The sequence below is a fragment of the Pseudomonas sp. PS1(2021) genome, assembly GCF_020405165.1.
GTDB lineage: Bacteria > Pseudomonadota > Gammaproteobacteria > Pseudomonadales > Pseudomonadaceae > Pseudomonas > Pseudomonas aeruginosa.
The window spans coordinates 1,979,179-2,431,781 of the sequence record NZ_CP084484.1 but is presented as its reverse complement, the minus strand read 5'-3'; the positions used below and the strand labels follow the sequence as shown (position 1 = coordinate 2,431,781).

Sequence of the window (452,603 nt, the reverse complement as noted above, 5' to 3'; positions counted from 1 at the left end):
AGGAGGGCGGACAGGCGCTTCATTGTCCACCCCCGAGCATCTGCAGCGGCGCCAGGCCCTGCTTGAGGCTGCCGTTGATCTGCCCGGCGAGGCCGGCGCCGGCGCCGCCTCCCGCGCCGTGGGTGGTGCCGACGTTACCGACGGCCTGGACTGTCGCCGGGTTCGCCGGCTGGTTGGCGAAACCCGGCAGGGCGCCACCGGGGAGAATCATGCTGCGAATCCCGGAACCGCTGGTCACGATGGCGAAGTCGGCATCGCCCAGTTCGCGGCTCACGGTATTGCCGCTGGCCGCCCCGTTGGCGAGGGCGTTGACCTCGGCGGAGACGTTGGTGTCGACGACGGTGGGATGTGGGTCGGGCACCATGCTCGGACGGTAGGCGACCCGTGGCTGGACCTGGCGCTGGACGACGATCGTACCGTCCGCCGCATGCGCGGGGAGGCTCACCGGCACGGAGCCGACGATGACCAGCAGCGCTGGAACGACGATGCGTAGCGAACTCCCCGACATGATGGCGCTTCCTTCGTTGGCGCTGAGCCCTAATCAGCGTTGGCAGGGAGCGAGCATGGGGCGTGCCGGTTTTGCGTTTTCCTTGTCCATCAAGGGCTTGGAGGTGAGCGCCGGGGGAACCTGGCGGACAGTGTTGCATCCGTGCAACAGCAGGCCCGCCAACCAGGGGGCGAAGCCTGCCGGGGACGCGCCTGGAGCTGTTTCAGCGCCGAGACAGCTTTCCGCGGCGCCGTCGCGAAACGCTCTGCGCCAAGGCCCGGACCGCGCTGGCGGTGTATCGGCGGCGTGACAGGGCCGGCCCGTCAGCCGTCCCGGAGCAGCCCTTGCACTGCGGCGAAAGCCTGGCGCCGGCGCTCGGCCCAGTCGCCGGCGATGGCGCGGTAGGGCTGCCGATGGCGCTCCAGCCAGGCTTGGCATTCGCGGTGGAAGGCCTGGCGCTGCGCCAGTTCCGGCTGGCAGCGCTGGCCGTCGGCGCTCCAGGCTACGCCTTCCGGCGAGAGCAGCAGGTGCAGGTCGTAGCGCCGCCGCAGCAGGGCGGGTTCGAGCCAGTCCGGACAGTCGCCGAAGAGAATCCGGCTCCAGAGGATGTTGCTCAGCAGGTGGGTATCGAGGATCAGCAGCGCCGGCCGTTCTGCGCGAGCGGCGTCCTCCCAGGCCAGTTGCCCGCGGGCGATGGCGGGGATGTCGGCGTAGCAGGTGTCGCGGCGCTGTTCGTCGATGAAGTGGCGGACGTACTCGCCGACCACCCGGCCGCCGAAGCGGGCCTGGAGCTGCTCCGCAAGCCAGCTCTTGCCGCTGGATTCGGGCCCGGTGAGTACCAGCACCTTCATGCGGCGACGCCCTCGCGCAATGCCGGGTCGCGGCGCCAGGTCCGCCAGCCGTGGATCGCCAGCAGGGTGAAGAGGGCGTAGAGGGCGGCGGTCAGGTACAGCGCCTTGCTGGCGAAGAGCGCCACGAACAGCACGTCCACGGCGATCCACAGGGCCCAGCATTCCAGGCGCTTCTGCGCCATCCAGCATTGCGCCACCAGGCTGAAGGCGGTCAATCCGGCGTCCCACCAGGGACTGGCGGCATCGGTGTGGTTGGCCATCAGGTAACCGAGCGCGACGCTGCCGACCAGGCCCGCACCGAGCCCGTAGAGGCGCTGCGCGGCGTTCAGGCGGCTCACCGAGCGGCCGTCGTGGTCCTGCCCGCCGCGGGTCCACTGCCACCAGCCATAGAGCTGTAGCGCCGCGTAGACCATTTGCAGGAGCATGTCCGAATAAAGCTTCACCTCGAAGAATATCCAGGCGTAGAGCGCCACCATCACCAGTCCGATGGGCCAGCACCAGGGATTCTGGCGGACGGTCAGGTAGACGGCGATGGCGCCGAGCGAAGCGGCGAAGAGTTCAAGGGGTGACACGGAAGGCCCTCATGCGACGAGGACGCATTGTAGCGAATGTATCCGGCGCTTCGCGAAGACCAGGGCGGAGGGGACGGGCGCGGACAGATTTGTTCAGACGCCGGCTGGCAAGAATTCCAAGATTCCTGGCCGGCCGCTCTGGTAGCATGCCCGCCGGTTTCGACTTCGGCAGTGGGGGAACTGGTCGGGTTCTTCGGAGTCGTAAGGCCTTCATAAAAGACGGCGAGTGTATCGCCGAGAACAACGAAAGCTCGTTCGGGACAGTAGTAGAAGGGGGAGAAACATGGAGTGGTGGACTGCTTTCCAGGCGTTCATCCTGGGCGTCGTGGAGGGGCTGACCGAGTTCCTGCCGATTTCCAGCACCGGGCACCAGATCATCGTCGCCGACCTCATCGGCTTCGGCGGCGAACGCGCCAAGGCGTTCAACATCATCATCCAGCTGGCGGCGATCCTCGCTGTCGTCTGGGAATTTCGGGGAAAGATCTTTCAAGTCGTCCGTGACCTGCCGAGCCAGCGCCAGGCCCAGCGTTTCACCGCCAACCTGCTGATCGCGTTCTTCCCGGCGGTAGTCCTCGGCGTCCTGTTCGCCGACCTGATCCACGAGTGGCTGTTCAATCCGATCACCGTCGCCCTGGCGCTGGTGGTGGGCGGGGTGGTCATGCTCTGGGCCGAGCGCCGGAAGCATGTGATCCGCGCCGAACACGTCGACGACATGACCTGGAAGGACGCCCTGAAGATCGGCTGTGCCCAGTGCCTGGCGATGATCCCCGGCACCTCGCGGTCCGGCGCGACCATCATCGGCGGCCTGCTGTTCGGCCTTTCGCGCAAGGCGGCCACCGAGTTCTCGTTCTTCCTGGCGATGCCGACCATGGTCGGCGCGGCGGTCTATTCCGGATACGTGTACCGCGACCTGTTCCGCCCCGAGGACCTGCCGGTGTTCGCCGTCGGCTTCGTCACCTCGTTCGTCTTCGCCATGCTGGCGGTGCGTGCCTTGCTGAAGTTCATCGGCAACCACAGCTACGCGGCTTTCGCCTGGTATCGGATCGCCTTCGGCCTGCTGATCCTGGCGACCTGGCAATTCCACCTGATCGACTGGAGCACCGCCGGCGAGGTGTGAGGCCCGGGAACAGGCAAGAGGCGCGGCGCGAGCCGCGCCTTTTTTCGTCTGGCCGCCGCGGGTGGCTAGAATGCAGCGCGAAACGGGTAGCGAGCGAGTGGATGTGGATATGGAAAAGCCGGGCATGATCAGCCGCTGGTATGACGACAAGGGCTTCGGCTTCATCCTGCCGAAGACCGGCGGGGAAGAAGTCTTCCTGCATATCTCCGCGTTCCGCGGCGACCGCCGTCCCCGCCAGGGCGACCAGGTGTGGTTTCTCGCCAGCCAGGATGCCCAGGGCCGCCTGCGCGCCGAGAGGGCGCGGCTGGACGCGCTGACCATCGATCCGCCGACTGTCCGCCGTGGCGCCCAGGCGCCGGTGACGCGGGCCCAGGCACGGCCGGCGCCGACTCCGCCGAGCGCGTTGCAGCGCCCGTTGGCGAAGCTGCTGGTCCTGCTGATCCTCTGCGTGCTGCCGGCCGCTGGCGCCTGGCGGATGTACCTGGACGGACAGGCCCTCTGGCCGCTGCTGGCCTATCCGCTGGCCAGCCTGCTCGCATTCGCCCTCTACTGGCGGGACAAGCGCAGCGCCGCACGCGGCGACTGGCGTACCCCGGAGGTCCGCCTGCACCTGTTCGAGCTGCTCGGCGGCTGGCCTGGCGCGCTGGTCGCGCAGCAGGTATTCCGCCACAAGACCCGCAAGCTCTCGTTCCAACTGGTGTTCTGGGGCATCGTCCTGCTGCACCAGCTGTTCTGGCTCGACAGCCTGCTCGGCGGGCGCCTGTCCGCCGCGCTGTTGCAGCGGATCGGCTGAACGGCGCGGCTCACTCGCGGGCGCGGCGGTAGGCCGGGCCGGTCTCGCCCGAGGGGCGTTGCAGGGCTTCCACGAGAAAGTCGATCAAAGCACGGATCGCCGGAATCTGGCTGCTGCGCGGCAGGTAGGCGGCCTGCATGGTGCTTTTCGGCAAGGTCCACTGCGGCAGGATGCGCACCAGGCTGCCATCGGCCAGTTCCCTGTCGCAGTAGCCTTCGGGCAGCAGGGTGACGCCGAGGCCGGCCACGGCGGCTTTCTTGCGCAGGACGAAGTCGTCGACGCCCAGGCGCGGTTCGCGTTCCAACTGGTAGCGGCTGCCATCCGGCCCGATCAGGGTCGCGTGGACCTTGCGGTCGTTATGAATAGCGCCGAGGAAGGGCAGGTCTTCGAGGTCTTCCGGATGTTCCAGGCGACGCCCGGCGATCAGCGACGGGGCGGCGAGGATCTGCGTGGTCGCCGGAGCCAGGCGCCGGCAGACCAGCGCAGGGTCCTCGTCGCCGAGTTCGCGCACGCGCAGTGCCACGTCCACCCCCTCGTTGAGCAGGTCGACCCGGCGGTTGGTCAGGAGGATTTCCAGCTGGACCTGCGGGTGTCGTTCGAGAAACCGCGGCAACAGGTCGGCCAGGTTGCTCGAAGCCATGGCCACCGGTGCGGAAAGGCGCAGCCGGCCACGCGGCTCGACGCTCAGCTCGGCGATCACCTGTTCGGCCATCTCCGCTTCCAGCAGCAGGTTGCGGCAGTGCTGCAGGTAGCGTTCGCCGACCTCCGTGAGCGCCAGCTTGCGTGTCGTGCGGTGCAGCAGGCGCACCTGAAGGCGCTCCTCCAGCTCGGCGATGCGCCGCGACAGGCGCGACTTGGGAATCCCCGTCTCGCGTCCGGCCGCGGCGAAGCCGCCGCATTCCACCACCTTGGCGAAGTAGTAGAGGTCGTTGAGGTCGTGGGGCATGCAGGCGCTCCGCTGGGGGGAAAAACAGATTGTCCTATGTGTGGGACGAATAGTCATGTTTCTACCGACTAATCGTCGATTGGCCTTGCCGGTAGGATGCAAACCACTCGATCGCCACACTGCGATCCCCCACTTTCAGGAGCGAGACATGAAACTTTTGCATATCGATTCCAGCATCCTCGGCGACGCCTCCGCTTCCCGCCAACTGAGCGCCGAGCTGGTCCAGGCCTGGCGGCAGAACGAAGACGGGCTTGACGTCACCTACCGCGACCTGGCCGCCGACGCGGTGGCGCATTTCTCCGCCCTGACCCTGGCCGCCGGCAGCACCCCGGCGGAGCTGCGCGATGCCGCGCTGAAGCATGAAGTCGCGGTGGGTGAAGAAGTGCTGGAAGAGTTCCTCGCCGCCGACGTCGTGGTAATCGGCGCGCCGATGTACAACTTCACCATCTCCAGCCAGCTCAAGGCCTGGATCGATCGCATCGCGGTCGCCGGCAAGACCTTCCGCTACACCGAGAACGGCCCGGTTGGCCTGGCCGGCGACAAGAAAGTGGTGATCGTCTCCACCGCCGGTGGCGTGCATGCCGGCCAGCCGACCGGCGCGGCCCACGAAGGCTACCTGCGCACCGTGCTGGGTTTCTTCGGCATCACCGATATCGAAGTGGTTCGCGCCGAAGGCCTGGCCTATGGCGAGGAGCCCCGCGCCCAGGCCATCGCCGCCGCCCGCCGGCAGATCGCCGGGCAGTTCGCCGCGGCCTGATCCCCGCGTCATCGGAAAACCCCGCTTCGGCGGGGTTTTCGCGTTGTGCGCAGCGGCGCGCTGCGTGTAGATTGGCCGGACAATTACAAGCACAAGGAACCGGCCTGTGAGCGCGTGTTACTGCCGCAACTGCGGCGCCCGAGCGACCCGTCTCGTCGAGAACGGCATCTGCGAAGCCTGCAAGCGGCGCTCGGACATCAATCCGAAGAACGTCCTGATCGCCGCCGCCCTGATCGTCTACATCGGGGTGAACGTGGCTGCCTACATCAAGGACCACCCGCCCCGCGAGCTGACCGCCGAACAGCGCGAGAAGATCGCCGAGGGCCAGCGCCTGGCGACCCGCGCGGCGATGATGGCCGGCTACGTCGACTGAGTCGCGCTCCCCATAGGCCCTGCGCGTCCATGCCGGAATGAAAAAGCCCCGCGGATGCGGGGCTTTTGCGTTGCGCGACGGGGACTCAGACGATCACGCCCTGGCTGCGCAGGTAGTCGTCATAGCTGCCGCTGAAGTCGGTCACGCCGTTCTCGCCCAGCTCGATGATGCGGGTAGCCAGTGAGGAAACGAATTCGCGGTCGTGGCTGACGAAGATCAGCGTGCCCGGATAGTTGTCCAGCGCCAGGTTCAGCGCCTCGATGGACTCCATGTCCAGGTGGTTGGTCGGCTCGTCCATCACCAGCACGTTGGGGCGCTTGAGGATCAGCCGGCCGAACAGCATGCGGCCCTGCTCGCCGCCGGAGATCACTTTCACCGACTTCTTGATCTCGTCGTTGGAGAACAGCATGCGGCCGAGGGTGCCGCGCACCAGTTGTTCGCCGCCCTGGGTCCACTGGGCCATCCAGTCGAACAGGCTCATGTCGTCGGCGAAGTCGTCGGCATGGTCCTGGGCGAAATAGCCGACGTCGGCGCTGTCGGTCCATTTCACCTCGCCGCCGTCCACCGGCAGGTCGCCGACCAGGCAGCGCAACAGGGTGGTCTTGCCGATGCCGTTGGGGCCGATGATGGCGACGCGCTCGCCGGCCTCGACCTGCAGGCTCAGGCCCTTGAACAGCGGCTTGCCGTCATAGCCCTTGCTGATGTTTTCCACGGTCACCGCCTGGCGGTGCAGCTTCTTGTATTGCTCGAAGCGGATGAACGGGCTGACCCGGCTGGACGGCTTGACCTCTTCCAACTGGATCTTGTCGATCTGCCGGGCGCGGCTGGTGGCCTGCTTGGCCTTGGAGGCGTTGGCCGAGAAGCGGCTGACGAAGGATTGCAGCTCGGCGATCTGCGCCTTCTTCTTGGCGTTGTCCGACAGCAGGCGCTCGCGGGCCTGTTCGGCGGCGGTCATGTACTCGTCGTAGTTGCCCGGGAACAGGCGCAGCTCGCCGTAGTCCAGGTCGGCCATGTGGGTGCAGACGCTGTTCAGGAAGTGGCGATCGTGGGAAATGATGATCATGGTGCTGTTGCGCGCGGTGAGCACGCCTTCCAGCCAGCGGATGGTGTTGATGTCCAGGTGGTTGGTCGGTTCGTCGAGCAGCAGCACGTCCGGGTCCGAGAACAGCGCCTGGGCCAGCAGTACGCGCAGCTTCCAGCCGGGAGCGACGGCGCTCATCGGGCCGAAGTGCTGCTCCAGCGGGATGCCCAGGCCGAGCAGCAGCTCGCCGGCGCGGGACTCGGCGGTGTAGCCGTCGAACTCGGCGAACTGGACTTCCAGCTCGGCCACCGCCATGCCATCTGCCTCGCTCATTTCCGGCAGGGAGTAGATGCGGTCGCGTTCGGCCTTCACCGCCCAGAGTTCCTCGTGGCCCATGATCACCGTATCGATGACGCTGAAGTCCTCGTAGGCGAACTGGTCCTGGCGCAGCTTGCCCAGGCGCACGTTGGGTTCCAGCATGACCTGGCCGGCGCTCGGCTCCAGGTCGTTGCCGAGGATCTTCATGAAGGTCGACTTGCCGCAACCGTTGGCGCCGATCAGGCCGTAGCGGTTGCCGTTGCCGAACTTGACGGAAACGTTCTCGAACAGCGGCTTGGCGCCGAACTGCATGGTGATATTCGCGGTGGAGATCAACTTCTTTACCTATAGAGGACTTACGCACGCCTGGACCATGGCGATACCGGTCTGCTACCGGTCTCGGCTTTCCGCTGCGCTCCATCTGGAGCATGGGGCGATCCTGCGGGCATTCGTGGAGTGCCGCAGCCAGCGTCATGACGTGGCTGTAGCGCGATGAAGGCGGGGTGTGATGCCTGGCATTCGGCGAATTGTCTCACAGGTGCGCCTGCCGTTGCATGACAGCGTACGCCGAAGCGGTTTTTCCCGCCGCCCGGCAGGTGGTAGAGTCCCGTCTTCCGCTCATCCGCAAAGGACTCCCCGATGAAGCCCGCTGTTCTCCCCGCGTTGTTGGTTCTGTCGCTGCTGGGCGGTTGCGGGGATTCATCGTCGGACGGAAAGGCCGCTTCCGGGCCGCTGGCGTTGCACTGTGGAGACTTCGGCAAACTCGAGGTGATCGACGGTTTCGCCAGTCTAAAGCTGCCCGACGGCAGCAGCGTCCAGTCGCTGGGCGGCGATGTCCGCAGCCTCGCCGATGGCCAGGCGCTGAGCGCGATTTCCTATAGCGACGGTTCGGTCCTGTACCGCCAGGCGGGCGACACGCCCGGCTACCTGTACACGCCGGCCAAAGGCCAGCGGCAGGCCTGCGAGACGCGCTGAACGATCCCGCCGGAGGGAATGCCCATGCCCGGTGCCGCCGATATTGTCCGTCATCACGACAGCGACCCGCTGGAAAATCCCTGGGTCGACGGCCAGCCGCCAAGCGCGGCGAGCAACGGGTGGCGGACTACAACCGGTGCAAGGAGCCGCTGATCCGCGCCATCTACGCGCGGGTTTTCGCGGCCGCCGGGTTGATCTGAGCCACGCAGGCGCAGGCCGGCTGTCGCATCGCTCGTCGAGCCGCTAGAATCCCGCTCCCCATTCCCCGCAAGGCCCGCCAGCATGCCGCATCTCGTCATCGAAGCCACTGCCAACCTCCGCCTCGAAACGTCCCCCGGCGAACTGCTGGAGCAGGCCAATGCCGCGCTGTTCGCTTCCGGGCAATTCGGCGAGGCGGACATCAAGTCGCGCTTCGTTACCCTGGAGGCCTACCGGCAGGGAACCGCGGCGGCCGAGCGCGCCTACCTGCATGCCTGCCTGTCGATCCTCGACGGGCGCGACGCGGCGACCCGCCAGGCGCTGGGCGAGTCGCTCTGCGAGGTGCTCGCCGGAGCGGTGGCGGGCGGCGGCGAGGAGGGCGTGCAGGTCAGCGTCGAAGTGCGCGAGATGGAGCGCGCCAGCTACGCCAAGCGCGTCGTCGCCCGGCAGCGCTGAGAGACTGGCGCGCGCCTGGCTCAGATCCAGGCGTTCAGCGTCGCGCGGGCCTGCGTCGGGTCCTCTTGCCGTCCCGGCGCCTGGCCGTTCTGCATGGCGATCATCTCGCGCATGCGTTCGCCGATGCCTTTCTCCACCTGTTCGCGTTTCTCCGGCGGCATCGCGTCCAGTTCCTCCTCGGTCAGGCCGAGGCTCTTCAGGACCTGCTCGCGCATCCGCTCGGCAGGCGATTTCTGCATGTACTCCTTGAACTCGTCATAGGCCGACTTGCCTTCGCTGGCGCCGGCAGGGGCATTCGCCTGGTTCTGCTTCAGTGTCAGGTTCAGCTTCGCAAAACCCTCGTCCATGGCCTGGCGGGCGGACTCCGTGGCGGGATCGACGGCCTCGTTGCGCAATGGCGTGCCGAGGGCGGGGCGCGCTTTCAGCAGATCGCCGTTGCCGATCTCGGTGTTGGCTTGCCGCTGGTTGTTCAGGTAACGCGCAGACCAGCCGGAAAGGCTGGCGGGACCTATGCTGTTCATGACCTGCTTCCATGGAAATGAATGACCGCCGCTCCGTCGCAAGGGCCGTGCCAGGTCGCCGAACCCCGCGCCAGAGGGCTCGGCGCATGGCGCAGGGCGGGGCGGAGGCAAGCGCTTGCCGCGAACGGCAACGGCGTTCCGCGGTTAGAATGTCCGACTTGTGCAGCAGGTTGCGAAGAGAGCCATGACCGACACTCCCGACGATCGAACCGGAGATGCCTCCGGTCTGTCGAAGCGCCAGGCATTCCATCGGCAGCACCGGCAACGGGCGGAGGAAGAGGCGCGGCGCCTGCTCGACGCCCGCGCCGAACAGGGCGGCCGCTGGCTGGACTGGGTCGCGGGCCAGCTCTACCTCCTGCGTCCGCCGGAATACGCGGCCATGGTGCGTCGCGAACTGCAGCGCCTGAGCGGCGACTGAAGCTGGCGAATTTGTCAGCGCGGATTGCAGTTTCGCCAGGAAACCCATGCCACTGGTAAGGTGGCGATCCCAGAAGATCAGAGGAGGCGGTATGCCTTTGAAGCAGTTTTCCAGTGCACTCGTTCTCGCGGTCCTGCTCGCCGGTTGCAGCAGCAACGGCGACGGCCCGTCCACCGAAGGCGCCAGCGTAGCCACCGGCAGCGCCAGCGCGCCCGCGGCCACCCCGGCAGCGGATGGCCGTTGCGACGCCAACGCGGTGCAGGCCTATGTCGGCAAGCAGGCTTCCGCGGCCATCGTCGAGGAGGCCCGCCGCGCCGCCGGAGCGGAAGTCGCCCGGGCGCTGCGCCCGCACGATGCGGTGACCATGGACTACAACCCGCGCCGGCTGAACATCGATGTCGACGACACGCTGGTGATCAAGCGCCTGTCCTGCGGCTGACCGCCCAGCCCCGAATACGAAGAAGCCCCGCATCGCGGGGCTTTCTCTTGGCCGTTCGACGAGGCCTCAGATGGCGGTACTGCGTAGGGCGGCGTTGGACTGGCTGACGGCGGTTTGCGGTTTTTCCTCGAGAATTGCCTGACGCTTGGCCTGGTATTCCTCGAACGACAGGCTGCGCCGGGCCAGGTCCTCCAGCGCCAGTTGCCTGACCTCGTCGCTGCTGTACGGGCGAGAGGGGTTGTAGTCGCTGGCGCAGCCGGCGAGGGCGAGGGAGAACAACAGTACGCTGATGAGTGCCTTGGCCATGACCGGCTCCTGGATTCGCTTTCCTGGGGGAATGGTCGAAAGGCTAACAACCGCGCCGCTGCGCTAGAAATCATCCTGCTCGATAGTGCTTATTCGTTCGGCTGAACGCGGGAAGAAGCGCTGCCGGCGGCGCCAGCCGGGCCGTGGGGTGGACGACGCGATTGGCGCCGCCCGCCGGCATGTCCCGCGCTCGGCCGGGAGAACAAGCGGCAGGCCGCTGGGGCCTGCTCAGGCGGCGACTTGCGCAGGCTTGCCCAGCAGGCGGTCGACCAGGCTGCAGGCGGCGAGAGTGGCGACCGAGGGGATCAACCAGGCCAGGCCCTGTTCGGCCAGCGGCAGGTGCAGCAGCCATTGCGGGAAGTCCTGGCCCAGGCCCGCCGCCTTCAGGGCATCGAGCACGCCGAACGCCAGGGAAACCAGCATCACCGGGGCGAGGATGCGCGTCGCCGAATGCCAGAGGCCGATGCAGAAGCTCAGCGCCACCAGCACGATGCACGGCGGATAGATCGCGGTGAGCACCGGGATCGAGACCTGGATCAGCTTGGTCAGGCCGAGGTTGGAAACGATGAAGGAGAACCCTGCCAGGATGATCACCAGGCTGCGGTAGGACAGCGGCAGGCGCTGGCAGAAGTACTCGGCGCAGGCGCAGGTCAGGCCGACCGCGGTGACCAGGCAGGCCAGCGCGATAAGTCCCGCCAGGAACGAGCTGCCGAGGCTGCCGAAGGTATGTTGCACGTAGGCATGCAGGACCGCCGCGCCGTTGCTGGCGTCGGCGGCGATGGCATGGCTGCCGGCGCCGAGCCGGAACAGGCTGACGTAGACCAGCACTAGGCCGACACCGGCGATCAGCCCGGCGACGATGGCATAGCGGGTGATCAGCCGCGGCGACTGCACGCCGCGGGAACGGATGGCGTTGACGATGACGATGCCGAAGACCAGCGCGGCGAGGGTGTCCATGGTCAGGTAGCCGTTGACGAAACCCTGGGAGAACGCGGCCTGGGTGTACTCCGGCTGGGCCGTGCCGATCGGGCCGGCAGGCCAGAGGAAGGCGGCGACGCCGAGAATCGCCAGGGCGAGGATCTTCAGCGGGGCGAGGAAGCGTCCGACGGTGTCCAGCAGGCGACCGGGGTAGAGGGAGATGGCCAGGGCCAGAAGGAAGTACGCCAGGCTGTAGACGAACAGCGCCGTGCCGCTTTCGCCGAGCAGCGGCACCACGCCGACCTCGAAGGACACCGTGGCGGTGCGCGGAATGGCGAACAGCGGGCCGACCGCCAGGTAGCAGACCGCCGCCAGCAGGCCGCCGGCATACCTGCCGATCGGATGGCTGAGGGCGTCGACCGAACCGCCGACCTTGGCCAGGGCGATCACGGTGATCACCGGCAGCCCCACCGCGGTGATCAGGAAGCCCAGCGCCGCCAGCCACACATGGGGGCCGGACTGCAAGCCGACGATGGGCGGGAAGATGATGTTGCCGGCCCCGACGAACAGGGCAAAGGTCATAAAACCAAGCGCCAGGATGTCCCGGCCTTTCAAAGCGTTCATGCTGGAGAGGTACCGCGCTGCTCGAGGAAATTCACAGAAGGGTTTCCCGGGGGGGTAGGGGAAACGGCACTCATCTGGATGGGACGAGCAGGGGAGGCGGCCGCCGTCCTTGTGGGAACCGGGCCGTAAGCTTGGCATGCTAACGAAAATGCCGGGGTCGCGGGATAGACATTGGTCTGGCTGTCCTTTTGTTGAAAAACGACGTCGCAATCAGAACAGTCCGTAGGCACTGGCGCCGGAGCGCTCCGCGTTCCTTGCCGCTTGCTGTCTTCCGCCCGCATCGGCGGCGCCATGCGGGGGGATGCCGGCGAACCCGGAGAGCTCCCGGAAAGCTTCCCGCGAACTTTTTGCAATCCGGCTGAAAGCCCCGGAATACAAGGGTTGCGGCGCTTTCGGAGGGTTACGTTTTCTGTAGGTATTCTTCACGAAAGATTGACGGATCGCCGAGCAGACTGCCGCCGTCGTCGAGTGCTGCCAGGGGCAACGCTGCGCACGGCAACCCGGAAGTCAGTGAAGATCCGTGCCCATGTCGAAAGCCCGCGCCGTCCGTCCCGAACTGCTGACCCTGCTGGTCAGCCTCGCCTTCCTGCTGTTCTACAACCTGCCGCTGTGGCAACGCCTGCTGGCGATCACCCCGGGGGGCTGGCAGGGCCTCGGCATGATGCTGGCGGTCGGCCTGATGATCGCCGCGATCTTCAACCTGGCGCTGACCCTGCTGGCGTTCCGCTGGCTGCTCAAGCCGGCGCTGACCCTGCTGATCCTGGCGGCCGCCGGTACCACCTACTTCATGACCCAGTACGGCGTGCTGATGGACGTCGGCATGCTGCGCAACGTCATGCAGACCAACCCGGCCGAGGTCGCCGACCTGCTTTCGCCGAAGCTCGCCGTCTACCTGGTGTTGCTTGGTGCGCTGCCGGTCTGGCTGCTGTGGCGCACCCCGGTGCGCTACCGGCCGTGGCCACGCGAGCTGCTGAGCAAGCTGCTGGTGGCGCTCGCCTGCCTGGCCCTGCTCGCCGGGGTGGCGCTGGCCAATTACCAGGGGCTGTCCTCGCTGTTCCGCAACAACAAGGAACTGCGCCTGCAGGTCACCCCGAGCAACCTGGTCGGCGCCGCCATCGGCTACGCCAAGGGCCAGGCCCAGGCCGCCAGCCAGCCGCTGCGGCCGATCGCCGTCGATGCCCGGCGCGCCGCCCTGTGGCAGGGCCATGCGCGCAAGTCGCTGACCGTGCTGGTGGTGGGCGAGAGCGCGCGGGCACAGAACTTCGGCCTCAACGGCTACGCTCGCGAGACCAACCCGCGGCTGAAGGCCGAGGAGGGCCTGATCAACTTCTCCAACGTGCACTCCTGCGGTACCGAGACCGCGGTGTCGGTGCCCTGCATGTTCTCCAACCTGGGCCGCGCGGACTACAGCGACGCTCGCGCGCGCACCCAGGAAGGCCTTCTCGATGTGTTGCAGCGCGCAGGCCTGCGGGTCCTGTGGCGGGACAACCAGTCCGGCTGCAAGGGCACCTGCGACCGCGTCGCCTTCCAGGACCTGAGCGAGAGCAAGGATCCGGCCCTGTGCGACGGCGGCGAGTGCCATGACGAGATCCTCCTGCGTGACTTGCAGGCCTTCATCGACGGGCTGCAACAGGACACCGTGCTGGTCCTGCACCAGATGGGCAGCCACGGCCCGGCCTACTTCAAGCGCTATCCCAGAGAGTACGAGAAGTTCACCCCGGTCTGCGCCAGCAACGACTTCAGCGCCTGCTCGCGGGACAGCATCATCAACGGCTACGACAACACCCTGCTGTACACCGACCACGTGCTGGCCAGCCTGATCGACCTGCTGCGCAAGAACGAAGAGCGCATCGATACCGGCATGCTCTACCTCTCCGACCATGGCGAGTCGCTCGGCGAGTACAACCTCTACCTGCATGGCACGCCTTACCTGCTGGCGCCGGACCAGCAGAAGCACGTCGGCATGCTGGCCTGGTTCTCGCCCGGCTACCAGAGCGCCTTCGGCCTCGACAGTGGCTGCCTGCGCCAGCGCAGCAACGAGGAGCTGTCCCAGGACAACCTGTTCCACTCGATGCTCGGCCTGCTGGAAGTGCGCACCGGCGCCTACGATCCCGGCCTCGACCTGTTCGCCCCGTGCCGTGCGCCCGAGGTCCTGCAGGCGCTCAAGGCCGACGGCGGACGGGCGCTGTACTCCGAGGAAGCGTCTGGCCAGGAGCCGCCGGCTTCCTGATACGACCCGGCGAAAGGACTATTTCCTTCGCCTCGCGGAAGGGTAAGGTTCAGCCTCGGAACCCGCGAGGACGCCCATGGATCGCCACGCCCAACACCACCCCAGGAGCCGCGCCTGCGTGCTGCCCAACGGCCTGCGCCTGCACCTGGCGCATGATCCGGCGGCATCGCGCGCCGCTGCCTGGCTGCGGGTGGCGGCGGGCAGCCACGACGAGCCGAGCGCGCATCCCGGCCTGGCCCACTTCCTCGAGCACCTGTCGTTTCTCGGCGGCGCGGCGTTTCCCGGCGACGAGCGCCTGATGGCGTGGTTGCAGGTGCGCGGCGGCCAGGTCAACGCCAGCACCCGGGGCAGGACCACCGACTATTTCTTCGAGGTGACGGCGGAGCACCTTGGCGCCGGTCTGGCACGGCTGATCGACATGCTCGCCCGCCCCTTGCTGGACATCGATGCGCAACGGCGCGAGCGCGAAGTACTCGAGGCCGAATACCTGGCGCGCTCGGCCGACGAGCAGACCCTGATCGACGCAGCGCTGGCCCTCGGCCTGCCCGCCGGACACCCCCTGCGGCGTTTCGCTGCCGGGCGCCGCGACAGCCTGGCCCTGGAGAACGATGCGTTCCAGCGGGCCCTGCGCGAATTCCATGCCGCCCACTATCACGCCGGCAATTGCCAGCTATGGCTGCAAGGGCCGCAGGCACTGGACGAGCTGGAGAGGCTGGCGCAGCGTGCCTGCGCCGACCTGCCGGGGCGCGCGCCAGGCGCGAGTCCGCCGCCGCCGCCGTTGCTGCCCTTCGCCGGCGAAGCGCTGGCGCTGCGCCTGCCGGGACCGCCGCGGCTGGTGCTGGGCTTTGCCCTCGACGCTTTGCGGGAGGCCGACGAACAGACCCTGCAGGCGTTCGCCGAATTGCTCGGCGATCGCTCGCCGGGCGGGTTGCTGGCAGCACTCGGCGAACAGGGCCTGGGCGAATCGGCGGCGCTGCGGGTGGTTCACCGGGATGCGCGGCAGGCGCTCCTGGCGTTGACCTTCGAACTGTTCGACGGCAGCGCGGCGGCGGCGCTGGAGGCGGCCTTTTTCGACTGGCTGGGCGCCCTGCGCGACGATGCCGCCAGCCTGCTGGCGGCGCGCCGGCCGTTGCTGGCGGAGCCCACTGCACCGCTGGAGCGACTACGCCAGCGCGTTCTTGGCCTGCCAGCGGAGATTCGCCCGGCCTGCCTGGACGCGCTGCGCGCCGACCGTTGCCTGCGGCTGCACCTGGACAGCGAACTCGACGGCGCCGAAGCGCGCTGGTCGGCGGGCTTCCGCCTGAGTGTGGCGCCGGTTGCCGCAGCGCCGCCGCTGACCGCGCAGCGGCATGCCTGGCGCTTCGAACTGCCGTTGCCGCCCAGTGCCGCCGCCGAGGGCGCGCTGTTCCTGCGCTGGCGCTTTCCCGGCGTGCCCGTACGGTCACGCTTTCTGGCGCTGCGCCAGGCGTTGCGTCCGCTGTGCGGCCAGGCACGCCTGGGGGGGGTGGAGATGGGCCTGGAGGCGCTCGGCGAGGACTGGTCGCTGAGCCTGCTCGGTCCGCGCGATCGCCTCGAGGCCGCCGTGCGCCCGGCCCTGGCCCGGCTCCTCGCGGCGCCGCCCGACTGGCGCGCGAGCGGCGAGCGTCTGTCCTCCGCCGAGCGGCGCCGCAGCGCCACTGGCCTGCCGATCCGGCAATTGCTGGACGCCTTGCCCGGCGTATTCGGCGAGCCGCTGGCGGAGGTCGACGACTGGCGGCGGACGCGCTGGGACGCCTTGGTCATGCAGGCCGCGATGCCAGATCCCCGATGGATGCCCGGCCAGGCTGCCGGCGAGCGCCTGGAGCCTCTGCCGCCGAGGCCCGGACGGCATCGCCGCGAACTGGCCGTGGACGGCGAGTCGGCGTTGCTGCTGTTCTGTCCGCTGCCCACGCAGGAGGTGCCGATGGAGGCGGCCTGGCGCTTGCTGGCGCGCCTGCACGAACCGGCCTTCCAGCGGCGCCTGCGCGACGAGCTGCAACTGGGCTACGCGTTGTTCTGCGGCTTCCGCGAGGTCGGCGCCCGGCGCGGCCTGCTGTTCGCCGCGCAATCTCCGCGTGCCTGCCCGGAACGCCTGCTGGAGCATATGGAGACCTTCCTCCAGCGCTCCGCCGAGGCGCTCGCGCAACTGCCGGCGCGACGCCTGGCCGGCCTGCGCGAAGCCCTCGCCGACGACCTGCGCCGAGCACCGGGTAGCTTCGCCGAGCGAGCACGGCGCGCCTGGGCGGAGCACCTTGGCGGTGGCGCCGGTCGCTCCCGGCTGCTCGCCGAGGCCGCCCTCGGCCTGAGCGGCGACGACCTGCTCGCGGCCCAGGCCCGGTTGCTGGAGGCGCGCGGCGGCTGGTGGGTGCTTTCCAGCCGGCGCTGAAGCGAGCCACGCGGTAACTCGACGACAGCCTTGCCGGCGTTACTGCGGCGTTAGGTCGAAAGCCGCGCTGCTTCGGTGGCGCTCCCGCCGCGACCAAGGTTGCGCTACCGCCGGAGGAGCGCTGCCCGCGCCTTGCGCAGCGGCACCCACGCCCACCATGAAGAAGCGTCGAAGCAGGCCCAAGGAAGCGTATGGCAGGGCTTTCCCGGTTTCGATAATCGGCTCCGCCACGACCGGCCCGGTCGTTTCACCTCGCGGAGTGCGCCATGAACAAGAACAACACCGCCGTTCGCCGAATCCTGCCGCTGACCCTGGCCTCGCTGGGTGCCCTGGGCGGCCTGCAACCGGCCGCCGCCGATATCCTGCTGTACGACAAGGACGAGACCACCTTTTCCACCGACGGCTACTTCAACGCCTTCTACGTCAACAGCGACGTCGACCGCCAGGGCGAGACCTACGATCGCCGCCAGTCGCGGGTGAAGATGGGATTCTTGCCGAACTACATCGGCTTCAACTTCGGCAGGAAGGTCGACGAGCTGAGCCTCGGTGGTCGCGCTTCCTTCTGGGTGACCATCAACGACAGCGAGACCGACGGCACCGATACCGCCATCGACGTCCGTCAGTTCTACGGCACGGTCGCCGGCGACTGGGGCGAGGTGCTGATCGGCAAGGACTTCGGCCTGTTCTCGCGCTCGAACATCTTCCTCGACGAACTGCTGGCCGGTTTCGGCAACCCCAGCGACACCCTCGGCCTGGTGGACGGCAAGGGCGTCTCCTTCGGCAACATCGGCACCGGCTATCCGTATCCGTTCCCCACCTCGCAGATCACCTACCGCAACAACAACCTGCTGCCCGGCCTGCGCATCGCCGTGGGCATCCTCGACCCGATCGACTCCAACCAGATCGACAAAGATGCCAGCGACGGCCTCGACGACAAGGCCTACCAGGACAACCCGCGCTACGAGAGCGAGGTCAGCTACCAGTTCGACCTGGCCGGGGCGCAGGTCTACAGCTGGATCAACGGCGGCTACCAGACTTCGAAGAACACCAGCGACAGCGTCGACAGCGTGACTTCCAAGGGGGTCGGCTATGGCTTGCAGGTGAAGATGGGCGGCTTCTCCGTGACCGGTTCGGGGTTCACCGCCAAGGGCATCAATCCCTTCTTCACCAACAACGCCGGCGAAGCCGCGCTGCGCGAGGTGGACAGCCGCGGCGCATTGCTGCAGGGCTCGTATTCATGGGGCAAGAACCGCCTGGCGCTGTCCTACGGCAAGACCGTCGACGACGGCAACGGCCTGGGTTCCGCGGCCGACTACGAGAGTCGCGGCATCGCCTATTTCCGCACGATCAACGACAACCTCAAGCTGGTCGCCGAGCTGAACCGCTACCGGATCGAGGGGCGCGACGGTGCCGCGCTCGACGAGGACACCGACACCGTGGCCCTCGGCGCCGTACTGAACTGGTGATACCGCTACTTTCGAAGGACCCCGCCGCGACCCAAGTAGGATAGGGGCCGCGGCGGCGCCCTTCGTAGAATGCTGGCGAGGCGGAACGACGGGGGAGCGGGCATGTACGAAGGGCAGGGGGAAGGGGTCAGCAGGGGCATGTCCAGCGCGCGCGACGTCGAAGTGGTGGCCCAGGACCTGGCGCGCCAGCTTATCCATCCGCACCTGGGCTTCGTACTGTTCTTCTGTTCCGCGGAATACGACCTGCCGGCCCTTGCCGAGATGCTCGAACGCTACTTCGGCGGCATCGACCTGGTCGGCTGCACCACAGCCGGCGAGATCACTCCGGCGGGCTACGGGCGCGGCTGCGTCAGCGCGGTGGGCTTCGACGTGCGCAGCTTCGCCATCAGCAGCGCGCTGATCGACGAAATGGAGCGCTTCAGCCTGCTGGACGCGCAGCAGATGGTCGAGACCCTGGTGGCCGGCTGTCGCCGCGGCGGCCTGGCGCCGATCAAGGACCACAGCTTCGCCCTGACCTTGCTCGACGGCCTGTCCAGCCGCGAAGAGGTGGTGCTCGCCGCGCTTCGCGCGGCGCTCGGCGCGATCCCGCATTTCGGTGGCTCGGCCGGCGACGACCGGCACCTGACCCACACCCATGTCTACCACCAGGGCCAGTTCCATACCGGGGCGGCAGTGGTGGTGCTGGTCAACACCTGGCTGGACTTCGAGGTCTTCACCACCCATCACGTGGTGCCGCGCGCCGAAAAGTTGGTGGTGACCCGCGCCGACAGCGGCAGCCGGCGGGTCCACGAACTCAACGCCGAGCCGGCGGCGCTGGAATACGCCCGGCTGGTCGGGGTGGTACCGCAGGCGCTGGATTTCGCCCTGTTCTCCGCGCATCCGCTGGCGGTGCGGGTCGACGAACGCTATTACGTGCGCTCGATCCAGCAGGCCAACGAGGACCTGAGCCTGACGTTCTACTGTGCGGTGGAGAACGGCATCGTTCTCACGGCGATGAGCACCGGTCCGCTGTTGCCCAACCTGGAGGCGCAGTTCCGCCGCCTCCACGAGCGCCTCGGACCGCCGTTGCTGACCATCGGTTGCGACTGCTTCCTGCGGCGCCTGGAGCTGGAGGTCGGCGGTGACACGCAAGCGACCGCCGCGTTTCTCCGCAGCCAGCAGGTGATCGGCTTCAACACCTACGGAGAGCAATTCAATGGCATGCATATCAACCAGACCTTCACCGGGGTCGCCATTGGCCGACCCCGCGGAGGTGTCCGTCGCTGAGCTGCAGGCGCGGGTCGTCGCCCTCGAAGAAGAGCGGCACAAGTTGCAGCGGATCAACCAGGCGCTGATCGGACGCATCGAGTCGAGCGCCGCGCAGAGCGACGAGGCCTACGGCGCCTTCCAGTATTCCGTGGTGCTGGCCGAGCAGGTCCGCGAGCGCACCGACGCGCTGAGCCAGACGATGCTCGAACTGAAGGCCAGCAACCAGTTGCTCAGCGACGCTCGCCTGCGTGCCGAGACCGCCCACCAGCATCTGCTCGACGCCATCGAAAGCATCTCCGACGCCTTCGTCCTGTTCGATCCGCAGCAACGCATCGTGTTGTTCAACGAGCGCTTCCGCGCGCTGTGGATCGACAGCCGGGCGCGGATCGGTCCTGGCATGCGTCGCGCCGAACTGCACCGGCTGGCGCGTAGCGGCGGGCTGATCGTCGAGGAGCAGCGTGGCGGCGACCAGCAGACCCTGTACCGCCTGCGCGACGAGCGCTGGCTGCGGATGAGCGAGCGACCGACCCGCGACGGCGGGCTGGCGGTGCTCTACAGCGACGTCACCGAGATCAAGCTCAGCGAGACCGCGCGCCGCGAGCAGGCGCTGGCGCAGAAGTCGCACCTGTTGCAGCGGGCGGTGGACAATCTCTCCCAGGGCGTGGCGATGGTCGGTGCCGACGGCGTGCTGGAGTTGTGGAACCGGCGCTTCCTGGAGCTCTGCGGGCTGGCCCCGATCGCCGGGCACCGGGCCTTCGCCGAAGTCATGGCGGAGAGCGAATTGCCGTTGCTCACGCCGCGCAGCCAGGACTCCCAGGGGAGTCCGCTGAGCGCCCGCGAGCAGCGCCTGTTCGATGGCCGGGTGCTGGAGATCCGTACCCATGCGCTGCCCACCGGCGGCTTCGTCAACACCTTCACCGACATCACCGAACGCTATCGCCACGCCGAGGCGTTGCGTGCCAGCGAGCGCTGGATCCGCCTGATCACCGACCAGGTGCCGGCGCTGATCGCCTATCTCAGCGACGAACTGGTCTACGAATTCACCAACAAGGTCTACGAGGAGTGGTACCGCTGGCCCAGCGGCTCGATGCTCGGCCGCTGCCTGCGCGACGTGCATGGCGCCGAGCACTGCCGGCGCCTGGAGCCGTACTTCGAGCGGGCCCTGGCCGGCGAAAGCGTGACCTTCGAGATCGCCGAGACCGCGTTGTCCGGCGAGGAGCGCTACATGCAGCGCTCCTACGTGCCGAACCGCCAGGCCGACGGCCGGGTCGCCGGGCTGTTCGTGCTGATTCGGGATATCACCGAGCGCCGGCGGACCGCCGAGGCGCTGCACCAGGCCTACCAGAACCTCGAACAGCGGGTGCGCGAGCGGACCGCCGAGCTGACCACCCTCAACGACCAGTTCAAGCGCGAGATCCACGAGCGCAGCCAGGTCGAGGCGCGCCTGCGCGAGGCCAAGCGCGAGGCGGAACAGGCCAACCTGTCGAAGACCAAGTTCCTCGCGGCGGTCAGCCACGACCTGCTGCAACCGCTGAACGCCGCGCGGCTGTTCACCAGCGCCTTGCAGGAGCGCGGCAGCGCGGCGCGGGATAACGAGGCGCTGGTGAACAACATCAGCCATTCGCTGGAGGACGTGGAGAACCTGCTCGGCACCCTGGTGGACATTTCCAAGCTGGACGCCGGCGTGATCACCCCGGACATCGCCCCGTTCGAGCTTGGCGAACTGCTCGGCAACCTGGCCGCGGAGTACCGCCAGGTAGCCGCCAGCGAAGGGCTACGCCTGGACTTCGTGGCCTGCGGGGCGCTGGTCCGCAGCGACCAGCAACTGCTCGCGCGAATCCTTCGCAACCTGCTTTCCAACGCCATCCGCTATACCCCGCGAGGGCGCGTGCTGCTGGGTTGCCGCCGGCATCGGCAGCGCCTGTCGATCGAGGTCTGGGACACCGGGGTGGGCATCGCCGCCGACAAGCTCGGCGAGATTTTCCAGGAATTCAAGCGCGGCGAGTCACAGCGTTGTCACCAGGACCGCGGGCTCGGCCTGGGATTGGCGATCGTCGACAAGATCGCCCGCATGCTCGGCCACCGGGTCCGGGTCGGCTCGCTGCCGGGCAAGGGCTCATGCTTCGCCATCGAGGTACCGCTGGCCCGCCATGCCCCGCGCAGTCGCGCCGAGCCGCTGGCCAGCGCGGACGACCTGCGCGAGCGCCTGCGTGGTTCGCGGGTGTGGGTGCTGGACAACGATGCGGCGATCTGCGCAGGCATGCGCACGTTGCTCGAAGCCTGGGGCTGCCGGGTAGTGACGGCGCTGTCGGAGGAAGACCTGGCGCGACAGGTCGACAACTACCATGCCGAGGCCGACCTGCTGATCGTCGACTATCACCTCGACGACCAGCGCAACGGCGTCGACGCGGTCGCCGCGATCAACGCCCGGCGCGGCTCGCCGCTGCCGGCGCTGATGATCACCGCCAACTACAGCAACGAGCTCAAGCAGCAGGTCCGCGAGCTTGGCCACACCCTGATGCACAAGCCGGTGCGGCCGATGAAGCTGAAGACCGCGCTCTGCCACTTGCTGGAGCGCGAAGCCTCGGTCTGATTCAGGCGCCTTCGCGCGCCGCGCGGCCCAGGCGCGGGGCGAGGATCAGGGCGATCCCGCCGAGCACCGCCAGGGTCGCCGGCGGCAATCGCGGGGCGAGCGGCTCGCCGAGCAGCAGGGCGCCGCAGAGGGCGGCGAGCACCGGCACGCTGAGCTGCACCGAGGCGCCCTGGATCGCCGTCAGCCCCGGCAGTGCGCTGTACCAGACGGCGTAGCCGAGGCCGGAGGCGAGGGCGCCGGAAAGCAGGGCATAGGCCAGCCCGGCGCCGTCCAGCCGCAACTGCCCGTGGAATGCCAGGAGCAGCAGGGCGGCGAAGGCAAGGGCACGCAGGAAGTTGCCCGCGCTGACCGCCAGCGGATCGCCGCCGCCGCGGCCGAGCAGGGTATAGAGGCCCCAGGCGAGGCCGGACAGGAGCATCAGCAGGGCACCGCCCAGCGGCGGCGCGCTGGCTCCGGGGAGCAACAGGAACAGCAGGCCGCCCAGGGCCAGCAGGAAACCGAGCAGCGCCTGTCCGCCCAGCCGTTCGCCGCGCAGCAGGCCGGCCAGCAGCAGGGTGACCTGTACCGCGCCGAATAGCAGCAGCGCGCCGGTGCCGGCGTCCAGCTGCACGTAGGCGTAGGAGAACGCGGCCGCGTAGACGAACAGCGCCGCCGCCCCGCGCCAGCCGCCGCGCGCGGGCGTGGCCGGGCGCCGGCGCAGATGCAGCAGGACGGCGAGCATGAGGGCGCCGGAGAAGAGACGCAGGGCGGTGAAACTGACCGCGTCGATGGCGGTGTCCTTCAGCGCCGCGCGGCAGAGCAGCGAATTGCCGGCGAAGGCCAGCATCGCCAGGACAGTGAGCAGCAGGGTACGGCGGTCGGGCATCGGCGGGTCTCAGCGGCGCAGGTAGGCGGCGAAGTCGATGTCGCCGGCGCTGAGGATCGCCTGGACCCGGTTGTGTACCTTGAGCTTGCGCAGGATCGCCGAGACGTGCGCCTTCACCGTGGTCTCGGCGATGTCCAGGTTGTAGGCGATCTGCTTGTTCGACTCGCCCTTGGTCATCCGCTCCAGCACCAGCAGCTGCTTGCGGGTCAGGGCCTGGAGCAGTTCCGGGGAGATGCCGTGTTCTTCGTGGCCGCTGCGTCGCGGCGAACTCTTCTGGGTGCGGATCACGTCCGAGGGCAGGTAGACGTTGCCGTTGAGGATCTGCTCGATGGCTTCGGTCATCTGCGCGCGTGGCGAGGACTTGGTGATGAAGCCCACCGCGCCGTAGGTGATGGCCTGTAGCACCACCTGCTTGTCCTGCTCGGCGGAGACGATAACCACGGGAATGGTCGGGGCCTCGTTGCGCAGGTTCATCAGGCCGTTGAGGCCGTGCATGCCGGGCATGTTCAGGTCGAGCAGGATCAGGTCGAGGTCGTCGTGTTCCTGGGTCAGGCCCAGGGCGCTGTCGAGGTCGGCGGTTTCCATCACTTCGCTGCCGGGGAATCCGTCGGCGATGACATTGTGGATGGCCTCGCGGAACAGCGGGTGGTCGTCGGCGATCAGGATCTTGTACATGGCCTGCACCTCGTTATTGTCGTTATGGGCGGCTGGTGGCGGCTCGGGGCACGCGGGCGGATGCGAATGCGCTCACGGTAGCAGTCGTGGGCGCGATAGCCCAGCGGGTGGGCGTTCCGCCGCGCGCTGCCGGGGACGCGTCGCGGACGGTCGGCAGCCGGGTAGGCGGAGAAGGCGAACTCGGTACTGCGGCGGGACCGCCGCAGGGTAGTCGGGCGCTACGCGGGGCAAGGCAAGGCGGGGCATGGCGGCTTCTCGTCGTTTCTTCTTGTATGCGTCATTACAGGGCAGGCGCGCTGCTTTGGAAATTCGACGTCCGGAGGGGTGAACCAGTACCAAAGTAGCAGGACCAGGCGCTTGCGCAGCGCTCCTGCTGCATCGGCGGCGCCCGCAAGGGCGGCTGGAGGCGGGTGGCCGCGCAAAAGTAGCGGCCCGGCAGTACCAAGGTAGTAGCACGCCGTGGCTCCGCGCGTCCTAGCATGTCTCGACAACGACAATGGACAGGAGTCGCCGCCATGCGCATCGCCGTCACCCTGGTGTTGCCCATCCTGCTGATCCTCAGCCTGCTCGGGTTCGATTTCCTCTATTCCCGCCACCTCGGCCAGGAAAGACCTGCCGCCTGCGCCGTCGGACAGGCCTGTCGGATCGCCCCCTGAGCCACGCCATGGATGACCTGCGACCCGCCGGCCCGGCGGAGTACCGCTGGCTGCTCGCCGTGCAGGAGCGCGAGCGGCGCTTGCTGGCCCAGGCGGTGCATGACGATATCGGCCAGTACCTGACGGGCATCCGCACCCAACTGTTGTTGCTGCGCTGCACGGCAGGCGACGGGCAGCCGGCGCTGGCACGCCTGGAGCGCTACTGCCAGGGGCTGGACGACAGCTTCCGCGCGCTGCTGCGCGGTCTACCGCCGCCGGCCCTGCAACGCCAGTCGCTGGACGAGGCGCTGCGCGCCTGCGTGGCGGACTGGCAGGAAGGCCAGGGCATCGCCTGCGAGCTGCGCCTGGGCGGTCCGCTGCCGCCCCTGGATGCGGCGGCCGGGACCCATCTCTACCGCCTGTTGCAGGAGGCGCTGAACAACGTCGCCCGGCATGCCGGCGCCAGCCGCGTGCGGATCCGCCTGCAATGCCGTGGCGGCTTTCTCTACCTGAGCGTACGCGACGACGGTCGCGGCTGCGCGGCGGACCCGGCACCCGGCTTCGGCCTGGACTCGATGCGCCAGCGCGCGCGCTGCCTGGGCGCTGAACTGAGCCTGCGCAGCCGTCCCGGACAGGGCCTGGCGTTGCGCCTGCGGATGCCGCTGGAACGCGATGACTGAGAGGAGAGGACGATGAAGGTCCTGCTGGTGGACGATCATTTCGTGGTCCGCGAAGGGCTGGCCGCGCTGTTGCGCGGGCTGCTCCCCGACGTGGAGGTGAACGAGGCCGGCGACGGCGAAGAAGCCTTGCAGGCGGTGCAGCGGGAAATTCCTTCGCTGGTCATCGTCGATCTCGGCCTGCCGGGCATCAGCGGCCTGGAACTGACTCGCCGGCTGCGCCAGCGCCTGCCGCAGTTGCGTGTGCTGTTCTTCAGCCTCCACGACGAACTGGCCCTGGTGCGCCAGGCGCTGGATGCCGGTGCCCGCGGCTACGTGACCAAGCGAGCGGCGCCGACGGTGCTGCTGGAGGCGATACGGCGAGTGCTCGCCGGCCAGCTCTATCTGGAGCAGCCCCTGGCCACGCGCCTGGCCTGCCAGTCGTGGGAAGAGCAGGGCGGGGCAGCGTTGCGCGGGCTGACCCGTCGCGAGTTCGAGATCTTCCGCCTGCTCGCGCGTGGCCTGGCCCTGCGCGAGGTGGCCGAGCACCTGGGGGTAAGCGCCAAGACCGTGTCCAACCATGTCAGCCTGCTCAAGCAGAAGTTGCAGGTGAGTACCCAGGCGGAACTGGTGCACCGGGCCATCGACAGCGGCGTGCTGCGGCTGGGCCTGCCGCTGCCGCTCGCCGAGGAGGCTCGCGGCAGCCTCGGCTAGGGGGCCGTCGCTGCTGTCCGGCGCTTCACTGCCAGCCCGCGGGGCAATCCTTGCAACCCTGCATGTTGCTGCCCTGGAAGTTGCCGAAGCGCACCTTGCTGCCGCGCAGGTCGGCATCTTCCAGGTTGGCCTCGGCCAGCTTGACTTCCTGCAGGTTGGCGTCGCGCAGGTCGGCGCCCTTGAGATCGGCGCGGGACAGCCAGGTCATCTCCAGGTCGGCGGCGCGCAGCGTGGCCTGGTGCAGGCGGCCGCCGCTGAGACGGGCGAACTCCAGGTAGGCGGCGGTGAGGTCGGCGCCTTGCCACTGGGCGCCCTGGGCGAACAGGCCCCAGGCCTGGATCGCCACCGCCCTGGCGCCGGAGAGGTCGGCGCCGCGCAGGTTGGCTTGCTGCAGGCTGGCGCGGGTGAGGTCGGCACCACGCAGGTTGGCTTTTTCCAGGTTGGCCAGGTCGAGCCTGGCGTGACGCAGGTCGGCGCCGGAGAGATCGGCGCCGGCCAGGTCGATGCGGCCGAGGTCGAGGTTGCGCAGGTCGGCGCCGCGCAAGTCGGCCTTGGCGCAGCGCGCGCCGGGCTCCAGGCGGCAGCCGGCGATGACGCGGACGTCGTCGATGTCGTCGGCGGCCTGGGCCAGGCCGGCGCCGAGCAGGGCGGCGCAGAGGAGGAAGGTCTTCATCGGGATACTCCGCAGGCGGGGAAAGCCGCGCCTCGCAGGGCGCGGCGCGGGGATCAGCGGCTGGCGGTGCGGTTGTCCCAGCTGGGCAGCTTGAATACCCAGAAGGAACCGCCCTGGGCCACCGGCCGGGTCAGGTCGGCCATGTCGCCGCCCCACAGCGGCACGGCGCCGCCGTAGCCGACGGTCACGCCGAGGTACTGCTCGCCGTCCTGTTCCCAGGTGATCGGTGGCGAGACGATGCCGCTGCCGGTCTGGAATTTCCACAGCTCCTTGCCGCTCTTCGCGTCGAAGGCCTTGAAGTAGCCGTCGCCGGTGCCGGTGAACACCAGGTTGCCGGCGGTGGCCAGCACCCCGGCCCAGAGCGGCAGGTGTTCCTTGTGTTCCCAGACCACCTTGCCGCTGACCGGGTCCATGGCGCGCAGGCTGCCGACGTGGTCGTCGTACATGCGCTTGATCCGGAAGCCCATGCCAAGGTAGGCGCTGCCCTTCGTATAGCTGACCTCCTCGGTCCAGTAGTCTTCCTTCCAGTGGTTGGCCGGCACGTAGAACAGGCCGGTGTCCTGGCTGTAGGCCATCGGGTTCCAGTTCTTGCCGCCGAGGAACGGCGGCGATACTTCCACCGCCTTGCCATGCTTCTGCCCCGGTTCCGGCAGCGGCGGGCGCTGGCCCTCGCGCTCCACCGGGCGGCCGGTCTTCAGGTCGATGTGGCTGGCCCAGGTGATGTTGTCGACGAAGGGGAAGGCGTTCTGCAACTTGCCGTTGCTGCGGTCGACCACATAGAAGAAGCCGTTGCGGTCGGCGTGGGCGGTGGCCTTGACGATCTTGCCGTCCTTGGCCTTGTAGTCGAACAGCACCAGTTCGTTGTTGCCGGAGAAGTCCCAGGCGTCGTTGGGGGTGTGCTGGTAGAACCACTTCACCTCGCCGCTGCTCGGGTCCACCCCGACCTGGCCGGAGGTGTAGAGGCTGTCGTAGTCGTGCGGGTTGCCGCCCTTGGCGGTGCGCGCCCAGGTGTTCCACGGGCCGGGGTTGCCGGCGCCGACGATGATGGTGTTGGTCTCGGCGTCGAAGCTGGCGCTCTGCCAGGGAGCGCCGCCGCCGTGGCTCCACGACTCGACCTTGCCGGTCGGCGAGTTGCGATCGTCCGGCCAGGAGGGCGCCTTGACGTCGCCGGTCACCGTGCTGTCCTTGCCGTTCAGGCGGCCCATGTGGCCTTCGACGAAGGGACGCATCCAGATTTCCTCGCCGGTATCCGGATCGCGGGCGAACAGGCGGCCGACCACGCCGAACTCGTCGCCCGAACTGCCGTGGATCAGCAGGACCTTGCCGGTCTTGCCGTCCTTCACGATGGTCGGCGCGCCAGTCATGGTGTAGCCGGCGCCGTGATCGGCGAACTTCTTCTTCCACACCACCTTGCCGGTGTTCTTGTTCAGCGCCACCACCGAGGCGTCGAGGGTGCCGAAGAACACCTTGTCGCCATAGATCGCGGCGCCGCGGTTGACCACGTCGCAGCACGGGCGGATGTCGTCGGGCAGGCGGTGGTTGTAGGTCCACAGGCGCTTGCCGGTCTTCGCATCGAGGGCGAACAGCCGCGAGTAGGAGGCGGTCACGTAGATCACGCCGTCGCTGACGATGGCCTGGGACTCCTGGCCGCGCTGTTTCTCGTCGCCGAAGGAGTACGACCAGGCCGGGGTCAGCTTGAACACGTTGTCGGCGTTGACCTGCTTGAGCGGGCTCCAGCGCTGGGCGTGGGTGCCCATGCCGTACTGCAGCACGTCGCCGGTGGTCTTGTCGTCGTTGGCGATGTCCTCCCAGGTCACATCCTTGGCCAGCGCGGCGCCAGCGCTGCCCAGGGCGACGGCGAAGGCGAGGCAGTGCAGGCTCGGGCGCAGGAGGCCGGCAGGGGCGGGTGAGGTTCTTGTTGTCATGATCGGGTTCCCGTTTGGAGTGAGGGTCGAGAAACGGCAGGCCGCTGCTCGGGCCGCGGCGGCTTCATGGTGGAAGCGGGGCGCGCCGACGGGAACGGAAGATCGCCCGATTCGTCCGGGAAGACTTCCCGGACGGGGCATGACTTGGACTTGCTGCCAAAGCCCCGCGTAAGGCCTTCCGAGGCTCTACTCCGAAGGGAGTAGGCGAGGACGCCCAAAGCAGGATTCGGGCGCGCGGCGGAGCTTCCTAGGATGGCGATGAGCGCCGTTTGGCGCCCGTGCCTTGTCCTGTCTCCCCGGAGGAATGAAGTGATGAACAAGAACAACGCCTTGCGCGGCCTGCTGGTGCTGGCCGGTCTCAGCCTCTCGAGCCTGGCGCTGGCCCACGGCGATGTGACCCCCCAGGCAGTGGACACCAAGGGACTCGAGCCGCTGGGCAAGGAATGGCGCGACACCAACCCCTACCGCAAGCCCTACGCCAAGCACGACCTCGCCGTCGAGATCGGCGCCTCCGCCTACAACCAGAACTGCGCGCGCTGCCACGGCCTGGAAGCCAAGTCCGGCGGCATCGCCCCGGACCTGCGCCTGCTGGAGACCGGCGCCGAGGGCGACGAATGGTTCAAGGAGCGGGTCATCAACGGCGCGGTGCGCGATGGCGCGGTGTACATGCCGAAGATGGCCGACTTCATCAGCCAGGAAGGCCTCTGGGCGATCCGCAGCTATCTGGAAAGCGTGCACGTCGACGAGTGACGCGCCCGACCCTTCGCCGCCGACCGCGGCGCCCTTGCACGAGTCCGCCGCGCCACGGCGGAACGACCACACAGGAGAGCTTCGCCATGATCTACGCAGCGCCCGGAACCCCCGGTGCCGTCGTCACCTTCAAGCCTCGCTACGGCAACTACATCGGCGGCGAGTTCGTGCCTCCGGTCAAGGGCCAGTACTTCACCAACACCTCGCCGGTGAACGGCCAGCCGATCGCCGAGTTCCCCCGTTCCACCGCCGAGGACATCGACAAGGCCCTCGACGCCGCCCACGCCGCCGCCGACGCCTGGGGCCGCACCTCGGTGCAGGAGCGCTCGAACATCCTGCTGAAGATCGCCGACCGCATCGAGCAGAACCTGGAACTGCTCGCCGTCACCGAGACCTGGGACAACGGCAAGGCCGTGCGCGAGACCCTCAACGCCGACATCCCCCTGGCCGCCGACCACTTCCGCTACTTCGCCGGCTGCATCCGCGCCCAGGAAGGCTCCGCTGCCGAGATCAACGACAGCACCGTGGCCTACCACATCCATGAGCCGCTGGGCGTGGTCGGGCAGATCATCCCGTGGAACTTCCCGCTGCTGATGGCCGCCTGGAAGCTGGCCCCGGCGCTGGCCGCCGGCAACTGCGTGGTGCTCAAGCCGGCCGAGCAGACCCCGCTGGGCATCTGCGTGCTGCTGGAACTCATCGGCGACCTGCTGCCGCCGGGCGTGCTCAACGTCGTCCAGGGCTTCGGCAGGGAGGCCGGCGAGGCCCTGGCCACCAGCAAGCGCATCGCCAAGATCGCCTTCACCGGTTCCACCCCGGTCGGCTCGCACATCCTCAAGTGCGCGGCGGAGAACATCATTCCCTCCACCGTCGAGCTGGGCGGCAAGAGCCCGAACATCTATTTCGAAGACATCATGCAGGCCGAGCCGGCGTTCATCGAGAAGGCCGCCGAGGGCCTGGTGCTGGCCTTCTTCAACCAGGGCGAGGTGTGCACCTGCCCGTCCCGCGCGCTGGTCCAGGAGTCGATCTACCCGGCGTTCATGGAGGAGGTGCTGAAAAAGGTCAGGGCGATCAAGCGCGGCGACCCGCTGGACACCGAGACCATGGTCGGCGCCCAGGCTTCCCAGCAGCAGTACGAGAAGATCCTCTCCTACCTCGACATCGCCCAGCAGGAAGGCGCCGAGCTGCTCGCCGGCGGCAGCGTCGAGAAGCTCGAAGGCAACCTGGCCAGCGGCTACTACATCCAGCCGACCCTGCTCAAGGGGCACAACGGCATGCGCGTGTTCCAGGAGGAAATATTCGGCCCGGTGGTCGGCGTCACCACCTTCAAGGACGAAGCCGAGGCCCTGGCCATCGCCAACGACACCGAGTACGGCCTCGGCGCCGGCCTCTGGACCCGCGACATCAACCGCGCCTACCGCATGGGCCGCGGGATCAAGGCCGGTCGCGTGTGGACCAACTGCTACCACCTGTATCCGGCCCACGCCGCGTTCGGCGGCTACAAGAAGTCCGGCGTCGGTCGCGAGACGCACAAGATGATGCTCGACCACTACCAGCAGACCAAGAACCTGCTGGTGAGCTACGACATCAACCCGCTGGGCTTCTTCTGAGCGGTCCTCAGCCGCCGCGGATCGCTCCGACCCGCGGCCTTTCCGCCAAGGCACCTGCGGGTGCGCTCGTCCCGCGTCCCGACGCGGCTTTCCCCATGGCGGGTTCTGGCGCGACGCGGCCCTGGCCGCGTCTTTTTCGCCTCGCCGCCGCCCCTGCATGGACTAGGCTTCTGCCCTGCACCAGGGCGAACCAGGGGGGCGCAACGGCGTTCTCCCGGCGAACCTTGGGCGGGACAGGCAGTCCCTACCAAATCAGGGGGAAAACTCCTTCGAAAGTCTCATTCGGAGCGAGCCCCGCTGATGTTTAACTCGACCTGCCGGAATCGCCCGGCCCCACCAGAGAGGATCGACCCCATGTGGACCAAGCCCAGCTTCACCGACCTGCGTCTCGGTTTCGAAGTGACCCTCTACTTCGCCAACCGCTGATCCGTTCGGCCCCGGTCTTCCGGGGCCTCCCTCCAGCCCGCGGGGCAGACCCATGCACATCCGTATTCTCGGTTCGGCCGCCGGCGGCGGCTTCCCCCAGTGGAACTGCAACTGCCGCAACTGTCGCGGAGTCCGCGACGGCAGCGTAGCGGCCCAGCCACGCATGCAATCCTCCATCGCCCTGTCCGACGACGGCGAGCGCTGGATCCTCTGCAACGCCTCGCCCGACATCCGTGCCCAGATCGCCGCCTTCCCGGCCCTCCAGCCGGCGCGTCGGCCGCGCGATACGGCGATCGGCGCGATCGTCCTGCTCGACAGCCAGATCGACCACACCACCGGCCTGCTCAGCCTGCGCGAAGGCTGCCCGCACGAAGTCTGGTGCACGCAGATGGTCCACCAGGACCTCAGCGAAGGCTTCCCGCTGTTCCCTATGCTTTCCCACTGGAACGGCGGCCTGCGCCATCGGCCGATCGCCCTCGATGGCGAGCCTTTCGCCATTCCGGCCTGTCCGCGCCTGCGCTTCACCGCGATCCCCCTGCGCAGCAGCGCGCCGCCGTATTCCCCGCATCGCGGCGACCCCCATCCGGGCGACAACATCGGCCTGTTCGTCGAGGACCTCGATAGCGCCGGTACCCTGTTCTATGCGCCGGGCCTCGGCGAGGTGGACGAGGCGCTGCTCGAATGGATGCGCCGCGCCGACTGCCTGCTGGTGGACGGTACGCTCTGGCGCGATGACGAGATGCTGGTCTGCGAGGTCGGCGACAAGCTCGGCCGGCAGATGGGGCACCTGGCGCAGAGCGGGCCGGGCGGCATGCTCGAGGTGCTGGCGAAGGTGCCGGCCGCGCGCAAGGTGCTCATCCACATCAACAACACCAATCCCATCCTCGACACCGCTTCGGCAGAACGCGCCGAACTGGATGCCAGTGGCATCGAAGTGGCCTGGGATGGCATGCACATCCAGCTGTAGGGGGCCAACATGAGCCGTGCCGCCATGGATCGCGCCGAATTCGAACGGGCGCTGCGCGACAAGGGACGCTACTACCATATCCACCATCCGTTCCATGTCGCGATGTACGAGGGCCGTGCCAGTCGCGAACAGATCCAGGGCTGGGTGGCGAACCGTTTCTACTACCAGGTCAACATCCCGCTGAAGGACGCGGCGATCCTGGCCAACTGTCCCGACCGCGAGGTCCGCCGCGAGTGGATCCAGCGTATCCTCGACCACGACGGCGCCCCCGGCGAGGCGGGCGGCATCGAGGCCTGGCTGCGTCTGGCGGAAGCGGTGGGCCTGGAGCGCGAGCAGGTGCTGTCCGAGGAGCGGGTGCTGCCCGGCGTGCGCTTCGCCGTCGACGCCTACGTCAACTTCGCCCGTCGCGCCAGTTGGCAGGAGGCGGCGAGCAGTTCGCTGACCGAACTCTTCGCCCCGCAGATCCACCAGTCGCGGCTGGACAGCTGGCCGCGCCACTATCCGTGGATCGAGGCGGCCGGCTACGAGTATTTCCGCAGTCGCCTGGCCCAGGCCCGGCGCGACGTCGAGCACGGCCTGCGGATCACCCTGGAGCACTATCGGACCCGCGAGGCACAGGAACGCATGCTGGATATCCTGCAATTCAAGCTGGACGTGTTGTGGAGCATGCTCGACGCGATGAGCATGGCCTACGAACTCGAACGCCCGCCGTACCACACGGTGACCCGCGAGCGGGTCTGGCATCGGGGGCTGGCATCATGAGCCTGCCGTCGCTCGACAGCGTGCCGATGCTGCGCCGGGGCTTCCGCTTCCAGTTCGAACCGGCCCAGGACTGCCATGTGCTGCTCTACCCCGAAGGCATGGTCAAGCTCAACGACAGCGCCGGGGAAATCCTCAAGCTGGTCGATGGCCGCCGCGACGTGGCGGCCATCGTCGCGGCGCTGCGCGAGCGTTTCCCCGAAGTCCCCGGCATAGACGAAGACATCCTGGCGTTCCTCGAGGTGGCCCATGCGCAATTCTGGATCGAGCTGCAGTGAAAGCGTGGGGCCGCCGCTCTGGCTGCTGGCCGAGCTGACCTATCGCTGTCCGTTGCAGTGCCCGTACTGCTCGAACCCGCTGGAATTCGCCCGCGAGGGCGCCGAGCTGAGTACCGCGGAATGGATCGAGGTGTTCCGCCAGGCCCGCGAGCTGGGCGCCGCACAGCTCGGTTTCTCCGGCGGCGAGCCGCTGCTGCGCCAGGACCTCGCCGAACTGATCGAGGCAGGGCGCGGCCTGGGCTTCTACACCAACCTGATCACCTCCGGCATCGGCCTCGACGAGGCACGCCTGGCGCGCTTCGCCGAGGCCGGGCTGGACCACGTGCAGATCAGCTTCCAGGCCGCCGACGAAGAAGTGAACAACCTGCTCGCCGGCTCACGCAAGGCCTTCGCCCAGAAACTGGCGATGGCCCGCGCGGTGAAGGCGCACGGCTATCCGATGGTGCTCAACTTCGTCACCCACCGGCACAACATCGACAACATCGAGCGGATCATCCAGCTGTGCATCGAGCTGGAAGCCGATTACGTCGAACTCGCCACTTGCCAGTTCTACGGCTGGGCCGCGCTGAACCGTGCCGGGCTGCTGCCGACCCGCGCCCAACTGGAGCGCGCCGAGCGGATCACCGCCGAATACCGCCAGCGGCTGGCCGCCGAAGGCAACCCGTGCAAGCTGATCTTCGTCACCCCCGACTACTACGAGGAACGGCCGAAGGCCTGCATGGGCGGCTGGGCCAGCGTATTCCTCGACATCACCCCCGACGGCACCGCGCTGCCGTGTCACAGCGCGCGGCAATTGCCGGTGCAGTTTCCCAACGTGCGCGAGCACAGCCTGCGCCACATCTGGTACGAATCGTTCGGCTTCAACCGTTACCGCGGCGACGCCTGGATGCCCGAACCCTGCCGTTCCTGCGAGGAGAAGGAGAGGGACCACGGCGGCTGCCGCTGCCAGGCGTTCCTCCTCACCGGCGATGCCGACGCCACCGACCCGGTCTGCGCCAAGTCGGCACGGCACGACCTGATCCTCGCGGCCCGTCGCCAGGCCGAGGAGGCGCCGCTTGGCCTGGACGCGCTGACCTGGCGCAACCAGCGCGTGTCACGCCTGATCTGCAAGGCCTGAGGCAATGGTCGACTACGGCGACTGGCCGAGCGACTGGAGCGCCGAGCGCGCGGTGGCCGCCGGGCGCGATTTCAGCGAGCTGAAGGCGGCCCATGGCGGGCTGGCCTGGGTGGAATTCGATCCGGCCAGCGCGCGCTCGCGCCTGTACCTGTGGCGCGACGGCGTGCTGGAGGAGCCCACCGCGCCGGACGGCTCGGTGCGCAGCCGGGTCTACGAGTACGGCGGCGGCGCCTGCTGCGTGACGCTCGACGGGCTGGCCTGGGTCGACGAAACCGACCAGCAGGTACGCCGCTGGCGAGCGGGCCGCGCAGCCCAAGTGCTGGGCGGCGGGGCGCAGTGTCGCTACGGCGACCTGGCCTACGTCGATGCCTGGGATGCCCTGCTGGCGGTGGAAGAGAGCCATGGGCCGACCGGGGTCGTGCATCGCATCGTGCGCCTGGACGCCGATGGCGCGCGCCGGGTGCTGGTCGAGGGCGCCGATTTCTACGCCGCGCCGCGTGCCGCCGGCCAGGGGCGGCGGCTGGCCTGGATCGAATGGGACCGTCCGCACCAGCCCTGGACCGAGACCCGCCTGGGCCTGGCGGAGAATGGGCGTACGCGCTGCCTGGCCGGAGCCGGAGGCGGCGAGTCGATCCAGCAACCACGCTTCGATCCCGCCGGCCGCCTTCACTGGCTGAGCGACCGCGACGGCTGGTGGCGTCCCTGCGCCGAGGTAGCGTTGGCCGGCCGCTTCGCCGATGCCGACCACGCTGGCGCGCCCTGGCAATTGGGCGCTTGCAGCTACCTGCCGCTGGGAGAGGGAAGGCTGCTGCTCAGTCGCGTCGAGGCCGGCGGCGGGCAACTGTTCCTGCGTGAAGCGGACGGCAGCGAGCGGCGCCTGGCCGCGGACTGGAACCGGTTCGCCGGACTGGCCGCGGATGCCCGGGCGTTCTACTGCATCGCGGCGGCGGCCGGGCGCCTGCCGGCGCTGCTGGCGATCCATCGCGACGAGCTGCGTGTCGAGGTGCTGCGTGGCGGCGAGCGACCGCTGGCGGAGGACGACCTGTCGCATCCGCAGGCCTTCGTCTATGGGCTGGGCAACGGCGAAAACGGCCACGGTTTCTTCTATCCGCCGCGCAATGCCCGCCGCCGCGTCGATCCCCGACGACCACCGCCGCTGCTGGTGTGGCTGCATGGCGGACCGACCTCGATGCATTCGCCGGCGTTCGATGCCGGCCTGCAGTTCTGGACCCAGCGCGGTTTCGCCGTGGCGGCGCTGAACTACCGGGGCAGCAGCGGCTACGGCCGCGCCTATCGGCAGCGCTTGCGCGGCCAGTGGGGGCGCCTGGAGTTGCGCGATATCGAGGCCGCGCTGGCGCAGCTGGACGCGGAGGGATGGATCGACCGCGCCCGGGTCTTCGTCCGTGGCGCCAGCGCCGGAGGCTACAGCGCGTTGCGCGCCCTGGCTTGCCTCGATGGCCTGCGCGGCGGCGCCAGTCTCTATGGGGTCAGCGATCCGTTGGCACTGGCGCGTTGCACCCACAAGTTCGAGGGTGACTACCTCGACTGGCTGATTGGCGACCCGCTGCGCCAGCGCCGTCGCTACCTGGTGCGCAGCCCGGTGCTTCAGGTCGGGCGTATCCGCGCGCCGGTAGTGTTCTTCCAGGGCGGGCTCGACGCGGTGGTGGTGCCGGAGCAGACCGAGGCGATGGTCGCCGGCCTGCGGCGCAGCGGCGTGCGCGTGGAGTGCCACCGCTATCCGCAGGAGCGCCACGGTTTCCGCCAGCCGGCCAATCGCGCCCATGCGCTGCTGGCGGAATGGCGCTTCTACCTGGGCCTGCTGGAGGATTGAAAGGGCCGCCAAGGTCGCATTGCAATAACCGACGAATGCAGTAGGCTGCCGGCAATGTCCGATAACAATAAGAATGGTCTGTCAGATGAGCCACGACCTCAGCCAACTGCGTAAATTCGTCTCGCCCGAGATCATCTTCGGCGCCGGCTGCCGGCACAGCGTCGCCAACTACGTGAAGACCTTCGGTGCGCGCAAGGTCCTGCTGGTCTCCGACCCCGGCGTGCTCGCCGCCGGCTGGGTCGCCGACATCCAGGCAAGCCTGGAGGGACAGGGCATCGACTACTGCCTGTATACCGACGTTTCGCCCAACCCCCGGGTCGACGAGGTGATGCTCGGCGCCGAGTTCTATCGCAGCGAGGGCTGCAACGTGATCGTCGCGGTGGGCGGCGGCAGCCCGATGGATTGCGCCAAGGGCATCGGCATCGTCGCCGCCCATGGCCGCAGCATCCTCGAGTTCGAAGGCGTCGACCGGCTGCGGGTGCCGAGTCCGCCGCTGATCCTGATCCCGACCACCGCCGGGACTTCGGCGGACGTCTCGCAGTTCGTGATCATTTCCAACCAGGACGAGCGCATGAAGTTCTCCGTGGTGAGCAAGGCGGTTGTGCCTGACGTCTCGCTGATCGACCCGGAAACCACGTTGACCATGGATCCCTTCCTTTCGGTCTGTACCGGCATCGATGCACTGGTACACGCCATCGAGGCGTTCGTCTCCACCGGCCACGGGCCGCTGACCGATCCCCACGCGCTGGAAGCGATGCGCCTGATCGATGGCAATCTGGTACAGATGATCGCCAACCCCGGCGACATCGCCCTGCGCGAGAAGATCATGCTCGGGAGCATGCAGGCCGGGCTGGCCTTCTCCAACGCCATCCTCGGCGCGGTGCATGCCATGTCGCACAGCCTCGGCGGCTATCTCGACCTGCCCCACGGCCTGTGCAACGCGGCGCTGGTCGAACACGTGGTGGCGTTCAACTACAGCGCCGCGCCGGAACGCTTCAAGGTGATCGCCGAGACCTTCGGCATCGATTGCCGCGGTCTGACCCAGGGGCAGGTCCGCCAGCGCCTGGTGGACCACCTGATCGCCTTCAAGCACGCCGTGGGTTTCCACGAGAGCCTCGCCCTGCACGGGGTCGGCAGCTCCGACATTCCTTTCCTCTCGCGCCACGCGATGCAGGACCCGTGCATCCTTACCAACCCGCGCGAGTCGAGCCAGCGCGATGTCGAGGTGGTCTATGGCGAGGCCCTCTGAGCAGCAGCAGGAGGCCCTGGCCGGGTTACTCGGCCTGGGCAGCCACTCCGCGCGCAAGAGCCACTACCCGGAGCTGCTGGCGCGCCTGGAGGAGCTGGAGGCCGAGCGCAACCGCTACAAATGGCTGTTCGAGCACGCGGTGCACGGCATCTTCCAGGCCAGCCTCGGCCAGGGGCTGCGCGCCGCCAATCCGGCGCTGGCGCAGATGCTCGGCTACGACGATCCGCAACAGGTGCTCTGGTCGCTGGAGGACATGGCCGGGCAACTGTTCGTCGGCGGCGAGGCCGAGATGCGACGGATCCGCGCGCTGCTGCGCGAGCGCGGCGGCCTGTTCGGCTACGAGACGCGCCTCTGGCGCAGGGACGGCAGTCACATCGAGGTATTGATGAACCTGCTGCTCAGGCACGACGAGGAAGAATTGGTCGAAGGTTTCGTCGCCGACATCACCGAGCGGGTCCAGGCCCAGCAGCGCCTGCAGACCATGAACGAGGAGCTGGAGCGGCGGGTAGCCGAGCGCACCCACGAGCTGGAAGAGCTCAACCGCCAGTTGCGCCAGGCGCGCGACGCCGCCGAAGCCGCCAACCACAGCAAGGACAAGTACCTCGCCGCCGCCAGCCACGACCTGCTGCAACCGCTCAACGCGGCGCGGCTGCTGGTCGACACCCTGCGCGAACGGGGCCTGCCGGCCGCCGAACTGCAACTGGTGGAGCGCACCCACCTGGCCCTGGAAGGTGCCGAGACCTTGCTCACCGACCTGCTGGAAATCGCCCGGCTCGACCAGAGCGCGATCCGTCCGGACCTGGACGACTATTCCCTCGACGAACTGCTCGCTCCGCTGGCCTCGGAGTTCGAGGAAGTCGCGCGTGCCGCCGGCCTGGCCCTGCGTGCGCGGATCCCGCGACTGGCAGTGCGCACCGATGCGCGCCTGCTGTCGCGGATCCTGCGCAACTTGCTCAGCAACGCCTGCCGCTACACCGAGCGCGGCAGCGTGCTGCTGGGGGCGCGCCGGCGTGGCGGCAAGGTACGCCTGGAGGTGTGGGACACTGGCCGGGGCATCCCCGCCGACCAGTTGCAGGCGATCTTCCTCGAGTTCAACCAACTGGACGCCGGGCGCGCTTCCGAGCGCCGTGGCGTCGGACTCGGGCTGGCCATCGTCGACCGTATCGCCGGCATCCTCGGCTACCGCATCGAGGTGCATTCGACTCCCGGCCGAGGCTCGCTGTTCGCCATCGAGGTGCCGCTGGTCCGCAAGCCGGCGCGGCCAGCACCCGGCGAGGCGATTGCGCGGGTTTCGGCTGGTGATCCGCTGCCGGGACGGCGGCTGCTGGTGGTGGACAACGAGACCGAGATTCTCTTCAGCATGTCCGCGCTGCTCGGCCAGTGGGGCTGCGAGGTGCTTACCGCCACCGACCTGGAAGGCGCGCGCAAGGCGCTCGATGGCCGCGCGCCGGATGCGATCCTGGTCGACTACCACCTGGACCACGGCGCTACCGGTTGCCAGTTGCTGGGCGCCTTGCGCGAGGACTACGGCGCGGAGATCGCCGCGGTGATGATCACCGCCGACCGCAGCGACGATTGCCGTCGCGCGCTGGCCCGCCTGGGCGTGCCGCTGCTCAACAAGCCGCTGAAGCCCGGCAAGCTGCGCGCGGCCCTGAGCGCCTTGCTCGGCGAGCTCTAGAACGCGTACCGCCGCCTGGGACGGTGCACGCCCTAGCCAGGCCGGCGGCTGCGCCGGTGCAGTGCGACGGCCAGGGCCAGCCCGCCGAGCGAGGCCAGGCAGGCGAAGAGGAACATCGAGCGGAAGCCGAACAGGTTGGCGACGAAGCCCACCAGCGGCCCGGTGATGCCCAGCGACAGGTCGACGAACAGCGAGTAGGCGCCCAGCGCCGCGCCACGGTTGGAAGCCGGTACCAGGTTCACCGCTTCCACGCCGAACGCCGGGAACACCAGGGAGAAGCCGAAGCCGGTGAGGGCCGCGCCGGCCAGGCCGACCCAGGGATTCGGCGCGCTCCACAGCAGCAGCAGGCCGAGGCTTTCGACGCCGAGGCAGATGATCGCCACGCGGAAGCCGCCGAGCCGGTTGATGCTATTGGCGAACAACAGCCGGGCGCCGATGAAGCAACCGCCGAAGGCACTCAGGCAGAGCACTGCGTTGGCCCAGCCACGGCTGGCGTAGTAAAGGGTGATGAAGGTGGCGATGGTGCCGAAGCCGATCGCCCCCAGCGCCAGGCCCATACCGTGCGGGGTGACCCGGCCGAGCACATGGTGGAACGGCAGTCGCTCGCCGTGCACCAGCGGCGCCGGCAACTTCGGCCAGGCCAGGGCGAAGCCGAGCGCCCCGAGCAGGACGATGGACGCGCCCATGCTCCACAGCCCCAGCCACTGCACCAGCAGCACCCCTAGCGGCGCCCCGAGGGCGATGGCGCCGTAGCTGGCGATGCCGTTCCAGGAAATCACCTTGGCGGTGTGCGGCGCGCCGACCCGGCCGATGCCCCAGCCGATCGCCGCCGAGCCGACCAGGCTTTCCGCCGCGCCGAGTACCAGGCGGCCGACCAGCAGGCTGGCCAGGCTCAGCGCCGGCCAGCCCTGGATCGCCACCGAGAGCAGCATGAACAGCCCGCTCGCGGCGCTGCCGGCCATGCCGTAGAGCACCGCGCGCTTCGGCCCGAGGCCGTCGATGACGCGCCCGGCGTAGGGCCGGGCGAGCAGGGTGGCGAGGTACTGCAGGCTGATCACCAGGCCGGCCAGCACCGAGCCGTAGCCGAGGTCGTCGTGCACGTAGCCGGGCAGCACCGCCAGCGGGATGCCGATGGTCAGGTAGCCGATGAAGGTGAACATCACCACCGAGACGATCTGCAGGGTGACGTTCTGCCGGGCGCTGTCCTGCGCCGGCGGGGTGGGGCGGATATCGACGGACATGTGGGAAACGCGGTCGCAGTGGGTTGTCGCGGTCCGCCATGATGACCGTTGCAGATGACGAATGAAAGCAGGCTAACGGATTCGCCGGGCTATCGGCGACGCGCGGTGCCCGGCGCTAGCGCGTTCAGAGACGCTGGAAGAGACCCGGGTAATCGATCACCAGGCCCTGTTCGTCCACCAGCAGTACCGCTTTGAACGCGCTGCCTTCGAGGTTCTCGTAGAGGTAGTGGCTGGCGTCCAGACGGGTGTATGCCTGGCGCATGCTACGCGGCTCCAGGGCCGGGGCCTCGATGTAGAGCGCGCGGATTTCCGCGCGCTGGCCATCGGCCAGGCCCAGGCGGCGGATCGGGAAGGTGTTGGTGAAGGGGCTTGGCCAAATATCGATGTCCAGGCAACCGTCGAATGCCGGTAGCGCTTCGCCGTCGCCGTCCTGCCAGTGGCCGCGGCCATCGGCGAGCAGGTGCAGCTTGCGCACCCCGGTTTCGCTTTCGACGTGGAACACCGCCTCACGCAGATGCCAGTCGGCGTCCCAGCGCAGCCGGTAGTCCAATTGGTAGGGCAGGCCGCTGCGTTCGTCCGGCGCGCGCAACTGGCTTTCCGCCTGGTCGTCCTCCAGGCGCAGGGCCTCCCAGCTGGACGACGGCGAGCGCCACAGGCCGGCCCAGGTGTACAGACGGTCGCGACTCATGCGTCGAGTACCAGGCCGAGGCGCTGGCGCTTGGGCAGGCGCGCCACCACCAGTTGATGGGAACGGACCAGGGCCTCGCGCAACTCCGCCGCCTTCATCGGGTAGGGGCGGGCCATGACGATCCAGTGCGCGCGCGCCAGGTAGGGCGCCGGACGGATGCCGGGGCGGTCGACATAGCCGAGGAACAGCTCGCTGCCGACCTTGAAGGCCAGGCCGCCGTCCTTGTCGACGAAGTCGAGGATGGCGAACATCTTGTTGCCGGCCACCGAGAACACCCGGTTCGAACCCCACTTGAGGTCTTCCCGGGCGCCGGGCAGTTGCAGGCAGAAGGCGGCGATCTGGTCGGCGGTCATGGACGCTCCGGTGGCGGTTCAGTCGCGGAAATACACTTCCAGGAGATGGTAGCCGAACTGGCTCTTCAGCGGACCCTGGAGCACGCCCACGGGTTTCCTGAAGATGGCATTGTCGATGGACCTGACCATCTGCCCCGGACGCACCTCGCCGAGGTCGCCGCCGCGCTTGCCGGACGGGCAGGTCGAATGCTTCTTCGCCAGTGTGGCGAAGTCCTCGCCCTTGGCCAGGCGCTGCTTCAGTTGCGCGGCCTCGGCTTCGGTCTTGACCAGGATGTGGCGGGCCATGGCGACGGGCATGGGATTACCTTTTGCGGTAGCACGGAACGCGCATTCTAGCCCAGGCTCGCCGCGGCTTCAGTCGCGCAGTTCGGCGAGGTCGCGATAAAGCTCCAGCGCCTGCGGGTTGGCCAGGGCGTCGGTGTTCTTCACCGGGCGGCCGTGGATCACGTTGCGCACCGCAAGCTCGACGATCTTGCCGCTCAGGGTGCGCGGGATATCGGCGACCTGGATGATCTTCGCCGGTATGTGGCGCGGCGTGGCGTTGGCGCGGATGGTCTGGCGGATGCGTTCACGCAGCGGCTCGTCGAGTCGCACGCCGTCGCGCAGGCGGACGAACAGCAGCACACGCACATCGCCCTGCCAGTCCTGGCCGATGGCGATGGACTCGAGGACTTCCTCGACCTTTTCCACCTGGCGGTAGATTTCCGCGGTGCCGATGCGCACGCCGCCGGGATTGAGCACCGCGTCGGAGCGGCCGTGGATGACCAGCCCGCCGTGGGCGGTTTCCTCGGCGTAGTCGCCATGGGCCCAGACGCCGGGAAAGCTGGCGAAGTAGGCGTCGTGGAACCTGGAGCCATCCGGGTCGTTCCAGAAGCCCAGCGGGATCGACGGGAAATGCCGGGTGCAGACCAGCTCGCCCTTGCCGCTGGCGAGGCGGCGGCCGTCGTCGTCCCAGATTTCCACGGCCATGCCCAGCGCCTTGCATTGCAGTTCGCCGCGCCACACCGGCAGCACCGGGTTGCCGATGGCGAAGCAGGAAACGATGTCGGTGCCGCCGGAGATCGACGACAGGCAGAGGTCGCTCTTCAGCTCGCGATAGACGTAGTCGAAGCTTTCGTGGGCCAGCGGCGAACCGGTGGAGAGCAGTGTCCTCAGGCTGTCCAGGCGGTGGCTGTGGCGCGGGCGCACGCCGGCCTTCTCGAGCGCCGCCAGGTACTTGGCGCTGGCGCCGAACACGGCGATGTCCTCGGCGTCGATGAGGTCCAGCAGGCGCTCGGGGCCGGGGTGGAACGGCGAGCCGTCGTAGAGCACCAGGCTGGCGCCCACCGCCAGACCGGAGGCCAGCCAGTTCCACATCATCCAGCCGCAGGTGGTGTAGTAGAACAGCCGGTCGCCGTCGCCCAGATCGGTGTGCAGGCCGTGCTCCTTGAGATGTTGCAGGAGCACGCCGCCGGTGGCATGGACGATGCACTTGGGGACTCCGGTGGTGCCCGACGAATAGAGGATGTACAGCGGCTGCTCGAAGGGCACCGGGGTGAAGACCGGCTCGCCCTCGGCCTGGTAGAACCCGTCCCACAGCGCGACCTGCGCCTGGCAGCGGTAGTCCTGCGGCTGCGCCTGCGGACGGTCGTAGGGCACCACCAGCAGTTGCTCCAGGCCGGGCAGGTCGGCGAGCACCTCGTTGAGCTTGGCGGTGAGGTCCAGCGACTTGCCGGCGTAGCGGTAGCCGGCACAGGCGATCAGCACGCGCGGTTCGATCTGGCCGAAGCGGTCGATCACGCCCTGGGTACCGAAGTCCGGCGAGCAGCTCGACCAGGTCGCGCCGAGGCTGGCGGTGGCGAGCATGCCGACCACGGTCTGCCAGGTGTTCGGCATCAGCGCGGCGACCCGGTCGCCGGGGCCTATGCCCAGGGCGGCGAGGCGCTTCTGCAGGCCCGCCACGTGACGGGCCAGTTCGGCGTGGCTGAGCACCTCGCGGCGACCGTCTTCGCTCACCGCGATCAGCGCCGGGGCATCATCGCGGCGGCGCAGCAGGTGTTCGGCGAAATTCAGCGTGGCGCCGGGGAACCAGCGCGCCGAGGGCATCTGCGCGCCTTCCTCGAGGACCGCACGCGGCGGTTGCTGGAAGCGCACCTCGAAGAAGTCGACGATGGCCTGCCAGAACGCCTCGCGCCGCTCCACGCTCCAGGCATGCAGCGCCGGGTAGTCGGCCAGACCGAGGGCATGGCGCTGGTTGACGAAGCGCCGGAAGGCCTCCATGCGACTGGCGGCGATGCGTTCGGCGGAAGGGCTCCAGAGCGGTGCGGGCATGGCGTGTCCGTCCTTGTTGTTGTTCCGGGACATGCAGGAAGCATAACCGGACCCGCCGCTGCCTGCCTCACTCCGTGGACTGGTCCTGCGGCAGCGCCAGCGAGCGCCAGTCGGTGCCATGCAGCAGCACGTCGCTGAGAGCCTGGGCGGCGGTGGACAGCTTGTGCTCGCTCAGCCGCAGCAGGCCGACCCGTCGCTGCACCTGCGGCGCGTAGAGCGGCAGGCAGCGCGCGCCGAGTTCCTGCATCTGCTGGATGCACAGGGTCGGCACGGCGCTGACACCCAGTCCCTGGGCGACCATCCGCCCGACCGTGACCAGTTGGTGGCTCTCGAACGCCACCGGCAAGCGGCCGTGCTCGGCGGCCACGCTTTCTTCCAGGAGCAGGCGCACCGCCGAGGGGCGTTGCAGGGTAATGAAGGGCTCGCCGAGCAGTTCGCGCCAACTGATCCGCTCCTGCCCGGACAGCGGCGAGCCGGTCGGCACCACGGCGACGAAGCGGTCGCTGTAGAACGGGGTGAACTCGAGGTTTTCCAGGGACTCCGGCTCGAAGGCGATGCCCAGCTCGACGCGTCGGTTGCGGACCATCTCCAGCACCTGCTCGTTGATCACGTCGTGCACCGCCACGTTGACCCGCGGGTGGCGTTCGCGAAAGGTCTTCAAGACCAGCGGCAGCAGGTTGCCGGCGAAGGAGGGCATGGCGGCGATGGAGACCTTGCCCAGTTGCAGGGTGAAGTGCTGGCGCAGCAATTCCTCGGTATTGTCCCAGTCGGCCAGCAGGCGCAGCGCCAGCGGCAGCAGGGTCTCGCCCTCGGGGGTGAGGCTGACGCTGCGGGTGGTACGTTCCAGCAGCGGACCGCCGAGGCTTTCCTCCAGGCTCTTGATCGCCAGGCTCAGGGCCGGCTGGGAGAGGTGCAGGCGTTCGCCGGCCTGGGCGAAGCTGAGGCTCTGCGCCACGGCGAGGAAGGCGCGCAACTGCTTGACGGTCATTTATTTGTTTTTCTCATCAATGGATTGGAAAAACAAACTTAACAAATCAGTCCGCAGCGGAGAAGCTCTGTGCGACCCGGCAGTCAGACTGCCGCACGCACAATCACAAGAGCCGGAAGAGGCACAGCAGCATGAGCGGACTCGACAAGCGAGTAGGCAGTTACGAAGAGGCCCTCGAAGGCCTGACCGACGGCATGACCGTCCTCGCCGGGGGCTTCGGCCTCTGCGGGATTCCCGAGAACCTGATCGCGGAAATCCGCCGGCGCGGGGTCAGGGACCTCACGGTGGTCTCGAACAACTGCGGCGTCGACGGTTTCGGCCTCGGCGTGCTGCTGGAAGACCGGCAGATCCGCAAGATGATCGCCTCCTACGTCGGCGAGAACGCCCTGTTCGAGCAACAACTGCTCAGTGGCGAGCTGGAAGTCGAACTGACCCCGCAAGGCTCGCTGGCCGAGAAGATCCGCGCCGGCGGCGCCGGCATCCCGGCCTTCTTCACCGCCACCGGCTACGGCACCCCGGTCGCCGAGGGCAAGGAGGCGCGCGAGTTCAATGGCCGCCACTACATCCTCGAACCGGCCATCACCGGCGACTTCGCCATCGTCAAGGGCTGGAAGGCCGACCATTTCGGCAACGTCGTCTATCGCCACACCGCGCAGAACTTCAACCCGCTGGTCGCCACCGCCGGGCGCATCACGGTGGTCGAGGTGGAGGAGATCGTCGAGCCCGGCGAACTGGACCCGACGCAGATCCACACCCCCGGCATCTACGTCGACCGGATCATCCAGGGTCGCTTCGAGAAACGCATCGAGAAACGCACGCTGCGCGCCTGACGGCGGCCGCTACAACGACAAGAGGTTTCCCCAGATGGCACTTACCCGCGAACAGATGGCGCAGCGCGTGGCGCGCGAATTGAAGGACGGCTACTACGTCAACCTCGGCATTGGCATCCCGACCCTGGTGGCCAACTACGTACCGGAGGGCATCGACGTCATGCTCCAGTCGGAGAACGGCCTGCTCGGCATGGGCGCGTTCCCCAGCGAGGCGGAAGTCGACGCCGACATGATCAACGCCGGCAAGCAGACCGTGACCGCCCGCGTCGGCGCGTCGATCTTCGACTCGGCGCAGTCCTTCGCCATGATCCGTGGCGGCCACGTCGACCTCACCGTGCTCGGTGCCTTCGAGGTGGACGTGCGCGGCAACATCGCCTCCTGGATGATCCCCGGCAAGCTGGTCAAGGGCATGGGCGGCGCCATGGACCTGGTGGCCGGCGCCGAGAACATCATCGTCACCATGACCCACGCCTCCAAGGACGGCGAGTCCAAGCTGCTGCCGTACTGCACCCTGCCGCTGACCGGTTGCGGCTGCATTCGCAAGGTGCTCACCGACCTGGCCTACCTGGAGATCGAGGACGGCGCCTTCATCCTCCGCGAGCGCGCCCCCGGGGTCAGCGTCGAGGAGATCGTGGCGAAGACCGCCGGCAAGCTGATCGTCCCCGAGCACGTGCCGGAAATGAGTTTCTGAATCGCGGCCCGCGCGGCCGGCGCCTCCACGCAAGGCGCCGGCCGCGCGGACCGTCCTTTCCAGAGGGCGTAGGATAGGAGGCTGTCGCACCGTCTACGTCCACCCGCAGCGATTCGGCCCGGCCACGGGCGAATCCAGGAGAACCATCCATGCAAGACGTCGTCATCGTCGCCGCTACCCGTACCGCCGTCGGCAGCTTCCAGGGCTCGCTGGCCGGCATTCCCGCCCCGAGCTGGGCGCCGCGGTGATCCGCCGCCTGCTCGAACAGACCAGTCTCGATGCCGGCCAGGTCGACGAAGTGATCCTCGGCCAGGTGCTCACCGCCGGTTCCGGGCAGAACCCGGCGCGCCAGGCGGCGATCAAGGCCGGCCTGTCGGTCGGCGTGCCGGCCATGACCCTGAACAAGGTCTGCGGCTCCGGCCTCAAGGCCCTGCACCTAGGCGCCCAGGCGATCCGCTGCGGCGACGCCGAGGTGATCGTCGCCGGCGGCCAGGAGAACATGAGCCTGGCGCCCTACGTCATGCCCGGCGCCCGCACCGGCCTGCGCATGGGCCATGCGAAGCTGGTCGACAGCATGATCGAGGACGGCCTGTGGGACGCCTTCAACGACTACCACATGGGCATCACCGCCGAGAACCTGGCGGAGAAGTACGGCCTGACCCGCGAGGAGCAGGACGCCTTCGCCGCCGCTTCGCAGCAGAAGGCCATCGCCGCCATCGAGGGCGGGCGCTTCCGCGACGAGATCACGCCGATCCAGGTCCCGCAGCGCAAGGGCGAGCCGCTGAGCTTCGATACCGACGAGCAGCCGCGCGCCGGCACCACCGTCGAGGCCCTGGCCAAGCTCAAGCCGGCCTTCAGGAAGGACGGCAGCGTCACCGCCGGCAACGCCTCCAGCCTCAACGACGGCGCCGCCGCGGTATTGCTGATGAGCGCAGCCAAGGCCAAGGCCCTGGGCCTGCCGGTGCTGGCGCGGATCGCCAGCTACGCCAGCGCCGGGGTCGACCCGGCGATCATGGGCATCGGCCCGGTCTCCGCCACCCGTCGCGCGCTCGACAAGGCCGGCTGGAGCCTGGAGCAACTGGACCTGATCGAGGCCAACGAGGCCTTCGCCGCGCAGTCCCTGGCGGTGGGTCGGGAACTGGGCTGGGATGCCGCCAGGGTCAACGTCAACGGCGGCGCCATCGCCCTTGGCCACCCGATCGGCGCGTCCGGCTGCCGGGTGCTGGTGACCCTGCTGCACGAGATGATCCGTCGCGACGCGAAGAAGGGCCTCGCCACCCTGTGCATCGGCGGCGGGCAGGGCGTCGCCCTGACCCTGGCCCGCGACTGATCCATCGACCTGCCGCTCGCGGCGTGATCGCGCCATGTCCTTTCGCGGGGGCATGGCGCGCTCGTGTCCAGGGAACGAGCGGCGGACGGCCTTGACCGTCCGACCGGCCCCGTACCGTTCCGCCCCTCGGGACGGCCGGGTGCCCAGGGAGCCGTAGCACACACAGGCGGCCCCGTAGTCGCCGAATAACAATAAAACCGAGAGAATCCGCGATGACCGCTATCCTTCCCATCCAAGAAAGCCGCTCCGCGCGCTTCGCCATGCGTTGCTCGAACTGGGCCGAGCGCTGGTTTCCCGACTCCTGGGTGTTCGCCGCCCTGGCCATCCTCATCGTCAGCCTGGCCGCGCTGGCCATGGGCGCCGGACCGACCGCCACGGCGAAAGCCTTCGGCGACGGTTTCTGGAGCCTGATCCCGTTCACCATGCAGATGGCCTTCGTGGTCATCGGCGGCTATGTGGTGGCCAGTTCAGGCCCCGCCTCGCGTCTCATCGACCTGCTCGCGCGGGTGCCGAAGAATGGCCGCTCGGCGGTCTGCTGGGTGGCGCTGGTGTCGATGCTCGCCTCGCTGCTCAACTGGGGCCTCAGCCTGGTCTTCGGCGGCCTGCTGGTACGCGCCCTGGCGCGCCGCAGCGACCTGCGCATGGACTACCGCGCCGCCGGCGCCGCGGCCTACCTCGGGCTGGGCGCGGTGTGGGCGCTGGGCCTGTCGTCGTTGGCCGCGCAGTTGCAGGCCAACCCGGCCAGCCTGCCACCGTCGATCCTGGCGATCACCGGGGTGATCCCGTTCACCGAGACCATCTTCCTCTGGCAGTCCGGGGTCATGCTGCTGGCGCTGATCCTGGTCTCGCTGGTGATCGCCTACATGACCGCGCCGAGCGCCGCCAGCGCCCGCGACGCCAAGGATTGCGGGGTCGACGTGAGCTTCACCGCTCCGGCCAGGCTGGCGCCGACCCGGCCCGGCGAGTGGCTGGAGCACAGCCCGTTGCTGATCATCCTGCTGGTACTGCTGGCCGGCGGCTGGCTGGTACACGAGTTCTCGACCAAGCCGGCGATCCTGGCGATCTCCGGGTTGAACACCTATAACCTGCTGTTCCTGATGCTCGGCGCGTTGCTGCACTGGCGCCCGCGCAGCTTCCTCGACGCGGTGGCGCGCGCGGTGCCGACCACCACCGGGGTGCTGATCCAGTTCCCGCTGTACGGCTCGATCGCGGCGATCATGACCACGGTCAACGGCAGCGACGGCGAGACCCTGGCCCACCATATCTCGACCTTCTTCGTACAGATCGCCTCCCACGACACCTACGCGCTGCTGATGGGCGTGTACTCGGCGGTGCTGGGCTTCTTCATTCCCTCCGGCGGCGGCAAGTGGATCATCGAGGCGCCGTACGTGATGCAGGTGGCCAACGAGCTGCAATACCACCTCGGCTGGGCGGTGCAGATCTACAACGCCGCCGAGGCGCTGCCGAACCTGATCAACCCGTTCTACATGCTGCCGTTGCTCGGCGTGCTGGGGCTGAAGGCGCGCGACCTGATCGGCTTCTCGTTCGTCCAGTTGCTGGTGCACATCCCGCTGGTGCTGGTGCTGCTCTGGGCCCTGGGCAGCACCCTGGCGTACATCCCGCCGGTGATGCCGTAGCGCATCGGCGGACCGACCTGGCCCCGATAACTTCCTCTCCCTGAAGGGAGAAGGTTGGGGAGAGGGTAGCCGCGCCGGGAAACGAGGTATCGGCGGATAACGCCTGTGGCGTTATCCGCCCTACGCAATGGGGCGGGCGAACTCCGGATGGTTCCCTCTCCCTTCAGGGAGAGGGTCTGGGGAGAGGCTGGCCGCCCCGGCTACTGCGCCACCCAGCCGCCATCCATGTTCCAGGCCGCGCCGCGCACCTGGTCGGCGGCTTCGCTGCAAAGGAACAGCGTCAGTCCGCCGAGTTGCTCGGGGGTGACGAAGGCCAGCGAGGGTTGCTTTTCCGCCAGCAGGTCATGTTCCGCCTGTTCGGGCGAGACGCCCTCGGCGGTGCGCGCGTCGATCTGCTTCTGCACCAACGGGGTCAGCACCCAGCCGGGGCAGATGGCGTTGCAGGTCACCGGCGTGCGCGCCGTTTCCAGCGCCACACTCTTGGTCAGGCCGAGCACGCCATGCTTGGCGGCGACGTAGGCGCTCTTCCCGGCCGAGGCGACCAGGCCGTGGGTCGAGGCGATGTTGACGATCCGCCCCCAGCCGCGCGCGAGCATGCCCGGCAGGGCCAGGCGGGTGGTATGGAACACCGAGGACAGGTTGATCGCGATGATCGCGTCCCAGCGTTCCGTGGGGAATTCCTGCACCGGCGCCACGTACTGGATGCCGGCGTTGTTGACGAGGATGTCGACGCCGCCGAAGGTCCGCTCGGCGAAGGCCATCAGTTCGCCGATCTGCTCCGGGCTGGAGAGGTCGGCCGGGTGGTGCTCTGCGCGCACGCCGCGGGCGCGGACCTGCGCCAGTGCCGCGTCGACCTCGCCGAAGCCGTTGAGGAGCAGGTCGGCGCCGGCCTCGGCCAGGCTCAGGGCGATGCCCAGGCCGATGCCGCTGGTGGAACCGGTGACCAGGGCGGTCTTGCCTTTCAGGGTCATGCTGTTTCTCCCGCTGGATGAAAAAAGGGCGGATCAGACCAGGCCGGTGGCGTAGAACAGCCCGATGACGAAGAACACCGCCAGGGTCTTGATCAGGGTAATACCGAAAATGTCCTTGTACGCCTCCCGATGGGTCAGGCCGGTGACCGCCAGGAGGGTGATCACCGCGCCGTTGTGCGGCAGGGTATCCATCCCGCCGCTGGCCATGGCGGCGACCCGGTGGAGGACTTCCAGGGGGATCTGCGCGGCGTTGGCGGCGGCGATGAAGGTATCGGACATCGCCGCCAGGGCGATGCTCATGCCGCCCGACGCGGAACCGGTGATGCCGGCCAGCAGGGTGACGGTGATCGCTTCGTTGACCAGCGGATTGGGAATGCTCTTGAGCGCGTCGGCCAGCACCAGGAAGCCCGGCAGCGAGGCGATCACCGCACCGAAGCCGTATTCCGAGGCGGTGTTCATCGCCGCCAGCAGCGAGCCGGCCACCGCGCTGCGGGTGCCTTCGGCGAGGCGGCTGCGGATCGCCGCGAAGCCGCTCGCCAGCACCAGCAGGATGCCCAGCAGCAGGGCCGCCTGCACTGCCCAGATCGCGGTGAGCTTGCCGACCTCGGTTTGCAACGGCGTGGCCATGCCGGCCAGTTGCAGGGTATGGACCTGGCCGTACCATTGCGGGATCCAGTGGGTGAACAGCAGGTTGGCGACCCCGACCAGCACCAGCGGCGAGAGCGCCAGCCAGGGATTCGGCAGGCGCAGGTCATCGGCGGTCTCCGGCTCGTTGCGCAGGTCGCTGCCGTAGCCTTCGCCGTTGCGCCGCGCCTTGTTCGCCTGGCGTCGCAGGTAGAGCATGCCCACGGCGAAGACGAACAGCGCGCCGAGGGTGCCGAGCCAGGGCGCGGCCCAGGCGTGGGTGCCGAAGAAGGTCGAGGGGATGATGTTCTGGATCTGCGGGGTGCCGGGCAGCGCGTCCATGGTGAAGGAAAACGCGCCGAGGGCGATGGTCGCCGGAATCAACCGCTTGGGGATGTCGCTCTGGCGGAACATCTCCGCGGCGAACGGGTAGACCGCGAACACCACCACGAACAGCGAGACGCCGCCGTAGGTGAGCAGCGCGCAGACCAGTACGATCACCAGCATCGCCTGGCGGGTGCCGAGCAGGCGGATCGCCGCCGCGACGATGGAACGGGAGAAGCCGGCCAGCTCGATCAGCTTGCCGAACACCGCGCCAAGCAGGAATACCGGGAAGTAAAGCTTGATGAAACCGACCATCTTCTCCATGAACACCCCGGTGAAGGTCGGCGCGACCGCGCTGGGATCGGTGAGCAGGACGGCGCCGAGGGCGGCGAGGGGGGCGAACAGGATGACGCTGTAGCCCCGGTAGGCGGCCAGCATCAGCAGGCCCAGGGCGGCAAGGGCGATGATCACGCTCATCGGGCATATCTCCACGGCGCTGCGGGGCGCGCTTCGCATGGGGAAGGCGCTCCGGGCCTGTTTCTTGTTGTCGAACGGTGCGGGCACCGGCGTGACGGCCTGGAACGGGGCAGGGCCGTCGGAAAGGCACGTTGCGATAACCGTGCCAGGCCCCAGAATCGCGGTTTTCGCGGGCTGCGGCGAGACGAAGGGGAGCGTGGGGAATAGCGTTGTCTCAAAATGGAGACGTAATCGAGCGAAAGTTCAGTGGCTATGCAGGTCTCAGTTCGTCTCTATTTCGAGACGAGTCCCGCTGTCGAGACGAATGCCCAGCGCCACGATCTTCTTGTACAGGGTCGAGCGACCCAGGCCCAGGCGTTTCGCCGCTTCCACCACATTGCCGGCACTCTGCGCCAGGGCCCGTCCGATCAGGTCGCGCTCGAAGGCTTCGCGGGCCTGTTGGAAATCCCCGACCGGCCTGTCGTCCGCCGCTCGAGGCAGCTCCGGCAGCGGTTGCAGGGGCCCCAGCGCCGCGCCGAGGGCGGCGGCGTCCAGCAACCGTTGGTCGGCCAGCAGCAGCGCGCGTTCCAGCACGTTGCGCAGTTCGCGGACGTTGCCCGGCCAGGCATGCCGGGCGAGCAGCGCCAGGGCGTCGCCGCCGAGTTCGTGGAGACGGCCGTGGTCGAGGCTGTCGAGGATCGACTCGCAGAGCGCCGGGAGGTCGTCCAGGCGCTGGCGCAACGGCGGGATCTCGATCGGCAGGACGTTCAGCCGGTAGTAGAGGTCAGCGCGGAAACGGCCTTCGCGCATCGCCTGCTGCAGGTCGATGGAAGTGGCGGCGACCAGGCGGATGTCGCTGCGGATCACTTCGTTGGAACCCACCGCTTCGAACTCTTTCTCCTGTAGCACGCGCAACAGCTTACCTTGCAAGGCCAGCGGCATGTCGCCGATCTCGTCGAGGAACAACGTGCCGCCCTGGGCCACCTGCAACTTGCCTGGCCGGCCCTTGCGCTCGGCACCGGTGAAGGCCCCCGGGGCGGTACCGAAGAATTCGGCCTCCAGCAGGCTTTCCGGGATCGCCGCGGCGTTCACGCTGACGAAGGCCTTGTGCGCCCGCGGCGAAGCGCTGTGGATGGCGTGGGCGAGCAGTTCCTTGCCGGTGCCGGTCTCGCCGAGCAACAGCACCGGCGCTTCGCTGGCCGCGCCACGACGGGCGCGGCGCTTGACTTCCAGGCTGGCCGGACTGGTGCCGACGAAGTGGCTGAAGCTGTACTTGGCCTGGCGCGCCTGCAATTGCGAGCGGGTCGAGGCCAGTTCGCGCTGCATGCTCAGGTAGCGGGTCACCAGCGGCGACAGCGAACGCAGTTCGTCGAGCAGGGCGAAGCCGATGGCGCCGATCACTTCGCCGGCGTCGTCGTGGATCGGCAGGCGCATCACCACCAGCGGGTCCTTCGCGCTGTCCATCATGTCCAGCAGGATCGGCTTGCCGCTGCCTACCACTTCGCGCAGCAGGCTACCGGGGATCACGCTTTCGCAGGGCCGGCCGATGGCCTGCGCCGGGTCGGCGAGGCCGAAACGCTGGGCGTAGCGCTGGTTGATCCAGACGATGCGGGCCTCGCGGTCGACGATCACCGTGCCTTCGCTGGAGCCTTCGACGATCTCGAACAGCGAACGGATCGCCTGCTGGCGCACGCGTTGGTAATCCTGGAGGCTGTCGGCGTCGTTCATCGGCGGCTCCTGCGGCGGACGGCGAAACGGCCCGCCACTGTAGCCGGGAAGCCGCTCGCGGTGAAGGCTCAGGATTCCTCGACGGCCAGCGCGGCGGCGCTTTCCCGCTGCGCCTGGGCGGCGGGCGAGCGGACCTGGAGGATCAGTAGCGCGGCGAGCCCGGCGGGAATCGCCGCAAGCATGAAGATGTTCTCCACGGATATGTGCATGCCCAGCAGCAGGCTGCCGAACAGTGGGCCGAGGATCGAACCGAAGCGGCCCACGCCCAGCGCCCAGCCGGTGCCGGTGGCGCGTACCTGGGCCGGGTAGAAGTTGCTGGCGAAGGCGTTCAGGGTCAACTGCCCGCCGATGATGCAGAAGCCGGCGGCGAAGACGAACGCCAGCAGCCAGCGCGGCTGGTCGTGGTTGAGGCCGAGGAGCAGGGTGAACAGCGCGGCGCCGGCGAGAATCGCCGCCAGCAGGCGGACCTTGCTGCGCAGGCGGTCGGCGAGCCAGGCCAGGAGCATCGCGCCGAGGGTGCCGGCGAAGAGGAACATCGAGGTCGCCAGGTTCGCCGCATTGCGTGTCAGGCCGCTTTCCTGGAGCAGCGAGGGCAGCCAGCTGACCATGAAGTAGAGCAGGATCAGGCTGACGAAGAAGGTCGCCCAGAGCAGCAGGGTCGGCCGCGCGTAACCGTGGCGGAACAGCTCCAGCACGGTCAGGCTTGCCGCCGGCTCGGCGTCGGCCTGTGCCGGCGGCGGCTGCCAGCCCGGCGCCATACGCTTGCTGAGCTGGCGCAGGCGGGCATAGGGCGGTGCGTCGCGGAGCAGGCGCGGCAGCGACTCCGGGAGGAACAGGAGGAGGAAGGGGAACAGCAGCAACGGGGTGACGCCGCCGGCGAGGAACACCGCCTGCCAGCCGAAGCCGTCCATGAAGGCGGCGGCGACGAAACCGCCGGCGGCGCCGCCGAAGGAGAAACCGCAGGCCGCCAGGGTGACCATCAGGGTACGCAGGCGCGGTGGCGAATACTCGGCCATCAGCGCCATGGCACTGGGCATCGCCCCGCCCATTCCGATGCCGCAGACGAAGCGCGCCAGCATCAGGCTTTCCAGGGAACCGGCGAAGACCATCAGGACGGTCAGGCTGGCGTAGATCAGCACGCAGCAAAGCAGCACCCGGCGGATGCCGAAGCGGTCCGCCAGCGGCGTCACCAGCAGCGAACCGACGGTCAGGCCGAACAGGTTGGCGCTGAACACCGGGCCGAACGCGGCCTTGTCCAGGCCCCATTCCTGGGCCAGGGTCGGCACCACGTAGCCGAGCACCTGGGCATCGTAGCCATCGGTGACCAGCAACAGGGCGAGGAGCAGCAGCAACAGCCACTGGTAGCGGGACACGGGGCGCGCGTCGAGCGCCGCGCGAAAGCTGGCGATCTGGTTGTGCATCGCAAGGTACCTGAGGTTCTTATTGGTGATGGGGCGTCCGGCGGACGCCCCCCTTTATCTTCAGGAGCGGGACTCTGCGGTCCCTCAGGCGGCCGGGGTGTCCGGCTGGTTGGCCGGATGGGCCTGGCGGAACGCCGGATGGGCGGCGGCCAGGTCGGCGACCCGGCGGATCCGTGGCCAGGCGTCCAGCGCCACGCCGAAGCGCTCGGCGGCGTAGAGCTGCGGGACCAGGTAGACGTCGGCCAGGCCCGGCCGGTCGCCGAAGCACCAGCCCTGGTCGCCGATCAGTTGCTCGACGGCGGCGAGACCCTGGCCGACCCAGTGGCCGATCCACTGCCGGACCTGCTCTTCGTCGTGGCCCCACTGACGCAGCAGGTTGAGCACGCTGGCGTTGTGCAACGGGTGGATGTCGCAGCCGACCAGCGCCGCGACTCCGCGCTCGCGGGCGCGGCGCAGCGGATCGCTGGAGAGCAGGGCGGGTTGCGGGTAGCGCTCCTCGAGGTACTCGATGATCGCCGGCGACTGGATCAGCAGCTCGCCCTCGTCGACCTGCAGGGCCGGTACGCGGCCCTGCGGGTTGAGCGCCAGGTAGGCGGGTTGGCGGTGTTCGCCGCCGTCGCGGACCAGGTTGACCGGCAGCGACTGGTAGTCCAGCCCCTTCAGCGCCAGGGCGATGCGCACCCGGTAGGAGGAGGTGGAACGGTAGTAGGTATAGAGCTTCATCCGCGCGCCCCCGGAAGGGCCGCGAGCACCTTGCCGCGACATTCGCCGAAACCGATCGAGACATGTCCCTCGCGCTTGCAGCGGGCGCGGAGGATGACCTCGTCGCCGTCCTCGAGGAAGCGCCGGGTCTCGCCGGAGGCCAGTTGCACCGGCTGCTTGCCGCCAGCGGTGATCTCCAGCAGCGAGCCGAACTGGCCGGGCTCGGCGCCGGACAGGGTGCCGGAGCCGAACAGGTCGCCGGGCTGCAACTGGCAGCCATTGACGCTGTGGTGGGCGACCATCTGCGCCACCGTCCAGTACATGCTCAGGCTGTTGCTCAGGGTCAGGCGCTGCGGCGGCAGGCCTTTCTCGCGCAGGCCCTCGGTGAGCAGCAGGACCTCCAGCTCGATGTCGAAGGCGCCGTGGGCCTGGTCGTTGTCGTCGTAGAGATACGGCAGCGGCCGCGGGTCGCCTTCGGGGCGCGCTGGCTGGGCGCGGCGGAACGGCTCCAGGGCTTCGGCGGTGACCACCCAGGGCGAGACGCTGGTAATGAAGCTCTTCGACAGGAACGGGCCGAGCGGTTGGTATTCCCAGGCCTGGATGTCGCGCGCCGACCAGTCGTTGAGCAGGCAGAAGCCGGCGATGTGCTCGGCGGCGCGGGAAACCGGGATGGCTTCGCCGAGGGCGTTGCCCTGGCCGATCCAGATGCCCAGCTCCAGTTCGTAGTCCAGGCGCGCGCAGGGGCCGAACACCGGCTCGCTGGCGCCGGCCGGCAGGGTCTGGCCGTTGGGCCGGCGCACTTCGCTGCCGGAGACGCGCACGGTCGAGGCGCGGCCGTGGTAGCCGATGGGCACGTGCTTGTAGTTGGGCAGCAGTGGGTTGTCCGGGCGGAACAGCTTGCCGACGTTCTCGGCATGGCGGATGCCGACGTAGAAGTCGGTGTAGTCGCCGATCCTGGCCGGTAGGTGCATTTGGCACTCGGCGGCCGGATGGAGCAGTTCCGGGCGCTCCGCGGCGCCTTCGCCGAGCAGCTCCAGCAGGCGCTGGCGCAGCGCCACGCGGGCCGGCTTGCCGAGGGCGAAGAAGGCGTTCAGCGCGCCGCCGCGGGTGGCTTCGGCGGCTTCGCCGGCGGCACCCTCGAACAGCCCGGCGGCCAGCGCCGCGTCCAGGTCGAGGATCGAGTCGCCGATGGCCACGCCGCAACGCGGGCTCAGGCCGGCACGGCTGAAGATGCCCAGCGGCAGGTTTTGCAGGGGAAAGTCGGCATGCCCATTGGCGGAGGCGACCCAGCTACGAGTGGGGGTTGGCTGGTTCATGGGGTTATCTCCGTTGCGGGTTGAAGGTGGATACGAGCGACGCCCAGCAGGCATCGTAGTCATTCTGCAGGGCCGGCGTCTCGAGGGCGGCACGGCTCGGCCGGAGTACCTGGCTGGTCTCGAACATGAAGGCCATGGTCTGGTCGATCCTGTGCGGCTTGAGGTCGGCGGCGATGGCCTTGTCGCAGCTTTCCGCGTCCGGGCCGTGGGCGCTCATGCAACTGTGCAGCGAGGCGCCGCCGGGCACGAAGCCGCCGGCCTTGGCGTCATAGGCGCCCTGGATCAGGCCCATGAATTCGTTCATCAGGTTGCGGTGGAACCATGGCGGACGGAAGGTGTTCTCGGCCACCATCCAGCGCGGCGGGAAGATCACGAAGTCGATGTTGGCCAGGCCGGGGACGCTGGTGGGGGAGGTCAGCACGGTGAAGATCGACGGGTCCGGGTGGTCGAAGCTGACCGTGCCGATGGTGTTGAAGCGGCGCAGGTCGTACTTGTAGGGCACGTTGTTGCCGTGCCAGGCGACCACGTCCAGCGGCGAGTGGTCAAGCTCGCAGGCCCACAGTTCGCCGAGGTATTTCTGCACCAGTTGCAGCGGCTGGCGGCTGTCCTCGTAGCGCGCCACCGGGGTCAGGAAGTCGCGCGGATTGGCCAGGCCATTGCTGCCGATCGGGCCGAGGTCGGGCAGGCGCAGCGGCGCGCCGTGGTTCTCGGCGATATAGCCGCGTGCCTCCCCGTCGAGCAGCTCGACGCGGAACTTCATCCCGCGCGGGATCACCGCGATCTCCAGCGGTTCGACTTGCAGCGCGCCGAGTTCGGTGCACAGGCGCAGACGGCCCAATTGCGGGACCAGCAGCAGTTCGCCGTCGGCGTCGTAGAAGCAACGCTCCATCGAGCGGTTGGCCAGGTACTGGTAGATGCTCACGCCGGCGGGCTTGTCGCCGGGCGCGTTGGCGGCCATGCGCAGCAGGCCGTCGAGGAAGTCGGTGGGCTGCTCGGGCAGTGCCAGCGGGTCCCAGCGCAGGCGGTTGGGAGTCGGCGCATCCAGTTCGGCACCGGCGATCTGTCGTTCCAGGCGGCGGAACGGCGGATGCTTGGCCGACGGCGTGATGCGGTACAGCCAGGTGCGCCGGGCCTCGCTGCGAGCCATGGTGAAGGCGGTGCCGGAGAGCAGTTCGGCGTACAGGCCGTAGGGCGCTTTCTGCGGGGAGTTCTGGCCGACCGGCAGGGCGCCGGGGAGCGCTTCGCTGCTGAATTCGTTGCCGAAGCCCGATTGATAGGCGAGGGCAGTGGAGTCGAGGTTCATCTGAGGCCTCCGGGGAGTGGGGGCAGCTTGCCGCCGATCCGCCGGGGACCTGGCACGCTGGCTGCGTTATTTTTATCGTAATTCAATTACGCATAACGTAATTTGAGTGGAAGGCAGCGTCAAGCTATAACGTCGGCCCCGCCCGCAGGAACCCGCGTCCATGGAAAAGAACAGCAGTCCCGCCGAAACCTCCGGCAAGCAGAAGGTCCGCTCCGCCGAAGTCGGTACCGATATCCTCAAGGCCCTCGCCGAACTCTCCCCGGCGACCTCGCTGTCGCGCCTGGCGGAGCATGTGGGGATGCCGGCGAGCAAGGTCCATCGCTACCTGCAGGCATTGATCGCCAGCGGCTTCGCGGTCCAGGACGCCTCCACCAATCATTACTCGCTGGGGCGCGAGGCCCTGCGCGTGGGCCTGGCGGCGCTGGACAGCATGGACGTGCTGAAGAGCGCCGCCGCGCCGCTGGCCGAGCTGCGCGACGTGCTCAACGAGACCTGCTTCCTCGCCGTCTGGGGCAACCGTGGCGCCACCGTGGTACAGGTGGAACAGGCGGTGCGCGCGGTGACGGTGGTCACCCAGGTCGGCTCGGTGCTGCCGCTGCTCGGTTCGTCCACCGGCCTGGTGTTCGCCGCGTTCCTGCCGGAACGCGAGGTGGCCGAGCTGCGCGAGGAAGAGTTGGCCGGGCGCGCCGACCATCCGCTGGCCGACCCGGCGGCCTACGCGGTGCTGCTGGAGGGCATCCGCGCGCGCGGCCTGCATGCGATCCATGGGCTGCTGATGCCTGGGGTGGAGGCGCTCTCGGCACCGGTGTTCGACGCCCGCGGGCGGGTGGCGGCGGTGCTCACGGTGGTCGGCCCGGCGAGCATCTTCCAGGCCGAGGAGCAGGGGCCGGCGGCGGAACGGCTGCTTGCGACGACTCGGGCTATCAGTTGGCGGATGGGGTATGACGGCACCCAGGGTGGATGACGCAGTCTCCGAGCCTGGGCGTGATGCCGGGTAGGGCGGATAACCGCTCGCGGTTATCCGCCGCTTCTCAGGCCTTGGCCAGCAACGCTTTCGCCGCTCGCGACCCGTTGCTCTTGCCGAGCACCGCGCAGATACGCTGGCCGGCGTCGACCAGGGCGTGCATGTCGACCCCGGTATGGATCTCCAGGCCGTTCAGCAGGTAGAGGACGTCTTCGCTGGCGACGTTGCCGGTGGCGCCCTTGGCGTAGGGACAACCGCCGAGGCCGGCCACCGAGCTGTCGAATACCGCGATGCCTTCCAGCAGGCTGGCGTAGATGTTCGCCAGGGCTTGCCCGTAGGTGTCGTGGAAGTGCCCGGCGAGGCGCTCGCGGGGAACCTCGCTGGCCACCGCCTCGATCAGCCGGCGGGTGGCGCCGGCGGTGCCGACGCCGATGGTGTCGCCCAGGGACACCTCGTAGCAGCCCATCTGCTGCAGTTCGCGGGCGACCCAGGCGACCTGGCGCGGATCGACATCGCCGTCGTAGGGACAGCCGAGCACGCAGGAAATGTAGCCGCGCACCCGCACCTGGTGCTGGCGCGCCGCCTCCAGCACCGGTACGAAGCGCTCCAGGCTGTCCCTGATCGAGCAGTTGATGTTGCGCTGGGAGAAGGCTTCCGATGCGGCGGCGAACACCGCCACTTCCTTCACCCCCGACTCCAGCGCCGCCTCGAAGCCTTTCAGGTTCGGCGCCAGCGCCGCGTAGGTCACGCCGGGACGCTGGCGGATGCCGGCGAACACCTCGGCCGAGCCGGCCATCTGCGGCACCCACTTGGGCGAGACGAAGCTGCCCACTTCGATGTAGTCCAGGCCGGCGGCGCTCAGGTCATCGACCAGGCGGATCTTGTCGGCCACCTCGATCGGCTGTTTCTCGTTCTGCAGTCCGTCGCGCGGACCGACTTCCACCAGGCGGACCTTCTTCGGCAGGTTCATGCTGTTCCTCGTCTTGGCTGTCAGGCCTGGTTCTCGTCCAGCTCCACCAGCGGCGTGCCTTCCTCGACCAGTTCGCCCTCGCTGCAATACAGCGCCTTCACTACCCCGGCGTGGGGCGCGCGGATGCTGTGCTCCATCTTCATCGCCTCCAGCACCACCAGGGTGGCGCCGGCTTCGACCGTCTGGCCGGGCTCGACCAGGACCCGCACGATACTGCCGTTCATCGGCGCGCTCAAACCACCCTGGAGGGCATGGGCGGCCTCGGCCTCGGCGATCGGGTCGACGGCTTCGATGGCCAGCAGTTCGCCCTCCCATTCGAGGAACAACTGGCGTCCGCGGCGCAACGCCGCCGAGCGACGGGTGACACCGTCCACCCGGCTGACCAGGTCGTCGCCGTCCAGGCGATACTGGCTGGGGCTGGCGTGGCGCAGGCGGACGCAGCGGCGTTCGTCGCGGCAGCGCAGCATCAGGTCGGACTCCCGCGCCAGGGCGCTGCGCCAGCCGTCGTTGCGGCTCCACGGCGAATGCGGGTCGTCGTCGCGACGGTGGCCCGGTTCGCTCTGCAGCCAGGCTTCGGCGGCGGCTTGCCAGAAATGCTCCGGCAGCGCTTGCGGCGCCGGCAGCAGGTCGTCTTGGTGGCGCGCGATGAAACCGGTGTCCAGTTCGGCGGCGGCGAACGCCGGATGGCCGAGGATGCGGCGGAGGAACGCCAGGTTGGTGCGCAGGCCGCCGACCGAGGTTTCCGCCAGCATCGCCAGCAGGCGTTGGCGGGCTTCCTCGCGGGTTTCGCCCCAGGCGATCAGCTTGGCCAGCATCGGGTCGTAGAACGGCGAGACCTCGTCGCCTTCGCGTACCCCGCTGTCGACCCGCCGGCCGGGGCCGGCGGGCGCTTCGCGGTACAGCGCCAGGCGGCCGCTGGCGGGGAGGAAGCCGCCCTCGGGGTCTTCCGCGTAGAGCCGCACTTCGATGGCGTGGCCGTTCAGCGGCACCTGTTCCTGTGTCAGCGGTAACGCCTCGCCGCGAGCGACGCGGATCTGCCAGGCGACCAGGTCGAGGCCGGTGATGGCCTCGGTGACCGGGTGTTCCACCTGCAGGCGGGTGTTCATTTCCATGAAGAAGAACTGGCCGCGTTCGTCGAGGAGGAATTCGACGGTACCGGCGCCGACGTAGCCGATCGCCTGCGCCGCGCGTACCGCGGCCTCGCCCATGGCCCGGCGCAGTTCCGCGCCGAGACCGGGGGCGGGGGCTTCCTCGACGACCTTCTGGTGGCGGCGCTGGATCGAACAGTCGCGTTCGTTGAGGTACAGGCAGTGGCCATGGCGATCGGCGAATACCTGGATCTCCACGTGGCGCGGCTTCAGCAGGTATTTCTCCACCAGCATCCGCGCGTCGCCGAAGGCGGCCTTGGCCTCGCGCTGGGCGGAGGAAAGGGCCTCGGCCAGCTCGGCCTCGCGCTCCACCACCTTCATGCCCTTGCCGCCGCCGCCAGCGGCGGCCTTGAGCAGCACCGGGTAGCCGATGCGCCCGGCTTCCCGGCGGAAAGTCTCGAGGTCCTGGGCTTCGCCGTGATAGCCGGGCACCAGCGGCACGCCGGCTTCTTCCATCAGCGCCTTGGCGGCCGACTTGCTGCCCATGGCGTCGATGGCCGCCGCCGGCGGTCCGAGGAAGAGCAGGCCGGCTTCCTCGCAGGCGCGGGCGAAGTCGGCGTTCTCCGAGAGGAAGCCGTAGCCGGGGTGGATCGCCTGGGCGCCGCTGGCGAGGGCGGCGGCGATGATCCTGTCGCCGCGCAGGTAGCTGTCGACGGGCTTGGCGCCGCCCAGGTCGACGGCGATGTCGGCTTCGGCGACGTGGCGGGCGTGGCGGTCGATGTCGCTGTGCACGGCGACGCTGCCGATGCCGAGGGCGCGCGCGCTGCGCATCACCCGGCAGGCGATCTCGCCGCGGTTGGCGACCAGGAGGCGCTGGATGCTGCGGTAGTCCGGGTTCATGCGTCGTTTCTCCAGGCGGGCGTGCGTTTCTCCAGGAAGGCGCGCAGGCCTTCCTGGCCTTCCGGGCTGATGCGGATGCGGGCGATGGCCGCCTCGGTGTAGCGGCGCAGCGCCGGGCTCAGCTCGGCGGCCTCGACCTCATGGTAGAGCGCCTTGCAGGCGACCAGGGCGCGCGGGCTGTTTTGCAGCAGGTTGGCGATCCAGGCCTCGGCCTGGCTTTCCAGTTCGGCGGCGGGACAGCTTTCGCTGAGCAGGCCCAGTTCGCTGGCGCGGCGTCCGTCGAAGCGCTCGGCGGTCAGCGAATAGCGCCGCGCGGCGCGCTGGCCGATGGCCTTGACCACGAACGGGGCGATGGTCGCCGGGATCAGGCCGATGCGTACCTCGGACAGGCAGAAGGTCGCGTCGTCGCTGCCGATGGCCATATCGCAGCAACTGACCAGGCCGACCCCGCCGCCGAACACCGCGCCCTGGACCACCGCCAGGGTCGGCTTGGGCAGGTTGTAGAGATGGGTCATGAGTTCGGCGATGCGCTGGGCGTCGGCCAGGTTGCCCTGGTAGTCGAGGTCCACCGACTGCTGCATCCAGGCCAGGTCGGCACCGCCGCAGAAGTGCCGGCCACGGCCGCGCAGCACCAGCAGGCGGACCTGCGGGTCGCTGCCGACGCGATCGATGGCCTGCAACAGTTCGTCGATCACGACGGCATTGAAGGCGTTGTTCTTTTCCGCCCGGTCCAGCCACAGGGTGGCTACGCCGCGCGGGTCGATCTCAAGCTGGATGGTCTGGAATTCGCTCATGCTGGTCTACTCGTCACATGCGGAACACGCCGAAGGCGGTCGGCTCGATGGGGGCGTTGAGGGCGGCGGAAAGCGCCAGGGCGAGGACCTCGCGGGTCTGCGCCGGATCGATCACGCCGTCGTCCCACAGTCGCGCGCTGGAGTAGTAGGGATGGCCCTGGTGCTCGTACTGCTCGAGGATCGGCGCCTTGATCTTCGCCTCCTCTTCGACGCCGAGCTGCTGGCCGGCGCGCTCGGCCTGCTCGCGCTTGACCTGGGCGAGCACCCCGGCGGCCTGTTCGCCGCCCATCACGCCGATCCTCGCGTTCGGCCACATCCACAGGAAGCGCGGGTCGTAGGCGCGTCCGCACATGCCGTAGTTGCCGGCGCCGAAGCTGCCGCCGATCAGCACGGTGAACTTCGGCACCCGCGCGCAGGCCACCGCGGTCACCAGCTTGGCGCCGTGCTTGGCGATGCCGCCAGCCTCGTACTTCTGGCCGACCATGAAACCGGTGATGTTCTGCAGGAACAGCAGCGGGATGCCACGCTGGCAGGCCAACTCGATGAAGTGCGCGCCTTTCTGCGCGGCCTCGGCGAAGAGGATCCCGTTGTTGGCCAGGATGGCGATCGGATAGCCGTGCAGGTGGGCGAAGCCGCAGACCAGGGTGGTGCCGAACAGCGCCTTGAATTCGTCGAACTCGGAGCCGTCCACCAGCCGTGCGATCACTTCGCGCACGTCGTAGGGCTGCTTGCTGTCGGCGGGAATCACCCCGTACAGCTCCTCGGCGGGGTACAGCGGCGCGCGCGGTGCACGGCATTGCAGCTGGCCCTGCTTGCGCCAGTTGAGGTTGGCGACGCAGCGGCGGGCGATGGCCAGGGCATGGTCATCGTCCTCGGCATAGTGGTCGGCGACCCCTGAGACCTTGCAGTGCACGTCGGCGCCGCCAAGTTCCTCGGCGCTGACCACCTCGCCGGTAGCGGCCTTCACCAGCGGCGGCCCGGCGAGGAAGATGGTGGCCTGTTCGCGCACCATCACGGTTTCGTCGGACATCGCCGGCACGTAGGCCCCGCCGGCGGTGCAGGAGCCCATGACCACGGCGATCTGCGGGATGCCGCGGGCACTCATGTTGGCCTGGTTGAAGAAGATCCGGCCGAAGTGCTCGCGGTCGGGGAACACCTCGTCCTGGCGCGGCAGGTTGGCGCCGCCAGAGTCCACCAGGTAGATGCATGGCAGGCGGTTCTCCAGGGCGATGGCCTGGGCCCGCAGGTGCTTCTTCACGGTCAGCGGATAGTAGGTGCCGCCCTTCACCGTGGCATCGTTGCCGACGATCATGCATTCCACCCCTTCGACCCGGCCGATCCCGGCGACGATGCCGGCGGCGGCGACCTCTTCGCCGTAGACTTCGTGGGCGGCGAGGGCGGAAAGCTCGAGGAACGGCGAGCCGGGGTCGAGCAGGCGGTTGATGCGTTCGCGCACCAGCAGCTTGCCGCGCGCGCTGTGCCGGGCCTGGGCGGCGCTACCGCCGCCTTCGTGGATGCGGCCGAGGAGGGTGCGCAGGGCGTTGACCTGTTCCAGCATGGTCGCGGCGTTGGCCGCGAACTCGGCGGAGCGTGGATTGATCTGGGTGTGCAGGATGGCCATGGCGGTGGCTCCGTGTCGAGGTGGGCGGAAGCGGTTGGCGCCCGCTCCCGACCTGGCGATGCGCCTGTCGATGCAATGGAATGCCCTCTCCCTGGCGGCAAAGGGCCGGGAAGAGCGAGGCTTCAGCGGGTTTCGTTGAACAGCTCGCGGCCGATCAGCATGCGGCGGATCTCGCTGGTGCCGGCGCCGATCTCGTAGAGCTTGGCGTCGCGCAACAGGCGGCCGGTGGGAAACTCGTTGATGTAGCCGTTGCCGCCGAGGATCTGGATCGCGTCCAGGGCCATCTGGGTGGCGCGCTCGGCGCTGTAGAGGATCACCCCGGCGGCGTCCTTGCGGGTCGTCTCGCCGCGGTCGCAGGCGGCGGCCACGGCGTACAGGTAGGCGCGGCTGGCGTTGAGGGCGGTGTACATGTCGGCCACCTTGCCCTGGACCAGCTGGAATTCGCCGATGCTCTGGCCGAACTGGCGGCGGTCATGGATGTACGGCACCACCACGTCCATGCACGCCTGCATGATTCCCACCGGGCCGCCGGAAAGCACCACGCGCTCGTAGTCGAGGCCGCTCATCAGTACCTTGACCCCGCCGTTGACCGCGCCGAGGACGTTCTCCTCGGGTACCTCGACGTCCTGGAAGATCAGTTCGCAGGTGTTCGAGCCGCGCATGCCCAGCTTGTCCAGCTTCGGCCCGCGACTGAAGCCTTTCCAGTCGCGCTCGACGATGAACGCGGTGATCCCGTGCGCGCCCTTGTCCGCGTCGGTCTTGGCGTAGATCACATAGGTATGGGCATCGGGACCGTTGGTGATCCACATCTTGCTGCCGTTGAGAACGAAGCGGTCGCCGACCCGGTCCGCGCGCAGCTTCATCGAGACCACGTCGGAGCCGGCGTTGGGTTCGCTCATCGCCAGCGCACCGATGTGTTCGCCGGATACCAGGGCCGGCAGGTAGCGGGCCTTCTGTTCGGCGTTGCCGTTGCGCTTGATCTGGTTGACGCAGAGGTTGGAATGCGCGCCATAGGAGAGCGCCACCGAGGCCGAGGCCCGGCTGATCTCTTCCATGACCACGGCGTGGGCCAGGTAGCCCAGCGCCGAACCGCCGTACTCCTCGTCGACGGTGATGCCGAGCAGGCCCATCTCGCCGAACTTGCGCCACATGTCCATGGGGAACTGGTTGTCCTGGTCGATCTGCGCGGCGCGCGGCTGCAGTTCGGCGGCGACGAAGCCGCGCACCTGGTCGCGGAGCATGTCGATGGTTTCGCCGAGGGCGAAGTTGAGGCTGGGATAGGTCATGCTTTCACCTGTAATTGTGCTTGTCCGGTTTAAAGCTTTGAATGAGGTTTATGTTTCAACTGTCTGTTTGTTATAGCTTTTGATAAGCGCCGCTCGACAGCGCTCCTCGGCAGTATCCAGTTCCAGCTGCATCTGTTCGATGTCCAGCAACTGTTGTTCCAGCTGGGCGCGGCGCTCGGCGATCTTCTCCAGCATGGTGTTCAACTGCTTCTGGTTGCCGCTGCTCGGGTCCGGGTCGTAGAGCTCGATCAGTTCGCGGCATTCGGCGAGGGAAAAACCGATGCGCTTGCCGCGCAGGATCAGCTTCAGGCTGACCTTGTCGCGCGGCGAATAGATGCGTTCCTGGCCGCGTCGCTCGGGGGAGAGCAGGCCTTGCTCCTCGTAGAAGCGGATGGCGCGGGTGGTGATGTCCAGTTCGCGGGCGAGATCGGAGATGGTGTAGGTGGTGGACATACGCTGGCACCTGCTTGTTTACCTTTACGTTAACGTAAAGCTGCGCCGAAATCCTGTCAACGCCTGGAACGGAGGAAAAATGACAGCCGTGAAAGATGCTTGTCAGAAAGATTTAATCGGCGCCTCATGAAAGGGCGCGGATGGCTCTGTTCTGCTTCGCCGAACACTGTGTTTCTCGGAGGAGTCGTAACGATGAGTCGGCTGATGACCTACAGGACGCTGCTGGCTTGCCTGCTCGCCGCGTTGCTTGCGCTGCTGGTGGCGGGCCAGCAGCAGCGCGCGTTCGAGCGAATCTGGTTCAAGCTGGAGCAGCGCTACGGCGGCGATGTTGCGCGCGAGAACGCCCTGCGCCTGGCCGACTATCGGGTCGATATCGAAGCCCGCGTGCTGGGCGCGGAGTCCAACGTGTCGGCGCTGTCCTTCGACCCCAGCCGGCGCAGCCTGGTCAGCGTGACCAACCAGGACCCGCATTTCCTCGAGCTGTCGCTGGACGGCGAATTGCTGCGACGCATCCCCCTGCGCGGTTTCCAGGATCCGGAGGCTATCGAGTACATCCGGCCCGGCGTCTACGTGGTCGCCGAGGAGCGTCGCCAACGCCTGGTGGAGATCCATGTCGACGCCGACACCCGGGTGATCGACATCGACGATCCGCGCAACGCCCGGAAGTTCTCCCTGGGCAGTGCAAACAAGCGCAACAAGGGCTTCGAGGGGTTGGCCTACGACCCGCTGCGCGAGCGCCTGTTCGTGGCCCGGGAAAAGGCGCCGGTGGGCATCATCGAGGTAAACGGCTTCTTCAACGACCGCGGCGAGGCGCTCGACCTGAGCGTCGGCGGCGACCCGCAGCGCGATCGCGGGTTGTTCCTCACCGATCTGTCGAGCCTCTACTACGACAAGGCCAGCGATCACCTGCTGGTGCTTTCCGACGAGTCGCGGGTGGTCATCGAACTGGATCGCGCCGGGGATCCGCTCGGCAGCCTGACCCTGCGTGGCGGCAACCATGGCCTGACGGACGACGTGCCGCAGGCCGAAGGGTTGGCGATGGACGACCGGGGCAGCCTGTACGTGGTCAGCGAGCCGAACCTGTTCTACCGCTTCAGCCGAGCGCTGCCAGCGGCCGACTAGGGTGGGAAAAGGACGGCGGAATTCAGGCTTGCGCGCCGGATAGCGCCGGCGCGTAGCCGATCATCTGTCGCAGCAGCGGGTCGGTGAACTGCTGTTGCCAGTCGTCCAGCTTGCCCCGAAGGTCGGGGCCGTTGGCCGGAACGATGGGGGCCGCGCGCGGCTGGCGAGGCGTCGGCGAGCAGGCGCCGAGCAGCCCGACGCACAGTGCCAGGGTGGGGAGCGAGAGTTTCGCTAGGGGCATCAGGCTTGCTCCGTGGGGATCTGGGGCGAGTTGCCGGTGCGCGGCGCCTTGCGCAACCGGAACAGGCGCCCGACCACCAGGAAGAACAGCGGTACCAGGAACACCGCGAGTACCGTGGCGGTGACGATCCCGCCGAGCACCCCGGTGCCGATGGCGACCTGGGCGCCGGAACCGGCGCCGCTGGAGAGCGCCAGCGGGACCACGCCGAAACCGAACGCCAGCGAGGTCATGACGATCGGTCGCAGGCGCAGGCGCGCGGCCTCCAGGGTCGCCTGCAGCAGGCTCATGCCTTCCTGGTAATGGTCCTTGGCCACCTCGATGATGAGGATGGCGTTCTTCGCCGAGAGGCCGATGATGGTGATCAGGCCGACCTTGAAGTAGATGTCGTTGGGCAGACCGCGCAGGCTCACCCCGAGCAGTGCGCCGAGTACGCCCAGCGGCACCACCAGGATCACCGCCAGCGGGATCGACCAGCTTTCGTAGAGGGCGGCCAGGGCGAGGAACACGATCAACACCGAGAGGGCGAACAGCGCCGGCGCCTGGGCGCCGGACAGGCGTTCTTCGAAGGACTGGCCGGACCACTCGTGGGCGATGCCCTCGGGCAGGCCCTGCATCAATTCCTCCATCGCCTGCATGGCTTCGCCGCTGCTGTAGCCCGGCGCGGCCTGGCCCTCGAGGTTGAACGAGGGATAGCCGTTGTAGCGGGTCAGTTGCGGCGGGCCGAGGGTCCAGGCGGCCTTGGCGAACGTCGCCAGCGGCACCATCTCGCCCTGCTCGTTGCGCACGTGAAGCCGGCCGATGTCGTCGATGCCCAGGCGCTTGGCGCCGTCGGCCTGGACCACCACCTTGCGCACCTGGCTGCCGTGCATGAAGTCGCCGATGTAGTCCGAGCCGAACATCACCGCCAGGGTGGTGTTGATCTCGTCCATGCTCACGCCGAGGGTCTCCGCCTTGCGCCGGTCGATGTCCAGGCGGATCTGCGGCGCCTCGCCCTGGCCGGCGAACATCACGTTGGCCAGACGCGGGTCCTCGGCGGCGCGCGCCAGCAACTGGTCGCGGGCCTTGACCAGGGCCTCGTAGCCAACCCCGCCACGGTCCTGCAGGCGGAAGTCGAAGCCGCTGGTGGAACCCAGGTCCGGCAGCGGCGGCGAGTTCATCGCATACACCGTACGGTTGGGCAGGCCGGCGAAGCGCTGGTTGATGCGCTCGACGATGGCGCCGACGTGCTGGCTGGCCTCCCGGCGTTCCGACCAGTCCTTCAGGGTGGCGAAGATCATCGCCGAGCTGGTGCCGTCGCCGTACAGGCTGAAGCCGCCGACCGCATAGGCGTAGGCCACCGGTTCGTGCTCCGCCAGGTAGCGCTCGACGTCGCCGACGTTGGCCATGGTCTCCGCCATCGGCGTGCCTTCGGGCTGCATCACCATGATCATGAAGTCGCCCTGGTCCTCTTCCGGCAGGAACGCCTGCGGCAGGCGCACGAAGAGCAGGGCGACCACGCCGATGACCAGGGCGTAGACCAACATCCAGCGGATCGGCCGGGCGAGGATGCCGGCCACCGCGTTGCGGTAGCGTCCGGTCAGGCGCAGGAAGGCGCGGTTGAACCAGCCGAAGAAGCCGCGCTTCTCATGGTGGTCGGCGTCGATCGGGCGCAGCAGGGTGGCGCACAGGGCCGGGGTCAGCGACAGCGCGAGGAACGCCGAGAAGCCGATGGAGACCGCCAGGGTCACCGCGAACTGGCGGTAGATGTTGCCCACCGCGCCGCTGAAGAACGCCATCGGCACGAACACCGAGACCAGCACCACGGTGATGCCGACGATGGCCCCGCTGATCTGGCGCATCGCCTTGACCGTGGCGTCGTGCGGCGACAGGCCTTCCTCGGCCATCAGCCGCTCGACGTTCTCCACCACGATGATCGCGTCGTCCACCAGGATGCCGATCGCCAGGACCATGCCGAACATGGTCAGCACGTTGATCGAGAAGCCCAGGCCGAGCATCACCGTGAAGGTGCCGAGCAGGGCCACCGGCACCACCAGCGTCGGGATCAGGGTGGCGCGGAAGTTCTGCATGAACAGGTACATCACGGCGAACACCAGCAGCATCGCCTCGAGCAGGGTGCTGACCACCTTCCTGATCGAGATCTCGACGAACGCCGAGGTGTCATAGGGGATGTTGTAGCTCACGCCCTCCGGGAAGTAGCGCGACAGCTCGTCGAGGGTGGCGCGGATGCGCTTGGCGGTGGCCACCGCGTTGGAGCCGGGCGCCATCTTCACCGCCAGGCCGGTGGCGGTCATCTGGTTGACCCGCGAGACGAAGCCGTACTCGCTCTGGCCGAACTCGACGCGGGCCACGTCGCGCAGGCGGATCGCGCCGCCGTCGGCGCGGATGCGCAGCGGAATCTCGCCGAACTGCTCGGGCGTCACCAGGGTGTCGTCGACCTTCACCGTGGCGCTGATCGGCGCCGAGTCGGGGACCCCGAGGTTGCCGATGTCGCCCACGGTGAGGCGGGCGTTGTGCCGGCGCACGGCGTTGACCAGGTCGCTGGCGCTGAGGTTCATCGAGGTCAGCTTGGCCGGGTCGGGCCAGATGCGCATGGCGTACTCGGCGCCCCAGGTCTCGACCTTGCCCACGCCCTCCACCCGGCGCAGCGCCTGCAACACGTTGGACGAGGCGATCTCGCCCAGCTCCATGGCGTCGTAGCGGCCGCTGGAGGAGGTAAGGGTAACGATCAGCTGGATGCTGTCCGCCGCCTTCTCCACGTAGATGCCGTCGCGCCGCACCGATTCGGGCAGGCGCGACTCGACGATCTTCAGGCGGTTCTGCACTTCCACCGCGGCGAGGTCGGCGTTCACGCCCTGGCGGAAAGTCAGGGTCAGGGAGGCCTGGCCGGTGCTGCTGGTGGCCTTGGTGTAGAGCAGGCCGGGCGCGCCGTTCATCTCGCGCTCGATGATCGCGGTCACCGCTTCCTCGACCACCTTGGCCGAGGCGCCGGGATAGCTGGCGCTGACGTTGACCACCGGCGGCGCGATGTCCGGGTACTGGGCGACCGGCAGGAAGCGGATCGCCAGGACCCCGGCGAGCACGATCAGCAGGGAGATCACCCAGGCGAAGACCGGCCGGTCAATGAAGAAACGAGCCATTCGTAGCGTTCTCCGTCACTGGCCCGCCGGCGAGGCGGCCAGCGGTGAGGGGGCGTCGGCGCTGGCCGGCTGGCGGACCACCGCCTGGACGCTGGAGCCGGCGGCATGCTGGGCGGCGTTCTCGACGATCACCCGCTCGCCGCCCTTGAGCCCGCGGCTGATGATCCAGTGGCGGCCCTGCAGGGTGTCGGCGCGGACCTCCACGTCTTCCACCACGCCCTGTGGGTTGACCACCTTGACCACGGCGGACTGGGCGGTACGGATCAGCGCGTCGCGCGGGACGGTGATCGCCTGCGGGTTCACCGCGCGTTGCAAGCGCACCTGCACGTAGCCGCCGGGCAGCAATTCGCGATGCGGATTGCGGAACAGGGCACGCATGGCGATGGTGTCGGTGCCGGGGTCGACCGCCAGGTCGGAGAACAGCAGCTCGCCGGCCAGCGGGTACTCGCTGCCGTCGGCCAGGACCAGGCGCACGGCGATGTCCTTGTCGGCGACGCCCTTCACCTGGCCTTCGCGGATTGCCCGCTGCATGGCGGCGACTTCGCCGGCCGGCTGGGAGAAGTTCACGTAGATCGGATCGATCTGCTCGACGCGGGTCAGCGGTGTCGGCGAGTCCTCGCCGACCAGCGCGCCTTCGGTGACCAGCGCGCGCCGCGCGCGGCCGTCGATCGGCGCGGTGACCGTGGCGTAGCCCAGGCGCAGGCGGGCCTGCTCCAGTTCGGCCTTGGCCGAGGCGATCTGCGCCAGGGCCTGGCGCGCGTCGGTCTGCGCTTCGGTGTACTCGCGTTCGCTGATGGCGCGGTCCTTGATCAGGTCGGCGTAGCGCTTGAGCTTGTCGGCCGCCGCCGCGTGGCTGGCCTCGGCCCGGGCCAGGGCGCCGCGGCTGATGTCCAGGGCCGCCTTCAAGGGCGCAGGGTCGATCTGGAACAGCACGGTGCCGGCGCGGACGTCCTGGCCTTCCTCGTACAGGCGACGGGTGACGATGCCGGCGACGCGCGCCCGCACTTCAGCCTGGCGGTACGCTTCCAGGCGTCCGGGCAGCTCGCTGGTGATGCCGATAGGCGCCGGCCTGGCGACGATCACGCCGACCTCGGCGGGGGCCTCCGCAGTCTTCCCGGCGTCCGCTGCTTCTTCGCAGCCCAGCAGGAATAGGGCGACCAGGGCCGCCAGCAGCCCGCGCAGCGAGCCGGTCCATTGGATGTGCATGGGTGTCCCTCGATTCGTGAACTCGCGAGCTTGCCCGGGAAAGGGCACCGCAACTCACGAGCGGCGCGACAGTAGCATATAATCAATCATGAGTGATTAATTAATTGGCGTTTCTGTAACATATCCTTATGATCTGCGGCGCCTTTCCCTTGTGAGGACGTTCAGTGGCCAGGAAAACCAAAGAGGAATCCCAGAAAACCCGCGACGGCATACTCGATGCCGCCGAGCGGGTTTTCCTGGAAAAGGGCGTGGGCACTACTGCCATGGCCGACCTGGCGGACGCCGCCGGGGTTTCTCGCGGTGCGGTCTACGGCCACTACAAGAACAAGATCGAGGTCTGCCTGGCGATGTGCGACCGCGCCTTCGGCCAGATCGAGGTACCCGACGAAAACGCCAGGGTGCCGGCGCTGGATATCCTCCTGCGCGCCGGCATGGGCTTTCTCCGCCAGTGCTGCGAGCCCGGTTCGGTGCAGCGGGTGCTGGAGATCCTCTACCTCAAGTGCGAACGCAGCGACGAGAACGAGCCGCTGTTGCGCCGCCGCGAGCTGCTCGAGAAGCAGGGGCAACGCTTCGGCCTCCGGCAGATCCGCCGGGCGGTGGAGCGCGGCGAACTGCCGGCGCGGCTGGACGTCGAGCTGGCCAGCATCTATCTGCAATCGCTCTGGGACGGCATCTGCGGCACCCTGGCCTGGACCGAGCGCCTGCGCGACGATCCCTGGAACCGCGCCGAACGCATGTTCCGCGCCGGCCTCGACAGCCTGCGCAGTTCTCCCTACCTGTTGCTGGCGGACGCCTGAGGGCGTCAATCGTCCGCCATCAGGTGCCTGCGCTGGTCCTCGGCGCCGGCGACCACCAGCCGCTGGGCGTCTTCCTCGCTGATGTGCAGGCGCTTGCCGTCGATGTAGAGCACCGACAGGCGCGCCTCGGCGTCGGTACCGATGCGCAGGCTGTCGACCGGCGCGCGATGCCGGCTGCCTTCGATCTCCACGCTGCAGATGCCTTGTTCCGAATCGATTTCGATGGACATGGGAACCTCCCGTTTTCTCCGCCTACCTTGGGTGGACCCCGGGCATCCGCGCGGGTTCTGTCACGGTAGCTTCACGCCAGCGTCACGCGCCTGCCACCGCGCTTGGCTGCAATCGTCCGCAGAGAGAGGGCGAGGCCAGCGGAGGACGACGCCATGCGGCTATGCGTGATTGGTGCGGGCTATGTGGGACTGGTGACGGCGGCCTGTTTCGCCGAGATGGGCAACCAGGTGCGTTGCGTGGAGCGTGACCGCGAGCGGGTCGCGCGGCTGAGACGCGGCGAGATGCCGATCTACGAACCGGGCCTGGAAAGCATCCTGCGCGATCAGCTGGACGCCGCCCGCCTGACCTTCACCGCCAGCCTGGCGGAAGGCCTGGCCGACGCCGAAGTGGTGTTCATCGCCGTCGGCACGCCGTGCGGCGAGGACGGCTCGGCCGACCTCAGCCACGTGATGGCGGTCGCCGATCAACTTGGCGCGCAACTGCGCCAGGCCTGCATCGTGGTCAACAAGTCGACCGTGCCGGTGGGCACCGCCGAACGGGTCGAAGAGATCATCCGCCTGGGCCTGGCGCGCCGGCGCAAGCGCTTCCGGGTAGCGGTGGCGAGCAATCCGGAGTTCCTCAAGGAAGGCTCGGCGGTGGACGATTTCAGGCGCCCGGACCGGGTCATCATCGGCAGCGCCGAGGCGCAGGCCGGGGAAACCCTGCGCCAGCTCTACGCGCCGTTCCTGCGCAATCACGAGCGGGTCCTGCTGATGGGGCGTCGCGAGGCCGAGTTCAGCAAGTACGCGGCCAATGCCTTCCTCGCCACCAAGATTTCCTTCATGAACGAGATGGCCGGGCTGTGCGCCCTCACCGGCGTCGACATCGAGGACGTGCGCCGCGGCATGGGTAGCGACAAGCGCATCGGCACCCATTTCATCTACGCCGGCTGCGGCTACGGCGGCTCGTGCTTTCCCAAGGACGTCCGCGCGCTGATCCGCAGCGCCGAGCAGCAGGGCTACGACAGCCAGATACTGCGCGCGGTGGAAGCGCGCAACGCGCGGCAGAAGGAGCTGCTCTTCGAGACCCTCGGCGAGCTGTTCCAGGGACGCTGGCAAGGGCGCACGGTGGCGCTCTGGGGGCTGGCCTTCAAGCCGGGTACCGACGACCTGCGCGAGGCGCCGAGCCTGGTCCTGCTGGAGGCGCTGCTGCGCCACGGGGTGCGGGTCAGGGCCCATGATCCGGTGGCCAACGCCGGGGTCGCGGCACGCTATCCGGAAGCTATGGCCTGCGCCCGATTGACGCTCCACGACTCGCCCTACGCCGCCGTCGAGGGCGCCGATGCCCTGGTGCTGGTGACCGAGTGGAAACAGTTCCGCCAGCCGGACTTCCAGAAAATCCGTGGATCCATGCGAACTCCCCTGTTGGTCGACGGTCGGAATCTCTACGCACCGGCGCGGATGGCGGAACTGGGCTTCATCTACCAGGGCATAGGACGTCCAAGGGCCGGGCATTGTAAGGCGAGCGCAGCCTGATTAGACTGCGCGCCATCCGCATACTTCGTCCATGTCGAAGGATTCTCATGATCAAGAAATGTCTTTTCCCGGCCGCCGGTTACGGCACTCGTTTCCTCCCGGCCACCAAGGCCATGCCCAAGGAAATGCTGCCGGTGGTGAACAAGCCGCTGATCCAGTACGCGGTGGAGGAGGCGCTGGAAGCCGGCCTTTCCGAGATCGGCATCGTCACCGGCCGCGGCAAGCGTTCGCTGGAAGACCACTTCGACATCAGCTACGAGCTGGAACACCAGATCCGCAACACCGACAAGGAAAAGTACCTGGTCGGCATCCGTCGGCTGATCGACGAGTGCACCTTCGCCTACACCCGCCAGGTGGAGATGAAGGGCCTCGGCCACGCCATCCTCACCGGTCGTCCGCTGATCGGCGACGAGCCGTTCGCCGTGGTCCTGGCCGACGACCTGTGCCTGAACCTCGAAGGCGACAGCGTGCTGAAGCAGATGGTCAAGCTGTACAACCAGTTCCGCTGCTCCATCGTGGCGATCCAGGAAGTGCCGCCGGAAGAGACCAACAAGTACGGCGTGATCGCCGGCGAGATGATCCGCGACGATATCTTCCGGGTGAACACCATGGTCGAGAAGCCGAAGCCGGAAGAGGCGCCGTCGAACCTGGCGATCATCGGCCGCTACATCCTGACCCCGGACATCTTCGACCTGATCGAGCAGACTGAACCGGGCAAGGGCGGCGAGATCCAGATCACCGATGCCCTGATGAAGCAGGCTCAGGACGGCTGCGTGCTGGCCTACAAGTTCAAGGGCAAGCGTTTCGACTGCGGCAGCGCCGAGGGCTACATCGAGGCGACCAACTTCTGCTACGAAAACCTCTACAAGACCGGCAAGGCTCACTGAGCCTCGCCGTTCCCGATGAAGAACGCCGCGTCCCCGATGGGGGCGCGGCGTTTTTCGTATGGGGCGAACGGCCATGGGGGTATCCGCCCTACCTGAGCTGTCGGCGGGCGTGGCGTTGTTGGCGTCGGGCGAATAACCCCGCCAGCCTGGCCTGGGCCACGCGGCGCCTCCGTGCCCGGTCAGGGAATCGGCAGCGCCTCGGAACCCGGGCCCAGCGGCTGGCCGTAGCTGAACTCCACATAGTTGCCCGCGGGATCGCGCAGGCCGCAGTAGTAGCCGACCGGATAGGGCTCGTCGCGCGGCGCCCAGACCAGGCAGCCGGCGGCCTCGGCGCGGCGCGCCAGATCGTCTACCGCGGCGCGGCTGGAGAGGGCGAAGCCGAAATGACTGTAATCGTCGCTGGCCAGGTTGCGCGGCTGGCCGCCGGGCATGATGACGAAGATGAAGCGTTGTTCCTGGCCGGGTTCGGCCATCCAGACGATCTGCGAGCCTTTGCCGGGGCGCCGGTGGATCACCCGCATGCCGCAGAAGGTTTCGTAGAAGGCGATGCAGGCGTCGAGGTCGGGGACGTGCAGCGCCAGGTGGGTGAGGGTGGGGGACATCGCGCTTACCTCCACGGACAAGCATAGCCCATCGCCTGCCAGGCCCTGCGCTGAGCCGTTTCGACAGGTTTCTGCGTCGATCCGGCGGGAGCCGACGCTGGTGAATGGGTTATGCTGGAACGCATCTGATCCAGGAGTAGGAACATGTCTTTCGATTTCGATCTGTTCGTCATCGGCGCCGGCTCAGGGGGCGTACGCGCCGCCCGCTTCGCCGCCGGCTTCGGTGCCCGTGTCGCGGTGGCGGAGAGTCGCTACCTGGGTGGCACCTGCGTCAACGTCGGCTGCGTGCCGAAGAAGCTGCTGGTCTATGGCGCGCATTTCAGCGAGGACTTCGAGCAGGCCCGGGCCTATGGCTGGAGCGCCGGCGAGGCGCAGTTCGACTGGGCGACCCTGATCGGCAACAAGAACCGCGAGATCCAGCGGCTCAACGGGATCTACCGCAACCTGCTGGTGAACAGCGGGGTGACCTTGCTCGAAGGTCACGCCCGTCTGCTCGATGCGCACAGCGTCGAGGTGGACGGCCAGCGCTTCAGCGCCAAGCACATTCTCGTTGCCACCGGTGGCTGGCCGCAGGTGCCGGACATTCCCGGCAAGGAACACGCGATCACCTCCAACGAAGCGTTCTTCCTCGAGCGCCTGCCGCGCCGCGTGCTGGTGGTCGGCGGCGGCTACATCGCCGTCGAGTTCGCCTCGATCTTCAACGGGCTCGGCGCCGAGACCACCTTGCTCTACCGTCGCGACCTGTTCCTGCGCGGCTTCGACCGCAGCGTCCGCGAGCATCTGCGCGACGAATTGGGCAAGAAGGGCCTGGACCTGCAGTTCAACAGCGACATCGCCCGTATCGACAAACAGGCCGATGGCAGCCTGGCCGCGACCCTCAAGGACGGCCGGGTGCTGGAGGCGGACTGCGTGTTCTATGCCACCGGGCGGCGGCCGATGCTGGATGACCTTGGCCTGGAAAACACCGGAGTGAAGCTGACCGACAAGGGCTTCATCGCGGTCGACGAGCATTACCAGACCAGCGAGCCGTCGATCCTCGCCCTCGGTGACGTGATCGGTCGCGTCCAGTTGACCCCCGTGGCGCTGGCCGAGGGCATGGCGGTGGCACGGCGATTGTTCAAGCCGGAGGAGTATCGCCCGGTGGACTACAAGTTGATTCCCACCGCGGTGTTCAGCCTGCCCAACATCGGCACCGTCGGCCTGACCGAGGAGGAGGCGCTGAGCGCCGGGCACAAGGTGAAGATCTTCGAGAGCCGCTTCCGGCCGATGAAGCTGACCCTTACCGACGACCAGGAAAAGACCCTGATGAAGCTGGTCGTGGATGCCCACGACGACAGGGTGCTGGGTTGCCACATGGTCGGCGCCGAGGCCGGCGAGATCCTCCAGGGTATTGCGGTGGCGATGAAGGCCGGGGCGACCAAGCAGGCGTTCGACGAGACCATCGGCATCCACCCGACCGCGGCGGAAGAGTTCGTCACCCTGCGCACGCCGACGCGCTGAGCCGCGTCTGAACGAAGAAGCCGGCCCCTGGGCCGGCTTCTTTCATTTTCGCGCTCAGCGCGAGGGGGCCTCGGCCAGCGCCGCCGCTGCGTCGTCGCGGCGCCTGGCGTAGCGTTGCGCGAGTACCGCGCAGACCATCAGCTGGATCTGGTGGAACAGCATCAGCGGCAACACCATCGGTCCCACCGCACTGGTGGCGAACAGCACCTTGGCCATGGGCACGCCGGTGGCCAGGCTCTTCTTCGAACCGCAGAAGACGATGGTGATCTCGTCTTCCTTGCTGAAGCCCAGGCGTCGCGCCAGCACCGTGGTCAGCACCAGGGCCAGGGCGAGGATCACGCAGCAGGCGACGGTCAGGCCGAGCAGCGCCAGCCAGGGTACTTCGTGCCACAGGCCCTGGATCACCGCGGCGCTGAAGGCGGTGTAGACCACCAGCAGGATCGAGCCCTGGTCGACATAGCGCAGCACCGGCTTGTTGCGCTCCACCCAGGTGCCGATCCAGCGCCGCAGGACCTGGCCAGCGATGAAGGGTACCAGCAGTTGCAGGGTGATCTTGCCGATGGCGTCCAGCGCGTTGCCGGTCTCGCCTTCGGCGCCGAGCAGCAGCTTGACCAGCAGCGGGGTAAGGAATACGCCGAGCAGGCTCGACACGGAAGCGCTGCATACCGCTGCCGGCACGTTGCCGCGCGCCAGCGAGGTGAAGGCGATGGAGGATTGCACCGTGGCCGGCAGGGCGCAGAGGAACAGGATGCCGAGGTACAGCTCCGGGGTGACCATCGGCGACAGTGCCGGTTTCAGCGCCAGGCCGAGCAGCGGGAACATCACGAAGGTGCAGGCGAACACCAGCAGGTGCAGGCGCCAGTGGGTCATGCCGGCGATGATCGCCTGGCGCGACAGCTTGGCGCCGTGGAGGAAGAACAGCAGGCCGATGCCGATGTTGGTCACCCATTCGAAGACCACGGCGGTCTGGCCGCTGCAGGGCAGGAAAGTGGCGAGAAGGACGGTGGCGATCAGCGCCAGGGTGAAGTTATCCGGAAGGAAACGCGGTCGGGACATGGGCACGCTCTGCAGGATCGGGGGAACACATGGCAGTCTTCTGGCTGCCTGGCGAACCTGCACTGTAGCCATGGGCTGGGCGACCGGCTAACGCCAGAAGGCCAGCCGATGACGCCGAATGGACAGGGCGGCCGCCGCGCCGCCCCGAGGGGCTCAGACGACGCTGGCCAGCAGCGGCTCGCTGACGCTGGGACGGACCTTGCCGGCATGGGGAGAGAACTCCAGGCGGACGGCGAGCACGGTGACCAGCGAGCGCAGCTTCTCCGCGATCACGCTGGCGCGGTGCTGGCTGAGGCCGGGGAAGGTCAGCAGCAGGCGGATCTTGTGGTCCTCGCGGTCGGCGCGAACCCGCTCCGGGGTGAAGGATTGCACGGCGAACAGGTTGAGCACCCGGCACAGCAGGTCCGGATCGGCCATGCCCTCGATATGGAAGATCGACAGGGTCTCGGTATCTGCGCAGGAGGTTTCCCAGACGTTCGGGCGGATCACCTGGCGTTCTTCGCCGTCAGGGTGTTTGGCCAGGAAAAGGGGGGCGAGGGTTGACATGTGACGCTCCAGGCAGTGTTTCGACGAGAGAAATTCTCCCAGAGGCGTGCCGGATTTTTTCTCCTGTTTTTGCGTGATTTTGCGCTATATGTGCATACTTGATTCCTATATTTTTCTTTGTAGGGAATATTTATGTCCATTCCATTGGATATCTACGATCAGCGTATTCTTGCGTTGCTGCAGGAGGAATCCTCGCTTTCCACCGCCGAGATCGCCGAGCGCATCGGACTTTCCCAGTCGCCCTGCTGGCGGCGCATCCAGCGCCTGAAGGAGGAGGGGGTGATCCGCAAGCAGGTGACCCTGCTCGACCGCAAGAAGATCGGCCTGAATACCCAGGTATTCGCCCAGATCAAGCTCAACGCCCATGGGCGCAAGAACCTCACCGATTTCGCCGAGGCGATGCACCAGTTTCCCGAGGTGCTGGAGTGCCACGTACTGATGGGCGCGGTGGACTTCATGCTGCGTATCGTCACCCGCGATATCGAATCCTACGAACGCTTTTTCTTCGAGAAACTGTCGGCGGTGCCGGGCATCCAGGAAGTGAACTCCATCGTCGCCTTGTCGGAAATCAAATCCACCACTACCTTGCCCCTGCTCGCTCCCTGAGCCTTCCCGGAGAACGCCTGCCCATGACCATCAGCAAGACCAAGTCCAGCTTCTACCGCCGCCTCTACGTCGCCTACCTGATCGACAGCGGCACCGCCAGCGTGCCGGAGATCATGGCCGCCACCGGCATGCCCCGGCGTACCGCACAGGACACCATCGCCGCGCTGGAGGAACTGGACATCGTCTGCGAGTTCGAGCAGCGGGAGGGTGCGCGCAACCACCAGGGCGGCTATGTCATCCGCGACTGGGGGGCGGTACGGCGGGAGTGGGTGGTCGAGCAGCATCGGCGAATCGCGGCGGCGCTGGAGTATCCGGCGGAATGAGCCACGCGCTGGCGGCCACAGGCATATAAAAGAAGGAGGGGCTCAAACTGCCTCCCCTCCCGAGCATGCGTTCTTCAGATGCCGCGCTGTTCCAGGGTGGCCTGGCGGGCGCGCTGGGCCAGCTCCTCGGCGGGCTGGACGCTGCTGCCGGCGGTAGGCGGCGGTGCCGGCATATGCGGCTTGAGGTAGGCCGCCAGGCTGACGCCGCAGTAGACCAGCAGGGCCATGGCGATCAGCGCCTTGTATGGGTCGATGTCGGATCGGCGCTTGCAGACCATACAGATATGCCCTTCGCTGGCTGGGCGTTCGCCACAGTTGCGACAGCGGATCATGCCTTCCTCCCGCCGGATTTTCCCGCCTGCCAGAACGCCAGCGAGGCTTCCTCGCGGGCCTGCTCGGCGCTCAGGCCGATATCCTTCAGTTCCGCCGCTTCCAGGTCCAGCAGCGCGCGCCGGGTCAGCTGGCGTTGCCGGGCCAGGCGATAGCCGCGACGCAGGGCCTGCGCCAGGTTGTCCATCGCGGCGAGTGGGAAGGGGCCATCGAGGCGTTGGCGGCGCTCGGATTTCGCACTGAGTCGCGTCATGCTGCGTACTCCATATTGATCGGCTGGACGACGGAGATAGAATGGCCATCGCGCGCTGTTCCGTACAGGTCCAGAAAAGGTGGGTTGACTGCATACAGATCAAGCGCTCCCCGGCCTGAATGGTGGATTTCGCCACCATCTGTACCGGTCCCGCTTTCGCTCACCCTGGAGTCCCGCTCATGACCCTTTATCTGCAACTCGCCGAGACCCTCGGTTCGCGCATCGAACAGGGCCTCTACCGTCCGGGCGACCGGCTGCCCTCGGTGCGGGCCATGAGCATCGAGCACGGCGTCAGCCTGAGCACCGTGCAACAGGCATACAGGCTGCTGGAAGATCGCGGGCTGGCCGAGCCGCGGCCGAAGTCCGGCTATTTCGTACCGGTCGCGCGACAGATGCCGCCGCTGCCGGCGATCGCCCGCCTGGCCCAGCGGCCGGTGGAAATCTCGCAATGGGAGCAGGTGCTGGCCCTGGTCAGCACGGTACCGCGGCCGGACGTGGTCCAGCTCGGCCGCGGCATGCCGGACATCTCCAGCCCTTCGCTGAAACCGCTGACCCGCAGCCTGGCCCGGCTCAACCGCCACGCCGACGCCCGTGCGCTGGCCTACGACGGGATCCACGGCTCGCCGTTGCTGCGCGAGGAAGTCGCCCGCCTGTTGGTGGACTCCGGCTGTCGGGCCACCGCCAGCGACGTGGTGATCACCACCGGCTGCCACGAGGCCCTGTCGGTGAGCATCCGCGCGGTGTGCGAACCGGGCGACATCGTCGCGGTGGAGTCGCCGAGCTTCCATGGCGCCATGCAATCGCTGAAAGGCCTCGGCATGAAGGCCCTGGAGATCCCCACCGATCCGGTCAACGGCATCAGCCTGGAAGCCCTCGAACTGGCGCTGGAACAGTGGCCGATCAAGGCCATCCAGGTGACCCCGAACTGCAACAACCCGCTCGGCTACATCATGCCCGAGTCGCGCAAGCGGGCGCTGCTGGCCCTGGCCCAGCGCTACGACGTGGCGATCATCGAGGACGATGTCTATGGCGACCTGGCCTACACCTATCCGCGCCCGCGCACCATCAAGTCGTACGACGACGATGGCCGGGTGCTGCTCTGCGGGTCGTTCTCCAAGGTCCTGGCGCCGGGCCTGCGGATCGGCTGGATGGTACCCGGGCGCTACGCCGACCGCGTGCTGCACATGAAGTACATCAGTACCGGCGCCAGCGCCCTGCAACCGCAACTGGCGATCGCCGAATTCATCGGCAACGGCCACTACGAGCCGCACTTGCGGCGCATGCGCGCCCAGTACCAGCGCGGACGCGACCTGATGATCGACTGGGTGGCGCGCTATTTCCCGGAGGGCACCCGCGCCAGCCGGCCCCAGGGCGGTTTCCTGCTCTGGGTCGAACTGGACGAGGCGTTCGACACCCTGCGCCTGGACAAGGCCTTGCGCAACCGCGGCGTACAAGTCGCGGTGGGCTGCATCTTTTCCGCTTCCGGCAAGTATCGGAACTGCCTGCGGATGAACTACGCGGCGTTGCCGACCCCGGCCATCGAGCAGGCGGTCAGGCGAGTAGGGGAGAGCGCTTGCGAGCTGCTGGAGCCTTGCGAGGCCTGAGCGACAGTCGTGCTTTCGACGCAGTCGACGATTGCGCAAATAGCAAATGCTAATCATTCGCATTGTTTGCTAGAGTTGTCTGACGCATGCATCCGCCGGCTCCACTGGGCGCCGGTCACCAGGAGACCATCGTCATGTCGCAACCCGCCTATCGTCTGTTCAATGTCGAACTCAAGCGCCGTGAGCAACTCAGCCCGGCGCTGACCCGCTTCGTCTTCGGCGGTCCGGAGGTCGCCGAGATGAAGACCCTTGCCGCCGACCAGCGGATCAAGATCTTCTTCCCCGATGCCAGCGGCCAGCCGCCCAGCCTGCCCGGCGGCAGCGAGTGGTACCAGGCCTATCGCAGCGTCGAGCCGGCCCGCCGGCCGCCGATGCGTACCTACACCATCCGTGCGCTGCGCGCCGAGCAGGAAGAGGTCGACGTGGAGTTCGTCCTCCACGGCGAGAACGGCCCGGCCTCGGCCTGGGCGACCCACGCGCGGATCGGCGACCGCCTGCAACTGGCCGCGCCCAACCGGCAATACGGCGATGACCCCGGCGGCTACGAATGGAAACCGCCGGCTGGCGTCCGCCATATCCTGCTGATCGCCGACGAAACCGCCTTGCCCGCGGTGGCGGGAATTCTCGAGGAGCTGGCCGGCGAAACCGAGCCGCCGGTGGTCGAGGCCTTTCTCGAAGTGCCGGGAGAAGCCGACATCCTCGACCTGCCGGCGATTCCCGCTGCGCGCCTGCACTGGCTGCCGCGCCACCAGGCCGGTATCCATTCGCGCAACGGCGAGCGGATGATCGAGGCGGCGCGCCAGGCGCGGCTGCCGGAACGCGAGGTGGCGGGTGGTGCGGCCCAGGAACTGGAGGACATCGATATCGACGAGGAGATCCTCTGGGAACTGGCGAGCCCCGAGAGCGGCAGTTTCTACGCCTGGGTCGCCGGCGAGTCGGCGGCGGTGATGGCGATCCGGCGCTACCTGGTGCAGGAGCGCGGTATCGACAAGCGTCATCTGACCCTGATGGGCTATTGGCGCCTGGGCAAGGTGTTCGACTGATGGGCCGCTTCGTCGGGAAACAGGCGGACGGCTACGAGACGCGGATCGGCCGCCTGTTGCCGGGCTACGAGTTGCTGCACCTGCTCAGTCGCGCGCAGTTGCTGGCCCGTCTGCCGGAACGGGCGCGCCTGCTCAGCGTCGGCTGCGGCGCCGGCGGCGAACTGGCGGAGCTGGCCGGGTTGCGTCCAGGCTGGCGTTTCGTCGCGGCGGACCTGTCGGCCGACATGCTCGCCCTGGCCCGCCAGCGCTGCGCCAGGCTCGGCCTGCTGGAGCGGATCGAGCTGCACTGCGGCGACGTCGCCGGGCTACCGCCTGCGCCGCCTTGCGATGCGGCGCTGGTTCTGCTGGTGCTGCATTTCCTGCGCGGCGACCAGGCCAAGCGGCGCTTTCTCGAGGCGGTCGCCGAGCGTCTGGCGCCAGCGGCGCCGTTGCTGCTGGCCAACCTGATGGAAGCCCGGGACGCCTTCGAACGTCCGGTGCAGGCCGAGGCCTGCCGCTTGGCCGGGCTTTCCCCGGAGGACAGCGACGGCATGCTGCAACGCTTGCGCGAGGATTTCGATCCGTTGTCCGAGCAGCGCCTCGGCGAACTGCTGGAAGACACCGGCTTCGTCCTGCCCAGCCGCTATTTCCAGGCCGTGGGCTACCAGGCCTGGATCGCCTTCCGCGCCGGCTGAGGATGCCTCAGGCGAGGCGCGCCTGCGGCGTGATCTGGCGTGGGTCGGTCAGCAGCTCCAGCAGCGCCGGGCGTCCGCTTTCGCGGGCGCGGCGGAACGCGGCGGGGAAGTCGGCGCTGCATTCCACTCGTTCGGCGTGGGCGCCGAAGGCTCGCGCCAGGGCGACGAAGTCGGGGTTGTCCAGGCGGGTGGCGGATACCCGCCCGGGATATTCGCGTTCCTGATGCATGCGGATGGTGCCGAGCATGCCGTTGTTGACCACGATCACCACCGGCGTCGCGCCGAACTGCGCGGCGGTCGCCAGCTCCTGCGGATACATCATGAAACAGCCGTCGCCGGCGAAGCACACCACGCTGCGCTGCGGATCGCGCAGGCTGGCGGCGATCGCGGCGGGCAGGCCGTAGCCCATGGCGCCGTTGGTCGGCGCCAACTGCGTGCGGGCCTGGCGATAGCGGTAGAAGCGATGCACCCAGACGGCATAGTTGCCGGCACCGTTGGCGATCACCGCGTCGTCCGGCAGGTTTTCGCTGAGGTACGCGACCACGGACGCCAGGTCGACGCCCTGGACGGCGGGGTCGCTCGCGGCCGGGGTCGAGTAGGCCAGGTAATCGGCATGGGCGGCTTCGCGCCAGTCCTGCCAAGTGCTCGAGGGCAACGGCGCGAGGTCGGCCAGGGCCTCGGCGAAGGCACACGGGGTGGCCTGGATCGGCAGTCGCGCCAGGTAGACGCGGTTCAGTTCCGCGCTGTCCGGATGCACGTGGATCAGCGTCTGCGCGGGGGCCGGACTACGCACCAGGCTGTAGCCAGCGCTCGGCGTTTCGCCCAGGCGCGCCCCGACCACCAGCAGCAGGTCGGCCTGGCGCAGCCGCTCCAATAGCGCCGGCGCCGCGCCGAAGCCCAGTTGTCCGGCGTAGTGCGGGTCACGGTTGTCGAACAGGTCCTGGCGACGGAACGAGGTGGCCACCGGCAGGCCATTGGCCTCGACGAAGGCGCCTAGCCGTTTCCTGGCGGCACTGTCCCAGCCGCTGCCGCCAAGTACCAGCAGGGGGCGCCTGGCGTTCGCCAGCAGTTCGCGCAGTTCCGCCATCGCCGTGGCGCCCGGCCGCCCCGGAAGCACCCTTGGCTCCGGCGCATCGGCGACCTGCGCGAAACCGAAGAGGATTTCCTCGGGCAGGGCGACCACGACCGGGCCCGGTCGGCCCGAGGTGGCGACGCTGAAGGCGCGGCCGACGATCTCCGGGATGCGTTCGATACGGTCGATTTCCACGGCCCACTTGGCCAGGCCCGAGAACATCTGCACGTAGTCGACTTCCTGGAACGCCTCGCGGCCCTTGAAGGCGCTTTCCACCTGGCCGACGAACAGGATCATCGGCGTCGAGTCCTGCTGCGCCGTGTGCACGCCATTCGCCGCATGGGTGGCACCGGGGCCGCGGGTGACGAAGCAGATGCCTGGTCGGCCGGTCAGCTTGCCGTAGGCATCGGCCATGTTCGAGGCGGCACCCTCGTGGCGGGTGACGATGGTGCGGATGCCGTCGGCGTCGTGCAGCGCATCGAGCACCGGCAGGTAGCTTTCCCCGGGGATGCAGTAGACGGTATCGACGGCATTGCGCCGCAATGCCTCTACCAGGATCTGCCCGCCGTTGCGCTGGGGAAGGGAGTCGGACATGAGGGCCTCGCTGCGCACGTTGTGGTTGCCCCGATCTTCGGCCCAAAGCGCGCCAGCGCCAAGCGACCTTTCTTCGCGAGTTCATTCCCGTGGCGCATGAACCTGGCATTCCTCTGTTGCGAAGGCATACAGGAAGTTCGGCAGCCAGGCGAGGCGTCGGGAGCTTTCGTCTACCGCACTCGTCGCTGCGGACTTCTATATGGATTCCTCCCGACTATCCACGTGGCTGCTATGGAGTCCACTCAGACCAACCACTTGAACAGGAAGAAGAACGCCATGCCCAGCAGCATGCTCGCCAGGGTATTGCGGGTATAGAGCACCAGCGCCACGGTGACTGCGCCGCTGACCAGGTAGGGATTGTCGTAGCCGAGGTCGATGCGGCCCTCGGGCATGAACACGATGGGGCCGCAGATCGCCGTGAGCATTCCCGGCACGGCGAAACCGAGGAACTGCCGCAGGTTGCTGCCGAGACGGATCGGCAGGCGCGGTTCGAGGAACAGGTAGCGGTTGAGGAAGACGATCGCGCCCATCCCGAAGATCACTGCCCAGACCATGGCGCCTCCCGATACAGCTTGTTGCAGATGAAACCGGCGGCCATCCCGGCGAGACCGGCGAGGACCAGCGCCGAACTCCATTGCCAGTGGCTGAACAGCACCGAGCAGAACAGCGAGGTGGCCACGCAGACCAGTGTCGGTACGTTGCGCACCAGCGGCGCGACCAGCGCGATGAAGGTGGCGGCGATGGAGAAATCCAGGCCCAGGTGTTCGAGACCGGGAATGCTGCGGCCAAGCAGGATGCCGGCGAGGGTGAACAGGTTCCAGGCGATATAGAAGGTCAGGCCGACGCCGAGGGCGTACCAGCGGTTGAAGTTGCGCCGGTCGTGCTGGCTGGCGAGGGCGAAGAACTCGTCGGTGAGCAGGAAGCCCAGGCCGATCCGCCAGCGTCCCGGCAGAGGTGACAGGACCGGCCGCAAGCTCATGCCGTAGAGCAGGTGCTGCGAGGTCAGGAGGAGGGTGGTGAAGATGACCGAAAAGAACCCGGCACCGCCCTTGAGCATGCCGATCGCCACCAACTGGGCGGCGCCGGCGAAGACGATGGCGGACAGGCCCTGGCCCTCGGCCGGGGTGAGGTTGGCTTCGATGGCCATCGATCCCGCCAGCAGCCCCCAGGGCGCGACGGCCAGGGACAATGGGAGGATGGCGACGGCGCCGCGGAGAAAGGCTTGGCGGGGCAGGTCGTGGGCAGTCATGGGGGCATGGCGGTGGTGAACGTCGGTCCAGCATGCCAGCAGGCGCATCGGGCTGGCTTGAACGATCTTGCTCTTCGTATCCGTTATCCACGCAGGCGAAAGCGGCCGGTGTCCTTCCTTATATAAGGAGGACGGGCAGGGCAGGCGGCGGACGAGCGAGGGCCGCTCGAGGGCGCTGCGAAGAATCGAGGGAGAGAAGAACCGGAGCGGAGCTAACGCGGATGCTGACCGATCTTGTGGCCGCGGAACTTGGCGCCGAGGGACGGCTGGTAGGACATGGAACACCCGGTTTATTGCTGTTGTAGGGTTGGCACAGCTTAGCCTTGTTCAATTTTTCGTACAACGGAGCCTGTAAAATATCTGCTGCACCAGGTTGAACACCTTGCCTGGCCTGGCTTTGGCCGCTTTCGCGATGCGCTGGAAGGCCCTGTCTACGGCCATTTCGCCGTCCGCGAGGGCGACGAGAGGGCTATTGACAACAAATTGGCTTTCCGATTGACTCTGGCTCCAGCCCCCGCATGATTGAAATTTTTAACAAAAAAGGTGTTGCATCATGTCGGTACCCCTGCGTGCCGTTCAGCTCACTGAGCCGAGCCTGTTCCTTCAGGAACATCCCGAGGTCCAGTTCGTCGACCTTCTGATTTCAGACATGAATGGCGTGGTTCGCGGCAAGCGAATCGAACGCAACAGTCTGCCCAAAGTCTTCGAAAAAGGTATCAACCTTCCCGCTTCCCTGTTCGCCCTCGATATCACCGGCTCCACCGTAGAGAGTACCGGCCTGGGTCTCGACATCGGCGACGCCGACCGGATCTGCTACCCGATCCCCGGCACCCTCTCCATGGAACCCTGGCAGAAGCGCCCGACCGCGCAACTGCTGATGACCATGCATGAGCTGGAAGGTGATCCCTTCTTCGCCGACCCCCGCGAAGTCCTGCGCCAGGTGGTGGCCAGGTTCACCGAGATGGAACTGACCATCGTCGCCGCCTTCGAGCTGGAGTTCTACCTGATCGACCAGGAGAACGTGAACGGCCGGCCGCAGCCGCCGCGCTCGCCGATCTCCGGCAAGCGTCCGCAGTCGGTGCAGGTGTACTCCATCGACGACCTCGACGAATACGTCGAGTGCCTCCAGGACATCATCGACGGCGCCCGCGCCCAGGGCATCCCGGCCGACGCCATCGTCGCCGAATCCGCACCGGCGCAGTTCGAGGTCAACCTGCATCACGTCGCCGACCCGATGAAGGCCTGCGACTATGCGGTGCTGCTCAAGCGCCTGATCAAGAACATCGCCTACGACCACGAGATGGACACCACCTTCATGGCCAAGCCCTATCCGGGCCAGGCCGGGAACGGACTGCACGTACACATCTCGCTGCTCGACAAGCACGGCAACAACATCTTCACCAGCGAGGATCCCGAGCAGAACGCCGCATTGCGCCATGCGATCGGCGGCGTGCTCGAGACCCTGCCGGCCTCCATGGCCTTCCTCTGCCCGAACGTCAACTCCTACCGCCGCTTCGGTTCGCAGTTCTACGTGCCGAACGCGCCGAGCTGGGGCCTGGACAACCGCACCGTGGCCCTGCGCGTGCCCACCGGCAGCCCGGACGCGGTACGCCTGGAACATCGCGTCGCCGGCGCCGACGCCAACCCCTACCTGCTGCTGGCCTCGGTGCTTGCCGGGGTGCACCACGGGCTGACCAACAAGGTCGAGCCGGGTGCCCCGATCGAAGGCAACTCCTACGAGCAGTTGGAGCCGAGCCTGCCGAACAACCTGCGCGACGCCCTGCGCGAACTGGACGACAGCGAGATCCTGGCGAAGTACATCGATCCGAAGTACATCGACATCTTCGTCGCCTGCAAGGAAAGCGAGCTGGAGGAGTTCGAGTACTCGATCTCCGACCTCGAGTACAACTGGTACCTGCACACCGTGTGAGCATGGGCGGGCGGCTCCGATCCGGCGCCGCCCGCCCGTTCTTCCGTCGAGGTTCCCACCCTTGCTGAAGGTAGACGGCGGCAAGCCTGCGGTTTCCGCCCGTCCGCCTTCCTTTGCTGTGCATTAGAAAAAGAAGAAATCGAGGCAAGCATACCCATGTCGAATCCTCCCCCCACCGCAGAACGAACCCAGCTTCGCAAGTCCCTCAAGCTGTGGCAGATCGTCATGATCGGGTTGGCCTACCTGACCCCGATGACCGTCTTCGACACCTTCGGCATCGTATCCGGGATTTCCCAGGGACACGTGCCCACCGCCTACCTGCTGGCCCTCGCCGGCGTGCTGTTCACCGCGATCAGCTACGGCAAGCTGGTCCGCCAGTTCCCCACCGCAGGCTCGGCCTATACCTACGCGCAACGAGCGATCAATCCCCATGTCGGCTTCATGGTCGGCTGGTCGTCGCTGCTGGACTACCTGTTCCTGCCGATGATCAACGCACTGCTGGCGAAGATATACCTGACCGCATTGTTCCCCGAGGTCGCCCCGTGGATCTGGGTGGTGATGTTCGTGCTGATCATGACCCTCATCAACATCAAGAGCGTGAACCTGGTCGCCAATTTCAACACCGTCTTCGTGCTGGTCCAACTGGCGATCATCGTGGTCTTCATCGGCCTGGTGATTCACGGCCTGAACAACGGGGAGGGGACCGCCACGGTGCTCAGTACCCAGCCGTTCTTCTCCGAGCACGCGCATCTCTCGGCGATGGTGGCGGGGGCGACGATCCTCTGCTTTTCCTTCCTCGGTTTCGACGCGGTGACTACTCTGTCCGAGGAAACCCGCGACGCCGGCAGGGTGATCCCGCGGGCGATCTTCCTCACCGCGCTGTACGGCGGGGTGATCTTCATCACCGTGTCGTATTTCCTGCAGTCCTATTTCCCGACCAACGTACGCTTCAAGGAACCCGACGCGGCGCTGCCGGAAATCGCCCTGTACGTCGGCGGCAAGCTGTTCCAGTCGATCTTCCTCTGCGCCACCTTCATCAATACCCTGGCGTCGGGCCTGGCCTCCCAGGCCAGCGTGTCGCGCCTGCTGTACGTGATGGGGCGGGACAACGTGCTGCCGGAGCGGATCTTCGGCTTCGTCCATCCGAAATGGCGTACGCCGTCGATCAACGTGCTCATCGTGGGCATGGTGGCGCTCTCGGCGATCTCCTTCGACCTGGTGACCGCGACCGCGCTGATCAATTTCGGCGCCCTGGTGGCCTTCACCTTCGTCAATCTCTCGGTGATCGTGCATTTCTATGTGCGCGGCGGGCGCAACCGCAGCCTCAAGGAGCATTTCCACTACCTGGTCCTGCCATTGCTCGGCGCGGCCATCGTCGCGGTGCTCTGGCTCAACCTGGAAAGCACCTCGCTGGTGATGGGGCTGATCTGGGCCGGACTGGGCTTCGGCTACCTGTTCTACCTGACTCGCAGCTTCAGCCGTCCGCCGCCGCGCTTCCAGGAGAGCGAGCTGAGCCCGACCCAGTGAGGCGAGCGGTGAATGGATTCAGCGGAAATGTGAAGGAAAAAGATTGGTAATCTTCACGAAATTTTCACGGTGACGGGTCAATCATAGACCCATGGCTAACGGACTAGCCCCCCATCTGAAGCCCGCCTCATGGCGGGCTTTGGCTATCTGCAGACAGCGAATTTCGCGTTTTCCCTCCTTTTCACAGGGATTTCCGGCCTCCCGGCTGGCAATGCGCCTGCGACGACATGTCCGAATCCAGACAGAATTGGACGCCCCCAAAAAGCGCAGACACGGCTAGAATCCACGCCGTCCCGATCCGGTTCGATGGCCGTGGCGGGGGAGCCCGGTATCCGCTGGTCGGTGTTTCCTGTGGTGCTGCGCGTCCTTCCCTAGACTACCCGGCTCGCTCGAACCATCCCTTCGCGGGGGCGGAACGGCACAGGGTCGTTCGGCATGGAAGCTGCCTGGGCCGGCCTTCGACACACCTATAAGAGTAGAAATCTGCATGACATACCCTGAACGTCCCCTGCTTCATCTGCTGACGCGTACCAGCCTGGTGGGCCAGATCATCGTCGGCCTGATCGCCGGCCTGCTGCTCGCCAGCTTCTTCCCGGCCGCCGCGCTCAAGGTCGGCTTCATCGGCAAGGTCTTCGTTTCCGCGCTGAAGGCCGTCGCGCCGGTACTGGTGTTCGTCCTGGTGATGGCATCCATCGCCAACCACAAGCAAGGCCAGCAGACCCATATCCGGCCGATCCTGCTGCTGTACCTGGTCGGCACCTTCAGCGCCGCGGTGGTGGCGGTGATCGCCAGCTTCGCCTTCCCCTCGAGCCTGGTGCTGGCCAGCCATCCGGGCGAGATGTCGCCTCCGGGCGGCATCGCCGAGGTGCTCCAGTCCCTGCTGCTGAGCGTGGTGGACAACCCGGTCAACGCCCTGATCTCGGCCAACTTCATCGGCATCCTGGCCTGGGCCATCGGCCTCGGCATCGCCTTCCGCCACGCCAGCGATACCACCCGCAACCTGCTCTCCGAGCTGTCCAACGGCGTCTCGCTGATCGTCAAGGTGGTGATTCGCTTCGCCCCGCTGGGCATCTTCGGCCTGGTCGCCTCGACCTTCGCCGAGTCCGGCGTCGAGGCCCTGAAAGGCTATGCCCACCTGCTGGTGGTGTTGCTCGGCTGCATGCTGTTCGTGGCCTTCGTGGTCAACCCGCTGATCGTGTTCCTGAAGATCCGCCGCAATCCCTATCCGCTGGTGCTGACCTGCCTGCGCGAAAGCGGCATGACCGCGTTCTTCACCCGCAGCTCGGCAGCCAATATCCCGGTCAACCTGCAGCTCTGCGAGCGCCTTGGCCTGCACGAAGACACCTATTCGGTATCGATCCCGCTGGGCGCGACCATCAACATGGCTGGCGCGGCGATCACCATCACCGTGCTGACCCTGGCAGCGGTGCATACCCTGGGCATCGCCGTGGACGTACCGACCGCGATCCTGCTCAGCGTGGTGGCGTCGATCTGCGCCTGCGGCGCGTCCGGCGTGGCCGGCGGTTCGCTGCTGCTGATCCCGCTGGCCTGCAGCCTGTTCGGGATTCCCAGCGAGGTGGCGATGCAGGTGGTGGCGGTAGGCTTCATCATCGCGATCCTCCAGGACTCCGCGGAGACCGCGCTGAACTCCTCGACCGACGTGCTGTTCACCGCAGCCGCCTGCGAGGCGGAAGAGCGCAAGGCGAGCGCCGCCTGATTCGATCCCTGGGTCACGGAAGAAACCGCCTTCGGGCGGTTTCTTCGTTTCGCCCCGGCGTGCTTTGACCTGTGCGCCGCGCTGCGGCCTAATGGTCGCCCGTCCTTCCCGAGTTGCCGCATGTCGTCTCCTTCCTTGCCCGATGCCAGTCTCCGCGCCAGCACCCTGCATCTGCCGGCCGGTCCCTGGAGCACCGTGCTCGACTGTCTCTGCGCGCGTTTCCCGGCCATCGACCGCGACACCTGGCTGGCGCGCATGCAGCGGGGCCGGGTGCTGGACGCCGAGGGGCGTGCGCTGGGCCCGCAGGCGGCATATCGCGAAGGCCTGCGTGTGCACTACTTCCGCGAGTTGCCGGTGGAGGCACCGATTCCTTTCGAGGCGCGCATCCTGTACCGCGACGAGCATCTGCTGGTGGCGGACAAGCCGCACTTCCTGCCGGTGATGCCGGCCGGCGGCTACGTCGAGCAGACGCTCCTGGCGCGGCTGGCCCGCAGCACCGGCAATCGCGACCTGGTGCCGCTGCACCGGATCGACCGGCATACCGCCGGGCTGGTGCTGTTCTCGACCAATCCCGGCAGCCGCGGGCGCTACCAGGCGCTGTTCCGCGAGCGGCGCATCGACAAGTGCTACGAAGCGATCGCTCCGGCCTTGCCGCAACTGGACTTCCCGTTGCTGCGCAGGACCCGCCTGGTGCCCGGCGAGCCGTTCTTCCGCATGCGCGAAGGCGAGGGCGAGCCGAACAGCGAGACGCGCATCGAGGTCGTCGAGCGCAACGGCCGCTGGTGGCGCTACCGGCTGTATCCGGTGACCGGCAAGAAGCACCAGCTGCGCGTGCACCTTGCGGCACTCGGCGCGGGTATCCAGAACGATGGGTTCTATCCCGAGCTGCTGGACGCCGAGGGCAGCCCCGACGACTACCTGCGGCCGCTCAAGCTGCTGGCCAGGGGGCTGCGCTTCGACGACCCGCTGAGCGGGGAGAGGCGTACGTTCGAATCCGGGCTGCGGCTCGATTGGCAGGTGTAGGCGACAGGCTCGCCAGCGGAATGCTGGCGTACGTCGCCGACCCGGAGCGCATGGCGCGTTTCTATGAACAGGCGCTCGGCCTGGAGGGGCTGCGCGGGCGAGTAGAAGAATCGCCCGCTGGTGCGGCTGGACGCGCCCGCCGGAGCGGGCGCGGGTCGCTCAGGGACGCTTGTCCAGCTTGACCACCAGGCGCAGTTGCTCGACGCAACCGCGGCTCTGCTCGATCAGCTTGCCGAACTCGGCGCTGTTGATCTCGTCGTGGTTGAGCCAACTGGTCTTCTGCACTTCCCGATAACGATAGTGGTAGCCGCCATCCTTGGCCGGTTCGGCCTGCAGGTCGATGTCGAACCAGGGACTGCGGATCTCGCAACTGTGCGCCGGCTCGTCAGTCTTGCCGCCGGACAGGCTGATGTCGTAGGACGTGATCTGCGGTTCGCCCAGGTACAGCTCGGCCAACTGGCCTTCGCTACGGTACTTGGCGAAGGCATCCCACTGGCTGGCCAGGTCCTGGCGGTTGTAGAAATACTCTCCGCCGAGCCGGTCGAGGGCGCGGCGGTCGGTAAGCCTGGCACTGATCGTATAGCTGGGCGGCAGCACGAACTGGCTGTCGTCGCGCTCCAGCACGCAGTCGCTGCCTTCCTTGGCGAAGTTGCGGCACAGGTCCTGGTCGGTGCTGGTGCGGCCGCGCTGGCGATCGGCGACGCTGAGCTGCATCAGCGGCGCATTGGAAAGCTCCACGCGCGACTCGACCCGGGCTTCGCCGTCATGGGTGTAATGCTCGCTGCGGGTCACGCGCAGGGTGTCGCCGGGCGCTTCCAGGGGAATCTCGTTGCGCCGCACCTTGCCGTCGGCGCCCAGCACCAGCGCCCAGCGCTGCTGGATGTCGGGCATGATGCGGCCGGGAGCGAACACCGGGTTGGTCGGGTCCAGCCACCAGGTCTTGCCGTCCACCTCGGCGCGGACGATGGCATGGTTCGGCGCGTACATGCCGGGCACCAGCAGGTCCCAGACCACGTCGCCGCGGCTGACCAGGGTCGGTTCGGCCTTGATCCCGGCGGCCTTGAGCATGGCGGCGAGGAGGATCGCCAGGTCCTTGCAGTCGCCGTAGCCATTGCGCTCGATCTCCGCCAGGGAGAAGGGCACGTAGCCGCGCTCGCTGGCGCGCCAGTCGCCCAGGTAGCGGTAGGTGTCGTTGATGTACTGCATCAGGCCGGCGACCTGCTCGCGGGCCGGCTTGCCCTTCACCGCGGCGACGGCCGCCGCGGCGCCCTTGGGCAGCTCCGCGGCGAGGATCTCGTTGTAGCGCGCGGCGAACGGGCCGAAGTTGTCCTGCAGGTCCAGCGAACTGCCCAGCTCCAGGCGCGGGGTATGGCGCAGGTAGGCGTTGCCGGCTTCGTTGATGTAGTTGGTGTATTGCGGCTTTTTCAGGCTGACCTTGAGGGTCTTCTTGTCGGCGCTCTGTTCGATGCGATAGGCGTCCATCAGCTCGCTGCGCACGAAGATCGGCCGCTCGGCCTTGAACTCGGCGACGAAGCGGTCGTCGCGCACCGGCATCGGTGGGCGGCTGAGAATGTAGTGGAACTGGGTGCTCAGCGGCTTGGCGGTGAAGTGCTCGCGCAGGGTGTAGCTGATACGGGTGCCGACGCGCAGGTTGGGGAACGCCAGGGAGGTCTGACGTTCGCGCAGGAAGCCCTGGTCCGGGTTCGGCGCGGTGCGCGTATCGATCTGCGACTGGTCCAGCGGCACCGGCTTGCCGCCGGGCTGGGTCAGCTCGGCCTTCTCCACGATCAGGCTGTCGGTCTCCGCGTAGCTGCGATCGATGCGCGAGAGCATCTCGCGGCCGCTCGGCTTGAGGATGGTGAAGCTGTAGGTGCTCACGCAATCGGTGCTGTTGTCGGCGTTGAACTGGCAGCGGAACTCGGTTTCGCCGGCCAGCGGCGCCTCGGCGATCGGTTGCAGCGCGGCGAGGGCCGGGGTGGCGGCGCAGAAGACGCTGGCGGCGAGGAAGGAAGGGGAGAAGGGATGACGGGGCATCGGTGCCTCAGGATGAAACGTTTGAGCGGAGCTCCCAGGCGTCGCCTGGCGCATGGGGACGCCGGGCGATAGCCGGGGAGATGGACCCTGAATGATATGTTTTATCAATTCCGCATGTCGACCGGCGGGTCCGGTTATGTGCGGAATGTCGCCGTTGCGATCTTTTCGCCGGCTTCATTTGCCGGGCTTTGCCGTTCTGTGGCAGGCGCACGCCTGTTCCTGGCGCTCCGGAACCGGGTCGTAGCCGCCGGGGTGCCAGGGGTGGCAGCGCAGCAGCCGGCGCGCGCCGAGGTAGCCGCCTCGCAGCGCGCCATGCACGCGGATGGCTTCCAGGGTGTAGTGCGAGCAACTGGGGTAGAAGCGGCAGCGGGGACCGATCAGCGGGCTGATTGCGTACTGGTAGAAGCGGATCAGCCCGATCAGCAGGAACTTCATGGCGAGCCCTCGGCGGGGTTGCGGCGGCGAGCGGGCATTGTAGCGCCGTTGTCGGTCCTCAAGGAGCATTCTCCGCCGCGCAATAAAGGGTCCGCCCGTCGACGAGGCTGCGAGCAGTCGCCAGGCGGCCGCGCAGGCCGGGTTCTTCCGGCGCCAGCGTGCCTTCGCGCCAATCGCCTCCGCGCAACGGAATCAGCGCCGAACGGCCGTAGCCCGGGCAGTACGCCTCGGCGTCGCCCTCCAGATAGTCGACGCCGTCCAGGGTCAGCTCGCCGACATTCCAGCGCGCGCCGAGGTAGGCCTGGCGGAACGGCCCGTCGGCAAGGACGTAGAAGCCCCCGCGCACCTCGCTGGCCGCCGTGGCGAAGCCGATGGTGCGTCGCGGTTGCGGGATCACCAGTAGCGGTCGCCGTGGGTCGGCGAAGGCCTCCTGCAACTCGACCAGGCGCTGGCGGGTGGCGCCCATCTCGCGCCGGTAGCGCTCGCCGCGCGCCCGCGCGTCGTCGGGGAGTTCGCTCCAGGCCGGAGGCTGGTCGCGCAGCAGGTAGTCCAGCGGCCAGGTGCCGGCCGTCGCGGCTTCCTTCCAGTCCGCGTCGTCGTCGCGCAGGTCCAGCAGCACTCCGGCCAGCGCGCCGATCTCGTAGGCTTCGCTGTCGACGCCGACGCCGATCTCGTTGGCATCGTAGAAGGCCAGGGCGTACTCCCGCAGCGCCTGCCGATAGCGTTGCGGATCCTCGGCGAAATCGGTGCGGTAGCGCGCGGCGGCGGCCATCTCGATGTAGCGCGCGGTGCCTTCGCTGAGATCGACCTGCGCCGCCAGCCGGCTTTCCTCGGGAGCCGCTTCGCGCCAGCGGCGCAGCCAGCCCTGGGCGTCGCTCAGGTAGCTGTCGCGCTGCCCGGGCGTGCGCAGGGCCTGGAGCAGCGACTGGAACAGGGCATAGCGGTATTCCCGCGGGCGCGGGTCGAGCGTGGCCAGGTCGCCGCGATAGCCACCGGGCTTGCGCAGGCCCGGCCAGTCTTCCTGGGCGTAGCGATGGAAGGCTTCGTGCGGGCCGATGGCGGCCAGCGTCTCGCTATTGCCGGTATTGCTCCGCAGGTGCGCGGCGCTGATCTGCAGCAGCACCGCCGGACGGCCCCGGTAACGCGGAAAGGCATAGCTCAGGTCGAGATCCGGGTCGCTGTCGCCCGCCGCCGTGGTGCGCTGCGCGCGGCCTTCGGCATCGGCGACCCAGGTACTGCGGCCATCGCTGTAGAGGAAGGCCTTGTCGGCCATCCGCCAGCCGGGCCAGAGTCGTTCGCTGTGCTGGCCGACGGCATGGACATAGGCCAGGTAGCGGCGGGCGAACGACTCGCTGTCCGTCGCCGCGGCGGGAAGGGACAGGGCAAGCAGGAGCAGGGGCAGGGCTCGGGTCATGGCGGGTACGGTTGCGCAAGGTCGGTCGGGGCGACGAAGGTATGCCGCCGCTTCCCGATTGACCGTCGCGGCCGCTGCCGCGTTCCCCTAGGCGGTGTTGCGCGCCCGCGCCAGGTCGCGCAGCGGCGGGGCGCCGAACAGCCGGCTGTACTCGCGACTGAACTGCGATGGGCTTTCGTAGCCGACCCGGTAGCCGGCGGCGGCCACTTCCAGGCCCTCGCTGAAGATCAGCCGGCGCGCTTCCTGCAAGCGCAGCTGCTTCTGGTACTGCAACGGGCTCATCGCGGTCACGGCCTTGAAGCGGTGGTGCAGGGTCGAGGGGCTGAGGTTGACCACCTGGGCCAGTTGCTCGATGCGCAGCGGCTTGCCGTAGTTCTGGTTGATCCAGTCGATGGCGCGGGTGATGCGGTGGGCCTGGCTGTCGGCGATGGCGATCTCGTGCAGGCGCTGGCCCTGGCCGCTGCGCAGCAGCCGGTAGAAAATCTCGCGGAGGATCAGCGGCGCCAGCATCGGGATGTCGCGCGGGCTGTCCAGCAGATGGATCAGGCGCAGCACCGCATCCAGCAGGCTGGCGTCGATACGGTCGACGTAGAGGCCACGGTCGCCGCGCCGGCTGGCCACTTCCATGGGCCCGGCGTCAGAGATCAGTTGGGTGATTTCCGCAGGGTCGATATCCAGCCGGACGCAGAGGTAGGGGGCGTCCGGCGAGGCGTCGATCACCTGGCCGGCCAGCGGCAGGGTGACCGAGACCACCAGGTAGTGCAGCGGATCGTAGATATAGCGTTCCTCGGCCAACTGCACCTCCTTGCGGCCCTGGGCGATGATGCACAGGGCAGGTTTGTGCATGCCGCGCGCCGGCAGGGTGGGGCCGTCGGCGCGAATCAGGGCGAGGGGGTCGACGGCGGTGCCGTAGACACCGTCGCTGGGACAGTGCTTGAGCAGCAACTGCGCCAGTTCGCTCTGGCGCTGGCGCAGTTCGGCGGGGAGATCGACGGAAAGAAGCGGGGTGTTTTCGCTCATGCGGGGACTCGCGGGGGAAACCTTCCCAAGACTAGCGCGCGCCGCGGCGGCAGGCACTCATCGCGATGCGCGTTGGCAGGATCAGGCAAGCATTCGCCAGGAACAGGCAAGCCAGCTAGTCGCACGGGGCGCAAGCGGATGAGAAAAAACCGGAACGCGGCAGTTTCAGGCAAGAACCCGACAGTATCCGTCTACCGATTCCCCGCGCCATCCCCCTAATCTGGCTGGCATGGCGGAATCTCCGTCATGCCGATGGGAAACACATGCAGGGGGACACACCTATGTCAAATCAACAGGCCAGACTGTCATCGGGCGGCATGTCGCCGGAGCGCGCGCCGGGTGCCTTCCGTTCGCGGCCGGTGCGCGACGGCGCGCTGGTCCCCGAGGCGCCTTCCCGTTCGCCTTCCGGCCCTGCCGCGGGCGGCACGCTGGCGCGGCGGACCCATCCCGGCAACTGGTAATCGGAGGCAGGGCACATGCGTCACCCTTACACCCCACAGCGGCCGGCCGGCGTCTTGGCGCCGCCGGCCCTTCCACTTCTGGTGCCGCTTGCGCAGCGGCGAATCCATGTCGAGGAGGCAGAGAGCATGCCAGCGTTCAATCGGGCCAGTCACCTGGTCAGCATTCGCGCCCGCAGCGGCCAGTCGCACCGCCTCGGCCTGCGCCTGCAAGAGCTGGCGCAGGCGGGCCAGGCCGCGCCCGGTTGCCTGCGCTACGAACTGCGCCAGGCGGACGGGGACTCCGACCTGTGGTTGTTGCACAGCGAGTGGAGCGATGACGCGGCCATGCAGGCGTACCTGGCCGGCGACGCCCAGCGGGTCTTCGCCGAGGTGCTCTGGCAAGCGCTGGCGGCGACCCTGGACGTGCAGGAGCGGCCTTTCTGAAATCGGGCGGGCGGATGATGCGGCGCGGCGTCCGCCCGTCCCCCTTGTTCTGGCCTCTCAGCGACCCGGCGTGACCGGCGACTGGTCCGCTCGTTCGTCTTCGACGTCGCGATGTCGCTCGAAGGCGGTCGCCGGCGAGCCATCGGCATTGACCTGCAACACCGCGCGCGGACGGCCGTCCTCGCCAATGAATACCTGGCCGATCCCGGCGCTGTTCCACAGGCGCTCGCCGGCCTGGCTGTGCTGCGGAACGCGCGGGCGGATTTCCAGACTGCGCCGCTGGGTCAGCCAGTTCAGCGGCGACCAGGGCGCATAGAGCCAGCGATTGAGGCGGTCGAACCAGTCCAGCAGGCGTCGCGGGAATTCGTTCTTGATCCCGCTGCTGGTGATCTGCCAGAGCCGGGGCCCGCGCTCGCGATGGCGAATCCGGATGTCGTAGACGAAGGAGTAATGCACGTCGCCGGAAAGGATCAGGTAGTTACCCGGCGTACGCGAGTGGCGGAAGATGTTCATCATCACCGAGGCCGCGCCGCGATGGGCCATCCAGTTTTCCGCATCGACCAGCAGCGGCTGGCCGATCCAACTGAAAAGCTTCTGTACGCCCTCGATCAGCTTGACCCCGAACATCGGCGCCGGCGACACGATGATCGCCGCCTTTTCGCCGAGCAGGTCCTGCTGGAATTCACTCAGTGCCTCCCAGTCCATCAGCCCGGAGGGCCGGCCCAGGTTGCGCTCGCTACGCCAGCGGCGGGTGCGCGTGTCGAGGACGATCAGGGTCGGGCTGCCAGGCAACCGGTAGTGCCAGTGCTGGAAGTCGAGCAGGGCATCGAGCAGGCGGTCCTGCTCGGCGCAGGGCAGCCGGCCGTCTGCCGCGGCACCCTCCATCAGGGCCGCGACCGGCGCCAGCCATTCGCCGCAATGCTGCGGGTCGTTGCCCCAGCCCTGGCAGAGCAGGTAGGCGAGCAGGGCGTTGCCGATGATCCGCCGGGAGAACGGATGGCCGTAGGCGGTCAGCTCCCAGCGTGCTGAAAGGTTCCAGTCGTCGGTGATGTCGTGGTCGTCGAAGATCATCAGCGACGAGATATGCGCCAGCGCCCGCGCCACGCGGGGCAGGCCATCGCGGAAGGCTTCGATGTGCCGGCGCTCGCCGGCGAAGCGCTGCGCGTGCCGCGCATCCAGCCCCGGCGGCGGTTCCAGCCTGACCAGGCGCCAGGGCGCCGGCGACCAGACCAGCAGGTACATCGCCAGCACCTCGGCCAGGCCGACCAGATGGTTGTGGGCGTTGGCCGAGGTGAAGATCGGCTTCTTCACCCCGCCGAAGAAGCGCTCGCGCAGGGCTTCGTTGGACTCGAAGGCGGGCAGCAGGTCCTCGCGCCGGTAGTAGGTGGCCGGGTGCGCGTAGAGTGCCTCGCTGTCGTTCACCAGTGCGCCTTCCAGGTGTTCGCCGTACAGGCCGAGGCGGTGGATCAACCCATGGATGGCCACCAGCATCGGCCCGGCGACGTCGTCGGCGTAGACCTGGTCGCCGCTCATCATCAGCAACGCCGGGCGGCTTTCGGCCTGCAGCAGGTTTTCCTCCAGCAGCCGGTCGACCTGCAGCAGGCCATCGGCCGCTGGGTGATGCGGCTTGCGGCAGGAGCCGTGGAGCAACTGGTCGAGACGTGGCTTGAGCACCAGGCTGGCGCGCTGGCGACCGGGGTAGAGCAGATGCGGCGCCCATTCGGCGATTCCCGCAGGCTCCCGGCCGTCGGCGGCGAGGCGCAGGTCGTAGTCGACCAGGCGGGCGCAGGGCAACGGCGGGTCGAGCGCGACATCCAGCAGGTGCAGCCAGGCATGGGTGCCGATGCGGATGGCCGAGTGGGTTCCTTCCGCGAGGCGGACCCGACGCTCCGCCTCGCCTTCGCTGGCGAGGATCAGTTCGATGGTCGTCGGGCATGACGTGGCCAGCCAGAACACCAGGCGTCCGGGCTCTGCGCGGCGCAGCAGGGGACCGGCCAGGACCAGGGGCAGGGCTTCGTCAGGCGGGGTGTCGTTGGGGAGCGAGGCGGACATTGGTACGGGCGTTGTCGACGCGGCGAAACAAGCTGACGAGTATGCCGCTTTCGGCGGATCGCGGCGTTGCCATTTCGTAAGGAATGACGACAGTCGTCGCGGGATGGCGATCTTCTAATGCCAAAAAGTTAAGTACACCTTAATTAATATTCTTTTTTGCGTTCGGGCTTCTGCGGCATATTGCCTTCCGCGCAGGCCCGGCGGCCTGCCATCGCTGTTTGCGGGAGGGACACGTGCAATCCGACGTCGGCGCCGCCTCCCGCCGATCAAGGTTTCGCCTGCCACCCCGACGCCCGGTGGCGCAGGCCCGTAGCACGAGAGTGCGGAATGGGCATGGATCAGACACGCAATCGCCTCGTCGGCCTGATGTTCCAGAACGACTATTCCTGGCTGAGCGGGCGCCTGCGGCGCTACCTCGGCTGCCCCCACAGCGCCGAGGACATCGCCTCGGAAACCTTCCTCAAGGTCCTTGCCCTGCCGGACCCGGCAAGCATCCGCGAGCCGCGCGCGCTGCTCACCACCATCGCCCGCCGGCTGATGTACGACGGCTGGCGGCGCCAGGACCTGGAACGCGCCTACCTGGAAAGCCTGGCCGGGCTTCCGGAGGCCCTCGCGCCGTCCGCCGAGGAGCAGGCCCAGGTGGTGGAAACCCTGCTGCGCCTGGAGCGCATGCTCGCCGGGCTGTCGCCGAAGGCCCGCGCCGCCTTCATCCATAGCCAGATCGGCGGACTGACCTACGTGGAGATCGCCGGCTTGCTGGAGGTTTCCGTCAGCCGCATCCACCAGTACATGGTCGAGGGCTTCAAGCAGTGCTACCAGGTGCTTGCCGAATGAGCCAGGGAAGGCGAGAACGCATCCTCGACGAAGCGGCGCAGTGGATGGCGCTGCTGCAATCCGGCCATGCCGGCGCCGAGGAGCGCCTGGCGTTCCAGCAGTGGCGCCAGGCCGATGCCGAGCACGGTGCGGTGTTCGACCGGCTCAGCCTGGGCTTGCAGTCGTTTCGCGACGAGCCCCTGCACGGCTTGCGCGCCGAGCAATTGATCGGAGCCCTCGAGGCGCCGTCCGCCCGTCGCCGGTTTCTCCAGCGCAGCCTCGCCCTGGCGGCGTTCGGCGTGGCGACGCTGGCGCTTGGGCGGATCGGCATCGTCGGCTTCCCCTGGCCCGGCGACCTGTACACCGGCACCGGACAACGCCAGAGCTTCCGCCTGGAGGATGGCAGCCAACTGGTGCTGGACGCGCGCAGCCGGGTACGCCCCGAATTCGATGGCTACCGGCGTCGCCTGCGCTTACGCGAGGGCCGCCTGCTGGTTGACGTGGCACGGGATCCGGCGCGGCCTTTCGTCGTCGACACCGGGCGTGGCCAGGTCGAGGCGCAGGGAACCCGCTTCCAGGTCAGCGATGACGGCGCCAGCTCGCGAGTGGTGGTGCTCGAGTCGCGGGTGCGGATCACCACTGCCGACGGACGGCAATGCCTGTTGGAGCGCGGCCAGAGCGCCCGTTTCGACGCCTCGGCGATTCTCGCCCGAGGTCCTGCCGAAGGCGGCGAGAGCGCCTGGCTGGATGGCCGGCTGGAGGTCCGCGACCGCCCGCTGGGGGAGGTGCTGGAAGCGTTGCGCGCCTATCGCCGCGGCATCATCAGCGTCGCCGACGACGCGGCGGCGCTGCGCGTCAGTGGCATCTACCCGCTGGACGACAGCGGCGCGGCGCTGGCATTGCTGGAGCAGAGCCTACCGATCCGGCTCGACTACCACGGGCCCTACTGGGTCAGCATCGCCAGCCGCTGAGGCGCGCGCCCGGCGGCGAGCCGGGCGGCGCGACGCTTCAGAACGGCTTGGTCGGCAGGTACTTGCCGTCGAGGGTGATCACCGCCCGCGAGCCGCCTTCCGGGTCCTCGACCTTCTTGATGTCCAGCTTGAAGTTGATCGCGCTGATGATGCCGTCGCCGAACTGTTCGTGGACCAGCGCCTTCAGGGTGCTGCCGTAGACTTGCAGCATCTCGTAGAAGCGATAGATGGTCGGGTCGCTGGGAATGCCGCCGGGAATGCTGCCGCGCAGCGGGATGCTTTGCAGCAGGAGCACCGCGTCGTCGTCCAGGCCGAGTTGGGCGGCGACCTTGCGCGCCGCCGCCTCTGGCAGGGCATGCTGGCCGAGCAGGGCGGCGGTGACGAAGGTCAGGGCGAGACCGGTGCCGTCGGCCAGGTCCTGCCAGGACAGGCCCAGGCGGGCCTTGTTCAGGACCACGGTCTCGGCCAGTTGCTGGCGCGCGTTGGGGGACACTTGGCTGTGTTGCATGAGATGACTCTCCTTGCGGGTGGTTGTGAGGAAAGGGATTCAGGCGACCGCCTGCCCGGGTTCGCCGCCTACCGCGCGCACTTCGGGATGCTCGGCGAGGGAGACGAAACGCCGGCTGGCGCCGTCGAGGGCGTCGATGCGGCCGCTTTCGATGTCGTAGACCCAGCCGTGCAGGTTCAGCCGACCCTGCTCCAGGGCGCGGGCGACGCAGGGGTGGGTGCGCAGGTTGGCCAGTTGGGCGATCACGTTGTGCCGCACCAGGGCGTCCAGCCGCGCCGCCTCGGAGGCGTGTTCGTGGGCGCTGTTCATCGCCCGTGCGGCCTCGGCGTGGTGCAACCAGCCGGCCACCGCCGGCAGCTGGTCGAGACAGGCGCAGGACGCGATGGCGCCCATCGCGCCGCAGTCCGAGTGGCCGCAGACCACGATGTCGCCGACCCCGAGCACCGCCACCGCGTATTCCACCGAGGCGCTGACCCCGCCGGGCTGCGGCCCGTAGCCGGGGACGATGTTGCCGGCATTACGGATCACGAAGAGTTCGCCGGGCTCGCGCTGGGTCAGCAGTTCGGGGACCACCCGGCTGTCCGAGCAGGCGATGAACAGTGCCTTGGGGGCTTGCCGGGTGGCCAGGGACTTGAACAGTTGCGAGCGCGCCGGGTAGGCGTCGCGCTGGAAGCGGAGAAAGCCGTCGATGATGTCACGCATGGCGCTGGGCTCCTGGCCGTCGAATGGTGGGGCCAGGATGCGCGGATTGAGCCATAGGGTCCAAGACCGGTTTATTATTCCAGTCATTGGTCTGGTCTATAGTTGGATGTTTCCATGCTGCTTCGCCACCTGCGCTACCTGCTCGCTGTCGCCGAGCATCGCAACTTCACCCGCGCCGCCGAGGCGCTGCACGTTTCGCAGCCGACCCTGTCGCAGCAGGTGCGGCAACTGGAAGAGCAACTGCGCGTGCAATTGCTCGACCGCTCCGGCAGGAGCGTGCGTCCCACCGATGCCGGCGAGCTGTACCTGCTTCATGCGCGGCGTGCCTTGCGCGAGCTGGAAGCGGCGCAACGGGCGATCCACGAGGTGCGCGACCTCAGTCGCGGCCGCCTGCGCCTGGGCATGACGCCGACCTTCACCTGCTATCTGGTGGGCGCCCTGGTGGATCCGTTCAATCAGCGCTATCCGGGCATCGAGTTGAGCCTCGAGGAGTTGCCCCAGGACGCCCTGGAGGCGGCGCTGATCGACGATCGCCTGGACCTTGGCGTGGCCTTCAGCGAGCCGGGTTCGGTGGAGATCGACAGCCAGCCGCTCTACCTGGAGCGCCTGGGCCTGGTGCTGGGGGCGGAACACCCGGCGGCGGACGCGCCGCTGGCCGCCGCAGCGCTGGCGGAGTTGCCGTTGGCGTTGTTGCGCGACGACTTCGCCACGCGCCGGCACATCGACGCTTACCTGCGCCAGCAAGGGGTGACGGCGCGGGTGGCGCTGGAGGCGAACTCGATCAGCGCCATCGTCGACGTGGTTCGCCGCGGAAGACTGGCCAGCATCCTGCCGGAGGCGGTGGCGCGCCAGCAGGCCGGGTTGCGCTGCGTGGCGCTGCGGCCGGCGTTGCCGACCCGCCAGGTAGCGCTGTTCTGGCGCCAGGGCAGCCACCCCGGTGCCGCGCGCCTGGCCTTCCAGGCCCTGGCGCTGGAACTCGGCGCCGAGCTGGGCGACGCCTGAGCGGGATCAGCCGCGACTCGGCTGCAACGCCGCGGGTTCCTCACGGCGCAGCCGCAAGGCCAGGGCGGCGCCGAACAGGGCGAGCAGGGCGCTGAGCGCGGTCACCCATTCGATGCCGCGCGCCTGGCTGGCCAGCAGGCTGGCGGCATCGGCGCCGCGCACCTGGGCGTTGGCCAGCGCCACCAGCAGGGCCAGGCCGAGCGCGCCGCCGATCTGCTGGGTCATCGAGGCCATCCCCGAGGCGACGCCCTGTTCGGCGGGATCGACGCCGCTGGCGGCGCTCACCCACATGGCGGTCCAGGTCATGCCCTGGCCGATGCTGAGGATCACGATGGCTGGCAGCAGCGCCAGGAAGCCGCGCCCCAGCGGCAGGCACGCTGCCAGCAGGCCGAGCCCGAGTGCGCCCAGCAGCAGGCCGGCGACCAGCGTCGCGCGTGCCCCGTGGCGGGCCAGCAGGCGCTCGGCGACGCGGATACCGAGGGTGCAGAGCAGAGTCGCCGGGAGGAACGCCAGGCCGGTCTGCAACACGCTGTAGCCGTACACCGACTGGAAGTAGATGGCCAGGAAGTAGTACTGCACGCCGTAGCTGCTCATGAAGATCGCGGTCAGCAGCATCGCCACCTGCAGGTTGCGGTTGCCCAGCAGGCGCAGCGGCATCAGCGGGTCGCGGCTGTAGTGTTCGATGGCGAGGAACGCCAGTAGCAGCGGGACGGAAAGGTAAAGTCCGAAACGTACCGAGGGCGCATCCCAGCCCGACTCGGGGCCCTGGACCAGGGCGAAGACCAGCAGGGTGGCGCCGGCGGTGACCGTCAGCGCGCCGGCCAGGTCGAAGCGCCGACCGCGCTGGCGCCGGGTGTCGGCCGGGATCAGGCGCAGGGCGAGCAGCGCCGCGGCGCCGGCCAGCGGCACGTTGACCAGGAAGATCGAGGCCCAGCCGAACAGCTCGGTGAGCGCGCCGCCGAGCGCCGAGCCGAGCGCCAGGCCGAACGCCGAGGCGATGCTCCAGATCGCCAGGGCACGATTGCGCGCCGGGCCCTCGGCGAAGTGATTGCCGATCAGCGCCAGGGTCGCCGGGAACAGCAGCGCGCCACCCAGGCCCTGCACGGCGCGGGCGAGGATCAACGGCAACTCGCTCTGGGCCAGGCCGCCCGCGAGGGAGGCGAGGGCGTACAGGCTTTGCCCGAGGACGTACATGCGGCGCCGGCCGAGCAGGTCGGTGGCGCGCCCGCCGAGCAGGAGGAAGCCGCCGAAGGCCACCGTATAGGCGCTCACCACCCATTGCAGGCGTTGCGCCGAAAAATCCAGCGCCCGGCTGATTTCCGGCAGAGCGACGAACACGATGGTGGCGTCGAGGGCGATGATCAGTTGCGCGCAGGCGAGCAGGGCGAGCATCCAGTTGGAAGGGGCGGCACGGTCCGTCACGGCGGGACTCCTGGTCTGGGTTGGGCGCGGCCAGTGTTTCTCATGCTGGAATCGTGATAAATAGCCTCTCCGTCCTTTCACTGATGAAAATAATCATCGATGAGATCGCCATGGACCTGAATGCCGTCAAGTTGCTCGCCCGCGTGGCCGAGACCCGTAGCTTCACCCAGGCCGCCGTTTCTCTCGGTCTGACCCAGTCCGGCCTGTCGCGCGCCATCGGCCGGCTGGAAGCCGAACTCGGCGTGCGTCTGCTGCACCGCACCACCCGCAGCGTCAGCCTGACCCCGGACGGCCAGCTGTTCTACGAGCGCTGCGCACCCTTGCTGGCGGAACTGGAGGAAGTCGAGAAGTTGCTGGTGGACCGCCAGTGCGCGCCGAGCGGTCCGCTGAAGATCACCACCCCGCAGGCGCTCGGGCGGATCGTGATCATGCCGGTGCTGCGCGAACTGACGCGGCGCTACCCGCAATTGCAGATCGAGGCGGCGATGACCGATCGCCTGGTCGACCTCACCGAGGAAGGCTTCGACGCCGCCGTGCGTCTCGGTCGGGTCGGCGACGTGCGCCTGATCGCCCGGCCATTGGCGGCGTTGCGCTGGGTCACGGTGGCGTCGCCGGAATACCTGCGCAGTCACGGCACGCCGGAGCGCCTGGAGCAACTCGCCGGGCACAACTGCCCGACGGTGCGCGACCTGCACACCGGCAAGCTGCTGGAATGGCAGTTCCAGCGCGACGGCCAGCCGCTGAGCCTGGCGGTGCGCGGCGACCTGGTGCTGGACGTGGCCGACGCGCTGGTCGACGCGGCGCTGGTCGGCCAGGGCATCGTCCAGGTGATGGGCTTCATGGCCGAGGAGGCGATCCGCCGGCGTCGACTGGTACGCATCCTCCAGCCCTTCGAACCGCCGCTGTGCCCGGTGTCGCTGATCTACCCGCCGTCGCGGCAGTGCTCGCTGAAGATCGGCGCGCTCTACGAGGAACTGAAGAGCGCGCACTGGTGCGGGGCGCTGACGTACTGACCCGAGGGCGGCAGGGCGGATAACGCCGTGTTCGGACCGGCGGATAGCCGCAAGCGGCTATTCGCCCTACACGGGGCAAGGCCGGTAGCCGAGCTTGGGGAAGATTGTCGGGTAGGGCGAATAACGCCGGAGGCGTTATCCGCCGCTATGCCTATTCGCCCGCGCTTATAAGCTCAGAACAAAGCGTTCCAAGCCTGCCCTGCAAATCTCCCGCGCTCATCGCTCATCCCCTGGAAACCATGTTTTCGGGGGGAACCGAACGATGCCGCACCATGCTCCATCCACACGCCTGCCTTCCAGCCTGGCCCTGGCCGCGCTGCTCGCGGCGGCCTACGCCGCGCCGCCGGAGGCACGTGCGGAGACGCCCGCGCCCGCCGCCAAGGCGCTCACCTTCGACGTCGCCGCCGGCCCGCTGGACCAGGTGCTGCTAGGCATCTCGCGGCAGAGCGGCTTGCTGATCTCCTTCGAGCAGTCGCTGGTGCGCGGCCGGCAGGCGCCGGCGGTGCGCGGTCCGCTGAGTGTCGACCAGGCCCTGGAACAGGCCCTGCGCGGTAGCGGCCTGCAGTTCCGCCGTTCCGAGCGCGGCGCGGTGATTTCCGCCGCGCCGCTGCGCGCGGCCGTACCGGCGGCGAAGGTGCAGCCGCTGGCGGCGAAAGCGGAGCAGACCCTGGAGCGGGTGGTGGTGACCGGCTCGCGGATTCCCCGCGCCCAGCAGGAAGGGCCGTCGCCGGTCACGGTGATCAGCAGCGAGGAAATCCAGAACCGTGGCTACCGCAACGTCTTCGAGGCCTTGCAGACGCAGACCCAGAACACCGGCATGACCCAGGGCGAGGACTACGGCAACACCTGGCAACCGGCGGCCAACGCCCTCAACCTGCGCGATCTCGGCCCCAACCACACGCTGGTGCTGATCAACGGCCGGCGCGTCGCCGACTACCCGACCGCCTATGGCGGCTCGGTGAACTTCACCAACCTGGCGAACATCCCGGCGGTCATGATCGACCGCATCGAGATCCTCAGCGGCGGCGCCTCGGCCATCTACGGCTCGGATGCCATCGCCGGGGTGGTCAATATCGTCCTGAAGAAGAAATTCGATGGCGTCGACGTCAACCTGCGCGCCGGCACCACCGAGCGCGGCGGCGGCGACAACCAGCGCCTGCAACTGGTCGGCGGCGGCGCGACGGGCGACTTCGAAGGCCTGTTCGGCCTGCAGGTCGAGCAGCGCCAGCCGGTCTGGGCCAACCAGCGCGGTTTCATGGACAGCTACCCGGACGGCAACAACGTCGGCTACCGGCTGAACCCGCAGAGCGGACGCTACCTCGGCGACGCCTCCTGCGCCGGCCTCGGCGGCCTGTTCGGCGGCAACGTGGCGCCGGTGCCGGGCGCCAGGGGTGGCTATCGCTGCATGACCGACCAGTACTACAACAACTACTGGACCCTACAGACCAAGAAGGAAAACTACGACGGCTACGCCGGCGGCACCTGGCACCTGAGCGACAGCGGCAAGCTGTTCGCCGACCTGCTGTTCGGCTTCGACCACCTGCAGAACAATACCCGCGGGCCGTCCTTCACCTCGCCGGACTTCATCAATGCCTCCAGCGGCGACCTGGAGCGCTGGTACCGGCTGTTCTCGCCCGAGGAGATCGGCGGCAAGAGCAGCAACAACAGCAAGTGGCGCGAGGTGTCCTGGACCGGCACCCTCGGCTACAGCGACCGCGTCGCCAATACTTCCTGGGAATACGAACTGGCCGCGACCCGCTCCGAGTACCGCAGCGACCGCACTACCCGCTACACCCCGGCGGCCGGGATCCTCGACCTGTACCTGGGCCGCAAGCTCGGCGAACGCGACGGCTACCCGGTCTACGATCCCGATCCGGCGCGCCTCGGACGTCCGCTGAGCGAGGAAGAGTGGCGCAGCCTGCGGCGCAACGTGACCCAGCACAGCGAGTCCTACTCGCAGACCTACAGCTTCACCGGCAACGGCGAGCTGTTCGACCTGCCGGCCGGCCCGGTGGCCTTCGCCGGCGTGCTGGAGGTGGGCAAGCAGGGCTACAGGATCCGTCCCGACTCGCAATACAACGACGGCTCTCTCTACAACGTCTCCAAGGCCAGCAGCTCCGGCGGCTCGCGCGACCGTTACGCCGCCGGCGGCGAATTCAGCATCCCGCTGCACGACACGCTGCTGGCGTCCGCCGCCGGCCGCTGGGACCAGTACAGGTTCAGCGGTCGCACCGAGGAGCAGACCACCTACAACCTGGGGCTGGAGTGGCGCCCGCTGACCAGCCTGCTGCTACGCGGCAGCTACGGCACCAGCTTCCGCGCGCCGGACCTGAACTACATCTACCAGGCCGACGCCAACGGCTACTACCCGGCGCAGAAGGACTACTACGGTTGCGAGAAAGGCGTCGACGGCGCCTGCAAGAACGGCCGGGTCGACTACGTGCAGAGCGGCACGCCCGACCTGAAGTCCGAGCGCGGGCGCTACTGGAGCTACGGCTTCGTCTGGTCGCCGTCGAGCAGGTTCGACTTTTCCGCCGACTACTACCACATCCAGATCGATGACCTGCTGACCACCCTCGATCCGGACAAACTGCTGCGCGACGAGGCGGCCTGCCGTAGCGGCGGGCTCGATCCGGACTCGGCGCAGTGCCGCGACACCCTGGCGCGGGTCGAGCGCAACGCCGGCGACGCCAGCGTCGACCCGAATCGCCTGAACAAGGTCTACGTCAATGCCATCAACGCGGCCAAGGAGCGCACCAGCGGCATCGACCTGCGCAGCAACATCCGCTGGGGCGCCGGCGACTACGGCGCCTTCTCCTCGACCCTCGGCTACACCCTGGTGTTGTCCCACGACTACAAGCAGTCCGACGACTACCCCAGCGAGAACCAGCGCGACAGCCTCGACTCCCACGACTGGCGCAGCAAACTCAACGCCAGCCTGACCTGGGACTACGCACAGTTCACCTCGACGCTCTTCGCGGTGCGCTACGGCAGCGTTACCAACGCCGCTGGCAGCGGGCGCCTGAGCCCGTGGACGGTGTTCAACGCCAGCGCCCGCTACCGGCTCAACGAACGCGCCAGCGTCGGCCTGACGGTGAACAACCTGCTCGACCAGATCAAGGAGGACGACTCCGATGGCTGGCCGTACTATCCCACCGGCAACTACGACGCCATGGGCCGCCAATGGTGGCTGGACTTCAGCTATCACTTCGGTGGTTGAGCCATGCCCGGACGCATCCTGGTCTTCGCTTGCTGCCTGCTCGCCAGCCTGGCCCGCAGCGAGCCGCGCCATGCCATCACGCTCTACGACGAGCCGGCGAAATATCCGCCGGGTTTCCAGCACTTCGACTTCGTCGACCCGCAGGCGCCCAAGGGCGGCAGCCTGCGGCGGATGGAAAGCGGCAGCTTCGACACGCTGAACCCCTTCGCCAACCGCGGCACGCCGATCAGCATGACCCAGGCCGCGCTGATCTACGAAACCCTCGGCTTCCAGTCACTGGACGAGCCGTTCACCGAATACGGCTACCTGGCGCGCTACATCGAGAAAGCCCCGGACAACAGCTGGGTGCGTTTCCATATCGATCCGCGGGCGCGCTTCAGCGACGGCGTGGCGGTCACCGCCGAGGACGTGAAGTTTTCCTTCGATAGCCTGGTCGAGCAGGGCAGCCCGTTCTGGCGCGCCTACTACAAGGAGGTCCGCGAGCCGGTGGTGGAGGATCGCCTGCGCATCCGCTTCGATTTCCGTCATGCCGGCAACCGCGAACTGCCGCTGGTGCTGGCCCAGCTCTACGTGCTGCCCAGGCATTGGTGGCAGGGACGCGACTTCAACCGCAGCAGCATGCAGCCGCCGCTGGGCAGCGGACCTTACCGGCTGGAGAAGGCCGAGGCGGGGCGTTCGGTGAGCTACCGGCGCAACCCCGACTGGTGGGCTCGCGACTTGCCGGTCGGGCGTGGCCTGTACAACTTCGAGCGGATCCGTTTCGACTACTACCGCGACAGCGGCGTGGCCTTGCAGGCGTTCAAGGCCGGGCAGGCCGACATCAATGTCGAGACCAGCGTCAAGGCCTGGAGCAGCGGCTACGACTCGCCGGCCCTGCGCGATGGCCGGTTGCGCCAGGAGAGCTTTCCCTACCCGTACCCGGCCAGCCTCCAGGGCCTGGTGTTCAACCTGCGCCGGCCGCTGTTCGAGGACCGCCGGGTACGCCAGGCGCTGAGCCTGTTGTTCGACTTCGAATGGACCAACCGGCAGCTCTTCGGCGGTCGCTACAAGCGCCTGCGCAGCTATTTCGACAACTCGGAGATGGCCGCCCGCGGCCTGCCCGGCGCCGACGAGCAGGCCTTGCTGGAGCCGCTGCGCGGGCAAATCCCCGAGGAGGTCTTCGGCCAGGCCTACGCTCCGCCGGTGAACGACGGCAGCGGCGATATCCACGAGCGCCTGGTGCAGGCCTACCGCCTGCTCGGCGAGGCCGGCTGGCATGCCGTCGACGGGCGCCTGCTGGATACCGCCGGACGGCCGCTGCGCTTCGACCTCCTGCTCCAGGGCAAGGGCCTGGAGCGCGCGCTGCTGCCGTTCCAGCGCAACCTGGCGCGGATCGGCATCGATATGCGCCTGCGCCAGGTGGACGCTTCGCAATACATCGAGCGCATACGTGCGCGGGACTACGACATGATCGTTTCGAGTTTCTCCCAGTCCAATTCGCCGGGCAACGAGCAGTACAGCTTCTGGCATTCCTCCAGCTACGCCGATCCCGGCGGCTACAACCGCATCGGCCTGAAGGACCCGGCCATCGACCGGCTGGTCCAGGCGGTGGTCGAGGCCGACTCGCGGGCCGCCCTGGAAACCGCCGTGCGCGCCCTCGACCGGGTGCTGCAATGGGGCTACTACCTGATCCCGACCTGGTATTCCGACGAGATCTGGATCGCCAGCTGGAATCGCTTCGGCCGACCGCCGCAGGCGCCGCGCTACAGCCTGGGGCTGAACACCTGGTGGGAAGTCCGCGAGCGGGCCGCGCCGAGCCGGGAGGCGCAGTGACATGGGCGGCTACCTGTTGCGCCGCCTGGCGCTGATCCTGCCGACCCTGCTGGGCATCCTGCTGATCAACTTCGCCATCGTCCAGGCCGCACCCGGCGGGCCGGTGGATCAGGCCATCGCGCGCCTGCAGGGCGTCGACGGCGGCGGCCCGCTGGGGCGTGGCGGGGAGGGTGGGCATGGCGCTCTGGAACCGCAGCGCCACGGCGAGACCGGCATCGATCCGCAGCTGGTGGCCGCCCTGGAGCGCCAGTACGGCTTCGACAAGCCGCCGCTGCAACGGCTCTGGCTGATGCTGTCGAGCTACGCCCGGCTGGATTTCGGCGAGAGCTTCTACCGCGACGCGCGGGTCATCGACCTGATCGCCGAGAAGCTGCCGGTCTCGCTGTCCCTGGGCTTGTGGGCGACACTGATCACCTACCTGGTGTCGATTCCCCTGGGGGTGGCCAAGGCGGTGCGCCACGGCAGCGCCTTCGACCTGTGGAGCAGCGCGCTGGTGGTGGTCGGCTATGCGGTGCCCGGCTTCCTCTTCGCCATCGTCCTGATCGTGCTGTTCGCCGGCGGCAGCTACCTGGACTGGTTCCCCCTGCGCGGCCTGGCTTCCGAGGGCGCCGAGCGCCTCGGCCCGCTGGCGCGCTTCGCCGATTACCTCTGGCACCTGGCGCTGCCGGTGGGTTCGCTGGTGGTCGGCGGTTTCGCCACCCTGACCCTGCTGACCAAGAACAGCTTCCTCGACGAGATATCCAGGCAGTACGTCGCTACCGCTCGCGCCAAAGGGCTCAGCGAGCGCCGGGTGCTCTACGGCCATGTGTTCCGCAACGCCATGTTGCTGGTGGTGGCCGGGCTGCCGGCGGCGCTGGTCTCGGTGTTCTTCACCGGGTCGCTGCTGATCGAGGTGCTGTTCTCCCTCGACGGCCTCGGCCTGATGGGCTACGAAGCGGCGCTCGGCCGCGACTACCCGGTGGTGTTCGGCAGCCTGTTCATCTTCACCCTGCTCGGGTTGCTGGTGAAGCTGGCCGGCGACCTGGCCTACAGCCTGGTCGACCCGCGCATCGACTTCGCCGCGAGGAAACAGTGAGATGGCCATCGTCCTTTCCCCGCTGCACCGCCGCCGCCTCGCCGCGTTCCGCGCCAACCGCCGCGGGCGCCTGGCGCTACGGCTGTTCCTCGCGCTGTTCGTCACCTGCCTGTTCGCCGAGCTGATCGCCAACGACCGCCCGCTGCTGCTGGAATACCGTGGCCAGTGGTTCCTGCCGGTGCTGCGGGACTATCCGGAAACCGCCTTCGGCGGCGAGCTGCCGTTCCCGCCGGACTACCGCGGTCGCTTCATGAGCGAACGCATCGCCCGCGACGGCTGGGCGCTGTGGCCGCCGATCCGCTTCGACGCGCGCAGCATCAACTACGCGCGCCCGGCGCCGGCGCCGCCCTCGGCGGAGAACTGGCTGGGTACCGACGACCAGGGCCGCGACGTGCTCGCGCGGGTGATCTACGGCCTGCGCCTGTCGATTCTCTTCGCCCTCGGCCTGACCCTGGCCTCGTCGTTGCTGGGAATCTGCGCAGGCGCGGTGCAGGGCTACTACGGCGGCTGGATCGACCTGTTCGGCCAGCGCTTCATCGAGGTCTGGTCGGGTCTGCCGATGCTTTACCTGCTGATCATCCTCGCCAGCCTGGTGCAGCCCGGGGTCGGCTGGCTGCTGGCGATCATGCTGCTGTTCTCCTGGACCAGCCTGGTCGACGTGGTTCGCGCCGAGTTCCTTCGCGGTCGTCACCTGGAGTACGTCAAGGCGGCGCGGACCCTCGGCCTCGGCGACGCCGGGGTGATGTTCCGGCACATCCTGCCCAACGCCATGGTCGCGACCCTGACCTTCCTGCCGTTCCTGCTCTGCGGCGCGGTGACTACCCTGACCGCCCTGGACTTCCTCGGTTTCGGCCTGCCGCCCGGCTCGCCGAGCCTTGGCGAACTGGTCGGGCAAGGCCGCGACAACCTCCAGGCGCCCTGGCTCGGGCTGACCGTGTTCGTGGTCCTGGCGACCTTGCTCAGCCTGCTGGTGTTCATCGGCGATGCGGTGCGCGACGCCTTCGATCCGAGGACATGAGATGAACCGGGAACTGTTGCGAGTGGAAAACCTGAGCGTCGCCTATGGCGACACGCAGGTCGTGAAGGGGATCGACTTCAGCCTGCGCGCCGGCGAGACCCTGGCCCTGGTCGGCGAGTCCGGCTCCGGCAAGTCGCAGACCGCCCACGCCCTGCTGCGCCTGCTGCCGGGCGCGGCGCGCCTGGGCGGCAGCGTGCGCCTGGACGGCGAGGAACTGCTCGCCCTGTCGCCGCAGGCATTGCTGGCGATTCGTGGGCAGCGCATCGGCATGGTGTTCCAGGAGCCGATGACCTCGCTCAATCCGTTGCAGCGCATCGGCCGCCAGGTCGGCGAGGGCCTGCGCCTGCATCGCCGCCTGCGTGGCGCCGCGCTGCGCGAGCGGGTACTGGAACTGCTCGAACTGGCCGGCCTGGAACAGCCGCGACGCCTGCTCGAGGCCTATCCGCACCAGCTCTCCGGCGGCCAGCGACAGCGGGTGATGCTGGCCATGGCGCTGGCCTGCGAGCCGCAACTGCTGATCGCCGACGAACCGACCACGGCCCTCGACGTCACCGTGCAGAAACGCCTCCTGGAGCTGCTGCAAAGCTTGCAGCGACGGCTGGGCATGGCGATCCTGCTGATCAGCCACGACCTCAACCTGGTGCGCCGGGTCGCCGATCGGGTCTGCGTGATGCGCGATGGCCAGATCGTCGAGGAGAACGCCTGCGAGACGCTGTTCCGCTCGCCCCGGCATCCCTACACGCGCCTGCTGATCGAGGCCGAGCCGGGTGGGCTGGCGGAGCCGGTGGCGTACCGCGAGACCTGCCTGGAGGTGCGCGCGCTGAGCCTCGACTACCCCGCGCCCGGCGGCTGGCTGCGCCGGCGCGCGGGACTGCGCGCGGTGCACGAGGTCAGCCTGCGGCTGCGCCGTGGCAGCACCCTGGGGATCGTCGGCGAAAGCGGTTCGGGCAAGTCCTCCCTCGGCCAGGCGCTGCTGCGCCTGTTGCCGGCCGAAGGGCAGATCCTGTTCCAGGGCGAGCGCCTCGACCGGCTGCACGGCAAGCGCCTGTTGCCATTGCGCCGGCAGTTCCAGGCGGTGTTCCAGGACCCCTACGGCAGCCTCAACCCGCGCCTTAGCGTGGAACAGATCGTCGGCGAAGGCCTGCGTATCCATGGCATCGGCGATGCCGGCGAACGCCGCGCGCGGGTGCTGGAGGCACTGCGCGAGGTCGGTCTCGACGAGCCTTGCCTGGAACGCTATCCCCACGAGTTTTCCGGCGGCCAGCGCCAGCGCATCGCCATCGCCCGCGCGCTGGTGCTGAAGCCGGCGCTGATCCTGCTCGACGAACCGACCTCGGCGCTCGACCGCAGCGTGCAGTGCCAGGTGGTCGAGCTGCTGCGTCGGTTGCAGCGTCGCCACGGGCTGAGCTACCTGTTCATCAGCCACGACCTGGCCGTGGTACGCGCCCTGGCCCACGACATCCTGGTGCTCAAGGACGGCCGGGTGGTGGAGCAGGGCAGCGCCGCTGCGCTGTTCAGCCAGCCGCGCCACCCCTATACCCGCGAGTTGCTCGGAGCGATACCCGCGCTGCGCCTGGAAGAGCACCTGCGGGTGGCCGGGCTGGGAATCTGAGGCGGGAAACCATGCTGACTCTAAGGATGTTCCGAAAGGTTCTTTCCAGACGCCCCGGCGCTTTTCTTAAGATCGGCCTGCGGGCCCGTCAGGGACAAGGAGCCATGTCGGCTTCCGGGTCCGTCCGATCGATTGGGGGAATGCGATGAGTTCGTTACCGTTGTACTTCGATTACGCCGCCACCACGCCCGTGGACGAGCGCGTGATCCGGGCCATGGTGGAGTGTCTCGGCTACCAGGCGTGTTTTGGCAATCCCGCGTCGAATTCCCATGCCTACGGCCGCCAGGCGCGGCGGGCAGTGGAGCGGGCCAGGGAGCAGGTGGCCGCGCTGGTCGGCGCCAGCGCCGGGCAGATCGTCTGGACTTCCGGCGCCACCGAATCCAACAACCTGGCCCTCAAGGGCGTGGCCCAGGCGCTGGACGCACCCGGCCACCTGATCACCAGTCGCCTGGAGCACAAGGCGGTGCTGGACACCGTGCAGCAACTCGCCGATGACGGCTGGAGCGTGACCTGGCTGGCGCCCGGCACCGATGGCCTGATCCGGCCGGAACAGGTGGAGGCGGCCTGGCGCGCCGATACCCGTCTGGTGTCGCTGATGCGGGTCAACAACGAACTCGGCACCCTGACCGACATCGCCGCCATCGGCGAACGGGTGCGCGAGCGCGGCGCGCTGTTCCACGTCGACGCGGCGCAGGCCAGCGGCAAGGTGGCGATCGACCTGGGCCGCCTGGCGGTGGACCTGATGTCGTTCTCCGCACACAAGACCTACGGGCCCAAGGGCATCGGCGCGTTGTACGTCGGGCCGCGCGCCGAGCGGCGGCTGAAGGCGCAGATCCACGGCGGCGGACACGAGCAGGGCCTGCGTTCCGGGACCCTGGCGACCCACCAGATCGTCGGTATGGGCGAGGCCTTCGCCCTCGCCGGCGAGCTTTTCGAGGAGGAGGGCAGGCGCATCGCCGGACTCCAGCGGCGTCTGCTGGAGGGGCTGGCGCAGATCGACGGCTGGCGCCTGAACGGCAGCGCCGACGCACGCATCGCGCATACCCTGAACCTGACCTTCGACAACCCGGCCTTTGTCCCCCAGGCACTGGAGTCCAGCCTGGCGGTGTCCAGCACCTCGGCCTGCAACTCGGCGCGGCCGGCGCCGTCCCACGTGCTTCTCGCCCTCGGCCACGATGCCGCCAGCGCTGGCCGCAGCGTGCGCCTGAGCCTCGGTCGCTACACCCGCGAGGCCGACGTCGACGCGGCGGTGGCCGCCCTCAAGGCCGCGGCGGATAGTGGCGCGCCGGCGTGGCAGCCGTTCCTCGGGGTATCCAGGGCAGGCTGAGCGGCCGGCTCGACCCGCCCTCGCCGAAGCCAGGGGCTGCGGATAACCGCGAAGCGGTTATTCGCCCTGCGGCTCCAGGGGCTTTTCGTCTTTGCCGCCATTTCCCGGCAATGTGCGCTTGGCGGATCATCCAGGTTGGGTATCATGCGTCGCCATTCCCATCCACCGCCGACGGAAGTCAGGCTTTGCCTGCGTGAGCCCAATGGACGATCTCTCCCCCGATTCCGCCTTGCCGCCTGCCGGCAGCGCCCAGGACAACGACGCGCCGCGCCAGTTGGTGGTCTGCATCGACGGAACCTCGAACCGCTTCGGCGACCAGCCGACCAACGTGGTGCGCCTGTACCGCTCGCTGTCGCGCGATCCGCGCAGGGTGCTGGCCTACTACGACCAGGGCGTCGGCACCTTCGGCCTGAAGGAAACCCTGTTCGAGTGGCAGAAGTTTCCCTCGCGGATCGCCGGCCTGGCCTTCGGCTGGGGGCTCAAGCGCAACGTCGAGGGCGCCTATCGCTTCCTCGCCGAGCACTACCGGCCCGGCGACCAGATATTCCTCTTCGGCTTTTCCCGCGGGGCCTACGCGGTGCGGGTGCTGGCCGCGATGCTGCGCGCGGTGGGCCTGATCGATGCGCACCAGCCGCACCTCTTCGACTACGCCTGGACCCTGCTCACCACCCGCATGCCGCCCCGCGACGAAGACAAGCGGGCCGGCACGCGTCGCCGCGGACCGGACTTCGGCCTGCTGGGACGCTTCCGCAAGGTCTTCGGCCGGCAGGTGAAGGTGCACTTCCTCGGCCTGTTCGACACCGTGACCTCGGTGGGCTGGGTCTACGACCCGCTGACCGTGCCGTATTCCTCGAACAACGAAATGGTCGACGTGGTCCGCCAGGCCCTGGCCATCGACGAATGCCGCTGCTTCTTCCGGCAGAACCTCTGGTTCGGCGAGAAGGACCGCAAGTCCGACGTGTTGCAGGTGTGGTTCCCCGGTATGCACTCCGATGTCGGCGGTGGCTATGCGCCGAAGGACTCGCGGCTGGCTCTGGTGGCCTTTACCTGGATGCTCGGCGAGGCGCTGGAGGCCGGTCTGCATGTCGACCCGGCGCGCAGCCGCGACCAGTTGCGCGCACGTTCGAAGCAGGGCCCGGACCCGACCGCGCCGATCCTGCCGGTGATGACCCGGCCCTGGCGCCTGGCCGAGTGGCTGCCGCTGCTGGTCTGGGACCGCCGCAGCGGCAACCGCGCCTGGCGCTGGTCGCGTGGCCGGCCGCGCTCGCGGCCGCTGGAACCGGTCGGGCAGGAAACCCGGGTCAAGCTGCACCGTTCGGTGCAGCGGCGGCTGGACGAATGCCCCGACTACCGGCCGTGCAACCTGCCAGCGCTGGAACGCTGCGACCTCATCGACGATTCGCCGTTGCTCGACGGCTACCGCTAGCGGCTGGCCGCGATCGCGTTCAGAACCACATGCGGATACCGGCGACGAAGCGCGCCTCGTCGTCGTCCTCGCCCTCGGCGCGGGCCAGGTCGGCGCTGTTGCCGTAGGAGCGGTTCCAGGTCACCCCGATGTAGGGCGCGAACTCGCGACGGATCTCATAGCGCAGGCGCAGGCCCAGCTCGCTATCGGCAAGGCCCGAACCGATGCCGCGGGCGGGATCGTTCCTGCCGTACAGGTTGACCTCGGCGCTGGGCTGGAGGATCAGCCGGTTGGTCAACAGGATGTCGTACTCGCCCTCCAGGCGCAGCGCGCTCTGGCCGTTCTCGCCGAGGAAGGCGGTGACTTCCGCCTCGAAGTCGTAGAGCGCCAGGCCCTGCACGCCGAACGCCGCCCAGGTCTGCGGCGAGCCGGGCTTGAAATCCTGGCGCACGCCGGCGACCAGGTCCCACCAGGGACCGATGGCGTGCCCGAACAGCGCCTGGACCTCGGCGTCCTCGGTCTTGCCGTCGAGCCGTTCGCCTTCGCTGCGCAGCCACAGGCGGTTGATGTCGCCGCCGATCCAGCCGCTGGCGTCCCAGGCCAGCGCGCTGCCGTCGTCGGCGTCCTGGTATTCCAACTGGTCGAGCAGGAAGAAGCTGTTCAGCGCGCTGTCGTGCACCTTGTGCCCCTCCAGCGGCGGAAAGGCGGCACGGCGGTCGGCCTCGGTCGGCACCGGGATCGGCGTACGGCTCTGGCTGGGCGCGGCCTGCGCCGGAGGTTGCCGCGCAGCGCGGCTCATCCCCGGCATCCGGCCATGGTCCATTCCCTGGTGGTCCATGGGCTGTGCCGGGGCGGGCGATGCGGTGCCGTGGTCCATCCCCGGCATCCGGCCATGCCCCATCCCCTGGTGGTCCATGGGTTTCGCCGGGGCGGAGGTCCTCTGGCCGTGGTCCATGCCAGGCATCGCGCCGTGGTCCATGGCCGAGTGGTCCATGCCATTGTCCTGCGCGGCCTCGACGGGATTCGGCAGGCCCAGCAGCAGACCCAGGGCGAGGGCACCGCCGGCCAGGCGGGCGGGTTTCGGCTGGCGGCTCATGTGTTGTCTCCTTCGTCTACCCGCACTTCGCGGAACATGCCCATCTCCATGTGGAACAGCAGGTGGCAGTGATAGGCCCAGCGTCCCAGGGCGTCGGCGGTGACCCGGTAGCTGCGGCGGGTGCCCGGCGGCATGTCGATGGTGTGCTTGCGCACCAGGAAGTTGCCTTGCTCGTCCTCCAGGTCGCTCCACATGCCGTGCAGGTGGATCGGGTGGGTCATCATGGTGTCGTTGACCAGGACGATCCGCAGGCGCTCGCCGTAGGTCAGGCGCAGCGGCTCGGCGTCGGAGAACTTGATGCCGTCGAAGGACCAGGCGAACTTCTCCATGTGCCCGGTCAGGTGCAGCTCGATGGTGCGCCCCGGCTCGCGGCCGTCCGGGTCGGCGAAGCGGCTGCGCAGGTCGGCGTAGGTCAGCACCCGCCGCCCGTTGTCGCGCAGGCCGAGGCCGGGGTCGGCGAGCTTCGGTGTCGGCGTCATGGTCTGCATGTCGACCAGCGGGTTGCCGTCCTCCGAAGCCGGATGGGACTGCATCGGCATGGTGTCCATGCCCATCCTGGAGTGGTCCATGCCGGCCATCTTGGAGTGGTCCATGCCGTTCATGTCCATGCCGGCCATCTTCGAATGGTCCATGCCATTCATGTCCATGCCCGACATCTTCGAATGGTCCATCTCGCTGGCGGGCCTCGTCGCCGCGCCATGCCCCATGGCGCCGTGGTCCATGCCGCCCATGCCCATGTCGTCCATGCCGATCAGCGGGCGCGGATCGGGCGTCGGCACCGGCGCGCTAAGCCCTTCGGCCAGCGCCAGGGTGCCGCGGGCGTAGCCGCTGCGGTCCATGGACTGGGCGAAGAGGGTATAGGCGCGCTCGCCGCCCGGTTCGACGATCACGTCGTAGGTCTCGGCCACGGCGATGCGCAACTCGTCGACGCTGACCGGCTCGACGTGCTGTCCGTCGGCGGCCACCACGGTCATCTTCAGGCCGGGAATGCGGACGTCGAAATAGCTCATCGCCGAGGCGTTGACGAAGCGTAGGCGGAGCTTTTCGCCGGGGCGGAACAGGCCGGTCCAGTTGCCGTCCGGCGGCTGTCCGTTGAGCAGGTAGGTATAGGTGTAGCCGCTGACGTCGGCGAGATCGGTGGGACTCATCTTCATCTCGGCCCACATCTTGCGGTCGGCCAGGGTCGCGGCCCAGCCGTTGGCGCTGACGTCGTCGATGAAGTCGCCGACGGTGCGCTTGTGGAAGTTGTAGTAGTCGGACTGCTTCTTCAGCTTGGCGAGGATGCGCTGCGGCTTCTCGTCCGACCAGTCGCTGAGCAGCACCACGTAGTCGCGGTCGTAGCTGAACGGTTCCGGCTCGCGGGCGTCGATCACCAGGGCGCCGTAGACCCCGGCCTGCTCCTGTAGCCCCGAGTGGCTGTGGTACCAGTAGGTGCCGTTCTGCCGGACCTTGAAGCGGTATTCGTAGAGACCGCCGGGAGCGATGCCCTCGAAGCTGAGGCCCGGCACGCCATCCATGTTGGCCGGCAGGATGATGCCGTGCCAGTGGATCGAGGTGTCCTCGGCGAGGCGGTTGCGCACCCGCAGGGTCACGTTGTCGCCTTCGCGCCAGCGCAGGGTCGGGCCGGGCAGCGAACCGTTGATGGTCATGGCGGTGGCCGGCGAGCCGCTGAGGTTCACCGGGGTCTCGCCGATGAACAGGTCGAAACTGTCGCCGGCGAGCAGGTTCTGCTGGCCCGGCCCGGCCAGGGCCCAGGCCGGGGCGCGCCAGAGACCCAGTCCGCCGAGCAGACCGGTGGCGGCGAGGCCTTTGACGAAGGTGCGTCGCGAAGTTCTGTGCATCCGCTGGTTTCCACGCAGGTGGCAGGACGGACTGCGCGAGCCTGCGCAGCCGGGAGGTCGCGGCCCCGCCAGGGCGGTGCGGCGATGCGGACACCCTAGCGGCGCGCGCCTGTCGGCAAGCTGTGGGGAAGATTACAGTGCTGTCAGCTCAGCGCGGCGGGTTCACCAGGTGGCGGTCGAAACCGCGCGCCACCAGGCGTTCCCAGGCGTCCATGACCTGCGCCGGGATCGGGCAGGCGACCTGGAAGCCCAGCGCCGGGTAACGCATGATGCGGTCAAGGTCGCCGACCATCTCGTCGATCACCCCGAGTACGCCGACCAGGTTCGAGATGCCGTCGGGAAATGCGTAGTCGGGCGCATCCACGTGTCCCTCCAGACCCGGCCAGCGGACCGGCAGGGTCAGCGCCACGCGGCGGATCGAGTTGGGCTTGGTGACGAAGGTCGCGCGGCGCAGGTCGGGGAACAGCTCGCGGGCGAAGGCGATGTTCTCGGCGAAGTTGGTCGCCCGCGGCTCGATCACGATGAGGCTGTCGCTTACCCCGCGTGCCCTGGCATGGCGGGCGAACAGCTCGGCTTCCGGCTCGACCCAGAGATGGCGCGTCCAGTGCCCGGTGTTGCCGGTGAACAGCAGGCGTTCGGCGAGGCCGCGTTCGAGCAGTTCGCAGGCGTGGTCGCAGACCCGCAGGTCGTAGGAGCCGCATACCACCAGCAGTTCGCAGGGCACATGGCAGCGGCCCTGGCCGAGGAATTCCCAGAGCAGCCGGGCATCTTGCAGGGTCGGGCTCATGGGACGCCAACGCTCCTCTCGCTGCCGGTCGTGGCGGGGTGCCGATGCTGGCAGTACAGCCGGTCGTCTTCGCGGACGATCCGTAGCTCGCGGAAATCCCGGACCGACCAGCGCGCGCCGGCGGCGAGCAGGCCGCTCTCCTCGCCGATCGCCACGCAGGTCGCGTCGGCGGCACAGGCGGCCTGCACGCCGCTGAGGGAGTCTTCGAACACCAGGCAGCGCGACGGTGCCACGCCGAGCCTGGCCGCGGCCAGGCGATAGCCATCCGGAGCCGGCTTGCCGTGGACCACGTCGTCGCGGCTGACCAGGGTGCGGAACGCCGCCTGCAGGTCGTGCTGGCGCAGCACGTGGTCGATGCGTGCCGGCCAACTGCTGGTGACCAGCGCCAAGGGCACGTCCAGCCAACGCAGCTGGCGGATCACCGCGGCGACGCCGGGCAGCAGGGGACAGTCGGCGCCTTCCTCCAGCGCATCGACCCGTTGCTTGAGGATCCGCCGGCGCTCCATCGGCAGGTGGCCGAACAGATAGTCCAGGGTGTAGCCGCCCGGGCGACCGTGCACGTGGTCGCGCAGGCAGTCCGGGCCGAGCGCCACGCCCTGTTCGCCGGCGACCCGGCTCCAGGCCGCGGCGATGGCTTCGCGGGAGCTGATCAGGACGCCGTCCATGTCAAACAGAACGGCTGAAAACGCTAGTCGATGCATCTCGGGCACTCTGTAGGGCAAGCCAGACCAGGACCGCGCCGCCGAGGGCGAACAGCGCCATGATCAGATAGGACCACTGCGGCAGGCCTTCGTACAGCCAGCCGGCGGCCGGACTGGCGAGGCCCATGGGCAGCGCTACCGCCAGAGAGTAGTAGATCCCCTGGGTCAGTACCCGCGCGCTTTCCGGCGCGTGGTCGCGGATGTAACGCATCACCGCGGCGTGGTAGGCGGCGAAGCTGAGGGCGTGCAGGCACTGGCCGAGGAGGATCGCGGCGAGGTGTTCGCTGCCGGCCAGCAGGCCCCAGCGCAGCGCCGCGCAAAGGCTGGAGAAGAGCATCACCTGGAGCGCCGGGTGGCGGTCCAGGATGCGGTTGGAGACGGCGAAGAAGCTGATCTCGGCGATCACCGCCAGGCCCCAGAAGGCGCCGACCGAGAACGACGAGTAGCCCAGCGTCTGCCAGCCCAGCGAGGCGGTGGTGAAGTACAGCGAGTGGCTCAGTTGGATCATTCCCGCCGCGGCGATGGCCAGCAGCAGGGGGCGTTGCCGGAGGATCCCGCGCAGGTCGGGACGGCGCCTGGCGCCCGGCAGCGGCGAGTCCGGACGGCGCAGGCTGCGGCGACGGAGGAACAGGCAGGCCAGCGCGGTGAGCAGCATCGTCAGGCCGACCAGGGCGGGCACCAGTTGCTGGCCGAACCGACCGAGCAGCAGGCCGCCCAGGGTCGCGGTGAGGATGAAGGCCAGCGAACCGACTGCGCGTACCCGCCCGTAGTTCTGCAGGGCGGCCTTGTCGCGCTTGAGCAGGTAGGATTCGGTGAGCGGCAGCACGCTGGTCCAGAATGCGCCGTAGAGCACGCTCAGGGCGATGAACAGGGGCAGGCCCTCGGCCAGCTGGAACAGCAGGGCGCAGGCGCCGGCCAGGGCCGCCAGCAGGGTCGCCAGGCGCAACTGGTCGATGCGCCAGTCGGCCACGTAGGTCAGCGCCACCCCGGCGATCACCTGCGGCCAGTAGGCCGCGGCGATCAACAGGCCGATCTGGCTGGCGCCGAAGCCCAGGCTGGCCAGCCAGGTCGGCCAGAACGGATAGATCAGCCCCTCGGCGGCGAAGTAGCCGGAAAAGATCAGGTACATGCCGGTTCCCGCGTCGCCGTGCCGGTTCGCTGCGGTTTGCGCCTCACTCGAAGCGCGCCCTGGCGAAGGCGTTCTCGCCCTTGCGCCAGACCAGCAGGGACTCGCCCAGCACCACCAGGTCGACCATGCCGTCCTCCAGCGCGCCGAGGGCGTCCTGCGGGGCGCAGACGATCGGTTCCTCGTGGCGGTTGAAGGAGGTGTTGATCAGCGCCGGCTGGCCGCTGCGGGCATGCCAGGCATGCAGCAGGGCGTGCATGAACGGATCGGCCTGCGGCCGGATGATCTGCGGCCGGGCGGTGCCGTCGACATGCACCACTGCCGGGCAGCGCTCGCGGAAATCCGCATGGCAGTCGTAGGTCATGGTCATGTAGTCGGCCGCCACCTGGTCTTCACGCCAGCCAACGTAGCAAGCCTCGGCGTGTTCTACCGCGGTGACCGGGGCGAATGGCATGAACTCGGTGCGTTCCATGCGCTGATTGAGCCAGTCGTTGGCGCTGGCATCGCCGGGATGGTAGACGATGCTGCGGTTGCACAAGGCGCGCGGACCGAACTCCATGCGGCCCTTGAACATGCCCAGCACCTGGTTTTCCCGCAGCGCTTCGACCAGCGTCTCGATCAGGTTGGCCGGCCGGCTGTAGGCCAGCTGCGGGTACTGGCTGGCGATCAGCTCGGCATTCTGCGCGGCGCTGCGCGCGTCCGGCCCGAGGGCCATGCTCGGCGCCGGGAAGCGCGTACCGTTCTCGCGATAGGCCACCGCCACCGCCGCGGCCAGGGCCAGGCCGCCGTCGCCCATGCAGGGCAGCACGTAGACATCGCGGACCCCGGGGATCTCGCGCAGGCGCTGGTTCAGCTTGACGTTGCCGAACACCCCGCCGGCCAGGCACAGGTTGGCGCAGCCGGTGCGCGCCACGTGCTCCCGGGCGATGGCCACCAGCAGGTCTTCGGAGTGCCTTTGCGCGGCGGCGGCGACATCCGCCGGGCGTTCCGCCGCGCAGCGTTGCAGCAGCGGATCGCTGTAGCCGTCGTAGGAGGGCAGGTACAGTTCGCCGCAGCGGGCGCGCAGGCGGCCGTTCTCCAGGCGGATCATGTCGTTCATCAGCGGCAGCAGCTTTTCCGCGTCGCCGAACGCCGCCAGGCCGGTGATCTTGCCTTCGTGGCGGTTCGGCTTGAAGCCGAGCAGGCGGGTGATGCGCCCGTAGAAGTAGCCCAGGCTGTCGACGCTGGTCTCGCGTTGCAGGACCGTCTCGCCGCCGTCGGCGCGGTAGTGGGTGACGGTGAGCGACTGGAAGTCGCCGCGGCCGTCGCAGGTGAGGGTCAGCGCCTCGTCGAACGGCGAGCAGACGAACGCGCCGAGGGCGTGGCATTCGTGATGGTCGATGTACTCGACCTTGCCGCGCAGGCCGTTGGCGCGGACGAAGGCAACGAATTCGCCGCGCTTGGCCTTGTCGTTGGCCATTTCGTCGGCGATCCGCTTGCGCAGGTGCGGCAGGCCCTCGGGACGCTCGCGGGCTTCCTCGAGGACCCGGTCCAGATAGAGGTCGAGGTGCCGCCCGGCGTCGAACCCGGCGTTCCAGCCGTAGGCGATGCGGTCGATGTCGGCCAGGTCGATGCCGGCCTCGCCGAGCACATAGTCGATGGAGCGGCTCGGCCAGGCCTTGTGGTCCTTCTGGCGGGTGAAGCGCTCCTCGCTGGCGGCGGCGACGATCCCGCCGTCGCGCACCAGGCAGGCGCCGGCCAGGTCGTTGTTGGTGATCCCGAGAATGATCATGCGGTGTCCTCTTGCGCGAACGGGTGGGGGGCGAGAGGCGTAATAGGTTGCATGGCACCGGGAGCCCAACAACCTGCCAGATCTGGTCGCCTGCGAAATCTGGCAGGGCTACCGGATCTGGTAGCTGGACAGCCGTCGACGGGCTTGCCGGCCATACCGGCCGGGCGCCCGCGCCGGCATCAGAAGCTGTAGCTGAGGCGGCCGAACAGGATGCGCCCGTAGGGATCGGTGTAGCGCGGGTCGTAGCCGCTCTGGAAGGTGTAGGTCTGGTTGCTGAACGGCGGTTCGCGGTCGAACAGGTTCTTCACCCCGAGGGTCAGCCCCAGCGCGTGGCTGAGGCGGTAGCTGCCGGCCAGGTCCCAGAGGTTCCACGAGCCGACCTTGCCGTGGCTGGCGCGGTTGTAGTCGTTGTAGCCGCTGGTGTAGCGGTTGCTCAGGGTGGCCTGCCAGGCGTCGCGGCTCCAGGTGGCGTTGGCGACGTGCTTCCAGCGGGCGATCACGCCGACGCCCTGGAAGTCGCCGACGTTGTCCAGGTACTGGCCGCCGATCTGCTGCTGGAAGTCGTAGCGGGACACGTAGGTGCCTTGCAGGTCGAGCCCGAACTGCCCGTAGCGGCTGGCCGGGAAACGATAATCGAGGCTCAGGTCGACGCCGCTGGTCTTTACCTTGCCGAGGTTGGCCAGTCCGGTGACGACGTGATCGATCGAGCCGTCGGCCTTGCGCACGATGCGTCCGGCGTAGGCCTGCGGGTCGGCGAAGATCGCCGCTTCGGGAAACTCGGCGATCTGGTTGGCGATCCTGATCCACCAGAAGTCCAGGCCGACGGAAAGGTCGCGCAGCGGCTGGTAGACCAGGCCCAGGGTAACGTTGCGCGCGGTTTCCGGTCGCAGGTCGGTATTGCCGCCGGTGGCGTTGTAGAACTGCTGGGCGCAGTCGCGGTTGGCGATGCCGCCCTGGCTCGGCTGGCCGCCGGCGCACAGGCGCGGGTCGTCGTAGTTGGCGCTGGTATAGGTGGTGAAGGTCGGGTTGTACAGTTCGTACAGCGACGGCGCACGGAAACCTTCGCTGTAGGCGCCGCGCAGGACCAACTGGCGGAACGGCTGGAAGCGGAACGAATATTTCGGGTTGCTGGTGCTGCCGAAGTCGCTGTACTTGTCGTGGCGGATCGCCGCGCTGAGTTCCAGGCTGTCCAGCACCGGCACGTTGAGTTCGGCGTACTGCGCCTTCAGGTTGCGCTCGCCGCTGACCGTGGCGGCGGGATCGACGCCGAGGCTCTGCACGTTGCCGGCGAAGTCCTGGATGTCCTGGTGGAACGCTTCCTTGCGGAACTCGCCGCCCAGCGCCAGGGCCGCCGGCCCGGCGCCGAACCAGTCGCCGATCTCCCGGCTGGCGCGGGCGTCCAGGCCCTTGACGCGGCCGACCGAGGTACGGAAGTCGCCGCTCAGGGCATGGCTGCCGAGGTAGGCGAGGCCGGCGTCGGTCTGCGGCCCGAACGGGTTCAGCGTCCCGTTGGCGATGCCGAGGGCGGCGGCGCGATCATCGACGTAGCCGCTGTGGATATGGTCGACCACCTTGTTCTGGTTGTACGAGGCGCCGATATCGTAGTCCCAGTCGGCGAACCGGCCGTCGAAGCCGAGCAGCAGGCGCTGGCCGGTGTTCTGCGAGGATTGCAGGCGCGGCCCGAGCACGCTCTGTCGCCAGTTGACCTCCACCGGCCGGCTCGGGTCGAGGGCGAAGCCGCCGGGTCCGGGAGTGATGCCGTTGCCGGGATAGAAGGCGGTGCCGGGATCGATCTGCAGGCCGGTTAGGGTCCCTGGGCCGACCTGGGTAGCGTTGTCGTTGCGCGACCAGAAGTACTCCAGGCTGACGTTGTGCTCGTCGGCCAGCTTGCCGGTGGCGCGGCTGAACACCGAGGTCTTCTCGGTTTCCGGCACCAGGTCGAGGTAGCGCCACAGGCTCTGCCGGCAGATGCCGTTGCGCGGAATCAGGTCGGCGCCCTTGCAACCGCCGGCGGCCAGCGGATTGCTGGCGTTGGCGCCCTGGCTCCAGTTGCCGGGGAAGGCGGTGCCGGAGCTGTAGTCGAGGCCGCGTCCCGGCTGGTAGTTGTAGGTGTAGCCGCGGTCCTTGGCGCCGAGGCGCTCCTGCTTGTCGTAGTTGGCCACCGCGAAGACATTGAAGCGATCCTCCTCCAGCTCGCCGAAGCCCCAGCTAGCGCTGACGTTGCGCTGGTTGCCGCCGCCGTCGTGGGTGGGGGAGGCGTAGCCGCTGTCGAAGCGGCCTTCGTTCAGGCTCTTGCGGGTGATGAAGTTGATCACCCCGCCGATGGCATCGGTGCCGTACAGCGCGGAGGCGCCGTCGCGCAGCACCTCGACCCGGTCGATGGCGGCGAAGGGAATGGTGTTGAGATCCACCGCGGAGCCGTCGATGGCATTGTTCGCCAGGCGCCGGCCGTTGAGCAGCACCAGGGTCTTGTTCGCGCCGATTCCGCGCAGGTCGGCGAACGAGGCGCCGCCGGTGGCGCTGCCGACCGAGCGACTGGAGTTGTATACGCCCTGGTTGCCGGAAAGCCGGCCGATCAGTTCCTCGGTGCTGGTCACGCCCTGTTGGCGCAGCTCCTCGGCGCGCAGGACGCTGATCGGCACCGCGGTTTCCGCATCGACCCGGCGGATCGCGCTGCCGGTCACCTCGATTCGTTGCAACTGGACCGTGGGCGGGTCGACAGGCGCCTGATCCTCCGCCGCGGCGGCGCTGCCGGGAGCGAGCTGCAGGGCCAGCAGCAGGGCGGCGCCCAGCGGCGCGTCGGTGTGGAGCGATCGGTGCATGGTCGGGGCATCCCTTGTTCCGGTGTGTCCAGGGATGTCCGTCGAGCCGGGGGATTTTCCAGGGACGGCTTAGACCTTTGCGCCATGAGTTTATGTCCGCTGGGAACAAGCCCTGCCGTCGCGCCTTTCGTCGGCGGGCCGGAGCGGCAGAACCAGTCCCCTCTGCCGAGGTCGAAAAGCAGGCGTCGCGGCGGTGCTGCGGCGTCCTTTCTTCAGCTACATTTTTCTTTCAGCAGTCGTTCCCATCATCCAGGGCAGCACCCAAGGGGCAGATCATGGCTCGCACCACTCCCATCGAGCTTTATCGCAACATCGGCATCGTCGCCCACGTCGACGCCGGCAAGACCACGACGACCGAGCGGATCCTCTTCTACACCGGCGTCAACCACAAGATGGGCGAGGTCCATGACGGCGCGGCGACCATGGACTGGATGGTCCAGGAGCAGGAGCGCGGCATCACCATCACCTCGGCGGCGACCACGGCCTTCTGGCAGGGCTCGACCAAGCAGTTCCCGCACCGCTATCGCTTCAACATCATCGACACCCCCGGCCACGTCGACTTCACCATCGAGGTGGAGCGCTCGCTGCGCGTGCTCGATGGCGCGGTGGTGGTGTTCAGCGGCGCCGACGGAGTCGAGCCGCAGTCCGAGACGGTCTGGCGCCAGGCCAACAAGTACCATGTGCCGCGCCTGGCCTACGTCAACAAAATGGATCGCCAGGGCGCCGATTTCCTCCGTGTGGTCGCGCAGATCAAGCAACGCCTGGGCCATGTCCCGGTGCCGATCCAACTGGCGATCGGCGCGGAGGAAAACTTCAGCGGGCAGATCGACCTGGTGAAGATGAAGGCCATCTACTGGAACGATGCCGACCAGGGCACCAGCTACCGCGAGGAGGAGATCCCGGCGGAGCTGCGGGCGCTGGCCGAGGAGTGGCGGGCGCACATGGTCGAGGCCGCTGCCGAGGCCAACGACGAACTGATGAACAAGTATCTGGAAGGCGAGGAACTGAGCATCGAGGAGATCAAGGCCGGGCTGCGCCAGCGGACCCTGGCCAACCAGATCGTACCGGCGGTGCTCGGCTCCTCGTTCAAGAACAAGGGCGTGCCGCTGGTGCTCGACGCGGTGATCGACTATCTCCCGGCTCCGTCGGAAATCCCGGCGATCAGGGGCACCGACCCGGACGACGAAGAGAAGCACGACGAGCGCCATGCGGACGACGACGAGCCTTTCTCGGCGCTGGCGTTCAAGATCGCCACCGACCCCTTCGTCGGCACCCTGACCTTCGCCCGCGTGTATTCCGGGGTGCTGACTTCCGGCGACGCGGTGCTTAACTCGGTGAAAGGCAAGAAGGAGCGGGTCGGGCGGATGGTGCAGATGCACGCCAACCAGCGCGACGAGATCAAGGAAGTGCGCGCCGGCGACATCGCCGCGCTGATCGGCATGAAGGACGTGACCACCGGCGACACCCTGTGCGCCATCGACAAGCCGATCATCCTCGAACGCATGGACTTCCCCGATCCGGTGATCTCGGTGGCGGTGGAACCGAAGACCAAGGCCGACCAGGAGAAGATGGGCATCGCCCTGAGCAAGCTGGCCCAGGAAGACCCGTCGTTCCGGGTGAAGACCGACGAGGAGACCGCGCAAACCATCATTTCCGGGATGGGCGAGTTGCACCTGGACATCATCGTCGACCGCATGCGCCGCGAGTTCGGCGTCGAAGCCAATATCGGCAAGCCGCAGGTGGCCTATCGCGAGACCATCCGCAACACCTGCGAGATCGAGGGCAAGTTCGTCCGCCAGTCCGGCGGCCGCGGCCAGTTCGGCCATTGCTGGATCCGCTTCGCTCCGGCCGACGAGGGGCAGGAAGGCCTGGAGTTCCACAACGAGGTGGTCGGCGGGGTGATTCCCCGCGAATTCATCCCGGCGATCCAGAAGGGCATCGAGGACCAGATGCAGAACGGCGTGCTCGCCGGCTACCCGCTGATCGGCCTGAAGGCGACGGTGTACGACGGCTCCTACCATGACGTCGACTCCAGCGAGATGGCGTTCAAGATCGCCGCCTCGATGGCCACCAAGCAACTCTCGCAGAAGGGCGGAGCGGTGCTCCTGGAGCCGGTGATGAAGGTCGAGGTGGTGACCCCGGAGGACTACATGGGCGACGTGATGGGCGACCTCAACCGCCGGCGTGGCCTGATCCAGGGCATGGAGGATACCCCGGCGGGGAAGGTGATCCGTGCCGAGGTCCCGCTGGGCGAAATGTTCGGCTATGCCACCGACGTGCGCTCGATGTCCCAGGGGCGCGCGAGCTACTCGATGGAGTTCGTCCGCTATGCCGAGGTACCGGCCAGCGTGGCCGAGGCGATCGTCGCCAGGCAGGGCCGCTGAGAGCCGCCGCGCGCCGCCGAGGCCAGCGGCGGCGCGCGCCTTTGCGGGAGCGGCAGCCGCATCTTCGGCGCCGATGCGCTTGCCAAGCGGGGTTTTTGACGCCCCTGGATGCTTAACTATAAGACAGTGACCAAGGCCCGCACCTATACGGTCACAAGGATGGCGAATCGATGCTTGCTTCAGCGATTGCCAGCGGTACCGCAGTCTCCCAGGTCTCCAAGCATCTCCTAATGTTCCTGGCCGCCCTTTTCCTCGCCCTCGGTGCATGCGGCTGGGCGATCCTGCACATCGCCAGGCACCAGGACGACATCGCCATCGAGCAGAGCCATTTCTACGTGGAAAAGGCGCTGCAGAATCGCCGGGAAAATTCCGAGCAGTTCTCCACCACCTATTCCTTCTGGACCGATGCTTACGTCTATCTGGGAAACCGGGTCGATGTGGACTGGGCCTTCACCAAGAACAACCTCGGCTCGGTGCTCTACACCACCAACGGCTACGACGGCGTCTTCGTCATCGACGACCGTGGCACTCGCTACGCCATGCTCGAGGGCGAGCTTTCCGAACGCTCGCTGGCCGACTCGCTGAACGCCGACACCGGGGACATCCTCCGCTCCGCACGCCGTGCCGCGGTGGACGAAGCGGCGATCAGCCGCTACGTCGACTTCGACGGCGCACCGGCGATCCTGGTCGCCTCGGCGATCAAGCCCACCAGCGATCATGCGCCCATCGACCTGGCCAAGGCCTCGGTGATGGTCTTCGTCGACCGGCTGACCCCGGCGAAGCTGGCCAAGCTCGGCGGCGACTACGGCATCGCCAACCTGCACCTGCTGGCCGGCGGCGCGGCGGGCGACAAGGAAAGCCTTGCCCTGGAGGGCACTCCCCATCGCCTGGCCTGGGTGTCGTCGCGTCCGGGTAGCGCCATGCTGCGGGAGACCGCGTTGCCGCTGCTGGGAATCTTCGTGCTCGCCGCCGGGCTGCTGTTCTGGCTGAGCCGCAGCGCCGTGCTCAACGCCCGCGCGGTGGATCGCCAGCAGAAGGTCCTGAAACGCAGCAACCAGGCCCTGCTGGCCAGCGAGGAACGTTTCAAGTCGATAGCCGAGGCGGCCTCGGACTGGATCTGGGAAGTCGACGGGCATTTCGTCTTCACCTATCTCTCCGTGCGCTTCCGCGACGTCACCGGCTACCAGCCGGAGGCCTGGATCGGGCGGCGGCTGGACGAGTTGCTGGATAGCGATACGGTGAACATCGTCAAGTGGCTGGAAGGGCTGCCCGATGCCGGTGCGCCGTCCAGCCTGGTCTGCGCTTTCCGCGACAGCCAGGGCCAGGCGCGGGTCGGCAAGCTGAGCGCCAGCGCGATCCGCAACGGCGTCGCCAGCGGCTATCGCGGCACGGCGGCCGACATCACCGACGAGGTCGAAGCCCATGCGAAGATCCAGCATCTGTCCCTGCACGATGCCCTGACCGGCCTGCCGAACCGCAACAAGCTGTTCCAGTTCCTCGAACGCCTGCTGGCGGAAAAGGCTGGCAAGTCGCCGGTAGCGGTACTGATGCTCGACCTCGACCGCTTCAAGCCGATCAACGACCAGCACGGCCATCCCGCCGGCGATGCGGTGCTCTACGCCATCGCCGAACGGCTGCGCGCCTCGACCCGCGACCAGGACATGGTTGCCCGGCTCGGCGGCGACGAGTTCGTGGTGGTCAGTACCCACGTGTCGTCGAAGCTGGAAATCGAGAAGTTCTGTAGCCGGCTGATCGACGTGATCAACCGCGAGGTCGCCTACGAAGGGCACAGCTTCCATGTCGGCGCCAGCATCGGCGTGGCCCTGGCGCCGGAGCACGGCGGCGATCCGCGGGGCCTGCTGCGTTGCGCCGACGTGGCGATGTACGAGGCCAAGGCCGCGGGGCGCAATACCTGGCGTTTCTACTTGGAAGCGATGGACTCCCATCTCGCCGAGAAGAAGCTGCGCGAGACCGAGTTGCGCGCCGCCTTGCAGAACGGCGAGTTCGAGTTGTACTACCAGCCGCGTTTCCTGGCGCAGGAACAGACGATCGCCTCGGCGGAGGCGTTGATCCGCTGGAACCATCCGCGCCGCGGGCTGATCGGCCCGGACGAGTTCATCGGCCTGGCGGAAGAAAGCGACCTGATCGTGCAGATCGGCAACTGGGTGCTGCGCGAGGCCTGCGCCACCGCCGCCAGCTGGCCAGGCGAGGTGATGGTCTCGGTGAACGTGTCGCCGGCGCAGTTCATGACCGGCGATATCGTCTGGCAGGTGCGCGAGGCCCTGCGCCTGGCCCGCCTGGATGCTCGCCGGCTGGAGCTGGAGGTGACCGAGAACGTCATGCTCAACGATGTCGATGGCGCGCTGCGGACCATGACGGCCCTCAAGGAGCTGGGCGTCCGCCTCAACATGGACGACTTCGGTACCGGCTATTCCTCGCTCGGCTACCTGCGCACCTATCCCTTCGACAGCATCAAGATCGACAAGCGCTTCGTCGCCAGCATGGAGAAGACCGGGCGCGACCGTTCGATCGTGCAGGCCATCATCAATCTCGGCAACGCCCTGAACCTGCGGGTCACCGCCGAGGGCGTGGAGACCGAAGGGCAGATGCATATCCTGCGCGACGAGCAATGCCACGAACTGCAAGGGTTCCTGCTCAGCCGGCCGCTGGATGCGCAGCGCCTGCGCGATCTGCTGGAGCGCGAGGCGGGGCAGACCCAGGCGCCCCAGGTTTCCGCCGAAGGCCATGCTGCGCGCCGGCCTTGAGCGGGCGTCAGAAGGGCGCACGCGGTGCCTCGGCGGCCCTCGGTTCAGCGATCGCCCTGCGTATGGTTCAGAAAATGCTGAACTGATTATTTGACCTGACTGATTCCCTTCCCGTCTTCGCTTGCCGACACTCCGTCCTTCCCATGGCCTTGTGCCAGGGACAGCGCCGGTGGTCGCTACCCGCTTCGGGCGAATCGCGGTGATGGTCTGCTACGATTTGGAGTTTCCCGAATGGGTGCGCCTGCCGGCGCTGTCCGGCGCACAACTGCTCTGCGCACCGGTGAACTGGCCGGCGGCACCGCGTCCCGAGGGCGAGCGGCCAGGCGCGGCTGGGCGAATGAAAAAGGGCGCGGGCCAGTATCGGCGCCGCGCCCTTTTGCCGGAGGAGAACCTTATTCCAGTTCGGCTGCGCTCTCTTCCTGGCGCTTCAACCCGGTATGACTGATGGCGTGCAGAGCGGTATTGAACTGTACGGTCTCGTTGAAACCCTTGACGATCTGCGCCAGCTTCTCGCGGGCGCTTTCCAGCTTCTTGAAGCGCTCGCCGAGTTCCAGGCTGCGCTGCTGGACGCTGGCTTCGCGCTTTTCCAGTTCGGCCTGGCGCAGGTTCTGCTGGCTGCGCAACTCTTCGAGGCGTTCCTGCTCGATCTGCAGTACTTCGGCTCGCCGCGCGCTGCTGCGCTCGCGGGCTTCGACGCTTTCCGCGAGTTGTTGCAGGGCCGCGCTGCGCTCGGCGAGGAGACGGTTGCTCTGCTCGGTTTCCCGCTCCAGCGCCTGGCGGTCGTCCTGCAGGCGCTTGTGCCACTGCCGGAGCTGCTTTTCCTTTTCCTGCAATTGCCGCTCCTTCTCGTGCAGTTGCGTCTGGAGCGACTCCAGCGACTCCTGCTGCTTGAGCGCTTCCTGCTTCTGCTGGCTCAGTTGCTGGGCCATGCCGGCGAGGTCGGCCAGGGTGCCCTGCACGTCCTGTAGCAGATGCTCGGTATCGTTGCCGATATCGAGCGCGGTATCCGTATCCACGTGGGCTTCATCCTCGGGTTGGCGAATGACGGCGGCGGCCTGGGTGGGCGCCTCTCTGGCGTTGGCCCCGCCCTCGGCGCCGGCCAGGCGTGCGGGCGGCACCCGGAGGCGCAGCGACAGGCTGGGGACCCTGGCCGATACCGGTTCCGGCGCGGGTGCGGCGAGGGGGGAGGGGCTCGGGGGCATGGAGGATTCCTCGGCGGCGTCTGGAGACGGAAGGTTGGCGCTGCCCGTGGCGTCGGCGGCGTGCAGCGCGGGGTGGAGCATCTGCGCCAGGTCGGCAAGCTCCTCGCGAAGATGACTGGCGTTGTCGACGAAGGCGCCGATGGCCTCGGCATCCGCTACCTTGGCGGACTGCTCCGCTTTCGCCGCGAACTCGGCTGGCGCCCCACCCTCGGGCGCTGCCGTTTCCGCATCCGGCCGCGGCTCGGGCTCGACGCATCCGGCCTCGGTGACGGTTTCGTCTTCCGCCGCCTCGGGCTCGTCGATGGGCTCCGCCGGCCCGTCCGTGGTCTCGTCCGCATCGTCTTCGGCGAGGACATCGGGAGCGGCGTCTTCGAAAAGGGCCTCCTGGACGAGCGGCGGGACTTCCGCGCAGGGTTCCTCGCCATCCAGGGCGGGGCCGTAGCCATGGGGGGACTCGAAGGTGACGAGCTTCATCACCCATTCGCGTTCGAGCACCAGGGAGCGGTGTTCTTCCCGCCGCGAGGGGGCGATGGCCGCGTCCTGCAGGTCGATGAGGTGGTAGGCCAGATCGCTGGTCCGGCGGTTGCCGGTGGTGGCTTCGCGGACCAGTTGGCGGAACACCTGGATGGCCGCCTCGCAGGCCTCGTCGGTGTCGAGACGGCCCAGGCGGAAGCCGTCGTCGGTCTTGAACAGGGAGGCGATGTAGACGCGCGAGTCGTTTTCGTCGACCTGTTCGTTGAGGCTGTAGGCGATGAAGTTGCGGTCGCTGGCGGGAATGGCGAAACCACACAACAAGGCCGCATTCAGTTCCGTCTGCTCGGCAGTTTCCACACTGATGGTTCGAAGAAGCATAAGCCCTGGAGATCCCGTTGGTGCTTGAAAGGTGTAACGGGCGAGGGTACCGGGAGCTATGGGCGAGGTAACTTGGACGAGTCCTATTGCCTTGTAAGAAAAATCTTGAAGATTTTACTGCGTGCCGTGCCCAGCGCACCGCGCAGGCTCGTCCGCTCGTACGGGGCCGGCGCGCTTCAGCGATCCGCCATCAGGACGACGATGGCCTCGGCGACGAAGTCGGCGTTGCGCTCCAGGGTCTGCAGGTGGTTCATGACGACATCGTAGGTTTCGCCGCCTTCATGGCGCTTCGCCCAGATCGCCAGCTCCTCCAGGGCCATGCCGAGGGCACTCTGGTTCTGGTTGAGACGGCAGAGCAGGGCGACAGTCAGGTCGTGATCCAGCATGGCGGTACTCCTGATCCTGAAAAACTCAGCGTAGCCCCCCTGGCGCTCCGCCGACACGGAAGCGGTTCACGAAAAGACGAAACGGTTCAGCCGCTGCCGACGGGGTGGCCTGCGTTCGTGGCCGGTGCCCACGGCGCAGCGCTTTCGATAGCCCCCCGGCAGCTTCGGACCGACCTGGCAAGGGGACCTATCCGAACGGCGAGGGTGGCCCGCGGTGGTGGCGCGCCGCATGGCCAGTTCCCCATGCCGCCTGGCTATACTGGCGGCGCGGGAACAAGACGCCGTCCATGAAGAGCGTCCCGGACCCGAACGTCGCGCTTCCTGTCATCTCCGCTACCTATCTTTCGTTCTTCTGCCGCGAAACGGCTTTCGGAAGCAGGCTGCCGGCGGTCGTTCGTCGCGCCGTCCCGGGGTTTCCCTGCCCGTGCCGATCCGACCCGTGTTGCCAGCGAGGGGTATGTACGCAATGTCCGTGACCGATGCCAGTTTCCCGATCATCAACTGGTCGAAGGCGATGCCTTCGTTGCGCCAGCTGATGTATTTCGCCTGTGTCGCCGAGTACGGCAGCATCGGCCAGGCCGCCGAGGTGCTGCACGTTTCGCAGCCGTCGCTGTCGCGGCAGATCCAGGCGCTCGAAGCGCACATCGGCGAGGCGCTGTTCGTCCGCGGTCCGGCCGGGGTGAGCCTGACCGAGGTGGGCAGGGTGGTGCATTGCCGCGCGGTGAAGATCATCGCCGAGGCCAAGGCGCTGACCCGCGACATCGGCGACGGCGACGACCGCCAGTTGCACATCGGTTTCAGCCGCTACCTCGATCCCGGCTGGTCCGGCGAGCTGGCCCGGCAACTGAAGGAAGCGCGGGTGTGCAGCGCCGTTTCGCCATCCTGGGCGCCATCGCTGGACCTGCTCAGCCTGGTCCGCGAGTCGTCCCTGGACGCGGCGATCATCGGCGCGCCGCCGAAGGTGGTGCGCGAATACGAGCTGATGGAGATCGGCAGCTACGAGCACGTCATCGCCCTGTCGGAAACCCTGCACCGGCGACTGGCGCCCGACTGGTCGCTGAACGACCTGATTGGCGAGCCGCTACTGGTACCGAAGGACTCGCTGTTTCCCGCCTACAGCCAGTTCATGAACGATGCGATGGATGCCGCTGCCTTCGCGCCCCGGCGCAGCGTGCGGCCGAACGACCTGAGCATTCTCCTGGCCCAGGTCGCCAGCGGCGACGGCTTCGCCTTCCTGCCGTTGTCGCTGACCAAGTTCGCCTATCCGGGGGTGGCCTTCACCGCTCTGCCGGCGGCGGTCAACGAAGGCTTCCGCCTGCCGGTGGGGCTGGCGGTGTCGCCGACTTCGCGGCTTCGCGCCAGCGACACCCAGTTCGAATGCTTCGTCGAGACCGCGCGGCGGGTCGCCGCCGGTTGAGGGACGCGGCCGGGAGCGCCGGCCGCGCGAGGGGCTTCAGAGGGTCTTCATGTACTCGACCAGGGCGCGGCGCTGCTGCTCGTTGAACTGCGCGTTGCCGTAGTCGTGGCCGCCATTGGCGTTGCCCGGCTTGCCGCTGTCGAAGAGGAAGCGGTTGGCGCCGCCGGCATCGGTGATGTAGCCGACGTTGACCGGGTCGAACTCGACGCTGCCGGTATAGAAGGTCCGCGGCCGCAGGTCCGGCGGCAGCAGCAGATCGTAGAGGGTCGCCACCGAGCCGTTGTGCAGGTAGGGCGGGCTGGCCCAGATACCGTTCAGCGGGCGCGCCTTGTAGGCCATCAGGTCGCTGGTCATCGCCAGGCACTGCTCCAGGCGCCGGGCCTTGTCGCTGCCGGCCGCGACGTTTTCGGCCAGGAGCAGGGCGCCTGGCGCGTCCGCGGCGGTCGCTTCGGCGCTGTCGGCGTCGGGGCTGTCCGGCACCGGACTGATCAGCGGCGGCAACTGCCCGTCGAAGATGCCCAGGGCGGCGGTCTGGAAGGCACCCAGGGCGACGCTCAGGCCGCGCGCGGCCAGGGCCTGGACCACCACTTCCTGGAGCACGTCCACCGCATAGGCCTGCTTGCCGTAGAAACCGCGCTGGCCGGTGCCGACGAAGGACAGGTAGGGCTTGCCGCGCACGTAGCCGGTCTTCAGCTGGGCGATGCTGTTGCAGGCGGTCCACGGGTCGGTACCGATCGGCGCGACCTCGCCGCGCGCCTGCAGGTGGGTGAGCACGGTCTTCACCGGGGTCCGCAGGTCGTTGCGGTCCAGCGGCGTGTGGCAACTGGAGCAATGTTGCCGGTACAGCTCGCGGCCCTCGGCGACCCTGGTCGGCTCCGGGGCGCCGAACAGCTGGTTCGGCCAGGCCGGCGGCTTCAGTTGGCCGAGCTGGTCTTCGATGCGGATCAGGTTGTCGACGTTGATGCTCGACGGGTAGCCGATGTGCAGCGCCGACTGGATCGGGCTGAGCACCTTGACGTCGGCGAATACCCCGACCGCCTCGCCGGCGTTGCGCGCCAGGGCGCCGACGTCGAACTTGCGGTTGTCGATGTCGACCACGTTGATGTGGTTCGGGTTGAAGCCGGTCCACTGCACGCGGTCCAGCTGCGGTACGTTCCACAGGAACGGATAGCTCACGGGGGCGTCCTCGGCGCCGTAGATCTGCTCGTCGGCGTGCAGTTCGTAGCCCACCGAGTTGAAGATCGAACCGATGGCGTCCAGGCGGCCCGGGCCGAACTCGGGATCGTGCGGCAGGTTGAAGTGCGAGCCGTCGCGCAGGCGCACGATGGTGGCGTCCAGGGCTGCCTGCAGGCGCGCCTTGTTGGCGTCGTTGTAGCCGCTGACCAGGCCGTCGGCGCCGAGCACCTTGCGGGCGAAGCGCTCGAACTTGGCGGTGTCGGCGCGGGTGCTCTGCAGGGCGCCGAGGATCTCCAGCTGGAAGCCGGCGAGGTCGCCCATGGTCTGCCCGCCGTAGACGGTCAACTGGGTGCCCTGGTAGCTGATGTGCGAGGTGTGGCACATGCTGCAGGTCGGTCCGACCCAGGGTTCCCTGGAGCCCTGCAGGGCTTTCCAGCGCAGCTTGGTGAAGGTCAGGTCGCTGTCGTCGCTGCGGTCGACCGCGTAGCCCTGCACCACCTTCACGCTGGAACCGCCGAGGGTGTGCGGGACATAGCCGTACTGGCGGATCAGCGCATCGGACATCAGCGGTTCTTCGCTGGCGCGCTGCTCCAGCGCCACCAGCCAGGCCAGCGGCAGCATCCGCGAGCCCTGGCCGGCTTCCAGCCAGGCGGTCTTCTGGGTCTGGTTCCAGCCCTGGTCGAGGTCGACGCCGCTGTCGTCGGCGAATGCCGGGGCACCGGCGAGGACGGAAAGGATGGCAAGGCTGAGTCGCGATAGGGTCATCGGGCGGTTCTCTCTATTGGGCATGTGGGCGGGGCCGGCTCACAGGGTCTTGAGGTATTCGAGCAGCGCCAGGCGCTGGCTTTCGTCGTACTCGCGGGCGAAGTCGTGGCCGGCGTTGGAGTTGCCTTCCAGATGGGTGTCGAAAAGGAAGGCGTTGTCCGGGCCGGGCGCGGTGAGGTAGCCGACCCGGCTCGGATCGAACTCGTGGCTGCCGGTGTAGAAGGTGGCCGGCCGTTGCTCCTGGGGCAGCAGCAGGTCGTACAGCGACGGCACCGAACCGTTGTGCAGGTAGGGTGCGGTGGCCCAGATGCCGTTCAGCGGGCGAGCGATGTAGCCGAGGAATGGATGCTCGGTATTCAGGCAGTAGTCCTTGCGCGCACTCTTGTCGGTGGGGACTTCGCCGGCGGTGACGCTCTGCGCCTGGCTGTCGGCAGGGGCGGCGCCGGCCAGCAGCAATTGTCCGGCGGGCACCGCTTGCAGGCTGTCGGAGCCGGGCAGGGTCTGCTGCCCGGTGACGATGGCGTGGATGATCTCGGCGATGCCGTCGGCCAGCTGGCCTTTCTTGCCGAGCATGATCTGGAACACCTCGGGGACCTGCATGTCGGCGATCTTCGAAGTCCGCCCGACGATGCCGACGCCGCTGGGGGTGCCGAGGGACGGTCGGAACAGGCCGAAGTAGTTGCCGCTGGGGCTGCTGAAGGTGAAGGTGTTGCAGGCCATCCACGGGTCGGTGCCGATCGGCGCGTCGTCGCCATGGGCCTTCAGGCGCACCTGGCGGACCTTGATCGGGGTTTGCAGGTCGTCGCGGCCGATGCTCGCATGGCAGGCCGCGCAGTTCTCCTCGTAGAGGCGCTTGCCCTGGACCAGCCTGGCGCTGTCCGGGGCGCCGAACAGCTGGCTCGGCCAGGCCGGCGCCTTGAGCTTGTGGATCAGGCCCTCGACACGGGTCAGGTTGTCCACGCGGATGCTCGATATATAGCCCTCCAGGCCGGACAGCGGATGGCTGACCACGTCGCCGTAGTCGCCCTGGACCACACCGATGTCGCCGGCCAGGTAGCCGAGGTCGAAGACCTGGCCGTTGAGATCGAGGACCTTGACGTTGGGCACGAATCCGCTGGATTGCAGCTTGTCCATCTGCAACGTGTGCCACAGTGCCGGGAAGCTGGTCGGCGCGTCGGTCGGGTTCGCTTGCAGATGGCGGGCGCCGGAGTTGATTGCCGCGCGGTTGAGTGACTGGCCGGTGGCGTCGAGGCGCCCCGGGCCGGGTTGCAGGTCGGTCGCGGACATGCTCAGCAGGGTGTCGATCAGCGCCGCGCGTTTGACCAGGGCGGCCTTCAGCAGCTCGCGGTTGGCCGGGCTGTCCTCGCTGCCGAGGACGTTGCCGGCGAAGCGCGCGAACTTGTCGCCGTCGTCGCTGGTGCGGCGCAGCGCGGCGAGCACTTCGTCGAAGATCGCCTGGACGTTGGCCAGGGTGGCGCCGGCGTCGACGGTCAGTTCGCTGCCGCGGTAACTGATGTCGGTGGAGTGGCAGCCGGCGCAATTCAGCCCGACCCAGGGTTCGCTGGACGACTGGCGGGCTTTCCAGCGCAGGCGGGTGTCGGAGAACTGGCTGTCGTCCTGCTGGTCGAGGGCGAAGCCGCGCGGCAGGCGCAGTTCGCCGCCTTGCCAGTTGCGCAGGGGAAAGCCGAGGCGCCGGGCGTTGTCTTCGGAGAACAGGCGTTCCTCGCTGTTCGGACGTTCCAGCGCCTGGGCCCAGGCCAGCGGCAGCAGCCGCGAACCGAGCGAGGCGTCGTACCAGGAGGCGCGCTGCTCGGCGTTCCAGCCTTGCTCGAGCTGGATTTCGGTGGCGACGGCAGGGTTGCCGGCGGCGGCCAGTGCGGCGGCCAGCAGGACCCGCGAAAAGGTCGGATGCATCGTGTTCCCCTCATGGCTGACGACGTCTGCGTCCCCACAGGGCAGAGCGATGCAGTGCGCTCGATGGCTGGGCGTGCCGCCACTTCGTCCCTGACGGGAGCGCGCCGGCCGCGGCGCGCCGCGGGCCGGAACGTCCGGTTGGGCACTACGCTACGGAGTCGCGGCGGCCGGCGGGTAATGCTTTTTGTGCGACGGAAAAGGTATGGGAAACGGAACCGCCCGGTCCGGAAAGGGCGCGCCGGTCGGGCTTCGCCGGGCGCGCCAGGTTCGCAGGGCGGAGAGCGCCTAGGGCGTTGCCCGTTCTATCGGACAATCCCTGCCGGGCTTGCGGACGAAGACCAGGTAGAGTGCGCTGAGCAGCGCGAGGAACGGCACGCCGAAGACCAGGGTCATGCGGAACGCCTCGGTGAAGAAGGTGGTGACCAGGATCGCCGCCATCAGCGCCAGGCCGAGCAATGTCGACCAGGGCGCCAGGCGCATGCGGAAGACCAGCGGCGCGCCGCCGTGGCGGGCGCGGTGGCGGCGGAAGCAGAGGTGGGTGAAGAAGATCATCAGCCAGGTGAAGAGGGCGCCGAACATCGACACCGCCATCATCAGGGTGAAGGACTGCTCGGGGTAGACCAGGTTGAGCAGGGTCGCCAGGGCGATACCGACGCTCGACAGCAGCAGCGCGTTCAGCGGCACGCCCTGGCGGCTCAGTTCGCCGAGGCCCTTCGGCGCGTGCCCCGCGCGCGACAGGCTGAACATCATCCGGGTGGTGATGTAGAGCTGGCTGTTCATCGCCGACAGCGCGGCCACCAGCACCACGAAGTTCATCACCCCGGTGGCGCCGGGCAGGCCAATCGCCTGCATCACCGTGACGAACGGGCTCTGGCTCTGCCCGGCCTGGTCCCAGGGGACGATGGCGAGCATCAGCGCCAGGGTCAGCAGGTAGAACACCACCAGGCGCACGATGGTCGAGCGGAACGCCGACTTCACCGCCTGTTCCGGATGCTCGGCCTCGGCGGCGGCGACCGCGATCATCTCCACGCTGAGATAGCTGAAGATCGACACCACCACGGCGATCCACATGCCTTTCAGGCCGTGCGGGAAGAAGCCGCCGTGGGCGCTGTAGTTGTGCACGCCGTAGGCCGGGTTGGCGGAGCCGAACACCAGGTAGGCGCCGAGCAGGATGAAGGCGACGATGGCGGCGATCTTCAGTGTCGAGAAGCAGTATTCGAAGTTGCCGAAGGCTTTCACGCTGCTGGCGTTCAGGCCGATCAGCAGGGTCGAGAAGGAGATGATCCAGACCCATTCCGGGATACCGGCGAACCAGTACTTCATGTACATGGCCACCGCCGTGACCTCGGTGCCCACCGCCAGGACGATGGCCGCCCAATAGGCGTAGCGCACCAGGAACCCGGCCAGCGGGCCGACGTAGTGCTCGGCGAAGGCGCCGAACGAGCCGGGGGTGGCATGGGCCACGGTCATTTCCGCCAGGCAGCCCATCAGCAGCAAGGTGATCAGCGCGCCGATGGCATAGCTGAGCAGGACGCTGGGGCCTGCGAAACCGATGGCGAAGGCGCTGCCCATGAACAGGCCGGTGCCGATGGCGCCGCCGATGGCGATCATGCTCATCTGCGCGGCCGAGAGCCGCCGTTGCAGGCCCTGTTCGCGGCGCGAGATGGCCTCGAAGCCCTGGGGGTCGTTCATCTGGATGTCCTCTGGAATCTTATTGGGGTTCTTATGAATTGCCGAGGGAACGTCGGTGGCGATGTGCGGGTGCCGGTCGCGGGCTCCTGTGCGCGAGAGCGGTGGGTGTTCGCGGGCCGCCCCGGGAATACCGGCGCGGCCCGCGCGAGCGGGGCTCAGGTCACCTTGTGCCGGACCTGGTAGCGCGGCTCTTTCCAGGCTTCGCTCTGGAGGATTTCCAGCAACGCCTGCACCGCATCCCAGACCTCGACGAAGCGGGTGTAAAGCGGGGTGAAGCCGAAGCGCAGGATGCCCGGCTCGCGGTAGTCGCCGATTACCCCCCGGTCGATCAGAGCCTGGACGATGGCGTAGCCCTGGGCATGCTCGAAGCTGACATGGCTGCCGCGCCGGGCATGCTCGCGCGGGGTCACCAGGGTCAGGCCGAAGCGTTCGCAACGGCTTTCCACCAATTCGATGAACAGATCGGCGAGGGCCAGCGACTTGTCGCGCAGGCGCTGCATGTCGGTCCGGGCGAAGATATCCAGGCCGCATTCGACCAGGGCCAGCGAGGTGATCGGCTGGGTGCCGCAGAGGAACCGGGTGATGCCTTCGCCGGGCTGGTAGCGCGGCTCCATGGCGAACTGGCGGGAATGACCGAACCAGCCGGACAGCGGTTGCCAGACACGCTCGCGCAGGCGCGGCGCGACCCACACGTAGGCCGGCGAGCCGGGGCCGCCGTTGAGGTACTTGTAGGTGCAGCCGATGGCGTAGTCGGCGTCGGCCGCGTGCAGGTCCAGCGGCAGCGCGCCGGCCGAGTGGGCCAGGTCCCAGATCGCCAGGGCGCCGTTTTCGTGGACCAGGCGGGTGACCTCGCGCATGTCGTGCAGGTAGCCGGTCTTGTAGTTGACATGGCTGAGCATCACCACCGCGGTATCCGCGTCGATCGCCGCCGGCAATTGCTCCGGGTCATCTACCAGGCGTAGCCGGTAGCCGCGCTGGAGCATGTCGGTAAGGCCCTCGGCGATGTACAGATCAGTGGGGAAGTTGCTCGATTCGGAAACGATCACCTTGCGCCCTGGCGCGTCTTCCTCCTGGATCCGCAGGGCGGCGCTGAGCACCTTGAACAGGTTGATCGATGTGGTGTCGGTGATCACCACTTCGCCGGCGCGCGCGCCGATCAGGGGCGCCAGCTTGTCGCCGAGGCGCTCCGGCAGGCCGCGCCAGTCGGCGCTGTTCCAGCTGCGGATGAGCCCCTCGCCCCATTCCGCGGCGACCACTTCGGCGGCGCGCTCCACGGCGGCCCGGGGGCGGGCGCCGAGGGAGTTGCCGTCGAGGTAGATCACGCCGTCGGGCAGGGCGAACAGTTGGCGCAGGTCGGCCAGGGGATCGCCGGCGTCGAGCGCCAGGCAGTCGTCACGAGTGGTCATCGGTTACTCCGCGGTAGGCAGGGCGCGCAGCACGGCACGCACCGGGCTGGCATCGAGGTGGGTGAATTTCAGCGGCAGGGCGAGTAGTTCGTAGTCGCCGGCGGGCACGTCGTCGAGGACCACGCCTTCGAGGATCGCCATGCCGTGGCGGCCCACCGCGTGGTGGGCGCCGAGGGTCTTGGAGTGCTGGGGGTCGAGCGACGGGGTGTCGATGCCGACCAGCCTGACGCCGCGCTCGGCGAGGCACTCGATGGTGGCCGGAGCGATAGCGCAGAAGCCTTCCGGCCAGTTCGCCGGGACCCGTTCGAAGGTCCGTAGCAGCACGCGCGAGGGCAGGTCGTCGAGCTGGCCGGCGAGGTGTTCGGGGGTCACCAGCGGGTTAGCGCCGATACAGTGGATCACCCGGCACGGTCCCATGTAGATGTCCAGCGGCACCTGGCCGATGGGCAGGCCGTCGGTGCGGTAGTGCAGGGGGCCGTCGACGTGGGCGCCGGTATGCGGCGAAAGGGTGATCCGGCCGACGTTGACCGGGCACTGCTCGTCCAGCCGCGCCGCCCATTCCTGCTGGAACGGCGTGTCGCCGGGCCAGGTCGGCGTGTTCGGGTCGAGGGCGGGACTGATGTCCCAGTAGCGGAGCGAAGTCATTGTTTTTCTCCGGAAGTCCAGCGAATGATAATGAACGAGATTTCGGAGAATTTTCGTGCGAAATGCAAGGTCGCATGGCAGTCTGTTCGCACAAAATTCGAAGATAGCTATTCATTCTGATAGGAATTGCACATGTCGCTGGACGCCATCGATCTGCGCATTCTCCGTCACCTGCAGCAGGACGGGCGGATGAGCAACCAGGACCTGGCGGAGAAGGTCTCCCTCTCGCCATCCGCCTGCCTGCGCCGGCTGCGCCTGCTGGAAAGCGAGGGGATCATCCGCGGCTACTCGGTGGAACTGGATGCCGAGCGACTGGGCGTGGAGCTGGAAGCCATCGTCCATGTGTCGCTGCGCCAGGACGTCGAGGGTTGGCACGAGGCGTTCATCGCCAGGGTCCGGGACTGGCCGGAGGTGGTCACCGCCTATGTGGTGACCGGCGCCACCAACTATGTGCTACGGGTCCGGGCGCGCAACCTCAAGCACTATTCGGACTTCATCGTGAACAAACTGAACCGCGCCGCCGGCGTCACCGATATCCGCTCGGAAATCGTCCTGCAGGAGATCAAGGCCGGTGCCGACCTGCTCGACCTGGTGAACCTGAAGAGTTGAACGGGGCGACCCCTCATAAAAGCATGAGTGCAATGAGCGGGAGGAATTTTCAGTCGTCGAGGGAAATAATTATTTTGTCTTTTTTCATGGGGTTACGAGTTATTAGCTAATGAATAAATAGTCTGCCGGAATTGATTTTCCCCGTGCTAGGTTTCCTCCGTCCCCGTTGCCGGGTTGTCAACGTTACACGGAGGTTAGGCGGTGAGTGAATATATCGAGACCGACGACGCAAGTTACTTCCGGGTCAGGCGCCAGGCCTATGTTTCCGCGGAACTGCACCGGCGCGAACTGCACGAGATATTCGACGACAGCTGGCTGTATGCCGCCCACCTCAGCGAACTGCGCGAGCCCGGCGACTTCATCACCCGCGACGTCGGCGGGCGCAACCTGATCATCCAGCGTCGCGCCGATGGCGAGCCGGCGGTCTACCTGAACGCCTGCGCGCACCGTGGGGCCAAGGTCTGCGCCGAGCGCCAGGGCAACAGCCAGCGTTTCACCTGTCCCTACCATGGCTGGACCTACGACAGCCACGGCAGCCTGATCGGCCTGCCGGACAAGGCCGCCTACCAGCATGCCGGGCAATGCCATCCGGAGCTGTCCCTGACACGGGTGAAACACGCGGTCTACCGCAACTTCCTGTTCATCCACTACGCCGCCCGGCAACCGTCCCTGGAAACCTACCTGGGCCAGGCGAAGGACTATATCGACCTGATCTGCGACCAGTCCGAGGCGGAACTGGAGATCATCCCCGGCGGCTTCGAGCATTCGATCAAGGCCAACTGGAAGCTGCTCGCGGAAAACGGCGTGGACGCCTACCACCTGCCGTTCGCCCACAAGCGCTACCTGGAATACCTGAATACCCTCGGCACCGATCCGGAGTCGCACAAGCGCCACGGTCGCGGCGAGGCGCTGGGCAACGGCCACGCGCTGATCATCAGCGGCCCGCCGTCCACCGGACGGCCGATCGCCTACTGGAGCCCGTTGTTCCCGGAAGCGCTCAAGCCGTCCATCGCCGCCAAGTTCGAACGCCTGGTGGAACGCTTCGGGCAGGCGCGGGCAGAGGACATCGCCCACACCAACAAAAGCCTGTTCATCTTTCCCAACCTGGTGATCAACGACATCCTCGGCCTGAACATCCGCTCGTTCTTCCCGACTGCCGCCGATGAGGTCAGCGTCACCGTATGGGGCGCCGGCTTCGCCGATGAGACCCGCGAGGAGCGGGCGGCGCGGATCAATGGGTTGATCTCGTTCATCGGCCCGGGCGGTTTCGGCACCCCCGACGACGTCGAGATCCTCGAATCCTGTCAGCGCGCCTACGCCCACGCCGCCCTCGGCTACAGCGATTTTTCCCGCGGCATGGGACCGGCAACCCGCCGCCACGTCGACGAGGAGCAGAACCGCGGCTTCTGGCGCGAGTGGAGCCGCCGGCTCGGGCAGCAGCCCGCCGCCCTGCGGCGTCTCGCCGTGGCCGTCTGAGCCGTCTTCAACCATCGCTCCCTGCAGATCCCTGCGCGCCGCCCTGGCTACGCGGGGAATAAAGGGTCACTGCAAGGAACGTCATCCATGTGTGGAATCACCGGCTGGACCGACTGGAGCCGCGACCTCGGCGAGCAGCGCAGCATCCTCGAACGCATGACCCGTACCCTGGCCCCGCGCGGGCCGGACGCCGAAGGCCTGTGGCTGTCGCGGCACGCGCTGCTCGGCCATCGGCGCCTGGCGATCATCGACCTGGAGAACGGCGCTCAACCGATGCTTGCCGAGGCTGGCGGGCGGGTGGCGCTGACCTACAGCGGCGAGGTCTACAACTTCCGCGAGCTGCGCGCCGAGCTGGAGACGCTGGGCCAGGTCTTCCGCACCCGCTCGGACACCGAAGTGGTGCTGCGCGCCTATCTGCAATGGGGCGAGGCTTCCTTCGCCCGGCTCCGCGGCATCTACGGCTTCGCCCTGTGGGACGAGCGCGAGCAGAGCCTGTGGCTGGTGCGCGATCGCTTCGGGGTCAAGCCGCTGTACTACTACCCGACCGCCGGAGGCGTGCTGTTCGCCTCGGAACCCAAGGCGATCTTCGCCAACCCCGAGGCCAACCCGGTGCTCGACGCCAGCGGCATCGCCGAGCTGTTCGCCCTGACCACCGCGCCGACTCCCGGCCACGGCCTGTACAAGGGCCTGCGCCAGGTCCGGCCGGGCCAGGCGCTGCGCTTCGACCGCAATGGTGTGCGCGAGTTGGTCTACTGGGCGCTGCGCGCGGAACGTCACGAAGAGGGCGCCGAGGACAGCGCCGAACGCGCCGGCCAGTTGCTCCGCGAGGCGGTGGCCGAGCAACTGGTGGCCGACGTCCCGCTGGGCAGCCTGCTTTCCGGCGGGCTCGACTCCAGCGCCATCAGTGCCTTCGCGGTGGCCGCGCTGGATGGCGACGCGCGGCGCCTGCCGACCTTCTCCGTGGACTTCCCCGGCGAAGGCCGCGGCTTCGTCCCGACGCCCTGGCAAAGCAGCTGGGACGAACCCTATGCGCAGCTGGCGGCGAACTTCCTCGGTACGCCGCACCGTACCGTGCTGGTCGCCCCGGAAGAGGTGCTGGAACAGGACGAGGCGGTGCTCCAGGCCCGCGACCTGCCCGGCTGGGGCGAGCTGGACGCCTCGCTCTACCTGCTGTTCCGCCAGGTCCGCGAGCACACCACGGTGGCACTGTCGGGCGAGTCGGCCGACGAGGTGTTCGGCGGCTACCCGTTCTTCCACGACCCGAGCGCCCTCGCACACGACGGCTTCCCCTGGCTGGCCGGCAAGAGCGGGCCCTGGCAACTGCTGCGGCGGGAGGTCGCCGAACGGGTGGCGGCGCCGGAATACATCCGGGCGCGCTACCGCGAGGCCCTCGCCGAAGTGCCGCGGCTGGATGGCGAGGATGCCGCCCAGCGACGCCAGCGCGAGGTCGCCTACCTGGCGCTGAGCCGCTGGCTGCCGGCGATGCTCGAACGCAAGGACCGGATGAGCATGGCGGTCGGCCTGGAAGTGCGCGTGCCGTTCTGCGACCACCGCCTGGTGGAGTACGTATGGAACCTGCCCTGGGCGCTGAAGAGCGTCGCCGGGGAAAGCAAGAGCCTGCTGCGCCGGGCCCTGCGCGGGCACCTGCCGCAGGCGATCCTGGAGCGGCGCAAGAGCGGTTTCCCGGCCAACCCCGACCCACGTTACCTGGCGCTGCTGCGCGAGCGGGTCGGCCGCCTGCTCGACGACGGCCGCTCGCCGCTGTTCGAACTGGTGGACGCCGGGCGGGTCCGCCAGGCTCTCGAACAGGGCACGCCGCTGCCCAGCCCGCGTGCCTCGGCGAGCCCGACCGCCGGCCTGGCCTACCTGCTGAACCTGGACCGCTGGCTGACCCGCCATGGGGTCGACATCAGCCTCTGAGCGGCACTTTCTTAGCGGAGGATACTCATGAGCCTTGCCTTGTCCCGTCCCGACAGCGACCTGCTGGCGCGGGTCAGCGATTTCCTCGTCGCCGAAGCCGAGCTGCTCGACGACCGCCTGCTGGATACCTGGTTCGCGCTGTTCGAGCGCGCCGCACGCTACCGGGTGCTGCCCTTGCAGGAGCAACTGGCCGGCCAGGCGCCGGAGGACAGCCTGTACATCATCGACGACGACCACGTGCGCCTGCGCGAGCGGGTCGACAGCATCCTCGGCGGGCATACCTGGATGGAGCAGCCGCGCTCGCGCACCCGCCGCCTGGTGGGCAACGTGCGGCTGAAGCGGGTCGAGGGCGAACTGGTCAGCAGCCGCAGCAACTTCGTCGTCCATCAGTTCCGCAACCGCGAGGCCTGGAGCTTCGTCGGCGAAGCCAGTCATGTCCTGCGCGACGGCCCCGAGGGCTTGCGCATCGTCTCGCGGGAGATCCGCCTGGACCACGAGACCATCAGCGCCCAGCGGCGCATCAGCATCATCCTGTGAGGCGCCGCCCATGAATACCGATCCGTTGCTGCCCGGCTTCGACTACCTGACCCTGCACACCTTCGCCGCGCGCCTCCGCGTCGCCGTGAAGGGCAGCGGCCCGCCGCTGCTGCTGTTGCATGGCTATCCGCAGACCCACCTGGCCTGGCATCGCATCGCTCCGCGCCTGGCCGAGGACTACAGCGTGGTCCTCGCCGACCTGCGCGGCTATGGCGAATCGCGGGCGCTGGACGAGGAGGGCGCCGACTATTCCAAGGCCGCGCTGGCCCGCGACCAACTGGAAACGATGGGCCAGCTAGGCTTCGAACGCTTCGCGGTGATCGGCCACGACCGCGGCGCGCGGGTCGGCTATCGCCTGGCGCTGGACCATCCGCAAGCGGTCGCGGCCTTCGTCTCGCTGACCGTGGTGCCGATCCTCGACAACTGGGCCGCGGTGAACAAGGCCTTCGCCCTCAACGCCTACCACTGGTTCCTCCTCGCCCAGCCGTACGACCTGCCGGAGCGCCTGATCGGCGCCGATCCGGAGCACTTCCTCGACTACACCCTGCGACGCATGGCCCAGGGCCGCGACATCTACCACCCGCAGGCGCTGGAAAGTTACCGCCGGGCGTTCCGCGACCCCGCCGTGCGCCATGCGATGTGCGAGGACTACCGGGCCGCGGTGGGCGTCGATGCCGACGCCGACCAGGCCGATCGCGACGCCGGCCGGCGCCTGCAATGCCCGGTCCAGGTGCTCTGGCAGGAGCGCCCCTACGCCGCCGGGCAGCATCCGCTGGAAATCTGGAAGACCTGGGCCGGGCAGGTCGAGGGCGCCGCCATCGGCGCCAGCCACATGCTTCCCGAGGACGCGCCGGACGCCGTGCTGGAGCACCTGCTGGGGTTTCTCGCCAGCCACCGGGAGGCGCTCCGATGAGCGCCGTCGAACGCGATCCGGCGGCGCAGGCGACGCTCTGGCGACAGCGGGTGTTCGAGGTGCACGCGGCGATGTCCGCCTACGTCGCCGAGCGCCATCGGCGTGAAGACCTGGGGGACTGGGTGGCGACCAGCGCGCGGATATTCGCCGATCTGCCGGCGACCGACGACCTGCGCGCCGAAGCCTGGCAGGCGGTGTTCTTCCGCGCCCAGGCGCTGATCGAACAGTTCATCGTCGCGCGCCCGGCGGATTACCGGCTCGACGACTGGGCGCGCGCCACCGCGCGGATCTATCGCGCGCTGGAACCGGCGGGGCGGGGCGATCCGGCCAGCGCCGCCGGCCGTCTGGCACGCCAGGCCGCGCTCTACGGTTCGCGTTTCGAGGTGCAGGCCGAGGCTGACGGGCGCGCGGTATTCCACAACCGTCACTGCGCGATCTGGGACTACCGCGAGCGCGCCCGCGCCCGAGGCGTGCCGATCACCCTGGAGTCGGTCTGCACCTATTGCACCAAGCTGCTGTCGGCGTTCGTCGCCGCCAGCGATTGCCGCGCCGACTGGCGGCTCTACGAAGAGCCGCAAGGCCACGGCTGCGTATGGACCATCACGGCGGACAGCCTCAACCAAGGAGCAGGCGTACATGAACGCGATCATTGAACAGGCGCGCAGCCTGGACGGCTACCAGGATTCCAGCGAACTGCTGCAACGTCGCGACCAGGACTGGGTGCTCGACCGCGCCGGCATCGAGCCGCGCAGCCTGCTCGATCTCGGCTGCGGCATCGGCTCGCTGCTGCTCGGCGGCGCCCGGCGCTGGCCCGGCCTGCAACGGTTGTGGGGCATCGAACGTTCGCCGCTGCGCCTGGAGCAGGCGCGCGCGCAGTTGCGCGGGGCTGGCGTCGAGGCGCGTCTGCTGGAGGGCGACCTGCTCGACCTGCCGCCGCTGGCGGAACGCTTCGAGCTGATCAGCATGACCGCCGTGCTGCACTGGCTGTATCCCGATGAAGAGCGGCTGTTCCGGTGGGTCGCGCGGCACCTCGAGGCGCAGGGGGTATTCCTGTTCACCTCGCACCATCCGTTCGCCGAGGATGGCCTCGGCGGCGAGGACGACCTGGTCGCCCAGGCCCTGGTCGAGATGGGCCTGGCTGCGCCGGAACGGGTGGCGGCGCTCTACGCGGAAGCCGGGCTGCTGCCGATGGGAACCCGCACCCGTGGCCGGGAGGCGTTGCGCGAACGCGTCGAACGACACTTCCGGGTCGACTCCATCGTCTCCCGCCCGGCGGTCCTGCGTGTCGCCGACTCCGCCGAATACCAGCGTTTCCACGCCGCCACCTTCGGCACCTATTTCGCACCGCTGGTGCCGGCGACGCGCCTGGAGGAATTCTTCGTCCGCCTCGGGCGGATCGCCGAGCGGCGCATGCAGGCCGACGGACAGGTCAGCGAAATCCCGGTCAGTGTCTGGCGCTGCCGGGCTCGGGAGGGCGAGGCATAACCTTATGCGCAATCGGTCTGCCGCGCGGCTGAAAATCGGTACGGGCAATTGCACTCGGTGGCATCCGCAACCGATCAAGGATGAACCGACCATGTCCAACCCGCGTTCGCCACGTCTTCGACTTGTCCCCGTGCTCTGCGCGGTCGGCCTGGCCTGCCTTGGCCAGCCCGGCGAGTCGGCGGCAGAGGAGGTCCGCGCCACCAGCAGCGCCGAGATCCAGCGCTTCGACATCCCGGCCGGCGAACTGGCCCAGGTACTGCTGAGCATAGTCCGCCAGAGTCGCACCCCGATCGCCTTCGACCAGCACCTGGTGGAGGGCCTGCCGGCACCGGCGATCCAGGGCTCCTACAGCGTCGAGCAGGCGCTGCAGCGGGCCTTGCAGGGCAGCGGCCTGGAATACAGCCGCAGCGCCGCCGGCGTGCTCAGCCTGCAACGCGCCACGGCGCCGGATGCCGCGCTGCCGGCGGCGAAGCCCGCCGGGACCCTGGCCACGGTGGTGGTCACCGGCACCCGCAAGGCCGATGTCAAGGCCGGCGAGAGCCTGGCACCGATCGATGTGGTCAGCGCCGAGCAATTGCGCGACAGTGGCAGCGGCGACCTGCGCGACGCCCTGGTGCGCCTGCTGCCCTCGCTGTCGCGCCAGGCCCAGGCCTACAACGCTTCGGCGCTGACCAACGCGCAGTCGCTGCGCGGCCTGAGTCCCAACCACGTGCTGGTGCTGGTGAACGGCAAGCGCCGTCACGAGACCGCCAACATCAATGTCAGCGGCGGGCTGCAGAGCGGCTCCACCGGGGTCGACCTGGATACCATCCCGCTCGCCGCCATCGAGCGCATCGAGGTGCTGCGCGACGGCGCCTCGGCGCAGTACGGCTCGGACGCCATCGCCGGGGTGATCAACGTCATCCTCAAGTCGGCCGACCACGGCGGCCGGCTCGCCTACGACAACGGTCGCTACGGCGATGGCGACGGCCTGACCCAGAACGGCGGGGTGAATGGCGGCCTGCGTTTCGGCGAGAGCGGTTTCCTCAACCTCAGCGCGCAGTTCCGCGAACAGGCGCGGACCATCCGCGCCGGCATCGACCAGCGTACCGGGCACTACGGCAACCCGTCCATCGGCGACCCTTCGCTGCACCGCCAGGCGCTGGCCTACAACGCCGGCGTGGCGCTGGACGACAACGTCGAGCTGTACAGCTTCGCCACCTATACCCATCGCTCGGTGTCCTCGGCGCAGATCTACCAGTTGCCGTCCCTGGCGCCGCGACTCTATCCGAACGGCTTCACCCCGCGCATCACCAGCGACGAGGACGACTATTCGCTGACCCTCGGCGCCCGTGGCGGCGAGCTGTTCGGCGCCTGGGACTGGGACCTCAGTTCGACCTACGGTGCCGACCGCCCGGAGATCGGCATGGACCATTCGATCAACCTCGCCCTCTACGGCGAGACCGGCGATTCGCCGCGCTCCTTCGACCTGGCGCGCTACAAGGCCACCCAGTGGACCAACAATCTCGACCTGCGCCGCGACTTCGACCTCGCCTGGCTGCCGGCGCCGCTGAATTTCTCCTGGGGCCTGGAGCAGCGCCGCGAGCTCTACGAGGTCGAGGCCGGCGATCCCTGGTCCTACTACAACGGCGGTTCCAAGGCACTCCCCGGGCAGGCGCCGGCCACCGCCGGACAGTGGAGCCGCGACGTGCTCGGCGCCTATCTCGACCTGTCCATCGCCCTCGACGAGCGCTGGCAACTGGAGACGGCGGCGCGCTACGAGCACTACAGCGACTTCGGCAGCACCACCAACGGCAAGCTCGCCAGCCGCTACCGCTTCAGCCCCGAGGTATCGGCGCGGGCCAGTCTCAGCAGCGGCTTCCGCGCGCCGTCGCTGGCCCAGGAGAACTACACCAGCCTGGGCGTCTCGCTGACCATCGCCAGCGGCCTGCTGGCGGTCAACTCGCCGGCGGCCAGGCTGCTCGGCGCCGAAGACCTGGAGCCGGAAAAATCGATCAGCTACAACCTCGGCCTGGTGCTCGATCCCTTGCCGGACCTGAACCTGGCCATCGACGCCTATCGCATCGAGATCCGCGACCGCATCGTCGACGGTGCCACCTATTCCGGACAGCCGGCGATCGATGCGCTGCGCGCCGGCGGGATCAGCATCCCGGCCGGACTGACCCAGGTCAGCACCCACTACATGACCAACGGCGCCGACACCCGTACCCACGGCCTCGACCTCACCGCCAGCTACCTGACCCGGCTCGGCGAGTGGGGCCGGATCGACTGGCGCCTGGGCGCCAACGTCAATCGCACGAAGCTGGTCAGGAATCATCGCGGGCGCAACGGCCAGCCGCTGCTCAACGACCAGCAGCAGGCCTGGATCACCAGCTCCACGCCGCGCAGCCAGGTCAGCCTGCAGGCCGACTGGAGCTACCGGCGCTGGGGCCTGACCCTGCGCGAAACGCGCTACAGCAAGACGGTTTCCGAACTGGACTACTACACCGGCGAGCATGCCTATTCGACCACGGTCTTCAACCGCTTCGAGAACTCGCCCAAGTACATCACCGACGTTGCCCTGCGCTATGCGGCGAGCCGCAACCTGACCCTGAGCGCCGGGGCCAACAATCTGTTCGACGTGAAGCCCGACAAGCTGCCGGCCGAGAGCGCCTACCTCGGCTTCAACCAGTACGACACCTATGCCTCGCAGATCAGCTTCAACGGCGCCTTCTACTACCTCGGCGCGGCCTACACCTTCTAAGGAGGACGAACCATGAGCATCGAACTGCGCGGCGGCGTGCGCGCCTCCGCAGTCATCGGCGACAGTGCCTTCGCCCGCCAGGCCGCGCGTTTCCTGCCGGACACCCGCAGTCGCGCGGTGAGCGCCTTCGACATCCAGCAGAAGGCCCGCCTGGAAGAGGCGGACGGCCTCGACGGCGCGCTGTTCACCGTTTCCGCTGCCTGGCCCGACCCCTGGCTGGTCGCCGGCTGGGCTTTGGCCGCGGCGCCGCGCCTGCGCGCCACCGTCGCGCACCGACCGGGGAGCGCCCAGCCGACCGTTGCCGCGCGCGCCCTGGCCACTCTCGACGGCCTGTCCAACGGGCGCGCCGGCGTACACCTGGTGATCGGCTCCAGCGACGCCGACGTGCGCCGCGACGGCGACTTCGCCGACAAGGACGAACGCTACCGGCGCGCCGTGGAGTACCTGGAGGTCTTCACCCGCGCCCTGGAAAGCCGCGAACCCTTCGACTACCACGGCGAGTTCTACCGGCTGGAGGACGCCGGCAGCGGCTTCCTGCCGATCCAGCGGCCGCGCCCGCCGCTATCCGTTGGCGGCTCCTCGGCGCAGGCACAACGCCTGGCGGTGCGCTTCGCCGACGTCTACGCCGGCCACTTCGCCAGCCCCACGCAGACCGCGGAGCTCAAGCGCAGGCTGAACGAGGAGGCGGCGGAGCAGGGACGGCGGCTGAAGTTCTGGAAGCACTTCCAGGTGATCCTCGGCGACAGTCCGGCGGCGGCCCTGGACATCGCCGAGCACTACCGCCAGGCCGCTTTCGAACTGCTTCTGGCACGGCCCCTCGACGAACTGGCGGCATCGCCGCAGGTCGCCCGCGACGGCGAGCGCGACCGGCTCGCCCGGCTGGAGCCGGAGGCCTTGCGCGAATGGGTGGCGAATACCGTGCAGCGCAGCTTCGCCGGGGTGCTGGTGGGCAGCGTCGGCGAGGTGGCGGAACAGATCCTGGCCTTTCATCGCGCCGGCATCGAGATCGTCCAGCTCGAGGCCACCACCGAGAACGCCGAGGACATCCGCTTGCGCCGCCAACTGATCGAGCGCCTGAGGCGCGACGCATGAGCGGCGTCGCCCGCGAGGCCATGGAGGACGTCGCGCCGGCGCCTGGCGTCGGCGAGTTCGGCGTGGCCAGTTGTGGGGTGCTGCTGGCCTCGGTAGTGGGGGTGATCTTCGGCCCCACCGGGCTGGTGATCAGCAGCTTCTCGCTGTTCATCGAGCCGATCGCCGCCGACCTGGACTGGGACCGCGGCCAGTCGGCGCTGCCGGTGACCCTGCTGGGCCTGGCGGTAGCCCTGAGCAGCCCGCTGAAGGGCTGGCTGGTGGATCGCTGGGGCGCGCGCGCCCTGGTCCTGCCGCTGACCGCCGCGCTGGCCCTGTGCCTGGCCAGCCTGGCGCTGGCGCGCAGCGGCTGGCAGCTATACCTGCTGTTCGCGCTGCTCGGCCTGCTGACGCCGGGCAACATTCCCTATGCGCGGATTCTCGGCGGCTGGTTCGAGCGTCGTCGCGGCGCGGCCTACGGCATCCTCGGACTCGGCTTCGGCGTCGGCGGGCCGCTGGCGCTGTACCTGGGCAGCGCCTGCATCGACGCCTTCGGCTGGCGCGCCACCTTCCTCGTCTATGGCCTGCTCGAAGGCCTCCTGGCGCTGCCGCTGCTCTATGCGTTGTTCCGCGAGCGACCCGGCGACCTGCCGCAGGCGCGGCGCCCGCCAGCCGACGCGCTGCCCGGAGCGACGCCAGGCCAGGCCTGGCGCTCGGCGGACTTCTGGCTGATCGTCGGCAACCTGATCCTCGGCGTGTTCGCCGTCACTGGCGTGATGGTGCATGGCGTGCCGCTGTTGCAGGAGCGCGGCCTGTCGCGGGAAGTCGCCACCGACGTGCTGGCGGCGCTGTGGGTCGGCATGATCGTTTCGCAACCGGCGCTGGGCTACCTGCTGGACCGCTACGACACCCCGCGCATCGCCTTGCCGTTCGCCCTGCTGGCGGCGCTCGGGCTGCTGCTCCTGCTCCTTGGCGGACCGCCGGCGCTGCTCTGGGGCGCGGTGTTCCTGATCGGCCTGGGCGCCGGCGGCGAGACCGGCACCACCCAGTACTTCGTCAGCCGCTACTTCGGCCTGCGCCATTTCAGCGTGATCTATGGCTCGATCCAGCCCTTCACCTTCGCCATCGCCATCAGCCTGGGGTCCTGGCTGCTGGGTTACTTCTACGACCGCGCGGGCTCCTACGCGGGCTCGACGCTGGTCCTGCTCGGCGCGTTCGGCGTGGCGGCAGGGCTGCTGGTCATGCTCGGGCGCTATCGCTACGCCATCGACGGGGAGGCACGCAGCCATGGGCGAGACTGAACGGAGCAGGGCGGAGGTCGGCGTCTGGCTGCTGGCCGGACTGGCCTTCGTGGTCGGCACGGTGGAACTGGTGGTGGCCGGGGTGCTCGACGAACTGGCCGCCAGTTTCGCCGTCAGCCAGGGCCGGGCCGGGTTGCTGATGAGCCTGTACGCGCTGGTCTATGCGCTGCTCGGCCCGCTGCTGGTCTACCTCAGCGCCGGTATCGAGCGCCGCCGCCTGCTGGCCGGCGCGCTGCTGGCGTTCATCGGCGCCAACCTGGCCAGCGCCGCCGCGCCGAGCTTCGCCCTGTTGCTGGCGAGCCGGCTGCTGGTGGCGGCCAGCGCCTCGGTCATCGTGGTGGTGGCGATCACCCTGGCGGTGGCCATTGTCGCGCCGGAACGGCGCGGCCGGGCGATCGGTCTGGTGTTCGCCGGCATCGTCGCCTCGCTGGTGCTGGGCGTACCGCTGGGCACCCTGATCGGCGAGTTCTGGGGCTGGCGTAGCCTGTTCCTGCTGCTCGCCGGGGTCGCGTTGCTCGGCCTGCCGCTGCTCCTGCGCCTGCTGCCGGCCATCCCCGGCGCGCCCGGCATCGCCCCGGCGGAGCAACTGCGGGCGCTGGCCCGGGGCCGGGTGCCGTTCGCCCACCTGGCATCGCTGTTGCAGATGACCGGCCAGTTCACCGTCTACACCTACATCGTGCCGTTCCTGGTCGGCAGCATGGCCCTCGACAAACCGACCATCAGCCTGGTCCTGCTGGTCTACGGGGGCGGCGGCATCCTCGGCGCGCTGCTCGGCGGACGCGCCGCCGACCGCTGGCCGGGGCCGGCCACCTTCGTCGCCTTCCTGCTCCTGCACGCACTGGCCCTGGTCCTGCTGCCGTTCGCCACCGGCGGCCTGCCGCTGCTGCTGGGCGCGGTGGTGTTCTGGTGCGTGTTCAACATGGCGCCGGGGCCGGCGATCCAGAAATACCTGGTGGAACTCAGCCCGGACACCGCGGCGATCCAGATCAGCCTCAACACCAGCGCGATCCAGCTCGGCGTGGCCCTGGGCGCCTTCATCGGCGCGATCCTGGTGGACCAGGTGGCGGTGCGCGCGCTCCCCTGGTGGGGCGCCGCGCTGATCCTCGGCGCCGCCGCCTGCGGCTGGCTGTCCGCGCAGCGGCCGGCGGCGGGCACGGCGGACTGCCGGGAGCGCCTCGATTGATTCCCTACCGCGCGCCACGGGAACAGCCCCGGGCGCCGTTCCTCAACCTCCAGGCTCACTACCGCTATCCGTGGCGTGGCCTGCCAGCAGCGAACGCTTACCATGGATAGCCAAGGCTCCATCAAGAACACCCTGATCGCCCAGTTGTTCCAGCAGAACTACGACTGGCTGTGCAAGAAGCTGTCCTACCAGACCGGCTGTAGCCACAGCGCCGAAGACCTCGCCGCCGAGGCCTTCCTGCAGGTCTGGATGCTCCCCGACCCGGCGTCGATCCGCTCGCCGCGGGCGTTCCTCGCGACCATCGCGCAACGCCTGATGTACGAGAGCTGGCGGCGCAAGGACCTGGAGCGCGCCTACCTGCAGATCCTCGCCGAGGCGCCGGAGGCGGTGCAGCCATCGCCTCACGAGCAGTGGATGCTGATCGAGAGCCTGCAAGCCATCGACCGCCTGCTCGACGGCCTGTCCGGGCAGGCCAGGGCAGTGTTCCTGATGAGCCAGCTGGAAGGCCTGACCTACGTGCAGATCGGCGAACGCCTCGGATTGTCCCTGGGGCGCATCCACCAGTTGATGAAGGATGCCTTGCACTGCTGCTACCGGGGATTCCAGGAATGAGCGAGAAGCCGGAACGGCAACGCATCGTCGAGGAGGCCATCGAATGGATGGTGCGCCTGCAATCCGGCGACTTCAGCGCCGCCGAGGGCGATGCCCTGGAACGCTGGAAGGCGCTGTCGAGCGAGCATGCCGAGGTGTTCCGGCAACTGCTTGGCAGCCTCGCGCCGCTACAGGACTCGCCCTGGCGCGGCCAGCCGAGCGCTACCGTGCTGCGCGCCCTGGAGCAGCCGTCGAGCCGCCGGCGCTTCGTCGGCGGCGCCCTCGGGCTGTTCGTCCTGCTCGCCGGCGGCGCCGGCCTGGAGCGCTGGGTCCAGGCCGGCATGGGTCTGCCCGGCGAACTGGCGACCGGCACCGGCGAGCGCCGCGACTGGTTGCTGGCCGACGGCAGCCGCCTGCGCCTGAACGCGCGGAGCAAGGCGCGACCGCTGCTCGACGGCGCCCAGCGGCGCCTGGAGCTGCGGCGCGGCGCGATGCGCCTGGAAGTGAAGGAGGACCCGCGCGGCGCCTTCGCCCTCGACTGCGCCGCCGGACGGGTGGACTGCGCCAGCGGCAGCCTGCTGCTGGCCGAGGAGCGCGGGGCGATCCGCCTGGTGACCCTGCGCGGCAGCGCGCGGCTGACCACCGGTGAGGGACGCCAGCTGGCGGTGGCGGCACGACGTAGTCTGCTGTTCGATGCCGGCGGCCTGCTCGAACAGGGCCCGATGCAGGCCGGAGAGGATGCCTGGGCCAGCGGCTGGCTGGAGGTCCACGACCGCTCCCTGGCCTGGGTCGCGGAGGCCTTCCGGCCCTATCTGCCAGGCATCCTCCAGCTCGACGCGGAGATCGCCGGCAACCGCGTCAGCGGTCTGTTCCCGCTGGACGACATGCACACGTCCCTGGACATGCTCGGACGCAGCCTGCCGATCCGCGTGCTGCGATACAGCGACTACTGGATCAGCCTGCGCCCCGCCTGACTCATTCGTCGAAGAACAGCAGGCAACGCAGTTCGATACTCTGCCGCGGCGGCGCATCGGCCGGGGTGCAGGGATCGTCGAAGGCGGTGTGCGCGCCGAGGCGGGCCTGCGCGTCCTCCCGCGAATCGTAGATCTTCAGCAGCAGCGCTTCCTCCGGCAGCAGGCGCGGGTAGTAGTACCAGCGGTGCTCCGGGTTGGGCTTGACCGAGTAGGTTTCGCCCACCTTGTCGCGGTACACCAGGTCACTGGCCACCAGGTCGTCGAACGCCAGGCTGCGGGCGTCCAGCAACGCCAGCGGCGCGCGCTGCGCCGGGTGGCCGAACGGACGCCACAGGTTGACGATCTGGAAGCGTCCGGCCAGGCGCCGTTCGGCGCGTTCCGCCGGCAGGTGGTCGCGGACCCGGCGCGGCGCCGAGCGCAGGGTCTGGTCGTTGTGCACGTAGCGCACCGGTTCGCGCAGGCCGCGTTCTTCGCGCCCGGCCTGGTCGACGCGCAGCGTGTGGTCGAAGATCACCGCCTCGGCGGCGCCGGTCAGGCGGCGGAGCAGGGCGATGCTTTCCGGGTAGTAGCGTTCACGAACCTGGGCTTCATCCTCGAAATCGCCCACCGCGCTCGCCTCGCGCACCAGTTGGAAACCCTCGCGCTCCAGGCTGGCCGGTTGCGCCAGCAGACGCGCATTGCGGATCGCCACCCGGGTCGGCTGCAACAGCGCGCTGCGCTGCGGCGTCCCGGCGGGGGCCGGATAGGTGTAGGCGACCGGCCGTTGGCCGTTGTCGCGGATATAGTTGACCTCGGCCTCGACCTGCTCCGGCGCGTGCGCCGGCCATGCGTGTTGCTGGCAACCCATGTGTCGTTCTCCCGTTGCCAGCGGAGATGCCTCCGCTGCCGCGCCGCCGGATGCCGCGCGTGAACGGCCAATCTAGCCGCTGGCAGGCGGCGGCGAAACGAACATCGAGCGCTGGCGTCCTGCCTTCGTGGAATAAGCCCGGAGCGGCTCAGGACATCGCGTCGAGTCGTCGCCGCTGGCGATACTGGCGCGGCGTCATGCCTTTCCAGCGCCTGAAGGCATGGATGAAGTTGGACACCTCGCCGTAGCCGAGGCGCTCGGCGATCTCCTCCAGGCGAATCGCGCCGGTGGCCAGCAGCTCTTCGGCGAGGGCCTGGCGCACCTCGTCGAGCAACAGGCGGTAGCTGCTGCCCTCGTCGTCCAGGCGGCGACGCAGGGTACGCACGGTGAGGTGCAGTTCCATGGCCAGGGTCTGCATGTCCGGCAAGTGGCCGGGCGTCCTCAGCAGGCGGTCGCGGATGCGTCCGGCGAGACCGCCGCGCACCTGGCGGCGGGCGAGCAGGGCGCGGCACTGCTCCTCGCAGGCGCGCGCCACCTCTGGATTGGCGCCGGGCAGCGGGAGGTCGAGGAAGCGCCGTTCGAAGACCACCCGGTTGTCCGCCTGGCCGAACGCCGGGCACAGGCCCAGCTCGCGCACGTAGGGCGCGGGATCGGCGGGCGGTGGGCGGCGGAAGCCGGCGCGGAGGATCGGCAGGCGCTGCCCGGTGAGGTCGCGCTGGATGCGCAGCACGCCACCGGCGTCGCGTTCGAGGAGGAAAATCCGCAGGTCCTCGGGAATGCCGGCGTCGTCGAGCACCAGGTGCGCTTCGTCGTCGTGTACCTCCAGGCGGATGCCATGGAAGGCGAAGGTCAGGTCGAGGTAGCGCAGGCCCAGTTGCGCGGCGCTGAGGAAGGTCGGGCTGCTGAGCAGGGCGAAGCCCCAGATGCCGTAGGCGTTGAGGTGATAGCGCAGGCCTGCCGCCAGGCCCGGTGCGCAGGCGTCGCCCAGGTGCCGGACCAGGTTGCGCACTACGCTCAGTTCCTGGGCCGCGTCGATTTCCCCGGAGGGATCGCCGAGCAGGCGGATATCCAGGCCGCTACCTGCCAGGCACTGCTCCAGGCCGAGGCCGCGGTCGATGCCGAACTGGATCAGCAGGTGCGCGCTGATGGCGCTGCGGCGGGGAGACCAGGGCGGAGTGGGCATGGTGGCGTCCGAGGTTGACCGAAAATCACAACTTTATGTCCGGCCCGGCCATAACGCCAGTCGCCCCGGCGAACTAGGATGCTGCCATCCGCCGCTGGGCGGAATCGCGCCGGACGGCGTGGCAAGCAACAAACGGGAGCACAACAATGCACAACGAGTCCCGCCCTGAAGCCCCCTTGCGGGTGCTGGTGGTCGGCGCCGGCTTCGCCGGTCTCGGCCTGGCGATCCGCCTGCGACAGGCAGGCATCGACGATTACCTGATCCTGGAAAAGGCCGCCGACGTCGGCGGTTGCTGGCGGGAAAACCGCTACCCGGGCGCCGCCTGCGACGTCCCCTCGCATCTTTATTCGTTTTCCTTCGAGCCGAAGGCCGACTGGTCGCGCAAGTTCGCCCCACAGGCGGAAATCCTCGACTACCTGCGGCATTGCGCGGACAAGTACCGTCTGCGCGGGAAGATCCGTTTCCACTGCGAGGTGGAGGAGGCCCGCTTCGACGCCGGCAGCGGCGAATGGCAGGTGCGCTGCGCCGACGGCCAGACGCTGCGCGCACGGGCCCTGGTCTGCGCCACCGGCCAGTTGAGCCGGCCGCTGCTGCCGCGCCTGCCCGGCCTGGAGCGCTTCCAGGGTCCGGCGTTCCACTCGGCGAACTGGGACGCCGAGGTCGAGCTGGCCGGCAAGCGGGTCGCGGTGATCGGCACCGGAGCCAGCGCCATCCAGTTCGTCCCGCGGATCGCCCCGCAGGTGCAACGCCTGTCGCTGTTCCAGCGCAGCGCGCCCTACGTGATCGCCAAGCCGGACCGCGCCTACGCCGACTGGGAACGCCGCCTGAAGGGGCGCTGGCCGTGGCTGCAACGTCTGGATCGGGGGCTCAAGTACCTGCACCACGAATCGCGGATGCTCGCCTTCGCGACCTTCCCGGCGCTGATGAAGGTGATGCGGCTGAGCTTCCATCGTCACCTGCACCGGCAGATCGCCGATCCGCAACTGCGCGCGCGGCTGGTTCCCGACTACCCTCTGGGTTGCAAGCGCATCCTGATCAGCAACGACTATTACCCGGCGCTGGCCAGGAGCAATGTCGAACTGGTCGACACGGGCATTCGCGAAGTCACCGAAGACGCCGTGGTTGGCCGTGACGGCCGCCGGCACGAGGTCGACGCGATCATCTTCGGTACCGGCTTCGCCGCCACCGAGTTCCTCGCCCCGATGCGCATCCTCGGCCTCGACGGACGCGACCTGCGGCAGGCCTGGGCGGATGGCGCGGAAGCCTACAAGGGCATCAGCGTCAGCGGCTTCCCCAACCTGTTCATCCTTTACGGGCCGAACACCAACCTCGGTCACAACTCCATCGTCTACATGCTGGAAAGCCAGTTCCCCTACGTGCTCGGCTGCCTGCGCCAGCTCCAGGCGCAGGGCTTGCGCTACCTCGACGTGAAGCCCGAGGTCCAGCGGCGCTTCAACCTGGAGGTGCAACAGGGGTTGCGCCATACCGTCTGGGAGCGTGGCTGCGACAGCTGGTACAAGACTGCCGCCGGCAAGAACACCAACAACTGGCCGGGCTACACCTTCGTCTATCGCTGGCGTACGCGCCGGCCGGAGCTTGCCGACTATGACCTGGCCCGCTGAAGCGCCCCTGATGTCGCCGCCGCAACGCCTGCGCGCCGGTCTCCTGCGCGGCTGCCTGCGCCTGTTGTTCCGCGGGCTGGTCCGTCCGCCCATGCCAGTGGCGCTGCAACGCGGCGTGCTGCGCGGGCTGAGCCTGGCGACGCTGGGCGCCGGCGGCGTCGTTCGCGAGCGCCGCAGCCTCGCCGGCGTGCCCTGCGAGTGGTTGCGGCCGCGCGGGGTGGAGGCGCGGCGCCGGGTGCTCTACCTGCACGGCGGCGCCTACCTGATCGGCTCGCCGGCGACCCACCGGGCGATCACCACGCACCTGGCCCGGCGCTGCGCCGCCGAGGTTTGCGCGGTGGACTACCGGCGTGCCCCGGAACATCCGTTCCCCGCCGCCCGCGACGACGCCCTGGCGGTCTACCTGGCATTGCTGGAGGCCGGCCATTCGCCGCGCCGGCTGCTGCTCGCCGGTGACTCGGCGGGCGGCCACCTGGCGCTGTCCCTGGCCCTGGAGCTGAAGGCGCGCGGCTTGCCGTTGCCGGCCGGGTTGCTGCTGTTCTCGCCCTGGACCGACCTCAGCTGCCAGCGCCTGCACACGCCGGCGGCCGGCGACCCGCTGCTGTCGAGGGCCTGGCTGGAAAGCGCGGTGCGCCTGCTGCTGCCGGCCGACGCGGAGCCAGGCTCGGCCGCCCTGTCGCCGCTGCATGCCGACCTGGCGGGGCTGCCGCCGCTGCTGGTACAGGTCGGCGAGGACGAACTGCTGCGCGACGACAGCCTGCGCCTGGCGCAACGGGCCGGTGAGCAGGGCGTCGCGGTGCGATTGCAGCGCTACGCCGGTTGCTGGCACGTGTTCCAGGCCCATGCCGGCGTGCTGGCCAGCGCCGACCGGGCGTTGGACGAGGCGGCGGCGTTCGTCGTCGAATGCAGCGCGGAGGGCGGCCAGTGCAGAACATCCTGATCAGCGGTGCCGCCTCCGGGATCGGCGCCGCCAGCGCGCGGCTGTTCCACCGCCGGGGCTGGCGGGTCGGTTTGCTGGACATCGATGCCGAGGCGTTGCGCGGCTTGGCCGCGGAACTGCCGGGCGCCTGGCAGCGTGCCGTGGACGTCAGCGAGCCCGACGCGGTCGGCGAGGCGCTTGCGCAGTTCTGTGCCGATGGCCGCCTGCGCCTGCTATTCAACTGCGCCGGCGTCCTGCGTTTCGGCCGCTTCGAAGAGGTCGCCCTGGAGGACCACGCGCGGTTGCTGGCGATCAACCTGCAAGGCGTCCTCAACTGCTGTCACGCGGCCTTTCCGTTCCTGCGCGCGACGCCGCAGGCGCAGGTGCTCAACATGGGCTCGGCATCGGGGCTGTATGGCGTACCGGAGATGGCCGTCTACTCGGCCTCGAAGTTCGCCGTGCGCGGGCTCACCGAGGCGCTGGAGCTGGAATGGCGCCGCCACGGGATTCGCGTCGCCGACCTGATGCCGCCGTTCGTCCGCACGCCGATGGTCGCCGGGCAGACCTACCGACCGCCGGTGTTGCGTCGCCTGGGGCTGAGACTGGACGCCGAGGATATCGCCGAGGCGGCCTGGCGGCAGGCGCACAGCCGGCGGGTACACCGGCCGGTGGGCGGGTTGTTCACGGCGCTGTACTGGGCTGGGCAGTTGTCTCCGCCGTGGGTGAACCGAGCGGTGATGGCGTGGTTGTCGCGGGACGAATAGGCACTTGCGTTTATCCGCCGCTTATCCGGGTGTGGGGAGGTGACTGTTTTGACACATGCCAAAAGAGGGATGGATAGGCTAGAGCCCCTATAACACTAGGGCTCCAGCCGGAGAGGGACCGTGCGGGTGTTTGGAAAATATCGATCAGGATTGAGCAAGGAATGCAAAATATTGATCGTTAATTGGCACGGAATGAGCGCTAAACCATCCATCGCCCAAGCCAGACAACGCGCCCAATGATATCCAAGTCAGAAAGCTGGTCCTTGGGGACGACCATGTCCTTATACGCCTTGTTTTCGCTGATGATCGCGATAGAGCCATCGAACTGCCGTTGTAAGCGCTTGGCGTAGAGCTGATCCCCGACCCGAATCACATAGATCGCTTCATCCCGCACGGTTCTAAGGTCATGGTCGATAACAACGGCGTCGCCATCCGACAGGAGGGGTTCCATGGAGTCGCCCCCGACCCTTACTGCCGACATCCTGGTTGGCTCTAACCCCTTCTTGCTCAAGCTGTAGCGCGTAAAGGCAAGCTGCGTAAGAACGTGTGCGCCTTCGCTCCAGCTTCCATGTCCCGCGCTGACCCTCGCGTCATACAGGGGGACGTAGACGTATTGGTCCGATCCCGTAGCCTCCTGCTCTTCCGGCTTCTTACTGCCCTCACCGGTCATAAGCCAGCCCAGGCTCACGCCTGCCGCCTTGGCCAAGGAAATGAGCACTCTCCGGGTGGGTTCCCCGCCTTTCAAGTACCTCTGCAACCCGCCTTGGGATATTCCAGCATTCCTCGCTAAAGCGCTTGCACTCCCTGCTATAGCGACAATTGAGCGCAGCCTTTCGATGAAGGCAGCGTCATTTTCAGGTTCGGTTGCGGAACTTGAAAGGCTGGCGGTGCGCTCACTACGCGTTTTCATGTAAACCTAACTATTTGATTTAATTGATATTAATTCTATAGAGGTCGAAATCTGCCTCCTATAGAACTTGAAAACCGCTATAGAGCTTGTTTTTCAACTTCTATAGCGCTATGTTTATGCCCTAAGTCACGTTAGACACCCCTAAAAAACCACCCTGCCAGGTGGTTGAGATGGAACGTAGGCATGAACAGAACCGAAATCCCCCGCGACAACAACGTCCGCTGGGAGTGGATCAAATACCAGCTCCGCGCCAGGGGGTCGTCCCTGGCCGAGGTGGCCCGCTCCCTCGACGTATCCAGCCCGGCAGTCAAAAACGCCAAGCTGAACCCCTACCCTCGGGTAGAGCGCGCCATCGCTGCTGTGCTCGACCTCAGCCCCCTAGTGCTGTGGCCTGAGCGCTGGCTCGACGACGAGAATCCGAAGCGGCAACGGCCCAATCGCTCGGAGACCTTGCAGGCATATGTCAGACATATGCCAGGTGCTGAGGAAAATACCAGATACGCTGACCAAGCGCAGCGTAAAGCCGACGCGGGGGCTTGAACATGGCCCGCCGCAAAGACGACCGCACCCTGGACATCTTCGATGTTCCGCAGCCAGCCCGCGCTATACCCGGCGAGTGCAACTATGCCGCCCAGGTCAGCGAGCTGGTCAGCGAAATTCTGAAGGCCGCCAACCTCGACCGTTACGAGATTGCCGCCCGCATGTCGCGCCTCTCCGGCGATGACGTGAGCAAGAACATGCTCGACGCCTGGTCGAGTCCCGCCCGAGTTGATCACAACTTGCCTTTCTACCGCGCCGCCCTCCTGGAGGACGTCTGTGCGAGCCACCTGCTGACCAACTGGCTGGTCGATGTGCGTGGCGGCCGCGTGGCCTATGGCCGAGACGCACTGCTCGCCGAACTGGGCCGCCTGGAGCGGACCCGCGAGGAAGCGGGTCGACAGGCGCGTGAGCTGAAACGAATCCTGGGGGAGCCGTGATGACAAACACCGACCTCAAACCGCTGCTCGACAACCTGCGGAACGCTACCGAGTTCTGGAACCTGGTCAAAGAGGCCAGCGCTACGGACGAAAGCACCGTTCACAACCGCTCCTACCGGGACGCACTCGACTGGCTCGAATCGGCGGCCTTGGCCCTCGGTGACGCCCTGATCGCCCAGCGCAAAGCTGTCGGGGGCGACCATGAGTGAATGGTTCTCCGCACAGAAACTGGCCGGCCTGCCCGGACTGCCTGGCACGGTTCAAGGCATCAATAGTCGCGCCATCCGCGACTCATGGCAGCAAAGAAAGCACATGGGTAGAGGCGGTGGGCGTGAGTACCACATTTCCAGCCTCCCCGAGGAAACCCGCGCCGCACTGCTGAACGCCGCCCTGGGCGAGGTGGCCACCAAGGTGGTCCGCCAGGAGACGCAACTGGCCCTGGTCGAAACCAACCGCCAGCAGCTGGTCGCCGACGCCCGCCAGGGGGTGCTGCACGCCCTAGACCTGCTGATGGCCCGCACCGGCTACAGCCGGAAGCGCTCCATTACCCTGATGCTGGACATGGCGCGCCTCGGCCAGGTCGAGCCGCAACTGCTCGCCATGCTCAAGATGGCCCGCGATCCTCGCGGCCGCCCGAGCGCGGATGGCCTGCCGAGCGTGCGCAGCCTGGAGCGCTTCCTGGACCAGGCCGAGCGTGGCGCCCTGGTGCCGAAGGTCCGCCGCCCGGACATGAGCGTTCCCGACTGGGCGCCTGCCTTCATGACGATCTACCAAGGGCCGGAGAAGCGCAGCGCCCGCGCTGCCCATGCACTGCTGGAGAAGCACTGGCAGGGGCAAATGCCCAGCCTGGACCAGGTCTATGCGTTCCTGCGCAAGGTCGGCAACGTCAGCCGCGAGGTCGGGCGCATGGGTGAGCATGAAATCAAGGCGCTGCGCCCGTTCATTCGCCGCGACTTCACCAAGCTGCTCCCGACCGACGTCTATTCATGCGACGGCCACACGTTCGACGCCGAGGTCCAGCACCCGATGCACGGCCGGCCCTTCCGGCCGGAAATCACCACCATCATCGACATCCGTACCCGTCGAATTCCGGGATGGTCCACCGGCTTGGCTGAGTCGGCCCTGGTGGTGGTCGATGCCCTGCGCGACGCCTGCACCAAGGGCGGCATTCCGGCCATCTTCTACGTGGACAACGGCTCGGGCTACATCAACCACATGATGCGCGACGAGGCGGTCGGCCTTATGGGCCGCCTGGGCATCGACATGAAAAACAGCCTGCCCTACAACAGCCAGGCGCGGGGCGTGATTGAGCGCGTCCACCAGAGCCTGTGGATTCGGGCCGCCAAGGAACTGCCCGGATACATCGGCGCCGACATGGACCGCCAGGCCAAGCTGGCCACCTTCAAGCTGACTCGCCGGGCCATTGCCAAGGGCGGCACCATGCCGCTGATGTCCTGGGAATCTTTTGTCGCGTTCTGCGAGCAGCAGATTGCCGAGTACAACGACCGGCCGCACAGCAGCTTGCCGCGCATCGTTGACCCGAACACCGGTCGCCGCCGGCACATGACCCCCAACGAAGCGTGGGCGCTGCACGAAGCCGATGGCTTCAGCCCGATGCGGGTCACCGACGACGAGGCCCGGCCGCTGTTCCGACCCCAGGTGCTGCGCACCGTCCGCCGCTGCGAACTGGAGTTCATCGGCAACCGCTACTTCGCCCGCGAGCTGGAGGAATTCCACGGCGACCAGGTGGCCGTGGGCTACGACATCCACGACGCCAGCAAGGTGTGGGTCTACGACGGCGAGGGCCGCTTCCTTTGCACCGCAGAGCTGAACGGCAACAGCCGCGACTACATGCCGGCTTCGTATGTCGAGCGTGCCCGCGAGAAACGCGCAGAGGCCCGCGAGAAGCGCGCCCTGGCTCACCTCGACGAGATTCGCGCCGAGCGTGACGGCGGGTATGCCCTGGAAATGGATGCGCCGCTGTCCATCCCCGGCCTCGGCACGATCACCCCTGAGCAACTCCGGTCGCGCAGCGCCGCGACCCTCGAAATGCAGGCCGAGCGGATCGACGAACCGCGCCCGGCCGCAGCCACCGCCCAAGCCACCACCGCCCAGGTCTTCACCCTGCCGACCGCTCCCGCCCAGCGCTACCGGCAGTGGTGCGAGCTGGCCGAGCGGCAGCGCTCCGGCCAACCCATCGAGCCGGACGCCGCCCAGTGGTTCGAGGTTTACCCCAAATCCAAAGAATTCGCCGCCCAGCAGCGGCAAGCATGAAAGGAGCTGTATTCATGACCACCCCGAAAACCACCCAACTGGCCAGCGGCATGGCCGACATCGCCAACATCGCCCTTTGCGATATCGCCCTGGAGAAAGCGCTGTCGCGTACCTCCACCTTGCCCGGCCTGGTCTGCTTCTACGGCCCGTCCGGCTTCGGCAAATCCGTTTCGGCCGCCTGGGTCGCCAATCGCCGCCGCGCCTACTACGTCCAGGCCAAAAGCGTCTGGACCCGCAAGCACACGCTGAAGTCGATCCTGGGTGAAATGGGCATCAAGCCGGCCGGCACCATCCCGGAAATGGCCGACCAGATCGCCGAGGAACTGGCCGCCAGCGGCCGCCCGCTGATCATCGACGAAATGGACCACCTGGTCGCCGCTGGCCAGGTCGAGCTGATTCGTGATCTGTACGAGTCCAGCCAAGCCTCCATCTTGCTGATCGGCGAGGAAATGCTGCCGACCAAGCTCAAGAAGTACGAACGCTTCCATGGCCGCGTTCTGAGCTGGGTTCCGGCCCAGCCAGTGTCCCTGGAAGACGCCCGCAACCTGGCGCCGGTCTACAGCCCCGGAGTGGCTATCGCTGACGATCTGCTCGCGCACCTGGTGAAGAAATCCCTGGGCTCTGTCCGTCGCGTCGCGGTGAACCTGGAGCAGTTGGCCGAGGCCGCCACCGTTCAGGGCCGGCGCGAGCTGGAACTGGCCGACCTCCAGCGCCTGAACCTGGAGCTGTACACCGGTGCGGCCCCGAGCCCGAGGACTTCGAAATGAGCCTCGGCAAGAACCCGGCTCATCTCTGCATGGTCGGGGGCAAGAGCCCCCGCCAGCAGATGTGGGAAGTCATCCGGGCCAACCGCGAAGAGTTCACCGTCTACCGCGTGGCGCGCCGCTCCAACCAACACGACAAGACCGTCGAGAAGTATGTCGCCTGCCTGCGCCTGGGCGGCTACGTCGAGGCGATCCGCGGATTCAAGCGCGGCGAAGAGGTCGTTTTCCAACTGGTCCGCGACAACGGCGTCGAGGCACCGAACCTGAACGCCGATGGCAAGCCATCCCAGCAGGGATACACCACCGAGGCGGTCTGGCGGACGTTGCGAATCCTCGGTCCAGCGACCCCGGAGCAGATCGCCGCATCGGTGGCGGCCTCGGGCACGACCGTGTCGCCCAGCACCGTTCAGCGCTACTTCATCGACCTCCAAAACGCCGGATACCTGACCCGCAACGGCCGCCATTACGCCCTCAAGCCAGGCCGCTACACCGGCCCTCGGCCGCCCATCGTCCAGCGCGAGACGCGCCGCCAGGTCTACGACCCGAACCTTGATCAGGTCATGTGGAGTTCGCACGGCGAGTACCAGCACAACCGGAGTCGCTCCAAGAAATCAGAACAGGAGGTGCCGCCATGCGCCGAACACTGATCCCCATCGGCATCTTCCTGGCCCTCGGCCTGCTGCTGATCCTGGCCGGTGATGCTCTGATGCTCGGCCGCCGCCTCATTGCCTGGCAGTGGGGTGCTGATGGAACGCGCAATCGATCTGTCGGCCTGGGGTGAGCGTCCGCCTGTCTTCGTCCAGTTGCTGGCCGCCGAGGTGGCCCGCAGCAGCCAGACGAAGGCCGGCGAGGCAATCGGCATGAGCCGTTCGACCGTCAGCACCATCCTCGCCAACCGCTACCCGTCGCCCTCGACGATCCGCGTCGAGCGCCGCGTCCTGGCCGCGCTGAGCCGTATTGAGTGCCCGGCCTTGGGCGAGGCGGTGACCTCGGTCGAGTGCAGCGAGTACCTCCAGCGGCCGGCGCCGCTGAACAACCCCGTCGCGATGCGCTGCTGGAAAGCGTGCCGCGCCTGTCCACGCAACCCGCATACCGCCCCCATGAAACGAGAGGAACAAGGCCATGAGAACCGCATTGCCCTTGAAAGTCTTGACGCCTGACCTGGCCCTGAGCCTGCGCACCTTCAACGATGCCGCCCGGTTGCTCCAGCGCATGGGGGTTCGCCTTCATCGCCTGGAGCCGACAGAGGGGCGCGTGACCATCGCCGCAGATGACGCCCGCCAGCTCCTGGAGAAGGGGCTCCTGCTGGGTTTCCAGCGCGAGGCCTCGGCCGGCAGCACCCGTTACATCACCCGCTTCCAGGGCATCACCCTGGCCTGGAGCGAACCGATCAGCTACCGCGACTTCGCCGGCAGCAAACCCGTAATTCACTGAACAGGAGAACGCCAACATGGCACCGAAGAAACGTCTGAAATCCGCTGCCGCCGTCTACGTCCCGCAGACCCGCGAGCAGGTCATCAGCGATATCAAGAACATCGGCGACCTCCAGCGCGAGCTGGCCCGTCTGGAAACCGCAATGAACGATGAAATCGGCCAGATCACCGAGCGCTATTCGGAGCCGGCCGAAGACCTGAAGAAGCGCCTGGCGGTCCTCCAGGGCGGAGTCCAGTCCTGGTGCGAGGCCAACCGTGCCGAGCTGACCGACAACAACAAGGTCAAGTACGCGAACCTCACGACCGGCGAGGTCCAGTGGCGCATCCGTCCCCCGTCCGTGACTGTGCGCGGCGCCGATGCGGTCCTGGAGCTACTGCGCAGCAAGGGGCTAATCCGCTTCATCCGCACCAAGGAAGAGGTGAACAAGGAAGCGATCCTCAACGAACCCGAGGCCGTCCAGGGGCTGCCGGGGCTGACCCTGAACACGGGCATCGAAGACTTCGCCATCGTGCCTTTCGAAGCGGAGGTGCAGTGACATGGCCGAGGAAATCAGCATCGACACCATCATGTCGCAGGCCCAGGTATTCGCCAGTGCTTGGGCGCTGGTCGGGGGCACATTCGACGACGGCCACGCCATCGAGAACGCTGAGGAAGCCAAGGCTGAACTGCGCGAAATGCTGGAGGACTTCTGTTCGAACACTGACCTCCTGCGCGTGGCTGAGCTGCTCACCTCTTGGCACCAGAACGGGATGGGCAAGATTGATCAGGCGCTGAATGCGCCGGATACGGCCGAGGTTCGGATTGGCTCGGCCAGGCTCACTGGTTCCCAAGCCATCGGCTTCCGAATCGGCCTACGAGTGGCCCGCCAGTGGCTTGGCACACTCCCGCTATCGCTCACCAAACAGGAGGTGTGACATGGCCCGCAACCGCGCGCAACAGCTGTGCATCGTCACCTTGGATTATCAGCGCTTCCTGTTACCCCAGGCTGATGCACTCAAGCTGATAGACATCATGAGTCGAGCCGCAGAGGTTCAGGCCGACTACGCCTCTGGAGCTGGGTTCAAGTACACCGTCGGCGAAGTGCCGGAAGTCGAGTTGACGATAGTACGCCCCAGTCAATTGGTCATGCCGCAGGCCGAGCCGGCCCCAGCTACACCACGCGCTCGCCGGAAGTCTCCGGCCCAGGTCACGCACGATGCCATTCGGCTGCTGGAGGGCTCTGATCATGACCAAGACGTTCGCCATGTGCCGCATCGACGGCCTGATCGAGCTGCGGGAGGAACACCCAGGCGAGGGCTACTTCGCCCTTGCCGTGGGCGACTTGGCCAGCGTGCGGGCGGCGGTCTTTGCAACCGCTGAGCCGCACCAGGTCGGCAAGAAAGTCGCCCGGCGCGTGCCGGGTGTGAGCCCCGACGCCACCGACCGCGAAAACCTGGGCTCCATCGCCCGGTACATCCAGACCCTGGGCCAGCAGGATCGGCCCGGCTTCCGTGCGCTGGGGTGTGTGAAATGCAGCAGTCCAACCCCTTCAATCACCCCGGACAGAGCTACGGCGCCGTAGACGTCGATAGCCGACTCCGCGCCGTTGCCGGCTTCGACCTGGAGCAATGCCGCGCCGCGCTCGCGGTCACCGGCCTCCAGAAGATCGTCGAGCAGAAAATTCGCACCCGCATCCGCCAGCTGGAAAAGCAGGCATCCGCACAGAAGGAGGCATAGCCATGGCCGTATACACCATCACCCTAAGCGACACCGAAGGCGGAATAGATTTCTCCATGCAAGGCCCGCCGCTGCACGACTCCGAAGCATCGAAGATCGCCTACGCCCTTATGCAATCGACCATGTCCCTCGGCCGAGAACTCGCAAAGCAGAACGGAGTTGGTAACGCCGTTTCCTGCGCCTGCGACGAGTGCCTGGCACGGCGCGCTCGCGGTGAGGAACCGCAGCAGGAAATCCACTACACCACGGCCAAGAACCGCACCGTCCACTGAGCGAAACCGCCCCGGCCTGGCCGGGACGGTCTGCCGGACGTGGTGGTCCGGTACTGATGAGCAGCCACCCATGACGAACGAAACTAAGACGGACCGCCAGCGCCGCCTGGCGCGAGAACGCCAACGGGCGAAGCGCGAGCGCGATGCCCTGCGCCGCGCTGCGCTGGGCGGTCGCCGCTTCAACATGGACATGTACCAGGGAACGGCTGATGCACTCGATCTGATCTGCGCGGCCGGTGGCTTCGCCGAGCCGGCCGAGGCGGTCACCTTGCTCCTACACAACGTTGCCGAAATTGCTGAGCGTGACGCGTCACGTTTTGCCGAATTGATCCAAAAGAGAAGCCATCCAGGGAGGACCAAGCGATGAGCCTACGCGCCGTCAACCTCGCAAAAATCCACATCGCCAAGACCCAGCTCGGCATGGACGATGACACCTATCGCGCATTGCTCGCTCGCGTCGCGGGCGTGCGCTCGGCCAAGGACTTAGGGCCGCGCCAGGTCGATCAGGTGCTGGTCGAACTCCAGCGCTTGGGCTGGAAACCGAAGAGCAATCGGCAAGGCCGGGCGACGCCAAAAGTGCCGCAAAACCGGCAAACCGTGCTGCGCAAAATCACCGCGCTCCTGGCCAGCGCCCATCGCCCCTGGAGCTACGCCGACCACATGGCCCGGCGCATGTTCCAGGTCGAGCGGGTCGAGTGGCTGGACGACAGCCAGCTCTACCGGCTGATGCAGGCGCTTATCATTGACAGGAGCCGCCATGAGTAGGTCTGAAGTCGATCTTCGGGAGGTCCAGGACATGCTGCCGGATACCGTCCGCGACATGGCCGGACGCATCGGCCTGCCGGCCACGCTGGTAGTAGTCGAGCAGCTCGGCGGCACGTCCTGGCGGATAGCCGAGGGCCGGGCGCGGAGGGGCGAAGCGCGCCGGGCTGCGCTGGCCGAGCTGTTGGGCAGCGACATCGAGGAGCAGCTCCACACGCACTATCGGGGCGAAGAAATTTACGTGGCCCGCTGCCACAAGGCGCTGGTACGGTGGCGCGACCTGGAGATCGTCGAACGCTTCGAGCAGGGCTTGCGTGATGGGCAAACCGCCCGTAGCCTGCTCAGCGATCTTGCCCGCAAGTACAACCTGTCCGACCGACTGCTGGATATGGGAGATTGTCAACCGGCCGAGCGAGCCGGCACCGCAGCAATCCACCCTGTTCCACTAAGCCGGGGCGCAACGCCCCGGCCGGCGTCTCCGCGCCGATCCTATCTCAGCCGTTGAAGTCAATCATCTAATTCCCCTAGCATGTCGCCGCCACGATGGCGGCATGAAAGAGTTCAACGCCCCGCATCCACCGCGCAGCCCACGCGACTACGCCGCCGCCATCCTGGCCGAGCCCAGCCGCGAGCGTCGTAACGCTCTGCTGGAAGCCTGCCCGGTCAACTGGCAGCCGCTCGTTCGGGCGCACGTCGAGGACGCCTTCGCGAAGGTCAAGGCGTATCGCCAGATGATGGACAACCGCGCCGAGTCGATCCCGGCGCGGCCCGCCTCCTGCTCCCCGCGTCACCGACACCGATTTCCGCATATCCAACTACACCAAGTCCGCCCCGGAGGTAGGCAATGCGCACCTATCCGCAATTCGGGCAGCGCTCGCAACGGAAGCACCAAATGCCTGATCCCGCATCCACCTCGGCCGGCAGCGCCGCGCTGCTGAAAATGTTCGGCATCCACATCAGCGCGGGCGCCCTGGCTGCCGCCCTGGGCTTCCTGGTCCTGTGGCCCCGAACCATGAAAGAGGGGTTCGCCCGGCTGTTCTGCACCATCGTCGCGTCCAGCGTCTTTGGGCCGATTCTGGTGGTCTACCTGCACTCCAACCGCCCCGAGCTGTTCGAGTCGGCCCAGGTGGTGGCCGGGCTCTACCAACTGGAGCCAGCGGTCGGCCTGCTGTTCGTTTCCGCTCCGCTCCTGGTGATTGCCGGTCTGCCCGCCTGGTGGCTGATCGGGGCGGCCCTGCGCCTGTTTGAGCGGGACGGCGATTCATGGCTGGGCGCGTTCGCCCAGTGGGTAAAACGCAAACTGGAGAACAACTGATGGCCCTTCAACCTCGCGGCATCCGCAACAACAACCCCGGCAACATCGTTTGGTCGGCACGCAACAACTGGCAGGGTCAACTCCCCACGACCCGCAGATCGAACCGCGCTTCTGTCGTTTCGACACGGCGCATAACGGCACCCGCGCATTGGCCAAGCTGCTGCTGAACTACCGCAAGGTCTATGGCCTGCGCACCGTCGAATCGCTGATCGCACGCTGGGCGCCGTCGAACGAGAACAACACCCGCGCGTATGCCTCGGCCGTGGCCCGAGCGATGGGAGTTCCGCCGCAGGCCAGCCTGCACCTGGACCAGGCCACCCTGGTCGCTCTGGTGACCGCCATCATTCACCAGGAAAACGGGCAGCAGCCCTACAGCGCCGAGCAGATCGCCCAGGCCGTGCGGGAGGTGCTGTGATGCAGCGCCCCAGCGGAATCAGCCTCAGCGATCTGTTCGCGATCTGCCGTGAAGACCCGGCCAACCGATGGCTCTGGATACGCCTCTATCTCCGCGACCTGCTGGCCCGCGTCGTGATTCTGGCCTTCATGGCACTGGTGCCGCAGGCCTCGCCTATGGCCTGGGCGGGGCGTTCGCCTACGGCTTCATGCAGACCGTTGCGTCCTACCAGGTCCAGCTCAGCGTCGAGAAATCGCCATGACCTGGCGCGTCGGCCTGGTTGTCTTTGTGCTCCTGGTGATGGTCTGGACGGCCGGCTGGTGGGGCGGTCGCGAGGCTGGCCTGGCCGATGGGCGCGCTGCCTGCGCCGACGCACAGACCCGCGCATATCGCGACGTCCTGGAGCAATCGGCGGCACAACTGAAGACGGTCCAGGACACCAGCGCGGCTCTTTTCCAGCGCCTGGCCCAGCGGGCCGACAGCGACCAACAAACTACTCGGGAGCTTCGCCATGCCCTGGCCGAAACCGCTGCTGATCGCGCTGCCTGCCGCTTTCCTGCTGGCGTCATGCAGCAGCTCGAAACCGCCCGTCAACGTGCCTCCCAGGCCACTACCGGCGGCCTTGGCTCAACCGTGCCCGACCCCGGTGGCGATGACTGATGACAGCCCCGATGCCGCCGCAATTGCCCTCAAACAACTCTACGACCAATACGGCGCCTGCGCCGGCCTGCACTGGGACACCGTGCGGCACTTTCAAAAGGACTGATCCGATGACCGAAAAGAAAGCCTCTCCTGAGTTCGAACTGCTGCAACGCATCGACGGCCGCCTGGAGCGCTTCGAAGACCGATTCCCGCAGATCGAACGCAAGGCCGTGCTGTACGGCTCGGCGGCCGGCGCGCTGGCGGGTGGCCTGGTTGCCTGCGGCCTGCTCGCGGCGCGTATCAAGCTCGGTATCTGAGGTAGTCCATGGCGCACCCGAAGGAAACCCGCGACGCCCTGCGCCGCGCCTACGTCCTCGACCGCCAGTCCCTGGAGGTCGCGGCCGCCATGTTCGGCGTCTCCTACGGCACCGCCCGCCGCTGGAAACAGCAGGCGGAAGCCGAGGGGACGACTGGGACAAGGCGCAATCGGCGCAGTTGCTGGCCGGTGGTGGACTGGAGGACGTGGCGCGCCAGGTGCTGGCCGGTCTGGTGACCCAGTTCCAGGCCACCATGGAAGCCGTCCAGGTAGACGCGGACATCAAGCCCGCCGTGAAGGTGCAGCTGCTCGCCAGCCTGGCCGACGCCTACAACAAGTCGATCAGCGCATCGAAGCGGGTACTACCGGAAACCTCCAGCCTGGCCACCGCAATGGAAGTCATCCAGCGCCTGGCGGCCTTCATCCGTGAACAGTTCCCGCAGCACGTCCAGGCCTTCGCCGAGATTCTGGAGCCGTTCGGGGAAGTAATCGCTAAGGGGCTGAAATGAACGCCGAGGAAAAAGAGTTCCTACGGGAACTATCCGCCATGGCGCAGCAGCTGCGCCGCGACATCGAGGCGCAACAGATCGGCGGCTCGATAGCTCCCCGGAAGCTCGGGCCGAGCGGCGTCGTCGCGTACTGGTAGATCGCGATTTCGAGTTCTTCGCGTATACCTACTTTCCGCACCACATCCGGCCGCCTGCCTCGTTGTTCCATGCGCATTTCTTCAAGCGCTTTCCCCAGCTCATCAGCAGCTCCAGCGGCCTCAAGGAATGGTGGGTAGCTCCGCGTGGCGAGGCGAAGTCCTCACTGCTGACCAAGGTCGGGCCGTGCTATGTCGTTGTCCAGGGGCTGCTCCAGCGACCGGAGATTCGGGCCGAACTGGGCATGACCGGCCCGGCGCCGTACTTCGTCGACTACATCACGCTCCTAGGCGCCGAAACGCGCTTGCCAACCAAGCTCCTGGAAGTAGTCAAGACCGAGCTACTGGTAAACGCCTCCCTGTCCCTGGACTTCCCCGAAGTCTGCGGCAAGGGAAGCGTCTGGAAGATCGGCGAGTTTGTTTCCCTCTCCGGGGTCAAGCTGGAGGCCTTCGGCGCTGAACAAGCGATCCGGGGCACATTCCACGGCGCGAGCCGCCCCAAGCTGCTCCTGGGCGATGACCTGATCACCGACAAAGAGGCCAAGTCCCCGACCGAGCGCAACAACCGATGGGACTGGCTGGAAAAGGCTATCGACTATCTCGGCCCACCGGATGGCTCCGTAAAATATCTAGGCGTGGGCACAGTGCTGAATAAGGATGATCCGATCAGCCGAGCCAAACGCACGGTCGGGCACCTGGTCCACCACTTCCGCGCTATCGAGACGTTCCCCACCCACATGGACCTATGGGCACATTGCGAAGAGGTGATGCTCAACGACGATAAGCCCGTGATGGAGCAATACGCCGAGCGCGGTAGCGTCGCGCCCGATAGCGCTCTGCCGTCGTTTCAGTTCTACCAGGACAACCGCGAGCAGATGGAGCTGGGGGCCGTCACCAGTTGGCCAGGTGTCCGGTCGCTCTACTGGCTGATGCGTCAGCGGGCGAAGAACAAAGCCGCGTTCGCGACCGAGCTGCAAGGCGACCCGCGATCCGATGAAGACAAGACGTTTACCAACCCGCGCTTTTGGGTCATGCGCTCCGGGCGTTGGCAGATGTTTGGCGCATGCGACCCCTCTGTCGGGGCGAGCGCACAGTCTGACCCGTCGGCGATCATCGTGGGGGGCTGGGACACCGAGAAACAGGTACTTAACGTCATAGAGGCGGCCATCAAGCGGCGCGTCCCCTCGAAACTGGAATCGGACCTGATCAAGGCGCAAAGGGAGTACCAGATGCGCGCTATCGGTTTCGAGAACAACGGGGCATTCGAAATCCAGCGGCAGAACATCGCCAAGGCTGCGCTGATGCAGCGCGTAGCGCTCCTCTGATCGGCGTCACCAGCATGGCGGACCAGTCCGTTCGAATCGATGCCATGGAGCCGTTCATCAACGACGCATTTGCGCCACGGATTCTGTTTTCGCCTGGATTGGTCGCCCTGCTCGACGAGCTGGACAGCTGGCCAGAACCGCAGACCGGGCACCACTACGACGGGCTTTGTGCCTTGTCAATCCTCTGGATGATCGCCAGCACTCGCGCAGGCTCTTTTGAATTCACAGCGGTGCCGAACCGCCGGAACGCCCTAGAAGCTGGCGGCCTTGACGATTCTTTTGACACTGGCGGCCGCTTCGGCGGCGCATGGTAGGTACGACACATGGCACAAATCGTTGACGTCTACGGCAACCCGATCCGACCCCAGCAGTTGCGCGAGCCGCAGACTTCGCGCCTGGCCGGCCTGGCGAAGGAGTTCGCCCAGCACCCGGCCAAGGGGCTGACGCCGGCCAAGCTGGCTCGCATCCTGGTCGAGGCCGAACAGGGCAACCTCCAGCCCAGGCCGAATTGTTCATGGACATGGAGGAACGCGACGCCCACCTGTTCGCCGAAATGAGCAAGCGAAAGCGCGCAATCCTTGGCCTGGATTGGGCGGTCGAACCCCCGCGTAACGCCTCGGCGGCCGAGAAAGCCGATGCCGACTACTTGCACGAGCTATTGCTCGACCTGGAAGGGCTGGAGGACTTGCTGCTCGATGCGTTGGACGGCATCGGCCACGGCTACAGCTGCATTGAACTGGAGTGGGCGCTACAGGGGCGCGAGTGGATGCCGTTGGCGTTCCACCACCGACCGCAGAGCTGGTTCCAGCTCAACCCCGAAGACCAGAACGAGCTGCGGCTGCGCGACAACAGCCCGGCCGGCGAAGCCTTGCAGCCCTTCGGCTGGATCATTCACCGGCCGCGTGCGCGCTCCGGCTATGTGGCCCGCAGCGGCCTGTTTCGCGTGCTGGCCTGGCCGTACCTGTTTCGCCACTACGCCACCTCCGACCTGGCGGAAATGCTGGAAATCTATGGCCTACCGATCCGGCTGGGGAAATATCCGCCAGGTACTGCCGACGAGGAAAAGGCAACCTTGCTGCGGGCCGTTACCGGCCTGGGCCATGCTGCCGCAGGGATCATCCCCGAAACCATGGCCATCGACTTCCAGCAGGCCGCGCAGGGTAGCAGCGAGCCGTTCCTGGCGATGATGCGGCAAAGCGAAGACGCCATATCCAAGGCGGTCCTGGGCGGCACCTGACCAGCACCACCAGCCAGTCAGGCGGCGGCGCTTTGCCCTGGGCCAGGTGCATAACGAGGTTCGGCACGACATACTGGCATCCGATGCCCGCCAACTGGCGGCCACGTTGTCCCGCGATCTGCTCTGGCCGCTCCTGGTACTGAACCGTCCTGGCAGTCCCGACGTGCGCCGGGCGCCGCGCCTAGTCTTCGACCTGCGCGAGCAAGCCGACATCACCAGCATGGCCCAGTCGATTCCGGCACTGGTCAACGTGGGGCTGGAGATTCCCAGCGCCTGGGTCTATGACAAGCTCGGCATCCCGCAGCCTGCCAAGAATGAGCCAGTTCTGCGTCCGGCTGCGCAGCCTGCAATCCTGAGCCGCCAGCATGGACAACGGGTGGCGGCCTTGGCCACATCGTTGGCCCGCGCTATGGCGATCAGCAGGCCCTGGACAAGGCGCTGGCCGACCTGCCGGCCAAGGACATGCAAAAACCAGGCCAACGACCTGCTCGCCCCGCTCCTGGACGCGGTCAACCGCGGAGACAGCGAAACCGAACTACTCGGCGCCCTCGCCGAAGCGTTCCCGGACATGGATGACAGCGCCCTAACGGACGCGCTCCACCGGCTGCTGTTCGCCGCCGATACCTGGGGCCGTCTCCACGGCAACCTGGACCGGATCGACTGATGGCCGCTCCGACCGAGGCCGATCTGCGGGCCATCTTCGCCCTGCGGCCGGCCGCCGCCATCGAGTACCTGGAGCGCAAGGGCTTCGCGATCACCTGGAACTGGCATGACGTTGACGCGGCCACCCACGCCCGCGCTCTGACCGTTGCCAGAGCAGCACGCCTGGACGTGCTCCAGGACATTCGCGACGCCCTGGTCGAGAACCTGGAGCGCGGCGAGACGCTACGAGACTTCAAGCGAAACCTGCGGCCGACCCTGGAGGCGAAAGGCTGGTGGGGTCGCCAGGTGGTAGTCGCGCCAGATGGCGGCGCCGAGGTTGCACAACTGGGCAGCCCGCGCCGCCTGGATACCATCTACCAGACCAACATGCAGTCGGCCTACATGGCAGGGCGCTACGCGGCCGCCTACGAAGCCAGGGAAACCCACCCTTACTGGATGTATGTGGCGGTGATGGATGGCGTTACCCGGGCCAGCCATGCCGCCCTGCATGGGAAAGTGTTCAGGTGGGACGATCCGATCTGGCAGCACATCACCCCGCCCAATGGCTACAACTGCCGGTGCCGGATCGTTGCCTTGACGGTGGCCGCTGTCCGCCGTCGAGGCCTGACCGTCGAATCCAGCCTCGGCCGGACGGGGCAGGTCACCGTCGAAACTGGGGTTGACAAGCGGACGGGGGAGATTCGGGAACAGACCCTGACAACCCTGGAGACGACCGACCGGGCCGGGCGGAAGATCCAATTCCGTCCCGATGCCGGCTTTGACGGCAGTCCCGTACAGAGTCACCTGATGGACCAGGTGCTGTACGACAAAGCCGAGCGTACCCTGGGGGCACCGGCTGCTATCGACGAGGTACGGGGTGTGCTGCTGGACCCGGTCCGCCAGCGCGCCTGGGAGGCCTTCGTAGATCGCGCCGCGTCCCCCCAGGGACAGACCATGTCCATCGGCGTGCTCGATCCGACCGATGTCACCTACGCCGTCGCCCAGGGCGCCCAACTGCGCGCTGGCGTGGTCGCCACCAGCGATACCGCGATTCGTAGCAGCGCCGTCGCTCGCGAGCAGCTCGCCAACCTGCCGCAGCGCTTCGCCCGGCCTGACCTGGTGCTGTGGGAGCGCGGCACCGAGTCGTTGGTCTACGTCGTCCAGGCCGATGGTGCCGCCCTGGCTATCCGTCTGCGCGGCGAGATATACGGACCCGGCCAACTGGAAAATGTCGGCCAGGTTATGGAGATCACCATGGATAGCATCCAGGATGGCCTGGCGACGGGCCGCTACAGGAGAGTGCGCTAATGACAACTAGGATCGACGTCGAGCTGGACGACCAGGAGGTTCGCCAGCGCCTGGCGGTGCTGATGCGCTCGGTGACCGATACGCTGCCGGTGATGCGTGGCATCGCTGCCGAGCTGCTCGCGGAAACTGAGTTCGCCTTTATGGACGAGGGGCCGGGCTGGCCGCAGCTCAGCCCCGCGACCGTCGCCGCTCGCGAGGCGAAGGGGCGTGGTCCCCACCCGATCCTCCAGGTCACAAACGCCCTGGCTCGCTCGGTCACGACCTGGGCGGATCGCAACGAGGCGGGAATCGGGTCCAACTTGGTCTATGCGGCCATCCACCAATTTGGTGGTGACGCCGGCCGGGGTCACCAGGTCGAAATTCCTGCACGGCGGTATCTGCCGTTCGACGAAAACGGCCAACTGGCGGCCGGCGCTCGGCAGTCCATTCTGGAGGTCGTCCTAACAGCCCTGAGCCGAAATCGGTAGTGGGCCACTTTCGGACAAGCGGCACATTGTGCCTATTGCGCATTAGGCACAATGTGCCTAATCTAGCCTCATGCCAGCCACAACGGCGAGGCGAGCACAGGGAAATGACCAAATGAATACCTATCTCATCGACCCCCGCAAAAACAACGACAACTCCGGCGAGCGCTTCACGGTTGACGCTGTCGACATTACAGCCGCCGCGAAGAGCGCAGCCCAACAGATTCTTGGCGAGGAATTCGAGGGCCTCGTATACCGTGAAACCGGGGAGAGTAACGGAAGTGGCATGTTCCAGGCCTACCACCACCTGCACGGCACTAACCGCACGGAGACGACCGTTGGCTATCCGTTTCATGTAATGGAACTCTGAGCCGAATCTAAACCCACGCCAGCCGCAACGGCGAGGCGCAAACAAGGATAGACACCATGAGCAGCACGATTTCAGACCGCATCATCTCCCGCTCGGTTATTGAAGGCTCTCGATTCATTCAGTCCTGGGAAGATGCGGACCCCGACAACCTGACTGAAAGCCAGGTTCTGGCCGCTTCTAGTTTCGCCGCCAGGCTCCATGAGGGGCTTCAGGCTACCGTCCTGCAACGACTGGTGGACGAGTCCAATCGTGACGAATATCGCGAGTTCCAGGCCTGGGAAGAGGCGCTGCTCAACGCAGATGGACGAGTAACGAGCAACCCGTTTGCCGATTGGGGATGGTGGTATCGCATCGCCAACGTGATGCTGGCCACTGCCTCGCAGAACGTAGGCGTCGCCTGGGGAAGCCATGTCCATGGTCGTTTAATGGCTATTTTTCAGGACAGGTTCCAACAGCATTATGAGGATGAGGAATGCTGACGCCTGACGCCTCCAACCACAATCCAGACCCGCGCTACCTGCGCGGGCTGCTCAAGAAAGCCGGCATCAGCCAGCGGCGCGCAGCCGAGCTGCTCGGCCTCGGTGATAGGGTCATGCGCTATTACCTGAGCGAGGACATCAAGGAGGGCTACCGCCCCGCGCCGTATACCGTCCAGTTCGCCCTGGAGTGCCTGGCGAACGACCCGCCATCTGCGTGATCACCTGATCCGCCCGCAAACGCGCTACACGCGCCGAAACGGGGTTAGTCGCTACCTCGCATCAGAGTCGGTGCGTTAACCCCGTTAGAACCCCGTTAGAAATCGCTCCAGCGCCATTCGTGTGCCAGGGTTTGGCCAGAAGATGGCGCCGGACGGTTTCCGCAGTCGTTGAACCCCTTCCCGTAACCGCCGCGCTCGACCGTCGCCACCATTGGCGGCATGGAAAAGAACCGCCTACTCGTTGCCATCGCCGCCTGCTCGTTCCAGCTTCCCCAGCTGGAGGATGGCAGCGCCTGGATTCAAGTCACTCCAGCTGGTGAGTTCCGGCCCACGGACGGGCGCCCCATGGACGTGCCGGCCTGGCGGATCGATGCCGCCAGCGCCGCCGCCGTGATCGACCGGGCCAGGGCACGCAGACACCGCCTGTCCTGGACTATGAGCACCAGACCCTCAAGAAAGAGGAAAACGGCCAGCCGGCGCCTGCTGCCGGCCGCTTCCTCGATTTCGAATGGCGCGAAGGCTCCGGCCTGTGGGGCCGTGTCGAATACACCGCCCGCGCCGCACGGATGATCGAGGACGGTGAGTACCTCTACTTCTCGCCGGTCTTCAGCTACGCCCCGGACGGCACGGTCCTGTCGATTCTGATGGGCGCCATCACCAACGACCCCGCCATTGATGGCATGGAGCCGCTCGCCCGCCGAGCGGCGGCCACCTTTGGCCTTTACCCCACCCAAGAGGAAACCTCCGTGGATGAACTCCTGAAAGCCATCATCGAGGCGCTGTCGCTCAAGGAAGGGGCGACCGAGGCCGAAGCCATCGCCGCCCTGACCGCGCTCAAGCCGGCCTTGGACGCACAGGCGGCCAGCCTGGCCACGCTGCGCGAAACCCTCGGCTTGGCCAAGGACGCTAGCGTCGAGCAGATCGCCGCCGCCACCAGCCAACTGAAAAAGGCCGACCCGAGTCAGAAACCCGACCCGGCCAAGTTCGTGCCCTTGGAAGCTGTGACGGACCTCCAGGAGCAAATCGCCGCTCTGACCGCACGCCTCAATGGTGGCGAGCTGGACAGGCTGGTCGGTGCTGCGCTCCAGGACGGTCGCCTGCTGCCCTCCCTGGAGCAGTGGGCACGCGACCTGGGCGGTAAGGACATCGTCCAGCTCAAGGCGTACCTGGACAAGGCCGCGCCGATTGCCGCGCTGACCCGCCTGCAAGGCCGCCAGCCGGAGGGCGACACCCACAACCTCACCGACGCCGAGATGGAGGCCGCCCGTCTGACCGGGATCAGCCCCGCCGACTACGCCAAGGCAAAAGGAGCCTGACCCATGGCCATCATTACTCCGGCGCTGATTAGCGCACTGAAAACCTCGTTCCAGAAGCACTTCCAGGACGCCCTGGCGACGGCACCCAGCACCTACCTTCAGGTTGCTACGGTGATTCCGTCCACCACCGCCAGTAACACCTATGGCTGGCTGGGGCAGTTCCCAAGCTGCGCGAGTGGATCGGTCAGCGTGTCATCAAGGACATGGCGGCCCAGGGCTACCAGATCACCAACAAGCTCTTCGAATCGACCGTGGGCGTAAAACGTACCGACATCGAGGACGACAACCTCGGCGTCTACGGACCGCTCATGCAGGAAATGGGGCGTGCTGCCGGCGCGCATCCCGACGAACTGGTCTTCGCCCTGCTCAAGGCCGGCAACGCCAATCTCTGCTACGACGGTCAAAACTTCTTCGACACCGATCACCCGGTCTATCCGAACGTGGATGGCACCGGCACGGCGACCACCGTTAGCAACCTGTTCGCGCCGGCCGCTGATCCGGGGGCGGCCTGGTATCTGCTCGACACCAGCCGCAGCCTCAAGCCGTTGATCTACCAGGAGCGCATGAAGCCGTCGTTCACTTCGTTGACCAAGGAAGACAACGAGCAGGTCTTCATGGCCGACGAGTACGTCTACGGCGTGCGCTCCCGCTGCAATGTCGGCTTCGGCTTCTGGCAACTGGCGGCGATGTCCACCGAAGAACTGAACCAGGTCAACTTCGAGAAAGTTTACGACGCCATGCGCAACCAGAAGGCCGACGGCGGTCGTCCGCTGGACATTCGTCCGAACCTGCTGGTGGTGCCGACCACTCTGCGCTCAAGGCCAAGGAAGTGGTCGGGGTGCAGCGCCTGGCCAATGGCGCGGACAACCCCAACTTCGAACTGGTCCAGGTACTCGATACCGCCTGGCTCAACTGATAGCCCCAGACGGAACGCCTGCCAGGCCAAGGATGGCCACCTTCTTCCAGCTACAGGAGACACGACATGGCACGCCAGAACTCTGCGGCCAAGACCACCGCAAAATCCAAGACCGATCCGGCGACCGAAAAGCCCAAGGACGAAACTCTGCCGGGCTCCACGGACGCCACTTCGTCCACCGCACCCGAGGCATCCGCCGCCAAGCCCCAAACTGCTCCGGCGACCGAGAAGCCCGAGGACGACACTCTGCCGGACTCTATGGACGACGCTTCGTCCACCGCATCCGAGACGCCCGCCACCAAGCCAGCCAGCGCCTCGGACGAGGTCGAGGGCGTCTTTGTTCGGGCCACCGTCGAGCGCCGTTGCCGAGCGGGCTTCTGCTTCGACAAGGAAGGCCAAGGCTTCGCTGACGGCGTGCTGAGCGACGAGCAGCTGGAGGCTCTGGAGTCGGACCCGCTGCTCAAGGTCGAGCGCTGCACCTTTTCCGGCAACCAGGTGGGCGAGTGATGAATCACGCCATTGCCCAGTTGGATATCGCCGCGCAGATCGCCGAGCACAACGCTCCAATCAGCGAGGCTCAGGGTGACGCCGCTCAGGCCGAGTTGCAGCACCAGGTTGCCGCCGACTGCCGCGAGGCGCTCGACGTCCTGGAACAATTGGAGTCGCCGCTGTGAGCTACTGCACGCTGGCCGACCTGATCGAGCAGTACAGCGAGCAAAAAATCCGCGAGGTGAGTGACCGCGTCAATAAACCGGCCACAACCATCGACACGGTTATCGTGGATCGCGCCATCGCCGACGCCGACTCAGAAATCGACCTGCATCTGCACGGCCGATACCAGTTGCCGCTCGCCAGCGTGCCAACGGCGCTCAAGCGCATTGCCTGTGGCCTGGCCTACGCCAATCTGCACATCGTTCTAAAGGAAGAGAACCCGGTCTACAAAACGGCCGAGCATCTGCGAAAGCTGCTGTCGGGCATCGCCAACGGCAAGTTGAGTCTGGCCCTGGATGCTGACGGCAAGCCGGCGCCCGTAGCCAACACGGTGCAGATAAGCGAAGGCCGTAACGACTGGGGGGCCGACTGGTGAGCGACCCGTTCGACTACCTGTTCCTGGAACCGTTGCTGATCGAGCGTATCCGCTCAGAGGTTCCTGGGCTGGCCATCGTTTCCGGGGTGCCCGATCTGGCGGCCTTGAGTGAGCAGGACCAGCCCGCCCCCAGCGTCTATGTCGTCTATCTCGGCGACGAAATAGGCACCGGAGCGGATTACCAAGGGGGCAGGCGCGCCATTCAGGCCATCGGCCAGCAATGGGCGGTTGTGCTGGTGGTGCATTACGCCGACTCGTCGAACTCCGGCGAAGGAGCGCGCCGAGAGGCAGGACCGCTGCTGGGACGGCTGGTCAAGGCACTGACCGGATGGGCTCCAGCCATCGATGTGGCGCCGTTGGCGCGCAGCGCCCGACAGTCTCCTGTCACCTACGCCAGCGGCTACTTCTATTTCCCCTGGTGTTCACCGCCAGGTTCGTCTACCCGAGGGTCAAGTCATGGAAACCGTAAAAGTCACGATCATTGCTGAGAACCCCAACCACACCCACGCGGGCAAGCCGGTGGCCAAGGGCGACGAAATCGAAGTCACCGCGCTGCGGCCCAACTGCTGCTGCGTAAGAAGCTGATCGAAAAGATTCCGAAATCAGCGCAAGGCTCGGCCGTTGCCGACAGCGACAAATAAGCCACCGAACTAGGAGGGTGCCGATATGGCCCAAGTCGAAACGTACTACTACGGCCAGGGTAAGCTGAAGCTGGCCATCCATACCGCTGCCGGGCTGACTCCGTGGCGCTGGCTGGGCGACGTGTCCGCGCTCAGCGGTGCGATGGAAGAAGAGTCGATGAGTCACCGCGAATCGTACTCTGGCAAGAAGGTAAAGGTGCGCGAGTGGGGCATTTCCCCCTCGTTGAACATGACCGCAACCCTGCACAGCCTGGACGTGGACAACGTCGCCCTGTTTTCCCAGGGAACCGCCAGCACCGCCGCAGCCGGTACTGTGACCGGTGAGTTGCTGCCGGCCGGCCTGGAGGCAGGTGACCAGGTTGTATTGGAGAACCCTGGCGTCAGCGACCTGGTGATCACCGATAGCGCGGGTACGCCCGTCACGCTGACCGAGGATCACTATTTGCTGGAGCCCGCGTTTGGGGCGCTGGAAATCCTCAGTCTGCCGACGTCGCCGGCTCCGACCCAGCCGTTCATTGCCGCCTATGAGTACATGGCCAGTAAGCAGGTTACGTTGCTGTCGGCGGCTAAGCGCTCCAATGTGGCCCTGCGTTACGAAGGCATCAACCTGGCTGAGGACGGCGCGCCGATCATCGTGGAGATTTACAAACTCTCCCCAGGGCTGCTCCAGGAACTGTCGCTGATCACCGACGGCAACGACGTGGCGGGTATGCCTGTGAGCTTTTCCGCGCTCCTGGATACCTCCAAGCCGGCCAATGGTCCGTTGGGGCAGTTCGGCCGCATTATCCAGGTGGGCTAAGCCATGGCGAAGCCGAAGGCGAAAGCGGCTGCTCCCGATGGCAGCCTGGAGGTTCTGTTTCCCGACCGTCAACTGACGGTCGGGGGCGTCGAGGTGACCGTCCGCGAGCTGAGTTTCAGCGAGCAACTGCGCCACAACCATCTACTCGCGCCGCTTGGCGACAGCCTGGCCGCTATTCCCCGCAGAAGATGGACAGCCCGGAGTCGATCAACGTCATCTTCTGACGCCCTGGCCTTGCACGCTGACGCGCTGCGCGAGCTGATCGCGATCAGCTGCGGCCAGTCTGTGGACTGGGTGGACACTTTGCCGCCAGACGAAGGTGAAGCCCTGGTGCTGACCTGGTGGGAGGTGAACAGCGGTTTTTCGTCCGACGGCTCTGGCGTCCGCGCCTCCTGGAAATGGCACTGGCCGCGCAGCGCTCTGGAGCCGAGTCTTCGCCGACCTCATTCGCGCCGGCCACCACCGCGACGCCCTCAACAACTACACCCGGCGACAGCTGATTCTCTTTTGGGAAGAGGCGCAAGCGGCTGAGCGCCGCGAGCAGGCCCGAGACATTAACGCGGTGATGTACGGAATGGTGGGAGGCACGGACGCCACCGCCTTGCTCCGACAGTTGGAATCCTGAAATGGCGAACAATCAGCAACTGACACTGGCCCTCCGCATCCGCGCCGATCTGAACGACGCCCAGGACGCCCTGCGTCGTCTGAACGGTAATGTCGATGAACTGGGCCAGAGCACCAGGACAGCGGCGCGGGATGCTGATCAACTGAATGCCGCCACCCAGCGTATCGGTGGCGGCATGACGGCCCTTGCTGCCTCCATCAAGGCCGCTGCGCTGGGGCTGGGGGCGCTGTTCAGCATTCGGGAGATCATCCAGACCACCGACGCCTGGACCAACCTCCAGAACCGGCTGCGCCTGGTCACCAGCACCCAGGCTCAACTGGCGGCGGTGACCGCTGACGTATACCGCATCGCTCAGCTGACCAGCTCAGCGCTGGACTCTACCGCCACCGTCTACCAGCGTTTCGCGCAGAACGCCGACCGGCTGAACATCAGCCAGCGGCAAGTCGCATCGCTGACTGACACGGTGGCCAAGTCCATCGCGATTTCAGGCGCCAGTGCGCAGAGCGCCGAGGCGGCCCTGGTCCAGTTCGGCCAGGCTCTGGCGTCGGGCGTTCTGCGCGGTGAGGAATTCAACTCGGTCAGCGAGCAGGCGCCCGCGCTGCTGAAAGCAATTGCCGATGGCCTCAACGTCAATATCGGCGAGCTTCGCAAGATGGCGAACGAAGGCCAGTTGACAGCTGATGTCCTGGTGGACGCCTTGAGCAATGCGGCGGCCGGCGTGAACGATCAGTTCGCCACCCGCATCAAGACCGTTTCGATGGCAGTCCAGGAACTGGAGAATGCGTTCACTCGCCTGGTAGGTGAGTTCACCAATGGCCGAGGTGCGGGCGAAGCGCTGGCCGGTGCCATTTCCGGGGTCGCCAATGTCATGGACGGCCTGAGCGATAACGCCGAGCTACTGGGCACCGCCCTGGATGCCGTGATGGTGACGGCAGCCGGGCGAGCGGTGGCGGCCATCACCGGGCTGACCACTACCTGGCTCAGCAACGCGGCGGCCAGCCGCGCCGCTGCCATCGCCGCCGCTCAGAAAGCCACGGCCGACGAAGGCGCCGCCGTGGCGGCACAGCGAGCCGCTGCCCAGGAGCTGCAACGGGCCAAGGCCGCTGTCGCCTCGGCAGAGGCCGAGGTGGCGGCCAGCCGCGCCCGCCAGACCGCCAGCCTCCAGAACCTTCGGGACGTCCAGGCCGCCCTGGTCGCGGAGCGCACGCTGGAGCAGGCCCGCCTTCAGGCGCAGATCACCGATATTGGCCGGCAACAGTCCCTCGCTCGCCTGGCTGAGCTGCGCCTGTCCGAAGTGGCCATTATCAGGCAGGTCCAGGCCGCAGAGGCGGCGCTCGCATCCACGACGCTGGCGTCTTCGGCCGCCGTCACCGCCGCCTATCAGCGTAGGACCGCCGCAGTCGCGGCCGCCGCTTCGGCACAACAGGCCCTGACGGTCGCCACGAACAACGCGAATATCGCCTCTGCGGCCGCCGCTGCGGCATCCAGCTTCCTGGCTCGCGGCATGGGAACAGTGACGGCGGTCGGTGGCCGGCTGCTGGGGTTCCTGGGCGGTCCCATCGGCGTTATCTCGATGATTGCCATTGCGGCCACGGCGTTCCTGGACTTCGGTAGTGACGCCGAGTCCGGCATGGACCGTGCCGCCAATGCAACCGAGTCGGCTAGCGTCCGCATCCGCAACGCCTCGCGGAACATCATCCAGGCGCTGAACCTGGGTGACCTGAAGACGGCCAACTACGACCAGCTCGGCAAGAGCATCGAGCAGATCAAGCAGCAACTGGCCGAGGCCGAGCAGATACAGCAGCGTGCCGAGGCCCTCCAGGACACGGACGTTCCTACGGTGCCGGGCATGGACCTCCCGAGCCTGGACGAAGCCAACGAACGGGTACAGGCGCTGACCGGAGCCCTGCGCAGGCTTGAGGCAGAACGAGCCGGCGACCGCTTCAAGAACGTGCGCGAGGGCAAGCAGTACCTGGAGAACCTGGAGCGCCAGAACGAACGCCTACAGAACCTCACCGCGACAGAAGAAGCCCTGAACTACCTGCGCAAGGAAGGTATCGACGCCACGTCGGAGCTGGGTAGGAAGATCCTGGATCAGGCCGCCGCCAACCAGAAGCTGGACGCCACCAACAAGGCCGAAGCCGAGTCCAAACGCCAGTCTGAAGCGGCGGCGCGCAAGAGCGCTCAGACGTCGGAACAACTGCGCAAGAGCCAAGAGGGCTACGTCACCCAGCTGGAACGCCAGGCGGCCCTGCTGGGTATGAATAGCGCCGAGGTTCGCGCCTACGAGCTGGCCGAGAAAGGACTTACCGGAGCGCTAAGGGCCAGGGCAGAAGCTGCCCTGGCTGCTATCGATGCCGACGAGAAGAGGCGCCAAGCCGATGCCAATGCAAGCGCCAATGCCGACCTCCAGGCCGAGTATCTGCGGGCGACCGGGCGCACCGTTGACGCGGGGCTGCTGGAGATTCGGACGAAATTTGACGCGATGCGTCGGGACTTCGAAAAGGCGGGCAACGACGCCGGCCTGGCCTGGATCGACAAGCTAATCCCCGTCGCCGAGGCCAAGGTCCGTCTGGATGACGTCAAGCAGAAGATGGACGACTTACTGGCCGAGCAACAGCGAGCTGAGTCATCCGTCAACGTCCAGCAGGATGCCGGCGTTATCAACGAAATGGACGCTCGGCAGCGAATCCTGGACATTCACCGAGCGACTTACGAGAAGCTCCAGCAGATTCGGCCGATCCTGGAACAGATGGCCCGCCAGCCTGGCGAGGTCGGCCGAGCTGCTGCTGAATCGCTCGCCCAGCTGGAAGCTGAAGCGGAGCGACTCCAGCAGACCACGACGCTGCTCGAAACCACCTTGCGGGACGGGCTCACTACCGGCTTTACCGACGCTATTAAGGGACTGGCTTCCGGGACCATGGACTTGCGCGACGCCATCACGTCGCTGGGCGAGGCTGTACTAAATGCCCTGGTGAACATGGCGGCGCAGAACCTCGCGCAATCGCTGTCCAGCGGCATCATGGGGCTGTTTGGTGGCGGCCAGCAGGACACCAGTATGACGACCGGCGCGGCGGCTGTTACCGCGTCGGCCGGCGCGCTTTCGACCGCTGGGGCGTCGTTGCTGACTGGGGCTGCCGCAATCCAGGCCGCCGCCGCATCCCTGGCCGCTGCTAACGGCGTCCAGGGCCTGGGCGCAGCCGGTGGCGCGGCGGGTGCGGCCGGAGCAGCGGCGGGTGGCGGCAGTTGGTGGTCCTCCATCGCTGGAGCGTTCGGTTTTGCCAGCGGCGGCCATGTACGCGGCCCCGGTACGTCCACCAGTGACAGCATTCCAGCTCGCCTGTCGGACTGGGAGTACGTCACCCGTGCCGCCGTCGTGAAGCAACCTGGCGCTCTGGCATTTCTCGAACAGTTCAACCGTTACGGCATGGCCGCACTGGCCGGCTGGGCGAATCCTGTTCGTCACGCAACGGGCGGACGTGCCGGCATTCCCGCCCCCAACCTGCCGGCCCCCGTCCGTGTCGGCGCGAAACTGCCCGAACCATCCAAGAACTTCAGTACCTCGGTCGCCAACTCGATCTACCTGCACGCCGTTCAGGACACGGATCAGATGGCGGCCGACATGTGGGCCGGCAAAGGCGGCGAACACTTCCTGGTCTGGCTGAACAAGAACCGCCAGGCCGTCAAGCAGATTATCTAGGAGTCCCATGGCCACCGAATTCGGCACCGCCGTCAACCACGCCGACCTGGTCGAGCGCCTGGTCCAGTTCCTCACCGTGAGCCCGGACCTGGTCGCGGCTGGGCAGGCCTACGAAAAGGTTTTCGACAACACCATCCCCGCGTCCGGCACGGCCATCGCCGTGCGCCAGGTGACACTGCGCGCCCCAGGCCTGGGCGGCACCGACGCCATCTACATGGGGATTCAGAGTTATGGCGATACGGCGCTGGACTACTACAACCTGCGCCTGATGGGCGGCACGGCGTTTAATCCTGGAGCGATCCCGCCCGGTGGCGACTACTGGACCGCGTTTGCCAACTACAGCCCACGGGTTCAGGCGCTGCTGTGGAACCAGCCCATGCCGTACTGGTTCTTCGCTAACGGCCGACGCTTCTGGATCGTCGTGAAAGTCTCGACGATCTACGAGTCGGCCGGCGCCGGCTTCATCCTGCCACCCTGTCCGCCGTCGCAGTATCCGTACCCGCTTGCCGTCGTGGGCTCCTACCGTGGTGACGTTGCAACTCGCTGGTCAGACGTCAGCGACCGGCACCGAGGCATCAGCAGCCCCTACGAGCGAAGCTGCTATCTCCGCGATCCTGCCGGGCGCTGGCTCGGTTTCACTGTAGACGGAGGGGCTGCCAACGAGTCCGACTACAACAATCGGACGCTCCTCCCGCTGGGCTGCGGCCGTTATGCGGGCAGCAGTGACACCGTGGTCAAACAACTGCGGGATTCATTCGGGAAGTTCCCGCTCAAGGCGCTGTCGTTCGTCACCCGCGAAACCGAGGGTCGCCGAAACCTGGGCGACTTCGACGGCGCTTTCTACGTGCCAACGCTCAACTCCGGCGCCGAGGACGTGATTGTCGAGGACGGAGTGGACCACGTTGTTTTCCAAACCGCCTGGCGCTCGGGCAACCCCTGGCTCTACGCGATCAGGAAGGACTGACATGGCCTATTTCACAGGAACAGCGAACAACCCGGCCGACTTGCTCGCCAAGGTGCGCGTCCACGCCGAGTCGCTCGGCTGGGTCACCGACCGCGCCTCGGCATCGGAATGGCTTTGTCACAACGCTGATGGGTACTGGTCATTCAATGCCGGAGCCAATCAGTTCCAGATGGCGGGCAATACGGGGTTCGATAACAGCCTGGCGTGGAACGCGCAGCCCGGTAACTCGGTGCAGAACAACCCTTATTCGTCGAAGGGACCGACCGTCGCACAGCTGAGCGGTGGGCCGTTCACGCGCTACCACCTGTTTGCCACGGCGGCCTATCTGCACCTGCACGTCGAGATTGCGGCCGGTCAGTTCCGGCCGGTGATGATTGGCTCGCTCAACAAGCGCGGAGTCGAATACAGCGGCGGCCAGTACGTATGCGGCTCCGTAATCTATCATACGGGCCAGATGCTGACATCGAGCTGGTCCTGTCATCCGTTCGACGGCTATCACGTTCGCTATAGCGACGGTGGTTGCGTACTGCGTGTGGATGGCCTGGATGGCGGCCCCTCGCCCGACTGGCTGCCATTCGACTACACGACGACCATCCCCGGCGGGTCATCGGGCCAGGCCGTGGAAACTACAGAAGTCAGTACCATCCTGACGTCGGACTGATCGACGCCAGCGCAAACGAGCTGAACAGCTCGACCACCACTGTGCCGTGCGCCATCTATGCGTTCGGCGCTCAGCAGCGCTCGCGCTACGTGGGCGAAGTGCCGGACTTTGGCATATGCAACATGGCCTTCCTCGCGCCTGGTGATCCGCTTGTCGTCGGTAGCGACACTTGGCGCGTCTATCCGTTGCTCCAACGCGGAACCGCTACCGACTTCGACAGCGCCAGCGCCTGGGTCGGCTATTGCTTCCGGGTGGTCGAGTGATGGCGACGTTTCCAGGGTTCCAGGTGCCGAAGCCTGTGGAGGGGATCGTTGCCGGCATCACGCCGAATATCGACGCCCTGGAGCTGAACCAGGACATCAGCCTTGCAGCGGTCGCGGCCTCGACCTGGGCCGGCGCCTATGGGGCGCATCAGCCGGTAGAGGTGATCCATTCGACCTACCAGGCTGTCCACCAAAGCGCTCTGGAAGAGAACTACTACAACCGCCTCTGGTTGATTCCGACCGCAATGGAACTGGGCAACGTCGTCAGCACCCAGATACGACCGGCATCAGTCTGGAACGCTTATTTCAGCCCGCGCATGCTGACCGCTATCGACCGCGAAGCCGCAGACGGCATTACGCTGTCCGGCCAGGCTTCGCCGCCGCTGGGTTTTGCCGCCCTGGAGGAACGCACCTGGACGGTCAGCATTGGCACCGACGGCCCGCCCGTAGTCAATGCCCGGATCATCTGGAGGCTCCAGGGCGAGCCGGACCTGGCCCTGGTCATCACTGGCAATCGCATCATCGCCTGGACGTTCGCGCCGGACTGGGGCGACAGCATCGTCGAACGCCTGAGCGCATCGACAAATATCCTGCAAAGCGAATCGGCCGTGACCCAGCGCCGAGCCATGCGCCTGGCGCCGCGCCGAGAGTTCGAAGCGAACATGTACGCGGTGGATCGCGAGCGGCAGTTGCTGGACATGACGCTGTTCGGCTGGGGTGCGCGCATTTGGGCGCTGCCGATCTGGCCTGATATCCAGCTGCTCCACCAGCCGCTGGCGGCCGGGTCGCTGAGCATTCCGTGCGACACGGCCGGCCTCGACTTCCGCGACGGCGGTCTGGCGATGCTGCGCGGCGAGGACGCTTTTACTTACGAGGTCGTCGAGGTCAAGACGGTGACCGCCAGCGGCCTGGACCTGGTGCGGCCCGTCCAGGCCGCGTGGGGAACTGGCTCGCGACTGTACCCAGTGCGCACCGCGCAGCTGACCGAACAGCCCACGCTGACCCGGCTGACCGATACCGCGCAGTCTGCGCGGGTGTCGTTCCTTGTGATGGAACCCAGCAGTTGGCCCGAGGTGATGCCGGCGACGATGTACCGGGGGCGTCCTGTCCTGGAACAGCGCCCCGACGAAAGCGAAGACCTGACGTCGAGCTATCAGCGCCTGCTGTCCACCCTGGATAACGGCAGCGCCATTCCCCGCGTGACCGACGTCGCCGGCATGGCGCTGCCCGTCATCGGTCATCGCTGGATCGGCATGGGCCGAGCCGAACGGTCGGCGTTCCGCAGCCTGGTCTATGCGCTACGCGGTCAGCAGAAGCCGCTGTGGGTGCCGACCCACGCCGACGACCTGACCCTGGTCGCCACCGTCTCGCAGCTGTCCACCGCGCTGGACGTGCGCAATATCGGCTATGCCCGTTTCGCCAATGGTCGGCCGGGCCGTCGCGCGATATCCGCATCGAGCTGTACGACGGCACCGTCTATCACCGACGCATCCTTACCAGCACCGAGCTGGACGCCGACACCGAGCGCCTGGCCATCGACGCCGCCCTGGGCCGGCTGGTCGAGCCTGGCGACGTGGCGCGCATTTGTTTCATGGCGCTCTGTAGCGCCGCAAGCGACGTGGTCGAGATTGAGCACGTCACCGACAGCGAGGGCGTCGCCACTGCCGCCCTGACGTTCAAGGGGTTCGTGACGATGAGTTTTAACAGCCGCGAAAGCTCGCTCGCGGATGGGCAGCCGGTGCGGCTGTACCAGTTCAGCCGTGGCGCGATCCGCTGGAGCTACAACAGCAGCGACCGGGACATCACCTACCAGAACCAGATTTTCCGCACGGTCCAGGGCGGCATCACCGACAACGGGATCATCTGTTCCGGCGATCCGCAGTCCGACCAGTTCGTCATCACCGCGCCGGCCGACCTCGATGTCGCGCTGCTGTACAAGACCCGGTCGCCGAGTGATGCCATCGACCTAGTCGTCTACGACATGCACTACGGCGACGCCGAGGCAGCGGTTTCCTGGGTAGGCCAGATTGGCGATGTGGACTGGCCGACCATGGATAGCTGCCGCATAACGTGCGTGTCCGAAGACGAGCTGATGGACCAGCCGGGCTTGATCGACACCTACTGCCGCACCTGCACGGCCATCGTTGGCGACCACCGTTGCAAGGTCAACCTCGTCCCGTATCGCGTGACGCTGACGCCGCAGAGCATCAGCGGCTGGGTGATCTCCAGCGGCGTGGTCGCCGGCTACGCCGATGGGTGGTTTACCGGGGCTATGTGGAGTGGCAGGTGGACGGCGATAACTACGACCGCCGCTTCATCGAGCAGCACGCCGGGGCCGATCTGCACATCCTGGGCGGCACCGAGGGCATTCCGGCGGGGAGCCAGCTGCGGGTGTATCCGGGTTGCGACGGGCTCGCGGAAACCTGCGACAGCAAATTCGGCAACATCCTGAACTTCCGGGGCTTCAACAAGCTGCAAGGCAGGTCGCCGTTCGACGGCGACCAGGTCTGGTGAGGTAGGCCATGGACCCGATCACAATCAATCTCGCCATCCTGGCGGCGTCGTACATCCTATCCAGCGTCCTGGCGCCGAAACCGCAGAAACCCAAGCCAGCAGCATTCGATGCCGCTGACTTCCCGCTATGCGAGGAAGGGGAAGATCAAGCGGTGGTGTTCGGCCAGTGCTGGTCGAAGTCGTGGATGGTGCTGACGGTAGAGCGCCGCCGCATGAAGGCCATCAAAACCAAGGCGAGCAAGAAATGATCGTGACTGTACAGCACCTGCACACCGTCCCGACTTGGACTACCCGGCAGGGCTACTGCCACGGCCGGGCGCGGGAATTCTTCAAGCGCCACGGCCTGGACTGGATGGCGTTCTTGCAGGACGGCATCGACTCTGACCTGTTGATCGCGACTGGCGACGCGCTCGCGCTCAAACTGGTTGAGCACGCGCGCCGGGAGGTGGCTGATGGGCGCTAAACCCAAGGCTCAGGTGGTCGGGTGGCGCTATTACTTCGACATCCATTTCGCCCTGGGCAAGAAGGTCGATGAAGTCTGTGCTATCCGGGCGAGTGGTAAGACTGCATGGAAAGGGTCAATCACCAGCAATGGCCAGGTCCGCATCAACGCGCCTGAGCTGTTCGGCGGTGACAAGGGCGAAGGCGGGCTCGATGGGACGCTGGATGTCCTGTTCGGTGAAGAGGACCAGGGCGTCCTGCCGCGCCTGGCGGCGATGCTCGGCGGCCTGGTGCCGGCATTCCGGGGCGTTACCACGTGCTTCTATTCCGGCCTGGTGACTTCGGTTAACCCGTACCCGAAGAAGTGGGAGATTCTGCGCCGAGGCGGGAACCGCTTGTGGGACGGCAACCCCTGGTATCCCGAAAAGCAGTTTGTCTGGCTAGCGGACGGTCAGATCAAAGCGATGAACCCGGCGCATATCCTCTATCTCGTCTACACCGGCCGGGACTTCCGGGGGCTGGCCCGCACAAGAATGGACGAGGCGAGCTGGCGGGCTGCTGCCGACACGTTGTATGCCGAAGGCTTCGGGCTGTGCTTTGAGTGGACCCGGTCCGACAGCTTCAAGAACTTCTGCGAGACGGTGAAATCGCATATCGGCGCCGAGGTTTACCCGAACCGACAGACCGGACAAATCAGCATCCGCCTCCTGCGGGACGACTACAGCGTTGCAGACTTGCCGCTGTTCGACGAGGACAGCGGCCTCCTGGAGATCACCCAGGAGAAGACCGGCTCGACCTCGCTCGCGCCGAGCCAGCTTATCGTCAAGTACATCGACCAGACCGACGGCGCGCAGCGCCAGGTCATCGTCAACAACAACGCGGTCGCCGCTTCGCAGGGGCGGCGGTCGTCCGAGGAAGTCGAGTTCCTGGGCGTGCCGACTGGCGAGCTGGCCGGGCGAGTCGGGGAGCGGGAAATGCGTCTGAAGACAACCGGCCTGAAGCGCTATAAAGGCGTATTCGACCGCCGCGCCCGCAGCCTGAACCCCGGCCAACCGTTCCTCATCCGCTCGACCCGACGCGGCATCCCTGAAACCGTCGTCAGGGTCGGCCGGATCGAGGACAACTTCCTCGGCGACGGCAAGATCACTCTGACCGTCGTCCAGGACCAGTTTAATCTGCCGGCGACAACCGGCGTGGCGCCACCGCCACCGGGCTGGATTCCGCCCGACCGGACGCCTCGGGCGATCACTGTGCGCCGACTGATCGAGGCGCCATATCGCGAACTGGCCGGCGTGATCGATCCGGCGAATCTCCAGCTCCTGGACGTGTCCGCATCCTACCTCGCTGCGCTGGCCGAGGCGCCGACAAGCTTGTCGCAGAGCTACACCCTGACCGACCGCGTCGGCAGCTCTGGCGCGTTCGTTGATCGAGGAACCGGGGATTGGTGCCCGACCGGCCTGCTCGCCGCCGAGCTGCCGCTGGCGGCCGGGCCGAACGTGGTCACGCTGACCAACGCCAGTCGGCTGGAGGACGTCACTGTCGGCCAGGCCGCTGTGGTTGACGACGAGATAGTCCGGGTCGATGCCGTCAACTATGCCAGTGGCACCGTCACCCTGGCGCGCGGCTGCGCCGATACCGTGCCGGCCAAGCACACTTGGCCGGGGCTCGGGTCTGGTTCTACGACACGTTCGAAGCGGTGGACGAGACGGTATACAGCCAGGGCGTGACGCTCCAGGCCCGGCTGCTGACCAACACCAGCGAGGGCCAACTGGCCCCGGCGCTGGCCGCCACCGACAGCCTGACGCTGACCGGGCGCCAAGGTAAGCCGTACCCGCCCGGCCAGTTCCGCATCAACGGCAGCGCGTACCCAACGAAGGTCTACGGGGCGCTGTCGGTGAGCTGGGCGAAGCGCGACCGGATCGGCCAGGCCGACCAGTTGATCGATACCACTGTCGGCAACATCGGGCCCGAAGATGGGGCGACGGTGACGCTCCAGGTCTACAGCGGCACGACGCTGAAGCGCACCTATGCCGGCCTCACATCCAGTAACTGGTCCTATCCGCTGGCCGAAGACGTCGCTGACGGCCCGCTCCAGGACGTGCGCCTAGTCCTGCGCAGCGTCCGCGACGGAATCCAATCCTGGCAGCAACACGACATCACCATCGAACGACACGGCCTGGGCTTCCGCTTGGGCGAAGACCTTGGAGGCGTTTCCGCATGACTCTCTATATGGGGCCTAACACCGGCCTGCTGATCAACGGCTTGCCGGGAGAAGGGCATTACAGCGATCTGATTCGGATGTGGCGCTGGGATGACTTTCTGAGGCAGCCGGTCGTCAAGGGCGCGTCGCCGCGCTCCCGACCAGCGGCCAGGCCGAGGGGGACACGTACATTTTCACTGGCTCCGGCTCCAATCAGAACCGCCTAGCGCGCTGGTGGGCAACGGGCGCCACCACGGCAATTTGGGAGTACATGCCGCCACGGCTGGGCTGGCGTGTCCAGGTCGCAAACGAGACGACGCCGAGCGGCCAGGTCAAGACGTATGAGTATTCCGGCACGGCGTGGGTCGAGCTGGTGGGCGGTATGTCGGACGCGCCCAGCGACGGCAGCAACTACGCACGCAACAACGGGGCGTGGGGAAACTTGGGACCGCTGCCGTGGCAGACCTCAACGGCATGCCGTTTCTCAATCTGATGCCCGACAGCGGACGATTCGCCGGCATCATCAATCCGCTGATTCTGCGCTTCACCGGGTCGTTTTCCAGCACGTTCCTCTCGCCGTGGAACGGGGCGACGATTACGGACGGCGGGAAGTATATTTACGACAACACCACAAACGGCGGGACGGCGGGCAACATCAACCAGCGCGTCCAAGATTTGCTAGTGGCGATGGGACGGCCGAGCGGTAGCCTTGCCCGCTACGGGGTGGAGTTCTATACCGCCCTGGTGACAGCAGGGCCGAACGCGACAACGGGTTCCTCTGGGCTCGACGGGACTACCCGCTATCTTCAAATGACCAACGTATCGCGAGCGCTGTTCATCGCCGATGGATGGAGTACGGCGGTGATGTGGGTGCGCGCTGAAACCGGATCGCTCCATTTCATGCCGGCGGGGGTTCCGACGACAGATTACCGGATATGGCTTAACGGCGAACCCGTACTACCGGGGCAGGTACTAACCCCGCTGATGGATGGAAGCATGTCCGCCTTTCGAAGCGATCCGCGCAAGGGTACGACAACGGTTTTCCGTACTTCCACATGACTCTAGGCGGGGTTGCGGCTATGGCGTGTCCCGCTTTCTTCGGGGGCTAGTTGACCCCGGAATCCACTTCGCGCCCATTGCAACCGTCAACTCACAGAGTGCATGACCATGAAACGAGTTCTACTGAAAGGCGAGTTCTTCGCGGAATGGGATGGCACGCTGGACGAGGCCGCCGCACTCGCTGGCGTCCCGGTCGGCGACCTGGCGTTCCATCCCGACGACCTCCTCGCAGAGGTCCAGGAGCTTCGCCGCCAGGCCTATCGCACCGAGTCCGACCCGCTGCGCCTGGAGGCCGAGTTTGACGCCATCGCTACCGGTACAGAGCCGGACCTGGAGGCATGGGTCGCGGCCGTGCAGGCGATCAAAGAACGCTATCCGCTCCCCAGTCCTAAGCGTTTTGATAATTGTGACCAACGTCTCCTTTGCTACGGTCCCTAGCTGATGTGCGGAGTAGATAGGGATGTTGGTATGGACGAGGTGCTTAGACGGAGGCTGCGGGCGGAGCTGCTGGAGGTGGGGTTTCTCAACCAGTGCTGCCTTGATCTGATGGAAGCGATGGAGGCCGAGTTCAGCCTCACCGAGGACCAGCGCGAATGCATCGAGCAGCTCGGCCGATTCCTGCGGGAGGGCATCGGCAAGCTGACCGCTCTGTCTGAGCGGGTAGCCGATGGCGATATCGTCGTGCTGTGCTGATCTTTTGAAATTCTTTTGCCGCTGGCGAAACGGTTAGGGCGCGTCATTTATTGCGCAAATCCGCGCCAAATTTCGCGCCGCGCTACACCGGGGTATTGGCGGATACCGCCTGTGGCGGTATTCGCCCTACAGGCCTGCGGAAACGCCGGCTGCCGCTCCAGCTCCGTAGGGCGAATAACCGCTCGCGGTTATCCGCCGCTTATCCGCGACATCGGCGGATAACGCCCGTGGCGTTATTCGCCCTACGGATCAGGACTTCGAAATGAACACCTCTCTCAGGCTCATGGCGTCTCTCGTGGTCTTTCTCCGGCAACTCCGCACACCTGTCCGCTATGTCTCCGGTCCGTACAGACGCTTGCAAAAGGGGCTCGCCTGGGAAGGCGAAACGAGAAGCCGGGGCAGGCAAGGAAATCAGCTTGCCCAGCACATTCAGACTCAAGACCACGACGGCAGAAATGGCCAGCCTCAGGCCGGCAACAATGGCCGGCAGGCCTCGACGAAGCGCCGGCAGGCACCCGCACATTCGCGCTCCAGCGGCTCGTCGCCATCGCAACGCTCGGCGCATGCCAGGGCATAGCGCGCCGCCAGCTCGCAGGCGGCCGGCGCCCATGGGCTGCGGCGCTCCAGCAGCAGGGCGGCGAGGCGGCAGAGGTCGGCGCAGTCGCCGGCGTGCTGGCGTTGTTCCCTGCTGGACTCGGTGCAGAGCGCCAGGTAGCGCTCGCACGCGCGGATGCAGTCCTGGGACGCGAGCCGGCAGCGCTCTTCCGGCGCCTGGACGGCGGCACCGCCGAGCAGGGCGTCGGCGTCGGTTTCCAGCAGGGAGCCGGGGTCTTCGTTTCCGGGATCGTTGATGGCGCGGGTCATGGCGGCACCTCCTGGCGATTGCGCCCATGCGGGCCCTGTTCCTTGGGCCGGTCGACGATGCCGACAGTTCAGTCGATTTCGCCGTCGGCACCGCCGCTCGATTGCCTTGAACCCTCGCCCGCGGCGCCAGTCCTCACTGGTACGACCCCAGACACGACCAGGAGGCGAGAATGTCCAGCACGGTTGCCGATCAATTGCTCGAACGCTTGAGCCAGTGGGGGGTGAAGCGCGTCTTCGGCTACCCCGGCGATGGCATCAACGGGATCATGGGCGCCATGGGCCGGCGCGCCGAGGCATTCGACTATATCCGCGTGCGCCACGAGGAGATGGCGGCCTTCATGGCCGGCGCCCACGCCAAGTTTACCGGAGAGGTCGGGGTGTGCCTGGCCACCTCGGGGCCGGGCGCGATCCACCTGCTGAACGGGCTCTACGACGCGCGCATGGATCATCAGCCGGTGCTGGCCATCGTCGGCCAGCAGGCGGCTACCGCGTTGGGCAGCGACTACCAGCAGGAAGTCGATCTGCAGAGCTTGTTCAAGGACGTTTCCGCCTATGTCGAGACCGTGGTCAGCCCGGCACAACTGCTCCATGTGCTGGACCGAGCCCTGCGCGTGGCGGTCGGCGAGCGGCAGGTGGCGACGGTGATCGTGCCCAACGACGTGCAACAGATGGCGGCCCCGAAGCGCCAGCCCCACGAGCACGGCCACGTGATGTCGGCGGTGGGCTTCGTCCAGCCGCGACCCTACGCGCGCGACGCCGACCTGGAAGCCGCCGCGGCGATCCTCAATCGCGGCCGGCGCGTGGCGATCCTCGCCGGTGCCGGGGCCCTGGGCGCGCACCGGCAACTGGAAGCGGTCGCCGAGCGCCTGGCCGCCGGAGTGGCCAAGGCGCTCCTGGGCAAGGCGGCGGTTTCCGACGACCTGCCGTACGTGACCGGCTCCATCGGCCTGCTCGGCACCCGCGCCAGCAGCATGCTGATGGAGCATTGCGACACCCTGCTGATCGTCGGCAGCACTTTCCCCTACAGCGAGTTCCTACCCAAGGCCGGCCAGGCGCGGGCGGTGCAGATCGACCTGTATCCGCGCAACATCGGTATCCGCTATCCGATCGACCAGGCCTTGCTCGGCGATGCAGGGGAAACCCTGGAGCGCCTGCTGCCGCTGCTCGAGCAGAAAAAGCACGGTGCCTGGCGCCGCCGGGTCGAGCGGGCGGTGACGGCCAGTCGCGAGGAAGCCCGGCGCCAGGCCGAAGAGCCAGCCGACCCGATCAACCCGCAGCGGGTATTCCGTTCCTTGTCGGAGCAACTGCCGGACGATGCGATTCTCTGCGGCGACAGCGGCTCGCATACCAACTGGTACGCCCGCGACATCCGCATGCGCCCGGGCATGCTCGGCTCGCTGTCGGGCAAGCTGGCGACCATGGGCAGCGGCGTGCCCTACGCCATCGCCGCCAAGCTCGCCTATCCGCAGCGGCCGGTGGTGGCGATGGTCGGCGACGGCGCCATGCAGATGAACGGCAACGCCGAACTGGTCACCGTGCAGCAGTACTGGCAGCGCTGGGACTCGCCGACCTTCATCGTGCTGGTGCTGAACAACGGCGATCTCAACCAGGTGACCTGGGAGCAGCGTGCCCTGGCCGGCGACCCGGAGTTCAGCCCGGCGCAGGAAGTGATCGATTTCCCCTACGCGCGTTATGCGGACATGCTCGGCTTCAAGGGCATCCGCGTGGATCGCCCGGAGGACATCGACGCCGCCTGGGCCGAGGCCTTCGCCGCCGACCGCCCGGTGCTGCTGGAGGTGGTCACCGACCCGAACGTGCCGCCGCTGCCGCCGCACATCAGCTTCGAGCAGGCCAAGCACCTGCTTGGCGCCATGCTGCAGGACGATCCCAAGCGCTGGGGGGTGATTCGCCAGAGCGCCCGGCAGGTCCTCGCGCGGCACTGAGCAAGGCGGTCGCGGCGCTCAGTCGGCGCGGCCGCTACGCAACTGGTCGGCCAGTTCGCGGTGGTGGTAGAAGCGCGCCAGCCATTCGTCGGCGAAGCGGCGCAGGTCGGGATCGGCGGAGTCCCGGGCGATTCCCTCGAAGCGTGCGACCAGACGGTCCTGCTGGCGAATCTGCGCGTCGAGGAAACCGCGCTCGTCGAAGCCGCCGGGAGCGGCGGCCTGCCGTTCGGTCTGGCGCGGCGAGGGCAGCGCCAAGGCCTTTTCCCCGGCCAGGGCGCGCAACTGATGGTCGAACTCCTGCTGTTCGGTGAGTACGCGCTTGGCATAGAGCTGCACCGCCTTGTTTTCGGAACGGCGCATGGCTTGCTCGGCTGCCTCCACCTGGGCCTGGCTGTCGGCCAGGCTGTCGGCGAGCAGGGCGCGGGTATCAGCGGGTTCGGCCTGGACGGCCAGGGGCAACAGCAGGGCGGCGATCAGTGACAGGCGACTGGGCATGGCGAACCTCCGGACGGGACGAGTGTGCGGTGGACGCTCGCCATACGGCGCCGTTCAAAAAAGTTCCGGTGTCAAGCGTGTTGTGAAAACAGCCTGATGGCCGAAAGTCTAAATGTGGCGCGGGTTTAGCTCTACTTTGGGCCGCTTTGCAGGATGGCGGCATCGTGGGCTGGGAGCCACATAGGAGCGTCGCGATAGAAAGCCGGAGCGTGCTGCATCAGAGACGATTGCCAGCAGACGGCGGCCACATTTCATCATCATAGCCCGACCGGCTACCGTCCTCCAGAACGAAGAACGCGCAGCTTCGGGCTGCGCGTTCCAGAGATGGCCGCCAGCGGAAACCGGCATCATCAGCTCGGCGTTGGAGGTGCGGCCTTGCCCGCACCTCCCTTCCTGAATCCCCGATCCCCGGCCATGAATGCCGCCAACATATGCGGGATCAGCGTGGCCGCATCGACCATCTCGCCATAGGTCTGCGCGTGCAGCGCCGCGTAGCAGTCGAGGTCGGCTTTCAGGCTGGTCGGGCAGGAAAAGGTCAGCTTCGTCATGTCATGGCGCGGCAAAGGGCCAAGCCGTAGTTTCTTGGTCGTGCTCATCGTGAAGTCCCCTGTTGAAGAAAAGCGGCTGGTATGGCCGCAGCACCAGATCGCGGTTGACGATGATGCGTACCGGCAAGCCGGGGCGCTGGGTCAAGGTGGGCTGGATGTTGAGGTTGCGCCGGGTCATCTCCTGGCCGACCTGATTGATGCTGTCCTGAGCGCTGTCGCGCCCGGCGATGATGATGCGGTCGCCGTCCTGCCGGTTCTCTGGCGCGGCCAGCTCGGCACCGACACCCAGCAGCGTTGTCAGCGCCGCTCCGGCGAAGATGCGGCCCCAGTGGTAATCCACGTCGTCTTCCAGCCCGGCATAGCCGGCAGGGTCGGTGCCGGCCAGGTTGTCGAGCGTGAGCGAAGACGTATCCGGCAGGATGACCCGGTTCCACACCACCTGCACGCGGCTCTGTCCGTAACTGACCTGGTTGTTGTATTTGCCCAGGATGCGCGAACCCTGCGGGATCAGCAGGAACTTGCCCGTGGCGGTGTCATAGACCGGTTCCGTCACCGTGGCGATCACGTCGCCCGGCAAGTCCGACTTGATGCCCGTCACCAGCGCCCCGGCGACCACCGTTCCGGCCATGACCTGATACGGCGAATCCGGCAGCGTCAGGTTGCCGGAATTGCGGGTTTCCGTGGTTCCGGCCTTCTGGAACGCCTCTTTCTGGTCTTGCCGGTTCTGCACGGCGGTCGGGTCGGCAGGCTGGGCCGCCGTCGAGGCAGGCCCGGCCGCCAGCGGGTCGAACGCCGCATTGGCGGCGAAGCCCGGCGCGGCGGCGGCCTGCGTCTGCGCCACCGGCGCGGCCTTCTGCGAACCCGTGCGGAAGAACACCGACGATGCCGCCGCCGATTCGGCTTCCTTGCGTAGCGCGTCGTTCGGGTCGTGGCCGGGGGCCGCGTAGGCGGCCGTCACCGGCTGCTGCGACTTCACGATGACCGGGCCAAGATCGCCCGGCAGCGGCGGCCCCAACTCCGGCACGGATGCCGGCAAAGGGGGCGGCAACTTCGAGTAGTCCGCTGGCAGCGCGTCCAGCCCTTCCGTCTTCGACACACGATCGACGTTGTAAAGCTCGGTCTGCTCGCCAGCGCCGCGCCGCTGCGGTTGCAGCGACCACATCAGCGCGCCAAGCACGGCGACCGACAGGGAGCCTACGAGGATGGCCAGCATGCGCCGATTCAGGCGCGTGACCGGGCGCGGCTGTGCGCGCAGCGCCACCGCCTCGGGCGCTAACTTGTCCGCCTGTGGCGTGGCGAGGTCGGGAGTGTCGTCCTGGCTCATGGTCAGTTCCTCCGCGCCACGCCATCGGTACGCTCGATCCGCACCACGTCACCGCCATCGCCGCCCAGGCGCAGTTCGGCCGCGCCGAACAGCCGATCCACGATGTAGTACGGCGATCGGAAGCGGTAGTTCACCAGTTGCCCGTCGCCCTGCGCGCCGATCACGAACAGCGGTGGCAGCTCGCCTTGCGCGATGCCCGGCGGGAACTGGATATAGACCTTCTCGCCGTCATCAAAGGCGCGCAGCGGCTTCCACGGCGGATTGCTGCCGCTGACCGTGTAGCGAAAGCGGATCTTCTCCAGCGACAGGCCGGTATCGACCGGCGCGGCGGCGCTGGCCGCCTGCGCCTGGCGCTGCAAAGCCAGCATCCGGTCTTTCGGGTAGTCCCAGGACACCGAGGCCATCCACGCTTTATCCGTCGAAGTCAGCTCCAGCAGGTACGTCCTGCGGCTGGTAGTGATGACCAAATTCGTTTTGAGGCCCGAGCGGATGGGTTTGACCAGCACATTGACGCGCAGCGCCTCACCGCTGCCGCTGGACGTGTCGCCCACAATCCACCGGACGGTATCGCCTGCGGCCACCGTCACCAGTTCTTCGCCCGGCTGGAGCGAAACCACCGTCACGCGCCCCGGCGCGGCATAGACCTGATAGAGCGCGCCGTCCGTGAAGGGCCATACCTGAATCGCATTGACGTAGCCTTCGCGGGTCGGCGCGATGCGCGCCTCGGCATTGGCGCGCGAAACGCGCACCTTCTCGTCGGCCGGCTCCGGCGCGGCCGGGGCCGTGTCCACCTCGGGCAGCGGCTTCAACTGTGCTGGCAGCGCCAGTGGCTCGGGCACGGCCACGACTTCGACCGGCTTGGGCGGCGCGGGCAGCGGTTGCGCCTGCACCGGCTCATCGAGCGAAATGGTCGGCGGCGGCTTGCCCTGCGAGGCGCAGCCCGAGAACAGGACAGTCGAGGCCAGCAGGATCAACGGCAAAACGGATTTACGGAAAAGTGCATTCATGGCTTGGCTCCTTCGGAAGAATCCAGTTCGCGGCTCCACGCCAGGCCATTGACGTAGATACCCAGTGGGTTCTTACGCAGGCGCTGTTCGGTACGCGGTGTTTGCAGGACGCTGGAAAGCACGGCATTCCAGCGTTCGGTGCCAGCAGGCGCACCATTGACGAACCGCTGTTCCGTCCAGCGCACGTTGAACGACGTGTCGCTGGCGCGGACAACGCTGGTGATCTGCACCGTGACCGATTCCTTGCCGATTCGGGCGAATGGATCATTGGTGCTGGCATAGGCGTTGAGCGCGGCCGCGCCCTTGTCGGTGGTGTAGTCGTAGGCATCCAGCCAGTTCTGCCGCACCACGATGGGGTCGATGGACAGCGAGCGCACCAGCGTCACGAAGCGCGCCAGGTGGTGCGCGATCTGCGCATCGGCGGGCCGGTACGGCGTCGCCGCCTCGCCCACGGCGCGCACCTGCCCCGACTGATCGACCTCGATGACATAAGGCGTGACGATGGACTGCGCGGAACGCCACACCAGGCCGCCGGCCATCAACAGCGCGAGGGTGAGGCAACCGAAGGCCATGAATCGCCAGTTCTTGGCCTGGACGCGAGCCGAGCCGATGCGGTCGTCCCACACCTGCGCGGCAGATTGATATGGGGTGGCAGGCTGCGGCGTATCGGCGTAGCGCACCTGCGGTCGCTTGAATCGCATAGGGTTCTCCTTGGTGGTCAGGTATCGGAATCGCGCAGGCTCGGGCCTTGCCCCGAGCCGCCGCCGTCGCCACCGCGCAGCGTGTGGGCGGCGGTGGTCGCGGCATGGGTGATCTGCTGGCGGCGGTGCATCCGCTTGGCCCAGGCGGGTTGCTCTTGCTTAGGTGCGCTGGCGGCGCCGTCCGCGCCTTCGCCTGCGGCGGCCTGGCCGGAACCGGCAGCGCCGGCGCCAGCATCGGTGCCGTTCCAGCCAGCCCGGAAGGAATCGGCCATCTTCTGCTCGGCAGCGGAAGCGCCGGACGAGGCGCGGCGGCCTGCTGCCTGCGCGCCGGTCTTGGCGACATTGCCGAGGCCAGCCGCCGCGCCCTTGGCCCCGCCGCCCGCAGCGGCGGAACCGGTCTGGAAAGCGGACTTGGCGCTGCTGGCCGCCGACGTGGCGGCGCGTGCGCCACTGCCGGCCAGCTTGGCGGCGGCCGGGGCCATGCGTGCGCCCGCCATGACCGCGCCGCCCACGCCGGTCGCGGCGGCACCAATGGCAACACCCGTGCCAACCGCACCAACGGCAGCGCCGGCCATCGCGCCCGCGCCAAGCTGCGGCGCACCGGACACGAGGCCCGTGGCGATGCCGGGGCCGAAGATGCCCAGCGCCAGCAAGGCGAGCGAGGCCAGCATCACGACCAGCGCGTGGTCGATGGAAGGCTCGTCGGGGTGCACCTGGAACTCCGCGAACAGGCCCGAGCCGATGCCGACGATGACCGCCAGCACCAAGACCTTGATGCCCGACGACACCACGTTGCCGAGCACCTTTTCCGCCAGGAAACTCGTCTTGTTCCAAAGGGCGAATGGGATCAAGACGAAACCGGCCAGCGTCGTCAGCTTGAACTCGATCAACGTGATGAAAAGCTGCACCGCCAGCACGAAGAAGCAGAGGATCACCACCAGCCAGGCGAGGAACAGCACCACGATGGGATCAAGGTTGGTGAAGACCTCGGGGAAGCCGGCCATGTCGCCGATCTGCTCCAAGATCGGCGCGCCCGCGTCGATGCCGGTCTTTGCCAGCCGGCCCGGTTTCAGGAAGTTATCCATGCTCAACGTCGAGCCGGTGGCCGTCAGGCCCAGGCCGGCGAACGACCGGAAGACGATGCCGGCCAGCCAGTTGAAGTTGTTGATGATGTAGGCGAAGGCGCCGACGTAGAGCACCTTGCGCAGCAGCTTGGCGATCACGTCCTCGCCCTGGCCTGTGGCATGGCTCATGGCCCAATACAGGCCGGCGATGGTCATGTCAATGACGATCAGCGTGGCCGTCAGGAACGCCACTTCGCCTTGCAGCAGCCCGAAACCGGAGTCGATGTAGCGCGAGAACGTATCGAGGAATTTGTCGATGATGGTCACGTCGTTCATGGCGTGTCCTCCGTAGCCGAGAGCGGTGCATCGCCGGCCTCATCGGTGGGCGTGTCGAAACTCGCCGGGATCGGTGGCAGGTCGGCCAGCGAGCCGTATTCGTCCGGGCCGGTCTGGCCGGCGAAGAAGCGCCGCCGGAAGGCTTCGGCGGCGGCGCGGCAGTCGTCTTCGCCTGCGGCTTGCCGGTCGGTTGCGCATTGGGCGCGCAGCGCCTTAAGTCGCACGGGATCGGCGGCCAAGGTGGCGGCCACGTCTTCGGCCCTTTGTTGGGCGGACGACTGGCCGCAAGCGGTCAGCAGCATGGCCAGCAGCGAAACCGACAGAACGGGAACGCATCGCATGGCCGCCTCCCGTCAGTTGTTGTAGAAGTTGACGGACTGCGGCGTGTACGGCGTGCCGGTGCCCAGGAAGCGCCGCCGCACTTCGCGGGCGCGCTCCGTGGCCGCCGCCTGCCGTGCCAGTTCCAGCGATGCCGCCCGGTCTTGTGTGATCTGGAGCTGCTGCGCCTGGATGGACTGCTTGGCCTGCAAGGCGAGAAGCTGGTTCGTCGCCTGCATCGCTTGCAGCGCGCCGGTGGCGGACTGGCTCTGGCTGACCAGATCGGCCAGCGCGCTTTCGTCTTGGGTCAGGTTCTGCGACACCTGCGCCTGCATCCGCATCGCGGTGTGCAGGCCGTTAAGCGTGTTTTTCCAACGCTCCTGCGCATCGCGGAACATCTGATCGCCACTGACGGTTGCGGCGTATTGCTCGGGGTACAGGCGTGCGAACTCCCGATCCATGTTCGTCACGTCGTAGGCCAGCCCCTGCGCTTCGGCGATCAGGCGCTCGGTGGTGGCGAGCGTCGAGCGCAGCCGGTTGACGATGTTGAAGTCCAGATTCGCCAGGTTGCGCGCCTGGTTCATCAGCATCTGGGCTTCGTTCTGGAGCTGGTTGATCTGGTTGTTGATCTGCTCCAATGTGCGGATGGCGGTCAGCGTGTTCTGCACCAAGTTGACGGGATCAACGAAGGTGAGTGCCGCCGCCGGCTGGGCGAGCATCAGCGAGCCGGCCAGCGCGACGGCGAGCGAAACGGAAAGCACACGGGTCTTCATGGCAGGTTCTCCTGTCGTGGTTGGGAAAGGAAAGAAGCCGCCGCCGGCGAGGACGGCAGCAGGTCGGCGGCCCAATCGAGGCCGCGATGGCGCAGCCACGCACCGGCGAAGCCGGGTGCGCCGGCTTGCGTCAGCACGCGGTCGATGTCGCGTTGGTCTTGCGGTGTGGATGCGCCCGCGAACGCGAGCGCGGCCGGCCCCAGGTCGAGGTCGAACAGGCGATTGCCCAGGCGCGATTGGTAGTAGTAGTCGCGCTTGGGCTGCGCGGTGGCGACGATCTCGATTTGCCGACTGTTGAGGCCGAAGCCCTCGTAAATCGTGCGAATCTGTGGCTCGGTGGCCTGCGGGTTAGGGAGAAAGATCCTGCTCGCGCAGCTTTCGATGACTGCCGGTGCGATGGATGACTCTTTGACGTCGGCGAGCGACTGCGTATCGAAGACGACGGAAACCTGCTTTTTCGCAAGGTCTTGAGCCACTGCCGAAGCCGGGCTGCGAATATGGGATCGTCCAGAAAGACCCATGCCTCCCCAAGAAAAAGCATCGTTGGCGAGCCATCGAATCGTTCTTCCAGGCGGGCAAAGAGGTAGTTCAGAACGGCCAGCACGGCGGCCTTGCTGTGCATGAGTTCTTCCATCTCGAAGCACTGCACATCCGCGCTACCCAGCCGGTCGTGGTCTGCATCCAGCAACTTGCCGTGCGCGCCACCGAGGACATAGGGCGCGAGCGCCTGGCGCAGCACGTTCGATTGCAGCAGGACGGACAGGCCGGTCAGCGTGCGCTGCTCCACGGGCGCACCGGCCAGGCTGCCGAGCGCCGACCAGATGGCAGCCTTCTCGTCGGGGCCGACGGTCACGCCTTCGTGCAGCAAGCGCCCTTCGATCCATTCGGCGGCCCAGGTGCGGTAGCCCTCGCGGTCGATGCGGGCGAGCGGCTGAAAGGCAATCTCGCCATCCGCACTGAGGTCGTAGTGCTCGCCACCCAGGCCCAAAGTAGCGGCGCGTATGGATCGCCCCACGTCAAAGACAAAGACGCGCGAACCGCGATAGCGGCGGAACTGCATGGCCATCATGGCGACCAAGACCGACTTGCCCATGCCGGTCGGGCCGACGATCATCGTGTGCCCCACGTCGCCGATGTGCGTCACCAGCCGGAACGGCGTCGCGCCATCGGTGCGCGTGACGATCAGCGGCGGGCCATCCAGATGCTTGTTGCGCTCGGGGCCGGCCCACACGGCAGATACCGGCATCATGTGCGCCAGGTTCAGCGTGGAGATGATGGGCTGGCGCACATTCGCATAGGCATTGCCCGGAATGGACGACAGCCACGCATCTACGGCGTTGAGCGTTTCGGGGATGGTGACGAAGCCTCGCCCTTGGATGACCCGCTCCACCATGCGCAGCTTTTCGTCGGCCACGGCCGGGTCGGCATCGAGCACCGTCACCGTGGCGGTGAGGTAGCCGAAGGCGACTTGATCGCTGCCAAGCTCCTGCAAGGCTGCGTCCGCGTCGGCCGCCTTGTTGCTGGCATCCGTGTCCACCAAGGGCGATTCCTGCTGGAAGATCGTTTCGCGCAGCAGCGCGATGACGTTCTTGCGCTTGGCGAACCACTGGCGGCGCAGGCGGCCCAGCTCCTTTTCCGCCTCGGCTTTGTCGAGGCAGAGGAACCGGGTTGACCAGCGATAGGCAAAGCCGAGGCGGTTGAGGTCATCCAGCAGGCCCGGCCAGGTCGAAGTCGGGAAGCCCCGCACCGACACCACGCGCAGATGCTGGTCGCCCAGCATCGGCGCGAGGCCGCCTACCAAGGCGGAATCGGCCAGCAGCGCGTCGAGGTGGAAAGGCACCTCGGGCACGCCCACACGGTAGCGCCGCGTCGAAACCGTGGCGTGCAGGTAGGTCAGCGTCTGCGCGTCATCGAGCCAGGCGATTTCCGGCATCACGCCATCGAGCAGGTCGAACACCCGATCCGTTTCCGCGACGAAGGCATCCAGCCGACCGCGCCAGTCCACACCGTCGCCGGGCGCGTGCTCGTAGAGCAGCTTGGCCGCACGAGCGCGGGATTCCTCCGGCGGCAGGTAGGCCAGCGTCAGGTGATAGGCGCTCTCGAAGTGGTTGCCCGATTCCTCGAAGGCGGCGCGGCGTTCCTCGTCCACCAGCCAGGACAGTGGTTCGGGAAACTCCGAGTGCGGATAGTCTGCGGCCGGCCGGCGCTCGGCCTCGATGAACAGCGCCCAGCCCGATCCCAGCCGGCGCAGCGCGTTGTTCAGCCGCGCCGTGGTGGCGATCAGCTCGCCCTGCGTGGCACTGTCCAGATCCGGCCCACGAAAGCGCGCCGTGCGCTGAAACGAACCATCCTTGTTCAGCACCACGCCTGGCGCGATCAGCCCGGCCCAAGGCAACCAGTCGGCCAGCAGTGCGGGCCGCTGGCGGTATTCGGCAAGGTTCAGCATGGCATCCCTCTCACACGTCCAGCAGCGGCTTGTGCTTGATGTGCCGGGCAAAGACCTGCATGAACTGCGGATCGACGCGCGCGCCCCACACCGCCAGCGAGTGACCGACGATCCAGAGCACGACACCGGGAATCCAGAGTTGCAGGCCCAGCCCGACGGCGGCTGCCAGCGTGCCGTTGGCGATCGCCACGGTGCGCGGTGCGCCGCCCATCAAGAGCGGTTCGGTCAGCGAACGATGCAGCGGCACCTCGAAGCCGGCCGCGAAGCTGTCCCACCCGCTCATACGACGGCCCCGCCGGAGAAGCTGAAGAACGACAGGAAGAAGCTCGAAGCCGCAAACGCGATGGACAGGCCGAAGACGATCTGGATCAGCTTGCGAAAGCCGCCCGACGTGTCGCCGAAGGCCAGCGCGAGGCCCGTGGCGATGATGATGATGACCGCGACGATGCGCGCCACCGGCCCCTGGATCGACTCCAGGATGGATTGCAGCGGGCCTTCCCACGGCATCGAGGAACCGGCGGCCTGCGCAGTTCCGGCGATGAACAGCAGCAGCGCGGCCAGCAGCAGACCACGCCCCGCCGGGCGGGCCAGGCTGCGCAGCCGCGCAAGGCTGGACAGGCGGGGAAGCGGATTTACGGAAAAGCGGAAAGCAGGAACGTGCATCTGCGTCATGGCAGTTCTCCAGGTTGGTCAGGGGACGGGAAAGGCGCAGCGGCATCGGCTGCGAGAGGAACCGGCGGCAGCTCGGGAAACGGCGTTTCCATTGCGTCCGCCAGGCGATAGCCGGTGCCGTCGAAGCCGACGACACGGGCGATGCTTTCGACGCGGCGCTTGCGGCCTCGTCCGGCGATGTAGATGACGACGTTGACCGCCTCGGCGATCAGCGCACGCGGCGGGTTCACCGCCACTTCGAGAATCAGTTGCTCCAGGCGCAGCAGCGCGCCCAGCGCGGAACCGGCATGGATGGTGGCGATGCCGCCGGGGTGTCCCGTGCCCCACACTTTGATGAGGTCGAGGGCTTCGCCGCCGCGCACTTCGCCCACGATCACGCGGTCGGGTCGAAGGCGCATCGTGGCGCGTACCAGTTCCTGCATCGACACCACGCCGGCGCGGGTGCGCAGCGGCACATGGTCGCGGGCTGCGCATTGCAGCTCGATGGTGTCTTCGAGCACCAGCACGCGGTCGCCGGTGGCGGCGATTTCCGCAAGCAAGGCATTGGCGAGTGTGGTCTTGCCGCTGCTCGTCGCTCCGGCGATCAGGATGTTCTGGCGCTCGCGCACCGCGCGGCGCAGGAAGTCCGCCTGGCCTGTGGTCATGATGCCGTCGGCGACGTAGCGATCCAGGCCGATGATGCTCACGGCGCGCTTGCGCAGCGCGAAGGCCGGGCCGGGTGCGGCCGGGGGCAGGATGCCCTCGAACCGCTCGCCGGTTTCGGGCAGCTCGGCGGTCAGCAATGGTCGGCCGCGATGCACTTCCGCGCCGACGTGGGCCGCGACCAGCCGGATGATGCGTTCGCCATCGGCTTCGGGCAGCTCCACGCCCAACGGCGTGCGGCCCGACGACAACCGATCCACCCATAGGGTGCGGTCGGGGTTGAGCATGATTTCCACCACGTCCGGGTCGGCCAGCGCGGCAGCGATGACTGGCCCCATAGCCGTGCGCAGCATCTGGATCCGGCGATCCAGCGAAGCCGCGGCCGACGAACGCGGTTCGGGCGGGATCTGTGGAACGGCGCTCATGAGGCACGCTCCGCAGCACGTTCATGCGCTTCGCCCAGCGCCGCCGCGTCATCCATCCGCATCGGGTCTGCGTGCAGTTCCTCCACCACGTCGCGCACCAGGCTCCGACCGCGTAGCAGGTGGCGGCCCAACTGTTCAACGAACTGCTCGAAGCGTGCCTTGCCCTGGGCGCGGGCCGCCTCCTGATGGGCCTCTGGAACCGGCGTACTGACGGTCAGGAAGTAGCGGATGAACAGCGCCAGCGTTTCGATCTGGATGTTCTGGTCGCGCTCCAGGCGCTCGGCCTGCCGCGACAGGCGATCCAGCCGCTTGGCGATAGCAGCCTCGCGCTGGTCGCCGGCATCGGGCGACAGCCACGATGCGAGAGCCGCTGCGACGATGGACGACTTGGACACGCCTTTCTTGGCGGCCAGCTCGTCGAGACGCTTGGCGTGCTCGTGCTGGATGAACAGATTGAGGCGGTATTGGCTCATAAGTCGATTCCGTCGTTGGGGTCGAGGGAAGCCAGCCGGGCCGTGCGCTGCATGGCCTGATCGAACAGACCGGGGAGAGCGGCCGCATAAGGCAGCGGCAGGTCGTCGTCATCGAGCAGCCCCAGGTCGTTGCCTGCGGACAGCGGTTCGGGGCTGTACTCGGTGATTTCGGATAGCTCGGGCTGGCGGCGTGGGCCGCCGTCATCGGAACCGCCCAGGTCGTCGGCGGATGCCGGGGCCGGTGCTGCGAGTACAGCGGGAATCGCCAGGTCGCTCCAATCGTCGGGGCGGGCCGGCGGCACATCGGCATAGCGTCCGGCCGAAAGCGCAGGCGGCGGCAGTACGCGCCGGGTGAAGTTCTCGTCCTCGTAGTAGCGCAGCTTCCGCGCCTTGATCGGCGGATGGCCGGAGATCATTACCACCGCCTCGTCGGGTGGAAGCTGCATGACTTCGCCCGGTGTCAACAGTGGTCGAGCCATCTCTTGACGCGACACCATGAGATGCCCGAGCCAAGGGGCCAATCTGTGCCCGGCATAGTTGCGCTGCGCGCGCAACTCGGTGGCGGTGCCGAGCATTTCGGAAATGCGCTTGGCCGTGCGCTCATCATTGGTGGCATACGCCACCCGCACATGGCAGTTGTCCAAAATGGAATTGTTCGGGCCGTAAGCCTTCTCGATCTGGTTGAGCGATTGCGCGATGAGGAAGCTGCGGATGCCGTAGCCAGCCATAAAGGCGAGCGCCGTCTCAAAGAAATCCAGCCGGCCGAGTGCAGGGAACTCATCGAGCATCAGCAGCAATTCGCGCTTGCGCTCGATGCCATCGGAACCATCAAGGGACTCGGTGAGCCGGCGGCCGATCTGGTTGAGGATCAGGCGCACGAGTGGCTTGGTCCGGCTTATGTCCGAAGGCGGCACCACCAGGTACAACGACACCGGCCGTTCAGCGGAAATCAGATCGGCGATGCGCCAGTCGCAGCGCGACGTGACCGCGGCTACCGTGGGGTCGCGGTAGAGGCCCAAGAACGACATGGCGGTGGACAACACGCCCGACCGCTCGTTGTCCGACTTGTTGAGCACTTCGCGCGCGGCTGAGGCGACGACGGGATGCGGCGCATCCCCTTGGTGTTTCGTCGTCATCATCCGGTGCAACGTCAGCTCGAATGGGCAAGCCGGGTCGGACAGGAAGTTGGCGACACCGCGCAGCGTCTTGTCTTCGCCTGCATAGAGCACATGCAGGATCGCGCCGACCAGCAGTGCATGGCTGGTCTTCTCCCAATGGTTGCGTTTCTCCAACGCACCTTCGGGATCGACCAAGATATCCGCAATGTTTTGCACGTCGCGGACTTCATGCACGCCGCGTCGCACTTCCAGCAGCGGGTTGTAGGCGGCGGATGCCGGGTCAGTGGGGTTGAACAGCAGGCAATGGGAGAACAGCGAGCGCCAGCCGGCGGTCAGCTTCCAGTTCTCGCCCTTGATGTCGTGAATGACTACCGACGAAAGCCAGGACAGCAGCGTCGGGATCACCATGCTGACCCCCTTGCCGGTGCGCGTAGGGGCAAACGCGATGATGTGTTCGGGGCCGAGGTGCCGCAGGTAGTAGCGAAGCCTGCCCAGCATCCGGCCCAGGAAGACGCCTGCGGTCTGCGTCAAACCGGCGTGCTTGATTTCCTCGTCAGTCGCCCAGCGTGCCGAACCGTAGGTCGTGACCAGGCGCGATTGCCGCGAGCGCCACACCGACATGGCGATGGCGACGGCCACGGCCACCAAACCACTGCCGCCAGCGATGGCCCCACCGATGTCGAAGACATGCGGCGCATAGGCATCGAAGAAGAACCACCACTCGAACAGCCGCCAGGGGTGATAGACCGGCGTTCCAAAGAGGTCAAACCACGGCGAGCCAAGGCGTACTTGATAGCCCAGGGCGGCGGCTGTCCATTGCGTTGCACTCCATACGCCGGCGATCACGATGCCGAAGACGGCGGTGATCTGCCCAAACAGCACGCCCTGAGCTTGCATTGACTGGCCTCCGATGTTCCTGCGCTATTCCTCTTTCAGAAACGGCACAAGGACGTGCCGCATAGCGCGAGGATCAGTGCCGGGTCAGTGCCGGTCAAAGCCTGTTATCGGAAGCAAGGTGATGAAAAAAGCAATGTTTCGGGCTACGAAGAACCCAGTAAAAACGCCGCAGGCGCGAGCGGGCTGCGGCGTGTTGACAAAGAAGGACAGGACTTTTTGCCGAAGGACTACCGATCAGAATTTCGGCGATGTTTCCGATGGCGTGTAGGGCGTCTTTCCATCGCCATAGAACCGCCGGCGCGTGGCTTCAGCGACTCGATTGCAAAGCACGTCACCAAGCGTCACGCGGTCGGTCTTGCATTGCTGTCTCAGTTCCTTCAACCATACCGGATCGGCAGCCAGTTCATCCACGGTGGGCACGCTGGCCTGCTTGGGTGTGTCCGACGGGCCGCAAGCAGTCAACAGCAGAACCAGCAGGAGCCAGAAAGATTTCTTCATAGCTCGATTTCCTCCTGGGGATCAGGTTCGGGCGGCAAAGCGGGCCTAGTGCCTTCGGGCAAGTCGATGGCCTGCACCCGCTCGATGAACCGGGACAGCACTTCCGAAACTTCGCCTTCGCGCCGCAGCAGGTAGGTCGTCAGCATAGGCGAACGTCCGACCAAGGGACGGGCTACCACGCCAGACTCCCGACTTGCCGTGATGTGCGGGCCGCCGGCCAGCCCCAAGGCGAAGCCGGCCGACACTACGATCATCATCAGCTCGAACGAAGCGACGCGCTCAACCACCAGTGGTTCTCTGTCAGAGCGACGTAGCACACGTTCGACCTGCCGCGCGTGACCTTCGCATGTCAATGGATCGCATAACACCAATGGGAATTGCAGAACTTCGTCCAGTGGGATGCGCTTGTGCTTGAGCAGATGGTGCCGGGCGGGAACTGCCACCATCAACGGATCACTCCATACAGCTTCTGCAGCCACGCCTTCACCCACTTCATCCGACTGCGCGAAGCCTACGTCGTACAGATCGTCTTGCAGCCCCTTTATCTGCTGCGATAGCGGCACCTGGAACAGCCGAATATCTACCTCGGGTTCCTCCTGCCGGCACATTGCCAATAAGGCCGGCAGGCGCGACGGCGTGATGCCGTCGGACAATGCAATGCGCAACTGCCCATGGAAGCCATTGGCCGCTGCTTTCACGCTGTCGCGGGCTTGCTGCAAGGCCGTGAAAACGCGAGGCACATGCTCAAGAAAAAGCTTCCCCGCCGGTGTCAGTCGTGTGCTTCGGCTGGTGCGGACGAACAATTTTTCACCGAGGTCATCTTCCAACTCCTTAATGGTGCGCGATAGCGGAGATTGCTCAATGTGCAGTCGCTCGGCAGCGCGGGCGAAGTGGAGTTCTTCCGCCACCGCCAGAAAACAGCGCAAATGACGTAATTCCATAGCTGACCGCCTTGATAATTCATGCACTCGATGATGAATCAACTGTTCATCACGGTTCGCCTTCCGCGATCACCTCATCGATTTTTTCGCGATCATTTCTTGCTGGAAGTTCCCGGTTGACGAGCCAAAGCGCGAGGCCGATCAGTACTCCTCCCGCAGCCTGCATCCAGGAAATTGCCGTGCCCAAGATGAAATACGCAAGGATGACCGTGAAGAGCGGGGCCAGGAACAGAAATCCGCTAGTCCTCGTTGCTCCACCTCTTTTCAGAGCCACGAACCAGAGGCCAAATGAGCCTGTTGACGCGGGGATGGAAAGCCAGAGAAACCAAGCCCATTGCTCTCGCGTCACACCGCTCGGCCATTGTTCGCCATCGAGATAGGCGATGGCCAAGATGGCGATCGCGCCCACCAGCATTTGCCAGAAACTCAAGGCCCAGGATGAGAGCGGCAACGCTGCCCGCTTATTGATGAGCGTCGCGCTTGCCCAGCAAAGCGCAGAGACGATGCCGATGATCTCGCCAGCCAGCGTCATCCCGCCAGAAAACATGGATGGGCTGACACCAATGGCAAGCGCAACACCGACAACGCCAAGAAGCAACCCGACGAGCCTCGCTCGGTGCAGGCTTTCGCCAAGAAAGATGCGACCCAGGACAGCAACCCAGATGGGATTGGTGAAAAGCAGGATGGCCGCGGTCGATGCGGAGATGAACTGCATGGCCCAGAACAGCAGCCCCATGACGGCGGCTGTCTGAAGCAAGCCAATCAGGATCACCAGTGCAACATCACGCAGCCCTGCTTTGGCTGGCAGGAGCGCGGCAACAATATTTCGCTCGCCCGCCAGCACCAGCGGCAAGGTCGCCAAGGCTGCGACAAGGAAGCGCCACCCGACCAGGATCATCGGCGTGAAGCCCTGCTGTAGCAGAATTTTTCCTGCGACGAAGCTGGACCCCATCAAGAAGGTCGATGCGAAAAGCGTGACAAGAAAGCCAGCCTGGCTGGATGCAGGAGCGTGTGAATTTCGTGCCATCAGCGTGTCCCCTGTTGGGAGCTTGTAAATTCCGAGATACGGGAAGCCAATGCTTCCGGCACATCCTCTGGCAGGAAATGCCCAGCCTCATCGAATACTTTGATTTGGGCATTGGGCATCTTTCCGCTCAATCGCTCTGCAAAGTGCAACGGCTGGAATGAGTCGAGCCTGCCCCAGACAAGGAGCGTGGGCACGGCCAACTTCTCGACGTCTTCCATGCGCGAGGAAAGCTCTTCTGTCCTCAACGCCCGGGCTGCACGCAGGTATGCGTGCCTCCCGTCGATGCCATGGAACGGACGCTCATAGGCATCAACCAGTTCAGCGGTAACTCGATCGGTATGGAACATGCCTCGTGAAAAGCCTTTCGCCAGGCCTTTCTTCAGATCGAAATCTGCTGCGCGAAGGATTTCGTCCCAAGCCGGCTCCTTCAAGCGGGCAATCCCTGGCTCTGGAAACGAGTCATAGAGGATGGAGTCGATCAAAACGAGGCGATTCAGAATTTCGGGATGGTTGATGGCCACGAGCTGGGCAATCCCACCTCCGATGTCGTGGCCCACTATGGTCGCGCGCTTCCACCCCAGGGCCGAAAGCGCCTGAAAGATGATTTCGGACTGCGCCTGGATTCCAAGGTCCGCGTCCGAAGGCTTGTCGGAATCGCCATAGCCGAGAAGGTCGATCGCAAGCACTTCATGGCCTGATGCGGCGAGAAGCGGCATGACGTTGCGCCAAAGATGGCGGCTCGTGGGAATGCCGTGAACAAGGGCGATGGCACTCCCGTGGCCCTGGCGCGTGTAGGCGATGCGGTAACCGGCCACGTCAAGAAAGCCATTTTCAAGATTTTCGTTATTCATGGCGCTGCGCCCCATCCGCATGAACCGCAAGGATTTCGCAAACCACTGAATTTCGCGGAGTGGGCACGCCGAGCCGTCGGCCTCTGCTGCTGACGTCGCCGCTGAGCCACTGCACTTCCAGCCGGTTTCCGCGTTCCAGGTCGCGCAGCATGGAAGCGGTCATGTCGGCGGGTAGCTGGTCGCAGAAGCGAAGTCGGTCCAGGGCAAAGTCGGCGGCGAGGTTGACGCCTTCGGCCCGGCCGACGTCCACCACCTCCTGCATGACGCCTTCGAGCAACTTGCGGGAGGCCAAATTACTGCGCACCACGCCTATCGGGCACCGCGTGGACGCGGTGGTCGCCGACAGCCCAACCAGGAAGACGAACTTCTCCCAGATCACTCTGGCGATGTCGTCGCTGATTTCGGCATCAATCCCCGACTGGATGCAGGCCCGATGGAAGCGCTCGATACGCGCGCTGCGATGGCCGCCGTACTCGCCAAAGACCAGCTTCTGCAAGTTGTTGGCATGACCGATGACGCCCGGGGCCTCGATGGTTGCCGCGATGTAGCAGACGCCACCTGCTACCGGCCTTTCTCCGAGCGTGGCTCTCAGCAATTCGTCCTTGATCACCCCGTTCTGGAACGAGATCACCATCGTTTCGGGGCCGATCAGCGGCTTGATCGCTTTGGCGGCCGTCTCGGTATCCCAAAGCTTGACACCGAACAGAACGACATCGACTAGCCCGACGTCCGACGGCGTGTCGGTTGCTCTGGGCGTGGGGACATGCATGTTCCCAAGCGGACTATGCACAGTGAGGCCTTGGGACTTGAAGGCAGCTAGGTGAGCCCCTCTGGCAATGAAGCTGACGTCGTTGCCTCCGAGGGCCAGTTTGGCCCCGAAATAGCCACCTACGCCTCCGGTGCCCATGATCGCGATCTTCATCCACGGCTCCATTGTTGAATATGAATTCAAGAAAATTCTAGCTTTAATAACCATCCATGGCAATGTATGCTTGAGTCTTGTGAGAATTCTTGATTGATGAATCATCAATAAGCCATGGGCCGAATACGAAACTTTGACCGCGATGCGGTGCTTGAGAGCGCGGTGGATGTCTTCTGGGAGCGGGGCTATGACGGGGCAGGCATGCAGGAGATCTGCCGGGTCACCGGGCTCAACCCGGGCAGCGTCTACGCCGCCTTCGGTGACAAGCACGGCCTCTTCATCGAGGCTTTGAAGAGCTACATGACGTCCATGTCGCGAGAGACGATCGCGCGCCTGAACAGCAATCCGTCCGGCCGGGCCGGGATTGCCGACTACTACGCGGCGCTCATCGAGGCGATGCTGGGCGGCAAACGGCGCTGGGGATGCCTTGTGACGAACTCGATCGTCGAGTTCGCCATGAACGATCCGCAGATCAGCGAAGCCTTCCAACTCCACCTGGCCAGGCTAGAAACGGCCTTATCTGGTGCGATCGAGCGGGCAAAGCAAGCGGGAGAACTATCGCGGGACGTCGATGCGGCCGAAGCGGCCGTATTTCTCGTATGCACGACGCAAGGACTCAATGTCCTGGCCAAGACCCGGCCCGACCGGCGCACGCTGGAGGCGATCACGCGGCATGCGTTCGCGGCGGTTGGATTCAAGGCCTGAATAGCCATCGGCCCAAGTCGCAGTAGGTGCGCTGCCGCGAGTTCGGCACACCGAGATCGAGGGATAGGCATGTCCCGGTAGGGCGCTCAATGCGGTGACGGGGAACCCGAATCCCAGCCCACGCGCAATCCTCCCCAGAACGCCTTGCTCATGCTGCCGTCGAAAACATCAAAAACTAATCGCCGCGATCCCTGTTAGTACGATCACCGCTCCGACTATGCGGCGTGCGAGATGACCCTCACGAAAGAGCCTGTACGCGAAGAGAGAGCCGATGATGATGGACGACTCACGCAGAGGGGCGACCAGCGCGAGCGGTGCCGTCAGCATGGCGGTTAGCACGAGGATGTAGGCCAGAGGAGAGAATACGGCCACTATAAAAATAGGCACGGCATCAGCACGGATAACTGTGTGAATGTGATGCCACCGGCGCAGTGCGCTTGGAGTCAGGATCAGGGTTTGCAGAAGCAGTGTGCCAGCGTAGTAGCTCACGGGCGCCAAATGCAGCGACGTGACCGCGTAGCTGTCCCAGACGGTATAGCTTGCGATGGTGGCCCCCGTAGCACCTCCCCAAAACATCCCCTGGAGCGGGCGGCGGCTTCCGCTTCCAAAAGGGTTGCCGGTAACGACGAGGATGCCTGAGACGACGAGGAGCGCGCCGAAAAGCGCGACGAAGGAGAGCCGCTCCCCCAAAAGAAAAATCGCAAACAGCATCGTCAGTACCGGCCCTGTGCCACGGGCGATCGGGTAAACCACCCCGAGTTCGGCACGATCGTAGCCAGCCTGCAAGGTCAGGGAATACGCAATGTGCAATGCCGCCGAAACGGCCGCTCCCACCCCGAGCCGCCAATCGATCGCCCCTTGGTCCTGAACCATAAGAACGAGACCGACCGGGACCCACAGCAGCGTCGAAGCACAGCTATAAGCCCAGACGAACAGTAAAGTGTCTCCCCGCTTGTACTTCGATGCCAGGTTCCACACCGCATGGGCTACCGCTGCGGCGAGAACCATTGCGATGGTGCCGGGCTGCATCAGGAAATGTCGGGAAGATCGATGCCCGCCCGCTCCGCCAAGCGGGTCCGCTCTTGATCGCGCAGCGCCAGGGATGCGACCAACGCATCGATAACGACGAGCTGAGCCAATCGACTGCCCGCAGCGGCCATCTGTGCCGGTAGTGGTACGCCGCCGACGACAAGCGCGACGTCGGCGAGGGTCGCCAGGGGCGTGTCGTACTGATTGGTGACGGCGATCAGCGAGGCGCCAGCCGAGGATGCCGCATCGGCGACGGCTAGCGTTGAAGACGTGCGGCCGGTCGAGCTGACCGCGATGACGACGTCTTCTGCGCCCAGGAGCCGTGCCGCGATCATGGCCGACAAATGATCCGTGATGCCCACGGTCATCACGCCGATCGTACGCAGACGGAAGACCGCATCGGCGGCAACCGTCGAGGAAGGTCCAGCACCGAAGGCAAACACCTGGCGCGCGCGCTGGATCAAGCCGACGGCTTTATCAAGCGCAGAGAGTTCGATGGCCCCACTGAGCGCGGTCAGTGCATCGGTACCAGCACGAATGGATGTTTCGAGCACTGAGGCTGACGTCGCATCCTCGGCGAGTGCTTCAGGAGGCGCGAAGAACCGGGCTGTGCCGCGAGCACGCGCGATCTCGATCTTCAGCTCGGTAAACCCGCTGAACCCGAGCGCACGCGCAGCGCGGATCACTGTCGGCGGAGAAACGCCGGCACGGGCGGCAACCTCGGCGGTCGTGCTTGCTCCAAAAAACAAAGGATCGGTGAGCAGGAGATCGACAACTTTCGCCTCGCTTGCGGCTAGGTCGCCGCTTCGGGCTTGAATGCTGCCGATCCATTGCCGCAACCGGTGCTCGCTCTCTGAAACGCTATTACCAAATTCATTTTTCATGTGTAATATATTACATTCGCCACGTGGAGGGCACAACCACCACGTGGGCAGATGCTGTTAAAGGAGTCCGCTTTCATGAATCCCGAAATCAACCCTGGCGTCGCTGTCGTCGGTCCCGGTGCCATTGGCACCACGATCGCAGCGGCGCTACACGAGGTCGGCCGCACGCCGTTGCTGTGTGGACGTAGCCCCCGCGATCACCTGACCCTGCAAGATGGCGACCGCTTTATCACCGTACCTGGCCCGGTTCGGACGAATCCGACACAAATCGCTCGCACGGCTGATCTTGTCTTTTTGGCAGTCAAGGCAACACAAATCGAGGCGGCAGCAGCATGGCTCGCGGTGTTGGTCGGGCCGGAAACAGTGGTGTGCGTTTTGCAGAACGGGATCGAACAGTTGGATAGAGTTCGCCCATACTCGCCACACGGGCAAATCGTTCCTGCCGTCGTGTGGTTCCCTGCGCAGGCGCAATCCGACGGCTCGGTCCGAGGGTGTGCAGAATTTTGTGTAAACGGACAATCCAACGCCGACGCAAGTCGGCCTGTCCGTAAGCACCATGAGTACCAAGAAACACGACGTACCCGAAGAACTGCTGTCTGGCCTGCTGGCCAGCTACAAGAAGCCCGAAGACCTGATTGGCGAGAACGGACTGCTCAAGCAGTTGACCAAGCTGCTGGTCGAGCGAGCTTTGGACGCTGAGCTGACTGAGCACCTGGGCCATGAACGCAACGAGGCAGTGGCCAACCCCAGCGGGAACACCCGCAACGGCAAGAGCAAGAAGACCCTCAAGGGCGATTTCGGCGAGTTGCCCATTGAGGTGCCCCGCGACCGCCATGGCAGCTTCGAGCCCCAGCTCATCCCCAAGCACCAGACCCGCTGGGCCGGCTTCGACGACAAAATCATCTCGCTGTACGCCCGTGGCATGACGGTGCGCGAGATACAGGCCCACCTCGAAGAGATGTACGGCACCGAGGTCTCACCCAGCCTGATTTCCTCGGTGACAGATGCCGTGGCCGACGAGGTCAAGGCCTGGCAGGCCAGACCGCTGGAGCCGATTTACCCCATCGTCTACCTGGACTGCATCCATGTGAAGGTGCGCGAGGGCGCGGTGCGGGTCAAGGCGGTGTACCTGGCCATCGGCATCACCATGACGGGCGACAAGGAGGTGCTGGGCCTGTGGCTGGCCCAGACCGAGGGCGCCAAGTTCTGGCTGCAGGTGGTCACCGAGTTGCGCAACCGGGGCGTGCAGGACATCTTCATCGCCTGTGTCGATGGGCTCAAGGGCTTCCCTGACGCCATTGAGGCCGTCTTTCCCAAGGCGGTGGTGCAACTATGCATCGTTCACATGGTGCGCCACAGCCTGAACTACGTCTCATGGAAGCGCCGCAAAGAGGTGGCTGCCGACCTGCGCCGCATCTACACGGCCACCACCGCCGAAGAGGCCGAGCTGATGCTCGGTGAATTCGAGGCCCGCTGGGATGCCGAGTACCTGCCCATCGGCCAGTCCTGGCGCAGGAACTGGAGCCGCTTGACCCCGTTCTTTGACTACCCGCCGGAAATCCGCAAGGTCATCTACACCACCAATGCCATCGAGTCGGTAAACATGAGCCTACGCAAGCTGACCAAGAACCGGGGCTCGTTCCCCAGCGACGAGGCGCTGACCAAGCTGTTCTACCTGGCGCTGCGCAACATCAGCCAGAAGTGGACCATGCCCATCCGGGATTGGAAGGCCGCGCTGACCCGATTTACCATTCAGTTCGGAGACCGCATCTCCGTCAATTGAAGTCCGAACCGTTTACACAAAAATTCGGACACGCCCCTCGGTCCGCTTGCGTGGCGAAGCGCGCCTCAGCCTGCCAGACACGTCAGCTTCCCGCGTAGTGGCCGCAGCGCTGCAAGGCACACGGTGCGCCGTAGATTTGGCCGCGAACTTCAGCTCGCTGGCTTGGCGCAAGCTGATGCAAAACGCGGTGGCTGGCCTCATGGCACTCACGCACCGTCGTTCAGGCATGTTCGGTCGCGCTGATATCGCCAGACTTACGCTGGCTTATTTGCAGGAATGCCTGACCGTGGCACGTGCCGAGGGCGCTGAACTCGGCGACGAAGTGCCGCAAGAGATCCTCGGCAAGTTCCGGGCGGCGCCCACAGACATGAGCACCTCCATCCTCACGGATCGAGAAGCTGGCCGACCGCTCGAATGGGATATCCGCAACGGCGTCATTGCGCGTCGCGGCCAGGTTCACGGCATTCCGACCCCGATCAGCGACATCCTGGTGCCACTTCTTGCGGCTGCGAGCGACGGCCCAGGTTGACCCTAGAGTCGATGATCGCGCTGTTATTTCTCTTCTTTCTCGCCCTCGGTGCTGGCGTGCTCAGCGGCGTCGTCGGCACCGGCTCGTCGCTCATCATGCTGCCCGTCCTCGTCACGCTGTACGGGCCACGGATCGCTGTACCTGTTATGGCGATTGCGTCCTTGTTCGGCAACATCGGGCGGGTGATTGCCTGGTGGCACGAGATCCGTTGGCGGCCGGTGTTCGCCTATTCGTTGGCGGGAGTTCCTGCGGCTGTGCTCGGGGCGCATACGCTGCTGACGATTTCTCCTGCCACTGTGGACGTGGTTCTGGCAGCTTTCTTCCTTGCGATGATCCCGCTGCGTCGCCTCATCAGACGATCGAACCTCCATCTGAACCTCTGGCACATGAGTTTTGCCGGGGCAATTGTCGGGTTCCTGACCGGATTCGTGCTGTCCACCGGGCCGCTCAGCGTGCCGGTATTCACCGGGTACGGAATGAGTGGCGGTGCATTTCTGGGATCGGAGGCGGCAAGCGCTATCCTGCTCTATGCCGGCAAGCTTGGTACGTTTGGTGCGTCAGGCGTACTTACGCGGCCCGTCATCGCACGTGGACTTGCCATCGGCATCGCATTGCTCGTCGGTTCAATGATTGCGAAACGTCTCGTCCAGCGACTCCAGACGCATACATTCGAGCTTCTCATCGATGCGGTTCTCGTCGCTGGGGCGGCAGGAATGATCCTCTCCCTCAACGGATGAGCGGAAGCGGAAAAGGTGTAATCGCTCGCTTAAATTCACGCCGTTTCAACCAACAGTTGGCCCACGTTGCCGCCCGATCTCCCACGACACGCCACCGCTGCGTACTGTTGCGGCAAGCTGCTGCCCTAGCCGCTGCTCAATCACCGGCCGCCACGGCACCAGGCTGAAACTCTTGCCCTCATCGAGCATCGCATAGCGCCCGCTCGCCAGCATGACCGAGCGCCGGTAGATGCCAGCCACGCGCTGCCCGTCCGCCGACGGGCGATGCTCCAGGCCGGTTTCGGTGGCAATGTCCTTGGCGGCTTGTGCCAGTTCCCGATTGCGCAGCGTGCCCAGCAGGTTCCGGGCGAGGATCACACGCTGCCCGCGCCGCTCGGCCAGCCCCTGTTCGGCCAGAAAGTCTGCGCGCTGTTGCAGGGTGTTCTTGACCTCGCCACCAAATCCCAGGTCGCCCAGCCCTCGGCTGCCGCCGATCAATTGCTGGTCAAGCCAGGTCGCACCGATGACGCGGGCCTGCCGCTCGATGGGCAGGTGCGATTTCAGCTCCACCGCCACGCCACCCAGGCGCTGCGCGTCGTACTGGCGGCCACGCTCGGCCAGGTCGTCCGGCACCTTCCATAGCCCTTCGGCCACGCGCTCGACGATGCCGGCCCGGCGCAGGGCTTCCAGCCGCCGGACGTGGGCTGCGACGACTTCCTGCGGGTCGCGTCCGGGCTTGGCCCGGCCCTGTTCGATGGCCAGGTGATGATCGGCGCGGTACAGGCCATCGCTCGCCAGCGCGGCAATGTTCTTGTCGGCGGCGCGCACGTCGGCTGAACCCTTCACTTCCACCACCGCACCCGTGGGGTAGTTCGCCAGCTCGTCGCGGGCATTGAGCCCGACATAGTGGGCCTTGCCGTCCACGCCGTCGATGACCAGATAGCCCCGGTCGCGCAACTCGTCGGCCAGGCCCTTCGCAGCCACGCGGCCGAGGATGCTGCGGCCACTTCCATCGTCATTCTGGCCCGGCTCGAACACCGCCAGCTCGCGCGGCTCGCCGCGCATGGCGCGCTGCATGGTGCGGATGATGTCGCCGCGCTCGCCCAAGGCGCGCAAGGTCTTCTCGGCGTCCGTATGGACGGCCCAGGTGCCGGGCTGGGTCTCGTCGGCAAGGCCCAGGCGCTGCAAGCGTTGCAGACGGCCGATCAGCAGCAGGCGCTGGCGTTGCAGTCGGGGCTCGTTGAAGCGTTCGATCTGCATCCGGCCATCCTCGCCGGCCTCACGTTGCAGCGTGCGGTCGAGGCTCGTCCACCGCTCCTGTTCCACCTCGCGCCCCAAGATCTGCTGGATCTCCAGTTCGGTGCGCGGCCCCAGCCATTCCGTCGCCAACTCGGCGGCCCGATGGCGGAAGCCGTGGGCGATGTAGTCGCCGGCGATGATGAGGTCTTTGCCGGCGTCGTCGCGCCCGCGCACGATCAGGTGGGTGTGCGGGTTGTCGGTGTTCCAGTGATCGACCGCCACCCAATCCAGGCGCGTGCCCAGGTCGGCTTCCATCCGGTTCACCAGATGCCGGGTATAGGTGCGCAGATCGTCCAGCTCGGCGCCGTCCTCCGGGGAGACGATGAAGCGGAAATGGTGCCGGTTGTCGGCAGCTCGCTCCTTGAAGGCATCCAGGTCGGCTTCGTCGGTCTGCGGCCCATAGGCCCGGCCCGGTTCGCCATCGCGCCCGGCGCCGTCGCGCTCGATGTAGCGCAGATGCTTGGCGAGCGATTGCGGGCTGGCGTTGCGTTGATTGACGAGCAGGGTCTTGATCGTCACGCGCCGCGACATGGGCGTCAGCTTCCCCCCGGCGAAGCGCGCTGCCGTGTGGCCGCGCCCTAGGCGCGAGCCCGGACGCTGGCCGGCGCGTGCGGCGTTGCCACCGGCTGAGGAATGGCGCATCGAGGGCTTGCCGCCGCTGGCCTTGCTAGCCTGCTTGAGCACCTTGGAAAAGAAGCTCTGGCCCTGGCCTTGGCCCCGGTTCTTCGGGGCGCTGGGGCGCGCGCGGAAATCGTCATCGCGGCGGTCGCTCATGGCTGCGCTCCCTGCAAGCTCTGCTGTATCCGGTCGTGCGAAGCACGCGGACACGCCTGCATTGGCGCGACCTTCGCGCCCCACGCGGCACGGGGGCCCATCCGCTCCGTGCCGCGCCACCCCCATGTGCAGACAGGCTTTCGACGCGGCCCGGTGCCGCGTCCTTTTGTCTTGCCTTCCGCCTTTGCCCTTCGCTGTCGCTCCGGGCGTCGGCGGCCCGGCGGCGCTGCGCTGCTTGCAACCCGCCCGCCGGCGAACGCGCCAATGGCTGCAGGCCGGGCGCGTTCGAGGCAAGACGCCTGCACGTTGGACGGCTGCGCCGGATGTTGCGCGAGGCGCGGCGCGGATGCGCCCGCGCTGCACGCGCGACGACACGGCGGCAGCCACCGGAACGACATGCCCGATGGCACGATGAGATGCACGGCAACGTGCAGCGAATCGGCGGCCATCATGGGCGTGTTTCCAGCCAGACCGGATACGCGACGCCGATCACGGCGGATGCGCTGACCGGCCCGAAATAGCGGCTGTCGAACGACGCTGGATTGGTCACGCTCAACAGGAACAGCTCGCCCGATTCGAGGCGGCGGCAAAGCTGCAAGGATGGCAGCGGCCGGCCCAGCCGGTCGGCAGGCAGCGCGGCGGCCGCAGGCACGCCGTCGATGCGTACCTGCCCGGCGACGATGCAAACGTGTTGCGGCGCGACCGCGCCCACACGTTTGAGCAGCGGAACGCGGGTCGGCAGGTAGCCGCGCTGCGCAGCCAGCATGGCGGCCCTGTCGGGCAGCGGCACCAGCACGATGCTGTCCACGGACAACGGACGTGGCAGCGAGGCGGTGCGCGGGTCGAACGGTTCGATGCGATACCAGCCGACCGCCACGCTGTCGGACGGGTTGTAGGTCAGACGCGGCAGCGGCGACACGAAAGCCGCCCAGGCCAGCGCAGCGAGGCCGACGGCGGCGAAGCCCGCCAGCACGATGCGAACGCGCAGGCGCGAGCGAGGTTGCGGCGCGACTTCGTGCGTGCATGGGGTGTTGGATTGGGTCGTCATGGCAGCGCCTTTCCGGCCAGCCAGGCGGCGTGCCGCTCGGCGGTGTATTCGGGCAGCGCCAGGCGGGCCGCCAGACGGTTGCCCAGCGTGCGCCAGTACGCTGGCGACACGTCGATGGCGGCGATGCCTTGCCCTTCGATGCCGTCGATGCGTTCCAGCACGGCACGCACCGCGTTTTCGCCTTCGGCGTGCAGCAGCAGGCGTGCGCCGGGCCGCACGCCGGGGATGCGCTGCATGTCGTCCAGCGGCGTGGCGGCTTGCATCACCATGAGCTGCCAGCGCACGGTGCCGTAGTCGTTGGCCTGCCAGCGGATGCGGCAGAACACGGCGCCCGGCAGGAACACCGCACAGCGCCGCCAGCGGTCGAGCCGCAGCGTGCGTGCCGGTTCGCCGAAGCGCAGATAGAGCTTGAATTGCGGCTCGATGTAGGCGAGCGATACGCGAGTCAGCGGCACGTTGCCGGGTTGGCCGGCGAGTGTTGGAAGCGAATGCAACGGCGCAGCCGTGGTCGCGTTCGCGGCGGTCGCGAGGGATGCGTTCATGGCGTGTTCTCCATGCGGTTCTCGGGGAACTCCCGTTCCAGCAGGCCGCGCAGCAGTTCGGCCACGGTCACGCCCTGGCCGAAGGCGGCGATCTTGATGCGCGCGCGCAGCGCGGGCGTCACGTCGAGTGTCAGGCGAGCCGTGTAAAGGTCGCCCTTGTTGAGCGCATCGGCATCGCCCAGGCGAATCCACGCCTCAGCGTGCGGATTCGCGGGCGGACGTGCGCCGATGCCGACGCGCTTGCTGCGCGGGCTGCTCATGTCGGCCACCGCAGCAGTTCATCGGTGAGCACGGCGATCTCGCGTGCGGCGGCGCTGTCGGGCGCGGTTTCGCGGGCGAGCCGGCCAGCGGCCACGCTGTCGGCGAAGACAATGCGCTGGCGCACTTCGCTGCGCAGCGCCGGCAGCGGCTGTTCGGCCAGCGATTGCCGTGCTTCTCTGCCGATGATGGTGGTACTGACGCGCCGATTGATGACGAAGGCCGCGCGCAGCGCAGGCCGGAACACCTGTGCCTCGCGGATCAGCGCCACCATCTCGGCGCTGGCCCACAGGTCATACGGGCTGGGCTGCACGGGAATCAGCACGCGCTCGGCCGCCAGCAGCGCGGAACGCGCCAGGGCGGCGATACGCGGCGGGCCGTCGATGATGATGTGATCGGCGCGGCGGGCCAGCTCCGGTGCTTCCTGATGCAGCGTTTCGCGGGCGAGGCCCACGGTGCTGAACAGCCGTGGCAAGCTCTGCTGGCTTCTGCGCTGCGTCCAGTCCAGCGATGAACCCTGCGGGTCGGCATCCAGCAGGATGACGTGCTGGCCGCGCATCGCCAACTCGCCGGCGATGTGCGTGGCGAGCGTGGTCTTGCCGACGCCGCCTTTCTGGTTGAGCAAGGCAACGATCATGGCGCGGCCCTCCAAGCTGGAAAGCCGGGCTGCGGTTCGCCTGCAAAACCTGCTTTTTGCTGGCTGGAATCGCCTGCCGTTTGTGGCCGCGTGGCGGTTGTCCACCGCAGCGGCGCTTCTCTACTAAAAGTTAGAGATTTAAAAGTTAGGTAGTTAGAGGGCGTGAAAACCCAATGCTGGCGCGGGTTTGCGGCCGATTGGCACGCCTGATAGCACGATAGTGCCACGCCTGATAGCACGATACCCCGCACGCCTGATAGCACGACATCATTCACAGCTTGTCCCGGAGTTATCCCCGTGCCGTGGGCGGCACGGGCCGGAAGGTCAGCAGTTCCGTTCCGTCGTCCGGCATCCGCTCGATGCCCAGGACGTAGCCGGGCAGCGATTGCCGCGCGACGAGCGCGCGCAGGTCGCAGGCGAAGTCGTAGGGCTTGGCGGTGCTGCCGGATTTCTGATGCAGGTAGCGGAAGTCGAACTGCCAGCCGTATTCCTGCTTGCCGCCGTGCTTGCGCACCAGGCGGTACAGCCAGCGTTCGATGCCGCCCGTGAGCCTGAAATAGGCCGGGTCGATGGTCAGCACCAGGGCGGCGTCGAGCACGCCCGCATAGAACCAATCCGGCAGGATCAGCTCGATGCCCAGCGGCGTGCCGCGGGCATCGGCCAGCTCCTTCCATTCGTTGATCCACGAGAAGCGGTGCAGGCGCCGCCCCGTCGTCTCGCGGATGGACGTGGCCACCGTGGTCGATTGCAGCCGGTCGAGCGCGGCCTTGAGGCGCTGGTAGTCGCGCAGCGACTTGCCGCGCCCGATGAAGCGCAGGATCTCGTAGGGCGTGGCGTGCATCAGCCGCGACGGCCGCAGACCCGCGTCCTTCGCCTCCACGATCTGCGAGGCCGCCCAGATCAGCACGTCCGCATCCCAGATCGTGGCGATGCCGTGCTCCTGAGTGCCTTCCACGCGGATCGTCACGTTGCCCGCGCGAAAGTCGATCGGCGCCGTGCGCCGCGACTTCGCCAGCGAGAAGAACGGATAGGCCATCAAGTCCTGGCTGTCGCGCGGCGCCATGTCGCCAGGCAAGGCGCGGAACAGGTCGAGCTGTTCGCGCTCCTGCACCGGCCGCTGCCGCATTGGTAGCGCGGGACTGGACATGACGGCGGCCTGCCGCGCGCCGCCGATCAGCGGCGATCACGGTAGTCACCCGCATGGCGCTCGGCGTACTCCGGGTCGGACGTGGCATCGAAACTGCGCGCATCGGCCCAGGCGTCGAGGTCGGCCACCGCATACATGACGCGCCGGCCGAACTTGCGGAACTTCGGCCCGCCGCCAATCACGCGCTGTTTCTCCAGCGTGCGCGGGCTGAGGCGCAGATACTCGGCGGCCTCGTCGTTGGTCAGGTAGCGTTGGGGCTGCGCGGGGGCAGCGACGGCAGCGGCGGCAGGCCGCAAGGGAGCGGGTCGCATGAGATGAACCTCCATCGGTCGGCAAAGCCCGGCCACACAGCGCGACCGGATGGAGTCAGTCTCAAGAAAGCGAGGCTTCCTGCTAAGGGACGACTTGCAGGGGGCGCGAAACGTCCCCCCTAATGCGGTGCAACTGGCGGAAGCTGCGCCAGGCTGCGATAGCCGCCGCGCATCAGCGCCTCGCCACGACGCACCAATCGCCGCACACGGGCACGCAAGGCGCTGTCTTTGTGCCAGTCGGCCGCGACGGCATCGGCGCCGAACAGCCCTTCGGCGACCTCGCGCAAGGACGCGCCCGCCAGGGTCGCGTCGAGCGCCTGGAGCGTATGCAGCTCCAGCAGCGCGGCGGGTGTGGGCCGGGAACGGGCCGTTGCCACAGGCGCGGCCACGGTCGCGGCGGACAGCGCATCCAGCTCGGCCGCGAGCGTGCGATAGCGCGCGCAGGGCGTGGCGCAGGCGCGGGTGGCGTAGAGGTAGGCCATGCCGTCTTCCAGGCCCGGCGCCAGCGCGAGCCGCATGCAGCAGCCGGGCCAGCGCGACACCAGCACCAGGCGCTTGCCGTCATGGATCAGGTGCTTGCGGCCGGGGACACGCCAGAATTCGAAGGCGTAGGCTTCGGGCGGTGGGTCGGCATCGGGATAAATCTGCACCACGGCATCATGGTCAGGGAACCAGGCCGGATGCGCGTCGCGCGCATCCAGGGCCGGGTCTTCCAGCAGGCGCAGGCCCCAGGCGTGCGCCGCGTCCGGCCGGCGGCGACGGCGCAGCCAGTCGCGCCGGTAGTCGGGGTTGCGGCGCAGATATTCCCAGGCCAGCGCGGGGCCATCGAGGTGCAGCGTGTAGAGATACGCGGCGGTCGGATACCAGTGTTCAACGCTCGGGTCGGCCATGACGATGCCTCCTGACGGTCAGCAGGAACGTCGCCACGGTTTTCGTGGTGCGGGGAGCTATCGTTTCAACATCAAAGCGTCATCATGGTCGGGTAAGGTGTTGCTGCTGGCGTCAAGACTGATTGGCTCCGGTGCATTGCGAAAATCGTCTGAATGCGACGGCTGCACCGCCAGGAATTGGCGGTCAGCATCGGACACCGTGCCGCAATCCGCGCCGAAGACCATGACTATTTGCAGCAGGGTCGCACCGCTTCGGTGCAAGAGTGCGGATTCAGACCGGCACGGTCTTGAGTGAGACTGAAATAGTCACAATGCGCTGCGCTTGGCCTCGCTGCGTGGGCCTGCGTCAGTCCGTGATCGAACCGTTTTCCTGCGCCAGCCGGACGTACTCCGACAGCGGCCGCGTGGGCTGAAAGTAGCGATCACGCATCACCGGCTGCTTGTTCGGCCCGACGATGGACGCCAGATCGGACAGCTTCACCGTCCCCAGCACCGGCAGGCCCAGCCCCAAGTCGATCAGTCCCCAGGCCGTATCGCCATCGGTCGGGTCGAGCGCGGCCAGCAGCCAAGTGGCGTGGGCGTCCGGGGTAAACAGTCGCAGGACGGGCAGCGGATCGTCGGCGCGGGCCTGGGCGTTGGCGAGCAGCCGACCGCGTTCCTCATCGGTGATGAGCGCGTTCATGGCTGACCTCTCTCCTCAAAGGAACGAAGCCGCCGAACCGCATCCCCGCTTGCGCACGAAACAACAGATACGCAAGCCCGCGAATCCGCAGAAGCACAAAGGCACGAACGTGCAAGGGCGCAAGTCAGTAGAGGCACGAATGCGGTTCCCTGGATTTGGAGCAATCCGCAGATGCGGATTTCCGTAAAGGCACGAAATCGTAGAACAACACCAAATGAACACTATAGATTGTAGCCCTATAGGGCGCAATGGGCTGTCATCTTGGTTTTTGCGAGGAAACCATAGGTGGCGGCAGCGTACTCGTTGGCGAAGGCATTGAAGACGGTCAGGAAAGCGCGTGGCTTGAGCCAGGAAGCGTTCTCCGACGTGTCGAGCCGTACCTACATGAGTACGCTGGAGCGCGACCTGAAAAGCCCGACCATCAGCAAGTTGGCCGAGCTGTGCGAGGTGATGGAAGTCCATCCGTTGACGCTGTTGACGCTGGCCTATGCCGGCGACAGCACGCGCAAGACCGATCAGCTTCTGGCGCAGGTGCGCCAGGAACTGCACGAGATTGGTCAAGATGGTTCTGAATAAACGATCGGCAAGGAACGAACGTTCAACGCCATCCCCACGAAGTGATGGACTAGTCTGGACGTGCAAATGAAATGGAAAAGCAGGAACCTCAGAGAACTCGCCCACATTGTTTGTGGTGATACTGACAATTTTCGTTATCGTTCCAGCAGCTACATCACTGAATTTTTCCAGGATTGCGACCTAGATTATGTCCATGACGGGTCAACCCGATGGGCATGGGTTGCGAGCAGGCTGGAAGAAGTGTTGTCACTACCACATCCTAGCCCATCGGTTCCGCCAGACGCCTTCATCCGAATCGTCCGTGCCACCCTCGATAAAGGCGACGCGCAAGACGGTGACCCCGATCGAAGCAAGGCACTTGCTGCGTTGAACATCGTACTAGCACGCGAAGGTTGGGAAGCGTTCTACGACGAGCAAGGCGTCGGGCAACTTCGTCACATTGCCACGAATACCGTTGCGCAGATGGCAAACCCGCATCGCCCGCTGACTCCAGCGGAAGTCGAGCGTCGGGAGCAACTCACTGCCTACTTAAACAAATGCTCCGAAGATGAACTGATCGAGGAAGTGTTACTACCACTGTTCCGTCAGCTCGGATTTCACCGCATTACGGCAGCCGGTCATAAAGACAAGGCGCTGGAGTACGGCAAGGACGTGTGGATGAAGTACACCCTGCCGACCCTTCATGTTCTCTACTTTGGTATCCAAGCTAAGAGAGGAAAGCTGGACTCATCAGGTGTCGGCAAGGCTGGCTCCGCCAATGTCGCCGAGATACACAATCAGGTAAACATGATGCTCGGGCACGAGATATTCGATTCGGAACTGAACCGCCGCGTGCTGGTCGATCATGCTTTCATCATCGCCGGCGGCGAGATAACGAAGCAGGCGAGAAACTGGCTTGGAAACAAGCTTGACGCTACGAAACGTTCGCAGATTTTGTTCATGGATAGGGATGACATCCTCAACCTATTCATCGTTACGAATCTACCGCTGCCGAAGGGAGCGCTACCTCCCGAGAAGACTGTAGATCAATTCGATGACGACATCCCGTTCTAGCAGCCGAGTACCCGACCGAGAAGCACGATCACATGTCCCGCCCAATGCCGGAATGGTTCACGATCTCCGAAGACGCCACGCGGAAGGTGATGGAGCGCGTCGGTAGCGCCGTCACCGCCAATGCAATGGTGCCGCAGGTGAAATCGGCTCCAATGCTGGCGCACTGGTTCGTACTGGATTCCCTGCTGCTGGCAAATCAGGCCAATCGCGACGGAATGCACGCCAATGCCCTTGCGTTGACGCGGCAATGCGTAGAGGCCATCAGCATCATCGAGTTGGGGATATGCGGACATCCCGATGCCGAAGCAACACTGCTTAACTGGGATGCCGATGAACTGACACCGGGCAAGCTGCGGGCATGGCTGCAAGCGAATGTCTGGCAGGGGTATGGGGTGGGCCTTTGGAGCGAGTCTTGGTCCACCTTCATGCGCGAGTTCGCTGGCGCTGTTCAGCCCTATGCTCACTATGGTCGCGCTCTTGCGCAATGGCAGCTACGTCTTCTTCGCTTCCACGATGCAGGCCAGCCCGATGCCGACTCGCATGCCATCATTGAGATGCGTCCGCACGCCTACGATGCGCAAAAGGCGACTCGCATCACCCTGTTTCACGCCTTGCTTTCCTACGTACTCGGGCGAACTTGGGCGGCGGCGAACCCTGCCGACGCGGAGTTCGCCGCTCTGATCGCGCGACTTGGCTTGGCACTGGGCAAGTCGCGTTATCTCGATGGGCATCAAACCGACTGGGGCCAGCAGTTCTGGGCGATGGTCTGGGAGCGAGGCGGCGGAACGATCCTAGAATAGTCGCCGCGCCTCATAACAATAGTTAGCCATTGCACTGTCTGGAGAGATCCTTGAAACTGCATCTGTTAATAGATACATGCGTTTGGCTGGATTTGGCCAAAGACTATCGGCAGTTGCCGCTTCTTGATGCGCTGGTCGCCATGAAAGAGGCCGGCGAGCTTGAAATAGTGCTCCCAGAAACCGTGGTAGAGGAATTCAACCGCAACAAGGAGCGAGTCATCTCGGAAAGCAAGCGCAGCCTTTCAAGCCACTTCAGGCTAGTGCGCGAAGCGATGCTAAAGTTCGCGCCCCAAGATGGACGCGATACCGCGATTCAAAGATTGAATGAAGTTGATCATCGAATTGCCGTTGGTGGCGAGGCGGTGAACGATGCGGTCGAGATCATCGAAAAAATGTTCGCATCAGTGACTCATATCGCATTGACCGATACTATTAAGGCTCGGGCCGCAGATAGAGCCATCGCAAAGGTTGCGCCGTTTCATCGTCAACGCAATGGGATAGATGATGCAATCCTCATCGAGACCTACATTGATGTGATTGAGGCCAAGTCCAGTACAGACGACGTGTACGGCTTTGTGACCCATAACACTCACGACTTCAGCGATCGTAGCGGTGACACACGTTTGCCGCACCCCGACCTAGCTGCACTGTTCGATAACAGCGGTTCCCGCTATGCGACGAACCTTGGCCCACTATTGGGTGAGTTCGCCGAAGACCTGCTGGACGAAGTAAAGTTTGAGCGAGAATTTGGTCAAGAGCCACGCAAACTATCCGAACTGCTAGAGGCCGAACACAGGCTTTTCAAGCAGGTCTGGTACAACCGGCATTGGAATCTGCGCACCGCCATAGAACGCGGAAAGCACAGGCTAGTCAGCCGAGAGGAGTGGGAGCAGATGCCCTCCAAGGAATGGAATGATGTGACCATCGATACCGTCTGGGAAGGAGCTCTTGCGTCAGCCAAGCGAACCGAGGATGAGCTTGGCCCGGACGAAATTGGCCCGTGGGATGATTTTGAGTGGGGAATGATAAATGGCAAGCTGTCTGCCATCCGGTGGATGTTAGGCGACGATTGGGACATGCTCGACACATAATGTCGTTTCATTGAAACGACAAAACATTGGGCGTAGTCAGATAACAGAACGAGAGCGTGTTCTGAACTTTGAGCGCCGCAATAGCAGTGAGGCTAGAGTGCGGTGATGCCCCGCAAGGCGATACCGCGTTGGGCGCTGGTTTGGAAGTAGGGGCCACAGACGTGCAAGCTTGGCTCTCAAACGGCACTCCAACGGTGGGCTTGGCCGGCCGGCTTTTGAAGGATAGGCGGTGACGCGATGAAGCTAAACAAGGCTTGGTGGGAGCATCTCGCGCCGAAGTCGATGATTGCACGGCGGCGCGAGGTTGAGCAGCTGCTTGAAGACTTCGTGCGGTCCTCCGACTACGGGCGGGAATGGGCGCGGGTGGCTGCGAATCCCCACGGTGTGTTTAGGCTCAAGCCAGGCCAAGTGATACCCGTGGTGCGCATGATTTTCATGGGCGACCGTCCGGGGTTCATATCTCCGTTCCGGAAGCTCATGGATGGGCACAGAACGGTGGACCGCAAGCTAGAGTACGGTCTTGGCGCCCTGGGCGAAGGCGAGTTAGCTATCCAGCCTACGATTTCGGTGGAAGTCGTTACTGACCCCGCGTACTTGGCTGCGGCCATGCGCGGAGCTACGCAGATTGACGAAAGCACCATCAGGAGCCCTAGCCTTATATTTTCGGTGCCCGCGCACTTCCTGCTATCGCCCAAGCACTACCCCGAACGCGCATACGTCCTCTACCAGCACATCTTCGGCGCTGGTGCGTCGTACCCCGACGACGGGTCCTTTTATGTGGGTGTGTCCACCCGTAGCTGGCAAAAGCGTTGGTCCGAGCACCGTCGTGCGATTGAGACGGGCAGTCCATTGCTTTTCCATCGCCGATTTCGAGAAGAGCAAGAGGGTGGGCGTCTCACGTACGTGCACCACAAGGTGATGGCTATCACCGACGATCTGGAGCAGCTCTACGAGGCGGAAGAGTTCTTGGTAGAAGGGCATTGGGATGACGAACGCCGGCTCAACATGGTGCCGGGCGGAAAGAGCGGCCTGCGCTACCTGCGCGAAAACGGATTGCTTTCGAAAGGCGTCGTTCCTCTGCCCGATGACCGCGACAAGATTCTGCACAAGTGGCTGAATGACCATCCCCGCTTGGGATTACCGGCGCCATGGGTCGCCGAAAAGTGGAAGGACAACGACTGGGCGATAGCGCAGATTTGCGGGCGGGACGGGCGCTTATCCGTGGTCCAAGTGAAGGCAATACGCGAGCTCGCCAAAGACCACACGCCCGAGGAAATTTACGTGCGCATCGGAGCGAAAGACGTGGACCAAGTGAAACGAGTCTTGGATGGAAAAACCTACGCACGAATAGCCTGATCTCCCAAGTGCTGTACCAAGCCACCACGGTTCGCACGGACTGCACTTCCTCGTCTTTGCCGTGCTCAAACTGCCCAATGCCGCACGACTGCTGGCTTCTGCCAGTAGTTGATAACAAGCTCTAGGCGCAGCAAAAAGGGGCCGAAGCCCCCAAAATCAAAGCAAGCCGCGCTCTGCGAACGATGTGGCAACGGCGCCTGCGACGATGACGTGATCCATCACGCGCACGTCCACCAGCGTCAATGCCTGCTTGAGCTGCTGGGTCAGTGCCCGGTCGGCGCCGCTCGGCTCCGGGTTCCCGCTCGGATGGTTGTGGCTGACGATGACCGCCGCCGCATTGAGCCGCAGCGCCTGCTTGACCACTTCGCGCGGATGCACTTCGGCCGAGTCGATCGTGCCGTGGAACATCTCCACGTAGTCGATCAGCCGATGGCGCGTGTCCATGAACAGCACCGCGAAGACTTCGTGCTCGAAGCCGGCCAGCTTGGCACGCAGGTAGTCCTTCACCGCCGCCGGCGACGTGAACGCATCGCCGCGCTGCATCTTCTGTTCGATGACCTGGCGCGCGGCTTCCAGAATCTGGTCGGCGTCCGCCGGCCGGTAACGACCGCGGCCATCGCGCACCATCAGCGGCGTATCGAGAGAGAGGGTCAGTTGCGACATGATCGTGCTCCGGTTGCTCGGGCGGAATTGCCCGGAACCGGCGCTTCACGGCGCAGCGCAAGCCGTCACAGGAGCGCAGCCGGCCACGGCCGCAAGCGTGCGAGCACGCGCAGTCCTTGCACGGCGAGAACGCCGTGATACGGTGAAAGAGACAGCAAGACCGCCCACACCCGCCTACTGCACATACCCGCCTTTGGGCAAGCGGAGCGCGCAGGCCCGGATCAACAGGCCGGGCCGAAGGCGTCAGGGGGCAGCGCTGAATGGCCGCGATTCGGCACGAAGCGCGGGGCGCAGCCCGCGAACCCGACGGCGGCACGCCGGGACGTACCGATAGCACCCCAAATTCCTCGCCAAGCTACCGCTGTTCGATGTTAGGTGCTCGGCAAGAAATACCAAGCCCGTCGAAGTTTTTGTTGAACCGCCAACGATTGCAGCCAAGCCAAGGTTATCGAGGGTATGCCGCCCACTTTCCTCTGCGCTATTCCATGAGACGCAACTGGCATCAGCCGAGACGCCGGGCTAAGCCGGGGAAAAGATTTCCTTCAGCGATCCAGCCTAACCCGCAATCGGCGTGCGCGCTCGCGAAAAGCTTCCTCGCCGCCTTCTAAGATGTCGCAAACGGCTGTGCGGATGGCCGCGTTTTCGAGACCGCCAGCCATGTATTTGATAGGGGGCAGCCCCCCGGCAGGATGAGGGCCAGCATCGGCGACGATGATCTGATCTGCGTCCGTATTGATGACCAGGTTCGCATTGTGCGTGACCATGATTACTTGGCGCTTTGCCTTGGCGGCGATAAATAGCGCAACCAGCTCATCGAATACGGACTTCGGATCAAGATTCTCTTCTGGCTGATCGATGATGAGCGGCCTGTCGTCAGCATCGTCTAACGCAAGATAGAGCAAAAGCAGCACGATGCCTCGCGTGCCGGGCGAGAGCTTGCGAATATCTATGCCGTCGTAGACGATTTCGTAGCGGACTGAGATATGGGCGGTGTTGAAGAGCCAATGCGCGAACTGTTTCAGCCAGCTTCGGAACTCCGCCTGCTGACTTTGCGCATAGGGCGCATGGCCGATCAAGTCCCGCATATAGAGCGAGATGAAACTCGCCATAGCCGCTTGCACGTCAGACGCTGATCCTGTTTCCCAGGCAGGCCGAAGAGTGGTTTCCGCCAGGGACGTCAAGGCCCCACGCCCCTGGAACGGCCCGGCCTTTCGTCTGTCGAGAAGCTCCTCCTCGGCCACGGCCGCCCAGGCTCCGACATCGACGACGCGCCGGACGGAGAAGCCGAGCTTGCGCAACGTGCCGGTTGATGCCGTGAGGCGCGCCATCAAGGGCGCGTAAAGATCGGCAAGCGCCGTCTGTTCATTGATGATCGCCTGGAAGACCCGGCTGTAGGTTGCATCGCGTTCTGCCTGCAAATCCTTGCGACGGGCGGCGGCGCCCTGAGCGTCGGTCAATCGCGACTGGAGCGTCTGAAGGGCAGTGTTTTCCTGGGCGATGCGTTGCGAGAGGGCCGAATACTGCTTTCGCACGAGATTGTCGGCGCTGACCAAGGCTTCAAGTCTGGTCATCTCAGCCTGAAGCGTGTTCAGGGTGAGTGTCGTCAGGTCAACCGTGTCGGGGAAGAACGGCGTATTAGGATCGCCCGCGGGAACGGACGGGCCGGTAAGGGTCGCGATCTGCTTGTCGGCCCAAGCCACGTAGCCGGCCAGGCTCTTGTCCACGTCGCCTTTGTAGATGAGCAGGAATTCGTCCCATTGCTGCGGGTTTAGTCCACTGTGCTGGTGGCGCTCCTTGGCCTGGCGCAAGAGTTCCGGGGCCTTGGTTGCGCGCGTGCTGGCGACTTCGTCCTGCAAGGCAAGAAAGGTCCGGCGCTGGTTGCCGTAGGCCTGAATCGTCCCGCGGATCGCCTGGACGGCCTGGCCTAGCTGCGTGTGCCGCTGGGCTTGAGCTTCGGTGCCTTTGACTACGAGCTTGGCTAGGTCTTGGTTGTAGCTCTTGATTTGTCCGGCCTTCTGCGCGACTTGGGCCGTGAGGTGAGCAATCGACGCCTCTTTCTCGAACTCCGCGGCGATGCGATCGGAAACGTCCGCGATCGCATCGGCCTCTCGCTCGCGCGCCTGCTGGAAGCGGGCGGTGCGATAGTCGCGCAACTCGGCGAAATCGATGGCGCCTTCGCGGTCGTCCTGCGGATGAGCCTCGAATATGACCCGTTCGATTTCAGCGATAAGTCCGTCCGACACTCCATTCGCAGAGCACAGCTCTTCGACAAATTGTTGTGAGAGATAGCGCGCGCGTGGAAAGGACAGGTGGCTGTTCGCGTCGCGACCGTCGAGAAAGCGCGTGACCTTCGCGCCGCCGCCCCAGGTCAGCGTGGCGGACGCTTCGCCTAGTAGCTTGCGAGCACGGACCAAGAACGAGGGGCTGGCGTTCTCGTTCGCGCGCCATGCCACGGGCGTTATCGCATCGCATCCTGCTGCAATCATGTCAGCAAGAGCGGTCTTGCCGGAGCCACGCGCGCCGATAATGGCGACAAGGCCCGGGTTTAGCGGGATGTCAGGAGTGGTCGCCCAGTCCCCATCGGCGATCGTTACATGCGAGATTACCTGCGACGGAAGCGCAGTGCGCGGCGGCTCCGTACCGACATGGGCGCGGCCTTCGGGGTCGATGCAGGCTTGGCGCAGGGCATCGAATTCGAGGCCACCCTTGAGCCACGAAAAGCGATCTTCGACGGGTCGGCCGACCGTCTTCTGGTCGTGAGCGTCACTTCCATGCAGGCACGGCTTGCATCCGCCAAATCGCTCGCGGAGTTGATCGAGCGTCAGGCTCCGACGTCCGGACCAGAACTCCCGTTGCGCTGGACTGCTTGAGAAGATGACGTGTGCGAACTTCTCGATTTCTTCGCGCATCGTCGTATCGGACGCCTGACGCAGTCCCGATGTGCCGTCGCCGGCGGCGCCCGCTACGGCGATGAGGATGTTCGCTTTCGCCCACTCGCTTTCGCGCACGACACGGCGGAGTTGGTCGAAATTGACTTTGAACTGAGTGGCGCCATGTGCAAGGGCCGCGCGATCATCGGTGATGCTCGTGTCGGCCTTCTTGCCGAGTGAGATCAGGTCGGCTCGGGTGCAGTTGAAGGTGTCGCCATGCGCCTGAAACTGGAGCCGTTGAAGAATGCGATGCAGCTCAGCGACGTGATTTGAGTCTTCGGGGCTGACGAGAAGGTGCAAATTGACAAAGCCAGTCTTGGCGGCGACATCTAGGCGCAGTTCAACATTTGGGAAGATGAGCTGCACATTGGGCAAACGGCCCGCCGCTTTGTGCGACAAGACCTCTTCGTAGGTGTCTGTGAGATAGTAGTCCGTTACCGCAAGCGCCTCGATCTTCGGCGTCGCGGCCTCAAGGCTTTCGAGGTAAGTGTCCCAAGCAGAGCCACCACCGAATTGATTGTTGAGAACGGTGCCCGGCGCATGGATATGCGGTTCCCAACGACGCCATTCAGATCCACGACCGATCATTCGTCTCCCCCTTCGTTATTGCCGGTCGTAGACCGTCCTGATGGCCTTACTCCAGTTCATGACTTTCCGCCTTGAACCAGAAGGCTTTTTGCCATTCTAGAAGTTTTTGCTAGTCCCAGCACGTGCAGTCAGCGACAACATGCCCCCCCTCCAACTGCATAATTTTCGCCTTTTGGGGAGTCGAAGCACGCGGTTCCAAGACCGGCGAGCTGGGAGAGAGGCGTCAGGGGTCAGCGCCGGAATAGACCCGATTCGGCACGAAGCGCGGGGCGCAGCCCGCGAACCCGACGGCGGCACGCCGGGACGCCCGGTTATCGCTTGCGCTTCTTGGAAACGATCGTTCCGCGAGATTCGATCAGACGCCGCGTGTTCTCCAGTTCCTTTTGCAGCACTTCGGCATCCGGCAGCACCATCCGGTAATTCGCTGCCATTACTTTGCTGGGCAAGCCCTCCAGCGCGTACCGCGCCAGGGCGTGGCCCTTGTCCGCACACAAGATCAGGCCCACGGGCGGGTTCTCGTCGGCGAACGTCCAGTGCTCCTTCGCGTAGTTGCAATACAGGTGCATCTGGCCCACGTCGGCATGTGTCAGCGCACCGAGCTTCAAGTCGATGATGACCAGGCAGCGCAACCGACGATGGAAGAACAGCAGATCGACCCGATACCAGGTCTGGTCAATGCGCAACCGACGTTGCCGCCCGACGAAGGCGAACCCATCGCCCAGTTCGAGCAGGAAATCCTCCAGCCGCCGGATCAGGGCTTGCTCAAGGTCGGATTCCGAATACTCGTCCTTGAGGTCGAGGAACTCCAGCACATACGGGTCTTTGATCGCGTCGTCGGGGGTGACGGCATCCTCGGGCTTCGGCACGGCGCCCTTGACCAGCATCGCCGCCTTGTTCTTCGATAGCGCCGTGCGTTCGTAGAACTGGCTGTTGATCTGGCGATCGAGCTGGCGCACGCTCCAGCCGCCGCGCAGGGCTTCGGCCTCGTAGAACTGGCGGGCATGGCCGTCCTTGACCGACAGCAGCCGGACGTAGGCCGACCACGGCAGCGTGAAGACCTGGGCCAGCTCATCGAGGTGCCAGGGACGCGCCACCGGCGCCGGGGAAGATTCGCTAGACACTGTCTGGCGAATTGGCCAGGTCAGGAAGAACGACCGCATCTGCTGCAAGTTCGGGCGGCTGAACCCGCGCCCGAACTGCGCGGTCAGGTCGGCCGACAGCCGTTCGATCAACTGTTCGCCGTACCCGGCGCGCCGCTTGCCCTGCTGCTCGGCTTCCACGATCCGACGGCCAATCTCCCAATAGCTGGCGGTCATCAGCGCATTGACGCTGCGTGCCGCCGCATGGCGGGCAGCATCGAGGACTTCCACAATGCCGCTGTGGATGCCGGCGTAGCCGGCCGGCAGGGCGGCGGGGGTGTCCCCCGCCGCCGGAAGCGTCTTCTTGCTCATGCCATCGCCTCCGCAGGGCGGCGCGTGCCCGTGATGGCCTGCCGCCGGCTCGCCACCAGCTCGGCCGCATCGCGCACCGGCTTGTCCTCGGTGTGGACGTAGTGCATGAACATCGCCACGGTCTTGTGGCCCGTCAGCTTCATGCCCACTTTGGTCGGCACGCCCGAATTGGCGATGTCGGTCGTGGCCCGATGGCGGATGCCGTGCGTGCCGACATGCGGCACCCCGGCGGCCTTGAGCACGCGCTTCCAGCCGCCATAGTGTTCGCCATGCGTCAGATGCCGGGCCGGGTCGTTGGGCGACGGCAGGACGTAGGGGGAGCCCTCCCGGCGCGGCGCCGTCGAAAGCAGCCGATAGGCTTCCTCGCTCATGGGCTTGGAAATGCCGCCGGTCTTGCTGTCAGGCCAGACCACCCGGCGCTTTTCCAGATCAACCCAGCCCCATTCCAGCGGGCAGATTTCGGAGCGGCGGGCGGCAAACTCGAATTGCAGGCGGATCGCCAGCGGGATGACGTAGTTCTCCAGTCCCTCGGCTTCCAAGTGCTCCAGGTGACGGAAGATCCGCACCAGTTCATCGTCCACGATGAGCCGGGTTTCCTTGCCGGGCGGAAACATCGGGACGTGCCGGCAAGGGTTGGTGCCGTCCGGGCGCAGCCCCCACACTTCGGCCAGGTTGAACATCTTGCGCAGCACGCCAAAGGCACGGTTCGCCTCGGCCGGCTTGTGAGCCAGTTTCTTCATCAGCGCGGCCACGTCCGGGCGCTTCACGTCCTGCACCTTCATCCGCCCCATGATGGGGATGATGCAGCGGTCGATGACGCCCTGATAGCCGCGCTGCGTGCTGGGCTTGTTGCGCTGCTTGGAGTAGTCCTCCATGAAGGTGTGGCAAAACTCCGTCATGGTCGGCGCCTTGCGGGCGGCATTCTTGGCCGCGCTGGGGTCGCCGCCCCGGCGAACCTCGGCCAGCCACTCCTGCGCCATGACGCGGGCCTGCTCGACGGTCAGTTCCCCGTACTGGCCCAGGGCGGGCTTGCGGCGCTCGCCGGCGTTCGTGCGGTACTGGAGCATGAACACCTTGCGGCCGGCCGGGGTGATCTTGCACAGGAAGCCGGGCACCACAGTGTCCCGGAGTTCGACGGCCTTCGCCTGGGGCTTGGCGGCATCGACGGTGGACTTGGTGAGCTTGATTCTTGCCATGATGACTCCTCGGAAACCTCGGTTTCCAAGAGCCACATGGGAGCCACGCGACCGGAAGCCGGGTCAAGTTTCGGAAAGCACCGGCATATGATGGATGCGCCTAAGTCCTTGATAAACCTGCTGTAGCGGGCTTGGGCGCAGTCCAGCGAAGTACCGGGCTGGAGTCATCGTCAAACAAAAAAAACGCCTATGCGTCCCAGGCCGCCAGCACGCGTCGATGCTCGCGGTGCGCCGCCTCCTGCACCGTCGGCAGCAGCCGCACCCGCTGGCCTGGCAGGCATTGCGCCAGGCGCGCCAGCGCCAGCGGGGCGAGGGCGCCGAGACGGGGGTAGCCGCCGATGGTCTGGCGGTCGTTGAGCAGGACGATCGGCTGACCGTCCGGCGGCACCTGCACCGCGCCGAGGGCGATGCCTTCGGAAATCATCGACTGCTGCCGGCATTCCAGGCGCGGGCCGAGCAGACGTACGCCCATGCGGTCGGCGCGGGTATCCACCTGCCAGTCGCCGTTGAACGCATCGAACAGGCTCATGGCCGGGAAGTCGCCGATCTGCGCGCCGAGGATCAGCTCCAGGCGCGCTTCGCCGGTGCAGTCCATGATCCGTTCGCTGGGCAGGGGCAGCGCGCGCGGTCGCGCGCCATCGGCCAGCCAGCCGAGGCTGTCGCCTGCGGCCAGGGCCTTGCCGTCGGCGCGGGGGCCGCCCAGGCCTTCGCGGGCCACCGTGGCCAGGCTGCCCAACTGGCGCTCGCCGGCGAAGCCGCCGGGCGCCGCCAGGTAGGCGCGGGCGCCCTGGCGCGGGTGGGCGAAGGCCAGGCGCTGGCCGCCGCGCACGGCGAACGCGCCCCAGGCCGGTAGCGGCTGGCCATCGAGGGTCGCGCCGAGATCGCCGCCGGCCAGGGCCAACCAGCCGTCGGCACGGCATTCGGCGACGAAACCGCCGAGGGCGATCTCGATCACCGCGGCGTCCAGGGGATTGCCCAGCAGCCAGTTGGCCCAGCCCATGGACAGCCAGTCGAGGGCGCCGCCCTGGGTCACGCCGAGATGGCGGCAACCGAAGCGGCCGCGATCCTGCAACTGGACCAGCGGGGTGCTCTGGCACACCCGCAGGCCGCCGTGGATGGAGTCGTTCATGCCTGGACCTCCAGGGGCGTGTCGTCGCCGCCGAGGCGGACGAATTCGGCGTGTCCGATGGGTTCGAAACGCACCCGGTCGCCGGCGCGCAGCAGGCTGTAGCCGTCCAGGGTGAGGTCGAACAGGCGCACCGGGCAGCGCCCGAGCAGGTTCCAGCCGCCTGGCGAGGCCTGCGGATAGACCGCCGTCTGGCGCTCGGCGATGCCGACGCTGCCGGCGGCGATGCGTTGCCGGGGAGTCGCCAGGCGGGGTGCCGCCAGGGCTTCCTCGACCAGCCCCATGAAGGCGAAGCCGGGGCTGAAACCGAGGGCGAAGACCCGGTACTCGCGCTGGCTGTGGCGGCGGATCAGCTCGGCGACGCCGAGCTGCTTGCGCCGCGCCAGGGGTTCCAGGTCGGGGCCGACCCGCGGGTCGTACCAGGTCGGCAGGATGTGCAGACGGCCGCCGTCCTGGCGTTTCGGGCGCAAGTCGGACAGCGCCGCGGCGATCCGCACGCGGGCCTCGCCAGGGTCGAGCTGGAGCAGGTCGTATTGCAGGAGCAGGGTGGTGTAGGACGGCACCAGGTCGAGCAGGGCGGCGCCGAACGCCGCCCGCAGGTTTTCCTCCGCCGCCAGCAGCCAGGGCATGTTGGCTTCGTCGATGCGCTCGAACAGGCGCAGGACGAAGCTGTCGATGGCGGCCACCTCGATGCGCGGTTGCGGTTGGCTCATGCCGCCTCCAGGGCGTCGCGGATGCGCCGCACCGCAGCCAGCGAGGCGGGATTGTCGCCGTGTACGCAGAGGGTCTGCGCCTCCAGCGCCAGGGCGCTGCCGTCGCTGGCTCGCAGCGCCCCGCCACGGGCCAGCAGGAGGGCCTGGGCGAGCACCGTCTCGGCGTCGTGGTGTACCGCGCCGGGCTGGCTGCGCGAGACCAGGTAGCCGGCGCCGTCGTAGGCGCGGTCGGCGAACGCCTCGAACCACAGCTCGATGCCGTGGGCCTCGCCCAGCGCGCGCGCCGCGGTGTTGTCGCGGGTGCTCATCAGCATCAGCGGCAGGGTGCGGTCGTAGGCCGCCAGTGCGCGCAGCACGGCGGCGAGGATCGCCGGGTCGCGCATCATGTCCTGGTACAGCGCGCCATGCGGCTTGACGTAGCGTACCCGCGTGCCCTGGGCGCGGCAGAGTCCGTCGAGGGCGCCGATCTGGTAGAGCAGCAGGTCTTCCACTTCCTGCGCCGAGCAGGCCAGCGAGCGCCGGCCGAAGCCGACCAGGTCGGGGTAGCCGGGGTGCGCGCCGATGCGCACGCCATGCTCCACCGCCAGGGCCACGGTGCGGCGCATGGTGCCGGGATCGCCGGCGTGGAAGCCGCAGGCGATGTTGGCGCAATCGATCAGCGGCATCACCTCGGCGTCCAGGCCCATGCGCCAGGCACCGAAGCTCTCGCCGATATCGCAGTTCAACAACAGGTTGTTCATGCAGGTTCCTTCAGGTCATTGCTCGCCGGACCTCACCACAGCGCCAGGCTGTAGCTGAGGATCAGGCGATTTTCGTCGAGGTCGTTGGCGAAATTCGAACGCACCGTGGCGTTGCGCCATTTCACCCCGAGGTTCTTCAGCGGCCCGCTCTGCACCACGTAGCCGAGGTCGGTGTTGCGTTCCCATTCCTTGCCGTCGTTGGCCGCGCCGCGGGCGACGTTGTCGCCGGAGACGTAGCGGCTCATGAAGCTCAGGCCGGGCAGGCCGAGCGCGCCGAAATCGTAGTCGTAGCGCAGTTGCCAGGAACGCTCGTCGACGTTGCCGAAGTCGCCGATCTGGATGAAGTTGACCAGGTACGGGTCGCTGCCGGCGATGTAGGGATAGGGATCGTCGCCACTGATCCGCTGGTAGCCGGCGGCCACCGCGTGGGCGCCCAGGCGCAGGCTGAAGAGGGCGCCGAAGGCGCGGTTGTCCAGTTCGCGGAAGCCGCCGTCCTCGCTGGCCCGGGCGAAGCGCAGGTCGCTCTTGAGCGAACGCTGTCCGCCGAGGTCGAGGGTGTGTACCAGGCCGGCGAAGGTCTGCCGGTAGATGTCCCTGAGCCGACCCTGGTGCAGGCTGGCGGTCAGCGCCGGGGTCAGGCGATAGTCGCCGCCGGCGAAGTCGAAGGCATCGCTGCGCCCGCCGATGCGGTTGGCGCTGAACACCTGGTAGTCGCTGGAGCTGTTCAGCTTGTTGCGGTCCAGGTGCGCGCCGCGCAGGGTCAGGCCGTCGATCTCCTGCACGTCGAGCAGCGCGCCGCGGAACAGTTCCGGCAGCAGGCGGGTGTCGTTGGCCGAGACCAGCGGGCTCTTGAAGTGCAGCGCGCCGACCTTGAGCAGGCTGTTGGAGACCCGCGCCTTGGCGGTCAGGCCGAGCTTGGCGTAGTCATCCTGGGAGCCGCCGGCGGAGCCGTCGGCCGGCAGCAGCCCGGTTCCTCCGCTGCCGCTGCCGGAGTCGAGCTTGAAGCCGAGCAGGCCGATGGCGTCGACGCCGAAGCCGACGGTGCCTTCGCTGAAGCCGGACTCCAGGCGCAGGAGGAAGCCCTGCGCCCATTCGTCGGCGTTGTCGCGCGCGCCGCTCTGGCGGAAGTCGCGATTGAAGTAGAAGTTGCGCAGTTCGAGGCTGGCGTGGCTGTCCTCGACCAGGTCGGCCTGGGCGAGCAGCGGCCAGCCCAGCCCGCTGCCGGCGAGCAGCGCGGCAGCCAGGCGGGGAGTGGGATGCATGCTGGGATTTCCTCGGTCGACGGCTCAGAGTTCCAGTTGCTTGCCGCGGGTTTCCGGCAGGCTGAGGGCGGCGAGGATCACCACGCCGTAGGAGACCGCGGCGAAGGCGCCGATCCCCAGGCCCAGCGAGAGCTTCTGGCCGAGCATGCCGATCAGCATCGGGAACAGCGCGGCGATGGCGCGCCCGGCGTTGTAGCAGAAGCCCTGGCCGGAGCCGCGGATGCGGGTTGGGAACAGTTCGGTGAGGAACGAGCCCATGCCGCTGAAGATGCCCGAGGCGAAGAAGCCGAGCGGGAAGCCGAGCCAGAGCATGGCGCCGTTGCTCACCGGCAACTGGGTGTAGAGCAGGACCACGGTGAAGGAGCCGACGGCGAACAGGACGAAGTTCTTCTTGCGCCCGATCAGGTCGGTGAGGAAGGCACTGACCACGTAGCCGACGTAGGAGCCGAGGATCACCATCGCCAGGTAGCCGCTGGTGCCGAGCACGGTCAGCCCGCGTTCGGTCTTGAGGAAGGTCGGCAGCCAGGCGGTGATGGCGTAGTAGCCGCCGAGCGCGCCGGTGGTCAGCAGCGAGGCGCGCAGGGTGATGCTGAGCATCCCGGGAGCGAAGATCTCGTAGAAGCTGACCTTGTCGGCGCCCTGGTTGCGTTGCCTGGCCTCGCGGTAGATCTCCGGTTCCTTGACCAGCCGGCGTACCACCAGGACGAACAGCGCCGGCAACAGGCCGAGCATGAACAGCGCGCGCCAGGCCTCTTCCGGCGGCAGCAGGCTGAACATCAGCGAGTATAGGATGGCGGTGAGGCCCCAGCCGATGGCCCAGCCGGACTGCACCAGGCCGACCGCCTTGCCGCGGTCGCGGGCCTTGATCACTTCGCCGATGAGTACCGCGCCGGCGGTCCATTCGCCACCGAAGCCGAAGCCCATCAGGGTCCGTGCGACCAGCAACTGCTCGTAGTTCTGCGCGAGGCCGCAGAGGAAGGTGAAGAAGGCGAACCAGAGCACCGTCAGTTGCAGGGTCAGCACCCGGCCGATGCGGTCGGAGAGGATCCCGGCGATCCAGCCGCCGGCGGCGGAGGCGAGCAGGGTCATGGTGTGGATGAAGCCGGCTTCGCCGGTGCCGATCCCCCACAGGGCGATCAGGGTAGGGATCACGAAGCTGAGCATCTGGGTGTCCATGCCGTCCAGGCCGTAGCCGATCTTGCAGCTCCAGAAGGCCCGGCGTTCCTGCTTGTCGAGGGCGCGATACCAGCCGAAATGACCGTCCCGGGAAGCGTCCGGGCCGGCGTCGAGGGTCATGTGTTTTTCCATGGGGGCACCGATCGTCGTTATTGGTGTTATGAAGATTCGGTGGGCGCCGTCGCACCCGGTGGTCGCATTCTTCGAGGCTGGCCAGCGAGCGTCCAACTAATTTATGCGGCCGCCGGGGATAAGAAATTTCGATGGCGGAGCAGGCCGTCATGCGTCGATCATGTGCCGCCGGAAGGTGGGCGCTGGCATGGAAGCTGCTCGCTCCCGCCACCTTGTGTCCCTTGCCCGTCGGTACCCGCCACATGAACCTGAAATTCCTCGAGACCTTCGTCTGGGTCGCGCGCCTGAAGAGCTTCCGCCTCACCGCGGAGAAGCTGTTCAGCACCCAGGCTTCCATTTCCAGCCGGATCGCCGTGCTGGAGGACGAACTCGGCGTGAAACTGTTCGTCCGCGACTCGCGCGGCGTGACCCTGACCCCGGAAGGCGACAAGGTACTGGCCTACGCCGAGCGGATGATGGACACCATGCACGCGCTGAAGCAGTCGCTCGACACCGGCGCCAGCACCCAGGGACGGATTCGTATCGGCGCCATGGACACGGTCATCCACACCTGGCTGAGCCCGTTGGTGGCCAGGGTCACGGAAACTTTCCCGGCGGTGGAGATCGAGCTGATGGCGGACACCGCGCGCAACCTCTCCGAGCAGTTGCAGAAGGGCTACCTGGACCTGATCTTCCAGACCGACTCGCTGCGCCACGAGTCGGTGCTGAACCTCGAACTGGGCAGCTATCCGCTGCGCTGGATCGTTTCCACCGGCTCGATCTACCACCGCGACTACGCCTCGCTGGCGGACCTGGCGCGGGAGCGGGTGGTGACCTTCTCCAAGCACTCGCGGCCGCACCAGGACGTGCTCGGCCTGCTGCACGCCAACGGCGTCGCGGCGCCGCGCCTGAACTGCGTGAACTCGGTGGCGGCGATGACCCGCCTGCTGCGCGACGGCTTCGGCGTCGGCGCCTTGCCGCCGGCGCTGGTCAGCCAGGAACTGGAACGCGGCGAACTGACCCTGCTGCGCCTCGGCCCGCCGCCGCCGAACCTGCCGGTGGTGGTGTCCTGGCGCGGCGGCACCGGCCTGGAGCTGGTGGACGAAGTGGTGGAGTTGAGCAAGACGGTGCTGGCCGACTACGCGGCCAACGTCGGCCCGGAGTGCATGCTCCTGGCGCCGCTGAAGAAAGGAGTGGGGCGGCTGCGTTCGCGCTGATTCGGATTTTCCGATCGCCCCCGGCGGAAAAATCTCGTTGGACGCTGACCGCCGTCCGCTTCTACAAACCTGCCAACAACGACGTCCGCCAGCGCACGGAGCCGCCATGCCCGAACCGACCTTCCACGAACTCGCGCAACTGCCGCCGCCGGTCCTGCGCCAACTGATCCGCCGCGGCGACTACACCGGCCATACCAGCGGCCTCGGCCAGCGCCACTTGCAGGCCAACCTGGTGATCCTGCAGAAATCCTGGGCCGACGAGTTCCTTCGCTTCTGTGCCCTGAACCCCCGGGCCTGCCCGCTGCTCGACGTCAGCGAACCCGGCTCGCCGCACTTCGCCAGGCTCGGCGCGGATATCGACGTGCGCAGCGACCTGCCGCGCTACAGGGTGCATCGACGCGGTCAGGAGCCCGTCGAGGTGAGCGACATCGGCACCTTCTGGGAGGCGGATTTCGTCGCCTTCGCCATCGGCTGCTCGTTCTCCTTCGAACAGGCGTTGCTCGACGCCGGCATCGGCCTGCGCCACCTCGAGCTGGGGCGCAACGTGGCGATGTACCGCAGCTCCATCGCTACCCGGCCGAGCGGTCGCCTGGCCGGGCCCACGGTGGTATCGATGCGGCCGTTGAAGGCCGCCGAGGCGATCCGGGCGATCCAGGTCACCAGCCGCTTCCCTATGACCCATGGCGCACCGCTGCACCTGGGCGATCCGGCGCTGATCGGCATCCGCGATCTGGCGCGGCCCGACTACGGCGACCCGGTGCCGCTCGCGGCGGACGAGATCCCGCTGTTCTGGGCCTGCGGGGTCACGCCCCAGGCGGTGCTCGCCGAGGTTCAGCCGGAGCTGTACATCAGTCACGCGCCGGGGCACATGCTGGTCAGCGACCGACTCTACGACGAGCTCTGAGGGGCGTCGTCCTTCGCCGGACCGGGGATGATCGCCAGGTGGCGCAGGGCATCCGGCTCCAGGCTGTAGCTCTTGCCGCTCGGCGCTTCGATGAGCCGCCCGAGGGCGTAGAGGGTGAAGTAGCGCACCGTTTCGGCGCAACCGAGGATGTCTTCGAGGTAGCGCCGATGCGGATAGCCCTGCAAGGTTTCCGGAGCGACGTAGAGGAATACCGGCTTGCCGTCGATGCGGTCGCGGAACTTGAAGCGGAAGCCCTGCGGCCGGCTCGGCGCACCGTAGCGCCGGACCAGGTCGGCGCCGCCGTAGAATACCTTGCCGGCGCTGCCCGGGGTGGCATAGCCGATGTGCTGGAAATAGGCGCGCAGCGGTATCCGGCCGAGGCCGCTGATGCGGATGTCCAGTTGCTTGAACTCTTCCGCCGGCAGCTCGGCGCGGGCCTGGCGGAAGGTGTCGACGAGCAGTTCGAAATCGCGGGTGCGCCGTGGCCGTTGCGTTCTCTGCCGAGGCGCGGCGGGAGCGTCGGTGCGCACTGCGGCGGAGGCCGGCGGGTGTTCCTCGGTGTCCGGGTCCGCTTGCGGCGGCGCGGCCTCCTCGGCAATGGCCGGGTCGAACTCCTCGACGTAGGCATCCAGCTTGTCGCGGATGCGCCGCTGGCCGGCCTCCTCGGCGGATTCGCCCGGGCGCAGAGCGTCCTCGTCCTCCTCGACGAACCATTCGCAATCCGACAGATGGGTGGAGTGCGGGAACTTGCTGAAGTGCGCGGCCTTGCGGGTGTCCTGCGGCAGCTTGTCGTAGTTGCTCGCCGATACCTTGATCCCCTGTGCCCGGCACCCTTCGCTGGAGCAGAGGAAATCGAAGCGTTTGCGCGGCTCGGCCTGGGAGAAGTATTCGCGGCGGGCGCTGGCGATGGAGATCACCCGATCCAGTTGCACGCAGTAGGCCAGTGCTATCCGTTTGAACGCCATGTTCCCAATCCTTCCGCCGGTTCGAGCGGGCCATTATGGCGCCTGGCGATGGGTAGGCAAGCCGACGGCCTTCCGCACCTGCCGAAGCCGGGCACATGGCCTTGCTCGAATTCAAGCGCAAGAACCGGAGTTCTTGCGCTTGAATGGCGAATTAGTCTGCGGGCATCATCCGCTCCCACAGGGGAAACGCCATGAGCCAGCAGCTCGATCCTTGCAACGCCTACCACACCGACGAACAGCGCTGGGCCGCCGTGCTGGCGCGCGACGCGGCGGCGGACGGGGCGTTCGTCTATGCGGTGAAGACCACCGGGGTCTATTGCCGCCCGAGTTCCTCGGCGCGTCGGCCCAGGCGCGAGAACGTCGAGTTCTTCGCCACTGCCGAGGCCGCCGAGGCCGCCGGCTATCGGCCCAGCCGGCGCGCCGCCGGCGACCGCAGCCTGGCGGCGGAGCAGCGCGCCGAGCGGGTGGCGCAGGCCTGCCGGATGATCGAGACGGCGGAGACGCCGCCGGCACTAGAGGCGCTGGCCGCCCGACTGGGCATGAGTCCGTTCCACTTCCATCGTCTGTTCAAGGCCGAAACCGGCCTGACGCCCAAGGCCTACGCCTCGGCCTATCGTGCCCGGCGCCTGCGCGAGCGCCTGGGCCAGGCGTCCGCCTCGGTGACCGAGGCGATCTACGACTCCGGTTTCAACTCCAACAGCCGCTTCTACGAGTCCTCGTCGCAACGCCTCGGCATGCGCCCGCGCGATTACCGCGATGGCGGCGCCGGCGCGGCGATCCGTTTCGCCATCGGCCAGTGCTCGCTGGGCGCGATCCTGGTGGCGCAGAGCCAGCGCGGCATCTGCGCGATCCTCCTCGGCAAGGAGCCGGAGCCATTGCTGCGCGAGTTGCAGGACCAGTTCCCGCGCGCCCAGCTACTCGGCGGCGACGCCGACTTCGAACGGCTGGTGGCGCAGGTGGTGGGCTTCGTCGAGTCGCCTCAACTGGGACTGGACCTGCCGCTGGACGTACGCGGTACGGCGTTCCAGGAACGGGTCTGGCAGGCACTGCGGGAAATACCGCCGGGCAGCACGGCGAGCTACGCGCAGATCGCCGAACGGATCGGCGCGCCGCGAGCGGTGCGCGCGGTGGCGCAGGCCTGCGCGGCGAACCGGATCGCGGTGGCGATTCCCTGCCACCGGGTGGTACGTCGCGACGGCGACATTTCCGGCTACCGCTGGGGCGTGGAGCGCAAGCGCGAACTGCTGCGCAGGGAAGAGCGGGATTGAACCCAAGGCCAGGCGATACGCGGCCCGGAATGCAAAAAGCCCACTCGATGGTGGGCTCTATGCAATGGGGCGCTGGTCCTTCAGCTGGTTCCAGTATCCATGTCAGCGGTGAAAATTTCGTGAAATGAAACGACAACCCTGACCGTTCGTCCTTTCCTCCGTCGTTTCATTCGTCGCTGCACGCACGCGCCTGCTTCAGGTAGTGCAACACCTGGCGCTCGCCGTGGGAGTCCAGGTACACCAGGGTGGCGCGCACCACCTGGCAGGTATCGCTGGGCGCCTCGTCGACGCTCAGCACCCTGGCCACGTCCAGCGGCATGCCGTAGACGTAGTCGGCAGTCGCCGCACCGGCGATGGCCGGCACCAGCAGTAGTGCGACGCAGCAGAGGTAGAGCTTGGCTCGGTTCATGGACGGTATCTCTCCATCCCCCCGCGAAGCGACGGCGCAAGGGCGCCGCCGACGCCATGGGTGGAACCCGCTTCGTCGGTCGCGACGGGTTCGCCACCTCCGTCCAGCAGTATAGGATGACGGTCTCAGTGCGGCTTGATCGCCACCTTCAGTACGTTGTCACGCTGGTTGGCGAACAGGTCGTAAGCGGCGACGATGTCGTCGAGGCGGTATTCGTGGCTGACCAAAGGCCCGAGGTTGACCCGGCCCGAAGCCACGATATTGAGCAGTCGGCGCATGCGCTCCTTGCCGCCGGGGCACAGCGCGGTATTGATCCGGTGGTCGCCGAGGCCGGCGGCGAAGGCCGACAACGGAATCGTCAGGTCTTCCGAATAGACCCCGAGGCTGGAAAGGGTGCCGCCGGGCTTGAGCACCCTCAGGGCGGTCTCGAAGGTCGATTGCGTACCGAGTGCCTCGATCGAAGCATCCACGCCGCGCCCGCCGGTGAGTTTGAGAATTTCCTCGATCACGTCGCACTCCCTGAAGTTCAGCGTGACGTCGGCGCCCATTCCACGGGCGATATCGAGGCGATGGGCGTTGCCGTCGATGGCGATGATCGTGCTGGCGCCCAGCAGCCGGGCGCCGGCGGTGGCGCACAGGCCTATGGGACCCTGGGCGAAGATCGCCACGCTATCGCCGATGCGGATGTTGGCGTTCTCCGCGCCCTTGAAGCCCGTGGACATGATGTCCGGACACATCAGCACCTGTTCGTCGCTGAGACCATCGGGTATGGGGGCAAGGTTGGCCTGAGCGTCGGGAACCAGCACATACTCGGCCTGGGTGCCGTCGATCAGGTTGCCGAAGCGCCAACCGGCGGTCGCCTTGTAGCCATGGCAGGCGCAACGGCCGGATTCCACCAGGTAGCTGCCGTCCTGCGACGGTACGCCGTCCTGGGCGGCATAGGAGTTGAAGTTGGGGCAGATGGCACCGGCGATCACGCGTTGGCCTTCGCGGTAGCCGACCACCGCGCTGCCGAGCTTTTCGATGATCCCGACCGGCTCGTGGCCCACCGTCAGGCCGGGCGCGACCGGATACTCGCCCTTGAGGATGTGCACGTCGGTGCCGCAGAGCGTGGTGGTGGTGATGCGCACCAATGCATCGTTCGGCCCCACGTCGGGAATCGGCTTGTCGACCAGCTCGATACGGCCGGGCTGGATGAATACGGCGGCTTTCATCATCTTGCTCATGGAGCATCCTCACGGGTGGAGGCCCTGGGGCGGCACGGGGCAGGAAAGAACGGACGGATGCCAGGACAGTGGCGGAATTGCCGTCCGATGTCCTTGATATGGGTCATGGCCGCGATGGACGCGGGTTCGCGAAGTACCGACCTGGCGTTTTTGCTGGGAAATGTCCTCGCCCGGTTCGCTGCGGAACTACCCAAGCCCCTTCGCTGTGGCTTGGGTCGACGCTGAACGCGGGAGGGCGGGGGCGTTGCACCCATGTCGGGAGTTCGCCGCGGCGGGCCGACGCTGCGCTCTTGGCAAGGCAGCGTCGGGCCTTGGCCCAAAGGCTATCGCCTCAGGCCTTGCTCGCGGCCAGATAGGAGGCCAGGCGCCGGCCCATTTCCTCGCCGAGGGCCTGGAGGCCGCTCATGGGACGGACCATCACTTCGAAGTCGACGATCCGGCCGTCGTCGTCGAAGCGGATCATGTCGATGCCTTTCAGTTCGCGTTCGCCGACCCGCGCGCTGAACTCCAGCACCACGCTGCGGCCGTCGGCGCTGGCCAACTGGCGGTGATAGGCGAAATCCTCGAAGACCGTGAGCACGGTATTCAGGATCATCGAGACCACCGGTGCGCCGGCATACGGCTTGTGCGCCATCGGCGAGCGGAACACGGCGTCGGGGTGCAGCAGGCGCGGCAACCCGGAGAGGTCGCGGCGGGCGATCAGCCCGTGCCATTCGGCGAGGGTGGCGGCGGCGTTGGCTTCGAGCGGCAGGCTGGTCATACGGTGGCTCCTCTGGCGGGTGCTGGACTGTATCCCCGGGGCGGCCGGGGACCGGCAGCGGGGCGCAGCCTCACCATAGGTCGCGGGAAAGGCCTCGCTCAATGATCGAAAGTGACGGAAGACTGATCCTGGCGCGCAACCTGCGACTCAGCCCTGTTCGATCTGCACGATCTGCTCGCGCAGCCATTGCAGGCCGGGCGTCGCTTCCTGCTGGCGATGCCAGATCAGGTTGACCTGCACCGGGGCCATCTCGAAGGGGACGTCCGCCAGTTGCAGACCATGGCTGCCGGCGAAACGCTCGGCCAGGCGGCGTGGCACGGTGCCGAGCAGCTCGGTGCTGGCGACGATGGCCGGGATGGTCAGGTAGTGAGGCACCAGCAATTGCACCTGGCGCTGTACCCTGGCCGAGCCGAGGACGATCTCCAGCGGACTGCCGCGCCCGACCCGCGGCAGGATCGAGACGTGCTGCGCGGCCTCGTAGGCGGCGCGGTCGAGGCCGCCGCGGAAGGCCGGATGGCCCTGCCGGCCGATCACCACCAGGCGTTCCTCGCCGACCGGCCGGTAGGCCAGCTCGGGCTCGTCGAAGTACAGGTAGTCGATCGCCAGGTCGAGTTCGCCGCTGGCCAGTTGCGCCGGGATCGAGGCGCCTTCGTCGGGACGTACCTCCAGCGTCACCCGCGGGGCCAGGGTCTTCAAGCGGGTCACCAGGCCCGGCAGCAGGCGCAACTGGGCATAGTCGTTCATCGTCAGGCGAAAGGTCCGCGCAGTGTGCGGATCGAAGGTTTCCTGGGAGCCAAGGCCGGCCTGCAGCAGATGCAGGGCCTGGCGCACCGGCACGTACAGGGCGAGGGCGGCGGCGGTGGGTTCCAGGCCCTTGGCGGTGCGCCGGAACAGCGGCTGGTCGAGCTGCTCGCGCAGGCGGGCGAGGGCGTTGCTCACCGCCGGCTGGCTGCGATGCAGGCGGATCGCCGCGCGCGACAGGTTGCGTTCGCGCATCAGGGCATCGAAGACCAGAAGCAGGTTGAGGTCGAGCTGCTGCAAGTTCAGCTTCATGAATAATCCTCATTCTATTTATCCATTACCCTGATAAGACTGGCATCGCTACACTCGAATGCAAGCCCTTCCGCCCCGGCGGATCGGCCCGGTTCGCGGCCCAGCCAATAACAATCACACGCGAGATGCCGACCATGTCCTTCGATCCCCAACCCTTTCGCCAGCAGTACCGCGCGGCCATCCGGCCCGGCTACAACCCCTGGCTGCACGCCGGCTTCGTCCTCGCCTACGGCGGCGCCTGGATCGTCTTCTTCCTCTCCCGACTCGAGCAGCCGAGCCTGCTGGAATGGCTGACGGTGCCGGCCGCGCTGGTGTTCTTCAACTGGGGCGAGTACCGCATCCACAAGTCCCTCGGCCACCACAAGCACCCGCTGGGGCGGATGTTCTACAAGCGCCATACCGGCGACCACCACAGCTTCTTCGTCGCCGGCCAGATGCGCTACGAACAGGCCCGCGACTGGCGGGTGATCCTGTTCCCGGCCTGGCTGGTGGTGGTCTTCAGCCTCGGCGCGCTGCTCGCCTGGAGCCTGCTTGGCCTGCTGAACGACAACCTCGCCGCGCTGTTCGCCGCGACCCTGCTGCTGGGCTACCTCAGCTACGAGATCTTCCACGCCTGCGAACACCTGCCGCCGGAGCATCCGCTCAGCCGTCTGCCGTGGATCCGCCACATGCGCCGCCTGCACGAACTGCATCACCGTCGCGAGCTGATGCAGACGCACAACTTCAACCTGGTCTTCCCGTTGATGGACTGGTGCTACGGTACCCTCCACTGGGAAGCGGAAACCGCCGAGGAGCACGCCATGACCCGCATGCAGCACCGAATCGAGATCGCCCGCGAGCCCGAGGCGACCCTCGCCTACGCCGCCAGCCCGGGGCTCTGGCCGGAATGGCATCCCTCGTCGTTGCGGGTCGACGGCGCCGCTGGCCCGCTGCCGGCCGGCGCGCGCTTCGAGGAGGACATCCACGCCGGCGGCCGCGCCGGGCACTTGTCCTGGACGGTGGTCGAGTACCAGCCGGGACACCTGTGGCGCGCCAACGCCCGTGGCGACCGGGGGCTGCACCTGCGCCTGAGCTACGAATGCCAGCCGAGCGCGGCCGGCACCCGCTTCGTGCGCACCCTGGAATACCGCTTCGACGGCTGGTCGATGCGCCTGGCCAACCTGTTCCTGCTGCGCCGTCGCATCGAACGCGAGTCGGAGGAGTCCATGCACCGCCTGCGTCGGGTCGCCGAGGCGCGGATAGCGGCGGCGGAAAGCGTATGATCGGGGTCCGCGGGGGCGGATCGCAGAAGGACACCGATGAACAAGTTTGCCGAAATGACCACCTTCGTCAGCGTGGTCGACGCCCATAGCTTCTCCGAGGCCGCCCGCCGCCTGGGCACCACCAAGTCGCAAGTCAGCCAGCGTATCCAGCAACTGGAGAGGCGCCTGGGCCGGGTGCTGCTGAACCGCACCCGGCCGCTGAGCCTCACCGACCCCGGTCGCACCTACTACGAACATGCCTGCCGCCTGCTACAGGAGCTGGAGCAGGCGGAAGCCTCGGTGCTCGACGCCGACGACGACCTGCGCGGCCAGTTGCGCCTCTCCGCGCCGCTGGCCTTCACTCCGCGCTACCTGGCGCCGCTGCTGGCGCGCTTCGCCGAGCGCCATCCGCAATTGCGGGTGGACGTGCAGGCCGACGATCGTTTCGTCAACCTCCAGGAACCGCGCTTCGACATGGCCCTGCGCATGGGCCGGCTGGACGACTCCTGCCTGGTGGCGCGGCCGATCACCGCCAACCGCCACCTGCTCTGCGCCAGTCCCGACTACCTGGCGCGGCATGGCGTGCCGCAGCATCCCGAGGAATTACAGGCGCACGACGGGCTGGTCTACTACAACCGCGAGCCCGGCGGCATGCTCTGTCTGCCGGTGGACGGCGAACCGGCCTCGTTCCGCATCCGGGTGAGGATGCGCACCGACTCCGGGCACCAGTTGCTCGAAGGTGCGCGCGCCGGGCTCGGCCTGGCGATCCTGCCGAGCTTCCTGGCCGCCGATGCCTTGCTGGCCGGCGAGCTGCTGCCGGTCCTGCCTGGCTACTCGCCGGACGGCGGGCAGGTTTCCGTGGTCTACCGCAAGACCCAACGGACGCCCCGGAAGATCCTCGTCCTCGGCCAGTTCCTCGAAGAGGAAATCGGCGATCCGGCGCCCTGGGACCGCGCGCTCATCGAGCGTGGCCTGTTGCCGCCGGGCTGAGTTCGGAAAAACCGAACCAGCGGTTCGCCTTCCGCTGTCTGTCGCCGAGGGCGCGCCGGGCATAGCGTTGCTCCCGTCAATCGATCTGGATACGGGAGAACCCCATGCACCAACCCGAAAACCCGGCGCGCCGCACCTTGCTGGCGCAGACCGTCGCCGGCTCCGCCGCGCTCGCCCTGGGCTCGCTGCTCGGCGGCGCGCCCGGCGTGGCCAGCGCCACGGCGGAAACGCCCCGCAAGGCCTTCGATGGCGGCAGGATCGATGTGCTGATCGTCGGCGGCGGCTCCGCCGGCGCGGTCCTCGCCCGGCGCCTGAGCGAGCGCGGCGACCGCCGGGTACTGTTGCTGGAAGCCGGCCAGGCCTATCCGGCCTGGGACTACCCCAGGATCATCGCCAGCAGCGACAGCGTCGGCGGCGACCCCTCCAGCGACTGGGGCTACCAGTCCCAACCGGGGGCGATCGGGCACCCGATCCATGCGATCCGCGGCAAGGTCCTCGGCGGCAGCTCGGCGATCAACGGCGCGGTGGCGATCCGCGCGCGGCGCGAAGACTTCGCCCGCTGGAACCTGCCGGGCTGGTCCTACGACGACCTGCTGCCGGCGTTCCGCCGCCTGGAGACCCGCCAGGGCGGCGACCCGGCCCTGCACGGCGGGGACGGACCGCTGCCGGTGCGGCAACTGAGCCGCGCCGATCTCTCGCCGATGCAGAGGGCCTTCGTCGACGCCACCCTGGCCAACGGTTTCAAGGCCATCGCCGATTTCGACGGCGCCGACGCCAACGGCGTCGGGCCGTACCCGATGAATGTCGTCAACGGTGTGCGCGTCAACACCGGCATGGCCTATCTCGACAACGCCGTGCGCGCTCGCGCCAACCTGTCGATCCGCGGCGACGCGCTGGTCGACCGGGTGCTCTTCGAAGGCAAGCGCGCGGTGGGCGTGCGCCTGGCCTCCGGCGAGGAAATCCACGCCGGCGAAGTGATCCTCAGCGCCGGCGCCTACGGCAGCCCGGCGATCCTGCTGCGCTCCGGTGTCGGCCCGGCCGACGAGCTGAAGGCGCTGTCGATCCCGTTGCTTGCCGACTTGCCGGTGGGCCGCCGGCTCAAGGACCATCCGTTCTACTACAACGCCTATGCCGCCCGGCCGGAGCGCATCGGCGCGCAGTCGCCGGTGATCGGTGCCAAGCTCTGGACCCATAGCTCGCGGGCGCAGAACGGCGAGCTGGACCTGCACATCACCGCCACCCACCTGTTCCCCGCCGAGATGAGCCCGACCGGGGTCGGCTTCGTCCTCGCCGTGGCCCTGACCCGGCCGCAATCGCTGGGCAGCGTGCGTCTGGCCAGCCGCGACCCGGCCGTCGCGCCGCTGATCGACCTGAACTTCCTCGCCGAGGCCGAAGACCGCGCGCGGTTGCTGGAAGGGGTCAAGCTGGCGCGCCGGATAGGCCGCAGCGAACCGCTCGCCGGGCTGATCCACGCCGAACTCGGACCAGGGCCCGAGGCACGCAGCGATGCGCAGATCGAAGCGGCGATCCGCGCCACCCTCGATACCTACCACCACCCGACCTCCAGCGCGCCGATGGGCCGTGCCGGCGAGCGCTGGGCGGTGGTCGACCTGGAGGGCAGGGTGCATGGCCTGCAAGGATTGCGGGTGATCGACGCCTCGATCTTCCCCGATGCCATTTCGGTGGCCACCAACATCACCACCATCGCCGTTGCCGAGCACCTCGCGCAGCGCATCGCCTGACCGACCCAGGAGAACTTGCAGATGAACGGACACGCCAGACACTGGATCGACGGCGCATGGCTCGATTCCGCGCAGCGGGGACAATCCTTCGACCCGGCCAGCGGCCAGCCGATCGGCACCTACGCCGACGGCGGGCGGGCCGAGGCCGATGCGGCGATCGCCGCCGCTGTGCGCGCCTTCGAAGATGGTCCCTGGAAGGACGACCACGCGCTGCGCGCGAAAGCCCTGGAGGAAATCGCCGCGGCCTTCGAGCGGCATGCCGATGCGCTCATCGACCTGCTTGCCCTGGAGAACGGCAAGATCAAGCCCGAGGCTGCCTTCGAGGTCGGCATGGTGCCGGGCAAGCTGCGCTACTACGCCGGCCTGGCGCGCAGCGAACGGGGCGCCAGCGGCACGCCGCGCCCCGACGTGGTGTCGCTGGTGCTGCGCGAGCCGATGGGCGTCGCCGGCATCATCGTGCCGTGGAATTCACCGGTGGTGCTGATGATCCGCTCCCTGGCGCCGGCGCTGGCCGCCGGTACCACCACGGTGGTGAAGATGCCGGGGCAGACCGCGCAGACCAACGCCATGGTCGCGCGGATCATCGCCGAAGCGCCGTCGCTGCCTGCCGGGGCGGTGAACATCTTCAGCGAATCGGGTTCCGAAGGCGCCCGGCGATTGATCGACGCGGCCGAGGTGCCGGTGATCAGCTTCACCGGCTCGAGCGCCACCGGCCGAGCGATTTCCGCCGCCGGCGCGCGGCACCTGAAGCGCTTCGGCCTGGAACTGGGCGGCAAGACACCGCACCTGATGTTCGACGACGCCGACCTGGACGCCGCCTTGCCCGTGCTGGAGAAGTCGCTGACGGTGTTCGCCGGGCAGTTCTGCATGACCGGTTCGCGCCTGCTGGTGCAGCGCGGCGTTGCCGAACGGCTACGCGAACGCCTGGCGCAGCGCCTGGAAAACCTGCGCGTGGGGCCGGCGGCGGACCCGCGCAGCGACATGGGGCCGCTGATCGACAAGGCCAACGTCGAGCGCGTCGAGCGAGCCGTACGCCAGGCCATCGCCGCCGGCGCGCGGGTGGTGGTCCGCGGCGGCCCGGTAACCGAGGGCGAGCTGGCGGCCGGCGCCTTCTACCGTCCGACCCTGCTGGAGGTCGATGATCCGGACCTGGACATCGTGCAACAGGAAACCTTCGGACCGGTGCTGACCCTGCAGGTATTCGAGCACGAGGAGGAGGGCGTCGCCCTGGCCAACCGCAGCGAGTACGGGCTGGCGGCCGGGGTCTGGACCCGCGATGTCGCGCGTGCCTTCCGGGTGGCGCGGAAGATTCGCGCCGGCACCGTGTGGATCAACGACTGGGCCAAGGTCTACGACGAATTCGAGGAGGGCGGCTACCGCCAGTCCGGCCTCGGCCGGCTGAACGGGGTCGCCGCCCTGGACGACTTCGTCGAATACAAGCACATCAGCCTGACCACCGGCGCGGCCTGAGCCTGGGCGAGCGGTGCGGCCGACGGCGCCGCCCGCTACTCCCAGGAGCGGGAATACACGTGTTCGCGGAACAGCTCGGGCAATCCGGAAACCTGCTTGAAACGCAGCACCTCGTCATTGTCCATGCCCAGTTCGCGGGCCACGTCGGCCTCGCTCCAGCCGGCCTTGAGCAGGGTCACCACGATCGCCGTCATCGGCAATACGCCGTGCACGCCGCGTGCTCGGTTGTGGCGGATGGTGGCGGCGATGCGCTCGCTGTCGCCTTCACGCCCGGCGCGTATCGCGGCGATCGGCAGGTAGCCGTGCAGACGCTGGCGCAGCGCGCCCTTGGCGCTGCCCACGCGCAGGCGGTGAAAGCCGTCGACCACCTCGTAGCGCCCGTCGGCCTGCGGATAGGCGACGATGGGCTGGGTGAATCCGTCGGACTCGATGGACAGCCTCAGCAGTCGCATCTCCGGCGGCGCGACGGTATTGGGGTTGTAGTCGTTGCCGGCGACGCGCTCGGCACGCACCCACTGCACGCAATCGACCGGCTCTTCGGCGAACGGACTGTGCGCGTGGAGCAGCCGGCGGATCCGGTTGATGGCTTCAATCCGCTCGGCAAGCGGCAACCCGTGCAGTTCGCCGAACAGCGCCTCGGCTCGCTCCGTCAGTGTCTTTGTCTGTGCCATGGGCTTTCCTCATGAGCGTCACCCAGCTACCCCGGGTGGAATGCACGGCGAAGCCGTGCGGTTCGAGAAGGCGCGCGCAGGCCTGGGGCGCGCGGGTGGTACAGGCCAGCCCGAGTTGGTCGACATGCCCGAGGACCCGCTCGCGCAGGGTGCGGAACAGCCCGCGACCGCGCGCTTCCGCACGCAGGTAGGCATCGCGCAGGCGAACCACGTCGGGATGTTGCTCCAGGCTGACGAACCCCAGTATCCGCGTGTCCCCCTGGCGGCGGAGCACGAACCAGCGGTGGTAGGGACCGTCGCTCAGCGGGTAGCCGCCGCATTCGCGGCGCACCCGGGCGCTGGCGAAGAAGCGGCCCATGCTGGCGAAGAAGGCGGCCTCGTCGTCGAACGAGCGCCACTGCAGGATCTCGCAGTCTTGCGGGCGGATCACGAGCGCTTCTCCCGACCGGGGACCAGTCTGTCGATATCGGCCTGGGAGAAGCCGAAGGACAGCGAGCGGGCCATGTCCTGCTTCAGCAGGGATAGCGCGATACGCCGCCAGGACGGCTGCTTGCGACGATTCTCCAGGGCCGGGATCCCCGCGTCCGGCCAGATGGCAAGGGGATAGTCGTGCTGCTTCCACCAGAGGATGAAACGCTCGATGCGCCGCTGGTAGATGCCGCGCAGAGGCGGCGGCATGCTGCGCAGGAGGAACTGGCTGTACTCGCGCCAGGTGCCGAAGGAGGGCGGCAGGCCAAGGCCGCCACGGTAGCCGAGGAAGCGCTGGCGACAATAGCGCGCCCCATAGTTGGCGCCGGCGACGCGCCGGACTACCTTGAACCAGGTGCGTGGCTCGATCCGGTGGAACAGGTCGAGGCCCTTGCGCTGGTCGTCGCCATAGGGCTGGCAGATGCGCATCTGCGAGAACGGCACGCCGGCGCGGTACATCTGGTCGTAGAGGCGGTTATAGGCGTAGCCGTGGTCGGCGACGCAACGCCAGAGATCCTCGAAACGCCAGTCGTAGATCGGGAAGAAGCTCACCGCCTGCGGGTTGGCCCGGTCGCGCGCGCTCCAGGCCAGCGGCGCGGAGCCGCCCGGCGGCGTCCAGGCGCATTGTTTCGCCCGGCTCCTGCGCTTGACCGCCAGGTAGCGATTGAGCGATTCGTCCGAACGGATGCCGACCAGGAACGCGGTAGGCTCTTCCCTGGCCAGCCAGGCGTTGAAGCCGGCGACGAACTCCTCGAACTCCATGCGGTAGCGGTAGAAGGGGAAGAACGCCGGGTCGCTGATCACCCCTCGCTGCTTCGGTAGCGGGCGCACCCAGTCGGCCTCGGCGCCGGGCTCCCAGCAGCACCAGTAGGGTTCCTCCAGGCTGGAGGCGTTGCGCAGGTTGAGTGGCAGGCAGACCCACCAGGGGCGTACGTCGGGACGCCCGAGCATCTCGCTGACGTGATCGATGGTGGCCTGGTACTGCCCCTCCAGGTCGATGAACAGTACGTCCACCGGGCTGCGTCCCAACTCGCGTGCCACGTCCAGCGCCAATTGCAGGGTGACCGAGCTGTCCTTGCCACCGGAGAAGGCGACACAGACGCGCTCGAAGTTCCGGAATACCAGTCGGAGGCGGGATAGGGTTGCGGCATGCACATCGGCATCCTGGTAATGCTTGCCTGCCATGGGTGCGAACCTCTTCTTTTAATAACTATTGAGGGAGACCGTTGCGACGACGGTCCATGTGCAATGTTTGTTTCGGAGTTTCTCCAGGCTATTTTTTCGAGAGTCGCGGCAGCCGGCACGTTCGGCGAAGTTGGACTCCGAATCAGTGGATAACGGAAATATGTCCAGGCACTTGGCAGAGCGACGACCAACAGGCCCGACAACTGTCGTGCAGGAACTTTTTCAATGCTAGGCGAAGCCGTGGTTCGAGTTGTTGACTTGTCGCAAGACGGATTCTCCGAACAGCATCGGCGCAGCGCCCACTTGCAACGAGAGTGCGCACGCCGCCGTTGGCACTCGTCTGCGCACCGGACTTCTGAGCGGCGGCGGAAAAAGCTTGCTGCGCAAGGAGAAGCGCCTGCGGGTGAACATGGAAATTGCCCGGGAAAAGTCGACGGTAATTATTCGTTGAATAACAGGGAAGTGCATACTTCCAACTTGGAAGTTAACTGCATGGCACCATCCATGCATTACACGGATGACGGTTTTTATTATAAGTCCAAACTGGCGAAGACAAGCAAGAGAGGCCGGGATGCCAGAGTTCCATAGTCGGAAATACAAGCGTTGCAATGTCGACGGATAGCACGAAGAGGCGGCGGTACCCTGCGAAACGAGGCAATTCCCCGAATGGCGGGCACTCGAACGGATTTATAAGTCCGCCGTTCGGCGTTCACCTCGACGCCTGTGCACGGGATACTTATACCGGTGGTTCGCACCACTGATTATCGATTTGAACTCGTTCGAGTCTTTACCGCGTTCCCGGCCGAAATAAAAGGCGGGTGGACGATTATTGCCTCACACAAGGAACATAGGCATGACCAGAACTTCGAACCCATGCGCAGTGGTATTGGCCTTTGCGGCAATTGCCGCTTCGGGAACCGCGATGGCGGCAAACACTATCACATTCAGCGGCGAAGTGACCGACCAGACCTGCCAGGTCGCGGTCAACGGCTTCACCGACCCCACGGTGATCCTCGACAGCGTACCGGTGAGCGCCCTCGATGGCGCAGTGGGCCGCAGCGCCGGCGAAACCGCCTTCACCCTGCAACTCACCGATTGCGTCGCGCCGACGGCCGACGAGCATTTCACCACCCTGTTCCAGGCCACCAACCCCAGCGCCGCCGGGAACCTGGTGAACACCGCCGCCAGCGGCGCGACGGGCGTGGCGCTGCAATTGCTCGATAGCGTCGGCGGCAACCCGGTCGACCTGGCCGGCGGCGCGGCGGTGCCCGCCGGCGACATCGTGCTCGCCAACGGAGCCACCAGCACCAGCTACGACTACGCGGTGCAGTACGTCTCCGAAGCGGCGACCGTGACGCCCGGTCCGGTACTCGGCGCCGTGACCTACACGCTGCGTTACGAGTGAATGCCGGCGGCGCATGCGCCGCCCCTTCCTTTTCCCAGCACTAAAGCCGGGCCCGGTCGCTGGACCGTGCCCGGCCAGGTAAGCCGCATGCCCAGACATTCGTACCGATCCGGCAGGACATCGGCGCTTCTGCTCGTCCTGCTGGCGAGCATCGCCCAGGCGCGGGCAAGCGTGGTGGTGACCGGGACCCGGGTGATCTATCCCGGCGAGGCACGGGAGAAGACCGTGCAACTGAGCAATCGCGATGCGTTTCCCAACGTCGTCCAGGCCTGGGTCGACATCGACGCCCCGGACGCGCCGCCGGACCAGGCGGACGCGCCGTTCCTGGTCAACCCGGCGGTATTCCGCATGGCCCCGGACAGCGGCCAGACGCTGCGCATCGTCTACACCGGGCAGGGCCTGCCGGGCGATCGCGAATCGCTGTTCCATCTCAACGTCCTGCAGATCCCGCCACGCAACAGCAGCCATGCGGATCGGAACCAGATGCTGCTGATGCTGCGCAATCGCCTGAAGCTGTTCTACCGTCCGGCGGGCATCCAGGGCCGTCCCGAGGACCTGCCCGGGCAACTGCGTTTCGCACTGGTCCGGCGCAGCGCCGGCTGGGCGGTGCGGGTGGACAACCCGAGCGGCTACTACGCCTCGTTCGCCAGCGCCACGCTCAGCGTCGGCCAGCGCCGCTGGCGCTTGCGCAGCGGCATGCTGGAGCCGCGCAGCCATGCCGAATGGCAGGCCGAAACCCGAGAAGCCCTGCCGCCGGGACGCGTGCGCCTGCACGCGCTGCTGATCAACGACTACGGCGCCCATATGGATATCCGTCATGACCTATCGCCATGAACGCCGCTGCCGCACCGGCACGGCCCTGATGGCGGGCGGCATGGCGCTGGCGGCGAGCGCCTTCGGTCATGCCCAGCCCGGCTACGAATTCGATGATCGCCTGTTGCTCGGCTCTTCCCTGGGCGGCGGCGACCTGTCGCGCTTCAACCAGGACGGTCGGATCGATCCGGGTCGCTATCACGTCGATGTCTACCTCAACGAGCGCTTCGCCAGCCGCAGCGAAGTGAGTTTCCGCGCCAACCCCGCCAGCGGCGCGGTGGAGCCCTGCCTCGACGAAGACTTCCTGCGCCAGCGCCTCGGCGCCAAGCCTGGTGACGATCCGCGCAAGAGCGGCGACGGGCGCCACTGCGCCTTTCTCGGTGCACGCCTGCCCGGCTCGCGGTTCAGCCTGGACGTCGCCCGCCTGCGCCTGGATCTCTCGGTGCCGCAAGCCTTGCTCGACCTCAAGCCGCGCGGCTACGTCAGCCCCGAGGAGTGGGACGCCGGCGACAGCATGGGCTTCGTCAACTACGACACCAACCTCTATCGCTCCGAATACCGCGGCGGCGAATCGGGACGATCGGACTACGCCTATGTCGGCCTGAACAGCGGCATCAACCTCGGCCTGTGGCGTTTGCGCCACCAGTCCAACTACACCTATTCCCGCTACAACGGGCAGGCCAGGCGCAAGTGGAACAGCATCCGCACCTATGCCCAGCGCGCCTTGCCGGCCTGGCGCAGCGAACTGACGGCGGGGGAGAGCTACACCGCCGGCAACCTGCTCGGCAGCATCGGCTACCGCGGCCTGAGCCTAGCTACCGACGACCGCATGCTGCCCGAGTCCCTGCGCCGCTATGCGCCGCAGGTGCGCGGCACCGCGGCCACCGCGGCGCGGGTGGTGATCAGCCAGAACGGCAGGAAGATCCGCGAGGTGAATGTCGCCCCCGGTCCGTTCGTCATCGACGATCTCTACGACAGCGCCTATGCCGGCGATCTGGATGTCCAGGTGTTCGAAGCCGATGGCAGCGTATCGAGCTTCAGCGTGCCGTTCGCCTCGGTCCCGGAGTCCATGCGTCCCGGCCTGTCGCGCTACAGCTTCACCCTGGGCCAGGCGCGCCAGTATGGCGACGGCGACGACCTGTTCGCCGACTTCACCTACCAGCGCGGCATGAGCAACGCCCTGACCGCCAACCTGGGACTGCGTGTCGCCGACGACTACCTGGCCATGCTGGGCGGCGGCGTCCTCGCCACCCGCTTCGGCGCCTTCGGCCTGAACAGCACCTATTCCAGCGCACGCGTCGAGGATGGCGCGCGCAAGCAGGGCTGGCGCATCGGGCTCGACTACAGCCGGACCTTCCAGCCCACCGGCACTACCCTGACCCTGGCCGGCTACCGCTATTCCACCGAAGGCTACCGCGAACTCGGCGACGTGCTCGGCTCGCGCGACGCACTGCGCCACGGGGACACCTGGGATTCCGGCAGCTACAAGCAGCGCAACCAGTTCAACCTGCTGGTGAGCCAGGCCCTCGGCGGTTACGGCAACCTCTATCTTTCCGGCTCCTCCAGCGATTTCTACGACGGCAAGAGCCGCGACACCCAATTGCAGTTCGGCTACTCCAATACCTGGGGGCAGTTGAGCTACAACCTCGCCTGGTCGCGGCAGACCACCACCTACTACCAGGAGCAGGGCGACCAGGACCCTGGCGTCGAGCTGCTCCGGCGCGACCGGCGCAGCGGCCAGCGCAACGACACCCTGACCCTCAGCGTCTCCATGCCGCTGGGTTCTTCCAGTCGGGCGCCGACGCTCAGCGCCATGGCTACCCGGCGCTCCGGCGACAGCCGTGGCGGCAGCCTGCAAACCGGGCTGAACGGTACGCTGGGCGACGAGCGTACCTGGAGCTACGCGCTGTCCGCCAACCGCGACAGCGAGGTCGCCGACACCACCTGGAACGGCACGTTGCAGAAGCAGGCGGCGCTGGCCACCGTGAATGCCGGCTATGCCCAGGGCGATCGCTACCGGCAATACAGCGGCGGCATCCGTGGCGCGCTGGTCGCCCACCGCGACGGGCTGACCCTTGGCCCCAGCGTCGGCGATACCTTCGCCCTGGTCGAGGCCAAGGGCGCCAGCGGTGCCGCGATACGCGGCGGGCAGGGCGCGCGCATCGACGGCAACGGCTATGCGCTGGCCCCCTCGCTGTCGCCCTATCGCTACAACCCGATCTCACTCGATCCCGTTGGCATCGATCCCGACGCCGAACTGCTGGAAACCGAGCGCAAGGTCGCGCCCTACGCCGGTGCCAGCGTGCGCGTGACGTTCAGGACGCTGACCGGCCATCCGCTGCTGATCCAGGCGCGGCGCGAGGACGGCAGTGTGCTGCCGCTCGGCGCCGTGGTGGTCGACGACGGCGGGGCGGCCATCGGCATGGTCGGGCAGGGCGGCCAGGTCTATGCGCGCGCGGAAAACCAGCGGGGCAGGTTGCTGGTGCAATGGGGAACGGCGCGCAAGGAGCGTTGCGAGTTGCCCTACGACCTGGCCGGTGTGTCTCGCGACCAGGCGCTGATCCGCCTGCGCGGCACCTGCCGGGCAGCCACCACCGACTCCAACCTGGAGAACGCCAGATGAACCGCACGCTTCCCCTGCTGCCCGCGCTGGCCCTCGGCGTGTTGCTGGGGCTTCCCGCCAGTGGCCAGGCGACTTGCTACCGGGTCACCTCGGTAGGCAGCGAGACGACCACCTCGAACACCCAGATCCGCCCAGGCGAAGGTACCGCCGGCAGCTGGACCGGCGCCTGCGACACCTGCAATGGCTCGCTCGGCCTGCCCAGCGTGGTCAACGTCAGCGACGAGAGTTTCCAGCCCTATCCGACGCTCATCGCCAGCGCGGTGGCGCCGCTGACCCAGTACGGCGCCACCGGCGGCTACGACCCCGAACGGGTGTTCTTCCGCTGTAGCGCCGGGGACGCCGTCTACGAGATGTTTTCTACCAACGGCGACGATCTCTATAGCGGCTACTACACCGGCGCCGACACGGTGGGCAACGACATCGGCCTGCAGGATGCCTACCGGACCGCCTGGCCCAACGTGCTGCTGCGCCTGACCAACGTCGAGACGGGGGAAACCATCACGCCGATCTGGAAGGAGCGCCAGCTCTCCGGGCTGGACATAGACTCGCGCGGCTTCCAGCTGGTCAAGGCGAAGAACCTCGCAGCGGTACGCGCCGAGCTGTACAGCGCGCCGCTGGAGGCGATCCGCTACTACTCGCCGACGATCCTCTCGCAGCCCTATTCCTACACCCAGCCGGCGGCCTACATCGCCATCAAGGGGCCGGGCCTGACCGCGCCGACCGTCGGCCAGGCGCACGTGGGCGGCAACTGGGGCGGCTGGTACAGCAACTGGCCGGGTGCCATCGGGCTGTACCGCTACGTGACCCTGAAACGCTATCCCACTTGCGCGGTGATGACGGTCACCCCGCACGTGCAGTTCCCGTCCATCACCCTGGCCGAGATCGATAGCGGCGGCGTGCGCGAGGCGCCCTTCGAACTCACCTTCAAGTGCCAGAGCGGCATGACCAACGGCACCGGGGCCGGCGCCACGGCGCTGGGCATCCGCGTGTCCAGCGGGGCCCTGGCGGCCAGCCCGGCGCTGGGCCTGGTCAACGCCAGTGGCGGACTGTCCTACCTGCTCTCCGACCGTTACGGGGAGCCGGGCATTGCCCGTGGGGTCGGCATCCGCATCTACCGCGACGGCACGCCGATGACGCTCCTGGCCAACGAGAACTCCGCCGGCGGCAGCAACGCCGAGGCTACCGGCTGGTACCCCGCCATCGGTGGCGCGACCCAGGCCAACGGCGGTAGCGGCGGCATCGACCTGTACCGCGAAACCTTCCGCGCGCGCCTGGAGAAACTCGCGCTCGGCAGCCAGCCCGGCGTCACGGCGGGGCGAGTCGAGGCCACGGCGCAGGTGGTTATCCGTGTCCAGTAGGCGCGCGCTCGCGCTGCTGGCCATGCTTTGCCTCGCGCCGACGAGCGAGGCCGGAGTGACCGCGGAGCGCACCCGCCTGGTGTTCGTGGAGGGCCAGCGCGAGGCCTCGTTGCTGCTGGTCAACCAGAATCCCTACCCGGTGCTGGTGCAGGCGTGGGTCGATGACGGCGCCCTCGACGGCGAACCGGATACCGCGCTGGCTCCGTTCCTGCCGCTGCCGCCCGTATTCCGCCTGGAGCCGGGACGCCAGCGCAGCCTGCGCCTGCTGGCTACCGGCCAGGCCCAGGCACGGGATCGCGAATCGCTGTACTGGCTGAACATCTACGAGATCCCCCCGCAAGCCACCGCCGAGGCCGCTGGCCGGCCCCGGCTCACGGTCACCCTGCGAACCCAGATGAAGGTGCTGTACCGCCCGCACGGCCTGCATCCGCACGCCGAGGACGCGGCCGCCGAACTGGGCTTCGCGCTGCGCGACGAGACCCTGCGGGTGGACAACCCGACGCCGTACTTCGTGTCCCTGGCGGGGCTGGCGCTGGAGATAGGGGAGACGCGCCTGGATCTGCCCGGAACGCTGCTGGCTCCGCGCTCGCAACGACGCCTCGGCCTGCCGCGGCGGGTGGACGGCGGGACGCGCGGCGAGGTGGCGTTCGACTGGATCGACGACAACGGCGTCAGCCGCCAGGAAAGGAAAGCTCTACAGTGAACGGTTCCCCACAGGCTCGCCAGCACGAGCACCCACCGGCCGTTGCCGCCTCCCTGGCCGGCGACCTGCGCCTCGCCCGGCGTTTCCAGGCCGCCCTGGCGCGCGGTCGGGTGCGCCTGGACTGGCAGGCCGTACGGCATGCCGGGCATCCGGAATGGGAGCCGCTCTACCGGGAAACCCTGCTCAGGGTTACGGCCGCCAGCGGCGAGCCGCCGTTGCCGACCCAGGAACTGATCCTGGCGCTGGAGCGGCTCGGCCTGGTACGCCTGCTCGATCGCTGCGTGCTGGGCACGGTCCTCGACCGGCTGAACGCCGAGCCTACCTTGCGCCTGGCCTGCAACCTATCGCGCCAGAGCGCGGCGATGGATGCCTGGTGGGAAGCGGTCTGCCGATGGCTGGCCGCCCGTCCGCAGGTGGCACGGAGGCTGACGCTGGAGCTGACCGAGACCGCCGTGGGCGAGAGAGTCGCGACCCGGGAGTTCATCCGACGCCTGCGCGAACATGGCGTGCGCATCGCGATAGACGACTTCGGCGCGGCGCACAACAACCTGGACTTCGTTCTCGATGCCCGTCCCGATGTGATCAAAATCGATTGCCGGTATACCCGCGAAGCACGTCGCTCGGCGAAGGGCGCCGAAGTGCTGCGCCATCTGCTGGCCCTGTGCCGCGAACTGGCGCCCTGCGTGGTCCTGGAAGGTCTCGAGGAGGACGATGCGTTCGCCCGGCTGCCGACCGGGGACGTCTATCTCCAGGGCAACGCGATCGCGCCGCCGATGCGGGTCGAACCGCCGCTGTCCGTACGCCGGCCGAAGAGCCGGGCGCGGATCGAGGCGCTGGCGAGCCGCCCGGGGTGACCGGGGAGGGCGCCCGGCCTGGCACGGTCGGCGAAAAATCTGAACGGTCGGCCGGCGGCGCCGTCACAGCAGCGACGATGCCGAGGTGCGTTGTGCCGAAGTCCCGGCATTTTTTCCCTGTCACGCCAACGGAGTCGACCATGAACAGAGCAATCAGCCTTCCCCTCAAGGGAGCCGCCTGGCTCCTGCTGGTCCTGGCCCTGCCTTTCGCCAACGCCCAGGACATGAACAAGACCGCGCCACAGACCTTCGTCAGCGAGGCCTCGGCGGCCGGCGTAGCGGAAATCGAAGCCGGCAAGATGGCGCTGGAAAAGAGCACTGCCGCCGATGTGAAGGTATTCGCCAAGCAGATGATCGACGACCACGGCAAGGTCAACGCCGAACTGCGCAGCCTGGCCGAGCGCAAGAAACTGGAGGTCGAAGACGACGCCAGCCTGACCGACAAGGCCAAGGCGACCCTGCTCGACCTGCGCGACGCCTCCTTCGACCCGGCCTACGCCAATAACCAGGTGGCGGCTCACGAAAAAGCCGTGGAACTGTTCACCCAGGCCGCGGACAACCTGACCGACCCGGAACTGCAGGCATTCGCCAAGACCCATCTGCCGGCCCTGAAGCATCACCTGGAGATGGCCCGCGCGCTGGCCAAGGCGCACCCATCCAAGTAACGCCCCCGCGGGCGGAGCCTGGCCAGGCATGAGTTTCAGCCTGTGGTTGCTGGTACTGGGCTGCATCCTGCTGACGCTCGGCCTGGCTTCGGCCTACCTGCGCCTGCTGCCGGTCAGCACCTCGTTCATCTACCTGCTGTTCGGCCTGGCCATCGGCCCGGCCGGGCTGCACGCCTGGCGCAGCGGCCTGGCGGACATCAGCGGCTGGTTCGAACACCTCAGCGAGGCGGCGTTGCTGATCTCGCTGTTCATCGGCGGCCTCAAGCTGCGCCTGCCGTTGCGCTCGCCGGCCTGGACCGCTGCCTGGCTGCTGGCCGGACCAGTCCTGCTCGGCTGTATCCTCGGCCTTACCCTGGGCGCGCATTTCCTGTTCGGCCTGGACTGGGGGCTGGCCTTGCTGGTCGCGGCGATCCTCGCGCCCACCGATCCGGTGCTGGCCAGCGACATCCAGGTCAACCACGCCGGCGACGACGACCGCCTGCGCTACGCCGTATCCGGCGAGGCGGGACTCAACGACGGCATCGCCTTCCCCTTCGTCATCGCCGCCCTGCTGCTGATCGGTCAGGGCGGCGGCCTGCCCGGGGAGTTCGACCGCAGCGGCCTGGACTGGCTGCTGCGCGACGTGCTCTGGGCGATTCCGCTCGGCCTGCTGGTGGGCTATTGCCTGGGCCATGGTCTCGGCCGCCTGGCCATCCACCTGCGGGCGCGGCACACCGACACCTCGGTGTCGGCCAACGACTTCCTCGCCCTGGCGCTGATCGCGCTGTCCTATGTCGGCGCCGACGCACTGGGCGGCTGGGGCTTCCTCGCCAGCTTCGCCGCCGGGATCGGCCTGCGCCACGCCGAGGTGGCGACGCTGGGGCGCGCCTCGGCACCGGCCGAGGCGCAGGCGGCCGCCGCCGACGTGCGCGAGGCAGGGCAGGCCAGCGGCGCCATCGAGTACGGCGCCGACCGCAGCGAACACCCGAAGGTGGCGGCCGGCGCGGTGATGCTCGACGTGCTCTCCTTCGGCAACCTGCTGGAGCGCTCGCTGGAAGTGCTGCTGGTGACCCTGCTCGGCGCCATGCTCTACCAGCACTGGGACTGGCGCGCGCTGCCGCTGGCGCTGCTGCTGTTCTGCGTGTGCCGGCCGGCGATGGTCTGGCTGCTGGTCGGCCGGCGGCTGATGCACCCGGCGCAGCGGCGCCTGCTCGGCTGGTTCGGCATCCGCGGCATCGGCAGCCTGTACTACCTCAGCTACGCGCTGAACCAGGGGCTGCCTACGGCGCTCGCGCATACCGCCAGCGACCTGGTGCTGAGCCTCGTCGCCCTGAGCATCTGCGTGCACGGCCTGAGCATCCAGCCGCTGCTGATGCGCCACGCGCGCAGCGTCAGTCGCCGCGATCGGGAATGATCGAGATCTTGCCGTTCTTCTCGAGGATGGCGAAGCGGATCTGCTCCATGCGTTCCAGGCCCTGGGTCTCGCGGGCGGCCAGGAGAATGTCTTCCTCGCGCAGGCGGGCCTCGGCCAGGCGTGCGTGCAATGGCCTGCCGTACTCGACGATGAGCGTCGGGGAGCCCTCGATCAGGGTGTCGAGCTTCGGATGGCGCAGCTTGAGCAGGGACAGACCGACGTCGATGACGATCAGGGTGATGATCACCAGTACCGCGTTGACCAGCGAGAAGTCGTCGCCCAGCAGCGCCTGCTGGGTGGCTTCGCCGATGATCATCAGCAGCAGCAGGTCGAAGGTGGTGATGTCGGTCAGTGAACGCCGCCCGGCGATGCGGAAGAGTACCAGCAGGACCAGGTAGAGCGCGGCGGCTCGCAGTATGGAATCCATCGTGCGCCTCCTCGGAACGGATGACTCAGGGGTAGATGAACTGGTCGAAGGCCAGGCTCTCGCCGGCGAACTCCAGTCGACTGGCGACTTCGCCGAGCTGGTTCGGCAACAACGTCAGGAACAGGCTCAGGCGACCGTCTTCGTCGAGCCTTCCCTCCAGTTCCAGGCCACCCCGCCAGCTGTGACTGCGCAGCGGTTGCGGTTGCAGGCTCTGGATGCTGTGCGCCTGTAGCAGTCCGCCGCCCAGGCGCACGCCAACTTCGGTGCCCGGCGCGCCGCGCAGATCGATGCGCAGGCGGCTGGCGGCGCCGCTGCGTTCGAAACGCTCGTAGGCCAGGGTCAGCCTGCCGCTGTCGCTGACCAGCGTCCGCGAACTCAGAGGCCCGCCGGCGAACACCCCGGTCAGCGCCAGGAGGATCACCCCGAGCAGGACCCACAGGCCCGCCCGTTCGAAACGCCAGGCGCGGCGCTGGCTTTCCAGGCGCTCCGGGATCGGATACTCGCGCTGGTCGAACGCATCGTCTGCGGCGTCTTCTGGGGCAGGGCGCATGGCTGGCTCCTTCGCTCGCGGTCTCTCAGGCTGGACCCCGGTCGACGTGGTTGGTGCCGGCGGGCTTACCAGCGGTCCGCGCGGGTCGGGCAATCTGCACGATGAACAGGCGCCTTCCGGGCACTCTGCTGATCGCACTTTGCGATCAGTCCGCGCCCAATCGCCGTGGTCACGCTGCTCCGGCGCAAGCGGGGCGGACGGCGCGAACCTTGCAGCGAAGCCTTCCTGACAATCCGACAGGGAGAACCATGGTGAACGGAGAAAACAAGATCGTCCTGGTCCTCGAAGAACACGCCGACCAGCTCTGGCGGATCGAGGAATTCCTCCTCGATCGAGGCTACGCGGTGCTCAGCGCGGCGAGTCGCGACGAAGCCCTCGACCACCTGGCCTCGGACGCGGTGATCGACCTGTTCCTGCTCAGCGAGCAGCTCGAAGGTCCTCTGAGCGGCAGCATGCTCATCGAAACCAGCCTGCCGGTGCGCCCGCGGATGCGGGTGATCCTGCTCAGCGACAGCGCTCGCGTCGGCATCGACCCGGCGGCACCCTATCCGGTGCTGCTCAAACCGGTGACCCTGGAGGAACTGGGGAAAGCCATCGACATGGTCCTGCACAGCGCGCCGGTCTGCCCCGGCGTCTGACCACCGAGGAGCCCACCATGCCCAGCAGCAAGCCGCTCGCCGAGTACGCCCGCAAGCGCGATTTCCGCCAGACCCCGGAGCCCAGTGGCCGCAAGCCTCGCAAGGACAGCACCGGGCTGCTCCGCTATTGCGTCCAGAAGCACGACGCCAGCCGCCTGCACTACGACTTCCGCCTGGAGCTGGATGGCACCCTGAAGAGCTGGGCGGTGCCCAAGGGGCCGTGCCTCGACCCGGCGGTGAAGCGGCTCGCGGTGCAGGTTGAGGACCATCCGCTGGACTATGCCGATTTCGAAGGCAGCATCCCCCAGGGGCACTACGGCGCCGGCGATGTCATCGTCTGGGACCGAGGCGCCTGGACGCCTCTGGACGATCCGCGCGAGGGCCTGGAAAAGGGCCATCTCAGCTTCGCCCTGGATGGCGAGAAACTCTCCGGGCGTTGGCACCTGATCCGCACCAACCTGCGCGGCAAGCAGCCCCAGTGGTTCCTGGTCAAGGCCAAGGACGGCGAGGCGCGCAGCCTGGATCGCTTCGACGTGCTGAAGGAGCGTCCCGACAGCGTGCTCAGCGAGCGTACGCTGCTGCCCCGCCATGGCGAAGCCGCCACGCCCGCGGCCAGGCCGGCGCGACGCGGCAAGAGCGGGGGGAAGACGCCGATGCCCGAATGGATCGCCCCCGAGCTGGCCAGCCTGGTCGAGCAGCCTCCGCGAGGGGAGTGGGCCTACGAACTCAAGCTGGACGGCTATCGGCTGATGAGCCGCATCGAAGACGGCCACGTGCGCCTGCTGACCCGCAACGGCCATGACTGGACCGAACGCCTGCCGCACCTGGAGAAGGCCTTGGCCGGGCTCGGTCTGCAGCGCAGTTGGCTGGACGGCGAACTGGTCGTCCTCGACGAGGAGGGTCGACCGGACTTCCAGGCCCTGCAGAACGCCTTCGAGGAAGGTCGCGGCGAGAACATCCTGTACGTCCTCTTCGACCTGCCGTACCACGAAGGCGAGGACCTGCGCGATGTCGCCCTGGAGGAGCGCCGCGCGCGCCTGGAGGCGCTGCTGGAAGGGCGAGACGAAGACCCGCTGCGGTTCTCCGCGACGCTCGCGGAAGACCCCCGCGACCTGCTGGCCAGCGCCTGCAAGCTCGGTCTCGAAGGCGTGATCGGCAAGCGTCTGGGCAGCGCCTACCGTTCGCGCCGCAGCAACGACTGGATCAAGCTGAAGTGCCAGTTGCGCCAGGAGTTCGTGATCGTCGGCTATACCGAGCCGAAGGGCTCTCGCCGGCATATCGGCGCCTTGCTGCTCGGCCTCTACAGCCCTGACGAGGAGCGCCGGCTGCGCTATGCCGGCAAGGTCGGCAGCGGCTTCACCGCGGCCAGCCTGAAGAAGGTCCGTGAGCGCCTGGAACCCCTCGCGGTCCGCTCCAGCCCATTGGCGAAGGTGCCGCCGGCGCGCGAGACCGGGTCGGTGCAGTGGGTGCGCCCGCAACAGCTGTGCGAGGTTTCCTATGCGCAGATGACCCCTGGCGGGATCATCCGCCAGGCAGTGTTCCACGGCTTGCGCGAAGACAAGCCGGCGCGCGAGGTGACCGGCGAGCGTCCCGCCGGCCCGCCGCCGCTGCGCGGCGCGCGCAAGGCCGGCGCCGGTGCGTCGCGGGCGGCCACCGCCGGCGTGCGCATCAGCCATCCGCAGCGGCTGATCGACCCGTCGATCCAGGCCAGCAAGCTGGAACTCGCCGAGTTCCATGCGCGCTACGCCGACCTGCTCCTGCGCGACCTGCGCGAGCGCCCGGTGTCGCTGGTGCGCGGCCCCGACGGAATCGGCGGCGAACTGTTCTTCCAGAAGCACGCGGCGCGCCTGAAGATCCCCGGCATCGTCCAGCTCGACCCGGCGCTCGATCCCGGTCATCCGCCGCTGCTGCAAATCCGCAGCGCCGAGGCGCTGGTCGGCGCGGTGCAGATGGGCAGCATCGAATTCCATACCTGGAACGCCAGCCTGGCCAACCTGGAGCGGCCCGACCGTTTCGTCCTCGACCTCGACCCGGACCCGGCGCTGCCGTGGAAGCGCATGCTCGAAGCGACCCAGCTGAGCCTGACGTTGCTCGACGAGCTGGGCCTGCGCGCCTTCCTCAAGACCAGCGGCGGCAAGGGCATGCACCTGCTGGTGCCGCTGGAGCGCCGGCATGGCTGGGACGAGGTCAAGGATTTCGCCCAGGCCATCTCCCAGCACTTGGCGCGCCTGATGCCGGAGCGTTTCTCGGCGGTTTCCGGGCCGCGCAACCGGGTCGGCAAGATCTTCGTCGACTACCTGCGCAACAGCCGCGGCGCCAGCACCGTGGCCGCCTACTCGGTGCGCGCCCGCGAAGGGTTGCCGGTGTCGGTACCGGTGTTCCGCGAGGAACTCGACTCGCTGCAGGGCGCCAACCAATGGAACCTGCGCAGTCTGCCGCAGCGCCTCGACGAACTCGCCGGCGACGATCCCTGGGCCGACTACGCCGGCACCCGCCAGCGCATCAGCGCGGCTATGCGGCGCCAGCTCGGGCGCGGCTGACCGTCCGCGAAAAAGGCGGAACTCCCCCGGCGCACAGGGCCTCCACCGTGCAACGAGATGCCGAGGAGGCCCCGATGGATACCGCCTACCTGATCCTCGCGCTGCTGGTCCTGTTGCTCCTGGTGGATGCCTGGGCCATCAACAGCGTGCTCCGCAGCGACAGCTCCGCCAGTCGCAAGCTCGGCTGGTCGCTGCTGATCCTGCTCCTGCCCGTGCTCGGCCTGGTCCTCTGGGGCTGGACCGGCCCCCGTGGCTTACGCCCGGTGACCTCGCCGGAACACAGCAAGTGAATCCCACTGGAGACTGCCCATGAACAGCGAAACCTGTGCCTGTCCCAAATGCACCTGCCAGCCCGGCGCCGATGCCGTCGAACGCGACGGCCAGCACTATTGCTGCGCGGCCTGCGCCAGCGGCCACCCCCAGGGCGAGCCGTGTCGCGACGCCGATTGCCCCTGTGGCGGCACCACCCGGCCCCAGGTGGCGGAGGATCGCCAGCTGGACGACGCGTTGAAGGAGACCTTTCCCGCCAGCGACCCGATCTCGCCCTGAGGAGCGTGCCATGCCCGACCTGCAACTCGCGGACGAGGCCTCTCGCCTGGTGGCCTACCTGCGTAGCGCCGACCTCAGCCTGATCACTGCGGAATCCTGTACTGCCGGGCAGATCAGCGCCGAACTGTCGGCGGTGGCCGGCAGCGGCAAGGTGATGGAAGGCGGCTTCGTCGTCTATTCGCCGGCGGCCAAGCTTGCCCTGCTGGGGCTCGACCCGAACTGGCTGGAGCGTTTCAACCTGACCAGCGTGGAGGTCGCCGAGGCCATGGCCAGGGCGGCCCTGCAACGCAGTCCGGCGAGCGCCGCGCTGGCGGTCACGGGGTTGCTCGGCAGTGAAGCGAAGGACGGCATCCCGCCCGGTACCGTGTGCTTCGCCTGGGCCTTCCGGTTGCCCGCCGGCCTCGCCCTGTTCTCGCGCCGCGAGCGCTTCCACGGCGACCCCGCGCGGATGCGCCGGGAAGCCACCCGCTGGGCGCTGCGGCGCCTGCCCGAATTCCATCAACGCGCCTTGCGCGGCGAACGCGCCTGAGGCGTCCGACAGAGAGGAAACCACCATGAGCGAACAGCGACAGACCCTGCCGGCGCAGCACCAGGACCAACGTCCCGGCCACGAAAGCGAGATGCAGCCGAAGCCGGAGTTCGTTTCCGCCGATTACCGTCCGGCGGCCAAGCTGGAGGGTAAGGTGGCCCTGGTCACCGGCGGCGACAGTGGTATCGGCCGCGCGGTGGCGGTGGCTTTCGCCCGCGAGAAGGCGGATGTGGTGCTGGTCTACCTGGATGAGAACGAAGACGCGGCGAAGACCCGCGAGATCATCGAGTCGCTCGGCCGCCAGTGCCTGGCGTTCGCCGGCGACGTCGCCGACGCCGGCTTCTGCCGCCAGGTGGTGGACACGCTAAGGCAGAAATGGGGGCGCCTCGACGTGCTGGTCAACAACGCCGGCGAGCAGCATCCGCAGGCGCGCCTGGAGGACATCAGCGAAGAGCAGTGGGAGAAGACCTTCCGCACCAACATCTTCGGCATGTTCCAGTTGACCAAGGCGGCCCTGCCGCTGATGGGCAAGGGCGGGGCGATCATCAACACCACCTCGATCACCGCCTACAAGGGCAACCCCCAGCTGATCGACTATTCCTCGACCAAAGGCGCGATCACCTCGTTCACCCGGTCGCTGTCGATGAACCTGGTCAACCGCGGCATCCGCGTCAACGCCGTGGCCCCGGGCCCGATCTGGACGCCGCTGATCCCGTCCACCTTCAGCGCCGAGAAGGTCGCCCACTTCGGCGCGGATACGCCGATGGGCCGGCCCGGCCAGCCGGAAGAGCTGGCCGCCAGCTACGTCTACCTGGCCTGTAACGACTCGTCCTACGTCAGCGGCCAGGTGCTGCACGTCAACGGCGGTACGGTAGTCAACGGCTGAGGCGCCCCGGCGGCCGCGTTCACTCGCGTGCCGCCGCCGGCAGCAGGGGGTAGACCCGTACCGCGCTCAGACGCTGCGGGAACAGCAGGGGATAGCAGAGTTGCAGGCGAACGTGCGCCTCGCTGGTGCTGAGGGTTGGCGCGAAAGTGGTGAGCACGGTCCGGCCGGGTTGTCCGGCGTCTGAGAAATGAACCATGAAAGCCTGCATCGGAGCGCTCCTGCCGGGATACGGGAAAGGTCACTGCTCAGTGAAGCTGCGCTCCAGCTCTCGCGCCAGTCCGCACACCGACCGTTGGCAACGGCATTCCTCCCGACTGACGCCGGCGCCCGGCGGTTCCGTCGTGCGGACAGGCGGGCCGCCGGCGAAAAAGAATGAACCATCGCGGCCGCCGCGACTCCGCTTCTAGGTAGCCGGAACGGCCGGCCGCGACGCAGACAAGGAGCATGCCGATGAAACGCGACTGGGGGTTGATCAGGGATCTGCTGGAGCATCTGGAAAGCCTTGGCTTCGGCCAGCACTGGGAAGCACGCGAGCTACCCGGTCATCGCCGCGAGGCGGTGGCCTACCACTTGCAGTTGCTCAACCAGGCGCAACTGCTCTGCGGCAGCGTCCAGCATTCCTGGACCGGCCAGGAGCAATGGGTGGTCCACCACCTGACCCTGGCCGGCCACGACCTGCTCGACCGCCTGCGCCAGGAAAGCGCGGCGGCCGCCGTGCCGGTACGCAAGAGCGCCTGAGAAAACCCCGCAAGCACCGGCCTGCAGCGGCGGGCCGGAAGGAAGCCCGGCGATGCCCGACAGCCAAGACCAGACCCCAAGTGCGGTCCAGACCCTGAAAGCCAGCATCCTCGCCAAACTGCGCTACAGCGTCGGCCGCGCCCCATCCACCGCCTGCCCGCACGACTGGTTCGAAGCGGTGGCCCTGGCGGTGCGCGACCACATCATCGACCACTGGGAGGAGGCCACCCCGCAAGGTGAAGCGCCCGCGCGCAAGCGGGTCTACTACCTGTCCCTGGAGTTCCTCATCGGTCGCCTGTTGCTGGACAACCTCGGCAACCTCGGGCTGCTCGAGGAAACCCGCCAGGCCCTTGCCGAGCTGGGCGTCGACCTGCAGCGGATCGTTGCCCTGGAGCCGGACGCGGCGCTCGGCAACGGCGGCCTCGGACGCCTGGCGGCATGCTTCATGGAAAGCATGGCCAGCCTCGACATTCCCGCGCATGGCTATGGCATCCGCTACGAGCATGGCCTGTTCCGCCAGGTGCTGACCGACGGCTGGCAGCAGGAGCAGACCGAGACCTGGCTGGATTTCGGCAATCCCTGGGAGTTCGAACGACCCGAGGTCAGCTACTACATCGACTTCGGCGGCAGCGTGCAGGTCGACAGCGAGCACAGTGGCCGAGCCATCTGGCGGCCGGACGAGCGGATCCGGGCGATCGCCTACGACACGCCGATCGTCGGCTGGCGGCGTGCCAGCGTCAATACCCTGCGCCTGTGGCGCGCTCGCGCCGAGGAAGACCTGCAACTGGACCGTTTCAACGCCGGCGACCATATCGGCGCGGTGGTCGACGTGGTCAAGGCGGAGAGCATCTCGCGGGTGCTGTATCCGGCAGACAGCACCGAGGCCGGTCAGGAACTGCGCCTGCGCCAGGAGTACTTCTTCGTCTCAGCCTCGCTGCAGGACCTGCTCGACCGCCACCTGCGCCATCATCACGACCTGCGTAGCCTGCCGGAACAGGTGGCGATCCAGCTCAACGACACCCACCCGGCGATCGCCGTCGCCGAGCTGATGCGGCAACTGGTGGACGTGCACCAACTGGCCTGGCCGGACGCCTGGGCGCTGAGCGTGGCGACCTTGTCCTACACCAACCACACGCTGCTCCCGGAAGCCCTGGAATCCTGGCCGGTGGCGCTGATGGAGCGCCTGTTGCCGCGCCACATGCAGATCATCTACCTGATCAATGCCTTCCATATAGACGCGCTGCGTGCCCAGGACATCCACGACTTCGACCTGTTGCGTTCGGTCAGCCTGATCGAGGAGGGCCACGGCCGACGGGTGCGCATGGGCAACCTGGCGTTCCTCGGTTCGCACCAGATCAACGGGGTATCGGCATTGCACACCGAGCTGATGCGCGAAACCGTGTTCCATGACCTGCATCGCCTCTATCCGCAGCGCATCAGCAACAAGACCAACGGCGTGTCGTTCCGCCGCTGGCTGTTCCAGGCCAACCCGGGGTTGACCGAGCTGCTGGTGGAGACCCTCGGCGCCGACCTGCTGGACACCCCGGAACGGCGCCTGCCGGACCTCGAGGAGCACGTCGAGGACGCCAGGCTGCGGGCGCGCTTCGCCGAGCAGCGCCGGCAGAACAAGACCGCCCTGGCGCGCCTGGTGCTGGACAGCCTCGGCGTGGCGATCGAACCGGAAGCGCTGTTCGATGTGCATATCAAGCGTATCCACGAATACAAGCGGCAGTTGCTCAACCTGCTGCACACCGTGGCGCTGTACCAGGAGATCCGCAACGACCCGACCGCCGACCGCGTGCCGCGGGTGAAGATCTTCGCCGGCAAGGCTGCCGCCAGCTACCACCAGGCCAAGCTGATCATCAAGCTGGCCAACGACATCGCCCGCACCATCAACGACGACCCCACCGTGCGCGGCCTGCTCAAGCTGGTGTTCCTGCCCAACTACAACGTCAGCCTGGCCGAGGCGATCATTCCCGCGGCGGACCTCTCCGAGCAGATTTCCACCGCCGGGCTCGAGGCCTCCGGGACCAGCAACATGAAGTTCGCCCTCAACGGCGCGCTGACCATCGGCACCCTGGACGGCGCCAATGTCGAGATGAGCCAGCGGATCGGCCTGGAACACATGTTCATCTTCGGCCTCAGCGCCCAGCAGGTGGAGCAGCGCCGGCAGGCCGGGGAGCTGGAGATGGGCGGGGTGATCGCGGCCTCGCCGCGGCTGGAGGAAGCCCTGGAGGCGATCCGCAGCGGGCTGTTCTCGGCCGACGACCGCAGCCGCTACGAAGGGCTGGTGGACGGCCTGGTGCACGACGACCGCTTCATGCTCTGCGCCGACTTCGAGGCCTACTGGCATGCGCAGTGCCGGGTCGAGGAAGTCTGGCGCGAGCCCGATCGCTGGTGGCGCTCGGCGTTGCTCAACGTGGCGCGGATCGGCTGGTTCAGCGCCGACCGGACGATCAGCGAATACGCCCGGGATATCTGGAAGCTATGAAGGGCCTTACCAGAAGCCGGCCGGGTGACGGCGTTCGGGGCCCTCCAGGCGAAGGTCGAAGGCGCGGCGGAAGAATACCGCCAGCTCGCTGTCCAGCACCATCGGGTTGATCGACGCCAGCTCGGCCGGCAGGCTGTGCCATTCCTGGGCCCCGGCCAGGTACTGGCGATGGATGACCCGCTCGCCGGGAATCGCCAGCAGGCTGTAGTGGCTTTTCTCGCCTCCCGGCTCGCCGACTTCCAGGCGCAGGCGAGGATGGCCGTCCTCGTCGAGGTCGAGGTCCACGTTGCAGTCCAGGCCGTAGCTGCGCGCCTCTTCGCAGGAGTCGACGAAAAGCGGTTTCGCCACCTGTTCGACGAGAGAAATGAAATAGTGCTGGAATCGCACTTCGTCACTGTTTTCCATGGCGAGTTCCATTTGTTTTAAAGTTCGACGATTAATTATTGAATGGGTCTATCGGAATGTCAGGGGTTGCAATAGAAAAGAATAATTAAGTGCCTCCGCCTGGGCATTCTTCGGTATTCGCTCCATGATATTTGGGGTAGGGTTCCTGATCACTGTCTCCCGGTTCGAAATTCCATTCATGGCAATCGCGATCGGGTTCTTCGTTGCTTACCACGGGATCGCTGTAGGCCGGATGCTCGTAGGGTTTCATGGTGCTCCTCCGAGATGTGCGGGCTTTCATCTGACGCAATTCGGGGATTCCTGTCAATGCTGGCAATGGAATAAGGCAAGGATCTTTGAACCCTATGGATTGCGCTCGAAACATGCTGGCAAAGCGCTTCGCTTTCATTCGCTGAAAATAATCTGAACCACTGGCGAAACACCCTCTCAGAGTTAGGGCATGCGCAACGCATGCGTCCATGAAATCTGTTCTGAAGAGATTATTCGGAGGAAATAGAAATGGCACAACATCAAGGTGGTAAAGGCAACTTCGCGGAAGACCCGAAACGTGCTTCGGAGGCCGGCAAGAAGGGCGGCCAGGCCAGCGGCGGCAACTTCAAGAACGATCCGCAGCGGGCCTCCGAGGCTGGCAAGAAAGGTGGCCAGCGCAGCCACGGCGGGAACTGATAACCGCGCAGTGAAGTGAATGGGGCGGAGCAGGGAGGCATCCGCCCCATTTTCATGCCCAGGATGAGGAGAGGAAACCGATGAGCGAGCAGAATAACGAGCAGCGCAGCCAGGCGGCCGGCACCGACACCGTCGACCGTGGCAACAGCAACGCCAAGCTGGAACAGCTGGAGGCCTATCGCGAGGACGCCACCGGAGAGGCCCTGAGCACCAATACCGGCACCCGCATCGCCGATAACCAGAACACCCTGAAGGCCGGCGAGCGCGGACCGTCGTTGCTCGAAGACTTCATCATGCGCGAGAAGATCACCCACTTCGACCACGAGCGCATTCCCGAGCGCGTGGTCCACGCTCGTGGCTCGGCGGCGCATGGCTACTTCGAGGCCTACGAGGACCTCAGCGACCTGACCAAGGCCGGCTTCCTCGCCGAGGCGGGCAAGCGTACCCCGGTCTTCGTGCGTTTCTCCACCGTGCAGGGGCCGCGCGGGTCCGCGGATACGGTGCGTGACGTACGCGGCTTCGCCGTGAAGTTCTATACCGACGAAGGCAACTTCGACCTGGTCGGCAACAACATGCCGGTGTTCTTCATCCAGGATGCGATCAAGTTCCCGGACTTCGTCCATGCGGTGAAACCCGAACCGCACAACGAGATTCCCACCGGAGCGTCTGCCCACGACACCTTCTGGGACTTCGTTTCGCTGACCCCGGAGTCGGCGCACATGGTCATGTGGCTGATGTCCGATCGCGCCATTCCGATCGCCTACCGCAACATGCAGGGCTTCGGCGTGCACACCTTCCGCCTGGTCAACGCGGCCGGCGAGAGCGTGCTGGTCAAGTTCCACTGGCGACCGAAGTCCGGGACCTGCTCGCTGGTCTGGGACGAGGCGCAGAAGCTCGCCGGCAAGGACCCCGACTTCAACCGGCGGACCCTCTGGGAGGACATCGAGAAGGGCGACTATCCCGAATGGGAGCTGGGCCTGCAGGTGATCCCGGAGAACCAGCAGGACAGCTTCGACTTCGACCTGCTCGACCCCACCAAGCTGGTGCCCGAGGAGTTGGTGCCGGTAAGGGTGGTGGGGCGGATGGTACTCAACCGCAACCCCGACAATTTCTTCGCCGAGACCGAACAGGTGGCGTTCCACGTCGGCCACGTGGTCCCCGGAATCGACTTCACCAACGACCCGCTGTTGCAGGGTCGGCTGTTCTCCTATACCGACACCCAACTGCTGCGCCTGAGCGGGCCGAACTTCAACGAAATCCCGATCAACCGCCCGCTGTGTCCGTTCCACAACAACCAGCGCGACGCGCCGCACCGGCAGACCATCAACCGCGGCCGGGCTTCCTATGAACCGAACTCGATCGACGGCGGCTGGCCGAAGGAAACCCCGCCGGCGGCGCGCAACGGCGGCTTCTCCACCTACCACGAGCCGGTCAGCGGCAGCAAGCTGCGCAAGCGCGCCGACTCCTTCGCCGATCATTTCAGCCAGGCCGCATTGTTCTGGCACAGCATGAGCGAGGCCGAGCAGGCGCATATCGTCGCCGCCTACAGCTTCGAACTGTCCAAGGTCGAGCGGCAATCGATCCGTGAGCGCGAAGTCAACCAGATACTCCTCAACATCGATCCGCAACTGGCCGCCAGGGTCGCGGCGAACGTCGGTGTGCAGCTCGCCGCGCCGGCCAACCCGGCACCGCAGCCGAAGCCGTCGCCGGCGCTGAGCCAGATGAACCTGCTGTCCGGCGACATCCGTTCGCGCAAGGTGGCGATCCTGATCGCCGACGGCGTCGCCGAGAGCGACGTCAGCGACCTACGCGACGCGCTCCGCCAGGAGGGCGCGGACGCCAAGCTGATCGCGCCCAGCGCTTCGCCGGTGCAGGCCGAAAACGGTGCCGAACTGATCCCGGAGGGAACCTGGGACGGCCTGCCGTCGGTAGCCTTCGACGCGGTCTTCGTGCCTGGTGGCGCGGCCAGCAGCCAGGCCATCGGCGCGGACGGACGCGGCCTGCACTACCTGCTGGAAGCCTACAAGCACCTGAAGCCAGTGGCCTTCGCTGGCGATGCCCAGGCGCTGGCCAGCCAGCTTTCGTTGCCTGGCGACCCCGGCGTGGTGCTCGGCGCCACGGCCACCGATGTCTTCCCCGGTCTGCGCCAGGCATTGATGCAGCACCGGATCTGGCAGCGCGAGGCGGCGACCAAGGCGATCCCCGCCTGAGGAGCGCCGCTGGCGAATCCGATCGCACCTTCCCGTCGTCTCGTCGGTCACAGCTGGAAAGGGCGGCTGGCCGAGCGATTCGGCGGGAGGACCCGGATGACCTTGCGTTGCCTGATAGGCGGTTGCGACTGGTGCCGGCAACCGGCGTTGCGACTGGGTGAGGAAACCTTCGACTGCGAGCGCTGCCTGCGTTGCGGTGCCCTGCGCTACAGCGAGATACAACGCCGATGAGCGCCTGGGAGACGTTGTGGAAGATCCTCGGCGAGGAGTTCGCCGATCTCGCCGACTTCGAGCAGACCGCCCGCGCCGCGTTGCGCCTGCTGCTGGCGGCGGCGCTCGGCGCGGTACTCGGCTACGAGCGCGAGCAGAGCGGCAAGGCCGCCGGCCTGCGCACGCACATGCTGGTAACCCTCGGCGCGGCGCTGTTCGTCATGCCGCTGCAATTGCAGAGTGGCGGGGCGGACGCGCTGAGCCGGGTGATCCAGGGCACCGTCGCCGGCATCGGCTTCCTCTGCGCCGGCACCATCCTCAAGGCAGGTCGGGAAAGCCGGGTCAGGGGCCTGACCACCGCGGCGGGTCTCTGGGCCAGCACCGCCATAGGCGTCGCGGTCGGACTTGGTCACCAGGGTACCGCGGTGCTCGGGACGGTCCTGGCGCTACTGGTGCTGCATGTCCTGGCCTGCCTGAACCGTTCGCCGCCATCTTCCGATAGCCATTGAGGAGAGTTCCGTCATGTTCAAGGACTTCGACGCCTGTACCGCCTGGACCGACGCGATGCAGGAGCGCTGCCAGCCGGTCGGCCTGATCCTCTATCAGCCCAAGCGGCGTGGCGCGGCGGTACGCATGCTGTGGGTAGTGACCCCGGGTTGCAGTTGCCTGAGCGACGCCGAGACCGCCGCCGACAACCTGCTCCAGCGCATCACCGACATCGCCGCCGACGGCCGCGTGCGTTACGCGGACGGCGGCACGCTGTAACCATCAAGAGGAGGAAACCGGCATGGCGCGTGCGATCTGGAAAGGCGCGATCAGCTTCGGCCTGGTGCATATACCGGTGAGCCTGTCGGCGGCGACCTCGTCGCAGGGCATCGATTTCGACTGGCTCGACCAGCGCAGCATGGAGCCGGTCGGCTACAAGCGGGTGAACAAGGTCACCGGCAAGGAGATCGAGCGCGAGAACATCGTCAAGGGCGTGGAGTACGAAAAGGGCCGCTACGTGGTGCTGAGCGAGGAAGAAATCCGCGCGGCGCATCCCAAGTCGACCCAGACCATCGAGATCTTCGCTTTCGTCGATAGCCAGGAAATTCCCCTGCAGCACTTCGATACCCCGTACTACCTGGCCCCCGACCGGCGCGGAGGCAAGGTCTACGCGCTGCTCCGGGAGACCCTGGAGCGCACCGGCAAGGTCGCCCTGGCCAACGTCGTCCTGCACACCCGCCAGCACCTGGCGCTCCTGCGGCCTCTGCAGGACGCCCTGGTGCTGATCACCCTGCGCTGGCCGTCGCAGGTGCGCAGCCTGGATGGCCTGGAGCTGGACGAAAGCGTCACCGAGGCGAAACTCGACAAGCGCGAGCTGGAGATGGCCAAGCGCCTGGTGGAGGACATGGCCTCCCACTGGGAGCCGGACGAATACAAGGACAGCTTCAGCGAAAAGATCATGAAGCTGGTCGAGGAAAAGGCCGCCAAGGGCCAGCTGCACGCGGTGGAGGAAGAGGAGGAGGTGGCTGGCAAGGGCGCCGACATCATCGATCTCACCGACCTGCTCAAGCGCAGCCTGCGTTCCCGCGCCGGCGGCGGCAAGGACAAGGGCAGCGAAAAGGCCGGGGCCGACGCGAAGGGTCGCGCCAAGTCCGGTGCCTCGCGTTCGCGGCGCAAGGCCTGAGGCGAGCCGCTGGGTAAATCAACCTGAACCAATCGGTCGCCGGCGGGCTCGGAATCAATGACCGTCCGCGCCGCCGGCCATTCGAGGCCGGCGGAAGCCTCGCGACCCATCGCCGAACCCACGTCCCGGAGGAGCGCGCCTCGATGAGTTCGATTGTCCGCAACAGCGACGATGATCCGCTGGTCATCGCCATCCAGCAGCCCCGTATCGCCATCGAGTCGGTCAGCCCTGTGGTGGAAGAGGGTGCCTATCCCGCGAAGACCGAGAGCGACCGCGACCTGCGCCTGGCCGCGCGAATCTTCGCCGATGGCCATGAGGTACTCGGTGCCGAGGTGGTCTGGCGGCGTGTCGGGGAAACCGCGGAGCGGCGCCTGCCGCTGCTGCCCGAAGGCAACGATTTCTGGAGCGCGCAGTTGCGCACGCCGCCCTGCGGCCGCCTGTACTTCCGTATCGAGGCCTGGATCGACCGTTTTGCCGGCTACCGCCGCGAATTGCGTGCCAAGCATGGCGCACGCCTGCCGCTGGACCTGGAGCTGCGCGAGGGCGACGAACTGCTGCAGCGCTGCGCCGAGCGCGGCGGTCCGGAGATCGCCGCCGCCTGTGCGCCGCTGGCCGAACGCCTGCAGGCCTGCCAGAGCGTCGAGGAGCGGGTGGCGCTGTGGCTGGCGGCGCAGACCGGCGAACTGTTGCGTCTGGTCGGCCCGCGCGAGCACCTGGTGCGCAGCCGCGAATACCCGGTGGAGGTGGAGCGACCGCTGGCGCGCTTCGCCAGTTGGTACGAGCTGTTCCCTCGCTCGGAAAGCGGCGACCCGACACGCCACGGTACCTTCGACGACGTGATCCGGCGCCTGCCGCAGATCGCCGCGATGGGCTTCGACGTTCTCTATTTCCCGCCGATCCACCCCATCGGCCGCACCCATCGCAAGGGCCGCAACAATTCCTTGCGTGCCGAGGCCGGCGACCCCGGCAGCCCGTATGCGATCGGCAGCGAGGATGGCGGCCACGAGGCGATCCATCCCGAACTGGGCGACCGCGAGGATTTCCGCCGGCTGCTCGTTGCGGTGCGCGAGCACGGCATGGAACTGGCGCTGGACTTCGCCATCCAGTGCTCCCCCGACCACCCCTGGCTGCGCGAGCATCCCGGCTGGTTCGCCTGGCGTCCGGACGGTAGCTTGCGCTACGCGGAGAACCCGCCGAAGAAGTACGAGGACATCGTCAACGTCGACTTCTACGCCGAACAGGCCCTGCCGAGCCTGTGGGAAGCCTTGCGCGACGTGGTGCTGGGCTGGGTCGAGCAGGGCGTGACGCTGTTTCGCGTCGACAACCCGCACACCAAGCCACTGCCGTTCTGGGAGTGGCTGATCGCCGAGGTGCGCGGCCGCCATCCGCAGGTGATCTTCCTTTCCGAGGCGTTCACCCGCCCGGCGATGATGGCGCGCCTGGGCAAGGTCGGCTTCAGCCAGAGCTACACCTATTTCACCTGGCGCAACGACAAGCAGGAACTGGCGGAGTACTTCGCCGAACTCAACCAGCCACCCTGGCGCGACTGCTACCGGCCGAACTTCTTCGTCAACACCCCGGACATCAATCCCTGGTTCCTGCAACGCTCCGGCCGCCCCGGCTTCCTCATCCGTGCCGCCCTGGCGACCATGGGGTCGGGGCTGTGGGGCATGTACTCCGGCTTCGAGCTGTGCGAGGCGGCGGCCTTGCCGGGCAAGGAGGAGTACCTCGACTCGGAGAAATACCAATTGCGTCCGCGCGACTACCAGGCGCCGGGCAACATCGTCGCCGAGATCGCCCGGCTCAACCGCATCCGCCGGGAAAACCCGGCATTGCAGACGCACCTCGGGTTCCAGGCCTACAACGCCTGGAACGACCGCATCCTGTATTTCGGCAAGCGCACCGCGGACCTCGCCAACTTCGTCCTGGTGGCGGTCTGCCTGGACCCGCACGAAGCCCAGGAGGCGCATTTCGAACTGCCGCTGTGGGAGTTCGGCCTGCCCGACGACGCCAGCCTCCAGGGCGAGGACCTGATGAACGGGCATCGCTGGGTCTGGCACGGCAAGGTCCAGTGGATGCGCATCGAACCCTGGCACCTGCCGTTCGGCATCTGGCGCGTGCGGCGCGTCGACGCATAAGGAGAAACCCATGGCCAGACGCGAGAAACCGGTCTTTCTCAACGACCCGCAATGGTACAAGGACGCGGTGATCTACCAGGTCCACGTGAAATCCTTCTACGACGCCAACAACGATGGCATCGGCGACTTCGCCGGGCTGATCGAGAAGCTCGACTACATCGCCGACCTCGGCGTGAACACTCTCTGGCTGCTGCCGTTCTACCCGTCGCCACGCCGCGACGACGGCTACGACATCGCCCAGTACCGTGGCGTGCACAGCGACTACGGCAGCCTCGCCGACGCCCGCCGGTTCATCGCCGAGGCCCATCGACGCGGTCTGCGGGTGATTACCGAGCTGGTGATCAACCACACCTCCGACCAGCATCCCTGGTTCATCCGCGCCCGCCACGCGAAGAAGGGATCGCGCGCCCGCGACTACTACGTCTGGTCGGACAGCGACGAGAAATACCAGGGTACGCGGATCATCTTCATCGACACCGAGCAGTCCAACTGGACCTGGGACCCGGTAGCCCAACAGTACTACTGGCACCGCTTCTATTCCCACCAGCCGGACCTGAACTTCGACAACCCGCAGGTCCTGCGCGAGGTGCTCGGGGTGATGCGCTACTGGCTGGACATGGGCGTCGACGGCCTGCGCCTGGACGCGATTCCCTACCTGATCGAACGCGACGGCACCAGCAGCGAGAACCTGCCGGAGACCCACCAGGTGCTCAAGCGCATCCGCGCCGAGCTGGACGCGCACTATCCCGACCGCATGCTGCTGGCCGAGGCCAACCAGTGGCCGGAAGACACCCGGCCGTACTTCGGCGGCGAGGATGGCGGCGAGGGCGACGAATGCCACATGGCCTTCCACTTCCCGCTGATGCCGCGCATGTACATGGCCATCGCCCAGGAGGATCGCTATCCGATCACCGACATCCTGCGCCAGACCCCGGACATCCCGGCCAATTGCCAATGGGCGATCTTCCTGCGCAACCACGACGAGCTGACCCTGGAGATGGTCACCGACGACGAGCGCGACTATCTCTGGAACCACTATGCCGCCGACCGCCGCGCGCGCCTCAACCTGGGCATCCGCCGGCGCCTGGCGCCGCTGGTGGAGCGTGACCGGCGGCGCATCGAGCTGCTGCACAGCCTGCTGTTGTCGATGCCGGGCACGCCGACCCTGTACTACGGCGACGAGATCGGCATGGGCGACAACATCTACCTCGGCGACCGCGACGGCGTGCGGACCCCGATGCAGTGGTCGGTGGACCGCAACGGCGGCTTCTCCCGCGCCGACCCGGCGAAGCTGGTGCTGCCGCCGATTCTCGACCCGCTGTACGGCTACCAGACGATCAACGTCGAGGCGCAGGCGCGCGACCCGCATTCGCTGCTCAACTGGATGCGCCGCCTGCTCGCCGTGCGCAGCCAGCAGAAGGCCTTCGGCCGCGGCAGCCTGAAGATGCTCGCGCCGAGCAACCGACGGATCCTCGCCTACCTGCGCGAATACGCCGAGGGCGAACGGCAGGACAGCATCCTCTGCGTGGCCAACCTGTCGCGCGCGGCCCAGGCGGTGGAACTGGACCTCGCCAGCCATGCCGGCAAGGTGCCGGTGGAGATGATCGGCGGCATGTCGTTCCCGCCGATCGGCGAGCTGACCTACCTGCTGACCCTGCCGCCCTACGGCTTCTACTGGTTCTACCTGGCCGACGCGACGCAGATGCCGAGCTGGCACGTGGCCGCCGACGAGCGCCTGCCGGAACTGCCGACCCTGGTGGTCAAGCAGCGCCTCGGCGAGCTGCTGCAGGGCGCATCGCGGAACATCCTGGAAGGCGAGACGCTGCCGGCCTACCTGCCGAAGCGCCGCTGGTTCGCCGGCGAGAAAGGCCAGCCACGGCTCTGCTACATCGTTCCGCTGGACGAGGCGGAGCCGCGCTGTGCGTTGTGCGAAGTGGAGATCGACGGGCTGCGCTACCAGTTGCCGTTGGGCTTCCTCGACGCCGACCAGCGCGGCGACAGCCTGCCTCAGTTGCTGGCCCTGGCGCGCCTGCGGCGCGGTCGCAAGGTCGGCCTGCTGACCGACGCCGCCAGCCTGCCGCTGTTCGCCCGCAAGGTCCTCGCGCAACTCCGCGCCGAGGCGGTGATCGCCCACGGCGACGGCGAGATCCAGTTCATCCCGGCGGCGGGACTGGCGGAAATGGACGACATCGCCGACGAAGACGTCCTGCCGTTCTCGGTGGAGCAGTCCAACAGCTCGATCCGCTTCGGCGAGCGCATGGTCCTCAAGGTGCTGCGCAAGATCCTTCCGGGGCTGCACCCGGAAATCGAGGTCGGCGGCTACCTGACCCGCCACGGCTACCCCGGCATCGCCCCGTTGCTCGGCGAGGTACGGCGGGTCGGCGCGGATGGCGAGCCGCACACGCTGATGATCCTGCAGGGCTACCTGAACAACCAGGGCGACGCCTGGAACTGGACCCTGGACAACCTGGAGCGAGCCGTGCGCGACGAGATATCCGCGGCCAGCGAGGCGCTCGAAGGGCAATACGACAGCCTCGCCGAACTGCGCGGCTTCGCCGCCAACCTCGGCGCCCGGCTCGGCGAGATGCACAGCGTACTGGCCGGCGAGTCGGACGATCCGGCCTTCGGCAGCCGCGAGAGCGACGAAGCCAGCGTCCAGGCCTGGGCGCTGCGCATCGCCGAACAGTTGCGCGAAGCCGGCAAACGCCTGAGCGAGCCGCCACGGCCGTTGCAGGGCGAGGCGGCGGAACAGGCGCGGCGCCTGCTGGAACGCCTGCCGGCGCTGCTCGAACGCCTGCCGCTGCTGGCCCGGCAGGCAGCCGGCGGGCTGCTGATCAGGGTTCACGGCGACCTGCACCTGGGCCAGGTGCTGATGGTCCAGGGCGACGCACGCTTCATCGACTTCGAGGGCGAGCCGGCGCGCAGCCTGGAAGAGCGCCGCCAGCGTCACAGTCCGATGAAGGACGTCGGCGGCATGCTGCGCTCGTTCGACTACGCGGCGGCGATGGTCCTGCGCAACGCGCAGAGCACCGATAGCTCGGAACAGGCCGACAGCGCCCGGCGCAAGGTCGCCATGCGCTATCGCAGCGAAGCCCGCGATGCCTTCCTGGCCGGCTATCGGGCCGCCGCGGCGGGTCTCATGCACGCCTGGCACGGTCGCGAAGGCGAAGGGGCGGCGCTGGCCCTGGCCTGCCTGGAAAAGGCCGCCTACGAACTGCTCTACGAAGCCGACTACCGCCCCGACTGGCTGGAAGTGCCTCTCGCCGGTCTGGCCGAACTCACCGAACACCTCCTGAAGGGCAAGAACCGATGAGCGAACCGATGTCCGAACGCGAACGCTGGCAACTGGAGCTGGACAAGCTGCAGCGCGGCCTGCAGGGCGATCCATTCGCCTTCCTCGGCCCGCAGCGCGACCCCGGCGGCGAAGGCGGCGTGCTGCGCGCCTACCTGCCCGGCGCGCAGCGCGTCGAGCTGCTCGACGAAGACGGCGCGACGCTCGCCGAACTGGAGCAGAGCGACCCCGGCAGCGGCTTGTTCCAGCGCCACCTGGAGCGCCTGCCACCGCGCTACCGCCTGCGCGTGCACTGGCCGGACGGCGTGCAGGAAAGCGAAGACCCCTATGCCTTCGGGCCGTTGCTCGGCGAACTCGACCTCTACCTGTTCGCCGAAGGCAACCACCGCCAACTGGCCTCCTGCCTGGGCGCGCAACTGACCCGTCACGAAGGCGTGGAGGGCGTGCGCTTCGCAGTCTGGGCGCCGAACGCCGTGCGCGTCTCGGTGGTCGGCGATTTCAACGGCTGGGACGGGCGCCGTCACCCGATGCGACGACGCTATCCATCCGGCGTCTGGGAACTGTTCGTCCCGCGCCTCGGCGAGGGCGAACTGTACAAGTACGAGTTGCAGGGCCACGACGGCCTCCTGCCGCTGAAGGCCGACCCCCTGGCGCTGGCCTGCGAGACGCCGCCCGGGACTGCTTCGAAGACCTGCGCGGCGTTGCGCCACGAGTGGCGCGACCAGGACTGGCTGGCCCGGCGCGCGGAGCGCCAGGGCTATGCGGCACCGCTGTCGATCTACGAAGTCCACGCCGGCTCCTGGCGCCACCGCGACGGCCGGCCGCCGCACTGGTCGGAACTGGCGGAGGAGCTGATTCCCTACGTGCGCCAGCTCGGCTTCACCCATATCGAGCTGATGCCGGTGATGGAACATCCCTTCGGCGGCTCCTGGGGCTACCAGCCGCTCGGGTTGTTCGCCCCCACCGCGCGCTACGGCACGCCGGAGGACTTCGCCGCGTTCGTCGACGCCTGCCACCAGGCCGGCATCGGCGTGATCCTCGACTGGGTGCCGGCGCATTTTCCCACCGACGCCCACGGCCTGGGCCGTTTCGACGGCACGGCGCTGTACGAGTACGAACATCCCTTCGAAGGCTTCCACCAGGACTGGGATACCTACATCTACAACCTTGGCCGCAGCGAGGTGCACGGCTTCATGCTGGCCTCGGCGCTGCACTGGCTGCGCACCTACCACGTCGACGGCCTGCGGGTGGATGCGGTGGCCTCGATGCTCTATCGCGACTATTCGCGCAAGGAAGGCGAATGGCTGCCGAACCGCCATGGCGGCCGGGAGAACCTGGAGGCCATCGACTTCCTCCATCACCTCAACCAGGTGGTCGCCAGCGAAACCCCCGGCGCGCTGGTGATCGCCGAGGAATCCACCGCCTGGCCCGGCGTCAGCCGTCCGGTGGCGGAGGGCGGCCTGGGCTTCAGCCATAAGTGGAACATGGGCTGGATGCACGACAGCCTGGCGTACATCGGCGAAGACCCGCTGCACCGGCGCTATCACCACCACCAGTTGACCTTCGGCCTGCTCTACGCCTTCTCCGAGCATTTCATCCTGCCGATCTCCCACGACGAGGTGGTACATGGCAAGCACTCGCTACTGGACAAGATGCCCGGCGACCGCTGGCAGAAGTTCGCCAACCTGCGCCTGTACCTGAGCTTCATGTGGTCGCACCCGGGCAAGAAGCTGCTGTTCATGGGATGCGAGTTCGGCCAGTGGCGCGAGTGGAACCACGACGGCGAACTGGACTGGTACCTGCTGCGCTATCCGGAGCATCAGGGCGTACAGGACCTGGTGGCGGCCCTCAACCGGCTGTACCGCGAACTCCCCGCACTGCATGCGCGCGACGGCGAGGCGCTCGGCTTCGAATGGCTGATCGGCGACGACCAGGCGAACAGTGTCTACGCCTGGCTGCGCCACGCGGCCGGCGAGCCATCGCTGCTGGCGGTACACAATTTCACCCCGGTGCCGCGCCAGGGCTATCGGATCGGCGTACCGCAAGGCGGCGACTGGGACGTGCTGCTCAATAGCGACGCCCAGGCGTTCGCCGGTTCCGGCGCAGGCAGCCAGGGCCGCGTCTCCAGCGAGTCGTGCGGCGCCCATGGCCAGGCGCAGTCGCTGGTGCTCGACCTGCCGCCGCTGGGCACGCTGCTGCTGCGTCCGGCCGGCTGATTCAGGCCTGGCCCTGGCGCAGGCGGCGCTGTTTGCGGCGCAGGCGGATCGCCCGGCGCTCCAACAGCAGGTAGACCACGCAGGCCAGCGCCAGGGGTAGGAGGAAATACAGCACCCGGTAGCCGATCAACGCGGCCAGCAGCACGCCCTGGGACAGGCGTCCCTGGAGCAGGGCGATGAACACCGCTTCGAGCACCCCGAGCCCGGCCGGGATATGGGTGATGACCCCGGCGATGCTGCTGATCAGGAGGATCGCCAGGACGCTCGGGTAATCCACGCTGTGCGGCAGCAGGCTGTACAGCAGCAGCGCCATCAGCGACCAGTTGCTCGCTCCGAGCAGGCCTTGCAGGGCCGCCAGCCGCCAGGACGGCAGGGTCAGCCGATGCTCGCGCCAGCCCCAGGCGCGGCGTCGGGCGAAACGGCAGGCCAGCAGGTAGCCGGCGGCCAGCGCCAGGAGCAGGGCGCCGATCAGGCGTAGGCCGTCGCTGCCGAGCTTCCAGCCTGGCGGCAAGGCCGGCAGGCCGCAGCTGAACAGGATGCCGGCGAGCAGCAGGTAGCCGAACCAATTGGTCACCAGGCTGAAGGTGAGGATCCGGGTGATGTCGGCGATACCCAGGCCGAGCCGGCTGTACAGGCGATAGCGCAGCGCCACGGCGCCGACCCAGGAACTCAGGTTGAGGTTGAACGCATTGCACACGAACGCCACGGTGAAGACCCGCCGCTTGGGCAGCGAGTGGCCGATGTAGTAGCGGCTGAGCAGGTCGAAACTGCTGAACACCGTATAGCCGGCGGCCGCCAGCAGCAGTCCGAGGAACAGGGTCGCGGGGCGATACTCGCCGAGGGCGTGGCGGACTTCCTGCCAGTCGAGATTCTTCACCAGCAGGAACAGCAGCACCGGGACCAGCACGAAGAACGCCAGGGTCAGCAGCCTGCGCAGCCAGCGCCAGTGAGAGCGGCGCGGCGGCGTCGAGGTGGCTTCGTGACCGCTGCCGTTCATGGGTTGCCCCGCTGGCCCTGGCGTTCCTGCCAGCGCCGCGACGGACGCGGCTCCAGCGATTTCAGGCGTGGCAGATGGGCGGGTACCCAACCGGCGATAGCCGGAAAGTGCCTGGAAAAGTGGAAGCCGAGGAAGATCAGCGGCGCTCGCCACCAGTAGCCGCGCCTCGCGTGGCGGCGGCTGATGCGCCGGCAGTGGCGGCGCGCCAGCTCGCGCAGGTGCTGGTAGAGCTGGCCGTTGAAGGCGACGTCGCGGATCACCAGGTTGGCCTCCAGGTTCAGCGACAGGCTGAGGGGATCGAGATTGCTCGAGCCGATGGTCGACCAGTCGTCGTCGATCACCGCGACCTTGCCGTGCAGCGGACGCTGGCAGTATTCGTGGATACGCACGCCCTCGCGCAGCAGGTAGTCGTAGAGCAGCCGGCTGCACAGGCGCACCAGCGGCATGTCCGGCATGCCCTGTAGTACCAGGTCGACGCGCACGCCGCGGCGCGCCGCATCGCGCAGCTCGCGAAGCAGGCGGTAGCCGGGGAAGAAATAGGCGTTGGCGATCAGCAGGCGTCGCCGCGCCTGGCGGATCGCCTGCAGGTACTCGCGCTCGATGTCGTCGCTGGACTGGTCGTTGTCGCGGATCACCAGGCGCACCCGCGCCGGCTGCCCGGCGCCCGACGGCCGCAACGGCGGGTAGTCGGCGTCCGGTTCGAGCAGCGCCAGGCAGGCCTGGCGGATATCGCGCACCACCGGGCCCTCGACGCGCACCGCGTAGTCCTGCTTGGCCATGTTGCCGCGACGTACCAGGTGGTCCTCGCCGTAATTGATGCCGCCGACGAAGGCCTGCCGGCGATCGATCACCACCAGCTTGCGGTGCAACCGGCGAAACAGGTTGGTGCGCATGCCGAGCAGGCGCGGGCGCGGGTCGAACAGGTGCACGCGAACCCCGGAGGCGGTCAGCCTGGCCAGGTAGTCCGGGCTGAGCGAGGCGGTGCCGTAGCCGTCCACCGTGACCTGCACCTCGACACCGCGCTCGGCGGCGGCGCTGAGGGCTTCCTGCAACTGCCGGCCGACCTCGTCCTCGAAGATGATGAAGGTTTCCAGGAGGATCTCCCGGCGCGCCTCGGCGATGCACTGGAACAGGCGCGGAAAGTACTCTTCGCCGTTGATCAGCAGTTCTACGCGGTTGCCGTCGCGCCAGGGGAAGTTCATGGCTCCACCTCCACCGCCAGCGGCAGGTGGTCGGACAGGTGCGACCAGGGCCGCCGCGAGAGGATGCGCGGCTGGCGCCCGCGGGCATTGCGCAGGTAAATGCGGTCCAGCGGCAGCACCGGCCAGCGCGCCGGGAAGCTGCGCGCCGGCCGGCCCTGGGCGCCGACGAAGACTTCGCGGAGGCCGCAACCGGCGAGCAGTTGGTCAGCGCGCTGGCGCCAGTCGTTGAAGTCGCCGGCGACCACCACCGGCTCGCGCTCCGGCAGGCCCGCCACCAGTTCGCAGAGCAGTTGCAACTGGCGCTGGCGCTGCGCCTCGCGCAATCCCAGGTGCACGCAGACCGCGTGCAGCGGACGGCCGATGTCGATCACCGCATGCAACAGGCCGCGTTCCTCGTTGCCCGCCACCGAGACGTCGAGGTTGCGGTGAGCGAGGATCGGATGCTTGGAGAGCACGGCATTGCCATGGTGGCCTTCGGGATACACCGCGTTGCGCCCGTAGGCGAACTGCGGCCACATGCTGTCGGCCAGATACTCGTATTGCGGCGCCGGCGGCCAGGACGGCAGGCGCGCGGCGTGCAGGCTATGGGAGCCGAGGACCTCCTGGAGGAACACCAGGTCGGCACCGACGCTGCGCACCGCTTCGCGCAACTCCGGCAGGATGAAGCGCCGATTGAACGGGTTGAAACCCTTGTGGGTGTTCACCGTCAGCACCTGCAGGCGCGGCAGGATCATGCGGCACTCTCCCGCAGGTCATCGGGCAACTGTCCGGGCACCGTGCGCAGGCCGCCGTCGAGTTCCAGCAGCTGCAGGAGGCGCCGGGCGTCGTAGGGTGCGCGCACCTTGACGTCGTTGTCGAAGTAGCAGTACAGGTCGCGCGCCGTCGCCGTCGCCGTCGCCGGGGCGTCCTGGCTGGCCCGGCGCAGGTCGTCGGTCTGGCCGCCGCCGGCCCAGGCGCGGATCCGTGCCTGCCACTGGCCCAGGGCCGCTTCCGAATAGCCGCTGCGGTAGAGCTCCTTGTCGCCATGCAGGCGCAGGTAGAGGAAGTCGGCGCAGACGTCGCCGAGCAGCGGCCACTTGCCGGCGGTATCGGCCACCACCAGGGCAACCCGGTATTCGCGCAGCAGCTCGATGAACGTCGGGTCGACGAAGCTCTCATGGCGGATTTCCACGGCATGCCGCAGGCGCTGCGCCGGATCGCCGTCGAGGTAGCCCTCGCGGTGCAGGCGCGCGGCGCTGTGCCGGGCGAGCTTCTGCGCGGCGGCGCCGTCGCGCGGCAGGCGGGCGAGGAAATCGGCGAACAGCTCGCGGTCGAAGCGCATGCTCGGCGGGAACTGCCAGAGGAACGGGCCGAGGCGCTGGCGCAGGGCGAGGGGGCCGGAGGCGAAGAAGTTCGCCAGCGGCTCGTCGATCTCGCGCAGGCGCCGCACGTGGGTGATGTAACGCGGGGCCTTGACGCTGAAAACGAAGTCCTCGGGGGTGTCCTCGGCCCAGCCGCGGAAGCGCTCGGGCGTCTGCAGGGCGTAGAAGGTGCCGTTGATCTCGATGCTGTTCACCGCCCGCGAGGCGAAGCGCAGTTCGTCCTTCTGGCGCAGCCCCTCGGGATAGAAGTCACCTCTCCAGGGGGCGTAGCGCCAGCCGGAAATGCCGATGCGCAGGCGTGCCGGTGCGCTCATGCATCACCCCCGGGCGCCGCTTTCCGGCGTCGGCCGGCGCGCCAGTTCGTCCACCGCGCGTTCGTCGAGGCGTTCCTCGCTGCCCTCGACCTGGCGCTTCTGCGGCACCAGTTCGACCTTGATCCAGCCGGTCTCGCGGCGGTCGAAGGCTTCGAAGGCCTCGATGGCGTCGCCGATCGGCTTCACCTGGGTGAGGATCTTCGCCGGGTCGATGCGTCCGCTGAGCACATGTTCGAGCAGCAGCGGAATGTACTTGCGGTGGTGGCAGTTGCCCATGCGGATGGTCAGGTTGCGGTTCATCGCCAGGCCGATGGGAAACTGCCGCGAGTCTTCGGCGTAGACGCCGATGATCGACAGGGTGCCGGCCTTGGCCAGGCCCTGCACCGCCCACTCCAGGGCCTGTGCGGGGGCGTTGCCGGGACTCCAGCTGGTGCCCTCCTGGCGCGGCGCCGGGGTGGCGGTGCCATGGCTGTGCTCGGCGTCCACGCCGACGGCGTCGATGGCGCGGTCCACGCCGATCCCGGCGGTCAGCCAGCGCAGGGCCTGGACCGGATCCTCGCGCTCGAAGTCGATCACTTCGGCGCCTTGCTGGCGGGCCATGTGCAGGCGGTCCGGGTGGCGGTCGATGGCGAACACCCGGGCGGCGCCGAGGAGCAACGCGCTGGCGATGGCGAACTGGCCCACCGGACCGCAGCCGAACACGGCGACGGTGTTGCCGGGGGCGATACCGGCCAGTTCGGCGCCGAAGTAACCGGTGGGGAAGATGTCCGACAGGAGTATCGCCTGGTCGTCGCTGATGCTGCTGGGCAGGCGGATCAGGCCGATGTTGGCATAGGGAATCCGCGCTTTCTCGGCTTGCAGCCCATGGAAGCCGCCGTTGGCCCGGGGGCCGCCGAAGAACGCGGTGCCGGCCTGGCTGCCGCCGGGGTTGGCGACGTCGCACTGGGCGTAGTAGCCGGCTCGGCAATACACGCAATTGCCGCAGGCGATGGTCGAGGGAATCACCACCCGGTCGCCGACCTGCAGGTTGCGCACTTCGTCGCCGAGCGCCTCGACGATGCCCACGCCCTCATGGCCGAGGATGGTTCCCGGACGCATGCCGCCGACGCTGCCACGGACGAAGTGCAGGTCGGTGCCGCAGATCGCCGAGGCGGTCAGCCGCACGATGGCGTCGGTGGGTTCCTGCAGGCGCGGCTCCGCCACGTCTTCCAGGCGGATGTCGCCGATGTCATGGAATACCACGGCTTTCATGGCGTTCTCCCGGTTGGGGCCCGGCCTCGGCCGGAACGGCAAAGGCGGGCCGGGTGGAAGAAAGGCTCAGTAGTGGGCCTGGGCGACGCCCTGCAGGACGGTGGCGCTGGAGGCCTGGTCGCGGCAGCTGGCGATGTTGCCCAGGGAAACCACGCCGACCAGCCGCTTCTCGCGGTTGAGCACCGGCAGGCGGCGCATCTGGATGTCGGCCATGTTGCGGGCCACGTGCTGGACGTCTTCGTCTTCGAAGCAATAGTGGATGTCGCCGCTCATGATGCGGCCCAGCGGGGTATCCCCGGACAGGCCGCCGGCCACCGCGCGGATGGCGATGTCGCGATCGGTGATCATCCCGACCAGGCGGTCGCCTTCGCCGACCAGCAGGGCGCCGCTGTCGATCCTCGCCATGGTGGCGGCCGCCTCGCGGATGCTCTGCTGCGGGTCGGCGACCTGGACGTTGCGGGTCATGATGTCGCTGATCTTCATGCTGTCCTCCTGTGTAGGGTGGATGTGCGGGCGCCGCGTGCGGCACCTACAGGTTCCGACTGGAGGTGCCGGGGGCGGTTCAGCTTTTTTCCCCGCCGTTCATCCTTCCGCTCCGGCGCCCGGCGGTTGTAGCTCGAACAGCAGGAAACTGCGGCCGCCGACCAGGAACTCGCTGGCGAACGGGTAGCGTTCGCCGAGCGGGTCCTCCGGCCGTTGGGTATCCAGCAGGCAGGTCCAGCCGCTGCCCTCGGCCACCTCGGGAAGACGGAAGGACACCGCGTCGTGGTAGGCATTGAGGATCAGCAGCAGGGTGGCATCCTCACCGCTGCGCAGGATCCCGGTGGGTTGCGCGCGGCCATCGAGGAGCACGCCGAGACAGCGGGCATGCTCGTCGTGCCAATGTTCCTCGGTCATCTCCTCGCCGCCGGGCGCCAGCCAGGTGACGTCCTTGACACCCAGCGCCTCGTTGTACTCGCCGACCAGGAAGCGCCCCCTGCGCAGGATCGGATAGCGTTGGCGCAGGGCCAGCAGGCGCTGGGTGAAGGCCAGCAGCGAACGGCCCTCGTCGTCCAGCCGCCAGTCGATCCAGCCCAGTTCGTTGTCCTGGCAATAGACATTGTTGTTGCCTTGCTGGGTGCGGCTGAACTCGTCGCCGGCGACCAGCATCGGGGTGCCCTGGGACAGCAGCAGGGTGGACAGCAGGTTGCGCATCTGGCGCAGGCGCAGGGCGCGGATCTCCGGGTCGTCGGTGGGGCCCTCGCAGCCGTGGTTCCAGGACAGGTTGTGGTCGCTGCCGTCGGCGTTGTTCTCGCCGTTGGCCTCGTTGTGCTTGTGATCGTAGGAAACCACGTCGCGCAGGGTGAAACCGTCGTGGGCGGTGACGAAGTTCACCGACGCGTAGGGCCGCCGTCCACGCTGGTCGTAGAGATCGCCGGAGGCGGTTAGGCGTCGCGCCAGTTCCGGCAGCATGCCGTCGTCGCCGCGCCAGTAGGCGCGCACGCAATCGCGGAAACGGTCGTTCCATTCCGCCCAGCCGGGCGGGAAGCCGCCTACCTGGTAGCCGCCGGGGCCGCAATCCCAGGGTTCGGCGATCAGCTTGCACTTGCTCAGCACCGGGTCCTGGCGGCAGGCGACGAGGAAGCCGTGGCGCTCGTCGAAACCGTCCGGATGGCGGCCGAGGATGGTCGCCAGGTCGAAGCGGAAGCCGTCCACGCGCATCTCCGTGGCCCAGTAGCGCAGCGAGTCGGTGACCATCTGCAACACGCAGGGGTGGCTGAGGTCGAGGGTGTTGCCGGTGCCGGAATCGTTGATGTAGTAGCGGCGCTGGTCGGGCATCAGGCGGTAGTACGAGGCGTTGTCGATGCCGCGCATGCACAGGGTCGGACCCAGCTCGTTGCCTTCCGCGGTGTGGTTGTAGACCACGTCGAGGATCAGCTCCAGTCCGGCGTCGTGGAGGTGCGCGACCATCTCCTTGAACTCGTTGACCTGGCCGCTGGCGAGGTAGGCCGGGTGCGGGGCGAAGAAGGCGATGCTGTTGTAGCCCCAGTAGTTGCTCATGCCGTTTTCCAGCAGGTGCTTGTCGTCGACGAAGCCGTGGATCGGCAGCAGCTCGACGCTGGTCACCCCGAGCCGGCGGATGTGCGCCAGCAGGTCGGCGTTCATCAGCCCGGCGAAGGTCCCGCGAACCGCCTCCGGGACCTGTGGATGGCGCATGCTGAGGCCGCGCAGGTGGGCTTCGTAGATCACCGTGCGGTCCCAGGGGACGCGTACCGGCGGGCGCTCGGCCCAGGTGAAGGCCGGATCGATGACCTTCGACTTGGGCACGAAGGGCGCGCTGTCGCGCTCGTCGAAGCTGAGGTCGGCGTCGGCCGAGCCGATGGTGTAGCCGAACAGCGCCTCGGACCAGCGCAGGCGGCCGACCAACTGCTTGGCGTAGGGATCGAGGAGCAATTTGTTGGGATTGAAGCGGTGGCCGGCATCCGGCTCGTAGGGACCGTGCACCCGGTAGCCGTAGATCTGCCCCGGGTGGGCGTCGGGCAGGTAGCCGTGCCAGATCTCGTCGGTGTACTCGGGCAATTCGATGCGCTCGATCTCCTTTTCCCCGCGCGCGTCGAACAGGCACAGCTCGACCTTGGTCGCGTGGGCCGAGAACAGCGCGAAATTGACGCCGAGGCCGTCCCAGGTGGCGCCAAGGGGGAAGGGGTGCCCTTCGCTGATCCGCGAAGGGGCGGGGCTACGCTTTCTGCTCATGCACTGGACTCCTCATTCGCCCGCTTCGGGCTTGCGGCGGCTGCGCGGCTTGGCCGCCGCCGGTTTTTCGCTGGCGGGCCGCGCCGGGGACGCGGCCCTCGGCTTGCGCGGCTTGGCGGCCGGCGCTTGCAGCAGGGCCGGGGTTTCCTTGGCGGCCTTGGCCCGACCGCGGGTCTTCTTCGGTGCCGCCGCGGCGGCTTCCGCTTCGGCCAGTTGCCGGGCCATGGCCCAGTGGCGTTCGGCCTGGCCGTCGGGGCAGCCCTCGGATTCCCAGATCTGGTAGGCGAACTCTCGTATGCGTTTTTCGTCGGCGCTCATGGGGTGTCCTCCTGGGCGAGGCGGTAAAGCAGGTTGACGGGAAAGTCGGCGAGCACTTCGGACAGGCTCAGGTGCCCGTCGCTGGGCAGCGGCATGGTGGAAAACAGGCCGCTGTAGGTGCATTCGGAGAGACTCGGCGGCAGCAGCAGGCAGGTGTCGCCCCAGGCCTCGGCCGGCACCTGCGGCTGCGTGGCGTGGCCGAGCAGGGCGCAGGCCAGGCGCGGGACCACCACCAGCAGGCAACCGTGACGACTGCGCCGGGCGAAGGCCAGGACCCGCTCGGCATGCTCGCCGCTGACCTCCAGGGGCAGGTAGTCGCCGTCGCGGAACAGGCCCGGCTGCATCCGCCGCAGCCCCAGCACGCGGGCGATCAGGGTCTGCTTGATGCGACCGTCGCGCCAGTGCTCCAGCAGTTCCGGGAAGGGCGTCGGCGCGGCCAGGGCGGCGGCGTGCCGGGCGAAGTCCACCGGCCTCCGGTTGTCCGGGTCGACCAGGCTGAAGTCCCAGTCCTCGCGCCCCTGGTAGAGATCGGGGATACCCGGGCAGGTCAGGCGCAGCAGGCATTGGGCGAGGCCATTCAGGGCCCCGGCCGGCATCAGTCGCGCCGCCGCGTTGCCCAGCGACTGGCGCAGGGCCTGGGCCAGCGGCGCGCGCAGGAGCTGTTCCAGATAGTCGGCGCAGGCGCGCTCGTAGTCTTCGTCGGGCGCGGTCCAGCGCGTGCGCAGCTTGGCTTCGCGCAAGGCCTTGCATTGCCATTCGCGCATCCGCGCGAGGAACGCTTGGTCCAGGGCGGCGCCGTCGCAAGGCGCGTCGAGCGGCCAACTGCCGAGCAGGGCCTGGAACAGGATCAGCTCGTCGCCGGGACTCGGCGCCGGCCCCTCGGCGAGGTCGCGGCGCAACGGCGTGGCCAGGCTTTGCCAGTGCTCGACGTTACGCGCGAACCAGGGCGCCAGTTCACTGAGCGCCGCAAGACGGGCGCGGGCGTCCTCGCCGCGCTTGTGGTCATGGCTGGCGGTGGCCAGCAGGGCGCGCGGGCTGGCCAGGCGCCTGGCTTCGCAGGCGGCATGGAATTCCTCGGCGGAAGCGGCGAAGCGCTGCGGGTCGAAGCCGACGTCGTTGCGCGAGAGCAGGGCCGCCGAGCGATAGCAGGCGGTATCCTCCACGGCCTTGGCTGCGGTCGGCGAACTCAACTGCTGGAAGCGCGCCAGCAACTCGCCGCGCAGGCGCCGCAGCGGACCGGGCGGCAGCTCGCGCAGCGGCTGCCCGCCGAGCCAGCGTTCGAGATGGTCGAGGACCGCCCGGTCGGCTTCGTCGAGATCCTCGCGGGCCGCCTCTGCGGCATAGCGGAACACCTCGCGATCCTGCACCGAGCGACCGCAGGCCCCGGCGTAGGTACGGTAGACCGGAAAGCGCGCGAGCAACTGGAACAGCGCGCGGCGGATACCGCCCAGGGTCAGGTCGCGGCTGGCCAGGTCGGCCCGCGCCACCCGCAAAAGACCCTGGGCGAGGTTCTCCAGGTCACCGGCGAGGCTTCCCGCCAGGACCAGTTGGCGAGCCTGGTAGACCTCGTCGAGAAACGCCTCCGGGCGTCCGCTGACCCGCTGCCAGAGTTCGCGCAACGGTCGTTCGCCGCGCGGATCGTGCTGCAACAGGCTGACCTGGTTCATGAAGTCGTAGCCGGTGGTGCCGTCGCACAGCCAATCCTCGGGCAGGCGCTCCTCGCCACCGAGGATCTTCTCAACGTACAGCAGCATCGGCGCGCCGCCGCGACGGGCGCGGATCCGCTCGCTGCGGCGGCGCAGGCGTCGGCAATAGCCGCGCGGATCGGCCAGGCCGTCGACGTGATCGATGCGCAGGCCATCGAGCAGACCGTCCTCGAGCAACTGGAAGACCTTGCCGTGCACGGCCTCGAACACCTCGCCGCGCTCGACCCGCAGGCCGACCAGTTCGCTGATGTCGAAGAAACGGCGCCAGTTGATGTCGTCCGCCGCGGTGCGCCAACTGGCCAGGCGGTAGTGCTGCGCCTCGAGCAGGCGGTGCAGGCGTTGGCGAGCCTCCTCGTGGCGTTCCTGGAGTTCGCCCAGCGTGCGCTGGAGGGCTGCGCGCGGAGCGCTCTCGGCGAGCGCAGCCGCCAGTTGACGCTGCATCTCGCGCAAGGCCTCGCGGTCCTGCCGGCACTCGCGGAAACCGCCGGCCAGGGCTGACAGGCGCGGCTCGCCGCTGTCTTCCAGCAGCTCCGGGTAACTGCCCGGCCAGAGGGGGAAGCGCTGCTCGCCGTGGCTCGCCAGCAGGCGGCCGGCCTCGCGGTCCAGGCTCAGGCCGATCTCCCCGGCAGCCAGGACCTCGCCGTAGTCGCTGCGCAGGAACGGCAGCAGCACCTGGCCGCGCAACGCGGCGTCGTGGGATTCCCACTGAATGTCGAAGAAACTCGCGTAGGGACTCTCGCGCCCCCATTCGAGCACGTCCTGCCACCAGGGATTGGCGCCGCCGCCGATGCCCATGTGGTTCGGCACTATGTCCATGAGCAGGCCCATGCCGCGTTGCCGCAGCCCCTGGATCAGGCGCAGCAGCGCCGGCTCGCCGCCCAGTTCCGGATTGATCCGGGTCGGGTCGACCACGTCGTAGCCGTGGCTGGAGCCGGGCCGCGCGCGGAACAGCGGCGAGGCGTAGAGATGGCTGATGCCCAGGTCGGCGAAATAGTCCAGCCAGGGCAGGGCATCGTCGAGGGTGAAGCCGGCGTGGAATTGCAGGCGCAGGGTAGCGCGGGGCTCAATCATGGGCGGCCTCCTCGGCATCCCGGCGGCTGCGTTCGAGCAGGCGCAGGCGCCGGTCGACCTGCGGCGTTCCGAGCATCTGCGCGGCGTTTTCCGGCCAGCGCCGCCGCCAGTTCGGGTGGGCGTCGCCGGGGCCGGGCAGGTTCGGCTGCTCCAGGCTGCCCAGGGCGTCCTCCAGGGGCAGTAGCACCAACGGCGCGGGGGTTGCCCCGACATAGCCGATGCAGGCGTCCAGCGGTACTTCGGCGGCGGGGTCGGGATCGACCGGCGGTTCAAGGCTGGCGGCCAGGGCCCGGCGCTCCTCGGCGCGCAGTTCCAGGTCGGCCGCGCATTCCTCGGCGCTGCGGTGTCCGGCGCGGCCGCGCCAGTGGATGTCCCGGCCCCGCCACCAGCCGGACAGGCTCGGCAGGTCGTGGGTGCTGGTGGTGGCCATGGCGTCCGCCGGCCATTGCGCCGGGGGCACGAAGCGTTCGCCGCGCCGCTCGAAGAGCAGCACGCGGGTACCCAGCACTTGGCGGCGTGCCAGTTCCTCGCGCAGGCCTTCGGGCACGGTGCCGAGGTCCTCGCCGATGACCAGCGCCGAGGCGCGACTGGCCTCCAGCGCCAGCAGGCGCAGCAGCTCGCGTTGCGGGTAGCGCAGGTAGGCGCCGGCGTGGGGCGGCTGGCCGCGCGGGATTAGCCAGAGACGTTGCAGGCCCATCACATGGTCGATGCGTAGCCCTCCGGGCCAGGCCAGGTTGGCCCGCAGCATCTCGCGGAATGCCCGGTAGCCGTGGCGGCGCAGGCCTTCGGGATTGAACGCGGAAACGTCCCAGTCCTGTCCGGACTGGTTGAGGATGTCCGGCGGCGCGCCGACATTCACTTCGGCGAGCAGCTCTTCCTGCCGCGACCAGGCCTGGCTGCCGCCGCCATCGGCGCCCACCGCCAGGTCGGCGACCAGGCCGATGGCCATCCCGGCCTCGCGCGCCTGGCGCTGGGCATGTTGCAGGCAGCGTTGGGTCAGCCACTGGCCGAAGGCGCGGAAGTCCACTTCCTCGGCGTGATCGGCGCAGAACGCGGCCACCGCCGGCTCGCCGGGGCGGCGCAGCGGCTCCGGCCAGCGTCTCCAGTCGGGGCCGGCGCCCAGGTGCGCCTGCAGGGTCTCGAAGCGGCAGTGGTGCAGCAGGGCCTCGCCGGCTTCGCGGCGGAATTCGGCGAGGTCGTGGCGCAAGGGACTGGCGCGCTCGGTGAAGTCGCGGTGGAGTTGGCGCAGCAGGCGCATGCGCAGGTCCGCCGCCGCTGTCCAGTCGATCAGCTCCAGGCTCTCCAGGCGGGCCATCTCCGCGGCCAGGCCGGCGCGACGGATCGCCTGTTCCACCGCCGCCGCGCCGAGAATGGTCGCCGGCGCGGCGTGCAGGACATTGAAGAACAGCCGGCTGGACGGCGAGTAGGGGCTGTAGGCATGTCCGTTGGCCTCGGCCAGGGCGTGCAGCGGGCTGATCGCCAGCGCGTCGGCGCCATGCCGCGCGGCGCTGCGCAGCAGGTCCTCGAGGGCGGCGCTGTCGCCCAGGCCGCCGTCGCCGGGGCGGCGCAGGGCATAGACCTGGGCGGCCAGACCCCAGCGACGCGAGCGACCCGGGGCGAGGCTGGCCAGGGACGGGCAGCTCGGCGGTGCCATCGCCACCGCCCATTCCCGTTGCTCCAGCGACAGCTGCGCATAGCCGCTGCGGGCCTGCGCCGGCAGGCGGCCTTCGGCGTCCAGGCGCAGGGCGATCCGCGTGCCGTCCTCGTAGACCAGTTCGCCCGGGGTGCCGGCGGGGCCGAGCGCTTGCTCCAGCGGCTGGCCGCATTCGCCGACCAGCAGTCCGAGGTTGGCGCTGTCCTCGCGCAGCCGGGCCAGCGCGGCCAGGCTCTGTTCGATCTGTTGCGGACTCTGCGCCGGATAGCCGAGTGCTTCCAGCAGGCCGCGCTGGACCTCCGGGTCGACCCGCTGCGGCCGTCCGTTGGCGTCCTGCCAGTCGAGTTGCAGGCCCACGGCGGCGGCCAGTTCGGCCAGGCGTGCGTCACTCATGGGCGGGCTCCAGGCTGACCGCGATGCTGCGGGGACTTAGGCGGCCGCGGCGATACTCGGCACAGGCGAGGTTGTCGAGGAACAGCACCCAGGTGGCGGCCGCCGGCGGCTCGACTTCCGCTTCGAGCGGAGAAGGGTTGAAGTCGATTCGCCAGTCACTGCCGTCACCGAGTCGCCAGCGCGCCGACAGCGCGGCGCCGGCGATGGTGGTAACGCCCAGCGAACGGGCGCCGCGCAGGCGCGGGATCAGGTGTTCATGACGGATTTCCAGCAGTTGCCGGTAGAAGCCGCGCCAGGCCGGGTCGCAATCGGCCAGGCCGGGACGCGAGCGCTCGAAGGTCTCCACCGCGTTTGGGTCGGGGAGCGAAGCCAGGGTGGCGCCCTCGCCGAAGCGGCCGAACTCGCCGAACTCCTTGCGTCGTCCCTCGCGGACCGCGTCCGCCAGTTCGCCCTGGTGATCGGTGAAATACAGGAACGGTTCGCGCGCGGCGCATTCCTCGCCCATGAACAGCAGCGGAATCATCGGCGCGAGCAGTTGCAGCGCTATCGCCAGGCGCAACGCCTGGGGTTCGGCGAGGACGCTGAGACGCTCGCCGAAGGCGCGGTTGCCGACCTGGTCGTGGTTTTGCAGAAACAGCACGAAGGCGTCCGGCGCCAGGTCGGCACTCGGTTCGCCGCGCGGCCGGCCGTGGCGGTTGGCTTCGCCCTGGTAGACGAAGCCTTCGGCCAGGCAGCGCGCCAGGCAGCGTAGCGGCTCGGGGTAGTCCTGGTAGTAGCCGTCGTTCTCGCCGGTGAGCAGGACGTGCAGCGCATGGTGGCCATCGTCGTTCCACTGTGCGTCGTAGCCCTGGCGCAGCAGGCTGGCGCGGTTGTCGTCGTTCTCCAGGACCAGGTGCACATGGCGCTCGGGGCCGGCGGCGCCGCGCAGGCGGCGGGCCATCTCGACGAGGAACGCGCTATCGGGAATCGCGTGCACGGCATCGAAGCGCAGGCCGTCGACGCGATAGTCGAGCAGCCACATCAGGGCGTTCTCATAGAAGAACTCGCGGACTTCGCCGCGACGGAAATCGATGGCCTGGCCCCAGGGCGTCTGCCGGTCGTCGCGGAAGAACGCGGCGGCGTACTGCGCGAGGTAGTTGCCGTCCGGGCCGAAGTGGTTGTAGATCACGTCGACGAAGACCATCAGGCCCATGCCGTGAGCGCTGTCGATCAGATGCTTGAGTTGCTCGGGCGTGCCGTAGGCCGACGCCGGGGCGAACGGCAGCACGCCGTCGTAGCCCCAGTTGCGGCGACCGGGAAACTCGCCCAGTGGCATCAGCTCCACGGCGGTCACGCCCAGTTCCACCAGGCGCGGAAGGAAGTGCTCGACCTCGGCGTAGGAGCCGAACAGGCCGACGTGCAGCTCGTAGATCACCGCTTCGTGCCAGGGCCGCCCGCGCCACTCGTCGACGCGCCAGGCGTAGGCGCCATGGTCCAGCACCTGGCTGTGTCCATGCACGCCGTCGGGCTGGAACTGCGAGGCCGGGTCCGGCACCCCGGGGCGACCATCGATGCGGTAACGGTAGCGGGTGCCGGGCGGACAGGGCAGGGTCGCCTCGAACCAGCCGCTGTCGCTGCCTTCCAGCGGCCAGTCGCGGCCGTCGGCGGTCTCGACCCGGACCTCACGGGCGTCCGGAGCCCAGAGGCCGAAGCAGGTCCGGCCGTTGCCTTGGAACTGGGCGCCGAAGCGGCGCCGGATCGCCATCACTGGCGTACCCCGCGCAGGGCCGGAGCGGTATTCCTCAACAGGCGCCGGTACAGGCGGTTGTAAGGCTCCACCGAGTCGCTCCAGAACATCGGCGCGGCCATCGCCTTGCAGCGCATGGCGTTGAGCAGCGAGGGACAGTGGTAGACGTTGATCGCGCGCATCACCGCATCGAGGTAGCTCTGCGCGGTTTCCTCACGGAACAGGAAGCCGGTGACGCCGTCGACGATGGTATCGGCGAGGCCGCCGGTGCAGCGCGCGATCGGCAGCGAGCCGAAGCATTGCGCATAGAGCTGACTGAGCCCGCAGGGCTCATAACGCGAGGGCATGAGCAGGAAGTCGCTGCCGGCGTAGATACGGCGGGCCTCGGTCTCGTCGAAACCGATGTGCACGCCGACCTGGCCGGGATGACGCCGGGCGAGTTCGAGCATGGCCTTCTCCAGGTTCGGCTCGCCACGGCCGATGCTGACCAGACGGCCGCCGGCCTGGAGCAGGGCATCGCTGATCTCCAGGGTCAGGTCGATGCCTTTCTGCTGCACCAGGCGCGAGACCACCGCGAACAGCGGCCCCTTGCCCGGCTCCAGGCCGAAACGCTCCTCCACGTAGCGCGTGTTGGCGCGCTTGCCGGCCCATTGGCGGGCGCTGAAGCAGGCCACCAGGTGCGGATCGCAGTGCGGCTGCCAGCTATCGTCGATACCGTTGACGATGCCGCTGAGCTGACGCTTCTCGACCTTGTACTTGAGGATGCCGTGCAGGCCGCAGCCGTATTCCGGGGTAGTGATTTCCTGGGCGTAGGTCTCGCTCACCGTGGTGATGTGGTGGGCATGGGCGATGCCGGCCTTGAGGAACGACAGGCGCCCGTGGAACTCCATGCTTTCGTGGCTCAGCGCTTCGTCGGGGAGGCCCAGTTCGGCGCTGCATTGCAGGTCGCAGAGGCCCTGGTAGGCGAGGTTGTGGATGGTAAACAGGCTCGGCGTGCGCACGCCGTTCCAGGCCATGTAGGCCGGCGTCAGCGCCGACGGCCAGTCGTTGGCGTGCACCAGGCCCGGTTGCCAGCCCTGGGCGCCGCGTCCACCGGCGATCTCGGCGGCGGCCAGGCACAGGCGGGCGAAGCGCAGGTGGTTGTCCGGCCAGTCGTTGCCCTGGTCGTCCATGTACGGCGTACCCTCGCGCTCGTAGAGCAGCGGGCAGAGCACCAGCATGACTTCCAGGCCGTCGTCGAGGGTCACCAGGCCGATCTCGCAGGGCGGGATCGCCGCCCGGCCGGGCAGGCTGCCGATGATCCGCAAGTCGCGGCAGCGCTCCAGCACCTGGCGATAGCCGGGCAGCAGGACTCGCACCGAATGCTCGCGCTTGAGGACCCTCGGCAGCGCGGCGGAAAAGTCGCCGAGTCCGCCGACCTTGACGAAATCGCTGAGCTCGGCGGTAACGAAGAGTATCCGATCCCTCTGTTGCGGCGGGTCCTGCGGGTGCAGCAGCGACGGAAAAGCGGTCAGTACCGCGGGTTCTTCCAGGCAAACGCCTGCAACAGAATGTCCCATGTCATCCTCCGGTCGTACGTTGTCCTTGGCGTTGGTCGATCGGACTCCGTCGCGCCGTGGCATGGGCGAAGTCCTTGCTAGGGGTGACCGGAGGGGAGCGCCGGAAGTTTAGTTTTTTTTACCGGTGGCTCGGCTTGCGAGAAGCCGCGCCAGGGGGTTGCCGGCGAGACGACGGGCGCAACGGGTTGCCGAATGCAAGGCTCGGCAGGGGCTTTCTTGCAAATTGCAAATATCAATTCGCCGCTTTGTTTTTCAACCTATTGATTTATAAGAAATTAATTTTCAAGAAGAATTGGTACGCCTTCTGCTCGAAAGGGATGCGCCTGATTACCGGCGTCAAAGAATCTGATGAGACAGGAGGCCAGCAATGCTAGACACCGATGAAAACGTGGTTGAGTACCTGGAAGAGCATTTCAAGGATGTGCGCGTCAGTTGCGAACCTCGCCCTGACGGCGCGTTGCTGGTGACCTTGCGTAATAACCAGGGCAAGCGCCTGATGAGCCGGGCGATCTCCGGCCAGGAGCAGAGCAGCCCGCTGTTGCTGAACCAGGTGCTGGAACGCATCCGCCGGGACCTGATCATCGACCAGGGGCCGTTGCAGACGCGCGACAGCGACTATTTCCGCAAGCGCATCGACCTGCTCACGTTCCGCGACAGCGACAACCAGCATCTCACTCATCGCAAGGTCCTGGTCGCCGGCGGCAAGCTGCGTACCATGAGCCTGGCTCGCTGAGCAGGCTGTTTCAGCTCCGGGTCGGTCAGTCGCCGACCCGGCCTTCCGACGCATGGTCCGAACCAAATCCGTCTTCGCCCCCTCCATCTAGAAGTCATCCCTACGATGGAGGCGGACATGCGTTTTCCCACTTCTGCATCATCGGGCGCGACAGCGACCACTCCACGCAACCCCTCGAGGGATCCGGACGAATATCCGGTTCCTGACCACGAAAGCCACGTCCCCCAGGAATTCCCGGAAGAGATTCCGATGGAACAGCCCAACGAAGAGCCCCTCTCGCCCATACCGGAGCCCTGAATGCCCGGTTTCCATCCAGGAGGAGCGGAACATGAGCGCAGACCCTCGGCAGAGACTGGTGGTGGCCCATAGTGTCGATCCCGCGGCCGCCGAACACGAAGTGCAGGGCAACCTGGCCCTGGCGCGCTGGCTGGCGGAAGTCCAGAAGCTGGAGTTCGGCGGCCGCTACGAACCCGAATTGCACCAGCGAGGCCCCCTCTACCTGGTCCCGACCCGCACCCTGGTCGGCAGGGAGACCGCCGTGCGCCTGGGCGTGAACAGTGACGAAGATCTGCTCGGCGGTTTCGTCGAGCACGCGTTCATCGCCGGCAAGGCCATCGTCCATCCGCTGCCGCGCGGCGGCGTGGCGCCGGAAGGCTGGAACCCGCTGTTCGCGGAGAAGGTCCGCGACGTCGTGCTCAACGGCGTCAGCGTCTTCAGCCTGGCCGACGCACACCGCGCCGGCGCTCGCATGCTCGCCGAAGGACCGGTGCGGGCCAAGCTGGCGGAGGCCTGTGGCGGCCTCGGCCAGTACGTGGCGCACGACCTCGACGAACTGGACGCTTGGCTCGGCGGGCTGGAGGAGCGTCAGTTGGCGCAGGGCCTGGTACTGGAAGCCAACCTGGAGAGCATCGTCACCCACAGCGTCGGCCAGCTCCGGGTCAACGGTTTCCTGCTGAGCTACCACGGTCACCAGCACCAGACCCGCAACGCGCGCGGCGAACTGGTCTATGCCGGCTCCGACCTGCTGGTGGCGCGCGGTGGCTACGCCGAGCTGCTGGCCCTGGACCTGGCCCGTGAGGTGCGCCAGGCCATCGAGTACGCGCGGATCTTCGACACCGCCGCGGCGATCTTCTTCCCCGGCTGCTTCGCCTCGCGGCGCAACTACGACATTGCCCAGGGCCGGGACGGCAACGGTCGGGAGCGCTTCGGCGTGCTCGAGCAGTCCTGGCGGGTCGGCGGCGCGAGCAGCGCCGAGATCGCCGCGCTGGAAGCCTTCCGCGCCGATCCGGGGCTGCCCGCGGTGCGCGCCGCGTCGTTCGAGATCCACGAAGACAAGCGCCTGCCGGACAACAGCCGGGTGATCTACCGCGGTCCCGACGAACACGGCGACTTCCTGCTCAAGTATGCGATGACGGGGGAGGCATGACGGCGAACAGCGAACGCATCCGCATCGGGGTCGGCGACGACCGGATCGAAGGCACCTTCCTCAGCCCCCGGGCGAAGGTTCCCGGCGTGCTCTTCGTGCACGGCTGGGGCGGCAGCCAGCAGCGCGACCTGAAGCGCGCCCAGGGCATCGCCGGGCTCGGCTGCGTGTGCCTGACCTTCGACCTGCGCGGCCACGGCGCGGAAAGCGGGCGCCAGGCGCTGGTGACGCGCGAGGACAACCTGCAGGACCTGCTCGCCGCCTACGACCGGCTGGTGGCCCACCCGGCCATCGACAGCGAGGCGATCGCGGTGGTCGGCACCAGCTATGGCGGCTACCTGGCGGCGATCCTCAGCCAGTTGCGCGCGGTGCGCTGGCTGGCCTTGCGGGTGCCGGCGATCTACCGCGACGAGGATTGGCTGACGCCCAAGCTGCTGCTCGACCGCGAGGATCTCAGCGAATACCGCAGCAGCCTGATCCCGGCCGCCAGCAACCGAGCCCTGCAGGCCTGCGCGGGATTCCGCGGCGATGTGCTGCTGGTGGAGTCGGAGTTCGACAGCTATGTGCCGCACTCGACCATCATGAGTTTCCGCGCCGCCTTCCAGCAGACCCATTCGCTGACCCACCGGATCATCGACCACGCCGACCATGCGCTCAGCAGCGAGGCGGCGCAGGACGCCTATACCTCGATCCTGGTGGACTGGATCACCGAGATGGTGGTCGGCGAACGTCTCAGCATCACCCCGGCCTACGCCACCATCCATCCGGCTTTCTGAACGCTCCGCGACGGCGAGCCTCCCACCTTCCGTGGGTGCTGGTTGCTGCCCACGTTCCGTGCCGGCAGGCGCCGGCGCCGACAGACGCGAGAAATCCCGGACAGCTCCGGGCCAAGGAGAGCGAAATGAACCAGACCAACCTCGACGACACCCTCGACGTACTCAACGACCTGCTGCAAACCAGCAAGGATGGCGAGGCCGGTTTCCACGCCTGCGCCGAGGACCTGCGCGACCCGCAGTTGAAGGCGGCGATGCTGGAGCAGAGCCGCGACTGCGCCGCGGCCGCCGACGAGCTGGAGCGGATCGTCCTGGAACTGGGTGGCAAACCCAAGGACAGCACCAGTTTCGCCGGTGACCTGCATCGGCGCTGGGTCGACCTGAAGTCACTGGTCACCGGCAAGGACGAAGAGGCGGTGCTCAACGAATGCGAGCGCGGCGAGGATGTCGCCAAGCACCGCTACCAGGCGGCGCTGGAAAAATCGCTGCCGGCGGAGATCCACCAGGTGATCGAGCGCCAATACCAGGGCGTACTCCGTCACCACGACCGGGTCCGAGCCCTGCGCGACGCCCGCGCCTGAGCCGACCCCGCGAGGAGGAGCGCGCCATGAGCCAGTCCCTGGCTTTCCTGCTCATCGGCCTGGCCACGCTGGTGGGTTTCTACGACCTGTGGGCCTTCGTCAGCGTGTTCCGCAGCGATCGCAGCGTGAATTCGAAAGCCCTGTGGTCGTTGCTGATCGCGGTGCTGCCGGTGCTCGGCGTGCTGATCTGGGCGGTCGCCGGCCCGCGTGCGGCGACCGCCCGTCCTCGCGACTGAACTCGGCGGAGGAACGCGCGCTCAGCCAGAGAGAGTGCCGGAGCACTCGGATAACAAACCGATGAGGAGCGACCATGAACGCCATCGAATTGCTGGTCCATGACCACGAGACCGTGAAGAAACTGCTCAACGAACTCAGCGAGACCACCGAACGGGCGCTGAAGAAGCGCAGCGAGCTGCTGGGCAGGCTGGAGCTGGAACTGGTGCTGCACACCGCCATCGAGGAAGACATCTTCTATCCGGCGATCAGGGAAAGCGGCGGCAAGGAAGAGCTGAAAATGTACTACGAGGCCAAGGAGGAACACCGCACGGTGGATTCCCTGGTCCTTCCCGACCTCAAGCGCACCCGCCCGGATACCGTGCAGTTCGCCGGCCGGGTCAAGGTGCTCAAGGAACTCCTCGAACACCACATCGAGGAGGAAGAGGGCGAACTATTCCCGCGCGCCCGGCAATTGCTCGACGCCGCCGCCCTCAAGCAACTCGGCCAGGCCATGCAGCAGCACAAGAAAGAGCTGAAAGCGCGCCTGGAAAAACGGGCGGCCTGAGGCATGCGCGAAGAAGACCGCGCCTTGCTCGAGGAACTCCTGCTGGCACGTGGCCCCGGTGGCCAGGAAGACGAGGTCAGGGCCATCTGCCAGCGGGAACTCGAGGGCTGTTGCGACGAGGTCGGCAGCGATGCCGCCGGCAACCTGGTCGCGCGCATCAGCCCGCCGCACCTGCCGCGCGAGCAGGCGCGGCGGGCCGCGGTGCGGCTGCTCGCGCACCTCGACGAGATCGCCATGATCGTCAAGCGCGTCGAGGCCGACGGTACCCTGCGCGTAGTGGCGCTCGGCGGCGCCCAGCCGGTGAGCTTCGGCGTCTGTCCGGTACAGATCCTGGCCGGCGAGGCGGTACTCGACGGCGTGCTGTCCTACGGCAGCATGCATGCTACCGGCGAGTCGCCGCAGGGCTCCGACGTGCTCTCGGGCGCGGTGCACTGGCGCGACGTACACGTGGTCACCCGGCGCAGCGCCGAGGAGCTGGCGAACCTGGGCGTGCGACCGGGTACCCGCGTGGTGCTCAACCGTCTGTGGCGGCGCCCGTTGTACTTCCAGGATTGCGTCGCCGCGCACTTCCTCGACGACCGCGCACCGCTGCTCGCCGTGCTCGGCGTGGCTCGCGAGATCGCCCGGCGCCGCGATGAGTTGCACGGCGACCTCTACCTGGTGCTCACCACCATGGAGGAGGAGAGTAACGCCGGCGCGCTGTTCACCGCGCGCCGACTGCCGGGCGACATCAGCATCGCGGTGGAAGTCGGCCCAACGGTAGCCGAATACGGCACCCGGCTGTGCCGCGACCCGATCGTCAACAGCGGCGACTCCAAGGGTTATTACAGCCGCCATGTCACCGACCGCCTGTTGCGCGCCGCCGAACGCTGCCAGTACCAGCCGCAGGCGGCGCTGCTGGTGGACTTCGCCTCGGACGCCAGCGCGCTGCTGAGCCACGGCGAGGCCGCGCAGGTCGGCTGCATCGGCATTCCGACCGAGAACACCCACGGTTTCGAGATCGTCCTGGAAGAGGGCATCGAGGCTTGCCGGCGGACGCTGGTCGAGTTCCTCGTGCAACCGCCGGACGACGAAGCCTGACCGATAACCGACGCAAGGAGAATTCCATGAACGAATACCTGCCGACTTCGACGGCCAATGGCCTGCCGCACAACCTGCAGCGCGGCGAGCGACTCGCTTCCATCGGCGCCGGACTGGTCCTGGCCGGCTTCGGCCTGGCCCGCGGTGGCTTGCCCGGCGCCTGCAAGGCGGTCGCCGGCGGCCTGCTGGTCAGCCGCGGGTTGAGTGGGCATTGCCATGTCAAGGGCCTGCTCAATCAACCGCGAGAAGAGTTGCAGTTGCTGCGCGAAGAGGTGCAGCACCTGACCCGCCGCCTGCAGCGCCTGCAGGAGCGCCAGCGCGACGACTCGCGGCAGGACGCTGCGCTGGACGCCGAACTGCCGCCGAACCTGCCGTGATAGCCATGGGCCCTGCGCCTGGCGCAGGGCCCATCGAAGAGAGGAGGGCGAGACGATGGCCAGCCATCTGTTCCTGATCAGCTACATCCTCGACGACCAGCCGATGACCTGCGAATTGCACAGCGAGGCGGATACCCTCCGCCGCGAGGAGGCCCGCCGCCACTTGGAGGCACTGCATCGACCGCACGACGCCGAGGCGATCAGCGATATCCAGGTCAGCAAGGTGGAGCGTACCCATGAACCGGGCACCACGCCGGGACACTACCAGCAGCCCTGACGGCGGGAGGGGGAAAAAGAAGGGGGGAGGGGCTCAGCCGGTGCCGGTCTGGAGTTCCGCCTCGAACTCGCCGAAGCGCCTGATTTCCTCGCGCAGGTTGAGGATGAAGGCGCTGAGGTCGCTGAAGCTGCTGCTCTTCAGGAAGTCGCTGTTGGGCACGATGTAGAGCGCGCCGTGGGGGCCGTCGACGCGGCAACTGATGGTCACCGTGAAGTCGGGGTTCAGTTGGCACTGGCAGTCGTGGTCGCGCAGTTCCTCCTCGAGGATCTTCTTCAGGTACAGGTAGGAAAGGTTCATCTGGTCAGGTCTCCCCAGTTCGCGAAGCGCAAGAAAAAGATCCACTCCGTCCCTGGAGCGGGATTAGCCTGAATCAGAGAGAAACCGTCGATACGTATAACGGTAGGGATAACTATAGGCGCCGCGCCGATGAAATACCGGCCACATCCAGAATCTGCGGGATAAGCTGTATCCCGCATGAGGCGCGGGATGCAGAATGCAAGAAGTCGTGCAGAACGCTCATGTCGGAGTGCGATCATGACGGGCGAAAAGCCCGTTCGGCGCTCCTTATGGGCATTCGAAAGAGCTTTTCGCCCATATGGTTATATGGATTTTCTCGATATTTCCTCTAGGAACCTCGCCGGCTCGTTGGCGAAGAAGCCGATCTTTTTTGCCGGGTTTCCCGCATCGCCCGCCGCAATCCCCTTGCCACCCCGTAGCCAAGCAGGCAGCCGAGCAGGGTAGCGCCGACCTGCAAGACCAACCCCAGGGCATTGGCCAGGCTCGGCGAGCGTGCGAGTACGCCGGCTTCGGGCCAGAACGCCAGCCATACCGCGACGAAGGCGAGCACCAGGTCGTACCAGGCGCCGCTGACCCCGCCCGGGCGGTAGCCGCGAACGAAAACGATGAAGGCGCTGAAGGCCAGGGCCAGCAGCAGGGTGCCGAAGGCCTGGCTGAGGGTATCGGGTCCGGACATGGCGGGTTCTCCTCAGGGCGCCAGGCGCAGGCACTGGCGCTTGTGCAGGCCGAGACGGACTTCGTCGAGCAGCGCTTCGGCGCAGGCGAACACCCTGGCGGCCTCCACTTCCGCGACGTCGCCGGCGCGGCTGAAATCGTCGATGCGCAGGCCGGCGGGCAGGCTCGGGACCTCCACCAGCGTCCAGTCCAGGCCGCTGACCGTGAGGCTGCGCTCGAGCCCGGCACCCAATTGCTCCTCGCCGGCATCGCGCGGCGCCACTAGCCATTGCCAATGGCCAAGCAGGAACAGGCGCGGTACCTCGGCGCGCAGGGCGCCATCGATCAGCGCGGCGCAGATCGGCGGCAAGGCTTCGGCGGCGTAGTCGGACAACGGCGCGAACAGCAGGTCGAGACCGGCCGCCGCCTGGCTGACCTCGATCGACGACGCCAGGCTGGCTGGCTTGCAGCGCAGCCCGGGGCGCGCCTGCAGGCTGTTGAGGTCGGCTTGCAAGGCGCTGACTTCGATCTGCCGCTGCAAGGCGGCGGCGATCAGCGCCTGGCTCAGGCTGTCGTGGGGATGGAATATCCCCAGCTTCAGGGTTGCGGTTTCCAGATTGCGCATGGGAACTCCGGGGTCGGTGCGGTGGAAAGGAGATGTCCCTACCTGCATATCGAAAGCCATACTCCGGACAAGGTTCCGGCGAATGGAATTCGCCGGCCGCGCCGGGGTCTTCCGAAAGGTCGGCCAAGTTCCTGGGGCGAGCCAGCGAGCGGCCGGAAGACGTTCTTCGTACTACCTTGCTGGGTGTGCCTTGCAGCCCGGGTCGAGCAGCCGACGAGTGAACACGTCCATGAAAACCACAAGAAAACCGAAAGTCCCCTTGAACCAGGCCACGCGCAACCGCCTGCTCGACGAAGCGGTCGACGACTACGCGATCCACACCCTGGACAGCGCTGGCCGTATCGCCAGCTGGAGCGCCGGCGCGGCGCGCCTGTTCGGCCACGACGCGAGCAAGATCCTCGGCCGCGACTACGCCTGCTTTCATACCCGCAAGGACCGCGACGCCGGCGTTCCGCAACAGGCGCTGCGCCAGGCGGATGCCGAGGGCCGCTTCGAGACCGAGGGCTGGCGGGTGCGCAGCAACGGCAAGCGCTTCTGGGCGCAGGTGGTGATCGACGCCATCCGCGACAGCCAGGGCCAGTTGCTCGGCTTCGCCCAGCTGATCCACGACCTCAGCGAAGGGCGCGCGGCCAAGGAGGCGCTGCGGCGCAGCCAGGAGCAGTTCCGCCTGCTGGTGCAGAGCGTTACCGACTACGCCATCTACATGCTCGACCACCGCGGGCGGATCACCAACTGGAACCTCGGCGCCCAGCGGATCAAGGGCTACCTGCCGGAAGAGGTGATCGGCCGGCACTTCTCCTGCTTCTACACCCCCGAAGACCGCGAGGCCGGCGAACCGGCCCGCGGCCTGGCCGCCGCCGAACGCGAAGGACGTTTCGAGAAGGAAGGCTGGCGGGTGCGCAAGGACGGCAGTCGCTTCTGGGCCAACGTGGTGATCGATCCGATCCGCGACAGCGATGGCCGGCTGATCGGCTTCGCCAAGGTAACCCGTGACATCACCCACCGGATCGAAGCCGAACGCGAACTGGAACGGGCCCGCCAGGAGCTGTTCCAGGCCCAGAAGATGGAGTCCCTGGGGCACCTCACCGGCGGCGTGGCCCACGACTTCAACAACCTGCTGACGGTAATCATCGGCAGCCTCGGGCTGCTGAAGAAACGCCTGCCCGGCGACCAGCGCACCGCCGACCTCTTGCAGAACGCCCTGGAGGCCGCCCAGCGCGGCGCCAACCTGACCCAGCGGATGCTTTCCTTCGCCCGCAAGCAACGTCTCGATCCGCAGCCCTGCGCGATCCCCGACCTGTTGCGCGGGATGACCGACCTGCTGATCCATTCCCTGGGACCGAGCGTATCGATCGAGACGCGCTTTCCCCTGGATCTCGACCTCGGCCTGACCGACGCCAACCAGCTCGAACTGTCCATCATCAACCTTGCCACCAACGCCCGCGACGCCATGCCCAACGGCGGGCGCATCGTCTTTTCCGCGAGCAACCAGCGGGTGCCGGCGGACAATCCCCATCGCCTCGCACCGGGCAACTATATCTGCCTGAGCATCAGCGACACCGGCAGCGGCATGGACGAGGAAACCCTGCGCCGTGCGGTGGAACCCTTCTACACCACCAAGGGAATTGGGCGTGGCACCGGGCTGGGCCTGTCGATCGTCGACGGCCTCGCCGAGCAGCTCGGCGGCCGGCTCACCCTGGAGAGCCAGCCGGGCGTCGGCACCACCGCGAACATCTGGATACCCGCCGTCCCGCGAACCCCGGAAAGCGCCCGTACGGGCAATGGCGCGACGCCGCAGGCGCCCAGCGAAAGCGAGCGGGTGCGCTTGTCCTGTCGAGTACTGGTGGTGGACGACGACCCGCTGGTGTTGAACAACACCGCGGCGATGCTGGAGGACCTCGGTTGCTCGGTACTCAAGGCCGACTCCGGCAGCCTGGCCCTGGAGATTCTCACGGCGACGCCGGAGCTGGACATCCTCCTGACCGACCAGGCGATGCCACGGATGAACGGCAGCCAGTTGGTGGAGCGGGTCATGGCCCAGGGCCGGCCGCTGAAGATGGCCCTGGCCACCGGCTTCGCGGAAAAGATCGAAGGCGCGGCGGCACAGTTGCCCAAGCTGGCCAAGCCGTTCGGCCAGGAAGAGTTGTACCTGTTCCTGACCGGCACGCTGAAGGCCGGCTGAGCCTCAGCGCAGGTACTCGCCGCTGCCGGCCAGGCTTTGCCCCCAGAACTCGATGAAGATGAAGGCGGTGGTCAGCAGGGTCAGGAAGCCGACGCCGAGGATGCAGAAGGCGTAGAACAATGTCTGCCGCTCCTGCATGCGCATGAACAGCGGCAGGCCGGTGAACAGCAGGCGTACCGAGTAGGCGCAGGCAGCCGCCGCGGCCAGCAGCAGGAGGATCCGCCAGGGCACCAGGGCGACGATCCCGGCGAGCATCAAGGGCACGGCGATCGCCGTGGTGAAGGTCAGGCTGCCCGGTACGCTGGGGCGCGACGGCGTGCGGAACAGCACCCAGCGTACGAATAAGCCCATGATCACCACGCCGGCGACGAAGCCCAGGTAACACATCGTCGCCAGCAGCAGGGCGCTGCCGCTGGAGAGGTGTTGCACGCTGTCGTTGCCCGGCAGCGACCAGCCGACCTGGGTAGTGCCGATGAACAGGCAGGCCGCCGGCAGCAGCGGCAATAGCAACAGCGGAACGAGGAAGGCGAAAGGGTGATGGTCGTAGTCCTGGCGCAGACGAGGCCAGGCATTGGAGGGACTGATCAGTAGCCGAGCCATTTCGCGGGTCATGACGGGCACCTCTTTTCTGTGGCGTTCAGGAGTCTGGACCGGCCCGGCGCGAGGGGGTTCAGGTGGCGTGCCGGGCGGTCCGCGACCGCCCATCCAGGGCCTTGAACCGGAAGACGCGGGGAGCGCCGAAAGACAAACGTCCCTGTCTTCCGGAGGAGCCATGACCACCTACGAAATCCAGCACATGCGCGGCTGGCGGCGTTTCGCCCGCACCGTGCGCGCCGCCAGCCGGGCCGAGGCGGAACGCCTGTGCCTGCCCTGGGAGTGGGTGGATGACGAGGTCCTCGCGGTGATTCCGGCCGAGGCCGAGGTGGCCGAGCGCTGGCAGCGCCTGAACGAGGATCTGGTGGGGAGCCTGGAAGGCCTGGAGCGCCTCAGGCGGGACGAGTGACCCGCAGGCCGACCACGGCGATCCGCTCGGCTTCGCGGTAGGCGGGGCTGTCCAACTCTTCGGCGAACACGTCCGGGTCCAGTTCCTGGTAGTCCCAGTCCCACTCCCGAGACGCCAGGCGTTCGCGGATGCGGGCGAGGAACGGATCGCCGCCTTCGACCATCGCCACGCCGGTATACAGCAGCAGGCTGCCGCCGGCTTCCAGGCGCTCGAGGGCGGCATCGACGATTGCCAGCGAGAGCCCGGCGCCGAGCATCCCGCCACCATGCCGGTAGGCGCGCTCCGATGCATCCAGGAGATAGGGCGGGTTGGCCACGATCAGGTCGAAGCGACCGGGCGCCTGGCTCAGCAGGTCGCTACGCGCCAGGGTCAGGTTACCGACCCCCGCCAGCGCCGCGTTGACCCGCGCCAGGTCGAGCGCCGCCGGATTGATATCCAGCCCGTGTACTTCGGCGTCCGGGCAGGCCATGGCGATGCGGATCGCGCCGGGGCCGGCGCCGCAGCCGATATCCGCCGCACGGCGGATGCGTGCCGGATCGGACGATGCCAGGTGGCTGCGGATCAGCCGGTCGAAGCGGTAGGTGTCGGGGCCGAAGAACACCGCGTCGGCGGCCAGGGTAGGGAAGGCCGAATGGACGAACAGTTGCTCGCCGAGGCTGGAGACGCGCACCTGGCTGCGCCAGCCGTCCGCCTCGCGGCGGATCAGGTCGGCGCCGGCAAGAAGGGTCAGCCAGTCGGCCGGCAGGCTTTCCCCGGCGAATGCCCGGCTCCAGCCGAAGATACCGGCCAGGTCCCGGGCCATGCGGTTTTCCGGGCGGGCGTTGACGCGCTCATGGGTAGCCGGGGTGACGGTGACGAAACGGTAGTCCTGGCCTCGCAACCAGTTGCCGAGGCTGACCAGGACGTCCAGGCGCGGATCATGCAGGCTGGGCATGGGCGGCCCTCCAGCGCTGGCTGAACATCCGCGTGGCAAGGAGACCGGCGGGCCCGTGGTGGAGGTGCGGGGCCATCAGTTCGAGAAGGCGTGCGACGCCCTGCTCGGGGGATAGCCGCAGCAGCTCGCGCCGCAGCGCGACCTGCTCGGCGTCCACGTCTCCGCCCGCCGTCGCCGGCTCCGCCAGCGGCGCAAGCGGGTCCCTGTCCGCCGGAGCGGGTGCTTGCCAGTCGCCAGCGATCCAGTCGTACAGCAACTGCTGCTCGTAGGGAGTGAAGACTCCGAACATTGCCGCCCGGTCGCCCTCGATCAGGTTCCAGAAGCGGCTACCGCGCGGATCGGCATGGCGCCGGATCCAGCCCTCTTCCTCCAGGCAGGCGAGAAACGCCGGGAACCGCCCGGGCACCGCCAGCCACTGGTTCACCGTGCGCCCGCCGATCCGGCAACGATCCGAATGCATACCGGCGGCGTAGGGGCGCTTGCGCTCGAACATGGCCAGCAATTCTTCCTCGAGATCGAAGCCGTCGATTACCTGCGTAGTGCTCAGGCCGACCTCGTTCAGGCGGTAGCCGTTCCTCACCCGTTCGAGGAAGGCCGCGCGCCCGCCAAGCTGCGGCAGGTTGTCGTAGAGCGCGCGCAGGGCCTTGCGCGCATGCCCGCTGGCGGCGTTGTCGATGGTCACGTGCAACTGGAAGTAGTAGGAGTCGAAGCCCAGCTCGCGCAGCTCCTGAGTGGTGATCAACAGGTGCAGCGGCGGTTGCTCGTAGCCGAGGTTGTAGCCGATCACTTCGGGCAGGTAGTCCGCGGCGAGGTGGCCGAGGGCGAGTTGCTGGGTGCCCTGCAGGTAGTGGAGGTCGCTGAGGCCTTCGACTTCCTCGCTGCCGATGCTGGCCAGCAGGCGCCGGTAGAGCAGGACGTGGTTGCGTGCCGGGACGCCGTCGCCGAGTTCTTCGAGGAAGGTCTCCAGCAGCGGCCGCAGGCGTTCCTCGCCATGATGCGGCAACAGCCCATAGAGCCAGGCGCCGTCGACCAGCTTGGTCGGGGCCACGCTGCGAATGAAGTGCATCGCCTGGGAGGGAACCTGGAAGTAGCGTCGCCCTTCGCCGCGCCGACGTGCCCGGAGGTATTCGGCATGCGCCTCGGCGGTGCGCCGGGCCCCGGCGTCGAGCCAGGCCGGCCAATCGGCGGGGTCCTCCGGCAGGTCGTCGTCATGGGTGGCGGCCAGGCTCAATTGCTGGTCGAGGAACTCGCCGGCGGCTTCGAGGTGCTCGCGGGGCTCGTCGAGCAGGGCGTGGTACAGGTCGCGGACCCTGGGCGAAGGGCTTGCACCGGAGGCAGGGAGGGGCGAAGACAGGCTCATGTCGCATTCCTTGTCGTGGGTTTGCGGGGGCGGCCGGGGCGACCACACATATGGGTGCGAGTGACACCAGGGGAAAAAGGTTTCACTGGCAGGATCGGCGGCGCGCCGGGGAACCTCACGGCGGAAAAAACGAACCTCGACGGCACTCCGGCGTCTTCCCGAGACAAACCCCGGGAGCTGCGCCGATGACCCACGACCTGGCCGCCAGCGGCCTTCGCTTCGGCATCGAGGAAGAATTCTTCCTGCTCGATGCCTCCGACCTGGACATCGTCCGCTCCGCACCCGCCGGATTCGTCGCGGCCTGCCGCGACACGCTCGGCGAGCATTTCGCCGAGGAGATGTTCGAATGCCAGGTCGAGGTGGCCAGCCCGGTGTTCTCCACCCTGGCCGAGGCCGCGCGCTTCCACGGTCAGGCCCGGCAACGCCTGGCGCATCTGGCCATGGACTTCGGCCTGCGCTCGCTCTGCGTCGGCACCCATCCCTTCGCCGACTGGCGGCGGGCGCGAAGCAACCCGGCGGCGCACTTCGCCCGCCTGTTCGAGGACCAGGGGCGGGTGGCCCGGCGCAGCCTGGTCTGCGGCCTGCACGTGCATGTGGAGATACCGCCGAGCCACGACCGTATGGCTGTGCTCCAGCGCGTGTTGCCGTGGCTGCCGCTGCTGCTGGCGTTGAGCGCATCCTCGCCGTTCCGCGGCGGCCGGCGCAGCGGCCTGGCGAGCTATCGACGGGCACTCTGCGGCGAGTGGCCGAGGATGAACATTCCTCCTGCCTTGCCCGACGAGGACGCCTATCGCCGCCACCTGGCGCTGCTGCGCGAGACCGGCTGCATCCGCGAGGATGGCCAGGTCTGGTGGATGATCCGGCCGTCATCCCATGTGCCGACCCTGGAGCTGCGTATCTGCGACGCCTGCCCGCGCCTGGCCGACGCGCTGAGCCTGGCCGGGCTGTTCAGGGCGCTGGTGGGCGAAGCGCTGGACGCGGAGCCGCGTGCGTTGCCGGTCGCGCGCGACGCCTGCCTGGAGGAAAACTACTGGCAGGCGCTGCGTTACGGTTGCGCCGGCCGCTATCTCGTCGAAGGCCGCTGCGTAGGTGCCGGGGACTGGCTGGAAATGGCCTGGCGACAGTGCCGGCCGCAGGCCCGCCAGGGCAACGAATGGGCCTACCAGCATGCCTGCGGGTTACTCGAAGAGACCTCCGCCGCCCGCCAGTTGCGGCGTTACCGGAAGTTGCGCGAAGCGGGCCAGGAGCGCCATCCGGCACTGCGCCGGCTGGTGGAGGAGCTGCTGGAGGAAAATCTCCAGCCGGCCTTGGCCGGCTAGCGCGCCGTTCATCATTCCCTTCATCCTCGGCTACACCGCCTGCAGCTACTACGTATTTCGCGGCAAGAGCGCCGATGCCGGCTATCACTGAGCCGGGCCGCTCAGGAACAGGCGCGCCCGATCCGCGGCGTACGGCGGGCACCGGCGAGGAGCAGGGCGAACTCGTCGTGAAGGACTTCGCTCATCCGGCGTACCGCCTCGTCACTGGCCAGGAGATCGAGGGCGATTCCTGGAATGGTGATGTTTTCTTGCGGATTGACATGGCTGCTGAATTGCAAGGTGACTTCATGGGTATCGCTGATGGAAACCAGGCAGTCGTAGCCAGCCAGGTAATTTCGGAAACTGTTGGCAATCATGCGGGGCGTAGTCATGGCTGATACTCCAGGGTGGATCGTTACTCTGACCTTAGCCGCGACGATACCGGCGAGCGAAACATGCAACGATGGACGGGCGCCTCTTCCAGGCAGGCGAAACGAAACGGCAAAGGCCTCGCTTTCTCCATCGCGAACCGACGATTTCGACGGAATTGCCGAAACGCGGGTGAGGCCAGGAAACCTTCTTTCCAAGGAGACGCGCCTACGGACACGCGAGACCCTCGTCGCTCCTCGAACCACCGGCTTGCTGCGCCCGATGGCGGCTTTCGTCGCCCTCGAAGCGCGCCGGCTCAGTCGCGGCGTTCCGACGGCACCAGATTGCCGTGGCCGTGTCCGCTCTCCCGGCGCGGCCGGGCGCCGAAGCGCTGCCAGACACGCTCGTGGAAATAGAACGCCACGGTGTTGCAACTGGGTTCGATCAGCGCGATCAGGCCGCCGGTCAGCACCGAGCCGGTCAGCGTGTAGGCCACGCCGAAGGCGATGCTGAAGTGCAGTATGGCGAAAGTCAGGGTCTTGAGCAGGGGCGCCTGCGGGTCCGATCGCCCGCAGCACGCCCCGATCACCCTTGGGTTCATCGCTTGGCCTCGGTGTCCGGCTGAGAGTCGCGGGCAAGGAAGGCCTGGGTGAGTTCCGGCAGATGGTCGCGCAACCAGTCCGCCATGGCTTGTTCCTGGGGCAGGATGCGTTCCAGCGCGGCAAGGGTTTCGGCGTCGCCGACCTCGCGGGCGGCGGCGATCAGCACGGTGTAGGCGGCGATCTCCATGTTTTCGAACACATAGCCGCTCATGGCGCCCTTGACCACTTCGTCGCTGACTGTCATGCCAGCCACCGCCTGGCCGAAGGCCATCAGCTTGGCGCCGATGTCCTTCAGCGTCGACGGACTGCTGTCCAGGCGCTTCAGACACTCCTCGAGCAGACGCTGCTGGCCATGGGTTTCCTCGATGTGCTGTTCGATCCGCGTCTTCAGTTGCGGATAGTGTTCCAGCCGCGCGGCTTGCGCTTTCAGCATCTGCTCGGCCTGTTGCTCCATGGCGTGGGCATCGCGCAGCCAGTCCAGCAGGTTTTCCTGTTTGCTCGTCATCGCGGTTCTCCTCGGTGTGTATGTGTCTGCTCAGAGGTGGCCGCCGGGCGCAGCGTTCAGTTTCTTTTCCGACCGGTAGCAGTCAGCGCAGCGGCGCCGTTGCGCCAGGCGAGACGCGTTGGGGAAAAGTTCTGAACCATCGCCCGCTGCGGGATTCCGAGCTTCCGTGCGCAGGATGAAAGCGCCGCTTCGAATAGCCGTTGTTCGAATGTCCGTCGGAGGGAAGGTCCACGAACCCACAGAGGAACGAACCATGTTCGTACATGACAAGCGACTGCAGTACACCGTCAGGGTCGCCGCGCCCGATCCTGGCCTGGCCAACCTGCTGCTGGAGCAGTTCGGCGGGCCGCAGGGCGAGCTGGCCGCCGCCATGCGCTATTTCACCCAGGGCCTCGGCGAGTGCGATCCCGGTCGCAAGGACCTGCTGATGGACATCGCCACCGAGGAACTCAGCCACCTGGAAATCATCGGTTCGATCGTCGGCATGCTCAACAAGGGCGCCAAGGGGCGTCTGGCCGAAGCGGTGGAGGAGGAGGCCGAGCTGTACCGTTCGTTGACCGGAGGCGGCAACGACTCGCATATCACCTCGCTGCTTTACGGCGGCGGGCCCGCCCTGGTGAACTCCGGTGGCGTACCCTGGAGCGCGGCCTACATCGATACCATCGGCGAGCCGACCGCGGACCTGCGTTCCAACATCGCCGCCGAGGCGCGTGCGAAGATCGTTTACGAACGACTGATCAACCTCACCGACGATCCCGGCATCAAGGATGCGCTGACCTTCCTCATGACCCGCGAGCTGGCGCACCAGCTTTCCTTCGAAAAGGCCCTGCACTCGATCCAGCCGAACTTCCCGCAAGGCAAGCTGCAAGGGATGCCGGAGTTCGCCCGGCGTTACCTGAACATGTCGCGCGGCGAGGGCGACACGCGCGGTTCCTGGAACGAGGGTGATGGCTGGGAATACGTGGAGGCGCCACAGCCGGCCCTGGATGGAGGCGACGGCACGGCCAGCGTGAACCTGTCCGAGACTGAGCAGGAGGTGTTGCAGCGAATGGCAGACCGCACCCGCTCCGACCCCATGACCGATCCGCTGACAGGTGCGGACCTGGGCGCTGGCGCGGCTGCCGACAAAGCGCCTTGAGCGCGGATGCCCGACGTCGGCGGGCGAGTCCCGGCCTCCACGCCCGGCACCTTAGCGTGGAGGCACGGGAGAGGAGCCTCGAGATGACCGCCAAGCGCGAAACACCCGAGACAGAAAACACCCCGCTGAGCCCCGCCTCGCCGACGCTACGTCCCGAGCGGGGCAAGCGCGACCAGGCGAGCGAGGCGCAACCGGAATTCGCCCCGGACGATCCCGACGTAGCGGGCCCCGGCGAAGCCCGTCGTCCCGCCTGAAGTCGCCGGCGCCCGCAGGGCGCCGGTCATTTCGTCCGGTCGTTGGAAAGCCCGGCGGGGCGGGCGGTCATCAGTAGGGAGAATGCAGCAGGGAGTCCGCCGCCATGAGTTTTTCCCGTTTCGCCCAACGCCTGTCCAACTGGGCCGGCCGCCCGCCAACCTTCGTCGTTGCCCTCGGATTGATCCTGTTGTGGGCGATCAGCGGGCCGCTCTTCGACTTCAACGATACCTGGCAACTGGTGATCAATACCTCGACCACCATTGTCACCTTCCTCATGGTCTTCCTCATCCAGAACACCCAGAACCGCGATACCGACGCGCTGCATATCAAGATCGACGAACTGTTGCGCAGCACCCGACGTGCCCACAATGCGCTGCTCGGTCTGGACGACCTGGACGCCGATACCCTTCGCGAACTGCGTCAGCGCTACCAGCACATGGGCGAGCAGGACGGCGAGACGCCGGAAAGCGTCGCCGCCGAGGAAGAGCGCCAGTGCGGATGCGGCGAGGAGCGACGGCGCGACGACTGAACCGCCGCGCCGCGATGGCTCATGGGCGCAGGACGACCTTGCGGCAATCCTCGCGTTTTTCGTCGAACAGGGCGTAGCCCTCCGGTGCGTCGTCCAGACGCAGGCGGTGGCTGATGATCGCCTCGGGATGCAGGTCGCCGTTGCCGATGTGTTCGAGCAAGGCCGGCAGCAGTGCCTGTACATGGGTCTGGCCCATCTTGAAGGTCAAGCCCTTGTCGAAGGCATCGCCGAACAGGAAGCCATGGATGAAGCCGGCATACACGCCCGGCACGCTCACTGTGCCACCCCGCCGGACAGCCGCGATGCACTGGCGTAGTGCCTTGCCGCTGCTGGCTTCGAGCTTGAGCGCGGTGAGCACGGTTTCGGTGACGCTGCCCTTGGCCTCGAAGCCCACCGCGTCGATCACCGCGTCGACGCCGCGGTGCCCGTCGGTGCGCTCGATGATCGCCGCGGCGGGATCGTCCTCCTGGTCGAAGTCGATGGGAATCGCACCGTAGGTGCGCGCGGCGAAGTCCAGCCGGTAGGGATGGTGGTCGACGATGAAGATCCGCTCGGCGCCCAACATCCGCGCGCAGGCGGCGGCCATCAGGCCGACCGGGCCGGCGCCGTAGATTGCCACGCTACTGCCCTGGCGGATGCCGGCATTGCGCACCGCCTGGTAGCCGGTGGGGAGGATGTCGCTGAGGAACAGCACGCGTTCGTCTTCCATTACGTCGGGAATCACGAAAGGCCCGCTGTTGGCCTTGGGCACCCGAACGTATTCGGCCTGGCCACCCGGCACGCCGCCGTACAGGTGGCTGTAGCCATAGAGCGCCGCGCCCGGCGGAATCTGCTTCTTGTTGAGGATCGCGCCGCGCCCCGGGTTGGTGGTCTCGCAGGCGGCGTGCAGGTTCAGGCGGCAGAAGAAGCACTCGCCGCAGGCGATGACGAAGGGCACCACCACCCGGTCGCCCGGACGCACCGCGGTCACGGCCGAGCCGACTTCCTCGACGACGCCCATGAACTCGTGGCCGAGGATGTCGCCCTGCTCGACCATCGGGATCTTGCCCCGGTAGAGATGCAGGTCGGAGCCGCAGATGGCGGTGGCGGTCACGCGAAGCAGCAGGTCGTCGGGTTCCTGCAGGCGCGGTTCGGCAACCCGATCGATACGGACATCGTGGCTGCCGTGGAAGGTGAGGGCGCGCATGGCATTGCTCCTGGCTGTGGGTCGTGCAGGTGGGGCGTGCGCAGCAGCACCGGAGTTCATTCGGCGGGATGGGTGGCGCTCGATACCGGCCCCCGGAGGCCACTGCACGCACGTTGAGTCGTGGAGGCCGGCGAGGAACGCAGGCCCTCGCTCCCTGGGTGCCATTCGTCGCGACGATGGCTCACGGCGGACGTACGGCAATCCTCTGTAGGGAAGCATTGCAGACCGTCGAGGAACCGATACGGAAAGAGAGGCGAGCATGTCCAAGCAGCACATCATCCATTTCACCGGGCCGATCAATTCGTCCACCTGCGGCAATCTGATCAACACTTGCGCCAAGGTCCTGCAACAGGAGGCCGAGGAGTTGCGGATCAACATCGCCACCATGGGCGGGGAGTGCAGCTACGGCTTTACCCTGTACAACTTCCTGCGCGCGCTGCCGGTGCCGATACATACCCACAACCTGGGTACCGTCGAGTCGATGGGCAACATCCTGTTCCTCGCCGGCGAGCGACGCAGCGCCAGTGCCCACAGCAAGTTCCTGTTCCATCCTTTCCACTGGACCCTGCATGGCGCGGTGGACCATGCGCGGATGGCGGAATATGCGATGAGCCTCGACTACGACCTGGAGCTTTACGCCCGGATCGTCGCCGAGAACACCCGTGATGCGCCGGAACGCCTGGACATCCCGCGCTACCTGATGGCCTATCCGCGCATCCTCGGTCCGGAAGACGCCCTGGCTTGCGGACTGATCCATACGGTGGACGATTCGCCTATACCCGCTGCCGCCTGCCAGTGGAGTATCCATTCTTAGTTTCCCGCGCCGCCCAGCATATTCCGGCAAGCGGAAGGCCTTGGATCGGCTAATGATTTTTTCGTCCCAGGGCGCCCGCAAAGAGTTTGAACGATCCATCGCGCAAGCCTTCGGAGTAAGTGCACGCGGCGAAAAACGCCGCATCCCTTTCAACCCTCGAGAGGAGGACACGAGCATGACCGACAAACGACAAGGCATGAGCACCAGCGAAGCCGGGCAGAAAGGCGGCGCAGCTACCTCCAGGAGCCACGGCAAGGAGTTCTACCAGGAGATCGGCCACAAGGGTGGCCAGGCCAGCGGCGGCAACTTCGCCAATGACCCGCAGCGCGCCGCCGAAGCCGGGCGCAAGGGTGGCCAGCAGAGCGGAGGCAATTTCGCCAATGACCCGGAAAGAGCCGCCGAGGCGGGCCGCAAGGGCGGCCAGCAGAGCGGCGGGAACTTCGCCAACGATCGGGAAAAGGCCTCCGAGGCAGGACGCAAGGGTGGCCAGCACAGCCACGGCGGCGGACGCTCGTCCTGACCGTGCCGAACCGCTGAAGCGTACGGCGCATCCCCAACGGGATGCGCCGTTTTCACATCGGCCGAAGAGAGCCGGTCCGGGGCTTCGGAAAGTCCCGTTCGAACAGGCGGCAGGATGCCCATGCCGCCGGGGAAAGCGGGCTTTGCCAACGACCTTCGCGCATCAGACCTTACGTTGGAAAAAGTCGAGCGCCTCCTGGAAGCCGGGCCGCAGCGGCACGTTCCAGTCGGGATGGGCGGTGAAGTGATAGCCGTTGCCCTTGATGCACTCGACCAGCAAGGAAAAGCTCTTCCGATCCGCCACCACGCAGACCTCGTCGAAGCGAACGGACTCTTCTCCGACCCGATGCTCCATGGCCCGGGGAAGGTAGAAGGTGGCCGGGAAGTTGTCACCCATATGGGAGCCTGGGTTGCCCGCATCGTCGCTGTGGTGAAACATCTCCCTGTGCTCCCCCCGGCCCAGGCAGTCATTGAGGGCGTCCACCAGTTGCCGCGTGCGCGGAGTGATGTTTCCCCTGGCCATATCCTCCCTGCCATAGAATCCGTCCTCGCTCAGGGGATCCTTTGCACCGAGGGGGGTGTATCTGACCGCGGTATTCCTTCTTGCATCGAGACCACCACTGCCATGCGCCTCGATCGAGGGCGCTACCAGGAAGAGGTCATAATCGGCGGTCATCGCCAGCCCGCAAGCCAGGCTGGCCAGTACCTGCACCGCTTCCGACCGCCCCAGGCGGCTGATCCTATAGAGACCGTCCGGCTCCTGGCGGGCTTCGAACTCATAGCGTTTGCCGCTGGGGCCCTGCGCGGTCAGGAGGCGAACCGGCCCGACACCGTCTGCCACCAGGCCGAAATTCCGCACCAGCTCCGCAAGGCGTTGCCGAGAGATCCGCAGGTCGGTCTGGGTATAGGCTCCGCCATCCATTCCCTTCGCCACAGCCAGGTTCAGCTTGCGTATTTCCGCCGTGTCGCGGTCTTCCCGCTTGCTGAGATGCTGGTCGACACAGATGAACCCCGCCTGCGGACCCCAGTTCGAGCTTTTCCCCTTCACCGAGAAGCCCTTGGTCGGGAAACCCTCTTCGATCAGCGTGGTGACGATTCTTTCAACCGGGCGAATGCCAAAGACGGTATTCGTCTGCCTGGCCACCGCCTGCATGCGCAAGGCATGTTCGACGGGAACCCCCACCCCCTGCGCATCGAACAGGTCCTGTAGAGCCCGTGCCTGCATATCCGCAGGGCGCAGTAGCGGTCCGGGCTGTGCCGTTGCGTTAGAAACCACCTGACGATGACCGTCGATACGCATGGTTCGTTTTCCCGCATATGCCAAAGAAGGAGTCGAGAATAAGAATCCGGGCAGCGGCGAGATATCAGAAAACGCGGGCAAATTTTTTGTTTTCCGCACGCTGCCCGCGCGAGCGCTAGGTAGATGACTGCGACGCCGGGAAGAAACTTCGAACTCCCCGTATGCGGGCGATTCACAAGCAGGGAGAGCCGCGCCGAAAACGGCGCGCCGGAAGAAGGAGACAGAACGATGAAAGTCCGTGAAATCATGAGTCGCGAAGTACGTACCGTCACCCCCCAGACCACCCTCGGCGAGGCGGCGCTGCTGATGCGCCAAGCCGATATCGGCGCCTTGCTGGTCAACGAGGGCGAGCGCCTGACCGGCGTGGTCACCGACCGCGACCTGGCGGTGCGCGGCCTCGCCGATGGACTCGGAGCCGACCGCCCGGTGCGCGAGGTGATGAGCGGGGAACTGCGCTACTGCTTCGAGGACGAGGAAGTGGACCATGTGGCGAAGAACATGGCGCAACTGGAGAAGCGCCGCTTGCCGGTAATGGATCGCAACAAGCGCCTGGTAGGCATCGTCTCGCTGGCCAACATCGCGACCTGCAACGCCGACAAGCTCAGCGCCAACCTCTTGCGCGGCGTGGCCCGCGCGCACTGAGTCAGACATCACGGAACGACGGGTGGTGGCGATCTGCGGCGGCAGCGCCGGGGTCGGGCGAGCGATACACCGGTGACGGCCAGAGGGCGTCGCCGCCAAGGCGGCGCAGGTGGTCCAGGCGCGCGACCAGGCCGGGCAGGTCACCGTCGCTGTCGGTGAACGAACGCGGGTAGACCTGGTAGATCACCGCGCGTTTCCACCAGGGCGGCTGGAAGGATTGCAGCATGGGGCCTCCACGGGTGAGCCGGCTTTGCTGCTTGGCACCCTGGGGTAGGCGCGGGTTCGACTTTTCCGCGCGAACGCCTGCACCCCACCTACCAGAATTGGCAGGGGAAGATACCCACCTGTCATGGATCAATGTCCGCGCCCGGCCCGACTCCTAGTGTCGCCGGCTCCCGACTCTCTCTCACGGATGAAAGGGCAATGCACCTTCTTGAACGTCAACACGATATCCAGCCCCTCTCGCGGGCAGACATGACCATCCACCTCAATGGCCAGCCCGTCGCGGCGGCTGCCGGTGAGACCGTGCTCAACGTGCTCAATGCCGTGGGCCTGCGCCGGCTCGCGCGCAACGACCATGGCCAGGCCAGCGGCGCCTTCTGCGGCATGGGCGTATGCCACTGCTGCCTGGTCGCCATCGACGGCCGGCCCAAGCGCCGCGCCTGCCAGACCGTCGTCCGGCCGGGCATGCGGGTGGAAACCGAAAGCAACCGCTTCGACCAGGAGGAACGGCCATGAACCTGCGCCCGGTGATCGTCGGCGGCGGCTCGGCCGGCATGGCCGCAGCCATCGAGCTGGCCAGGCGCGGGGTCCCCTGCGTCCTCTTCGACGAGGCCTCGCGTCCCGGCGGGGTGGTCTATCGCGGCCCCTTGCGGGCCGGCGTCGATCCGGCCTACCTCGGCGCGCGCTACACCCGGATGCTGGAAAAACTGCGGCGCGATTTCTCCGCCTGCGCCGGGCACATCGACCTGCGCCTGAACAGCCGCGTGGTCGGTGGCGACGGCCAGCGCCTGATGGTCCTCGACGAGGCGGAACAGCTGCACGAGGTGGAGTATTCGCACCTGCTCCTGGCCACCGGCTGCCATGAGCGCAGCGTGCCGTTCCCCGGCTGGACCCTGCCCGGGGTGATGCTCCTCGGCGGCCTGCAATTGCAGATCAAGAGCGGCGTGGTGAAGCCCCTGGGCGATACCCTGATCGCCGGCAGCGGCCCGCTGCTGCCACTGGTGGCCTGCCAGCTGCATGCGGCCGGGGTACGTGTCGCCGGGGTCTACGAGGCCTGCGCGTTCGGCCGCATGGCCAGGGAAAGCCTGGCGCTGCTGAACAAGCCGCAACTGTTCCTCGACGGCCTGAGCATGCTCGGCTATCTCAAGCTCAACGGCATTCCGCTGCACTATGGCTGGGGCGTGGTGGAGGCCAGCGGCGAGGGGGAACTGACGGAAGTGACGGTAGCGCCCTACGACGAAGAGTGGCGGCCCGACCTGGAAAACGCGCGACCGGTGAAGGCCAGCACCCTGGCGGTCGGCTATGGCTTCATCCCGCGCACCCAGCTCAGCCAGCAGTTGGGTCTGGAGCACGGCTTCAGCGACGACGGATACCTGCGCGCGGAATGCAACGTCTGGCAGCAGAGCAGCCAACCGCACATCCACCTGGCCGGCGACATGGCGGGTATCCGCGGCGGCGAGGCGGCGATGATCGGCGGGCGCATCGCGGCCTTGTCGATCCTCCTGCAACGCGAGGCCATCGCGCCCGCCGAGGCCATCGAACGCCGAGAATCCCATCTCGCCCGCCTGGAGGCGATCAAGCGCTTCCGCGCCGGAGTCGAGCGCTACACCCAGCGCGGCGCCCGCCAGGTCGAACTGGCGCGGGCCGATACGGTGATCTGCCGCTGCGAACAGGTCACCCGTGGCGACATCGAGCGCGCGCTCGAACAGGGCGTGCAGGACATCGCCGGGCTGAAGATGCGCACCCGCGCCGGCATGGGCGACTGCCAGGGGCGGATGTGCATCGGCTACTGCAGCGATCGCCTGCGCCGCGCCACCGGACGCCACGACGTCGGCTGGCTGCGGCCGCGTTTCCCGATCGATCCGATCCCGTTTTCCGCATTCCAGAACCTCGGTACGGAAGCCTGAACATGAACAGAACCTATGACATCGTGATTGCCGGCGGCGGCGTGATCGGCGCGTCCTGCGCCTACCAACTGTCCAGGCGCGGCAACCTGCGCATCGCCGTGGTCGACGACAAGCGCCCGGGCAACGCCACCCGCGCCTCGGCCGGCGGCCTCTGGGCCATCGGCGAATCGGTGGGACTGGGCTGCGGGGTGATCTTCTTCCGCATGATGTCCTCCCGCAACCGGCGCGAGGCCCAGGGCGCGGCGGTGGCGGTGGACGCGAGCACGCCGCACATCCTGCCGCCGGCGTTCTTCGACCTCGCCCTGCAATCCAACGCGCTGTACCCGGAACTGCACCGAGAACTGATCGAACGCCACGGGATGGACTTCAAGTTCGAGCGCACCGGGCTGAAATACGTGATCCAGGACGACGAGGATCGCCAGTACGCCGAGCACATCGTGGCGCAGATCCCGCATCTGGCCGAGCAGGTGCGCTGGCTGGACCGCGAGGAACTGCGTCGTGCCGAGCCGGCGGTCAGCCACGCGGCCCACGGCGCGCTGGAATTCCTCTGCGACCACCAGGTCAGCCCGTTCCGCCTGGCCGACGCCTACCTGGAGGCGGCGCGCCAGAACGGCGTCGAGCTGTTGCCGGGAACCAACGTCACCGGCGTGCTGCGCCAGGGCCGGCGGATCAGCGGGGTGCGCACGGACAATGCCGGGGTGCTGCATTGCCGGACCCTGATCAATGCCGCCGGCGCCTGGGCCGCGGAACTCAGCGAAATGGCCACCGGCCGGCGCATCCCGGTGAAGCCGGTGAAGGGCCAGATCGTCCTCACCGAGCGCATGCCACGACTGCTGAACGGTTGCCTGACCACCAGCGACTGCTACATGGCGCAGAAGGACAATGGCGAGATCCTGATCGGCAGCACCACCGAGGACAAGGGCTTCGACGTCAGCAACACCTTCCCGGAAATCGCCGGCCTGGTGCAGGGCGCGGTGCGTTGCGTGCCGGAGCTGCAACAGGTCAACCTCAAGCGCACCTGGGCCGGCCTACGCCCGGGCTCGCCGGACGAACTGCCGATTCTCGGTCCGGTGGCTGAAGTGGAGGGCTACCTGAATGCCTGCGGGCATTTCCGCACCGGCATCCTCACGTCGGCGATCACCGGGGTGCTGCTCGACCGGCTGGTCCACGAAGAGACGCTGCCGCTGGACATCGCGCCGTTCCTCGCCGCGCGCTTCCAGCCGGAGCCTGCCGCCGTGGCGGTCGCGGCCTGCTAGGTCCGCGAGGGGTAAATCCGCGGAGCGGGGCGGGCGCCGGACCGGCGTCCGTTCCGCACGGTTCCCGACAGCGGCGCAGTTGCCGTCGGCGCTATACTCATGGCTTCGAATTGTTTCTAGACGACTGGTCTAATTCAAGCTAACGTGCGCCCCATGAAAACCAGCTACGACGACACCCGCCAGCATCTGCTCGATACCGGATACCGGATCATGGCGGTCAAAGGCTTCTCCGGAGTCGGCCTCAACGAAATCCTGCAGACCGCGGGCGTTCCCAAGGGCTCGTTCTACCATTACTTCAAATCCAAGGAACAGTTCGGCCAGGCCCTGCTGGAGGACTACTTCCGCGTCTACCTGGCGGACATGGACCAACGCTTCTCCGCGCCAGGGCTGAATGCCCGCGAACGACTGATGAGCTACTGGCAGAAGTGGCTGGACAACGCCTGCCCGCCCTGCGACGAGCAGCGCTGCCTGGTGGTCAAGCTCAGCGCCGAGGTCGCGGACCTTTCGGAAAGCATGCGCATCACCCTGCGCGACGGCTCCGACGGGATCATCGAACGCCTGGTCGGCTGCCTCGGGCAGGGCCACGACGACGGCTCCCTCGCGCCCTGCGATGCCCGGCACATGGCCAGCGCGCTGTACCAGTTGTGGCTCGGCGCGAGCCTGCTGAGCAAGCTGCACCGCAGCCCGGGACCGCTGGAGACAGCCATGCAGACCACCCGCAGCCTGCTGGAAATCTGAGGTACCGCCAGGAAATACCCGCCCCGCGAGAGGCGGGTATTTTTTCGACCCGTCAGTAGTTGACTGGTCTAATTTGCCCGGCGCACGGTATGAGCCGTTCGCCACATTCGTCAGACAGAGGAGTCTGGAAATGTCCCAATCCACGCAGGTCAACCGCCGCATCGTCCTCGCCTCGCGCCCCCACGGCGCCCCGACCCGGGATAACTTCCGCATCGAGCAGGTTCCGCTTCCTGAGCCCGGCGCGGGCCAGGTGCTGCTGCGCACCGTCTACCTGTCGCTCGATCCCTACATGCGCGGACGGATGAGCGACGCGCCGTCCTACGCGCCGCCGGTGGAACTCGGCGCGGTCATGGTCGGCGGCACGGTCAGCCGGGTGGAAGCCTCGAACCATCCCGGGTTCAAGGTCGGCGACTGGGTGCTCTCGGCCAACGGCTGGCAGGACTACGCGCTATCCGACGGCAGCGGCCTGGCGCGCCTGGGCGAGTCGCCGGAGCATCCGTCCTACGCCCTGGGCCTGCTCGGCATGCCCGGCTTCACCGCCTACATGGGCCTGCTCGACATCGGCAAGCCCCAGGCCGGCGAGACCCTGGTGGTGGCCGCCGCCACCGGGCCGGTCGGCGCCACCGTCGGACAGATCGGCAAGCTCAAGGGCTGCCGAGTGGTCGGCGTCGCCGGCGGTGCGGAAAAATGCCGCCACGCCGTGCAGGTGCTCGGCTTCGATGCCTGCCTCGACCACCATGCCGCGGACTTCGCCGAACGACTGGCCGAGGCCTGCCCGGACGGCATCGACATCTATTACGAGAACGTCGGCGGCAAGGTCTTCGACGCCGTCTTCCCGCTGCTCAACGCCAAGGCCCGGATCCCGGTCTGCGGCATCGTCGCCCACTACAACGACACCGAGCTGCCACCCGGGCCGGACCGCTTGCCGGCGCTGATGGGCACGATCCTGCGCAAGCGCATCAAGGTGCAGGGCTTCATCATCTTCGACGACTACGGCCATCGCTACGATGAATTCCAGCGCGACATGTCGAAGTGGTTCGCCGACGGCCTCATCCAGTACCGCGAAGAGCGGGTCGACGGCCTGGAGAATGCCCCCGAGGCCTTCTTCGGCCTGCTCCAGGGACGCAATTTCGGCAAGCTGGTGGTGCGCGTCGGAGCCGACGCATGAACCAGGCGGTCCGTGTGGTAGCGCTGTTGCAGGCGCGCGAGGGCAGGGCGGCGGAGGTCGAGCGGCTGCTGCTGGCCTGCGTGCAGCCGTCGCGGGCCGAGGACGGCTGCCTGTCCTATGTCCTGCACCGGAGCCTCGACGAGGCCGGGCGCTTCGTCTTCGTCGAGCGCTGGGCCGACCGCGACGCCATCGAGCGGCACCGACGGATGCCGCACTACAGGGCGATGGCCGATGCCGTCGCCGATCTCCTGGCGGACCGCCAGGTGTTCCTCCTCGAGGAACTGCCAGCGGCCAGCCTGTCTCCGGTAGATCCGGAACCTACAAGACCCCATGAGGAGTGAAACGGATGAAAGTCGGATTTCTGGGCCTGGGCGGCATGGGCGCCGCCATGGCCACCCGCCTGGTGCAGGCGGGACTCGAAGTGACGGTGTGGAACCGTTCCGCGGCGGCCTGCGAGCCCCTGGTGGCGCTGGGCGCTGCCAGGGCGGAGGAGGTCGGCGAGCTGTTCGGCCTCGACGTGGTCATCAGCATGCTGGCGGACGACCAGGCGATTCGCGGCGTGCTGCTCGACAGCGGCGCGCTCGAACGGGCGAGGCCGGGTCTCATCCACCTGAGCATGTCGACCCTGTCGCTCGATTGCGTCGAGGCGCTCGACCAGGCGCACCAGCGCCAGGGCCTCGCGTTCGTCGCCGCGCCGGTGTTCGGCCGCACCGACGTGGCGGAGGCCGGCAAGCTGAACATCGTCGTCGGCGGTCCGGAGGAAGCCATCGAGCAAGTCAAGGCGCTGCTGGAAATTATGGGACAGAAGACATGGTTTTTCGGAAAAGACCCGCGCGGGGCAATGGCGGTGAAGATCTCTGGTAACTTCATGATCGCCAGCGCCATCGAAAGCATGGGCGAAAGCGTCGCCCTGGTGAAGCGCCTGGGCGTCGAGCCCGGCCGGTTCATGGAACTCATGTCCTCGACGCTTTTCGATGCGCCTGTCTATCGCAACTACGGCCCGCAGATCGTCGAGCAGCGTTTTACCCCGGCCAGGTTCCGCCTGGTCCTCGGGTTGAAGGATGTCGACCTGGCGCTGTCCGCCGGCAAGCGCCACAACGTGCCGCTGCCGCTGGCCAGCCTGTTGCACGACGTGTTGCTCGAAGCCATCGCCCATGGCGACGGGGAGTCGGACTGGACGGCGCTGGCGAAGGTAGCGTTGTCACGATCGGGACAAATCTGAAAAGGTTCTGCGCACGGCCCGGCAGGGCCCGTGAAGCTGTTCGGCAATCTGGCGTGCTTTCCATGGATTCATTAGGCGGAAGAAGGTATGTCCGAGCGTGGAACGGCTGCAGAAGGCCGGATCAACTGGCGACGCATCCTGCCGATACTGCTCACCACCACCCTGGTGGGCGGTATCTGTGGGATCTTCGTCATCAACGAACTGGATCGCCAGCACGACGGCGCGCACCTGCGCTCGTACACCGAGAGGGCGCTGGAGCGGGCACTGGAGATTTCCTCCGCGGCGGACCAGATGCTCCGCGAGATGAACGCCGGCAGCGCGCCGGCCTGCAGCGACCAGGACCTGGAAATGCTGCGTTCCATCGTGCTCGAGTCGCGCTTCATGAGCGACGTTGGCAGGATCAGCGGCGACCGGGTCATGTGCACGGGCGTCCGGGGCCGGCTGCGCGCGCCCTGGGGATTGTCCGCGCCCGACCGGGTAGATGCCGCCGGCACCCGCTTCTGGTCGGAGGGCATGCCCCTGCCGTTGCAGGCGCTGCCCACCGGGCTGGTCAGTCGCGGCAACGCCGTCGTATTCATTGCCCCGCACGCCTATTTCGATGTCGACCACCCGGACCCGGGCATCTCGGCGGCGGCCGTCAGCAGTGGCGGCGACTACATCTACCACCGTTTTGCCTGGGACGACGACCAGCCCCTCGAGGCGCTCGACCGGCCCGGCTGGCCGCGCTTCATCGGCGCCCGGCAGATAAGCCTGTGCGACCCGACGCAGGACATCTGCGTGGTCTCCCTTCTCCGCGAACGCGGCCTGCTTGGCACCGAGCCCGGACGCGCGGCCATGGCCGCGGCGATCGGCGGCGGGCTGTTGTTCGGCGTCATGCTGCTGCTCAGCTACCTGTTCGGCTTCCTCAACGACGAAAAACTGCCGGCCAGGCTGCTGCGCGCGTTGAAGCGCGAGGCCCTGGAGGTGCACTACCAGCCCATCGTGCGCCTGGCCAGCGGCCGCTGCGCCGGGGTCGAGGCCCTGGCGCGCTGGACCGATAGCAGCCTGGGGCGGGTTTCCCCGGATGTCTTCATCGGCGCCCTGGAGGAGAGCGGCGACATCGAACTGCTGACCCGTTTCGTCTTCCGCCGCGCCCTGAAGCAGCTCGGGCCGTTGCTGAGGGAACAGCGGAGCTTCTACGTCAGCGTCAACGTCACCGGCAAGGACATCGCCGACCCCGGTTTCATTGATTTCGCCATGCGCCAGATGGCCAGGGAAAGCGTGCGCCCGGAACAGGTCGCGCTGGAACTGACCGAGCGCACCACCGAGGCCCAGGGCTGCCTGCTGGCCGGGATGAACCGCCTGCGCGAACTCGGCCTGAAGATCTACGTGGACGATTTCGGCACCGGTCATTCGAACCTGGTCTACCTGGCCAACCTGCCGGTAGACGCGATCAAGATCGACAAGGTCTTCACTCAGTCCATCGGCGACAGCAGCGCCGTCGAACTGATCTTCGACAAGCTCTGCTCGATGGCCGAGCACCTGGAGATCGGCGTGGTCGTCGAAGGGATCGAGACACAGGCCCAGGCCGACCACGTGCTGCGCCGCTCGCCCGAGGCCCTCGGCCAGGGCTGGCATTTCGGCAAGGCACTGCCGCTGGAGGCCTTCCTCGACTACTACCGGAACCAGCCGGCGGGCCGCTAGAACGGACCTTCCGCGGGGCACCACGCTGCGCTAGCATCGGCCGTCCATACCGGATGCGGCCTGGACGGCCGCACTCCGGATCGCACGGAACGGCCGGAAACGGCCGCGATCACCACAGGCCGCCATGCACGCATTCCCCCTCACCCTGGACAACCGACTCGCCGAAGCCCTGCCGCTATGGCGCAACCTGGCCCGCACCGACCGGGCGCCGCGAAGGAACATCGACCTCGCCGACTGGAAAGCCGACTGGCGCGAACTGATCGCCGCGCTCGACAGGTTTTCCCGGAGCCACGGCTATCGCCAGCCGTTCGCCGCGCAAGGGCACGCAGCCCTGGAAAACGCCTGGGCCTGGGGCCAGGCCGCGGAAAACGCCAGTACGCTGCTGCTCAAGGCCATCGACCGGGGCCTGGCCGGCGCCGAACTGCGCTCCATCTACCTGGAGACCGCCGCGCTGTGGCTGGACTACAGCCGGCTGCTCGGCGCCGCCCGCGACAGCCTGCGCGAGCAGGGCGAGGTCGACTTCGAGACGGCGCCGGCCCTGGCGCCGCGCACAGGCCAGTATCCGTTCGCGCTGCAACTGCTCGCCATGGGCGTGCTGCTCGATGCCCAGGAGCTCATCCCGGCGCTGGTCGAGGAGGTCCTGCAGTTCGATACCGACCGCCTGCTCGACTATCTCGGCGCGGCCGCCCTCGGCCTGACTTCCGCCAGCGAGGAAACCTTCCATCCAAGGCCGTTCGGGCAGTTGCGGGCGTTCTTCGAAGAGGCGGACGGCAGCGACGCCCAGGCGCTGGCGCCTTACCTGCAAAGCCAGTACCGGGAGTTCTTCCAGCTTTCCCCCAAGGCGCAGAAGAAGACCCGCCGCCTGACCGGCCCCTACGCCTGGGGCTGGTGGGCCATGGAGGTGTCGGCGCTGGGCGTGCTCTACGGCTGGGACGATGGCGTCCTGCGCGCCTCGCCGCATTACCTCGGCGACCTGGTCGACTACGCGCGGGCGCGCGGCGACGCCTGAGCCACCGGCCGCCGCTCAGGCCCGCCGGCGGCGGGCGAGGAACGCGGCGGCCAGGTCGAGGCTGGTGCAGAGCAGGAAGTAGAGCAGGGCGACGAACAGGAAGATCTCCGTCGGGTGGACCATCACCCGGTTGCTCACCTGGGTGGCGACGAAGGACAGCTCGCCGACGCCGATCACGTAGGCCAGGGAAGTGTCCTTGATCAGCGACACCCACTGGTTGAGGAAGGATGGCAGCATCACCGGCAGCGCCTGCGGCAGGATCACCAGGCGCAATACCTGCCACGGCCGCAGTCCGAGCGCGCGGGCGGCCGCCCACTGCCCGGCGGGGAGGCTGTGGATGCCGGCGTACACCGAGTGGGCGAGGTAGGCGCCGCCGATCAGCGACAGCGCGCAGACCACGGTGGCCAGCGCCGGTACGTCGACATGGAAGACGATCGGCAGCAGGAAGTAGGTCCAGAAGATCAGCATCAGCACCGGGATCGCGCGGAAGAAGCCGAGCAGCGCCACCAGCAGCAGGCGCGGCTTGCCGGGCAGCACCGCGAGGGCCACGCCGAGGACCAGGCCGAGCACCGCCGAAGCCAGTCCGGAGAGCGACGCCAGCAGCAGGGTCAGCGCCGCTCCGCCGAGCGGGCCGTCCGGGTAGGCGCCGAGCAGCAGGTAGGACAGGTTGTCCGAGATGACCGAGAAATCCATCTCAGGCACCTCCCTGGCGGTAGCGGCGGGTCTGCTGCAACGCCTGGCCGAAGGCTTCGATCAGGGCGATGGCGCCGATGTAGAGGAGGGTGGCGATGCCGAAGGCCTGGAAGGTCTTGAAGGTCTCGGTTTCCACCTGGCGCGAAGCGTAGGACAGCTCGGCCAGGCCGATGGCCATCGCCAGCGAGGAGTTCTTCAGCGCATTCATGTACTGCCCGAGCAGCGGCGGCAGAGCCGTGCGCAGGGCCTGCGGCAGCACCACCACGCGCCATACCTGGCGCTGGGTCAGCCCCAGGGCGAGGCCGGCGGCGCGCTGCTCGGGGCGTACCGAGGCGATGCCGGCGCGGAACTCCTCGGCGACGAAAGCCGAGGTATAGAGGGTCAGCCCCCAGGCACCGGCGAGGAACTCGAAGGACGGCCAGTCGAGCAAGGGCGTCTCGTGCGGCGTGTTCAGCCAGCTCACCAGCGCCTCCGGCAGCAGCGCGGGAACGCCGAAGTACCAGAAGAACAGCTGCACCAGCAGCGGGGTATTGCGGAACAGCGCCAGGTAGGCGCGCGCCGGCCAGGACAGCAGGTGCCGGCGCGACAGCCGGGCGATGGCCAGGGGGGCGCCGATCAGGGTGGCGAGCAGGCAACTGAGCAGGGCAAGACCGAGGGTCAGCAGGAAGCCGTCGAGCAACCAGCGCAGGTACTGCGGGGCGAGAAGTTCGCCGAACATGTGCGGGATTCCGTCGGGTAGAACGAAAAACGCGCCTCAGCGAAGTGAGGCGCGCGGGTCGTGCGGGCGAAGCGGGCCGCTCAGCTCTTGTCGCCGATCTTGTACAGGCGCGCCAGCGGGGTCTTGGTCTGCGGACCGAACCAGGTGTCGTAGATCTTCTGCGCCTGGCCGTCCTGCTCCAGCTCGCGCAGGCTCTTGTCGACGAACTCGGTCAGGGCCTTCTCGCCCTTGGGAATACCGACGCCGATCAGGTCGTTGGAAATGGTGAAGGGCGGCACTTCGTACTTGTCGCGGTCGGGCACGTTGGCCAGCAGGCCGATCAGCTTCGGACCGTCCTGGGTGATGGCCTGGACCTGGCCGTTGCGCAGGGCGGTGAAAGCGAAGGGCGTGTCGTCGTAGGCGATGACCTTGGCGCCGGGGAACTTCTCGCGCAGCACGCCTTCGTTGACCGTGCCCTTGTCCACGCCGACCCGCCACTTGTTGAGGACTTCCGGCGAGGTCAGGGTGCCTTTCTTGACGATGAACTGCTGGCCGGAGGAGAAGTAGGGGATGCTGAAGTCCACCTGCTGCGCACGCTCCGGGGTGATGGTGAAGTTGGCCAGGACCAGGTCGACCTTGTTCGCCGTCAGCAGCGGGATGCGGTTGGCCGGGTTGGTCGGCAGCACTTGCAGCCGGACGCCCAGCTTGTCGGCCAGGGCCTTGGCATAGTCGACGTCGAGGCCTTCGATCTGCTTGCTCTTGGCGTCGACGAAGCCGAACGGCGGGTTGCTGTCGAAGGACGCGACGCGCAATACGCCGGCCTTGCGGATGTCCTCCAGGCGGTCGGCCTGGGCCAGGCCGGAGATCAGGGCGAGAGCGAGGGCGGTGATGGCGGGGAGTTTCTTCATGAAAGTTCCAGCTCCTTGTCGGCCGCGATCGACGATCAGGGCCTTGCAATGTGGGGCGGACATTCCGGATGGGAATGCCGCCATGTCGGCGCGGGGGTATCCCGTGGCGAAGGGAGTTTGGCAGGGGCCAAGGGTCGGGAGAAAAGAATGAATCGATCTATCTTATTTCCAGACGAAATAAGAGGTATGAAAACAAGGATTCAAGGAAATAAAAAACGATAGCGTAACGCCATTGTCCGCAGGGCTTCCGCGTCGGGGGTTCGTCGTCGAGAAGGAAGGCCGGGGCCCGGCGGCCCCGTCAGCGGCTGTCCCGGCAGTCGATCACGCTGGCGTTGGTGATGATGTCCCGGCTGTCGGTGTACAGGGTGATGCTGCAGAAATAGTCGAGGATGGTCTCGTTCTCGTAGTAGCCGGTCTTGCGATAGACCGCCTCGCTACTCACCGGCGCCATGCCGGCGACCCCCTGGCCACCGACGCCGACCCAGGTCTCGCGCTGGCCGACGTACTCGGTGCCGGTCTGTATGAAGACCTTGTCCGGCCCCATGTGGGTCCGCACGCGGTTCCAGGCGTAGAAGCCGCCGCTACCGTAGGACGAAGGGCCGAGGCCCTGGTCGGGCTTGCCGAACAGTTCGAAGGCCTTGCCGGCGGGCTGGCCGATGAGCTTCTGCGCGGCGACCTTGACCTCGTTGTCGCGATTCCCCGACTGACCGAGGGAGGCGCAGGCGCTGAGACCGAGGACGAGCAGGGCGAGACCGAAGGGCTTGATCGAGGGCATGGCATTCACTCCGTTGAAATGCCGCAGGATGTTAGAGGTCCAGCCGGCTCGCGGCTATTAGCTCATTTGTGCTAGTGCCGCTCACTTCGCCAGGTGCCGCGCCTGTTCGGCATGTACGCTGGCCATGAAGGTCTGCATGGCCGAGGAGTGGACCCGGTTGCGTCGGGTGATCAGGCCGTAGGGCGGCAGGCGCGGCTCCAGCTGGATCGGCAGGATCGCCAGCAGGTGCTTGCCCGGGTAGTCCTCGATCACCGAGCGTGGAGTGATGCCGATCATGTCGGTCTGTTGCAGCAGGGAGAGCAGGGTCATGATCGAGGTGGTCTCGACGATACTGCTCGGCAGGTCGATGCGCGCATTGTGGAAGGCCTGGTTGACGATCCCGCGCATCGGGCTGGGGTGCTGCTGCAACACCCAGGTCAGCTCCTGCAACTCGCCCCAGTCCAGCTTGCGTGCCTGCGACAACGGGTTCTGCGCGCCGACCACCACGCAGAGTTCTTCCTCGCCGAGGCTGTCGAACACCAGGTCGTCGGTGCGCGCGCCGCTGGGGATGCGTCCGAGCACCACGTCCAGCTGGTCCTGTTGCAGGGCCTGGACCAGCACGTCGCTGGTGTCCACCTGGATGCTCATCGACAGCCGTGGATGACTCTGCTTCAGGGTGGCGATGGTGCGCGTCAGCAGGCTCGAGGCCAGCGCCGGGATCGCTCCGACGGTGACCCGGCCGAGGTTGCCGGATTCCAGCGCGACCAGTTCCTCGCGCATCCCGGACAGCTCGGCGAAGATCATCCGCGAGTAATAGATCAGCGTCTCGCCGAAAGGCGTCGCGCGCATGCCGCGCGGCAAACGCTCGAACAACTCGACGCCGAGCAGGTCTTCGGCCTCGTGGAGCATCTTGGTCGCCGCCGGCTGGGTCATGCCGATCTCGTCGGCGGCGCGGCGCAGCGAGCCGAGTTCCTCCAGGGCCAGCATCAGGCGCAACTGGCGCAGGCGCAGGCGGCTGTGGATGATGCTGGCGTCGGGAATCCGGGACATGGCGTATCTCGCTGGCGGCGGGGAGACCCAGGGTGACAAGAAATCCACCCCGCCGCCAGACGCAGGCTCAGGCGGCATGCCGGAGACTCCGCCGGCCACGCCGGAACAGCGCCCCGGCGCACCGCGCCAGCAACGGCCAGAGCAGCATCGCCAGCGCCGCGCCGGTCAGGCTGGCCACCAGCGGGTTGGACCAGAACACCGAGAGTTGCCCGTCGGAGAACAGCATCGACTGGCGGAACGCGTCCTCGGCCTTGTCGCCGAGCACCGCGGCGAGCACCAGCGGGGCGATGGGGTAGCCGAGTTTCTTGAACAGGTAGCCGAGCGCGCCGAACAGCAGCATCAGGACCACGTCGAGCATGGCGTTGTGCACCGAGTAGGCGCCGATGGCGCAGACCATGACGATGATCGGTGCGACGATGGCGAACGGAATCCGCAGGATCGAGGCGAACAGCGGCACGGTCGCCAGTACCACGATCAGGCTGACCACGTTGCCCAGGTACATGCTGGCGATCAGGCCCCAGACGAAGTCGTGCTGTTCGACGAACAGCGTCGGCCCGGGATGCAGCCCCCAGATCATCAGGCCACCGAGCATCACCGCGGCGGTCGCCGAGCCGGGGATGCCGAGCGTCAGCATCGGCAGCAGGGCGCTGGTGCCGGCGCTGTGGTCGGCTGTCTCCGGAGCGATCACGCCTTCCACCTCGCCGTTGCCGAAGTTCTCGCGGTTCTTCGAGAAGCGCCGCGCCAGGCTGTAGCTCATGAACGAGGCGGCGGTGGGGCCGCCCGGAGTGACGCCCATCCAGCAGCCGACCAGCGCGCTGCGCAGCCAGGTCAGCCAGTAGCGCGGCAGCCTGGCCCAGGTACGCAGGATCACCATCGGCGTGATGCGTGCGCGCTCGCCGCGAAACACCAGGCCTTCCTCCACCGTGCAGAGGATCTCGCCGATGCCGAACAGGCCGATCACCGCCACCTCGAAACTCAGCCCGGAAAGCAGCCAGGGCTGGTCGAAGGTCAGGCGCAGGTCGCCGGACACGGTATCCATGCCCACGGCGGCCATGGCGAAGCCGATGGTCATCGCCACCAGGGTCTTCAATGGCGGGTTGCGGCTCATGCCGATGAAGGTGCAGAACGCCAGCAGGTAGACGGCGAAGAACTCGGGCGAGCTGAACGCCAGGGCGAAGCGAGCGATATGGGTGGACAGGAAGGTCAGCAGCAGCACGCCGACCAGCGCCCCGAGGAGCGCCGAGGTGAAGGCGGCGGTCAGCGCTTCGCCGGCCTGGCCGTTGCGCGCCATCGGGTAGCCGTCGAAGGTGGTGGCCACCGACGACGGCTCGCCGGGGATGTTGAACAGGATCGAGGTGATCGAGCCGCCGAACAACGCGCCCCAATACATGCAGGAAAGCAGGATGATCGCCGACACCGGCGACATGCTGAAGGTCAGCGGCAGCAGCAGCGCCACCCCGTTCGGCGCACCGAGGCCCGGCAGCACGCCGACCAGGATGCCGAGCAGCACGCCGATCACCATCAGGCCGAGGTGATGGGCGCTGAGGACCAGGCTCATGCCCTGCATCAGGGAATCGAATTCGCTCATGGCCTGGCGCTCCCGACGAAGGCCGCAAGGTCGACCAGTATTCCGGCATCCAGCGGGACCTTGAACCAGACGGCGAAGACCAGGTAGCTGGCCAGCGCCGCGCCGCAGGACAGCGTGACGATCAGCGGCACGCCGTAGGGTTTGTCGCGGCTACGGTCGCGCCACATGAACCAGGCGATGAACAACGCGGAGGCGAGGTAGATCCCGGCGAACGGCATGGCCGCCACGTAGGCGGCGATCGGCAGGAACACCGCAAGCACCCGGCGAAAGGCCGTGCGGGCGACGAACGAGGTACCCAGCGCCCGCCAGCGGCACAGGGCCAAGAGCAGGTTGCCGAGGCTGGCGGCACTCAGCAGCAGGCCGATGTAGAAGGGGAAATAGCCGGCCTCGGGGCCGCTGTCGCCCCAGCCGATGCCGATATCCTGGCTGCCGTACATGACGATCGCGCCGAGCGCGGCGGTGAACAGCGCCAGGCCGATCTCCACCCAGCGGGTGGCGACCAGCGGCGCATTGGATGAGCTGGACATGTTCGTCTCCTGGTCGCGCTACGCGGCTTACTGGCGAAGCCAGCCGGCTTCCTGGAACAGCGGGATGACGCGCTGGCGGTCCTTCTCGATGTAGCTCACCAGGTCCTCGCCAGCGAGGAAGGTCGGCGCCAGCGCCGAGCGTTCGACATAGTCCCTGAACTCGGCGGTCTGGCTGACCTTGCGCATCAACTCGACGTAGAAGGCGCGCTGCTCGTCGCTGACTCCGCCGGGCAGGAACACGGTGCGCGGGAAGCGGTACTGGTTGATGCCCAGGCCCTGCTCGTGGCAGGTGGGGATGTCCGCCCAGGACTGCTCGGCAGCGACCTTGGCGGTGTAGATCATGCGCTCGTGGCTGAACACGCAGAGCGGCCGGACCTGGCCGCCGCGCCACTGGCTGAGGCTTTCCGCCGGGTTGTTGAGGTTGGCGGCGATGTGCCTGCCGGCCAACTGGATGGACGCCTCGCTGCCGCTCTTGAAGGGGATGTAGGTCAGCTTGCCGCCGACCTGCTTGCCGAGCAGCAGGCTTAGAGTCTGGTCGACGTCCTTCGACTGGCTGCCGCCGAAGCGCATGCCTGTCGCGTCCTTCTTCAGATCGGCGAGGAACGCCGCGGCGTCCGCCCACGGCGCCGCCTGGTAGGTCCAGAGGATGAAGTCGTCCTCGGCCACCGCCGCCACCGGCGTCAGGTCGGTCCATTGGTAGCCCAGCCGGGCCACCAGCGGCAGCAGGTAGACATTGTTGGTGCCGATCACCAGCTTGTGCGCGTTGCCCTTGGCCAGCTTCAGGTCGAGGAAGGCTTCGGCGCCGTTGCCGCCGCCCTTGTTCAGCACCACGGTGTTGACGTCGAGCAGCTTGTTCTGGCTGATCGCCGACTGGACCAGGCGGGCGAGTTGGTCGGTGCCGCCACCGGGACCGCCGGCGACGACGATCTCCAGGTTCTCTTCGGGTTTCCAGGCAGCCGCCAGGGCGGGCAGGGTGGTGCAGCAGAGCAGGGCGCAAGCGGCCAGGAAGGAGGGGACGGAGCGCGCATATGCGGTACGCATGGAGGACCTCTGGTTGTCATTGTTGTTATGGGTAGAGCGGAGTGTGCGAAGCGCACCGATAAGCGTCCACTCAAAATAAGGCATACACCGATAGCCTGGGGTTATGAGTGGAAGCGGATGTCGGATACCTGGAGCGATAACCGTAGGAAATGGCCGTATGAGCAGCTTTGATTAGACGGTTATCGATGGAAAGCCGGATAGTGGGCCTGCCGGACCTGCCAACCCAGTTCCGCAGCACAAGAACAACAATAAAAGAGGTACGACCCATGGCTCAGGCACAGACCGCCGTGCTCCAGGCTGATCCTGCCCAGGACAAGGCCACTGCCGCAAAACCCAGCAACGTCCGCTGGCGCATCTTCGCCATCGTCTTCGCCCTGACGGTGATCAACCTGGTCGACCGGGTCTCGCTGTCCATCGCCATGCCCACCATCGCCGGTGAATTCCAGCTCACGCCGAGCATGCAGGGGCTGATCCTCAGCAGCTTCTTCTGGGCCTACGCGCTGTTGCAGATTCCCGGCGGCTGGCTGATCGACCGCTACGGCCCGCGCCGGGTGATCGGCTGGTCCACCGGTCTCTGGGGAGCCTTCCAGACCCTCGCGGCCTTCGCCAGCGGCGGCCTGTCGCTGATGTTCGCCCGGGTCGCCCTGGGCGCGGCGGAAGCGCCGCTGTTCCCCTCCGGCGGCAAGCTCAACTCGCTGTGGCTGGGCTCCAGCGAACGCAGCCGCGGCGCCGTGCTGATGGACTGCGGAGGGCCGCTGGGCGTCGCTCTCGGCGGACTGGTCATCGCCTACCTGATCGCCGTGCTCGGCTCCTGGCGCAGCGCCTTCTTCATCGCCGGCATCGCCACCCTGGCCATGGCCTGGCTGGCCTGGCACTACCTGCGCGACGACCCGGCCGAGCATCCCGGGGTCAACGCCGCCGAGCTGGGCCGGATCAACGCCGACCGCACCACCCCGCTCGCCGAAGCGGACTGCCAGGCCGGCGGAAGACTGGGCATCGCCGGCCGCTCCCTGGTCGGTATCGTCCTCGGCCGCGCCAGTTGGGCCATGGTGTTCTTCGGCCTGCTGACCTGGGGTCCTAGCTACCTGGCGCAGGCGCGCGGCTTCGATATCAAGGGTATCGGCGCCGCGACCTTCGTCATCTTCCTCTGCGGCGCCGTCGGTTCCCTGGTCGGCGGCTTCCTCTGCGACCTGCTGATCCGCAAGGGCGTGCGCCGCGGCCTGGCGGCCAAGGGCCTGCTGACGGTCTCGGGCCTCGCGGCGCTGGTCGCCTTCCTGCTGTTGCCGAGCCTGGAAGATGCCTATGCCGCCGTGACCCTGCTGGCGCTGACCGCCTTCTTCCTGATGTGGGGCAGCCTGTACTGGAGCTTTCCGGCCTTGCTCGCCGCTCCGGCCCGGGTCGGCCTGGTCGGCGGGGTGATGAACATGGCCGGCAGCCTCGGCGGCATCGCCGTGCCGATCCTGGTCGGGCTGCTGCTGCAACACCTGGGCGGATATGCCGCGGTGCTGGGCTTCTTCGCCCTCTGCTCGGCAGCCTTCATCGCCGGCACCCTGCTGATTTCCCTGGACAAGACCGAGGCAAAGCATGGCTGAGCTGTACGACGGGCCGATCGTCGACGCCCATCATCATTTCTGGGACCCGCAGGCGAACTACCACCCCTGGCTCGCGGAGGACGCCAAGATTCCGTTCCGCTACGGCGACTACAGCGCGATCAAGCGCCGCTACCTGCCGGCGGACTACTTCGGCGACGTCGGCGCACACCGGGTGGTCGAGACGGTCTACGTGGAAACCGAGTGGGACCCGCGCGATCCGCTCGGCGAAACCCGCTTCGTGCATCACCTCGCCGAACGCCATGGCGCGCCCCACGCAGTGGTGGCGCAGGCCTGGCTGGACGCGCCGGACGCCGCCGAGGTGCTGGCGGCGCAGGCGGGCTTCGCACGGGTCCGCAGCGTCCGCCACAAGCCCGGCGGTCCGCAACGCCCGCAACAGGTCGGCGAGCTGCGCAGCCTGATGAGCGACGAGCGCTGGCGTCGCGGCTATGCCGAGCTGGCCCGGCACGGCCTGCACTTCGACCTGCAGACACCCTGGTGGAACCTCGCCGAGGCCGCATGCCTGGCGCGCGACTTCCCCGATACGCTGATCGTGCTCAACCACGCCGGCCTGCCGTCCGATCGCAGCGAGGAGGGGCTGGCCGCCTGGCAACGGGCCATGGCGCGCTTCGCCGAATGCCCCAACGTGGCGTTGAAGATCTCCGGCATCGGCCAGGCCGGCCGGCGCTGGAGCGTCGAGGACAACGCCTGGATCGTCCGCGAAAGCATCGCCCTGTTCGGCGTCGAGCGGGCGATGTTCGCCAGCAACTTCCCGGTGGACAGCCTGTGCGGCTCGTTCGACGACATCTATGGCGGTTTCAAACGCATCGTCGCCGACCTGCCGTACGCCGACCAGGAACGGCTTTTCCATAGCAACGCGCGGCGCATCTACCGCACCGTACCCGACACCGTGCGCCTGCAGCAGGCGTCGCTCGACCCGAGGACTTCCCCATGAACGCTCCATCCCTACCGCGACTGGCCATGGTCCTGGGCGATCCGGCCGGCATCGGCCCGGAACTGATCGCCCGCCTGCTGGCCGACACCGAGGTGCGCGAGAAGGCGCACATCGTGCTGATCGCCGACGAAGCGGAAATGCGCCGCGGCATGCGCATCGCCGGCTGCGAATTCCCCTACCGGCGCATCGACGCGCTGGAGACCCTGGATTTCGCCGACGCCACGCCACTGCTGCATCCCTGGCTCAGCCAGGGCGGGGACGAGTTCCCACGCAGCGAAGCGAGCGCCGTCGGTGGCCGCTACAGCCTGGAAACCCTCGCGCTGGCCCTCGAACTGACCCGCAGCGGCAGGACCGACGCGATCCTCTTCGGCCCGCTGAACAAGACCTCGCTGCACATGGCCGGCATGGACCACAGCGACGAGTTGCACTGGTTCGCCGAGCGCCTGGGGTTCGGCGGCCCGTTCTGCGAGTTCAACGTCCTCGACGACCTCTGGACCTCGCGGGTGACCTCCCACGTAGCCCTGGCCGAGGTGCCGGGCCTGCTCAGCCAGGAGCGGGTAGGGGAGGCGATCCGCCTGATCGACGACGCGCTGCGCCGCAGCGGCCTGGCGCGGCCGCGCATCGGCGTCTGCGGACTGAACCCGCACAACGGCGACAACGGCAGCTTCGGCCGCGAGGAGCTGGACATCATCGCTCCGGCGGTGCAGAAGGCGCGCGAACAGGGGATCGCCGCCGACGGCCCGTATCCCGCCGACACCATTTTCCTCAAGGTGCAGGGCGACGCCCGTGCCTTCGACGCGGTGGTGACCATGTACCACGACCAGGGGCAGATCGCGATCAAGCTGATGGGCTTCTCCCGCGGCGTAACCGTCCAGGGCGGCCTGCCGATCCCCATCGCTACGCCGGCCCACGGTACCGCCTTCGATATCGCCGGGCAGGGAAGGGCCGACGTCGGCGCCACCCGCCAGGCGTTCGAGATCGCCTGCCGGATGGGCAGGCGCAAAGCCTGATCGCCTGCATGCGACACGACAACCAGAGCGCCGCCCCTTCGTAACGCGCTCCCTGGCGCCTCCCTGTACCGTCGCGGCGGGGCAGGAGGCGTCGCACCTTCGACGAGAGACACATCGCCTGGAGCCGCAGCGCTCCACGGCTCGCTTCGGCCTGGGAAAAGGAAAAACAACAATGACCCGTTCCGCTCCGAACCTGCTGAAATCCGCCTCGCTCACCCCGGTCCTGCTGGCCGGCCTGCCGTCGCTCGCCGGCGCCGAGGGCTTTATCGAAGACGCCAGCGTCAGCCTCGGCCTGCGCAATCTCTATTTCAATCGCGACTTCCGCCAGCCCGGCGCGGCGCAGTCGAAACAGGAGGAGTGGGCCCAAGGCTTTCTCCTACAGGCGAAGTCCGGCTATACCCAGGGCACCCTGGGCCTCGGCGTCGAGCTGCTCGGCCAGCTCGGCCTGAAGCTCGACAGCAGCCCTGATCGTGCCGGCTCCGGGCTGCTGCCACGCCACGCCGACGGACGCGCAGCGGACGACTACGCGCGACTGGGCGTGGCGCCGAAGCTGAAGCTGTCGAATACCGAGCTGAAGCTCGGCGAACTGCTGCCGGAACTGCCAATCCTCCTGCGCAACGACGGCCGCCTGCTGCCACAGACCTTCCAGGGCGGCATGCTGACCTCCAGGGAAATCGCCGGCCTGACCCTGCACGGCGGGCAGATGCGTTCGCTCAGCCAGCGCAACTCCAGCGACCACCAGGACCTCTCGGTGGATGGGCGCGGCGGGGCGTTCTCCGACCGTTTCGACTACCTGGGCGCGGAGTACCGCTTCAATGCCGAGCGCAGCCAGGTCGGGCTGTGGCAGGCGCGACTGCAAGACATCTACCGGCAGGACTACTACAGCTTGAGCCACAAGCAGAGCTTCGGCGGCTGGCGCCTGGGCGCCAGCGTCGGGCTCTTCGACACGCGCGACGAAGGTGCCGCGAAGCTCGGGGAACTGGAGAATCGCGCGCTGACCGGTTTCTTCAGCGCGACCCGCGGCGGCCACAGCCTCGGCGCCGGCTACCAGCGCATGTACGGCGACGACGGGATGCTCTACATCGCCGGCACCAGCACGCCGTTGGTCAACGACATCCAGGTGCGCAACTTCACCAGCGCCGGCGAGCGCTCCTGGCAACTGCGCTACGACTACGACTTTGTCGCCCTGGGCATTCCCGGGCTGACCGCCATGGCCCGCTACGCCAGCGGCGCCCATGCCCGGACGAAGGCGATGGACGACGGCCGCGCCTGGGAACGCGACGTGGACGTCGCCTACGTGATCCAGAGCGGCCCGCTGAAGAACCTCGGCCTGCGTTGGCGCAACGCCATGCTGCGGTCCAACCATGCCGCCGATGTCGACGAGAACCGCCTGATCCTCTCGTATTCCCTGCCGCTGCTCTGAGCGCAGGGCCGTTCTCGCTGCTGCCCGATAACCGGCGATTGTCTGATTGGTGAAAAGGTATTGCCTGGGGTTATCGATGAATGCGCAGAAGTGATTATCCGCGCGGGAGCAGCCTGGCTACAGTCGGCCCAACGCAAGCGGCCATGCCGCCTCCGCGTCGAACAACAACAAGAAGGAAGCCCTCCATGAGCGCCATGAACGACCACGCCAGGCTGCTGTCCTCGGCGATCGCCACCAGCCGCCTGCGGCTCCTGCCTTTCCTGGTCCTGATGTATGTACTGGCTTTCATCGACCGGGCCAACGTCGGCTACGCGCGGGCCTTCCTGCAAGCCGACACCGGCCTCGGCGATGCCGCCTTCGCGTTCGGCGCGAGCATCTTCTTCATCGGCTATGCCTGCTTCGAGGTGCCCAGCAACCTGATGCTGCACCGCCTCGGCGCCAGGGTCTGGCTGTGCAGGATCATGGTCACCTGGGGCCTGGTCTCGGCGGCGATGATGTTCGCCGACGACGCCATGACTTTCTATGTCCTGCGCTTCCTGCTGGGCGTCGCCGAGGCGGGCTTCTTCCCCGGCATCATCCTCTACCTCACCTACTGGTTCCCGCAGCGCAGCCGTGCCCAGGCGCTCGGCCTGTTCTATTTCGGCCTGCCGCTGGCGCTGGTGCTGGGCGGTCCGCTGTCCGGCTGGCTGCTGGAGTTCCACGGCATCTTCGGCCTGGCCAACTGGCAGTGGCTGTTCGTCACCGAGGGCCTGCTGGCCTCGCTGGTCGGCATTGCCGCCTACTTCTACCTGGTCGACCGCCCGCGCGATGCCGGCTGGCTGAGCGACGAGCAGAAGCGGGCGCTGGAAGGCGAGCTGGCCGAAGAAGACACCCGCAAACAGGCACGCGGCCCGCACGGCTTCCTTAGCGCCCTGCGCAGCGGCCAGGTGCTGAAGTTCTGCCTGGTCTACTTCACCATCCAGATGAGCGTGTACGGCGTGGTGTTCTACCTGCCGACCCGCATCGCCAGCTTCCTCGACGGCCAGGTCGGCCTGAACGTCGGCCTGATCACCGCGATTCCCTGGGTCTGCGCCCTGGTGGTAACGCGCCTGGTGACCCGCCAGGCCGACCGCAGCGGCCAGCATCGCCAGCTCGCGGTGGCCATGCTGGGCATGGCCGCAGCCGGTATCGCCGCCTCGGCGCTGGCCGGCAACCTGGGCCTGGCGGTGATCGCCTTCTGCTTCGCCGCGTCCGGCTTCGTCTCGGTGCAGCCGCTGTTCTGGACCCTTCCCACCGGCTACCTGAGCGGTGCGGCCGCGGCCAGCGGCATCGCCCTGATCAACTCCCTGGGCAACCTCGGCGGCTTCGTCGCGCCGAACCTCAAGACCCTCATGGAAAGCCAGTTCGCCGACCCGCGCGCCGGCATGTTCGCCCTGGCCGCCGTCGGCCTGCTCGGCGCCTGCCTGCTGGCCCGGCTGAAGACCTCCGGATCGTCGTCCGCCCCGCTGCGAGCGCGGCAGGCCGGCTGACCCACACTACGCACCGATAGGAGCTGCGACATGAAAATCAAATCCGTCCGTACCCGCGTCTTCGAATGGAAGGGCAAGGTCGTCCCGCCGCAGGCGCACTTCTGCACCAATGCCAGCGACATCCTGTTCGAGAAGGGAGACGCCATGGGCTCGTTCCGCTTCCACGGCTGGCTGGTGGTGGAGATCGAGACCGACGACGGCCTCGTCGGCATCGGCAACTGCGCCCTGGCGCCGCGCGTGGCGAAGGAAATCGTCGACCTCTACCTGGCGCCGATCTGCATCGGCGAAGACCCGTTCGACAACGAGTACATCTGGCAGAAGATGTATCGCCGCACCCACGCCTGGGGCCGCAAGGGCATCGGCATGGCAGCCATCTCGGCGGTGGACCTGGCGATCTGGGACATCATGGGCAAGGCGGTGAACAAGCCGGTGTTCAAGCTGCTCGGCGGCCGCACCAAGGAGAAGATTTGGACCTACGCCTCGAAGCTCTACGCCAACGACAACCTCGACGCCTTCCTCGAAGAGGCCCAGGGCTACCTGAACCAGGGCTTCACCGCGCTGAAGATGCGCTTCGGCTATGGCCCCAAGGACGGCCCGACGGGCATGCGCAGGAACATCGAGCAGGTCCGCGCGCTACGCGAACTGGCCGGGCCGGACATCGACATCATGCTCGAATGCTACATGGGCTGGACCCTGGAATACGCCCGGCGGATGCTGCCGAAGCTCGCCGAGTTCGAACCGCGCTGGCTGGAGGAGCCGGTGATCGCCGATGACATCGAGGGCTACGTCGAGCTGAAGAAGATGGGGATCATGCCGATCTCCGGCGGCGAGCACGAATTCACCGGCCACGGCTTCAAGGACCTGCTGGAGCGCCGCGCGGTGGACGTCATCCAGTACGACACCAACCGCGTCGGCGGGATCACCGCCGCGCGCAAGATCAACGCCATGGCCGAGGCCTGGTCGGTGCCGGTGATCCCGCACGCCGGACAGTTGCACAACTATCACCTGACCATGGCCAGCACCGCCTCGCCGATGGCCGAGTTCTTCCCGGTGTTCGACGTCGAGGTCGGCAACGAGCTGTTCTATTACGTGTTCAAGGGCGAGCCGCAGCCGGTCGACGGCTATATCCAGCTGGACGACCACAAGCCCGGCCTGGGCCTGGAGATATCCGAAGAGCACCTCAAGGATTTCATCATCATCGAGTGATAGTCGGAGCCCACAGGAGGAGCCGAGATGCGGCTGATTCAATTCGAGGACCGGGCAGGGCAGCGCCGGGTCGGCGTCGTCGAAGGCGCCGGGATACAGGTGCTGCGCGGCGTGCGCAGCACGCGCGAACTGGGGCTGGCGGCGATTCGCGCGGGCAGCGGCCTGCACGACGAGGTGCTGCGCCGAGGCAGCGAGCCAGGCCCGGACTATGCCGGGTTGCTGGAGGAGGGAAGGGTGCTGCCGCCGCTGGATCATGACGACCCGGCCCATTGCCTGGTCAGCGGCACCGGCCTGACCCACCTGGGCAGCGCCGCGACGCGCGACCGCATGCACCAGCAGAACCAGGGCGACGAGACCGCGCTGACCGACACCATGCGCATCTTCAGGTGGGGCCTGGAGGGCGGCAAGCCACCGGCGGGCCAGGTCGGCGCGCAGCCTGAATGGTTCTACAAGGGCGACGGCGGCATCGTCGTGCGCCCCGGCGCGGACTTCCCGCTACCGGCCTTCGCCGAGGACGCCGGCGAGGAACCGGAGCTGGTCGGGCTCTACCTGATCGGCGATGACCGCCGGCCTTACCGGCTCGGCTACGCCCTGGGCAACGAGTTCTCCGACCACCTGATGGAGCGCCGCAACTACCTGTACCTGGCGCATTCCAAGCTACGCGCCTGCTGCTACGGGCCGGAGCTGCGAGTCGGCGAACTGCCGCGCCACCTGCAGGGCGAGAGCCGGATCCTGCGCGACGGCGAAGTGCTCTGGCAGCAGGCGTTCCTTTCCGGCGAGGACAACATGTGCCACAGCCTGGAGAACCTCGAGTACCACCATTTCAAGTACGCGCAGTTCCTCCGTCCGGGCGACGTCCACGTGCATTACTTCGGTACCGCCACGCTGTCCTTCGCCGACGGGATCAAGGCTGCTCCGGGGGATGTCTTCGAGATCGCCATGGCCGAGTTCGGCGCGCCGCTGCGCAATGGCATCGCCGCCGTCGAGACCGCACTGACGCCGGGGCGGGTGGTAGCGCTCTGAAGCCCCACCGCCGTGCATAGGCCGGAGCTCCACGAGAGACCCGCGGCACGGTTTCCTTCATTCCTGCGGAGCCTTGGCTCCAACCCCGCCGGCCATCCCCGGCGGGGCTTCCCCTGTATGAGGTCGACATGACAGCCATCCTCGGACACAACTTCATCGGCGGCGCCCGCAGCGCGGCCGGCACGCTCTTCCTGCAAAGCCTCGACGCCGCCAGCGGTGAGGCGCTGCCGTACCGCTTCGTGCAAGCCACCCCGGAAGAAGTGGACGCCGCCGCCGAAGCCGCCGCCAGCGCCTACCCGCACTACCGGCAACTGCCGGCCAGCCGCCGCGCGGAATTCCTCGATACCATCGCCGCCGAACTCGACGCGCTGGACGATGATTTCGTCGCCATCGTCTGCCGTGAAACCGCGCTACCGGCCACGCGCATCCAGGGCGAACGCAGCCGCACCAGCGGCCAGCTGCGCCTGTTCGCCGAAGTCCTGCGGCGCGGCGACTTCCATGGCGCGCGCATCGACCGCGCCCGGCCCGAACGCAAGCCGCTGCCACGCGTCGACCTGCGCCAGTGCCGGATCGGCCTCGGCCCGGTGGCGGTGTTCGGCGCGAGCAACTTCCCCCTGGCGTTCTCCACCGCCGGCGGCGATACCGCCGCGGCCCTGGCCGCCGGCTGCCCGGTGGTGTTCAAGGCGCACAGCGGACACATGGCCACCGCCGAACGGGTCGCCGCGGCGATCCTCCGCGCGGCCGAGCGCACCGGCATGCCGGCGGGCGTGTTCAACATGATCTACGGCGGCGGAGTAGGGGAGCGGCTGGTACGCCACCCCGCGATCCAGGCGGTCGGCTTCACCGGTTCGCTGAAGGGCGGCCGCGCCCTCTGCGACATGGCGGCCGCCCGGGCGCAGCCGATCCCGGTGTTCGCCGAGATGAGCAGCATCAACCCGGTGGTGCTGCTGCCGGCGGCGCTGAAGAAGCGCGGCGAGGCCGTGGCCGACGAACTGAGTGCCTCGGTGGTGCTCGGCTGCGGCCAGTTCTGTACCAATCCCGGGCTGGTCATCGGCATCCGCTCTGCGCAATTCTCGGCGTTCCTCGAACGCTTCGCCGCCCGCATGGACGACCAGCCGGCGCAGACCATGCTCAACGCCGGCACGCTGGCCAGCTATGAAAAAGGCCTGGCGGCGCTGCACGCCCACCCGCGCGTCCGCCATCTCGCCGGGCAACCGCAGGAGGGCCGCCAGGCCCGGCCGCAACTGTTCCAGGCGGACGTCAGCCTGCTGCTGGAGGGCGACGAGTTGCTGCAGGAAGAAGTCTTCGGCCCGGCCAGCGTGGTCGTCGAGGTCGCCGACCACGCCGAACTGAAGCGCGCGCTGCATGGGCTGCACGGGCAGCTCACCGCGACCCTGATCGCCGAAGCGGAAGACCTGGCGTCCTTCGCCGACCTGGTACCGCTCCTGGAACAGAAGGCAGGACGCCTGCTGCTCAACGGCTACCCGACCGGCGTGGAAGTCTGCGACGCGATGGTCCGCGGCGGCCCGTACCCGGCCACTTCGGACGCCCGCGGCACCTCGGTGGGCACCCTGGCCATCGACCGTTTCCTGCGCCCGGTGTGCTACCAGAACTACCCGGACGCGTGGCTGCCGGAAGCGCTGAAGGATGGCAACCCATTGGGGATTGCGCGGTTGGTGGACGGGGTTGGGACGCGGGCGGCGATTGACTGAAAGAGGAACCGGGCAAAGACGAGGTTCGGAGGATATCGGAGCCTCAGAGGTGTGCAGCAGGACACTGGAGGAGCCCCGGAAGAGGCCCGCCAGTGTTCCTGCCTGTAAAGCGAGTATCGATCCAGGGCTACCCGAGTGCTCCTATCGTCCCATGCCTGGACGCGGAAAAGCCGCTTCTCGGTGTCGAGGGATTCTCGGCCGATACCGCCACTTGCATCGGCATGAGACAGGAGGCGCGCCACAATCTCTTCGGGGGTCCTTCCTTCCGTGGCGAATGCCATGATGCCTCCCTGGCAGGATCGCCGCTTGGCTCCGTATAGCGCGATGGAGAAAAACACATGAGACAATATTGACTCATGTGAACTATATAAGCATCATGCGATCCCAGCGCTCGATCATCGTCCAAGCGGCATGAATAGCGAGTCCGGCCCAGCCTGGCCAGATCGAGCCGAGCGGACAACTGATGCGCATGAGTGGCCGAACCCATGCCATCGCTGTAACGCCCCGGACAGAATCGTCTTCCGACGGCAGCCTCCCCCGACAGGTGGTTTCCCCGTGCCCATTCCCTGCCGGGCAAGGCACAGGTTGGCCGCCGCGCTGGACGACGACAAACCATCACCGTCCCGGCAGAGATCCTGGAGAACGACAATGCGTGCGATCGATGCCGGCATTCTGGTCTGCGGCGAGTGCCACCAGTTGAATCGCGCCGACGGGGACGAGCATCCGCGTTGCAGTCGCTGCGGCGCGAAGCTGCATCCTCGGCGGCCGAACAGCATTGCCCGTACCTGGGCGTTGCTGATCTCGGCGATGATTCTCTACGTTCCCGCCAACCTGTTGCCGATCATGACCGTCAACATGCTCGGCAAGGGCTCCCCGGCGACCATCATGGGCGGGGTCGTGACCCTGATCCAGGCCGACATGTTTCCCATCGCCCTGGTGGTGTTCGTCGCCAGTATCGTCGTCCCCACCTTCAAGCTGGTCGGCATCGCCCTGCTGCTCTATTCGGTGCAGCGGCACCAGCCGATGTCGGCCCGCCAGCGAATCATGATGTACCGCTTCATCGAATGGGTCGGGCGCTGGTCGATGCTCGATATCTTCGTCATCGCCATCCTCGTGGCGCTGGTCAATTTCGGCAACCTGGCGAGCATCGAGGCCAATCTCGGCGCCGCCGCCTTCGCCAGCGTGGTGGTGCTCACCATGCTCGCCGCCGTGACGTTCGACCCCCGGCTTATCTGGGACAACACCAATCTGGACGACGAGAATGAGTGATTTGCCAAGCCCGAAGAAACACAAGACCTCGAACTGGTCGGCGATCTGGGTGCTGCCGCTGGTGGCCCTGGCTATCGGGGCCTGGCTGGGCTGGCGCGCCTACGACCAGGCAGGGGTGCTGATCCAGGTGCGCTTCGAGAGCAGCGATGGCATCCAGGCGAAGAAGACCGAGGTGCTGTACAAGGGCATCGCGGTCGGCAAGGTCGTCGCGCTGGATGTCAGCGAAGATATCAAGGGCGTGGTGGCTACCATCGAAATGGACAAGGAGGCGCGCCAGTACCTGAGCAAGGGTACCCGCTTCTGGCTGGTCAAGCCGCGGGTTTCCCTGGCTGGCGTCACCGGCCTGGAAACCCTGGTCTCCGGCGTCTACATCGCGGTCGATCCGGTGAAGGGCGAGAAGGAAGAACGCTACTTCACCGCGTTGAAGGAGCCGCCACCCCTTTCCGACAAGCTGCCCGGCCTGCACCTGACCCTCAAGGCCGATCGCCTGGGCTCCCTGGAGCAGGGCAGCCCGGTGTTCTACCGGCAGATCCAGGTCGGCCAGGTGAAGAGCTTCCAGTTGGGCGATGACCAGAGGACCATCGAGATCAAGGTGCACATCGAGCCGGCCTACGCCGACCTGGTGCGCAAGCACACGCGATTCTGGAACGCCAGCGGCATCTCCATTTCCGGCGGCCTGTCCGGCTTCAAGGTGCGTAGCGAATCGTTGCTGACCCTGGCGGCCGGCGGCATCGCTTTCGCTACTTCCGATAGTCGAGGCGACAGCCCGCCGACCGATCCGAGCAAGCCGTTCCGTCTGTACGACGACTACGACGCGGCCCAGGCCGGTCTGCGCGTGAAGCTGAAGATGAACGACGTCAGTGGTATCGATCCGGGCCGCACCCCGGTGATGTTCAACGGCGTGCAGGTCGGCCTGGTCAAGTCGATCGACATGGGCAAGGACTACAGCAGCGCCACTGCCGACCTGGCGATGGATCCGCGGGTCGAGGACATGCTGCTGGAAGGCACCGAATTCTGGACCGTCAAGCCAAGCATCTCCCTGGCCGGCATCACCGGCCTCGAGGCCCTGGTGAAAGGTAACTACATCGACGTGCGCTTCGCCAAGAGCGGCGCGCCGAGTCGCGAGTTCACCATCCGCCCGAAAGCGCCGCCGCTGAACACCGACGCGCCCGGCCTGCACCTGGTGCTGACCAGCGACAAGCTCGGCTCGATCGATATCGGCGCGCCGATCCTCTACCGCCAGGTCCGCGTCGGCAGCGTGCAGAGCTACCAGCTGTCGCGCGACCGCCAGCGAGTGGTGGTGGGTGTGCACATCGAGCCGGAGTACGCGCACCTGGTGAATACCTCGACGCGCTTCTGGAACTCCAGCGGGATCACCCTGACCGGCAACCTCAGCGGCGTGCAGGTGAAGAGCGAGTCGCTACAGACCCTGATCACCGGCGGGATTTCCTTCGACACCCTCGATCCGAAGGCGCCGACCGTGACCAAGGTGCGTCGCTTCACCCTCTTCGACAGCGAGGAGGCGGCGATGGCCCGTGGCGTGGAAATCCAGCTGAGCATCGACAATGCCGACGGCCTGCGCGAAGGCACGCCGATCCGCTTCAAGGGCCTGGACATCGGCAAGATCGAAAGCGTCGAGCTGAACCCGGACCTCTCCGGGGTACTGATGAAGGCCCGCCTGACTTCCGCCGGCGAGCGCGTCGCCCGCAGCGGAACCCGCTTCTGGGTGGTGCGTCCGGCGCTCGGCCTGCTGCGTACCGAGAACCTCGGAACCCTGGTCAGCGGCCCCTACATCGAGGCGCTGCCGTCGAGCACGCCGGGCGAGCGCCAGGCACGCTTCCAGACTCTCGCCGAAGCGCCCAACCTGCTGGGCCGGGAAAGCGGCCTGCGGCTGACCCTCAGTGCGCCGCGCAAGGGCTCGATCAAGCCGGGCAACCTGGTGACCTACCGGCAGATCCCGGTGGGCAAGGTCGTCGACCTGGCCTTGGGCGAACAGGCCGACCGGGTGCTGATCAGCATCCTCATCGAACCGCGCTACGTACCGCTGGTGCGTACCGGCAGCCGTTTCTGGAATGCCAGCGGCTTCGGCGTCGACGCCAGCCTGTTCAAAGGCCTGTCGCTACGCACCGAGTCGATGGAGGCGCTGATGGAGGGCGGCATTGCCTTCGCCACCCCGAACAATGCGCAGATGGGCGAGCCCGCCAAGCCGGGGCAGACCTTCGCCCTGTTCGATTCGGCCAATGACGAATGGCTGGAGTGGGCGCCCAGGATCGCCCTGAGGAGCGGGGCCCGTTGATGTCGCATCGCACCGCGGCAGCATGAATCCATTCGATCAACCCAGAAGGAGAACGCCGATGTCCAGGCGCTTGCTTTTCGTGGCCACCCTGGTCGCGACCCTTTCCCTTGCCGCTCATGCCGACGAACCCCTGCCATCGGTCGAGCAGGTGATGAACGAGCACAAGGAAAAGATCAGGAACCAGCTGGAAACCATCAACTACAAGCGCAAACGGATGGTCGAGGCAAACATGGCGCTGGACGGCACCGAAGCCGAGACGTTCTGGCCGATCTATTCACGCTACCGAGGCGAGACGGACAGCCTGCACAAGGAGACATTCCAGCTCCTGCTCGAATATGCCCGCGCCTATGGTTCCGGCAGCATTACCGACGCGGAAGCTTCGAGGATGGTCGACCTCTATCGGGGATTGCAGGAGAAACAGCTGGCCGTGCTGCACCGGTACGTGCAGGAAGTGGCCGAGAAGATGTCACCTCGGCGGGCCATGCGCTTCCTGCAGATCGAAGCGCAACTGGACGCGCTGGAGGCGTTGCAGATCGGCAAGCAGGTTCCGCTGATCAATTGAGTTTCACGGCACCGGCCGCGTCCATGCCTGGGCGAGTTCCGCATCGCCCAGGCGCATCGTTTTGCTCAGCGTGCCGAACGAAGCCGCCGCCACAGCGTGGTCCGGCTGATCCCGAGCCGACGCGCAGCCTCGTCAAGGCTGCCCTGGCAGCTGTCCAGCGTCTCCTGTATGTAGCGCAACTGCGCGGTTTTGCCGATGGCGTGCAAATCCTTTGTGCGCGATGGCTCTTTCCGGGACCTGGGCTGAGGCTGGCCTTCGAATAGCTCGGGCAGCACGCGAGCCAGGTAATGCTCATCCACGCCGTGCTCATGGAAGATTTCGCTGGCGGAGAGCATCGCCCGTTCGATGACATTCTCCAGTTCCCTGACGTTTCCGGGCCAGGAATGGCGGACGAGGTAGGGTAGCAGGAGCGTCGTTATGCCTGCGGCACCCGGTGGCTGGCCCTGGACCAGCAGGCGCTGGCTGATTCCCTGGCAAATCAGAGGGATGTCCTCGGGCCGCTCGCGCAGGGGCGTGGTCTGCAAGCGCAGGATATTCAGCCGGTAATACAGGTCGGTGCGAAACTCGCGATCCTTCATGGCGCCCCCCAGGTCCTTGTGGGTGGCGGCGACGATGCGCACGTCGATGGAGATCGGCTCGGTGCCGCCCAGGCGCAAGACCTCTCGCTCCTGCAATACACGAAGGAGGCGAGTCTGCAGCGACACAGGCATGTCGCCGATCTCGTCGAGGAACAGCGTGCCACGGTGCGCCGCCTCGAACAGGCCGGGCTTGCCGCCTTTGCGCGAACCGCTGAAGGCGCCTTCCTCGTAGCCGAACAGTTCGCTTTCCAGTAGCGACTCGGGAAACGCCGCGCAGTTGATGGCGACGAAAGGCCCGTGCCGGCGAGGGCTCTCGTTATGGATCCCTTGGGCGAGCAGTTCCTTGCCGGTGCCGCTTTCGCCAGTGATCAGGATGGTCGAATGGCTGGCGGCAAAGCGCTTGGCCAGTTGCAACATCTCACGGTTGGCCTTGCTCGCGCCGTTGAGTTGTTCGAGCCGGTAACGCGCGGTGAAGGCACCTGGACGGCGAGTGGAGCGGATGCGTTGATCCGCGCGCTGCACGGCGGTGATGTCCTGGCAGGTGAGCACCAGGCCGGTACGCTCGCCATTCTCCAGGATCGGCAGGAGATTGCTGACCACGGCGTGCGAGCCCAGCCGGATCACCCGGTTTTCCTCGCCACCGCCATCCTCTAGCGCCTGCTGCAGGTCAAGCTCCGGGCATAGCTGCTGTAACGGTCGACCCAGAGCCGAGCTGACCGGCAACTCCAGCAACTGGGCAAGGGCAGGGTTGAGCGATTGCACCACACCCTGGTTGTCGACCGCTGCCACACCGCTTGGAATGTGTTGCAGCACCGCGTCCAGATGCCGCCGCTTGGCGATCTCCAGGCGCTGGCTGTCGAGGACTCCCATGGCTTCCTCGAGCGCCTTGCGCGCAGTGTCTTCGCTCAGCGACAGCACGCCGTGCAGGCCTGCCTGTTCCGCCAGCTCCACCACCGTCGACGAACCGATGATGCTGCGGCAACCCAGGCGGGATACCTCCAGGACAGCCTGGCGAGCCTCTTCCAGGGTGGTGTAGGCGACCTGGTGAACCTGCACCGTGAACAGCGTTCGCATGGCTTGCAGGTCCCGGTCGATGCGGTTGTAGCTGAGCAGGGCGACATGGGAGGAGTGTTCGCGGGCTTGCTCCAGCGCACGCAACAGGTCTCCGCCGCCAACGCGCATCGTCAGAACCGGACGTGCCAGGTGTCTACGCAGGTAGGCGGCAGTGGCGCCAGCACAGACGAACACGTCGGCCTTGCCGCGCTGTTCGAGATCGCGGGCGGTTTGCAGGGCTTCGGATACCGAGGTGTCGAGCACCTCGATATGGACGTCCGGGTAGCCCGCCGCCAGGCCGGCCACCAGGCTGGCGAGGCGACTGCGCTGCCGAGGTCGTTGAAGGTGACTGACCAGCACGACGACCTGGGAAAGGGGAGGACGCATGTCGAGACCTGTTCAGGATTGAATTGTTTCGATACTGAATCAGTTCGTTGCAAAAGTGAAACCCGGATTGCTTCGTCGAGCGCCATGGAAAAACCTGGCGCCAGAGAGAGCGCGGGTTACAGGCATATCCCGAAAATTGGCCCAGGCGTTGCTAAAGCTGTCTGACAACATGACTACAGGCAGGCCCTACAACCCCATGAGCACTCCTCCTACGACCGTACGGGACGGCGAGACATTCGTGGCCCCGGACGACCAGCCACTGGTCGAGTTCATCCGCGAGCACGCCGCAGCGAAGCGGGTGGTCATCCAGGCACGCCAGCGCCTGAGCGGCGGCGCCATCCAGGAAAACTGGCTGCTGGACCTGCTGATCGAAGGCGGCCCCTGGGCTGGCGCCCGGCGTTGGGTGCTGCGCAGCGATGCGCTTTCCGCGCTACCCGCCAGCCTTGACCGAGAACAGGAGTTCGCGGTGCTGCAAGTGGTTCATCAGGCCGGTGTGAAAGTACCGCGCCCGCTGTGGCTGTGCCGCGATATGCGCGTGCATGGGCGGGTGTTCTTCCTGATGGAGTACGTGCCGGGTGTCGCCGCCGGTCGCTTGCTCAGCGCTGGCGCCGGCACCCAGGGCCGGGCGCAGCTGGCGGCGCAGCTTGGCGCCAACCTGGCGCGCCTGCATCAGGTTCGCCCGCCGTGCGCCGCGCTGGATTTCCTGCCGATGCCAACCCGCTCACCGGCCTTGGCGACCATCGACGCCTATCGCCACTACCTCGACACCCTCGCCGATGCCTATCCGGTGCTGGAGTGGGGCCTGCGCTGGTGCGAGCTGCACGCACCGCGCAACAGCATCCTGTGTCTGTTGCACCGTGACTACCGCACCGGCAACTACCTGGCCAGCGAACAGGGACTCGAAGCCGTACTCGACTGGGAGTTCACCGGCTGGGGCGACCCTTGCGAGGACCTCGGCTGGTTCACCGCCCGCTGCTGGCGCTTCACCCGCCCAGACCTCGAGGCCGGCGGTATCGGCCAACTGGAGGACTTCCTGGGGGGCTACCACGAGGTGTCTCCGCTGCGTATCGAGCGCAGCCAACTGCACTACTGGCAGGTCATGGCCACCCTGCGCTGGGCGGTGATCGCCCTGCAGCAAGGCCAGCGCCACCTGTCCGGCGAAGAGCCGTCCATTGAGCTGGCACTGACCGCACGACTGCTGCCGGAGCTTGAGCTCGACATCCTGCACATGACCGGAGCCGAAGCGCCATGACCCAGCCCGATGCCCATGAACTGCTCGACATCGCTCGCTCGACGCTTCTGGAGCAACTGCTGCCAGCGCTGCCCGGCGAGCTGCGTTACCCGGCCCTGATGATCGCCAATGCCATGGCCATCGCAGCCCGCGAAAGCCGCCTGGGGGCTCTGGCCGAGGACCAGGAGCGGACACGTCTGGCCGCCTTGGTCGACGAGGCGCCCGCAGCCTTGCCCGACCTGCGCCGCCAACTGGCACGGGCCATTCGCCTGGGCAGCCATGACGCCCCGCAAAACCATAGAACCCTGGTCGAGACATTGCGCCAGGTCACCCTCGCCCGATTGGCCATCAGCAATCCCAAGGCCTTGCCCTGAACGGCGTCAGCCATCTCATTCCCGACAGACAAGCACCCAGAAGGACAACCATGAACTTCACCCTCCCGGACGAACTGCTCGCCTTGCAGGCCAAGACCCGAGACTTCATCGCCGAACAGGTCATCCCGCTCGAGAACGACCCCCGCCAGGACAGCCACGGCCCCAGCGACGCCCTGCGCCAGGACCTGGTGGCCCGCGCCCGCGCGGCCGGCTTGCTGACGCCCCACGCCAGCCGCGAAATGGGTGGCCTGGCGCTGAGCCACGTGGCCAAGGCGATCGTCTTCGAAGAGGCCGGCTACTCGCCGCTGGGCCCGGTGGCGCTGAACATCCATGCCCCGGACGAAGGCAACATCCACCTGATGGACGTGGTCGCCACCGAGGCGCAGAAAGACCGCTGGTTGCGCCCGCTGGTCCAGGGCCATGCCCGTTCCTGCTTCGCCATGACCGAGCCTGCGCCAGGCTCCGGCTCGGACCCTTCGATGCTGCGCACCACCGCCACCCGCGATGGCGACGACTACCTGATCAATGGCCGCAAGTGGCTGATCACCGGCGCAGAAGGCGCCGACTTCGGCATCGTCATGGCGCGCATGGAGGATGGTACGGCGACCATGTTCCTGACCGACATGAAACGCGACGGCATCATCCATGAGCGTCAGCTGGACTCGCTGGACAGCTGCTTCACCGGTGGCCACGGGCAGCTGCGTTTCGACAACCTGCGTATTCCGGCGAGCGATGTGCTCGGCGAGATCGGCAAGGGGTTCCGGTATGCCCAGGTGCGCCTGGCGCCGGCGCGGCTCACCCACTGCATGCGCTGGCTGGGCGCCGCGCGTCGCGCCCACGACATCGCCTGCGACTATGCGCGCACCCGCGACGCCTTCGGCAAGCCGCTGGGCGAGCACCAGGGTGTGGGCTTCATGCTGGCCGACAACATGATGGACCTGCATGTGGTGCGCCTGGCGGTGTGGCACTGCGCCTGGGTGCTCGACCAGGGCCGGCGGGCCAATGTCGACTCCAGCATGGCCAAGGTGATCAGCGCCGAGGCGTTGTGGCGGGTGGTCGATCGTTGCGTCCAGGTACTGGGCGGGCGCGGGGTGACCGGAGACACCGTGGTGGAGCGGATCTTCCGCGACATTCGCCCGTTCCGCATCTATGACGGCCCGAGCGAGGTGCACCGCATGAGCCTGGCGAAGAAACTGCTCGACCAGCGCCTGGAGGCCCGCTGATGCAGCCGAACCTGACCCGACTGTTCGCCCTCGACGGGCGCCGCGCCCTGGTGACCGGAGCCTCCAGCGGCCTGGGCCGCCACTTCGCCATGACCCTGGCCGCCGCAGGCGCCGAGGTGGTGGTGACTGCCAGGCGCCAGGCGCCGCTGCAGGCACTGGTGGAGGCCATCGAGGTGGCGGGAGGGCGGGCGCAGGCCTTTGCCCTCGATGTGACCTGCCGTGAGGATATCTGCCGGGTGCTCGATGCCGCCGGCCCGCTGGATGTGCTGGTCAACAATGCGGGGGTGAGCGACAGCCAGCCCTTGCTGGCCTGCGACGATCAAAGCTGGGACCGCGTGCTCGACACCAACCTCAAGGGCGCCTGGGCGGTGGCCCAGGAAAGCGCCAGGCGCATGGTCGCGGCGGGGAAGGGCGGCAGCCTGATCAATGTCACTTCGATCCTCGCCAGCCGTGTGGCCGGCGCCGTCGGCCCCTACCTGGCGGCCAAGGCCGGCCTGGCCCACCTGACCCGCGCCATGGCGCTGGAGTTGGCGCGCCATGGCATCCGGGTGAACGCCCTGGCGCCCGGCTACGTGATGACCGACCTGAACGAGGCCTTCCTGGCCAGCGAGGCCGGCGACAAGTTGCGCTCGCGTATCCCCAGCCGCCGCTTCAGCGTGCCGGCGGACCTGGACGGCGCCTTGCTGCTGCTCGCCAGCGATGCCGGGCGGGCCATGAGCGGCGCCGAGATCGTGGTCGATGGCGGCCACCTGTGCAGCAGCCTGTAACGCGCCCTGGCGCAATAACAACAAGAACAGGAGGTATGTATGTGCGTGCAAGACCCGAGCAATGTGTCGATGAGGTGGCTGCCATGATGGTTCCGACCCTCGAGCACGAGCTTGCTCCCAACGAAGCCAACCATGTCCCGCTGTCGCCGCTGTCGTTCCTCAAGCGTGCCGCGCAGGTGTACCCGCAGCGCGATGCGGTGGTCTATGGCGCAAGGCGCTACAGCTACCGCCAGTTGCACGAGCGCAGTTGCGCCCTGGCCAGTGCCCTGGAGCGGGTCGGCGTACAAGCGGGCGAGCGGGTGGCGATACTGGCGCCGAATATCCCGGAAATGCTCGAGGCCCACTATGGCGTACCCGGTGCCGGGGCGGTGCTGGTATGCATCAACATTCGCCTGGAGGCACGCAGCATCGCCTTCATCCTGCGCCACTGCGCGGCCAGGGTGCTGATCTGCGACCGTGAGTTCGGTGCCGTGGCCCAGCAGGCGCTGGCCATGCTCGATGCGCCGCCCTTGCTGGTGGGCATCGACGATGATCAGGCCGAGCGAGCCGACCTCGCCCACGACCTGGACTATGAGGCGTTTCTGGCCCAGGGCGACCCGGGGCGGCCGCTGAGTGCGCCGCAGAACGAATGGCAGTCGATCGCCATCAACTACACCTCCGGCACCACGGGGGATCCCAAGGGCGTGGTCCTGCATCACCGCGGCGCCTACCTCAACGCCTGCGCCGGCGCGCTGATCTTCCAGTTGGGGCCGCGCAGCGTCTACCTGTGGACCTTGCCGATGTTCCACTGCAACGGCTGGAGCCATACCTGGGCGGTGACGCTGTCCGGTGGCACGCACGTATGCCTGCGCAAGGTCCAGCCAGATGCGATCCACGCCGCCATTGCCGAGCATGCGGTGACCCACCTGAGCGCCGCGCCGGTGGTGATGTCGATGCTGATCCATGCCGAGCATGCCAGCGTCCCTGCCGTGCCGGTATCGGTGATCACCGGCGGCGCCGCGCCGCCCAGCGCGGTCATCGCCGCCATGGAAGCACGCGGCTTCAGCATCACCCACGCCTACGGCATGACCGAAAGCTACGGCCCCAGCACCCTGTGCCTGTGGCAGCCGGGGGTCGACGAATTGCCGCTGGAGGCCCGGGCCCAGTTCATGAGCCGCCAGGGCGTCGCCCACCCGATGCTCGAGGAGGCCACGGTGCTGGATACCGACACCGGCCGTCCGGTCCCGGCCGACGGCCGCACCCTTGGCGAACTGGTAGTGCGGGGCAACACCGTGATGAAAGGCTACCTGCACAACCCCGAGGCCACCCGTGCCGCGTTGGCCGACGGCTGGTTGCACACCGGCGACCTGGCCGTGCTGCACCCGGACGGCTACGTGGAAATCAAGGACCGGGCCAAGGACATCATCATTTCCGGCGGCGAGAACATCAGCTCGCTGGAGATCGAGGAAGTGCTCTACCAGCACCCCGAGGTGGTCGAGGCCGCGGTGGTGGCGCGCCCGGATTCGCGCTGGGGCGAGACACCCCACGCGTTCGTCGCCTTGCGGGCGGATGCCTTACCCAGAACCACGGGTGACGATCTGGTCCGCTGGTGCCGCGAGCGCCTGGCGCACTTCAAGGCACCGCGGCATGTGACGCTTACCGAACTGCCCAAGACCGCCACCGGCAAGATCCAGAAGTTCGTCCTGCGCGAGTGGGCCCGGCAGGAGGAGGAGGCCGGCGACGCCGGCCGCTGATGGCGCTGCCGCACCCGCATATTCCATAACAATAACTAGGTTGCCCGAGGTGTCCCATGTCCAGCCTGCTATACGCGCGTATCCGCGCCAGTGCCCGGTTCCAGCAACTGGTGGCGCGCCGAAACCGTTTCACCCTGAGCCTGCTCCTGCTGATCCTGGCCACGTTCCACGGCTACATCGCGCTGGTATCGTTCTGCCCCGAGCTGATTGCCAGGCGTCTGGCGCAGGGCTCGAACATGACCTTCGGCGTCGCGGCCGGCGTGTTCCTGTTCGTGTTCTTCTGTGCCTTGTCGGCGCTCTATGTGTACCGCGCCAACGGTGAATTCGATCGCCTGACCCAGGCTCTGGTCGCTGGGCTGGAAGAGGAGCAGGGCGCATGAAGAAGCTCCTTCCCCTGGCGTTGTCGCTGCACTCCGGCCTGCTGTTGGCCTCGCCCGCGTTGGACGCTGGCCAGCGCCAGCCGCTCAACCTGCATGCCATCGGCATGTTCATGGTGTTCGTGCTGTTCACCCTGTGCATCACCTGGTGGGCGGCGCGACGGACCCATTCGACGGCGGATTTCTATAGCGCCGGTGGCGGTATCCGGGGCTGGCAGAACGGCCTGGCGCTGGCCGGCGACTACATGTCCGCCTCCACGCTGCTGGGAATCACCGCGCTCATCTACAGCTCCGGGATGGATGGCTACATCTATCTCATCGCCTTCTTCGCGGGCTGGCCGGTACTGCTGCTATTGATGACCGAGCGGCTGCGCAACCTGGGCCGCGTCACCTTCGCCGACATCACCTCGTACCGTCTCGACCAGGGCAAGGTGCGCACCATGGCCGCCATCGGATCGCTGACCGTGGTGTGTTTCTACCTGGTGGCGCAGATGGTCGGGGCCGGGCAGTTGATCAGGCTGCTGTTCGGCCTGGACTACCAGATCGCCCTGGTGATCGTCGGTGCGCTGATGATGCTGTATGTGACCTTCGGCGGTATGGTGGCAACCACCTGGGTGCAGATCGTCAAGGCATTCCTGCTGCTGGTCGGCGGCTCGCTGGTGCTGTTCCTGGCGATGCGCGAATTCGACTTCAGCTATGACAGGCTGGTCAGCCAGGCGATGGATAGCCATGCCCTGGGCGAACGCCTGCTGGCCCCTGGTGGCTTGCTGGCCGACCCGTTGACCGCGCTATCGCTGAGCCTGGGGCTGGTGTTCGGCACCGCCGGGCTGCCGCACATCCTGATGCGTTTCTTCACCGTCGGCGATGCCCGGGAGGCGCGCAAGTCGGTGCTCTACGCCACCGGGTTCATCGGCTACTTCTTCAATGTCATTTTCCTGCTGGGCCTGGCGTCGATCGTGATCGTCAGCCAGCAGCCCCGGTTCTTCGAGGGCGGGGAAGCGGGAGGCAAGCTGCTGGGCGGGGGCAACATGGTGGTCATGCACCTGGCCCAGGCAGTGGGTGGCAACCTGCTGCTGGGCTTCCTCTCCGCCGTGACCTTCGCCACCATCCTGGCCGTGGTGTCAGGCCTGGCCCTGGCCGGGGCGTCCGCCATCGCCCATGACCTGTATGCGCGGGTGATCATGAAGGGCGCGGCCAGCGAGGCGCAGGAGCTGCGGGTAACCAAGCTGGCAACCCTGGGCCTTGGCTTGGTGGCGATAGCCCTGGGCATCGTGTTCGAGAACATCAACGTGGCCTTCATGGTCGCCCTGGCCTTTGGCATCGCCGCTTCGGCCAACTTCCCGGTGCTGTTCCTGTCGATGTTCTGGTCGGGGCTGACCACCCGTGGCGCGTTGGCCGGTGGCTACGTCGGGTTGCTCAGCGCCATGGGCTTCGTGGTTTTCTCCAGGCTGGTGTGGGTGGATGTGTTGCACTTCGCCGAGCCGCTGTTCCCCTATACCCAGCCTGCGCTGTTCTCCATGCCGTTGGCGTTCCTGGTGGCGTATGGCGTTTCCCGCCTGGACCGGACCAAGCGGGCCATGGCTGAAAGGGAAGCCTTCGCCGACCAGTACGTACGAGGCCAGACCGGCCTTGGCGCCAGCGGAGCCATAGACCACTGAGGCGCACACGGTCGCTGTCGAACGGGTGGCAGCGACCGCATGGCAGGCTTCGAGGCTGTCTGTCGCCCGAGGCCTGGCTAGTGCCCCCGGAAGATGTCTCCGATACCGACGGTGGGGTAGTGCTCCATGCGCTGAGCCGTCCCGCGGTTGACGACGGAAGGCTTCGAAAACAGTGCACTCAGGAAGATGACCAGTACAAGGACAGCCAGTAGAAAACCGAATCGGCGCATATGATTCTCCAGCGATTTTTTATAGTTGTTGTCTTCGGGCGCTATCCACGCGGACCTTAGAAGCGCAGCGCAGTCACTGTCCCGCCGCGCTTGCGGTGTCGCATTCGCGGGCGAACAGGCGGGTGACGGCTACGATGTCCTGGTCGCCATAGCCCATGGCTGCCGCGCGTTGCACGGCCTGGCACAGCGCGTCGAAGACCGGCGTCCAGGCCCCTTGTGCGTGCAGGGCTCCGGCGATATGGGCGAAGGCCTGGGCATGCACATCGAGCCTCGCCTGATCGCCTGCGAAATCCTGCGCTTCCAGCCGACGGACCGCTTCCTCGAGTGCATCGGCGACGAAAAAGCGCGACGTGTCGAGCATGAGCCGAGCGGTCTTCGAAGGCGGCAGGCCGAAGTGGACACCAGCCCCCACGGCCTCGAAGAAAGCCACCATCGCGGCAAACGCATGCGCGTGGAGCACGGTGGCGAAGGCCAATGCTTCGTCCCAGGGGAGGAACGTCGTATGACCGGCAAGCCCCTCAAGCAGCGCCCGATGCCGTTCGAAGGCCTCAGGATCACCGGTATGAATGCTGTGGCTTTCGCGACGACCAACGTTGCGCGGGTAGGCCACGATCATCCCTTTGACGTAATGGCCGCCCGCGCGGTTGACGAGACTCTGAAGCGCCAGGCCCTCGTCCCGGGCGTTGGTCGTGTAATCGACGATCGTACGGTTGGCCAGCGCCTGCATCACACCTGGCATCCCGAGCACCTCGTGGGTCGCCTGGTTGTCCAGGAGCACGAAGATCGTGGCCGGGCTTGCAGCCAGCGCGGCTTCGGCGCTCTCGCACAGGTGAGCGCCAGCGGCGACGAGCGCCGCGGCCTTGCCGGGTGAGCGGTTCCAGATCGCCACGCGCCTGCCTTGCCTGAGCAACGCTTGGGCCATGATGGTTCCCATGGCTCCGAGCCCGATCACGGACACTTCGAACTCGAAGCTTTCATCATTGTGTTCACGCACGCTCGAGGTCTCCTGATTATTGTTCTGGCTGATGTCCAACAGGTCTCCGGCCTGCGCTTCAACACAGGCCGAAGGGTGACCGTGGCAGCTATTCTCCCAGCGCTGCCGCGACCGATTCGCCGAAGGCCCTGAGGCCGCCTTCGAGTTGGTCGGTCGGAGTGTTCAGCGGTGGCATCAGCTTGATGATTTCGCCATTCGGGCCGCAGCGGTCGACCAGCACGCCCGCTTGCAGCACGCGCTGCTGGGCGTCCTTGGCGACCTCGACGTTGCCGCGGCCGAAATCGATGCCGGCGATCATGCCGCGACAACGCGCGGACGCGACGCCTGGAATTTCCGCAAAGCCGGCAACTGCGCGCTCCATGGCCGCGCAGTTGTCGGCCAGCAATTTCAGGAACTGCTCATCGTGCCAATAGCTGAGCGCGATGCGGGCGGTCAGGAACGCCAACTGGTTGCCGCGGAAGGTGCCGATGTGATCGCCCGGTTGCCATACATCCAGCCCGGCACGAAGCAACACGATCGCCATCGGCAGGCCGAAGCCGCCGATCGATTTGGCGCAGGTGATCAGGTCCGGCACCACCCCGGAGCGCTCGAAGCCGAAGAAGTCGCCGGTGCGACCGCAACCGGCCTGGATCTCGTCGCAGATAAGCAGCACGCCGTGGTCGGTGGTCCACTTGCGCAAGCGTTGCAGCCATTGGTTGGAAGCCGGGTAGACGCCGGCCTGGATCTGCACCGACTCGACGATCACCGCCGCCGGCAGCTCCGAGCCGCTGCCCTGGTCGTTGGCCAGGCGCTCGAGGAAGCCAATGCTGTCGAATTCGCCATAGGGGCTGTCTTCGTAGGGCACGAACACCACGTCGGTGGAAAGCCCGGGGCCACGGCGAGTGCGGTTGCCGGTGACGGCCAGGGCGCCGGCGGTCATGCCGTGGTAAGCCCCGTAGAACGATACGACCTTGGTACGCCCGGTCGCCTTGCGCGCCAGCTTCAACGCCGCCTCGACGGCGTCGGCACCGGTCGGGCCGGTGAACTGGACCTTGTAGTCCCAGCCGCGTGGCTTGAACAGGTCGCGCTCGATCGCTTCCAGGAACTGGCGCTTGGTGGTGGTGTGCAGGTCGAGGGCGTGGGTCACGCCGTTGGCCGACAGATACGCGATCAGCGCATCGCGCATGCGCGGGTCGTTGTGGCCATAGTTCAGGGCGCCGGCGCCGGCGAAGAAGTCCAGGTATTCGCGGCCATCTTCGCCGCGGATCCTGCTGCCTTGGGCGGTATCGAACACCAGGGGCAAGTCGCGGCAGTACATCCGCACGTTGGACTCGAGCCTTTCGAACGTCTCGATGTTGTTCATGCAAACCTCTTGAAAAATGATCTGGGTAGTCCGGGGTGTGGGCGGTCAGTGCTTGAACATCACGTGGCGCACCACGGTGTAGTCTTCCAGGCCGTACATCGACAGGTCCTTGCCGTAGCCGGACAGCTTGACCCCGCCGTGGGGCATTTCGCTGACCAGCATGAAGTGGGTGTTGACCCAGGTGCAGCCGTATTGCAGGCGGGCGGCCAGGCGATGAGCGCGCCCAACATCGGCGGTCCATACCGAAGACGCCAGGCCGTAATCGGAGTCGTTCGCCCAAGCCAGCGCCTGGGCTTCATCCTCGAACGACGAGACGGTCACCACCGGGCCGAAGATCTCGCGGCGCACCACCTCATCCTCCTGCGTAGCGCCGGCCAGGACCGTCGGCTCGAAGAAGAAGCCGGCACCCTCGGCGCGCTTGCCGCCGGTGACCACTTCGATGTGCGGCAACTCCCTGGCCCGGTTCACGAACCCCTCGACACGCTCCAGATGCTCCTTGGTGATCAGCGGTCCCATCTCGGTCGCCGGATCGTCCGGCAGCCCGCACCGGATGTTGGATACGGCCTCGCCGAGCTTGCGAACGAACTCCTGGTAGACCCCTTTCTGCACATAGAGGCGGCACGCGGCGGTACAGTCCTGGCCGGCGTTGTAGAAGCCGAAGGCGCGGATGCCTTCGACGGCGGCATCGATGTCGGCATCGTCGAAGATCAGTACAGGAGCCTTGCCCCCCAACTCCATGTGCATGCGTTTCACGCTCTCGGCCGTACCTTCGATGATCCGGCTGCCGGTGCGCACGGAGCCGGTCAGCGACACCATGCGCACCTGGGCATGGCTGGTCAGCGGCTCACCCACCGAGGCACCTCGACCGTGGACGATGTTGACCACGCCGGCGGGGAAGATCTCGGCAAGCAGCTCGCCCAGTTTCAAGGTACTCAGCGGCGTGTGCTCCGACGGTTTCAGCACCACGGTGTTGCCGCCGGCCAATGCCGGGCCGAGTTTCCACGCTGCCATCAACAACGGATAGTTCCACGGCGCGATGGAGGCGACCACGCCCACCGCGTCGCGGCGGATCATCGAGGTATGCCCCGCGACGTACTCTCCCGCCGCCGAGCCCTGCAGGCAGCGCACGGCGCCGGCGAAGAAACGGAACACGTCCGATACGGCGGGCAGTTCGTCCAGCAGCACGGCGTTGAAAGGCTTGCCGCAGTTGTCCGCCTCCAGGCGAGCGAACACGTGCGCCTGGGCATCGATGCGCTCGGCAAGCTTGAGCAGCAGGGCCGCGCGATCCTTGGGCGGCGTTTGCGACCAGGCGTCGAAGGCCGCATCCGCGCTCTGCACCGCGGCATGGACCTGGGCGCCGCTGGCCTCGGTAATTCGCACCAGGACGTTGCCTTGGGACGGGTTGTACACCGCGTGGCTCTCGCCTTCGCCGGCCACCAGGGCACCATTGATCAGAAGTTTGGTTTGCATATCGATTCTCGCCATTGAAGGGCAGGCTCGAAGCCGGCCTTGTGGTTGTTGTCAGAGCGTTCGATAGAAGGGTGGTCACTACGCCAGCGCGTCGGGCACCGGGTTGCGGAAGAAGCTGGTCCGGCAAGCGAGATAGACCGCCCCCAGGCCCAGCCAGCTACAGCCCATGATCAGCGCGTCTTTATCCAGGCTGACCAGCATCCACCCGGCCGTGACCAGGCCAACGAGCGGGCAGAGCACCCCGCGCAACAAGCCCGCCCCGTCTCCGAGGCGGGTATCGAAGGAGAGCCGCAACGCGCAAAGGTTGACTGCGCTGAAGGCGAGAAACGCGCCGAAATTGACCAGGGACGTCGCGGTGGCGATCGTCAGGGCAAAACCCGCGCAGCCGAAAATGCCGCAGAGCAGAATGTTGAAGGCCGGGGTCTTGTAGCGAGGATGCAGGACACCGAACAGCTTGCGCGGCAGTTGGTTGTCCCGCCCCAGGGCGTACGTAAGCGTTCATTCCACGACGTACTGGACTTACTTTACGTCCCGAAGGGGCCTTAGCAATTCCGGTGAGACCTTGTACTGTTTCGTGCCGTTCTCGGCCAGGACGATCACGCTCTTGCGGTTGATCTTGGTGACGATCCCCATAGTCAAGCCAGTTCGGCTTTCGAAGGTCACCTTCAGCCCCACGTGCAGCCGACTCAGCGCCTGCAGGTTTTCTTGATCTTGCAGTTCATCAATGCGCCGGCAGATCATTCGGTTCAGCTCCAATAGCTGATCGATGCTCATGTCTTCAATGCGCATGGAGGGTGCCCTTTGGCTGTGCGGTCTGTCGATCAGAATGGCGCGGATCGATCAGCGAGCGTAACGGATTATCGGCGAACCGGGTCTTCCAGAGCCGAGGCGTCAGGTCAGCGACCTTGCTGGCCGGGTGCTGACTGATGCGCTGCAGCACGTCCACCAGATAGGTGTACGGGTTGATGTCGTGCAGTTTGCACGTAGTGATCAGGCTCTGGATGATGCCCACGTGTTCCGCGCCGAGTTCAGTCCAGCAGAACAGCCAGTTCTTGCGTCCCATGGGAATGGGGCGCAGGGCCCGTTCCAGGTGGTTGGTGTCTGGCTGGACGTCTGGGTCTTCCAGGAAGACGGTCAGGCTGGCTTCACGGCTGAGCACGTAGTTCAGTGCTTTGGTCAATAAATCACTGGGCAGCAGACCGCCCTGTGCCAGTTGATCCCGGCACCATTGGAAGAAGTCGCTGACCACCGGCTTTGAGTGGAGCAGCCGGTACTGGCGTTTCTTTTCGCCGGTCAGTTGCTGGACGCGGATCTCTTCTTCGTTGGTGTATAGCTTGGCAATCTGCTGAAGGGCTTCGGTGGCAGTTATCGGGTGGTCCTTCTGCGCCTCAATGAAGTAACGACGACTGTGCACCCAGCACTGCGCGTGGATGATGTTCTGCTGTGCGGCGGCATAGCGGGCATAAGCAGCATAGCCGTCACTGATCAGAGTTCCGCTGAACTGTTCGTTCAGTACCTGCTCGATATGGGCTCGGCCTCGACTGTTCGAGTAAGTGAACACCACTTCATCGGCATCGCCGTATAACGGCCAGAACCAGCCGGATTTCATCTTGCCTTTTTGTGGGCCTGCCCGACCCTGGTGGCCAGCTTTAATCGGCGTCTCATCCATCGCCAACACCCGGCTGCGCAGAACATTGTCGGTCTGGGCATCCACGATCGGCCGCAGCAGATCAATAGATCGCTTGATCAGATTGGTGAGGGTGCTGCGGCTGAGGGTAATACCCGCTTGCTGGATGCGTTGGTGTTGGCGATACAGCGGTAGGTGAAACTGGAACTTGTCGACCATCAGACCCGCCAACAAGCTGACGTCGGCCAGGCTGTTGTCCAGTACGTTGGACGGGGCCGGCGTGGTCACGGGCTTGTCGCTGCCCTTGCGCCGAAATACGGGGCGTTCCACTTGCAACACCACGTAACTGGACGTCCGCTGGGCCAGCCGATAGGTCGTTTTGGTGCCAAGGATGTCGTACTGGTCGGCGTCGGGGCCGCTTAGCTCCGGCGGCAGGTGTTCAACAACTTCCACTGGCACGTCCGCTGTAAAACGCAGACCCGTATCGTTCAGGCAGTCGTCGTCCCGCTGTTTCTTTCCGGTGCCTCGCTGATAAGCCCGAACCGGGCGTTTCTCCGCATCGAGAGGCTTCTCCGGGCTAGCCGCATCATTCGATTGGAACAGGCCGCCCTGCTCCGGGAGGTCATACACCTGCTTCTCGGACTTGGGGCCGAACAGCTGCTTCTTGAACCAGTCCAACTGCCGCTGCATGACCTGTAGCTGCTCACGCAACAGGGCATTCTCCTCGGCCAGTACCGAGTAGGAAGGGGCGTTGGAATAGGACGCGGAAGCCATTGAATTCATGGCCGATATTATACCGGAACACAACCCGCTACGTGCCCCGAAAACGCTTGAACTGACGGTACTTTTGCACCTCGATACCGTCAATCAGCAACTGGAGATCAGTCAGGTTTAAGGGGCGCTGTCCCGAAGAAGACGGCCGTACCCGGAACTGCCCCTGCTCCAGTCGCTTGGCCCACAGGCAGTAGCCCGTGGGCGTGAAATACAACATCTTCATTTGGGTCTTGCGACGGTTAACGAAGACAAAATACTGCCCGCTGAGCGGATCTTGCTTGAGTTGATTGCGGACCAGAGCGCTCAGCCCCCGGAAGGATTTACGCATATCCGTGGGCTCGGTGCACAGCCAGATCCGGGCCTGGCTATCCAGACCGATCATCTGATCTGGCTCAGCCTTAGCTCAACACCATTACCCAGGCTCAGCACGATATTCCAGCCGCTTCCGGGAGAGGCCGAGTCATCCATCAGCGATGACAGATCCAGGAAGCTGGCATAACCAGAATCCGCAGCCTCACCGACCGGCTGACTCAACAGGCGCTTGCGCCAACTACAGAAGCTGGCATAACCGAGTTTGTGCTCCTTGCAGAACTGCGTGGCCGACAGGCCGCTGTCACGCTGCTGACCGATTAGGACTTGCCACTGTTCTGCGGTGCGGTGTTTTCTCATGGAAATAACCTCGCGTTGTTGAATGCGAGGTCACTCTAGGGCGGAAGTCAGCGGGATGGCAGGATGTCTTGGAATGAACGCTTACGGGCGTACAGCAGCCGGCCCACGCTGGCCTGGAACGACATGCCTGCGGCGAAGTGGGCGATGATGATCCCCGCCAGGACCACGGCGAAGAACAGGTCGCCGCCGATCATGCGGGCGATCTCGAAGGCGGCGCCGTCCACATGCTCGAAGGCGGGGGAGGGGTGCGCCAGGTACATGAAGTACGACGAGCCGACGTAGACCGAACCGCCGATCAATGCGACCAGCAGGATCGCGCGCGGCAGTGTCCGGCCCGGGTCGCGGGTCTCCTCGCTGAGCGTGGACAGCGCGTCGAAGCCCAGGAACGAGTACGCGGCAATGGCAGCGCCGGCCATGCTGGTGGCGAAGGACACGTCCGGGTTAAAGAACGGCTTGGCCGACAGCAGCCCGCCAGGGCCGTTGGCCGCGACGATGTAGTGCACGCACAGGCCGATGAACACGACGATGATGGCCAGCTGCGCGACCATCAACAGCACGTTGAAGCGGTTGGCGACCTGGATGCCCAGGATATTAAGCAGCGAGGTGGAGACGATGAAGCCGATGATCCACACCCATTGCGGCACCTCTGGAAAGGCCATGTTGAGGTAGCTGGCGCCGAGCAGCCAGATCAGCATCGGGATGAAGAAGTAATCGAGCAGGGCGGCCCAGCCCACCATGAAGCCGAGGTTCGCGCTAAGCATCTTGCGAGTATAGGTGTAGGCCGAACCGGCGACCGGGAACACCCTGACCAGCCGGCCATAGCTCAAGGCCGTGAACACCACGCCGATTGCCGCGATCAGGTAGGCCATCGCAGTGGTGTTGCCGCTGGCCTGCGTGATCACGCCATAGGTGCCGAACACGATCAACGGAGCGAGGAACGCCAGACCGAACAGCAGAACGGAAAACGGACCCAGCGTGCGCTTCAATGAAGCGCCGGCGATTGATTCGCTCATGACTGGCCTCCTTCACGCTACGTAGTGGTAAGCGGCGGCGACGATTTCACGGTAGGTTTCCACCGTCATTTGCTTGGCATTGCTGCCGTCGGAGAAATTCTTCTTCGACTTTTCGGCGATGCTCAGGAAGTCTTCCTCGCGCACGCCTTTCACCTCGGCGAAGCGGGGGATGCCCAGGTCCTTGCTCATCTGGAACAGGTAGCCAACGGCGGCCTCGGCGGCCTCGGCCGGCGAGAGGTTGGGGTCGATACCCAATGCGTAGGCGACCTGCGCGTGGCGGGTGATGTCGGCGTCGCGGTTATGGCCGAACACGAAGGGCAGGAAGATCGCGTTGCCCACGCCGTGTGGCGTGTCGTACATGCCACCGATGGCTTCGGAAATGCAGTGCACGCTGCCGACGTCCGCGTTACCGAAGGCCATGCCGGCGATCAGGCTGGCCACCAGCATTTGCTCACGTGCATGCAGGTTGCCCGGCTCCAGTACGGCGGGCCTGAGGTATTGGCTGATCAGGCGGATGGCATGCAGCGCCAGCCCGTCGCTGATCGGATTCGACACACGGCAGGTGTAGGCTTCGATGGCGTGGGTGAGGGCATCCATGCCGGTTGCGGCGGCAATCGATGCAGGCAGCGTGTCGAGAATGCGGGAGTCGAGCAATGCCAGAACGGGGCCCACCCGGTAGTCCTGGACGCTCATCTTGAAATGCCGGGCGGTATCGGTGATCACCGAGAAACAGGTCACTTCGCTGCCGGTTCCGGCGGTGGTCGGGATGGCGACGATAGGCGGGATGGCGTGCCTGAGGGTGAAAGAGCCCTCGTAGTCTTCGATCCGGCCCTCGTGGGTCAGCAGCAGACTGATCGCCTTGGCCGCGTCCATCGCGCTGCCGCCGCCGATGGCCAGCAGGCCTTGGATACCTTTGCCGCGATACAGCTGCGCCGCCTGGTTGATGTCTTCGCTGCGAGGGTTTGCCTTGACCTCCGATATCTCGTCGAACGCGATCTCCCACTCATTCAGGCTGGCATACACGCCATTCAACAGGCCTGCGGCCTTTACCCCGGCGTCCGTCACGATCAGCACATGCGCCATGCCGAGTTCCCGCAGGTATTCGCCGGTGCGCTCACGCAGGTCGGGTCCCATCACGACTTTGGCGGGGAGTAAGAACTTGAATTCCATACGTACCTCTTGCTCGATTTTTGTCGTTGTTGAACGGCAGTGGAGGAATTCACGCGCAGGGCGAACCAACGGCTCCGGCGTGTGATGCATGGCTCTGCGGTCGAGAATCAACCGGGAACCTTTTTGTCTTATGTGGGCCTGGATAAGCACGAACTTCGAAAAGCCCCATGCAAGTCCCGAGGTGTAAAAAGAGGGGCGGCACCCACCCACCCGCCCCTGAAGGGATGTTCCGTACTAATGCATTTGGCCTGCGAGCAGGGAAAGCAGCGTTCCTGTCAGGCAGGCGGGGAAGTCATGCCCCATTCCCGGCAACAGCACCAAGCGTGCCCTGGGAATGGCCGCCGCCGTGGCGAAGCCTCCGCTGGTGGCGACCATGAGGTCTTTCTCAGCATGGATGACCAGCGTGTTGCAGCGAATTCGCTGGAGTTCCTGCGTTCGGTCGCCCGAGTTGATGATGGCGCCGATCTGCCTCGCCATCCCGAGGTTGCTCGCTTCCCCGCCGCCTCGCTCCCAGGCTTGCATGGCGTAGTCGCGATGGGCCTGCTCGTCCCATTCCAGCGTCGTACCGACGGAACGCATGATCTCCACATAGTCGCGAACGCTCTCCCGCTGGTTCCGGGGAGGACGCCGGAGAAGCTGCAAGATGGTCTTGAACGCTGGCTGGCCTACTCGCAGCGATCCTGTCGTCGAGAAGATGGACGCCAGGCTCATGACTCGCTGCGGATAACGAGCGGCAAGTGTCTGGGCGATCATGCCGCCCATCGACATCCCTACGACGTGCGCCGCACCCAGGCGCAGGCCATCCATGAGGCCGATCACATCGTCGGCCATGTCGCCCAGGTCATACCCCGCAGTCGGTTTGCGGAAGAACTGTTGCAGGGTCGAGGGCGGGGTAACCTCGGTGAAGAAAGACCTGCCCGAGTCACGGTTGTCCAGCGTGATCACGCGCAGGCCCCGCTCGACCAGGCCGGCGATGAGCGCTTCAGGCCAGTAGATCAATTGCAGCCCCAGGCCGACGATGAGGATGACCGCAGGCGCGGTTTCCGGACCGTGGCTGCGATAGCAGAGGCTACGCTTGCCCGGTAGCTCGCAGAACCGATCCGCAGTCATCGCCTGCCGCCCTGAGTCTGAAGCGCCACGCTTCTGTGCAGGTAGGCGTCAGGCACCGTGCTGAACCGGAGGCATTCGTCGGCGACCTTCCCTCGGCGCAAAAGCTTGATGTCACGGAAGTAATCCATCGACATCACCCAGGGCTCGCGAGGCCCCTGGCGCGGCATGCTATCCAATGCCCGCTGGACATATCCGGCCCCGAAATCCAGCAGGGGACGGGTTTCGACACCATCCGGCGCCTTCGGCTCGCAGACGTTATGGCCCTGGCTGTCCATGAAGCCCAGCAAGCGACAGAAGTGGTCGCACAGCAGGCATACTTTCAGCGTCCAGGATGAGTTGGTATAGCCCACCGCAAAGGCAAAATTGGGTACGCCGGAAAGCATCGTGCCCTTGTACGCCAGCGTCTGGCTCAACACTACCGGCTCGCCATCCTTGTGCAGGGCGATACCGCCGAACAACTGCACGTTCAGACCGGTGGCCGTGATGATGATATCGGCCTTCAGTTCCGTGCCGGACTTGAGCAAGACACCGGACTCGGTAAAGCGCTCGATATGGTCGGTAACGACCGAGGCTTTACCTGCACTGATGGCCTTGAAAAGATCGCCTTCGGGAACCGAGCACAAGCGTTGGTCCCAGGGCTTGTAGGGCGGGTTGAAATGAACGTCGACCGGATAGCCCTTCGGTAATTCTCTACGGGTCAGCCATATGAGCAGCTTGCGGGCGAGCCCGGGGAAGCGCTGGCAGAATCGCCAGAAGACCAGGGTGATCTTGGCATTCTTGTAGCGCGTCAGTGAGTAGGCGGTTTGCGCCGGCAGAATCTTGCGAAGAAAAGCGGCAACGGAATCGTTGGCGGGCTGGTTGACGATATAGGAGGGCGTCCGCTGCAACATGGTGATGCTGGCGACCTCGTCGGCCATGGCGGGAATCAGGGTCACCGCCGTTGCGCCGCTGCCGATGACCACCACATGCTTGCCCCGATAGTCCAAGCGCTCGGGCCAGTGTTGCGGGTGGATGATTTGCCCCTTGAACTGCTCCGCGCCCTCGAAGCGTGGGCTGAAGCCTTGGTCATAACGGTAGTAGCCGCCTGCGCTGAACAGCCAGCGGCATTCGATGGTGCGGGTTTCTGCCGTGTGGCCGTCCTCGACGCATACTGCCCACAGCCCTTTGTCGCTCTGCCAATTCGCCGAGACCACTTTCTGCCGGTACTGGATGAAGGGGTCCAACTGGTATTCAGCGACGGCTTCTCGCAGGTATTCGAGAATGTCGGCGGCATCCGCCAGAGATTTCGCCTTGGTCCAAGGCTTGAAGTCGAAGCCGAAGGTGTACAGGTCCGAGTCGGAGCGTATGCCGGGATAGCGGAACAGGTCCCAGGTGCCGCCCATTCGCTCCCGGGACTCGAGAATCGCAAACACCTTGTGCGGCTGGTGACGTCGAAGGTAAGCCGCAGCGCCGATGCCAGACACACCGGCTCCTATGATCAGAACATCGAGCGGCTCAATTGGAAGAGCAGTGTGAGAGGACATGTCGCCTCCTATTGTTGTGTTATAGAGACTTGATCTTTTGACTTGATCGCTTGACCAGAATAGGCGCGAGCGAGGTGCTGGTACAAGGTGCGAAATGCACCAGGTTTCCATCGGTTTGGGTTTATTTGCACCTAGGTGCCGCAGCCAGTTCCCGCCAGGCCATGGCGGAAGGCCTGTTGCATGGACGAGAAGCGCACAGTCAACTTGCAGGACTATGAGGGGGAAGGACCGGCGAGATAGCCGCCCAGGATTCCGCTGGAAGCGGAGGCGGGGAGAGGAGAACTAGAAGAGGCGCTGCACCTGAACTGGCAAGAGGCCCGAAGAGCAGGGGCACGGCGAACCGTGTCACCATGCCCCTCTCTAGAGATGCGCCTTCGAAAAGATCAGAAGCTGGCCACCAACAGCTTCACAGCCTGGCAGGCGGCTTCGGTCTCGGCATTCAGCCGCTCCTGGTCACCATGGGCGGACCAGGCCAGAAGCAAGCCATCGAACAGGTTGATGAGCAAGCGACTGACAGTGGCCAGCGCTTCCTGGTCCAGCACCGAGCCAGCGACCTGTTCAATGGCCTGCTTCGTCGCTTCGACGGAATCGGTGTAGATCTTGCTCGCCATAGCGGGGTTGTTACGCAGATTCCAGAAAAACAGCTCGAACTGCGTAGTCGCCAGTTCCGGATGCGCGGTGAACCACCCGACCAACTGGCGCAATATCTCTGCTACCGAGTCTGCCGCCGTGGCTCCCGCCGTAACATGCAGCAAGGACTGCTGTGGCTTGTCTATCAGGGATTCATAGACCGCGTCGAACAATTCGTCCTTGGTGTGGAAGACATAGTGCAGGGAGGCCAATGGAGAATTCGCCGCGGCCGCGATGCGACGGGTAGTGGCATTCGCCACACCATATTCCGCGATCACCTTCACGGCGGCCTCAATAAAGTCTTGCCTGCGCACTTCGGCGCCCACTCGAGCCATTCAGCTTCTCCTTCTTCGGTGTTGCCGCCAGGCGACTGGTCCGCTGTCGACCGGGACGAATGCTAACGCATGGCCGTCCCCCAATCCATGAGTCGACACGCTTGAGGACCGAGGCAGCGACCCTTTGTCTCTCCAGATGTTTCGCTCCGACCGCCGGCGATGCGTAGCCGAAGCGAAACAGGATCGAGCCTGGGCAATCCGCTATCGCCAGCGCGAACCCGCGTAGAGCCGGATCTTGATTCGGCTGGCCTTTCCTGAGCGCCGAGATGCCACGCAGAATTATTAATCGTTTGACTTGATCACATGATCATGTCGTATGATCAAACCTCCTTTCCGCGCCAGGCGCAAGGAGAGGGCGGTCTGACCGCATGAGAGTGAACGCTCATGGGCTGAGGTTGATTGCGGAAGCCCTGCAGAACAATGACAACACCACACAGGTAGGCATCAGATGAGTACGCGAAGATTGACGACAGTCAGCTGCGACACCCCGATCGAGCAGGTAGTGGAAATCATCAGGCGTGATGGCGCTGTCGCTATTTGCAACTTCGTCTCGGAAGAAACCTTGAAGTCTCTTACCGAGGACCTGGACAGCTATCTGGGCGTTACCCCCTGCGGCATGGACCCTTACTTCGCCGGCACCCAGACTCGACGTACCGCGCGGATCCTGGCGAAAAGCGACTCCGCCGTGGAAGTGGCACTGAACCCCCTGTTCCTCGAGACGGCAAAGCAGGTATTGCAGACTCCCACCCATGTCTGGGTAGGGAACGATCGGGTCGAGATCACGCCCGATATCCAACTGAGCATGACCCAGGCGATACAGATCGGGCCTGGACAAGGTCTTCAACCCCTGCATCGCGACGATGCCACTTCGCTCTGGCGGCATCCGCAGTATGGTCGCGAGGCTCGCTTGCAGCTCATGCTGGCGATTACCGACTTCACCGAAGAGAACGGCGCGACGCGGGTCATTCCTGGCAGTCATCAATGGGATGACGAACGGATGCCCACCCAGGAAGAAACCATCGGCGCAGAAATGAAGGCAGGCACTGCGCTTCTCTGGCTGGGATCGGTATATCACGGCGGTGGCGCCAACAGATCCGACGCTCCTCGCACAGGCCTGACCATGGCCTATGACCTGGCCTTCCTGCGCCTGGAAGAAAACCACTTCCTTTCCATACCCGTCGAGCGCGTTCGGCAGCTCCCCTCGCAAATGCAGCGTCTGCTGGGGTGGAGTGCCAGTTCCACGCTACTGGGTTGGGTGGAGATCGATGGTCAGATGCGTGACCCGCAAGAGCTGTTGGGCATGCCCTCCTTTTCCGAGGCGGGGAAGGGGTTCTAGCGGCACTGCCATGGATCGGCCCATGAGAGGAACAACGTCCGGCAACCCGGGAGTGATGTGAATGAATGCCTTCAACGGAGCGGCACGCAACAATGCAGAACCCATGAGATTCCGCAGCCTTGGCGGATGGGTGGAGCAGCCAGACGACCTGCAGCCGGCGCTGAAAGGCCACGAGCACGCAGACGTAGTCGTGGTCGGCGCCGGGTTCGCCGGCCTGTCAACGGCGCTGGAACTAAGGGCGCGTGGAGCGAACGTCATCGTTCTGGAACAGCAGTTCGCAGGCTTCGGGGCCAGCGGGCGCAATGCCGGCTATCTGCTCGGCAGTATGGGCATAGAATGCGAGGTTTTCGTCAAGCGAGTGGGGCTTGAGCAGGCACGTAAGTTCGTCGGTTTCTATGACGAGGCCGTCACCTATGTGGAAGAGCGTTTGGCTGCGCTGGACATCGATTGCGATTACACGCCCTCGGGAATCATCCGGGCCGCCGTCCATCCCAGCCAGGAAAAGCGACTGCGAGCGAACATGGAGCTTGGCCACGCGCTGGGCTCTGTCACGCGCTTCGTGGATAGCGCCGAGATGCGCGCGCGAGGCATACCGCCCGCATTCCTGTTTGGCAGCGAGCAGCGTGGCGGCACCTTGAATCCGGGAAAGTACGTCAACGGCCTGCGTCGTGCGGCAATCAAGGCTGGCGTTAAATTGTACGAACGCACGCCGGTGCTTTCCTACTGTGAAGGGCAGGTGATTACCTGCAATACGGCCCAGGGTATCGCCACCGCCCCTGTAATGGTTCTGGCGACCAACGCCTACACGCCTCAGCTGGGAGTGCTACGCAACAAGGTTGCACCGATCCGGGTTTCGGCAATCGAAACCCAGCCACTATCGGCGGAGCAACTGGCGTCCCTGGGTTGGCAAGAGCGTGAAGGCCTCATTACGCCGCACTACACCATGGAAAGTCATCGCCTGACGGCCCATGACACCCTGCTGCTGACCGTGAAGCAATTGGGTTATGCCTACGGCTCGAAGACACCCAATGTTCCGGACCACGCCGCCTACGCCGCGTTGTCGAGAGTGTTGCGCGAGCGTTTTCCTTCCTTGCAGGGCCTTGCCATTCGGCATTGCTGGAGCGGGTATATCAGCGGGGCCTACGACTTCCTCCCCGTGGTCGGGGTGACAGGGGCCAGGCAGAACATCTTCTATACGGCGGGATGTTCAGGGCATGGCCTTGCCACTCAATCGCTCATGGGCGCGCTTTTCGCCGAGCGAATCGGCGGTGGAGAGCCTCCGCTGCTAGCGGCGCTGGAACACAAGACGCCATCCATGCTACCCGAGCCACTTCAATGGTGCGCCATAAAGACGGCCTTTGCGGCCGCCAGGCTACTGGATGCATGGACCGACAAGAAAGTGCGCAAAGACAAAGCCTTGAACGGCTGATAACGATGCGGGGAGTTAATGGGGTTATGCCCGTACTCCCTTGCACCGATTAGACACAAGGCATCGATACAACTCTATCTGAAGGGGCAGTTAACGTGGAACCGAGAGACTTGTTCGCTCTGCTCTCATGTATTCTCCTGGTGATTTCCGGATTGTTTTATGGCGCTGCATTCATCAGGCGGAAAAACTATTTGCTTGGTCTGGAGTTCTTGATCGTAGGTATCTCGGCATCGAACTTCACTACATTCATAGCCACCGGCTGGCAAGCCAACTACAACATCGCGATCTTTCTCGACGCCTTTTCGCGAGGGGTGGGAGTGCCAGTTATCGCTACGCTCGGGCTAATGGCAGTTACCCACGATTACAAACCGTCGCCCGCCAAGGATATCCTCATTTTTGTAGCTGGCTTTGCCGCTACCGGCGTCTACTTCCTGTCTGGAATCATCGAGGGATTCCTCCCTTATTTCTATGTATTCATGTGGTCAGCCTATACCTTGTATCTTTGCTACTTCACCTTGCAACTGGCTCGTGCAGGCGAAGCCCTCCATACTCTGGCCACCATCGCTGGCGGGCTGGCGGGCCTGGTAGTAGCGCTCAGGTATGACTTCTTCCCGATTCCGGGAGACGACACGAAGATGGTCTTCATGACCATGGCCTTCCTGGCTTGGTCCTATTCCATGGTGCAGTTGTACTATGCCTATGGTGCGCTGGAGCGTTCGAACAAGGTATACGGCCAAGCGTTTCCTCGTCCACGATAAACAATACGGCGCGACAAGTTTTTCTTTCTGACCCGATAACCTGGCAGAACTGTTCTGCTGTAACTCCATGGCAGGCCCTGGCCCTGCCTTTTACCGCCCTTCGGGGCGGTTTTTTTTGCAGGCATTACATCCGCTATAGTCCCGCTCCGCCGCGGAGCGTGCATTGTCGGATAAAGTTGCTCGATTCATGACCGGTCATATCCGATCGCTCCCTCTGACCCGAGGCGAAACGACAATTGAAAATGCCCGAGCCGATATCTACGAAAGTTCCCCTCAAGCTCTCTTGTGCCCTGTTACCAAGCATCTCCAGGTAACACATGTTTCTTTACTTCCCAAGGTGGTGCACAGGGCACTGGGCCTGGAACAGAACTTTTTCCATAACCGCCTGATTTATAACAATTAAAAAAACATGAAAGAGAACTGGCATATGGTTTGCCTCATGATCGTCCGACATGGTCAATTGATCAGGTCAAATGATCATTATCGACAGGAGCCGACTTCTTCCCCTTGGGAGGTCGAGCAACCGGTCCATGCCCTGTGTGAGGAGCCATCCAATGAAAGATGTAACTGAACGGCTGGAAGGTGAAGCGCCCACCCGTCGTGTTTTCCAGCAGCAGTTGTTCATGACCCTCGCGGTATCGACCGTGCTCTGTTCGGTCCAGGCTGCGCCCCAGGGCCCCGAGGCGCTGGGGTCGAAACTAACCCCCTTGGGCGGGGAGATCGCAGCGAGTGCAAGCGGGGATATTCCTGCCTGGACGCAGCCTGGACAGCAGGACGAGGGATGGAGCTACGGCCAGGTGCGAGGAGAGCACTGGAAGTTCAAGGGCGACAAGCCGCTCTACAGCATCGACGCGAACAATCTCGCGCAACACTCGAGCAAGCTGTCCCCCGGACAGGTCGAGCTGTTCAAGAGGATTCCCGGCTATCGCATGGATGTGTATCCGACCCGTCGGACCTGTAGCGCTCCGGACTTCGTGGTCGAGAACACCCGGCAGAACGTTGGTTTCGCCAAGCTCGATGCTGCCGGCCTCGCTCTGGACGAGGCTCACGTTCCGGGCATCCCGTTCCCCATGCCGAGTACCGGTGCCGAGGTGATGTGGAACATGAAGATGCGCTACCGCGGCGTTGGCGTCGAAATTCCCCGGACCATTTCCGGAATTTCTCCACGCAAAGGGGGGGAATGGTTACGTCAGTCGACAGATACCTTCTTCTTCACGCCCTGGGGGAAAAAGGGGAGTGCGCTCTTCTCGTCAGTTGGCCGCCTGGAGAATGCGACCTTCTTCAACTACCTCGAGCCGGCTGCTCTGGCCGGCCAGTCCGCGGTACAGACTGCCGTGGCCGGCGAACAGGCCACGACCTTCTACTACTTCCCCGGCCAGCGCCGCGTGCGGCGAATGCCGTCGTACTCCTACGATGCGCCACAGATCGGCCTGGATAACCAGTACACCGTCGACGAGGCGAACGTCTTCTTCGGCACCATGGACCGTTTCGACTGGAAGCTGATCGGCAAGCAGGAGTTGCTGGTGCCTTACAACGATTTCGGTGCCTACGACACTGGCGCCAAGGTGGAGACGTTTGCCGGCAACGACTCGATCGCGCCGCAGTCGCGTCGCTATGAGCTGCATCGGGTCTGGGTCGTCGAGGCCAATGTCCGTCAAGGCATGCGCCATCAGGCGCCGAAGCGCATGTTCTACATCGACGAGGACAGCTGGAACCCGTTGCTGGCGGTGGACTACGACAAGCAAGGGCAGATCTGGAAAGTGCGCGAAGGGTTCTCGATTCCCGTGTACGAGACAGGCGCCTGCGACGTCCAGGCCCAGGTCCAGTACAACCTGGCGGATGGCCGCTACCTCTTCGACATGACCTCGATCGGTGCGGGCAAGAACGATATTCGCTGGCTCACCGAAGACAACGGCTCCCCCCGCCTGAAGCGTGACTTCTTCACCTCCGACAATCTGCGAGCCATCAGCGAGCGCTAACCGACGCCAGATCGAGAGCCAGCATGAAAAAAATAATTACGAAAGCCTCAGGCCTTGTCATCGCGTGCACAACCCCACTGGCAATGGGATTCACGTTCGAAACCGAAACCCTCAATGGCTCCTTCGACTCCACGATCACCGCAGGCATGGGTCTGCGTACCGAGTCACGGGGCTGCAACCTGATCAACCAGGGACCGACCGGGCACAACGCGCCCTCCGGCTGCCTGGCGCAGAGCTCCGGCGTGGCCGACCAGGGCGACCTGAACTACGACCGCGGCGACATGTTCACCAACTACCTCAAGGGCACCCATGAGCTGTTGCTGAAGATGCCCGAGGACATCACCTTCATGGCGCGCGGCACCTGGATCCGCGACTTCGCTGCCACCGATACCACCGGCACGCTGTCGTTCAACACCCCGGAGAGCGTCGGCAGCAACGGGCTGAGCGACGACGCCCGCGATGAACTCGCGTTCAAGGCCCGCCTGCTGGACCTGTGGGTGAGCAAAGGCTTCGACGTGGGCGGGCAGCGGGTCCGCGCACGCCTGGGCAACCAGGTGATCAACTGGGGCGAAAGCCTGTTCGTGGCCGGTGGCATCAACAATACCAACGCCTACGATTACCAGGCCTTGGCGCGCCCCGGCGTGCAGCTCAAGGAGGCCGTGCTGCCGGCGCCGATGCTCAGTGTCGCGTCGGGCCTGGGCTCGGGTGTCAACGTCGAGGCCTACTATCAATTCCGCTGGAACAAGAGCGAATTGCCGCCGGTGGGCAGCTACTGGTCCACCACCAACGCGCTGGGTGAGGGCAGGGGGGACTACGGATTCTCCGAAAAGGACGCCCGCGACAGCGGCCAGTGGGGCCTTTCGCTGCGCTGGCAGCCGGAGGACAGCGACGTCGCCTATGGCTTCTACGTGATGCGTTGTCACGACAAGTTGCCATCGTTGCGTGTCGCCATTCTCGACCCGAACACCTTCGCGGCGGCACCGACCTGGGAGTACCAGGAAGACCGGATGATGTACGGCATCAGTGCCAACATGCCGATCGGTGACTGGGCCGTCGGTACGGAGCTGTCGTACCGGCCGAAGGACTCGGTCATGCTCAACCCGGTCATCGACCTGTGTACCGGCAACGGCGGCAAATGCTGGAAGGACGAGAAGAAATTCCAGTGGCACCTGACAGGCCTGTACAGCTTCACGCCGTCCAATTCCCCGACGCTTCTGGATTTCAGCGGGGCCAGCACGGGCAGCTTGCTGACCGAACTGGTGGTCATCAAGTACCCGGGGCTGCATGACGAGGTCAATGGCGAACCGCTCGCCGCGGGACTCAATGCCTGGCAGCTGGATCCTGCCAGAGCGCCGAAGTCCCGTGGCGACAAGACCTCTTCAGGGATCAACCTGGACTTCAGCCTGACCTATGACGGCACCTTGTTGCCGGGCTGGCAGGTCACGCCGGGCGTCTTCTATGCACGGTCGCTGGGAGGACGGACACCGAACCTCAGCGCAACCTTCACCGAGGACGCGAGCAGCATGAACCTGTACCTGAACTTCGTGCGGAACCCGGCCAGTTGGCAGATTTCCCTCAACTACGCGAAGTTCATGGGCGGTGAGACGCCCTACGACCAGCTTTATCGTGACCGCGATTATGTCGGCATCGCGATCTCCCGCACCTTGTGAGGCTTGCCGTGAACGGTTCTGTAAAGCTACCTGAGGCCCCGACACGTGGCCTGTTGTCATATGTCGAAGGTGTGTTGTTCAGGCATCGCCGGCTGGTGCTGGCGAGCCTGGCGGTATTCACGCTGATCATGGGCTGGTTCGCCGTACAGCTGCGCATGGATGCCGGCTTCGAAAAGCAATTGCCGGTAGGCCACGAATACATCGAGACATTCGAGGCCTACCGCAATGACCTGCTGGGGGCGAACCGACTGACCATCGTGGTCAAGGCCCGAGAGGGCGATATCTGGAGCGCCCCGGGCCTGAAGCGGCTGTATGACGTCACCCAGGCGGTGACCTTCCTCCCGGGAGTATCGCGCAGCAGCGTGCGCTCCCTGTGGACGCCCAACGCCTTCGTCAACGAAATCACCGAGGAAGGTTTTCGTGCTGATCCGCTGGTACCCGGAACGGTTTCTCCCGAGCACCTGGATGACCGGATCATCGCGAAGATCGCCAATTCCACTGCCCAGGGCGGCTTCATCGGTACGCTGGTTTCCCGGGACCAGAGCAGCGCGATGATCACGGTGGAACTCAACGAGTACGATAGCCAGGGCGCCCATCTGGACTACGTAACCTTCAACCATCGGCTGGAGAAAGAGATCCGCCAGCGCTTCGAAGACGGCGATTTCGAAATCCAGATCATCGGTTTCGCCAAGCAGATCGGCGACATCGCCGACGGAGCTTCAGCCGTGCTGGAGTTCTGTTTGCTGGCGTTGCTGCTGACGGCGGGGGCGGTGTACTGGTATTGCCACTCGCTGCGTTTCACCTTGCTGGCATTGGTCTGTTCGCTGGCCTCGCTGGTCTGGCAGTTCGGCAGCCTGCGCCTGTTGGGCTACGGGCTCGATCCGCTGGCAGTGCTGGTGCCCTTCCTGGTGTTCGCCATCGGGGTTTCCCATGGCGTGCAGCAAATCAACTTCATCGTGCGCGAGATCGCCATCGGCAAGAGCGCCGAAGAGGCGGCACGCTCGAGCTTCACCGGGTTGCTGGTTCCCGGGACGCTGGCGCTGGTGACCGCGCTGGTTTCCTTCGTGACGCTGCTGTTGATCCCGATCCCGATGGTGCGGGAACTGGCGATCACGGCTTCGCTTGGCGTGGCCTACAAGATCGTCACCAACCTGGTGATGTTGCCGTTGATGGCGTCGTTGCTGCGCGTCGACGACAAGTACGCAGCCGCCCAGGAGGTTTCCCGGCAGCGTCGCAGCCGTTGGCTGCGGGGCCTGGCCCGGCTCGCCGAGCCACGCAAGGCGCAGTGGGTGCTCGGCGCGGCCTTGGCGGTGTTCCTGGCGGCGATCTGGCAAAGCCATGACCGCGTCGTCGGCACGCTGCAGGCGGGTGCGCCGGAGTTGCGCGAGGACTCGCGCTTCAATCGCGACGCGGTCTCCATCGCCAGCAACTACGACATTGGCCTGGACTGGCTCAGCGTGGTGTTCGAAGTCGACAAGGCTCCTTCCGAGGTGGCCTGCGAGGATGTTGCCCTGGGCCAGTACCAGGATCGTTTCGTGTGGGCCATGCAGGGGGTGCCCGGCGTCCTCTCGGTCGCGTCCTTTTCCACCACCATGCGTCAGTTCAACGAGGGCTACAACGAAGGCAACCCGAAGATGGCGGCGGTGCCCATCGACCCGATGAACTACGCCGCGCTGGCCACCGAGGTTGCGCGAACCCCTGGGCTGATGCGCACCGATTGCAGCATGTCGGCCGTGCACCTGTACCTGGCCGATCACAAGGCCACGACCATCAACCGAGTGGTGGACGCCGCCAAGGCGTTCCGCAGCGAGTATCCGATGTCAGGCATTTCGATCCGCCTCGCCTCCGGCAACGCCGGCGTCCTGGCAGCGATCAACGAAGAGGTGGAGAAGAGCGAGACCCCCATGCTGCTTTACGTCTATGCCGCCATCGCCTTGCTGGTGTTCGTGGTCTATCGCGACTTGCGGGCGGTCCTGGTGTGTTGCCTGCCGCTGACCATCGGCACCTTCATTGGCTACTGGTTCATGAAGGAGCTGCAGATCGGCCTGACCATCGCCACCTTGCCGGTGATGGTGCTGGCAGTGGGCATTGGCGTCGATTACGCCTTCTACATCTACAACCGCCTGCAACTGCACCTGGCCCATGGCCAGACGATCACCAAGGCGGTGGAGTACGCGCTGCTCGAGGTGGGCGTCGCCACCATTTTCACCGCCATCACCCTGGCCGTTGGCGTGGCCACCTGGGCCTTCTCGGAGCTCAAGTTCCAGGCCGACATGGGCAAGCTGCTGGCCTTCATGTTCATCGTCAACATGGTCATGGCCATGACCGTGCTGCCGGCCTTCGCCGTGTGGCTGGAGCGGGCGTTCCCGCGCAAACGTCCCGTGCGCATGATCGGCGCGCTGGTGCATTGAGGAGAGAAGCATGAAGTTCAGGGTTTCATTCACCGCGGCCTTGCTCGCAGCAGGATTGCCGCTGATGTCTCTCCAGGCCGCGCCGTTGCAGGCCATGCCGGCCGTGCAGGCGGGCAATGCCACGCAGGCCACCATGCTGGCCGCCGGCTGGGCCGGAGAGCGGGTGGTTGCCGTGGGCGACCACGGTGTCGTGTTGTTGTCCGACGACCAGGGCAGGCAGTGGCGCCAGGCACGCTCGGTCCCACTATCCACGCCATTGACGGGTGTGTCCTTCGTGGATGCCGGGCACGGCTGGGCAGTGGGTCACTGGGGGGCGATCCTGTCCACCGCCGACGGCGGGGAGTCCTGGCAGGTCCAGCACCTGTCGAGCGAAGAAGACCGGCCGCTGTTCGCCGTGCACTTTTTCGATGCCCGGCAGGGCGTTGCGGTAGGGCTCTGGTCGTTGGTGCTGACCACCGAGGATGGCGGCAAGACATGGACGGAGCAGCCGTTGCAAGCGCCTCCAGGAGCCAAGCGGGCCGACCTCAACCTGATGGGGCTGTTTGCCGACAACCACGGCACCCTGTACGCCACGGCCGAGCATGGGCAGGTGCTGCGCTCCGACGACCAGGGGAAGAACTGGCGTTACCTGGATACCGGCTATGAGGGCACCCTGTGGTCTGGCGCGGTGCTGGCCGATGGGCGTCTGCTGCTGGGTGGTCAGCGTGGCACCCTGTTGCAGGGCTCTGCCGATGGCAAGGCTTTTCGCAGAGTGCCAACGCAAGGCAAGGGCTCGGTCACATCCATAGCAGTGGCTGGCGCTCGGGTATTGGCGGTCGGGCTTGACGGACTGAAGGTACGGAGCAGGGATGGTGGAAACAGTTTCCAGGAAGCACCGTCGGCTGACGGCCTTTCGCTGACGGCGGCGCTGTTCAACGCCGACGGCACGCCGCTGCTGTTTTCACGTCGCGGAGTAATGCCCCGCCAGGAATGAAAGTGTTCACCGGCCTCTTTGCTTGTCCGGGGACGCGGTTGGGCCTGGCGCCTTCGGGGCCAGGCCGGCCAGCGTGGAAGGCTTCTAGAGCTGGAGATAGTCGGCCAGGTCTGCGTAGTTATGTTGCCACAGGCCTGGGCTGCCATTGGGGTACTGGGAGCGGAAGCCGAGGATCTTCTGAACGCGCGGAGCAAGCGTTCTGACCAGTTCGAGCGGCACGATCAACGGGTAGGCCTCTTCAGGCGTGATGATCGAAGCCTGCATCGGGATGGTGAGCCCGCGACGGTAGAAGTCAGCGGTCACGTTGGCCCCGCCGCCATGAACGACTTTCCCGCCGAACAGCACGGCATCTCCTGCTTTCAACAGGGCAGGGATCGTCATTTCTGGGGTTCCTACATCGTCGAAGTCATCCCAGTCCTGGCTCCCGGGGATCAAGCGCGTGGCACCGTTTTCCTCGGTGAAATCGGTCAGCGCCAGCATCAGGTTGGTGATGGTGCGCGGCGCATGTTTATTCATGGCCACGAACGGTTGGTACTGCGCCATGTCGCGGTGCAGCATTTGCGCTTTGTTGCCTGGGCCGATCTCGATCAACTGGGCCGTGGTCAGCCACCAGTCACCGCACTCCGCGGCGTAGAGCACGTTCCCCAGGTCGTGAAAGAGGTCGTCATCGAGGATCTCCTCGCGAAAGGTCTTGCTGTGGGTGACGAGGTTGGTGAGCCGTTTGGTCTGGCGGCCATGGAACTCGGCGATCAGCTCGTGCTGGTGCTTGGAGCCGGCCTCGAGCGCGGCCAGGGGAGCGTCCAGTTCGTTGTTGATCCGTGCGACTTGTTCGGGGGTCATGAAGTTGCGGATGATCACCGCACCTGCCTGGTCGCTCAGCAGTGCAATCTCTTGCGCTGGAGTCGAGCGGGTTACGACGGGCAGGCTGAAGGTATCGCGAGAGGCTGACATTGAAAGAACTCCGGATTGAAGGAACGGTTGGCGCAGGCGGGTCGCTGCCCGGGCAACGGGCACCGGCGAACAAGCCCGCTTGCCACTGCGCTAAACCCCAAAAAAAGAACATGGAGCGTCACGGCGCCTCCTTGTATTTTTTGTTCAGGCAGTGAGTTCATGCTAGGTTTCCCCCAACCTTGCGCCAAGGTACGAACTGCACCATTTCCTCTGTGATTTTTGAGTGATTTGCACCGCCCATGACCAGTACGCCATCCTCCTGGCCACGCCCATCGGAAGCCGTTCGTGAACTCATGCGCAAAGGCGCCGAGCTCGCTCAGACGCTGCCGCCGGAGTGGGTCGAGCGCCTCAATCAGGCGCTGTTCTCTTCACCGGAAGATGCCAAGCTGCTGGAGGACCCGGTCATCCTCGCGGCGTGCCGGCGCGCCAACCGCGCAGAGTTGCTGCATTGGGCGAACGCCAATCTGCAGCGCCCCGGAGAACCGGTGCAACCCTACGTCTCGGCCGACATGGTGGACACGGCCAGGGAACTCGCCCGCAGAGGGCTGTCCGAGCTGCTGATGAATGTCGCGAGGTCGACACAGAACACCGCCTGGGAGCTATGGATGAAGATGGCCTTCAACCTGACGCAGGATCCCAGGGTGCTTGAGGAATTCCTGGAGGTCTCGTCGCGGTCCATCTCGGAGTTCATCGACAGCAACATGCGTGTGGTGACCCAGATCATCCTCGAAGAAAAGAGCGCCCAGGCCCATGACGACCCGATCGACAAACGAAGCCTGGTCAGTCGGCTGCTCGAGGGCAGGGATGTGGATACGGAGCAATTCGGCAGGCGGCTGGGCTACAGCCTTTTCCAGAAGCACTACGCCGGCCTGGTCTGGTGCGAAAGCCCGGACGCCGAGATCCGCCTTCTGGAGGATGTGGCGCGTACCCTGGCGCAACTCACGGGCACGGCGGCGCCGTTGATCGTATTCGCCGGCCCCGCGACCCTGTGGGTCTGGAGCCATGCGGCGAAACCGCTGGACCTGAACCTGCTGCAAGGCATCGCACTGCGGTTTTCAGGGATTCGCGCGGCAATCGGCTCGCCGGGCACGGGAGTCAATGGCTTCCGTCGCTCGCATCTGGAGGCCCTGACGACGCAAAGGCTGATGGGCCGCCTGGCGGGCGCACCCGCCGTTGCCACCATCGACCAGGTGAGGATGGTGTCGCTGATGACCCAGGACGACCGCGCGGCCAGGCAGTTCGTCTTGAGCACCCTGGGGCGGCTGGCGACGGAGCCTTCGGTGCTTCAGCGCTCGCTGCACGCCTTCCTGGCCAATGGCTGCAATGTCACCCAGACCGCAGAAGCGCTGGGCACGCATCGCAACACATTGCTGCGCCGGCTGGAGCGTGCCCAGGACCTGTTGCCCGTCCGGCTTGCCGATCATCGCATTCAGATCGCCGCGGCCCTTGAACTGGTGATCTGGAGTACTCCCCTGATCGATGATGATAAATAACCATAAAGACCGAACGCGCTCTTCACAGTAAAAAGGATGCCCCGGTCAGGAAAAGACCGCCAATAAGGAAGAGGGTGATCAGACGAGTGCTGAGCCTGAGAGGAGGCTGATGCTCGACAGTCTTGTCCAGGGCGAAATAAAGCTTTCTGAGTATTTGCCGCTCATCGATATCGTCTGCATCGAATATTGAATCGATCACCGAGTCCGCGCTTGGAAATGGGTTATGCAAGAGCGGAGCGACATCGAATGCACTTTTCTGGAGCGCACGCGCGGAAAGCAGAGCCGAAGTGACCAGGGCCGCAAGCGCTGCGATAGCAAGAACCACCTCCAGGGGAGTAATCATGCTGATACTGGCCGAAGTGCCAAAGCGAAGCATGGTCCCATATAGAGTTATCACGCCGGCGAGGGCACCGAGTGACAACGTGAACATGAGGCGAAGGTAGACCGTCACCAGGTTCCTTGAGGAAGAAACCTGCTCAAGATAGATTTTCACCAGTGCTTCAATGGTCAGTCGGCGCGCTTCGAATACAAGCCGACGCTCGTCGGGGGAGGGGCTAGGTGACATCCGTCGTCCTTCTGCTATGGTTGCCTGCTCGTTTCATCTTCGAATAGAAAGATGAGTCCCGCCAGAGCACTTTTTGAATATTCAATGCAGGACGGCGCTTGCTGCAGCAGCGCCGTCATCGTCAATGGAACATACCTACAATTTCATCTTCATGTCATGTTCCGGTTTCGACTCAAGACAGCGGACGTCGTCCCAATGCATTCAACGTCGATCTATCCATTCGACTGTTGATTGCCAATCCATTGTCCAGACGGAGTGCCAGAGCAGCCGGCAGGCTGCGAGTACGTGGCACAGGGTGAAAATGGGGCCAATGAGCCGCGGTACAGATGCAGCTTCATGGCTGCGCGATATTCAGCGTGCGGACGGGCATTTGCTCATGTCGGGTCCGTGTCGGGCGATACCGCATTGTTGCAATCGGCTCCGTGCGAAGGAGGTAGCAGAGGTCTTGTGCGGGTGCTGCCAAATCTGTCCGGGATTTAACCTGGGCAGCAAGCCGTCGAGGTGTGGGACTCGACTGAAGGCTTCAAACCAAGCATGGAAGCGGGAACGGAGCGCAAAAGAGCAAGGGTCTAATAAACGATTTACATAATTTAACAAGTGGGCGATGTCATATGTTCATAAGCAGCTCACGGACCTGATGTTGCTGACTCAATGCTCTCGAAATGAATGCAGCTGTTCATCGATTGATGTTCATAGACCTAGTTTTTCCCCAATGTCATCAACTTAAGGAATTTTTCCTATAAATATCATATAATTAGCGCTAAATTCAGCGCATAGGAGAAACCCTTTTGGCCCCTCATTCCACACCGTTTGACACCGCCCAGCAAACCCTGGCTTGAAAATTGTACAAAAAATAACCAGTCAGCTCGATTGTCCCGACTTCATCGATACCCACCGCCAGCGCCCTCACGACTTTACCCGCCGACGCCAACTGACCTTCAAGAACCTCGTCCTGTTTTTGCTCAATCAGCCACGCACCGCCCTGCAAACCGAGCTCGATCAGTTCTATCGCGTGCTCAACCAGGCCTCGGCCGAGACCCAGGTGGTCACCGCGCAGGCCTTCAGCAAGGCGCGCGGCAAGCTCAAGCCCGAGGTCTTCGAGAGCCTCAACCAAACCCTTCAGCAACAGCTCGACAGCCTCGGGCTGCGCCAGACGTGGCGCGGGTTACGGGTACTCGCCGTGGACGGCTCGACCGTCCATTTACCGCTGGAGTCGGTCATGACGCGCTTTTTCGGCTGCCATAGCGAGTTTCCCGTTGCCCGTCTGTCCATGCTCTACGACGTCGCCGACGGCCAGACGCTACACAGCCTGATCGTGCCATCCGCAGTCGGCGAGCGCGATTGCGCCCATCTGCACCTCGAGCATCTGCCCGCTGACAGCCTGACGTTGTTTGATCGCGGCTACCCCGGACACTGGCTGTTTGCGCTGTTCGAGCAGCACCGGCGACATTTCCTGATGCGCCTGCCGTGTGGCTACAACGCGCAGGTCAAACAGTTTCTCCGCTCGGGGCAGACAGAAGACACGCAGTTCTTCTCTGCCAGTCATCCCGAGGCGCGCCTGTTCTGTACCGAGGCCGGCGTCGATCCCGCGGGCCGGGTCGAATTGCGCCTGATCCGGGTCGAGCTAGCCAGCGGTGAAAGCGAAGTGCTGCTGACCTCCCTGCTGGATCGACAGGCCTTCCCGGCCGAGGTGTTCGCGGATCTTTACCACCGCCGCTGGGGCATCGAAACGGACTACCGCCGCCTCAAGCAGACCCTCTGCCTCGACAACTTTAGCGGCCGTAGCGTGACGGCCGTGAAGCAGGACTTTCATGCCGGGCAACTGCTGAAAAACCTAGCGCTGCTGATGCAACATCTGCTGCAACCGGTCATCGAGCAGCGCCACAAAGGCCGCAAGCTGCGCTGGAAGGTCAACTTCACCCAAGGTGTCACGCCTCAAGAACACCCTGGTCGACCTGCTGGTACGCCCCGGTGTGCAGGGGCTGGCCAACGTGATGGAGTTGATGGCCAACAGCCTCAGCGCTGTGCGCCCGGGCCGCAGCTTCCCGCGCCAGCGTATGCGCCTGGCCAGTCGCGGCTGCGAGGGCTACAAACCGACGCGCTAAGAACAAGCAGCACCCGAACTGCACCGCAAAAAAGCTGGCCAGACAGCGGCCGGCACGCGCTCGCCCGGAAAACGAGAAATCCCGCCCGCCGAGGCGAACCGGCATCCATTAAGCTGGCGTCTGGGTCGCACATGCGCTGAACTGGGGAGCAAAACCAGTGAAGGCACTGCTGCAACCGCGCGTCCAAGCCCCGGGATTTCTTGCCCCGGCCAGGGCTGGGGGCTTAAGTTGATGACATTGAGTTTTTCCCGGCCCGTCTTAGCCTCGCCGCCCAAACCGCTGATGGTCCCAATCCAGAGGATGAGGGATGCTGGTTTTCAAAAAGCATGCGTTGGGTTCTGGATTGGAAAACGATGTTGCAGGGCATACGGCGTGGCTTTGTGCGGACGACGGTGATCGGCAAGTCTGTATGTCCGCTAGATCGTGTCCAGCGCCAGTTTAGGGGCGGGCAATCAGTCCGGCCTGTTGTCTGGGGAAGCCAAGCCGCAGTTTTGCTCAAGTAAACCCATCATGTCGGGGCCCAAGAGCGACCGCGAAATGTAATGGGCAGATAGCTGGGATGGCTGTGGGAATAAAGGGGAGGGATGGCGAGAGCTGCACGGAAGCTTGATCGGAATTTACGGTTCGAGCCCGAGCGCTTGCCTCAGTCGGATTATCGCCATATCCGCCTCGCCATTGGGCAGCGTCTCCGCCCTGTAGGGGACGTCTACGCGGGAGCCTGGCGGTAGTTGACTCAGGGTGATGTCGATTCCCGCTGTCTGCAGCGCGTTCACAATTACATCAACGATTGAATCAAGACTGGCAAGGCCATCCCACGATTCTCGAGTTTCCCACGCATCTCTGAGTGCACCCAGTAGTTGGGGTCATGCCGAGATAAAGGAAAATTAGGACATACGCGCTGCAACTGATTGTATTTAAATATCTTTCTAGCGTCGCTAAGTTACTCAGGATGGGCTTTATAGGATTTTATAGTCAATTATAGAATCGGCTCTGAACGCCTGATTGAAGTTATGCCGAGGTAAGGGGGGAATCAGGGGTATGCCGAGATGAGGCAAAAATTAGTGCATTCGTTCTGTAACTTGCTGTATTTAAACGAACAGAATGGAAGTCCTGCTCAAGCGAAGGCGCGCTTAGGGATGCTCCGATCAACTTGTCGTGCAGCCGCGGCAAGTTGCAATTTTCCAGGCACCTACAGCGTCATTGGACGAAAAGTGACCGAAAAATCATGTACGGAGAGCTTTTTCGACCGGTTCTCCGTGTTAAACGCGAACCTCACCCATACCCATGAGCTGTTTTCGAACCCTCCACAGGTTTGCCAGGGCGAACAGCGTGGTCAACTGAGCCGTGTTTTTCATCAGCCCACGAAAACGTATTTTCACGTAACCAAACTGCCGCTTGATCACGCGAAACGGATGCTCGACCTTGGCCCGTGTCTGAGCCTTGCAGAACTCGATCTTGCGCTTGGCTTTGTACAGTACGCTGCGCTGGTTCAGCTTGGAATAGGTGCTGCGACGCGCTGCAATCTGCCAGATCACCCCCGATTTTCATGCTCTTCGCGCCTTTCGACACCGGTGTAACCGGCATCTGCATACACGGCGTTTTCTTCGCCATGCAGCAGTTCAGCCACCTGCGTGACATCGGCCACATTGGCAGCGGTGCCATGGACGTGATGCACCAGGCCGGACTCGACATCGGCACCGATGTGCGCCTTCATCCCGAAGAAATACTGACCGCCTTTCTTGGTCTGGTGCATCTCGGGATCACGCTTGCCTTCTTTATTTTTGGTCGAGCTGGGGCATGAATAATGGTGGCATCGACGATGGTGCCTTGGCGCAGCGACAGGCCTTTTTCCTGCAGATAACCATTGATGACCGCAAGGATTGCCGGTGCGAGCTGATGCTTCCAGCAAGTGCCGGAAGTTCATGATCGTGGTGTCTTCGGGGATTGGCGCGCTCAGCGTCAGGCGTGCGAACTGGCGCATGGGCGTGATTTCGTAGAGCGCTTCCTCCATGGCCGGGTCGCTCAGGGAGAACCAGTTCTGCAACAGATGGATGCGCAGCATGGTTTCCAGAGGATAGGGTTTTCTACCGCCGCCGGCCTTGGGGTAGAACGGTTCGATCAGCTCCAGCAGGCCTGCCCAGGGCACCACCTGATCCATTTCGGCGAGGAAGCGCTCTCGGCGGGTTTGCTTGCGCTTGCCGGCGTACTCAAAGTCGGAAAAGCTCATCTGGCTCATGGGCGGCTCGGATCAGGTGTTGCGGGGATTCTCGCATAACTGAAGGCTTGTTCGGAGATTCCTTAGCGCAATGGCTTCAGCCTGATACCGCTGAGGATCAGTTCGGCCTGCTGCGAATTAAGTAGGCCGATCTGGAGTTGGCAAAGGCACCGGGGTGTCGGTATCAAGGCTCTGAGCCCAGGTCTCGACCAATGCGTGATCGATCACCAAACCCTCGCTCACGTCGGCTAATGCCTCGCGTGTTAGATCAGCGAGTCGTTGGTCGTCATTTGTTGAGTTGGCCATTCCGCGTCCATTTTGCCGTGCCCTGCTGCTAGCTTACGGGCGTTGGCTCTGAATAGCCCGTCTTCACGCCCTGGGTGGCGGCGTAATGGCGGGTTTGGAAAGCCAGGACATCCTGCATCTGCTTGCTGACGTCCTCTTCAAGCCCCCATTCATAGGCCAGCTTGTCGAGTTGGTAGCGAGAGACAAGCTGGGTCGCACGAGGTGAGCGTTCTGCTGGTTTCAGGTTCGACCAACTGCTGACAAAGCCTTTTAGGCGCGCGGCTTTGTCCGTTGATACACAGGGAAAGCGACGCAGCAGGTCGACGAGATAGAGGGCACGCAGCTTCTGTTCAGGCTCGCGCAGCTTGCTTGCCACTTCACGCTGCAGTACTGGCACGAGGTCGCGCTCTTCGTACCACAACTGCTTGGCAAGCTCCACAAGAGCATCGGACGCAACTTGGCTAAGACGCTGCTGGGTGACAGTCTCCAGGAGCGTGCCAAAGCTTTGTTTACGATCCAGACGTGGCATCTCGCCCATCCTCCAGGTACTTCGCTATGACCAGTTTCAGGCAGCCTAGCATTGCGCTTCGGTTGCCCACGGCATAATCGATTGCCTCTGTTGCCAGTGTAACAAACTGGCCGACATCGACACGGCCACATTCGATGAGCTGTTCGATATCATATTGATCGTTTTCCGTAAAGCGGCCGAGCTTGGAGATGGCCAGATCCACGCCGGCGGCAACGAAGATATGCAGCGGCTGCTCACCCTCGAAACCCTCCATCGGGATGGCGCGCTCGCGGTAGTCCTCGTGCAGTGGCCCGAGGGCATTGGTGTAGTTCTGGTCCAGGTACACCTGCAAGTCGCGGCCGTCGCCGTCCTCATAACCCTCTGGCGGTGTGTAGACGGCCATGATCTCGTCCTTACGCAGCACGCGGGCCGCCTCGATCTCCGCATCGATGTCCGCACTACCACGCGCATGGGTGAGCAGGTGCACCGCGCAGCCGCCGAAGACGAAGACTTTGAGCGAGCCTGGCGGATTGCCATCCAGTAGCGGCAAGGCCCGGGCGAACAGATTACCAATGGCCTGGCCCAGTGGCGTAGTCAAACGGACAGGTTCCGCAGCCCCCTCATTGGTAGTCTCAAGTAGTGTCATCTTCACCTCCGCTCAGCGCATAGGCTCAGTGTGCCGGTTCATGTGCTACATGCGCCATCGCTGTTCGCAAGCGGTGCCCCGAGTAGCTTCAGCTGTGTAGTGGCTTCGACCAAGCGCTTCTGCAGGCCCTGCGTCTGCTGCGCCTGAAGCGCGGAGGCTTCGCTCAGCCGGGACACCTCCTCCTGCAATGTGCGACAACGCTGATCAAGGGCTTCATTCGTGCGTTCGGAGCCGGCCAGCGTGCTCTGCAGAGCCTCCAGGGCCTGAGTTTTCTGCGCCACTAGCTGTTGCTGTGCATGTCGCTCTTTTTGCAACTGCCGCGCCTCGGTGAGCAAGCGTGCATTGTCGCGGTTCAGTTGCGTCAGCTCGTCCTGCTTGATTATCAAGGTCTGCTGCAGTTGCCGCAGTTCTAGTTGCAGTTGTTGTACCTGCGACTCGTGTCGGCGTTGTTCCTGCTCACGCTGTTCCTTGCTGGCCTGTCGGTAGTGCTCCAGGGTGTCGCGCGCATGTCGGTGTTTTTCCTCCAGCGAGTGGATCTGTGCGTCGCGATCCTTGTGCCGCTCCTCGAGGTCACGATTAGCCTGCTGTAGGCGGGCGTTCTCGATCTCGGCCTGTTGCCGTTGCTCGCGTGCCTGCTGCAACTCGTGATGAGTGGTCTGAAGCCGTTCCGCGTCGAGCGCGGTCTGGCCTTCCAGTTGTTGGATGCGGCTTTCGGCCTGTCGAAACCGATGCTGGTAATCGAGCCGTTCGCGGGTCAGTTGTTCGCGCTCCAGGGCCACCGCGGCCTGCGCCTCCTCCTCTAGCTGATCTGCCAGTTGGCTGACCAGATTGGCCAGCTGTTCGCTGAGCGGGATCGAAGCCGCATCCCGGCCGCGCTCGGCGTCTTCGAGCTCTTTCAGGTAGCGGTGAATGGTGGTCTTTGAACCGGTGTTGCCCAGCTCGATGCGCACCGCATCAATACTGGGGTGGGCGCCGCGGGCGAGGAGGGCATGCCTGGCTTTCTGCACGACAGCTTTGTTGATTCCACCACGGGCCATGACGGAGCCTCCTAACGATTTCGTTCTGTGGTACATACCATGTAGATACATAGCACTTTATCAAGAATTTCCCTTATTTTCTACCAATAATCTAGAATTGGGTAATCATGAATTATTCAATATGATTGGCAAAAACGGCTGCTTCGCGGTCGTTTCCCAGTACACAAAGGGCACGCACGGGCGATGAAGGACGTCGAGCGCTACCTGCAAGCCGGCACGCGGGAAAACACCCGGCGTAGCTACCAGTCGGCCGTCGAACATTTCGAGGTGACCTGGGGCGGCTTCTTGCCGGCCACGAGTGACTCCATCGTGCGTTACCTGGTGGACTACGCCGACACGCTGAGCCTCAACACGCTAAAGCAGCGCCTCGCCGCCCTCGCGCAGTGGCATATCAGGCACGGCTTCCCCGATCCCACCAAGACCCCGACCGTACACCAGGTACTGAAGGGAATTCGCACCCTGCACCCGAGCCAGACAAAGCAGGCCGCGCCGCTGCAATTACAGCATCTGGAGCATGCGGTTGAGTGGTTGGAGCAGGAGGCTATGTGTCTGTTTCAAGCCGAAGACCTGGCGGGATATTTGCGCTGTCGGCGGGATACGGCATTGCTACTAATCGGCTTCTGGCGAGGCTTTCGTAGCGATGAACTGTGCCGCTTGCAGGTGGAGCACATTCAAGCCGAAGCCGGTGCTGGCATGACGCTGTTTTTGCCTTGGAGCAAGGGTGACCGGGACAACCTTGGCACCACTCACTACGTACCTGCGCTGAGGCGGCTGTGCCCAGTACAGGCCTATCTCGACTGGATCGGTGCAGCAGGGATTGCTCGAGGGATGGTTTTTCGTCGGCTGGACCGTTGGGGCAACTTGAACGAGGCTGGCTTGAATCCTGGCAGTCTGATCGTCCTACTGCGGCAGATACTCCAGCGTGCGGGGATCCAGGCTGACCTTTATACCAGCCACTCATTGCGTCGAGGCTTCGCCACCTGGGCCACGGCCAATGGCTGGGACATTAAGGCGTTAATGACCTACGTGGGGTGGAAGGACATCAAATCGGCGATGCGCTACATCGACCCTGCCATCTCCTTTGGCGGCCTCGCTGCGAGGCCTGCTCTCGAACTAAATGCCAGCACTTTGACTCAAGTGCCAGCTTCTCACTAACATCGACGCACGACAGGAGTGACGGTGCAATGAGTACGCAGACCAGCATCGAATGGACGGAAATGACCTGGAACCCGGTGGTGGGTTGCACCAAGGTGTCGCCGGGCTGCAAACACTGCTATGCCGAGAACATGGCGCGTCGCTTGCAGGCCATGGGCACGCCCGGCTACGAGAACGGCTTTCGCCTCAGCCTGCGCCCAGAGAAACTGCAGGAGCCTCTGCAGCGCAAGAAGCCGACCATCTACTTTGTCAATTCCATGTCTGACCTGTTCCATGAGCAGGTGCCGGACACCTACATCGACCAGGTGTTCGCGGTTATCCACCAGGCCTCACAGCACACCTTCCAGATCCTCACTAAGCGGGCCGAGCGCCTGGCCGACTATTTCAGCCAGCGCACACCGCCGGCCAACGCTTGGCTGGGGGTCTCGGTCGAGGACCGGGAGTACGGCGTGCCCAGAATCGACTGCCTGCGTGGCATCAACGCCGCGATCCGTTTCCTCTCCGCGGAACCCTTACTAGAAGACTTGGGTGAACTGAACCTGACTGACATCCATTGGGTCATCGTCGGCGGCGAGTCCGGCGCCAAGGCCCGGCCAATGAAGCAGGAGTGGGTGGATAACATCCACCGCCAGTGCGATGCCTTTGGCGCTGCTTTCTTTTTCAAACAATGGGGCGGCTGGGGCTCCGATGGCGTGAAGCGTTCAAAGAAAGCTAATGGCCGGCTGCTGAAGGGCCAGACCTGGGATGAAATTCCGCTGCTGACCCTCGCCTGATACCAAAACAAGGACGACCCGATGGCCAAGGATGACGAGAAGTACCGCTGGGACTGGGCAACCCAAACCTTTCCCACCATCGATCCACACAGCAAGATCAAGCACCAGATCATCGACGACTACATCCAGGCCTACATCGATGTCCTGATGCGGAATCAGCAAATGCCACTGCTTGGCCTATCAATTGTCGATGGCTTCAGCGGTGGAGGTATATATAACGACAGCGCAGGCGGTCACCACTTCGGCTCCCCGGTGATCGCCCTGGAAGCAATCCAGGAGTCGGAAGTGCGCAACAACGTGGGGCGCATCAAGCATCGACCGATCTGCTCGCAGCATCACTTTGTGGATGTGAAGCCGAAGAATACTGCTTGCTTGCACGCCGTCCTGGCCAGCCGCGGACATCAGGCCCGCATTGGACAGGACATTCACCTGCATACCGCCGAGTTCACCAAAGCTCTTCCGGCCATTGCGCAAAGCCTCAAGGCCTTTGGAAAAAGCGAGCGCGTTCTGTTTCTGCTCGATCAGTACGGCTACGGCGACGTGCCATTCGGCCAGATCAAATGGATCTTCCAGCACCTCAGCAATGCTGAGGTCCTGCTGACCTTCAATGTCGACTTTCTAATCACGTACTTAGCGGACCGCCACGCCAACCGCAAGGCTATTGCCAGTATCGGTCTAGAACAGTATGTCCCCTGGGAACAGCTACGGCACTTAAAAGCACATAGCTCCCAGGATTGGCAGTACCTGATCCAGCGCTATCTGTCGGACGGGATCAAGCAGGAAAGCGGCGCGCAGTTCATGACGGTGTTCTTCATTCGCCCACACGGCACCAACCCCATGGCCTACTGGTTCATCCACCTGGCGAACAGCTACCGCGCCAACGACGTGATGAAAGCCATACACTGGAAGTACGGCAACAATTTCTCCCACCTGTTATCACCGTCCTGCTTCTTTGGTTACGACGCTAACCGGGATGTGGGGGTGACCGGCCAGCCGGACCTACTCTGCGAAGGAGAACACCAGTTCGACCAAGTGACTGATACCCGGATTCGTGGGGAACTGTCCGAGCTGCTACCCAAACAGGTATTCGAAGTCGAGCGTCGTCCCTTCATCCAGCTCATGACGGAGCTCACCAACTTCACCATGGCAGACGAAAGTCGCGTGAAGCTGGCCCTGGATGTCGCGGTGGCCAACGGCGATATCCAGGCAGTGGACAAGGAAGGCAAGAGCAGGCGGCGCAAAGGCACGAGCATCAAGTCCACCGATATCCTGATCGCGCCGCCGCAGAAGACGTTTTTCTTCTTTCCCCAACAGAAGAAGACGTCCAGGGACACATGACCATCAACACCGCTGCCGCCAACAGTGTTAGATCTGATCCTGGCCTTGTCGACCGAAACGCTGGTCAAGCGCTCCACTGCGGTTAAGGCCTGGCCCCTTCTCTGGGCCTGGCTGCCAGTCTTGATTGCAAGCTCCAACGAGTGCGGCGATAAGAAGGGAGTTTCAAGCGGGCAAGCCCAAAAACTGCATAGTGCGTGATGTGCAAGTGAAAATCATTGTCACTTGCCACGGAGCTGACTAAAACCTGCCCAGTTGGCACCTCCCTCCCCGAAGTTAACTATCGATTAAGTATTTGATTTAAAAAGAAAATATAGGCGATCCAGAAAAATAATTTGACATGCCAGCCAAGTTCAAAGTAGACATGCAGGCATAGGGAAACAGATTTTCATAATAGACAGTAAGGATGCTTGAATGGATTTTTCAATTAATCCCCCCCAGCGAATTGTCTTTGTGGGACTAGGAACGATTGCCCAGTCCTTCCTTCCTCTCCTTTCTAAGGTTCACGACTTATCTACTTTAGAAATCTACGCGATCGATCCAAAAACACCACCGCTTATTGAGTACTTTGCTAACAGTTTTGGCTTAAAATTTATCAACTCTGCAATTGATCAAATCAACTATCGCGACATTCTTGTGCCGATTCTTGGTGAAGGGACGGTTCTAATAAATCTATCAACCGATGTCTCAAGTCTTGCCCTGATAGAATTATGCCGCTCCGCAGGGGCTCTTTATTTAGACACATGCATTGAGCCGTGGAAGGGCGGATATGATGACCCAACCATACCACTGCATAAGCGAACTAACTATCACTTAAGAGAACAAATGCTGTCTCTGAAAAAGAGGCTAGGCTCAGGGGTGACGGCTCTCGTGGCGCATGGCGCGAATCCTGGGTTGGTATCCCACTTCGTTAAACGTGCTCTTTTAGATTTAGCGGAAGAGATATTGGGTGATTGTAAAAAGCCCTCTAATAAAGAGCAGTGGGCTATCCTAAGCCAAAGATTGGGTGTCAAAGTAATCCATGTCGCAGAGTACGACTCGCAAATTTCTCAGAAATCTAGGGAGAGGGGTGAGTTCGTAAATACTTGGTCAGTGCATGGGTTCATAAGTGAGTCGCAACAACCGGCAGAGTTGGGCTGGGGAAGTCACGAGCGAAGTCTACCCACGGATGCGTCAATGCATACAGATGGATGCGGAGCAGCAATCTATATTGAGAAGCCAGGGGCCTCTGTTAGAGTTAAGACATGGACGCCATTTAACGGCCCTAGCTTAGGTTATTTGGTAACTCATCACGAGGCAATTTCAATTGCTGACTTTTTGACGCTCAGAACTGCCGATGAGACATATAGACCAACTGTCCATTATGCCTATCGCCCAAGCGATGAAGCAATTCTCTCTGTACATGAATGGTTCGGCAATGATTGCATGACTCCAGAAAAGACAAAAGTACTTCGTCCTGGTGATATCTTGTCGGGTTCTGATTACCTCGGTGTTCTTCTTATGGGGCACGAAAAATCTAGTTATTGGTATGGATCTATCTTAAGCATCGAAAAGGCCAAGGAACTTGCCACTCTCAACACTGCAACAACGTTACAGGTAGCAGCCGGAGTTCTTTCCGGTTACTTATGGATCCTGAGCCATCCGTCGGCAGGAATAATTGAAGCCGAAGACATGGATCATGAAGTGGCACTATCTTATATTTCACAGTATCTAGGCGAACTAAAAGGGGTTTATTCGGACTGGAATCCTACCAAAAACAACCCAGGCACCTTTTCGGCCATAGATAGCGACTCTCCCTGGCTGTTCTCAAATTTTGTCCTCTGAACAAGGAGCGTTCAAGTGTCAAATGTTAAGTCGGGTATTGGTCTTAAAAGCTACGAATGGTCATCCCTGGAGTTGCTGAAGGGTTTGTCAATTGAACAGATAAAGTCGAATCCCTCAAAGCTCGAGGAGCGTCGGCCTTTCTTTTGGCATGACATGAGCTCTGAATTTGATTCAATAAACTTCTTGCGCTACTTGTTTGGCCGTCGCGACATTCAATTTAGCAATGAATTTATCGAGTTCGTATGCCTGTGGCATCTCGATGAGCAAAATCATTATCGCGGACTGAGAAAGATTAATAGCGTACTTTACTCCATGCCGGAAGACATGATTGATCGCGAGATTAGATCGAACTCTCCGGACTTTTCTCATATCGAAGACTTCATGAAGGATGAATTCACAATTCTTCTCTCTATCGCATTTGATGAAGTGACCAGCACAAGAGCCTACAAGCAAGATGTAAGCTTCTTTGACTCGTTTGAAAACGAGTCTCTTTCAACCTGGATTAGATATGCTGCCCGTGATGAGGCAGCCCATTACGGTAATGCAATGAAAATTCTTCGCCTTAATCACTCTCATCGCTTTGATGAGGTTGAGGCGATTCTAGACAAGATTGTGGAATTCGAAACTTCAGAGAGCTTCGACTATCAGCGAACCTTTATATTTGACCATGACACCGACGACTTTTCTCATGTTTTATTGAAGGATAGTCGCGATACCATATTAGAGGTACTTCGAGGAAAATGACCTGGTTAGTTATGGCACTTATGGCTCCACTGCTGTGGAGCCTTTCAAATATCCTGGACAAGCTGGCAGTGATCCATCATGCGAATCACTGGACTACATTTATATTTCTCCTGAGCATTGGAAATCTTCTTTATTCTGCGCTGATTTTTCTTCTCTTTACACCATCTGACTTTGACACAACCTCAGCGCTTCTGAACCTGCTGTCAGGATTATGCATTTTTGGAATGTATTTCCTATACGCAATGCCGCTGAAGTCGGTCGATATCTCTACTGCGATTGCGCTTCATCAGTTAACTCCTTTGCTGGTGCTTGTCGTATCGATCCTCTTGCTTGGTTATTCGCCAACAGGGATTGAGCTGCTCGGCATTGCCTTGGTTTTTGTCGGGGTTTACTTTGCTGTGGCAATCGGCAAAGGGAGACCAGGCTCGATAAGTTTATCAGCAGTATTGCTTCTAATAGGTTCAGCAGTTTTTGGGGCGGTGGCTACGCTACTATACGATCACCTGCTCCTGAGTCACAGCCTGCCCTCGGTTCTTATGTTTAACTATGCAGGCTACGGTCTTGGCGGGACTCTGATGCTGCTGGTTCCGAAATGGCGCCATTCCATCGCAAAGGATGTCTCCGAAATGCCACCAAAGGGCTGGGCGGTGTATGCGCTGAGCAATCTCTTCGACGCCGGTGGATACGCGCTTTTTATTGGCGCATTATCTGCTGGTGGAAACGTTGCGGTGGTCTCGGTTTTGGTCAGTCTTCACCCGGTATATGTGCTAGCCTTAAGTCATTGGCTAGCAATAGTTAACCCAAAGATACTCAGCGAAAACTTTAGCTCGTCGGACGCATATAAGCGCATGAGCGCCATAGTCGTAATCGTTGCCGGCGTAATAATGATGACCAAGATCTGAAGATGCCATGAGCAAAAATTCAAATATCAAGTTGATCTCAGCCTCAATAGATGATGAGCTCTTACTCGTGGAGCTAATGAAAAAATACCACCTATACGATGGTATTGAGATGACTGACGAAGACAGGCTGGCTGCACTTCGCCCTCTCTTGTCATCTTCAGAAAAGGGCAACGTTTGGATTATTTGTCTTGGCAGCAAGCAGATTGGATATATTGCTACTTGCAATTGCTACAGTATCGAGTTCAGGGGGATTGAGGTCTGGATTGATGAATTTTATATCGATGAACAGTGCCGAGGACAGGGATTTGGCAGTGAGATTCTAGAAAAGGTCAAGTCCTTCTTGAAGTCTCAAGGTGCCGCAATAGTTCATCTAGAAGTGGACGAAAATAATCCTAAAGCAGTAAGCTTTTATAAGAAGTCAGGTTTCGAATTTCGCGAGCGATTCGTTATGATGAGTCATAGTCTCAAGTAAAGATATACATTTTGAGTGGTACCTATGATTACGCAGCCCCTTGTCAAATTGGCTGCTGAACTGGTCGACGTTCGGGCAATGCCGGCGTTTCTTTGTCGTGATCGCTCAGCGGCTACCGAATCGCTAGGTCACTGATCAAGCCGGGCTGATTCCGGCTCGGCTTGATACGGTTTAACGAGCTACTGCTGATGCTCAGGCTCAAGACTGGTCAAGGGAGTTAGGAAGCCCTGAGCGGAGCGAATCCACGTCGCCAGCGCTTCTAGGCCCAACTGCACAGATTCTGCTTCAGCCCAGATACACGCGTTCTCGGTGGGTGCAGCCGGGGCAGTCCCCTCGACGATAGTCAGTGCCATTGCGTGCAATTTCAGCAGTTCGTCACGCAAGGCGGTGATACCACCCATTTCCGAGAGGCATGCATCCAGACCTTCAACTAGCCGTAGAAGTTGGGATGTATCGAATCCGGCTCGCATTCTGTCCAGTGCTGCGATGTCCACCTCACCGTAGGGTGTGACTCGAAAAGACGCTGACGCAATCTCGATCATATTGCCTCCTCGGCCGCGGCCTTACTGGTCGAGTTGACTCGCAACGAGCCGGCAGCCTGTTGGAATACCGAATCCTTGATCCAGGGCTCCGGCGGTCGGTTGAGCTTAAGGTTGAACTCGCCGAAACGCTTGACGTTACTGGTCAGGTAGGGGCTAAGAAAGGACACGTCCTCATCGGTAAACTGCCACCCTTCGCGGGCTAGTTTCTGCAAGATGCGCATCATGTCCACGGTGTTCTGCAGAATCACCGACGAAGCCACCATGTCGTTGTAACGCAGACGTTTCTGCTGCTCGTCCGGATCGTTTTCGGCAATTACATCGCCGCCGAAAGAGAGCCACTTGGAGAAGCCGTTGTAGGACTCGATCTTGTTGGTGTTCGCAGTGACCTCCTGGCGCAGCTCTCGGCTGCCAATCCAATTGAGCAGGAAAATCGTGCGGATAACACTGCCCAGCGTCTGTGCTGCGAGGTAGAGCTTGTTGCGCCGGCTGTAAGAGCCAAGTTTACGTAGCAGCATGGGCGAGGAAATCTTGCCGGCCTGGATCGACAGCGCAATCTGCATCAGATCCTGCCAGTGAGTTTCGATCAGGTGCCAGTCGGCAGTGTCGGTGAACAGTCGGTTTATGTGCTTGTACGATACGCCTCGATCCGGTCGGCACATCACTAGGTCGCGCCAGTTGCGGATACGCGGCATCAGATTGATACCCAGGAGATGAGTGAAGGCGAATACTGTGGCCGACTGGCCCTGGGTGTCGGAGTAGACCGTATCGGGCTCGACGCTAAGGCTGACTTTGAGCAGTCCCTCTATCACATAGATCGCCTCCCAGATGCCTGGCGGGATGAAGTGCTGGAACACTGCAATGTAGTTGTTGGCCACGTGTCGGTACGCCACGGCCCCCATCTTGCGATAGCGGAAGTGGTAGCCGGCCAGTAGGTTGTCGTCATAGAAGTCGAACTGGGTACCGTCTGCGGCCACTGCTTTGCCATCGCCCCAAAGCTTGGGCAGGTCAAGTTGCAGATAGAGCTCCACCAACTCGCGATTAGCCTTGTCCAGTTTCTCCAGCGAGAGGTGGCGGCGATTGGTATAGGACAGCATATGCGGTGTGACATTACCGGCCAGATGCCGCGCGGCCTGGCTGGGACCGAGATTGCAGCCCATGGCGAAGATCGTCATCAGGTAGCGCTCGGCCGGCTCTTTGAGCTTTGGCTCGTTGCCGGACATCGGTCCGAAATGCCGCGTGAACTGAATCCAGTGCTCAATGTTGGCCATAATGTCCAGCACGTGCCTGGCTGGCATACGCTGCATAAGCGCCGTCTGTAGCGAGATGGCTGAAGGCGGGATGTCCCGCGCCATCACCCGCCGCAGTACCGGCTCGCCTGCATCGTTGATCGACACATCCCCTCGACAGGAAGGGAACTTGTCATCTAACTGTTGCGCGGTTTCCTCCAACTGGCTCTTGAGCGAGGCGACAAACTCCTTCGCTGTGGTAGGAAGGCCCACCTTCTCGCAGTATGCCGGTAGCCGCTGGAGACACTCTTCCCAAGGCAGCAACTGTTTACGGTAGTCGGCGAAGGATTCCGATCCCTGCACGCACAGATCACCCGAGCGCAGTTCACTGGCCAGGTAGGAGAACACGCAGACCTCCAGATAACGTCGGTTGGTAGGCGGCCCTTCACTGGTAGGGCGACGCACGATCTTCACCCAGCGATCTGATGCAAACGACAAGTCGACATGCTCATCGATCCATTCACGGTGCAGATTCTCACTGTCCTGAATGAGCTGAAGCGCCTGGATAAGTGAGCGATCCTGGGTGGTGGGCTCCAACTGGAGAAGGTGGCTGAGGCGAAACAGCAGTGAACGATGGGACTTGAAGTGCCTCCAGATCAGCGGCAAGTAGTTATTACCTCCTGTGGCCTGAACTTCAGCACAAACCTCTCGCAACCGATCCATGTTGCCATCGGGGGAGAGGTATTCTCGAATCAGGCTACCAGCCTCCTGGTCATCCGGCTCTTGAACCAGAATCTGCACCACGCCGTCCAGGGTGGCCGCCAGTTGTTCCAACTTCTGACGTTGACGTGCCTGGATTTGCTCCAGCTCCTCCTTGGCGCGTTTGTGGATCGTGGAGATTCTTCGGATGAACATCTCGGCCAGGTGATCTCGGGTTCGCACCCGCATACGGTAGATCAAAGCAAGCATCAGCGTGTAACGCTTCGGCAGCGAGCAGTCCTTCAGTTCAGATACATCCGACGCCGCAGCTTGGGCAGCAAAGTGGCGAATTTTCGTATCGACGATCCCATCAAAAATGGCATCCAGTTTCCCGAAACTCTCTAGCCAGGCTAGGTGGTCGATCAGTACCTCCAGATGCTTGCGCGAGGGTTTCTTGGGTGCCTGTTTGAGTGTGTTGAAGTCACTCTGCCGACGCCCGAAGTCCGTGTCGAGAAGATCCCTTAGCTTATAGATCACCTTGATTGGAGCTCTGGCTACCACAAGGTTGAAGATTTTCTCTTGTGCTTCTGCACGAGCGGCTTCTGCTAGGTCATTCAAGGTCGAATAGGCGGGCAGCTCGTAGTTTTGGCGCAGCAACTCGTCAATGATCGCATTAATAATGTCAGCGCGCTGTTCGAGGAGGGGAGCCATCAACTGTGCATGCGTGGATGCTATGTCTTGACCATCCGAGCCGTAGAACGGTCGAACCCCAAGTTTTTCCCGAACGGCACTCATATGGCGGTAAAGCTGCATCCACTTGTAGGGTGATAGCGCAACCTTGCTGCGTAGACCTATTTGTGTGCGGATGAAATCGACAACTGGCTCCGGCACTTCAGCGATTTCTGGAAAGTATCGGAGTACCTGAAAAGTCTTGAACAGAACAGCGAGATTCAGTCGGAATGCTGCATTAGAGCGACTTTTGACCCACGTGACTTCTTCCTCGGAGAAGCTGAATTCACGCTGAAGCTCGGCCCTCGAATAGGAGCGCGACAATACAGGGTAGGCGGTACGTTCGAGGGATGCCATGTGTCAATGTCATCAACTTAAGCCCCCAGCCCTGGCCGGGGCAAGAAATCCCGGGGCTTGGACGCGCGGTTGCAGCAGTGCCTTCACTGGTTTTGCTCCCCAGTTCAGCGCATGTGCGACCCAGACGCCAGCTTAATGGATGCCGGTTCGCCTCGGCGGGCGGGATTTCTCGTTTTCCGGGCGAGCGCGTGCCGGCCGCTGTCTGGCCAGCTTTTTTGCGGTGCAGTTCGGGTGCTGCTTGTTCTTAGCGCGTCGGTTTGTAGCCCTCGCAGCCGCGACTGGCCAGGCGCATACGCTGGCGCGGGAAGCTGCGGCCCGGGCGCACAGCGCTGAGGCTGTTGGCCATCAACTCCATCACGTTGGCCAGCCCCTGCACACCGGGGCGTACCAGCAGGTCGACCAGGGTGTTCTTGAGGCGTGACACCCCTTGGGTGAAGTTGACCTTCCAGCGCAGCTTGCGGCCTTTGTGGCGCTGCTCGATGACCGGTTGCAGCAGATGTTGCATCAGCAGCGCTAGGTTTTTCAGCAGTTGCCCGGCATGAAAGTCCTGCTTCACGGCCGTCACGCTACGGCCGCTAAAGTTGTCGAGGCAGAGGGTCTGCTTGAGGCGGCGGTAGTCCGTTTCGATGCCCCAGCGGCGGTGGTAAAGATCCGCGAACACCTCGGCCGGGAAGGCCTGTCGATCCAGCAGGGAGGTCAGCAGCACTTCGCTTTCACCGCTGGCTAGCTCGACCCGGATCAGGCGCAATTCGACCCGGCCCGCGGGATCGACGCCGGCCTCGGTACAGAACAGGCGCGCCTCGGGATGACTGGCAGAGAAGAACTGCGTGTCTTCTGTCTGCCCCGAGCGGAGAAACTGTTTGACCTGCGCGTTGTAGCCACACGGCAGGCGCATCAGGAAATGTCGCCGGTGCTGCTCGAACAGCGCAAACAGCCAGTGTCCGGGGTAGCCGCGATCAAACAACGTCAGGCTGTCAGCGGGCAGATGCTCGAGGTGCAGATGGGCGCAATCGCGCTCGCCGACTGCGGATGGCACGATCAGGCTGTGTAGCGTCTGGCCGTCGGCGACGTCGTAGAGCATGGACAGACGGGCAACGGGAAACTCGCTATGGCAGCCGAAAAAGCGCGTCATGACCGACTCCAGCGGTAAATGGACGGTCGAGCCGTCCACGGCGAGTACCCGTAACCCGCGCCACGTCTGGCGCAGCCCGAGGCTGTCGAGCTGTTGCTGAAGGGTTTGGTTGAGGCTCTCGAAGACCTCGGGCTTGAGCTTGCCGCGCGCCTTGCTGAAGGCCTGCGCGGTGACCACCTGGGTCTCGGCCGAGGCCTGGTTGAGCACGCGATAGAACTGATCGAGCTCGGTTTGCAGGGCGGTGCGTGGCTGATTGAGCAAAAACAGGACGAGGTTCTTGAAGGTCAGTTGGCGTCGGCGGGTAAAGTCGTGAGGGCGCTGGCGGTGGGTATCGATGAAGTCGGGACAATCGAGCTGACTGGTTATTTTTTGTACAATTTTCAAGCCAGGGTTTGCTGGGCGGTGTCAAACGGTGTGGAATGAGGGGCCAAAAGGGTTTCTCCTATGCGCTGAATTTAGCGCTAATTATATGATATTTATAGGAAAAATTCCTTAAGTTGATGACATTGTGCCATGTGTCACTCCTTTCCTTGAACCAGACGGAAAAGATAGACCATGAGTTGCAAGCCAGCGCTTGCCGGATAGAAAGCCTTTCAGAGCAATGGCTTACATTCCAAATGAATGAATTTTCCCCTTATCTCGGCATGACCCCTACAAGGCTCATGAACATTTCTGACATAGCATCTAGTTTAACATAATATACATTATGCGAAGCCATGGATAAGAACCCCTGAGCCGAGAGGCTCACATCGCTCATAGCGTCCTGGGCGTCCTGCTGCTATCCGGCACGATGGTTACTCGTGTCGAGAACGCATCCCCCGGCGTCGGCGATGTCGCTGCGCGCCCTCGCTCAATCGCCGTCGCCGGGTCAACTGACGGACTGGTGATCAAGCCTCGCGTGCTGTTGCCACTGGCATAAGTCGGTGGCATCCGCGTGTCGTCGAAATAGCCGTTGTTCACCACGTCCATGCAGAACTCGAACGTCGTGTGCATCCGCGTGACCTGTTGCGTGTAGCACTGGCAGACCATCACCCGGCCATTGTACGTGCCCATCGGAATTCGCCGCTCAGGAGCCTTGCCGATCAAGTTCGGGTCCGAGCTGGCCGCACAAACCGGCCGAGGAAATCCCTGGGCTTGTTCAGATCGTCATAGCGCGGCGCCGAGGCCACCAGATCGGGCACCCTGGGCGACATATCACCGATGAACTCATCGGCCGATTTCGGCCCACTGGAGGCCCTAGGGGCTGCCTGAACAGCATTTCCAGCCCCAGGCAGAACACCCGCTGACGCCTCAGCCGCATGACTCCTCGCAAGAGCCGCCTCTTTCTCCTCATCACCCTGTTGCATGGCGGTCACGACCAGCCCAACAAGCACACCGATCGGAATCAACATCAGCGCGATGATCAGCGGGATTTTCTTCATGTAGCTGGGCGTGATCGGCTTGTGCGTGTGCACCGTCGACGACTTGTAGACGCCGAAATACGCCTTATCCAGCGTGACCCGCTCTTCCTGGGCCTGCTTGAAGTTGCTGCGCCGCTCCGGGTTGTCGATGCAGAACTCGTACTCATGCCGGAAGATGCCTTTCTCCCGACCATAGGGCCGAATGAAGTTGATGTGCTTGCCGACAAGCTTGCGCACTGGCGTGCACAGCAAGCTGGGATGCTGAGTGATCAAGTGAATGTCCAGGCCCTGGTGCCGGTGCGTCTCGAAGCGCGTGACTTTCTCCGGGCGCGCCCTGGAGCCATCGTTACCGAACACCCGTTGCGCTTCGTCGATCACGATCACCGAGCCATCAGGCAGGTTGTACCACTCTTCGGGCGTATCGAACTCGACCCACTTCGACTTGAGCCGATCCAGCTTCATATCCGGGATGCCGTAGTAGTAGATCGTCCTGGGCGGCAGGTCCGGATTGTCCGGGTCCTTGTGCAGCCGCTTGGTCGGGTCGTCCGGGTCCGGCTGGTGTTCAATGTCGATTTCCCGAATCGCGTTCAAAGTCTTGCCAGCACCTGGCAGACCGGTGCGCAGATAGAGCATGTTGGTCCCCTCCTCGCTTACTTCGGCCCGGTCCAGCGCATGCCGGACTTGCCGCCAGACTTGTCCATACCCCACAGCACAGCTCGGGCGATGTACGCGGAGAACAGGATGTTGATGCACACGTCAACTTGCAGAAGCCCCAGGACTTGAAGCCACTGCGCAGGCACGCCACCCAGGTTGCTGAATACGTAGTCCTTGGCCTGATCCATCACCGCCTTGACGCCGACGAAGGCAACAGCGGTGAATCCCAAGCCGCGCAGCAGCTTCCAACCCAGCGGGATCAGCGACCAGCCGATGGCCCGCAGTAGTACCCCGATCAGTAACGGCATCAGTTCAACCCTCGCGCAATGATTTCAGCCGCGGCGCGCATGGCGAACGCGACAAGCAGATACCCGAACCACTGGAGATACGTGCACAGATCGGACGACACGCTACTGAGCGACACCGTCTGAGTACTGCCGAACCAGGGGAACGAGACGTCAGGAATAACCGGGCAGGCCTTGGAGAAGCGCCCGCTAGTGTCGAGCAGCTTCGACAGGTCATGGGTGTTCTCGCCGGTGGCCTTGATGGGTTCGTACTCAGGCCCGGAGAACTCACCGGCCAGCGTGTTCTTCAGGTCCTGAATCTTCTTGTCATCGACCGTACGGAACTCTTCATCCGCGCAGCGTGCGAGCTTTCCTGGCGAACAATGGCGCACTGGATTGCGTCGCCGTTGCACTGAATCGCCACCTTGCAGTCACCGTCGCCGGAGATCGAGGAGCCACTGCCGCATTTGTTCGGGTCCTTGGCCGGATCGCACTGCCCGTCTCCCCCGCCATCACCACCACCACCCGTGCCGCCGCCATCGCCATCACCGCCGCCAGTTCCACCGTTTCCGTCTCCCCGCCGGTGCCGCCATCGCCGCCGCCCGTTCCGCCATCACCGCCACCGCCTGTACCGCCACCAGTCCCGCCACCATCGCCACCACCAGTTCCACCACCATCACCACCAGGGTCTTTCGGGTCGGTCGGGTCTGTGGGATCGGTCGGCGTCTTCACGCACGTGGTGCCTGACCAGCTGTAGCCCTTCGGACAGCCCGGGTCATTCGGGTCCGAAGGCGGGTCGGTCACTGGCGGCTGATTCGGTTCGCTGAGCGAAGGACCGGTGCCGCCCAGGTTGCCGGAATCTGCCGAGCAGTTCTGGCCGTTGCTCTTGAGCGTGTAGTTGCAGAACCCCTCAGTTGTGGAGCCTGGAGTGCGATAACAAGATGTTGGCCGAGAACTATCAGCCTCATAAGCGCACCCATTCAAACAGCCAGACGGCGGCGGAGAACTAGGAACTGTGTTCTTTCCATTAATTACGATAATTGGATAGTTAGAACTCCTGAACAAGTTCGGCACTCCAGATTCGCACTCGGGAGGCGGAGGCTTGCACAAGCCATCTTTTAAATCGAGAGACTGCCCTTCGGGACACCTATCGCCTTTCAAAACAACAGTCGTATTAAAAAGAACCCAATCACCAGAACGAACCACACAATAGAAAACCTTGCCCGCCTCACTTGGATTTGAAGAAGGCTCCATAACAAAAACCCGCCCTGGATCGCGAGATATACCAGTGAAATAAAGATCGCAACCCGCCGAGGGCGACGAAACTTTCTTATCAAAATGACCCATGTACCAATAATAATATTCAGCCCTAGCGCCCTGAGCAAAGAATAACGATGGCAATAAGCACGCCATAAAAAGCGATATCTTCAGGGCTGATATACATTTCTTAATCCTCATTTATCCTTTCTCCGGGCAATAAAAAGCCGGGGCGGAGTGACCGCCACCGGCTTGACTGAGGGTCGATTAGGTCCCTGCGCGCTGGGCTTTCTTGGCGGCACCGATCAGGGCCACCAGGCCGAACATGGCACCGGTCACAGCCGCCGCCGCAGTCAGGCCGCCCGCGATATAGGCCAGGGCCTTGGTAGTGTCGATATCGCCCTCAGCGGCCATCGAAAGGCCGGACGTCATCAGCAACGAGCCACCGATAACGGCTTCACGCTTGCCCAGGGAGAACAGTTGTTTCAGTTGTTTCATGGAACTTACTCCATTAGTGTGGAATTGATGTGCGCATCTTCTTAAACACCCAGACCGCGACAAACAACGTCAACAGACCGCCGGTGATTTGAGCTTTCTGCGCAATTGTCATTGCAGGAGTTAGAAACTCCCGCATTTCCTGGACCGTAAACGTCTTCATTTGGCCCTGGCAGATAGTTGAACCATCTTCCCTAGCCAACCAAACACCGTCACAGCCCAAAAAATTCATGCTTATCCCCTACCCGTCCTTTTTCGCCGAAAAAGGCCGGGACCCTTAAGCGGCTTTCTCCTGAACGGTTTGAAGTTTCAACGGCATGCCGTCGCCCGACAGCCAATAATCGAATCCGGCGTTACCGGACTTACTCGCCCAGGCCTGGATAAATACCGGGACGGACACCGTCTTGCCCTTCTCCATCTTCCAGACATTATTGAGCCCGCCATCCATATGCCGTTTCGAAATACGGACCTGGACAACCTTGGTTTCCGGCATGCCGAACTTATTGGTTTGCTCAACCTGGACGAGCACCGAGTGTTCAACAATCTGCGAAGGACCGTTGGCGGTATTGACGTTGCGAGTATCGGAGTAATAGCCCTGGCACAGGCCGATGAGAGCGAGCATATGATTTACCTCAGGGGTTCAACTTGTGGGCTTGTGCCCGGTTCACGAAATGCCCATGCGGGCGGCGTCACGCTCCGGCCGCGCCGGAACGTCTTGAAGTCTCGGTTGATGCGCTGCCGGCGAACGGCCTCGGCGGCCTGTTCCTGGACGACTCGGCGCATGACCAGGTCCAGGACCTGGCGCACCAGGTGCTCGTCCTCGACGAGGTGGGAAAGGTCTTGCTCCAGGTCCCAGCGGAGCGACTGGTGGGCCCACCTTATCCATCGCTGCGCGCCCACACGCCCACGGCGTGGATGACGGTAGCCGCAAAGGCCAACAGAGCCAGAGTTTCCAAGGTGGCTACCAGCATCACGCGGCCTCCACGGTCGGCTCGACGTACCAGTCGGGGCGCTGGGCGCTGAAATCGACCTGGACGAACCGCAGCAGCGGTACGACGTTGTTCGCCCGGTCCGCTTCGTGGAGCTTCTGCAGGGCGGCTTTCGACAGGCCGGCCTCGCAGATTTCCTTGATATGCCGGTAGAACGTCGGGCGAGACATGGAGTCCATCGTTTCCTGCCACCCGTAGTCCTTGAGGCTGCGGTACGTCCGAAACAGGTTTCGAGCGTGGCTATCGTTGGGCTTGCCCTTACGGTCGTACTTCAGGTGTCGCTCAGTCAGTGCGGCCAGCACTTTTTCATCATCAATCACACGCATCTGGATACCCTCAAAGGCCGCGAAAAGGTCCGCTGTAACCGCTTGCCAGCACTCCTGAATCAGGCAGCGCCCCTCTTCTTGGAGCCGCTGCTGGTAGGCGATCAGATCAACAAGCCGAGACGGGATGCCCCGGCGTTCCAGCCACCGGTGCATTACCGTGGCCTCCATGCGGAGCAGGTAGCGCACCCACTCCTGCAACCGTGGGTCAGACATGACCCGAGCAGACCGAGCAGCCGACAGATCGGCCCGCCCTGCCCGCTTCAATTCGTCCAACTGGGCCTGAAACTCGGTGTGCTTGAGATACGCCTTCAGGCGCTTTAGGCGGGATTCTTTCGCGCCCCAGTACGCGGACGTCTGGTAGTTGTCGCCGCGACTCTTGGTGTGGCCGTTGCTGACGTTGGTCAGCGCCTGGATGACCTGGAGCGCCGTGCGTTCGTCCGGCAGCCGGCTGGAATACGTGCAGTCCAGGGTGTAGACCTGCGTCGCTGACACATCGAGCTTCGCGAAGAGGTCCGGGTAGCTTCCGGCTAGCCACTTGAACATCACCTCGGCCCCCTTCTGGATGCAGGTTGGGCCAAACACGTTGTGCCCCTGGAGCAACTTCGCCGGGCTGGCCTTCAGCTCTACACCGGGCATCAGGCGCTTACCCAAGGACTGGTGAAACACCTTGAACGCCAAAGGCGTGAAGCCCGTACTCAGTGACTCCCAGGTGTGCCGCAAGTAATCCGCCTGTAGCTCTCCGCCCTCCCCTCGGCTGATCTGCCCTTGGAGCGGCACGCCCAGGCTTTCCAGATCCACGACGTGCACCGGATCCGCACGCCCTTCCACCCCGAGCAGTTCGATGTGCTCGAGGCGGAACGGAACGAAGAGGTGCAACTTGTCGAGCATTGAAGAAATCCCTGTCAATATCGGCATGCCGATACTTATTGGACGGGATCATAAGACTTGCCGCTACCGACAATCAACAACTTTTGTACCGTTATTCCGGTACTGTATGGAACAACAGTGCATAGGATCGAGTCATGAGCACCACCAACCAGGAACGAGCCATGACCATTGCCCTCAACCTGAAGCGTTTCAGGAAGCGAAGAAGCTCACCCAGCGGGAAGTGTGGGAAGCCGCAGGTATCAGCAAGTCCAGCTACACCTCATACGAAGCCGGCCGCTCAGACCCTACAGGCGAGATCATCGTGCGCCTTGCAAAAGCGCTTGGGGTGAGCACGGACGAGTTGCTGCTTACCGAGCAAGAAAGGACGGTATCCGAAGACCTGGCGCCTATCCTGCGCCGCTTTGACGCCTTACCGCCGGATATCAGGAACCAGGCACGCATTGCCTTGAAAGGCGTTCTCTTCGGTTACGAGCAGGAAGCACTTCGATAACTCGAAAAGTCTCACCATGAGACAAAAGTCCACCATTAGAGATGGTGGACCCGGCTGCGCCGGGATCGCTCCCGGCCACCCCGTGCAACACCCACAAAGGACTCCCATGAAACGGATTTTCCTTCTCCCCTTCTCCCTCTCGCGCTGGGCGCAGCAACGGTCGACAAGACGCGAGCGATGGCCATGGCCGTACGAGCGCAGGACGACCAGGAGGCACTGGAGTGGTGCAAGAAAGCCGCTCCTGACGACTATCAGTGGATCCTGGAACAGTGCATGCAGATCCGCGCCGACAGCATCAGCCAAGCCGATGACATGGTGCTCCAGGAGAAGCTGATGAAGCGCCTTAACGAGATCGAGCAGACCCTGACGCAGTATCCCGAGACTGAACGCCGAAAACTCGCCCTGGAACAACTCCAGCGCGAAGCACAGACCCGTAAACACCAAGGGCTCTGCCCTTGTCATCCCGCTCTTGCCGCCGAGGGCTCGGGAGGCAGGGGAGATAAAGCTTCCCCTCCCTCCTTTGCGGAGGCTGTTGGCCGAGGTGGGTTCAAGGGTGCGCTCCGCCCGGGACTCCGTTCGCCGGATCGTTGATCCGACGAGCCGGGGTCGCGGCCCTTGACCTGCCGGGGCTTCAGAGGGCTGGAGGCTAAAAAGCAAAAACCCCGCAGTGGATCCACGCGGGGTTCTTTCAAAAGCAAAGGATTAGGCGAAAACGACTGCACCTCTGCCAGCAGCAGCAATGCGAATCAGATCATCGGTGTGCCGGGTTTCCATCCCAGTGAAGGTCACTCGCCCTCCCTTTGCTGCTGCTGCCGCCGCCGCCGCAATACGCACAAGATCATCGGTATGTCTCTTACTGGCGTCCATAACGAAGCCACCTCCCGCAGCAGCGATGCGGACAAGGTCATCAGTATGTCTTTTCTCAAACATGGCATTTCCTATGCGTTGTTGTAGGCCAGAAGATAATGGCACAAGGCCTCGCATAATGGGCGTTACGTGTAAATGCTCGCCCGGCGCGGGGCGATTTTCCGGGCTTCGCATTCGGCCTGCGGCCGCCGCAGGTAACGTAACGCCGAGGTCATTATGCGAAGCCATGGATAAGAACCCCTGAGCCGAGAGGCTCACATCGCTCATAGCGTCCTGGGCGTCCTGCTGCTATCCGGCACGATGGTTACTCGTGTCGAGAACGCATCCCCCGGCGTCGGCGATGTCGCTGCGCGCCCTCGCTCAATCGCCGTCGCCGGGTCAACTGACGGACTGGTGATCAAGCCTCGCGTGCTGTTGCCACTGGCATAAGTCGGTGGCATCCGCGTGTCGTCGAAATAGCCGTTGTTCACCACGTCCATGCAGAACTCGAACGTCGTGTGCATCCGCGTGACCTGTTGCGTGTAGCACTGGCAGACCATCACCCGGCCATTGTACGTGCCCATCGGAATTCGCCGCTCAGGAGCCTTGCCGATCAAGTTCGGGTCCGAGCTGGCCGCACAAACCGGCCGAGGGAAATCCCTGGGCTTGTTCAGATCGTCATAGCGCGGCGCCGAGGCCACCAGATCGGGCACCCTGGGCGACATATCACCGATGAACTCATCGGCCGATTTCGGCCCACTGGAGGCCCTGGGGCTGCCTGAACAGCATTTCCAGCCCCAGGCAGAACACCCGCTGACGCCTCAGCCGCATGACTCCTCGCAAGAGCCGCCTCTTTCTCCTCATCACCCTGTTGCATGGCGGTCACGACCAGCCCAACAAGCACACCGATCGGAATCAACATCAGCGCGATGATCAGCGGGATTTTCTTCATGTAGCTGGGCGTGATCGGCTTGTGCGTGTGCACCGTCGACGACTTGTAGACGCCGAAATACGCCTTATCCAGCGTGACCCGCTCTTCCTGGGCCTGCTTGAAGTTGCTGCGCCGCTCCGGGTTGTCGATGCAGAACTCGTACTCATGCCGGAAGATGCCTTTCTCCCGACCATAGGGCCGAATGAAGTTGATGTGCTTGCCGACAAGCTTGCGCACTGGCGTGCACAGCAAGCTGGGATGCTGAGTGATCAAGTGAATGTCCAGGCCCTGGTGCCGGTGCGTCTCGAAGCGCGTGACTTTCTCCGGGCGCGCCCTGGAGCCATCGTTACCGAACACCCGTTGCGCTTCGTCGATCACGATCACCGAGCCATCAGGCAGGTTGTACCACTCTTCGGGCGTATCGAACTCGACCCACTTCGACTTGAGCCGATCCAGCTTCATATCCGGGATGCCGTAGTAGTAGATCGTCCTGGGCGGCAGGTCCGGATTGTCCGGGTCCTTGTGCAGCCGCTTGGTCGGGTCGTCCGGGTCCGGCTGGTGTTCAATGTCGATTTCCCGAATCGCGTTCAAAGTCTTGCCAGCACCTGGCAGACCGGTGCGCAGATAGAGCATGTTGGTCCCCTCCTCGCTTACTTCGGCCCGGTCCAGCGCATGCCGGACTTGCCGCCAGACTTGTCCATACCCCACAGCACAGCTCGGGCGATGTACGCGGAGAACAGGATGTTGATGCACACGTCAACTTGCAGAAGCCCCAGGACTTGAAGCCACTGCGCAGGCACGCCACCCAGGTTGCTGAATACGTAGTCCTTGGCCTGATCCATCACCGCCTTGACGCCGACGAAGGCAACAGCGGTGAATCCCAAGCCGCGCAGCAGCTTCCAACCCAGCGGGATCAGCGACCAGCCGATGGCCCGCAGTAGTACCCCGATCAGTAACGGCATCAGTTCAACCCTCGCGCAATGATTTCAGCCGCGGCGCGCATGGCGAACGCGACAAGCAGATACCCGAACCACTGGAGATACGTGCACAGATCGGACGACACGCTACTGAGCGACACCGTCTGAGTACTGCCGAACCAGGGAACGAGACGTCAGGAATAACCGGGCAGGCCTTGGAGAAGCGCCCGCTAGTGTCGAGCAGCTTCGACAGGTCATGGGTGTTCTCGCCGGTGGCCTTGATGGGTTCGTACTCAGGCCCGGAGAACTCACCGGCCAGCGTGTTCTTCAGGTCCTGAATCTTCTTGTCATCGACCGTACGGAACTCTTCATCCGCGCAGCGTGCGAGCTTTTCCTGGCGAACAATGGCGCACTGGATTGCGTCGCCGTTGCACTGAATCGCCACCTTGCAGTCACCGTCGCCGGAGATCGAGGAGCCACTGCCGCATTTGTTCGGGTCCTTGGCCGGATCGCACTGCCCGTCTCCCCCGCCATCACCACCACCACCCGTGCCGCCGCCATCGCCATCACCGCCGCCAGTTCCACCGTTTCCGTCTCCCCCGCCGGTGCCGCCATCGCCGCCGCCCGTTCCGCCATCACCGCCACCGCCTGTACCGCCACCAGTCCCGCCACCATCGCCACCACCAGTTCCACCACCATCACCACCAGGGTCTTTCGGGTCGGTCGGGTCTGTGGGATCGGTCGGCGTCTTCACGCACGTGGTGCCTGACCAGCTGTAGCCCTTCGGACAGCCCGGGTCATTCGGGTCCGAAGGCGGGTCGGTCACTGGCGGCTGATTCGGTTCGCTGAGCGAAGGACCGGTGCCGCCCAGGTTGCCGGAATCTGCCGAGCAGTTCTGGCCGTTGCTCTTGAGCGTGTAGTTGCAGAACCCCTCAGTTGTGGAGCCTGGAGTGCGATAACAAGATGTTGGCCGAGAACTATCAGCCTCATAAGCGCACCCATTCAAACAGCCAGACGGCGGAGAACTAGGAACTGTGTTCTTTCCATTAATTACGATAATTGGATAGTTAGAACTCCTGAACAAGTTCGGCACTCCAGATTCGCACTCGGGAGGCGGAGGCTTGCACAAGCCATCTTTTAAATCGAGAGACTGCCCTTCGGGACACCTATCGCCTTTCAAAACAACAGTCGTATTAAAAAGAACCCAATCACCAGAACGAACCACACAATAGAAAACCTTGCCCGCCTCACTTGGATTTGAAGAAGGCTCCATAACAAAAACCCGCCCTGGATCGCGAGATATACCAGTGAAATAAAGATCGCAACCCGCCGAGGGCGACGAAACTTTCTTATCAAAATGACCCATGTACCAATAATAATATTCAGCCCTAGCGCCCTGAGCAAAGAATAACGATGGCAATAAGCACGCCATAAAAAGCGATATCTTCAGGGCTGATATACATTTCTTAATCCTCATTTATCCTTTCTCCGGGCAATAAAAAAGCCGGGGCGGAGTGACCGCCACCGGCTTGACTGAGGGTCGATTAGGTCCCTGCGCGCTGGGCTTTCTTGGCGGCACCGATCAGGGCCACCAGGCCGAACATGGCACCGGTCACAGCCGCCGCCGCAGTCAGGCCGCCCGCGATATAGGCCAGGGCCTTGGTAGTGTCGATATCGCCCTCAGCGGCCATCGAAAGGCCGGACGTCATCAGCAACGAGCCACCGATAACGGCTTCACGCTTGCCCAGGGAGAACAGTTGTTTCAGTTGTTTCATGGAACTTACTCCATTAGTGTGGAATTGATGTGCGCATCTTCTTAAACACCCAGACCGCGACAAACAACGTCAACAGACCGCCGGTGATTTGAGCTTTCTGCGCAATTGTCATTGCAGGAGTTAGAAACTCCCGCATTTCCTGGACCGTAAACGTCTTCATTTGGCCCTGGCAGATAGTTGAACCATCTTCCTAGCCAACCAAACACCGTCACAGCCCAAAAATTCATGCTTATCCCCTACCCGTCCTTTTTCGCCGAAAAAGGCCGGGACCCTTAAGCGGCTTTCTCTGAACGGTTTGAAGTTTCAACGGCATGCCGTCGCCCGACAGCCAATAATCGAATCCGGCGTTACCGGACTTACTCGCCCAGGCCTGGATAAATACCGGGACGGACACCGTCTTGCCCTTCTCCATCTTCCAGACATTATTGAGCCCGCCATCCATATGCCGTTTCGAAATACGGACCTGGACAACCTTGGTTTCCGGCATGCCGAACTTATTGGTTTGCTCAACCTGGACGAGCACCGAGTGTTCAACAATCTGCGAAGGACCGTTGGCGGTATTGACGTTGCGAGTATCGGAGTAATAGCCCTGGCACAGGCCGATGAGAGCGAGCATATGATTTACCTCAGGGGTTCAACTTGTGGGCTTGTGCCCGGTTCACGAAATGCCCATGCGGGCGGCGTCACGCTCCGGCCGCGCCGGAACGTCTTGAAGTCTCGGTTGATGCGCTGCCGGCGAACGGCCTCGGCGGCCTGTTCCTGGACGACTCGGCGCATGACCAGGTCCAGGACCTGGCGCACCAGGTGCTCGTCCTCGACGAGGTGGGAAAGGTCTTGCTCCAGGTCCCAGCGGAGCGACTGGTGGGCCACCTTATCCATCGCTGCGCGCCCACACGCCCACGGCGTGGATGACGGTAGCCGCAAAGGCCAACAGAGCCAGAGTTTCCAAGGTGGCTACCAGCATCACGCGGCCTCCACGGTCGGCTCGACGTACCAGTCGGGGCGCTGGGCGCTGAAATCGACCTGGACGAACCGCAGCAGCGGTACGACGTTGTTCGCCCGGTCCGCTTCGTGGAGCTTCTGCAGGGCGGCTTTCGACAGGCCGGCCTCGCAGATTTCCTTGATATGCCGGTAGAACGTCGGGCGAGACATGGAGTCCATCGTTTCCTGCCACCCGTAGTCCTTGAGGCTGCGGTACGTCCGAAACAGGTTTCGAGCGTGGCTATCGTTGGGCTTGCCCTTACGGTCGTACTTCAGGTGTCGCTCAGTCAGTGCGGCCAGCACTTTTCATCATCAATCACACGCATCTGGATACCCTCAAAGGCCGCGAAAAGGTCCGCTGTAACCGCTTGCCAGCACTCCTGAATCAGGCAGCGCCCCTCTTCTTGGAGCCGCTGCTGGTAGGCGATCAGATCAACAAGCCGAGACGGGATGCCCCGGCGTTCCAGCCACCGGTGCATTACCGTGGCCTCCATGCGGAGCAGGTAGCGCACCCACTCCTGCAACCGTGGGTCAGACATGACCCGAGCAGACCGAGCAGCCGACAGATCGGCCCGCCCTGCCCGCTTCAATTCGTCCAACTGGGCCTGAAACTCGGTGTGCTTGAGATACGCCTTCAGGCGCTTTAGGCGGGATTCTTTCGCGCCCCAGTACGCGGACGTCTGGTAGTTGTCGCCGCGACTCTTGGTGTGGCCGTTGCTGACGTTGGTCAGCGCCTGGATGACCTGGAGCGCCGTGCGTTCGTCCGGCAGCCGGCTGGAATACGTGCAGTCCAGGGTGTAGACCTGCGTCGCTGACACATCGAGCTTCGCGAAGAGGTCCGGGTAGCTTCCGGCTAGCCACTTGAACATCACCTCGGCCCCTTCTGGATGCAGGTTGGGCCAAACACGTTGTGCCCTGGAGCAACTTCGCCGGGCTGGCCTTCAGCTCTACACCGGGCATCAGGCGCTTACCCAAGGACTGGTGAAACACCTTGAACGCCAAAGGCGTGAAGCCCGTACTCAGTGACTCCCAGGTGTGCCGCAAGTAATCCGCCTGTAGCTCTCCGCCCTCCCCTCGGCTGATCTGCCCTTGGAGCGGCACGCCCAGGCTTTCCAGATCCACGACGTGCACCGGATCCGCACGCCCTTCCACCCCGAGCAGTTCGATGTGCTCGAGGCGGAACGGAACGAAGAGGTGCAACTTGTCGAGCATTGAAGAAATCCCTGTCAATATCGGCATGCCGATACTTATTGGACGGGATCATAAGACTTGCCGCTACCGACAATCAACAACTTTTGTACCGTTATTCCGGTACTGTATGGAACAACAGTGCATAGGATCGAGTCATGAGCACCACCAACCAGGAACGAGCCATGACCATTGCCCTCAACCTGAAGCGTTTCAGGGAAGCGAAGAAGCTCACCCAGCGGGAAGTGTGGAAGCCGCAGGTATCAGCAAGTCCAGCTACACCTCATACGAAGCCGGCCGCTCAGACCCTACAGGCGAGATCATCGTGCGCCTTGCAAAAGCGCTTGGGGTGAGCACGGACGAGTTGCTGCTTACCGAGCAAGAAAGGACGGTATCCGAAGACCTGGCGCCTATCCTGCGCCGCTTTGACGCCTTACCGCCGGATATCAGGAACCAGGCACGCATTGCCTTGAAAGGCGTTCTCTTCGGTTACGAGCAGGAAGCACTTCGATAACTCGAAAAGTCTCACCATGAGACAAAAGTCCACCATTAGAGATGGTGGACCCGGCTGCGCCGGGATCGCTCCCGGCCACCCCGTGCAACACCCACAAAGGACTCCCATGAAACGGATTTTCCTTCTCCCCCTTCTCCCTCTCGCGCTGGGCGCAGCAACGGTCGACAAGACGCGAGCGATGGCCATGGCCGTACGAGCGCAGGACGACCAGGAGGCACTGGAGTGGTGCAAGAAAGCCGCTCCTGACGACTATCAGTGGATCCTGGAACAGTGCATGCAGATCCGCGCCGACAGCATCAGCCAAGCCGATGACATGGTGCTCCAGGAGAAGCTGATGAAGCGCCTTAACGAGATCGAGCAGACCCTGACGCAGTATCCCGAGACTGAACGCCGAAAACTCGCCCTGGAACAACTCCAGCGCGAAGCACAGACCCCGTAAACACCAAGGGCTCTGCCCTTGTCATCCCGCTCTTGCCGCCGAGGGCTCGGGAGGCAGGGGAGATAAAGCTTCCCCTCCCTCCCTTGCGGAGGCTGTTGGCCGAGGTGGGTTCAAGGGTGCGCTCCGCCCGGGACTCCGTTCGCCGGATCGTTGATCCGACGAGCCGGGGTCGCGGCCCTTGACCTGCCGGGGCTTCAGAGGGCTGGAGGCTAAAAAGCAAAAAACCCCGCAGTGGATCCACGCGGGGTTCTTTCAAAAGCAAAGGATTAGGCGAAAACGACTGCACCTCTGCCAGCAGCAGCAATGCGAATCAGATCATCGGTGTGCCGGGTTTCCATCCCAGTGAAGGTCACTCGCCCTCCCTTTGCTGCTGCTGCCGCCGCCGCCGCAATACGCACAAGATCATCGGTATGTCTCTTACTGGCGTCCATAACGAAGCCACCTCCCGCAGCAGCGATGCGGACAAGGTCATCAGTATGTCTTTTCTCAAACATGGCATTTCCTATGCGTTGTTGTAGGCCAGAAGATAATGGCACAAGGCCTCGCATAATGGGCGTTACGTGTAAATGCTCGCCCGGCGCGGGGCGATTTTCCGGGCTTCGCATTCGGCCTGCGGCCGCCGCAGGTAACGTAACGCCGAGGTCATTATGCGAAGCCAGGATGTTACGGCCAAATAGTAATTCTCGATCTAGCCAAATAGAAATGTCCCAAATCGGCGTCTAGGGTTTCCCTCCTGCATCACAGGAGGCACGCCATGACTGCGGCAACTTGCGGATGGGTCACAATGAGCATGCGGGAGCTGGATCGCCTCAAGGTCATCGAGACAATCATCGAGGGTCGGTTGAAACCTGCCGCCGCGGCGCAGCGTCTGCGCCTGACGACACGTCAGGTGCACCGGCTGGTTCTGCGTTATCGCGAGGATGGCCCAACCGGCCTAACATCTCGTCGACGTGATCAGCCGAGTAACCGGCAGCTGTCGCCAGGTCTGGAGAATCGCGCCATTAGCTTGATTCGACGGAACTATAGCGACTTTGGTCCAACTCTGGCCCAGGAAAAACTGGTCGAGTGCCACGGCCTTAAGCTGGCCAAAGAAACGGTACGACGGATCATGGTTGATGCCGGCATGTGGGTACCGCGCAAGCAACGGCCGCCCAAGGTCTATCAGCCACGCAACCGGCGTGCCTGTTGCGGCGAACTGATCCAGATCGATGGCAGCGATCATCGCTGGTTCGAGGATCATGGACCGGCCTGCACGCTGCTGGTCTTCATTGATGATGCAACCAGCCAGCTGATGCACCTGCATTTCACCGAAGCCGAATCGACCTTCAGCTACTTCACCGCCACCCGCGCCTACCTGGAGCGGCATGGAAAGCCGCTGGCCTTCTACAGCGACAAAGCCAGCGTGTTCCGCAGTAACCACAAGGCGCCTCAGGGCGGCGACGGCTATACCCAGTGCGGCCGAGCGATGTACGAGTTGAACATCGAGAGCATTTGCGCCAACAGCAGCCAGGCCAAAGGTCGTGTGGAGCGTGCGAACCTCACTCTGCAGGATCGCCTGGTCAAGGAGCTGCGGCTTCGCGGAATCAGCAACATGCCCGACGCCAATGCCTTTGCAGCCCACTTTATGGCCAGCTACAACGCGCGTTTTGCCAAGCCGCCGCGCTCTGAGCATGACTGCCATCGCCCGCTGCACAGTGATGAAGATTTGGATCTGATCTTCGCCTGGCGAGAAGCGCGGCGAGTTTCGCAGCGGTTGACCGTGCAGTACGACAAGGTGCTGTATCTGCTAGCGGACACTCCGCAGTCCCGTCGCCTGGCGGGTGATCATGTCGAGATCTACCACTACCCGGATGGCCGCATCGAGCCCAGGGTGGACGGCACCGCCCTCCCCTTTACCACCTACGACAAACTCTGCGAGATAGACCAGGGTGCCATCGTCAAGAACAAGCGCTTGGGTCATGTGCTGCAAGTCGCCCAGCTCGTCCAAGCGCAGCGCGACAGTCGGCGCTCGCAATCGGTACCGGGAAATCCGCGGCAGTCAACGCAAGGCAAGATGCTGTCGAAGAAGGCGCAGCGAGAACTGATGCCGGAAGATATCGCCGCCGCCCTGGATAACACGCCACCATCGAGGCGAAGTCGCCATGCGTGAGTCAATCAGCGCCGAGGCACTGAAGATACTAGTGGTTGCCGGAGCTGCGCGGTACTTACGTGCTATTCCGGCGCCTTCCGGCCACGGTTGGCAGCTCCAAGTGCGCTACAGTCCCGATGGTCAATATTACCCGCTACGTTCTCGACGTGAACTTGTGCGCGTATTTGGGTCACTGGACTCGCTTAATCGGTACGCAAATCGTTTGGGCATCCACACGTATAGCGTGGAGTTATAACTGTGACACGAATTTCCCCATGTGGGGAGTCGACAGGTTTCTAGAAAAATAGTTCGATAAATGTAGCGACTTTCGTTTGCAAACCGCTACAAATAGCGCTGCGGGCCAACCAGCTGAGGTTTTCCAACACCTGATAGTGTGGAATAACGCTTCTCCGAGTTCCGGAATTAAGGGCGATGGTATCCACATATGATTTAGCGGGCGTGATAATTTTTATCTGGCCCTCTTTAACGAAGGAGAGGGCTAGATAACACTAGATCGCTGCAAAATAGGCCAGCAGCAAGGCTACTGCGGTCGTATAGCGGAGACCCGACTTGATCGTATTGAATACGTCGCTGAAGTTGGGAGCGTCCAGACGTAAACCAACACCAGGTCCGACTAACGCTTTGATATCCTCAGGGAGCGTCATTGCCTGCCAAGTACCAGGAGTCAGTGTCCTCAGATTCACACCGTAGGAAACCAGTAGTCCGGATTCCTGCGAAATGCCTCCGGATGCATCCGTAGAGAAACTAACGTCGGTTGGATAGACGTTCGGACTGCCCTTGAAGCGGTCAAGATATCCACTGCCGAAACGGGCTTTTATTCGATCAAGATTCTGCGCCATGGAGGTGAGCAAAGGAAGTATCTCAACGTTGCAAACACGTTCCTTTTCATTGACCATCCTGAAACCAATGGTTACGCCGTTGGCTAGTTCTTGGGCAAGCAACGTCGAATACTGCTGATCCGCTTTGCTGATGTCTCCGCCCGGGACGAATTCCGGGTGTAGCTTCAGCGGAATGTCCCATGCCTCTATAGTCTGTGCTTCGGGGAAGACAAAGCCAGGATTGCATTGACGGGCAAAACCCTTATAGATATTAGCCAGGGATTGACCAGGGTTCTGGTAGATATTGATCTCGGCCATGGCTGCCTCCTCTAGAGTCCCAGGGATCGTTGGAGATAGTCCGCGCGATTGTTCAATCGCCTGGCTATGCCATCGCTCGGATCGGTACTGTTGGGAGTACCATTCCAGTTCCTCAACTCCCTAATGGCGGCTGGCCAGTCGCTCTGGGAAATAGCAGTCTCAAAGTTTGGGAACGAGGAATACTCACCATAGTGGTAATACAGGTCTGTCACTATGGTTTTGACCGCCGGAGGTAAGGTGCTCCACTGCTGGAACTTCACCTTCATCCGATCAGTGACCTTGATCATCTTGGCGGTAAAGAGGGACAGCCCGTCTTCATCTGTGAGTACCGGGATGAGTTGGGCTAATGCCTGGAAGGTCGCGGTGTTCGCTCCTTTCAAGCCGAGGGCGGGGCGAATTTTTTTGCGCGTGGATTCAGCGATGTTCAGAGCCTGAATGCCGGATTCATCGTGCTGGCCGACATCGAAGCCATAGCCAATCGTTACACCTGATTCACCGTTGGGGTCAGAGGTCGGAATAGTAGCTCTGTTGCCTCGCCCACCAGGTGGAAGCTCATGACGGGCGGTGAAATCGATATTAATACCCATTTCAATCAGATAGGAAATATTGGACTGGAGGCGGCTGACCTTATCGGCTTTGTCACCATCGATTCGGTCTTGGATAAAGGTATTGATCTGCTGGTTCAATTGCACCTGGAGGTCGCTCACCGAAATACTGTTGGCTCCTCCGGTTTCGGCGACCGTACGAATAGTGACCTCATGAACCTTGAAGTAGTCGTCGAACACTAGCACGGGCCGCCCGGCAGTCTGGCTTATGACCTGCGTCAGTTGCCCCGTCAACCCACCTTGTGCTGAGTAGCTGGGGGATGACAGCCAGTCGGTATAGAGGTCAGGAATTCCGTGAGTAATTCGGATCGGCTCTGGTTCCGCTGCGAGCAGAACACGCTGTGCCTCCTCTCGTTCTGGATTTTCTAAGTAATTGTATAGTCGCTCCAGATTGCGCTGAAGGGTCTGATCCAATTCTCTATCCACCTTAGTCTCCTCCGCTTAGTGAAGCCAATTTGTTATTTCATTGATTGTTCGCACTCGCTTTCTAGACGATTGAACTCAGTAGAATACTTGTCATATTCATTTTGCATTTTTTCCGGCAAATACTCTCGCTTCAGGTCTCTGAAGAAGCTGCCCTTCTCTAGTATCTTCTTGCATTGGTGGTTTTTGGCAGACAAGGAGAGATGTGCCGTATGAAAAACACGAGAGAGATAACCAAAACCTTCAAACATATCCCTACACTCTGTTATCAGTTTTCGAGAAATCCAGTAGGCCTTCTCTGTCTCGTTATTCTTCAGTGCTTTCTTCACTTGCTTGTCGTTGAATTTTATAGAGGCGGGCTCGCAGATTGAGGAAGGCTTCCAATACGTGCCAGTAAAACCTGCTGCCGCCCCGCAGAAGCCCTGACAGTCCCTACTTGCGACTCCTTTCTCGATGGTAATTCTGTCATCATTCAGTTTGAAAACGACATCGCACGACATATCGCCGATGCCACGGACGTCGACCTGCACATGACCTGACTCTATAGTTCCATTCAATCCGCAAGCATGGGCATTGTGCCCAGTGCTTCGTATCCGAAACTTTTGAAGTCCTTCGAATAACGGAGATATCGTCAGCAGCCCACTATTTCCAGTCCTATAGTAATCCCCGGGTGGGAAGTAGCTCTTTGGTTCTTCAGCGACACAAAGAGTGATATTGTAGCAAAGGGCGAGTATGGCAAAAATGCTAATGCTTTTGAGCTTCATGTTTATGCCCTGCATGAAAGCAGCTAGGTGGGGCGCTGGGTGATCCCATATAGGATTGTTTTTTTGCTGGTCAGATCGACTGATCTATAAGTTCCGTCGAGCAGGCTAGTCCTCCCAAAAAACACAAGCAGACTTGTAAGAGTCATTCTGTTTTACCAGCACTTCATGCTCAACATCACTAAAGTTTAGACGTCATTGAGCATGAGCTGGAAAAAGTTGCGGCAACGACCCTAGACGCTGAACGCTGCTCACCTGGGGCGTTCCACTTCCTTGCGAAACATCACTCTCTGCTTGAAGCCGAAACCTCCACCACCATCCAGCAGAGCGGGCGGAGCAACCGGTAGATCGGGCTCGCGGCAGGTGGCTATCACGCGCCTGGCGAAGACTTCATCGAGCGTACTGCGGCTCTTAACATTCCCCTCTCCGTACTGTACCCGGCAACTGCTTATGCGCCCCGACGAGCTTGCGAAGCGGAAAAACACCACAACATCGGCCTCGGGGATCTCATCTCCCGGTGCGAACAGCGGGTAACGAAGCCTCTTGGCGAATTCCTGGCGGAATTCCTGGATAAAAATGGCCTCTTGCTCTGCTCGCTCCTGCAAAGTGACTGAATGGGAGCAGCCGCCGATCATACTCAGCAATACCAATAGGCAAACTATCCTCAACGCTCTTCCTCCTTGAAAAAGAGGCAATCTTTTATTTTAGTATCTAAAAATGACTCTTGACGTCTAAGCCAAGAACTGCAAGAGCTTCCAGCGCCAGGTTTTGACCTTCTGCAATGCCCGAATTATGTGCAAACTCGACAAGTCGCTCGATTACTCCGACGCTACCCTGATCTGGCTCGACAAATTCCGATATATTATCCATAGCAACTGAGGCGTCCCACGCAGCCTGACTAAGCAGCTCTTTATACAATGCATCAGCGCTAGATATATTACGAATATTTGCGAGATTAAGCCTGGTTCGATCCAAGGCTTCGTGCGCGATCTGAAGTAGCAAATATGGAAATGGATTCTTTTGAGTTCGACGTTTCCTGCATGAGTCGCTAATTAGTCCAGCAAGCATTGCTGATCCTTCGGCCTCAATGCGAAGGGAATCATCAGCAATCGAGATTGTCCGCGCCTTCGCAATATAGCCCAAAACGTAAGCATCGAACTGAGTCTCGGCAACCATAGACAGAATCTGATTATTACGATTATTGAAATTCATAAGATGCTCCTTGCCCAATCTCAAACTAGATAGATCAGTGGAAACTGTTTCTGAATTCTGTAGTAGACTGCCCGGTCCAACGTCTGAATGCATGTCTAAAACTCGCTGTTTCCGAGTACCCCAGAATATCGCTAATACGATCAACTGGTATAGATGAATTCAGTAGCAGTGCAATTGCTCGTTCTTTGCGGGCCTTATCTACAATCTGGCGATAAGTGCAGCCCTCGTCCGCCAGGCGACGTCTTACCGTCCGCTCATTCATGCGTAAATACTTTGCGGTAGTCACCAAGCTAGGGTATTGATCTGGTATGGACTCAAGGAATAACTCGATTCGCTGACGGAGCCCTCCCATCTCTACTTCCAACAGAGCATTGAAACTCTCACCTGCCATAGTCAGGGCTGACTGAAATACCGCCGGATTGGCAGTCACCAGTGTTCTATTCAACTGATGAGCTGGAAAGCTAAACATTATGTCACTTCCTTCATGCTTCACAGGCAAAGAAAAGAAACCTTCATAGATTGTTTTATCTGCGCCGTGCACAGGTACTGTCAATGCAGAGATGGGAAAGTCATTACCTAACAGGTCCATAATGAGCTTGTAGGTTGCAGAGGCTATAACATTTACATGAAACTGACGGGATGCGTCATTCCACTCTGGCTTAAAGTTAACTGAAATATGGATTTCTACTTCGTAATTCTCCCTAGGCTTGACATCAACATTAGCTATATCACGATTGAACAACTTGACATAGGCCTTTATGACTTTCAAAATATCACCTACGTTCTCAGCGCATAGCAACGCCAATCCTATCACGCCATAATCAGATATATGGTAATAAGTACCAAGATTCAGTCCTTCTTTTCCTGAATACCCCTTGCTAACTATCCAGTTGTAAAGTGCGTCACTTCTTGACTCTTGATCTGCCGCAAAGGGTGGTATTGCGATATCTCGATCACGAAGATAGTTCTGCAGAGGGCGCCATTCAAAATCAAATATGTGTTCGGTCACCATGTCTATATTCACCTCACCCCTACTGTTCTTGATATAGCCCTGAACGCTGCAAGTGCCTCATGCTCCATACGGATGCCGTCAACGTTGTAGTCGACATACGCGGAGGTCTTTGCAATCACCACACGCCTAAGTGGATTTACATAAATAAACTGCCCGTACACTCCGATAGCCAAGAACTCCCCTTCTTTGCCTTCTGGAATCCACCACTGGTAACCATACCCAAGATTTGGCTCACCATCCTCGATGTAACGTCCAGGACGCAAGTGAGCACTCCGAGGTTTGGTTGATGCCTTGACCCACTCAGCACTTACAATTTGACTTCCAGTCAGGCTGCGACCGCCATGAAGAAATAATAGACCAATGCGTGCAAAGTCTCTTAGGCAAAGGTTCACCCCACCGAATGCTAGCTCTGTGCCCCGATCGTCTGTTAACCATGCACCTTCACATTCGGCACCCAGTTGGGGCCAAAGTCTTTGATTCATAAACTGTGAGGGGCCCATACCAGTCGCGCCCAATAAAACCATACCAAGCACCTGGGTATCTACGCTAACGTAGTGGTGCACTCTCCCCGGGGCATCCTCTCTTCTCAATGAACTCACTTTTTCATTTACTGATCCACCAAGCGCTATAGTCCTACCTAGCTGGTTGATATCGGAGTCCGAATTCCCGTAGTCCTCACTGAAAGCTATTCCTGATGACATCTCAAGCACATCTCTCAAAGAAACACCCGCATATCCGCCAGCAGAAAGCTGTGGGGCGTACAGGTTCACAGGATCTAGCAGACTGTGTATTGATCCTTCATCAACTGCCATTCCAATCAAGAGGGACATTAATGATTTGCTTAGCGACCAGCCAATAGCAAGGCTTTTCGCACTATTGCCCAGGTAGTATTCCTCAAAGGCAATGCGATCGTCACTGAGAACTATAAGGCCGGTGGTATTGCTGCTCGCCAACCAGTCTTTAAAGCCAACCTCGTGACCTTGAAAGCTAAATGAGCCAGGCATATCCCTTAGGTTTTTTTCAAAAAAATGAGCCGCTCCGCTCTTCTTTATTGGGACCGAGTTAAACAGTCTCGGCATTGCTCGAAAATTTTCAACAATTTTCCCCGAGTCAAACAAAGTGTAAAAATTCCACACTCTCACACCTGCACTACCAATGCAGGCGATGATAAAAAAGATGAGAATCATTGAGAGGAAAATAGCATTTCTCTTATTTATCATTCTTGTCGATCTCTCAGTTTGTGCTAGCTCGTCTCGACCCTGCTAACAGCCAGTGACTATCCGGTAGCGGAGCAAGGTTAAGTCCTTAAGGACTTTTCTCTTAACCGTGAAGATCAAGAGCGTTTCACCATCTACTGATATTTACTTTTAACTCGCTTAACACTACTCCGCACGCATGCCATGCACTACTATTATCTGAGTCGCGAAGGTATCCGCCTCTCTTGGACTATGTTTTCAATTTAGCAACACGAAACACTGCAGTATGATCGATATCGCCCTTAGATGAAGCGGCAGACTCATCAATAGACGCCCGCAATAAAAAACCCAACATCACCGCATATCCCGGAGGATCAGCAACAGGATAGATTCGGTCTTTTCATTGTTTCCATCCGCCGCCTCATGCGTACTACTAGCCCGGAAGCTGATAAAACCAGCATGAAGCATCTTTTTGCTAGAGTATCTTCGGACAAATGCCGGATATTTTCGGACACCCTCTTCGGCAGGTCCTTAGCGGCACCATGTCTTATCTGCGTTTTACTTCATTAAACACCCCATGGAGAGTACTAATGACATGTCGCCCAGATTGTAACTATCGTAGATGAGTCGACTAGAAGTACTCGCTACAATTTATAGATTCGAAAATCCATTTCATGCTTGGAGATATCGAGTGAACACTTGCTTGTGTTACTTCTGCGCTAGGTTCCGTACGCAAAGTAATGTCGTAAGCACCGTAGCGTGCAAGCCAGCGTGACCATTACGGCAAAACTCTTGACGAGCTTCAGAATCCCACGGCCAGCTCAGCTAGGTCCTGGGGACTGGACGCGGTGAACCCCCGCCCACCGAGGCTATCGACGCATCCGGAGGGTCTGGCGGCTTGACAGCGGGCGAAGGCTTGGCGGACTCTATATTGTATTTAGTCGACACTATCCTGTGACTTAGAGAACCCTCCCATGCCCCTGCCTGCCCTACCCCTGGATGCCCTTCTCACCGGCCGCGCCCGGCCCTTCACCCGCCCCGGCTCGCGCAGCGGCATCGCCAAATCTCCGCGCGACGGTGCGCTCAGGGTCACCCCTGTCGGCCTGGAGGGCGACGAACAGGGGGACCTGCGCGTCCATGGCGGCGTCGAGAAAGCGATCCACCATTACCCACGCGAACACTACGCCGCCTGGATCGCCGAACTGGGCGAACACCCCCTGCTGATGCAGGCGGGCGCCTTCGGCGAGAACTTCAGCACCAGCGGCTGGAGCGAAGCCGACGTCTGCCTCGGCGACCGCGTGCGGGCCGGGACCGCGCTGCTGGAGGTGTCCCAGGGGCGCATGCCCTGCTGGAAGCTCAACGACCGCTTCGAGGTCGCCGGGATGTCCCTGAGGGTGCAGGAGACCGGGCGCACCGGCTGGTACTACCGGATGCTGGAGGAAGGCGTGGTGGCGGCTGGCGATATCCTGCAACTGGTCGAGCGGCGCCATCCGGACTGGTCGCTGTTGCGCCTGTCCGAGGTGCTGTTCGACAGGCGGGCCGACGCCGAGTTGCTGCGCCAATGCCTGGCGCTGCCGCTGACGCCATCCTGGCGGCGCACCCTGGAGCGGCGCCTGGAAAAAGGCCAGGTCGAGGACTGGGGGCCGCGCCTGGAGGGAGCCCCCAGCCAGGCCGAGACGCCCAGGCCGACCTGAGGAAGCGCCGACGCCCCCGCAGGCAGGGAATCGGCCTGGGGATGCATGGAGTGCCGGAAAGCGGGTATAAAGCGCCAGCGTTAAGCGACCCAGACGTCTGCCAAAGGACCCCTTTCATGCTGCGGCTCTCGATGCCGGCCCTGCTCCTGGCTCTTGCCGGCTGCGCCACCAAGCCCCCCGCCAATCCCGATAACCTCTGCGAGATCTTCCGCGAAAAACCGAAATGGCACGAGGCGGCGCTGAAGATGCAGCAGCGCTGGGGCGCGCCGGTCCAGGTGCCGATGGCGATGATGTACCAGGAATCGTCCTTCAAGCACGACGCCCTGCCGCCGCGCTACTACTTCCTCGGTTTCATTCCCTGGGGCCGGGTCAGTTCCGCCTACGGCTACGCCCAGGCCAAGGACGAGACCTGGGCCGACTACAAGCGCGAGGCCGGCGGCTGGGGCGCCAGCCGCGACGACTTCGCCGACGCCCTGGACTTCATGGGCTGGTACATCCAGAAGAGCCAACGGGTCAACGGCGTCTCCAAGTGGGACGCCTACGGCCAGTACCTGAACTACCACGAGGGCTGGGGCGGCTACCGCAACCGCAGCTACGACGCCAAGCCATGGCTGAAGAACGTCTCGCAGAAGGTCCAGTCCCGCGCCTCGCTGTTCGGCGCCCAGTACCGCAGTTGCCAGCAGGAGCTGTCGCGCGGCGGCTGGTTCTGGTAGCCCGGTCCGCGCACGCCACGGGCTCGAACCTCTTCCGCCTTCGACGAGGGTAGCGTCCGCCAAGACGACCCCAAGCCGGATCGGCACGCTCGAACGGCCATCCTGCGTCATGGAACCGCAGGCGCATCCTTCCCAGGCGGCCCGCAGCGCCAGTGAACAGGCGGGTCGTCGAACCGGCGGCTGGCCACCTGGCCGAGCGGCCTGCCCTCACCTTTCACCCCGCTTCGCTTCCCAGGCCAGAGCGCTCGCGGATTGGCAGCGTCAGATTTCCTCGTCTACTGTTTGGATAAAAGTTTGGCGCCAGAAATACGTCAATAAATTGACTAAAAAAACTTACCCAGACTACGGATATTTCCCTGGGAATGCTAAGATAGCTATCACAAAGCCACTATCGACGAATGAACCTATTCGACGGGAAAATGACTAAACCGCGTGGCAAATGAAAAATAGTCACTAAATTGACGCTTCACCGCCTTGCTCTTCCCTATCCACTCAATGGACTGCCCGTGATCGGCAGAGCAAACAACATGCATTCGAAGTCGGTAGATAGCCTGTCGCTGACACGGGCTGGATTCATCGAGTACTTCCTGGTCGCGACCAAGCTGGTACACGCGCTCACCGCCATCGCCCCGGCGCTGTTCCTGCTGTACTACCCCGGCCTGGTTCCCGTGGAGCTGCGCAGCAACATGCTCGGGCTGCTGCTGTTCTTCGGCGCGCTCACGGTGATCATGTTCCAGGCACTGGACGTCTACTCCGACGATATCTTCAGCAACCGCCTGCGCTTCCGCATCATGTTCTTCGCCTGGGCCTCGGCGTTCTGCCTGCTGTTGTTCATGTACCAGGGCCTGGGCCTGTTTCCCTACCTCAGCAGCAAGCTGGTGATCTTCTGGTTCACTGGCAGCCTGCTGCTGTTCGGCGTGCAGCGCCTGCTGGTGCTGCGCCTGTACCGGGCCTGGATGAAACGCGGCATGTACCTGCAACGCACGGTGATCCTCGGCTTCACCGAGAGCGGCATGCACCTGGCCGAATACCTGGTACGCAACCACGACATCCGCTCCGGCATCATCGGCTTCATCGACGACCGCTCCGAGCGGGTCCCGGAGAACTACAACTCGCTGCCGCTGCTGGGCAACACCAAGGACCTGGAGAAGCTGATCCGCCAGGAACAGGTCGACCAGGTGCTGGTCGCCCTGCCCTGGTTCGCCGAGGGGCGCATCGGCGCCATCGTCCACCGCCTGCGGCAATTGCCGGTGAACGTCCTGCTGGTGCCGGACATGGCTGCCTTCCGGCATGCCCACAACCGCATCGTCGACGTTTCCGGGATCCCCATGTTCAACGCGTCCGAGCTGCCGCTGCGCGGCTGGTCGCCGCTGATCAAGCGCTGCGAGGACCTGGTCCTGGCGAGCATCGCGCTGGTCCTCTTCGCCCCGCTGATGGCCCTGGTGGCCCTGGCGATCAGGCTCGACTCCAAGGGGCCGGTGCTGTTCCGGCAGAAACGCTACGGCTACAACAACCGGCTGATCTGGGTCTTCAAGTTCCGCTCGATGTACACGGAAAGGACCGACGCCAACGCCGAACGCCAGACCACCCGCGACGACGACCGCATCACCCGGGTCGGCCGCTTCATCCGCAAGACCAGCATCGACGAGCTGCCGCAGCTGTTCAACGTGCTCGCCGGCAGCATGTCGATGGTCGGTCCGCGCCCCCACGCCACGGCGACCAAGGCCGCCGGCATTCCCTTCGAGGAAGCGGTCAGCGAATACAGCTCGCGCCACCGGGTCAAGCCCGGCATCACCGGCTGGGCGCAGATCAACGGCTACCGCGGTGAGACCGACACCCTGCACAAGATCAAGAAACGCGTGGAATACGACCTCGAATACATCGCCAAGTGGTCGGTGTGGTTCGACCTCTACATCCTGTTCCGTACGGTGCCAGCCGTACTCCTGACCAAGGAAGTCTACTGATGAACGCCGTCGCCCCGCTGATCCCCTGCATCGTTTCCGGCGGTTCCGGGACCCGCCTGTGGCCGGTTTCCCGGGAGAGCATGCCGAAACCCTTCATGCGCCTGGCCGATGACCAGAGCCTGTTGCAGAAGACCTTCCTGCGTATCGCCGGGCTGCCGGACGTCGCCCGCCTGCTTACGGTGACCAACCGCGACCTGCTGTTCCGCACCCTGGACGACTACCGCGCGGTCAACCGCAGCGGCCTGGCCCAGGACCTGCTGCTGGAGCCGGTGGGACGCAATACCGCGCCGGCCATCGCCGCCGCCGCGCTGCATGTGCAGGAGCACTTCGGCGACCAGGCGCAGTTGCTGATCCTTCCCGCCGACCACCTGATCCGCGACGAGCAGGCCTTCGCCGCGGCGGTGGCCGAGGCTCGCGAACTCGCGGCGCAGGGTTACCTGGTGACCTTCGGCATCACCCCGGAGCGCGCCGAGACCGGCTTCGGCTATATCGAACAGGGCGCCCCGCTGGGCAACGGTTTCCGAGTCGCGCGCTTCGTCGAGAAACCCGACCAGGCCACCGCCCAGTCCTACCTGGACAGCGGCAAGTACCTGTGGAACGCCGGCATGTTCTGCTTCCAGGCCGCCACCGTGTTGCAGGAACTGGAGCGCCACGCGCCGGAGGTGCTGATCGCCGCCCGCGCCGCCCTGGCCGACGGCAGCAGCCTGGAGAACGGCCAGTGCCGCCAGCGCGAGCTGGCCGCCGGGGCCTTCGCCGAGGCGCCGGACATCTCCGTCGACTACGCGCTGATGGAGCGCTCGGACAAGGTCGCCGTGGTGCCCTGCTCCATCGGCTGGAGCGACATCGGCTCCTGGCAGGCGCTGCGCGAACTCAGCGCGGCGGACGAGAACGGCAACCAGGTGCGCGGCGAAAGCGTGCTGCACGACGTCAGCAACTGCTACATCGATTCGCCGAAGCGCCTGGTCGGCGCCGTCGGCGTGCACGACCTGATCATCGTCGACACCCCCGACGCCCTGCTGGTGGCCGACGCGGCGCGCAGCCAGGACGTCAAGTTCGTCGCCCAGGAACTCAAGCGTCGCGGCCACGACGCCTTCCGCCTGCACCGCACGGTCAGCCGGCCCTGGGGCACCTACACCGTGCTCGAGGAAGGCCGCCGCTTCAAGATCAAGCGCATCGTGGTGCGCCCCAAGGCTTCGCTGTCGTTGCAGATGCACCACCATCGCAGCGAGCACTGGATCGTGGTCAGCGGCATGGCGCTGGTGGAGAACGGCGAGCGCGAGTTCCTCCTCAACACCAACGAATCCACCTTCATCCCCGCCGGGCATAGCCACCGCCTGAGCAACCCGGGGATCATCGACCTGGTGATGATCGAGGTGCAGAGCGGCGAGTACCTCGGCGAGGACGACATCGTCCGCTTCAACGACATCTACGGTCGCGCCCCCGCCAGCGACGAGAAGAAAGCCTGATGCGCTGCGCCCTGGTCATTCCCACGCGCAACGCCGGCGCGCACCTGGACCGGCTGCTGCCGGCCCTGGCCGCGCAACGGCGGCAGCCGGACAGCATTCTGGTGGTGGACAGCCGCTCCAGCGACGACACGGTGGAGCGCTTCCGCGCCTTCGGCGCGCGGGTCGAGGTCATCGAGCCGGCCAGCTTCAACCACGGCGGGACGCGGCGCTGGGCCAGCCAGCAGGTCGAGGCCGACGCGCTGATCTACCTGACCCAGGACGCCATTCCCGCCTCGCCCGACAGTTTCGCCAACCTGCTCGACGAACTCTATGCCGAGGCCGACATCGGCGTGGCCTACGGCCGCCAGTTGCCGCACCCCGGCGCCGGCCTGCTCGGCGCCC

Annotated in this window: 426 protein-coding genes, 1 other RNA gene and 21 pseudogenes (2 of these 448 only partly in view); 246 read left to right on the top strand and 202 right to left on the bottom strand. The window is 65.8% G+C overall.

The genetic code is table 11. The features are described from left to right. From LE197_RS11435 to pnuC, 4 genes are all read right to left on the bottom strand, one after another. On the bottom strand, positions 1–23 hold the 5' portion of the coding sequence (locus LE197_RS11435; RefSeq protein WP_003111321.1) for a hypothetical protein. Its footprint begins 547 nt before the window's first position; the window shows 23 of its 570 coding nt (coding positions 1–23); its start codon is at positions 21–23; its stop codon lies off the left edge, out of view. Beyond that, the gene (locus tag LE197_RS11430; protein WP_009876312.1) at positions 20–508 is read right to left on the bottom strand and encodes a hypothetical protein; all 489 of its coding nucleotides are present in this window, start codon (positions 506–508) and stop codon (positions 20–22) included. The genes LE197_RS11435 and LE197_RS11430 overlap by 4 nt, the downstream gene beginning before the upstream one ends. Positions 509–810: 302 nt before the next feature. Beyond that, positions 811–1,338 (bottom strand): AAA family ATPase, encoded by a 528-nt coding sequence (locus tag LE197_RS11425; protein WP_003158870.1) that lies wholly within the window; start codon positions 1,336–1,338, stop codon positions 811–813. Next, positions 1,335–1,910 (bottom strand): nicotinamide riboside transporter PnuC, encoded by a 576-nt coding sequence (pnuC, locus tag LE197_RS11420; protein WP_003088324.1) that lies wholly within the window; start codon positions 1,908–1,910, stop codon positions 1,335–1,337. The genes LE197_RS11425 and pnuC overlap by 4 nt, the downstream gene beginning before the upstream one ends. 283 nt (positions 1,911–2,193) lie before the next feature. On the opposite strand from pnuC, the gene LE197_RS11415 reads away from it, so the two are divergent. Continuing rightward, positions 2,194–3,027, top strand: a complete 834-nt coding sequence (locus tag LE197_RS11415) for an undecaprenyl-diphosphate phosphatase (protein WP_003113476.1) — start codon at positions 2,194–2,196, stop codon at positions 3,025–3,027. Between the two features lie 70 nt (positions 3,028–3,097). Further along, positions 3,098–3,820, top strand: coding sequence for a DUF1294 domain-containing protein (locus LE197_RS11410; RefSeq protein ID WP_003119153.1), 723 nt, complete (start codon positions 3,098–3,100; stop codon positions 3,818–3,820). A 10-nt stretch (positions 3,821–3,830) separates the two neighbouring features. Here the strand turns inward: LE197_RS11410 and LE197_RS11405 are convergent, their stop codons facing one another. Beyond that, positions 3,831–4,766 (bottom strand): LysR substrate-binding domain-containing protein, encoded by a 936-nt coding sequence (locus LE197_RS11405; RefSeq protein ID WP_003119152.1) that lies wholly within the window; start codon positions 4,764–4,766, stop codon positions 3,831–3,833. Positions 4,767–4,914: 148 nt separating this feature from the next. Between LE197_RS11405 and azoR2 the strand changes: the two genes are divergently transcribed. Both azoR2 and LE197_RS11395 read left to right on the top strand, forming a co-directional pair. Then, complete coding sequence (gene azoR2, locus LE197_RS11400; RefSeq protein ID WP_003088332.1) at positions 4,915–5,523, top strand: FMN-dependent NADH-azoreductase AzoR2; 609 nt, start codon at positions 4,915–4,917, stop codon at positions 5,521–5,523. Between the two features lie 106 nt (positions 5,524–5,629). Continuing rightward, positions 5,630–5,896 (top strand): hypothetical protein, encoded by a 267-nt coding sequence (locus tag LE197_RS11395; protein WP_003088334.1) that lies wholly within the window; start codon positions 5,630–5,632, stop codon positions 5,894–5,896. A gap of 85 nt (positions 5,897–5,981) precedes the next feature. Here the strand turns inward: LE197_RS11395 and LE197_RS11390 are convergent, their stop codons facing one another. Beyond that, positions 5,982–7,571: an ABC-F family ATPase gene (locus LE197_RS11390; RefSeq protein WP_003111315.1), complete on the bottom strand. Its 1,590-nt coding sequence runs from the start codon at positions 7,569–7,571 to the stop codon at positions 5,982–5,984. A 303-nt stretch (positions 7,572–7,874) separates the two neighbouring features. Here LE197_RS11390 and LE197_RS11385 point away from each other — a divergent pair, with 303 nt between their 5' ends. Then, positions 7,875–8,210, top strand: coding sequence for a hypothetical protein (locus LE197_RS11385; protein WP_003119150.1), 336 nt, complete (start codon positions 7,875–7,877; stop codon positions 8,208–8,210). Positions 8,211–8,492: 282 nt separating this feature from the next. Next, positions 8,493–8,864, top strand: coding sequence for a 5-carboxymethyl-2-hydroxymuconate Delta-isomerase (locus LE197_RS11380; RefSeq protein ID WP_003119149.1), 372 nt, complete (start codon positions 8,493–8,495; stop codon positions 8,862–8,864). Positions 8,865–8,884: 20 nt separating this feature from the next. On the opposite strand, the gene LE197_RS11375 is transcribed toward LE197_RS11380, so the two are convergent. Then, positions 8,885–9,385 (bottom strand): hypothetical protein, encoded by a 501-nt coding sequence (locus LE197_RS11375; RefSeq protein ID WP_023109181.1) that lies wholly within the window; start codon positions 9,383–9,385, stop codon positions 8,885–8,887. Positions 9,386–9,569: 184 nt separating this feature from the next. Between LE197_RS11375 and LE197_RS11370 the strand changes: the two genes are divergently transcribed. Together LE197_RS11370 and LE197_RS11365 are read left to right on the top strand one after the other, a co-directional pair. Beyond that, positions 9,570–9,803, top strand: coding sequence for a hypothetical protein (locus LE197_RS11370; RefSeq protein ID WP_003111311.1), 234 nt, complete (start codon positions 9,570–9,572; stop codon positions 9,801–9,803). 91 nt (positions 9,804–9,894) lie between these two features. Beyond that, the gene (locus tag LE197_RS11365; RefSeq protein ID WP_023089886.1) at positions 9,895–10,242 is read left to right on the top strand and encodes an I78 family peptidase inhibitor; all 348 of its coding nucleotides are present in this window, start codon (positions 9,895–9,897) and stop codon (positions 10,240–10,242) included. A 66-nt stretch (positions 10,243–10,308) separates the two neighbouring features. Here LE197_RS11365 and LE197_RS11360 read toward each other — a convergent pair whose 3' ends face one another. Beyond that, complete coding sequence (locus LE197_RS11360) at positions 10,309–10,548, bottom strand: hypothetical protein (protein WP_003088496.1); 240 nt, start codon at positions 10,546–10,548, stop codon at positions 10,309–10,311. A 228-nt stretch (positions 10,549–10,776) separates the two neighbouring features. Then, the gene (gene brnQ / locus LE197_RS11355) at positions 10,777–12,090 is read right to left on the bottom strand and encodes a branched-chain amino acid transport system II carrier protein (RefSeq protein WP_003113469.1); all 1,314 of its coding nucleotides are present in this window, start codon (positions 12,088–12,090) and stop codon (positions 10,777–10,779) included. Positions 12,091–12,616: 526 nt separating this feature from the next. Between brnQ and LE197_RS11350 the strand changes: the two genes are divergently transcribed. The 5 genes from LE197_RS11350 (at position 12,617) to nahK (ending at position 22,031) form a co-directional block, all read left to right on the top strand. Further along, complete coding sequence (locus LE197_RS11350) at positions 12,617–14,320, top strand: phosphoethanolamine transferase (RefSeq protein ID WP_009876318.1); 1,704 nt, start codon at positions 12,617–12,619, stop codon at positions 14,318–14,320. A 76-nt stretch (positions 14,321–14,396) separates the two neighbouring features. After that, complete coding sequence (gene pqqF, locus LE197_RS11345) at positions 14,397–16,724, top strand: pyrroloquinoline quinone biosynthesis protein PqqF (protein WP_042173153.1); 2,328 nt, start codon at positions 14,397–14,399, stop codon at positions 16,722–16,724. A 266-nt stretch (positions 16,725–16,990) separates the two neighbouring features. Further along, positions 16,991–18,190: a porin gene (locus LE197_RS11340; protein ID WP_023086329.1), complete on the top strand. Its 1,200-nt coding sequence runs from the start codon at positions 16,991–16,993 to the stop codon at positions 18,188–18,190. 102 nt (positions 18,191–18,292) lie between these two features. Next, positions 18,293–19,456: a nitric oxide-sensing protein NosP gene (gene nosP / locus LE197_RS11335; protein ID WP_226034030.1), complete on the top strand. Its 1,164-nt coding sequence runs from the start codon at positions 18,293–18,295 to the stop codon at positions 19,454–19,456. Further along, positions 19,386–22,031, top strand: a complete 2,646-nt coding sequence (nahK, locus tag LE197_RS11330; protein ID WP_003119141.1) for a hybrid sensor histidine kinase/response regulator NahK/ErcS' — start codon at positions 19,386–19,388, stop codon at positions 22,029–22,031. The genes nosP and nahK overlap by 71 nt, the downstream gene beginning before the upstream one ends. A 1-nt stretch (position 22,032) precedes the next feature. Here nahK and LE197_RS11325 read toward each other — a convergent pair whose 3' ends face one another. Both LE197_RS11325 and agmR read right to left on the bottom strand, forming a co-directional pair. Continuing rightward, positions 22,033–22,896, bottom strand: coding sequence for a DMT family transporter (locus LE197_RS11325; RefSeq protein WP_003113465.1), 864 nt, complete (start codon positions 22,894–22,896; stop codon positions 22,033–22,035). A 9-nt stretch (positions 22,897–22,905) separates the two neighbouring features. Continuing rightward, the gene (gene agmR, locus LE197_RS11320; RefSeq protein ID WP_003107754.1) at positions 22,906–23,571 is read right to left on the bottom strand and encodes a response regulator AgmR; all 666 of its coding nucleotides are present in this window, start codon (positions 23,569–23,571) and stop codon (positions 22,906–22,908) included. Between the two features lie 515 nt (positions 23,572–24,086). Between agmR and LE197_RS11315 the strand changes: the two genes are divergently transcribed. The 3 genes from LE197_RS11315 to LE197_RS11305 are packed head-to-tail and all read left to right on the top strand — an operon-like array spanning position 24,087 to position 25,576. Then, on the top strand, positions 24,087–24,227 hold the full coding sequence (locus LE197_RS11315) for a hypothetical protein (RefSeq protein WP_003088510.1): 141 nt from the start codon (positions 24,087–24,089) through the stop codon (positions 24,225–24,227). 8 nt (positions 24,228–24,235) lie between these two features. Next, positions 24,236–24,886 (top strand): sensor histidine kinase, encoded by a 651-nt coding sequence (locus LE197_RS11310; RefSeq protein ID WP_003107757.1) that lies wholly within the window; start codon positions 24,236–24,238, stop codon positions 24,884–24,886. Between the two features lie 12 nt (positions 24,887–24,898). Continuing rightward, the gene (locus LE197_RS11305) at positions 24,899–25,576 is read left to right on the top strand and encodes a response regulator transcription factor (RefSeq protein ID WP_003113463.1); all 678 of its coding nucleotides are present in this window, start codon (positions 24,899–24,901) and stop codon (positions 25,574–25,576) included. A gap of 25 nt (positions 25,577–25,601) precedes the next feature. Here LE197_RS11305 and LE197_RS11300 read toward each other — a convergent pair whose 3' ends face one another. Both LE197_RS11300 and exaA read right to left on the bottom strand, forming a co-directional pair. Next, complete coding sequence (locus LE197_RS11300) at positions 25,602–26,249, bottom strand: pentapeptide repeat-containing protein (protein WP_003088520.1); 648 nt, start codon at positions 26,247–26,249, stop codon at positions 25,602–25,604. Between the two features lie 53 nt (positions 26,250–26,302). Next, complete coding sequence (gene exaA, locus LE197_RS11295; RefSeq protein WP_003088524.1) at positions 26,303–28,174, bottom strand: quinoprotein ethanol dehydrogenase; 1,872 nt, start codon at positions 28,172–28,174, stop codon at positions 26,303–26,305. Between the two features lie 312 nt (positions 28,175–28,486). Here exaA and pedF point away from each other — a divergent pair, with 312 nt between their 5' ends. The 10 genes from pedF to LE197_RS11245 all read left to right on the top strand — a co-directional run bounded on the left by pedF (position 28,487) and on the right by LE197_RS11245 (position 38,836). Beyond that, positions 28,487–28,924 (top strand): cytochrome c-550 PedF, encoded by a 438-nt coding sequence (pedF, locus tag LE197_RS11290; protein WP_003107652.1) that lies wholly within the window; start codon positions 28,487–28,489, stop codon positions 28,922–28,924. A gap of 86 nt (positions 28,925–29,010) precedes the next feature. After that, positions 29,011–30,531: an aldehyde dehydrogenase family protein gene (locus tag LE197_RS11285; protein ID WP_003117412.1), complete on the top strand. Its 1,521-nt coding sequence runs from the start codon at positions 29,011–29,013 to the stop codon at positions 30,529–30,531. Positions 30,532–30,885: 354 nt separating this feature from the next. After that, entirely contained in the window at positions 30,886–30,957 is a 72-nt protein-coding gene (pqqA, locus tag LE197_RS11280; protein WP_003106462.1) for a pyrroloquinoline quinone precursor peptide PqqA, read from the top strand. 52 nt (positions 30,958–31,009) lie between these two features. Continuing rightward, on the top strand, positions 31,010–31,924 hold the full coding sequence (gene pqqB, locus LE197_RS11275) for a pyrroloquinoline quinone biosynthesis protein PqqB (RefSeq protein WP_023109179.1): 915 nt from the start codon (positions 31,010–31,012) through the stop codon (positions 31,922–31,924). A gap of 9 nt (positions 31,925–31,933) precedes the next feature. Continuing rightward, positions 31,934–32,686: a pyrroloquinoline-quinone synthase PqqC gene (gene pqqC, locus LE197_RS11270; RefSeq protein WP_003111679.1), complete on the top strand. Its 753-nt coding sequence runs from the start codon at positions 31,934–31,936 to the stop codon at positions 32,684–32,686. Further along, a complete protein-coding gene (pqqD, locus tag LE197_RS11265; protein ID WP_003088542.1) occupies positions 32,683–32,961 on the top strand; it encodes a pyrroloquinoline quinone biosynthesis peptide chaperone PqqD in 279 nt (92 codons plus the stop codon). The genes pqqC and pqqD overlap by 4 nt, the downstream gene beginning before the upstream one ends. Then, positions 32,933–34,078 (top strand): pyrroloquinoline quinone biosynthesis protein PqqE, encoded by a 1,146-nt coding sequence (gene pqqE, locus LE197_RS11260; RefSeq protein ID WP_017148973.1) that lies wholly within the window; start codon positions 32,933–32,935, stop codon positions 34,076–34,078. Before pqqD ends, pqqE begins: the two co-directional genes overlap by 29 nt. A 4-nt stretch (positions 34,079–34,082) precedes the next feature. Further along, complete coding sequence (locus LE197_RS11255) at positions 34,083–35,909, top strand: alpha/beta hydrolase family protein (RefSeq protein ID WP_023109178.1); 1,827 nt, start codon at positions 34,083–34,085, stop codon at positions 35,907–35,909. An 85-nt stretch (positions 35,910–35,994) separates the two neighbouring features. Continuing rightward, positions 35,995–37,158, top strand: a complete 1,164-nt coding sequence (ercA, locus tag LE197_RS11250; RefSeq protein WP_226034029.1) for an alcohol dehydrogenase-like regulatory protein ErcA — start codon at positions 35,995–35,997, stop codon at positions 37,156–37,158. After that, positions 37,142–38,836, top strand: coding sequence for a NahK/ErcS family hybrid sensor histidine kinase/response regulator (locus tag LE197_RS11245; RefSeq protein ID WP_003106469.1), 1,695 nt, complete (start codon positions 37,142–37,144; stop codon positions 38,834–38,836). Before ercA ends, LE197_RS11245 begins: the two co-directional genes overlap by 17 nt. A 32-nt stretch (positions 38,837–38,868) precedes the next feature. Here LE197_RS11245 and LE197_RS11240 read toward each other — a convergent pair whose 3' ends face one another. The 6 genes from LE197_RS11240 to LE197_RS11215 form a co-directional block, all read right to left on the bottom strand. Further along, positions 38,869–40,077, bottom strand: a complete 1,209-nt coding sequence (locus LE197_RS11240) for an MFS transporter (RefSeq protein WP_003113497.1) — start codon at positions 40,075–40,077, stop codon at positions 38,869–38,871. 124 nt (positions 40,078–40,201) lie between these two features. Beyond that, on the bottom strand, positions 40,202–40,765 hold the full coding sequence (locus LE197_RS11235) for a putative glycolipid-binding domain-containing protein (protein WP_003088555.1): 564 nt from the start codon (positions 40,763–40,765) through the stop codon (positions 40,202–40,204). After that, positions 40,762–41,118 (bottom strand): MmcQ/YjbR family DNA-binding protein, encoded by a 357-nt coding sequence (locus tag LE197_RS11230; protein ID WP_003111913.1) that lies wholly within the window; start codon positions 41,116–41,118, stop codon positions 40,762–40,764. The genes LE197_RS11235 and LE197_RS11230 overlap by 4 nt, the downstream gene beginning before the upstream one ends. Positions 41,119–41,136: 18 nt before the next feature. Next, a complete protein-coding gene (locus tag LE197_RS11225; RefSeq protein WP_003088559.1) occupies positions 41,137–41,415 on the bottom strand; it encodes a peptidylprolyl isomerase in 279 nt (92 codons plus the stop codon). Between the two features lie 57 nt (positions 41,416–41,472). After that, entirely contained in the window at positions 41,473–43,428 is a 1,956-nt protein-coding gene (locus LE197_RS11220; RefSeq protein WP_023109177.1) for an acetoacetate--CoA ligase, read from the bottom strand. Positions 43,429–43,495: 67 nt separating this feature from the next. After that, positions 43,496–44,416 (bottom strand): LysR family transcriptional regulator, encoded by a 921-nt coding sequence (locus tag LE197_RS11215; protein WP_003088564.1) that lies wholly within the window; start codon positions 44,414–44,416, stop codon positions 43,496–43,498. A 131-nt stretch (positions 44,417–44,547) separates the two neighbouring features. On the opposite strand from LE197_RS11215, the gene LE197_RS11210 reads away from it, so the two are divergent. From LE197_RS11210 to LE197_RS11195, 4 genes and pseudogenes are all read left to right on the top strand, one after another. After that, on the top strand, positions 44,548–45,246 hold the full coding sequence (locus LE197_RS11210) for a CoA transferase subunit A (protein WP_003088566.1): 699 nt from the start codon (positions 44,548–44,550) through the stop codon (positions 45,244–45,246). 34 nt (positions 45,247–45,280) lie between these two features. Beyond that, positions 45,281–45,937, top strand: coding sequence for a CoA transferase subunit B (locus LE197_RS11205; RefSeq protein WP_003088567.1), 657 nt, complete (start codon positions 45,281–45,283; stop codon positions 45,935–45,937). A gap of 149 nt (positions 45,938–46,086) precedes the next feature. Further along, a pseudogene (locus tag LE197_RS11200) lies at positions 46,087–47,267 on the top strand (acetyl-CoA C-acetyltransferase). 212 nt (positions 47,268–47,479) lie between these two features. Beyond that, a complete protein-coding gene (locus tag LE197_RS11195; protein ID WP_061194194.1) occupies positions 47,480–48,904 on the top strand; it encodes a short-chain fatty acid transporter in 1,425 nt (474 codons plus the stop codon). Positions 48,905–49,104: 200 nt separating this feature from the next. Here the strand turns inward: LE197_RS11195 and bdhA are convergent, their stop codons facing one another. The 7 genes from bdhA to hmgA all read right to left on the bottom strand — a co-directional run bounded on the left by bdhA (position 49,105) and on the right by hmgA (position 57,749). After that, the gene (bdhA, locus tag LE197_RS11190) at positions 49,105–49,875 is read right to left on the bottom strand and encodes a 3-hydroxybutyrate dehydrogenase (RefSeq protein WP_003113501.1); all 771 of its coding nucleotides are present in this window, start codon (positions 49,873–49,875) and stop codon (positions 49,105–49,107) included. 33 nt (positions 49,876–49,908) lie between these two features. Further along, entirely contained in the window at positions 49,909–51,300 is a 1,392-nt protein-coding gene (locus tag LE197_RS11185; RefSeq protein WP_003088575.1) for a GntP family permease, read from the bottom strand. 261 nt (positions 51,301–51,561) lie between these two features. After that, the gene (gene hbcR / locus LE197_RS11180; protein WP_003121715.1) at positions 51,562–53,007 is read right to left on the bottom strand and encodes a sigma-54-dependent transcriptional regulator HbcR; all 1,446 of its coding nucleotides are present in this window, start codon (positions 53,005–53,007) and stop codon (positions 51,562–51,564) included. Positions 53,008–53,075: 68 nt separating this feature from the next. Next, entirely contained in the window at positions 53,076–54,428 is a 1,353-nt protein-coding gene (locus tag LE197_RS11175) for an MFS transporter (RefSeq protein WP_003121714.1), read from the bottom strand. An 84-nt stretch (positions 54,429–54,512) separates the two neighbouring features. Continuing rightward, on the bottom strand, positions 54,513–55,151 hold the full coding sequence (gene maiA / locus LE197_RS11170) for a maleylacetoacetate isomerase (protein WP_003100402.1): 639 nt from the start codon (positions 55,149–55,151) through the stop codon (positions 54,513–54,515). After that, entirely contained in the window at positions 55,148–56,446 is a 1,299-nt protein-coding gene (gene fahA, locus LE197_RS11165; RefSeq protein ID WP_003100400.1) for a fumarylacetoacetase, read from the bottom strand. Before fahA ends, maiA begins: the two co-directional genes overlap by 4 nt. Positions 56,447–56,450: 4 nt before the next feature. Then, positions 56,451–57,749, bottom strand: a complete 1,299-nt coding sequence (hmgA, locus tag LE197_RS11160; protein WP_003100397.1) for a homogentisate 1,2-dioxygenase — start codon at positions 57,747–57,749, stop codon at positions 56,451–56,453. Positions 57,750–57,909: 160 nt separating this feature from the next. Between hmgA and LE197_RS11155 the strand changes: the two genes are divergently transcribed. Beyond that, positions 57,910–58,713, top strand: a complete 804-nt coding sequence (locus LE197_RS11155; protein WP_003111362.1) for an IclR family transcriptional regulator — start codon at positions 57,910–57,912, stop codon at positions 58,711–58,713. A gap of 67 nt (positions 58,714–58,780) precedes the next feature. Here the strand turns inward: LE197_RS11155 and liuE are convergent, their stop codons facing one another. From liuE to liuR, 6 genes are all read right to left on the bottom strand, one after another. Beyond that, positions 58,781–59,683 carry a bifunctional 3-hydroxy-3-isohexenylglutaryl-CoA lyase/hydroxymethylglutaryl-CoA lyase gene (gene liuE, locus LE197_RS11150; protein ID WP_017148978.1) on the bottom strand — a complete coding sequence of 301 codons (903 nt, stop codon included), beginning with the start codon at positions 59,681–59,683 and terminating at the stop codon, positions 58,781–58,783. 20 nt (positions 59,684–59,703) lie between these two features. After that, entirely contained in the window at positions 59,704–61,671 is a 1,968-nt protein-coding gene (gene liuD, locus LE197_RS11145; protein WP_023109175.1) for a methylcrotonyl-CoA carboxylase subunit alpha, read from the bottom strand. After that, a complete protein-coding gene (locus LE197_RS11140; protein ID WP_003088598.1) occupies positions 61,668–62,465 on the bottom strand; it encodes a gamma-carboxygeranoyl-CoA hydratase in 798 nt (265 codons plus the stop codon). The genes liuD and LE197_RS11140 overlap by 4 nt, the downstream gene beginning before the upstream one ends. Before the next feature lie 13 nt (positions 62,466–62,478). Next, positions 62,479–64,086, bottom strand: a complete 1,608-nt coding sequence (gene liuB, locus LE197_RS11135) for a methylcrotonyl-CoA carboxylase subunit beta (protein ID WP_003100387.1) — start codon at positions 64,084–64,086, stop codon at positions 62,479–62,481. A gap of 122 nt (positions 64,087–64,208) precedes the next feature. Further along, positions 64,209–65,372 carry an isovaleryl-CoA dehydrogenase gene (gene liuA / locus LE197_RS11130; protein ID WP_003100385.1) on the bottom strand — a complete coding sequence of 388 codons (1,164 nt, stop codon included), beginning with the start codon at positions 65,370–65,372 and terminating at the stop codon, positions 64,209–64,211. A 48-nt stretch (positions 65,373–65,420) separates the two neighbouring features. Further along, a complete protein-coding gene (gene liuR, locus LE197_RS11125; protein WP_023109174.1) occupies positions 65,421–65,825 on the bottom strand; it encodes a liu genes transcriptional regulator LiuR in 405 nt (134 codons plus the stop codon). A 192-nt stretch (positions 65,826–66,017) separates the two neighbouring features. Here liuR and LE197_RS11120 point away from each other — a divergent pair, with 192 nt between their 5' ends. Beyond that, positions 66,018–66,947 (top strand): SdiA-regulated domain-containing protein, encoded by a 930-nt coding sequence (locus LE197_RS11120; RefSeq protein ID WP_003088602.1) that lies wholly within the window; start codon positions 66,018–66,020, stop codon positions 66,945–66,947. 22 nt (positions 66,948–66,969) lie between these two features. Here LE197_RS11120 and LE197_RS11115 read toward each other — a convergent pair whose 3' ends face one another. The 3 genes from LE197_RS11115 to mexX are packed head-to-tail and all read right to left on the bottom strand — an operon-like array spanning position 66,970 to position 71,531. Then, entirely contained in the window at positions 66,970–67,188 is a 219-nt protein-coding gene (locus tag LE197_RS11115) for a hypothetical protein (RefSeq protein ID WP_003100379.1), read from the bottom strand. Further along, positions 67,188–70,325, bottom strand: a complete 3,138-nt coding sequence (gene mexY / locus LE197_RS11110; protein WP_003144329.1) for a multidrug efflux RND transporter permease subunit MexY — start codon at positions 70,323–70,325, stop codon at positions 67,188–67,190. Before mexY ends, LE197_RS11115 begins: the two co-directional genes overlap by 1 nt. Before the next feature lie 15 nt (positions 70,326–70,340). After that, the gene (gene mexX, locus LE197_RS11105; RefSeq protein ID WP_023115382.1) at positions 70,341–71,531 is read right to left on the bottom strand and encodes a multidrug efflux RND transporter periplasmic adaptor subunit MexX; all 1,191 of its coding nucleotides are present in this window, start codon (positions 71,529–71,531) and stop codon (positions 70,341–70,343) included. 164 nt (positions 71,532–71,695) lie between these two features. Between mexX and amrR the strand changes: the two genes are divergently transcribed. After that, positions 71,696–72,328 (top strand): TetR family transcriptional regulator AmrR, encoded by a 633-nt coding sequence (amrR, locus tag LE197_RS11100; protein WP_003088626.1) that lies wholly within the window; start codon positions 71,696–71,698, stop codon positions 72,326–72,328. Between the two features lie 5 nt (positions 72,329–72,333). On the opposite strand, the gene LE197_RS11095 is transcribed toward amrR, so the two are convergent. Then, on the bottom strand, positions 72,334–72,558 hold the full coding sequence (locus LE197_RS11095; protein ID WP_003088627.1) for a DUF3203 family protein: 225 nt from the start codon (positions 72,556–72,558) through the stop codon (positions 72,334–72,336). A gap of 153 nt (positions 72,559–72,711) precedes the next feature. On the opposite strand from LE197_RS11095, the gene LE197_RS11090 reads away from it, so the two are divergent. Both LE197_RS11090 and galU read left to right on the top strand, forming a co-directional pair. Next, entirely contained in the window at positions 72,712–74,073 is a 1,362-nt protein-coding gene (locus LE197_RS11090) for a UDP-glucose 6-dehydrogenase (RefSeq protein ID WP_023109172.1), read from the top strand. 47 nt (positions 74,074–74,120) lie between these two features. Continuing rightward, positions 74,121–74,960 (top strand): UTP--glucose-1-phosphate uridylyltransferase GalU, encoded by an 840-nt coding sequence (gene galU, locus LE197_RS11085; RefSeq protein ID WP_003088639.1) that lies wholly within the window; start codon positions 74,121–74,123, stop codon positions 74,958–74,960. A gap of 179 nt (positions 74,961–75,139) precedes the next feature. Here the strand turns inward: galU and LE197_RS11080 are convergent, their stop codons facing one another. Beyond that, the gene (locus tag LE197_RS11080) at positions 75,140–75,562 is read right to left on the bottom strand and encodes a VOC family protein (protein ID WP_003100368.1); all 423 of its coding nucleotides are present in this window, start codon (positions 75,560–75,562) and stop codon (positions 75,140–75,142) included. Positions 75,563–75,706: 144 nt separating this feature from the next. Here LE197_RS11080 and gorA point away from each other — a divergent pair, with 144 nt between their 5' ends. Beyond that, positions 75,707–77,062, top strand: a complete 1,356-nt coding sequence (gorA, locus tag LE197_RS11075) for a glutathione-disulfide reductase (RefSeq protein ID WP_003160153.1) — start codon at positions 75,707–75,709, stop codon at positions 77,060–77,062. Positions 77,063–77,116: 54 nt separating this feature from the next. On the opposite strand, the gene LE197_RS11070 is transcribed toward gorA, so the two are convergent. Both LE197_RS11070 and LE197_RS11065 read right to left on the bottom strand, forming a co-directional pair. Further along, positions 77,117–78,118 (bottom strand): bile acid:sodium symporter family protein, encoded by a 1,002-nt coding sequence (locus tag LE197_RS11070; protein ID WP_003121709.1) that lies wholly within the window; start codon positions 78,116–78,118, stop codon positions 77,117–77,119. A gap of 153 nt (positions 78,119–78,271) precedes the next feature. After that, positions 78,272–78,664: a hypothetical protein gene (locus LE197_RS11065; RefSeq protein ID WP_003088646.1), complete on the bottom strand. Its 393-nt coding sequence runs from the start codon at positions 78,662–78,664 to the stop codon at positions 78,272–78,274. Positions 78,665–78,796: 132 nt separating this feature from the next. Here LE197_RS11065 and LE197_RS11060 point away from each other — a divergent pair, with 132 nt between their 5' ends. Both LE197_RS11060 and LE197_RS11055 read left to right on the top strand, forming a co-directional pair. After that, complete coding sequence (locus LE197_RS11060; protein ID WP_003100361.1) at positions 78,797–79,270, top strand: Lrp/AsnC family transcriptional regulator; 474 nt, start codon at positions 78,797–78,799, stop codon at positions 79,268–79,270. Positions 79,271–79,293: 23 nt separating this feature from the next. Beyond that, on the top strand, positions 79,294–79,593 hold the full coding sequence (locus tag LE197_RS11055; RefSeq protein WP_003118549.1) for a winged helix-turn-helix domain-containing protein: 300 nt from the start codon (positions 79,294–79,296) through the stop codon (positions 79,591–79,593). 74 nt (positions 79,594–79,667) lie between these two features. Here LE197_RS11055 and LE197_RS11050 read toward each other — a convergent pair whose 3' ends face one another. Further along, on the bottom strand, positions 79,668–79,925 hold the full coding sequence (locus LE197_RS11050; protein ID WP_003100357.1) for a hypothetical protein: 258 nt from the start codon (positions 79,923–79,925) through the stop codon (positions 79,668–79,670). Further along, positions 79,922–80,176: a DUF1127 domain-containing protein gene (locus tag LE197_RS11045; RefSeq protein WP_003100355.1), complete on the bottom strand. Its 255-nt coding sequence runs from the start codon at positions 80,174–80,176 to the stop codon at positions 79,922–79,924. Before LE197_RS11045 ends, LE197_RS11050 begins: the two co-directional genes overlap by 4 nt. A 179-nt stretch (positions 80,177–80,355) precedes the next feature. Between LE197_RS11045 and LE197_RS11040 the strand changes: the two genes are divergently transcribed. From LE197_RS11040 to LE197_RS11030, 3 genes are all read left to right on the top strand, one after another. Beyond that, positions 80,356–81,780: a PLP-dependent aminotransferase family protein gene (locus tag LE197_RS11040; RefSeq protein WP_003100354.1), complete on the top strand. Its 1,425-nt coding sequence runs from the start codon at positions 80,356–80,358 to the stop codon at positions 81,778–81,780. Positions 81,781–81,914: 134 nt separating this feature from the next. After that, a complete protein-coding gene (locus tag LE197_RS11035; RefSeq protein ID WP_003100352.1) occupies positions 81,915–82,823 on the top strand; it encodes a siderophore-interacting protein in 909 nt (302 codons plus the stop codon). Then, positions 82,823–83,497 carry a class I SAM-dependent methyltransferase gene (locus tag LE197_RS11030; protein ID WP_003100350.1) on the top strand — a complete coding sequence of 225 codons (675 nt, stop codon included), beginning with the start codon at positions 82,823–82,825 and terminating at the stop codon, positions 83,495–83,497. Before LE197_RS11035 ends, LE197_RS11030 begins: the two co-directional genes overlap by 1 nt. Positions 83,498–83,504: 7 nt before the next feature. Here the strand turns inward: LE197_RS11030 and LE197_RS11025 are convergent, their stop codons facing one another. From LE197_RS11025 to LE197_RS11015, 3 genes are all read right to left on the bottom strand, one after another. Continuing rightward, positions 83,505–85,163: a thiamine pyrophosphate-binding protein gene (locus LE197_RS11025; RefSeq protein WP_023109171.1), complete on the bottom strand. Its 1,659-nt coding sequence runs from the start codon at positions 85,161–85,163 to the stop codon at positions 83,505–83,507. Between the two features lie 242 nt (positions 85,164–85,405). Continuing rightward, positions 85,406–85,717 (bottom strand): AzlD domain-containing protein, encoded by a 312-nt coding sequence (locus LE197_RS11020; RefSeq protein ID WP_003121706.1) that lies wholly within the window; start codon positions 85,715–85,717, stop codon positions 85,406–85,408. Then, positions 85,702–86,412: an AzlC family ABC transporter permease gene (locus LE197_RS11015; RefSeq protein ID WP_023102099.1), complete on the bottom strand. Its 711-nt coding sequence runs from the start codon at positions 86,410–86,412 to the stop codon at positions 85,702–85,704. The genes LE197_RS11020 and LE197_RS11015 overlap by 16 nt, the downstream gene beginning before the upstream one ends. Positions 86,413–86,965: 553 nt before the next feature. Between LE197_RS11015 and LE197_RS11010 the strand changes: the two genes are divergently transcribed. The 4 genes from LE197_RS11010 to LE197_RS10995 all read left to right on the top strand — a co-directional run bounded on the left by LE197_RS11010 (position 86,966) and on the right by LE197_RS10995 (position 92,609). After that, positions 86,966–88,342: a glutamine synthetase family protein gene (locus LE197_RS11010; RefSeq protein WP_003118546.1), complete on the top strand. Its 1,377-nt coding sequence runs from the start codon at positions 86,966–86,968 to the stop codon at positions 88,340–88,342. Positions 88,343–88,498: 156 nt separating this feature from the next. Then, on the top strand, positions 88,499–89,869 hold the full coding sequence (locus tag LE197_RS11005) for an APC family permease (protein WP_003106497.1): 1,371 nt from the start codon (positions 88,499–88,501) through the stop codon (positions 89,867–89,869). Between the two features lie 487 nt (positions 89,870–90,356). Further along, entirely contained in the window at positions 90,357–91,586 is a 1,230-nt protein-coding gene (gene sstT, locus LE197_RS11000) for a serine/threonine transporter SstT (RefSeq protein ID WP_003114881.1), read from the top strand. Between the two features lie 120 nt (positions 91,587–91,706). After that, positions 91,707–92,609, top strand: a complete 903-nt coding sequence (locus LE197_RS10995; protein ID WP_003106501.1) for an RluA family pseudouridine synthase — start codon at positions 91,707–91,709, stop codon at positions 92,607–92,609. A 159-nt stretch (positions 92,610–92,768) separates the two neighbouring features. Here the strand turns inward: LE197_RS10995 and LE197_RS10990 are convergent, their stop codons facing one another. From LE197_RS10990 to cmrA, 4 genes are all read right to left on the bottom strand, one after another. Next, on the bottom strand, positions 92,769–94,643 hold the full coding sequence (locus LE197_RS10990; protein ID WP_023109169.1) for a DUF3857 domain-containing transglutaminase family protein: 1,875 nt from the start codon (positions 94,641–94,643) through the stop codon (positions 92,769–92,771). A gap of 174 nt (positions 94,644–94,817) precedes the next feature. Continuing rightward, on the bottom strand, positions 94,818–95,078 hold the full coding sequence (yidD, locus tag LE197_RS10985; RefSeq protein ID WP_003106504.1) for a membrane protein insertion efficiency factor YidD: 261 nt from the start codon (positions 95,076–95,078) through the stop codon (positions 94,818–94,820). A 58-nt stretch (positions 95,079–95,136) separates the two neighbouring features. Then, positions 95,137–96,492 carry a hypothetical protein gene (locus tag LE197_RS10980; protein ID WP_016561831.1) on the bottom strand — a complete coding sequence of 452 codons (1,356 nt, stop codon included), beginning with the start codon at positions 96,490–96,492 and terminating at the stop codon, positions 95,137–95,139. 87 nt (positions 96,493–96,579) lie between these two features. After that, on the bottom strand, positions 96,580–97,512 hold the full coding sequence (gene cmrA, locus LE197_RS10975) for an AraC family transcriptional regulator CmrA (RefSeq protein WP_003118542.1): 933 nt from the start codon (positions 97,510–97,512) through the stop codon (positions 96,580–96,582). Between the two features lie 281 nt (positions 97,513–97,793). Between cmrA and LE197_RS10970 the strand changes: the two genes are divergently transcribed. Both LE197_RS10970 and LE197_RS10965 read left to right on the top strand, forming a co-directional pair. Further along, on the top strand, positions 97,794–97,973 hold the full coding sequence (locus tag LE197_RS10970) for a hypothetical protein (RefSeq protein ID WP_010792373.1): 180 nt from the start codon (positions 97,794–97,796) through the stop codon (positions 97,971–97,973). 126 nt (positions 97,974–98,099) lie between these two features. Further along, positions 98,100–98,396: an antibiotic biosynthesis monooxygenase family protein gene (locus LE197_RS10965; protein ID WP_003118540.1), complete on the top strand. Its 297-nt coding sequence runs from the start codon at positions 98,100–98,102 to the stop codon at positions 98,394–98,396. 57 nt (positions 98,397–98,453) lie between these two features. On the opposite strand, the gene LE197_RS10960 is transcribed toward LE197_RS10965, so the two are convergent. After that, on the bottom strand, positions 98,454–100,448 hold the full coding sequence (locus LE197_RS10960; RefSeq protein ID WP_003118538.1) for an alkaline phosphatase D family protein: 1,995 nt from the start codon (positions 100,446–100,448) through the stop codon (positions 98,454–98,456). Positions 100,449–100,775: 327 nt separating this feature from the next. Here LE197_RS10960 and LE197_RS10955 point away from each other — a divergent pair, with 327 nt between their 5' ends. Both LE197_RS10955 and LE197_RS10950 read left to right on the top strand, forming a co-directional pair. Further along, positions 100,776–101,282 (top strand): sigma-70 family RNA polymerase sigma factor, encoded by a 507-nt coding sequence (locus LE197_RS10955; protein ID WP_003088700.1) that lies wholly within the window; start codon positions 100,776–100,778, stop codon positions 101,280–101,282. Then, positions 101,279–102,232, top strand: coding sequence for a FecR family protein (locus LE197_RS10950; protein WP_003107078.1), 954 nt, complete (start codon positions 101,279–101,281; stop codon positions 102,230–102,232). Before LE197_RS10955 ends, LE197_RS10950 begins: the two co-directional genes overlap by 4 nt. A gap of 37 nt (positions 102,233–102,269) precedes the next feature. Here LE197_RS10950 and cynS read toward each other — a convergent pair whose 3' ends face one another. Both cynS and cynT read right to left on the bottom strand, forming a co-directional pair. Further along, the gene (cynS, locus tag LE197_RS10945; protein ID WP_003088707.1) at positions 102,270–102,740 is read right to left on the bottom strand and encodes a cyanase; all 471 of its coding nucleotides are present in this window, start codon (positions 102,738–102,740) and stop codon (positions 102,270–102,272) included. A gap of 39 nt (positions 102,741–102,779) precedes the next feature. Continuing rightward, positions 102,780–103,442: a carbonic anhydrase CynT gene (cynT, locus tag LE197_RS10940; RefSeq protein WP_003107081.1), complete on the bottom strand. Its 663-nt coding sequence runs from the start codon at positions 103,440–103,442 to the stop codon at positions 102,780–102,782. Between the two features lie 114 nt (positions 103,443–103,556). Here cynT and cynR point away from each other — a divergent pair, with 114 nt between their 5' ends. Further along, the gene (gene cynR / locus LE197_RS10935; RefSeq protein ID WP_003114874.1) at positions 103,557–104,444 is read left to right on the top strand and encodes a transcriptional regulator CynR; all 888 of its coding nucleotides are present in this window, start codon (positions 103,557–103,559) and stop codon (positions 104,442–104,444) included. Positions 104,445–104,450: 6 nt separating this feature from the next. On the opposite strand, the gene LE197_RS10930 is transcribed toward cynR, so the two are convergent. Further along, the gene (locus LE197_RS10930) at positions 104,451–105,836 is read right to left on the bottom strand and encodes an MFS transporter (RefSeq protein ID WP_042173162.1); all 1,386 of its coding nucleotides are present in this window, start codon (positions 105,834–105,836) and stop codon (positions 104,451–104,453) included. A gap of 140 nt (positions 105,837–105,976) precedes the next feature. On the opposite strand from LE197_RS10930, the gene LE197_RS10925 reads away from it, so the two are divergent. The 8 genes from LE197_RS10925 (at position 105,977) to LE197_RS10890 (ending at position 118,369) form a co-directional block, all read left to right on the top strand. Beyond that, entirely contained in the window at positions 105,977–106,879 is a 903-nt protein-coding gene (locus LE197_RS10925) for a LysR family transcriptional regulator (protein ID WP_003107805.1), read from the top strand. A 262-nt stretch (positions 106,880–107,141) separates the two neighbouring features. Continuing rightward, a complete protein-coding gene (locus LE197_RS10920; RefSeq protein WP_003114871.1) occupies positions 107,142–110,099 on the top strand; it encodes a TonB-dependent receptor in 2,958 nt (985 codons plus the stop codon). 3 nt (positions 110,100–110,102) lie between these two features. Next, positions 110,103–111,911, top strand: a complete 1,809-nt coding sequence (locus LE197_RS10915) for an extracellular solute-binding protein (protein WP_023109167.1) — start codon at positions 110,103–110,105, stop codon at positions 111,909–111,911. Position 111,912: 1 nt separating this feature from the next. After that, a complete protein-coding gene (locus LE197_RS10910; protein WP_016253498.1) occupies positions 111,913–112,986 on the top strand; it encodes a microcin C ABC transporter permease YejB in 1,074 nt (357 codons plus the stop codon). Position 112,987: 1 nt separating this feature from the next. After that, positions 112,988–114,004 (top strand): ABC transporter permease, encoded by a 1,017-nt coding sequence (locus LE197_RS10905; protein ID WP_023081727.1) that lies wholly within the window; start codon positions 112,988–112,990, stop codon positions 114,002–114,004. 1 nt (position 114,005) lies between these two features. After that, on the top strand, positions 114,006–115,616 hold the full coding sequence (locus tag LE197_RS10900) for an ABC transporter ATP-binding protein (protein ID WP_023109166.1): 1,611 nt from the start codon (positions 114,006–114,008) through the stop codon (positions 115,614–115,616). A gap of 145 nt (positions 115,617–115,761) precedes the next feature. Continuing rightward, on the top strand, positions 115,762–116,943 hold the full coding sequence (locus LE197_RS10895; protein WP_003120247.1) for an aminotransferase class V-fold PLP-dependent enzyme: 1,182 nt from the start codon (positions 115,762–115,764) through the stop codon (positions 116,941–116,943). Positions 116,944–117,145: 202 nt separating this feature from the next. Then, entirely contained in the window at positions 117,146–118,369 is a 1,224-nt protein-coding gene (locus LE197_RS10890; RefSeq protein WP_003088736.1) for a DUF2235 domain-containing protein, read from the top strand. A 19-nt stretch (positions 118,370–118,388) separates the two neighbouring features. On the opposite strand, the gene LE197_RS10885 is transcribed toward LE197_RS10890, so the two are convergent. The 7 genes from LE197_RS10885 to LE197_RS10855 form a co-directional block, all read right to left on the bottom strand. Beyond that, positions 118,389–119,444, bottom strand: coding sequence for a copper resistance protein B (locus LE197_RS10885; protein WP_023082939.1), 1,056 nt, complete (start codon positions 119,442–119,444; stop codon positions 118,389–118,391). Beyond that, positions 119,441–121,285: a copper resistance system multicopper oxidase gene (locus tag LE197_RS10880; RefSeq protein ID WP_023109165.1), complete on the bottom strand. Its 1,845-nt coding sequence runs from the start codon at positions 121,283–121,285 to the stop codon at positions 119,441–119,443. Before LE197_RS10880 ends, LE197_RS10885 begins: the two co-directional genes overlap by 4 nt. 148 nt (positions 121,286–121,433) lie before the next feature. Further along, complete coding sequence (locus LE197_RS10875) at positions 121,434–122,072, bottom strand: YdcF family protein (RefSeq protein ID WP_023109164.1); 639 nt, start codon at positions 122,070–122,072, stop codon at positions 121,434–121,436. Continuing rightward, positions 122,069–122,737: an HAD family hydrolase gene (locus tag LE197_RS10870; protein ID WP_023109163.1), complete on the bottom strand. Its 669-nt coding sequence runs from the start codon at positions 122,735–122,737 to the stop codon at positions 122,069–122,071. The genes LE197_RS10875 and LE197_RS10870 overlap by 4 nt, the downstream gene beginning before the upstream one ends. Position 122,738: 1 nt before the next feature. Beyond that, positions 122,739–123,902 (bottom strand): MFS transporter, encoded by a 1,164-nt coding sequence (locus tag LE197_RS10865; protein WP_003114866.1) that lies wholly within the window; start codon positions 123,900–123,902, stop codon positions 122,739–122,741. A gap of 43 nt (positions 123,903–123,945) precedes the next feature. Next, positions 123,946–125,670, bottom strand: a complete 1,725-nt coding sequence (locus LE197_RS10860; RefSeq protein ID WP_226034028.1) for a carbamoyltransferase — start codon at positions 125,668–125,670, stop codon at positions 123,946–123,948. 179 nt (positions 125,671–125,849) lie between these two features. Next, on the bottom strand, positions 125,850–128,492 hold the full coding sequence (locus tag LE197_RS10855) for a TonB-dependent receptor (RefSeq protein WP_023109161.1): 2,643 nt from the start codon (positions 128,490–128,492) through the stop codon (positions 125,850–125,852). Between the two features lie 275 nt (positions 128,493–128,767). Here LE197_RS10855 and fusA point away from each other — a divergent pair, with 275 nt between their 5' ends. The 3 genes and pseudogenes from fusA to LE197_RS10840 all read left to right on the top strand — a co-directional run. Then, positions 128,768–130,876: an elongation factor G gene (fusA, locus tag LE197_RS10850; RefSeq protein ID WP_003118529.1), complete on the top strand. Its 2,109-nt coding sequence runs from the start codon at positions 128,768–128,770 to the stop codon at positions 130,874–130,876. 170 nt (positions 130,877–131,046) lie between these two features. After that, complete coding sequence (locus LE197_RS10845) at positions 131,047–133,641, top strand: bifunctional diguanylate cyclase/phosphodiesterase (protein ID WP_003120255.1); 2,595 nt, start codon at positions 131,047–131,049, stop codon at positions 133,639–133,641. A gap of 166 nt (positions 133,642–133,807) precedes the next feature. Next, a pseudogene (locus LE197_RS10840) lies at positions 133,808–134,005 on the top strand (nitrilase-related carbon-nitrogen hydrolase); the annotation flags it as partial. A gap of 28 nt (positions 134,006–134,033) precedes the next feature. Here LE197_RS10840 and LE197_RS10835 read toward each other — a convergent pair. Together LE197_RS10835 and LE197_RS10830 are read right to left on the bottom strand one after the other, a co-directional pair. Next, the gene (locus tag LE197_RS10835) at positions 134,034–135,695 is read right to left on the bottom strand and encodes a hypothetical protein (protein ID WP_012614217.1); all 1,662 of its coding nucleotides are present in this window, start codon (positions 135,693–135,695) and stop codon (positions 134,034–134,036) included. 176 nt (positions 135,696–135,871) lie between these two features. Continuing rightward, positions 135,872–136,081: a hypothetical protein gene (locus tag LE197_RS10830; protein WP_003088759.1), complete on the bottom strand. Its 210-nt coding sequence runs from the start codon at positions 136,079–136,081 to the stop codon at positions 135,872–135,874. A 514-nt stretch (positions 136,082–136,595) separates the two neighbouring features. Here LE197_RS10830 and LE197_RS10825 point away from each other — a divergent pair. Then, positions 136,596–137,498: a LysR family transcriptional regulator gene (locus LE197_RS10825; RefSeq protein ID WP_003121680.1), complete on the top strand. Its 903-nt coding sequence runs from the start codon at positions 136,596–136,598 to the stop codon at positions 137,496–137,498. Positions 137,499–137,534: 36 nt separating this feature from the next. Here LE197_RS10825 and LE197_RS10820 read toward each other — a convergent pair whose 3' ends face one another. The 5 genes from LE197_RS10820 to kynB form a co-directional block, all read right to left on the bottom strand. After that, positions 137,535–139,439: a 10S-dioxygenase gene (locus LE197_RS10820; RefSeq protein WP_023109160.1), complete on the bottom strand. Its 1,905-nt coding sequence runs from the start codon at positions 139,437–139,439 to the stop codon at positions 137,535–137,537. Positions 139,440–139,478: 39 nt separating this feature from the next. Further along, complete coding sequence (locus tag LE197_RS10815; protein ID WP_023109159.1) at positions 139,479–141,353, bottom strand: (7S,10S)-hydroperoxide diol synthase; 1,875 nt, start codon at positions 141,351–141,353, stop codon at positions 139,479–139,481. A 285-nt stretch (positions 141,354–141,638) separates the two neighbouring features. Further along, entirely contained in the window at positions 141,639–143,045 is a 1,407-nt protein-coding gene (locus LE197_RS10810) for an amino acid permease (protein WP_023109158.1), read from the bottom strand. A 155-nt stretch (positions 143,046–143,200) separates the two neighbouring features. Continuing rightward, on the bottom strand, positions 143,201–144,451 hold the full coding sequence (kynU, locus tag LE197_RS10805) for a kynureninase (RefSeq protein ID WP_003114854.1): 1,251 nt from the start codon (positions 144,449–144,451) through the stop codon (positions 143,201–143,203). Between the two features lie 3 nt (positions 144,452–144,454). Further along, positions 144,455–145,096 (bottom strand): kynurenine formamidase KynB, encoded by a 642-nt coding sequence (kynB, locus tag LE197_RS10800; protein WP_023109157.1) that lies wholly within the window; start codon positions 145,094–145,096, stop codon positions 144,455–144,457. Positions 145,097–145,228: 132 nt separating this feature from the next. On the opposite strand from kynB, the gene kynR reads away from it, so the two are divergent. The 13 genes from kynR to LE197_RS10735 all read left to right on the top strand — a co-directional run bounded on the left by kynR (position 145,229) and on the right by LE197_RS10735 (position 159,896). Continuing rightward, positions 145,229–145,705, top strand: a complete 477-nt coding sequence (kynR, locus tag LE197_RS10795; RefSeq protein WP_003088777.1) for a kynurenine pathway transcriptional regulator KynR — start codon at positions 145,229–145,231, stop codon at positions 145,703–145,705. Positions 145,706–145,906: 201 nt separating this feature from the next. After that, positions 145,907–147,181: an aromatic ring-hydroxylating oxygenase subunit alpha gene (locus LE197_RS10790; protein WP_003142518.1), complete on the top strand. Its 1,275-nt coding sequence runs from the start codon at positions 145,907–145,909 to the stop codon at positions 147,179–147,181. Positions 147,182–147,268: 87 nt separating this feature from the next. Further along, positions 147,269–149,101, top strand: coding sequence for an asparagine synthase (glutamine-hydrolyzing) (gene asnB / locus LE197_RS10785; RefSeq protein WP_003105325.1), 1,833 nt, complete (start codon positions 147,269–147,271; stop codon positions 149,099–149,101). Positions 149,102–149,128: 27 nt separating this feature from the next. Further along, positions 149,129–149,638 carry an aromatic-ring-hydroxylating dioxygenase subunit beta gene (locus tag LE197_RS10780; RefSeq protein WP_003160185.1) on the top strand — a complete coding sequence of 170 codons (510 nt, stop codon included), beginning with the start codon at positions 149,129–149,131 and terminating at the stop codon, positions 149,636–149,638. A gap of 10 nt (positions 149,639–149,648) precedes the next feature. Further along, positions 149,649–150,551, top strand: a complete 903-nt coding sequence (locus tag LE197_RS10775) for an alpha/beta fold hydrolase (RefSeq protein ID WP_023109155.1) — start codon at positions 149,649–149,651, stop codon at positions 150,549–150,551. Beyond that, positions 150,548–151,204, top strand: coding sequence for a hypothetical protein (locus tag LE197_RS10770; protein ID WP_226034027.1), 657 nt, complete (start codon positions 150,548–150,550; stop codon positions 151,202–151,204). The genes LE197_RS10775 and LE197_RS10770 overlap by 4 nt, the downstream gene beginning before the upstream one ends. After that, positions 151,188–152,036 (top strand): class I SAM-dependent methyltransferase, encoded by an 849-nt coding sequence (locus LE197_RS10765; RefSeq protein ID WP_003105335.1) that lies wholly within the window; start codon positions 151,188–151,190, stop codon positions 152,034–152,036. Before LE197_RS10770 ends, LE197_RS10765 begins: the two co-directional genes overlap by 17 nt. A gap of 91 nt (positions 152,037–152,127) precedes the next feature. Further along, positions 152,128–154,779 carry a TonB-dependent receptor gene (locus LE197_RS10760; protein ID WP_023109153.1) on the top strand — a complete coding sequence of 884 codons (2,652 nt, stop codon included), beginning with the start codon at positions 152,128–152,130 and terminating at the stop codon, positions 154,777–154,779. A 12-nt stretch (positions 154,780–154,791) separates the two neighbouring features. Continuing rightward, positions 154,792–155,871 (top strand): LLM class flavin-dependent oxidoreductase, encoded by a 1,080-nt coding sequence (locus LE197_RS10755; protein ID WP_003120261.1) that lies wholly within the window; start codon positions 154,792–154,794, stop codon positions 155,869–155,871. Next, entirely contained in the window at positions 155,868–157,148 is a 1,281-nt protein-coding gene (locus tag LE197_RS10750; protein ID WP_012614210.1) for an MFS transporter, read from the top strand. The genes LE197_RS10755 and LE197_RS10750 overlap by 4 nt, the downstream gene beginning before the upstream one ends. Beyond that, complete coding sequence (locus LE197_RS10745) at positions 157,135–158,331, top strand: MFS transporter (RefSeq protein WP_003121674.1); 1,197 nt, start codon at positions 157,135–157,137, stop codon at positions 158,329–158,331. Before LE197_RS10750 ends, LE197_RS10745 begins: the two co-directional genes overlap by 14 nt. Positions 158,332–158,433: 102 nt before the next feature. Next, the gene (locus tag LE197_RS10740; protein ID WP_003107976.1) at positions 158,434–158,943 is read left to right on the top strand and encodes a sigma-70 family RNA polymerase sigma factor; all 510 of its coding nucleotides are present in this window, start codon (positions 158,434–158,436) and stop codon (positions 158,941–158,943) included. Next, the gene (locus LE197_RS10735) at positions 158,940–159,896 is read left to right on the top strand and encodes a FecR family protein (protein ID WP_003118512.1); all 957 of its coding nucleotides are present in this window, start codon (positions 158,940–158,942) and stop codon (positions 159,894–159,896) included. Before LE197_RS10740 ends, LE197_RS10735 begins: the two co-directional genes overlap by 4 nt. Position 159,897: 1 nt before the next feature. Here LE197_RS10735 and LE197_RS10730 read toward each other — a convergent pair whose 3' ends face one another. Then, positions 159,898–160,743: a CmcJ/NvfI family oxidoreductase gene (locus tag LE197_RS10730; RefSeq protein ID WP_073666575.1), complete on the bottom strand. Its 846-nt coding sequence runs from the start codon at positions 160,741–160,743 to the stop codon at positions 159,898–159,900. Positions 160,744–160,891: 148 nt separating this feature from the next. Then, positions 160,892–161,926 (bottom strand): AraC family transcriptional regulator, encoded by a 1,035-nt coding sequence (locus tag LE197_RS10725; protein ID WP_003118509.1) that lies wholly within the window; start codon positions 161,924–161,926, stop codon positions 160,892–160,894. 146 nt (positions 161,927–162,072) lie between these two features. Here LE197_RS10725 and LE197_RS10720 point away from each other — a divergent pair, with 146 nt between their 5' ends. Genes LE197_RS10720 through LE197_RS10710 form a run of 3 tightly spaced genes read left to right on the top strand, consistent with a single transcriptional unit; the run spans position 162,073 to position 165,231 of the window. Further along, entirely contained in the window at positions 162,073–163,548 is a 1,476-nt protein-coding gene (locus tag LE197_RS10720; protein WP_003121673.1) for a flavin-containing monooxygenase, read from the top strand. A 10-nt stretch (positions 163,549–163,558) separates the two neighbouring features. Next, positions 163,559–164,488, top strand: a complete 930-nt coding sequence (locus LE197_RS10715) for an alpha/beta hydrolase (protein ID WP_003121672.1) — start codon at positions 163,559–163,561, stop codon at positions 164,486–164,488. Further along, a complete protein-coding gene (locus LE197_RS10710; RefSeq protein WP_003121671.1) occupies positions 164,473–165,231 on the top strand; it encodes an SDR family oxidoreductase in 759 nt (252 codons plus the stop codon). The genes LE197_RS10715 and LE197_RS10710 overlap by 16 nt, the downstream gene beginning before the upstream one ends. A 199-nt stretch (positions 165,232–165,430) precedes the next feature. Here the strand turns inward: LE197_RS10710 and LE197_RS10705 are convergent, their stop codons facing one another. Further along, positions 165,431–166,141, bottom strand: a complete 711-nt coding sequence (locus LE197_RS10705) for an XRE family transcriptional regulator (protein WP_023109220.1) — start codon at positions 166,139–166,141, stop codon at positions 165,431–165,433. A 183-nt stretch (positions 166,142–166,324) separates the two neighbouring features. On the opposite strand from LE197_RS10705, the gene LE197_RS10700 reads away from it, so the two are divergent. From LE197_RS10700 to LE197_RS10440, 52 genes and pseudogenes are all read left to right on the top strand, one after another. Further along, positions 166,325–166,681 (top strand): helix-turn-helix domain-containing protein, encoded by a 357-nt coding sequence (locus LE197_RS10700; RefSeq protein ID WP_015987628.1) that lies wholly within the window; start codon positions 166,325–166,327, stop codon positions 166,679–166,681. A 2-nt stretch (positions 166,682–166,683) separates the two neighbouring features. Continuing rightward, a complete protein-coding gene (locus LE197_RS10695) occupies positions 166,684–167,118 on the top strand; it encodes a hypothetical protein (protein ID WP_015649675.1) in 435 nt (144 codons plus the stop codon). Beyond that, positions 167,118–167,327, top strand: coding sequence for a hypothetical protein (locus LE197_RS10690; protein ID WP_015649674.1), 210 nt, complete (start codon positions 167,118–167,120; stop codon positions 167,325–167,327). The genes LE197_RS10695 and LE197_RS10690 overlap by 1 nt, the downstream gene beginning before the upstream one ends. Next, positions 167,320–169,392: a DNA-binding protein gene (locus tag LE197_RS10685; protein ID WP_015987629.1), complete on the top strand. Its 2,073-nt coding sequence runs from the start codon at positions 167,320–167,322 to the stop codon at positions 169,390–169,392. The genes LE197_RS10690 and LE197_RS10685 overlap by 8 nt, the downstream gene beginning before the upstream one ends. 14 nt (positions 169,393–169,406) lie before the next feature. Continuing rightward, complete coding sequence (locus tag LE197_RS10680) at positions 169,407–170,159, top strand: AAA family ATPase (protein ID WP_003099407.1); 753 nt, start codon at positions 169,407–169,409, stop codon at positions 170,157–170,159. After that, entirely contained in the window at positions 170,156–170,803 is a 648-nt protein-coding gene (locus tag LE197_RS10675; protein ID WP_015987630.1) for a hypothetical protein, read from the top strand. The genes LE197_RS10680 and LE197_RS10675 overlap by 4 nt, the downstream gene beginning before the upstream one ends. After that, a complete protein-coding gene (locus tag LE197_RS10670; RefSeq protein ID WP_226034026.1) occupies positions 170,788–170,937 on the top strand; it encodes a hypothetical protein in 150 nt (49 codons plus the stop codon). Before LE197_RS10675 ends, LE197_RS10670 begins: the two co-directional genes overlap by 16 nt. Further along, positions 170,903–171,316, top strand: a complete 414-nt coding sequence (locus tag LE197_RS10665; RefSeq protein ID WP_003099415.1) for a hypothetical protein — start codon at positions 170,903–170,905, stop codon at positions 171,314–171,316. Before LE197_RS10670 ends, LE197_RS10665 begins: the two co-directional genes overlap by 35 nt. Next, the gene (locus tag LE197_RS10660) at positions 171,279–171,590 is read left to right on the top strand and encodes a hypothetical protein (protein WP_023102200.1); all 312 of its coding nucleotides are present in this window, start codon (positions 171,279–171,281) and stop codon (positions 171,588–171,590) included. Before LE197_RS10665 ends, LE197_RS10660 begins: the two co-directional genes overlap by 38 nt. A gap of 16 nt (positions 171,591–171,606) precedes the next feature. Continuing rightward, the gene (locus LE197_RS10655; protein ID WP_004365124.1) at positions 171,607–172,125 is read left to right on the top strand and encodes a host-nuclease inhibitor Gam family protein; all 519 of its coding nucleotides are present in this window, start codon (positions 171,607–171,609) and stop codon (positions 172,123–172,125) included. A 1-nt stretch (position 172,126) separates the two neighbouring features. Further along, positions 172,127–172,504: a hypothetical protein gene (locus tag LE197_RS10650; RefSeq protein WP_004365122.1), complete on the top strand. Its 378-nt coding sequence runs from the start codon at positions 172,127–172,129 to the stop codon at positions 172,502–172,504. Between the two features lie 311 nt (positions 172,505–172,815). Then, positions 172,816–173,151: a hypothetical protein gene (locus tag LE197_RS10645; RefSeq protein WP_226034025.1), complete on the top strand. Its 336-nt coding sequence runs from the start codon at positions 172,816–172,818 to the stop codon at positions 173,149–173,151. Next, positions 173,100–173,306: a hypothetical protein gene (locus LE197_RS10640; RefSeq protein WP_003094506.1), complete on the top strand. Its 207-nt coding sequence runs from the start codon at positions 173,100–173,102 to the stop codon at positions 173,304–173,306. The genes LE197_RS10645 and LE197_RS10640 overlap by 52 nt, the downstream gene beginning before the upstream one ends. Positions 173,307–173,308: 2 nt before the next feature. Then, positions 173,309–173,578, top strand: coding sequence for a hypothetical protein (locus tag LE197_RS10635; RefSeq protein WP_015972857.1), 270 nt, complete (start codon positions 173,309–173,311; stop codon positions 173,576–173,578). Then, positions 173,577–173,648, top strand: an RNA gene (locus LE197_RS10630) — hammerhead ribozyme type II. The genes LE197_RS10635 and LE197_RS10630 overlap by 2 nt, the downstream gene beginning before the upstream one ends. After that, the gene (locus LE197_RS10625; RefSeq protein WP_003099427.1) at positions 173,649–173,945 is read left to right on the top strand and encodes a hypothetical protein; all 297 of its coding nucleotides are present in this window, start codon (positions 173,649–173,651) and stop codon (positions 173,943–173,945) included. Further along, positions 173,942–174,343 (top strand): gp16 family protein, encoded by a 402-nt coding sequence (locus LE197_RS10620; protein WP_003137292.1) that lies wholly within the window; start codon positions 173,942–173,944, stop codon positions 174,341–174,343. The genes LE197_RS10625 and LE197_RS10620 overlap by 4 nt, the downstream gene beginning before the upstream one ends. Next, a pseudogene (locus LE197_RS10615) lies at positions 174,336–174,789 on the top strand (Mor transcription activator family protein). The gene LE197_RS10620 and the pseudogene LE197_RS10615 overlap by 8 nt, the downstream one beginning before the upstream one ends. A gap of 395 nt (positions 174,790–175,184) precedes the next feature. Then, on the top strand, positions 175,185–175,655 hold the full coding sequence (locus LE197_RS10610; RefSeq protein ID WP_015649662.1) for a hypothetical protein: 471 nt from the start codon (positions 175,185–175,187) through the stop codon (positions 175,653–175,655). Next, positions 175,655–176,070: pseudogene (locus tag LE197_RS10605) on the top strand (structural protein). The gene LE197_RS10610 and the pseudogene LE197_RS10605 overlap by 1 nt, the downstream one beginning before the upstream one ends. 237 nt (positions 176,071–176,307) lie before the next feature. Further along, on the top strand, positions 176,308–176,709 hold the full coding sequence (locus tag LE197_RS10600; protein ID WP_015987634.1) for a hypothetical protein: 402 nt from the start codon (positions 176,308–176,310) through the stop codon (positions 176,707–176,709). A 110-nt stretch (positions 176,710–176,819) separates the two neighbouring features. After that, positions 176,820–177,008, top strand: a complete 189-nt coding sequence (locus tag LE197_RS10595) for a hypothetical protein (RefSeq protein WP_003094538.1) — start codon at positions 176,820–176,822, stop codon at positions 177,006–177,008. 8 nt (positions 177,009–177,016) lie between these two features. Next, positions 177,017–177,516, top strand: a pseudogene (locus tag LE197_RS10590) (DUF1804 family protein). After that, positions 177,513–177,653, top strand: a complete 141-nt coding sequence (locus tag LE197_RS10585; RefSeq protein WP_226034023.1) for a hypothetical protein — start codon at positions 177,513–177,515, stop codon at positions 177,651–177,653. Before LE197_RS10590 ends, LE197_RS10585 begins: the two are co-directional and overlap by 4 nt. 62 nt (positions 177,654–177,715) lie before the next feature. Further along, positions 177,716–178,975: a hypothetical protein gene (locus LE197_RS10580; protein WP_226034022.1), complete on the top strand. Its 1,260-nt coding sequence runs from the start codon at positions 177,716–177,718 to the stop codon at positions 178,973–178,975. Positions 178,976–179,019: 44 nt separating this feature from the next. Further along, complete coding sequence (locus LE197_RS10575) at positions 179,020–179,289, top strand: hypothetical protein (protein WP_226034021.1); 270 nt, start codon at positions 179,020–179,022, stop codon at positions 179,287–179,289. Positions 179,290–179,298: 9 nt separating this feature from the next. Next, positions 179,299–180,212 (top strand): annotated as a pseudogene (locus tag LE197_RS10570) (DUF935 family protein). A 46-nt stretch (positions 180,213–180,258) separates the two neighbouring features. After that, positions 180,259–180,876 carry a DUF935 family protein gene (locus LE197_RS10565; RefSeq protein ID WP_226034020.1) on the top strand — a complete coding sequence of 206 codons (618 nt, stop codon included), beginning with the start codon at positions 180,259–180,261 and terminating at the stop codon, positions 180,874–180,876. After that, on the top strand, positions 180,876–182,162 hold the full coding sequence (locus tag LE197_RS10560; protein WP_015987638.1) for a phage minor head protein: 1,287 nt from the start codon (positions 180,876–180,878) through the stop codon (positions 182,160–182,162). Before LE197_RS10565 ends, LE197_RS10560 begins: the two co-directional genes overlap by 1 nt. Next, on the top strand, positions 182,162–182,629 hold the full coding sequence (locus LE197_RS10555) for a phage virion morphogenesis protein (RefSeq protein WP_015649656.1): 468 nt from the start codon (positions 182,162–182,164) through the stop codon (positions 182,627–182,629). The genes LE197_RS10560 and LE197_RS10555 overlap by 1 nt, the downstream gene beginning before the upstream one ends. A 112-nt stretch (positions 182,630–182,741) precedes the next feature. Beyond that, positions 182,742–182,996: a hypothetical protein gene (locus LE197_RS10550; RefSeq protein ID WP_016068301.1), complete on the top strand. Its 255-nt coding sequence runs from the start codon at positions 182,742–182,744 to the stop codon at positions 182,994–182,996. A gap of 56 nt (positions 182,997–183,052) precedes the next feature. Then, positions 183,053–183,475 (top strand): anti-CRISPR protein AcrF3, encoded by a 423-nt coding sequence (gene acrF3, locus LE197_RS10545; protein ID WP_226034019.1) that lies wholly within the window; start codon positions 183,053–183,055, stop codon positions 183,473–183,475. Then, positions 183,469–183,693 carry a hypothetical protein gene (locus tag LE197_RS10540; protein ID WP_016068302.1) on the top strand — a complete coding sequence of 75 codons (225 nt, stop codon included), beginning with the start codon at positions 183,469–183,471 and terminating at the stop codon, positions 183,691–183,693. Before acrF3 ends, LE197_RS10540 begins: the two co-directional genes overlap by 7 nt. A gap of 345 nt (positions 183,694–184,038) precedes the next feature. Further along, a pseudogene (locus LE197_RS10535) lies at positions 184,039–185,009 on the top strand (phage protease). Positions 185,010–185,012: 3 nt separating this feature from the next. Then, positions 185,013–185,925: pseudogene (locus tag LE197_RS37090) on the top strand (Mu-like prophage major head subunit gpT family protein). A gap of 66 nt (positions 185,926–185,991) precedes the next feature. Continuing rightward, positions 185,992–186,432 (top strand): hypothetical protein, encoded by a 441-nt coding sequence (locus tag LE197_RS10525; RefSeq protein WP_015987644.1) that lies wholly within the window; start codon positions 185,992–185,994, stop codon positions 186,430–186,432. Then, positions 186,432–186,599 (top strand): hypothetical protein, encoded by a 168-nt coding sequence (locus LE197_RS10520; RefSeq protein WP_003094562.1) that lies wholly within the window; start codon positions 186,432–186,434, stop codon positions 186,597–186,599. Before LE197_RS10525 ends, LE197_RS10520 begins: the two co-directional genes overlap by 1 nt. Continuing rightward, positions 186,596–187,012: a gp436 family protein gene (locus LE197_RS10515; RefSeq protein ID WP_010791902.1), complete on the top strand. Its 417-nt coding sequence runs from the start codon at positions 186,596–186,598 to the stop codon at positions 187,010–187,012. Before LE197_RS10520 ends, LE197_RS10515 begins: the two co-directional genes overlap by 4 nt. Continuing rightward, on the top strand, positions 187,009–187,500 hold the full coding sequence (locus LE197_RS10510) for a hypothetical protein (protein WP_226034018.1): 492 nt from the start codon (positions 187,009–187,011) through the stop codon (positions 187,498–187,500). The genes LE197_RS10515 and LE197_RS10510 overlap by 4 nt, the downstream gene beginning before the upstream one ends. 178 nt (positions 187,501–187,678) lie before the next feature. Beyond that, on the top strand, positions 187,679–188,452 hold the full coding sequence (locus tag LE197_RS10505) for a hypothetical protein (protein ID WP_015987647.1): 774 nt from the start codon (positions 187,679–187,681) through the stop codon (positions 188,450–188,452). Positions 188,453–188,455: 3 nt separating this feature from the next. After that, positions 188,456–188,952 (top strand): annotated as a pseudogene (locus tag LE197_RS10500) (DUF6631 family protein). 126 nt (positions 188,953–189,078) lie between these two features. Beyond that, positions 189,079–192,777, top strand: a complete 3,699-nt coding sequence (locus LE197_RS10495; RefSeq protein ID WP_226034016.1) for a tape measure protein — start codon at positions 189,079–189,081, stop codon at positions 192,775–192,777. Between the two features lie 7 nt (positions 192,778–192,784). Next, positions 192,785–193,741 carry a hypothetical protein gene (locus LE197_RS10490; RefSeq protein WP_015987650.1) on the top strand — a complete coding sequence of 319 codons (957 nt, stop codon included), beginning with the start codon at positions 192,785–192,787 and terminating at the stop codon, positions 193,739–193,741. Between the two features lies 1 nt (position 193,742). After that, positions 193,743–194,665, top strand: a pseudogene (locus LE197_RS10485) (hypothetical protein). Continuing rightward, a pseudogene (locus LE197_RS10475) lies at positions 194,665–196,369 on the top strand (hypothetical protein). The pseudogenes LE197_RS10485 and LE197_RS10475 overlap by 1 nt, the downstream one beginning before the upstream one ends. A gap of 34 nt (positions 196,370–196,403) precedes the next feature. Beyond that, positions 196,404–197,179 (top strand): annotated as a pseudogene (locus tag LE197_RS37085) (phage BR0599 family protein). Between the two features lie 8 nt (positions 197,180–197,187). Continuing rightward, a complete protein-coding gene (locus LE197_RS10465; protein ID WP_015987654.1) occupies positions 197,188–197,427 on the top strand; it encodes a hypothetical protein in 240 nt (79 codons plus the stop codon). Then, on the top strand, positions 197,424–197,642 hold the full coding sequence (locus tag LE197_RS10460; protein WP_015987655.1) for a hypothetical protein: 219 nt from the start codon (positions 197,424–197,426) through the stop codon (positions 197,640–197,642). Before LE197_RS10465 ends, LE197_RS10460 begins: the two co-directional genes overlap by 4 nt. Continuing rightward, positions 197,632–199,841, top strand: a pseudogene (locus LE197_RS10455) (phage tail protein). Before LE197_RS10460 ends, LE197_RS10455 begins: the two are co-directional and overlap by 11 nt. Next, positions 199,838–200,985 (top strand): annotated as a pseudogene (locus LE197_RS37080) (hypothetical protein). The pseudogenes LE197_RS10455 and LE197_RS37080 overlap by 4 nt, the downstream one beginning before the upstream one ends. After that, a complete protein-coding gene (locus LE197_RS10445; protein WP_226034011.1) occupies positions 200,982–201,317 on the top strand; it encodes a hypothetical protein in 336 nt (111 codons plus the stop codon). The pseudogene LE197_RS37080 and the gene LE197_RS10445 overlap by 4 nt, the downstream one beginning before the upstream one ends. Before the next feature lie 30 nt (positions 201,318–201,347). Next, on the top strand, positions 201,348–201,572 hold the full coding sequence (locus LE197_RS10440; protein WP_010791890.1) for a hypothetical protein: 225 nt from the start codon (positions 201,348–201,350) through the stop codon (positions 201,570–201,572). Positions 201,573–202,037: 465 nt separating this feature from the next. On the opposite strand, the gene LE197_RS10435 is transcribed toward LE197_RS10440, so the two are convergent. Then, positions 202,038–202,436: a four-helix bundle copper-binding protein gene (locus tag LE197_RS10435; protein WP_003106156.1), complete on the bottom strand. Its 399-nt coding sequence runs from the start codon at positions 202,434–202,436 to the stop codon at positions 202,038–202,040. Between the two features lie 170 nt (positions 202,437–202,606). On the opposite strand from LE197_RS10435, the gene LE197_RS10430 reads away from it, so the two are divergent. Further along, positions 202,607–204,379, top strand: a complete 1,773-nt coding sequence (locus tag LE197_RS10430) for a thiamine pyrophosphate-requiring protein (RefSeq protein ID WP_003088823.1) — start codon at positions 202,607–202,609, stop codon at positions 204,377–204,379. 18 nt (positions 204,380–204,397) lie between these two features. Here the strand turns inward: LE197_RS10430 and LE197_RS10425 are convergent, their stop codons facing one another. From LE197_RS10425 to LE197_RS10335, 19 genes and pseudogenes are all read right to left on the bottom strand, one after another. After that, positions 204,398–204,874, bottom strand: coding sequence for a DUF4142 domain-containing protein (locus LE197_RS10425; protein ID WP_003106158.1), 477 nt, complete (start codon positions 204,872–204,874; stop codon positions 204,398–204,400). Positions 204,875–205,224: 350 nt separating this feature from the next. Continuing rightward, a complete protein-coding gene (locus LE197_RS10420) occupies positions 205,225–205,470 on the bottom strand; it encodes a DUF2274 domain-containing protein (RefSeq protein ID WP_023082476.1) in 246 nt (81 codons plus the stop codon). Beyond that, positions 205,424–206,746, bottom strand: coding sequence for a TrbI/VirB10 family protein (locus LE197_RS10415; RefSeq protein WP_226034010.1), 1,323 nt, complete (start codon positions 206,744–206,746; stop codon positions 205,424–205,426). The genes LE197_RS10420 and LE197_RS10415 overlap by 47 nt, the downstream gene beginning before the upstream one ends. A 2-nt stretch (positions 206,747–206,748) precedes the next feature. Beyond that, positions 206,749–207,753, bottom strand: coding sequence for a P-type conjugative transfer protein TrbG (trbG, locus tag LE197_RS10410; RefSeq protein WP_034008115.1), 1,005 nt, complete (start codon positions 207,751–207,753; stop codon positions 206,749–206,751). Continuing rightward, positions 207,750–208,454, bottom strand: a complete 705-nt coding sequence (gene trbF, locus LE197_RS10405; RefSeq protein WP_042858581.1) for a conjugal transfer protein TrbF — start codon at positions 208,452–208,454, stop codon at positions 207,750–207,752. Before trbF ends, trbG begins: the two co-directional genes overlap by 4 nt. A 17-nt stretch (positions 208,455–208,471) precedes the next feature. Further along, positions 208,472–209,854 carry a P-type conjugative transfer protein TrbL gene (trbL, locus tag LE197_RS10400; protein WP_034008112.1) on the bottom strand — a complete coding sequence of 461 codons (1,383 nt, stop codon included), beginning with the start codon at positions 209,852–209,854 and terminating at the stop codon, positions 208,472–208,474. Next, positions 209,851–210,195, bottom strand: coding sequence for an NlpC/P60 family N-terminal domain-containing protein (locus LE197_RS10395; protein WP_034008110.1), 345 nt, complete (start codon positions 210,193–210,195; stop codon positions 209,851–209,853). The genes trbL and LE197_RS10395 overlap by 4 nt, the downstream gene beginning before the upstream one ends. A 12-nt stretch (positions 210,196–210,207) precedes the next feature. Continuing rightward, complete coding sequence (trbJ, locus tag LE197_RS10390; protein WP_034008108.1) at positions 210,208–210,945, bottom strand: P-type conjugative transfer protein TrbJ; 738 nt, start codon at positions 210,943–210,945, stop codon at positions 210,208–210,210. Next, positions 210,942–213,391: pseudogene (trbE, locus tag LE197_RS10385) on the bottom strand (conjugal transfer protein TrbE). The gene trbJ and the pseudogene trbE overlap by 4 nt, the downstream one beginning before the upstream one ends. A gap of 10 nt (positions 213,392–213,401) precedes the next feature. Beyond that, positions 213,402–213,674, bottom strand: coding sequence for a VirB3 family type IV secretion system protein (locus tag LE197_RS10380; protein ID WP_034008104.1), 273 nt, complete (start codon positions 213,672–213,674; stop codon positions 213,402–213,404). Continuing rightward, positions 213,671–214,063 carry a TrbC/VirB2 family protein gene (locus LE197_RS10375; RefSeq protein ID WP_034008102.1) on the bottom strand — a complete coding sequence of 131 codons (393 nt, stop codon included), beginning with the start codon at positions 214,061–214,063 and terminating at the stop codon, positions 213,671–213,673. The genes LE197_RS10380 and LE197_RS10375 overlap by 4 nt, the downstream gene beginning before the upstream one ends. Further along, positions 214,060–215,130: a P-type conjugative transfer ATPase TrbB gene (gene trbB / locus LE197_RS10370; protein WP_034008101.1), complete on the bottom strand. Its 1,071-nt coding sequence runs from the start codon at positions 215,128–215,130 to the stop codon at positions 214,060–214,062. The genes LE197_RS10375 and trbB overlap by 4 nt, the downstream gene beginning before the upstream one ends. Next, positions 215,127–215,603: a ribbon-helix-helix protein, CopG family gene (locus LE197_RS10365; RefSeq protein ID WP_034008098.1), complete on the bottom strand. Its 477-nt coding sequence runs from the start codon at positions 215,601–215,603 to the stop codon at positions 215,127–215,129. Before LE197_RS10365 ends, trbB begins: the two co-directional genes overlap by 4 nt. Further along, entirely contained in the window at positions 215,600–217,618 is a 2,019-nt protein-coding gene (locus LE197_RS10360; protein ID WP_034008096.1) for a conjugal transfer protein TraG, read from the bottom strand. Before LE197_RS10360 ends, LE197_RS10365 begins: the two co-directional genes overlap by 4 nt. 234 nt (positions 217,619–217,852) lie before the next feature. Further along, the gene (locus LE197_RS10355; RefSeq protein ID WP_034008095.1) at positions 217,853–218,116 is read right to left on the bottom strand and encodes a hypothetical protein; all 264 of its coding nucleotides are present in this window, start codon (positions 218,114–218,116) and stop codon (positions 217,853–217,855) included. Continuing rightward, positions 218,113–219,057, bottom strand: a complete 945-nt coding sequence (locus LE197_RS10350) for a LysR family transcriptional regulator (RefSeq protein WP_034008094.1) — start codon at positions 219,055–219,057, stop codon at positions 218,113–218,115. Before LE197_RS10350 ends, LE197_RS10355 begins: the two co-directional genes overlap by 4 nt. 49 nt (positions 219,058–219,106) lie before the next feature. Next, entirely contained in the window at positions 219,107–220,084 is a 978-nt protein-coding gene (locus LE197_RS10345; protein WP_034008092.1) for a DMT family transporter, read from the bottom strand. After that, positions 220,084–220,935: an alpha/beta fold hydrolase gene (locus LE197_RS10340; RefSeq protein WP_034008089.1), complete on the bottom strand. Its 852-nt coding sequence runs from the start codon at positions 220,933–220,935 to the stop codon at positions 220,084–220,086. The genes LE197_RS10345 and LE197_RS10340 overlap by 1 nt, the downstream gene beginning before the upstream one ends. Continuing rightward, the gene (locus LE197_RS10335; protein ID WP_034008088.1) at positions 220,928–221,857 is read right to left on the bottom strand and encodes a ketopantoate reductase family protein; all 930 of its coding nucleotides are present in this window, start codon (positions 221,855–221,857) and stop codon (positions 220,928–220,930) included. Before LE197_RS10335 ends, LE197_RS10340 begins: the two co-directional genes overlap by 8 nt. Before the next feature lie 114 nt (positions 221,858–221,971). Here LE197_RS10335 and LE197_RS10330 point away from each other — a divergent pair, with 114 nt between their 5' ends. Then, complete coding sequence (locus LE197_RS10330) at positions 221,972–222,562, top strand: TetR/AcrR family transcriptional regulator (protein WP_034008086.1); 591 nt, start codon at positions 221,972–221,974, stop codon at positions 222,560–222,562. A 168-nt stretch (positions 222,563–222,730) separates the two neighbouring features. Here the strand turns inward: LE197_RS10330 and LE197_RS10325 are convergent, their stop codons facing one another. Both LE197_RS10325 and LE197_RS10320 read right to left on the bottom strand, forming a co-directional pair. Beyond that, positions 222,731–223,591: a DMT family transporter gene (locus tag LE197_RS10325; protein ID WP_034008085.1), complete on the bottom strand. Its 861-nt coding sequence runs from the start codon at positions 223,589–223,591 to the stop codon at positions 222,731–222,733. Next, a complete protein-coding gene (locus LE197_RS10320) occupies positions 223,591–224,475 on the bottom strand; it encodes a MurR/RpiR family transcriptional regulator (protein ID WP_034008084.1) in 885 nt (294 codons plus the stop codon). Before LE197_RS10320 ends, LE197_RS10325 begins: the two co-directional genes overlap by 1 nt. A 51-nt stretch (positions 224,476–224,526) precedes the next feature. Between LE197_RS10320 and LE197_RS10315 the strand changes: the two genes are divergently transcribed. The 4 genes from LE197_RS10315 to LE197_RS10300 all read left to right on the top strand — a co-directional run bounded on the left by LE197_RS10315 (position 224,527) and on the right by LE197_RS10300 (position 227,524). Then, positions 224,527–225,174 carry a 2-dehydropantoate 2-reductase N-terminal domain-containing protein gene (locus LE197_RS10315; protein ID WP_318841025.1) on the top strand — a complete coding sequence of 216 codons (648 nt, stop codon included), beginning with the start codon at positions 224,527–224,529 and terminating at the stop codon, positions 225,172–225,174. Beyond that, positions 225,065–226,258, top strand: a complete 1,194-nt coding sequence (locus tag LE197_RS10310) for an IS256 family transposase (RefSeq protein ID WP_226034103.1) — start codon at positions 225,065–225,067, stop codon at positions 226,256–226,258. Before LE197_RS10315 ends, LE197_RS10310 begins: the two co-directional genes overlap by 110 nt. A gap of 136 nt (positions 226,259–226,394) precedes the next feature. Next, positions 226,395–226,787, top strand: coding sequence for a ketopantoate reductase C-terminal domain-containing protein (locus tag LE197_RS10305; RefSeq protein ID WP_226034008.1), 393 nt, complete (start codon positions 226,395–226,397; stop codon positions 226,785–226,787). An 11-nt stretch (positions 226,788–226,798) separates the two neighbouring features. Further along, the gene (locus LE197_RS10300; protein ID WP_034008081.1) at positions 226,799–227,524 is read left to right on the top strand and encodes a sulfite exporter TauE/SafE family protein; all 726 of its coding nucleotides are present in this window, start codon (positions 226,799–226,801) and stop codon (positions 227,522–227,524) included. A 45-nt stretch (positions 227,525–227,569) separates the two neighbouring features. Here LE197_RS10300 and LE197_RS10295 read toward each other — a convergent pair whose 3' ends face one another. The 5 genes from LE197_RS10295 to parA all read right to left on the bottom strand — a co-directional run bounded on the left by LE197_RS10295 (position 227,570) and on the right by parA (position 232,061). Further along, positions 227,570–229,576 carry a relaxase/mobilization nuclease and DUF3363 domain-containing protein gene (locus tag LE197_RS10295; protein WP_034008079.1) on the bottom strand — a complete coding sequence of 669 codons (2,007 nt, stop codon included), beginning with the start codon at positions 229,574–229,576 and terminating at the stop codon, positions 227,570–227,572. 448 nt (positions 229,577–230,024) lie between these two features. After that, positions 230,025–230,624 (bottom strand): S26 family signal peptidase, encoded by a 600-nt coding sequence (locus LE197_RS10290; RefSeq protein ID WP_023112221.1) that lies wholly within the window; start codon positions 230,622–230,624, stop codon positions 230,025–230,027. After that, complete coding sequence (locus LE197_RS10285; protein WP_226034007.1) at positions 230,621–231,166, bottom strand: DUF2840 domain-containing protein; 546 nt, start codon at positions 231,164–231,166, stop codon at positions 230,621–230,623. Before LE197_RS10285 ends, LE197_RS10290 begins: the two co-directional genes overlap by 4 nt. Next, positions 231,163–231,426: a chromosome partitioning protein ParB gene (locus tag LE197_RS10280; protein ID WP_226034006.1), complete on the bottom strand. Its 264-nt coding sequence runs from the start codon at positions 231,424–231,426 to the stop codon at positions 231,163–231,165. Before LE197_RS10280 ends, LE197_RS10285 begins: the two co-directional genes overlap by 4 nt. Beyond that, entirely contained in the window at positions 231,423–232,061 is a 639-nt protein-coding gene (gene parA, locus LE197_RS10275; RefSeq protein WP_226034005.1) for a ParA family partition ATPase, read from the bottom strand. The genes LE197_RS10280 and parA overlap by 4 nt, the downstream gene beginning before the upstream one ends. On the opposite strand from parA, the gene LE197_RS36810 reads away from it, so the two are divergent. Next, positions 232,060–232,188 carry a hypothetical protein gene (locus tag LE197_RS36810; protein WP_255411431.1) on the top strand — a complete coding sequence of 43 codons (129 nt, stop codon included), beginning with the start codon at positions 232,060–232,062 and terminating at the stop codon, positions 232,186–232,188. The genes parA and LE197_RS36810 overlap by 2 nt on opposite strands. Before the next feature lie 162 nt (positions 232,189–232,350). On the opposite strand, the gene LE197_RS10270 is transcribed toward LE197_RS36810, so the two are convergent. The 4 genes from LE197_RS10270 to LE197_RS10255 form a co-directional block, all read right to left on the bottom strand. Further along, a complete protein-coding gene (locus LE197_RS10270; protein ID WP_226034004.1) occupies positions 232,351–233,208 on the bottom strand; it encodes a replication initiator protein A in 858 nt (285 codons plus the stop codon). 26 nt (positions 233,209–233,234) lie between these two features. Then, positions 233,235–233,519 carry a helix-turn-helix transcriptional regulator gene (locus LE197_RS10265; RefSeq protein WP_084304870.1) on the bottom strand — a complete coding sequence of 95 codons (285 nt, stop codon included), beginning with the start codon at positions 233,517–233,519 and terminating at the stop codon, positions 233,235–233,237. Between the two features lie 119 nt (positions 233,520–233,638). Further along, a complete protein-coding gene (locus tag LE197_RS10260; protein ID WP_226034003.1) occupies positions 233,639–234,409 on the bottom strand; it encodes a DUF2285 domain-containing protein in 771 nt (256 codons plus the stop codon). A gap of 346 nt (positions 234,410–234,755) precedes the next feature. Then, positions 234,756–235,091, bottom strand: a complete 336-nt coding sequence (locus LE197_RS10255; protein WP_105029018.1) for a DUF2958 domain-containing protein — start codon at positions 235,089–235,091, stop codon at positions 234,756–234,758. Between the two features lie 285 nt (positions 235,092–235,376). On the opposite strand from LE197_RS10255, the gene LE197_RS10250 reads away from it, so the two are divergent. From LE197_RS10250 to LE197_RS10230, 5 genes are all read left to right on the top strand, one after another. Next, a complete protein-coding gene (locus tag LE197_RS10250; RefSeq protein ID WP_105029017.1) occupies positions 235,377–235,667 on the top strand; it encodes a helix-turn-helix domain-containing protein in 291 nt (96 codons plus the stop codon). A gap of 66 nt (positions 235,668–235,733) precedes the next feature. Continuing rightward, a complete protein-coding gene (locus tag LE197_RS10245) occupies positions 235,734–236,720 on the top strand; it encodes a restriction endonuclease (protein WP_226034002.1) in 987 nt (328 codons plus the stop codon). Between the two features lie 32 nt (positions 236,721–236,752). Continuing rightward, complete coding sequence (locus LE197_RS10240; RefSeq protein WP_105029016.1) at positions 236,753–237,520, top strand: hypothetical protein; 768 nt, start codon at positions 236,753–236,755, stop codon at positions 237,518–237,520. 50 nt (positions 237,521–237,570) lie between these two features. Beyond that, positions 237,571–238,611 carry a PIN domain-containing protein gene (locus LE197_RS10235; protein ID WP_226034001.1) on the top strand — a complete coding sequence of 347 codons (1,041 nt, stop codon included), beginning with the start codon at positions 237,571–237,573 and terminating at the stop codon, positions 238,609–238,611. Positions 238,612–238,848: 237 nt separating this feature from the next. Continuing rightward, positions 238,849–239,967, top strand: a complete 1,119-nt coding sequence (locus LE197_RS10230) for a hypothetical protein (RefSeq protein ID WP_105029014.1) — start codon at positions 238,849–238,851, stop codon at positions 239,965–239,967. Positions 239,968–240,123: 156 nt separating this feature from the next. Here LE197_RS10230 and radC read toward each other — a convergent pair whose 3' ends face one another. The 9 genes from radC to LE197_RS10185 form a co-directional block, all read right to left on the bottom strand. Further along, complete coding sequence (radC, locus tag LE197_RS10225; RefSeq protein ID WP_105029013.1) at positions 240,124–240,630, bottom strand: RadC family protein; 507 nt, start codon at positions 240,628–240,630, stop codon at positions 240,124–240,126. Positions 240,631–241,172: 542 nt separating this feature from the next. Then, positions 241,173–244,148 carry a TrlF family AAA-like ATPase gene (locus LE197_RS10220; protein WP_226034000.1) on the bottom strand — a complete coding sequence of 992 codons (2,976 nt, stop codon included), beginning with the start codon at positions 244,146–244,148 and terminating at the stop codon, positions 241,173–241,175. Positions 244,149–244,459: 311 nt separating this feature from the next. Further along, a complete protein-coding gene (locus LE197_RS10215) occupies positions 244,460–245,599 on the bottom strand; it encodes a PDDEXK nuclease domain-containing protein (RefSeq protein WP_226033999.1) in 1,140 nt (379 codons plus the stop codon). Then, a complete protein-coding gene (locus LE197_RS10210; RefSeq protein WP_226033998.1) occupies positions 245,596–246,795 on the bottom strand; it encodes a tyrosine-type recombinase/integrase in 1,200 nt (399 codons plus the stop codon). The genes LE197_RS10215 and LE197_RS10210 overlap by 4 nt, the downstream gene beginning before the upstream one ends. Positions 246,796–246,982: 187 nt before the next feature. Further along, entirely contained in the window at positions 246,983–247,924 is a 942-nt protein-coding gene (locus LE197_RS10205) for a biotin-dependent carboxyltransferase family protein (RefSeq protein ID WP_003142496.1), read from the bottom strand. Further along, positions 247,921–248,634: a 5-oxoprolinase subunit B family protein gene (locus tag LE197_RS10200; RefSeq protein ID WP_023089852.1), complete on the bottom strand. Its 714-nt coding sequence runs from the start codon at positions 248,632–248,634 to the stop codon at positions 247,921–247,923. The genes LE197_RS10205 and LE197_RS10200 overlap by 4 nt, the downstream gene beginning before the upstream one ends. After that, positions 248,631–249,374, bottom strand: coding sequence for a 5-oxoprolinase subunit PxpA (locus LE197_RS10195; RefSeq protein WP_003161852.1), 744 nt, complete (start codon positions 249,372–249,374; stop codon positions 248,631–248,633). Before LE197_RS10195 ends, LE197_RS10200 begins: the two co-directional genes overlap by 4 nt. A 32-nt stretch (positions 249,375–249,406) precedes the next feature. Beyond that, positions 249,407–250,636 (bottom strand): OprD family porin, encoded by a 1,230-nt coding sequence (locus LE197_RS10190; protein ID WP_023089851.1) that lies wholly within the window; start codon positions 250,634–250,636, stop codon positions 249,407–249,409. 24 nt (positions 250,637–250,660) lie between these two features. Then, positions 250,661–251,932, bottom strand: coding sequence for an MFS transporter (locus LE197_RS10185; RefSeq protein WP_003102111.1), 1,272 nt, complete (start codon positions 251,930–251,932; stop codon positions 250,661–250,663). A gap of 254 nt (positions 251,933–252,186) precedes the next feature. Between LE197_RS10185 and LE197_RS10180 the strand changes: the two genes are divergently transcribed. Further along, entirely contained in the window at positions 252,187–253,140 is a 954-nt protein-coding gene (locus LE197_RS10180) for a LysR family transcriptional regulator (RefSeq protein WP_003088829.1), read from the top strand. A gap of 106 nt (positions 253,141–253,246) precedes the next feature. Further along, entirely contained in the window at positions 253,247–254,044 is a 798-nt protein-coding gene (locus LE197_RS10175; protein ID WP_003120275.1) for a putative hydro-lyase, read from the top strand. Here the strand turns inward: LE197_RS10175 and LE197_RS10170 are convergent. Further along, positions 254,029–255,009, bottom strand: coding sequence for a hypothetical protein (locus tag LE197_RS10170; RefSeq protein ID WP_019681624.1), 981 nt, complete (start codon positions 255,007–255,009; stop codon positions 254,029–254,031). The genes LE197_RS10175 and LE197_RS10170 overlap by 16 nt on opposite strands. A gap of 191 nt (positions 255,010–255,200) precedes the next feature. Between LE197_RS10170 and ada the strand changes: the two genes are divergently transcribed. After that, the gene (gene ada / locus LE197_RS10165) at positions 255,201–256,277 is read left to right on the top strand and encodes a bifunctional DNA-binding transcriptional regulator/O6-methylguanine-DNA methyltransferase Ada (protein ID WP_003142492.1); all 1,077 of its coding nucleotides are present in this window, start codon (positions 255,201–255,203) and stop codon (positions 256,275–256,277) included. Between the two features lie 166 nt (positions 256,278–256,443). Here ada and LE197_RS10160 read toward each other — a convergent pair whose 3' ends face one another. From LE197_RS10160 to LE197_RS10145, 4 genes are all read right to left on the bottom strand, one after another. Beyond that, a complete protein-coding gene (locus LE197_RS10160; RefSeq protein ID WP_003088835.1) occupies positions 256,444–256,686 on the bottom strand; it encodes a DUF2790 domain-containing protein in 243 nt (80 codons plus the stop codon). 125 nt (positions 256,687–256,811) lie between these two features. Next, positions 256,812–257,912, bottom strand: a complete 1,101-nt coding sequence (locus tag LE197_RS10155; protein WP_003113628.1) for an NAD(P)-dependent alcohol dehydrogenase — start codon at positions 257,910–257,912, stop codon at positions 256,812–256,814. Positions 257,913–258,243: 331 nt separating this feature from the next. Next, a complete protein-coding gene (locus LE197_RS10150) occupies positions 258,244–258,672 on the bottom strand; it encodes a nuclear transport factor 2 family protein (RefSeq protein WP_003102139.1) in 429 nt (142 codons plus the stop codon). A gap of 147 nt (positions 258,673–258,819) precedes the next feature. Next, complete coding sequence (locus tag LE197_RS10145; protein WP_003142490.1) at positions 258,820–259,725, bottom strand: LysR family transcriptional regulator; 906 nt, start codon at positions 259,723–259,725, stop codon at positions 258,820–258,822. A gap of 125 nt (positions 259,726–259,850) precedes the next feature. Between LE197_RS10145 and LE197_RS10140 the strand changes: the two genes are divergently transcribed. The 4 genes from LE197_RS10140 (at position 259,851) to LE197_RS10125 (ending at position 265,168) form a co-directional block, all read left to right on the top strand. Then, positions 259,851–260,987: an SRPBCC family protein gene (locus tag LE197_RS10140; protein ID WP_003120279.1), complete on the top strand. Its 1,137-nt coding sequence runs from the start codon at positions 259,851–259,853 to the stop codon at positions 260,985–260,987. 36 nt (positions 260,988–261,023) lie between these two features. Continuing rightward, complete coding sequence (locus tag LE197_RS10135; RefSeq protein ID WP_003102145.1) at positions 261,024–261,956, top strand: LysR family transcriptional regulator; 933 nt, start codon at positions 261,024–261,026, stop codon at positions 261,954–261,956. 104 nt (positions 261,957–262,060) lie between these two features. Further along, positions 262,061–263,698, top strand: a complete 1,638-nt coding sequence (locus LE197_RS10130; protein ID WP_003102147.1) for a GMC family oxidoreductase — start codon at positions 262,061–262,063, stop codon at positions 263,696–263,698. Positions 263,699–263,719: 21 nt separating this feature from the next. Next, complete coding sequence (locus tag LE197_RS10125; RefSeq protein WP_003122786.1) at positions 263,720–265,168, top strand: aldehyde dehydrogenase family protein; 1,449 nt, start codon at positions 263,720–263,722, stop codon at positions 265,166–265,168. 35 nt (positions 265,169–265,203) lie between these two features. Here LE197_RS10125 and LE197_RS10120 read toward each other — a convergent pair whose 3' ends face one another. From LE197_RS10120 to LE197_RS10110, 3 genes are read right to left on the bottom strand one after another with little or no spacing between them, the layout of a single operon-like run. Beyond that, positions 265,204–265,839 carry an IbrB-like domain-containing protein gene (locus LE197_RS10120; RefSeq protein ID WP_003088853.1) on the bottom strand — a complete coding sequence of 212 codons (636 nt, stop codon included), beginning with the start codon at positions 265,837–265,839 and terminating at the stop codon, positions 265,204–265,206. Continuing rightward, the gene (locus tag LE197_RS10115; protein ID WP_003102153.1) at positions 265,757–266,269 is read right to left on the bottom strand and encodes a GNAT family N-acetyltransferase; all 513 of its coding nucleotides are present in this window, start codon (positions 266,267–266,269) and stop codon (positions 265,757–265,759) included. Before LE197_RS10115 ends, LE197_RS10120 begins: the two co-directional genes overlap by 83 nt. Continuing rightward, on the bottom strand, positions 266,266–267,492 hold the full coding sequence (locus tag LE197_RS10110) for a phosphoadenosine phosphosulfate reductase (protein ID WP_003113632.1): 1,227 nt from the start codon (positions 267,490–267,492) through the stop codon (positions 266,266–266,268). Before LE197_RS10110 ends, LE197_RS10115 begins: the two co-directional genes overlap by 4 nt. A gap of 853 nt (positions 267,493–268,345) precedes the next feature. Between LE197_RS10110 and LE197_RS10105 the strand changes: the two genes are divergently transcribed. The 8 genes from LE197_RS10105 (at position 268,346) to LE197_RS10070 (ending at position 277,306) form a co-directional block, all read left to right on the top strand. Next, a complete protein-coding gene (locus LE197_RS10105; RefSeq protein ID WP_003120281.1) occupies positions 268,346–268,897 on the top strand; it encodes a fimbrial protein in 552 nt (183 codons plus the stop codon). An 87-nt stretch (positions 268,898–268,984) separates the two neighbouring features. Further along, the gene (locus LE197_RS10100; RefSeq protein WP_003088863.1) at positions 268,985–269,731 is read left to right on the top strand and encodes a molecular chaperone; all 747 of its coding nucleotides are present in this window, start codon (positions 268,985–268,987) and stop codon (positions 269,729–269,731) included. Next, the gene (locus LE197_RS10095; protein ID WP_003102159.1) at positions 269,715–272,333 is read left to right on the top strand and encodes a fimbria/pilus outer membrane usher protein; all 2,619 of its coding nucleotides are present in this window, start codon (positions 269,715–269,717) and stop codon (positions 272,331–272,333) included. Before LE197_RS10100 ends, LE197_RS10095 begins: the two co-directional genes overlap by 17 nt. After that, the gene (locus tag LE197_RS10090) at positions 272,330–273,691 is read left to right on the top strand and encodes a fimbrial protein (RefSeq protein ID WP_003113634.1); all 1,362 of its coding nucleotides are present in this window, start codon (positions 272,330–272,332) and stop codon (positions 273,689–273,691) included. Before LE197_RS10095 ends, LE197_RS10090 begins: the two co-directional genes overlap by 4 nt. Further along, entirely contained in the window at positions 273,681–274,394 is a 714-nt protein-coding gene (locus LE197_RS10085; RefSeq protein ID WP_003113635.1) for a molecular chaperone, read from the top strand. Before LE197_RS10090 ends, LE197_RS10085 begins: the two co-directional genes overlap by 11 nt. Beyond that, positions 274,391–275,248: an EAL domain-containing protein gene (locus LE197_RS10080; protein ID WP_003122782.1), complete on the top strand. Its 858-nt coding sequence runs from the start codon at positions 274,391–274,393 to the stop codon at positions 275,246–275,248. Before LE197_RS10085 ends, LE197_RS10080 begins: the two co-directional genes overlap by 4 nt. 140 nt (positions 275,249–275,388) lie before the next feature. Further along, complete coding sequence (locus tag LE197_RS10075) at positions 275,389–275,913, top strand: DUF4142 domain-containing protein (protein WP_003088871.1); 525 nt, start codon at positions 275,389–275,391, stop codon at positions 275,911–275,913. A gap of 28 nt (positions 275,914–275,941) precedes the next feature. Further along, on the top strand, positions 275,942–277,306 hold the full coding sequence (locus tag LE197_RS10070) for a cation:proton antiporter (RefSeq protein WP_003113638.1): 1,365 nt from the start codon (positions 275,942–275,944) through the stop codon (positions 277,304–277,306). On the opposite strand, the gene LE197_RS10065 is transcribed toward LE197_RS10070, so the two are convergent. Continuing rightward, positions 277,284–277,733, bottom strand: coding sequence for a DUF421 domain-containing protein (locus LE197_RS10065; RefSeq protein WP_003102168.1), 450 nt, complete (start codon positions 277,731–277,733; stop codon positions 277,284–277,286). The two genes, LE197_RS10070 and LE197_RS10065, sit on opposite strands and share 23 nt — an antisense overlap. Before the next feature lie 25 nt (positions 277,734–277,758). Next, on the bottom strand, positions 277,759–278,283 hold the full coding sequence (locus LE197_RS10060; protein ID WP_003088874.1) for a hypothetical protein: 525 nt from the start codon (positions 278,281–278,283) through the stop codon (positions 277,759–277,761). A gap of 248 nt (positions 278,284–278,531) precedes the next feature. Here LE197_RS10060 and LE197_RS10055 point away from each other — a divergent pair, with 248 nt between their 5' ends. From LE197_RS10055 to LE197_RS10030, 6 genes and pseudogenes are all read left to right on the top strand, one after another. Next, positions 278,532–278,921 carry a response regulator gene (locus LE197_RS10055; protein ID WP_003102170.1) on the top strand — a complete coding sequence of 130 codons (390 nt, stop codon included), beginning with the start codon at positions 278,532–278,534 and terminating at the stop codon, positions 278,919–278,921. Positions 278,922–278,938: 17 nt separating this feature from the next. Further along, positions 278,939–281,461 carry a DNA ligase D gene (gene ligD, locus LE197_RS10050; RefSeq protein WP_226033997.1) on the top strand — a complete coding sequence of 841 codons (2,523 nt, stop codon included), beginning with the start codon at positions 278,939–278,941 and terminating at the stop codon, positions 281,459–281,461. 74 nt (positions 281,462–281,535) lie between these two features. Next, positions 281,536–281,751 carry a PLDc N-terminal domain-containing protein gene (locus tag LE197_RS10045; protein WP_003088893.1) on the top strand — a complete coding sequence of 72 codons (216 nt, stop codon included), beginning with the start codon at positions 281,536–281,538 and terminating at the stop codon, positions 281,749–281,751. 19 nt (positions 281,752–281,770) lie between these two features. After that, complete coding sequence (locus LE197_RS10040) at positions 281,771–282,010, top strand: metallothionein (RefSeq protein ID WP_003100805.1); 240 nt, start codon at positions 281,771–281,773, stop codon at positions 282,008–282,010. Between the two features lie 10 nt (positions 282,011–282,020). Beyond that, positions 282,021–282,568: pseudogene (locus LE197_RS10035) on the top strand (CinA family protein). Then, positions 282,565–283,425, top strand: a complete 861-nt coding sequence (locus LE197_RS10030) for an SDR family oxidoreductase (RefSeq protein ID WP_003100806.1) — start codon at positions 282,565–282,567, stop codon at positions 283,423–283,425. Before LE197_RS10035 ends, LE197_RS10030 begins: the two are co-directional and overlap by 4 nt. 19 nt (positions 283,426–283,444) lie before the next feature. Here LE197_RS10030 and LE197_RS10025 read toward each other — a convergent pair whose 3' ends face one another. Further along, positions 283,445–283,633, bottom strand: coding sequence for a hypothetical protein (locus tag LE197_RS10025; protein WP_003088902.1), 189 nt, complete (start codon positions 283,631–283,633; stop codon positions 283,445–283,447). A gap of 242 nt (positions 283,634–283,875) precedes the next feature. Here LE197_RS10025 and LE197_RS10020 point away from each other — a divergent pair, with 242 nt between their 5' ends. Then, positions 283,876–284,163: a DUF2513 domain-containing protein gene (locus LE197_RS10020; protein ID WP_023109216.1), complete on the top strand. Its 288-nt coding sequence runs from the start codon at positions 283,876–283,878 to the stop codon at positions 284,161–284,163. Positions 284,164–284,215: 52 nt separating this feature from the next. Further along, a complete protein-coding gene (locus LE197_RS10015; RefSeq protein WP_226033996.1) occupies positions 284,216–286,654 on the top strand; it encodes a glycogen/starch/alpha-glucan phosphorylase in 2,439 nt (812 codons plus the stop codon). A gap of 6 nt (positions 286,655–286,660) precedes the next feature. On the opposite strand, the gene LE197_RS10010 is transcribed toward LE197_RS10015, so the two are convergent. Beyond that, positions 286,661–287,059, bottom strand: a complete 399-nt coding sequence (locus LE197_RS10010) for a hypothetical protein (protein ID WP_003100818.1) — start codon at positions 287,057–287,059, stop codon at positions 286,661–286,663. A 498-nt stretch (positions 287,060–287,557) separates the two neighbouring features. Between LE197_RS10010 and LE197_RS10005 the strand changes: the two genes are divergently transcribed. The 9 genes from LE197_RS10005 to glgB all read left to right on the top strand — a co-directional run bounded on the left by LE197_RS10005 (position 287,558) and on the right by glgB (position 299,460). Continuing rightward, a complete protein-coding gene (locus LE197_RS10005; RefSeq protein ID WP_003088912.1) occupies positions 287,558–287,725 on the top strand; it encodes a general stress protein in 168 nt (55 codons plus the stop codon). Positions 287,726–287,805: 80 nt separating this feature from the next. Next, on the top strand, positions 287,806–289,935 hold the full coding sequence (katE, locus tag LE197_RS10000) for a catalase HPII (protein ID WP_003144291.1): 2,130 nt from the start codon (positions 287,806–287,808) through the stop codon (positions 289,933–289,935). A gap of 96 nt (positions 289,936–290,031) precedes the next feature. Continuing rightward, the gene (locus LE197_RS36805; RefSeq protein WP_003160215.1) at positions 290,032–290,166 is read left to right on the top strand and encodes a PSPA7_2676 family Cys-rich small protein; all 135 of its coding nucleotides are present in this window, start codon (positions 290,032–290,034) and stop codon (positions 290,164–290,166) included. Then, positions 290,163–290,654, top strand: a complete 492-nt coding sequence (locus LE197_RS09995) for an MgtC/SapB family protein (protein ID WP_003100824.1) — start codon at positions 290,163–290,165, stop codon at positions 290,652–290,654. The genes LE197_RS36805 and LE197_RS09995 overlap by 4 nt, the downstream gene beginning before the upstream one ends. 13 nt (positions 290,655–290,667) lie before the next feature. Further along, complete coding sequence (locus tag LE197_RS09990) at positions 290,668–290,910, top strand: hypothetical protein (RefSeq protein WP_003088922.1); 243 nt, start codon at positions 290,668–290,670, stop codon at positions 290,908–290,910. 22 nt (positions 290,911–290,932) lie between these two features. Further along, complete coding sequence (locus LE197_RS09985) at positions 290,933–291,814, top strand: Ku protein (protein WP_023109215.1); 882 nt, start codon at positions 290,933–290,935, stop codon at positions 291,812–291,814. 143 nt (positions 291,815–291,957) lie between these two features. Further along, positions 291,958–293,952, top strand: a complete 1,995-nt coding sequence (locus LE197_RS09980; RefSeq protein ID WP_003120192.1) for an alpha-1,4-glucan--maltose-1-phosphate maltosyltransferase — start codon at positions 291,958–291,960, stop codon at positions 293,950–293,952. A gap of 10 nt (positions 293,953–293,962) precedes the next feature. Then, a complete protein-coding gene (gene treS / locus LE197_RS09975) occupies positions 293,963–297,265 on the top strand; it encodes a maltose alpha-D-glucosyltransferase (RefSeq protein WP_003088929.1) in 3,303 nt (1,100 codons plus the stop codon). After that, entirely contained in the window at positions 297,262–299,460 is a 2,199-nt protein-coding gene (gene glgB / locus LE197_RS09970) for a 1,4-alpha-glucan branching protein GlgB (RefSeq protein ID WP_003113646.1), read from the top strand. Before treS ends, glgB begins: the two co-directional genes overlap by 4 nt. Before the next feature lies 1 nt (position 299,461). On the opposite strand, the gene LE197_RS09965 is transcribed toward glgB, so the two are convergent. From LE197_RS09965 to glgA, 12 genes are all read right to left on the bottom strand, one after another. Then, complete coding sequence (locus tag LE197_RS09965) at positions 299,462–300,457, bottom strand: lysylphosphatidylglycerol synthase domain-containing protein (protein WP_003144289.1); 996 nt, start codon at positions 300,455–300,457, stop codon at positions 299,462–299,464. Further along, positions 300,454–301,659 carry a cardiolipin synthase ClsB gene (gene clsB, locus LE197_RS09960; RefSeq protein ID WP_003113648.1) on the bottom strand — a complete coding sequence of 402 codons (1,206 nt, stop codon included), beginning with the start codon at positions 301,657–301,659 and terminating at the stop codon, positions 300,454–300,456. Before clsB ends, LE197_RS09965 begins: the two co-directional genes overlap by 4 nt. After that, positions 301,656–302,393, bottom strand: a complete 738-nt coding sequence (locus LE197_RS09955; RefSeq protein WP_003118105.1) for an endonuclease/exonuclease/phosphatase family protein — start codon at positions 302,391–302,393, stop codon at positions 301,656–301,658. Before LE197_RS09955 ends, clsB begins: the two co-directional genes overlap by 4 nt. Continuing rightward, entirely contained in the window at positions 302,390–303,334 is a 945-nt protein-coding gene (locus LE197_RS09950; RefSeq protein ID WP_023087535.1) for a DUF72 domain-containing protein, read from the bottom strand. Before LE197_RS09950 ends, LE197_RS09955 begins: the two co-directional genes overlap by 4 nt. A 3-nt stretch (positions 303,335–303,337) precedes the next feature. Continuing rightward, a complete protein-coding gene (locus LE197_RS09945) occupies positions 303,338–304,585 on the bottom strand; it encodes a zinc-dependent alcohol dehydrogenase (RefSeq protein WP_003088939.1) in 1,248 nt (415 codons plus the stop codon). A gap of 66 nt (positions 304,586–304,651) precedes the next feature. Beyond that, positions 304,652–305,068, bottom strand: coding sequence for a CBS domain-containing protein (locus tag LE197_RS09940; RefSeq protein ID WP_003088942.1), 417 nt, complete (start codon positions 305,066–305,068; stop codon positions 304,652–304,654). Between the two features lie 99 nt (positions 305,069–305,167). Next, positions 305,168–307,318 carry a glycogen debranching protein GlgX gene (gene glgX / locus LE197_RS09935; RefSeq protein ID WP_003113651.1) on the bottom strand — a complete coding sequence of 717 codons (2,151 nt, stop codon included), beginning with the start codon at positions 307,316–307,318 and terminating at the stop codon, positions 305,168–305,170. Positions 307,319–307,330: 12 nt separating this feature from the next. Continuing rightward, on the bottom strand, positions 307,331–307,636 hold the full coding sequence (locus LE197_RS09930) for a DUF2934 domain-containing protein (RefSeq protein ID WP_003113653.1): 306 nt from the start codon (positions 307,634–307,636) through the stop codon (positions 307,331–307,333). Next, positions 307,633–310,413, bottom strand: a complete 2,781-nt coding sequence (locus LE197_RS09925) for a malto-oligosyltrehalose synthase (protein ID WP_003144285.1) — start codon at positions 310,411–310,413, stop codon at positions 307,633–307,635. Before LE197_RS09925 ends, LE197_RS09930 begins: the two co-directional genes overlap by 4 nt. Continuing rightward, on the bottom strand, positions 310,406–312,460 hold the full coding sequence (malQ, locus tag LE197_RS09920; RefSeq protein WP_003144284.1) for a 4-alpha-glucanotransferase: 2,055 nt from the start codon (positions 312,458–312,460) through the stop codon (positions 310,406–310,408). Before malQ ends, LE197_RS09925 begins: the two co-directional genes overlap by 8 nt. Then, positions 312,453–314,204: a malto-oligosyltrehalose trehalohydrolase gene (gene treZ / locus LE197_RS09915; protein WP_003120182.1), complete on the bottom strand. Its 1,752-nt coding sequence runs from the start codon at positions 314,202–314,204 to the stop codon at positions 312,453–312,455. The genes malQ and treZ overlap by 8 nt, the downstream gene beginning before the upstream one ends. Beyond that, positions 314,204–315,745 carry a glycogen synthase GlgA gene (gene glgA, locus LE197_RS09910; RefSeq protein WP_003115521.1) on the bottom strand — a complete coding sequence of 514 codons (1,542 nt, stop codon included), beginning with the start codon at positions 315,743–315,745 and terminating at the stop codon, positions 314,204–314,206. The genes treZ and glgA overlap by 1 nt, the downstream gene beginning before the upstream one ends. Positions 315,746–316,112: 367 nt before the next feature. Between glgA and LE197_RS09905 the strand changes: the two genes are divergently transcribed. The 9 genes from LE197_RS09905 to LE197_RS09865 all read left to right on the top strand — a co-directional run bounded on the left by LE197_RS09905 (position 316,113) and on the right by LE197_RS09865 (position 321,770). Next, the gene (locus LE197_RS09905; RefSeq protein WP_003113659.1) at positions 316,113–316,478 is read left to right on the top strand and encodes a DUF3509 domain-containing protein; all 366 of its coding nucleotides are present in this window, start codon (positions 316,113–316,115) and stop codon (positions 316,476–316,478) included. A 328-nt stretch (positions 316,479–316,806) separates the two neighbouring features. Then, positions 316,807–317,904: a DUF3182 family protein gene (locus tag LE197_RS09900; protein WP_003088961.1), complete on the top strand. Its 1,098-nt coding sequence runs from the start codon at positions 316,807–316,809 to the stop codon at positions 317,902–317,904. Then, entirely contained in the window at positions 317,901–318,677 is a 777-nt protein-coding gene (locus tag LE197_RS09895; RefSeq protein WP_003113660.1) for an alpha/beta hydrolase family protein, read from the top strand. The genes LE197_RS09900 and LE197_RS09895 overlap by 4 nt, the downstream gene beginning before the upstream one ends. A gap of 125 nt (positions 318,678–318,802) precedes the next feature. After that, positions 318,803–319,255 carry a PA2169 family four-helix-bundle protein gene (locus LE197_RS09890; protein WP_003113661.1) on the top strand — a complete coding sequence of 151 codons (453 nt, stop codon included), beginning with the start codon at positions 318,803–318,805 and terminating at the stop codon, positions 319,253–319,255. Between the two features lie 26 nt (positions 319,256–319,281). Next, the gene (locus LE197_RS09885) at positions 319,282–319,491 is read left to right on the top strand and encodes a PLD nuclease N-terminal domain-containing protein (protein WP_003113662.1); all 210 of its coding nucleotides are present in this window, start codon (positions 319,282–319,284) and stop codon (positions 319,489–319,491) included. A gap of 74 nt (positions 319,492–319,565) precedes the next feature. Continuing rightward, on the top strand, positions 319,566–320,036 hold the full coding sequence (locus tag LE197_RS09880; RefSeq protein WP_003113663.1) for a hemerythrin domain-containing protein: 471 nt from the start codon (positions 319,566–319,568) through the stop codon (positions 320,034–320,036). A gap of 3 nt (positions 320,037–320,039) precedes the next feature. Further along, positions 320,040–321,116: a hypothetical protein gene (locus LE197_RS09875; protein ID WP_003123476.1), complete on the top strand. Its 1,077-nt coding sequence runs from the start codon at positions 320,040–320,042 to the stop codon at positions 321,114–321,116. A gap of 26 nt (positions 321,117–321,142) precedes the next feature. Next, on the top strand, positions 321,143–321,493 hold the full coding sequence (locus LE197_RS09870; RefSeq protein WP_003144278.1) for a DUF2892 domain-containing protein: 351 nt from the start codon (positions 321,143–321,145) through the stop codon (positions 321,491–321,493). A gap of 55 nt (positions 321,494–321,548) precedes the next feature. Next, complete coding sequence (locus LE197_RS09865) at positions 321,549–321,770, top strand: hypothetical protein (protein ID WP_023109214.1); 222 nt, start codon at positions 321,549–321,551, stop codon at positions 321,768–321,770. A 33-nt stretch (positions 321,771–321,803) separates the two neighbouring features. Here the strand turns inward: LE197_RS09865 and LE197_RS09860 are convergent, their stop codons facing one another. From LE197_RS09860 to LE197_RS09850, 3 genes are all read right to left on the bottom strand, one after another. Beyond that, positions 321,804–322,112: a hypothetical protein gene (locus LE197_RS09860; protein ID WP_003144276.1), complete on the bottom strand. Its 309-nt coding sequence runs from the start codon at positions 322,110–322,112 to the stop codon at positions 321,804–321,806. Positions 322,113–322,395: 283 nt separating this feature from the next. Next, positions 322,396–322,743 (bottom strand): hypothetical protein, encoded by a 348-nt coding sequence (locus LE197_RS09855; RefSeq protein WP_003088982.1) that lies wholly within the window; start codon positions 322,741–322,743, stop codon positions 322,396–322,398. A gap of 12 nt (positions 322,744–322,755) precedes the next feature. Beyond that, the gene (locus LE197_RS09850; protein WP_003088985.1) at positions 322,756–323,346 is read right to left on the bottom strand and encodes a hypothetical protein; all 591 of its coding nucleotides are present in this window, start codon (positions 323,344–323,346) and stop codon (positions 322,756–322,758) included. A gap of 229 nt (positions 323,347–323,575) precedes the next feature. Here LE197_RS09850 and LE197_RS09845 point away from each other — a divergent pair, with 229 nt between their 5' ends. Further along, positions 323,576–325,528 carry a PAS domain-containing sensor histidine kinase gene (locus LE197_RS09845; protein ID WP_023109213.1) on the top strand — a complete coding sequence of 651 codons (1,953 nt, stop codon included), beginning with the start codon at positions 323,576–323,578 and terminating at the stop codon, positions 325,526–325,528. A 3-nt stretch (positions 325,529–325,531) separates the two neighbouring features. Here the strand turns inward: LE197_RS09845 and LE197_RS09840 are convergent, their stop codons facing one another. Next, positions 325,532–326,140: a Yip1 family protein gene (locus LE197_RS09840; RefSeq protein WP_003088991.1), complete on the bottom strand. Its 609-nt coding sequence runs from the start codon at positions 326,138–326,140 to the stop codon at positions 325,532–325,534. A gap of 160 nt (positions 326,141–326,300) precedes the next feature. Between LE197_RS09840 and LE197_RS09835 the strand changes: the two genes are divergently transcribed. Further along, on the top strand, positions 326,301–326,531 hold the full coding sequence (locus tag LE197_RS09835) for a hypothetical protein (RefSeq protein WP_003088994.1): 231 nt from the start codon (positions 326,301–326,303) through the stop codon (positions 326,529–326,531). On the opposite strand, the gene LE197_RS09830 is transcribed toward LE197_RS09835, so the two are convergent. Both LE197_RS09830 and LE197_RS09825 read right to left on the bottom strand, forming a co-directional pair. Beyond that, the gene (locus LE197_RS09830; protein ID WP_003144272.1) at positions 326,515–327,465 is read right to left on the bottom strand and encodes a methyltransferase; all 951 of its coding nucleotides are present in this window, start codon (positions 327,463–327,465) and stop codon (positions 326,515–326,517) included. The two genes, LE197_RS09835 and LE197_RS09830, sit on opposite strands and share 17 nt — an antisense overlap. Continuing rightward, a complete protein-coding gene (locus LE197_RS09825; protein ID WP_023109212.1) occupies positions 327,449–328,825 on the bottom strand; it encodes an iron-containing redox enzyme family protein in 1,377 nt (458 codons plus the stop codon). The genes LE197_RS09830 and LE197_RS09825 overlap by 17 nt, the downstream gene beginning before the upstream one ends. 185 nt (positions 328,826–329,010) lie before the next feature. On the opposite strand from LE197_RS09825, the gene LE197_RS09820 reads away from it, so the two are divergent. Continuing rightward, complete coding sequence (locus LE197_RS09820) at positions 329,011–330,144, top strand: carboxylate-amine ligase (protein ID WP_023109211.1); 1,134 nt, start codon at positions 329,011–329,013, stop codon at positions 330,142–330,144. After that, positions 330,134–330,235, top strand: a pseudogene (locus tag LE197_RS37275) (hypothetical protein); the annotation flags it as partial. The gene LE197_RS09820 and the pseudogene LE197_RS37275, both read left to right, overlap by 11 nt. A gap of 10 nt (positions 330,236–330,245) precedes the next feature. Here LE197_RS37275 and LE197_RS09815 read toward each other — a convergent pair. The 3 genes from LE197_RS09815 to LE197_RS09805 all read right to left on the bottom strand — a co-directional run bounded on the left by LE197_RS09815 (position 330,246) and on the right by LE197_RS09805 (position 331,599). Then, complete coding sequence (locus LE197_RS09815) at positions 330,246–330,515, bottom strand: hypothetical protein (RefSeq protein WP_023109210.1); 270 nt, start codon at positions 330,513–330,515, stop codon at positions 330,246–330,248. Between the two features lie 293 nt (positions 330,516–330,808). Then, a complete protein-coding gene (locus tag LE197_RS09810; protein WP_003115518.1) occupies positions 330,809–331,093 on the bottom strand; it encodes a DUF2061 domain-containing protein in 285 nt (94 codons plus the stop codon). After that, complete coding sequence (locus LE197_RS09805) at positions 331,090–331,599, bottom strand: ferritin-like domain-containing protein (RefSeq protein WP_003113674.1); 510 nt, start codon at positions 331,597–331,599, stop codon at positions 331,090–331,092. Before LE197_RS09805 ends, LE197_RS09810 begins: the two co-directional genes overlap by 4 nt. Before the next feature lie 253 nt (positions 331,600–331,852). Between LE197_RS09805 and LE197_RS09800 the strand changes: the two genes are divergently transcribed. The 3 genes from LE197_RS09800 to LE197_RS09790 all read left to right on the top strand — a co-directional run bounded on the left by LE197_RS09800 (position 331,853) and on the right by LE197_RS09790 (position 333,521). Beyond that, a complete protein-coding gene (locus tag LE197_RS09800; RefSeq protein WP_003113675.1) occupies positions 331,853–332,737 on the top strand; it encodes a manganese catalase family protein in 885 nt (294 codons plus the stop codon). A gap of 83 nt (positions 332,738–332,820) precedes the next feature. Continuing rightward, on the top strand, positions 332,821–332,991 hold the full coding sequence (locus LE197_RS09795) for a hypothetical protein (RefSeq protein ID WP_003113676.1): 171 nt from the start codon (positions 332,821–332,823) through the stop codon (positions 332,989–332,991). Positions 332,992–333,095: 104 nt separating this feature from the next. Next, complete coding sequence (locus tag LE197_RS09790) at positions 333,096–333,521, top strand: low affinity iron permease family protein (RefSeq protein WP_010794157.1); 426 nt, start codon at positions 333,096–333,098, stop codon at positions 333,519–333,521. Between the two features lie 19 nt (positions 333,522–333,540). Here LE197_RS09790 and LE197_RS09785 read toward each other — a convergent pair whose 3' ends face one another. Next, positions 333,541–334,707, bottom strand: a complete 1,167-nt coding sequence (locus tag LE197_RS09785) for a zinc-dependent alcohol dehydrogenase (protein WP_016263504.1) — start codon at positions 334,705–334,707, stop codon at positions 333,541–333,543. A gap of 259 nt (positions 334,708–334,966) precedes the next feature. Between LE197_RS09785 and LE197_RS09780 the strand changes: the two genes are divergently transcribed. After that, complete coding sequence (locus LE197_RS09780) at positions 334,967–335,521, top strand: ClpP family protease (protein ID WP_003113679.1); 555 nt, start codon at positions 334,967–334,969, stop codon at positions 335,519–335,521. Between the two features lie 175 nt (positions 335,522–335,696). After that, positions 335,697–336,041: a general stress protein gene (locus LE197_RS09775; protein ID WP_003113680.1), complete on the top strand. Its 345-nt coding sequence runs from the start codon at positions 335,697–335,699 to the stop codon at positions 336,039–336,041. 162 nt (positions 336,042–336,203) lie between these two features. On the opposite strand, the gene exoY is transcribed toward LE197_RS09775, so the two are convergent. Next, entirely contained in the window at positions 336,204–337,340 is a 1,137-nt protein-coding gene (gene exoY, locus LE197_RS09770; protein WP_019726168.1) for a type III secretion system adenylate cyclase effector ExoY, read from the bottom strand. Between the two features lie 228 nt (positions 337,341–337,568). Between exoY and LE197_RS09765 the strand changes: the two genes are divergently transcribed. After that, a complete protein-coding gene (locus LE197_RS09765; protein WP_003089022.1) occupies positions 337,569–337,982 on the top strand; it encodes a CBS domain-containing protein in 414 nt (137 codons plus the stop codon). Position 337,983: 1 nt separating this feature from the next. Here LE197_RS09765 and LE197_RS09760 read toward each other — a convergent pair whose 3' ends face one another. Next, on the bottom strand, positions 337,984–338,208 hold the full coding sequence (locus LE197_RS09760) for an alpha-amylase family glycosyl hydrolase (protein ID WP_019726169.1): 225 nt from the start codon (positions 338,206–338,208) through the stop codon (positions 337,984–337,986). Between the two features lie 197 nt (positions 338,209–338,405). Here LE197_RS09760 and hcnA point away from each other — a divergent pair, with 197 nt between their 5' ends. The 9 genes from hcnA to LE197_RS09715 all read left to right on the top strand — a co-directional run bounded on the left by hcnA (position 338,406) and on the right by LE197_RS09715 (position 347,187). Continuing rightward, complete coding sequence (hcnA, locus tag LE197_RS09755) at positions 338,406–338,720, top strand: cyanide-forming glycine dehydrogenase subunit HcnA (protein WP_003113684.1); 315 nt, start codon at positions 338,406–338,408, stop codon at positions 338,718–338,720. Beyond that, a complete protein-coding gene (gene hcnB / locus LE197_RS09750; RefSeq protein WP_003144254.1) occupies positions 338,717–340,111 on the top strand; it encodes a cyanide-forming glycine dehydrogenase subunit HcnB in 1,395 nt (464 codons plus the stop codon). Before hcnA ends, hcnB begins: the two co-directional genes overlap by 4 nt. Positions 340,112–340,113: 2 nt before the next feature. Continuing rightward, on the top strand, positions 340,114–341,367 hold the full coding sequence (gene hcnC, locus LE197_RS09745) for a cyanide-forming glycine dehydrogenase subunit HcnC (RefSeq protein ID WP_003113686.1): 1,254 nt from the start codon (positions 340,114–340,116) through the stop codon (positions 341,365–341,367). Positions 341,368–341,520: 153 nt separating this feature from the next. Beyond that, a complete protein-coding gene (locus LE197_RS09740) occupies positions 341,521–342,105 on the top strand; it encodes a TetR/AcrR family transcriptional regulator (RefSeq protein ID WP_003123462.1) in 585 nt (194 codons plus the stop codon). 130 nt (positions 342,106–342,235) lie between these two features. Next, positions 342,236–343,273 carry an NADP-dependent oxidoreductase gene (locus tag LE197_RS09735; protein ID WP_003113689.1) on the top strand — a complete coding sequence of 346 codons (1,038 nt, stop codon included), beginning with the start codon at positions 342,236–342,238 and terminating at the stop codon, positions 343,271–343,273. Continuing rightward, positions 343,270–343,614: a putative quinol monooxygenase gene (locus LE197_RS09730; protein ID WP_003113690.1), complete on the top strand. Its 345-nt coding sequence runs from the start codon at positions 343,270–343,272 to the stop codon at positions 343,612–343,614. The genes LE197_RS09735 and LE197_RS09730 overlap by 4 nt, the downstream gene beginning before the upstream one ends. A 5-nt stretch (positions 343,615–343,619) precedes the next feature. Continuing rightward, entirely contained in the window at positions 343,620–344,495 is an 876-nt protein-coding gene (locus LE197_RS09725; RefSeq protein WP_003113691.1) for an NAD(P)-dependent oxidoreductase, read from the top strand. Positions 344,496–344,582: 87 nt separating this feature from the next. Next, positions 344,583–346,178, top strand: coding sequence for an EAL domain-containing protein (locus LE197_RS09720; RefSeq protein WP_023109208.1), 1,596 nt, complete (start codon positions 344,583–344,585; stop codon positions 346,176–346,178). A 124-nt stretch (positions 346,179–346,302) separates the two neighbouring features. Continuing rightward, positions 346,303–347,187: a DUF1911 domain-containing protein gene (locus tag LE197_RS09715; RefSeq protein ID WP_003113693.1), complete on the top strand. Its 885-nt coding sequence runs from the start codon at positions 346,303–346,305 to the stop codon at positions 347,185–347,187. Positions 347,188–347,202: 15 nt separating this feature from the next. Here the strand turns inward: LE197_RS09715 and LE197_RS09710 are convergent, their stop codons facing one another. The 8 genes from LE197_RS09710 to LE197_RS09675 all read right to left on the bottom strand — a co-directional run bounded on the left by LE197_RS09710 (position 347,203) and on the right by LE197_RS09675 (position 354,445). After that, positions 347,203–347,880: an amino acid ABC transporter permease gene (locus tag LE197_RS09710; protein ID WP_003113694.1), complete on the bottom strand. Its 678-nt coding sequence runs from the start codon at positions 347,878–347,880 to the stop codon at positions 347,203–347,205. Position 347,881: 1 nt separating this feature from the next. Beyond that, complete coding sequence (locus tag LE197_RS09705; protein WP_003162806.1) at positions 347,882–348,598, bottom strand: amino acid ABC transporter permease; 717 nt, start codon at positions 348,596–348,598, stop codon at positions 347,882–347,884. A gap of 80 nt (positions 348,599–348,678) precedes the next feature. Continuing rightward, on the bottom strand, positions 348,679–349,485 hold the full coding sequence (locus tag LE197_RS09700) for an ABC transporter substrate-binding protein (protein ID WP_003089047.1): 807 nt from the start codon (positions 349,483–349,485) through the stop codon (positions 348,679–348,681). Positions 349,486–349,783: 298 nt separating this feature from the next. Next, positions 349,784–350,260 carry a hypothetical protein gene (locus LE197_RS09695; protein ID WP_003089049.1) on the bottom strand — a complete coding sequence of 159 codons (477 nt, stop codon included), beginning with the start codon at positions 350,258–350,260 and terminating at the stop codon, positions 349,784–349,786. Between the two features lie 81 nt (positions 350,261–350,341). After that, positions 350,342–351,289, bottom strand: a complete 948-nt coding sequence (locus LE197_RS09690) for a LysR family transcriptional regulator (protein ID WP_003089050.1) — start codon at positions 351,287–351,289, stop codon at positions 350,342–350,344. Between the two features lie 67 nt (positions 351,290–351,356). After that, the gene (locus LE197_RS09685; RefSeq protein WP_003144247.1) at positions 351,357–352,877 is read right to left on the bottom strand and encodes a tripartite tricarboxylate transporter permease; all 1,521 of its coding nucleotides are present in this window, start codon (positions 352,875–352,877) and stop codon (positions 351,357–351,359) included. After that, complete coding sequence (locus LE197_RS09680; RefSeq protein WP_023109207.1) at positions 352,874–353,404, bottom strand: tripartite tricarboxylate transporter TctB family protein; 531 nt, start codon at positions 353,402–353,404, stop codon at positions 352,874–352,876. Before LE197_RS09680 ends, LE197_RS09685 begins: the two co-directional genes overlap by 4 nt. 27 nt (positions 353,405–353,431) lie before the next feature. Beyond that, the gene (locus tag LE197_RS09675; protein ID WP_023109206.1) at positions 353,432–354,445 is read right to left on the bottom strand and encodes a Bug family tripartite tricarboxylate transporter substrate binding protein; all 1,014 of its coding nucleotides are present in this window, start codon (positions 354,443–354,445) and stop codon (positions 353,432–353,434) included. Between the two features lie 266 nt (positions 354,446–354,711). On the opposite strand from LE197_RS09675, the gene LE197_RS09670 reads away from it, so the two are divergent. From LE197_RS09670 to LE197_RS09620, 11 genes are all read left to right on the top strand, one after another. Then, on the top strand, positions 354,712–356,037 hold the full coding sequence (locus LE197_RS09670) for an MFS transporter (protein ID WP_003117133.1): 1,326 nt from the start codon (positions 354,712–354,714) through the stop codon (positions 356,035–356,037). Then, entirely contained in the window at positions 356,030–356,989 is a 960-nt protein-coding gene (locus LE197_RS09665) for an amidohydrolase family protein (protein WP_003159110.1), read from the top strand. Before LE197_RS09670 ends, LE197_RS09665 begins: the two co-directional genes overlap by 8 nt. Continuing rightward, the gene (locus LE197_RS09660; RefSeq protein WP_003123450.1) at positions 356,986–357,999 is read left to right on the top strand and encodes a 4-hydroxythreonine-4-phosphate dehydrogenase PdxA; all 1,014 of its coding nucleotides are present in this window, start codon (positions 356,986–356,988) and stop codon (positions 357,997–357,999) included. The genes LE197_RS09665 and LE197_RS09660 overlap by 4 nt, the downstream gene beginning before the upstream one ends. A 172-nt stretch (positions 358,000–358,171) precedes the next feature. Then, complete coding sequence (locus LE197_RS09655) at positions 358,172–359,422, top strand: OprD family porin (protein ID WP_023109205.1); 1,251 nt, start codon at positions 358,172–358,174, stop codon at positions 359,420–359,422. A 185-nt stretch (positions 359,423–359,607) separates the two neighbouring features. After that, complete coding sequence (locus tag LE197_RS09650) at positions 359,608–360,930, top strand: MFS transporter (protein ID WP_023109204.1); 1,323 nt, start codon at positions 359,608–359,610, stop codon at positions 360,928–360,930. Positions 360,931–360,960: 30 nt separating this feature from the next. Beyond that, positions 360,961–362,136: an L-lyxonate dehydratase gene (locus LE197_RS09645; protein ID WP_003113703.1), complete on the top strand. Its 1,176-nt coding sequence runs from the start codon at positions 360,961–360,963 to the stop codon at positions 362,134–362,136. Between the two features lie 27 nt (positions 362,137–362,163). Further along, on the top strand, positions 362,164–363,159 hold the full coding sequence (araD1, locus tag LE197_RS09640; RefSeq protein ID WP_003111007.1) for an AraD1 family protein: 996 nt from the start codon (positions 362,164–362,166) through the stop codon (positions 363,157–363,159). Positions 363,160–363,287: 128 nt separating this feature from the next. Further along, complete coding sequence (locus LE197_RS09635) at positions 363,288–364,871, top strand: aldehyde dehydrogenase (NADP(+)) (protein ID WP_226033995.1); 1,584 nt, start codon at positions 363,288–363,290, stop codon at positions 364,869–364,871. A gap of 648 nt (positions 364,872–365,519) precedes the next feature. Next, positions 365,520–366,140, top strand: coding sequence for a paraquat-inducible protein A (locus tag LE197_RS09630; protein WP_023109203.1), 621 nt, complete (start codon positions 365,520–365,522; stop codon positions 366,138–366,140). Next, a complete protein-coding gene (locus LE197_RS09625) occupies positions 366,133–368,436 on the top strand; it encodes a PqiB family protein (RefSeq protein WP_023109202.1) in 2,304 nt (767 codons plus the stop codon). The genes LE197_RS09630 and LE197_RS09625 overlap by 8 nt, the downstream gene beginning before the upstream one ends. Positions 368,437–368,494: 58 nt before the next feature. Then, positions 368,495–368,998, top strand: a complete 504-nt coding sequence (locus LE197_RS09620; protein WP_003089145.1) for a hypothetical protein — start codon at positions 368,495–368,497, stop codon at positions 368,996–368,998. Between the two features lie 65 nt (positions 368,999–369,063). Here LE197_RS09620 and LE197_RS09615 read toward each other — a convergent pair whose 3' ends face one another. After that, the gene (locus LE197_RS09615) at positions 369,064–371,016 is read right to left on the bottom strand and encodes a sigma-54-dependent Fis family transcriptional regulator (protein WP_023109201.1); all 1,953 of its coding nucleotides are present in this window, start codon (positions 371,014–371,016) and stop codon (positions 369,064–369,066) included. A 196-nt stretch (positions 371,017–371,212) separates the two neighbouring features. Between LE197_RS09615 and LE197_RS09610 the strand changes: the two genes are divergently transcribed. From LE197_RS09610 to LE197_RS09580, 7 genes are all read left to right on the top strand, one after another. Further along, a complete protein-coding gene (locus LE197_RS09610; RefSeq protein ID WP_016253453.1) occupies positions 371,213–372,268 on the top strand; it encodes a phosphotransferase family protein in 1,056 nt (351 codons plus the stop codon). Continuing rightward, positions 372,265–372,621 carry a DUF6285 domain-containing protein gene (locus tag LE197_RS09605; RefSeq protein WP_003089151.1) on the top strand — a complete coding sequence of 119 codons (357 nt, stop codon included), beginning with the start codon at positions 372,265–372,267 and terminating at the stop codon, positions 372,619–372,621. Before LE197_RS09610 ends, LE197_RS09605 begins: the two co-directional genes overlap by 4 nt. A gap of 50 nt (positions 372,622–372,671) precedes the next feature. Further along, the gene (locus tag LE197_RS09600) at positions 372,672–373,844 is read left to right on the top strand and encodes an acyl-CoA dehydrogenase family protein (protein ID WP_003123439.1); all 1,173 of its coding nucleotides are present in this window, start codon (positions 372,672–372,674) and stop codon (positions 373,842–373,844) included. Further along, positions 373,844–374,611, top strand: coding sequence for an SDR family NAD(P)-dependent oxidoreductase (locus tag LE197_RS09595; protein WP_003123438.1), 768 nt, complete (start codon positions 373,844–373,846; stop codon positions 374,609–374,611). Before LE197_RS09600 ends, LE197_RS09595 begins: the two co-directional genes overlap by 1 nt. Positions 374,612–374,697: 86 nt before the next feature. Further along, positions 374,698–376,344 carry an acyl-CoA synthetase gene (locus tag LE197_RS09590; protein ID WP_011666659.1) on the top strand — a complete coding sequence of 549 codons (1,647 nt, stop codon included), beginning with the start codon at positions 374,698–374,700 and terminating at the stop codon, positions 376,342–376,344. 56 nt (positions 376,345–376,400) lie between these two features. Then, complete coding sequence (locus tag LE197_RS09585; protein WP_003089157.1) at positions 376,401–376,724, top strand: DUF485 domain-containing protein; 324 nt, start codon at positions 376,401–376,403, stop codon at positions 376,722–376,724. After that, positions 376,721–378,379: a cation acetate symporter gene (locus LE197_RS09580; protein WP_023109200.1), complete on the top strand. Its 1,659-nt coding sequence runs from the start codon at positions 376,721–376,723 to the stop codon at positions 378,377–378,379. The genes LE197_RS09585 and LE197_RS09580 overlap by 4 nt, the downstream gene beginning before the upstream one ends. A 303-nt stretch (positions 378,380–378,682) precedes the next feature. Here LE197_RS09580 and LE197_RS09575 read toward each other — a convergent pair whose 3' ends face one another. From LE197_RS09575 to LE197_RS09515, 13 genes and pseudogenes are all read right to left on the bottom strand, one after another. Next, positions 378,683–379,603 (bottom strand): NAD(P)-dependent oxidoreductase, encoded by a 921-nt coding sequence (locus LE197_RS09575; protein WP_003122778.1) that lies wholly within the window; start codon positions 379,601–379,603, stop codon positions 378,683–378,685. Positions 379,604–379,691: 88 nt separating this feature from the next. Next, on the bottom strand, positions 379,692–380,945 hold the full coding sequence (locus LE197_RS09570; protein ID WP_012614185.1) for an aspartate aminotransferase family protein: 1,254 nt from the start codon (positions 380,943–380,945) through the stop codon (positions 379,692–379,694). Positions 380,946–380,990: 45 nt separating this feature from the next. Next, entirely contained in the window at positions 380,991–382,415 is a 1,425-nt protein-coding gene (locus LE197_RS09565) for a gamma-aminobutyraldehyde dehydrogenase (RefSeq protein WP_021205588.1), read from the bottom strand. A 78-nt stretch (positions 382,416–382,493) separates the two neighbouring features. Continuing rightward, positions 382,494–382,910: pseudogene (locus LE197_RS37075) on the bottom strand (amino acid permease); the annotation flags it as partial. A 24-nt stretch (positions 382,911–382,934) separates the two neighbouring features. Then, positions 382,935–383,204 (bottom strand): hypothetical protein, encoded by a 270-nt coding sequence (locus tag LE197_RS09555; protein WP_003458515.1) that lies wholly within the window; start codon positions 383,202–383,204, stop codon positions 382,935–382,937. After that, a complete protein-coding gene (tnpC, locus tag LE197_RS09550) occupies positions 383,194–384,825 on the bottom strand; it encodes an IS66 family transposase (RefSeq protein WP_004423346.1) in 1,632 nt (543 codons plus the stop codon). Before tnpC (LE197_RS09550) ends, LE197_RS09555 begins: the two co-directional genes overlap by 11 nt. A 28-nt stretch (positions 384,826–384,853) precedes the next feature. Beyond that, positions 384,854–385,198 (bottom strand): IS66 family insertion sequence element accessory protein TnpB, encoded by a 345-nt coding sequence (gene tnpB / locus LE197_RS09545; protein ID WP_004423345.1) that lies wholly within the window; start codon positions 385,196–385,198, stop codon positions 384,854–384,856. Further along, a complete protein-coding gene (gene tnpA, locus LE197_RS09540; RefSeq protein ID WP_004423344.1) occupies positions 385,195–385,485 on the bottom strand; it encodes an IS66 family insertion sequence element accessory protein TnpA in 291 nt (96 codons plus the stop codon). The genes tnpB and tnpA overlap by 4 nt, the downstream gene beginning before the upstream one ends. Before the next feature lie 68 nt (positions 385,486–385,553). After that, a pseudogene (locus LE197_RS09535) lies at positions 385,554–386,498 on the bottom strand (APC family permease); the annotation flags it as partial. A 12-nt stretch (positions 386,499–386,510) separates the two neighbouring features. Then, the gene (locus LE197_RS09530; RefSeq protein WP_003144185.1) at positions 386,511–387,668 is read right to left on the bottom strand and encodes an iron-containing alcohol dehydrogenase; all 1,158 of its coding nucleotides are present in this window, start codon (positions 387,666–387,668) and stop codon (positions 386,511–386,513) included. 234 nt (positions 387,669–387,902) lie between these two features. Next, the gene (locus LE197_RS09525; RefSeq protein WP_004349746.1) at positions 387,903–388,778 is read right to left on the bottom strand and encodes an alpha/beta fold hydrolase; all 876 of its coding nucleotides are present in this window, start codon (positions 388,776–388,778) and stop codon (positions 387,903–387,905) included. Then, the gene (locus LE197_RS09520; protein WP_023109199.1) at positions 388,775–390,301 is read right to left on the bottom strand and encodes a flavin-containing monooxygenase; all 1,527 of its coding nucleotides are present in this window, start codon (positions 390,299–390,301) and stop codon (positions 388,775–388,777) included. The genes LE197_RS09525 and LE197_RS09520 overlap by 4 nt, the downstream gene beginning before the upstream one ends. A 383-nt stretch (positions 390,302–390,684) precedes the next feature. Beyond that, entirely contained in the window at positions 390,685–391,266 is a 582-nt protein-coding gene (locus LE197_RS09515) for a TetR/AcrR family transcriptional regulator (protein WP_226033992.1), read from the bottom strand. Between the two features lie 448 nt (positions 391,267–391,714). On the opposite strand from LE197_RS09515, the gene LE197_RS09510 reads away from it, so the two are divergent. From LE197_RS09510 to LE197_RS09480, 7 genes are all read left to right on the top strand, one after another. Then, entirely contained in the window at positions 391,715–392,602 is an 888-nt protein-coding gene (locus LE197_RS09510) for a phytanoyl-CoA dioxygenase family protein (protein ID WP_003158799.1), read from the top strand. 61 nt (positions 392,603–392,663) lie between these two features. Further along, positions 392,664–394,031 carry an NAD(P)/FAD-dependent oxidoreductase gene (locus tag LE197_RS09505; protein WP_003122771.1) on the top strand — a complete coding sequence of 456 codons (1,368 nt, stop codon included), beginning with the start codon at positions 392,664–392,666 and terminating at the stop codon, positions 394,029–394,031. Positions 394,032–394,141: 110 nt separating this feature from the next. Continuing rightward, entirely contained in the window at positions 394,142–394,789 is a 648-nt protein-coding gene (locus LE197_RS09500) for a hypothetical protein (protein WP_003122770.1), read from the top strand. Positions 394,790–395,343: 554 nt separating this feature from the next. Continuing rightward, positions 395,344–396,768, top strand: coding sequence for a DUF1329 domain-containing protein (locus tag LE197_RS09495; RefSeq protein ID WP_003089182.1), 1,425 nt, complete (start codon positions 395,344–395,346; stop codon positions 396,766–396,768). Positions 396,769–396,851: 83 nt separating this feature from the next. Continuing rightward, a complete protein-coding gene (locus LE197_RS09490) occupies positions 396,852–398,438 on the top strand; it encodes a DUF1302 domain-containing protein (RefSeq protein ID WP_226033991.1) in 1,587 nt (528 codons plus the stop codon). Positions 398,439–398,446: 8 nt separating this feature from the next. Beyond that, positions 398,447–400,849 carry an efflux RND transporter permease subunit gene (locus LE197_RS09485; RefSeq protein WP_023099593.1) on the top strand — a complete coding sequence of 801 codons (2,403 nt, stop codon included), beginning with the start codon at positions 398,447–398,449 and terminating at the stop codon, positions 400,847–400,849. A gap of 10 nt (positions 400,850–400,859) precedes the next feature. Further along, the gene (locus LE197_RS09480; RefSeq protein ID WP_023109197.1) at positions 400,860–401,822 is read left to right on the top strand and encodes a WD40/YVTN/BNR-like repeat-containing protein; all 963 of its coding nucleotides are present in this window, start codon (positions 400,860–400,862) and stop codon (positions 401,820–401,822) included. A gap of 84 nt (positions 401,823–401,906) precedes the next feature. On the opposite strand, the gene LE197_RS09475 is transcribed toward LE197_RS09480, so the two are convergent. Further along, positions 401,907–402,773: a phytanoyl-CoA dioxygenase family protein gene (locus LE197_RS09475; protein ID WP_003089190.1), complete on the bottom strand. Its 867-nt coding sequence runs from the start codon at positions 402,771–402,773 to the stop codon at positions 401,907–401,909. A 293-nt stretch (positions 402,774–403,066) separates the two neighbouring features. Between LE197_RS09475 and LE197_RS09470 the strand changes: the two genes are divergently transcribed. Then, complete coding sequence (locus LE197_RS09470) at positions 403,067–404,266, top strand: PucR family transcriptional regulator (RefSeq protein WP_003160255.1); 1,200 nt, start codon at positions 403,067–403,069, stop codon at positions 404,264–404,266. A gap of 22 nt (positions 404,267–404,288) precedes the next feature. Here LE197_RS09470 and LE197_RS09465 read toward each other — a convergent pair whose 3' ends face one another. After that, entirely contained in the window at positions 404,289–404,831 is a 543-nt protein-coding gene (locus LE197_RS09465) for a hypothetical protein (RefSeq protein WP_003122765.1), read from the bottom strand. Positions 404,832–405,666: 835 nt separating this feature from the next. Here LE197_RS09465 and LE197_RS09460 point away from each other — a divergent pair. Further along, positions 405,667–406,936, top strand: a pseudogene (locus tag LE197_RS09460) (IS4-like element ISPa45 family transposase). Positions 406,937–408,195: 1,259 nt separating this feature from the next. Here LE197_RS09460 and LE197_RS36800 read toward each other — a convergent pair. The 5 genes from LE197_RS36800 to LE197_RS09440 all read right to left on the bottom strand — a co-directional run bounded on the left by LE197_RS36800 (position 408,196) and on the right by LE197_RS09440 (position 411,627). Further along, the gene (locus tag LE197_RS36800) at positions 408,196–408,471 is read right to left on the bottom strand and encodes a transposase (RefSeq protein ID WP_264086471.1); all 276 of its coding nucleotides are present in this window, start codon (positions 408,469–408,471) and stop codon (positions 408,196–408,198) included. Continuing rightward, positions 408,468–409,172 (bottom strand): IS5 family transposase, encoded by a 705-nt coding sequence (locus LE197_RS36795; RefSeq protein WP_264086470.1) that lies wholly within the window; start codon positions 409,170–409,172, stop codon positions 408,468–408,470. Before LE197_RS36795 ends, LE197_RS36800 begins: the two co-directional genes overlap by 4 nt. A 313-nt stretch (positions 409,173–409,485) precedes the next feature. Further along, complete coding sequence (locus LE197_RS09450) at positions 409,486–409,965, bottom strand: hypothetical protein (RefSeq protein ID WP_003117290.1); 480 nt, start codon at positions 409,963–409,965, stop codon at positions 409,486–409,488. Further along, positions 409,946–410,590 carry a DUF6036 family nucleotidyltransferase gene (locus LE197_RS09445; RefSeq protein ID WP_003117289.1) on the bottom strand — a complete coding sequence of 215 codons (645 nt, stop codon included), beginning with the start codon at positions 410,588–410,590 and terminating at the stop codon, positions 409,946–409,948. The genes LE197_RS09450 and LE197_RS09445 overlap by 20 nt, the downstream gene beginning before the upstream one ends. 38 nt (positions 410,591–410,628) lie before the next feature. Beyond that, on the bottom strand, positions 410,629–411,627 hold the full coding sequence (locus tag LE197_RS09440; protein WP_003117288.1) for a DNA-binding protein: 999 nt from the start codon (positions 411,625–411,627) through the stop codon (positions 410,629–410,631). Positions 411,628–411,810: 183 nt separating this feature from the next. Here LE197_RS09440 and LE197_RS09435 point away from each other — a divergent pair, with 183 nt between their 5' ends. The 7 genes from LE197_RS09435 (at position 411,811) to LE197_RS09405 (ending at position 418,832) form a co-directional block, all read left to right on the top strand. After that, positions 411,811–412,782, top strand: a complete 972-nt coding sequence (locus tag LE197_RS09435) for a site-specific integrase (protein ID WP_003111050.1) — start codon at positions 411,811–411,813, stop codon at positions 412,780–412,782. A gap of 29 nt (positions 412,783–412,811) precedes the next feature. Further along, entirely contained in the window at positions 412,812–413,555 is a 744-nt protein-coding gene (locus tag LE197_RS09430) for a DUF5131 family protein (RefSeq protein WP_003111049.1), read from the top strand. 21 nt (positions 413,556–413,576) lie between these two features. Next, positions 413,577–414,893: a three-Cys-motif partner protein TcmP gene (locus LE197_RS09425; RefSeq protein WP_003111048.1), complete on the top strand. Its 1,317-nt coding sequence runs from the start codon at positions 413,577–413,579 to the stop codon at positions 414,891–414,893. Between the two features lie 411 nt (positions 414,894–415,304). Beyond that, positions 415,305–416,714, top strand: a complete 1,410-nt coding sequence (locus LE197_RS09420; RefSeq protein WP_003111047.1) for a saccharopine dehydrogenase NADP-binding domain-containing protein — start codon at positions 415,305–415,307, stop codon at positions 416,712–416,714. Positions 416,715–416,729: 15 nt separating this feature from the next. Beyond that, positions 416,730–417,458 carry a hypothetical protein gene (locus tag LE197_RS09415; RefSeq protein ID WP_003111046.1) on the top strand — a complete coding sequence of 243 codons (729 nt, stop codon included), beginning with the start codon at positions 416,730–416,732 and terminating at the stop codon, positions 417,456–417,458. After that, the gene (locus LE197_RS09410; RefSeq protein ID WP_003111045.1) at positions 417,455–418,360 is read left to right on the top strand and encodes an EamA family transporter; all 906 of its coding nucleotides are present in this window, start codon (positions 417,455–417,457) and stop codon (positions 418,358–418,360) included. The genes LE197_RS09415 and LE197_RS09410 overlap by 4 nt, the downstream gene beginning before the upstream one ends. Before the next feature lie 7 nt (positions 418,361–418,367). Then, the gene (locus LE197_RS09405) at positions 418,368–418,832 is read left to right on the top strand and encodes a GNAT family N-acetyltransferase (RefSeq protein ID WP_003111044.1); all 465 of its coding nucleotides are present in this window, start codon (positions 418,368–418,370) and stop codon (positions 418,830–418,832) included. Positions 418,833–419,011: 179 nt separating this feature from the next. Here LE197_RS09405 and tnpC (LE197_RS09400) read toward each other — a convergent pair whose 3' ends face one another. From tnpC (LE197_RS09400) to LE197_RS09350, 11 genes are all read right to left on the bottom strand, one after another. Then, positions 419,012–419,374 carry a Tn3 family transposase post-transcriptional regulator TnpC gene (gene tnpC, locus LE197_RS09400; protein WP_003111043.1) on the bottom strand — a complete coding sequence of 121 codons (363 nt, stop codon included), beginning with the start codon at positions 419,372–419,374 and terminating at the stop codon, positions 419,012–419,014. Beyond that, on the bottom strand, positions 419,371–422,385 hold the full coding sequence (locus tag LE197_RS09395) for a Tn3 family transposase (RefSeq protein WP_003111042.1): 3,015 nt from the start codon (positions 422,383–422,385) through the stop codon (positions 419,371–419,373). The genes tnpC (LE197_RS09400) and LE197_RS09395 overlap by 4 nt, the downstream gene beginning before the upstream one ends. Positions 422,386–422,629: 244 nt before the next feature. Further along, positions 422,630–423,901, bottom strand: coding sequence for an IS4-like element ISPa45 family transposase (locus tag LE197_RS09390; RefSeq protein ID WP_020924943.1), 1,272 nt, complete (start codon positions 423,899–423,901; stop codon positions 422,630–422,632). Positions 423,902–424,270: 369 nt separating this feature from the next. Next, positions 424,271–424,603, bottom strand: a complete 333-nt coding sequence (locus tag LE197_RS09385; RefSeq protein ID WP_226033985.1) for a hypothetical protein — start codon at positions 424,601–424,603, stop codon at positions 424,271–424,273. Next, positions 424,600–425,550 carry a zonular occludens toxin domain-containing protein gene (locus LE197_RS09380; RefSeq protein WP_226033990.1) on the bottom strand — a complete coding sequence of 317 codons (951 nt, stop codon included), beginning with the start codon at positions 425,548–425,550 and terminating at the stop codon, positions 424,600–424,602. Before LE197_RS09380 ends, LE197_RS09385 begins: the two co-directional genes overlap by 4 nt. 17 nt (positions 425,551–425,567) lie before the next feature. Beyond that, positions 425,568–425,879, bottom strand: a complete 312-nt coding sequence (locus LE197_RS09375) for a DUF2523 domain-containing protein (RefSeq protein WP_019727177.1) — start codon at positions 425,877–425,879, stop codon at positions 425,568–425,570. Continuing rightward, positions 425,879–426,268 carry a hypothetical protein gene (locus LE197_RS09370; RefSeq protein WP_226033989.1) on the bottom strand — a complete coding sequence of 130 codons (390 nt, stop codon included), beginning with the start codon at positions 426,266–426,268 and terminating at the stop codon, positions 425,879–425,881. Before LE197_RS09370 ends, LE197_RS09375 begins: the two co-directional genes overlap by 1 nt. After that, positions 426,204–427,313, bottom strand: a complete 1,110-nt coding sequence (locus tag LE197_RS09365; RefSeq protein WP_226033988.1) for a hypothetical protein — start codon at positions 427,311–427,313, stop codon at positions 426,204–426,206. The genes LE197_RS09370 and LE197_RS09365 overlap by 65 nt, the downstream gene beginning before the upstream one ends. A 66-nt stretch (positions 427,314–427,379) precedes the next feature. Next, entirely contained in the window at positions 427,380–427,610 is a 231-nt protein-coding gene (locus tag LE197_RS09360; protein WP_019416411.1) for a hypothetical protein, read from the bottom strand. A gap of 274 nt (positions 427,611–427,884) precedes the next feature. Beyond that, the gene (locus LE197_RS09355) at positions 427,885–428,229 is read right to left on the bottom strand and encodes a DNA-binding protein (protein ID WP_016852945.1); all 345 of its coding nucleotides are present in this window, start codon (positions 428,227–428,229) and stop codon (positions 427,885–427,887) included. A gap of 348 nt (positions 428,230–428,577) precedes the next feature. Then, positions 428,578–429,810, bottom strand: coding sequence for a phage/plasmid replication protein, II/X family (locus LE197_RS09350; protein WP_023101274.1), 1,233 nt, complete (start codon positions 429,808–429,810; stop codon positions 428,578–428,580). Here LE197_RS09350 and LE197_RS09345 point away from each other — a divergent pair. Together LE197_RS09345 and LE197_RS09340 are read left to right on the top strand one after the other, a co-directional pair. Next, the gene (locus tag LE197_RS09345) at positions 429,800–430,300 is read left to right on the top strand and encodes a helix-turn-helix domain-containing protein (RefSeq protein WP_226033987.1); all 501 of its coding nucleotides are present in this window, start codon (positions 429,800–429,802) and stop codon (positions 430,298–430,300) included. The genes LE197_RS09350 and LE197_RS09345 overlap by 11 nt on opposite strands. 177 nt (positions 430,301–430,477) lie before the next feature. Further along, positions 430,478–430,891 (top strand): hypothetical protein, encoded by a 414-nt coding sequence (locus tag LE197_RS09340; protein WP_226033986.1) that lies wholly within the window; start codon positions 430,478–430,480, stop codon positions 430,889–430,891. A 111-nt stretch (positions 430,892–431,002) separates the two neighbouring features. Here LE197_RS09340 and LE197_RS09335 read toward each other — a convergent pair whose 3' ends face one another. The 9 genes and pseudogenes from LE197_RS09335 to LE197_RS09295 form a co-directional block, all read right to left on the bottom strand. Continuing rightward, positions 431,003–431,230 (bottom strand): hypothetical protein, encoded by a 228-nt coding sequence (locus LE197_RS09335; protein WP_124136475.1) that lies wholly within the window; start codon positions 431,228–431,230, stop codon positions 431,003–431,005. A gap of 200 nt (positions 431,231–431,430) precedes the next feature. Continuing rightward, positions 431,431–431,763, bottom strand: coding sequence for a hypothetical protein (locus tag LE197_RS09330; RefSeq protein WP_226033985.1), 333 nt, complete (start codon positions 431,761–431,763; stop codon positions 431,431–431,433). A 53-nt stretch (positions 431,764–431,816) separates the two neighbouring features. Then, positions 431,817–432,710, bottom strand: coding sequence for a zonular occludens toxin domain-containing protein (locus LE197_RS09325; protein ID WP_226033984.1), 894 nt, complete (start codon positions 432,708–432,710; stop codon positions 431,817–431,819). A 17-nt stretch (positions 432,711–432,727) separates the two neighbouring features. Next, a complete protein-coding gene (locus LE197_RS09320; RefSeq protein WP_019727177.1) occupies positions 432,728–433,039 on the bottom strand; it encodes a DUF2523 domain-containing protein in 312 nt (103 codons plus the stop codon). A 4-nt stretch (positions 433,040–433,043) separates the two neighbouring features. Continuing rightward, positions 433,044–434,471, bottom strand: a complete 1,428-nt coding sequence (locus tag LE197_RS09315; RefSeq protein WP_226033983.1) for an attachment protein — start codon at positions 434,469–434,471, stop codon at positions 433,044–433,046. A 67-nt stretch (positions 434,472–434,538) separates the two neighbouring features. Continuing rightward, a complete protein-coding gene (locus LE197_RS09310) occupies positions 434,539–434,769 on the bottom strand; it encodes a hypothetical protein (RefSeq protein ID WP_019416411.1) in 231 nt (76 codons plus the stop codon). Between the two features lie 229 nt (positions 434,770–434,998). Beyond that, a complete protein-coding gene (locus LE197_RS09305) occupies positions 434,999–435,385 on the bottom strand; it encodes a DNA-binding protein (protein ID WP_226033982.1) in 387 nt (128 codons plus the stop codon). Between the two features lie 5 nt (positions 435,386–435,390). After that, the gene (locus LE197_RS09300) at positions 435,391–435,648 is read right to left on the bottom strand and encodes a hypothetical protein (RefSeq protein ID WP_031638158.1); all 258 of its coding nucleotides are present in this window, start codon (positions 435,646–435,648) and stop codon (positions 435,391–435,393) included. A gap of 84 nt (positions 435,649–435,732) precedes the next feature. Next, positions 435,733–436,962 (bottom strand): annotated as a pseudogene (locus tag LE197_RS09295) (phage/plasmid replication protein, II/X family). On the opposite strand from LE197_RS09295, the gene LE197_RS09290 reads away from it, so the two are divergent. After that, the gene (locus LE197_RS09290; RefSeq protein WP_226033981.1) at positions 436,952–437,452 is read left to right on the top strand and encodes a helix-turn-helix domain-containing protein; all 501 of its coding nucleotides are present in this window, start codon (positions 436,952–436,954) and stop codon (positions 437,450–437,452) included. The pseudogene LE197_RS09295 and the gene LE197_RS09290 overlap by 11 nt on opposite strands. Positions 437,453–437,558: 106 nt before the next feature. Next, positions 437,559–437,891 carry a hypothetical protein gene (locus LE197_RS09285; protein WP_023112753.1) on the top strand — a complete coding sequence of 111 codons (333 nt, stop codon included), beginning with the start codon at positions 437,559–437,561 and terminating at the stop codon, positions 437,889–437,891. A 266-nt stretch (positions 437,892–438,157) separates the two neighbouring features. Here LE197_RS09285 and LE197_RS09280 read toward each other — a convergent pair whose 3' ends face one another. Continuing rightward, positions 438,158–438,385 (bottom strand): hypothetical protein, encoded by a 228-nt coding sequence (locus tag LE197_RS09280; protein WP_124136475.1) that lies wholly within the window; start codon positions 438,383–438,385, stop codon positions 438,158–438,160. A gap of 260 nt (positions 438,386–438,645) precedes the next feature. Here LE197_RS09280 and LE197_RS09275 point away from each other — a divergent pair, with 260 nt between their 5' ends. Next, positions 438,646–440,040 (top strand): ISNCY family transposase, encoded by a 1,395-nt coding sequence (locus LE197_RS09275; RefSeq protein ID WP_058134895.1) that lies wholly within the window; start codon positions 438,646–438,648, stop codon positions 440,038–440,040. Positions 440,041–440,528: 488 nt separating this feature from the next. On the opposite strand, the gene LE197_RS09270 is transcribed toward LE197_RS09275, so the two are convergent. The 7 genes from LE197_RS09270 to LE197_RS09240 all read right to left on the bottom strand — a co-directional run bounded on the left by LE197_RS09270 (position 440,529) and on the right by LE197_RS09240 (position 446,409). Next, complete coding sequence (locus LE197_RS09270) at positions 440,529–441,176, bottom strand: DUF3218 family protein (protein ID WP_031692995.1); 648 nt, start codon at positions 441,174–441,176, stop codon at positions 440,529–440,531. Positions 441,177–441,187: 11 nt separating this feature from the next. Continuing rightward, positions 441,188–442,207, bottom strand: coding sequence for a pesticin C-terminus-like muramidase (locus LE197_RS09265; RefSeq protein ID WP_019485419.1), 1,020 nt, complete (start codon positions 442,205–442,207; stop codon positions 441,188–441,190). A 32-nt stretch (positions 442,208–442,239) separates the two neighbouring features. Next, positions 442,240–442,968, bottom strand: coding sequence for a hypothetical protein (locus LE197_RS09260; protein WP_031692994.1), 729 nt, complete (start codon positions 442,966–442,968; stop codon positions 442,240–442,242). 248 nt (positions 442,969–443,216) lie between these two features. Further along, complete coding sequence (locus LE197_RS09255; protein ID WP_019485420.1) at positions 443,217–443,633, bottom strand: hypothetical protein; 417 nt, start codon at positions 443,631–443,633, stop codon at positions 443,217–443,219. A gap of 43 nt (positions 443,634–443,676) precedes the next feature. Further along, a complete protein-coding gene (locus tag LE197_RS09250) occupies positions 443,677–444,177 on the bottom strand; it encodes a hypothetical protein (protein WP_031692993.1) in 501 nt (166 codons plus the stop codon). 34 nt (positions 444,178–444,211) lie between these two features. Continuing rightward, on the bottom strand, positions 444,212–445,189 hold the full coding sequence (gene vqsM / locus LE197_RS09245) for an HTH-type transcriptional regulator VqsM (protein ID WP_031692992.1): 978 nt from the start codon (positions 445,187–445,189) through the stop codon (positions 444,212–444,214). Positions 445,190–445,197: 8 nt separating this feature from the next. After that, complete coding sequence (locus LE197_RS09240) at positions 445,198–446,409, bottom strand: serine hydrolase domain-containing protein (RefSeq protein ID WP_031692991.1); 1,212 nt, start codon at positions 446,407–446,409, stop codon at positions 445,198–445,200. 950 nt (positions 446,410–447,359) lie between these two features. Here LE197_RS09240 and LE197_RS09235 point away from each other — a divergent pair. The 5 genes from LE197_RS09235 to LE197_RS09215 form a co-directional block, all read left to right on the top strand. Continuing rightward, complete coding sequence (locus LE197_RS09235; RefSeq protein ID WP_031692990.1) at positions 447,360–448,079, top strand: MOSC domain-containing protein; 720 nt, start codon at positions 447,360–447,362, stop codon at positions 448,077–448,079. A gap of 116 nt (positions 448,080–448,195) precedes the next feature. Continuing rightward, positions 448,196–448,792 (top strand): hypothetical protein, encoded by a 597-nt coding sequence (locus LE197_RS09230; RefSeq protein ID WP_003089218.1) that lies wholly within the window; start codon positions 448,196–448,198, stop codon positions 448,790–448,792. Between the two features lie 527 nt (positions 448,793–449,319). Then, positions 449,320–450,756: an undecaprenyl-phosphate glucose phosphotransferase gene (locus LE197_RS09225; RefSeq protein ID WP_003111160.1), complete on the top strand. Its 1,437-nt coding sequence runs from the start codon at positions 449,320–449,322 to the stop codon at positions 450,754–450,756. Continuing rightward, positions 450,756–452,222 (top strand): mannose-1-phosphate guanylyltransferase/mannose-6-phosphate isomerase, encoded by a 1,467-nt coding sequence (locus LE197_RS09220; RefSeq protein WP_003089225.1) that lies wholly within the window; start codon positions 450,756–450,758, stop codon positions 452,220–452,222. The genes LE197_RS09225 and LE197_RS09220 overlap by 1 nt, the downstream gene beginning before the upstream one ends. Next, positions 452,222–452,603 carry the start of a glycosyltransferase family 2 protein gene (locus LE197_RS09215; RefSeq protein ID WP_003089226.1) on the top strand. It continues 530 nt past the right edge of the window, so only the first 382 of its 912 coding nucleotides appear in the window; the start codon lies at positions 452,222–452,224; the stop codon falls past the right edge of the window. Before LE197_RS09220 ends, LE197_RS09215 begins: the two co-directional genes overlap by 1 nt.

Coding starts and splice junctions, on each gene's coding strand:
- LE197_RS11430 (WP_009876312.1), bottom strand. CDS start 508: ATGTCGGGGAGTTCGCTACGCATCGTCGTTCCAGCGCTGCTGGTCATC.
- LE197_RS11425 (WP_003158870.1), bottom strand. CDS start 1,338: ATGAAGGTGCTGGTACTCACCGGGCCCGAATCCAGCGGCAAGAGCTGG.
- LE197_RS11415 (WP_003113476.1), top strand. CDS start 2,194: ATGGAGTGGTGGACTGCTTTCCAGGCGTTCATCCTGGGCGTCGTGGAG.
- LE197_RS11410 (WP_003119153.1), top strand. CDS start 3,098: ATGCAGCGCGAAACGGGTAGCGAGCGAGTGGATGTGGATATGGAAAAG.
- LE197_RS11405 (WP_003119152.1), bottom strand. CDS start 4,766: ATGCCCCACGACCTCAACGACCTCTACTACTTCGCCAAGGTGGTGGAA.
- azoR2 (WP_003088332.1), top strand. CDS start 4,915: ATGAAACTTTTGCATATCGATTCCAGCATCCTCGGCGACGCCTCCGCT.
- LE197_RS11385 (WP_003119150.1), top strand. CDS start 7,875: ATGAAGCCCGCTGTTCTCCCCGCGTTGTTGGTTCTGTCGCTGCTGGGC.
- LE197_RS11380 (WP_003119149.1), top strand. CDS start 8,493: ATGCCGCATCTCGTCATCGAAGCCACTGCCAACCTCCGCCTCGAAACG.
- LE197_RS11375 (WP_023109181.1), bottom strand. CDS start 9,385: ATGAACAGCATAGGTCCCGCCAGCCTTTCCGGCTGGTCTGCGCGTTAC.
- LE197_RS11370 (WP_003111311.1), top strand. CDS start 9,570: ATGACCGACACTCCCGACGATCGAACCGGAGATGCCTCCGGTCTGTCG.
- LE197_RS11365 (WP_023089886.1), top strand. CDS start 9,895: ATGCCTTTGAAGCAGTTTTCCAGTGCACTCGTTCTCGCGGTCCTGCTC.
- LE197_RS11360 (WP_003088496.1), bottom strand. CDS start 10,548: ATGGCCAAGGCACTCATCAGCGTACTGTTGTTCTCCCTCGCCCTCGCC.
- brnQ (WP_003113469.1), bottom strand. CDS start 12,090: ATGAACGCTTTGAAAGGCCGGGACATCCTGGCGCTTGGTTTTATGACC.
- LE197_RS11350 (WP_009876318.1), top strand. CDS start 12,617: ATGTCGAAAGCCCGCGCCGTCCGTCCCGAACTGCTGACCCTGCTGGTC.
- pqqF (WP_042173153.1), top strand. CDS start 14,397: ATGGATCGCCACGCCCAACACCACCCCAGGAGCCGCGCCTGCGTGCTG.
- LE197_RS11340 (WP_023086329.1), top strand. CDS start 16,991: ATGAACAAGAACAACACCGCCGTTCGCCGAATCCTGCCGCTGACCCTG.
- nosP (WP_226034030.1), top strand. CDS start 18,293: ATGTACGAAGGGCAGGGGGAAGGGGTCAGCAGGGGCATGTCCAGCGCG.
- nahK (WP_003119141.1), top strand. CDS start 19,386: ATGGCATGCATATCAACCAGACCTTCACCGGGGTCGCCATTGGCCGAC.
- LE197_RS11325 (WP_003113465.1), bottom strand. CDS start 22,896: ATGCCCGACCGCCGTACCCTGCTGCTCACTGTCCTGGCGATGCTGGCC.
- agmR (WP_003107754.1), bottom strand. CDS start 23,571: ATGTACAAGATCCTGATCGCCGACGACCACCCGCTGTTCCGCGAGGCC.
- LE197_RS11315 (WP_003088510.1), top strand. CDS start 24,087: ATGCGCATCGCCGTCACCCTGGTGTTGCCCATCCTGCTGATCCTCAGC.
- LE197_RS11310 (WP_003107757.1), top strand. CDS start 24,236: ATGGATGACCTGCGACCCGCCGGCCCGGCGGAGTACCGCTGGCTGCTC.
- LE197_RS11305 (WP_003113463.1), top strand. CDS start 24,899: ATGAAGGTCCTGCTGGTGGACGATCATTTCGTGGTCCGCGAAGGGCTG.
- LE197_RS11300 (WP_003088520.1), bottom strand. CDS start 26,249: ATGAAGACCTTCCTCCTCTGCGCCGCCCTGCTCGGCGCCGGCCTGGCC.
- exaA (WP_003088524.1), bottom strand. CDS start 28,174: ATGACAACAAGAACCTCACCCGCCCCTGCCGGCCTCCTGCGCCCGAGC.
- pedF (WP_003107652.1), top strand. CDS start 28,487: ATGAACAAGAACAACGCCTTGCGCGGCCTGCTGGTGCTGGCCGGTCTC.
- LE197_RS11285 (WP_003117412.1), top strand. CDS start 29,011: ATGATCTACGCAGCGCCCGGAACCCCCGGTGCCGTCGTCACCTTCAAG.
- pqqB (WP_023109179.1), top strand. CDS start 31,010: ATGCACATCCGTATTCTCGGTTCGGCCGCCGGCGGCGGCTTCCCCCAG.
- pqqC (WP_003111679.1), top strand. CDS start 31,934: ATGAGCCGTGCCGCCATGGATCGCGCCGAATTCGAACGGGCGCTGCGC.
- pqqD (WP_003088542.1), top strand. CDS start 32,683: ATGAGCCTGCCGTCGCTCGACAGCGTGCCGATGCTGCGCCGGGGCTTC.
- pqqE (WP_017148973.1), top strand. CDS start 32,933: ATGCGCAATTCTGGATCGAGCTGCAGTGAAAGCGTGGGGCCGCCGCTC.
- LE197_RS11255 (WP_023109178.1), top strand. CDS start 34,083: ATGGTCGACTACGGCGACTGGCCGAGCGACTGGAGCGCCGAGCGCGCG.
- ercA (WP_226034029.1), top strand. CDS start 35,995: ATGAGCCACGACCTCAGCCAACTGCGTAAATTCGTCTCGCCCGAGATC.
- LE197_RS11245 (WP_003106469.1), top strand. CDS start 37,142: ATGGCGAGGCCCTCTGAGCAGCAGCAGGAGGCCCTGGCCGGGTTACTC.
- LE197_RS11240 (WP_003113497.1), bottom strand. CDS start 40,077: ATGTCCGTCGATATCCGCCCCACCCCGCCGGCGCAGGACAGCGCCCGG.
- LE197_RS11235 (WP_003088555.1), bottom strand. CDS start 40,765: ATGAGTCGCGACCGTCTGTACACCTGGGCCGGCCTGTGGCGCTCGCCG.
- LE197_RS11230 (WP_003111913.1), bottom strand. CDS start 41,118: ATGACCGCCGACCAGATCGCCGCCTTCTGCCTGCAACTGCCCGGCGCC.
- LE197_RS11225 (WP_003088559.1), bottom strand. CDS start 41,415: ATGCCCGTCGCCATGGCCCGCCACATCCTGGTCAAGACCGAAGCCGAG.
- LE197_RS11220 (WP_023109177.1), bottom strand. CDS start 43,428: ATGCCCGCACCGCTCTGGAGCCCTTCCGCCGAACGCATCGCCGCCAGT.
- LE197_RS11215 (WP_003088564.1), bottom strand. CDS start 44,416: ATGACCGTCAAGCAGTTGCGCGCCTTCCTCGCCGTGGCGCAGAGCCTC.
- LE197_RS11210 (WP_003088566.1), top strand. CDS start 44,548: ATGAGCGGACTCGACAAGCGAGTAGGCAGTTACGAAGAGGCCCTCGAA.
- LE197_RS11205 (WP_003088567.1), top strand. CDS start 45,281: ATGGCACTTACCCGCGAACAGATGGCGCAGCGCGTGGCGCGCGAATTG.
- LE197_RS11195 (WP_061194194.1), top strand. CDS start 47,480: ATGACCGCTATCCTTCCCATCCAAGAAAGCCGCTCCGCGCGCTTCGCC.
- bdhA (WP_003113501.1), bottom strand. CDS start 49,875: ATGACCCTGAAAGGCAAGACCGCCCTGGTCACCGGTTCCACCAGCGGC.
- LE197_RS11185 (WP_003088575.1), bottom strand. CDS start 51,300: ATGAGCGTGATCATCGCCCTTGCCGCCCTGGGCCTGCTGATGCTGGCC.
- hbcR (WP_003121715.1), bottom strand. CDS start 53,007: ATGAACGACGCCGACAGCCTCCAGGATTACCAACGCGTGCGCCAGCAG.
- LE197_RS11175 (WP_003121714.1), bottom strand. CDS start 54,428: ATGCACAACCAGATCGCCAGCTTTCGCGCGGCGCTCGACGCGCGCCCC.
- maiA (WP_003100402.1), bottom strand. CDS start 55,151: ATGAAGCTCTATACCTACTACCGTTCCACCTCCTCCTACCGGGTGCGC.
- fahA (WP_003100400.1), bottom strand. CDS start 56,446: ATGAACCAGCCAACCCCCACTCGTAGCTGGGTCGCCTCCGCCAATGGG.
- hmgA (WP_003100397.1), bottom strand. CDS start 57,749: ATGAACCTCGACTCCACTGCCCTCGCCTATCAATCGGGCTTCGGCAAC.
- LE197_RS11155 (WP_003111362.1), top strand. CDS start 57,910: ATGGAAAAGAACAGCAGTCCCGCCGAAACCTCCGGCAAGCAGAAGGTC.
- liuE (WP_017148978.1), bottom strand. CDS start 59,683: ATGAACCTGCCGAAGAAGGTCCGCCTGGTGGAAGTCGGTCCGCGCGAC.
- liuD (WP_023109175.1), bottom strand. CDS start 61,671: ATGAACCCGGACTACCGCAGCATCCAGCGCCTCCTGGTCGCCAACCGC.
- LE197_RS11140 (WP_003088598.1), bottom strand. CDS start 62,465: ATGAGCGAATTCCAGACCATCCAGCTTGAGATCGACCCGCGCGGCGTA.
- liuB (WP_003100387.1), bottom strand. CDS start 64,086: ATGGCCATCCTGCACACCCAGATCAATCCACGCTCCGCCGAGTTCGCG.
- liuA (WP_003100385.1), bottom strand. CDS start 65,372: ATGACCTATCCCAGCCTCAACTTCGCCCTCGGCGAAACCATCGACATG.
- liuR (WP_023109174.1), bottom strand. CDS start 65,825: ATGTCCACCACCTACACCATCTCCGATCTCGCCCGCGAACTGGACATC.
- LE197_RS11120 (WP_003088602.1), top strand. CDS start 66,018: ATGAGTCGGCTGATGACCTACAGGACGCTGCTGGCTTGCCTGCTCGCC.
- LE197_RS11115 (WP_003100379.1), bottom strand. CDS start 67,188: ATGCCCCTAGCGAAACTCTCGCTCCCCACCCTGGCACTGTGCGTCGGG.
- mexY (WP_003144329.1), bottom strand. CDS start 70,325: ATGGCTCGTTTCTTCATTGACCGGCCGGTCTTCGCCTGGGTGATCTCC.
- mexX (WP_023115382.1), bottom strand. CDS start 71,531: ATGCACATCCAATGGACCGGCTCGCTGCGCGGGCTGCTGGCGGCCCTG.
- LE197_RS11095 (WP_003088627.1), bottom strand. CDS start 72,558: ATGTCCATCGAAATCGATTCGGAACAAGGCATCTGCAGCGTGGAGATC.
- LE197_RS11090 (WP_023109172.1), top strand. CDS start 72,712: ATGCGGCTATGCGTGATTGGTGCGGGCTATGTGGGACTGGTGACGGCG.
- galU (WP_003088639.1), top strand. CDS start 74,121: ATGATCAAGAAATGTCTTTTCCCGGCCGCCGGTTACGGCACTCGTTTC.
- LE197_RS11080 (WP_003100368.1), bottom strand. CDS start 75,562: ATGTCCCCCACCCTCACCCACCTGGCGCTGCACGTCCCCGACCTCGAC.
- gorA (WP_003160153.1), top strand. CDS start 75,707: ATGTCTTTCGATTTCGATCTGTTCGTCATCGGCGCCGGCTCAGGGGGC.
- LE197_RS11070 (WP_003121709.1), bottom strand. CDS start 78,118: ATGTCCCGACCGCGTTTCCTTCCGGATAACTTCACCCTGGCGCTGATC.
- LE197_RS11065 (WP_003088646.1), bottom strand. CDS start 78,664: ATGTCAACCCTCGCCCCCCTTTTCCTGGCCAAACACCCTGACGGCGAA.
- LE197_RS11060 (WP_003100361.1), top strand. CDS start 78,797: ATGTCCATTCCATTGGATATCTACGATCAGCGTATTCTTGCGTTGCTG.
- LE197_RS11055 (WP_003118549.1), top strand. CDS start 79,294: ATGACCATCAGCAAGACCAAGTCCAGCTTCTACCGCCGCCTCTACGTC.
- LE197_RS11050 (WP_003100357.1), bottom strand. CDS start 79,925: ATGATCCGCTGTCGCAACTGTGGCGAACGCCCAGCCAGCGAAGGGCAT.
- LE197_RS11045 (WP_003100355.1), bottom strand. CDS start 80,176: ATGACGCGACTCAGTGCGAAATCCGAGCGCCGCCAACGCCTCGATGGC.
- LE197_RS11040 (WP_003100354.1), top strand. CDS start 80,356: ATGACCCTTTATCTGCAACTCGCCGAGACCCTCGGTTCGCGCATCGAA.
- LE197_RS11035 (WP_003100352.1), top strand. CDS start 81,915: ATGTCGCAACCCGCCTATCGTCTGTTCAATGTCGAACTCAAGCGCCGT.
- LE197_RS11030 (WP_003100350.1), top strand. CDS start 82,823: ATGGGCCGCTTCGTCGGGAAACAGGCGGACGGCTACGAGACGCGGATC.
- LE197_RS11025 (WP_023109171.1), bottom strand. CDS start 85,163: ATGTCCGACTCCCTTCCCCAGCGCAACGGCGGGCAGATCCTGGTAGAG.
- LE197_RS11020 (WP_003121706.1), bottom strand. CDS start 85,717: ATGGTCTGGGCAGTGATCTTCGGGATGGGCGCGATCGTCTTCCTCAAC.
- LE197_RS11015 (WP_023102099.1), bottom strand. CDS start 86,412: ATGACTGCCCACGACCTGCCCCGCCAAGCCTTTCTCCGCGGCGCCGTC.
- LE197_RS11010 (WP_003118546.1), top strand. CDS start 86,966: ATGTCGGTACCCCTGCGTGCCGTTCAGCTCACTGAGCCGAGCCTGTTC.
- LE197_RS11005 (WP_003106497.1), top strand. CDS start 88,499: ATGTCGAATCCTCCCCCCACCGCAGAACGAACCCAGCTTCGCAAGTCC.
- sstT (WP_003114881.1), top strand. CDS start 90,357: ATGACATACCCTGAACGTCCCCTGCTTCATCTGCTGACGCGTACCAGC.
- LE197_RS10995 (WP_003106501.1), top strand. CDS start 91,707: ATGTCGTCTCCTTCCTTGCCCGATGCCAGTCTCCGCGCCAGCACCCTG.
- LE197_RS10990 (WP_023109169.1), bottom strand. CDS start 94,643: ATGCCCCGTCATCCCTTCTCCCCTTCCTTCCTCGCCGCCAGCGTCTTC.
- yidD (WP_003106504.1), bottom strand. CDS start 95,078: ATGAAGTTCCTGCTGATCGGGCTGATCCGCTTCTACCAGTACGCAATC.
- LE197_RS10980 (WP_016561831.1), bottom strand. CDS start 96,492: ATGACCCGAGCCCTGCCCCTGCTCCTGCTTGCCCTGTCCCTTCCCGCC.
- cmrA (WP_003118542.1), bottom strand. CDS start 97,512: ATGAGCGAAAACACCCCGCTTCTTTCCGTCGATCTCCCCGCCGAACTG.
- LE197_RS10970 (WP_010792373.1), top strand. CDS start 97,794: ATGTCAAATCAACAGGCCAGACTGTCATCGGGCGGCATGTCGCCGGAG.
- LE197_RS10965 (WP_003118540.1), top strand. CDS start 98,100: ATGCCAGCGTTCAATCGGGCCAGTCACCTGGTCAGCATTCGCGCCCGC.
- LE197_RS10960 (WP_003118538.1), bottom strand. CDS start 100,448: ATGTCCGCCTCGCTCCCCAACGACACCCCGCCTGACGAAGCCCTGCCC.
- LE197_RS10955 (WP_003088700.1), top strand. CDS start 100,776: ATGGGCATGGATCAGACACGCAATCGCCTCGTCGGCCTGATGTTCCAG.
- LE197_RS10950 (WP_003107078.1), top strand. CDS start 101,279: ATGAGCCAGGGAAGGCGAGAACGCATCCTCGACGAAGCGGCGCAGTGG.
- cynS (WP_003088707.1), bottom strand. CDS start 102,740: ATGCAACACAGCCAAGTGTCCCCCAACGCGCGCCAGCAACTGGCCGAG.
- cynT (WP_003107081.1), bottom strand. CDS start 103,442: ATGCGTGACATCATCGACGGCTTTCTCCGCTTCCAGCGCGACGCCTAC.
- cynR (WP_003114874.1), top strand. CDS start 103,557: ATGCTGCTTCGCCACCTGCGCTACCTGCTCGCTGTCGCCGAGCATCGC.
- LE197_RS10930 (WP_042173162.1), bottom strand. CDS start 105,836: ATGCTCGCCCTGCTCGCCTGCGCGCAACTGATCATCGCCCTCGACGCC.
- LE197_RS10925 (WP_003107805.1), top strand. CDS start 105,977: ATGGACCTGAATGCCGTCAAGTTGCTCGCCCGCGTGGCCGAGACCCGT.
- LE197_RS10920 (WP_003114871.1), top strand. CDS start 107,142: ATGCCGCACCATGCTCCATCCACACGCCTGCCTTCCAGCCTGGCCCTG.
- LE197_RS10915 (WP_023109167.1), top strand. CDS start 110,103: ATGCCCGGACGCATCCTGGTCTTCGCTTGCTGCCTGCTCGCCAGCCTG.
- LE197_RS10910 (WP_016253498.1), top strand. CDS start 111,913: ATGGGCGGCTACCTGTTGCGCCGCCTGGCGCTGATCCTGCCGACCCTG.
- LE197_RS10905 (WP_023081727.1), top strand. CDS start 112,988: ATGGCCATCGTCCTTTCCCCGCTGCACCGCCGCCGCCTCGCCGCGTTC.
- LE197_RS10900 (WP_023109166.1), top strand. CDS start 114,006: ATGAACCGGGAACTGTTGCGAGTGGAAAACCTGAGCGTCGCCTATGGC.
- LE197_RS10895 (WP_003120247.1), top strand. CDS start 115,762: ATGAGTTCGTTACCGTTGTACTTCGATTACGCCGCCACCACGCCCGTG.
- LE197_RS10890 (WP_003088736.1), top strand. CDS start 117,146: ATGGACGATCTCTCCCCCGATTCCGCCTTGCCGCCTGCCGGCAGCGCC.
- LE197_RS10885 (WP_023082939.1), bottom strand. CDS start 119,444: ATGAGCCGCCAGCCGAAACCCGCCCGCCTGGCCGGCGGTGCCCTCGCC.
- LE197_RS10880 (WP_023109165.1), bottom strand. CDS start 121,285: ATGCACAGAACTTCGCGACGCACCTTCGTCAAAGGCCTCGCCGCCACC.
- LE197_RS10875 (WP_023109164.1), bottom strand. CDS start 122,072: ATGAGCCCGACCCTGCAAGATGCCCGGCTGCTCTGGGAATTCCTCGGC.
- LE197_RS10870 (WP_023109163.1), bottom strand. CDS start 122,737: ATGGACGGCGTCCTGATCAGCTCCCGCGAAGCCATCGCCGCGGCCTGG.
- LE197_RS10865 (WP_003114866.1), bottom strand. CDS start 123,902: ATGTACCTGATCTTTTCCGGCTACTTCGCCGCCGAGGGGCTGATCTAT.
- LE197_RS10860 (WP_226034028.1), bottom strand. CDS start 125,670: ATGATCATTCTCGGGATCACCAACAACGACCTGGCCGGCGCCTGCCTG.
- LE197_RS10855 (WP_023109161.1), bottom strand. CDS start 128,492: ATGCACCGATCGCTCCACACCGACGCGCCGCTGGGCGCCGCCCTGCTG.
- fusA (WP_003118529.1), top strand. CDS start 128,768: ATGGCTCGCACCACTCCCATCGAGCTTTATCGCAACATCGGCATCGTC.
- LE197_RS10845 (WP_003120255.1), top strand. CDS start 131,047: ATGCTTGCTTCAGCGATTGCCAGCGGTACCGCAGTCTCCCAGGTCTCC.
- LE197_RS10835 (WP_012614217.1), bottom strand. CDS start 135,695: ATGCTTCTTCGAACCATCAGTGTGGAAACTGCCGAGCAGACGGAACTG.
- LE197_RS10830 (WP_003088759.1), bottom strand. CDS start 136,081: ATGCTGGATCACGACCTGACTGTCGCCCTGCTCTGCCGTCTCAACCAG.
- LE197_RS10825 (WP_003121680.1), top strand. CDS start 136,596: ATGCCTTCGTTGCGCCAGCTGATGTATTTCGCCTGTGTCGCCGAGTAC.
- LE197_RS10820 (WP_023109160.1), bottom strand. CDS start 139,439: ATGACCCTATCGCGACTCAGCCTTGCCATCCTTTCCGTCCTCGCCGGT.
- LE197_RS10815 (WP_023109159.1), bottom strand. CDS start 141,353: ATGCATCCGACCTTTTCGCGGGTCCTGCTGGCCGCCGCACTGGCCGCC.
- LE197_RS10810 (WP_023109158.1), bottom strand. CDS start 143,045: ATGAACGACCCCCAGGGCTTCGAGGCCATCTCGCGCCGCGAACAGGGC.
- kynU (WP_003114854.1), bottom strand. CDS start 144,451: ATGACCACTCGTGACGACTGCCTGGCGCTCGACGCCGGCGATCCCCTG.
- kynB (WP_023109157.1), bottom strand. CDS start 145,096: ATGACTTCGCTCCGCTACTGGGACATCAGTCCCGCCCTCGACCCGAAC.
- kynR (WP_003088777.1), top strand. CDS start 145,229: ATGTCGCTGGACGCCATCGATCTGCGCATTCTCCGTCACCTGCAGCAG.
- asnB (WP_003105325.1), top strand. CDS start 147,269: ATGTGTGGAATCACCGGCTGGACCGACTGGAGCCGCGACCTCGGCGAG.
- LE197_RS10780 (WP_003160185.1), top strand. CDS start 149,129: ATGAGCCTTGCCTTGTCCCGTCCCGACAGCGACCTGCTGGCGCGGGTC.
- LE197_RS10775 (WP_023109155.1), top strand. CDS start 149,649: ATGAATACCGATCCGTTGCTGCCCGGCTTCGACTACCTGACCCTGCAC.
- LE197_RS10770 (WP_226034027.1), top strand. CDS start 150,548: ATGAGCGCCGTCGAACGCGATCCGGCGGCGCAGGCGACGCTCTGGCGA.
- LE197_RS10765 (WP_003105335.1), top strand. CDS start 151,188: ATGAACGCGATCATTGAACAGGCGCGCAGCCTGGACGGCTACCAGGAT.
- LE197_RS10760 (WP_023109153.1), top strand. CDS start 152,128: ATGTCCAACCCGCGTTCGCCACGTCTTCGACTTGTCCCCGTGCTCTGC.
- LE197_RS10755 (WP_003120261.1), top strand. CDS start 154,792: ATGAGCATCGAACTGCGCGGCGGCGTGCGCGCCTCCGCAGTCATCGGC.
- LE197_RS10750 (WP_012614210.1), top strand. CDS start 155,868: ATGAGCGGCGTCGCCCGCGAGGCCATGGAGGACGTCGCGCCGGCGCCT.
- LE197_RS10745 (WP_003121674.1), top strand. CDS start 157,135: ATGGGCGAGACTGAACGGAGCAGGGCGGAGGTCGGCGTCTGGCTGCTG.
- LE197_RS10740 (WP_003107976.1), top strand. CDS start 158,434: ATGGATAGCCAAGGCTCCATCAAGAACACCCTGATCGCCCAGTTGTTC.
- LE197_RS10735 (WP_003118512.1), top strand. CDS start 158,940: ATGAGCGAGAAGCCGGAACGGCAACGCATCGTCGAGGAGGCCATCGAA.
- LE197_RS10730 (WP_073666575.1), bottom strand. CDS start 160,743: ATGGGTTGCCAGCAACACGCATGGCCGGCGCACGCGCCGGAGCAGGTC.
- LE197_RS10725 (WP_003118509.1), bottom strand. CDS start 161,926: ATGCCCACTCCGCCCTGGTCTCCCCGCCGCAGCGCCATCAGCGCGCAC.
- LE197_RS10720 (WP_003121673.1), top strand. CDS start 162,073: ATGCACAACGAGTCCCGCCCTGAAGCCCCCTTGCGGGTGCTGGTGGTC.
- LE197_RS10715 (WP_003121672.1), top strand. CDS start 163,559: ATGTCGCCGCCGCAACGCCTGCGCGCCGGTCTCCTGCGCGGCTGCCTG.
- LE197_RS10705 (WP_023109220.1), bottom strand. CDS start 166,141: ATGAAAACGCGTAGTGAGCGCACCGCCAGCCTTTCAAGTTCCGCAACC.
- LE197_RS10700 (WP_015987628.1), top strand. CDS start 166,325: ATGAACAGAACCGAAATCCCCCGCGACAACAACGTCCGCTGGGAGTGG.
- LE197_RS10695 (WP_015649675.1), top strand. CDS start 166,684: ATGGCCCGCCGCAAAGACGACCGCACCCTGGACATCTTCGATGTTCCG.
- LE197_RS10690 (WP_015649674.1), top strand. CDS start 167,118: ATGACAAACACCGACCTCAAACCGCTGCTCGACAACCTGCGGAACGCT.
- LE197_RS10685 (WP_015987629.1), top strand. CDS start 167,320: ATGAGTGAATGGTTCTCCGCACAGAAACTGGCCGGCCTGCCCGGACTG.
- LE197_RS10680 (WP_003099407.1), top strand. CDS start 169,407: ATGACCACCCCGAAAACCACCCAACTGGCCAGCGGCATGGCCGACATC.
- LE197_RS10675 (WP_015987630.1), top strand. CDS start 170,156: ATGAGCCTCGGCAAGAACCCGGCTCATCTCTGCATGGTCGGGGGCAAG.
- LE197_RS10670 (WP_226034026.1), top strand. CDS start 170,788: ATGCGCCGAACACTGATCCCCATCGGCATCTTCCTGGCCCTCGGCCTG.
- LE197_RS10665 (WP_003099415.1), top strand. CDS start 170,903: ATGGAACGCGCAATCGATCTGTCGGCCTGGGGTGAGCGTCCGCCTGTC.
- LE197_RS10660 (WP_023102200.1), top strand. CDS start 171,279: ATGAGAACCGCATTGCCCTTGAAAGTCTTGACGCCTGACCTGGCCCTG.
- LE197_RS10655 (WP_004365124.1), top strand. CDS start 171,607: ATGGCACCGAAGAAACGTCTGAAATCCGCTGCCGCCGTCTACGTCCCG.
- LE197_RS10650 (WP_004365122.1), top strand. CDS start 172,127: ATGGCCGAGGAAATCAGCATCGACACCATCATGTCGCAGGCCCAGGTA.
- LE197_RS10645 (WP_226034025.1), top strand. CDS start 172,816: ATGACCAAGACGTTCGCCATGTGCCGCATCGACGGCCTGATCGAGCTG.
- LE197_RS10640 (WP_003094506.1), top strand. CDS start 173,100: ATGCAGCAGTCCAACCCCTTCAATCACCCCGGACAGAGCTACGGCGCC.
- LE197_RS10635 (WP_015972857.1), top strand. CDS start 173,309: ATGGCCGTATACACCATCACCCTAAGCGACACCGAAGGCGGAATAGAT.
- LE197_RS10625 (WP_003099427.1), top strand. CDS start 173,649: ATGACGAACGAAACTAAGACGGACCGCCAGCGCCGCCTGGCGCGAGAA.
- LE197_RS10620 (WP_003137292.1), top strand. CDS start 173,942: ATGAGCCTACGCGCCGTCAACCTCGCAAAAATCCACATCGCCAAGACC.
- LE197_RS10610 (WP_015649662.1), top strand. CDS start 175,185: ATGCGCACCTATCCGCAATTCGGGCAGCGCTCGCAACGGAAGCACCAA.
- LE197_RS10600 (WP_015987634.1), top strand. CDS start 176,308: ATGACCTGGCGCGTCGGCCTGGTTGTCTTTGTGCTCCTGGTGATGGTC.
- LE197_RS10595 (WP_003094538.1), top strand. CDS start 176,820: ATGACCGAAAAGAAAGCCTCTCCTGAGTTCGAACTGCTGCAACGCATC.
- LE197_RS10585 (WP_226034023.1), top strand. CDS start 177,513: ATGAACGCCGAGGAAAAAGAGTTCCTACGGGAACTATCCGCCATGGCG.
- LE197_RS10575 (WP_226034021.1), top strand. CDS start 179,020: ATGGAGCCGTTCATCAACGACGCATTTGCGCCACGGATTCTGTTTTCG.
- LE197_RS10560 (WP_015987638.1), top strand. CDS start 180,876: ATGGCCGCTCCGACCGAGGCCGATCTGCGGGCCATCTTCGCCCTGCGG.
- LE197_RS10555 (WP_015649656.1), top strand. CDS start 182,162: ATGACAACTAGGATCGACGTCGAGCTGGACGACCAGGAGGTTCGCCAG.
- LE197_RS10550 (WP_016068301.1), top strand. CDS start 182,742: ATGAATACCTATCTCATCGACCCCCGCAAAAACAACGACAACTCCGGC.
- acrF3 (WP_226034019.1), top strand. CDS start 183,053: ATGAGCAGCACGATTTCAGACCGCATCATCTCCCGCTCGGTTATTGAA.
- LE197_RS10540 (WP_016068302.1), top strand. CDS start 183,469: ATGCTGACGCCTGACGCCTCCAACCACAATCCAGACCCGCGCTACCTG.
- LE197_RS10525 (WP_015987644.1), top strand. CDS start 185,992: ATGGCACGCCAGAACTCTGCGGCCAAGACCACCGCAAAATCCAAGACC.
- LE197_RS10520 (WP_003094562.1), top strand. CDS start 186,432: ATGAATCACGCCATTGCCCAGTTGGATATCGCCGCGCAGATCGCCGAG.
- LE197_RS10505 (WP_015987647.1), top strand. CDS start 187,679: ATGGCCCAAGTCGAAACGTACTACTACGGCCAGGGTAAGCTGAAGCTG.
- LE197_RS10495 (WP_226034016.1), top strand. CDS start 189,079: ATGGCGAACAATCAGCAACTGACACTGGCCCTCCGCATCCGCGCCGAT.
- LE197_RS10490 (WP_015987650.1), top strand. CDS start 192,785: ATGGCCACCGAATTCGGCACCGCCGTCAACCACGCCGACCTGGTCGAG.
- LE197_RS10465 (WP_015987654.1), top strand. CDS start 197,188: ATGGACCCGATCACAATCAATCTCGCCATCCTGGCGGCGTCGTACATC.
- LE197_RS10460 (WP_015987655.1), top strand. CDS start 197,424: ATGATCGTGACTGTACAGCACCTGCACACCGTCCCGACTTGGACTACC.
- LE197_RS10445 (WP_226034011.1), top strand. CDS start 200,982: ATGACCATGAAACGAGTTCTACTGAAAGGCGAGTTCTTCGCGGAATGG.
- LE197_RS10440 (WP_010791890.1), top strand. CDS start 201,348: ATGGACGAGGTGCTTAGACGGAGGCTGCGGGCGGAGCTGCTGGAGGTG.
- LE197_RS10435 (WP_003106156.1), bottom strand. CDS start 202,436: ATGACCCGCGCCATCAACGATCCCGGAAACGAAGACCCCGGCTCCCTG.
- LE197_RS10430 (WP_003088823.1), top strand. CDS start 202,607: ATGTCCAGCACGGTTGCCGATCAATTGCTCGAACGCTTGAGCCAGTGG.
- LE197_RS10425 (WP_003106158.1), bottom strand. CDS start 204,874: ATGCCCAGTCGCCTGTCACTGATCGCCGCCCTGCTGTTGCCCCTGGCC.
- LE197_RS10420 (WP_023082476.1), bottom strand. CDS start 205,470: ATGAGCACGACCAAGAAACTACGGCTTGGCCCTTTGCCGCGCCATGAC.
- LE197_RS10415 (WP_226034010.1), bottom strand. CDS start 206,746: ATGAGCCAGGACGACACTCCCGACCTCGCCACGCCACAGGCGGACAAG.
- trbG (WP_034008115.1), bottom strand. CDS start 207,753: ATGAATGCACTTTTCCGTAAATCCGTTTTGCCGTTGATCCTGCTGGCC.
- trbF (WP_042858581.1), bottom strand. CDS start 208,454: ATGCGATTCAAGCGACCGCAGGTGCGCTACGCCGATACGCCGCAGCCT.
- trbL (WP_034008112.1), bottom strand. CDS start 209,854: ATGAACGACGTGACCATCATCGACAAATTCCTCGATACGTTCTCGCGC.
- LE197_RS10395 (WP_034008110.1), bottom strand. CDS start 210,195: ATGCGATGCGTTCCCGTTCTGTCGGTTTCGCTGCTGGCCATGCTGCTG.
- trbJ (WP_034008108.1), bottom strand. CDS start 210,945: ATGAAGACCCGTGTGCTTTCCGTTTCGCTCGCCGTCGCGCTGGCCGGC.
- LE197_RS10380 (WP_034008104.1), bottom strand. CDS start 213,674: ATGAGCGGGTGGGACAGCTTCGCGGCCGGCTTCGAGGTGCCGCTGCAT.
- LE197_RS10375 (WP_034008102.1), bottom strand. CDS start 214,063: ATGACGCAGATGCACGTTCCTGCTTTCCGCTTTTCCGTAAATCCGCTT.
- trbB (WP_034008101.1), bottom strand. CDS start 215,130: ATGAGCGCCGTTCCACAGATCCCGCCCGAACCGCGTTCGTCGGCCGCG.
- LE197_RS10365 (WP_034008098.1), bottom strand. CDS start 215,603: ATGAGCCAATACCGCCTCAATCTGTTCATCCAGCACGAGCACGCCAAG.
- LE197_RS10360 (WP_034008096.1), bottom strand. CDS start 217,618: ATGCAAGCTCAGGGCGTGCTGTTTGGGCAGATCACCGCCGTCTTCGGC.
- LE197_RS10355 (WP_034008095.1), bottom strand. CDS start 218,116: ATGAAGAAATCTTTCTGGCTCCTGCTGGTTCTGCTGTTGACTGCTTGC.
- LE197_RS10350 (WP_034008094.1), bottom strand. CDS start 219,057: ATGGAATTACGTCATTTGCGCTGTTTTCTGGCGGTGGCGGAAGAACTC.
- LE197_RS10345 (WP_034008092.1), bottom strand. CDS start 220,084: ATGGCACGAAATTCACACGCTCCTGCATCCAGCCAGGCTGGCTTTCTT.
- LE197_RS10340 (WP_034008089.1), bottom strand. CDS start 220,935: ATGAATAACGAAAATCTTGAAAATGGCTTTCTTGACGTGGCCGGTTAC.
- LE197_RS10335 (WP_034008088.1), bottom strand. CDS start 221,857: ATGAAGATCGCGATCATGGGCACCGGAGGCGTAGGTGGCTATTTCGGG.
- LE197_RS10330 (WP_034008086.1), top strand. CDS start 221,972: ATGGGCCGAATACGAAACTTTGACCGCGATGCGGTGCTTGAGAGCGCG.
- LE197_RS10325 (WP_034008085.1), bottom strand. CDS start 223,591: ATGCAGCCCGGCACCATCGCAATGGTTCTCGCCGCAGCGGTAGCCCAT.
- LE197_RS10320 (WP_034008084.1), bottom strand. CDS start 224,475: ATGAAAAATGAATTTGGTAATAGCGTTTCAGAGAGCGAGCACCGGTTG.
- LE197_RS10315 (WP_318841025.1), top strand. CDS start 224,527: ATGCTGTTAAAGGAGTCCGCTTTCATGAATCCCGAAATCAACCCTGGC.
- LE197_RS10300 (WP_034008081.1), top strand. CDS start 226,799: ATGATCGCGCTGTTATTTCTCTTCTTTCTCGCCCTCGGTGCTGGCGTG.
- LE197_RS10295 (WP_034008079.1), bottom strand. CDS start 229,576: ATGAGCGACCGCCGCGATGACGATTTCCGCGCGCGCCCCAGCGCCCCG.
- LE197_RS10290 (WP_023112221.1), bottom strand. CDS start 230,624: ATGACGACCCAATCCAACACCCCATGCACGCACGAAGTCGCGCCGCAA.
- LE197_RS10285 (WP_226034007.1), bottom strand. CDS start 231,166: ATGAACGCATCCCTCGCGACCGCCGCGAACGCGACCACGGCTGCGCCG.
- LE197_RS10280 (WP_226034006.1), bottom strand. CDS start 231,426: ATGAGCAGCCCGCGCAGCAAGCGCGTCGGCATCGGCGCACGTCCGCCC.
- LE197_RS36810 (WP_255411431.1), top strand. CDS start 232,060: ATGGCGCGGCCCTCCAAGCTGGAAAGCCGGGCTGCGGTTCGCCTGCAA.
- parA (WP_226034005.1), bottom strand. CDS start 232,061: ATGATCGTTGCCTTGCTCAACCAGAAAGGCGGCGTCGGCAAGACCACG.
- LE197_RS10270 (WP_226034004.1), bottom strand. CDS start 233,208: ATGTCCAGTCCCGCGCTACCAATGCGGCAGCGGCCGGTGCAGGAGCGC.
- LE197_RS10265 (WP_084304870.1), bottom strand. CDS start 233,519: ATGCGACCCGCTCCCTTGCGGCCTGCCGCCGCTGCCGTCGCTGCCCCC.
- LE197_RS10260 (WP_226034003.1), bottom strand. CDS start 234,409: ATGGCCGACCCGAGCGTTGAACACTGGTATCCGACCGCCGCGTATCTC.
- LE197_RS10255 (WP_105029018.1), bottom strand. CDS start 235,091: ATGAACGCGCTCATCACCGATGAGGAACGCGGTCGGCTGCTCGCCAAC.
- LE197_RS10245 (WP_226034002.1), top strand. CDS start 235,734: ATGAAATGGAAAAGCAGGAACCTCAGAGAACTCGCCCACATTGTTTGT.
- LE197_RS10240 (WP_105029016.1), top strand. CDS start 236,753: ATGTCCCGCCCAATGCCGGAATGGTTCACGATCTCCGAAGACGCCACG.
- LE197_RS10230 (WP_105029014.1), top strand. CDS start 238,849: ATGAAGCTAAACAAGGCTTGGTGGGAGCATCTCGCGCCGAAGTCGATG.
- radC (WP_105029013.1), bottom strand. CDS start 240,630: ATGTCGCAACTGACCCTCTCTCTCGATACGCCGCTGATGGTGCGCGAT.
- LE197_RS10220 (WP_226034000.1), bottom strand. CDS start 244,148: ATGATCGGTCGTGGATCTGAATGGCGTCGTTGGGAACCGCATATCCAT.
- LE197_RS10215 (WP_226033999.1), bottom strand. CDS start 245,599: ATGAGCAAGAAGACGCTTCCGGCGGCGGGGGACACCCCCGCCGCCCTG.
- LE197_RS10210 (WP_226033998.1), bottom strand. CDS start 246,795: ATGGCAAGAATCAAGCTCACCAAGTCCACCGTCGATGCCGCCAAGCCC.
- LE197_RS10205 (WP_003142496.1), bottom strand. CDS start 247,924: ATGAACGACTCCATCCACGGCGGCCTGCGGGTGTGCCAGAGCACCCCG.
- LE197_RS10200 (WP_023089852.1), bottom strand. CDS start 248,634: ATGAGCCAACCGCAACCGCGCATCGAGGTGGCCGCCATCGACAGCTTC.
- LE197_RS10195 (WP_003161852.1), bottom strand. CDS start 249,374: ATGAACAACCTGTTGTTGAACTGCGATATCGGCGAGAGCTTCGGTGCC.
- LE197_RS10190 (WP_023089851.1), bottom strand. CDS start 250,636: ATGCATCCCACTCCCCGCCTGGCTGCCGCGCTGCTCGCCGGCAGCGGG.
- LE197_RS10185 (WP_003102111.1), bottom strand. CDS start 251,932: ATGACCCTCGACGCCGGCCCGGACGCTTCCCGGGACGGTCATTTCGGC.
- LE197_RS10180 (WP_003088829.1), top strand. CDS start 252,187: ATGAACCTGAAATTCCTCGAGACCTTCGTCTGGGTCGCGCGCCTGAAG.
- LE197_RS10175 (WP_003120275.1), top strand. CDS start 253,247: ATGCCCGAACCGACCTTCCACGAACTCGCGCAACTGCCGCCGCCGGTC.
- LE197_RS10170 (WP_019681624.1), bottom strand. CDS start 255,009: ATGGCGTTCAAACGGATAGCACTGGCCTACTGCGTGCAACTGGATCGG.
- ada (WP_003142492.1), top strand. CDS start 255,201: ATGAGCCAGCAGCTCGATCCTTGCAACGCCTACCACACCGACGAACAG.
- LE197_RS10160 (WP_003088835.1), bottom strand. CDS start 256,686: ATGAACCGAGCCAAGCTCTACCTCTGCTGCGTCGCACTACTGCTGGTG.
- LE197_RS10155 (WP_003113628.1), bottom strand. CDS start 257,912: ATGAGCAAGATGATGAAAGCCGCCGTATTCATCCAGCCCGGCCGTATC.
- LE197_RS10150 (WP_003102139.1), bottom strand. CDS start 258,672: ATGACCAGCCTGCCGCTCGAAGCCAACGCCGCCGCCACCCTCGCCGAA.
- LE197_RS10145 (WP_003142490.1), bottom strand. CDS start 259,725: ATGAAGCTGAACTTGCAGCAGCTCGACCTCAACCTGCTTCTGGTCTTC.
- LE197_RS10140 (WP_003120279.1), top strand. CDS start 259,851: ATGCCGACCATGTCCTTCGATCCCCAACCCTTTCGCCAGCAGTACCGC.
- LE197_RS10135 (WP_003102145.1), top strand. CDS start 261,024: ATGAACAAGTTTGCCGAAATGACCACCTTCGTCAGCGTGGTCGACGCC.
- LE197_RS10130 (WP_003102147.1), top strand. CDS start 262,061: ATGCACCAACCCGAAAACCCGGCGCGCCGCACCTTGCTGGCGCAGACC.
- LE197_RS10125 (WP_003122786.1), top strand. CDS start 263,720: ATGAACGGACACGCCAGACACTGGATCGACGGCGCATGGCTCGATTCC.
- LE197_RS10120 (WP_003088853.1), bottom strand. CDS start 265,839: ATGGCACAGACAAAGACACTGACGGAGCGAGCCGAGGCGCTGTTCGGC.
- LE197_RS10110 (WP_003113632.1), bottom strand. CDS start 267,492: ATGGCAGGCAAGCATTACCAGGATGCCGATGTGCATGCCGCAACCCTA.
- LE197_RS10105 (WP_003120281.1), top strand. CDS start 268,346: ATGACCAGAACTTCGAACCCATGCGCAGTGGTATTGGCCTTTGCGGCA.
- LE197_RS10100 (WP_003088863.1), top strand. CDS start 268,985: ATGCCCAGACATTCGTACCGATCCGGCAGGACATCGGCGCTTCTGCTC.
- LE197_RS10095 (WP_003102159.1), top strand. CDS start 269,715: ATGACCTATCGCCATGAACGCCGCTGCCGCACCGGCACGGCCCTGATG.
- LE197_RS10090 (WP_003113634.1), top strand. CDS start 272,330: ATGAACCGCACGCTTCCCCTGCTGCCCGCGCTGGCCCTCGGCGTGTTG.
- LE197_RS10075 (WP_003088871.1), top strand. CDS start 275,389: ATGAACAGAGCAATCAGCCTTCCCCTCAAGGGAGCCGCCTGGCTCCTG.
- LE197_RS10070 (WP_003113638.1), top strand. CDS start 275,942: ATGAGTTTCAGCCTGTGGTTGCTGGTACTGGGCTGCATCCTGCTGACG.
- LE197_RS10065 (WP_003102168.1), bottom strand. CDS start 277,733: ATGGATTCCATACTGCGAGCCGCCGCGCTCTACCTGGTCCTGCTGGTA.
- LE197_RS10060 (WP_003088874.1), bottom strand. CDS start 278,283: ATGCGCCCTGCCCCAGAAGACGCCGCAGACGATGCGTTCGACCAGCGC.
- LE197_RS10055 (WP_003102170.1), top strand. CDS start 278,532: ATGGTGAACGGAGAAAACAAGATCGTCCTGGTCCTCGAAGAACACGCC.
- ligD (WP_226033997.1), top strand. CDS start 278,939: ATGCCCAGCAGCAAGCCGCTCGCCGAGTACGCCCGCAAGCGCGATTTC.
- LE197_RS10045 (WP_003088893.1), top strand. CDS start 281,536: ATGGATACCGCCTACCTGATCCTCGCGCTGCTGGTCCTGTTGCTCCTG.
- LE197_RS10040 (WP_003100805.1), top strand. CDS start 281,771: ATGAACAGCGAAACCTGTGCCTGTCCCAAATGCACCTGCCAGCCCGGC.
- LE197_RS10030 (WP_003100806.1), top strand. CDS start 282,565: ATGAGCGAACAGCGACAGACCCTGCCGGCGCAGCACCAGGACCAACGT.
- LE197_RS10025 (WP_003088902.1), bottom strand. CDS start 283,633: ATGCAGGCTTTCATGGTTCATTTCTCAGACGCCGGACAACCCGGCCGG.
- LE197_RS10020 (WP_023109216.1), top strand. CDS start 283,876: ATGAAACGCGACTGGGGGTTGATCAGGGATCTGCTGGAGCATCTGGAA.
- LE197_RS10015 (WP_226033996.1), top strand. CDS start 284,216: ATGCCCGACAGCCAAGACCAGACCCCAAGTGCGGTCCAGACCCTGAAA.
- LE197_RS10010 (WP_003100818.1), bottom strand. CDS start 287,059: ATGGAAAACAGTGACGAAGTGCGATTCCAGCACTATTTCATTTCTCTC.
- LE197_RS10005 (WP_003088912.1), top strand. CDS start 287,558: ATGGCACAACATCAAGGTGGTAAAGGCAACTTCGCGGAAGACCCGAAA.
- katE (WP_003144291.1), top strand. CDS start 287,806: ATGAGCGAGCAGAATAACGAGCAGCGCAGCCAGGCGGCCGGCACCGAC.
- LE197_RS36805 (WP_003160215.1), top strand. CDS start 290,032: ATGACCTTGCGTTGCCTGATAGGCGGTTGCGACTGGTGCCGGCAACCG.
- LE197_RS09995 (WP_003100824.1), top strand. CDS start 290,163: ATGAGCGCCTGGGAGACGTTGTGGAAGATCCTCGGCGAGGAGTTCGCC.
- LE197_RS09990 (WP_003088922.1), top strand. CDS start 290,668: ATGTTCAAGGACTTCGACGCCTGTACCGCCTGGACCGACGCGATGCAG.
- LE197_RS09985 (WP_023109215.1), top strand. CDS start 290,933: ATGGCGCGTGCGATCTGGAAAGGCGCGATCAGCTTCGGCCTGGTGCAT.
- LE197_RS09980 (WP_003120192.1), top strand. CDS start 291,958: ATGAGTTCGATTGTCCGCAACAGCGACGATGATCCGCTGGTCATCGCC.
- treS (WP_003088929.1), top strand. CDS start 293,963: ATGGCCAGACGCGAGAAACCGGTCTTTCTCAACGACCCGCAATGGTAC.
- glgB (WP_003113646.1), top strand. CDS start 297,262: ATGAGCGAACCGATGTCCGAACGCGAACGCTGGCAACTGGAGCTGGAC.
- LE197_RS09965 (WP_003144289.1), bottom strand. CDS start 300,457: ATGAACGGCAGCGGTCACGAAGCCACCTCGACGCCGCCGCGCCGCTCT.
- clsB (WP_003113648.1), bottom strand. CDS start 301,659: ATGAACTTCCCCTGGCGCGACGGCAACCGCGTAGAACTGCTGATCAAC.
- LE197_RS09955 (WP_003118105.1), bottom strand. CDS start 302,393: ATGATCCTGCCGCGCCTGCAGGTGCTGACGGTGAACACCCACAAGGGT.
- LE197_RS09950 (WP_023087535.1), bottom strand. CDS start 303,334: ATGAGCGCACCGGCACGCCTGCGCATCGGCATTTCCGGCTGGCGCTAC.
- LE197_RS09945 (WP_003088939.1), bottom strand. CDS start 304,585: ATGAAAGCCGTGGTATTCCATGACATCGGCGACATCCGCCTGGAAGAC.
- LE197_RS09940 (WP_003088942.1), bottom strand. CDS start 305,068: ATGAAGATCAGCGACATCATGACCCGCAACGTCCAGGTCGCCGACCCG.
- glgX (WP_003113651.1), bottom strand. CDS start 307,318: ATGAGCAGAAAGCGTAGCCCCGCCCCTTCGCGGATCAGCGAAGGGCAC.
- LE197_RS09930 (WP_003113653.1), bottom strand. CDS start 307,636: ATGAGCGCCGACGAAAAACGCATACGAGAGTTCGCCTACCAGATCTGG.
- LE197_RS09925 (WP_003144285.1), bottom strand. CDS start 310,413: ATGATTGAGCCCCGCGCTACCCTGCGCCTGCAATTCCACGCCGGCTTC.
- malQ (WP_003144284.1), bottom strand. CDS start 312,460: ATGAGTGACGCACGCCTGGCCGAACTGGCCGCCGCCGTGGGCCTGCAA.
- treZ (WP_003120182.1), bottom strand. CDS start 314,204: ATGGCGATCCGGCGCCGCTTCGGCGCCCAGTTCCAAGGCAACGGCCGG.
- glgA (WP_003115521.1), bottom strand. CDS start 315,745: ATGGGACATTCTGTTGCAGGCGTTTGCCTGGAAGAACCCGCGGTACTG.
- LE197_RS09905 (WP_003113659.1), top strand. CDS start 316,113: ATGCTAGACACCGATGAAAACGTGGTTGAGTACCTGGAAGAGCATTTC.
- LE197_RS09900 (WP_003088961.1), top strand. CDS start 316,807: ATGAGCGCAGACCCTCGGCAGAGACTGGTGGTGGCCCATAGTGTCGAT.
- LE197_RS09895 (WP_003113660.1), top strand. CDS start 317,901: ATGACGGCGAACAGCGAACGCATCCGCATCGGGGTCGGCGACGACCGG.
- LE197_RS09890 (WP_003113661.1), top strand. CDS start 318,803: ATGAACCAGACCAACCTCGACGACACCCTCGACGTACTCAACGACCTG.
- LE197_RS09885 (WP_003113662.1), top strand. CDS start 319,282: ATGAGCCAGTCCCTGGCTTTCCTGCTCATCGGCCTGGCCACGCTGGTG.
- LE197_RS09880 (WP_003113663.1), top strand. CDS start 319,566: ATGAACGCCATCGAATTGCTGGTCCATGACCACGAGACCGTGAAGAAA.
- LE197_RS09875 (WP_003123476.1), top strand. CDS start 320,040: ATGCGCGAAGAAGACCGCGCCTTGCTCGAGGAACTCCTGCTGGCACGT.
- LE197_RS09870 (WP_003144278.1), top strand. CDS start 321,143: ATGAACGAATACCTGCCGACTTCGACGGCCAATGGCCTGCCGCACAAC.
- LE197_RS09865 (WP_023109214.1), top strand. CDS start 321,549: ATGGCCAGCCATCTGTTCCTGATCAGCTACATCCTCGACGACCAGCCG.
- LE197_RS09855 (WP_003088982.1), bottom strand. CDS start 322,743: ATGTCCGGACCCGATACCCTCAGCCAGGCCTTCGGCACCCTGCTGCTG.
- LE197_RS09850 (WP_003088985.1), bottom strand. CDS start 323,346: ATGCGCAATCTGGAAACCGCAACCCTGAAGCTGGGGATATTCCATCCC.
- LE197_RS09845 (WP_023109213.1), top strand. CDS start 323,576: ATGAAAACCACAAGAAAACCGAAAGTCCCCTTGAACCAGGCCACGCGC.
- LE197_RS09840 (WP_003088991.1), bottom strand. CDS start 326,140: ATGACCCGCGAAATGGCTCGGCTACTGATCAGTCCCTCCAATGCCTGG.
- LE197_RS09835 (WP_003088994.1), top strand. CDS start 326,301: ATGACCACCTACGAAATCCAGCACATGCGCGGCTGGCGGCGTTTCGCC.
- LE197_RS09830 (WP_003144272.1), bottom strand. CDS start 327,465: ATGCCCAGCCTGCATGATCCGCGCCTGGACGTCCTGGTCAGCCTCGGC.
- LE197_RS09825 (WP_023109212.1), bottom strand. CDS start 328,825: ATGAGCCTGTCTTCGCCCCTCCCTGCCTCCGGTGCAAGCCCTTCGCCC.
- LE197_RS09820 (WP_023109211.1), top strand. CDS start 329,011: ATGACCCACGACCTGGCCGCCAGCGGCCTTCGCTTCGGCATCGAGGAA.
- LE197_RS09815 (WP_023109210.1), bottom strand. CDS start 330,515: ATGACTACGCCCCGCATGATTGCCAACAGTTTCCGAAATTACCTGGCT.
- LE197_RS09810 (WP_003115518.1), bottom strand. CDS start 331,093: ATGAACCCAAGGGTGATCGGGGCGTGCTGCGGGCGATCGGACCCGCAG.
- LE197_RS09805 (WP_003113674.1), bottom strand. CDS start 331,599: ATGACGAGCAAACAGGAAAACCTGCTGGACTGGCTGCGCGATGCCCAC.
- LE197_RS09800 (WP_003113675.1), top strand. CDS start 331,853: ATGTTCGTACATGACAAGCGACTGCAGTACACCGTCAGGGTCGCCGCG.
- LE197_RS09795 (WP_003113676.1), top strand. CDS start 332,821: ATGACCGCCAAGCGCGAAACACCCGAGACAGAAAACACCCCGCTGAGC.
- LE197_RS09790 (WP_010794157.1), top strand. CDS start 333,096: ATGAGTTTTTCCCGTTTCGCCCAACGCCTGTCCAACTGGGCCGGCCGC.
- LE197_RS09785 (WP_016263504.1), bottom strand. CDS start 334,707: ATGCGCGCCCTCACCTTCCACGGCAGCCACGATGTCCGTATCGATCGG.
- LE197_RS09780 (WP_003113679.1), top strand. CDS start 334,967: ATGTCCAAGCAGCACATCATCCATTTCACCGGGCCGATCAATTCGTCC.
- LE197_RS09775 (WP_003113680.1), top strand. CDS start 335,697: ATGACCGACAAACGACAAGGCATGAGCACCAGCGAAGCCGGGCAGAAA.
- exoY (WP_019726168.1), bottom strand. CDS start 337,340: ATGCGTATCGACGGTCATCGTCAGGTGGTTTCTAACGCAACGGCACAG.
- LE197_RS09765 (WP_003089022.1), top strand. CDS start 337,569: ATGAAAGTCCGTGAAATCATGAGTCGCGAAGTACGTACCGTCACCCCC.
- LE197_RS09760 (WP_019726169.1), bottom strand. CDS start 338,208: ATGCTGCAATCCTTCCAGCCGCCCTGGTGGAAACGCGCGGTGATCTAC.
- hcnA (WP_003113684.1), top strand. CDS start 338,406: ATGCACCTTCTTGAACGTCAACACGATATCCAGCCCCTCTCGCGGGCA.
- hcnB (WP_003144254.1), top strand. CDS start 338,717: ATGAACCTGCGCCCGGTGATCGTCGGCGGCGGCTCGGCCGGCATGGCC.
- hcnC (WP_003113686.1), top strand. CDS start 340,114: ATGAACAGAACCTATGACATCGTGATTGCCGGCGGCGGCGTGATCGGC.
- LE197_RS09740 (WP_003123462.1), top strand. CDS start 341,521: ATGAAAACCAGCTACGACGACACCCGCCAGCATCTGCTCGATACCGGA.
- LE197_RS09735 (WP_003113689.1), top strand. CDS start 342,236: ATGTCCCAATCCACGCAGGTCAACCGCCGCATCGTCCTCGCCTCGCGC.
- LE197_RS09730 (WP_003113690.1), top strand. CDS start 343,270: ATGAACCAGGCGGTCCGTGTGGTAGCGCTGTTGCAGGCGCGCGAGGGC.
- LE197_RS09725 (WP_003113691.1), top strand. CDS start 343,620: ATGAAAGTCGGATTTCTGGGCCTGGGCGGCATGGGCGCCGCCATGGCC.
- LE197_RS09720 (WP_023109208.1), top strand. CDS start 344,583: ATGTCCGAGCGTGGAACGGCTGCAGAAGGCCGGATCAACTGGCGACGC.
- LE197_RS09715 (WP_003113693.1), top strand. CDS start 346,303: ATGCACGCATTCCCCCTCACCCTGGACAACCGACTCGCCGAAGCCCTG.
- LE197_RS09710 (WP_003113694.1), bottom strand. CDS start 347,880: ATGGATTTCTCGGTCATCTCGGACAACCTGTCCTACCTGCTGCTCGGC.
- LE197_RS09705 (WP_003162806.1), bottom strand. CDS start 348,598: ATGTTCGGCGAACTTCTCGCCCCGCAGTACCTGCGCTGGTTGCTCGAC.
- LE197_RS09700 (WP_003089047.1), bottom strand. CDS start 349,485: ATGAAGAAACTCCCCGCCATCACCGCCCTCGCTCTCGCCCTGATCTCC.
- LE197_RS09695 (WP_003089049.1), bottom strand. CDS start 350,260: ATGCCCTCGATCAAGCCCTTCGGTCTCGCCCTGCTCGTCCTCGGTCTC.
- LE197_RS09690 (WP_003089050.1), bottom strand. CDS start 351,289: ATGTCCCGGATTCCCGACGCCAGCATCATCCACAGCCGCCTGCGCCTG.
- LE197_RS09685 (WP_003144247.1), bottom strand. CDS start 352,877: ATGAGCGAATTCGATTCCCTGATGCAGGGCATGAGCCTGGTCCTCAGC.
- LE197_RS09680 (WP_023109207.1), bottom strand. CDS start 353,404: ATGTCCAGCTCATCCAATGCGCCGCTGGTCGCCACCCGCTGGGTGGAG.
- LE197_RS09675 (WP_023109206.1), bottom strand. CDS start 354,445: ATGCGTACCGCATATGCGCGCTCCGTCCCCTCCTTCCTGGCCGCTTGC.
- LE197_RS09670 (WP_003117133.1), top strand. CDS start 354,712: ATGGCTCAGGCACAGACCGCCGTGCTCCAGGCTGATCCTGCCCAGGAC.
- LE197_RS09665 (WP_003159110.1), top strand. CDS start 356,030: ATGGCTGAGCTGTACGACGGGCCGATCGTCGACGCCCATCATCATTTC.
- LE197_RS09660 (WP_003123450.1), top strand. CDS start 356,986: ATGAACGCTCCATCCCTACCGCGACTGGCCATGGTCCTGGGCGATCCG.
- LE197_RS09655 (WP_023109205.1), top strand. CDS start 358,172: ATGACCCGTTCCGCTCCGAACCTGCTGAAATCCGCCTCGCTCACCCCG.
- LE197_RS09650 (WP_023109204.1), top strand. CDS start 359,608: ATGAGCGCCATGAACGACCACGCCAGGCTGCTGTCCTCGGCGATCGCC.
- LE197_RS09645 (WP_003113703.1), top strand. CDS start 360,961: ATGAAAATCAAATCCGTCCGTACCCGCGTCTTCGAATGGAAGGGCAAG.
- araD1 (WP_003111007.1), top strand. CDS start 362,164: ATGCGGCTGATTCAATTCGAGGACCGGGCAGGGCAGCGCCGGGTCGGC.
- LE197_RS09635 (WP_226033995.1), top strand. CDS start 363,288: ATGACAGCCATCCTCGGACACAACTTCATCGGCGGCGCCCGCAGCGCG.
- LE197_RS09630 (WP_023109203.1), top strand. CDS start 365,520: ATGCGTGCGATCGATGCCGGCATTCTGGTCTGCGGCGAGTGCCACCAG.
- LE197_RS09625 (WP_023109202.1), top strand. CDS start 366,133: ATGAGTGATTTGCCAAGCCCGAAGAAACACAAGACCTCGAACTGGTCG.
- LE197_RS09620 (WP_003089145.1), top strand. CDS start 368,495: ATGTCCAGGCGCTTGCTTTTCGTGGCCACCCTGGTCGCGACCCTTTCC.
- LE197_RS09615 (WP_023109201.1), bottom strand. CDS start 371,016: ATGCGTCCTCCCCTTTCCCAGGTCGTCGTGCTGGTCAGTCACCTTCAA.
- LE197_RS09610 (WP_016253453.1), top strand. CDS start 371,213: ATGAGCACTCCTCCTACGACCGTACGGGACGGCGAGACATTCGTGGCC.
- LE197_RS09605 (WP_003089151.1), top strand. CDS start 372,265: ATGACCCAGCCCGATGCCCATGAACTGCTCGACATCGCTCGCTCGACG.
- LE197_RS09600 (WP_003123439.1), top strand. CDS start 372,672: ATGAACTTCACCCTCCCGGACGAACTGCTCGCCTTGCAGGCCAAGACC.
- LE197_RS09595 (WP_003123438.1), top strand. CDS start 373,844: ATGCAGCCGAACCTGACCCGACTGTTCGCCCTCGACGGGCGCCGCGCC.
- LE197_RS09590 (WP_011666659.1), top strand. CDS start 374,698: ATGGTTCCGACCCTCGAGCACGAGCTTGCTCCCAACGAAGCCAACCAT.
- LE197_RS09585 (WP_003089157.1), top strand. CDS start 376,401: ATGTCCAGCCTGCTATACGCGCGTATCCGCGCCAGTGCCCGGTTCCAG.
- LE197_RS09580 (WP_023109200.1), top strand. CDS start 376,721: ATGAAGAAGCTCCTTCCCCTGGCGTTGTCGCTGCACTCCGGCCTGCTG.
- LE197_RS09570 (WP_012614185.1), bottom strand. CDS start 380,945: ATGAACAACATCGAGACGTTCGAAAGGCTCGAGTCCAACGTGCGGATG.
- LE197_RS09565 (WP_021205588.1), bottom strand. CDS start 382,415: ATGCAAACCAAACTTCTGATCAATGGTGCCCTGGTGGCCGGCGAAGGC.
- LE197_RS09555 (WP_003458515.1), bottom strand. CDS start 383,204: ATGCGCATTGAAGACATGAGCATCGATCAGCTATTGGAGCTGAACCGA.
- tnpC (WP_004423346.1), bottom strand. CDS start 384,825: ATGAATTCAATGGCTTCCGCGTCCTATTCCAACGCCCCTTCCTACTCG.
- tnpB (WP_004423345.1), bottom strand. CDS start 385,198: ATGATCGGTCTGGATAGCCAGGCCCGGATCTGGCTGTGCACCGAGCCC.
- tnpA (WP_004423344.1), bottom strand. CDS start 385,485: ATGAGAAAACACCGCACCGCAGAACAGTGGCAAGTCCTAATCGGTCAG.
- LE197_RS09530 (WP_003144185.1), bottom strand. CDS start 387,668: ATGGAATTCAAGTTCTTACTCCCCGCCAAAGTCGTGATGGGACCCGAC.
- LE197_RS09525 (WP_004349746.1), bottom strand. CDS start 388,778: ATGACTGCGGATCGGTTCTGCGAGCTACCGGGCAAGCGTAGCCTCTGC.
- LE197_RS09520 (WP_023109199.1), bottom strand. CDS start 390,301: ATGTCCTCTCACACTGCTCTTCCAATTGAGCCGCTCGATGTTCTGATC.
- LE197_RS09515 (WP_226033992.1), bottom strand. CDS start 391,266: ATGGCTCGAGTGGGCGCCGAAGTGCGCAGGCAAGACTTTATTGAGGCC.
- LE197_RS09510 (WP_003158799.1), top strand. CDS start 391,715: ATGAGTACGCGAAGATTGACGACAGTCAGCTGCGACACCCCGATCGAG.
- LE197_RS09505 (WP_003122771.1), top strand. CDS start 392,664: ATGAATGCCTTCAACGGAGCGGCACGCAACAATGCAGAACCCATGAGA.
- LE197_RS09495 (WP_003089182.1), top strand. CDS start 395,344: ATGAAAGATGTAACTGAACGGCTGGAAGGTGAAGCGCCCACCCGTCGT.
- LE197_RS09490 (WP_226033991.1), top strand. CDS start 396,852: ATGGGATTCACGTTCGAAACCGAAACCCTCAATGGCTCCTTCGACTCC.
- LE197_RS09480 (WP_023109197.1), top strand. CDS start 400,860: ATGAAGTTCAGGGTTTCATTCACCGCGGCCTTGCTCGCAGCAGGATTG.
- LE197_RS09475 (WP_003089190.1), bottom strand. CDS start 402,773: ATGTCAGCCTCTCGCGATACCTTCAGCCTGCCCGTCGTAACCCGCTCG.
- LE197_RS09470 (WP_003160255.1), top strand. CDS start 403,067: ATGCGCAAAGGCGCCGAGCTCGCTCAGACGCTGCCGCCGGAGTGGGTC.
- LE197_RS09465 (WP_003122765.1), bottom strand. CDS start 404,831: ATGTCACCTAGCCCCTCCCCCGACGAGCGTCGGCTTGTATTCGAAGCG.
- LE197_RS36795 (WP_264086470.1), bottom strand. CDS start 409,172: ATGAGCCAGATGAGCTTTTCCGACTTTGAGTACGCCGGCAAGCGCAAG.
- LE197_RS09450 (WP_003117290.1), bottom strand. CDS start 409,965: ATGCCACGTCTGGATCGTAAACAAAGCTTTGGCACGCTCCTGGAGACT.
- LE197_RS09445 (WP_003117289.1), bottom strand. CDS start 410,590: ATGACACTACTTGAGACTACCAATGAGGGGGCTGCGGAACCTGTCCGT.
- LE197_RS09440 (WP_003117288.1), bottom strand. CDS start 411,627: ATGGCCCGTGGTGGAATCAACAAAGCTGTCGTGCAGAAAGCCAGGCAT.
- LE197_RS09435 (WP_003111050.1), top strand. CDS start 411,811: ATGAAGGACGTCGAGCGCTACCTGCAAGCCGGCACGCGGGAAAACACC.
- LE197_RS09430 (WP_003111049.1), top strand. CDS start 412,812: ATGAGTACGCAGACCAGCATCGAATGGACGGAAATGACCTGGAACCCG.
- LE197_RS09425 (WP_003111048.1), top strand. CDS start 413,577: ATGGCCAAGGATGACGAGAAGTACCGCTGGGACTGGGCAACCCAAACC.
- LE197_RS09420 (WP_003111047.1), top strand. CDS start 415,305: ATGGATTTTTCAATTAATCCCCCCCAGCGAATTGTCTTTGTGGGACTA.
- LE197_RS09410 (WP_003111045.1), top strand. CDS start 417,455: ATGACCTGGTTAGTTATGGCACTTATGGCTCCACTGCTGTGGAGCCTT.
- LE197_RS09405 (WP_003111044.1), top strand. CDS start 418,368: ATGAGCAAAAATTCAAATATCAAGTTGATCTCAGCCTCAATAGATGAT.
- tnpC (WP_003111043.1), bottom strand. CDS start 419,374: ATGATCGAGATTGCGTCAGCGTCTTTTCGAGTCACACCCTACGGTGAG.
- LE197_RS09395 (WP_003111042.1), bottom strand. CDS start 422,385: ATGGCATCCCTCGAACGTACCGCCTACCCTGTATTGTCGCGCTCCTAT.
- LE197_RS09380 (WP_226033990.1), bottom strand. CDS start 425,550: ATGCTCTATCTGCGCACCGGTCTGCCAGGTGCTGGCAAGACTTTGAAC.
- LE197_RS09375 (WP_019727177.1), bottom strand. CDS start 425,879: ATGCCGTTACTGATCGGGGTACTACTGCGGGCCATCGGCTGGTCGCTG.
- LE197_RS09365 (WP_226033988.1), bottom strand. CDS start 427,313: ATGAGGATTAAGAAATGTATATCAGCCCTGAAGATATCGCTTTTTATG.
- LE197_RS09360 (WP_019416411.1), bottom strand. CDS start 427,610: ATGAAACAACTGAAACAACTGTTCTCCCTGGGCAAGCGTGAAGCCGTT.
- LE197_RS09355 (WP_016852945.1), bottom strand. CDS start 428,229: ATGCTCGCTCTCATCGGCCTGTGCCAGGGCTATTACTCCGATACTCGC.
- LE197_RS09350 (WP_023101274.1), bottom strand. CDS start 429,810: ATGCTCGACAAGTTGCACCTCTTCGTTCCGTTCCGCCTCGAGCACATC.
- LE197_RS09340 (WP_226033986.1), top strand. CDS start 430,478: ATGGCCATGGCCGTACGAGCGCAGGACGACCAGGAGGCACTGGAGTGG.
- LE197_RS09335 (WP_124136475.1), bottom strand. CDS start 431,230: ATGTTTGAGAAAAGACATACTGATGACCTTGTCCGCATCGCTGCTGCG.
- LE197_RS09325 (WP_226033984.1), bottom strand. CDS start 432,710: ATGCTCTATCTGCGCACCGGTCTGCCAGGTGCTGGCAAGACTTTGAAC.
- LE197_RS09320 (WP_019727177.1), bottom strand. CDS start 433,039: ATGCCGTTACTGATCGGGGTACTACTGCGGGCCATCGGCTGGTCGCTG.
- LE197_RS09315 (WP_226033983.1), bottom strand. CDS start 434,471: ATGAGGATTAAGAAATGTATATCAGCCCTGAAGATATCGCTTTTTATG.
- LE197_RS09310 (WP_019416411.1), bottom strand. CDS start 434,769: ATGAAACAACTGAAACAACTGTTCTCCCTGGGCAAGCGTGAAGCCGTT.
- LE197_RS09305 (WP_226033982.1), bottom strand. CDS start 435,385: ATGCTCGCTCTCATCGGCCTGTGCCAGGGCTATTACTCCGATACTCGC.
- LE197_RS09300 (WP_031638158.1), bottom strand. CDS start 435,648: ATGGATAAGGTGGCCCACCAGTCGCTCCGCTGGGACCTGGAGCAAGAC.
- LE197_RS09285 (WP_023112753.1), top strand. CDS start 437,559: ATGAAACGGATTTTCCTTCTCCCCCTTCTCCCTCTCGCGCTGGGCGCA.
- LE197_RS09280 (WP_124136475.1), bottom strand. CDS start 438,385: ATGTTTGAGAAAAGACATACTGATGACCTTGTCCGCATCGCTGCTGCG.
- LE197_RS09275 (WP_058134895.1), top strand. CDS start 438,646: ATGACTGCGGCAACTTGCGGATGGGTCACAATGAGCATGCGGGAGCTG.
- LE197_RS09270 (WP_031692995.1), bottom strand. CDS start 441,176: ATGGCCGAGATCAATATCTACCAGAACCCTGGTCAATCCCTGGCTAAT.
- LE197_RS09260 (WP_031692994.1), bottom strand. CDS start 442,968: ATGAAGCTCAAAAGCATTAGCATTTTTGCCATACTCGCCCTTTGCTAC.
- LE197_RS09250 (WP_031692993.1), bottom strand. CDS start 444,177: ATGAATTTCAATAATCGTAATAATCAGATTCTGTCTATGGTTGCCGAG.
- vqsM (WP_031692992.1), bottom strand. CDS start 445,189: ATGGTGACCGAACACATATTTGATTTTGAATGGCGCCCTCTGCAGAAC.
- LE197_RS09240 (WP_031692991.1), bottom strand. CDS start 446,409: ATGATAAATAAGAGAAATGCTATTTTCCTCTCAATGATTCTCATCTTT.
- LE197_RS09235 (WP_031692990.1), top strand. CDS start 447,360: ATGCCCCTGCCTGCCCTACCCCTGGATGCCCTTCTCACCGGCCGCGCC.
- LE197_RS09230 (WP_003089218.1), top strand. CDS start 448,196: ATGCTGCGGCTCTCGATGCCGGCCCTGCTCCTGGCTCTTGCCGGCTGC.
- LE197_RS09225 (WP_003111160.1), top strand. CDS start 449,320: ATGCATTCGAAGTCGGTAGATAGCCTGTCGCTGACACGGGCTGGATTC.
- LE197_RS09220 (WP_003089225.1), top strand. CDS start 450,756: ATGAACGCCGTCGCCCCGCTGATCCCCTGCATCGTTTCCGGCGGTTCC.